The organism is Xanthomonas sp. SS (assembly GCF_014236835.1).
Taxonomy (GTDB): Bacteria; Pseudomonadota; Gammaproteobacteria; order Xanthomonadales; family Xanthomonadaceae; genus Xanthomonas_A.
The window spans coordinates 3,649,407-4,100,251 of sequence record NZ_CP051190.1; the positions used below are offsets into that span (position 1 = coordinate 3,649,407).

At 68.5% G+C, this 450,845-nt stretch carries 410 protein-coding genes, 16 tRNA genes, 2 other RNA genes and 3 pseudogenes (2 of these 431 cut by a window edge); 152 read left to right on the forward strand and 279 right to left on the reverse strand.

From position 1 onward, the window contains the following. Nucleotides 1–317: the 3' end of an SDR family oxidoreductase gene (locus tag HEP74_RS15080; protein WP_255427981.1), read on the forward strand. Its footprint begins 562 nt before the window's first position; the window shows 317 of its 879 coding nt (coding positions 563–879); its start codon lies beyond the left edge, outside the window; its stop codon occupies nucleotides 315–317. A gap of 246 nt (nucleotides 318–563) precedes the next feature. Here HEP74_RS15080 and HEP74_RS15085 read toward each other — a convergent pair whose 3' ends face one another. The 3 genes from HEP74_RS15085 to HEP74_RS15095 form a co-directional block, all read right to left on the reverse strand. Beyond that, the gene (locus HEP74_RS15085) at nucleotides 564–3,074 is read right to left on the reverse strand and encodes an excinuclease ABC subunit UvrA (RefSeq protein ID WP_185813571.1); all 2,511 of its coding nucleotides are present in this window, start codon (nucleotides 3,072–3,074) and stop codon (nucleotides 564–566) included. Nucleotides 3,075–3,461: 387 nt separating this feature from the next. Next, entirely contained in the window at nucleotides 3,462–3,767 is a 306-nt protein-coding gene (locus HEP74_RS15090) for a UBP-type zinc finger domain-containing protein (protein WP_185813572.1), read from the reverse strand. After that, on the reverse strand, nucleotides 3,764–5,470 hold the full coding sequence (locus tag HEP74_RS15095) for an FAD-dependent oxidoreductase (RefSeq protein WP_185813573.1): 1,707 nt from the start codon (nucleotides 5,468–5,470) through the stop codon (nucleotides 3,764–3,766). Before HEP74_RS15095 ends, HEP74_RS15090 begins: the two co-directional genes overlap by 4 nt. 336 nt (nucleotides 5,471–5,806) lie before the next feature. Here HEP74_RS15095 and HEP74_RS15100 point away from each other — a divergent pair, with 336 nt between their 5' ends. After that, nucleotides 5,807–6,337 carry a DUF1993 domain-containing protein gene (locus HEP74_RS15100; RefSeq protein WP_185813574.1) on the forward strand — a complete coding sequence of 177 codons (531 nt, stop codon included), beginning with the start codon at nucleotides 5,807–5,809 and terminating at the stop codon, nucleotides 6,335–6,337. A 461-nt stretch (nucleotides 6,338–6,798) separates the two neighbouring features. Here the strand turns inward: HEP74_RS15100 and HEP74_RS15105 are convergent, their stop codons facing one another. Together HEP74_RS15105 and HEP74_RS15110 are read right to left on the reverse strand one after the other, a co-directional pair. Beyond that, nucleotides 6,799–7,449: an HD domain-containing protein gene (locus HEP74_RS15105; RefSeq protein ID WP_185813575.1), complete on the reverse strand. Its 651-nt coding sequence runs from the start codon at nucleotides 7,447–7,449 to the stop codon at nucleotides 6,799–6,801. A gap of 67 nt (nucleotides 7,450–7,516) precedes the next feature. Then, on the reverse strand, nucleotides 7,517–8,101 hold the full coding sequence (locus tag HEP74_RS15110; protein WP_185813576.1) for an alpha-ketoglutarate-dependent dioxygenase AlkB: 585 nt from the start codon (nucleotides 8,099–8,101) through the stop codon (nucleotides 7,517–7,519). Between the two features lie 212 nt (nucleotides 8,102–8,313). Between HEP74_RS15110 and HEP74_RS15115 the strand changes: the two genes are divergently transcribed. The 4 genes from HEP74_RS15115 (at nucleotide 8,314) to HEP74_RS15130 (ending at nucleotide 12,111) form a co-directional block, all read left to right on the forward strand. Further along, on the forward strand, nucleotides 8,314–8,592 hold the full coding sequence (locus HEP74_RS15115) for a hypothetical protein (RefSeq protein ID WP_185813577.1): 279 nt from the start codon (nucleotides 8,314–8,316) through the stop codon (nucleotides 8,590–8,592). A gap of 309 nt (nucleotides 8,593–8,901) precedes the next feature. Then, nucleotides 8,902–9,135, forward strand: a complete 234-nt coding sequence (locus HEP74_RS15120) for a hypothetical protein (RefSeq protein ID WP_185813578.1) — start codon at nucleotides 8,902–8,904, stop codon at nucleotides 9,133–9,135. Between the two features lie 250 nt (nucleotides 9,136–9,385). Further along, a complete protein-coding gene (locus tag HEP74_RS15125) occupies nucleotides 9,386–10,288 on the forward strand; it encodes an SDR family oxidoreductase (RefSeq protein WP_185813579.1) in 903 nt (300 codons plus the stop codon). An 11-nt stretch (nucleotides 10,289–10,299) separates the two neighbouring features. Further along, the gene (locus tag HEP74_RS15130) at nucleotides 10,300–12,111 is read left to right on the forward strand and encodes a glycoside hydrolase family 15 protein (protein ID WP_185816660.1); all 1,812 of its coding nucleotides are present in this window, start codon (nucleotides 10,300–10,302) and stop codon (nucleotides 12,109–12,111) included. Between the two features lie 146 nt (nucleotides 12,112–12,257). Here the strand turns inward: HEP74_RS15130 and HEP74_RS15135 are convergent, their stop codons facing one another. Further along, on the reverse strand, nucleotides 12,258–12,641 hold the full coding sequence (locus HEP74_RS15135; protein ID WP_185813580.1) for a hypothetical protein: 384 nt from the start codon (nucleotides 12,639–12,641) through the stop codon (nucleotides 12,258–12,260). A gap of 209 nt (nucleotides 12,642–12,850) precedes the next feature. On the opposite strand from HEP74_RS15135, the gene HEP74_RS15140 reads away from it, so the two are divergent. The 7 genes from HEP74_RS15140 (at nucleotide 12,851) to HEP74_RS15170 (ending at nucleotide 19,399) form a co-directional block, all read left to right on the forward strand. Beyond that, nucleotides 12,851–13,951, forward strand: coding sequence for a sensor histidine kinase (locus HEP74_RS15140; protein WP_185813581.1), 1,101 nt, complete (start codon nucleotides 12,851–12,853; stop codon nucleotides 13,949–13,951). Next, a complete protein-coding gene (locus tag HEP74_RS15145) occupies nucleotides 13,948–14,715 on the forward strand; it encodes a LytR/AlgR family response regulator transcription factor (RefSeq protein WP_185813582.1) in 768 nt (255 codons plus the stop codon). Before HEP74_RS15140 ends, HEP74_RS15145 begins: the two co-directional genes overlap by 4 nt. Before the next feature lie 205 nt (nucleotides 14,716–14,920). Then, nucleotides 14,921–15,280 (forward strand): hypothetical protein, encoded by a 360-nt coding sequence (locus HEP74_RS15150; protein ID WP_255427764.1) that lies wholly within the window; start codon nucleotides 14,921–14,923, stop codon nucleotides 15,278–15,280. 27 nt (nucleotides 15,281–15,307) lie between these two features. After that, nucleotides 15,308–15,946, forward strand: a complete 639-nt coding sequence (locus HEP74_RS15155; RefSeq protein WP_185813584.1) for a hypothetical protein — start codon at nucleotides 15,308–15,310, stop codon at nucleotides 15,944–15,946. 66 nt (nucleotides 15,947–16,012) lie between these two features. Further along, nucleotides 16,013–16,594 carry a hypothetical protein gene (locus HEP74_RS15160; RefSeq protein WP_185813585.1) on the forward strand — a complete coding sequence of 194 codons (582 nt, stop codon included), beginning with the start codon at nucleotides 16,013–16,015 and terminating at the stop codon, nucleotides 16,592–16,594. 481 nt (nucleotides 16,595–17,075) lie between these two features. Further along, nucleotides 17,076–17,573: a hypothetical protein gene (locus HEP74_RS15165; protein ID WP_185813586.1), complete on the forward strand. Its 498-nt coding sequence runs from the start codon at nucleotides 17,076–17,078 to the stop codon at nucleotides 17,571–17,573. A gap of 5 nt (nucleotides 17,574–17,578) precedes the next feature. After that, nucleotides 17,579–19,399 carry an XVIPCD domain-containing protein gene (locus HEP74_RS15170; RefSeq protein ID WP_185813587.1) on the forward strand — a complete coding sequence of 607 codons (1,821 nt, stop codon included), beginning with the start codon at nucleotides 17,579–17,581 and terminating at the stop codon, nucleotides 19,397–19,399. 164 nt (nucleotides 19,400–19,563) lie between these two features. Here the strand turns inward: HEP74_RS15170 and HEP74_RS15175 are convergent, their stop codons facing one another. The 12 genes from HEP74_RS15175 to HEP74_RS15230 all read right to left on the reverse strand — a co-directional run bounded on the left by HEP74_RS15175 (nucleotide 19,564) and on the right by HEP74_RS15230 (nucleotide 32,889). Then, a complete protein-coding gene (locus tag HEP74_RS15175) occupies nucleotides 19,564–19,860 on the reverse strand; it encodes an XAC0095 family protein (protein WP_255427765.1) in 297 nt (98 codons plus the stop codon). Nucleotides 19,861–20,304: 444 nt separating this feature from the next. After that, nucleotides 20,305–21,156, reverse strand: coding sequence for a hypothetical protein (locus HEP74_RS15180; RefSeq protein WP_185813588.1), 852 nt, complete (start codon nucleotides 21,154–21,156; stop codon nucleotides 20,305–20,307). Beyond that, nucleotides 21,153–22,898: an AAA family ATPase gene (locus HEP74_RS15185; protein WP_185813589.1), complete on the reverse strand. Its 1,746-nt coding sequence runs from the start codon at nucleotides 22,896–22,898 to the stop codon at nucleotides 21,153–21,155. The genes HEP74_RS15180 and HEP74_RS15185 overlap by 4 nt, the downstream gene beginning before the upstream one ends. A 2-nt stretch (nucleotides 22,899–22,900) precedes the next feature. Continuing rightward, nucleotides 22,901–24,901, reverse strand: a complete 2,001-nt coding sequence (locus HEP74_RS15190) for a restriction endonuclease subunit S (RefSeq protein ID WP_185813590.1) — start codon at nucleotides 24,899–24,901, stop codon at nucleotides 22,901–22,903. Continuing rightward, nucleotides 24,901–26,676 carry a class I SAM-dependent DNA methyltransferase gene (locus HEP74_RS15195; RefSeq protein ID WP_185813591.1) on the reverse strand — a complete coding sequence of 592 codons (1,776 nt, stop codon included), beginning with the start codon at nucleotides 26,674–26,676 and terminating at the stop codon, nucleotides 24,901–24,903. The genes HEP74_RS15190 and HEP74_RS15195 overlap by 1 nt, the downstream gene beginning before the upstream one ends. A gap of 122 nt (nucleotides 26,677–26,798) precedes the next feature. Next, nucleotides 26,799–26,987: a hypothetical protein gene (locus HEP74_RS15200; protein WP_185813592.1), complete on the reverse strand. Its 189-nt coding sequence runs from the start codon at nucleotides 26,985–26,987 to the stop codon at nucleotides 26,799–26,801. 86 nt (nucleotides 26,988–27,073) lie between these two features. Then, nucleotides 27,074–27,487 carry a hypothetical protein gene (locus HEP74_RS15205; RefSeq protein WP_185813593.1) on the reverse strand — a complete coding sequence of 138 codons (414 nt, stop codon included), beginning with the start codon at nucleotides 27,485–27,487 and terminating at the stop codon, nucleotides 27,074–27,076. Continuing rightward, the gene (locus HEP74_RS15210; RefSeq protein ID WP_185813594.1) at nucleotides 27,471–28,121 is read right to left on the reverse strand and encodes a MarR family transcriptional regulator; all 651 of its coding nucleotides are present in this window, start codon (nucleotides 28,119–28,121) and stop codon (nucleotides 27,471–27,473) included. The genes HEP74_RS15205 and HEP74_RS15210 overlap by 17 nt, the downstream gene beginning before the upstream one ends. Nucleotides 28,122–28,228: 107 nt before the next feature. Next, nucleotides 28,229–30,898 (reverse strand): M1 family metallopeptidase, encoded by a 2,670-nt coding sequence (locus HEP74_RS15215; RefSeq protein ID WP_185813595.1) that lies wholly within the window; start codon nucleotides 30,896–30,898, stop codon nucleotides 28,229–28,231. A 135-nt stretch (nucleotides 30,899–31,033) separates the two neighbouring features. Beyond that, entirely contained in the window at nucleotides 31,034–32,260 is a 1,227-nt protein-coding gene (locus HEP74_RS15220) for a DUF1444 family protein (RefSeq protein ID WP_185813596.1), read from the reverse strand. A 43-nt stretch (nucleotides 32,261–32,303) separates the two neighbouring features. Continuing rightward, on the reverse strand, nucleotides 32,304–32,603 hold the full coding sequence (locus HEP74_RS15225) for a type II toxin-antitoxin system RelE/ParE family toxin (RefSeq protein WP_185813597.1): 300 nt from the start codon (nucleotides 32,601–32,603) through the stop codon (nucleotides 32,304–32,306). Nucleotide 32,604: 1 nt separating this feature from the next. Continuing rightward, entirely contained in the window at nucleotides 32,605–32,889 is a 285-nt protein-coding gene (locus HEP74_RS15230; RefSeq protein ID WP_185813598.1) for a type II toxin -antitoxin system TacA 1-like antitoxin, read from the reverse strand. 225 nt (nucleotides 32,890–33,114) lie between these two features. Between HEP74_RS15230 and HEP74_RS15235 the strand changes: the two genes are divergently transcribed. Next, on the forward strand, nucleotides 33,115–34,095 hold the full coding sequence (locus HEP74_RS15235; RefSeq protein WP_185813599.1) for a helix-turn-helix domain-containing protein: 981 nt from the start codon (nucleotides 33,115–33,117) through the stop codon (nucleotides 34,093–34,095). A gap of 210 nt (nucleotides 34,096–34,305) precedes the next feature. On the opposite strand, the gene HEP74_RS15240 is transcribed toward HEP74_RS15235, so the two are convergent. The 4 genes from HEP74_RS15240 to hflK form a co-directional block, all read right to left on the reverse strand. Further along, nucleotides 34,306–35,598, reverse strand: coding sequence for an adenylosuccinate synthase (locus HEP74_RS15240; protein ID WP_185813600.1), 1,293 nt, complete (start codon nucleotides 35,596–35,598; stop codon nucleotides 34,306–34,308). Nucleotides 35,599–35,867: 269 nt separating this feature from the next. Beyond that, on the reverse strand, nucleotides 35,868–36,053 hold the full coding sequence (locus HEP74_RS15245; protein WP_185813601.1) for a DUF2065 domain-containing protein: 186 nt from the start codon (nucleotides 36,051–36,053) through the stop codon (nucleotides 35,868–35,870). A 218-nt stretch (nucleotides 36,054–36,271) separates the two neighbouring features. Then, entirely contained in the window at nucleotides 36,272–37,135 is an 864-nt protein-coding gene (gene hflC, locus HEP74_RS15250; RefSeq protein WP_185813602.1) for a protease modulator HflC, read from the reverse strand. Beyond that, a complete protein-coding gene (gene hflK, locus HEP74_RS15255) occupies nucleotides 37,132–38,283 on the reverse strand; it encodes an FtsH protease activity modulator HflK (protein WP_185813603.1) in 1,152 nt (383 codons plus the stop codon). The genes hflC and hflK overlap by 4 nt, the downstream gene beginning before the upstream one ends. 143 nt (nucleotides 38,284–38,426) lie before the next feature. Between hflK and HEP74_RS15260 the strand changes: the two genes are divergently transcribed. Both HEP74_RS15260 and pilH read left to right on the forward strand, forming a co-directional pair. Further along, complete coding sequence (locus tag HEP74_RS15260) at nucleotides 38,427–39,431, forward strand: acrylyl-CoA reductase family protein (RefSeq protein WP_185813604.1); 1,005 nt, start codon at nucleotides 38,427–38,429, stop codon at nucleotides 39,429–39,431. An 82-nt stretch (nucleotides 39,432–39,513) separates the two neighbouring features. Continuing rightward, the gene (pilH, locus tag HEP74_RS15265; RefSeq protein ID WP_185813605.1) at nucleotides 39,514–39,897 is read left to right on the forward strand and encodes a twitching motility response regulator PilH; all 384 of its coding nucleotides are present in this window, start codon (nucleotides 39,514–39,516) and stop codon (nucleotides 39,895–39,897) included. Between the two features lie 242 nt (nucleotides 39,898–40,139). Here pilH and HEP74_RS15270 read toward each other — a convergent pair whose 3' ends face one another. Together HEP74_RS15270 and HEP74_RS15275 are read right to left on the reverse strand one after the other, a co-directional pair. After that, the gene (locus tag HEP74_RS15270) at nucleotides 40,140–41,030 is read right to left on the reverse strand and encodes a DnaJ C-terminal domain-containing protein (RefSeq protein WP_185813606.1); all 891 of its coding nucleotides are present in this window, start codon (nucleotides 41,028–41,030) and stop codon (nucleotides 40,140–40,142) included. 136 nt (nucleotides 41,031–41,166) lie between these two features. Further along, on the reverse strand, nucleotides 41,167–41,634 hold the full coding sequence (locus HEP74_RS15275) for an Hsp20/alpha crystallin family protein (protein WP_185813607.1): 468 nt from the start codon (nucleotides 41,632–41,634) through the stop codon (nucleotides 41,167–41,169). A gap of 170 nt (nucleotides 41,635–41,804) precedes the next feature. Here HEP74_RS15275 and HEP74_RS15280 point away from each other — a divergent pair, with 170 nt between their 5' ends. From HEP74_RS15280 to HEP74_RS15290, 3 genes are all read left to right on the forward strand, one after another. Then, entirely contained in the window at nucleotides 41,805–42,287 is a 483-nt protein-coding gene (locus tag HEP74_RS15280; RefSeq protein WP_185813608.1) for a peroxiredoxin, read from the forward strand. A gap of 34 nt (nucleotides 42,288–42,321) precedes the next feature. Continuing rightward, nucleotides 42,322–42,897 carry a ferritin-like domain-containing protein gene (locus HEP74_RS15285; RefSeq protein WP_185813609.1) on the forward strand — a complete coding sequence of 192 codons (576 nt, stop codon included), beginning with the start codon at nucleotides 42,322–42,324 and terminating at the stop codon, nucleotides 42,895–42,897. A 406-nt stretch (nucleotides 42,898–43,303) separates the two neighbouring features. Next, nucleotides 43,304–44,233 (forward strand): IS110 family transposase, encoded by a 930-nt coding sequence (locus tag HEP74_RS15290; RefSeq protein WP_185813610.1) that lies wholly within the window; start codon nucleotides 43,304–43,306, stop codon nucleotides 44,231–44,233. Nucleotides 44,234–44,503: 270 nt separating this feature from the next. Here HEP74_RS15290 and HEP74_RS15295 read toward each other — a convergent pair whose 3' ends face one another. The 24 genes from HEP74_RS15295 to prpB form a co-directional block, all read right to left on the reverse strand. Beyond that, the gene (locus tag HEP74_RS15295; protein ID WP_185813611.1) at nucleotides 44,504–45,526 is read right to left on the reverse strand and encodes an IS5 family transposase; all 1,023 of its coding nucleotides are present in this window, start codon (nucleotides 45,524–45,526) and stop codon (nucleotides 44,504–44,506) included. A 193-nt stretch (nucleotides 45,527–45,719) separates the two neighbouring features. Beyond that, entirely contained in the window at nucleotides 45,720–48,143 is a 2,424-nt protein-coding gene (gene pbpC, locus HEP74_RS15300) for a penicillin-binding protein 1C (RefSeq protein WP_185813612.1), read from the reverse strand. 21 nt (nucleotides 48,144–48,164) lie between these two features. Then, entirely contained in the window at nucleotides 48,165–48,968 is an 804-nt protein-coding gene (locus HEP74_RS15305; protein ID WP_185813613.1) for a DeoR/GlpR family DNA-binding transcription regulator, read from the reverse strand. After that, a complete protein-coding gene (locus HEP74_RS15310) occupies nucleotides 48,965–49,612 on the reverse strand; it encodes an HAD family hydrolase (protein ID WP_185813614.1) in 648 nt (215 codons plus the stop codon). The genes HEP74_RS15305 and HEP74_RS15310 overlap by 4 nt, the downstream gene beginning before the upstream one ends. A 22-nt stretch (nucleotides 49,613–49,634) precedes the next feature. Continuing rightward, on the reverse strand, nucleotides 49,635–50,816 hold the full coding sequence (locus HEP74_RS15315) for an MFS transporter (RefSeq protein WP_185813615.1): 1,182 nt from the start codon (nucleotides 50,814–50,816) through the stop codon (nucleotides 49,635–49,637). Nucleotides 50,817–51,150: 334 nt separating this feature from the next. Then, entirely contained in the window at nucleotides 51,151–51,657 is a 507-nt protein-coding gene (locus tag HEP74_RS21775; RefSeq protein ID WP_221893197.1) for a sensor histidine kinase, read from the reverse strand. A gap of 805 nt (nucleotides 51,658–52,462) precedes the next feature. Continuing rightward, a complete protein-coding gene (locus HEP74_RS15325; protein WP_185813617.1) occupies nucleotides 52,463–53,854 on the reverse strand; it encodes a sigma-54-dependent transcriptional regulator in 1,392 nt (463 codons plus the stop codon). Between the two features lie 10 nt (nucleotides 53,855–53,864). Next, nucleotides 53,865–54,278, reverse strand: a complete 414-nt coding sequence (gene vapC / locus HEP74_RS15330) for a type II toxin-antitoxin system tRNA(fMet)-specific endonuclease VapC (protein ID WP_185813618.1) — start codon at nucleotides 54,276–54,278, stop codon at nucleotides 53,865–53,867. Further along, nucleotides 54,275–54,511: an antitoxin gene (locus HEP74_RS15335; RefSeq protein ID WP_185813619.1), complete on the reverse strand. Its 237-nt coding sequence runs from the start codon at nucleotides 54,509–54,511 to the stop codon at nucleotides 54,275–54,277. Before HEP74_RS15335 ends, vapC begins: the two co-directional genes overlap by 4 nt. A 96-nt stretch (nucleotides 54,512–54,607) precedes the next feature. Continuing rightward, the gene (locus HEP74_RS15340; RefSeq protein ID WP_185813620.1) at nucleotides 54,608–57,046 is read right to left on the reverse strand and encodes an ADOP family duplicated permease; all 2,439 of its coding nucleotides are present in this window, start codon (nucleotides 57,044–57,046) and stop codon (nucleotides 54,608–54,610) included. Beyond that, the gene (locus HEP74_RS15345) at nucleotides 57,043–57,813 is read right to left on the reverse strand and encodes an ABC transporter ATP-binding protein (protein ID WP_185813621.1); all 771 of its coding nucleotides are present in this window, start codon (nucleotides 57,811–57,813) and stop codon (nucleotides 57,043–57,045) included. Before HEP74_RS15345 ends, HEP74_RS15340 begins: the two co-directional genes overlap by 4 nt. Before the next feature lie 18 nt (nucleotides 57,814–57,831). Continuing rightward, nucleotides 57,832–59,082 (reverse strand): efflux RND transporter periplasmic adaptor subunit, encoded by a 1,251-nt coding sequence (locus tag HEP74_RS15350; RefSeq protein WP_185813622.1) that lies wholly within the window; start codon nucleotides 59,080–59,082, stop codon nucleotides 57,832–57,834. A gap of 150 nt (nucleotides 59,083–59,232) precedes the next feature. Beyond that, nucleotides 59,233–60,180 (reverse strand): glycerophosphodiester phosphodiesterase family protein, encoded by a 948-nt coding sequence (locus tag HEP74_RS15355; protein WP_185813623.1) that lies wholly within the window; start codon nucleotides 60,178–60,180, stop codon nucleotides 59,233–59,235. Nucleotides 60,181–60,210: 30 nt separating this feature from the next. Continuing rightward, nucleotides 60,211–63,087: a TonB-dependent receptor gene (locus HEP74_RS15360; RefSeq protein ID WP_185813624.1), complete on the reverse strand. Its 2,877-nt coding sequence runs from the start codon at nucleotides 63,085–63,087 to the stop codon at nucleotides 60,211–60,213. 536 nt (nucleotides 63,088–63,623) lie between these two features. Next, complete coding sequence (locus tag HEP74_RS15365) at nucleotides 63,624–68,561, reverse strand: alpha-2-macroglobulin family protein (protein ID WP_255427766.1); 4,938 nt, start codon at nucleotides 68,559–68,561, stop codon at nucleotides 63,624–63,626. Nucleotides 68,562–69,066: 505 nt separating this feature from the next. After that, nucleotides 69,067–70,101, reverse strand: coding sequence for a nucleoside hydrolase (locus HEP74_RS15370; protein ID WP_185813625.1), 1,035 nt, complete (start codon nucleotides 70,099–70,101; stop codon nucleotides 69,067–69,069). 75 nt (nucleotides 70,102–70,176) lie between these two features. Then, nucleotides 70,177–72,396, reverse strand: a complete 2,220-nt coding sequence (locus tag HEP74_RS15375; protein ID WP_185813626.1) for a TonB-dependent receptor — start codon at nucleotides 72,394–72,396, stop codon at nucleotides 70,177–70,179. 411 nt (nucleotides 72,397–72,807) lie between these two features. Beyond that, nucleotides 72,808–74,001 carry a 2-methylaconitate cis-trans isomerase PrpF gene (prpF, locus tag HEP74_RS15380; protein WP_185813627.1) on the reverse strand — a complete coding sequence of 398 codons (1,194 nt, stop codon included), beginning with the start codon at nucleotides 73,999–74,001 and terminating at the stop codon, nucleotides 72,808–72,810. Nucleotides 74,002–74,038: 37 nt separating this feature from the next. After that, a complete protein-coding gene (locus tag HEP74_RS15385; RefSeq protein WP_185813628.1) occupies nucleotides 74,039–74,500 on the reverse strand; it encodes an SRPBCC family protein in 462 nt (153 codons plus the stop codon). A gap of 126 nt (nucleotides 74,501–74,626) precedes the next feature. Then, nucleotides 74,627–74,881: a ribbon-helix-helix domain-containing protein gene (locus tag HEP74_RS15390; RefSeq protein WP_185813629.1), complete on the reverse strand. Its 255-nt coding sequence runs from the start codon at nucleotides 74,879–74,881 to the stop codon at nucleotides 74,627–74,629. Between the two features lie 89 nt (nucleotides 74,882–74,970). After that, entirely contained in the window at nucleotides 74,971–77,583 is a 2,613-nt protein-coding gene (gene acnD, locus HEP74_RS15395) for a Fe/S-dependent 2-methylisocitrate dehydratase AcnD (protein WP_185813630.1), read from the reverse strand. A 279-nt stretch (nucleotides 77,584–77,862) separates the two neighbouring features. Further along, on the reverse strand, nucleotides 77,863–79,029 hold the full coding sequence (gene prpC / locus HEP74_RS15400; RefSeq protein WP_185813631.1) for a bifunctional 2-methylcitrate synthase/citrate synthase: 1,167 nt from the start codon (nucleotides 79,027–79,029) through the stop codon (nucleotides 77,863–77,865). Nucleotides 79,030–79,071: 42 nt separating this feature from the next. Beyond that, nucleotides 79,072–79,674: a DUF1003 domain-containing protein gene (locus tag HEP74_RS15405; protein ID WP_185813632.1), complete on the reverse strand. Its 603-nt coding sequence runs from the start codon at nucleotides 79,672–79,674 to the stop codon at nucleotides 79,072–79,074. A gap of 31 nt (nucleotides 79,675–79,705) precedes the next feature. Continuing rightward, nucleotides 79,706–80,593, reverse strand: a complete 888-nt coding sequence (gene prpB, locus HEP74_RS15410) for a methylisocitrate lyase (RefSeq protein WP_185813633.1) — start codon at nucleotides 80,591–80,593, stop codon at nucleotides 79,706–79,708. 119 nt (nucleotides 80,594–80,712) lie between these two features. Between prpB and HEP74_RS15415 the strand changes: the two genes are divergently transcribed. From HEP74_RS15415 to HEP74_RS15445, 6 genes are all read left to right on the forward strand, one after another. Continuing rightward, the gene (locus HEP74_RS15415) at nucleotides 80,713–81,948 is read left to right on the forward strand and encodes a citrate synthase family protein (protein WP_185813634.1); all 1,236 of its coding nucleotides are present in this window, start codon (nucleotides 80,713–80,715) and stop codon (nucleotides 81,946–81,948) included. A gap of 59 nt (nucleotides 81,949–82,007) precedes the next feature. Then, on the forward strand, nucleotides 82,008–82,700 hold the full coding sequence (locus HEP74_RS22130) for a helix-turn-helix domain-containing protein (protein WP_524540745.1): 693 nt from the start codon (nucleotides 82,008–82,010) through the stop codon (nucleotides 82,698–82,700). A gap of 182 nt (nucleotides 82,701–82,882) precedes the next feature. Further along, entirely contained in the window at nucleotides 82,883–83,491 is a 609-nt protein-coding gene (gene lexA, locus HEP74_RS15430) for a transcriptional repressor LexA (protein ID WP_185813636.1), read from the forward strand. Beyond that, a complete protein-coding gene (gene imuA, locus HEP74_RS15435; protein WP_185813637.1) occupies nucleotides 83,491–84,126 on the forward strand; it encodes a translesion DNA synthesis-associated protein ImuA in 636 nt (211 codons plus the stop codon). The genes lexA and imuA overlap by 1 nt, the downstream gene beginning before the upstream one ends. Nucleotides 84,127–84,136: 10 nt before the next feature. Further along, nucleotides 84,137–85,579 carry a Y-family DNA polymerase gene (locus HEP74_RS15440; protein WP_185813638.1) on the forward strand — a complete coding sequence of 481 codons (1,443 nt, stop codon included), beginning with the start codon at nucleotides 84,137–84,139 and terminating at the stop codon, nucleotides 85,577–85,579. Next, a complete protein-coding gene (locus tag HEP74_RS15445) occupies nucleotides 85,576–88,770 on the forward strand; it encodes an error-prone DNA polymerase (protein ID WP_185813639.1) in 3,195 nt (1,064 codons plus the stop codon). The genes HEP74_RS15440 and HEP74_RS15445 overlap by 4 nt, the downstream gene beginning before the upstream one ends. A 41-nt stretch (nucleotides 88,771–88,811) precedes the next feature. On the opposite strand, the gene HEP74_RS15450 is transcribed toward HEP74_RS15445, so the two are convergent. Then, nucleotides 88,812–89,108 (reverse strand): hypothetical protein, encoded by a 297-nt coding sequence (locus HEP74_RS15450; RefSeq protein WP_185813640.1) that lies wholly within the window; start codon nucleotides 89,106–89,108, stop codon nucleotides 88,812–88,814. Between the two features lie 192 nt (nucleotides 89,109–89,300). Between HEP74_RS15450 and HEP74_RS15455 the strand changes: the two genes are divergently transcribed. After that, nucleotides 89,301–89,756 carry a hypothetical protein gene (locus HEP74_RS15455; protein ID WP_185813641.1) on the forward strand — a complete coding sequence of 152 codons (456 nt, stop codon included), beginning with the start codon at nucleotides 89,301–89,303 and terminating at the stop codon, nucleotides 89,754–89,756. A 137-nt stretch (nucleotides 89,757–89,893) separates the two neighbouring features. On the opposite strand, the gene HEP74_RS15460 is transcribed toward HEP74_RS15455, so the two are convergent. Beyond that, nucleotides 89,894–90,505 (reverse strand): SH3 domain-containing protein, encoded by a 612-nt coding sequence (locus tag HEP74_RS15460; RefSeq protein ID WP_255427768.1) that lies wholly within the window; start codon nucleotides 90,503–90,505, stop codon nucleotides 89,894–89,896. Nucleotides 90,506–90,751: 246 nt separating this feature from the next. Further along, nucleotides 90,752–91,201 carry a nuclear transport factor 2 family protein gene (locus HEP74_RS15465; RefSeq protein ID WP_185813642.1) on the reverse strand — a complete coding sequence of 150 codons (450 nt, stop codon included), beginning with the start codon at nucleotides 91,199–91,201 and terminating at the stop codon, nucleotides 90,752–90,754. A gap of 123 nt (nucleotides 91,202–91,324) precedes the next feature. Here HEP74_RS15465 and HEP74_RS15470 point away from each other — a divergent pair, with 123 nt between their 5' ends. Further along, nucleotides 91,325–92,047 (forward strand): ArsR/SmtB family transcription factor, encoded by a 723-nt coding sequence (locus tag HEP74_RS15470; protein ID WP_185813643.1) that lies wholly within the window; start codon nucleotides 91,325–91,327, stop codon nucleotides 92,045–92,047. Here HEP74_RS15470 and HEP74_RS15475 read toward each other — a convergent pair. Beyond that, a complete protein-coding gene (locus HEP74_RS15475) occupies nucleotides 92,044–92,808 on the reverse strand; it encodes a DNA-formamidopyrimidine glycosylase family protein (protein WP_185813644.1) in 765 nt (254 codons plus the stop codon). The two genes, HEP74_RS15470 and HEP74_RS15475, sit on opposite strands and share 4 nt — an antisense overlap. Before the next feature lie 153 nt (nucleotides 92,809–92,961). On the opposite strand from HEP74_RS15475, the gene HEP74_RS15480 reads away from it, so the two are divergent. Together HEP74_RS15480 and HEP74_RS15485 are read left to right on the forward strand one after the other, a co-directional pair. Further along, nucleotides 92,962–93,213 (forward strand): type II toxin-antitoxin system Phd/YefM family antitoxin, encoded by a 252-nt coding sequence (locus tag HEP74_RS15480; RefSeq protein WP_003468816.1) that lies wholly within the window; start codon nucleotides 92,962–92,964, stop codon nucleotides 93,211–93,213. After that, the gene (locus HEP74_RS15485; protein WP_185813645.1) at nucleotides 93,210–93,467 is read left to right on the forward strand and encodes a Txe/YoeB family addiction module toxin; all 258 of its coding nucleotides are present in this window, start codon (nucleotides 93,210–93,212) and stop codon (nucleotides 93,465–93,467) included. The genes HEP74_RS15480 and HEP74_RS15485 overlap by 4 nt, the downstream gene beginning before the upstream one ends. A 132-nt stretch (nucleotides 93,468–93,599) precedes the next feature. On the opposite strand, the gene HEP74_RS15490 is transcribed toward HEP74_RS15485, so the two are convergent. The 13 genes from HEP74_RS15490 to HEP74_RS15550 all read right to left on the reverse strand — a co-directional run bounded on the left by HEP74_RS15490 (nucleotide 93,600) and on the right by HEP74_RS15550 (nucleotide 104,438). Then, a tRNA-Val gene (locus HEP74_RS15490) sits at nucleotides 93,600–93,674 on the reverse strand. Nucleotides 93,675–93,751: 77 nt separating this feature from the next. After that, nucleotides 93,752–94,105 carry a PilZ domain-containing protein gene (locus tag HEP74_RS15495; protein WP_003468813.1) on the reverse strand — a complete coding sequence of 118 codons (354 nt, stop codon included), beginning with the start codon at nucleotides 94,103–94,105 and terminating at the stop codon, nucleotides 93,752–93,754. Further along, complete coding sequence (locus HEP74_RS15500) at nucleotides 94,102–95,079, reverse strand: DNA polymerase III subunit delta' (protein ID WP_185813646.1); 978 nt, start codon at nucleotides 95,077–95,079, stop codon at nucleotides 94,102–94,104. Before HEP74_RS15500 ends, HEP74_RS15495 begins: the two co-directional genes overlap by 4 nt. Continuing rightward, on the reverse strand, nucleotides 95,076–95,744 hold the full coding sequence (gene tmk, locus HEP74_RS15505; protein WP_185813647.1) for a dTMP kinase: 669 nt from the start codon (nucleotides 95,742–95,744) through the stop codon (nucleotides 95,076–95,078). The genes HEP74_RS15500 and tmk overlap by 4 nt, the downstream gene beginning before the upstream one ends. Beyond that, nucleotides 95,741–96,799, reverse strand: a complete 1,059-nt coding sequence (gene mltG / locus HEP74_RS15510; protein WP_185813648.1) for an endolytic transglycosylase MltG — start codon at nucleotides 96,797–96,799, stop codon at nucleotides 95,741–95,743. The genes tmk and mltG overlap by 4 nt, the downstream gene beginning before the upstream one ends. Nucleotides 96,800–96,874: 75 nt before the next feature. Beyond that, nucleotides 96,875–98,224: an aminodeoxychorismate synthase component I gene (locus HEP74_RS15515; RefSeq protein ID WP_185813649.1), complete on the reverse strand. Its 1,350-nt coding sequence runs from the start codon at nucleotides 98,222–98,224 to the stop codon at nucleotides 96,875–96,877. 395 nt (nucleotides 98,225–98,619) lie between these two features. Continuing rightward, on the reverse strand, nucleotides 98,620–99,855 hold the full coding sequence (fabF, locus tag HEP74_RS15520; protein WP_185813650.1) for a beta-ketoacyl-ACP synthase II: 1,236 nt from the start codon (nucleotides 99,853–99,855) through the stop codon (nucleotides 98,620–98,622). Nucleotides 99,856–99,984: 129 nt separating this feature from the next. After that, on the reverse strand, nucleotides 99,985–100,224 hold the full coding sequence (gene acpP, locus HEP74_RS15525) for an acyl carrier protein (RefSeq protein WP_003468806.1): 240 nt from the start codon (nucleotides 100,222–100,224) through the stop codon (nucleotides 99,985–99,987). A 154-nt stretch (nucleotides 100,225–100,378) separates the two neighbouring features. After that, nucleotides 100,379–101,122 carry a 3-oxoacyl-ACP reductase FabG gene (gene fabG / locus HEP74_RS15530; RefSeq protein WP_185813651.1) on the reverse strand — a complete coding sequence of 248 codons (744 nt, stop codon included), beginning with the start codon at nucleotides 101,120–101,122 and terminating at the stop codon, nucleotides 100,379–100,381. Between the two features lie 88 nt (nucleotides 101,123–101,210). Next, a complete protein-coding gene (fabD, locus tag HEP74_RS15535) occupies nucleotides 101,211–102,155 on the reverse strand; it encodes an ACP S-malonyltransferase (protein WP_185813652.1) in 945 nt (314 codons plus the stop codon). A gap of 394 nt (nucleotides 102,156–102,549) precedes the next feature. Beyond that, nucleotides 102,550–103,533, reverse strand: coding sequence for a beta-ketoacyl-ACP synthase III (locus HEP74_RS15540; RefSeq protein WP_185813653.1), 984 nt, complete (start codon nucleotides 103,531–103,533; stop codon nucleotides 102,550–102,552). A 96-nt stretch (nucleotides 103,534–103,629) separates the two neighbouring features. Beyond that, the gene (gene rpmF / locus HEP74_RS15545; protein ID WP_003468798.1) at nucleotides 103,630–103,824 is read right to left on the reverse strand and encodes a 50S ribosomal protein L32; all 195 of its coding nucleotides are present in this window, start codon (nucleotides 103,822–103,824) and stop codon (nucleotides 103,630–103,632) included. 104 nt (nucleotides 103,825–103,928) lie between these two features. Then, the gene (locus HEP74_RS15550; protein ID WP_185816664.1) at nucleotides 103,929–104,438 is read right to left on the reverse strand and encodes a YceD family protein; all 510 of its coding nucleotides are present in this window, start codon (nucleotides 104,436–104,438) and stop codon (nucleotides 103,929–103,931) included. Nucleotides 104,439–104,598: 160 nt separating this feature from the next. Here HEP74_RS15550 and HEP74_RS15555 point away from each other — a divergent pair, with 160 nt between their 5' ends. Continuing rightward, nucleotides 104,599–105,171 (forward strand): Maf family nucleotide pyrophosphatase, encoded by a 573-nt coding sequence (locus HEP74_RS15555; protein WP_185813654.1) that lies wholly within the window; start codon nucleotides 104,599–104,601, stop codon nucleotides 105,169–105,171. A 10-nt stretch (nucleotides 105,172–105,181) separates the two neighbouring features. On the opposite strand, the gene HEP74_RS15560 is transcribed toward HEP74_RS15555, so the two are convergent. From HEP74_RS15560 to HEP74_RS15570, 3 genes are read right to left on the reverse strand one after another with little or no spacing between them, the layout of a single operon-like run. Further along, nucleotides 105,182–107,032, reverse strand: a complete 1,851-nt coding sequence (locus HEP74_RS15560; protein WP_185813655.1) for a phosphatidylglycerol lysyltransferase domain-containing protein — start codon at nucleotides 107,030–107,032, stop codon at nucleotides 105,182–105,184. Then, entirely contained in the window at nucleotides 107,029–108,024 is a 996-nt protein-coding gene (locus tag HEP74_RS15565; protein WP_185813656.1) for a glycosyltransferase family 2 protein, read from the reverse strand. Before HEP74_RS15565 ends, HEP74_RS15560 begins: the two co-directional genes overlap by 4 nt. 49 nt (nucleotides 108,025–108,073) lie before the next feature. After that, on the reverse strand, nucleotides 108,074–109,921 hold the full coding sequence (locus tag HEP74_RS15570; protein WP_185813657.1) for an ArnT family glycosyltransferase: 1,848 nt from the start codon (nucleotides 109,919–109,921) through the stop codon (nucleotides 108,074–108,076). Nucleotides 109,922–109,957: 36 nt separating this feature from the next. Between HEP74_RS15570 and HEP74_RS15575 the strand changes: the two genes are divergently transcribed. From HEP74_RS15575 to HEP74_RS15590, 4 genes are read left to right on the forward strand one after another with little or no spacing between them, the layout of a single operon-like run. After that, nucleotides 109,958–110,911, forward strand: coding sequence for an AAA family ATPase (locus tag HEP74_RS15575; protein ID WP_185813658.1), 954 nt, complete (start codon nucleotides 109,958–109,960; stop codon nucleotides 110,909–110,911). Between the two features lie 5 nt (nucleotides 110,912–110,916). After that, nucleotides 110,917–111,873, forward strand: a complete 957-nt coding sequence (locus HEP74_RS15580) for a DUF58 domain-containing protein (RefSeq protein WP_185813659.1) — start codon at nucleotides 110,917–110,919, stop codon at nucleotides 111,871–111,873. After that, entirely contained in the window at nucleotides 111,866–113,815 is a 1,950-nt protein-coding gene (locus tag HEP74_RS15585) for a transglutaminase TgpA family protein (RefSeq protein ID WP_185813660.1), read from the forward strand. The genes HEP74_RS15580 and HEP74_RS15585 overlap by 8 nt, the downstream gene beginning before the upstream one ends. Continuing rightward, a complete protein-coding gene (locus tag HEP74_RS15590; protein ID WP_179570652.1) occupies nucleotides 113,812–114,339 on the forward strand; it encodes a Slp family lipoprotein in 528 nt (175 codons plus the stop codon). Before HEP74_RS15585 ends, HEP74_RS15590 begins: the two co-directional genes overlap by 4 nt. A 108-nt stretch (nucleotides 114,340–114,447) precedes the next feature. Here the strand turns inward: HEP74_RS15590 and HEP74_RS15595 are convergent, their stop codons facing one another. The 4 genes from HEP74_RS15595 to dnaX all read right to left on the reverse strand — a co-directional run bounded on the left by HEP74_RS15595 (nucleotide 114,448) and on the right by dnaX (nucleotide 117,773). Continuing rightward, complete coding sequence (locus HEP74_RS15595) at nucleotides 114,448–114,795, reverse strand: histidine triad nucleotide-binding protein (RefSeq protein ID WP_185813661.1); 348 nt, start codon at nucleotides 114,793–114,795, stop codon at nucleotides 114,448–114,450. A gap of 76 nt (nucleotides 114,796–114,871) precedes the next feature. Beyond that, complete coding sequence (gene recR / locus HEP74_RS15600; RefSeq protein ID WP_185813662.1) at nucleotides 114,872–115,483, reverse strand: recombination mediator RecR; 612 nt, start codon at nucleotides 115,481–115,483, stop codon at nucleotides 114,872–114,874. Between the two features lie 97 nt (nucleotides 115,484–115,580). After that, nucleotides 115,581–115,901 carry a YbaB/EbfC family nucleoid-associated protein gene (locus HEP74_RS15605; RefSeq protein ID WP_185813663.1) on the reverse strand — a complete coding sequence of 107 codons (321 nt, stop codon included), beginning with the start codon at nucleotides 115,899–115,901 and terminating at the stop codon, nucleotides 115,581–115,583. Nucleotides 115,902–115,907: 6 nt separating this feature from the next. After that, complete coding sequence (dnaX, locus tag HEP74_RS15610; RefSeq protein WP_185813664.1) at nucleotides 115,908–117,773, reverse strand: DNA polymerase III subunit gamma/tau; 1,866 nt, start codon at nucleotides 117,771–117,773, stop codon at nucleotides 115,908–115,910. 238 nt (nucleotides 117,774–118,011) lie between these two features. Here dnaX and HEP74_RS15615 point away from each other — a divergent pair. Together HEP74_RS15615 and ffs are read left to right on the forward strand one after the other, a co-directional pair. Further along, nucleotides 118,012–118,104: transfer RNA gene (locus tag HEP74_RS15615), tRNA-Ser, on the forward strand. Nucleotides 118,105–118,202: 98 nt separating this feature from the next. Further along, nucleotides 118,203–118,299: signal recognition particle sRNA small type (gene ffs / locus HEP74_RS15620), an RNA gene on the forward strand. A 534-nt stretch (nucleotides 118,300–118,833) separates the two neighbouring features. On the opposite strand, the gene HEP74_RS15625 is transcribed toward ffs, so the two are convergent. From HEP74_RS15625 to HEP74_RS15655, 7 genes are read right to left on the reverse strand one after another with little or no spacing between them, the layout of a single operon-like run. Further along, entirely contained in the window at nucleotides 118,834–119,262 is a 429-nt protein-coding gene (locus HEP74_RS15625; RefSeq protein WP_185813665.1) for a molybdenum cofactor biosynthesis protein MoaE, read from the reverse strand. 3 nt (nucleotides 119,263–119,265) lie between these two features. Continuing rightward, nucleotides 119,266–119,511 (reverse strand): MoaD/ThiS family protein, encoded by a 246-nt coding sequence (locus HEP74_RS15630; protein WP_003468589.1) that lies wholly within the window; start codon nucleotides 119,509–119,511, stop codon nucleotides 119,266–119,268. Further along, nucleotides 119,508–120,023, reverse strand: coding sequence for a cyclic pyranopterin monophosphate synthase MoaC (gene moaC, locus HEP74_RS15635; protein WP_185813666.1), 516 nt, complete (start codon nucleotides 120,021–120,023; stop codon nucleotides 119,508–119,510). Before moaC ends, HEP74_RS15630 begins: the two co-directional genes overlap by 4 nt. Before the next feature lie 31 nt (nucleotides 120,024–120,054). Then, complete coding sequence (locus tag HEP74_RS15640; RefSeq protein WP_185813667.1) at nucleotides 120,055–120,432, reverse strand: nuclear transport factor 2 family protein; 378 nt, start codon at nucleotides 120,430–120,432, stop codon at nucleotides 120,055–120,057. Nucleotides 120,433–120,437: 5 nt separating this feature from the next. Further along, the gene (moaA, locus tag HEP74_RS15645; RefSeq protein WP_185813668.1) at nucleotides 120,438–121,478 is read right to left on the reverse strand and encodes a GTP 3',8-cyclase MoaA; all 1,041 of its coding nucleotides are present in this window, start codon (nucleotides 121,476–121,478) and stop codon (nucleotides 120,438–120,440) included. Continuing rightward, nucleotides 121,475–122,230 carry an MBL fold metallo-hydrolase gene (locus tag HEP74_RS15650; protein WP_185813669.1) on the reverse strand — a complete coding sequence of 252 codons (756 nt, stop codon included), beginning with the start codon at nucleotides 122,228–122,230 and terminating at the stop codon, nucleotides 121,475–121,477. Before HEP74_RS15650 ends, moaA begins: the two co-directional genes overlap by 4 nt. Beyond that, complete coding sequence (locus tag HEP74_RS15655; RefSeq protein ID WP_185813670.1) at nucleotides 122,230–122,979, reverse strand: 3-deoxy-D-manno-octulosonic acid kinase; 750 nt, start codon at nucleotides 122,977–122,979, stop codon at nucleotides 122,230–122,232. Before HEP74_RS15655 ends, HEP74_RS15650 begins: the two co-directional genes overlap by 1 nt. 20 nt (nucleotides 122,980–122,999) lie before the next feature. Here HEP74_RS15655 and HEP74_RS15660 point away from each other — a divergent pair, with 20 nt between their 5' ends. After that, nucleotides 123,000–124,049, forward strand: a complete 1,050-nt coding sequence (locus HEP74_RS15660; RefSeq protein ID WP_185813671.1) for a glycosyltransferase family 9 protein — start codon at nucleotides 123,000–123,002, stop codon at nucleotides 124,047–124,049. Nucleotides 124,050–124,306: 257 nt separating this feature from the next. On the opposite strand, the gene HEP74_RS15670 is transcribed toward HEP74_RS15660, so the two are convergent. Further along, entirely contained in the window at nucleotides 124,307–124,711 is a 405-nt protein-coding gene (locus HEP74_RS15670; RefSeq protein WP_179570641.1) for a DUF6165 family protein, read from the reverse strand. A gap of 140 nt (nucleotides 124,712–124,851) precedes the next feature. Beyond that, a tRNA-Ser gene (locus tag HEP74_RS15675) sits at nucleotides 124,852–124,942 on the reverse strand. A 206-nt stretch (nucleotides 124,943–125,148) separates the two neighbouring features. On the opposite strand from HEP74_RS15675, the gene HEP74_RS15680 reads away from it, so the two are divergent. Next, nucleotides 125,149–125,853 carry a PP2C family protein-serine/threonine phosphatase gene (locus HEP74_RS15680; protein WP_185813672.1) on the forward strand — a complete coding sequence of 235 codons (705 nt, stop codon included), beginning with the start codon at nucleotides 125,149–125,151 and terminating at the stop codon, nucleotides 125,851–125,853. Between the two features lie 282 nt (nucleotides 125,854–126,135). Here the strand turns inward: HEP74_RS15680 and dnaQ are convergent, their stop codons facing one another. Genes dnaQ through HEP74_RS15695 form a run of 3 tightly spaced genes read right to left on the reverse strand, consistent with a single transcriptional unit; the run spans nucleotide 126,136 to nucleotide 128,037 of the window. After that, nucleotides 126,136–126,873 carry a DNA polymerase III subunit epsilon gene (gene dnaQ, locus HEP74_RS15685; protein ID WP_185813673.1) on the reverse strand — a complete coding sequence of 246 codons (738 nt, stop codon included), beginning with the start codon at nucleotides 126,871–126,873 and terminating at the stop codon, nucleotides 126,136–126,138. Nucleotides 126,874–126,905: 32 nt separating this feature from the next. After that, entirely contained in the window at nucleotides 126,906–127,364 is a 459-nt protein-coding gene (rnhA, locus tag HEP74_RS15690; protein WP_185813674.1) for a ribonuclease HI, read from the reverse strand. Nucleotides 127,365–127,377: 13 nt separating this feature from the next. Next, nucleotides 127,378–128,037, reverse strand: coding sequence for a class I SAM-dependent methyltransferase (locus HEP74_RS15695; protein WP_185813675.1), 660 nt, complete (start codon nucleotides 128,035–128,037; stop codon nucleotides 127,378–127,380). Nucleotides 128,038–128,049: 12 nt separating this feature from the next. Here HEP74_RS15695 and gloB point away from each other — a divergent pair, with 12 nt between their 5' ends. Both gloB and HEP74_RS15705 read left to right on the forward strand, forming a co-directional pair. Further along, nucleotides 128,050–128,817: a hydroxyacylglutathione hydrolase gene (gene gloB / locus HEP74_RS15700; RefSeq protein ID WP_185813676.1), complete on the forward strand. Its 768-nt coding sequence runs from the start codon at nucleotides 128,050–128,052 to the stop codon at nucleotides 128,815–128,817. Then, entirely contained in the window at nucleotides 128,814–130,043 is a 1,230-nt protein-coding gene (locus HEP74_RS15705; protein WP_185813677.1) for a lytic transglycosylase domain-containing protein, read from the forward strand. The genes gloB and HEP74_RS15705 overlap by 4 nt, the downstream gene beginning before the upstream one ends. A gap of 787 nt (nucleotides 130,044–130,830) precedes the next feature. On the opposite strand, the gene HEP74_RS15710 is transcribed toward HEP74_RS15705, so the two are convergent. From HEP74_RS15710 to HEP74_RS15760, 11 genes are all read right to left on the reverse strand, one after another. Next, nucleotides 130,831–132,822 (reverse strand): SurA N-terminal domain-containing protein, encoded by a 1,992-nt coding sequence (locus tag HEP74_RS15710; RefSeq protein ID WP_185813678.1) that lies wholly within the window; start codon nucleotides 132,820–132,822, stop codon nucleotides 130,831–130,833. Between the two features lie 179 nt (nucleotides 132,823–133,001). After that, nucleotides 133,002–133,078, reverse strand: a tRNA-Asp gene (locus tag HEP74_RS15715). A gap of 116 nt (nucleotides 133,079–133,194) precedes the next feature. Next, nucleotides 133,195–133,271: transfer RNA gene (locus HEP74_RS15720), tRNA-Asp, on the reverse strand. Nucleotides 133,272–133,298: 27 nt separating this feature from the next. Then, nucleotides 133,299–133,373 (reverse strand) — tRNA-Val (locus tag HEP74_RS15725). Nucleotides 133,374–133,384: 11 nt separating this feature from the next. Next, entirely contained in the window at nucleotides 133,385–133,657 is a 273-nt protein-coding gene (locus tag HEP74_RS15730; RefSeq protein ID WP_009607753.1) for an HU family DNA-binding protein, read from the reverse strand. A gap of 228 nt (nucleotides 133,658–133,885) precedes the next feature. Beyond that, nucleotides 133,886–136,360 carry an endopeptidase La gene (gene lon, locus HEP74_RS15735; RefSeq protein WP_185813679.1) on the reverse strand — a complete coding sequence of 825 codons (2,475 nt, stop codon included), beginning with the start codon at nucleotides 136,358–136,360 and terminating at the stop codon, nucleotides 133,886–133,888. A gap of 176 nt (nucleotides 136,361–136,536) precedes the next feature. Then, nucleotides 136,537–137,823, reverse strand: a complete 1,287-nt coding sequence (gene clpX, locus HEP74_RS15740; RefSeq protein WP_003468538.1) for an ATP-dependent Clp protease ATP-binding subunit ClpX — start codon at nucleotides 137,821–137,823, stop codon at nucleotides 136,537–136,539. Between the two features lie 128 nt (nucleotides 137,824–137,951). Beyond that, complete coding sequence (gene clpP, locus HEP74_RS15745) at nucleotides 137,952–138,578, reverse strand: ATP-dependent Clp endopeptidase proteolytic subunit ClpP (RefSeq protein ID WP_185813680.1); 627 nt, start codon at nucleotides 138,576–138,578, stop codon at nucleotides 137,952–137,954. Between the two features lie 136 nt (nucleotides 138,579–138,714). Further along, nucleotides 138,715–140,010 carry a trigger factor gene (tig, locus tag HEP74_RS15750; RefSeq protein WP_185813681.1) on the reverse strand — a complete coding sequence of 432 codons (1,296 nt, stop codon included), beginning with the start codon at nucleotides 140,008–140,010 and terminating at the stop codon, nucleotides 138,715–138,717. Between the two features lie 201 nt (nucleotides 140,011–140,211). Next, a tRNA-Leu gene (locus HEP74_RS15755) sits at nucleotides 140,212–140,296 on the reverse strand. 264 nt (nucleotides 140,297–140,560) lie between these two features. Continuing rightward, nucleotides 140,561–141,166, reverse strand: coding sequence for a winged helix-turn-helix domain-containing protein (locus HEP74_RS15760; protein WP_185813682.1), 606 nt, complete (start codon nucleotides 141,164–141,166; stop codon nucleotides 140,561–140,563). A 47-nt stretch (nucleotides 141,167–141,213) separates the two neighbouring features. Between HEP74_RS15760 and HEP74_RS15765 the strand changes: the two genes are divergently transcribed. Further along, nucleotides 141,214–142,578, forward strand: a complete 1,365-nt coding sequence (locus HEP74_RS15765; protein WP_185813683.1) for a S41 family peptidase — start codon at nucleotides 141,214–141,216, stop codon at nucleotides 142,576–142,578. A gap of 99 nt (nucleotides 142,579–142,677) precedes the next feature. On the opposite strand, the gene HEP74_RS15770 is transcribed toward HEP74_RS15765, so the two are convergent. The 4 genes from HEP74_RS15770 to HEP74_RS15785 form a co-directional block, all read right to left on the reverse strand. Next, nucleotides 142,678–142,753 (reverse strand) — tRNA-Lys (locus tag HEP74_RS15770). A 76-nt stretch (nucleotides 142,754–142,829) separates the two neighbouring features. Then, a tRNA-His gene (locus HEP74_RS15775) sits at nucleotides 142,830–142,906 on the reverse strand. A 36-nt stretch (nucleotides 142,907–142,942) separates the two neighbouring features. Next, nucleotides 142,943–143,019: transfer RNA gene (locus tag HEP74_RS15780), tRNA-Arg, on the reverse strand. 45 nt (nucleotides 143,020–143,064) lie between these two features. Further along, a tRNA-Pro gene (locus HEP74_RS15785) sits at nucleotides 143,065–143,141 on the reverse strand. 153 nt (nucleotides 143,142–143,294) lie between these two features. Between HEP74_RS15785 and HEP74_RS15790 the strand changes: the two genes are divergently transcribed. Next, nucleotides 143,295–144,071, forward strand: a complete 777-nt coding sequence (locus HEP74_RS15790; protein WP_185813684.1) for a Bax inhibitor-1/YccA family protein — start codon at nucleotides 143,295–143,297, stop codon at nucleotides 144,069–144,071. A gap of 151 nt (nucleotides 144,072–144,222) precedes the next feature. On the opposite strand, the gene HEP74_RS15795 is transcribed toward HEP74_RS15790, so the two are convergent. From HEP74_RS15795 to grxC, 3 genes are all read right to left on the reverse strand, one after another. Continuing rightward, nucleotides 144,223–145,230, reverse strand: a complete 1,008-nt coding sequence (locus HEP74_RS15795) for an isocitrate dehydrogenase (protein ID WP_185813685.1) — start codon at nucleotides 145,228–145,230, stop codon at nucleotides 144,223–144,225. 175 nt (nucleotides 145,231–145,405) lie between these two features. Further along, nucleotides 145,406–145,819 carry a carboxymuconolactone decarboxylase family protein gene (locus HEP74_RS15800; RefSeq protein ID WP_185813686.1) on the reverse strand — a complete coding sequence of 138 codons (414 nt, stop codon included), beginning with the start codon at nucleotides 145,817–145,819 and terminating at the stop codon, nucleotides 145,406–145,408. Next, a complete protein-coding gene (grxC, locus tag HEP74_RS15805; RefSeq protein ID WP_179570627.1) occupies nucleotides 145,816–146,127 on the reverse strand; it encodes a glutaredoxin 3 in 312 nt (103 codons plus the stop codon). Before grxC ends, HEP74_RS15800 begins: the two co-directional genes overlap by 4 nt. Before the next feature lie 155 nt (nucleotides 146,128–146,282). Here grxC and HEP74_RS15810 point away from each other — a divergent pair, with 155 nt between their 5' ends. The 8 genes from HEP74_RS15810 (at nucleotide 146,283) to lpxH (ending at nucleotide 156,432) form a co-directional block, all read left to right on the forward strand. Then, complete coding sequence (locus HEP74_RS15810; RefSeq protein ID WP_185813687.1) at nucleotides 146,283–147,926, forward strand: M48 family metalloprotease; 1,644 nt, start codon at nucleotides 146,283–146,285, stop codon at nucleotides 147,924–147,926. A gap of 82 nt (nucleotides 147,927–148,008) precedes the next feature. After that, nucleotides 148,009–148,698: a phosphate regulon transcriptional regulator PhoB gene (gene phoB, locus HEP74_RS15815; protein WP_003468516.1), complete on the forward strand. Its 690-nt coding sequence runs from the start codon at nucleotides 148,009–148,011 to the stop codon at nucleotides 148,696–148,698. A gap of 68 nt (nucleotides 148,699–148,766) precedes the next feature. Continuing rightward, nucleotides 148,767–150,092, forward strand: coding sequence for a phosphate regulon sensor histidine kinase PhoR (phoR, locus tag HEP74_RS15820; RefSeq protein ID WP_185813688.1), 1,326 nt, complete (start codon nucleotides 148,767–148,769; stop codon nucleotides 150,090–150,092). Between the two features lie 11 nt (nucleotides 150,093–150,103). Further along, nucleotides 150,104–152,200, forward strand: a complete 2,097-nt coding sequence (gene ppk1, locus HEP74_RS15825) for a polyphosphate kinase 1 (protein WP_185813689.1) — start codon at nucleotides 150,104–150,106, stop codon at nucleotides 152,198–152,200. Nucleotides 152,201–152,259: 59 nt separating this feature from the next. Next, nucleotides 152,260–153,783 (forward strand): exopolyphosphatase, encoded by a 1,524-nt coding sequence (ppx, locus tag HEP74_RS15830; RefSeq protein ID WP_185813690.1) that lies wholly within the window; start codon nucleotides 152,260–152,262, stop codon nucleotides 153,781–153,783. Nucleotides 153,784–153,937: 154 nt separating this feature from the next. Then, nucleotides 153,938–155,068, forward strand: a complete 1,131-nt coding sequence (locus HEP74_RS15835; protein ID WP_185813691.1) for a glycosyltransferase family 4 protein — start codon at nucleotides 153,938–153,940, stop codon at nucleotides 155,066–155,068. Then, nucleotides 155,052–155,579: a phosphatase PAP2 family protein gene (locus HEP74_RS15840; RefSeq protein ID WP_185813692.1), complete on the forward strand. Its 528-nt coding sequence runs from the start codon at nucleotides 155,052–155,054 to the stop codon at nucleotides 155,577–155,579. The genes HEP74_RS15835 and HEP74_RS15840 overlap by 17 nt, the downstream gene beginning before the upstream one ends. 115 nt (nucleotides 155,580–155,694) lie before the next feature. Next, nucleotides 155,695–156,432 carry a UDP-2,3-diacylglucosamine diphosphatase gene (gene lpxH, locus HEP74_RS15845; protein WP_185813693.1) on the forward strand — a complete coding sequence of 246 codons (738 nt, stop codon included), beginning with the start codon at nucleotides 155,695–155,697 and terminating at the stop codon, nucleotides 156,430–156,432. A gap of 40 nt (nucleotides 156,433–156,472) precedes the next feature. On the opposite strand, the gene HEP74_RS15850 is transcribed toward lpxH, so the two are convergent. From HEP74_RS15850 to HEP74_RS15890, 9 genes are all read right to left on the reverse strand, one after another. Beyond that, on the reverse strand, nucleotides 156,473–156,988 hold the full coding sequence (locus HEP74_RS15850; protein WP_185813694.1) for a hypothetical protein: 516 nt from the start codon (nucleotides 156,986–156,988) through the stop codon (nucleotides 156,473–156,475). A 174-nt stretch (nucleotides 156,989–157,162) separates the two neighbouring features. Continuing rightward, nucleotides 157,163–158,407 (reverse strand): zinc-dependent metalloprotease, encoded by a 1,245-nt coding sequence (locus tag HEP74_RS15855; RefSeq protein WP_185813695.1) that lies wholly within the window; start codon nucleotides 158,405–158,407, stop codon nucleotides 157,163–157,165. A gap of 307 nt (nucleotides 158,408–158,714) precedes the next feature. Beyond that, nucleotides 158,715–159,536, reverse strand: a complete 822-nt coding sequence (locus HEP74_RS15860; protein ID WP_185813696.1) for a ferritin-like domain-containing protein — start codon at nucleotides 159,534–159,536, stop codon at nucleotides 158,715–158,717. Between the two features lie 22 nt (nucleotides 159,537–159,558). Then, nucleotides 159,559–161,025, reverse strand: a complete 1,467-nt coding sequence (gene purF / locus HEP74_RS15865) for an amidophosphoribosyltransferase (RefSeq protein ID WP_179570616.1) — start codon at nucleotides 161,023–161,025, stop codon at nucleotides 159,559–159,561. A gap of 28 nt (nucleotides 161,026–161,053) precedes the next feature. Further along, nucleotides 161,054–161,821 (reverse strand): CvpA family protein, encoded by a 768-nt coding sequence (locus HEP74_RS15870; RefSeq protein WP_185813697.1) that lies wholly within the window; start codon nucleotides 161,819–161,821, stop codon nucleotides 161,054–161,056. 94 nt (nucleotides 161,822–161,915) lie between these two features. Continuing rightward, entirely contained in the window at nucleotides 161,916–162,959 is a 1,044-nt protein-coding gene (locus HEP74_RS15875) for an SPOR domain-containing protein (protein WP_185813698.1), read from the reverse strand. Between the two features lie 69 nt (nucleotides 162,960–163,028). After that, the gene (gene folC, locus HEP74_RS15880; protein ID WP_185813699.1) at nucleotides 163,029–164,288 is read right to left on the reverse strand and encodes a bifunctional tetrahydrofolate synthase/dihydrofolate synthase; all 1,260 of its coding nucleotides are present in this window, start codon (nucleotides 164,286–164,288) and stop codon (nucleotides 163,029–163,031) included. A 364-nt stretch (nucleotides 164,289–164,652) separates the two neighbouring features. Beyond that, nucleotides 164,653–165,297 carry a histidine phosphatase family protein gene (locus HEP74_RS15885; RefSeq protein WP_003470559.1) on the reverse strand — a complete coding sequence of 215 codons (645 nt, stop codon included), beginning with the start codon at nucleotides 165,295–165,297 and terminating at the stop codon, nucleotides 164,653–164,655. Between the two features lie 181 nt (nucleotides 165,298–165,478). Further along, nucleotides 165,479–167,632: a S46 family peptidase gene (locus HEP74_RS15890; RefSeq protein WP_185813700.1), complete on the reverse strand. Its 2,154-nt coding sequence runs from the start codon at nucleotides 167,630–167,632 to the stop codon at nucleotides 165,479–165,481. Nucleotides 167,633–167,794: 162 nt separating this feature from the next. Between HEP74_RS15890 and tdh the strand changes: the two genes are divergently transcribed. Beyond that, a complete protein-coding gene (tdh, locus tag HEP74_RS15895) occupies nucleotides 167,795–168,826 on the forward strand; it encodes an L-threonine 3-dehydrogenase, zinc-binding type (protein ID WP_179570610.1) in 1,032 nt (343 codons plus the stop codon). 121 nt (nucleotides 168,827–168,947) lie between these two features. Here tdh and HEP74_RS15900 read toward each other — a convergent pair whose 3' ends face one another. The 5 genes from HEP74_RS15900 to HEP74_RS15920 all read right to left on the reverse strand — a co-directional run bounded on the left by HEP74_RS15900 (nucleotide 168,948) and on the right by HEP74_RS15920 (nucleotide 173,933). Beyond that, the gene (locus tag HEP74_RS15900; RefSeq protein ID WP_185813701.1) at nucleotides 168,948–169,655 is read right to left on the reverse strand and encodes a TorF family putative porin; all 708 of its coding nucleotides are present in this window, start codon (nucleotides 169,653–169,655) and stop codon (nucleotides 168,948–168,950) included. 372 nt (nucleotides 169,656–170,027) lie between these two features. After that, nucleotides 170,028–171,074 (reverse strand): sulfate/molybdate ABC transporter ATP-binding protein, encoded by a 1,047-nt coding sequence (locus HEP74_RS15905; RefSeq protein ID WP_185813702.1) that lies wholly within the window; start codon nucleotides 171,072–171,074, stop codon nucleotides 170,028–170,030. Between the two features lie 7 nt (nucleotides 171,075–171,081). After that, a complete protein-coding gene (gene cysW, locus HEP74_RS15910; RefSeq protein WP_255427769.1) occupies nucleotides 171,082–172,044 on the reverse strand; it encodes a sulfate ABC transporter permease subunit CysW in 963 nt (320 codons plus the stop codon). 1 nt (nucleotide 172,045) lies between these two features. After that, complete coding sequence (cysT, locus tag HEP74_RS15915) at nucleotides 172,046–172,906, reverse strand: sulfate ABC transporter permease subunit CysT (protein WP_053840530.1); 861 nt, start codon at nucleotides 172,904–172,906, stop codon at nucleotides 172,046–172,048. Between the two features lie 4 nt (nucleotides 172,907–172,910). After that, nucleotides 172,911–173,933: a sulfate ABC transporter substrate-binding protein gene (locus HEP74_RS15920; protein WP_185813703.1), complete on the reverse strand. Its 1,023-nt coding sequence runs from the start codon at nucleotides 173,931–173,933 to the stop codon at nucleotides 172,911–172,913. 198 nt (nucleotides 173,934–174,131) lie between these two features. On the opposite strand from HEP74_RS15920, the gene kbl reads away from it, so the two are divergent. Both kbl and HEP74_RS15930 read left to right on the forward strand, forming a co-directional pair. After that, a complete protein-coding gene (gene kbl, locus HEP74_RS15925) occupies nucleotides 174,132–175,334 on the forward strand; it encodes a glycine C-acetyltransferase (protein WP_185813704.1) in 1,203 nt (400 codons plus the stop codon). Between the two features lie 2 nt (nucleotides 175,335–175,336). Continuing rightward, nucleotides 175,337–175,729 carry an HNH endonuclease gene (locus HEP74_RS15930; RefSeq protein WP_185813705.1) on the forward strand — a complete coding sequence of 131 codons (393 nt, stop codon included), beginning with the start codon at nucleotides 175,337–175,339 and terminating at the stop codon, nucleotides 175,727–175,729. On the opposite strand, the gene HEP74_RS15935 is transcribed toward HEP74_RS15930, so the two are convergent. The 4 genes from HEP74_RS15935 to HEP74_RS15950 all read right to left on the reverse strand — a co-directional run bounded on the left by HEP74_RS15935 (nucleotide 175,680) and on the right by HEP74_RS15950 (nucleotide 179,650). Further along, complete coding sequence (locus HEP74_RS15935) at nucleotides 175,680–176,516, reverse strand: pseudouridine synthase (protein ID WP_524540746.1); 837 nt, start codon at nucleotides 176,514–176,516, stop codon at nucleotides 175,680–175,682. The genes HEP74_RS15930 and HEP74_RS15935 overlap by 50 nt on opposite strands. A 46-nt stretch (nucleotides 176,517–176,562) precedes the next feature. Next, a complete protein-coding gene (locus HEP74_RS15940; protein ID WP_185813706.1) occupies nucleotides 176,563–177,069 on the reverse strand; it encodes a hypothetical protein in 507 nt (168 codons plus the stop codon). Between the two features lie 300 nt (nucleotides 177,070–177,369). Further along, nucleotides 177,370–178,464, reverse strand: coding sequence for an OmpA family protein (locus tag HEP74_RS15945; protein WP_185813707.1), 1,095 nt, complete (start codon nucleotides 178,462–178,464; stop codon nucleotides 177,370–177,372). A gap of 274 nt (nucleotides 178,465–178,738) precedes the next feature. Continuing rightward, complete coding sequence (locus tag HEP74_RS15950) at nucleotides 178,739–179,650, reverse strand: LysR family transcriptional regulator (protein WP_185813708.1); 912 nt, start codon at nucleotides 179,648–179,650, stop codon at nucleotides 178,739–178,741. A 96-nt stretch (nucleotides 179,651–179,746) separates the two neighbouring features. On the opposite strand from HEP74_RS15950, the gene HEP74_RS15955 reads away from it, so the two are divergent. The 6 genes from HEP74_RS15955 (at nucleotide 179,747) to HEP74_RS15980 (ending at nucleotide 188,395) form a co-directional block, all read left to right on the forward strand. After that, the gene (locus tag HEP74_RS15955; protein ID WP_185813709.1) at nucleotides 179,747–180,985 is read left to right on the forward strand and encodes an MFS transporter; all 1,239 of its coding nucleotides are present in this window, start codon (nucleotides 179,747–179,749) and stop codon (nucleotides 180,983–180,985) included. Further along, entirely contained in the window at nucleotides 180,982–182,256 is a 1,275-nt protein-coding gene (locus HEP74_RS15960) for an SGNH/GDSL hydrolase family protein (RefSeq protein WP_185813710.1), read from the forward strand. The genes HEP74_RS15955 and HEP74_RS15960 overlap by 4 nt, the downstream gene beginning before the upstream one ends. Nucleotides 182,257–182,296: 40 nt before the next feature. Continuing rightward, nucleotides 182,297–183,331: an aldo/keto reductase gene (locus HEP74_RS15965; protein ID WP_185813711.1), complete on the forward strand. Its 1,035-nt coding sequence runs from the start codon at nucleotides 182,297–182,299 to the stop codon at nucleotides 183,329–183,331. Between the two features lie 70 nt (nucleotides 183,332–183,401). After that, nucleotides 183,402–184,427: a zinc-binding alcohol dehydrogenase family protein gene (locus HEP74_RS15970; RefSeq protein ID WP_185813712.1), complete on the forward strand. Its 1,026-nt coding sequence runs from the start codon at nucleotides 183,402–183,404 to the stop codon at nucleotides 184,425–184,427. Between the two features lie 495 nt (nucleotides 184,428–184,922). Beyond that, on the forward strand, nucleotides 184,923–186,971 hold the full coding sequence (locus tag HEP74_RS15975) for an NADPH-dependent 2,4-dienoyl-CoA reductase (RefSeq protein WP_185813713.1): 2,049 nt from the start codon (nucleotides 184,923–184,925) through the stop codon (nucleotides 186,969–186,971). A 95-nt stretch (nucleotides 186,972–187,066) separates the two neighbouring features. Beyond that, nucleotides 187,067–188,395 carry an MFS transporter gene (locus tag HEP74_RS15980; RefSeq protein WP_185813714.1) on the forward strand — a complete coding sequence of 443 codons (1,329 nt, stop codon included), beginning with the start codon at nucleotides 187,067–187,069 and terminating at the stop codon, nucleotides 188,393–188,395. On the opposite strand, the gene HEP74_RS15985 is transcribed toward HEP74_RS15980, so the two are convergent. Beyond that, nucleotides 188,364–189,485 (reverse strand): ROK family transcriptional regulator, encoded by a 1,122-nt coding sequence (locus tag HEP74_RS15985; protein WP_185813715.1) that lies wholly within the window; start codon nucleotides 189,483–189,485, stop codon nucleotides 188,364–188,366. The genes HEP74_RS15980 and HEP74_RS15985 overlap by 32 nt on opposite strands. A 108-nt stretch (nucleotides 189,486–189,593) precedes the next feature. On the opposite strand from HEP74_RS15985, the gene HEP74_RS15990 reads away from it, so the two are divergent. The 6 genes from HEP74_RS15990 to HEP74_RS16015 all read left to right on the forward strand — a co-directional run bounded on the left by HEP74_RS15990 (nucleotide 189,594) and on the right by HEP74_RS16015 (nucleotide 197,393). Continuing rightward, nucleotides 189,594–192,095, forward strand: coding sequence for a TonB-dependent receptor (locus HEP74_RS15990; RefSeq protein ID WP_185813716.1), 2,502 nt, complete (start codon nucleotides 189,594–189,596; stop codon nucleotides 192,093–192,095). A 2-nt stretch (nucleotides 192,096–192,097) separates the two neighbouring features. Then, nucleotides 192,098–193,012 (forward strand): glycerophosphodiester phosphodiesterase family protein, encoded by a 915-nt coding sequence (locus HEP74_RS15995; RefSeq protein WP_185813717.1) that lies wholly within the window; start codon nucleotides 192,098–192,100, stop codon nucleotides 193,010–193,012. 212 nt (nucleotides 193,013–193,224) lie between these two features. Next, complete coding sequence (locus HEP74_RS16000) at nucleotides 193,225–194,373, forward strand: glycerophosphodiester phosphodiesterase family protein (protein ID WP_185813718.1); 1,149 nt, start codon at nucleotides 193,225–193,227, stop codon at nucleotides 194,371–194,373. A 240-nt stretch (nucleotides 194,374–194,613) separates the two neighbouring features. Further along, entirely contained in the window at nucleotides 194,614–195,948 is a 1,335-nt protein-coding gene (locus HEP74_RS16005; RefSeq protein ID WP_255427770.1) for a hypothetical protein, read from the forward strand. Nucleotides 195,949–196,245: 297 nt separating this feature from the next. Further along, nucleotides 196,246–196,707 (forward strand): cell wall hydrolase, encoded by a 462-nt coding sequence (locus HEP74_RS16010; protein ID WP_145701667.1) that lies wholly within the window; start codon nucleotides 196,246–196,248, stop codon nucleotides 196,705–196,707. A 77-nt stretch (nucleotides 196,708–196,784) separates the two neighbouring features. Continuing rightward, nucleotides 196,785–197,393, forward strand: coding sequence for a glutathione binding-like protein (locus tag HEP74_RS16015; RefSeq protein ID WP_185813720.1), 609 nt, complete (start codon nucleotides 196,785–196,787; stop codon nucleotides 197,391–197,393). A gap of 174 nt (nucleotides 197,394–197,567) precedes the next feature. Here the strand turns inward: HEP74_RS16015 and HEP74_RS16020 are convergent, their stop codons facing one another. From HEP74_RS16020 to HEP74_RS16055, 8 genes are all read right to left on the reverse strand, one after another. Beyond that, nucleotides 197,568–198,134: a hypothetical protein gene (locus HEP74_RS16020; protein WP_185813721.1), complete on the reverse strand. Its 567-nt coding sequence runs from the start codon at nucleotides 198,132–198,134 to the stop codon at nucleotides 197,568–197,570. A gap of 68 nt (nucleotides 198,135–198,202) precedes the next feature. After that, complete coding sequence (prpE, locus tag HEP74_RS16025; protein WP_185813722.1) at nucleotides 198,203–200,080, reverse strand: propionate--CoA ligase; 1,878 nt, start codon at nucleotides 200,078–200,080, stop codon at nucleotides 198,203–198,205. Between the two features lie 141 nt (nucleotides 200,081–200,221). Continuing rightward, a complete protein-coding gene (locus HEP74_RS16030) occupies nucleotides 200,222–200,488 on the reverse strand; it encodes a hypothetical protein (RefSeq protein WP_185813723.1) in 267 nt (88 codons plus the stop codon). A gap of 11 nt (nucleotides 200,489–200,499) precedes the next feature. After that, on the reverse strand, nucleotides 200,500–203,010 hold the full coding sequence (locus HEP74_RS16035; protein WP_185813724.1) for a S9 family peptidase: 2,511 nt from the start codon (nucleotides 203,008–203,010) through the stop codon (nucleotides 200,500–200,502). An 85-nt stretch (nucleotides 203,011–203,095) separates the two neighbouring features. Further along, on the reverse strand, nucleotides 203,096–203,830 hold the full coding sequence (locus HEP74_RS16040; RefSeq protein ID WP_185813725.1) for a DUF4189 domain-containing protein: 735 nt from the start codon (nucleotides 203,828–203,830) through the stop codon (nucleotides 203,096–203,098). A 158-nt stretch (nucleotides 203,831–203,988) separates the two neighbouring features. Beyond that, nucleotides 203,989–204,975 (reverse strand): malate dehydrogenase, encoded by a 987-nt coding sequence (locus HEP74_RS16045; protein WP_185813726.1) that lies wholly within the window; start codon nucleotides 204,973–204,975, stop codon nucleotides 203,989–203,991. A gap of 34 nt (nucleotides 204,976–205,009) precedes the next feature. Continuing rightward, on the reverse strand, nucleotides 205,010–205,384 hold the full coding sequence (locus HEP74_RS16050) for a glutaredoxin family protein (RefSeq protein ID WP_255427771.1): 375 nt from the start codon (nucleotides 205,382–205,384) through the stop codon (nucleotides 205,010–205,012). Between the two features lie 90 nt (nucleotides 205,385–205,474). Then, entirely contained in the window at nucleotides 205,475–205,969 is a 495-nt protein-coding gene (locus HEP74_RS16055) for a peptidylprolyl isomerase (RefSeq protein WP_185813728.1), read from the reverse strand. A 189-nt stretch (nucleotides 205,970–206,158) separates the two neighbouring features. Between HEP74_RS16055 and typA the strand changes: the two genes are divergently transcribed. The 3 genes from typA (at nucleotide 206,159) to HEP74_RS16070 (ending at nucleotide 210,179) form a co-directional block, all read left to right on the forward strand. Further along, a complete protein-coding gene (gene typA / locus HEP74_RS16060) occupies nucleotides 206,159–207,988 on the forward strand; it encodes a translational GTPase TypA (RefSeq protein ID WP_003470617.1) in 1,830 nt (609 codons plus the stop codon). Between the two features lie 13 nt (nucleotides 207,989–208,001). Then, nucleotides 208,002–208,484 carry a DUF2127 domain-containing protein gene (locus HEP74_RS16065; protein ID WP_185813729.1) on the forward strand — a complete coding sequence of 161 codons (483 nt, stop codon included), beginning with the start codon at nucleotides 208,002–208,004 and terminating at the stop codon, nucleotides 208,482–208,484. 87 nt (nucleotides 208,485–208,571) lie between these two features. After that, nucleotides 208,572–210,179, forward strand: coding sequence for an amidase (locus HEP74_RS16070; protein WP_185813730.1), 1,608 nt, complete (start codon nucleotides 208,572–208,574; stop codon nucleotides 210,177–210,179). A 215-nt stretch (nucleotides 210,180–210,394) separates the two neighbouring features. On the opposite strand, the gene HEP74_RS16075 is transcribed toward HEP74_RS16070, so the two are convergent. Both HEP74_RS16075 and HEP74_RS16080 read right to left on the reverse strand, forming a co-directional pair. Further along, a complete protein-coding gene (locus HEP74_RS16075) occupies nucleotides 210,395–211,564 on the reverse strand; it encodes a mechanosensitive ion channel family protein (RefSeq protein ID WP_185816667.1) in 1,170 nt (389 codons plus the stop codon). A 510-nt stretch (nucleotides 211,565–212,074) separates the two neighbouring features. Then, entirely contained in the window at nucleotides 212,075–213,472 is a 1,398-nt protein-coding gene (locus tag HEP74_RS16080; protein WP_185813731.1) for a class II 3-deoxy-7-phosphoheptulonate synthase, read from the reverse strand. 225 nt (nucleotides 213,473–213,697) lie between these two features. On the opposite strand from HEP74_RS16080, the gene HEP74_RS16085 reads away from it, so the two are divergent. After that, entirely contained in the window at nucleotides 213,698–215,833 is a 2,136-nt protein-coding gene (locus HEP74_RS16085; RefSeq protein ID WP_185813732.1) for a TonB-dependent receptor, read from the forward strand. 270 nt (nucleotides 215,834–216,103) lie between these two features. Here the strand turns inward: HEP74_RS16085 and HEP74_RS16090 are convergent, their stop codons facing one another. From HEP74_RS16090 to HEP74_RS16350, 53 genes are all read right to left on the reverse strand, one after another. Beyond that, entirely contained in the window at nucleotides 216,104–216,616 is a 513-nt protein-coding gene (locus HEP74_RS16090; protein WP_185813733.1) for a disulfide bond formation protein B, read from the reverse strand. Between the two features lie 177 nt (nucleotides 216,617–216,793). Further along, the gene (gene rplQ, locus HEP74_RS16095; RefSeq protein ID WP_003470628.1) at nucleotides 216,794–217,180 is read right to left on the reverse strand and encodes a 50S ribosomal protein L17; all 387 of its coding nucleotides are present in this window, start codon (nucleotides 217,178–217,180) and stop codon (nucleotides 216,794–216,796) included. A 299-nt stretch (nucleotides 217,181–217,479) separates the two neighbouring features. Further along, entirely contained in the window at nucleotides 217,480–218,478 is a 999-nt protein-coding gene (locus HEP74_RS16100) for a DNA-directed RNA polymerase subunit alpha (protein WP_003470629.1), read from the reverse strand. A gap of 50 nt (nucleotides 218,479–218,528) precedes the next feature. Beyond that, on the reverse strand, nucleotides 218,529–219,158 hold the full coding sequence (rpsD, locus tag HEP74_RS16105) for a 30S ribosomal protein S4 (RefSeq protein WP_010340454.1): 630 nt from the start codon (nucleotides 219,156–219,158) through the stop codon (nucleotides 218,529–218,531). 14 nt (nucleotides 219,159–219,172) lie between these two features. Then, entirely contained in the window at nucleotides 219,173–219,565 is a 393-nt protein-coding gene (rpsK, locus tag HEP74_RS16110) for a 30S ribosomal protein S11 (protein WP_179570576.1), read from the reverse strand. Nucleotides 219,566–219,574: 9 nt separating this feature from the next. Further along, nucleotides 219,575–219,931: a 30S ribosomal protein S13 gene (gene rpsM, locus HEP74_RS16115; protein ID WP_145701687.1), complete on the reverse strand. Its 357-nt coding sequence runs from the start codon at nucleotides 219,929–219,931 to the stop codon at nucleotides 219,575–219,577. A 340-nt stretch (nucleotides 219,932–220,271) separates the two neighbouring features. Further along, a complete protein-coding gene (gene secY / locus HEP74_RS16120) occupies nucleotides 220,272–221,642 on the reverse strand; it encodes a preprotein translocase subunit SecY (protein WP_179570575.1) in 1,371 nt (456 codons plus the stop codon). Between the two features lie 7 nt (nucleotides 221,643–221,649). Continuing rightward, nucleotides 221,650–222,093 carry a 50S ribosomal protein L15 gene (gene rplO, locus HEP74_RS16125; RefSeq protein WP_185813734.1) on the reverse strand — a complete coding sequence of 148 codons (444 nt, stop codon included), beginning with the start codon at nucleotides 222,091–222,093 and terminating at the stop codon, nucleotides 221,650–221,652. A gap of 6 nt (nucleotides 222,094–222,099) precedes the next feature. Continuing rightward, a complete protein-coding gene (rpmD, locus tag HEP74_RS16130; protein ID WP_057649282.1) occupies nucleotides 222,100–222,291 on the reverse strand; it encodes a 50S ribosomal protein L30 in 192 nt (63 codons plus the stop codon). Then, nucleotides 222,284–222,829, reverse strand: coding sequence for a 30S ribosomal protein S5 (gene rpsE, locus HEP74_RS16135; protein ID WP_104557639.1), 546 nt, complete (start codon nucleotides 222,827–222,829; stop codon nucleotides 222,284–222,286). The genes rpmD and rpsE overlap by 8 nt, the downstream gene beginning before the upstream one ends. A gap of 157 nt (nucleotides 222,830–222,986) precedes the next feature. Beyond that, on the reverse strand, nucleotides 222,987–223,346 hold the full coding sequence (gene rplR / locus HEP74_RS16140; RefSeq protein WP_003470642.1) for a 50S ribosomal protein L18: 360 nt from the start codon (nucleotides 223,344–223,346) through the stop codon (nucleotides 222,987–222,989). A gap of 88 nt (nucleotides 223,347–223,434) precedes the next feature. Then, a complete protein-coding gene (gene rplF, locus HEP74_RS16145) occupies nucleotides 223,435–223,962 on the reverse strand; it encodes a 50S ribosomal protein L6 (protein ID WP_185813735.1) in 528 nt (175 codons plus the stop codon). 16 nt (nucleotides 223,963–223,978) lie between these two features. Continuing rightward, complete coding sequence (gene rpsH, locus HEP74_RS16150; protein ID WP_003470646.1) at nucleotides 223,979–224,377, reverse strand: 30S ribosomal protein S8; 399 nt, start codon at nucleotides 224,375–224,377, stop codon at nucleotides 223,979–223,981. A gap of 259 nt (nucleotides 224,378–224,636) precedes the next feature. Continuing rightward, on the reverse strand, nucleotides 224,637–224,942 hold the full coding sequence (gene rpsN / locus HEP74_RS16155) for a 30S ribosomal protein S14 (RefSeq protein WP_179570573.1): 306 nt from the start codon (nucleotides 224,940–224,942) through the stop codon (nucleotides 224,637–224,639). Nucleotides 224,943–225,053: 111 nt separating this feature from the next. Further along, nucleotides 225,054–225,596 (reverse strand): 50S ribosomal protein L5, encoded by a 543-nt coding sequence (gene rplE, locus HEP74_RS16160; protein ID WP_145701692.1) that lies wholly within the window; start codon nucleotides 225,594–225,596, stop codon nucleotides 225,054–225,056. An 11-nt stretch (nucleotides 225,597–225,607) separates the two neighbouring features. Further along, nucleotides 225,608–225,925, reverse strand: a complete 318-nt coding sequence (rplX, locus tag HEP74_RS16165) for a 50S ribosomal protein L24 (protein WP_009607346.1) — start codon at nucleotides 225,923–225,925, stop codon at nucleotides 225,608–225,610. A gap of 15 nt (nucleotides 225,926–225,940) precedes the next feature. Next, entirely contained in the window at nucleotides 225,941–226,309 is a 369-nt protein-coding gene (gene rplN / locus HEP74_RS16170) for a 50S ribosomal protein L14 (protein WP_003486699.1), read from the reverse strand. Nucleotides 226,310–226,323: 14 nt separating this feature from the next. Then, nucleotides 226,324–226,593: a 30S ribosomal protein S17 gene (gene rpsQ / locus HEP74_RS16175; RefSeq protein WP_046979797.1), complete on the reverse strand. Its 270-nt coding sequence runs from the start codon at nucleotides 226,591–226,593 to the stop codon at nucleotides 226,324–226,326. Nucleotides 226,594–226,604: 11 nt separating this feature from the next. Then, a complete protein-coding gene (gene rpmC / locus HEP74_RS16180) occupies nucleotides 226,605–226,790 on the reverse strand; it encodes a 50S ribosomal protein L29 (protein ID WP_185813736.1) in 186 nt (61 codons plus the stop codon). After that, nucleotides 226,790–227,203 carry a 50S ribosomal protein L16 gene (gene rplP / locus HEP74_RS16185; RefSeq protein ID WP_012915063.1) on the reverse strand — a complete coding sequence of 138 codons (414 nt, stop codon included), beginning with the start codon at nucleotides 227,201–227,203 and terminating at the stop codon, nucleotides 226,790–226,792. The genes rpmC and rplP overlap by 1 nt, the downstream gene beginning before the upstream one ends. A 5-nt stretch (nucleotides 227,204–227,208) precedes the next feature. Next, a complete protein-coding gene (gene rpsC, locus HEP74_RS16190) occupies nucleotides 227,209–227,943 on the reverse strand; it encodes a 30S ribosomal protein S3 (protein ID WP_003470660.1) in 735 nt (244 codons plus the stop codon). Between the two features lie 18 nt (nucleotides 227,944–227,961). Then, complete coding sequence (rplV, locus tag HEP74_RS16195) at nucleotides 227,962–228,297, reverse strand: 50S ribosomal protein L22 (RefSeq protein WP_003470663.1); 336 nt, start codon at nucleotides 228,295–228,297, stop codon at nucleotides 227,962–227,964. Between the two features lie 12 nt (nucleotides 228,298–228,309). Further along, nucleotides 228,310–228,579 (reverse strand): 30S ribosomal protein S19, encoded by a 270-nt coding sequence (gene rpsS / locus HEP74_RS16200; RefSeq protein WP_003470666.1) that lies wholly within the window; start codon nucleotides 228,577–228,579, stop codon nucleotides 228,310–228,312. A gap of 6 nt (nucleotides 228,580–228,585) precedes the next feature. Further along, a complete protein-coding gene (rplB, locus tag HEP74_RS16205; RefSeq protein ID WP_046979791.1) occupies nucleotides 228,586–229,413 on the reverse strand; it encodes a 50S ribosomal protein L2 in 828 nt (275 codons plus the stop codon). A 10-nt stretch (nucleotides 229,414–229,423) separates the two neighbouring features. Further along, the gene (rplW, locus tag HEP74_RS16210) at nucleotides 229,424–229,723 is read right to left on the reverse strand and encodes a 50S ribosomal protein L23 (RefSeq protein WP_003470672.1); all 300 of its coding nucleotides are present in this window, start codon (nucleotides 229,721–229,723) and stop codon (nucleotides 229,424–229,426) included. Then, on the reverse strand, nucleotides 229,720–230,325 hold the full coding sequence (gene rplD, locus HEP74_RS16215) for a 50S ribosomal protein L4 (protein ID WP_185813737.1): 606 nt from the start codon (nucleotides 230,323–230,325) through the stop codon (nucleotides 229,720–229,722). Before rplD ends, rplW begins: the two co-directional genes overlap by 4 nt. 12 nt (nucleotides 230,326–230,337) lie before the next feature. Continuing rightward, the gene (gene rplC, locus HEP74_RS16220) at nucleotides 230,338–230,988 is read right to left on the reverse strand and encodes a 50S ribosomal protein L3 (protein ID WP_046979794.1); all 651 of its coding nucleotides are present in this window, start codon (nucleotides 230,986–230,988) and stop codon (nucleotides 230,338–230,340) included. An 11-nt stretch (nucleotides 230,989–230,999) separates the two neighbouring features. Continuing rightward, the gene (gene rpsJ, locus HEP74_RS16225; protein ID WP_003470680.1) at nucleotides 231,000–231,335 is read right to left on the reverse strand and encodes a 30S ribosomal protein S10; all 336 of its coding nucleotides are present in this window, start codon (nucleotides 231,333–231,335) and stop codon (nucleotides 231,000–231,002) included. Between the two features lie 486 nt (nucleotides 231,336–231,821). Further along, the gene (gene tuf, locus HEP74_RS16230) at nucleotides 231,822–233,012 is read right to left on the reverse strand and encodes an elongation factor Tu (RefSeq protein ID WP_060747701.1); all 1,191 of its coding nucleotides are present in this window, start codon (nucleotides 233,010–233,012) and stop codon (nucleotides 231,822–231,824) included. Between the two features lie 90 nt (nucleotides 233,013–233,102). Continuing rightward, nucleotides 233,103–235,193, reverse strand: coding sequence for an elongation factor G (gene fusA, locus HEP74_RS16235; RefSeq protein WP_185813738.1), 2,091 nt, complete (start codon nucleotides 235,191–235,193; stop codon nucleotides 233,103–233,105). 140 nt (nucleotides 235,194–235,333) lie between these two features. After that, nucleotides 235,334–235,801 carry a 30S ribosomal protein S7 gene (gene rpsG, locus HEP74_RS16240; RefSeq protein ID WP_185813739.1) on the reverse strand — a complete coding sequence of 156 codons (468 nt, stop codon included), beginning with the start codon at nucleotides 235,799–235,801 and terminating at the stop codon, nucleotides 235,334–235,336. 14 nt (nucleotides 235,802–235,815) lie between these two features. After that, a complete protein-coding gene (gene rpsL / locus HEP74_RS16245; RefSeq protein ID WP_003469157.1) occupies nucleotides 235,816–236,190 on the reverse strand; it encodes a 30S ribosomal protein S12 in 375 nt (124 codons plus the stop codon). A 222-nt stretch (nucleotides 236,191–236,412) separates the two neighbouring features. Then, the gene (gene rpoC / locus HEP74_RS16250; RefSeq protein ID WP_185813740.1) at nucleotides 236,413–240,630 is read right to left on the reverse strand and encodes a DNA-directed RNA polymerase subunit beta'; all 4,218 of its coding nucleotides are present in this window, start codon (nucleotides 240,628–240,630) and stop codon (nucleotides 236,413–236,415) included. An 89-nt stretch (nucleotides 240,631–240,719) separates the two neighbouring features. Continuing rightward, on the reverse strand, nucleotides 240,720–244,871 hold the full coding sequence (gene rpoB / locus HEP74_RS16255) for a DNA-directed RNA polymerase subunit beta (protein ID WP_185813741.1): 4,152 nt from the start codon (nucleotides 244,869–244,871) through the stop codon (nucleotides 240,720–240,722). A gap of 294 nt (nucleotides 244,872–245,165) precedes the next feature. Further along, a complete protein-coding gene (gene rplL / locus HEP74_RS16260) occupies nucleotides 245,166–245,537 on the reverse strand; it encodes a 50S ribosomal protein L7/L12 (protein WP_185813742.1) in 372 nt (123 codons plus the stop codon). Nucleotides 245,538–245,601: 64 nt separating this feature from the next. Continuing rightward, nucleotides 245,602–246,141 (reverse strand): 50S ribosomal protein L10, encoded by a 540-nt coding sequence (gene rplJ, locus HEP74_RS16265; RefSeq protein WP_185813743.1) that lies wholly within the window; start codon nucleotides 246,139–246,141, stop codon nucleotides 245,602–245,604. Nucleotides 246,142–246,630: 489 nt separating this feature from the next. After that, nucleotides 246,631–247,329, reverse strand: coding sequence for a 50S ribosomal protein L1 (rplA, locus tag HEP74_RS16270; RefSeq protein WP_185813744.1), 699 nt, complete (start codon nucleotides 247,327–247,329; stop codon nucleotides 246,631–246,633). Nucleotides 247,330–247,332: 3 nt separating this feature from the next. After that, nucleotides 247,333–247,761, reverse strand: coding sequence for a 50S ribosomal protein L11 (gene rplK, locus HEP74_RS16275; protein WP_145699993.1), 429 nt, complete (start codon nucleotides 247,759–247,761; stop codon nucleotides 247,333–247,335). Nucleotides 247,762–247,961: 200 nt separating this feature from the next. Further along, nucleotides 247,962–248,519: a transcription termination/antitermination protein NusG gene (gene nusG, locus HEP74_RS16280; RefSeq protein ID WP_185813745.1), complete on the reverse strand. Its 558-nt coding sequence runs from the start codon at nucleotides 248,517–248,519 to the stop codon at nucleotides 247,962–247,964. A 13-nt stretch (nucleotides 248,520–248,532) separates the two neighbouring features. After that, entirely contained in the window at nucleotides 248,533–248,946 is a 414-nt protein-coding gene (gene secE / locus HEP74_RS16285) for a preprotein translocase subunit SecE (protein WP_185813746.1), read from the reverse strand. Nucleotides 248,947–248,996: 50 nt separating this feature from the next. After that, a tRNA-Trp gene (locus HEP74_RS16290) sits at nucleotides 248,997–249,072 on the reverse strand. Nucleotides 249,073–249,206: 134 nt separating this feature from the next. After that, nucleotides 249,207–250,397: an elongation factor Tu gene (gene tuf / locus HEP74_RS16295; protein WP_060747701.1), complete on the reverse strand. Its 1,191-nt coding sequence runs from the start codon at nucleotides 250,395–250,397 to the stop codon at nucleotides 249,207–249,209. A 45-nt stretch (nucleotides 250,398–250,442) separates the two neighbouring features. Beyond that, nucleotides 250,443–250,518, reverse strand: a tRNA-Thr gene (locus tag HEP74_RS16300). A gap of 30 nt (nucleotides 250,519–250,548) precedes the next feature. Next, nucleotides 250,549–250,622 (reverse strand) — tRNA-Gly (locus tag HEP74_RS16305). A 32-nt stretch (nucleotides 250,623–250,654) separates the two neighbouring features. Next, nucleotides 250,655–250,740: transfer RNA gene (locus HEP74_RS16310), tRNA-Tyr, on the reverse strand. 168 nt (nucleotides 250,741–250,908) lie between these two features. Then, nucleotides 250,909–252,000, reverse strand: a complete 1,092-nt coding sequence (gene ychF / locus HEP74_RS16315; protein WP_185813747.1) for a redox-regulated ATPase YchF — start codon at nucleotides 251,998–252,000, stop codon at nucleotides 250,909–250,911. A gap of 74 nt (nucleotides 252,001–252,074) precedes the next feature. Further along, nucleotides 252,075–252,659 carry an aminoacyl-tRNA hydrolase gene (gene pth / locus HEP74_RS16320; RefSeq protein ID WP_185813748.1) on the reverse strand — a complete coding sequence of 195 codons (585 nt, stop codon included), beginning with the start codon at nucleotides 252,657–252,659 and terminating at the stop codon, nucleotides 252,075–252,077. 54 nt (nucleotides 252,660–252,713) lie between these two features. Then, nucleotides 252,714–253,361, reverse strand: a complete 648-nt coding sequence (locus HEP74_RS16325; RefSeq protein ID WP_185813749.1) for a 50S ribosomal protein L25/general stress protein Ctc — start codon at nucleotides 253,359–253,361, stop codon at nucleotides 252,714–252,716. A 167-nt stretch (nucleotides 253,362–253,528) separates the two neighbouring features. Beyond that, the gene (locus HEP74_RS16330) at nucleotides 253,529–254,488 is read right to left on the reverse strand and encodes a ribose-phosphate diphosphokinase (protein WP_185813750.1); all 960 of its coding nucleotides are present in this window, start codon (nucleotides 254,486–254,488) and stop codon (nucleotides 253,529–253,531) included. A gap of 141 nt (nucleotides 254,489–254,629) precedes the next feature. Further along, nucleotides 254,630–254,706, reverse strand: a tRNA-Gln gene (locus HEP74_RS16335). Between the two features lie 14 nt (nucleotides 254,707–254,720). Beyond that, nucleotides 254,721–255,584, reverse strand: a complete 864-nt coding sequence (gene ispE / locus HEP74_RS16340) for a 4-(cytidine 5'-diphospho)-2-C-methyl-D-erythritol kinase (protein WP_185813751.1) — start codon at nucleotides 255,582–255,584, stop codon at nucleotides 254,721–254,723. Continuing rightward, nucleotides 255,581–256,234 carry a lipoprotein insertase outer membrane protein LolB gene (lolB, locus tag HEP74_RS16345; protein WP_185813752.1) on the reverse strand — a complete coding sequence of 218 codons (654 nt, stop codon included), beginning with the start codon at nucleotides 256,232–256,234 and terminating at the stop codon, nucleotides 255,581–255,583. The genes ispE and lolB overlap by 4 nt, the downstream gene beginning before the upstream one ends. Next, nucleotides 256,231–257,928, reverse strand: a complete 1,698-nt coding sequence (locus tag HEP74_RS16350; RefSeq protein ID WP_185813753.1) for a tetratricopeptide repeat protein — start codon at nucleotides 257,926–257,928, stop codon at nucleotides 256,231–256,233. The genes lolB and HEP74_RS16350 overlap by 4 nt, the downstream gene beginning before the upstream one ends. 66 nt (nucleotides 257,929–257,994) lie before the next feature. On the opposite strand from HEP74_RS16350, the gene hemA reads away from it, so the two are divergent. The 7 genes from hemA (at nucleotide 257,995) to ppk2 (ending at nucleotide 264,712) form a co-directional block, all read left to right on the forward strand. After that, nucleotides 257,995–259,278: a glutamyl-tRNA reductase gene (gene hemA, locus HEP74_RS16355; protein WP_185813754.1), complete on the forward strand. Its 1,284-nt coding sequence runs from the start codon at nucleotides 257,995–257,997 to the stop codon at nucleotides 259,276–259,278. After that, nucleotides 259,256–260,341: a peptide chain release factor 1 gene (prfA, locus tag HEP74_RS16360; protein ID WP_185813755.1), complete on the forward strand. Its 1,086-nt coding sequence runs from the start codon at nucleotides 259,256–259,258 to the stop codon at nucleotides 260,339–260,341. The genes hemA and prfA overlap by 23 nt, the downstream gene beginning before the upstream one ends. Before the next feature lie 43 nt (nucleotides 260,342–260,384). Further along, nucleotides 260,385–262,094, forward strand: a complete 1,710-nt coding sequence (locus tag HEP74_RS16365) for an O-linked N-acetylglucosamine transferase, SPINDLY family protein (protein ID WP_185813756.1) — start codon at nucleotides 260,385–260,387, stop codon at nucleotides 262,092–262,094. A 255-nt stretch (nucleotides 262,095–262,349) separates the two neighbouring features. Then, nucleotides 262,350–262,976: an antibiotic biosynthesis monooxygenase gene (locus HEP74_RS16370; protein ID WP_185813757.1), complete on the forward strand. Its 627-nt coding sequence runs from the start codon at nucleotides 262,350–262,352 to the stop codon at nucleotides 262,974–262,976. Between the two features lie 98 nt (nucleotides 262,977–263,074). After that, nucleotides 263,075–263,593, forward strand: coding sequence for a molybdenum cofactor biosynthesis protein B (gene moaB / locus HEP74_RS16375; RefSeq protein WP_053841088.1), 519 nt, complete (start codon nucleotides 263,075–263,077; stop codon nucleotides 263,591–263,593). Nucleotides 263,594–263,606: 13 nt separating this feature from the next. Then, complete coding sequence (locus HEP74_RS16380) at nucleotides 263,607–263,945, forward strand: helix-turn-helix domain-containing protein (RefSeq protein ID WP_009607246.1); 339 nt, start codon at nucleotides 263,607–263,609, stop codon at nucleotides 263,943–263,945. Beyond that, the gene (gene ppk2, locus HEP74_RS16385) at nucleotides 263,942–264,712 is read left to right on the forward strand and encodes a polyphosphate kinase 2 (RefSeq protein WP_185813758.1); all 771 of its coding nucleotides are present in this window, start codon (nucleotides 263,942–263,944) and stop codon (nucleotides 264,710–264,712) included. Before HEP74_RS16380 ends, ppk2 begins: the two co-directional genes overlap by 4 nt. A 241-nt stretch (nucleotides 264,713–264,953) precedes the next feature. Here the strand turns inward: ppk2 and HEP74_RS16390 are convergent, their stop codons facing one another. Genes HEP74_RS16390 through HEP74_RS16400 form a run of 3 tightly spaced genes read right to left on the reverse strand, consistent with a single transcriptional unit; the run spans nucleotide 264,954 to nucleotide 267,126 of the window. Continuing rightward, nucleotides 264,954–265,220: an acylphosphatase gene (locus tag HEP74_RS16390; protein ID WP_185813759.1), complete on the reverse strand. Its 267-nt coding sequence runs from the start codon at nucleotides 265,218–265,220 to the stop codon at nucleotides 264,954–264,956. Continuing rightward, nucleotides 265,220–265,855 carry a TlpA family protein disulfide reductase gene (locus tag HEP74_RS16395; RefSeq protein WP_343203491.1) on the reverse strand — a complete coding sequence of 212 codons (636 nt, stop codon included), beginning with the start codon at nucleotides 265,853–265,855 and terminating at the stop codon, nucleotides 265,220–265,222. Before HEP74_RS16395 ends, HEP74_RS16390 begins: the two co-directional genes overlap by 1 nt. Next, a complete protein-coding gene (locus HEP74_RS16400) occupies nucleotides 265,852–267,126 on the reverse strand; it encodes a YihY family inner membrane protein (protein ID WP_185813760.1) in 1,275 nt (424 codons plus the stop codon). The genes HEP74_RS16395 and HEP74_RS16400 overlap by 4 nt, the downstream gene beginning before the upstream one ends. An 80-nt stretch (nucleotides 267,127–267,206) precedes the next feature. On the opposite strand from HEP74_RS16400, the gene wrbA reads away from it, so the two are divergent. The 4 genes from wrbA (at nucleotide 267,207) to ybaK (ending at nucleotide 269,213) form a co-directional block, all read left to right on the forward strand. Next, nucleotides 267,207–267,803, forward strand: coding sequence for an NAD(P)H:quinone oxidoreductase (wrbA, locus tag HEP74_RS16405; protein ID WP_003472251.1), 597 nt, complete (start codon nucleotides 267,207–267,209; stop codon nucleotides 267,801–267,803). Next, complete coding sequence (locus tag HEP74_RS16410) at nucleotides 267,800–268,168, forward strand: DUF2069 domain-containing protein (protein WP_185813761.1); 369 nt, start codon at nucleotides 267,800–267,802, stop codon at nucleotides 268,166–268,168. Before wrbA ends, HEP74_RS16410 begins: the two co-directional genes overlap by 4 nt. Nucleotides 268,169–268,247: 79 nt before the next feature. Continuing rightward, complete coding sequence (locus HEP74_RS16415; RefSeq protein ID WP_185813762.1) at nucleotides 268,248–268,733, forward strand: asparaginase domain-containing protein; 486 nt, start codon at nucleotides 268,248–268,250, stop codon at nucleotides 268,731–268,733. A 6-nt stretch (nucleotides 268,734–268,739) separates the two neighbouring features. Then, nucleotides 268,740–269,213, forward strand: a complete 474-nt coding sequence (gene ybaK / locus HEP74_RS16420; RefSeq protein WP_185813763.1) for a Cys-tRNA(Pro) deacylase — start codon at nucleotides 268,740–268,742, stop codon at nucleotides 269,211–269,213. A 319-nt stretch (nucleotides 269,214–269,532) separates the two neighbouring features. Here the strand turns inward: ybaK and expR are convergent, their stop codons facing one another. The 3 genes from expR to sufT all read right to left on the reverse strand — a co-directional run bounded on the left by expR (nucleotide 269,533) and on the right by sufT (nucleotide 273,630). Continuing rightward, nucleotides 269,533–271,293 carry a serine protease ExpR gene (gene expR / locus HEP74_RS16425; protein ID WP_185813764.1) on the reverse strand — a complete coding sequence of 587 codons (1,761 nt, stop codon included), beginning with the start codon at nucleotides 271,291–271,293 and terminating at the stop codon, nucleotides 269,533–269,535. Nucleotides 271,294–271,878: 585 nt separating this feature from the next. Beyond that, on the reverse strand, nucleotides 271,879–272,979 hold the full coding sequence (locus HEP74_RS16430) for a branched-chain amino acid aminotransferase (RefSeq protein WP_185813765.1): 1,101 nt from the start codon (nucleotides 272,977–272,979) through the stop codon (nucleotides 271,879–271,881). A 99-nt stretch (nucleotides 272,980–273,078) separates the two neighbouring features. After that, nucleotides 273,079–273,630 carry a putative Fe-S cluster assembly protein SufT gene (gene sufT, locus HEP74_RS16435; RefSeq protein ID WP_185813766.1) on the reverse strand — a complete coding sequence of 184 codons (552 nt, stop codon included), beginning with the start codon at nucleotides 273,628–273,630 and terminating at the stop codon, nucleotides 273,079–273,081. Between the two features lie 106 nt (nucleotides 273,631–273,736). Here sufT and HEP74_RS16440 point away from each other — a divergent pair, with 106 nt between their 5' ends. Further along, nucleotides 273,737–274,156, forward strand: coding sequence for a hypothetical protein (locus HEP74_RS16440; protein WP_185813767.1), 420 nt, complete (start codon nucleotides 273,737–273,739; stop codon nucleotides 274,154–274,156). A gap of 104 nt (nucleotides 274,157–274,260) precedes the next feature. Here HEP74_RS16440 and HEP74_RS16445 read toward each other — a convergent pair whose 3' ends face one another. Together HEP74_RS16445 and HEP74_RS16450 are read right to left on the reverse strand one after the other, a co-directional pair. Continuing rightward, entirely contained in the window at nucleotides 274,261–275,715 is a 1,455-nt protein-coding gene (locus tag HEP74_RS16445) for an NAD(P)(+) transhydrogenase (Re/Si-specific) subunit beta (protein WP_185813768.1), read from the reverse strand. Beyond that, the gene (locus HEP74_RS16450; RefSeq protein ID WP_185813769.1) at nucleotides 275,712–276,011 is read right to left on the reverse strand and encodes an NAD(P) transhydrogenase subunit alpha part 2; all 300 of its coding nucleotides are present in this window, start codon (nucleotides 276,009–276,011) and stop codon (nucleotides 275,712–275,714) included. Before HEP74_RS16450 ends, HEP74_RS16445 begins: the two co-directional genes overlap by 4 nt. Before the next feature lie 169 nt (nucleotides 276,012–276,180). On the opposite strand from HEP74_RS16450, the gene HEP74_RS16455 reads away from it, so the two are divergent. The 3 genes from HEP74_RS16455 to HEP74_RS16465 are packed head-to-tail and all read left to right on the forward strand — an operon-like array spanning nucleotide 276,181 to nucleotide 277,645. Continuing rightward, complete coding sequence (locus tag HEP74_RS16455) at nucleotides 276,181–276,762, forward strand: RNA polymerase sigma factor (protein ID WP_185813770.1); 582 nt, start codon at nucleotides 276,181–276,183, stop codon at nucleotides 276,760–276,762. A 38-nt stretch (nucleotides 276,763–276,800) separates the two neighbouring features. Further along, entirely contained in the window at nucleotides 276,801–277,157 is a 357-nt protein-coding gene (locus HEP74_RS16460; protein WP_185816669.1) for a hypothetical protein, read from the forward strand. Nucleotides 277,158–277,162: 5 nt separating this feature from the next. Then, nucleotides 277,163–277,645, forward strand: coding sequence for a DUF3106 domain-containing protein (locus HEP74_RS16465; protein ID WP_185813771.1), 483 nt, complete (start codon nucleotides 277,163–277,165; stop codon nucleotides 277,643–277,645). Nucleotides 277,646–278,170: 525 nt separating this feature from the next. On the opposite strand, the gene HEP74_RS16470 is transcribed toward HEP74_RS16465, so the two are convergent. The 3 genes from HEP74_RS16470 to HEP74_RS16480 form a co-directional block, all read right to left on the reverse strand. Then, the gene (locus tag HEP74_RS16470) at nucleotides 278,171–279,250 is read right to left on the reverse strand and encodes an NAD(P) transhydrogenase subunit alpha (protein ID WP_185813772.1); all 1,080 of its coding nucleotides are present in this window, start codon (nucleotides 279,248–279,250) and stop codon (nucleotides 278,171–278,173) included. A gap of 235 nt (nucleotides 279,251–279,485) precedes the next feature. Then, nucleotides 279,486–281,813 (reverse strand): PacR family protein, encoded by a 2,328-nt coding sequence (gene pacR / locus HEP74_RS16475; RefSeq protein WP_185813773.1) that lies wholly within the window; start codon nucleotides 281,811–281,813, stop codon nucleotides 279,486–279,488. 223 nt (nucleotides 281,814–282,036) lie between these two features. After that, the gene (locus HEP74_RS16480; RefSeq protein WP_185813774.1) at nucleotides 282,037–284,277 is read right to left on the reverse strand and encodes a DUF1631 domain-containing protein; all 2,241 of its coding nucleotides are present in this window, start codon (nucleotides 284,275–284,277) and stop codon (nucleotides 282,037–282,039) included. Between the two features lie 155 nt (nucleotides 284,278–284,432). Between HEP74_RS16480 and HEP74_RS16485 the strand changes: the two genes are divergently transcribed. From HEP74_RS16485 to HEP74_RS16510, 6 genes are all read left to right on the forward strand, one after another. Continuing rightward, on the forward strand, nucleotides 284,433–285,008 hold the full coding sequence (locus HEP74_RS16485) for a nitroreductase family protein (protein ID WP_185813775.1): 576 nt from the start codon (nucleotides 284,433–284,435) through the stop codon (nucleotides 285,006–285,008). After that, nucleotides 285,005–285,928, forward strand: a complete 924-nt coding sequence (locus HEP74_RS16490) for a 5'-3' exonuclease (protein WP_185813776.1) — start codon at nucleotides 285,005–285,007, stop codon at nucleotides 285,926–285,928. Before HEP74_RS16485 ends, HEP74_RS16490 begins: the two co-directional genes overlap by 4 nt. 335 nt (nucleotides 285,929–286,263) lie before the next feature. Beyond that, complete coding sequence (locus HEP74_RS16495) at nucleotides 286,264–286,815, forward strand: NUDIX hydrolase (RefSeq protein ID WP_179568176.1); 552 nt, start codon at nucleotides 286,264–286,266, stop codon at nucleotides 286,813–286,815. Beyond that, nucleotides 286,808–287,608 carry an N-formylglutamate amidohydrolase gene (locus tag HEP74_RS16500; RefSeq protein ID WP_185813777.1) on the forward strand — a complete coding sequence of 267 codons (801 nt, stop codon included), beginning with the start codon at nucleotides 286,808–286,810 and terminating at the stop codon, nucleotides 287,606–287,608. The genes HEP74_RS16495 and HEP74_RS16500 overlap by 8 nt, the downstream gene beginning before the upstream one ends. A 77-nt stretch (nucleotides 287,609–287,685) precedes the next feature. Continuing rightward, complete coding sequence (locus HEP74_RS16505; protein ID WP_185813778.1) at nucleotides 287,686–288,579, forward strand: transglutaminase-like domain-containing protein; 894 nt, start codon at nucleotides 287,686–287,688, stop codon at nucleotides 288,577–288,579. Between the two features lie 432 nt (nucleotides 288,580–289,011). Continuing rightward, nucleotides 289,012–289,656 carry a hypothetical protein gene (locus HEP74_RS16510; protein WP_185813779.1) on the forward strand — a complete coding sequence of 215 codons (645 nt, stop codon included), beginning with the start codon at nucleotides 289,012–289,014 and terminating at the stop codon, nucleotides 289,654–289,656. A 142-nt stretch (nucleotides 289,657–289,798) separates the two neighbouring features. Here the strand turns inward: HEP74_RS16510 and pip are convergent, their stop codons facing one another. Next, nucleotides 289,799–290,740: a prolyl aminopeptidase gene (gene pip / locus HEP74_RS16515; protein WP_185813780.1), complete on the reverse strand. Its 942-nt coding sequence runs from the start codon at nucleotides 290,738–290,740 to the stop codon at nucleotides 289,799–289,801. Nucleotides 290,741–290,864: 124 nt separating this feature from the next. Next, nucleotides 290,865–291,698, reverse strand: a complete 834-nt coding sequence (prmC, locus tag HEP74_RS16520; RefSeq protein WP_185813781.1) for a peptide chain release factor N(5)-glutamine methyltransferase — start codon at nucleotides 291,696–291,698, stop codon at nucleotides 290,865–290,867. Between the two features lie 215 nt (nucleotides 291,699–291,913). Between prmC and ahpC the strand changes: the two genes are divergently transcribed. From ahpC to HEP74_RS16555, 7 genes are all read left to right on the forward strand, one after another. Further along, nucleotides 291,914–292,477: an alkyl hydroperoxide reductase subunit C gene (ahpC, locus tag HEP74_RS16525; RefSeq protein ID WP_039007575.1), complete on the forward strand. Its 564-nt coding sequence runs from the start codon at nucleotides 291,914–291,916 to the stop codon at nucleotides 292,475–292,477. 199 nt (nucleotides 292,478–292,676) lie between these two features. Then, entirely contained in the window at nucleotides 292,677–294,266 is a 1,590-nt protein-coding gene (gene ahpF / locus HEP74_RS16530; RefSeq protein WP_185813782.1) for an alkyl hydroperoxide reductase subunit F, read from the forward strand. A gap of 89 nt (nucleotides 294,267–294,355) precedes the next feature. Then, entirely contained in the window at nucleotides 294,356–295,324 is a 969-nt protein-coding gene (locus HEP74_RS16535; RefSeq protein WP_185813783.1) for a LysR substrate-binding domain-containing protein, read from the forward strand. Between the two features lie 103 nt (nucleotides 295,325–295,427). Further along, the gene (locus tag HEP74_RS16540; RefSeq protein WP_185813784.1) at nucleotides 295,428–296,222 is read left to right on the forward strand and encodes a tetraspanin family protein; all 795 of its coding nucleotides are present in this window, start codon (nucleotides 295,428–295,430) and stop codon (nucleotides 296,220–296,222) included. A gap of 98 nt (nucleotides 296,223–296,320) precedes the next feature. Further along, the gene (gene rnk, locus HEP74_RS16545; protein ID WP_185813785.1) at nucleotides 296,321–296,749 is read left to right on the forward strand and encodes a nucleoside diphosphate kinase regulator; all 429 of its coding nucleotides are present in this window, start codon (nucleotides 296,321–296,323) and stop codon (nucleotides 296,747–296,749) included. Between the two features lie 45 nt (nucleotides 296,750–296,794). Beyond that, nucleotides 296,795–297,763 (forward strand): transaldolase, encoded by a 969-nt coding sequence (gene tal, locus HEP74_RS16550; RefSeq protein ID WP_185813786.1) that lies wholly within the window; start codon nucleotides 296,795–296,797, stop codon nucleotides 297,761–297,763. Between the two features lie 320 nt (nucleotides 297,764–298,083). Then, on the forward strand, nucleotides 298,084–298,653 hold the full coding sequence (locus HEP74_RS16555) for a type 1 glutamine amidotransferase family protein (protein WP_185813787.1): 570 nt from the start codon (nucleotides 298,084–298,086) through the stop codon (nucleotides 298,651–298,653). Nucleotides 298,654–298,722: 69 nt separating this feature from the next. Here the strand turns inward: HEP74_RS16555 and msrA are convergent, their stop codons facing one another. Continuing rightward, nucleotides 298,723–299,373 carry a peptide-methionine (S)-S-oxide reductase MsrA gene (gene msrA / locus HEP74_RS16560; RefSeq protein ID WP_185813788.1) on the reverse strand — a complete coding sequence of 217 codons (651 nt, stop codon included), beginning with the start codon at nucleotides 299,371–299,373 and terminating at the stop codon, nucleotides 298,723–298,725. Between the two features lie 113 nt (nucleotides 299,374–299,486). Continuing rightward, nucleotides 299,487–300,002: an SgcJ/EcaC family oxidoreductase gene (locus tag HEP74_RS16565; protein ID WP_185813789.1), complete on the reverse strand. Its 516-nt coding sequence runs from the start codon at nucleotides 300,000–300,002 to the stop codon at nucleotides 299,487–299,489. Between the two features lie 127 nt (nucleotides 300,003–300,129). Here HEP74_RS16565 and HEP74_RS16570 point away from each other — a divergent pair, with 127 nt between their 5' ends. From HEP74_RS16570 to HEP74_RS16580, 3 genes are read left to right on the forward strand one after another with little or no spacing between them, the layout of a single operon-like run. Next, a complete protein-coding gene (locus tag HEP74_RS16570; protein ID WP_185813790.1) occupies nucleotides 300,130–300,828 on the forward strand; it encodes a helix-turn-helix transcriptional regulator in 699 nt (232 codons plus the stop codon). Then, on the forward strand, nucleotides 300,825–302,735 hold the full coding sequence (locus tag HEP74_RS16575) for an ATP-binding protein (RefSeq protein ID WP_185813791.1): 1,911 nt from the start codon (nucleotides 300,825–300,827) through the stop codon (nucleotides 302,733–302,735). The genes HEP74_RS16570 and HEP74_RS16575 overlap by 4 nt, the downstream gene beginning before the upstream one ends. Beyond that, nucleotides 302,732–303,193 carry a response regulator gene (locus HEP74_RS16580; RefSeq protein WP_179568215.1) on the forward strand — a complete coding sequence of 154 codons (462 nt, stop codon included), beginning with the start codon at nucleotides 302,732–302,734 and terminating at the stop codon, nucleotides 303,191–303,193. Before HEP74_RS16575 ends, HEP74_RS16580 begins: the two co-directional genes overlap by 4 nt. A 96-nt stretch (nucleotides 303,194–303,289) precedes the next feature. Here HEP74_RS16580 and HEP74_RS16585 read toward each other — a convergent pair whose 3' ends face one another. Together HEP74_RS16585 and HEP74_RS16590 are read right to left on the reverse strand one after the other, a co-directional pair. Next, nucleotides 303,290–303,517 (reverse strand): putative signal transducing protein, encoded by a 228-nt coding sequence (locus tag HEP74_RS16585; RefSeq protein ID WP_010340670.1) that lies wholly within the window; start codon nucleotides 303,515–303,517, stop codon nucleotides 303,290–303,292. 12 nt (nucleotides 303,518–303,529) lie between these two features. Next, nucleotides 303,530–304,186 carry a glutathione S-transferase family protein gene (locus HEP74_RS16590; RefSeq protein ID WP_185813792.1) on the reverse strand — a complete coding sequence of 219 codons (657 nt, stop codon included), beginning with the start codon at nucleotides 304,184–304,186 and terminating at the stop codon, nucleotides 303,530–303,532. Nucleotides 304,187–304,285: 99 nt separating this feature from the next. Here HEP74_RS16590 and HEP74_RS16595 point away from each other — a divergent pair, with 99 nt between their 5' ends. The 8 genes from HEP74_RS16595 (at nucleotide 304,286) to rlmM (ending at nucleotide 311,242) form a co-directional block, all read left to right on the forward strand. Continuing rightward, nucleotides 304,286–306,040: a glutamine--tRNA ligase/YqeY domain fusion protein gene (locus tag HEP74_RS16595; protein WP_185813793.1), complete on the forward strand. Its 1,755-nt coding sequence runs from the start codon at nucleotides 304,286–304,288 to the stop codon at nucleotides 306,038–306,040. Between the two features lie 122 nt (nucleotides 306,041–306,162). Further along, nucleotides 306,163–306,714, forward strand: coding sequence for a CPBP family intramembrane glutamic endopeptidase (locus HEP74_RS16600; RefSeq protein WP_185816670.1), 552 nt, complete (start codon nucleotides 306,163–306,165; stop codon nucleotides 306,712–306,714). 240 nt (nucleotides 306,715–306,954) lie between these two features. Continuing rightward, nucleotides 306,955–307,692: a helix-turn-helix transcriptional regulator gene (locus HEP74_RS16605; RefSeq protein WP_185813794.1), complete on the forward strand. Its 738-nt coding sequence runs from the start codon at nucleotides 306,955–306,957 to the stop codon at nucleotides 307,690–307,692. 70 nt (nucleotides 307,693–307,762) lie between these two features. Continuing rightward, entirely contained in the window at nucleotides 307,763–308,716 is a 954-nt protein-coding gene (locus tag HEP74_RS16610; RefSeq protein WP_185813795.1) for a DMT family transporter, read from the forward strand. A gap of 50 nt (nucleotides 308,717–308,766) precedes the next feature. Continuing rightward, entirely contained in the window at nucleotides 308,767–309,165 is a 399-nt protein-coding gene (locus HEP74_RS16615; protein ID WP_185813796.1) for an STN domain-containing protein, read from the forward strand. 61 nt (nucleotides 309,166–309,226) lie between these two features. Further along, nucleotides 309,227–309,607, forward strand: a complete 381-nt coding sequence (locus tag HEP74_RS16620; RefSeq protein WP_185813797.1) for a hypothetical protein — start codon at nucleotides 309,227–309,229, stop codon at nucleotides 309,605–309,607. Continuing rightward, complete coding sequence (locus HEP74_RS16625; RefSeq protein ID WP_185813798.1) at nucleotides 309,607–310,167, forward strand: nucleoside deaminase; 561 nt, start codon at nucleotides 309,607–309,609, stop codon at nucleotides 310,165–310,167. The genes HEP74_RS16620 and HEP74_RS16625 overlap by 1 nt, the downstream gene beginning before the upstream one ends. Before the next feature lie 34 nt (nucleotides 310,168–310,201). Beyond that, entirely contained in the window at nucleotides 310,202–311,242 is a 1,041-nt protein-coding gene (rlmM, locus tag HEP74_RS16630) for a 23S rRNA (cytidine(2498)-2'-O)-methyltransferase RlmM (protein ID WP_185816671.1), read from the forward strand. 167 nt (nucleotides 311,243–311,409) lie between these two features. Here rlmM and HEP74_RS16635 read toward each other — a convergent pair whose 3' ends face one another. Beyond that, complete coding sequence (locus HEP74_RS16635) at nucleotides 311,410–312,525, reverse strand: Gfo/Idh/MocA family protein (RefSeq protein ID WP_185813799.1); 1,116 nt, start codon at nucleotides 312,523–312,525, stop codon at nucleotides 311,410–311,412. 133 nt (nucleotides 312,526–312,658) lie between these two features. On the opposite strand from HEP74_RS16635, the gene HEP74_RS16640 reads away from it, so the two are divergent. The 3 genes from HEP74_RS16640 to HEP74_RS16650 all read left to right on the forward strand — a co-directional run bounded on the left by HEP74_RS16640 (nucleotide 312,659) and on the right by HEP74_RS16650 (nucleotide 314,842). Then, nucleotides 312,659–313,573 (forward strand): SMP-30/gluconolactonase/LRE family protein, encoded by a 915-nt coding sequence (locus HEP74_RS16640; protein ID WP_185813800.1) that lies wholly within the window; start codon nucleotides 312,659–312,661, stop codon nucleotides 313,571–313,573. Between the two features lie 96 nt (nucleotides 313,574–313,669). Further along, entirely contained in the window at nucleotides 313,670–314,392 is a 723-nt protein-coding gene (locus HEP74_RS16645; RefSeq protein ID WP_185813801.1) for a hypothetical protein, read from the forward strand. Nucleotides 314,393–314,440: 48 nt separating this feature from the next. Then, nucleotides 314,441–314,842 (forward strand): EF-hand domain-containing protein, encoded by a 402-nt coding sequence (locus tag HEP74_RS16650; RefSeq protein WP_185816672.1) that lies wholly within the window; start codon nucleotides 314,441–314,443, stop codon nucleotides 314,840–314,842. Nucleotides 314,843–315,354: 512 nt separating this feature from the next. Here HEP74_RS16650 and HEP74_RS16655 read toward each other — a convergent pair. Continuing rightward, a complete protein-coding gene (locus tag HEP74_RS16655) occupies nucleotides 315,355–316,533 on the reverse strand; it encodes a UbiH/UbiF family hydroxylase (protein WP_185813802.1) in 1,179 nt (392 codons plus the stop codon). After that, complete coding sequence (gene ubiH, locus HEP74_RS16660; protein WP_185813803.1) at nucleotides 316,530–317,744, reverse strand: 2-octaprenyl-6-methoxyphenyl hydroxylase; 1,215 nt, start codon at nucleotides 317,742–317,744, stop codon at nucleotides 316,530–316,532. The genes HEP74_RS16655 and ubiH overlap by 4 nt, the downstream gene beginning before the upstream one ends. 184 nt (nucleotides 317,745–317,928) lie before the next feature. Here ubiH and HEP74_RS16665 point away from each other — a divergent pair, with 184 nt between their 5' ends. The 9 genes from HEP74_RS16665 to HEP74_RS16705 all read left to right on the forward strand — a co-directional run bounded on the left by HEP74_RS16665 (nucleotide 317,929) and on the right by HEP74_RS16705 (nucleotide 327,267). Further along, a complete protein-coding gene (locus tag HEP74_RS16665) occupies nucleotides 317,929–318,513 on the forward strand; it encodes a hypothetical protein (RefSeq protein WP_185813804.1) in 585 nt (194 codons plus the stop codon). A 20-nt stretch (nucleotides 318,514–318,533) separates the two neighbouring features. Then, nucleotides 318,534–319,088 carry a cob(I)yrinic acid a,c-diamide adenosyltransferase gene (locus HEP74_RS16670; RefSeq protein WP_179568257.1) on the forward strand — a complete coding sequence of 185 codons (555 nt, stop codon included), beginning with the start codon at nucleotides 318,534–318,536 and terminating at the stop codon, nucleotides 319,086–319,088. A 34-nt stretch (nucleotides 319,089–319,122) separates the two neighbouring features. After that, nucleotides 319,123–320,028 (forward strand): histone deacetylase family protein, encoded by a 906-nt coding sequence (locus HEP74_RS16675; protein ID WP_185813805.1) that lies wholly within the window; start codon nucleotides 319,123–319,125, stop codon nucleotides 320,026–320,028. Nucleotides 320,029–320,137: 109 nt separating this feature from the next. Then, nucleotides 320,138–322,483 carry an LPS-assembly protein LptD gene (gene lptD, locus HEP74_RS16680; protein WP_524540747.1) on the forward strand — a complete coding sequence of 782 codons (2,346 nt, stop codon included), beginning with the start codon at nucleotides 320,138–320,140 and terminating at the stop codon, nucleotides 322,481–322,483. Then, on the forward strand, nucleotides 322,480–323,859 hold the full coding sequence (locus HEP74_RS16685) for a peptidylprolyl isomerase (protein ID WP_185813807.1): 1,380 nt from the start codon (nucleotides 322,480–322,482) through the stop codon (nucleotides 323,857–323,859). The genes lptD and HEP74_RS16685 overlap by 4 nt, the downstream gene beginning before the upstream one ends. 3 nt (nucleotides 323,860–323,862) lie before the next feature. After that, entirely contained in the window at nucleotides 323,863–324,840 is a 978-nt protein-coding gene (gene pdxA, locus HEP74_RS16690; RefSeq protein WP_185813808.1) for a 4-hydroxythreonine-4-phosphate dehydrogenase PdxA, read from the forward strand. A gap of 99 nt (nucleotides 324,841–324,939) precedes the next feature. Beyond that, nucleotides 324,940–325,734, forward strand: a complete 795-nt coding sequence (gene rsmA, locus HEP74_RS16695) for a 16S rRNA (adenine(1518)-N(6)/adenine(1519)-N(6))-dimethyltransferase RsmA (RefSeq protein ID WP_185813809.1) — start codon at nucleotides 324,940–324,942, stop codon at nucleotides 325,732–325,734. A 215-nt stretch (nucleotides 325,735–325,949) separates the two neighbouring features. Continuing rightward, nucleotides 325,950–326,333, forward strand: a complete 384-nt coding sequence (apaG, locus tag HEP74_RS16700) for a Co2+/Mg2+ efflux facilitator ApaG/CorD (protein WP_145705570.1) — start codon at nucleotides 325,950–325,952, stop codon at nucleotides 326,331–326,333. A gap of 10 nt (nucleotides 326,334–326,343) precedes the next feature. Continuing rightward, entirely contained in the window at nucleotides 326,344–327,267 is a 924-nt protein-coding gene (locus HEP74_RS16705) for a symmetrical bis(5'-nucleosyl)-tetraphosphatase (protein WP_185813810.1), read from the forward strand. Between the two features lie 128 nt (nucleotides 327,268–327,395). On the opposite strand, the gene HEP74_RS16710 is transcribed toward HEP74_RS16705, so the two are convergent. The 8 genes from HEP74_RS16710 to HEP74_RS16745 form a co-directional block, all read right to left on the reverse strand. Beyond that, nucleotides 327,396–327,890, reverse strand: a complete 495-nt coding sequence (locus tag HEP74_RS16710) for a dihydrofolate reductase (RefSeq protein ID WP_255427774.1) — start codon at nucleotides 327,888–327,890, stop codon at nucleotides 327,396–327,398. 107 nt (nucleotides 327,891–327,997) lie between these two features. After that, nucleotides 327,998–328,792, reverse strand: coding sequence for a thymidylate synthase (locus HEP74_RS16715; protein ID WP_185813812.1), 795 nt, complete (start codon nucleotides 328,790–328,792; stop codon nucleotides 327,998–328,000). After that, nucleotides 328,789–329,670 carry a prolipoprotein diacylglyceryl transferase gene (lgt, locus tag HEP74_RS16720; protein ID WP_185813813.1) on the reverse strand — a complete coding sequence of 294 codons (882 nt, stop codon included), beginning with the start codon at nucleotides 329,668–329,670 and terminating at the stop codon, nucleotides 328,789–328,791. The genes HEP74_RS16715 and lgt overlap by 4 nt, the downstream gene beginning before the upstream one ends. A gap of 305 nt (nucleotides 329,671–329,975) precedes the next feature. Further along, complete coding sequence (locus tag HEP74_RS16725) at nucleotides 329,976–330,467, reverse strand: TPM domain-containing protein (protein ID WP_185813814.1); 492 nt, start codon at nucleotides 330,465–330,467, stop codon at nucleotides 329,976–329,978. After that, the gene (locus tag HEP74_RS16730) at nucleotides 330,467–331,420 is read right to left on the reverse strand and encodes a TPM domain-containing protein (protein ID WP_185813815.1); all 954 of its coding nucleotides are present in this window, start codon (nucleotides 331,418–331,420) and stop codon (nucleotides 330,467–330,469) included. The genes HEP74_RS16725 and HEP74_RS16730 overlap by 1 nt, the downstream gene beginning before the upstream one ends. A gap of 184 nt (nucleotides 331,421–331,604) precedes the next feature. After that, entirely contained in the window at nucleotides 331,605–332,252 is a 648-nt protein-coding gene (locus HEP74_RS16735; protein ID WP_185813816.1) for a LemA family protein, read from the reverse strand. 76 nt (nucleotides 332,253–332,328) lie between these two features. After that, nucleotides 332,329–333,078 carry a TerC family protein gene (locus HEP74_RS16740; RefSeq protein ID WP_185813817.1) on the reverse strand — a complete coding sequence of 250 codons (750 nt, stop codon included), beginning with the start codon at nucleotides 333,076–333,078 and terminating at the stop codon, nucleotides 332,329–332,331. 40 nt (nucleotides 333,079–333,118) lie between these two features. Next, nucleotides 333,119–333,499, reverse strand: coding sequence for a diacylglycerol kinase (locus HEP74_RS16745; RefSeq protein ID WP_185813818.1), 381 nt, complete (start codon nucleotides 333,497–333,499; stop codon nucleotides 333,119–333,121). 202 nt (nucleotides 333,500–333,701) lie between these two features. Between HEP74_RS16745 and HEP74_RS16750 the strand changes: the two genes are divergently transcribed. From HEP74_RS16750 to HEP74_RS16775, 6 genes are all read left to right on the forward strand, one after another. Continuing rightward, nucleotides 333,702–334,412 (forward strand): SGNH/GDSL hydrolase family protein, encoded by a 711-nt coding sequence (locus tag HEP74_RS16750; RefSeq protein ID WP_185813819.1) that lies wholly within the window; start codon nucleotides 333,702–333,704, stop codon nucleotides 334,410–334,412. Between the two features lie 79 nt (nucleotides 334,413–334,491). Then, nucleotides 334,492–335,178, forward strand: coding sequence for a response regulator transcription factor (locus tag HEP74_RS16755; RefSeq protein ID WP_185813820.1), 687 nt, complete (start codon nucleotides 334,492–334,494; stop codon nucleotides 335,176–335,178). Continuing rightward, nucleotides 335,156–336,610, forward strand: coding sequence for a sensor histidine kinase (locus HEP74_RS16760; protein ID WP_185813821.1), 1,455 nt, complete (start codon nucleotides 335,156–335,158; stop codon nucleotides 336,608–336,610). Before HEP74_RS16755 ends, HEP74_RS16760 begins: the two co-directional genes overlap by 23 nt. A gap of 133 nt (nucleotides 336,611–336,743) precedes the next feature. Then, nucleotides 336,744–339,956, forward strand: coding sequence for an efflux RND transporter permease subunit (locus HEP74_RS16765; protein WP_185813822.1), 3,213 nt, complete (start codon nucleotides 336,744–336,746; stop codon nucleotides 339,954–339,956). Then, nucleotides 339,946–341,118 carry an efflux RND transporter periplasmic adaptor subunit gene (locus HEP74_RS16770; RefSeq protein WP_185813823.1) on the forward strand — a complete coding sequence of 391 codons (1,173 nt, stop codon included), beginning with the start codon at nucleotides 339,946–339,948 and terminating at the stop codon, nucleotides 341,116–341,118. Before HEP74_RS16765 ends, HEP74_RS16770 begins: the two co-directional genes overlap by 11 nt. A gap of 4 nt (nucleotides 341,119–341,122) precedes the next feature. Further along, nucleotides 341,123–342,544, forward strand: a complete 1,422-nt coding sequence (locus tag HEP74_RS16775; RefSeq protein WP_185813824.1) for an efflux transporter outer membrane subunit — start codon at nucleotides 341,123–341,125, stop codon at nucleotides 342,542–342,544. A 114-nt stretch (nucleotides 342,545–342,658) separates the two neighbouring features. Here the strand turns inward: HEP74_RS16775 and HEP74_RS16780 are convergent, their stop codons facing one another. The 3 genes from HEP74_RS16780 to HEP74_RS16790 all read right to left on the reverse strand — a co-directional run bounded on the left by HEP74_RS16780 (nucleotide 342,659) and on the right by HEP74_RS16790 (nucleotide 345,540). Further along, complete coding sequence (locus HEP74_RS16780) at nucleotides 342,659–343,939, reverse strand: sensor histidine kinase (RefSeq protein ID WP_185813825.1); 1,281 nt, start codon at nucleotides 343,937–343,939, stop codon at nucleotides 342,659–342,661. 129 nt (nucleotides 343,940–344,068) lie between these two features. Next, nucleotides 344,069–344,782: a response regulator transcription factor gene (locus HEP74_RS16785; RefSeq protein WP_003481607.1), complete on the reverse strand. Its 714-nt coding sequence runs from the start codon at nucleotides 344,780–344,782 to the stop codon at nucleotides 344,069–344,071. 92 nt (nucleotides 344,783–344,874) lie between these two features. Then, entirely contained in the window at nucleotides 344,875–345,540 is a 666-nt protein-coding gene (locus HEP74_RS16790; protein ID WP_185813826.1) for an arylesterase, read from the reverse strand. A 125-nt stretch (nucleotides 345,541–345,665) separates the two neighbouring features. Between HEP74_RS16790 and HEP74_RS16795 the strand changes: the two genes are divergently transcribed. The 3 genes from HEP74_RS16795 (at nucleotide 345,666) to HEP74_RS16805 (ending at nucleotide 349,311) form a co-directional block, all read left to right on the forward strand. After that, complete coding sequence (locus HEP74_RS16795; protein ID WP_004426017.1) at nucleotides 345,666–346,268, forward strand: ABC transporter ATP-binding protein; 603 nt, start codon at nucleotides 345,666–345,668, stop codon at nucleotides 346,266–346,268. After that, entirely contained in the window at nucleotides 346,265–348,748 is a 2,484-nt protein-coding gene (locus tag HEP74_RS16800; RefSeq protein WP_185813827.1) for an ABC transporter permease, read from the forward strand. Before HEP74_RS16795 ends, HEP74_RS16800 begins: the two co-directional genes overlap by 4 nt. A gap of 173 nt (nucleotides 348,749–348,921) precedes the next feature. Continuing rightward, nucleotides 348,922–349,311 (forward strand): GIY-YIG nuclease family protein, encoded by a 390-nt coding sequence (locus HEP74_RS16805; protein WP_185813828.1) that lies wholly within the window; start codon nucleotides 348,922–348,924, stop codon nucleotides 349,309–349,311. A gap of 94 nt (nucleotides 349,312–349,405) precedes the next feature. Here the strand turns inward: HEP74_RS16805 and HEP74_RS16810 are convergent, their stop codons facing one another. The 5 genes from HEP74_RS16810 to HEP74_RS16830 form a co-directional block, all read right to left on the reverse strand. Further along, nucleotides 349,406–350,335 (reverse strand): DUF6607 family protein, encoded by a 930-nt coding sequence (locus tag HEP74_RS16810; RefSeq protein WP_185813829.1) that lies wholly within the window; start codon nucleotides 350,333–350,335, stop codon nucleotides 349,406–349,408. A gap of 46 nt (nucleotides 350,336–350,381) precedes the next feature. Beyond that, nucleotides 350,382–350,978: a ChuX/HutX family heme-like substrate-binding protein gene (locus HEP74_RS16815; protein WP_185813830.1), complete on the reverse strand. Its 597-nt coding sequence runs from the start codon at nucleotides 350,976–350,978 to the stop codon at nucleotides 350,382–350,384. Between the two features lie 6 nt (nucleotides 350,979–350,984). Beyond that, a complete protein-coding gene (locus HEP74_RS16820) occupies nucleotides 350,985–353,201 on the reverse strand; it encodes a TonB-dependent hemoglobin/transferrin/lactoferrin family receptor (protein WP_185813831.1) in 2,217 nt (738 codons plus the stop codon). 173 nt (nucleotides 353,202–353,374) lie between these two features. Then, nucleotides 353,375–353,575, reverse strand: a complete 201-nt coding sequence (hemP, locus tag HEP74_RS16825; protein ID WP_009577197.1) for a hemin uptake protein HemP — start codon at nucleotides 353,573–353,575, stop codon at nucleotides 353,375–353,377. Nucleotides 353,576–353,763: 188 nt separating this feature from the next. Then, nucleotides 353,764–354,735 carry an aldo/keto reductase gene (locus HEP74_RS16830; protein ID WP_185813832.1) on the reverse strand — a complete coding sequence of 324 codons (972 nt, stop codon included), beginning with the start codon at nucleotides 354,733–354,735 and terminating at the stop codon, nucleotides 353,764–353,766. Between the two features lie 201 nt (nucleotides 354,736–354,936). Here HEP74_RS16830 and HEP74_RS16835 point away from each other — a divergent pair, with 201 nt between their 5' ends. From HEP74_RS16835 to HEP74_RS16845, 3 genes are all read left to right on the forward strand, one after another. Beyond that, nucleotides 354,937–356,235, forward strand: a complete 1,299-nt coding sequence (locus HEP74_RS16835; protein ID WP_185813833.1) for a NupC/NupG family nucleoside CNT transporter — start codon at nucleotides 354,937–354,939, stop codon at nucleotides 356,233–356,235. A 43-nt stretch (nucleotides 356,236–356,278) separates the two neighbouring features. After that, nucleotides 356,279–357,232, forward strand: coding sequence for a ribokinase (locus HEP74_RS16840; protein WP_179569391.1), 954 nt, complete (start codon nucleotides 356,279–356,281; stop codon nucleotides 357,230–357,232). Between the two features lie 100 nt (nucleotides 357,233–357,332). Beyond that, nucleotides 357,333–357,938: a DUF4893 domain-containing protein gene (locus HEP74_RS16845; protein WP_185813834.1), complete on the forward strand. Its 606-nt coding sequence runs from the start codon at nucleotides 357,333–357,335 to the stop codon at nucleotides 357,936–357,938. Between the two features lie 465 nt (nucleotides 357,939–358,403). Here the strand turns inward: HEP74_RS16845 and HEP74_RS21955 are convergent, their stop codons facing one another. After that, the gene (locus tag HEP74_RS21955) at nucleotides 358,404–358,613 is read right to left on the reverse strand and encodes a hypothetical protein (protein WP_255427775.1); all 210 of its coding nucleotides are present in this window, start codon (nucleotides 358,611–358,613) and stop codon (nucleotides 358,404–358,406) included. A gap of 43 nt (nucleotides 358,614–358,656) precedes the next feature. Between HEP74_RS21955 and HEP74_RS16850 the strand changes: the two genes are divergently transcribed. From HEP74_RS16850 to HEP74_RS16860, 4 genes and pseudogenes are all read left to right on the forward strand, one after another. Beyond that, on the forward strand, nucleotides 358,657–360,759 hold the full coding sequence (locus tag HEP74_RS16850) for a glycoside hydrolase family 98 domain-containing protein (RefSeq protein WP_255427776.1): 2,103 nt from the start codon (nucleotides 358,657–358,659) through the stop codon (nucleotides 360,757–360,759). Nucleotides 360,760–360,859: 100 nt separating this feature from the next. Next, nucleotides 360,860–361,849 (forward strand): tRNA dihydrouridine synthase DusB, encoded by a 990-nt coding sequence (gene dusB, locus HEP74_RS16855; RefSeq protein ID WP_185816673.1) that lies wholly within the window; start codon nucleotides 360,860–360,862, stop codon nucleotides 361,847–361,849. Nucleotides 361,850–361,895: 46 nt separating this feature from the next. Next, nucleotides 361,896–362,047, forward strand: a pseudogene (locus HEP74_RS22020) (ATP-dependent helicase C-terminal domain-containing protein); the annotation flags it as partial. Between the two features lie 359 nt (nucleotides 362,048–362,406). Further along, entirely contained in the window at nucleotides 362,407–362,880 is a 474-nt protein-coding gene (locus HEP74_RS16860; protein WP_185813836.1) for a hypothetical protein, read from the forward strand. 52 nt (nucleotides 362,881–362,932) lie between these two features. Here the strand turns inward: HEP74_RS16860 and HEP74_RS16865 are convergent, their stop codons facing one another. From HEP74_RS16865 to HEP74_RS16875, 3 genes and pseudogenes are all read right to left on the reverse strand, one after another. Next, nucleotides 362,933–364,006: a metal-dependent hydrolase gene (locus HEP74_RS16865; protein ID WP_185813837.1), complete on the reverse strand. Its 1,074-nt coding sequence runs from the start codon at nucleotides 364,004–364,006 to the stop codon at nucleotides 362,933–362,935. Between the two features lie 228 nt (nucleotides 364,007–364,234). After that, nucleotides 364,235–364,444 (reverse strand): annotated as a pseudogene (locus tag HEP74_RS16870) (UDP-2,3-diacylglucosamine diphosphatase); the annotation flags it as partial. Nucleotides 364,445–364,594: 150 nt separating this feature from the next. Continuing rightward, nucleotides 364,595–365,248, reverse strand: a complete 654-nt coding sequence (locus tag HEP74_RS16875; RefSeq protein ID WP_185813838.1) for a hypothetical protein — start codon at nucleotides 365,246–365,248, stop codon at nucleotides 364,595–364,597. A 373-nt stretch (nucleotides 365,249–365,621) separates the two neighbouring features. On the opposite strand from HEP74_RS16875, the gene HEP74_RS16880 reads away from it, so the two are divergent. Continuing rightward, the gene (locus tag HEP74_RS16880; protein ID WP_185813839.1) at nucleotides 365,622–366,008 is read left to right on the forward strand and encodes a hypothetical protein; all 387 of its coding nucleotides are present in this window, start codon (nucleotides 365,622–365,624) and stop codon (nucleotides 366,006–366,008) included. Here the strand turns inward: HEP74_RS16880 and HEP74_RS16885 are convergent. The 4 genes from HEP74_RS16885 to olsF all read right to left on the reverse strand — a co-directional run bounded on the left by HEP74_RS16885 (nucleotide 366,003) and on the right by olsF (nucleotide 371,274). Further along, a non-coding RNA gene (locus HEP74_RS16885) (sX9 sRNA) lies at nucleotides 366,003–366,091 on the reverse strand. The genes HEP74_RS16880 and HEP74_RS16885 overlap by 6 nt on opposite strands. A 60-nt stretch (nucleotides 366,092–366,151) precedes the next feature. Next, a complete protein-coding gene (locus tag HEP74_RS16890; protein WP_185813840.1) occupies nucleotides 366,152–368,308 on the reverse strand; it encodes a tetratricopeptide repeat protein in 2,157 nt (718 codons plus the stop codon). A 426-nt stretch (nucleotides 368,309–368,734) separates the two neighbouring features. Further along, complete coding sequence (locus tag HEP74_RS16895; protein ID WP_185813841.1) at nucleotides 368,735–369,559, reverse strand: UDP-2,3-diacylglucosamine diphosphatase; 825 nt, start codon at nucleotides 369,557–369,559, stop codon at nucleotides 368,735–368,737. Then, entirely contained in the window at nucleotides 369,556–371,274 is a 1,719-nt protein-coding gene (gene olsF / locus HEP74_RS16900) for a bifunctional ornithine lipid synthase OlsF (RefSeq protein WP_185813842.1), read from the reverse strand. The genes HEP74_RS16895 and olsF overlap by 4 nt, the downstream gene beginning before the upstream one ends. Before the next feature lie 205 nt (nucleotides 371,275–371,479). On the opposite strand from olsF, the gene metK reads away from it, so the two are divergent. Next, on the forward strand, nucleotides 371,480–372,691 hold the full coding sequence (metK, locus tag HEP74_RS16905; RefSeq protein WP_185813843.1) for a methionine adenosyltransferase: 1,212 nt from the start codon (nucleotides 371,480–371,482) through the stop codon (nucleotides 372,689–372,691). A 359-nt stretch (nucleotides 372,692–373,050) separates the two neighbouring features. Here the strand turns inward: metK and HEP74_RS16910 are convergent. The 3 genes and pseudogenes from HEP74_RS16910 to HEP74_RS16920 form a co-directional block, all read right to left on the reverse strand. Then, a pseudogene (locus tag HEP74_RS16910) lies at nucleotides 373,051–373,653 on the reverse strand (expansin EXLX1 family cellulose-binding protein); the annotation flags it as partial. Nucleotides 373,654–373,988: 335 nt separating this feature from the next. Beyond that, nucleotides 373,989–374,396, reverse strand: coding sequence for a VanZ family protein (locus HEP74_RS16915; protein WP_369915669.1), 408 nt, complete (start codon nucleotides 374,394–374,396; stop codon nucleotides 373,989–373,991). Beyond that, nucleotides 374,396–375,580 (reverse strand): class I SAM-dependent methyltransferase, encoded by a 1,185-nt coding sequence (locus HEP74_RS16920; protein WP_255427777.1) that lies wholly within the window; start codon nucleotides 375,578–375,580, stop codon nucleotides 374,396–374,398. Before HEP74_RS16920 ends, HEP74_RS16915 begins: the two co-directional genes overlap by 1 nt. A 54-nt stretch (nucleotides 375,581–375,634) precedes the next feature. Here HEP74_RS16920 and HEP74_RS16925 point away from each other — a divergent pair, with 54 nt between their 5' ends. Continuing rightward, complete coding sequence (locus HEP74_RS16925) at nucleotides 375,635–376,369, forward strand: pteridine reductase (RefSeq protein ID WP_185813846.1); 735 nt, start codon at nucleotides 375,635–375,637, stop codon at nucleotides 376,367–376,369. 116 nt (nucleotides 376,370–376,485) lie between these two features. On the opposite strand, the gene folK is transcribed toward HEP74_RS16925, so the two are convergent. Further along, complete coding sequence (gene folK / locus HEP74_RS16930) at nucleotides 376,486–377,007, reverse strand: 2-amino-4-hydroxy-6-hydroxymethyldihydropteridine diphosphokinase (RefSeq protein WP_185813847.1); 522 nt, start codon at nucleotides 377,005–377,007, stop codon at nucleotides 376,486–376,488. 95 nt (nucleotides 377,008–377,102) lie between these two features. Here folK and HEP74_RS16935 point away from each other — a divergent pair, with 95 nt between their 5' ends. Continuing rightward, complete coding sequence (locus HEP74_RS16935) at nucleotides 377,103–377,942, forward strand: proteasome-type protease (protein WP_185813848.1); 840 nt, start codon at nucleotides 377,103–377,105, stop codon at nucleotides 377,940–377,942. Nucleotides 377,943–378,133: 191 nt separating this feature from the next. On the opposite strand, the gene HEP74_RS16940 is transcribed toward HEP74_RS16935, so the two are convergent. The 5 genes from HEP74_RS16940 to HEP74_RS16960 form a co-directional block, all read right to left on the reverse strand. Next, a complete protein-coding gene (locus tag HEP74_RS16940) occupies nucleotides 378,134–379,648 on the reverse strand; it encodes a hybrid sensor histidine kinase/response regulator (protein WP_185813849.1) in 1,515 nt (504 codons plus the stop codon). Between the two features lie 6 nt (nucleotides 379,649–379,654). Further along, nucleotides 379,655–380,095 (reverse strand): response regulator, encoded by a 441-nt coding sequence (locus HEP74_RS16945; protein WP_179567317.1) that lies wholly within the window; start codon nucleotides 380,093–380,095, stop codon nucleotides 379,655–379,657. After that, a complete protein-coding gene (locus HEP74_RS16950; RefSeq protein ID WP_185813850.1) occupies nucleotides 380,092–381,903 on the reverse strand; it encodes a sensor histidine kinase in 1,812 nt (603 codons plus the stop codon). Before HEP74_RS16950 ends, HEP74_RS16945 begins: the two co-directional genes overlap by 4 nt. A gap of 202 nt (nucleotides 381,904–382,105) precedes the next feature. Beyond that, a complete protein-coding gene (locus HEP74_RS16955) occupies nucleotides 382,106–382,471 on the reverse strand; it encodes a hypothetical protein (RefSeq protein WP_185813851.1) in 366 nt (121 codons plus the stop codon). Between the two features lie 199 nt (nucleotides 382,472–382,670). Further along, complete coding sequence (locus HEP74_RS16960) at nucleotides 382,671–383,060, reverse strand: BON domain-containing protein (protein WP_185813852.1); 390 nt, start codon at nucleotides 383,058–383,060, stop codon at nucleotides 382,671–382,673. Nucleotides 383,061–383,212: 152 nt separating this feature from the next. On the opposite strand from HEP74_RS16960, the gene HEP74_RS16965 reads away from it, so the two are divergent. After that, a complete protein-coding gene (locus tag HEP74_RS16965; protein WP_185813853.1) occupies nucleotides 383,213–384,256 on the forward strand; it encodes an oxidoreductase in 1,044 nt (347 codons plus the stop codon). Nucleotides 384,257–384,267: 11 nt separating this feature from the next. Here HEP74_RS16965 and gnd read toward each other — a convergent pair whose 3' ends face one another. Further along, nucleotides 384,268–385,209 (reverse strand): phosphogluconate dehydrogenase (NAD(+)-dependent, decarboxylating), encoded by a 942-nt coding sequence (gnd, locus tag HEP74_RS16970; RefSeq protein WP_185813854.1) that lies wholly within the window; start codon nucleotides 385,207–385,209, stop codon nucleotides 384,268–384,270. 69 nt (nucleotides 385,210–385,278) lie between these two features. Then, complete coding sequence (locus tag HEP74_RS16975; protein WP_185813855.1) at nucleotides 385,279–386,592, reverse strand: hypothetical protein; 1,314 nt, start codon at nucleotides 386,590–386,592, stop codon at nucleotides 385,279–385,281. A gap of 214 nt (nucleotides 386,593–386,806) precedes the next feature. On the opposite strand from HEP74_RS16975, the gene HEP74_RS16980 reads away from it, so the two are divergent. Next, entirely contained in the window at nucleotides 386,807–387,694 is an 888-nt protein-coding gene (locus HEP74_RS16980) for a TIGR01777 family oxidoreductase (protein ID WP_185813856.1), read from the forward strand. A 266-nt stretch (nucleotides 387,695–387,960) separates the two neighbouring features. On the opposite strand, the gene HEP74_RS16985 is transcribed toward HEP74_RS16980, so the two are convergent. The 6 genes from HEP74_RS16985 to HEP74_RS17010 all read right to left on the reverse strand — a co-directional run bounded on the left by HEP74_RS16985 (nucleotide 387,961) and on the right by HEP74_RS17010 (nucleotide 393,998). Then, entirely contained in the window at nucleotides 387,961–388,329 is a 369-nt protein-coding gene (locus tag HEP74_RS16985) for a glycine zipper 2TM domain-containing protein (protein WP_179567333.1), read from the reverse strand. 142 nt (nucleotides 388,330–388,471) lie between these two features. Further along, nucleotides 388,472–389,203 carry a DUF2242 domain-containing protein gene (locus HEP74_RS16990; protein WP_185813857.1) on the reverse strand — a complete coding sequence of 244 codons (732 nt, stop codon included), beginning with the start codon at nucleotides 389,201–389,203 and terminating at the stop codon, nucleotides 388,472–388,474. 78 nt (nucleotides 389,204–389,281) lie between these two features. Then, complete coding sequence (locus HEP74_RS16995; RefSeq protein ID WP_185813858.1) at nucleotides 389,282–390,346, reverse strand: DNA methyltransferase; 1,065 nt, start codon at nucleotides 390,344–390,346, stop codon at nucleotides 389,282–389,284. Beyond that, the gene (locus HEP74_RS17000; RefSeq protein ID WP_185813859.1) at nucleotides 390,339–391,445 is read right to left on the reverse strand and encodes a hypothetical protein; all 1,107 of its coding nucleotides are present in this window, start codon (nucleotides 391,443–391,445) and stop codon (nucleotides 390,339–390,341) included. The genes HEP74_RS16995 and HEP74_RS17000 overlap by 8 nt, the downstream gene beginning before the upstream one ends. A gap of 8 nt (nucleotides 391,446–391,453) precedes the next feature. Next, a complete protein-coding gene (locus HEP74_RS17005; RefSeq protein WP_185813860.1) occupies nucleotides 391,454–392,878 on the reverse strand; it encodes a nicotinate phosphoribosyltransferase in 1,425 nt (474 codons plus the stop codon). Nucleotides 392,879–392,942: 64 nt separating this feature from the next. Then, nucleotides 392,943–393,998, reverse strand: coding sequence for a bifunctional nicotinamide-nucleotide adenylyltransferase/Nudix hydroxylase (locus HEP74_RS17010; protein WP_053834824.1), 1,056 nt, complete (start codon nucleotides 393,996–393,998; stop codon nucleotides 392,943–392,945). A gap of 223 nt (nucleotides 393,999–394,221) precedes the next feature. On the opposite strand from HEP74_RS17010, the gene HEP74_RS17015 reads away from it, so the two are divergent. Further along, the gene (locus tag HEP74_RS17015) at nucleotides 394,222–395,220 is read left to right on the forward strand and encodes a glycoside hydrolase family 53 protein (RefSeq protein WP_185813861.1); all 999 of its coding nucleotides are present in this window, start codon (nucleotides 394,222–394,224) and stop codon (nucleotides 395,218–395,220) included. 163 nt (nucleotides 395,221–395,383) lie between these two features. Continuing rightward, the gene (locus HEP74_RS17020) at nucleotides 395,384–396,262 is read left to right on the forward strand and encodes an endonuclease/exonuclease/phosphatase family protein (RefSeq protein ID WP_185813862.1); all 879 of its coding nucleotides are present in this window, start codon (nucleotides 395,384–395,386) and stop codon (nucleotides 396,260–396,262) included. A gap of 24 nt (nucleotides 396,263–396,286) precedes the next feature. Here HEP74_RS17020 and HEP74_RS17025 read toward each other — a convergent pair whose 3' ends face one another. After that, nucleotides 396,287–397,195 (reverse strand): LysR substrate-binding domain-containing protein, encoded by a 909-nt coding sequence (locus HEP74_RS17025; protein ID WP_185813863.1) that lies wholly within the window; start codon nucleotides 397,193–397,195, stop codon nucleotides 396,287–396,289. 85 nt (nucleotides 397,196–397,280) lie between these two features. On the opposite strand from HEP74_RS17025, the gene HEP74_RS17030 reads away from it, so the two are divergent. After that, nucleotides 397,281–398,024, forward strand: coding sequence for a sulfite exporter TauE/SafE family protein (locus HEP74_RS17030; RefSeq protein ID WP_185813864.1), 744 nt, complete (start codon nucleotides 397,281–397,283; stop codon nucleotides 398,022–398,024). Nucleotides 398,025–398,316: 292 nt separating this feature from the next. Here the strand turns inward: HEP74_RS17030 and HEP74_RS17035 are convergent, their stop codons facing one another. The 4 genes from HEP74_RS17035 to HEP74_RS17050 all read right to left on the reverse strand — a co-directional run bounded on the left by HEP74_RS17035 (nucleotide 398,317) and on the right by HEP74_RS17050 (nucleotide 402,752). Then, on the reverse strand, nucleotides 398,317–400,494 hold the full coding sequence (locus HEP74_RS17035; RefSeq protein WP_185813865.1) for a carboxy terminal-processing peptidase: 2,178 nt from the start codon (nucleotides 400,492–400,494) through the stop codon (nucleotides 398,317–398,319). A 239-nt stretch (nucleotides 400,495–400,733) separates the two neighbouring features. Beyond that, nucleotides 400,734–401,750 carry a lipoyl synthase gene (gene lipA / locus HEP74_RS17040; RefSeq protein ID WP_185813866.1) on the reverse strand — a complete coding sequence of 339 codons (1,017 nt, stop codon included), beginning with the start codon at nucleotides 401,748–401,750 and terminating at the stop codon, nucleotides 400,734–400,736. A 22-nt stretch (nucleotides 401,751–401,772) separates the two neighbouring features. Beyond that, a complete protein-coding gene (gene lipB / locus HEP74_RS17045) occupies nucleotides 401,773–402,375 on the reverse strand; it encodes a lipoyl(octanoyl) transferase LipB (RefSeq protein ID WP_241092994.1) in 603 nt (200 codons plus the stop codon). 98 nt (nucleotides 402,376–402,473) lie between these two features. Next, the gene (locus HEP74_RS17050) at nucleotides 402,474–402,752 is read right to left on the reverse strand and encodes a DUF493 family protein (protein WP_009606261.1); all 279 of its coding nucleotides are present in this window, start codon (nucleotides 402,750–402,752) and stop codon (nucleotides 402,474–402,476) included. 282 nt (nucleotides 402,753–403,034) lie between these two features. On the opposite strand from HEP74_RS17050, the gene HEP74_RS17055 reads away from it, so the two are divergent. Next, nucleotides 403,035–404,096, forward strand: coding sequence for a lipid A deacylase LpxR family protein (locus HEP74_RS17055; RefSeq protein ID WP_185813867.1), 1,062 nt, complete (start codon nucleotides 403,035–403,037; stop codon nucleotides 404,094–404,096). 107 nt (nucleotides 404,097–404,203) lie between these two features. Here the strand turns inward: HEP74_RS17055 and HEP74_RS17060 are convergent, their stop codons facing one another. The 13 genes from HEP74_RS17060 to HEP74_RS17120 all read right to left on the reverse strand — a co-directional run bounded on the left by HEP74_RS17060 (nucleotide 404,204) and on the right by HEP74_RS17120 (nucleotide 420,890). Beyond that, on the reverse strand, nucleotides 404,204–405,415 hold the full coding sequence (locus HEP74_RS17060) for a D-alanyl-D-alanine carboxypeptidase family protein (protein ID WP_185813868.1): 1,212 nt from the start codon (nucleotides 405,413–405,415) through the stop codon (nucleotides 404,204–404,206). Between the two features lie 192 nt (nucleotides 405,416–405,607). Continuing rightward, nucleotides 405,608–407,071 (reverse strand): septal ring lytic transglycosylase RlpA family protein, encoded by a 1,464-nt coding sequence (locus HEP74_RS17065; RefSeq protein WP_185813869.1) that lies wholly within the window; start codon nucleotides 407,069–407,071, stop codon nucleotides 405,608–405,610. Next, the gene (gene mltB / locus HEP74_RS17070; protein WP_185813870.1) at nucleotides 407,068–408,204 is read right to left on the reverse strand and encodes a lytic murein transglycosylase B; all 1,137 of its coding nucleotides are present in this window, start codon (nucleotides 408,202–408,204) and stop codon (nucleotides 407,068–407,070) included. Before mltB ends, HEP74_RS17065 begins: the two co-directional genes overlap by 4 nt. Nucleotides 408,205–408,427: 223 nt before the next feature. Beyond that, complete coding sequence (locus tag HEP74_RS17075) at nucleotides 408,428–409,819, reverse strand: NAD-dependent succinate-semialdehyde dehydrogenase (protein WP_185813871.1); 1,392 nt, start codon at nucleotides 409,817–409,819, stop codon at nucleotides 408,428–408,430. 67 nt (nucleotides 409,820–409,886) lie between these two features. Then, the gene (locus HEP74_RS17080) at nucleotides 409,887–411,293 is read right to left on the reverse strand and encodes an NAD(P)(+) transhydrogenase (Re/Si-specific) subunit beta (protein WP_185813872.1); all 1,407 of its coding nucleotides are present in this window, start codon (nucleotides 411,291–411,293) and stop codon (nucleotides 409,887–409,889) included. Nucleotides 411,294–411,297: 4 nt separating this feature from the next. Continuing rightward, the gene (locus tag HEP74_RS17085) at nucleotides 411,298–411,621 is read right to left on the reverse strand and encodes an NAD(P) transhydrogenase subunit alpha part 2 (protein WP_185813873.1); all 324 of its coding nucleotides are present in this window, start codon (nucleotides 411,619–411,621) and stop codon (nucleotides 411,298–411,300) included. Between the two features lie 3 nt (nucleotides 411,622–411,624). Then, nucleotides 411,625–412,767, reverse strand: a complete 1,143-nt coding sequence (locus tag HEP74_RS17090; RefSeq protein ID WP_185813874.1) for an NAD(P) transhydrogenase subunit alpha — start codon at nucleotides 412,765–412,767, stop codon at nucleotides 411,625–411,627. 436 nt (nucleotides 412,768–413,203) lie between these two features. Continuing rightward, complete coding sequence (locus HEP74_RS17095; protein WP_185813875.1) at nucleotides 413,204–414,538, reverse strand: virulence factor family protein; 1,335 nt, start codon at nucleotides 414,536–414,538, stop codon at nucleotides 413,204–413,206. Between the two features lie 336 nt (nucleotides 414,539–414,874). After that, nucleotides 414,875–415,993 (reverse strand): rod shape-determining protein RodA, encoded by a 1,119-nt coding sequence (gene rodA, locus HEP74_RS17100; protein WP_185813876.1) that lies wholly within the window; start codon nucleotides 415,991–415,993, stop codon nucleotides 414,875–414,877. Beyond that, nucleotides 415,990–418,050, reverse strand: a complete 2,061-nt coding sequence (gene mrdA / locus HEP74_RS17105; protein ID WP_458309646.1) for a penicillin-binding protein 2 — start codon at nucleotides 418,048–418,050, stop codon at nucleotides 415,990–415,992. Before mrdA ends, rodA begins: the two co-directional genes overlap by 4 nt. Nucleotide 418,051: 1 nt before the next feature. After that, complete coding sequence (gene mreD, locus HEP74_RS17110; protein WP_185813877.1) at nucleotides 418,052–418,540, reverse strand: rod shape-determining protein MreD; 489 nt, start codon at nucleotides 418,538–418,540, stop codon at nucleotides 418,052–418,054. Then, nucleotides 418,537–419,673: a rod shape-determining protein MreC gene (mreC, locus tag HEP74_RS17115; protein ID WP_185813878.1), complete on the reverse strand. Its 1,137-nt coding sequence runs from the start codon at nucleotides 419,671–419,673 to the stop codon at nucleotides 418,537–418,539. Before mreC ends, mreD begins: the two co-directional genes overlap by 4 nt. A gap of 170 nt (nucleotides 419,674–419,843) precedes the next feature. Further along, nucleotides 419,844–420,890, reverse strand: coding sequence for a rod shape-determining protein (locus tag HEP74_RS17120; RefSeq protein ID WP_003465837.1), 1,047 nt, complete (start codon nucleotides 420,888–420,890; stop codon nucleotides 419,844–419,846). A gap of 261 nt (nucleotides 420,891–421,151) precedes the next feature. On the opposite strand from HEP74_RS17120, the gene HEP74_RS17125 reads away from it, so the two are divergent. Further along, on the forward strand, nucleotides 421,152–422,084 hold the full coding sequence (locus tag HEP74_RS17125) for a carbohydrate kinase family protein (RefSeq protein WP_003465839.1): 933 nt from the start codon (nucleotides 421,152–421,154) through the stop codon (nucleotides 422,082–422,084). Between the two features lie 256 nt (nucleotides 422,085–422,340). Continuing rightward, the gene (locus HEP74_RS17130) at nucleotides 422,341–424,326 is read left to right on the forward strand and encodes a sigma-54-dependent Fis family transcriptional regulator (RefSeq protein WP_185813879.1); all 1,986 of its coding nucleotides are present in this window, start codon (nucleotides 422,341–422,343) and stop codon (nucleotides 424,324–424,326) included. Nucleotides 424,327–425,083: 757 nt separating this feature from the next. Here HEP74_RS17130 and HEP74_RS17135 read toward each other — a convergent pair. From HEP74_RS17135 to HEP74_RS17190, 12 genes are all read right to left on the reverse strand, one after another. Next, nucleotides 425,084–427,480: a TonB-dependent receptor gene (locus HEP74_RS17135; protein WP_185813880.1), complete on the reverse strand. Its 2,397-nt coding sequence runs from the start codon at nucleotides 427,478–427,480 to the stop codon at nucleotides 425,084–425,086. 15 nt (nucleotides 427,481–427,495) lie between these two features. Next, complete coding sequence (locus HEP74_RS17140) at nucleotides 427,496–428,605, reverse strand: S-(hydroxymethyl)glutathione dehydrogenase/class III alcohol dehydrogenase (protein ID WP_185813881.1); 1,110 nt, start codon at nucleotides 428,603–428,605, stop codon at nucleotides 427,496–427,498. A gap of 46 nt (nucleotides 428,606–428,651) precedes the next feature. Continuing rightward, nucleotides 428,652–429,683 (reverse strand): beta-propeller fold lactonase family protein, encoded by a 1,032-nt coding sequence (locus tag HEP74_RS17145; protein WP_185813882.1) that lies wholly within the window; start codon nucleotides 429,681–429,683, stop codon nucleotides 428,652–428,654. Continuing rightward, a complete protein-coding gene (locus tag HEP74_RS17150; protein WP_185813883.1) occupies nucleotides 429,680–430,255 on the reverse strand; it encodes a c-type cytochrome in 576 nt (191 codons plus the stop codon). Before HEP74_RS17150 ends, HEP74_RS17145 begins: the two co-directional genes overlap by 4 nt. Before the next feature lie 77 nt (nucleotides 430,256–430,332). Then, nucleotides 430,333–432,093, reverse strand: coding sequence for a quinoprotein dehydrogenase-associated putative ABC transporter substrate-binding protein (locus HEP74_RS17155; protein ID WP_185813884.1), 1,761 nt, complete (start codon nucleotides 432,091–432,093; stop codon nucleotides 430,333–430,335). Further along, a complete protein-coding gene (locus HEP74_RS17160; protein ID WP_185813885.1) occupies nucleotides 432,090–434,096 on the reverse strand; it encodes a methanol/ethanol family PQQ-dependent dehydrogenase in 2,007 nt (668 codons plus the stop codon). The genes HEP74_RS17155 and HEP74_RS17160 overlap by 4 nt, the downstream gene beginning before the upstream one ends. Nucleotides 434,097–435,166: 1,070 nt before the next feature. Then, the gene (locus tag HEP74_RS17165; protein WP_185813886.1) at nucleotides 435,167–435,793 is read right to left on the reverse strand and encodes an HAD family hydrolase; all 627 of its coding nucleotides are present in this window, start codon (nucleotides 435,791–435,793) and stop codon (nucleotides 435,167–435,169) included. Beyond that, nucleotides 435,784–436,503, reverse strand: a complete 720-nt coding sequence (locus HEP74_RS17170) for a hypothetical protein (protein WP_185813887.1) — start codon at nucleotides 436,501–436,503, stop codon at nucleotides 435,784–435,786. Before HEP74_RS17170 ends, HEP74_RS17165 begins: the two co-directional genes overlap by 10 nt. Then, on the reverse strand, nucleotides 436,500–437,489 hold the full coding sequence (locus HEP74_RS17175; protein ID WP_185813888.1) for an alpha/beta fold hydrolase: 990 nt from the start codon (nucleotides 437,487–437,489) through the stop codon (nucleotides 436,500–436,502). The genes HEP74_RS17170 and HEP74_RS17175 overlap by 4 nt, the downstream gene beginning before the upstream one ends. Before the next feature lie 206 nt (nucleotides 437,490–437,695). Continuing rightward, entirely contained in the window at nucleotides 437,696–439,633 is a 1,938-nt protein-coding gene (locus tag HEP74_RS17180; protein WP_185813889.1) for a M1 family metallopeptidase, read from the reverse strand. A 135-nt stretch (nucleotides 439,634–439,768) separates the two neighbouring features. Further along, nucleotides 439,769–440,530: a bifunctional demethylmenaquinone methyltransferase/2-methoxy-6-polyprenyl-1,4-benzoquinol methylase UbiE gene (gene ubiE, locus HEP74_RS17185; protein ID WP_185813890.1), complete on the reverse strand. Its 762-nt coding sequence runs from the start codon at nucleotides 440,528–440,530 to the stop codon at nucleotides 439,769–439,771. An 88-nt stretch (nucleotides 440,531–440,618) separates the two neighbouring features. Further along, nucleotides 440,619–441,758 carry a porin gene (locus HEP74_RS17190; RefSeq protein ID WP_185813891.1) on the reverse strand — a complete coding sequence of 380 codons (1,140 nt, stop codon included), beginning with the start codon at nucleotides 441,756–441,758 and terminating at the stop codon, nucleotides 440,619–440,621. Between the two features lie 266 nt (nucleotides 441,759–442,024). Between HEP74_RS17190 and HEP74_RS17195 the strand changes: the two genes are divergently transcribed. Next, nucleotides 442,025–442,480: a nucleoside deaminase gene (locus HEP74_RS17195; RefSeq protein WP_185813892.1), complete on the forward strand. Its 456-nt coding sequence runs from the start codon at nucleotides 442,025–442,027 to the stop codon at nucleotides 442,478–442,480. Between the two features lie 13 nt (nucleotides 442,481–442,493). Here HEP74_RS17195 and HEP74_RS17200 read toward each other — a convergent pair whose 3' ends face one another. Continuing rightward, nucleotides 442,494–444,662, reverse strand: a complete 2,169-nt coding sequence (locus tag HEP74_RS17200) for a TonB-dependent siderophore receptor (RefSeq protein WP_185813893.1) — start codon at nucleotides 444,660–444,662, stop codon at nucleotides 442,494–442,496. Nucleotides 444,663–444,724: 62 nt separating this feature from the next. On the opposite strand from HEP74_RS17200, the gene HEP74_RS17205 reads away from it, so the two are divergent. The 3 genes from HEP74_RS17205 (at nucleotide 444,725) to HEP74_RS17215 (ending at nucleotide 448,210) form a co-directional block, all read left to right on the forward strand. Beyond that, complete coding sequence (locus tag HEP74_RS17205; protein ID WP_185813894.1) at nucleotides 444,725–445,891, forward strand: acetyltransferase domain-containing protein; 1,167 nt, start codon at nucleotides 444,725–444,727, stop codon at nucleotides 445,889–445,891. 99 nt (nucleotides 445,892–445,990) lie between these two features. Next, complete coding sequence (locus HEP74_RS17210; RefSeq protein WP_185813895.1) at nucleotides 445,991–447,355, forward strand: DUF2252 domain-containing protein; 1,365 nt, start codon at nucleotides 445,991–445,993, stop codon at nucleotides 447,353–447,355. 204 nt (nucleotides 447,356–447,559) lie between these two features. Continuing rightward, entirely contained in the window at nucleotides 447,560–448,210 is a 651-nt protein-coding gene (locus HEP74_RS17215) for a DUF4124 domain-containing protein (protein ID WP_185813896.1), read from the forward strand. Between the two features lie 186 nt (nucleotides 448,211–448,396). On the opposite strand, the gene HEP74_RS17220 is transcribed toward HEP74_RS17215, so the two are convergent. The 3 genes from HEP74_RS17220 to secA all read right to left on the reverse strand — a co-directional run. Further along, nucleotides 448,397–449,359, reverse strand: coding sequence for a Nudix family hydrolase (locus HEP74_RS17220; RefSeq protein WP_185813897.1), 963 nt, complete (start codon nucleotides 449,357–449,359; stop codon nucleotides 448,397–448,399). A 224-nt stretch (nucleotides 449,360–449,583) separates the two neighbouring features. Then, nucleotides 449,584–449,967 (reverse strand): VOC family protein, encoded by a 384-nt coding sequence (locus HEP74_RS17225; RefSeq protein ID WP_458309628.1) that lies wholly within the window; start codon nucleotides 449,965–449,967, stop codon nucleotides 449,584–449,586. A 627-nt stretch (nucleotides 449,968–450,594) separates the two neighbouring features. Further along, nucleotides 450,595–450,845, reverse strand: partial view of a preprotein translocase subunit SecA gene (secA, locus tag HEP74_RS17230; protein ID WP_185813899.1) — the end only. 2,488 nt of this gene lie beyond the right edge of the window; 251 of the gene's 2,739 nt are visible here — the last part of the coding sequence; the start codon falls outside the window, past its right edge — the gene reads right to left on this strand; it ends in the stop codon at nucleotides 450,595–450,597.

A 450,845-nucleotide genomic window follows, 5' to 3' on the forward strand; every position in this document is an offset into this window, starting at 1 on the left:
ATCCGCCCGAAGCGCTGCTCGATTACGCCACCACCAAGGGCGGCATCGTCAGCTTCACCAAGTGCCTGGCCAAGCAGCTGGCGCCCAAGGGCATCCGCGTCAACGCGGTCGCGCCCGGCCCGTACTGGACGCCGCTGCAGCCCAGTGGCGGGCAGTTCATGGACAAGCTGAAGACCTTCGGCGCCGACGGTCCCACCGGCAGGCCCGGCCAGCCGGCCGAGATCGCACCGATCTACGTGCTGCTGGCCTCGCAGGAATCCAGCTTCACCACCGGCAGCATCTTCAGCAGCGTCGGCGGCCGCGGCAACGTCGGCTGAGCGTTGCCGTTCCCGCGCCGACCTCTGCTGGCGCGGGACGGCCGCAATGCGTCACCCCGCGGGCGACGGATCGAATGCAAGGCCGCTGCGCGTTGGCGCCTGCGACAACGTCCTTGCATGCAGGCGGTTCCACTTGCGGCAGTTGCGCCGGCACCGGAACTTGGAAACATCCAGCCCTGCACCGCGCCCGGCAGGAACGGTGCGATGTGGGCAGCCTGCCTCGCCACTGCGTTGGAACGCTTCAGCCTACAGCGCCTCCGCCAGGAACGGCGCGGTGCGACTGCCCGCATGCCGCGCCACCGCCAGCGGCTCACCGGCAACGACCACCTTGCCACCTTCATCGCCGGCGCCCGGCCCCATGTCGATGATCCAGTCGCTGGCCGCGGCCACACGCATGTCGTGCTCGACCGCCACCACCGTATTGCCCGCCTCCACCAACCCGTGCAGCTGGCGCAGCAGCGTGTCCACGTCGGCCGGGTGCAGGCCGGTGGTCGGCTCGTCGAGCACGTACACGGTATCGCGACGCTGCGCGCGTTGCAGCTCGGTGGCCAGCTTGATGCGCTGCGCCTCGCCGCCGGACAGCTCGGTGGCCGGCTGGCCCAGCCGTAGATAGCCAAGTCCCACCTCGCCCAACACCTGCAGCGGCCGCGCGATCGCCGCATCGTCGGCGAAGAAGTCCGCTGCCTGCGCCACGGTCATGCGCAAGACTTGCGCGATGTTGTGTCCGCGCAATTCGATCTCCAGCGTCTTGGCGTTGTAGCGCGCGCCGTGGCAGGTGGGGCATGGCGCATAGACGCTGGGCATGAACAGCAATTCCACGAACACCGCGCCTTCGCCTTCGCAGGTCTCGCAACGGCCCTTGGCCACGTTGAACGAGAAGCGGCCGGCATCGTACTTGCGCTTACGCGCCGCGGGCGTCGCGGCGAAGCGCTTGCGCACATGGTCGAACAAGCCAGTGTAGGTCGCCAGATTGGAGCGCGGCGTGCGGCCGATCGGTTTCTGGTCCACCTGCACCAACCGCCGCACGTGCTGCAGGCCATCAGCGATGCGGCCGTCGGTCGCCACCTGCGTGCTGCGCTCGAGCGGATCCACGCCTTCTTCCGGATCGATGCGCTCCTGGCCAAGATGCGCGCCGAGCAGTTCCACCAAGGCCTGGCTGACCAGCGACGATTTCCCCGAGCCGGACACACCGGTGACCGTGGTGAACACGCCCAGCGGGATGTCCACGTCCAGCGCGGCGACGTTGTTGCGGGTGATGCCGCGCAGCTGCAGCCACGCGCCCGGCGCGCGCGGCGCATGTGCGATCGGCGCCTGCTCGGCGAACAGGTAGCGGCGCGTGGACGAGGCGGCGACCTGCGCCAGTCCGGCCGGCGGTCCGCTGTACAGCACCTGCCCGCCCTGCTCGCCCGCACCGGGACCGACATCGACGATCCAGTTGGCATGGCGGATCACGTCGATCTCGTGTTCGACCACGAACAGCGAATTACCCGCGGCCTTGAGCTGGTCCAGCGCGGCCAGCAGCGCCTGCGCATCGGCCGGATGCAGGCCGGCGGACGGCTCGTCCATCACGTAGACCACGCCGAACAGCTGCGAGCGGATCTGCGTGGCCAGGCGCAGCCGCTGCAGTTCGCCGGGCGACAGCGTCGGCGTACTGCGTTCCAGGGTGAGATAGCCCAGGCCCAGCTCCTGCAGGATCTGGATCCGCGCCAGCAGATCCTGGGCGATGCGCTGCGCGGCGATGGCCTGCTCGGGATGGCGCTTGGCGCCGCGGGTGCGGCCTTCTGCAGCAGGGCGCAGCAGTTCGGCCACTTGCGTGAGCGGACGCTGCGACAGCGCGCCGATGTCGAGTCCGGCGAAGGTCACCGACAGCGCCTCACGGCGCAGACGCTTGCCGTCGCAGGTCGGGCATGGCGTGCTCAGCAAGTATTGCGACACGCGCTTCTTGATCAGCGCGCTCTGCGTGCTGGCGAAGGTATGCAGCACGTAGCGGCGCGCGCTGCTGAAGGTGCCCATGTAGGCCGGCTCCTGCTTGCGCCGCAGCGCACGCTGGGTCTCGGCGAGGGTGAAGCCCGGATACACCGGCACCGTCGGCTGCTCGTCGGTGTACAGGATCCAGTCGCGGGTCTTCTTCGGCAGCTTCGCCCACGGCACATCGACGTCGTGGCCGAGCGTGGTGAGGATGTCGCGCAGGTTCTGTCCGTGCCAGGCCGGCGGCCACGCGGCCACGGCGCGCTCGCGGATGCTCAGCGACCGGTCCGGCACCATCGATGCCTCGGTGGCGTCGTAGATGCGGCCCAGGCCGTGGCAGGTCGGACAGGCGCCGGCCGGCGTGTTCGGCGAGAAGCCGTCGGCATAGATGATGGCCTGCCCCGGCGGATAGTCGCCGGCGCGCGAATACAGCATGCGCAGCGAATTGGAGATGGTGGTGACGCTGCCGACCGACGAGCGCGTGCTCGGCGCGCCGCGATGCTGCTGCAGCGCCACCGCCGGCGGCAGGCCTTCGATGGAATCCACATCCGGCACCCCGGCCTGGTCGATCAGACGCCGCGCATAGGGCGAGATCGAATCCAGATAGCGGCGCTGCGCCTCGGCGAACAGCGTGCCGAATGCCAGCGACGACTTGCCGGAGCCGGACACGCCGGTGAACACCACCAGCGCATCGCGCGGCAGTTCCACATCCACATCCTTGAGATTGTGCTCGCGGGCGCCGCGAACGCGGACGAAACCGGAGGCGGGGGAGACGGGCGGCTTGGGCATTGGCTGGAAAATTGGCGAGAGCTTGCGCAAGCTTAGCGGGGTCGGGCGGAGGCGGCTGTGTATGGGCTGGCGCGCCGAGTCCACTACATGCACACCTGTCAATCGACAGGCGCTGTTGCGGGGGTGGCTTCAGTTCCGGCGCTGCCCGAAGCTATTAGGTCCACCGCTTCGCCGGTCGCGGCTGAAGCCGCTCCTACAAGAGCCGACACGCCCAAAGAGCCGCCACGCCCGGCTAATGCTCTCTGTAGGAGCGGCTTCAGCCGCGACAGGCAGCTTGCAGCGTCGACACATCCCGGTCGGGGCTAAAGCCCCTCCTACAGAAAACTTGCGGCGAGCCAACTGGGTGCACTGTGGAAGGGACTTCAGTCCCGACGCTGTCGCCCACCGCTACACGTAACGCGGAATCGGCCCGAGCTGCGGCGTCTGGTCCGGCAGCTCCACTTCGGTGTCGTCCACATAGCACCAGCCCCAGCCTTCGGGCGGATCGTAGCCTTCGATGATCGGGTGCGCGGTCTGGTGGAAATGCTTGGTCGCGTGACGATTGGGCGAATCGTCGCAACAACCGACATGGCCGCAGCTGCGGCACAGGCGCAGGTGCACCCAGGGGCTGCCGATCTTCAGGCATTCCTCGCAGCCGCGCGCGCTCGGCGTGACCTCGGCGATGGTGGAAAGGTGGGAACAACGCGCACTCATGGGCTGGCCCTCTCGATGGTGGCGGGCGCACTGCGCCGCGCCAGGAACTGATGGATCTGCGCGACCACCGCCGCGCCCTCGCCGACCGCCGCGGCCACGCGCTTGACCGAACCGGCGCGCACGTCGCCGATCGCGAACACGCCCGGCCGATCGGTCTCCAACGGCAGCGCAGGCACCTGGCCAGCGACCGGTTCGGCGCCGGTGACGACGAAACCGGCGTGGTCCAGCTGCACGCAGCCGTCCACCCAGGCGCTGTTGGGATCGGCGCCGACGAACAGGAACAGATGGTGCAAGGTGCAGCGATGCGTGGCGCCGCTGGTGCGATCGCGAAACTCCGCGCTCTCCAGCCGCTGCGATGCGTCGGCCTGCAGCGACACCACCTCGGTGCCGGTGTGCAACTCGACATTCGGCAACGCGGCGATGCGCTCGATCAGATAGCGCGACATCGACGCCTCCAACCCGGCACCGCGCACGATCAGGTGCAGGCGCTTCACCTTCGGCGCCAGGAACACCACCGCCTGGCCTGCGGAATTACCGCCGCCGACCAGGGCCACCTCCTCGCCTTCGCACAGCCGCGCTTCCACCGGCGAAGCCCAATACGACACACCATTGCCTTCGAACGCAGCCAGGTTGGCGATGTCCGGACGCCGGTAGCGCGCGCCCGACGCGATCACCACGGTGCGCGCCTGCACGCGCAGGCCATCGCGCATCTGCAACTGCAGCGGCGCGGCGCTGCAGTCCTCGGCGCTGGCCGCATCGCAATGCAACTGCGCCACTTCCAGCGGCAACGCCAGCTCGGCGCCGAACTTCAGCGCCTGGTTGTAGGCGCGCCCGGCCAGCGCCTGGCCGGAGATGCCGGTGGGAAAGCCCAGGTAATTCTCGATCCGCGCCGACGCGCCGGCCTGGCCGCCGATCGCGCGCTGGTCCAGCACCAGCACCGACAGCCCTTCGGAGGCGGCATACACCGCGGTCGCCAGGCCGGCCGGGCCGGCGCCGACGATCGCTACGTCGTAGCGCTTGTCGGGGTCCAGCTCCGGGGTCATGCCCAGGCAATGCGCGGCCTCGGCCTCGCTGGGACGGCGCAGCACGGTGCCACTGGGGCAGACCATCAGCGGCAGTTCGTCGTGATGGATGCCCAGGCGCTCGACTAGCGCGCGGCCCTCGTCGTCGTCGGCCGCATCCAGGAAGGTGTTGGGATAGCCGTTGCGGGTCAGGAAGCCCTGCAACCGGGTCAGCCGCGCCTCGCCCGGCTCGCCGATCAGCACCGAACCGGCGGTATCGCCTTCGATCAGCCCGACCCGGCGCAGGATCAACGCACGCATCACGATCTCGCCGACATCGGCCGAACTGATCATCAGCGAGCGCAGATGCGCCGCATCGAACGGTACCGCCACGCAGCCCTGCGCCCCGGCACGCCCGCCGGCCAGCGACGCGCGCCCGGCCAACTGGCTGACCTCGCCGCTGAACTGCCCGGCGCCGTGCTCGGTGACCGGCTTCTCGTGTCCCAGCCCGTCGCGGCGCACCACCGCGATCGTGCCCTGCAGCACCAGCCACACCGGCGCCGGATGGTCGCCGACGGCAAACACCTCCTCGCCCGGCGCGAACGTCCGCGGCGCGCCGCTGGCGAAGCGGCGCGCGGTCTCCACCTGCGCCGGCTCGAGCACCGGGAACATCTGATGGCGACGGGTATCGGCCAGGCTCATCGGCATCCTTGTGGGTAGCGGGCGACAACATGCACAGCATGCGATGCGTGGGCGCCGCGGGCAATCACCCATTCTGGGAGGCCCCCTCCCCTCTCCCACCGGGAGAGGGGCCGGGGGTGAGGGTACGGGCGCAGCCTCGTGTCCTTAGTGGACGCAGTTGCCTTCGTCGCAGCGCAGCAGCCTGCATCACCCATTACGTACACCCAGGCATGGCTCACGCCAAACGCAGCGCCCGTGGCGCCGGCGCTCTTGTGTTCGACCCGCAACACCCCATCCAGTGGTTGCTGCGCCAATGCTGATGCCTACCCGGCCCACCTCTTTCTCAAGGAACCGCCCATGTCCGTCTCGATGTACCGCCTTACCGTCCCGGTGTTCCTGCGTGGCCTGGACGTGCTGCAGCACTACGTGGACCTGGCCGAACGCCATGCGCAGGACCAGGGCCTGGATCCGCAGACGCTGGTCGACGCACGCCTGGCGCCGGACATGTTCGGCTTCGCCGCGCAGATCCAGCGCAGCTCAGACACCGCGAAGAACACCATCGGCCGTCTCAGCGACATCGTGCCGCCGAAGATGGCGGACGACGAAACCACCCTGCCGCAGCTGCGCGAGCGCATCGCCGCCACCCAGCGCTTCCTGCACAGCGTGGACGCTGCCGCCCTGGAGGGTGCGCAGGACCGCGCGGTGTCGCTGAGCGCCGGCAAATTGAAGGCCGACTTCAACGGCAGCGACTACCTGCTGACCTTCGCCCTGCCGAACTTCTTCTTCCACGTGGCCACCGCGCACGCGATCCTGCGCCAGCAAGGCGTGGCAGTGGGCAAGCTCGATTACCTGGGACGGTTCGACACGGTGGAAACCGAGAGCGCTTAAAGCCCCTCTCCCCTCGGGAGAGGGGTTGGGGTGAGGGTACGGCGCGAAAGCGTCTCGCTGATCCAAGCGCACGAGGCTGCGCCCGTACCCTCATCCGCCCCTGCGGGGCACCTTCTCCCGAAAAGGGGGCCATGATCCCGATGGGAGAAGGGAATAGCCGAGCATGCATAGCCCCTCTCCCACCGGGAGAGGGGTTGGGGTGAGGGTACGGCGCAAAAGCGACTCGCTGATCCAAGCGCACGAGGCTGCGCCCGTACCCTCATCCGGCCCTGCGGGCCACCTTCTCCCAATGGGAGAAGGAACAGCCGCTAGCCCCTCTCCCCTCGGGAGAGGGGTTGGGGTGAGGGTACGGCGCGAAAGCGGCTCGCTGATCCAGGCGCATGAGGCTTCGCCCCTACCCTCACCCGTCCCTTGCGGGGCACCTTCTCCCGAGGGGAGAAGCATGCATCGGCGCCAAACGACTACGCCAACGAAGGCACCGCAAGCGCGCCTGCATCGTCCGCGGCAAACGCCTCGCCCGCCAACGCATGCATCCGCGCCACCGCCACCGCGAACGGCCTTAGCACCGCCACGCCGCGTTCGGCGAATACCGCATGCAGCGCGGCGTAGTACCACAACGTCCCCTCGCGGCCGGCAGTGAAGCGTTCGAACACCTCCACACCCACCTCGGGATCTTCCAGATCCGCGACGATGCTGCGCGCGTTGTAAAGCTTGTCGCAGGCGGACACCAACAACACCGCATCCGGCGCCTCGCGCAGATGCGCCAGATACGCCTGCTTGCGGGTGCGCCAGTCGCGGCGTCTGGCCGGCACGTCCTCGTGTTCGGCCTTGCGCTCGGCGCTGGCGTCGGTGCAGCCCATCACGATCGTCGCCACCACATCGCCGAACTGCGCACGGATCACCGCCTCGTGGCCGGCACCGCAATCCTCGACCACGTCGTGCAGCAACGCGCCGATGGCCTGGTCTTCATTGCCCCCGGCTTCCAACACCAGCGTCGAAACCCCCAGCACATGGCTGAAATACGGCACCGTGCCGCCCTTGCGGAATTGGCCGGCGTGGGCGATGCGCGCGTAGTCCACGGCACGCGCATAGAGTTCGGTGAGAGCGGTCATGCGGTCTTCCTGACGAGGGCAGACCCGCATTATTGCGGAATCCGCACGCCATCGCGGCGCGAACGGTTCAGCCCGATCGCGGCCGCACCCGGAACACCACGCTCATCCGCGGCGCCACCGGCTTGGCGGTCTTGGGGATGCCATGCTCGTGGGTGAGCTGCGAGGCGTGGCTCATCGCCAGCAGACTGCCCGGCGCCAGTTCCACACCGATGGTCCTGCGCGCGCCGGCCGTAGCGCGAAGATTCATGCGCCGCGGCGCGCCCAGCGACACCAGCGCGATCGGGTGCGGCGCCAGCAGCGTATGCAGCTTGTCGTGATGCATCGCCACGCTGTCGCGGCCGTCGCGGTACAGGTTCAGGCCCACGTCGGTGTACGGCGCCGGCAGCCGCGCCTGCACCGCGGCATGCAGCGCACGCAACGGCAGCGTCTCGGACAAATCCTGCAGGCGATATGCCGCCACCAGCCGCGGCACGTCCACCACCCGGTCGTACATCGGCCGGCGCAGCTGCTGCCACTGCGCGCCATCGCGCAAAGCGGCGAACCAGGCCTGCGCCAGCTCCGGATCGAGCAACTGCGGCCAATAGCGGATACCGCCCTCGGCATCGGGCACCAGGCAATGCGGCGCGTCGTCGGGCTGAGCGAACAGGTCCATGGGCACAAGATGGGGGCGCGGCAAAGGGGGCACCATCCCAGCATCTGAACGGATCAGTGGCTGCGACGCGGCGAAATGTCGCAGCCCAGGACGGGAATTCTTACTTTTCGCCCGCGCTGCCTTAACGTTGCGCTTGGGAGCATGCACACTGTCCCACCCAACAGCACAGGCGATACGCACGCATGACCGCAGCGCGCAGGACGACGGAAAGCATGACCACAGCAGCCGCCACGCCCCTCCACAACGCCCATGGCGCCAATGCCTCCGGCAACGACAGCGCCCATGCGCCCGCCGCAGCGCTCCGCGCACGCGGCGCACGCACCAACCGCAGTGAGGTGTTCCAGTCGCCCCTCTCCGCAGGCAGCGCCGACAGCGATCTACGCCGACGCGCGGAGCGTGTGCAATTGGCGACCAGGGTGGCCGCGGTCGGCACGATTGCCGCCGTGGCAGCGGTCGCCGCGCTGATCGCCTGGCGACGCGCGCGGCGCTAGCCGATTGCGGCGACGGCGTGCTGCTGCCTTGCTGCAGCAGCATGCAAGCACCCGAGCGCGTCCATCCGCTTGCAACTTGATGCTGAGTGCCATGCTGTTTGGTCGCGCAAAGGACACCGGCTAGGCCGAATAGCCTTTAGCCATCCAGAGCCGCCACCACGCAATCCTCCCAAAGCGGCCGCCGCAGCACACTCATGCATGGCCGCTAGCGGGCCATCAACACCATGAATTGAGTGGCGGCATCCCCTTGGCGCGTGGTGATCGGCCCAGCGGTCGTCGCGATGCGCGTGGTGCATGCGCTGGCGCCCAATGCGTTCGATCCGCGGCATGCGCCGCTTCTTCGGCCGCTATCTGGCACGCACGCCGCACGCGCCGATGTTGCCGGGCAACGTATTCCAGCCGCCACTGTCGCCTGGCGGCGTGGACGGCGGCCTGCGCCGGCGCGCGCAGCGCACCGAGCTGGCGGCGCAGTTGGCCGCAGCCGGCGCGGTGGCCGCACTGGCCACGGTCGCAGTGATCGCCTGGCGTCGCAGCAGCCGCTAGAGCGCGCAGCAGGCGTCGCACACGCATATCGCTCGGTCGTACCGCACGCCGCATCCGTAATGCGACGCGTGCGGTTGCGTCTGCATGTCTGCAGGCAAGCCGTGCCGTGCCGGTATCGCACTTTCACGTGCCCTGCCCATTTCGTTCACCCCACAACATCCGCGCGATTTCCATACTGCGTGCGTCGGCCCGCCGAGTGTATCCACCTCGGCATGGCGTCGCGCCATCCCTCATCGCAAGGAGATCGTGCATGTCTGGCAGCAAGAACCAGTTCACGATGCAGAACCCGCTCACCCAGTTCCCGCAACCCGAGTTCCCCGAGCAGACCCAGACCCCGCCCGGCAGCGTGCACGCGTTGCAACCGGCCGCCGACCACGGCGAGCAGAGCTACCGCGGCTTCGGCCGCCTGGCCGGACGCAAGGCGCTGATCACCGGCGCCGATTCCGGCATCGGCCGCGCCACCGCCATCGCCTATGCGCGCGAAGGCGCCGACATCGTCCTCAACTACCTGCCCGAGGAAGCGCAGGACGCCGCCGAGGTGGTCGCGCTGATCGAGGCCGAAGGCCGCAAGGCGGTGTGCCTGCCCGGCGACCTGCAGGACGAGGCGTTCTGCCGGCAGCTGGTGGCCAAGAGCGTGGAGGCGCTGGGCGGGCTGGACATCCTGGTCAACGTGGCCGGCAAGCAGACCGCGGTGAAAGACATCGCCGAGCTGAGCACCGAGCAGTTCGAGGCCACCTTCCGCACCAACGTGTTCGCCATGTTCTGGCTGTGCAAGGCGGCGGTGCCGCACCTGCCGCCGGGCGCCACCATCATCAACACCAGTTCCATCCAGGCCTACCAGCCCTCGCCGATGCTGATCGACTACGCGCCGACCAAGGCGGCTATCGCCAACTTCACCCAGGCGCTGGCGCAGCAACTGGCCGACAAGGGCATCCGCGTCAACGCGGTAGCGCCGGGGCCGGTGTGGACACCGCTGCAGCCCAGCGGCGGGCAGCCGCCGGAGAAGATCCCCGCGTTCGGCTCGGAAACCCCGCTCAAGCGCGCCGGCCAGCCGGTGGAGATGGCGCCGCTGTACGTGCTGCTGGCTTCGCAGGAATCGAGTTACATCACCGGCGAGATCATCGGCGCCACCGGCGGCCTGTTGCTGTCTTGAGCGCACCGGCCGTGCCTGCCCGCGCGCCACGCCTGCAGCGCGATGCCGAGGGCACCGCGCCGATCGAGAGCTACGCCGCACTGGGCGACGGCCGCTCGGTGGCGCTGGTCGCCGCCGACGGCAGCATCGACTGGTGGTGCGTGCCGACCATGGACGCACCGCCGCTGTTCGACCGCCTGCTCGACGCGCGCGACGGCGGCCGCTTCGCCATCACCCCGGTCGGCGCCAGCGAGGTGCAGCGCCGCTACCGCGACGACAGCAACGTGCTGGAAACCACTTTCCGCACCGCCAGCGGCAGCGCGCGGCTGACCGAGTCGCTCAACAGCGGCGAAGCCGGGCGCCTGCCGTGGTCGGAGCTGGCGCGGCGGCTGGAAGGCATGGACGGCGAGGTGGAGTTCGAGATCTGCTTCCGGCCCGGCACCCGCGCCGGAACATCCACGCCGTGGACGAGCGACACCCCCAACGGCCGCGTGTTCCACATCGGCCCGGTGATGGCGATGCTGCGCCACTCGCAGGCGCTCACCGTTTCCGCCTACGACGACCGCGGCGTGCAGGCCCGGCTGCGCCTGCACGCCGGCCAACGCGAGGTGATCGCGGTGCTCGCCACGCAGGACGAAGCGCTGCCGGTGCCGCCATTGGAGGACATCGACGCGCGCATCGAGCGCAGCGACCAGGAATGGCGCGAGTGGACCGGCAACCTGCACTACGACGGCGGCTACCCGCAGACCGTGCTGCGCTCGGCGCTGGCGCTGAAGTTCCTGTGGTATTCGCCCACCGGCGCCATCGCCGCCGCGGCCACCACCTCGCTGCCCGAGGGCATCGGCGGCAACGGCAACTGGGACTACCGCTACGCCTGGGTGCGCGATGCCGCCTACACCACCAAGGCGTTCCTGCGCGTGGGCGCCCTGCCCGACGCCAAGGCCGCGTTCGCCTGGCTGCTCGGTACCATCGCCCGGCACCGGCCTTGGATCCGCCCGTGCTACACGCTGCACGGCGAACTGGTCCCGGACGAGCGGCAGATCGATATCGCCGGCTACCGCCACACGCGCCCGGTGCGCGTGGGCAACACCGCCACCGACCAGCTGCAGCTGTGCCTGTACGGCGACGTGTTCGAGATGACCGCGCGCTTCGTCGAGCACGGCCACATCCTCGATCCGCACACTGCGCAGCAGCTGTTCGAACTCGGCAACGCATGCGCCGAGGCATGGATGCGCAAGGACGCCGGATTCTGGGAACTGGAGGACGCGCAGCACTACACCATGTCCAAGATCGAGTGCTGGATGGCACTGCGCCGCGCCAGCGAACTGGCCCAGGCCGGTCACCTGTCCAAGGCCATGCTGCCGCGCTGGCAGCGCGAACAGGCGCGCATCCTCGACTGGATCGACGCGCACTGCTGGTCCGAGCACAAGCAGGCCTACACCCTGTACGCCGGCAGCGATGCGCTGGATGCGGGGCTGATGCTGGCCTCGCGCTTCGGCCTGGGCGAGGTGCGCCGCGAACGCATGATCGCCACCCGCGAGGCGATCCGCCGCGAACTCGGCAGCGGCGACGCGCGCGCACTGCTGCACCGCTACAGCGGCATGCAGCAACGCGAGGGCGCGTTCATCGCCTGCAGCTTCTGGATGGTGGAGGCCTACGGCCTGCTCGACGAACGCGACGAAGCCAGGCGCCTGTTCGAGCACCTGCTCGACACCGTCGGCAACGACGTCGGCCTGCTGCCGGAACTGGTGGATACGCACAGCGGCGCCGCGCTCGGCAACATGCCGCAGGGCCTGAGCCACCTGGCGCTGATCCATGCCGCCCTGGCGGTGGGCGGCGAATAGCAGCGGCATCGCATCGGCGCCCTAGCGCACCGCCCCCTGTAGGAGCGACTTCAGTCGCAACAGACACCACCAACAACACGTGTAGCCCCCGCCAGCACGTCACTCACCAAAGCATCTCCCGCAACGCCCCCGCAGTCTCGAAAAGGCTAATCCCCCATCGACACCGCGAACCGCATCGACGCATCCACCTCCTTGCGCGGCAGCGCCCGGATACGTACCAGCACATTGCGGCACACGTCCAGGTCGCGGTACACCAGCGTGCGCCCGTCGCCGAACTCGAAACGCAGGTCGTAGCGACAGCCTGCGCCGGCGATGCCGATGGTGGCCGAGTCGCCGCCGCCGCGCAGCGGGTCGGCGGCAATGGCGCGGAACGTGGTGCTGCCAGGGTCAGCGACCGCCAGCGCGGTCACGCTGTCGTGCGCGCGGTTGACCAGCATGACGTAGTGCGTGCGACTGGCGTCCTGCGCATGGGCGGTGGCCGCTGCGGCGAGCAGCGCGATGGCAAGGCAGGCGGTGGGCAATGGAGGCATGGCTGGGATCTCTGGCAGGAAGGGATACCGCCCGGCGCGCATTGCGCAGCGGCAGCGGTGCGCATATCTGGCGCGCCCGCCCTGCCCCGCGCCCAGCGATCCGGGACGAATCGTCGTCCTGGCGTGCCCAATCGTCGCCATTGCTCGCCGCGCTTCTCAGCACGCACCACCGCGCTTAGGATCGGCGCATCCCGTTCGAGCATCGCCCGATGAAGATCCGCCTGGGTTCCACGGAAATCGGCCTGACCCGATACCTGAGCCTGTGGACGGCCGTTGTGGTGGCGTTCGCCGTGCAGGGCTGTCTGTACGACTCCGTCAACAACGGCTACACCTGGCAGCTCGGCGACTACCTGCGCTGGTCGATGATCCAGTGGTACACCTGGGCCGCGCTGGCGCCACTGGTGTTCCGCCTGGGCGAACGCTACCCGATCCCCACGCCGCTGCAGCTGCGTTCGCTGGGGCGGCAACTGCTTGCCAGCATCGGCGTCACCACGCTGGCGATGTTCATCGGCGCAGTCGTCTCGCCGGGCGCGTTCTTCGACCAGCTCGGGCAATTCATCGGCAAGCACTTCGCCACCGGCCTGCTGACCTACTGGAGCCTGCTGGCGATCCAGCAGGCGCTGCACTACCGCAGCGAGAGCGACCGCCGCGAACTGGAAGCCGGCCGCCTGGCGACCGAGCTGGCGCAATCGCGGCTGCAGGCGCTGAAGACCCAGCTGCAACCGCATTTCCTGTTCAACACCCTGCACGCCATCGTGACCCTGCTCGACGACGACGTCGCCTCGGCCGAGGACATGCTGCTGCGCCTGAGCGAACTGCTGCGCGCGCTGCTGGAGGAATTCGACGGCCAGGAAATCACCCTGCGCCACGAACTCACTCTGCTCGACCTGTACCTGGGCATCCAGCGCAAGCGCTTCGGCGATCGCCTGACCACGCGTCTGTACATCGACCCGGCCACCCTCGACTGCGCGGTACCGAGCCTGCTGCTGCAACCGATCGTGGAGAACGCCATCCAGCACGGCATCGGCCGCCACGCCGGCGCCGACTGCGTGGAGATCGAAAGCCGGCGCGAGGACGGCCAGCTGCGCATCGAAGTGCGCAACCGCAACAGCACCCTGGGCGACAGCAGCGGCAACGCAGGCCACGGCATCGGCCTGTCGAACACGCGGCTGCGGCTGCGGGAACTGTATGGCGACGCCGCCGAGATCCGCCTGGACATGATCTGGCCGCAAGGCGTGGCGTGCCGCATCCGCATGCCGTTCCGCGAACTGGAAGACGCCGAAGGCGCGCCGGAGCACGTACCCGCATGACCATCGCCGCGCTGGTCATCGATGACGAGCCGATCGCCCGCCACGCCATCGTGCGCCTGCTGCGCGAGCACGCCGACATCGCCCTGCTCGGCGAATGCGGCGACGGCGCCGCCGCGGTGGCGGCGATCCGCGCACACTCGCCGGACCTGGTGTTCCTGGACATCCAGATGCCAGAAATGACCGGCATGGACGTGGTCGCGCAGATCGGCGCCGAACGCATGCCCGCCACCGTGTTCGTCACCGCCTACGAGCAATACGCCGTGCGCGCCTTCGAAGCCAACGCGCTGGACTACCTGGTCAAGCCCTTCAGCCGCGAACGCTTCGCCGCCACCCTGCAACGCGCCAAGGCGCGGCTGGGCGGCGCCGGCAACAACCCGGCGCACCTCCTGCAGGCGCTGGACGCACTGCGCCAGCGCGATGCTTACCTGCAACGCATCGCCGTGCGCGTGGACGAACACGTGGTCTTCGTCGCCGTGGACGACATCGTCTGGATCAAGGCCAACCGCAACACCGTGCAACTGCACGTGGCCGGCGCCGTACACGAACTGCGCGAGACCATGGCCGCCCTAGGCGCGCGCCTGGACCCGCGCCACTTCGCCCGCGTGCACCGCTCGGCGATCATCAACGTGCGCCGGGTCAAGGCCATCCATCCCTGGTTCAACGGTCACCACGTGGTGACCATGGACAACGGCCAGCAGCTGCGCATGAGCCGGTACCAGCATGAGGTGTTCCTGCGGCTGGTGACCAACGGCAGCGGGGAATGAGCGATCGCGGTAGGCGATAGAAGCCTACGCCAGCGCCGCCACCGGGCTGGATCGACACGCGCGGTCCACCCAATTACATTGGGCGTCTCGCTTCGCGCCGCGCCACCGCAGCGCCACGCGCAGGACATCCCAGGAGAAGCACATGCAGCCGTGGCGCGTCGCCGTGCAGATCGCAGGCCTCTTGTTTGCCGCAGGCGCATGCAGCATGGCCGACGCCGCACCCAAGACCCCAATGGCCTCCGACGTCCTGGCCATCCCCGCCGACCTGCCGACCCAGCGCCTGTTCGACTGCGCCGAGACCAGCATCGCCCACTTGTCCGAGACCAGCAGTTCCTGGCCCAAGGTCACGCGCAAGGATGCCGCCAATGGCGTGCTGGAATCGGGCAACTTCGAAGACGCCAACCGCAGCGGCTTCCGCATGCGCATCGAGCGCGCGCAGGGCGCCGGCCAGGCCAGGATCGCCCTCAAGGGCGCTGGCGCCTACTTCGCCGACCTCGGCGTGGCGCAGGCGATGCAGGACCTCAAGACCGCGCTGGGCAGTTGCATCGCCGCCCCACCGCGCTAGTCTCGAGCAGACGGAAAGAAGAGCCCCATGCGCGACCATTCGATCGAAGCACGCTTGCTCTGCATTGCCGGCATCGCCGGCCACGCCTACTGGGTGCTGCGCGACGAGCGCGGCAACGCCCTGGCCGAACTGCACGGCCTGGCCACCGACCGGCAGACCGGCACGCCGATCCCGATCGGCACCGACGCACGCAGGCACGCGCTGCGCGCCTGGCACTACCCACACGACGCCGATTACGCCAACGCCATCGGCGCACCGCCCGACCGCACCAGCTACCTGCGCGACGGCCAGCCGGCGCGCACCGCCGCCAGCGGCGACAAGCACGAGATCCTGGCGCGCTGGCACGCGGCGCTACGCGCCATGCCCGAACTCAACGCCCAGGACCTGGACTACCCCAACTACGGCTTCAAGCTGCTCGGCGCCACCATCAACAGCAACTCCGCCTTTCGCACCTTCGGCGAACTGATGGGCGTGCCGGTGCCAGGTTTCTCCCGCAGGCTGCAACCGGGCATCGGCAACTGCATGTTGCCGCGCGAGCGCATCGAAGCGCTGCGCTATCGCGAGCAATCGGCGCAGGACAGACCACGCCTCACATCGGCCAGCGAAGCCTTCCGCCAAAGCTCACCAAACCACGCCGTGCCGCAACAGATCCGCAGCAACAGCTAAGGCGCGCCTGACAACGGGTGTGAACATGGATCAGTTCCATGACTCGCCAGAAAAGGAGTACGCAGCGTGAAAAGCAGTTCCAATCTTCTACTGGCCTTGGTGCTCGTTCTTTCGACCGCCTCCTGTGCAAGCACCGGCCCTGCGACCGATAAAGTTCAAGCGAAGCACATGGACGAGAACGCCGAGATGACCCCATCCGATCTGGGGCATCGCTTTCTAGCGATGATCAAGAACATGGACAACTTCGACGACCTATCGGCAGAATTCATACAACACTCGACAGGCTCTACGTTCAAAGGTGATGAAAAATCAGGATTTTCCACCTTGAAATCGCCAGATGGAAATTGGCAGTACGCCACAACATATAACTTCGATAAAAAATCTGAAGAATATTCAAACGTGACGCTGGAATTGATCAGAATGAATAGCTCTGTCGATGAATCCAGCCTTCCCTGCGACCTCGCGACTGATGAATACGACAGCGCACTAAAGGCGATGGGATTCAATACCGCGCCGCCTACATACGGCGAAATCGGATGGCTTCTAGCCTTGCATTACACAAGCAAAAATATGCATGTCCAGATCGTCCCCCAGCATGGGAATCCAGCCTGCATAAAAGCGTTCAGCATCCAGAAGCTTGATATTTGAAATTACTTACAATCACTTTCTCTCACAAGAGCGCTCCGAGGGACCACGCTACCAAGTGGCAAACCATCCACTGCCGCCAATACGTCTCCGCATCGGCCAAGCCCTCCATCCAAAGTCACCGCCGACAGCGCTACCCCGCAGCTGATCCGCAGCAAGACCGAAGGACTGACTGGGCAGCCGGCCATTTGATCGGCGCATGGCCTTGGTCTACAACAACAACCTGGCAGCGCAGTACCATGTCGTTACCTGTACCTCAGCCGTGCCCCCTTCGACGCCATGAACATCAAATTTGGTACCCGCCGGAACGCTGAAGCATGAAGATAGAACTTGGCATTGGACACGCCCGCTTTCGCGGTAGCGACATGAAGGAGCACGCGACGTGACAAGAACTTCAAATATCCTACTAGCTTTAGCGCTCACCACCTCTTCAACCTCTTGTGCAACCACGGGTATGGCAGCCGATGAAAGCCAAGGAAGAAACATGAACCAGCACACCGAAATGAGCCCGAACGAATTGGGGCGTCGCTTCCTAGCGATGATAAAGGAAGCAAAGAGCTTTAAGGACCTGTCGGCGAATGCCGTGCAACGCTCAATAGGAAAGCCGTTCAATCCAAACAAGACCGAGGAAAAGGGATTCTATACGCTCAACTTGCCGGGCGGCGACTGGCAATACAGCGTAATCTACAATTTCGACGAGAAATTTCCCGAGTATTCCAATATCTCATTCAAACTAATTGAGTCGAAAAATTCAGAAAATCCCCCGCAACCTCCCTGCGACTTACTGGTCGAAGAATATGCCCGAGAGTTGAAGTCGGCCGGATTTACAACTCAACCAGAGTCCCACAACGAAATCCGCAGACTATTGTCCGTACAGTACACACGCAACGATATGTTTGTTCAAATCATCCCGCAAGATCAGGCTTCCAAAACCGGACAACTTTGCATCGAGACGATCAGCGTTCGCGAATTTGAGGAGTGACAGGGATGGCAACCGAAAATGCACAATTGCAGACTGCATTGGCAAGCTTCTCCAGCCAGCCGGGCGTGACGCCTGATCAAGCGGCGCAATTGCGCGCAGCGCTCTCGGTCGATCAAGACCTTGTAGAACGCCTAAATCAACAAGCTGCCAGTGGCCACCTCAATGGGTTCGCATTGAGTCCAAACGGCGCAGACGCGTTGATTGGTTCTTACGACAAGTCGTCCGGCATCGTGACCCTACCGGCACTCCAGGCCGGACCAGCCGCAGCCACCGATTTGCGCGCTGCGTTGCGGCTGCAGGAAATGAGCATGCGCTTCGCTCACAGCGCCTACATCGATGGCAATCAACAAAGCCAGGCCGTGACGCCGAACATGGTCACCAACCTGCAAGCGACCATCAACAGTTCGCCGGTTTTGGCAAACGAGATGAAACGCGCTGTCACGACGATCGACAGCAGCAATAGCCGAGATAGACAGCAGCATATGCTGCTCGAGAATTTCGCACCACTCAGCGGCACGGTCGCGGGCGGCACGTTCAATCCGGCAGACAAGACGATGAGCATTCCACCCAGCACGCTGGGACCATCGCCAAGCCAATTCAACCGGCATAACGCCGTCGACCTGACATTTGTATTGGGGCACGAAACCCAGCACGCCTTCAACCAAGTGTCGATGGCACCTGCTTACCGGCAGTTCGACGAAGCCGCCAAAGCGATTGCGAGAGACAACGACCCGATCAACGACTACACCGTCCCAATCGAAAACTTGATTGGGAGCAATCGGCAGGATGAAGCCAAAGCGCAGATTTCAGGATGGAACGCGTTGATAGACAGGGTACGACAGCACGATCCTGCGGCGAACTTGACCACAATGATGAACGTCCCGAGCAATCGCATGAAGGATTTCGTCAAACCCGATCCATCCAATGCTGGCCAAGCCCAAGCACTACCTGGATTGAGCTTCAATGCCGATGGCTCACTCCCGATGACACCGGAGAATATTGCCACACAGGGACGAGTTTACTTCGACAAAGCCGCAAGAGGCACCCCGGGTCTGCCGTTGGATCAGACGACCAGCATCGGCTTCTACGGCGACTCGGACTACCCCAATTACTACGGCGCCCTGGCCCTGAACCGCGCGATCAAGATCGACAGAGAAAACGCGCACCCAGTCCGCGGCGTCGAGCCGCAAATGCATCTCAACATGCAACGCCTGCACTTCAACGAGACCTTGCTGGAGCGCAACGGCATCACCTTGCCGCAGGCCACCGCGGCCACCCCGCAGGCGTACTGGGATACCAGTACCACCCCGCCAACACCCGGCCTGCTGCAACACACCCGGGACTCGCACCAGCACATCAGTCCAACACCGGAGCTTGATCCTCCGCAGACAGGACGCGCCCAGCCGGGCGACCCTGGACATCCCAACACCCCATTGTTCGAGAAGATCCGCGATGGCGTGCGCGGACTGGATCAACAAGCCGGCAAACCGTGGGACGAGAACAGCGAGCGGCTGAGCGCGAGCCTGTTGCTGCTGGCGAGCGAAAAGGGCTTCACGGCAAAGGACGACCTGAAGATTGCGGCCAACACGCCCACCGCCACCTTGGGCAGCGGCGAGGTGGTGCACCTGTGGCGCACCGGCCACCCGTCGCCCGACCCCGCAGCACACCGAGCACACATGCCCATGCAGGAAGCGCTCGCGGTGCCGGCGGAACAGCGCTTCGCGCAATTGGATGTGGTGCAGCAGCAAGCCAGGTCCGAGGAACTGCAACGCAGCCAACAGCAGGAGACCGTGCAGGCGCAATCGGCGCCGGTGCGTTCGATGTAGTCGCCGCAAGCCCTCCTCCCCTGCCCAGCGCGGGCGCGGCATCGGCCCGGCCGCGGTGGTGCCGGTAGCCGAGACAGACAGGCTGCACAACAGCGGCGACTCCATCGACCAGAGACTGCACGCAGGAAGCGAATGGCGACTCGTCTACCGCAGACGAGGACCGGTCATGGCGCCCCGCTATCGGCACCATGGCCCTGCGTCTGATACGGGGACTGACGCTGCGCCGGCCACGACACCTCGCGCAGCACCATTTCCAACTGCTCCGCGAGCAATTCCATGCACACCGCCAGCTCGCCCGCACGCACCTTCGGCGCGGCCTCGCGCTCCTCGGCCACGCTACGTGGCTCTGCCAGTCTTGCGAGGAACTTGATGAACTCGCCCAGCCGCACCAACCGGAACTGGCTCTCTTCGGGCAGGAAATAGCCCGCCATTTCAAGATCTTCCGTTCTGTACTCCGACATCGTCGCCTCTCCTTCCATGAAGTGGCCGTCCGCCGCCATGGCGGACGGGAAGTCGGGAGGCTAGAAACCGCGAACAGCCGGCGGGTTTATTCCCCTTGCGGGTGTTGTATTCACCGCCCTCCCGACGCAGAGATCGCGTCGGCTGCACCTGCAAAACACGCAGGCACAAAAAACCCACCGGTTTGTCGGAGGTGGGCACCGCTGTTCGAGGAGTTTCTAGGCTCCGTGTAGCAATATTGCTACCGATTGCGCTTTACGTCAATACCGCCTACACCCCAACTGATGCAAATTACCGGCACGACCATATCCGCTGAAACAACTCACTAAAAAAGTCGCTGCATATGAATTTGAAGCTGATCACGATAGAAGCGAACGGATTGACTCTTATATCCGAATTTTAAAGAAAGGCGCCTTCACCGGCAGTCCTGTCAAAACCATCCTCGCCTACCCAACCAGCCTGACAAGGTGCGGATCATTCCGCAGCCAGACACACCATTTGGCTACAGACGAAAGTTCAGCGTCGGGCTTGGTGAGGCAGGCGATCTCACGAGCGGTCATCTTAACTCTCTCGCGAGCAGCAGCAGAGCCCCGTGCTTCGGACAGTGCCTTTTGATATCTATTGATCAGCTTCGTCGTGCTCTGCCATACCTTCCTGCGCTCTTCAGCCAGAGCCTGGTGTTCCGTTAGTTTCAAGCGCTCAACGGTACGTCTAACCCGCACACGCTCCCACCTGGTAGCTCCCGGCGCGGGCACCGCCTTGCCTTCCTCATCAAAAGAGAGCAGCGTGACATCGTGAGCATTCGTTGGGTCCAAAAAATGATAGACCTCATCCCCCTCACAACGGCAAGCGTAAGTCGAACATCGCGAGCCGTAGCAGAGCGGAAACCATGTACCCTTCTTACGATTTGGCACAGTGCCAGCGATTCGGAAATTCATATAGTCGAAAGCGAGCCACCAATAGCCATCACGCACCAGTCCTCTTGCATTACGCGCTGTTTTTTTAGGACGAAAGTGCTCAACATCAAGGTGTGATGCAATCTCTCTCGCCTCAGTGAACCAGCATTTTCCCCGCGACAGCGCCAGAAGCCACGGCTTTAATTTTCCCCAGTGATCGCCACGCCTGTCTATCAGCGTGTTGCGCTCTTCAATTTGCCCCGCAGCATTTAGCCTAGCCAGCTCACCCAACAGACGGGTTGATTCATCCAACCAAGCGTTCCAGTCCGTCGGCGTCCAACGCACATCTGCGGGCAGATCCATATCGGTAGGCAACTTATTTTCTAGATCGATGAAGATCACTTGCCCGCCTCCTCGCGCAGGATTTCGTTGATGATCTCGTCCGCGATGCGATCTTGTTCGGCCTGCTCGTCTGGCATAAGTGTTGGTTTATGGAACTTCGTGTGCTTAGCCATGCGTCGCACGAACTTGGCGTAGAACGGGTCTTTAAAGTCGGCACTTGAGAAGCCCAAATCCGCCAACTCCACACTCAAACGACGCAGCTCATCCTCTTCCTCAGGTGTGCGCACGTCGAGGGCAAAAAGCTCATTGCGCCGAAACAAACGTCGCTCAGTTTCACTGTCCAGCGTTGACGAAAGACCAAACAGTTCGCTCTTCAGCAACCCCGTTACGCCCATGCCTTGTGGGTGCTCGTCTGGCGTGTCTACCAATGTCATCTGCCCCTGCTTGCGTAGGATATGCACCTGCTCACGCTTCAGGCTGCCCACCATCATCGGATCGTGGGTAGTGATGAGAATCTGCGACTCCCCTGCCGTGTGCCCCTCCTCCTCGCTGAGCACTCCCTCAATGTCATCGAAGTAGCGTAGTTTCCAGATCGGGTTTAGATGCGTGTCTGGCTCGTCGAGGAGGAATAGGCAGTCGTTCTCTCGCGTGATGCGCATCAACCCCAGCACAGTTAGCATCTGCAGCTCGCCCTCCGACAGCTGCGTGAAGCTCACCGCGCCGCCATGCTCGTCGCGCTTCTTGACAGTGATGCGCACCTCTTCGATCAGGTCGCCGATGTACGCACCCTCGGCATAGCGGAAGAAGCTGTCAGTGCCGCCTACTAGCTCGCCCAGTTGTCGGAGCTTGGCATGACTGGACACGTACAGGTAGAGCTGTTTCTGCCTCTCCGTCCGGCCCCGGAAGTCGATTTGCTGCGGAGCCTCTTGCTCGATGGGTGCCCAGGCGACCTGCCACAGCTTGTCGAGAAACTCGCTAACCACATTGCCCCGCGCGTACCAGAAGCGCGGGTCACCCTCATTGAGCTCGTTCTCGTCAAAGCGGCCTCCTCGACGCTTCTCGCGGAGGCGATGCGGCTCCTTCAGCACGAACAGGGCCGACTCCAGCGCTTCGATGTGCAGGTTCTTCAACACCTTCTGGAAGACTGGGTCGTCAGACAACAGGCAGGCCAAAAGAACCAGCTGGCTGTGGCCGCCACGGCAATAGAACAGCCGCCGCAGGCGATCGTCGCCGACCTGCTTCAGCCGGGCATCCCGGCGGCGCCGCACTTCTTCGAGAGCACGGATGTCGGCTTCGCTGGCCGAAAAGCGGGTTAGCAGCTGCTCTGGCAGCACCTCGTCGGTGGTGATCTCCTGGCGTTGATTGAAGCGGCGCTGGTGCTCTTGGAATAGGGCCTCTATGCGCTCATTGCGGCCCGAGTAATAGGCGAAGACGTGCGAGGGCAAAAACTCCCGGTTCTTCAGTAGATGCCCTTGCGTCTCCGCCTTGCCATCCACCCATACGAAGGGACGCTTCTGCTTGGCAGTGTCCGCCTGCAGGCGCACCGTGTGGCCCCTAATATAGTACTCCAGCGTATAGTCTAAGGCCGCATCGCGGTCCAAGTCGACGTCCCGGAAGATGGTGATCAATGCCTCAATCAGGTTGGATTTCCCCACACCGTTCTGGCCGATCAGCGCATGGCTGCGGATGGCCTTGGGCGCCGTGGCTGTGGCCCCAGGCGCGGGATCCAGCTGGGTCGCGAAGTCGATCACCACCCCGCGGAGGTTGCGGAACTGGGGGATAGCCAGGTGCCGTAACTGCATGGTCAGGCCTTAGCTGCTTCGGCGGCAGGCTTTTCAAGCACCTGCGCCACCTCGGGCTCGGCGATCCAGCCATGCGCCACCTCGATCTTTAGCTGGGCATAGAACGCGTCGACTTCGCCACCAAAGCGTTGCCACAGATCGCGCGCAGCCATCTTCCCTTTGTTGCGGGAAAGGATGCTGGCTAGTGGCGCCTGGGCCTTCACGTCGGGTGGCGTGGCCAAGCACAGCGGGGCGATGAGTTCGGTCTGTGGGGCTTTCACAGTGGTGTCCTCGTCATATTTAACGGTGATGCCGGAGAGCGCAGCGACAGCAGAAAGTGCAAGTGTTGCGGCAGTCTTGCGAGCCCGAGAAAGCTGGTGTGTGTACAAAGCACAGCACTCAAACAACTGGTCAAGCATTTCAACAATCCGATCTTGCTCACCCTTTGGCGGCACAGGAATCTGAAGATTCTCAACGTCACTAACATTGATGTGCTTCACAGTCATCCCCACTGCTGCCTCCATGAGACGCTCTTTGAAACTCGGACTTTGCATCACGTAGAGCAGGTATTGGGGATTAAAAAGTTCGCTAAAAACCCGGATCAGCATCAGTCGCTGCCCTAATCCGACGCGCTCGCCTCTAGGCACCATTGCTGCCTCGCCCATGGGGGCTTCGCGAGTAAGGAAAATGTCTTCAGCTCTTGGAGCCAAGCGACGCGACCTTTGCTGGTAAACATCTTCAGATACTTTTTTGGTCGCCCGGAGGAGCATTTTCCCATCTCGAATGTCTGTCGTGCGCACCAAGTGCACCCCATCAGCGGAATAGACGGGAGTCTTGTGGTCGCAATCAATAATGACCTGGGATACCTGCAGCATTGAAGCCCAGCACCAATGGCTGGGGAGTGGTACGGCCGGTGCCGTTGCATGCTGCGTTCGGATTTTCTTCGCCATTGCGACCGCTTCCTTTTTCTCCTGATTTTCAGCGGTCTTTTCCCATTTTGACCTAGCTGCCGCGATCTGGTCGAGCAGTTCCAATGCCACGACCGGTTCACGAGATGGAATGAAGAATCGCCCATTGACAGCGAGGTCAAGAACCAGCCCCTTGAAAGCCCGAACATCTTCCGGCTCACTGAACAAGTTCCCAAAGTTGGATTGCAGGCGTTGCCAGTTCGTCTGCAGTTCGAGCGGGCTTTCGGCGCTGGCGAGAGCTTGCAGCGTGGACTGGCGCAGGGCGTTCTGCCGTTTACGGAGGCTTTGCTGCTGCTTGCCCAGTTGATCGAACAAGGACATTAGCTCATTGATTTTGCCGACGATGCGCTCCTGCTCTTCCAATGGCGGCAGGGGGAACGGAAGCATGGCAAGCGCCTTGCTCGACATGTTGGAGATCCCGATACCCTTGCGATGCTCATTGATCTCCCCGGTCAGACTCAGCTTCTCAAAGAAGCGATAGGCATAGAACGGATTGATATTTCCCAGGAACCTGGCTCGATGCACATGATTCTGAAAGCAGACCTCCTGATCGGAGACCCAGACCGCCGCCCTGCCGGCTTCTCCACCCTCGCAGATCAAGAGATCGCCCTTCCGTGCGGTGCATTTCTCCAGCTCTTCATCTCGGATGAGCATTTGCCTGACATTGCTCAGGTCGAAACGCCCCCAGTAAAGGTTAGAAGTTGTGATGTAGGGGCGCGGTTGTCCACTATTGCGTACCGAATCCAGCGTCTTTCCCGAGTTGTGCAAGGCAATCTCGCCGAAGCGAGTCCAACACCAAGTGGCAGGCACTCTGTATGGGCGATCCTTGTCCGTGACAACCGGCAGCGGCTTCGGCGAGCGCAGCGCTCGCGAGGCAATCAGCGACTGTTTTTCCTTGTCAATCACCTCCAGCAGTGATGCAGCATCCTCGCCGGGCACCTGCTGGAGCAGCCGTCCTTGCATGGCGAGTACGAGGACCAGCTCTCGTAGTTTTGCGAGTCCATTTGGAGCGTGTGAGATGTGCCCAAAATCCGCCAGAAACTGCTGCGCATCCATCAGGCATTCTCGCCGACGAAGTGGTGTGCCAATGCGGCAGCGAGCTCGCTCTTTAGGCGATTTTCGGTCTCTTGGATCTGGCCCAACAGGGTCTTGTACTTGTCCAGCAGCACGTCAGGATCGTGACTCTCTTCTTCGGGCGTGTTGGGGTTCTTCAGGTCCAGGTTGTAGATCGGCCAGTACAGGCGATCACCGGCCGCCTGAGCGTCGCGGGCCTGCAAGCGCAGTGTGTCGACCTGGGTTCGTAGCGTATCGATCTCGCCGTCCACCGACCGGCGCTGCTTAGCATCGCTCACGCCCCTGATGGAGTCGCGCAAGTCACGGATGCGGTTTTCCACCGCACTGGCCTCGTTACCCAATTGCTCGGCCCGGCTCCAATGCGGCCTCGCGGCGGCCTCCGCCTGTTCACGCTTGGTCTTGAAGTCCACCCTCCAGGCGAACTCGTTCTCCACACGGTCGTCAAAGTCATTAGCCTCGCTGCCCCACCAGTCCTGCTCGGGCTTGAACTCCTCAAAGCGGATGGGCTTGGTCTTGCTGTAGCTCTTGTATCCCGGCGGATACGGGTGCTCGTAGTACCAGATGGTGTCGGTGTGGAAGTGCCCCGTCCCGTCGTCTACAACTGCGCACTTGGTGAAGAACAGCAGATTGGTCTTAATGGTGGTGTACGGGGCGAACACGCCCCTGGGCAGGCGCACGATGGTGTGCAGCTTGCAGTCGCGCAGCAACAGCTTCTTAAGCGTGGCCTTTATGCCATCGCCGAAAAGGAAGCCGTCAGGCAGCACGACTGCGGCGCGCCCGTTATCCTTCAGCAGCTTCTTGACGATCAACGCCATGAACATGTCGGCGGTTTCGCGCGTTCGCAGGTCGGCGGGGTAGTCGCCACCCGCACCGTCGTCCTCATAGCCACCGAAGGGCGGATTCGTGATGACGCAATCGACCTTATCGTCGGCGCTCCATTCGTTCCAGCCAACGCCTAGCGTGTTGCGGTGCTCGATCTGGCTAGGCACGTCGATCCCGTGCAGTAGCATATTGGTAGTGCACAGTAGATGGGGCAACGGCTTCTTTTCGATGCCGCGAATCAGCCCCTCAAGTGCAGCTTTATCGACTGCACTCGACTTAGCCGTCAACTGGTTGCGCAAATGGTCGATGGCAGCAGTCAAAAAACCGCCCGTGCCGCAGGCAGGGTCCATGACCGACTCGCGTTTGGACAGACTGGGATTCACCCGGTCTGCCATGAATTGCGTGATAGCACGCGGGGTATAGAACTCGCCCGCATTGCCGGCACCGCGCAGATCATTGAGCAGTTGCTCGTACACATCCCCCAGGTTGGCGCGAGTCCTGAAATCGTGAAAGTTTATGGCCTCTTCCAGCTTTTCGATCACCGCAAGCAGCTGGGTGCCAGACTTCATGTAGTTGTAAGCATCTTCGAAGACGCTGCGAATCACCTTGTGCTGCGGGCTCGCATTGGCGTCCAGTTCTTTTAGCGTGGGGAACAGCTCATTGTTGACAAAACTGATGATCGTACTGCCAGTGATCTGTGGCTTTTTTTTGCCATCCTCTTCAGTCAAATAAGCCGCCCAGTTTCGCCAGCGCATGGCCTCCGGTATCGGAGACTTGTACTTCGGATTTTCGTCTTCCCACTCCTCCTCACGTTGATCGAAGACCTTAAGGAAGAGCATCCAGGTGAGCTGGCCAAGGCGCTGAGCATCGCCGTCGACGCCGTCGTCCTTACGCATAGCGTCCTGGATGGACTTGATGGTGCTACTGAGGTTCATCTAACTATTCCGATTATGGGTCTGCGCAGGATTTTCCATGTCTCCGGTGTCTTGGGTGCGGGACGCGCGCTCAATGATAGCCGCCTTCCCACCAGGGCTTACCACCTGACTCACAATTTGGCCTAGCCCTTGCGCGCCGCATCCAACTGGAACTGCAGCACCGCCAACACGTCCCTTGCCTCGACATAGCCGCCAGATCGACGGGCTTTGTCGCGGGACGCCAACCCGCGCTCGACGAAATGCAACGCGCGCTCTGCCTCATCGCACAGCGCCGGGTCGACTCGAGGTACAGGAAAGGAGGCAGCTTTCACGGCAACTTAGGCCTGATATTTCGATCATTGGATTTCGCCATGGCGATGCTCCTTGCAGGAATGTGTACTTCATGCGGCGCGCTCGCTCACGCGTCAAGCCCAAGCGCCACCCGCACCGCATCGCACGCCGCAATCAAATCCACCACCAACCGCTCACTCACATCCAGCTCGCCTTCGTACTCGGCGACGTTGCGCTGGTGGTGGCACTTGTCCAGCACCCGCCACACCTCCGGCCCAAGGCTCAGGGTGTGAGGCAACACCTGGAACACGATGTAGCGGTTGTTGGCGCGGTAGCCCTTTGCCCGCAGCGCCGCCAGGCACAGCGCATGCGCGGCGTTGTAGGCCAGGTCGAAGCGGCTTTCCAGGGCGAGCGTGGCGTTCTTGGCGTCGCCCAGGCGCGCCAGGCCGGAGCGGATCAGGCCGTCGAATTCGCGTTGGTCGGTCGGTTCGACGCTGAGTTGCTTGCCGGGGCCGGACAGGTTTTCAAGTGGCGAGGTCATCCATCCCTCCGATCACCCAGATCTTGGGTTGCTGCAGCACGCGCTGCAGGAATGCGTTTTCGTCGCGCAGCCGCTTGAGGTAATCGGCACGCGTGTACAGGGTGGGATTGACCGGGCGGCCCAGCCGCGCCTGCATGCCATCCAGCGCGCGCATCAGGTCGGCGTAGCCCAGCGTATCGGAGATCACCATCAGGTCGATGTCGCTGCGCGCGGTGTCGCTGTGCTTGGCGACCGAGCCGTAGACGAAGGCGGCCACGATCTCGGCGGCGATGGGCTGCAAGGCCTCGCCGAGCGGGCCGGCCAGGCCGATGGTCTTCTGCACGATGCCGAGCAGTTCGTCGTGGATTGGCGAGTGCGGATTGGCCTGGTAGCGCTTCTGGTTGCCGGTGCGCTGCACGCTGAGCAGGCCGGCATCGGCCAGCTTGGCCAGTTCGCGCTGCACCGCGCCGGAGCCGGACCCGGCGGCCGCGATCAGTTCGCCGACCCCGAAGTCGCGCTGCGGCTGGCCGTACAGCAAGGCCAGCACGCGTTGCTGCGTGCGGGTGAACAAGGCATCGGCCAGGCCCGAGGGCCGCGTGGTGGCTGCACGCGGCGCTTCGGTCTTTGCAGTGGCGGTGGCGGCCTTGTTACCCATAATGGGTAGGTTATTACCCAATCTGGGTATTTGCAAAGCCTTTTGGCTGGGCCGGGCGAAGGCTCCCTAGTCGGGAGCCAGCCGCATCAACCAGCCACCACCCACCCTCACCCCTTACGCCCCACCAACCACGCCTTGATCTGCGGCACCCGCTGCGCACGCAGCTTCACCCGCGTGCGGATGTCGGCGATGGCCGCGTCCGCATCGCGGCGCGAGGTCGCGGCGAGGTAGCGCTGCGCATACGCCTGGATCTTGTCGACCATCTTCAGGTCGACCGAGCCGGCCCCCAGGCGCGGGTAGTAGCGGGCGCGCGAGGTGGTGTCGATCAGGGTGTCCACGTGGTCGCGGTGGGCCACGGCGAAATCGAAGGCCAGGTCCGGGTGTTCGCCCGCCACCGTCGTGATCATGGAGGCGCTGTTGGTGGCGCCGGGCTCGTCGGTCAGCGCCATGTCCAGGGCGCGTTGCGCGAGGGTGGCGTCCTTGGCGCCGGCCAGCAGCAGGTAGTCCTGGTCGCGGATCATCGAGGACGTCTCCTTCTGCGCCATCCGATGCAGCGCGTCCCAGGTGGCGGCGTCGGCATGGCGCGCGACGATGCCCAGCACGCTGTTGCGCAGTTCCGGCGACAAGGCGGTCGGGTCGGCCTGGAAGGCAGCGAAACGGCGGCGCGCTTCGGCGATCACCTGGGCGTCGCCCATGCCGCCGAGCGTGTCGATCAGGTGCGCGCGCAATTGCTTGGCCTGGGCGGAATCGCTGGCGCGATCGTCCCAGCCCAGGGTGGCGAACTCCGGCGCCAGCCACGACAGCGCGTAGCGGCGCCAGGCGGCCTGGCTCTGCGGATCGTCCTGGAACAGGTCGTCGATGCCGGCGTAGACCGTGGCGACAGTGGCCCACAGGTCCGACGCCGCGCCCACCGGCACGGTGTCGGCCAGGCCGAGCAGGTCCGCTTGCGGCTGCAGGCCGACGCTGGCCAATGCGCTGGTATCCAGCAGCACGCCGAGCTGGTCCACCACCGGCAGCATGGCGAAGCCAGCGGTCAGCGCCTTGAATTGCGCGGGCGCGTACAGCGTGCGGTAGTAGCCCTTCTGCCCGGCGTTGACCAGCACCGGCGCGGCGCAGCCGGGCAACTGCAGCTGCGCGCTGCCGTCCACCAGCACGCGCACTTCTTTGTCGCCGCTGCGCACGGCTACCGGCACGTGCCAATGCAGCGGTTGTTTGTCGGGGCGGTCGAGGGTGTATTCGCCCTGCTCCAGGCGCACGACGGTGGTGCCGGCGTTGCAGCTGGCGGCGACCTTGATCAGCGGCACGCCGGGCTGCAGGGTGAAGTCGTGCGCCACCTGCAGGAAGTGCTTGCCCGGCGCGGCGGCGTCGATTTCCTGCCACAGGTCGCCGGTGACGGCGTTGCCGTAGGCGCGCTTGCCGATGTAGCGGCGCACGCCGTCGCGCCATGCGTCGGCGCCGACGTAATCCTCCAGCATGCCGATCACCGCCGAACCCTTTTCGTAGGTGATGCCGTCGAAGGCCTGGCTGGCCTGTTCGACGGTGTCCACTTTCTGCACCACCGGGTGGGTGGTGGCGTAGGCGTCGCTGCCCATGGCGGCGCGGCTGACGTAGGCCGGGCCGGTCTTGTCGATATCCCATTCCGGATGCAGCTTGGCGGTGGTGCGGCCTTCCAGCCAGGTGGCGAAGCCTTCGTTGAGCCACAGGTCGTCCCACCAGGCCATGGTCACCAGGTCGCCGAACCATTGGTGCGCGATCTCGTGCGCGGCGGTGGTGAACACGCGCTGGCGATCGGTCACGTCCGACACCGCCGGATCCAGCAGCAGGGAATGTTCGAAGGTGAAGATGGCGCCCCAGTTTTCCATGGCGCTGAAGAACTGGCTGCCGCCCGGTGCGGCGATGTTGTCCAGCTTGGGCAGCGGATAGCGCACGCCGAAGTAGTCGTTGTATTCGCGCAGCACGTCGCGGCCGGACTCCAGCGCGAAGCGCGCCTGCTCGGCCTTGCCCTGCTGGGCGATCACGCCGATCTCGGTGCCGTTGTCGCCCTTGAGCGCGGTGCGCTCGAACTCGCCCACGCCCAGGAACAACAGGTAGGTGGACATCTTCGGCGTGGTCTGGAACGCGACGCGCTTGAGGCCATGGCCAAGGTCGGTGGCGGCGGCCACGGGCATGTTGCCGACCACCATCTGCGCGGCCGGTGCGTTCACCGTCAGGTCGAAGGTGGCCTTGAAGTCGGGTTCGTCCCAGGACGGCAGGAAACGGCGCGCGTCGGAGTTCTCGAACTGCGTGTACAGCGCGCGGCGCTGGCCGTGCGGGGTGGCATAGTCCAGCGCGAACAGGCCATTGGCCTGCGTGTTGATGACGCCGCTGTAGTCGATGGACAGCACGTAGCGGCCCGGCGCCAGCGGCTGGGCGAACAAGAAGCTGGCGGTCTGCGCGTCGGCGTCGGTGGCGACCTTGGCGACCAGCGCGGCTTTTGCCTTGCCGCCGGTGAGGGTGCTGCGGCCGAAGCGCAGGTTGGCCGCCTGCAGCACGATGCGGTCGGTGGCCTGCAGCACGTCGAGCTCGATGCGGACCTTGCCGTCGAACGTCATCGTGTCGGCGTGCGGGGTGATTTCCAGCGCGTAATGGCGCGGCCTGGCGGTGCGCGGCAATTGCGTGGTGACCGCAGCGGCCGGCGCGGCGGCAATGCTGGGTACAGGACGTTCCGGCTGGGCGAACGTGCACGGCGAGACGCTGGCCAAGGCCAGGGCGATGGCGGTCGTGAGGATCTGGCGCATGGGGGCTCTTCGAATGGGCCGGCGCAGGATACAGACGGCGTGGCGCGTTCGACGCGGCCGCGTGGAACGCAGACAGCGGGCAATCAGCTCGGGCCGCCAGGACCCCACCCTGCTGACCCGATGGCAGCGGCTAGGTCACGCCAGTTGCCTGAGTTGCGCCTCGCTGGGAAAGCCTCGCACGCGAAAGCGCGGCGGATAGAAGTCCGTTTCCTGCTGCATCAGTTCGGCGACCACCGCGACGGCCTTGTCCCAGTCCACGACCACCATGTCCGCGTCGCTCTCGTCCTTCGGCACGACGAAGGCGATGCGATCGGCCTTCGGCAAGGAGGTGTCGACATCGCGGGTCCAGGTCGCCAGCGAGAACTGATTACCGCTGCCGTCGTTCTCCTCGAACACGCGGTAGGAGGCGACGAAGATGTCGGTGTCGTTCGCTTCGTGGATCTTTTCCAGCAGTTCCTTCTGCAGGGAATAGGCCGGCGCATCCATCATGCGCTGCAGATCGGCCTGGCGGCGCCGGTGCTCGGGCTGCGGCAGCACGAACGGCACGATGCGGCGTGCGTCGTCGTAGGCGAAGGCCAGCGAGGAGATGCAACGGCCGTTCGCGGCCGCTTCCATGCTCAGTTCCAGCATGCCGGCCATCGCGGTTTCGTCGCGGTCGCCCACCACCAGCAGGCAATCGCGGGTAGGCAGCATGAACACCGGTCGCCCCTTCACCGGGACGCGCTGCAGCACGTCGGGCAGCAACACGCGGCTGGTGTCGTAGGCGTCCTGCCATGCGCCGCGGAAGATGCCTGCGGCGACCTCGACGAAGCGGTCCGGCGTGACGTCGCGCAGGTTGTCGTGGGCGATGGCCAGGGCTTGCTCGAAGGTGATGCCCCATGCGTCCTTCGGCCCAGCGAGCAGGGTCGAGGTCGAATCGGGGCGGTCGATCGCCAGCAACTCGACGCAGTCCTCGGCCAACTCGCGCCAGACGGTCGTGAACGGCGTCTCCCAGCCATGCTCGCGGACATGCTCCAGGCGCATTTCCTCGAACATGGCGCGATGGCGCACGACGGGCATCAGCATCGGCCGCGCCTGCTCCAACGTCTCGATCTGGTGTTCTTCGCCGCCCTCCTCCACGAAGGCCGCGGCATAGCTGCGCAGCACCTCGGCGCGACGCTGGCGATCGGCCGTGGTGTAGTCGTGATAGGCGTTGTGCAGGTTGATGATGCGCCCGCGCGGCGCGACAAGGCGGAATTCGTCCGGCCGGTACGCCAGTTCGTCGCGGCAGCCCTGCGCGCGCAACGCATCCTCGAACAGCTTGGCGAACGCATCCGGGCTGGGCTTGCGATTGAACAGCTTGTCGAACAGTGCCGTGAGCATCAGCGGTCTTCCTTGTTAGTTGGGGCGGGTGTCCGCCTTGGTTTCATGCATCGCGTGCATAGCCCGCCTCTCGCTGTGCGCGGATCGCCAGCACGACCACCGTATCGGTCACATCCACATAGCGATACAACGCCACGTATCCGCGCGAACCGCGGCCCATCACCAGTTCGCGGCTGTCTTCATGGACCGGACGGCCGATCAACGGATTGCCTGCCAGCACATCGAACGCGCTGACGATCTCCTCGGCTCTCTCTTCTGCATGCGCGCTCTCTTGGTCGCGCAAATACGCAGCGATCCGCTCCAGATCCTCGATCACGCCGGAGCCGAGGCGAATGCGCGCCACTTCAGTCTTCCAGCTTGCGCGCCACCGGCCGCTTCGCAGGCTTTCCTGCAACCTGGGCCCTGAAGTAGGTGCGCGCCTCGTCCCACGGGATGGTCTCACCCGTCTCTAGGAACTCGGCCCAACGCTGATCGGCCTGGGCGTGGAAGTCGGCACGTCGCTCGGCCAGTTCGGCCTTCTCGGCGATGGCCTGCAGGATGAAATTGTGCGGCGTGGTGCCGTCTCGCTTCGCCGCTGCGGCAATCCGCGCCTTGAGCTCGTCGGGTAGACGGATGGTGGTGGTGCTCATGGAATCCTCCGGGCACGTCGTGCCTGCGACGAATGTAGCACTTTTGTGCCACACGGGAGCGAAGCCAAGACGAGAAGTCCGATCCTCACATGGGATTGCGACTACCGAGAAGGACCATCCGATCCGGGACTATGCATCCGTCTCCCCAGCACGATGCATCGGCGTAGCATCAATCAAAAACATGTGATACGTTTAATAAACGTATATCCATACAATGGATTTCTCATGGCGCTAAAACTTAAGCAATTCCGCGTAAAAGCAATGCTCAGCCAAGCCAAGTTAGCCAAGGCGGTGGGTGTCTCACAACCCAACTATCAGCGCTGGGAGAGCGGAGCCTCCCCTATCCCGAAAGACAAGCTCGTGAAATTAGCAAAAGTGCTGGAGACAAACCCGGACGCTCTGCTTGGAAAGCATCCGCCAATCCTGGCGGGGTTCTACGACAAGTCCGTTGGAGAAGACCTCAACTACTATGGTGAAGTCGCGATTCACTTTTTAGGTGGCGGCTCCCCTCTATTGCTTTCAATCACAGACGGTGTATTTAATCGCCTACACCACGCACTTCAGCAACAACCTAAATTCGTGACAGTCGAAAGCCTGTCGAATCAGACAGTTGTGATTCGGGTGGGATCGATCGCTGACTTGTATTTCTCAAGTGAGGCGTATGACGACTTTGGCCCAGAGCACGACACTTACGTAGATCACGCCAGCTTGCAGATGCCAGATGCGCGTGATTGGGAAATTGTGGAAGAACTTAGTTTTGATGGGGAACTCGCTAAATTTTCCGCCAAAGACGTCAAGCGCGTCTCTGAAGCAATCATGCTCACGGATCTCCAATATGATTCACTAGTCGCGGAGGGAAGGATAAAACCAGAAGAGCTTGAAAGCGAAAAGCATAAAAACTCTATTGCGACGGACAGGATTTTTGAGCTTGCAACTCACACTAAATACCAGCTTTCGAACGGAAAAAAACGAACTTTACACATCCCAGACGATGAAGAACTTTTCGATTCGTTCTATGAGCTGGTAGATTTCAGCGAAGATGACGGCGACGCTGGAGAACTGACAAGAGTTTCCATCGAAGGCTGGCACCGCACCGCTTTCATCAATAACTCGGCACTCGACTACGTCATGCTACCAACCCATCGCTTCGAACGAGGACGAGCAGAGGCTGACGCCAGGATGCTCGAGGAAGATCAAGATGCATGATCTAGCTGCCGAGCACTCTCAAGCAATAGCGCAGCCGAGAAGAGCGAAGACTTGATGCTGTTTATCAGACCGCGATCTGCACGCTCTGGCGCAATAAATTAAAATATAAAAATATAATTTTCAATTAAAAAGCCCCGCTATCGCGGGGCTTTTAACTGAGGCTCGTCCCATTTCTACCATGTTCGGGAGAAAGGGCGGAGGTTAGCTTGCCTACGCGAACGGATCCTGCAACACCATCGTGTGGTCGCGGTCCGGGCCGGTGGAGACGATGGAGATCGGGCAGCCGGCCAGTTCCTCCAGCGCGCGCAGGTAGGCGCGGGCGGCGGGCGGCAGGTCGTCCCACACGGTGATGCCGTGGGTGTTCTCGGTCCAGCCGGGGAACTCCAGGTACACCGGCGTGCACTCCTCCCAGCCCTGCGCGTCCAGCGGGGCGTATTCGGTGCGCTTGCCGCGGTATTCGTAGGCGATGCAGATCTTCAGCTTCTCCATGCCGTCGAGCACGTCGAGCTTGGTGATGCACAGGCCGGAAATGCCGTTGATGGCCACGGCGCGCTTGAGCGCGACGATGTCCATCCAGCCGCAGCGGCGCGGGCGGCCGGTGGAGGCGCCGTACTCGGCGCCGCGGTCGCGGATGCCCTGGCCGACTTCGTCGTCCAGTTCGGTCGGGAACGGGCCGCCGCCGACGCGGGTGGCGTAGGCCTTGGCGATGCCCAGCACGTAGTCGATGGCATCGGCGCCGACGCCAGTGCCGGCCAGCGCGCCGCCGACGGTGGTGTTGGAGCTGGTGACGTACGGGTAGGTGCCGTGGTCGATGTCCAGCAGCGCGCCCTGCGCGCCTTCGAACAGCACGCGCTTGCCCTGCTTGCGCAGCTCGTGGAGGATGCCGGCCACGTCGGACTTCATCGGCTGCACGTATTCGCCGAAGGCCAGGGCCTCGTCGAAGGTCTTCTGGAAATCGACCGCTTCCACGCCCAGGTACTTGGTCAGCACGAAGTTGTGGTAGTCCAGCGCGGTGCGCAGCAGTTCTTCCAGCTGCGGCGGGTAATGCAGGTCGGCGATGCGGATGCCGCGACGCGCCACCTTGTCTTCGTATGCCGGGCCGATGCCGCGGCCGGTGGTGCCGATGGCCTTGCCGCCGGCGGCCTTTTCGCGGGCCTGATCCAGGGCGATGTGGTACGGCATGATCAGCGGCGCGGCCGGGGAAATCTTCAGGCGCGAACGCACTTCCACGCCCGCTTCCTCCAACTCGCTGATTTCCTTGATCAAGGCGGCCGGGGAGATCACCACGCCGTTGCCGATCAGGCACAGCGCGTCTTCGCGCAGGATGCCGGACGGGATCAGGTGCAGCACGGTCTTCTTGCCGTTGATGACGAGGGTGTGGCCGGCATTGTGGCCGCCCTGGAAGCGCACGACGGCGCCGATTTCCTCGGTGAGCAGATCGACGATCTTGCCTTTGCCTTCATCGCCCCACTGGGCGCCGAGCACGACAACTGACTGACCCATGGCTGGGTAACTCCTGGTTTGCTGCGCGGCCATCGGGGCCGCACGGATGTGGTGGCCATGCACGGGTCTTGCCGGCGCCGGTACGGCCGCTCCATCGGGGAGCGTCCAGGCGGCGGCAGGCCCTTACACAGAAAAAGCCGGTCGAGACGCTCGCATGGAGCGGGCCCGGCCGGCTTTTGTGCATTATCCGGGTTTTGGGTGACGCTCACCACCCCCTTGGCCGCTGCGTTCAGCAGCGCGACCGGGCTGGATGGATCGGGGGCCGTCGCTCAGGCGCGGACCCACCACAGGGCCAGCAGCCCCACCGCCACGGCCACGCCACCGGACGCACGCAGCTGCGCGGCCGGCATGGCCAGCATCTGCTGCACCAGCCGCTTCCAGGCCTCCGGCGCGACCAGCAGCACCAGCCCCTCGAAGACGATCATCAGGCACACCGCGGCGATCAGGTCGTGCATGGGGTCTCGGACAAAGGAGATAGATGTGTGAACGCGTCAGCGCTGGATCGCCTTGGACCATCTGTAGGAGCGGCTTCAGCCGCGACGGGCTTTCCTGGGAAATCCTGTCGCGGCTGAAGCCGCTCCTACAGGGGAATGCGGGCTACGGCCCTCTCGCCGAACGGGATCAGGACCCGCTCTTGCGAATCCCAAATCCCCAATCCCCAATCCCGGCTCGATCAGCGCTCGCTCTTCAGGTACTGCAAGAACGGATCGTTCTTGTCCAGCACGATCACCGCGTTGCCGTCGGCCATGGCGCCGCGATAGGCCTCCAGGCTGCGGTAGAACGCGTAGAACGACGGGTCGGCGGAGCCGGCCTTGCCGTAGATGCTGGCGGCTTCGGCATCGCCTTCGCCGCGCAGCTTCTGCGCGTCGCGCTCGGCCTCGGCGACCAGCACGGTGCTCTCGCGATCGGCCTGGGCACGGATGGTCAGCGCCTGCTCTTCGCCCTCGGCGCGCAGCTTGCTGGCTTCCTGCTTGCGCTGCGCGCGCATGCGCTCGTACACGTCGGTGATCACCTGGCTGTCGGTCGGCAGGTCGATCTGCTTGATGCGCAGGTCGGTGATCTGCATGCCCAGGGTCTTGCCGGCGGCGTTAATCGCGCTCAGCTGCTGCGCGATCAGTTCGCTGCGGTCGCCGGACACCAACTGCTGCAAGGTGCGCGAGTTGATCTGGTTGCGCAGCGAATCGATGATGATCGGCGCCAGGCGCGCATTGGCCACCTTCTCGTCGCCGCCGGTGGCGCGGTAGAACGCGCGCACGTCGGAGATGTAGCCGATGGCGAAGAAGTCGACGCTGACGTCCTTCTGCTCGGCGGTGAAGTAACGCGCCGGCGGCGTGTCCAGCACCTGGAAGCGGCGATCGAACACGCGCGTGGATTCCACCAGCGGCAGCTTGAAGTGCAGGCCTGGCTTGAGGTCGGCACGCGCCACGCGGCCCAGGTTCAGCACCATCGCGGTCTGGTCTTCGCGCACCACGAACACCGAGCTCAGCAGCGCGAACAGCGCTACGACGGCAACGCCCGCCCACAGGGAAATTCTCATCGCTGCACCTCCTCACGGCCGTTCGGGCGCGGCGTGCGCTCCGGACTGCGGATACTTTCGGCCGGGCTGCTGGACAGCGACGGCATCAGGACTTCCTGCGGCAGCGTCGGCATGCCGCCGCTGGCGGACGGCGCCGGCGCAGCGCTGGCGCCGCTCTTGCCGCCATCGGCCGGCATCGGCACGTAGATCAGCTGGCGGCCGTCGCCGCCGATGACCTTGCGGTTCTCCGACAGCACCTTCTGCACGGTTTCCAGCCACAGCCGCTTGCGGGTGACCTCCGGCGCGTTCTGGTACTGCTGCTGCAGCAGGGTGAAGCGCTCGGCGTCGCCCTGCGCGCGGGCGATCGACGCTTCCTTGTAACCCTCGGCGACGGTGCGGGTGCGCGCGGCCTGGCCGCGGGCTTCCGGCACCATCTTGGCGGCGTAGGCCTGGGCCTCGTTGATCAGCCGTTCCTTGACCTGCTGCGCGCCGTTGACCTCGTCGAAGGCCGGCTTCACTTCTTCCGGCGGACGCGCGTCGGGCAGGGTCAGGCCGGTCACGGTCAGGCCGGTGCGGTAGGCGCTGAGCGCGGCCTGCAGGCGGTCGCGCGCGGCGGTGGCCATCGGCCCGCGGTTGTTCAGCACCACGTTGAGGTCGGCGCGGCCGACCTGTTCGCGCACCGCGCTCTGCGCGGCCTGCTCCAGCACCTGGTCGGCGTTGCGCGAGCCGAACACGTACATGCGCGGGTCGTCGATGCGGTACTGCACGTTGAGCGAGACGCTGACGATGTTCTCGTCGCGGGTCAGCACCGGCACCTGGTTGCTGAAGGTCTTGATCTCGGTGGCGTTGACCTTGCGCACCGATTCGATCGGCCACGGCAGCTTGAAGCTCGGGCCCGGCTGCAGGATCCGCGAGAACTGGCCGAAGCGCAGCACCACGCCGCGCTGCTGCTCGCCGATCAGCTGGAAGCAACTGAACAACAGCAGCAGCACCGCCGCCGCCAGCACCCAGCGGCCGATGTTGGCGCCGTCGCCGCCGAACAGGTCCTTCAACGGACCGGGCAACCCGCCCCACTTGCCGCCACCATTGCCGCCACGAGGCTTCCAGGGATTGCGCCCGTTATTGTCCGAGCCATCTCCGCCCTTGCCGCCGGGTGTATTCCAGGCCATGCATGCTCCAAGAAGGTAGGTGGCGGCGCGTCGGTGCGCGCCGGTCACCGTAAGTGAGTCGCCGATTCTACAAGATGGGGCAGATCCGACGTTTCGAAAGGGCTATCTTGGTGCATTCCTTCGTGCCGACCAAGGTTTTCGCTATGTCGCTCCCCGCCAGCTTCCCCGCTTTCCGCATCCACCAGGACGAGGCCGGCTACCGCGCCGCGGTCGAGCCGGTGCGTCTGGACCAGCTCAGCCCGGGCGAAGTGGTGATCCGCGGCGCCTGGTCGTCGGTGAATTTCAAGGACGCGCTGGCCGGCACCGGCCAGGGCAAGATCCTGCGCCGTTTCCCGCTGGTCGGCGGCATCGACGTGGCCGGGCACGTGGTCGCCTCCAGCGATCCGGCCTTCAAGGAGGGCGATGCGGTGCTGGTCACCGGCTGCGGCCTGAGCGAAACCCGCGACGGCGGCTACAGCCAGTACGCGCGGCTGGAGGCCAAGTGGGTGGTGCCGCTGCCGGCCGGGCTGAGCCTGCGCGAGAGCATGGTGCTGGGCACCGCCGGCTTCACCGCGGCGCTGGCGCTGCTGCGCCTGCTCGACAACCGGCAGACCCCGGACCACGGCCCGCTGTGCGTGACCGGCGCCACCGGCGGGGTCGGCTCGCTGGCGATCGACATCTTCAGCCGTGCCGGCTTCGAGGTGCACGCGGTCAGCGGCAAGGCCGACCGCGCCGAGCACCTGAAGGCGCTGGGCGCCAGCCAGGTGCTGGGCCGCGACGCGCTGCAGAGCAAACGCCCGCTCGAGTCGGTGCGCTTCGGCGGCGGCCTGGACAACGTTGGCGGCGCGATGCTGACCAGCCTGCTGGCGCAGACGGCCCCGTACGGCAACGTCGCCAGCGCCGGGCTGGCGGCGACGCCCGAACTGGACATGACGGTGATGCCGTTCATCCTGCGCGGCGTGTCGCTGCTGGGAATCGGTTCGGCCGGCACCGCGCGCGACCTGCGCGACCTGATCTGGCAGCACCTGGGCAGCGACTGGAAACCGCGCCACCTGGACGCGATCTGCACCCGCGAAGTGGACCTGTCCGGCCTGCCCGAGGTGTTCGCGACGATGCTCGCCGGGCAGTCGTTCGGACGCACCGTGGTGCGCCTGGATCCGGCGGCGTAGACGCCCCCGGGGGTTTGTGACGCGCACCGCTTTCCGGCTGCGCGCCGCTGCCACTACACTCGTGGCTCCAAGGGGGAAACACATGGCACGCATCCTGATCGTCGACGACTCGCCGTCGCAGTTGCTCGGCATCCAGCGCATCGTCGAAAAGTTGGGCCACGAAACGATCACCGCCACCGACGGTGCGGCCGGCGTGGAAGCGGCCAAGGCGTCGTTGCCGGACCTGGTGCTGATGGACGTGGTGATGCCCAACCTCAATGGCTTCCAGGCCACCCGCACGCTGCGCCGCGAGCCGAGCACGCAGAACATCCCGGTGATCCTGGTCACCACCAAGGACCAGGACACCGACCGCATGTGGGGCATGCGCCAGGGCGCCCGCGCCTACATCACCAAGCCGTTTTCCGAGGACGAACTGTCCGAGGTGATCGAGCGGGTGTTCAGTGGCGAGGATCCGCCTAAGGGCTGAAAAGCCGGGATGGCGGGATTCGGGATTAGGGATTAGGGATTGGGATGCAGCCGAGCCCGCCATGCGCTCTCGCCTGCGCTTTTTGTGGGAGGGGCTTCAGCCCCGACGCCTTATCGGTAACGCGTCGGGGCTGAAGCCCCTCCCACAGGAAAGCACAAGCCGCGGCAGGCCTGGGAAACTCGAATCCCCAATCCCGGCCTTCCACAGCCGAATGGCTGGTCATCCCGCCATCCCGGCCTTCCTCAAACCGCCTCGCCGAACGCCTTGGCCAGAGTGCGATAGGCCTTGCGCTGCGCCTCGGTCTCCGGCGCCGGCGCCAGCACTTCCAGCTCCACGATCTGGTCGCCCGGCGTAGTCCCCGGCAGGCCGCGGCCGCGCAGGCGCAGCTTGCGCCCGGCATCGGACTCCGGCGGGATCTTCAGCTCCACCGCCCCGCCCAGGGTCGGCACGCTGATGCTGGTGCCCAGCGCCGCCTGCCACGGCGACACCGGCAGGGTGTACAGGATGTTGAGCCCGTCCACCTCGAACTGCGGGTGCGCGGCGTATTCGATTTCCAGCAGCAGGTTGCTGCCGCCGTTGCCCTGCCCGCTCAGCCGGATCACCTGGCCGGGACGCACGCCCTTGGGCACGCGTACGTCCAGCTGCTTGCCGTTGATGGTGATGCGCACGCTGTCGCCGGCGTACACCGCCTCCAGCGGCACCGCCAGCTTGGCGCGGGTGTCGCCGCGCGGCGCCGCGCCCGGGCCGGGACCGGGGCCGGCACCGCCCTGGCGCGCGCGCTGCTGGCGCGCGAACAGGCTCTCGAAGAAATCGCTGAAACCGCCGCCGGCGCCGCCGTTGCCGAACACTTCCTCGAAGTCGTAGCCCTGCGCTCCGCCGTAGTTGGGCGGGGCCTGGAACTCTTCGCCGGGCCGGTAGCCCTGCGCGCGCAACTGATCGTAGGCGGCGCGCTTGGGCGGATCGCGCAGCGCCTCGTAGGCCTCGTTGATGGCCTTGAACTTGTCCTCGGCGCCGGCCTCCTTGCTGACGTCGGGATGGTACTTGCGCGCCAGCCGCCGGTACGCGGTCTTGATCTCGGCGTCGCCCGCGCTGGGCTCCACGCCCAGGGTCGCGTAGTAATCCTTGAATTCCATCCATCACCTCAAAAAGAGTCGGCCCGCCGCCTTGCGGCAACGGGCCGGTTGCATGCTGCGCACCATCGCCCGGCCATTCTACCGGCCGGCCGCGAAGGCGCGGCGACGCCGTGGCGCCGCCGGCGCGTGCGGGCGCTTACTGCACGATCGTGGCCCCGGTGTCGACCTGGATCCGGCGCGGCGTGCTCGCCGGGCGCTTGGGAATGCGCACTTCCAGCACGCCATGGTAGCCGCTGGCGGAAATGCCGTCGGGATCGGCGCTGTCGGGCAGCGCGAAGCGGCGGTGGAAGCTGCCGTAGCGGCGCTCGATGCGCGAGAAACGCTCGCTGTCGGCGGTGGACTCGCTCTTGCGCTCGCCCCGGATCGACAGGATGCCCTTGTCCATCGACACCTCGATCTCGGACGGGTCGATACCGGGCAGGTCGGCGTACAGCACGAAGCGCTCGGCTTCTTCCTTGATGTCCACGCGCGGCACCCACTGCGCGGTGACGACGGCCGACTCGTCGGTGCCGCCGTTGGGATCGAAGAAGCGGTCGAACACCTGCTTGATCTCGTTCTGGAAGGCGGCCTGGGCCGGCAACTGGCGATAACGGACGATGCTCATCTCGTAGTCTCCTGCAACGTGAATGGGATAGACCCTGACGGGTGGTTCGCGGCGCCGGGGCATGCCCGCCGCCATGCCTGCCAGATAGGAATGGCCCTGCGCTTTTCAAGAGGCCTTGACGCTGCCTTCCCATACCGATTTCTAGACTCGATTCATCCAAGGAGCCCGACATGCCCATCCAGCCCGGCGAACGCATTCCCGAAGTGGTCCTGCAACGCATCCGCGAGGGCGTGGAGCAGGTCGACACCCGCACTCTGTTCGATGGCCACCGCGTGCTGCTGTTCGCAGTGCCCGGCGCGTTCACCCCGACCTGTTCGGAGAAGCACCTGCCCGGCTACGTCGAGCACTTCGAGGAGTTCCGCAAGCGCGGCATCGAGGTGTACTGCATGGCGGTCAACGACCCGTTCGTGATGCAGGCCTGGGGCAAGAGCCAGTTGGTGCCCGACGGCCTGCAGATGCTGTCCGACGGCAACGGCGACCTGGCCAAGGCGCTGGGCCTGGAAATGGACGCCAGCAGCTACGGCATGGGCGTGCGTGCTAAGCGCTTCGCGCTGTACGCCGAGGACGGCGTGGTGCGCGCGCTGTTCGTCGAGGCGCCGGGCGAATTCAAGGTCTCCGCCGCCGACTACGTGCTGCAGCATCTCCCCGACTGATCCCCTTCACCCACCACACAGGAACCGGCCAGCCATGTCCAACAAGCCAGCCAACGACGCCAAGCCGCTGCAGCACACCGCCGGCCTCACCGACACCGCCACGCTGCGCGCCAACGCGCGCCAGAGCATTGAGGACGGCGCGATCACCAAGAGCTACAGCGCCGACCGCGAGGCGGTGATCAAACTGCTCAACGATGCGCTCGCCACCGAATACGTGTGCGTGCTGCGCTACTACCGCCACTACTTCATGGCCTCGGGCATGCTCGCCGACTCGATCAAGGCCGAGTTCCTGGAGCACGCGCAGCAGGAGCAGGAGCACGCGCACAAGCTGGCCGAACGCATCGTGCAGTTGGGCGGCGAGCCGGACCTCAATCCCGACACGCTGACCGCGCGTTCGCACGCCGAGTACAAGGAAGGCGAGGACCTGCGCGACATGGTCAAGGAAAACCTGATCGCCGAGCGCATCGCCATCGACAGCTATCGCGAGATGATCAACTTCATCGGCGACAAGGACACCACCACCAAGCGCATCCTGGAGCAGATCCTGGCCCAGGAAGAAGAGCATGCCGACGAGTTTTCCGACCTGCTGGAAGGATGGATCGGGAAGTAGTTCGCGCGATCGCCTGCATGGACATCCAGCGCCCGGCACCTGCCGGGCGCTTTTTTTTGCAACCGCGACGGGTTCGTCGGTAACGCCGTCGGGGTTGGAACAAGGGTCGGACGAGCCGAGCGCCCGCTTTTTGTAGGAGCGGCTTCAGCCGCGACAGGATCCATCCGCAAACCTGTCGCGGCTGAAGCCGCTTGTGTCTAACGCGGGTATATCGTTGAGGTGAGAGCGGAGTGCGGCAGGCCGCTAAGTCGCAGTGCCTCACGAGCACGAGTAGGAGTCAGGACCGCCGCACTCCGATTCTCCTGCCCCAAAAGCCCGAACAGTTGCCTGAGCCGCGAGCTCGAACCTACAAGCATGGGCATCGGCAGGAGATCTCTCGTCCCTGAGTCTACTGCGGAGAACGTCTATGTCCATACAGCGCTTTGTCGGGATCGATGTTTCCAAGGCCGAACTGGCCATGCATGTCTTGCCGGACGGGCTGGCCTGGACCCAAGCCAATACGCCCGAGGGGCACGCCTGCCTGGTCCAATGCCTGGCCCAGATGGGATGCGAGCGGATCGTGCTGGAAGCCAGCGGCGGCTACGAACAGGCCGTGCTGCAGGCGCTGTCGCAGGCCGGTCTGCCCGTGGTCCGGCTCCCCGCCCATCGCCCCCGGGCGCTGGCGCAGGCGTTGGGCCTCAAGGCCAAGACCGATGCGCTGGATGCGCGCTTGCTGGCCATGGCGGCCCAGTGCATCCACGCCCAGCCCACCGCGGTGCTCCCTGCACCGCTACAGGCGCTGCGCGAACTGCTTCACCTGCGCAGCACCCTGGTCGCCCAGCGCGATGCGCAGCGCCGGTGCCTGGAGCACGTGACCTGCAAGGCGGTGCGCGACCAGTGGCTACAGGTGATCGCGCTGCTGCAGCAGCGTATCCGTGAGGTGTCCCGACAGATCGCACGGGCGGGAGCGACCTGCTCTGATCTGCCCAAACTGCCCGGGCTTGGCCCGATCCTGCGCGCCACCCTGGCCGCGCGGCTTCCCGAACTGGGCACCGTGCCTGCGCGCAAGATCGTCGCCCTGGTCGGGCTAGCGCCGTTCAATCGCGACAGCGGCCGCTGGCGCGGCCAACGTCGCATCCAGGGCGGACGCGCCGACGTGCGGCGGGTGCTGTACATGGCCACCTGGGCCTCGATCCGCACCGGCTCCCCGCTGGCACACACCTACGCCCGCCTGACCGCCGCAGGCAAACCCGCCAAGGTCGCCATCGTGGCGTGCATGCACAAGTACCTGCGCTGGCTCAACGCCATCGCGCGTGATCGAGCACCGTACGCTCCTCCTGCCATTGCTGCTGCATGACAGTTGACTCCTACAAGGGCCATGCCGCTTCGCGCGTTTTTCTTCGTTCGCAAAAAGTCCGCGACACCATGTCGGCGCCCGCTCGCAGCCCTCGCCTTTCGCAGGCAGTGCAGCACCATTGTGGGAGCGACTTCAGGGCACCTCGAACAACCCGTCATTTCACTGAAGTGAGCTGCAAAGGCGCTGCCGTTACGGCTGTTCGAGGAAGCCAACGTGCTTCGCAGGGGTCCTGGATGTAGGAAGAGCGGCCGGATTGGCCGCCTCACCCGCTCACGCGGGCGCCATGGCCCGCTGCTGCAGCCGCGCCAGCCGCATCAGGTTGTGACTGGCGACCTTCAACCCGATCACCACCGTGGCCCGTGCCAACCCGATGGTGCGCAGGCATTTACCGCCCTGCTGCGCCAGCCGCGCGAACGGGTGTTCGCCGAACACCCGGTCCTTGGCAAGCCGCCGGTTGCGACGTTGTTCGGCCGCGCTTAGTGGCTTGCGCGCCTGGCCCTGGTGCTGAATGGCCGCCCGATAGCCGCGTTGCGTCAGATCGGCCTCCCGCGATGCGTCGGCATAGCCACTGTCGGCCCACACCGTGCGTCCGCGATTGCTGGGGTCCAGCACCTCCTCGAAGTGTCGGCTGTCATGCACGTTGGCTGCGCTCACCGCATGGCGGCGGATGAAGCCCCAACGCCGATCGGTGCTGGCGTGCAGCTTGTAGCCGTAATGCGCCTTGCCGTGCTTGCGGGTCCAGCGGGCTTGCACATCCTTCTGCGCGCGCTTAGCGTCGCTCCAGTCTTGGCCTACCTCGCCACCCTGCTTGATCTGTGCGTTCTCCTCGCGCGTGTTGCGTTGGATCGGGGCGCTGACGATGCTCGCATCGATGATCTGACCGCCACGCGCGATGAATCCCGCCCGCTGCAATTGCACGCCGACCGCTGCGCTGATGTCGCCCATCACATCCTGCGCCTTGAGCCGCTCGCGCCACACCCAGATCGTCTTGGCGTCAGGCACCTTGCCGCTGTGTTCCAGCCCAAGGAACTGCTGGAAACTGCGCCGATCCAGCACCTGGTACTCCAGCGCATCGTCAGAGAGGTTGTATAGCTGCTGCAACAGCAGCAGTTTGACCATCACCACCGTCGGCCAGGCCGGACGGCCCCCGCGCGTGCCGGTGCCCAAGGACAGCTTCGCATCGACGGCTTGGGCAATCGTTGCGAAATCGATATGACGCGAAAGCAGGGTCAGCGGGTCGCCTATCTGCTGGCGCTTGGCTTCGCGTTCGTGTCCGGCAAACAGGCTGATCATCGCGGGGCCTCGGCTCTCTCTTCTGACCATATGATGCCAAAGAAGGAGGTTTTTAGAGGTGCCCTTCAGTCGCGACGGGCCTTACCGGTAAAGCCCGTCGCGGCTGAAGCCGCTCCTGCAACGTTCCATCGACTGTAAGCAGCACAGTCGAATGTTCCACATCGCGCGTCGCGCAATGCACGCGCAACTACACTCAATGCAACACCCGGAACCGCACCTGCGTCCACGCGCCATTGCTGGCCAGCGCAGTCAGGGTATGGTCGCCGGCATCGGCGAAATCGCGCTGGAAGTTGCGTGCGCCCTCGGTGCGCGCGATCCAGCGCCCATCCAGCAGCCAGTCCACCGGCGCCGTGGTGCCTAGCGCCCGCACCTGCAGGCGCACGCTGAGGCTGCCCGGTGCGCGCGCCAGTGTGGCGCGGTCGTTGAGGCCTTCGATGCGCAGCACGTCGTTGCCGCCGCGGCCGTCGTCGCGGCAGTCCGGTGCCAAGGCCGGCAGTTGTCCGGCCTGGCGTTCGCTGGCGTGCAGCCATGGGGTCAGCAGCGCCGGCCAGCGCGCGAGTTCGCGTTGCACGGCCTGGTGTGGCCGCGCGCAATCGGGCGACAGGCGCAGGCCGCTGCGCGCATCCACCTGCACCGTGTCGCGGCCGGCGCTCCACAACCGCGCGTCGCGCTCGGCGAAGGTCGGCGGCACCGCGCCATCCAGCGCGTAGGCGGAGAAGCGCCGCTGGCACAGCGCGGGCGGGGTCTGTTCGGCGGCGATGCCCAGCGGCCAGCACACGTCCAGCTGCTGCACGTTGCCCGGCATCGGCCGCGGCGCATTGTCGCCGCGCGCGCGCGGCAGGCTGTCGATGGTCTCGAACATCAGCGGCAGCGCGGTCACCGCGCCGTACTGGCCGGGCAGCGGCGTGCCGTCCGGGCGCCCGACCCAGACCCCGACCGTGTAGCGGCGGGTGCTGCCGATCGCCCAGGCGTCGCGGTAGCCATAGCTGGTGCCGGTCTTCCACGCCACCCGCGGGCGCGTGCCGACGTCGAAGGTGCCGATGCCGTAGCCGGGGCGCGGGTTGGCCTCAAGGATCTCGCGCACGATCCACGCCGCACCCGGCGACATCAGCCGCCGGTCGATGACCTTGTCGGTGGCGGTGTAGCGCACGTGCCCGGCGATGCCGTCGCGATTGAGCGCCGCGAAGGCGCCGACCAGTTCTTCCAGCTGCGCGCCGGTGCCGCCGAGGATCAAGGCCAGGTTCGGGGTGCTGCCGCGCGGGAACTTCAGGCCGATGCCGGCATTGTTCAGGCGCGCGGCGAAGCGCGCCGGGCCGACCCGCTCGAGCAGGTCCACCGCCGGCACGTTCAACGACAGGCGCAAGGCGCTGGCGGCGCCGACCGGACCGTTGAAGGCCTCGTCGAAATTGCCCGGGCGGTAGTCGCCGAAACTCTGCGGCGCGTCCACCAGCAGGCTTTCGGAATGGATCAGGCCGTCGTCCAGGGCCATGCCGTACAGGAACGGCTTGAGCGTGGAACCGGGCGAGCGCCAGGCCTGGACCATGTCCACGTCGCCGAGCCGCTTGCGGTCGCCGAACGTCACCGAGCCGATGTAGGCGCGCGCCTGCAGGTCGCGGTTGTCCACCACCAGCAACGCCGCGGAGGTGCGCTCGGGCAGCTGCGAGAAATACGCGCTGACCCGGTCCTCCAGGGTGCGCTGCAGGTCCGCATCGATGGTGGAGACGATGTGTGCGGCGCGCGGCGATTGCCGGCGCAGGCGCTCGGCCAGCAACGCGGCGTGCATCGGCGACTGCAGCGAGCGCGCCACCACCGGCTCGATGCGCGCATCGTCGACCTGCTCGCGCGACCACACGTGCAGTTCGACCATGCGTTCGAGCACCTTGTCGCGCGCGGCGCGCGCGGCTTCCGGGTGCCGGTCCGGGCGCAGCCGGCTCGGCGCCTGCGGCAGCACCGCCAGCAGCGCCGCCTCGGCCTGCGACAGGCGCGCCGCCGGCTTGCCCAGGTAGGCCCAGCTCGCCGCGTCCACGCCTTCGATGGTGCCGCCGTAGGGCGCGCGCTCCAGGTACAGCTGCAGGATCTGGCGCTTGCTCAGGTGCACTTCCAGCTGCAGCGCGCGCAGCAACTGCTGCAGCTTGCCCAGCGGGCTGCGCGTGCTGACGTCGTCCGGCATCAGGATCCGCGCCACCTGCATGGTCAGGGTGGAACCGCCGGAGACGATGCGGCGCGAGAAGACCCACTGCTTGCCGGCGCGCAGCAACGCCCACGGGTTGACGCCGGGGTGATGCCAGAACCAGCGGTCTTCGTAGTTCAGCAGCGCCTGCAGGTACAGCGGCGACACGCTCTGCGGCGTGGCCGGGTAGCGCCACACGCCGTTGCCGTCGGCGAAGGCGCGTAACGGGGTGCCATCGGCGGCCACCACCAGGGTGGAGGTGTCGCGCGATTTCGGCAGCGGCAGCGGGAACGCCAGGTCCAGCAGCAACAGCGTGGCCAGCAGCGCCGCGGTGCCCCAGCGCAGCACGCGCCACTGCGTGCGGCTCCAAGGCAGCTTCGGCAGCAGGCGCGTCCAGCGCCGGGTGCGCCACGCGCGGGGCGTAGCGGCGGAGACGTCCTGTGGCATGCGGGCTCCCGGTGGAAGCGGCTATTTTGCCCGTTGTGGCGGCGCCGGCGCATCCGCGCGATGCAATTGCACCGCCTGCACCAGGAACGGCGCGCACAGCGCCTGGGCCGCATCGTGCTCCACCACGAGATGGTCGATCGCCGCCACCGCGGCCACCAGATGCGGCGCATGCGCGCCGAGTTTGTCCACGGTGACCACCACCGCGGTCTCGCCGCTGGCCTCGATCATCGCGCGCTTGAACAGCGCCTCCTCGCCGTCCACGCCCCACAACCCGCGCTCGGCATCGATCGCGCAGGCGCCGGGAAAGCACAGGTCGGCGCGGACCTGGCGCAGTTGCTGCAGCGCCTGCGCGCCGACGGCGGCGCCGATGCGCGGATCGATCCGGCCGCCGATCAGCAGGATCTCGAAACCTTCGCGCGGCATCAGCAGTTGGGCGATGTCCGGCGCATTGGTGACCACGGTCAGGCGCTGCCGCGGCGGCAACGCGGCGGCGATGGCGCTGTTGGTGGAGCCGGCATCGATCAGCAGCACCTGCCCGGGGCGCACCAGCGCGGCGGCCGCCTGCGCCAGCGCGCGCTTGCGCTCGGCATGTTCCTCGTGCCGCTGCGGCAGCGGCGCGAAGCCGGGCGTGGGCGGCAGCGCACCGCCGTAGACGCGGCGGCACAGGCCCTGCGCGGCGAGATCGCGCAGGTCGCGGCGGATCGAATCCTCCGACACCGCGAACGCCGCGGCCAGTTCCGCGGCCACCACCCGGCCGTGCTCGCGCAGGCGCTGCAGGATCGCCTGTTGGCGTTCCTGCGGCAGTGCGTCGGCGGCGGCACTCATGCGTCCGGCCCGGCGCCGCTTAGCGGCAGGCCCAGCGCGCGCAGCTCGGCACGCAGCGTGGCCGCGTCGCGAAAGTGCAGCGCGTGCAGGCCCTGCGCGGCGGCGGCGTGGACATTGCGCGGCGCGTCGTCGATGAACACCGCGCGCGCCGGATCGATGGCGTAGCGCGACAGCAGCAGCGCGAAGATCGCCGGATCCGGCTTCACCAGGCGCTCCTGCCCGGACACCAGGATCCCGGCGAAACGCTGCAGGAACGCATAGCGCTGCAGCGCGACCGGGAACGTCTCGTGCGACCAGTTGGTCAGCGCGTACAGGCGCACGCCCTGTGCGTGCAGTTCTTCCAGGATCTGCACGCTGGCGTCGAGCGGGCCGCCGAGCGTCTCTTCCCAGCGCAGGTGATAGGCGGCGATCCGCTCGGCCTGCGCCGGATGCAACGCGCTCAATTCGGCGACCGCCTCGCGCCACGGCCGGCCGGCGTCCTGGCGCTCGTTCCACTGCGGCGAGCACACCTCGGCGAGGAAGCGCTCCATCTCGGCTTCGTCGTCGAACAGTTGCCGGTACAGATGGCGCGGGTTCCAGTCGATCAGCACGCCGCCGAGGTCGAAGATCACGGTGTCCGGTGCGTGCGCGGGAATGGAGGGCATGGCGTGGTACTCCTTGGTCGGATCAGTGCCGCAGCAGCCGCGACCCCATCGCCACCAGCAGCAACAGCCCGGCCACCGCCAGCAACGCGGCGGGCAGGCTGCTGGCGTGGGCGAGGAAGCCGATCAGCGCCGGGCCGGCGAGCAGGCCGGTATAGCCGAGCGTGGTCAGCGCGGCAATTGCCACCGCCGGCGAGGTGCCGGGCAGGCGCCCGGCCGCGCCGAACAGGATCGGCACCAGATTCGACACGCCCAGGCCGACCAGCGCATAACCGAGCAGGCCGCTGGCGACACCCGGCAGCTGTGTGGCCAGCAGCAGGCCGCAGGCGGCCAGCGAGGCGCCGGCCGCCAGCATCGCCGGCTGGCCGATGCGCGCGACCACCCGATCGCCGCCGAAGCGGCCGGCCGCCATCGCCACCGAGAACAGCGCGTAGCCGACGCCGGCATAGCGCGTGTCCACGCCATGCAACTCGCGCAGCAGCACCGCGCTCCAGTCGAGCATCGCGCCTTCGGCCAGCAGGCAGATGAAACACAGCGCCGCCAGCACCAGCACCACGCCGCGCGGCAGGCGCAGCGGGACGCGCTGTGCCGGGTCGCCGGCGGCGACGCGCAGCAGGCCGGAGCGCTGCCACAGCAGCAACGCCAGCAACAGCGCCGACACCGCGAGCGTGGCCGCCAGCGGCGGTGCGCCGGCCGCGAGCAACGCGCTCATCGCCGCCGCGCCGCTCAGCCCGCCGACGCTGAACACGCCATGGAAACTCGACATCACCGGGCGCCCGGCGCGTTTTTCGGTCTCCACGCCGTGCGCGTTCATCGCCACGTCCAGCGCGCCGAGCGCGGCGCCGAAGTACAGCAGCGCGGCGACCACGCTCGGCAGGTTCGGCGCCAGCGCCACCAGCGGCAGGCCCAGGCACAGCGCCAGCCCGGAAGCGACCATGACCACGCGGCTGCCGACGCGGTGGCTGAGTACGCCGGCCAGCGGCATCGCCAGGATCGAGCCGCCGCCGAAGGCGAGCAGCACCAGACCCAAGGCGGCATCGTCCAGCGCGAAGCGCGCTTTGACGTACGGCACCATCGGCGCCCACGCGGCCATCGCGATGCCGGACAGCAGGAACACCCAGCGGGTGGCGCGGATCGCAGGCCTGGCGGCGTTGGGGAAGGTGGGCGTAACGCCATCCACTGTGGCGAGAGGTGGGTCGGTAGGCATGCGGCGACTGTACTGAAACACGCAAAAACGTGCAATAAGACGCAAAATGCTGCATCGACAGGTGGCGGTGGAACGCCGTGGCGTAGCTACGAATTCGGAGACGATCCGCGATGCGCACTACTGCTGCCCGGCGCCCGACCATCGTGCAAGAAGAGGCTTCAACCCTGCTTCAACGGCAAGGCGTCGAGCCCAAAGCATCCCGCCACGCCTGCGCCGCGCTTACGGAATCACGCATCATGCGCACGCGCCTGCATAGCATCGCCCTGCCGGCCGTGCAGGTGCTGCATGCGGCATCGCCACTTGCGCTCCGGACGACAGGGCCGCACGGCCGGCGTCACTCCCCGCGGCCGTCCGCCGCCAGCGGCAGGCGCAGCGTGGCCACGCTGCCGGCGGCATCCGCACGCGCCTCGAGGCTCAGACTGCCGCCCTGCGCCTCCAGGATCTGCCGCGACAGCACCAGGCCGATGCCCGACCCGCCGGGCTTGGTGGTGAAGAACGGCACGAACAGGTTGTCGCTGGGCGGTAGCCCGGCGCCGCCATCGAGGATTTCGATCAACGCGCTGGCGCCGTCGCTGCGCGCGCGCAGCACCACCGGCGCGCTGCCGCCGGACTCCAGCGCGTTGCGCAGCAGATTGATCAGCACTTGCTCGAGTTGGTCGGCGTCGGCGCGCAGCCGCAGCTGCGGCTCGATTTCGACCAGCACCCGCGCATCGTCGAGCAGCCGCTGCACGCGCACACATAGCGGTGCCAGTTCCACGGTTGCAAGCACCGGCACTGGCAACCTGGCCAGGCGCGCGTAGCCGCCGAGGAAACGCTGCAGCGCCGCGCTGCGCTGTTCGATCACGCTCAGGCCGTTGCGCAGGTCCTCGTGCAGCTCGGCATCGAGCGTGTCCGGCGCGGCCGCGAGCAAGCGTCCGAGCGTATCGGCGATCGAGCCGATCGGCGCCAGCGAGTTGTTGATCTCGTGGCCGAGTACGCGCAACAGGCGGCGGAAGGCTTGCGCCTCCTCCTCGCGCAATGCGCGCTCCATCGGCTGCACCAACAGCAACTGTCCGGCCTGGCTGCGGCTGCGCAACGCGGCATGGCCGATCTGCCAGCGCCCTTGCTGGCCGGCGAAAGCATGCGCGTGGATGCTGCCCGAGGGCAAGGCGAACAATTCGGCCAGGCCCAGCGCCTGCGCGGACTGCCCGATCAGGTGCTCGGCGGCGGCGCCGAGCAGGCGTTCGCCGGCCGGGTTGACCAGGCGCAGGCGCTGGTCCTGTTCGAACGCGAACACCGCCCCGTCCAGCGCCGCCAGGGTCTTGCTAAGCAGTTGCAGGCTCTCGTGCGAATCGCGCTGCTCGTCCTGCAGCCGCTGCGCCAGCGCGTTGAACCGCTGCAGCAGGCCATCGCTGTCGCGATCGCGTGCGTCCTGCGCCACGCGCACGCTGTAATCGCCCTCGCGCAGCGCCTCGAGCAGGCCGCCCAGCGTGCGCAGACGCTGGCCGGCATCGCGCTGCTGCCAGCGCCACAGCGCCGCGGTCAGCGCCAGCACGCACAGCAGCAGCACGGCCGCCTCGGGCGGCCGCGGCGTGCCGACCGCGAGCACCAGGATCAACGCCAGCATGGCCGGCGCCGCCAGCCACAGCGGTCGCCGCCGTTGCCGCTCAGCCGCCGTCATCGCTGCGCAGGCCGTGCTTGCCCAGGCGCCGGTACAGGCTCTGCCGGGTGATGCCGAGCTGGTCGGCGGCGCGCTGCAGATTGCCCTGCTGCTGCGCCAATGCCTGGCGCAGCAGCAGCGCCTCGGCTTCTTCGAGGGTCAGCTGGGTGGACAAGGCCGGCGCGGCGGACGCCGCCGGCTGCAGGCGCAGGTCGTCGCTGCCCAGCGTCGCGCCATCGGCCAGCAGCGCGGCGCGTTCCATCGCGTGCGCCAGTTCGCGCACGTTGCCGGGCCAGGCGTAGCCGAGCAAGGCGCGCTCGGCGTCGCGCGCCAGCGCCGGCAACGGCCGCCGGTAGCGCGTGCAGGCGGCGGCCAGGTAGTGCCGCGCCAGCGGCAGGATGTCGGCCGCGCGCTCGCGCAGCGGCGGCACCCGCAGCTGGAAGGTGTTGAGCCGGTACAGCAGGTCCTGGCGGAAATTCCCCGCCGCCACTTCCGCATCCAGGTCGGCATTGGTCGCGGCGACGATGCGCACGTCCACGCGCTGCGTGCGCGAGGACCCGAGCCGCTCGAATTCGCCATCCTCGATCGCGCGCAGCAGCTTGGGCTGCTGCTGCAGCGGCAGGTTGCCGATCTCGTCCAGGAACAGGGTGCCGCCGTCGGCCAGTTCGAAGCGGCCGGCGCGGTCCTGCCGCGCGTCGGTGTAGGCGCCGCGCACATGGCCGAACAGTTCGGCCTCGAACAGGGTCGGCGCCAATCCGCCGATGTTGACCTTGACGAAGGCCTGCGCGCGGCGTGGCGACCACTGGTGCAGCAGCTGCGCGAGCAGGCTCTTGCCGGTGCCGTTCTCGCCCAGCAGCAACACGTTGGCGCCGCTGCCGGCGATGCGCAGCAGGTCCTCGACCAGGCGCTGCATCGGCGCCGAGTCGGCGACGAAGCCGGCCGCGCCGTCCTGCAGCAGCAAGGCCTGCGCCTCGCCGAGCCGCTGCGCGTTGCGGCGGCTGCGGTCCAGCGCGATGCGGCTGTCCAGCACCGCGAGCACGCGCGCGTTCTGCCACGGCTTTTCGATGAAATCCACGGCGCCGTCGCGCATCGCCGCCACCGCCAGCTCGATGCTGGCCCAGGCGGTCATCGCGATCACCGGCAAGCCCGGCCACTGCGCGGCGATCTGCGCGATCAGCGCCAATCCTTCCGCGCCGGAGGTGGTGTCGCGGGCGTAGTTCATGTCCACCAGCACCGCGGCGAACTCATCGCCGCGCAGGCAGGCCAGCGCCAGCTCCGGCGACTCGGTGCCGACCATGCCGTAGCCGGCGCTCTTGAGCAGCATGCGCAAGGCCTCGCGCACATCCGCCTGGTCGTCGACCACCAGGATGCGCGGCGACGCCGCGGTCAGCGGTTTCATCGCCGAGACCTCATTCCGTTGACACCCAGTTTTCCAGGCGCAGGCCGACAACGCGCTCGAACTCGCGCACGTTGTTGGTGACCAGCACCGCATCCAGGGCCAGGGCATGCGCCGCGATCAACTGGTCCAGCGCACCGATCGGGGTGCCCTTGCGCTCCAGTCCGCTGCGCAGCGCGCCGTAGCGGCGCATGGCCGCTTCGTCGAACGGCAGGATGTCCAGCGGCGCCAGGAACTTGTCCAGCGCCTGCCGATTGCGTGGCGAGCCGCTCTTGTCCACGCCATAGGCCAATTCGGCGCCGGTGATGCTGGAAATGGCGACCTGCCCGATGCGCAACGCGGCAAAGCGGTCGAGCACACCGGGCGGACGCCGATTGATGATGTAGATGCAGATGTTGGTGTCGAGCAGATAGAGCGGCTGACTCATACGGGCCACTCCCCGCGCACCTGCTGTTCGGGCTGCTCGCGCTGCAATTGGAAGCCGGGCTCGAACTCCTCCAGCGCCTCGCGCAGCAACTGCCAGGGGGCATCCAGGGGCAACAGCAGTACGCCGTTGCCGAAACGCCGGGCGATCACCTCCTCCCCTTCGAAGCGCAAAGCCTTGGGCAGGCGGACGGCCTGACTGCGCCCGGACTGGAACAGTTTCGCGGTCGTGGTCATGGCGATACTCCAATGGCAATGGATTGATATATACCGATGATATATACCACCTCGACAGTGTCAATGCCGCCCCTCGCCGTCCCGCCTGCCAAGGTTTCATTCGGCGCGCAACGCCTGCATCGGCGGCACCCGCGCCGCACGCTGCGCCGGCGCCAGCGCCGCGAGCAGGCCGGCCGCGGCGAGCACCAGCAGCACCGCGCCGATCGCCAGCGGATCGGCCACCCGCACCTCGAACAGGAAGCGCTGCAGCAGCCGCGACAACGCCATCGCCACGCCCAGGCCCAGCAGCAGCCCGATCCCGATCTGCAGGCCGGCCTCGCGCAGCACCTGCCGCCGCAGCCGCGCCGGCGGCGCGCCGAGCGCGGCGCGCACGCCGAATTCGTGCTGGCGCGCGGCCACCGCCACCGCCATCACCGCGTACAGGCCGACCGCGGCCAGCAGCAGCGCCAGCGCCGCGAACAGGCCGACCAGCAGCAGGTTGAGCTTCTGCTCGCCGGTGGTGCTGGCGACCAACGCCTGCATCGGCTGCAGGTCGGCGATCGGCTGCTGCGGCGCCACTTCGTCGATCGCCGCACGCAGCGCGCGCTCGTCGGCGCCCAGCGCACCGGCATGCAGGCGCACCGCATAGGTCAACGCGCCGAAGCTGCGCATGATCTGCCACATCGGCTCGCTCATCTGCGCCAGCGGCTGGTACACCATGGGCTCCGGCGGCTGGGCCGGGCCGGCGTGGCGCACGTCGCCGACCACGCCGACCACGCGCATCGGCAAGCGGTTGTTGCCGCCGTCGTCGGGCACGGTGACGATCTTGCCGAGCGCATGGCCGTGCAGATAACGCTCGGCGAACGTGGCACTGACCACGCAGATCTTCTCGGCACCGGCCACGTCGCCCTCGGCGATGCCGCGCCCGGCCAGCAACGGGATGCGAAACACCTGCAGGAATTGCGGCGTGGCCAGGCGGTACTGGCTGTTGACGGACGGCATGCCGTCCACCTCCACGCTCCAGCTCAACTGCGTGGTGGCCGGCGGATTGGTCGACACACCGACGCGTTCGATGCCGGGCACCTGCTGCAGCCGCGCGACGATGCGTCGGGTCTGCTCCACCGCATCGTGCACCGTGGCGTAGCGCTCCTTCACCGGCGCCAGGGTGAACACCACCGCGGAGCGGCTTTCGAACCCCATCGGCACTTCCGCCAGCTTCTGCAGCGTGCGCGTGAACAGCGCCGCGCCGATCAGCAGCATCACGGCGATGGCCACCTGCGCGATCACCAGCGTGCGGCCGAGGCGGCCGGCCTGCAGGCTCCAGCCGCCACGTCCGCCGCCGGCCAGTTCCGTCACCAGGTTGCGGCGGCGGCCGCGGACGATGCCCAGCGCGGCGGCCAATACCGCGGTAGCGCCGCCGGCGAGCAGCGCGAACAGCGCGCTGGCGCCGGTCAGGTGCGCGGCCTCGCCGCGCATCCACAGCAACGGCACCCAACCGCCGAGCAGGCGCAGGCCGAGCCAGGCCAGGGCCAGTCCGGCCAGACTGCCGAGTGCGCCGATCAGCACGCCTTCGGCCAGCGCCGGCAGGCTAAGCCGCAACCATGGCGCACCGAGCGCGGCGCGCACCGCGCTGTCGTGACTACGGCCGAGCGCGCGCAGCAGCATCAGGCTGGTCAGATTGATCGCCGCGATCAGCAGCACGCAGGCCGCCGCAGCGAAGAACAGCCACAGCGTGTTGCCGCTGTAGGAGGTGTACAGGCTGTCCTGCAACAGCAAGGCGTTCGGCGGCTCCCGTTGCAAGCTCCGCCACCACGATTCGTCCATGTGCGGGCTGTTGCGCAGCAAGCCCTTGATCACCACCGCGGTCTGCGCGGACGCGGCGGCCACGCCAACGCCCGGCCGCAACCGCGCCACCACGATCTCGTTGGTGGACAGGTTGGTCGCCGCCAGGTCCGGCTGCATGTTGCGGATCAGGTCGAACGGCTCGGCCCAGGGAAAGTCCGCGGGCAGCACGCCGACGATCTGCACCGGCTTGCCCTCGACCTGCAAGGTACGCCCAACCGCTGCCGGATCGCCGCCGAAATAACGCTGCCAGAAGCGATGCGCAAGGATCACCGCCTGCGGCCCGCCGGGCCGGCTTTCCTCGGCCGTGAAGTTGCGCCCTGCCGCCATCGGCATGCCCAGCGTGCGCAGAAATCCCTCGTCGGCGCTGATCGCAGCGACCACCTCGCTGGCATCGCCGCGGGCGATGTTGGTCGGCACCGGAAACCCACGCACGATACCGACGGCCTGCATGCTCGGCATGCGCCGCAATATCGGGTAATAGCCGGGCGCGGCGACGTTGTGGCCGCCAGAGGGCAGGCCCAGGGTGACCAACTGCTGCGACTGCGGGAACGGCAGCGGCTTCAGCAAGGCCTGGTCGAGCAGCGCGAACACCGCGGTGGTGGTAGCCACGCCCAGCGCCAGGGTCAGCACCGCCAGCAGCAGGTAGCCGGGCTTGCGCGCCAGCGCGCGCCAGGACTGCCGCGCTTCGGCCAGGTAAAGGGCGGCGCTCATCGCGCCTGCTCCGCGGCGCGCGCCGGCAGCGCCACGTCCTGCTCGTGGCGCAGGCGCTCGAAGGTGTCTTCGTCGACGATGCGCCCGTCGAGCATGTGCACGATGCGCTGCGCGCGCCGCGCGAACGCCGCATCGTGGGTGACCATGCACAAGGTGGTGCCGTTGTCGTGCAGCTGTTCCAGCAGCTGCATCACCGCTTCGCCGTTGCGCGTGTCGAGATTGCCGGTGGGTTCGTCGGCGAGCAGGATCGACGGGTTGCCGGCCAGCGCGCGCGCCACCGCCACGCGCTGCTGCTGGCCGCCGGACAGCTGCCCCGGATAGTGCTTGTGGCGATGGTGCATGCCGACCAGTTCCAGCACTTCGCGCACGCGCTGGCGGATCCGGCCGCGCTCGGCGCCGTCGCGATAGGTCAGCGGCAGCGCCACGTTCTCTTCCACGGTGAGGTCGGCGATCAGGTTGAAGGCCTGGAAGATGAAGCCGATCTCGGCGTTGCGGATGCGCGCGCGGCCGACCGCGTCCAGCTCGGCGACGCTGCGGCCGTTGAGCCGGTACGTGCCGCCGCTGGGCGCATCGAGCAGGCCGAGGATCGACAGCAGGGTCGACTTGCCGCAGCCGGACGGGCCGGTGATGGCGACGAAATCGCCGCGCGCCACGTCCAGCGCGATCTCGGCCAGGGCGTGGGTCTCCACTTCGTCGGTATGGAACACCTTGCCCAGCCCGTGCAGGCGGATCAGCGGTTCGGCGGAAGCTGCGGGAAATGCGGTCATTCTGGTTCTCCTGGAGCGCTAGCGTAAGCGCAGGGTGGCGTAGGCGTTCCACTGGCTGGTGTCGGACAGCACGACTTGCTCGCCGGCATGCAGCCCGGCACGCACTTCGATGCGATCGCTGGAGGCGGCGCCGAAGCGCACGCGGATGCGTTGCGCGCGCGCGCCGCCGTCGCGCAGCACGAACAGGCTGCCGGCGGTGTTCGGCGCGGCCAGGGCCGGGCGCGGAATGCTGACCACGTCGCGCAGGGTGCCGAGCACGATGCGTCCGTCCACCGACAGGTCCGGGCGCACGCCCGATGGCAGCGGCGGCGCCAGGCGCACGTCGACCACCACGCTGCCGCTGCGCACTGCCGGATCGATCCGCGCCACCTGTCCGCTGACCACGCCGTTGTGCGTGTCCACCGCGACCGGCTGCTCGTCGATCACGTCCTTGGCCAGCACCTCGGCCACCTGCAGCCGCGCCAGCAGGTCGTCCGGGCGCGCGACCCGCGCCAGCTTGGCGCCGGCCTCGACGCGCTGGCCGGGCTCCACGTCCACCTGCTGCAGGATGCCGTCGCTGCCGGCACGCACCTGCAGCGAGGCGGCCTGTTGCGCGGCGATGGCCAGGGCGCTGGCGGCCTGCGCGCGCCGCGCCTGGGCGGCGCGCAACTGCGCGGCCATGTTCTGCCGGAATGCGGCCACGCGTTTGGTTTCGATGCCGGCGCGGCCGCGCTGCTGCGCCTCGACGATCTGGCTCTGGGTCAGGTCGATCGCCGAAATCGCGCCGCCGTCGTGGCCGCGCCTGTAGGCCTGCGCCTTGATCTGCGCGATCTGCAGATCGGACGCGGCCTGCGCCTGCAGCGCCTGCTGGTCCAGTAGTTGCGAAGCCAGCGCCGCGTGCAGCGCGGCCAGGTCGGCATCGGCGCCGGCCAGTGCGGCGCGGGCGCGGTCCAGGCCGGCATCCAGCTCGGGGTTGGCCAATTGCAGGATCAGCGTATCGGCCTGCACCCGCGCGCCGGCATCGACCAGCTGTTGCTGCACGGTAGCGGTGGCGCCGGCGGTGATCCAGCGGATCTGCCGCGGCACCAGCACGCCGTTGGCGCGGATCTCGCGGCGCATCTCGCCGCGCGTGGCCGCGTCGATCCACAGCTCGCTGCGGCTGACCTGCGGCGCGGCGCGGCCCGCACCCAACAGCACCACGCCGAGCAACAGCACGGCCGCCACGGCCAACGCCAGCCAGCGGCGCCGGTGGCGCCAGATCGAACGGTTCGGAGACTTCGCGATATCCATGGCCATTGCAGAGCAGGCCGCATGCCAATCGGCGAAGCGCTATAACTCTTTGAAACGATTGCCTATCGTCCGCGTCGGGCGCGACCGCTGCGTCCGCAAGCGGACGATCGGCGACCGATTACGGACAGTTGCGCGGCGAACCGCGCGCGCTCAGCGATTTTTTTCGAGCGACGCGCGGTAGCGCAGCAGGGCTTCGGGCTCGTCGGTCTGGAACGCGCCGATCCCGGCACGGTACAGCCGTCCCCATACCGCATCCGGATCGCGCACTGCGTCGGCGTCGCCGCCGTAGCCGGCGACGAACCCTTCCCACAGCGTGTTGACCAGCAGCCGCACGTGCTGCTGCCTGGTCAACGCGGCCAGCGGCGGCAACTGCTCGGCGCGCATCCGCGGCAGTTCGATCGCCACCGGGCGCACCTTGCCGCCGATCTGGGTGCGCACGGTCTGCAGCAGGTCGTCGGTGCCCGGCGGATTGAGCAGCACCGGGGTGAAGTTGACCTGGTCGAACGGCGGCAGCGACGACAGCGGCTGGCTGTACACGCCGACCTCGGTCTTGAGCAGCACCTGCCGCTGCATGCCCGCGCGGCGCACCGCGTCCGCCACCTCCGCATAGATCGGTGCCTTGACGTCGAGATTGAGCATGATCCGGCCCTTGGCCGCGGCCAGCATCTGCTCCAGGGTCACCGGATGCTGGTCGGTGAGCGGCGCCTGCGCGCCGCCTTCGTCGTCGCGCAGGCGCAGCCGCGACAGCTGCGCCCAGGTCATCTCGGCGACCTTGCCGCTGCCGTCGGTGGTGCGTTCGACGGTGGCGTCGTGGAACATCACCAGGGTGCCGTCGGCGGCGCGGCGGATGTCGGTTTCCAGCATGTCCACGCCCATCGCCACGCAGCGCTCCAGGCCGGACAGCGAGTTCTCCGGCGCATGGCCGGGGAAGCCGTGCGCGGGCGCAGGATTGTGGCAACCGCGATGGGCGACGACGAAGATGCCGCCGGCGGGATCGGCCAGGCGCGCCTGGCTGGCGACGCTGCCGGAGGGAGCGGCGGCGACGGGGCCGGTCAGCGCGCTGCCCAGCAGCAGGAGCGGCAACAGAGTGGATTTCATGGCGATGGGCGTCCGAAGGAATGAAAGGTTTTAAAGAGAAGGCGTGAAGCGGATGCCGAACCAGTAGGTGGTCGGCACCGAGTAGGTGTCCTTCAACAGGTTCTCGCCCGGCCCGGTCACGCTGGTGATGCGGCTGTGGGTGACGTTGCTGACCTGGCCGACCACGCTGACCTGCTTGTTGACCGCATAGGTCGCCGACAGATCCAGCTGCGAGCGCGGCGACCAGTACAGATCCTGCCAGTCGATGTTGCTGACGATGGCGCGCAGCGCCTTGCCCTGGCGGTTGTAGGCCGCGCGCAGTTCCAGCCCGCCGATGGTGTAGAACAGCGAGGCGTTGGCGGTGTAGCCGGGCTGGCCGACCAGGCGATCGACGCTACGCTGGCGCTGGCTCACGTTCGGCGCGCTGCCGACGCTGTACGGCACGTCCATGCCGCCGTCGAGCAAGGCCAGATTCGCGCTGCCGCCGAGCCCGGACAACGCTGGCACACCCGGCAGCAAGGTGTTGAGCACCGCGCTCAGTTCCAGGCCGCGGATATGCGCCTTGGACGCATTGGCCGGTGTACTGATCAGCACGTTCGAATAGGTGGTGCCGTTGTAGCTGAACTGGTCAGTGCGCGACAGGGTGAAGATCTCGTCCTGGATGCGCTTGTTGAACACCGCCGCAGCCAGCATGCCGTCGAAGTCGTCGGGCAGGCGCCATTCCAGCGACAGGTCCAGGTTGGTCGACACGCGCGGCTTGATGTCCGGATTGCCCACGGTCACGGTCACGCCCTGGGCGTTGGGATTGCCGGCGTCGGTGCTGTTGACGAAGCCGATCGAGGTGCGCGCGGCATAGGCGTCGTACGGCGGGCGGCCGAGCGTGCGGCTGGCGCCGGCGCGCAGGTCGAGGCGGTCGCTGAGGTGGTAGGTCATGATCGCCGACGGCAACAGGTTGGCGTAGTGCGAATCGGTCGGCGCATCGACGTAGACGTACTTGCCGCTGGCCGTATCCAGCTGGCGCTGGCGGCCGACGGTAGACTGGTCTGTGTCGTCGTAGTGCAGGCCGGCCTCCACGTTGAACGCCTCGGCGCGGTAGCTGACCAGGCCGTAGGCACCGAAGATCTTTTCGCTGTGGCTGAAGTTGTCCTGGTTGCTGAAGGCCGACTGGTCGGTGCTGTTGAACGCGCTCAGCGGCGTGGACTGCAGCACGCGCCGGGCCTTGTTCGGATCGATGGTGATCAGGTTCAGACCCAGGTAGCGCAGCGGCGCGTTGGACGGCGCCAGCACGTCGGCGATGTTCAGTGCCGGCGCGCTGCGGTTGGGCTCGTAGTCGTCGCGGTAGATGTCGAACGACGGTTTGTCGGTGGTGTACGACAGGCCTGCGCCGAAGCCCAGGCCGCGGTCCTGCTCGCCTTGGTTGAAGGCGTAGTCCAGGCGCCCGGTGAGGATGCGGTCGCGCGCGCTGCGCTTGTAGTCCGGGCGCCAGTACAACAGGCTGTAGTTGTCGTAGTTGGAGTACGCCTGCGGCGCCACCGGGAAGCGCTGGTTCAGCGCCGAGGTGTCGTAGGTGAAGGCGTAGTCGGCGCTGGGCACGACGGTGACGCCGGGGCCGGTCTGGCCGACCGCAACCGCCGCCGGTCGCGACGCGCCGGTGACGTACTTGAACATCTGGATCGGCTCGTCGTAGGTCGCATCCGACCACGAGCCGCGCGCGGAAAACATCTGCCGGTCGTCCGGCCGCCATTCCATGCCGGCCTGGCCGAGCTTGGTGCGGGTGGTGGTGACCTGGTTGGAATAGCCGACCTCGATGTCGCCGGCCGGATAGCTGCCGGAAGTCGCGGTCTGGTTGGCGACGCGGTTGCGGTTGCGCGGATCGATGATCAGCTCGTTGCGCTGCATGTCGTCCTTGAAATAGTAGTAGCCCGCGGTGACGTAGGCCTGCAGGTCGGCGCTGGGGTGCGCTTCGAACTTGCCGGTCAGGCCGTAGCGGTCGCGCTTGTCCATCACGTACCAGTATTTGTCCTGCTGCGGCACCGCCCAGCCGTTGCCGAGGTTGCTGCCGCTCTGCAGCACGCCGTTGCCGTCGTAGAACCCGTAGTGCACCGTGTCGGTGGTCATGTGGGTTTCGGTGTAGCTGCTCAGCGTCTGGTAGTTGCCGGACAGGGTCAGGCCGTACTGCCGGTCGCTGCCGAAGGTGGTGCTGCCGGTGGCGCCGAGGCGGTAGCCGGGGTCGTCTTGGTCGCGCGGCTTGCCGACGTCGTTGGCGTGGCCCAGCGAGGCTTCGCTGGTGAAGAACGGCTTGCCGCCGTTCTCGAACGCGCTGCGCGTGCGCAGGTTGATCGCACCGCCCGTGGCGTTGGGATCGAGATCGGGAGTGAAGGTCTTGACCACCTGCAGTTCGCTGACCATCGATGCCGGCAGGATGTCCAGGCGCACGCCGCGGGTGATCGAGCCGAGCGTGCCGTTCGGCGTACCCGGCGAGGCCACGGTCAGGCCGTCGATGGTGACGTTGTTGTAGGACGGGCCGAGGCCGCGCAGCACCGGCGTGGCGGCCTCGTCGCGCGGATGTTCGTTGTCGGTCGCCGGCAGCACCGACAGGCCGGGGATGCGGCGCAGCGCCTCGACGATGGTGGTGTCCGGCAGCGCGCGCACGTCGGTGGAACTGACCACGTCGGTGATGTTGGTCGCCGCGCGCTTGCTCTCCATCGCCGCGGCATTGGCCTTGCGCACGCCGGTGACGACCACGCTGTCCAGGGTCTTGGCGGTGCCGGCAGCCGGCGGCGATGCGGCGGCGGTATCGGTGCTGTCGGTGTCCGCGGCGGCAGGCGGCAACGGCGGCGCCGCCTGCTGCGCGAGGGCGGCCTGGCAACTGGCGGCAAGCAGGCACACCAGCAACGTGCGCTGGTGGCGGTGGTGCGATCGCGTCATCTCGTATCCCCTGGAAAATGTCGAAATTAATTACTAACTTCAAAGTAGTTAATTTTATCCAGAGGGTGATGACAGGCCCATGTCATGGCGTTGGCAGTTGCAGGAGCGGTCGGGTTCGCGCTGAACAGCCGCACTGCGAGCGGTGGTCGGCGAGCGCATGCCGGAATGGCGGGTGGGAAGCCATCTCGATTGCAGGACGCTGCGCCACTGGGTGTGCTGCGGCATCGCGCCGGCGGCCCCAAAACGACGATAGGGCCACAAGGGCCCTATCGCGTTGTTATTCATTGTGTGTGGCCTGGTCCGCCAGAGCCTCAAGCCACTCAACCAAAGCCGACACCCTCTCCCATCAGGACCATGACCCTTTTCGGGGGAAGGGGGCCCGCGAGCCGGATGAGGCTGCGTGCGCAGCCTCGAGCGCCCAAATCCACGAGACGCTTCGCGCCGCACCCTCACCCCAACCCCTCTCCCGGCGGGAGAGGGGCTTTAGGCGCCTCTGCGTGCAGCGCTTGCAGCGAGTTGCGCTGGATGGCGCATGACTAAGGCTGCACGACGTTGATCGTGCCCGGGTTGCTGCGCCCCACCCCGCGCAGGTCGGGACGGTACATGTCCTCGACCAGCGGCGGCGGCACCGTGTAGGTGCCCGGAGTCACCGCGCGCACCAGGTAGAACACCTGTGCCTTGCCGCCTTGCGCCAGGCTCAGCGCGGCCACGTAGCGGTCGTCGCGGAACTCCTCGTGCTTGACGTCGGCGGCCTCGGAACGGTCGCTGATCTCGATGCCGTCCACCACCACGTCGGCCCACTGCTTGGCGTCGCCCAGGTTGAAGTTCTCGATCTCCAGGCCAGCCGGCAGCAGATCGGTCAACAGCGCGTCGGGCATGCCCACGTTGGAGGTGATGGTGACGCGCACGATCAGCGCCTCGCCTTCCTTCAGCGGCCGCGGCGTCCACGGCGTGCCGTCGGTGCTGTACCACTCGCGTTCCACCTTCAGCGTGCTCTCGTCCACCTCAGGCGCCTTGCGCGGGATGCCGGCGATTTCCAGGCTGGCGTAAAGCGGCGCCTCGCCCTGCGGCACGAAGCTGACCCCGCGCGCCAGCTCGGCCTCACCGAACTGACGGCCGAACGCCTTGGCCGCGCCGATCGCCTCGCTGCTGTCGCCGATCGCCAGCTGCCCGGACACCAGCTTGCTCTGGTTGACCAGCAAGGCCTTGCCCATCCGCGCCAGGGCCACCTGCTCCTGGGTGCTCAGCCACAGCCAGCCGCTGCGGCGGCGTGCGTCGATCTCGCGGCCCAACGCCACCGCGCGCGCATCGTACTCGGGCTTGGCCAGGCCGCGCTCGTGCAGCAGCGCGATCATCAGCGCATCGTCGCGGATCACGCTGCCGTAATCGCCGAAGTAAGGCGGACGGTCGCCGCTGTCCTTGGCGAAGCCAGCCGCGATCGCCGCGTCGCCGCGCTTCTTGTCGCCCTGCAGCGACAACGCCACGCCCAGGTGCACCAGCGACAGGCCGGTCAGCGCCTTGCCGCGATCGTTGTCGTACAGCGCGCGCAACGTGCCCAGCGGGGCGCGGTTGACCCGCGCCAGCACGTAGCCGGACCAGGCCTGGTTGGCGAACTTCAGGTTCTCGCGGCGGTCCTGGCCGTAGAAGTTGTTGCCGCCGGACAGCAGGTCCTCGCTGAGCCGGTTGAGCGCCTTCTGCAGCACGTTGTCGGGCACCGCGAAACCGGCGTCCTTGGCGTCGAGCAGGAACTCGGCGATGTACGGGGTCAGGCCCGGATTGACGTAGCCGTCGTCGCCCCACATCGAGAAGTGGCCGCTGGAGATCTGCATCGAGGCCAAGCGGCCGAACGCGCCTTCCATGCGCGCGCGGCGGGTGGCCGCGTCCAGGCCCTGGGCGCCGAGCAGCTTGGCGGTGGTGTCGTCGAGCAGCAGCGCGGCGTAGCCCTTGCTGGTGGTCTGCTCGGCGCAACCGTACGGGTAGTTCAGCGCGCCCTGCAGCGCGCTGGCGAACGGGATCGGCGGCAACGCGCTGACCAGCATGCGCGCGTTGACCGAACCGGCCATCAGCCCTTCGGCATCGCCCATGCCCAGCGTCACCGGCGCCAACGGATCCAGCACGCGGGTCTGCGCGCGCAACACCGACGGCCACGCCGCGCGCACCGGCAGGTCGTAGCGGCGGTCGACGCTGAAGCCGTTGCCGTTCACCCGCACCCGTACCTTGGCCACGGTGTAGCCCTCCTGCGCCACCAGCGGGAAGCTGAGCGTGGCCTTGCCGTCCTTGCCGAGCTTGGCGCTGCGCGCATTCTCGGCGATCGCCAACGGGCCTTCGCCATCCACCTGCACCTTGAACTCGCCCGCTTGCCCGGTGAAGTTCTGCACGTCCAGGGTGACCGTGCTGCGGTCGCCCGGCGCCATCACCCGCGGCATGCTGGCCTCGGCCACGATCGGCGCGCGCACCAGCGTTTCCACGTCGCGATTGCCGTAGCGCTCGTCCGAATACACCAGCGCCGAGACCCGCAGCGTGCCGTTGAAGTCGGGCACCGGCAGCTGCACCCGCGCATTGCCCTTGGCGTCGAGCTTCACCGAGCCGGAGAACAGGTCCACGGTCTGCACCCGCGCGGTGGGACGCTTGGCCTGCGGCAACGCCGCCAAGGCCATGTCGCCGCCGAAGCGCAGCTTGCCGGTGCCGCCCTCGAAACTCTCGATCACCCGGCCGTAGATGTCGTACGAGTCCACGCCCAGGCGCCGCTGTGCGAAGAACTGCGCGTTGGCATCAGGCACCGGGAAGCGGGTGATGTTGAGGATGCCCACGTCCACTGCGGAGATGGTCACGTGCGCCTGCTTGCCGGCCAGTTCCGGCACGCTGACCGTCACCGGCAGCGGCTGCTCCGGACGCATCTGCTTGGGCGCGACCAGGCCCACCGCCACACGCCGGGTCTTGCGCTCCATCGGCACGAAGGCCACGCCGACCGCGCGCGCCGGGGTGATCTTGCTCGGCGCCGAACCGCCGCGGAACACCAGCGCGGTGACGTAGACGTCGTGGCGCTCCCAGTCCTTGGTCACCGGGATCTCGAAGCTGCTGCCCGGCTTCACGTCGATGTCCTGCACGTACAGCATCTTGTCGCTCTCGACCATCAGCACGCCGGGACCGGCATGCGGCGGGGTCAGGGTGACCTTGAGCGTGTCGCCGGCCTTGTAGCCGGTCTTGTCCAGCGCCAGCTTGACCTTGTCAGGACGCGCGTCCAGGCCGCGGTTCTCGTCGTTCCAGCTCCAGCCGGCGCGGAACGGATAGCGCGTGGTCAGGCCGGTGGACGGATCGAACACGTCCACGCGGTACTCGCCCCACTCCACCGGGAAATCGAACTTGGCCGCGGCGCTGCCGGCATCGACGGTGATCGACTGCTTGTTCTCGAAGCGGCGGGTGAAGTCGTAGTCCCAGCGGTTGTCGGCGAACGCCCAGTGGTAATCGCGCAGCTCGCGCACCAGGGTCACCTTCAATCCCTTGGCCGGCTGCGGCTTGCCCTGCGCGTCCACCCGCATCAGCTCGAAGCGGGCGTTGGCGTTGGCGTCGGCGCCGTCCTTGTCGTCGAACAGCGGGCGCACGCCGACCAGCGCCGGCGCCGGCCACAGCACGCGCTTGAGCGTGCGGGTGACGGTGCGGCCGCCGGTTTCGTACACGCTCGCCGAGACCAGTGCGGCGATGGTGCTGGTCGGCTTGGCTTCGTCCGGCAGCGCCAGGTCTTCGGCGATCTTGCCGTCGGCGCCGAACTCGGTATCGATCACGTCCTTGGCTTCGCGCGGCAGCTGCAGCGTCGAGTCGCCGAAGAAATAGCCGGGCAGCGACTCGACCGGATGCTGCTCGACCGCCACCGCCAGCTTGGCGGTGAAGCGGTTGCCGTCGGCCGGCGCGCCGTACAGATAGGCGGCGGTGGCCTGCAGCTTGAACGGCTCGCCCGGCTTGAGCGTCTTCTGCGCGCTGTCCAGGTCCAGCTTCATGCGCTCGGGCAGGAACTCCTCGATGCGCAGGGTCATGCCCTGCACCGCTTCCTTGCTGGACGGATCGGTGCGGAACTCCACCTGCCAGCGCCCGGTCGGCGCATCGGCGGGAATCAGCTGCTCGAAGCTGAAATAGCCCTGCTCGCCCGGCTGCAGGCGGGTCTCGCGGAAGATCTTGCCGTCGGGCTGCTTCAAGCGCAGGAACACCGGTTGCGCGCCCTTGCCGGTGGTGGCCACCGGTTTGCCGTCGTTGTCGCGCAGCAGCGCCGACACGCGCACCGTCTCGCCGGGGCGGTACAGATCGCGGCCGGACCAGGCGAACACGTCGAACCAGGCGTTCTCGCGCCCGGCCACGGCGAATTCGCTCAGGTCCAGCGCCGGCTGGTTGAACGGCAGCATCGACAGGTCGGTGCCGCTGCGCGCCACCAGCACCTGGCCGGCGTCGAGGGTGTAGTTCAGCAGCGCGTTGCCGTTGGCATCGGTCTCGCCTTTCAGGAACAGCTCGCCCTTGGCGTCGAGGATGCGCAGCTCCACCTTCTTCAACGGCTCGCCGCTCTGCAGCGAGGCGGTGTGCACGAACAGCTTGTCCTTGTAGGCGCGCGCGTGCAGGCCGATGTCGCTGACGGTGAAGAATGCGGTGTCGTATTCGTTCTCGAACCGGCCCGGGCGCTTCATCACCGCGAAGTACAGGCCCGGCGCCTGCAGCTCCTTGATGTCCTGGATCGGCAGATAGGTCAGCGCGCGCTCGTTCTTGTCGCCGCCGAGCACGAAGCGGTTGACGTAGACCGACTCGGCCAGCTGCGAAATCGGGGTGTGGTCGCTGTAGTCGCTGTCCATCTCCCAGCTGCCGCGGCGGCCGCCGCGCTGGTACTGGGCGAAGAACGCCGGCAGCGAGCCTTCCTTGACCCGCATGAACTCCACGTCCACTTCCGGCACGTTGAGCGACACCACCGGCAGGCCGCGGCTCTCGCGCGCCGGCAGCACGCTGCCCTGCGAGGCGAAGCCGACCGCCGGCTCCAGTTCGCCGGTGTAGACCTTCTGCTTGAGCGGCTTGCCCAGGCGGTTGCCGTCGGCGGCGAGCAGGTCGGCGGAGATCAGCACGGTGTAGTCCTTGGCCGCCTCCACGTACGGATAGCGCAGGGTCTTGCCGTCGTCGGACAGCGACCAGGCGCTCTCGTCGGTGCCGACCTTCTCCTCGAAGCGCAGCAGCTTGTCGAAGTCCTGGGTGCCGACCAGCGGCCGCGAGAACTCCAGCGCCAGCGACAGCCCGTCGCCCTTCTGGTCGGGATAGGCGCGAACCAGGCCGAAGCCCTTCATCGCTTCCTTCTGGCCCTTGACCGGCTCGCCGCTGGCGTCGGGCAACTGCCCGGATTCGTTGCGCTTGCAGCCGCCCAGCGCCAAGGCCAGGCCCAGCAGCAGGAAGGTGCTCAACAGCCCCGCGCGCAGGAGGCGCCACTGCCGCTTCGAATCCGTGTGCATACGTTCGCTCCGTGAAAGTGGCGCGAGTATAGAACGCGGACGCGGCGGCCGGAGGGTCGAAATCAAGATTGCGGACGCGGCGATCGCCGGCGCCTGGCAAGGCGGTCGGGGATGGTGGCGGGCGGGCGCCGCCGGACTGTGCAGGCGGCGATTTCTGCGTGCCGGGTTGCCGCGCATGGCGGCGGCGCCCAGCGCTCATCCGTACTCCGGCCGACACGCCATCGTCGTTGCCTGATATCGCTGTGGAAGCAACCGATGAGGCCACAGGTTACCCAGACCGGATGCAGTCGGGACTGAAGTCCCTCCCACAGTGCACCCGGCCAGCGTGCCGCAAGCCCCTGTAGGAGCGGCTTCAGCCGCGACAAACGAAGCCGGGAACTGCACCAGCTTCGGACACTGCCTGTCGGGGCTGAAGCCCCTCCTACAGTGCATCCGGTTGGATGGCCGCAAGTCCCTTGTAGGAGCGGCTTCAGCCGCGACAAGCGGAGCCGCGGACGCGCCGCCGTCAGCGCAACAAGCGCTGCATGTACAGCGCGATCAGCCGTGGCCGGTCCAGCGCCAGGCAGACCTGGGCGTTGGCGGCGCCAGGCGCCGCATGGCCGCGATCCGCCGATCCGTCGACGGCCGCAGTACCGCCAGCTGCGCTCGCGCCAGGCGGCACTTCCCGCGTATACCCCTGATCGTCGACCGTGATGCGCAGCGGCACGGTCGGGCACAGGCTCGGGTCGAGCAGCTGCGCCACCGGCACCACGTCGAACAGGGTCGGCGTGGCGCTGGCCCAGGGCTGGTCGGTGTCGCGCCACTGGTAGTAGAGCTGGGTCAACGCGTCGGTCAGCGGATCGCCATGCGCGAACAGCGCCACCCGCTCCGGTTCCTCCAGGGTCACCTGGGTCGCGTCCAGCGGCAGCAGCACGATCGGCACGCCGGCGGCGAACACGCGCTGCGCGGCGCCGATATCGGAAACGATGTTGTATTCCGGCGCCGGCGCGCTCGGCGGCCGGTAGCGCGACTTGCCGTAGCCCGCACGCACCGAGCCGCCCATCAGCACCACCTGCCTGAGCTGGGCGAAGCCCTGCGGGTCGCGCTGCAGCGCGCGCGCCGCGTCGGTCAGCGGGCCGAGCACCAGCAAGGTCACCTGCCCGGGATGGCGCCGCGCCTGCGCCAGGATGAAGTCCGTCGCGTCCGGCGCCTTGCGCGGCAGCGTGCCCTGCGCCGCCCAGCGCGCCTGGCTGAAGGGAATCGTGCTGGTCGTGACATGGCCGATCGCCAGCGGGATCTCGCTGCGTCCTGCCTGCTGCAACAAGCGCTGCAGCAACTGCGCACGCAGTGCGGTGTCGCCCCAGGACGACGCGATGCCGAGCACGTCCAGTTCCGGGCTGCGCAGCAGCAGCGCCAGCGCGAACGCGTCGTCGATGTCGTCGCCGATGTCGGTGGATACCACCACCTTCTGCGCCGGCGGCGCGGCTGGGGGCGCCGCCGCAGCGTCAACCGCTGCCAGGGCCAGCAGCGCCAGCGCCGCCCACCGTTTCAGACTGCGCATGCGCGCCTCCCATAAAAAGAAACCGCCGGCATGATAGCCGGCGGTCCCTGGTTCATCGCAACGCGGACGCGCCGATCAGAAATTGGCGCGGAACTGCGCGCCGACGATGCGCGGATCGTTGATGAAGCCGGTGAGGTTGTTGAAGTCGATCGCACCGGTGGCGCGGATCTGGTTGGTGCAGTTGCGGCAGAACACCGACACCTCGTACGCGCCGGCGCCCCAGTTGTAGCCGATCTTGGCGCCGCCTTCGAGCAGCGGCTGGCCGACGAATTCGCGCGAGTCGTACAGGAAGAAGTTGATCTCGCTGCGGTAGGACCAGTCGGTGTAGAAGAAGAACTCTGCGTCGTCGCCGACCGGGATGCCGTAGCGCAGCGTGGCGTTGCCCATCCACTTGGCCGCCTGCGGCAGCACGTTGCCGTCGATGATGGCGTTGCCGGCGGCGTTGAGCGGATCGGTCACGGTGCAGGTGCGGCATACGCCGACCGACAGGGTCGGATCCTCGATGCGGGTCCAGTTGTAGGCACCGCCCAGGGTGAAGCGCAGGTTCTGGGTGAGCAGCGCCTCGAAGTCGAACTCGGCGCCGCGCGCCTTGGATTTGTCGGCGTTGAGCAGGCGCACGTCGTTGGAGGTGCCGCCGACCGCGGTCAGCTGCTGGTTCTTCACCCGGAAATCGTAGATGTCGAAGCTGATCCGCGCGCGCTTGTCGAATAGGTCGGACTTGATGCCGATCTCGTACGAATCCACGGTCTCCGGCGCGGCCACGGTCAACGGCGCGGTCGCCGACGGCACGCCGAAGCTGGCGCCGCGGAAACCGCGCGCGGCGCGGGCATAGACGTTGACCGCGTCGTTGATGGTGTAGGTCGCGCTGAGGTCGCCGGTGACCTTGGAGTTGTCGGTGCTGCCGGTGGACGGATCGAGCAGGGTGACGCGGTCCAGCGCCAGCACGTCGAAGGTCTTCTTATCGTAGGTGTAGCGGATGCCGGCGCGCAGGTCCAGGCGATCGGTGGCCGCGTAGTTCAGCGAGCCGAACGCCGCCCACGAGGTGTTGCGCTGGCGGGTCAGCTGGTAGCTGCTGAGGGTGCCGCCGCCGAAGGTGTTGTAGGTGTAGTTCTCGCCTTCCACCGAATCGTGGAAGTAGTACAGGCCGGCCTGCCAGTTCACCGGGCCGGCGTACTGCGATTCGGCACGCAGCTCCTGCGAGTACTGGTCCAGGTTCTTGATGCCGCCGGCGGTTTCCACCGGGAACGCGATCACGCCCGGGCCGGACGGCGGCGCGAACACCGCGCCGTAGCCGCCGTCGATGTCGCCGCGGCTGTAGTACTTTCCGATGCCCTCGTAGCCGGTGATCGAGTGCAGCACGATGTCGCCCAGGTCCCAGGTCAGGTTGGCGCTGCCGCCATAGGTCTGCAGTTCCTGGGTGTTGCCGCCGTCGATGGAGGCCTTGTCCGGATCGAAGCCATCGACCAGCTTGTTGCTGCCCGGCTGGAAGATGTTGGCGCGGAACAGCCGCGCGGTGCCGTCGAGATGCCGCGCATGCGCGTTGAACAGCGCGCTGAAGTCCTCGCCCGGCTGGAACAGCAGCTGCACCCGCACCGCCGAGTCGGTGTAGCCCTCGAACGAGCGGTCGTCGACGGTGTTGTCGACCCAGTCGTCGCGGCGCTGGCCCAGCGCCGACACGCGCGCGGCCCACTTGTCGCCCATGGCGATGCTCAGGCCGGTTTCCATGGTCATGGTGCCGTAGGTGCCATAGGACAGGCTGGCGTAGCCGTCGTTGGCGCCGATGCTGGGCTTGACCGAGTTGAACTTGACCACGCCGGCCGGCGTGTTGCGGCCGAACAGCGTGCCCTGCGGGCCGCGCAGCACTTCCAGGCCTTCCAGGTCGAAGATCGGGAAGCCCTTCAGGAACGCGTTCTCGGCCACCACGTCGTCGTACACCAGCGACACCGGCTGCGAGGCGTAGGTGTTGAAGTCGGTGTTGCCGTAGCCGCGGATGTAGAAGCGCGGGAACACGCGGCCGTTGGAGGATTCGACATTGAGGCTGGGCGCCTTGCCGGCCAGCACGCGCACGTCCGAGCCGCTGGTGGCGATCGCGTCCAGGTATTCCGGGCGCAGCACGCTGGCGGAGATCGGCACGTCCTTGGAGTCTTCCGAACGCCGTTCGGCGGTGACCTTGACCGCATCCAGGCGGGCGACCCCGTCCGTGCTGTCCGCCTGCTGGGCGGCGGCGGAGAACGAGAGGGCGGAAACGACGGCTACGGCAAGTGCGCTGGTGCGCAGCGACCAACTGGCGGACATGGGGACTCCGGAGTGGAATGGGCAAGAGCGAATGCGCGCCGCCGGCAAGCGATGCCGCGCCGCACCATAATTAACACAAAATACACATGTTGTGCATGTCCCGGTCACTTGAACGTGTTAAGGCTGCAAGTGCGCAATGTGCTGCCACATGTGCTCTGCAAGCGCGCTGTCCAGACGGCCCAGGTCTATCAACATCGCACTGCGGATTTCCGGTTGGCGACGCCACCGCGGCCTTGGCCGCGCAACAACACGCGCCGCTGCGCCCCACCCGCACCCTGTAGGAGCGGCTTCAGCCGCGACAGGAACTACGGTTAGAGCATGTCGCGGCTAGAACATGTCGCGGCTGAAGCCGCTCCTACAAAAACAAGACCCGGATTTGCGGCGCCACAGCGATGCAGCCCTGCCGCCGGCTCAGCAAATATCGCCCGGCACCCGCACCCAGCCCTCCATCAACACCCGCGCGCTGCGGCTCATGATCGCCTTGGTGACACTCCACTGGCCGTCCCCCTGCTGCTGCGCTTCGGCGCCCACGCGCAAGGTGCCCGAGGGATGGCCGAAGCGCACCGCCTGGCGGGCGCCGCCGCCGGCCGCGCGATTTACCAGCGTGCCCGGAATCGCCGCGGCGGTGCCGATCGCCACCGCGGCGGTGCCCATCATCGCGTGGTGCAGCTTGCCCATCGACATCGCCCGCACCAGCAGGTCGATGTCGGTGGCGGCGACCGGCTTGCCGCTGGAGGCCACGTAGTCGGCCGGCGGCGCGACAAAGGCCACCTTCGGCGTGTGCTGCCGCGTCGCCGCGTCTTCCAGCCTGGCGATCAGGCCCATGCGCAGCGCGCCGTACGCGCGGATCGTCTCGAACCTGGTCAGGGCGTGCGCGTCGCCGTTGATCGCGTCCTGCAGTTCGGTGCCGCGGTAGCCCAGCGCCTGCGCGTCGAGGAAGATGGTCGGGATGCCGGCGTTGATCAGGGTCGCCTCGAAGCTGCCCACGCCCGGCACGTCCAGCGTATCGATCAGGTTGCCGGTGGGAAACATCGCCCCGTCCGCGCCGTCCTCGTCCGCGGCCGGATCCAGGAAGTCGAGCTGGATCTCGGCCGCCGGGAAGGTCACCCCGTCCAGTTCGAAATCGCCGCTCTCCTGCACTGCGCCGGCCACGATCGGCACCCGCGCGAGGATGGTCTTGCCGATGTTGGCCTGCCAGATCCGCACCGTGGCCATGCCGTCGTGCGGAATGCGCGCCGCATCGACCAGCCCGGCGGCGATCGCGAACGGCCCCACCGCCGCCGACAGGTTGCCGCAGTTGCCGCTCCAATCGACGAACGGGCGGTCGATCGCCACTTGCCCGAACAGATAGTCCACGTCGTGGTCGGCGCGCGCGCTCGGCGCCACGATCACCGTCTTGCTGGTGCTGGACGTGGCCCCGCCCATGCCGTCGATCTGCTTGGCGTAGGGATCGGGACTGCCGATCACCCGCAGCAGCAGCGCATCGCGCCCCGCGCCAGGCAGCTGCGCGGCGGGCGGCAGATCCTGCAGGCGGAAGAACACGCCCTTGGAGGTGCCGCCGCGCATGTAGGTGGCGGGAATGCGGAGTTGGGGAACGTGGGACATGGCTATTTTTCCGACCACCGCGCAAGCGGCGAGTAGTTCAAGGGTTGGCGGGAATCTCGGCCTCGACCAGCTGCGCCAGCAGGGTCAACGACTCCTGCCAGCCGAGATGGCAGAACTCCACCGGGATCTGCTCGGGGATGCCGTCCTGGACGATGTCCAGCTCGGTGCCGCAGGCCACCGTGCGCAGCCTGACCGTCACCATCATCTCGCCGGGCAGGCCAGGATTGTCGAACGTATCGGTATGGCGGATCAGCTCGCCCGGCACCAGTTCCAGATAGGTGCCACCGAAGGATTCGCTGGTGCCGGCGCCCAGATTGGTGAAAGAAATCTTGAAACTGCCGCCCACGTGCGCATTCAGTGCATGCACGGTGGCGACGAAGCCATGCGGCGGTAGCCACTTGGCCAGCGCCGCCGGCTCCAGGAACGCGCGGTAGATGCGCTCGGCCGGCGCGCGCAGGACGCGGTGCAGGCGGACGGTACCGGTGTTGCCGTTGCTCATGGTGGTTTCCTCATTGGTGGACGGCGCGCGCAGGATGGCACGCGCTCATGACACCGACGAATGGGACAGGGCGGTTTCGACACTGCCCAAAAATCCTGCCCGAAACGCCGCAGTACGCTGCCGGGTTCATGCAGGCTGGCGGCCGCGAAAGGCCCGATCCCGAGCCCGCTTGCGCATCGTGTCGAAGAAATCCGGTTCCATCGCCGTGGCTGGACCGGAATCGGCTCCCTCCAGCAGCACGCCACGGAGGTTTTCCGCGTCGCACTGCCCGCAGATCAACCCGCGCACGGACTCGCTGCTGGAACCGCAGTCGTGTCCGGCCACCTGTTGGTCGACGAACAGCTTGTGCTCCTCCGGCGAGGAGATGTTCTTGGTCGCCATACGCACTCCCGACAGCAAGATTGCCGAATTCTGCATCGCCAGTCCGCGGGCGCAAGCCGCGAGCGTTTCCTTTCGAGCATGCCGCCGAATCAGGCGGCGGACGCCTCCAGGAAATCCTGCGCGAAACGCTGCAGCACGCCGCCGGCCTCGTAGATCGCCAGTTCCTCGGCGGTGTCCAGGCGGCAGGTCACCGGCACTTCCACGCGGGTACCGTCGGCGCGGGCGATGGACAGGGTCAGCGTCGCGCTGGGGGTGCGCGCGCCGAGCACGTCGAACACCTCGCTGCCGTCGATGCCCAGGGTCTTGCGCGTGGTGCCGGGACGGAATTCCAGCGGCAGCACGCCCATGCCGACCAGGTTGGTGCGGTGGATGCGCTCGAAGCCCTCGGCCACGATCGCCTCGACTCCGGCCAGACGTACGCCCTTGGCCGCCCAGTCGCGCGAGGAGCCCTGCCCGTAGTCGGCGCCGGCCACGATCAGCAACGGCTGCTTGCGCGCCATGTAGGTCTCGATCGCCTCCCACATGCGCAGCACCTGCCCTTCCGGCTCCAGCCGGGTCAACGAACCGCGTTGCGGCTGGCCATCGACCACCGCCATTTCGTTGAGCAGTTGCGGATTGGCGAAGGTGGCGCGCTGCGCGGTGAGGTGGTCGCCGCGGTGGGTGGCGTAGGAATTGAAATCCTCTTCCGGCACGCCCATCCGCGTCAGGTATTCGCCGGCGGCGCTGTCGGCCAGGATCGCGTTGGACGGCGACAGGTGATCGGTGGTGATGTTGTCGCCGAGCACCGCCAGCGCGCGCATGCCGCGCAGCGTGCGTTCGCCGGCCAGCGCGCCTTCCCAGTACGGCGGGCGGCGGATATAGGTGCTCTGCGGACGCCATGCGTACAGCGGCGCCACCTGCGCGGCGGCCAGCCCGCTGCGCGCGAACATCGGCTCGTAGACCTGGCGGAACTGCTCCGGCTTGACGCTGGCGGCGACGATCGCGTCGATCTCCGCGTCGCTGGGCCACAGGTCCTTCAGCGTCACCGCCTGGCCGTCCTTGTCCACGCCGAGCACGTCCTTCTCGATGTCGAAACGGATGGTGCCGGCGATCGCGTACGCCACCACCAGCGGCGGCGAGGCCAGGAACGCCTGCTTGGCGTAGGGATGGATGCGCCCGTCGAAATTGCGGTTGCCCGACAGCACCGCGGTGGCGTACAGATCGCGGGCGATCACTTCCTGCTGGATCGCCGGATCCAATGCGCCGCTCATGCCGTTGCAGGTGGTGCAGGCGAAACCGACGATGCCGAAACCCAGCTGCTCCAGCTCCGGCAGCAGCCCGGAGGCTTCCAGGTACAGCTGCACCGCCTTGGAGCCCGGCGCCAGCGACGTCTTGACCCATGGCTTGCGCAGCAGTCCGCGTGCGTTGGCGTTGCGCGCCAGCAAACCGGCGGCGATGACGTTGCGCGGATTGCTGGTGTTGGTGCAACTGGTGATCGCAGCGATGATCACCGCGCCGTCGGGCATCAGCCCCTGCGCCTGTTCGGCCTTGCCGGATGCCAGCTTGGTCTCGTCGGCGATGCCGCGCGCGGCCAGCTCGCTGGTCGCCACGCGCTTGTGCGGGTTGGACGGGCCGGCCATGTTGCGGGTCACGCTGGACAGGTCGAACGGCAGCACGCGTTCGTACTGCGCCGCGGCCAGGTCGTCGGCCCACAGTCCTGCGGCCTTGGCATAGGTTTCCACCAGCGCGACCTGCGCGTCGTCGCGGCCGGTCAGGCGCAGGTAGTCGATGGTCTGCCGGTCGATCGCGAACATCGCCGCGGTGGCGCCGAACTCCGGGGTCATGTTGGAGATCGTCGCGCGGTCGCCCAGGGTCAACGCCGCGGCGCCTTCGCCGTGGAACTCCAGGTAGGCGCCGACCACCTTCTGCGCGCGCAGGAATTCGGTCAGCGCCAGCACCAGATCGGTGGCGGTGATGCCCGGCTGCGGCCGTCCGCTCAGCGCCACGCCGACGATATCCGGCAGGCGCATCCACGACGCGCGCCCGAGCATCACGCTCTCCGCTTCCAGCCCACCGACGCCGATCGCCAGCACGCCCAGCGCATCCACGTGCGGGGTGTGGCTGTCGGTGCCCACGCAGGTGTCCGGGAACGCCACGCCATCGCGCACCTGCACCACCGGCGACATCTTCTCCAGATTGATCTGGTGCATGATCCCGTTGCCCGGCGGGATCACGTCGACGTTCTCGAACGCGCGCTTGGTCCAGTCGATGAAGTGGAAGCGGTCGGCGTTGCGGCGGTCTTCCACCGCGCGGTTCTTGGCGAACGCGGCCTTGTCGAAGCCGCCGAATTCCACCGCCAGCGAGTGGTCCACGATCAGCTGCGTCGGCACCACCGGATTGACCTGCGCCGGATCCCCGCCGCGCTCGGCGATCGCATCGCGCAGCCCGGCCAGGTCCACCAGCGCGGTCTGGCCGAGGATGTCGTGACACACCACGCGCGCCGGGAACCACGGAAAATCCAAGTCGCGGCGGCGTTCGATCAGCTGCATCAGCGAGGCGTCCAGCGTCGCCGGATCGCAGCGCCGCACCAGGTTCTCGGCGAACACCCGCGAGGTGTACGGCAGCGCGGCATAGGCACCGGGCCGGAGCGCATCGACCGCGCCGCGCGCGTCGAAGTAATCCAGCGAAGTGCCGGGCAGAGGTTTGCGGTAGTGGCTGTTCATAGCTGGCTACAAAGTTGGGAAAAGCAAAACAAAAACGAAGCCGGGACTTCCTTCTCCCATCGGGAGAAGGTGCCCCGAAGGGGCGGATGAGGGTACGGGCAAAGCCTCGTGCAAATGCGATCCCACATGAGGCGGATGAGGGTACGGGCGCAGCCTCGTGCAAATTCGATCCTACATGAGGCGGATGAGGGGCCGGACGTAGCCTTGTGCAACCAAACAACACCAGGCTGCGCCCGTACCCTCACCCCCGACCCCTCTCCCGATGGGAGAGGGGAGACTTCAGCTGCGTCGGTCGATCGGCACGAACTCCTGATCCTCCGGCCCGGTGTAGTTCGCACTGGGGCGGATGATCTTGCCGTCGATGCGCTGCTCGATGATGTGCGCGCTCCAGCCGGCGGTGCGCGCGATCACGAACAGCGGGGTGAACATCGCGGTCGGCACGCCCATCATGTGGTAGCTGACCGCGCTGAACCAATCCAGGTTCGGGAACATCTTCTTGATCTCCCACATCACCGCCTCCAGGCGCTCGGCGATGTCGTACATCTTGCGGCTGCCCTGCGCGTCGGACAGCTCGCGCGCCACGTCCTTGATCACCTGGTTGCGCGGATCGGACACCGTATACACCGGATGGCCGAAGCCGATGATCACTTCCTTGCGCTCGACCCGCGCGCGGATGTCGGCTTCCGCCTCGTCGGGCGTGTCGTAGCGCTTCTGCACCTCGAACGCGACCTCGTTGGCGCCGCCGTGCTTGGGCCCGCGCAGCGCGCCGATGCCGCCGGCGATGGCGCTGTGCATGTCGCTGCCGGTGCCGGCGATGACCCGGCAGGCGAAGGTGGAGGCGTTGAACTCGTGCTCGGCGTACAGGATCAGGCTGGTGTGCATCGCCTGCACCCACTCTTCGTGCGGCTTGAAGCCATGCAGCAGGTGCAGGAAATGGCCGCCGATCGAATCGTCGTCGGTCTCCACCTCGATGCGCTTGCCGTTGTGGCTGTAGTGGTACCAGTACAGCAGCATCGAGCCCAGCGAGGCCATCAGCTTGTCGGCGATGTCGCGCGCGCCGGGATGGTTGTGGTCGTCCTTTTCCGGCTGCACGCAGCCCAGCACCGACACGCCGGTGCGCATCACGTCCATCGGGTGCGCCGACGGCGGCAGCTGTTCCAGCGCCGCCTTGACCGCGGCCGGCACGCCGCGCAACGAACGCAGCTTGGCCTTGTAGCCGCGCAGTTCGCTGTTGCTGGGCAGCTTGCCGTGCACCAGCAGATAGGCGATCTCCTCGAACTGGCTGCTGCGCGCCAGGTCCAGGATGTCGTAGCCGCGGTAGTGCAGATCGTTGCCGCTGCGGCCCACCGTGCACAGGGCAGTGTTGCCGGCGGCGGTACCGGACAAGGCCACCGATTTCTTCGGCTTGAAGGCCGGTGCGGCCTGGCTGGCGTTGGTGTCGTTCATGCGTCGTCTCCCGGGTATCGCGGTCGTGTCATCGAATGCGGATCAGTGCGCGGGCGCGTCAGGCGGCAGGCCGCCGGCGCGCTCGAGCAATTGCTGCAACATGGCGATCTGGCGGTTCTGCAGCTCGACCAGCGTTGCCCAGTCCTGCTCGCGCAGCTGGTTGAGCTTCTCGTGCACCTGCAGGATCTCCAGTTCGGATTTGATATTCACTTCGTAGTCGTTCTGCGCGCGCAGGCGGTCCACCGCGGCCTGGCGGTTCTGGCTCATCATGATCACCGGCGCCTGGATCGCGGCCAGGCACGATAGGCATAGGTTGAGCAGGATGTAGGGATACGGATCGAAGCCTCCGCTCAGCACCACGCTGTTGAGCACGATCCACGCCAGCAGCACCAGGCCGAAGCCGATGATGAAGCTCCAGCTGCCGCCGACTTCGGCCACGCGATCGGCGATGCGTTCGCCCAGCGAGCGGTCGCGGTCGGCCTGCTTGACGATGTCGCGCGCCACATGGCGCTTGGCGATGAAACGCTCCACCACCTCGCGCTCGGCGTCGGGCAGTTTCTCCAGCTCGGTCTGCAGCAGTTGCCGCGCGGTCTGGCGGCGGTCGATGCGGCCGTGTGGCGGCGTGGTGCCGACGTGGGTGTTCATGGACATGCTCGGGCAGGGGAACCGGCGTGGATCATGCGCCCTTGCCGGCGAACAATGCGTCCAGGCGCTGCTCAAAGGCGTGGTAGCCGATGCGTTCGTACAGCTCCTCGCGGGTCTGCATCGTGTCCACCACGTTCTGCTGGTGGCCGTCGCGGCGGATCGCCGTGTACACCGCCTCGGCGGCCTTGTTGGCGGCGCGGAACGCCGACAGCGGGAACAGCTGGATCGCCACCCCGGCCGATGCCAGTTCGTCGCGGGTGAACAGCGGGGTCTTGCCGAATTCGGTGATGTTGGCCAGCACCGGCACCTTCACCGCGTCGACGAAACGGCGGTAGGTGTCCAGGTCGTAGGCCGCCTCGGCGAAGATGCCGTCGGCGCCGGCCTCCACGCAGGCGATGGCGCGTTCGATCGCCGCGTCCACGCCGTCCACCTGGATCGCGTCGGTGCGCGCGATCAGGAAGAACTCGGCATCGGTCTTGGCATCGGCGGCGGCCTTGACCCGGTCGGCCATCTCGGCCTGGCTCACGATCTCCTTGCCGGGGCGGTGGCCGCAGCGCTTGGCGCCGACCTGGTCTTCGATATGGCAGGCGGCCGCGCCGGCCTTGATCAGCGACTTGATGCTTCGCTCGATGTTGAACGCGCTCGGGCCGAAGCCGGTGTCGATGTCGACCAGCAGCGGCAGGTCGCAGACATCGGTGATGCGGCGCACGTCGATCAGCACGTCGTCGAGGGTGTTGATGCCCAGGTCCGGCAGGCCCAACGAGCCGGCGGCGACACCGCCGCCGGACAGGTAGAGCGCCCGGTAACCGGCCCGTTGCGCCAGCAGCGCGTGGTTGGCGTTGATCGCGCCGATCACCTGCAGCGGCGATTCGGCGGCAAGCGCGGCGCGGAAACGGGCACCGGCGGAAACGTGCGACATGGCGAACTCCTGAGCGAGGGCGGCGGCCCGCACGGCCGTTCCGCGATGGCCGCCAATCTGGCACCATCGCCCGGACCGATCAATCTTGATTCAATGAATCAACCTATCAGCGGATTCCCATGTCCCCCGAAGCCGACCGCAACCTGATCTCCGCTGCCGAGGCCTGCGCCCTGCTCGGCATCAGCAGCGCCACGCTCTATGCCTATGTGAGCCGGGGCCTGCTCGGTTCCCGCGCCGGCGCCGACCACCGCAGCCGCGCCTACCTGCGCGCGGAAGTGGAGCGGCTGGCGCAGCGCAAGCGGGTCGGCCGCGGTGCCGCGCGCGGCGCCGCGCAGAGCCTGGACCGCGGCCTGCCGGTGCTGGAGACGCGCATCTCGCTGATCCGGCCCGACAGCCCCTACTACCGCGGGCGCTCGGCGGTGGCCGCGGTGCGCGAAGGCGCCGGCCTGGAGGACATCGCGCGGCTGCTGTGGGATTGCCTGGACGAAGACCCGTTCGCCGCGGCCCCGGTCGCGCCGTGGCCGCAACGGGTGGCGCCGCTGGCCGGCGACGCCACACTGCCGCCGCTGGAGCGCGCCATGGCCTGCATTCCGCTGCTGGCCCTGGAGCTGCGCCAGCCGCTCAACGCCGCGCCGACGGTGCGCCGCGAGATCGCCGCCACCTTGCTGCGGCAGAACGCCGCGCTGCTGGTCGGCACCCAGCCGGACACCCGGCCGGTGCATCGCCTGATCGCCGACCGCTGGCGCCAGGGCGATGCCGATTTCGCCGAACTGGTGCGCGCGACCCTGGTGCTATGCGCCGATCACGAACTCAACGTCTCGGCCTTCGCCGCGCGCGTGGTCGCTTCCACCGGCGCACCGCTGCACGCCACCGTCAGCGCGGGCCTGGCCGCGCTGTCCGGCCCGCGCCATGGCGGCGCCACCGCCCGCGCCCACGCCCTGCTGCGCGACGCGCAGGACGCCGCCGACCCGGCCGCCTTCGTCGCCGAACGCTGGCAGCGCGGCGACGACCTGCCCGGCTTCCACCACGCCCTCTACCCGGACGGCGACCCGCGCGCGGCCGAAGTGCTGCGCCTGCTGCGCGAGCGCTGCAGCCACCACGCGCAGATGCGGCATGTGGAAACGGTGCTGGCCGCGGCGCAGGACTGCAGCGGTCAGGCGCCCAACATCGACGGCATGCTCGCGGCGATCTGCCTCATCCACGACCTGCCCGCCGCCCACGCCCTGGTCCTGTTCGCCGCCGCCCGGCTGTCCGGCTGGCTGGCGCATGCGCTGGAGCAGCAGGCGCTGGGCAAGCTGATCCGCCCACGGGCGCGCTATGCCGGGGTGATGCCCGATGGTTCGGCGCCGGGCTGAACGCGGCGCGGACGCAATCCGCAACTTGCATACGTACATAAATAAGTACACCACGGCATATGGAAACCACACTGGAAGTGCGCTTCTATCGATCTGCATCGGGCGCTGAGCCGGTGCGGAGCTGGCTCAGGGAAGGCATCTCGGCCGAGGCCAGAAGAACCATCGGCGGCGACATGAAGACGGTGCAACTGGGCTGGCCCCCGGCATGCCATTGGTGCGCAAGATGGATCATCGCCTCTGGGAAATACGCAGCACGATCCCCGAGGGCATTGCGCGGATTTTTTCACGATCGTGAAATCGGACATGGTGCTGTTGCATGGCATCGTCAAAAAATCGGACAAGACCCCGAAGTCCGATCTGGAAACCGCCAAACGGCGCAGAGACGAGGTGATGCAATGAGTCGAAATGCCCACATCGGATCCAGCTTCGACGACTTCCTCGCCGAGGAAGGCATCCTCGAAGAAGCCGCTTCCATCGCGGCCAAGCGCGTGATCACATGGCAAGTCGCCGAAGCCATGAAGGCGGCCAAACTCACCAAGACCGCATTGGCCCGACGCATGAACACCAGCCGCTCGCAGCTGGATCGCGTGCTGGACGAAACAGATACCGGCCTGACCCTGGATACGCTGAGCCGTGCCGCCACGGCCCTGGGTTATCAGATACAGATCGGACTGGTCCTCGCCCAGACGGAAAAACCCGGCAAAAAATCGACGGCGACAAAGCGCAAAGCGCTGGCCGATGCACGGGACTGACAGCGCCGGGAATCCGTAGCGTCCATAGACGGGGGGCGGCAAGCCTGCCCAGCGCTCGATCGCGATAGCGCCGGATGGCACGGATGCGTCCATGGCAAAGCCAATGCCCGCTATCACCGGTAGGTGGCTAATGCAGTGAGCCGCATCGCCAAATTGTCCACAACGGTGTACAAATGTACACCATGGATACCCTCTCCCCGCAGCGCGCCGCCATCCTCGCCTACGTCCACGACTGCGCCGAGCAGGCCGGACGGCCGCCGAGCCTGGCCGAGATCGCCGAACGCTTCGGCTTCGCCTCGCGCAATGCCGCGCGCAAGCACGTGCAGGCACTGGTCGAGGCCGGGCTGCTGGAGCATGTGCCGCAGCAGGCGCGCAGCCTGCGACCGGCGCAGGCGCAGCCGCGCAGCGGGCTGCTGCGGCTGCCGGTGCTGGGCCGGGTCGCCGCCGGCGCGCCGATCGGCGCCGATATCGGCCTGGACCAGCAGTTGCGGCTGGACCGCGCGCTGTTCGCGCTGCGTCCGGACTACCTGCTGCGCGTGCAGGGCGATTCGATGATCGACGACGGCATCCTCGACGGCGATCTGGTCGGGGTGCGCCGGGCCGCCGATGCGCGCAACGGGCAGCTCGTGGTGGCGCGGCTGGACGGCGAACTCACCATCAAGCGCTACCGGCACGACGGCGAACGCATCCAGCTGCTGCCGCGCAATCCGGCCTATGCGCCGATCGTGGTGCAGCCGGGGCAGGACTTCGCCATCGAAGGCCATTACTGCGGGCTGATCCGGCAAGGCTGATGGCGGCCGTCGTCGCCCTCGACCGCCTGCTGGCCGAACGCCGGGTCTGGCGCGGCCAGCCGACCGCGCTGCCACCCAGCGCGCAGCCCACCGGCCATGCCGCGCTCGACGCCGCGCTGCCGGCGCGCGGCTGGCCGGAGATGGCGCTGACCGAACTGCTGCACGCCGCCGACGGCATCGGCGAACTGCAGCTGCTGTGGCCGACGCTGGCGCGGCTGTCGCAGGGCGGCGGCCGCATCGTCCTGGTCGATCCGCCCTATCTGCCCTACCCCGCTGCCTGGGAACAGGCCGGGGTGGCGCTGCCGCAGCTGCAGATCGTGCGCGCCGGCGCGGACGCGGCCTGGGCCGCCGAACAATGCCTGCGTTCGGGCAGTTGCGCGGCGGTGCTGTGCTGGCCGGCGCAGGCCAACGACAAGACCCTGCGCCGGCTGCAGGTGGCGGCCGAAACCGGGCGCGCGCTGGGCTTCGCCTACCGGCCGCTGAAAGCCGCGGCCAATCCGTCGCCGGCCGCGCTGCGCATCGCCATCGATGCCGCACCGGCGCAGTTGCGCGTGCTCAAGTGCCGCGGCGGCACGCCGCCGGCGCGCGCCATTGCGCTGTCCGCGCTGGCTACGCCGTCATCGGCCTCGGCTTGAGCGCGCGCGCATGCGCTGGGCCTGCATCCTGCTGCCGCAACTGGCGCTCGACACGGTGCTGCGGCGCTGGCCGACGCCGGACGAACCGCTGGCGCTGCTCGCCGGCCCGCCGCAGCGGCGCACGCTGAAGGCGGTCAACGCCGCCGCGCGCGCGCGCGGCCTGCAGCCCGGGCAATCGCTGGCCACCGCGCAGGCGCTGTGCGACCGCTTCGCCACCGCCCTGCACGATGCCGAGGAAAGCCGCCGCTGCCAGCAGTTCCTGGCGGCGTGGGCGTACCGCTTCAGCTCGCTGGTCAGCACCGACTATCCCGGCGCGTTGCTGCTGGAGATCGAGGCCAGTCTCGGCCTGTTCGGTCCCTGGCCGCGCTTCGAGGCGCGCCTGCGCGAGGAGCTGACCGCATTGGGTTTCCGCCACCGCATCGTGGTCGCGCCGCATCCGCTGGCCGCGCGCGTGCTGGCCAATGCGCACGACGGCATCGCCCTGCTCGACAATGCCGCGCTGCATGGCGCGCTGGGCCAATTGCCGATCGCCCGCGCCGGGCTGGAACCGGGCCTGGCCGACGCCTTCGCGCGGATGGGCCTGCGCAAACTGCAGCAACTGTTCGCGTTGCCGCGCAGCGGCCTGGCGCGGCGCTACCCGCCCGCGCTGCTGCAGCACCTGGATGCCTTGCGCGGGCAGGCGCCGCTGCCGCTGCAGTACTACCTGCCGCCGGACCGCTTCGATGCGCGGCTGGAACTGGGCTATGCGGTGGAATCCAGCCAGGCCCTGCTGTTCCCGCTGCGCCGCCTGACCGCCGACCTGGCCGCGTTCCTGGCCGGGCGCGACGGCGGCGTGCAGCGCTTCCAGTTGCACCTGGAACACGAAGGCCTGGACGACAGTGTGGTGCCAGTCGGGCTGCTCGCCGCCGAGCGCGATGCAGCGATGCTGTTCGAACTGGCGCGCGGCCGCCTGCAGCACGCCAGCGTACCGGCGCCGGTACAGGCCATGCGCCTGCGCGCCGACGAACTGCCGCCGTTCGTGCCCGCCGCGCGCGAACTGTTCGACGACCGCGCGCAGCAGGCGCTGCCCTGGGAACAGTTGCGCGAACGCCTGCGCGCACGCCTCGGCGACGACGCCGTGCACGGCCTGCGCGCGCATGCCGACCATCGCCCCGAACAGGCCTGGCGTGCCGAATCGGGCAAGCCGGCAGCGTCGGGCAAACCGGGCAAAGCGCCTGCGGCTGCAACCGCCACACTGCCGCGCCCCGGCTGGCTGCTGACTCGGCCGATCCCGCTGCGCGAGCGCGACCCCGAACGCCTGGCCGGCCCGGAACGCATCGAAAGCGGCTGGTGGGACGACGGCGACGTGCGCCGCGACTACTACATCGTGCGCACCCGCCAGGGCCAGCGCGCCTGGGTGTTCGCGCCGGCCGATGCGCCGGACGCGCTGATGCTGCACGGCTGGTTCGCATGAGCCACGGCCCGCAACGTCCGCGGCTGCGCGCCGTGCCGGCGCCGGCACAGGCGCCGGCCACGCCATCTGTCCCGGCGCGCGACGCCACGTGCACGCGCACCGCATTTCCCGACTACGCCGAACTGCACTGCCTGTCGAACTTCAGCTTCCAGCGCGGCGCCTCGCATGCGCGGGAACTGTTCGAACGCGCCGCACGGCACGGCTACCGTGCGCTGGCGATCACCGACGAATGCACCCTGGCCGGCATCGTGCGCGCCTGGCAGGCGGCCCGCGACACCGGCCTGGCGCTAATCGTCGGCAGCGAACTGCAGATCGAACACGGCCCCAAGCTGGTGCTGCTGGCCGAGACACTGCACGGCTACCAGCAGCTGTGCCGGCTGATCACCGTGGCCCGCCGCCGCGCCGACAAGGGCAGCTACCGCGCGCTGCGCAAGGATTTCGACGGCGACCTCGACGGCCTGCTGTGCCTGTGGCTGCCGCGCGACCATCGCGAAGACGACGCCGACGGCACCTGGCTGCAGGCGCGCTTTCCCAAGCGCCTGTGGCTGGCGGTGGAACTGCTGCGCGGTCCCGACGACGACGCCCTGCTGCACGCGCGCCTGGAACTGGCCCGGCGCCTGCACCTGCCCGCCGTCGCCAGCGGCGACGTGCACATGCATGCGCGTGGCCGCCGTGCCTTGCAGGACACGCTGACCGCGATCCGCCAGCGCCTGCCGCTGAGCGAGGCCGGCGCGCACCTGTACGCCAACGGCGAGCGCCACCTGCGCCCGCGCGCCACCCTGTCCACGCTGTATCCGCCTGCGCTACTGGCCGAATCGGTGCGCATCGCGCAGCGCTGCAGCTTCGACCTCGGCCAGTTGCGCTACCAGTATCCGCACGAACTGGTGCCGCCCGGGCAGACCCCGACGCAATGGCTGCGCACGCTCACCGAACAAGGCGCCGCCGTGCGCTGGCCGCACGGCGTGCCGGAAAAAGCGCGGCGCCTGATCGAACACGAACTGGGCGTGATCCAGCGCCTGGGCTACGAGTCCTACTTCCTCACCGTCTACGACCTGGTGCGCTTCGCCAGGTCGCGCCACATCCTGTGCCAGGGCCGCGGTTCTGCGGCGAATTCGGCCGTGTGCTATGCGCTGGGCGTCACCGCGATCGATCCCGACCGCATCGGCATGCTGTTCGAGCGCTTCATTTCCGAAGAGCGCAAGGAACGGCCGGACATCGACGTCGATTTCGAGCACGACCGCCGCGAGGAAGTGATCCAGTACATCTTCAGCCACTACGGGCGCGGGCGCGCTGCGTTGGCGGCGGTGGCGATCACCTATCACGCGCGCAGCGCGGTGCGCGACGTGGCGCGCGCGCTGGGCCTGCCCAGCGACACCGTCGATGCGCTGTCCGCCGCCCTCGGCCAGCGCGATCCTGCCGAATCGCCGCAGGAACTGCTGCGCGAGCGTGGCTTCGATCCGGACACGCCGCTGATGCGCCGGCTGCTGGTGCTGACCGGCGAATTGATCGGATTTCCGCGCCACCTGTCGCAGCACCCGGGCGGCTTCGTGATCTCCGAGCATCCGCTGCACACGCTGGTACCGGTGGAGAACGCAACGATGGCCGAACGCACCGTGATCCAGTGGGACAAGGACGATCTGGAACTGGTCGGGCTGATGAAGGTCGACGTGCTCGCGCTGGGCATGCTCAGCGCGCTGCGGCGCACGCTGGACCTGCTGCGCACGCATCGCGGCCGCGATCTGTCGCTGGCCACCATTCCCGCCGAAGACCCGGACACTTACGAAATGATCCAGCGCGCCGACACCATCGGCGTGTTCCAGATCGAATCGCGCGCGCAGATGGCGATGCTGCCGCGGCTGCGACCAGAAGTTTTCTACGACCTCGTCATCCAGGTGGCGATCGTGCGCCCGGGGCCGATCCAGGGCGGCATGGTCCATCCCTACCTGCGCCGTCGCAACAAGGAGGAAAAAGCCGATGATCTGCCACCGCAGCTCTTCAAAGTCTTCGAACGGACGCTTGGTGTCCCACTGTTTCAGGAGCAGGTGATGCAGTTGGCGATGGTCGCCGCCGACTACAGCGCTGACAAAGCTGACCAACTGCGGCGCTCGATGGCCGCCTGGAAACGTCATGGCGGACTGGAGCCACATCGCCAGGATCTGCTGAAGGGCATGCTCAAGAACGGCTACAGCGCCGAATTCGCCGCGCGCATCTTCGAACAGATCAAGGGCTTCGGCAGCTACGGCTTCCCAGAGAGCCATGCCGCCAGCTTCGCCCTGCTCACCTACGCCAGCTGCTGGCTCAAGCGCCACGAACCGGCGGCCTTCACCTGCGCGTTGATCAACAGCTGGCCGATGGGCTTCTACAACCCCGACCAGTTGCTGCAGGACGCGCGCCGCCACGGCCTGCAGGTGCGCCCGGTGGACGTGCGCTACAGCGACTGGGATTGCGGATTGGAATCCTACAGTGCCGATCCGACGGTGCAGCCGGCGATCCGCCTGGGCCTGCGCATGGTTCGTGGCCTGGCCGAAGACGCCGCGTTGCGCCTGCAGCAGGCACGCGCGCAGGCGCCGTTCCGCGACCTCGCCGACCTGTGCCATCGCGCCGCGCTCGACGACAAGGCGCGCGACAGCCTGGCCGACGCCGGCGCGCTGAAGCCGCTGGCCGGCCACCGCCACCGCGCACGCTGGGCGGTGGCCGGCGTCGAAGCGCAGCGTCCACTGTTCGAGCCGCTCGAGGCCACGCAGGAACAACAGGTAGCCTTACCGCTGCCCAGCCTCGGCGAGGACATCCGCGCCGACTACGCGACCATCGGCACTACCCTCGGCAAACATCCGCTGACCTTGCTGCGTGCGCAACTGCGCGCGCGCCGCTACCGCCACTCCGGCGAACTGCGAGCGCTACCGCATGCCAGCGCGGTCGCCATCGCCGGCCTGGTGACCATGCGCCAGCGCCCGCAGACCGCCAGCGGCGTCACCTTCCTCACCCTCGAAGACGAACACGGCCTGGTCAACGTGGTGGTGTGGCGGCGCCTGGCCGATCGCCAGCGCCAAGCGCTGATCGAATCCAGGCTGCTGGCAGTGCGCGGCCGCCTGGAAACCGCCGACGGCGTGCGCCACCTGATCGCCGGCCACCTCGAAGACCTGACCCCGCTGCTGCTCGGCCTGGACATCCGCAGCCGCGATTTCCATTGAGCCGGCAGTCGCGACCACGCATGCCTTGCGCGACGAACGGGTCACGGCAATTGCGACGGCGCCTCCGCCGCCTTGCCGCATGCCTGCGTCGCCCGTTGCACCGCCTCGGCTTCGCCCAGACCTTCGCGGTAGATGGTGGTAGCCAGTTCGCGCCTGGCCTTGCTCGACCCGATCGAACCGTTGCTGGCGATATCCGACAGCGGCCCGCCCAACTGGCGATATCTGGCCACGAGCTTGGCCGTCGCAGCCATGCTGTCGCACTCCACCGGTGCCGCCTGCACCGGCGCGCACACCATCAGCAAACACGAAAAACCCAGCGCGGCGAGTGTCTTGTTCATAGCTGCTCCCAAGCGGAGACGAAGACCGCCATCCCCATGCGGCCGCGCAGGGCTGAAGCGCTGCAGCACATCGCTGCACAGCACTGCAGCGCGCGGCGCGGCATCGCCACACCACCACCGAGAGCACCGGCAAACAGGCCGCAGCGGCATCGGGCCGCGCGTATCGCCATCCGCTCAGTGCGGACAGCGCCGATGGAAGATAGCCAAGGCAACTGCCGTCGCCAGCGGTGTTGCGACGAAACCCGGCGGCGGCGGATCGAACAATCGGATCAGCGGCGCGAAGTGCGACAGCAACGTCGCTGCGTGCCGTCCATCGCGCAAGCACGGACGGCGCCCATGTCGGAGCGTGCGCGCAGCCATCCGCTGTTCGGGGCGCGTTCGGGCTGGCTGGCGCAATTCGACGGCAGAAAAGCCGCTGGCGATGCGCGGCAGACTGCAGGCACCGAACGCATGCGCGCTCGACCGTCCACCTGCCAGAAGACCTGGCTACGTCACTGCAGAACGCGACTGTGCGCAACCGGCATTTCAAGCGGGCGAACGCCCGCCTGGACTTCGTCTTCGATCAAGGCGTGCGATGCGTCGAACACACGACCGTGGTCGAGTTTTGCCGAGCATGACGCGCACATCGACAGCCATGCTCTTCGGTAGAACGCCATGGAAAGTCCGAATGCATCCGGTTTCTTTATCCGTCAAAACTGCGCGGATCGACTGGCAGAAACCGGCGGTGCGGCAGAGCGTGGAATTGCATCCGGCACGCTCCCCATTGCGAGGTGCCGCGCCCGCGATCAGTGGGCAGGAGCGGCCAGGCGCGCGTACTGGTCGCGGCCGATCCAACCGGTGAACGAACCATTATTGGCATTGATGAATTCGACCTGGGCCCAGCCATCCTTGAACGCCAGCACGCCCACCACATCGCCCTTGACGACATAAGCCCCCTTGGGCGTCTTGGGGCCCGGCGTTTTCTGCAGATACGCCTTGTCGGCGGACACCGTCACCAGGCCGATCCATGTGTTGCTGACGGTCCGGGTCAGGTCCAGGCCAGTGGCGATTTCCGGCATCAACACATTGAGGCAACCGGGATGCTGACGGCCCTGCTTCACGGTCAGCGTCACGCCGTCGGACGAAGCCGCCACGGTTCCGGGGTAGGCCTCGTGCGACCACGTGGTGACCGAGACCGGCGCGTTCCCCTCGGCCTTGCCCTGCAGATAGAACGTACAACCACGGCTTACGCCCTCGCCCATCTCTTCCGAGTAGAAGCCTTCGATCCGATGCTCGGGCGTCACCGCGAGCATCAGCCCTTCGTACTTGCCCGAATGCAGCGCAGCCGTGCCCGCGAGTGCAGGCGCTACGGGGCAAAGCGAGAACAAACCAATAGCCAGAAACCGGGTGATCGCCATTTTTTTCCTTCAAGTGCTTCGCAAGTTCTTTGAAGCGTTTGTCATGGCAACCATCATAACCGTCGCAGGTATGCAGCACGGCCACCAAATCGCGCTCTTGATGGCCTCGCTCCACAGCGGACGCTTGCTGCAAAGCCGGGAACGCCTTCGATCGACTATCGCCAATGGCCGCGTCGCCCACTCGGAACCGAGCAGACGATGGCCGTTGCCAGACCCGATTGCACCGCGCAGCTCGCGCAGCACCGTCTATGGCTTCCGACCCAACCCCGTCAGCAGCATCTGTACGCCTTTCCAGCCCCAGTACACCCGATGGCACGCGATCAGGCCGCGCGCATCCAGGTCCATGACTTCTACCAGGTCGACCTGATCGCCGTCCGGCGTTTCTCGCGGATATTCCCAGACCACCTGGCGCTGCGAAGCATGCCAACGACCGCTGCGATACCAGCGGCCGAGGCCGTTTTCGGGCTGGGCGAAGGACGCCGCGAAGAACGTCCTGAGCGCTTCGCGTCCCTGCAGCCTTCCATCCTGCCGCTCTGCGGAGACCACATAGGCCAAGGGCGTTTCCAGCATCGCGTCTTCCGCGTACAACGCCATCAGCGCATCCAGATTCCGCTCGACAACGCTGTGGTGCCATTGCTCGAAGATGCGGCGGGCATCGCCCTCCGATCCGTTCGATCGCGCTTCGATTTCGCTCATGCAAGACACTCCGATACAGTGCACTGCAGTCTAGGAACATGCGCAGGCCGTCGATTCGATGCGTGTCGAAGCGCTCCGGCGAGGCGCGGTCTATGATGGCCGCGCCCGCCAGGAGTGCACACGATGCCGGTCGAACAGCCCAAGCTTGCCGCGACCGCGTTCCTCATCGCCGATCCCGCCCGCGCCGCCATGTTGATGGCGCTCATCGACGGGCGTGCACTGCCTGCCGGCGAGCTCGCCTTCGCCGGCGGCGTCACCCCGCAGACGGCCAGTTCGCACCTGGCGAAACTGCTGGACGGCGGCTTGCTGGCGGTCGAGGTCCAAGGCCGCCACCGCTACTACCGGCTGGCCGGTTCGCACGTCGCGTTCGCACTGGAGAATCTGGCGACGCTCGCCGCGCCCGCCGTACCGCGATGCCGGAAAGCGGGGCGCAAGCAACAATCGCTGACCTTGGCCAGATGCTGTTACGACCACCTGGCGGGGCGACTGGGCATCGCAGTGACCGAAGCGCTGGAGCGGCGCGCGCTGATCGTCAGACAAGACGACAAGCAATACGCGGTGTCCGCCGAAGGCAGCGCATGGTTCGCGCGGATGGGGCTGGACGTTGCGCGCCTCGTCCCGACCAGGCTCGGCATCGCACGACAGTGCCTGGACTGGACCGAACGCAAGCACCACCTCGCCGGCCCGCTCGGCGTCGAATTGCTTGCGCTGCTTTGCGCCAAACGCTGGCTGCGCCGCAGCGATGGCTCGCGCGCGATCCACATCACCGACAGCGGCTGGGCCGGCCTGCACACGGAACTGGGGATCCACCGGCTTGCCGGCGACGAACTCGCGCTGGATTCCTAAGGCGCTTGCGCAAATGGAGCGTCCAGCGCATAGCGGCGCTGGCAATGCTCGCAGAAGAACGCGCGCCTCTGCGCCTTGCCGAGCTGCTTGCGATAGGTCAGCAGATGGCCGTCGCGCGGACAGATGGTCTTGGTATGCACCTGATAGTGCTTCTTCAGCACGAAGGCCTTCTTCCAGTTATAGAAATCGAAGCTGTACTCGCGCGCCTGCGTCACCAGCTCGGCCAGCTTGCGCGGCGGCAACGCCCCCACTTCGCTTTCCGGATGCACGCGGATGCGATGCAACACCTCGTTCTTGATGATGTTGCCGACCCCGGCGAACACGTCCTGGTCCAGCAACGCATCGGCGGCCAGCATGCGCGGCCGCAGCCGCAACTTGCGCCGCGCCTGCGCTGCGTCCCAGTCCGGATTCATCACGTCCGCGGTCCAGTCGTAGGCATCGTCCAGCGCGCCCTCGATGAACTTGACCGAGCACGCGTAGAAATTCAGCTCCTCGCCCTTGGCGAAACCCAGGCTCAGCCGCGGCGGCGCCTCCTTGCGCGCATTGATCCGGTAGCTGCCGAACAGCAGGAAATGGATGCGCAGGCTGAACCCGTCGAACTCGATCAGGAAGTGCTTGCCCCAACTGCGCAGCGACAGGATCTTGCGGTTGCGCATCCGTTCCAGGTCCTGCTTGCTGTTGCCGGACACCCGCAACACCTTGCGGCCCGCGAACGCGGCCGCCTCTTCTTTCAGGATGACGATCGAAGGACCTTCTGGCATGCCTGCAGTATCTGGAATGGCCGTGAGCCGATCGTGAGCCGAGCGCCCCACCTATGGACATGACGCTTACTTGGACCATTTGGTGCCGCCTCAGAACTCAAATTGACACGCTCCAATCCGCATGTACAATTATTTGTACAACTGGAGCCCAGCATGGACACCATCACCTATAGCGCTGCACGCGCCGCCCTCGCGGACACCATGGAGCGCGTCGTCAACAACCACGAGCCGGTGATCATCACCCGCAGCCGCGAGCAATCCGTGGTCATGCTGTCGCTGGAGGACTACAAGGCGATGGAGGAAACCGCCTACCTGCTGCGCAGCCCGAAGAGCGCGCAACGCCTGCTGGAATCTATCGCCCAGCTCGAGGCCGGTCGCGGCAAGGCACGGGATCTGGCCGAGTGACGCTTCAGTTCTCGGACAATGCCTGGGAGGACTACCTCTACTGGCAGCAGACCGACAAGAAGATGCTCAAGCGCGTCAACGACCTGATCAAAGCCATCCAACGCGATCCCTTCCAGGGCGTCGGCAAGCCCGAACCGCTGCGCCATGCCTTGGCCGGCTATTGGTCGCGGCGCATCAACGACGAACACCGCATCGTCTACAAGGTCGAGGCGGGCATCCTGCTGATCGCGCAGCTGCGCTACCACTACGTATAGTCTCGCCGCTTCCAGCGTGCGGGTTCTCGGCCGCCAATAGCGGTTCGCAAAGCAAATACAGGGCAACAAAAAAGCCGGCACATGGCCGGCTTTTTCCGTTTCGCGAATCCCCCTGAAAACAAGGGATTTTTATGGTGGGCGGTGCAGGGTTCGAACCTGCGACCCTTGCCGTGTGAAGGCAATGCTCTACCGCTGAGCTAACCGCCCGTGTCGCGAGCCGCACATTATAGGGCTGTCGTGGCTGGCGTCAACGGTCCTACGCAGACGCCGTGTCGGCACGGCCGCTACATGGTCTGGGTCGGCTTGTCGGCGTTGAGGGTGCCGGCCAGTTGGGTCTCGATCTTGTTGCGGATGGTCTCGCCTTCGCTGTTGTCCGGCAGTTGCACGCCGATGCCGGCAGTGCGGTTGCCCTGGGCGCCCATCGGGGTCACCCAGATCACCTTGCCGGCCACCGGCAAGCGCTCGCTGGAATCGGGCAGGGTCAGCAGCAGGAACACTTCGTCGCCCAGGAAATAGCGCTTGGGCGTGGGCACGAAGATGCCGCCGTTCTTCACGAACGGCATGTACGCGTTGTACAGCGCCGCCTTGTCCTTCACCGCCAGCGACAGGATGCCCTGACGTCCGCTCATCGCACTCATCGTTGTCCCCCTCTCCGGACCGGGCGATCGCCATCGCGCCAGGCCAGCAACAGTTCCGCGATGGCCAGGTCGCCACGGACGGTGGTGCGCAGCAGGTCGCGGGTGCGATTGGCTGCGTCGAACCAAGTGGCCAGCTTGTGCAATCGCGCCGGGTCGGTCAAGCCGGCCTGCGAAGCCTGCGCCAGCGCCAGGTCGGCGGCATGGCCCAGGCGCTGCTCGGCGAAGCCGTCGGCGCTCCAGCGCTGCGCCGCCTCGACCGTGCCCAGCTTGCCGGCGGCGACCTGTTCCAGATCCGCGGCCACCTGCCGGCGCAGCTTCAGGCCGTCCTCGCGCAACCACTGCGCGGCCAGGCCGGGATGGCCGCGCGCGGCGGCCAGCGCTTCGCGTGCGGTCTTTTCCGGGAACTCCTGGGCCAGCAGCCAGGCGATCGCCTCGTCGGCCGGCGGCAGCTTGAATTCCAGGCGCTGGCAGCGGCTGCGGATGGTCGCCGGCAGCCGCGCCGGCTGCGCGCTGATAAGCCACAGGTAGCGGCCGGGCTGCGGCTCTTCCAGGGTCTTGAGCAGGGCGTTGCAGGCGGCGCGGTTGATCGCGTCGGCCGGGTCCACAACCACCACCTGGGCGATGCCGTACTGCGGGGTCAGCGACAGCTTCTGCGAGATCTCGCGCACCTGTTCGATGACGATCTCGGTGCGCAGTTTGTCGCCGGTGCGGTTGGGAATGAACGAGATCAGCTGCAGGTCGGGATGGGTGCCGGCGGCGATCAGCTGCGCGCTGCGCAGATTCGCGGCCGGCTCGCCCTGGCCGAGCACGTGCGCGGCCAGCTTCAGCGCCACCGCGCGCTTGCCCAGGCCGTCCGGGCCGCAGATCAGCAGGCCGTGGCCGAGCCGGCCGGCGTCGAGCGCGGCCACGGTCTGCTCGTAGGCGCGCTGCTGCCAGGGCGCGAAGGGCAGCGTGTCGGTGGAAGCGGAGCTCATGGCGTGCGCTCCTGCTGCACCCAGGCGGCCAGCGCGGCGGCCACGTCCTGCGCGACCGCCTGCGGCGGCTGGCTGGCGTCGATGGTGCGGAAGCGCTGCGGGTCCTGCGCGGCGCGCTGGCGGAAACCGGCACGCACGCGCTGGAAGAAATCGTCCTGCTCGCTCTCGATCCGGTCCGGCCATAGGTCGCGGCCGCTGGTGCGGGCGCGGCCGATCTGCACGTCCAGGTCCAGCAGCAGGGTCAGGCCCGGCTGCAGGCCGACCGCGCGCCGCTCCAGGTCGGCGATCCAGGCGCGGTCCAGGCCGCGGCCCTCGCCCTGGTAGGCGTAGCTGGAATCGGTGAAGCGATCGCTGACCACGTAGGCGCCGCGTTGCAGCGCCGGGCGGATCACCTCGCGCACGTGCTGGGCGCGCGCGGCGAACACCAGCAGCAGTTCGGTCTCGGCGGCCAGCGGCTCGGCCGGCTGCAGCGCCGGCGCGTTGTTGAGCAGCAGCTCGCGGATGCGTTCGGCCAGCGGGGTGCCGCCGGGTTCGCGGGTCAGCACCACCTCGTGGCCCTGTGCCTGCAACCAGTCGCGGATCGCGTTGATCGCGGTGGTCTTGCCGGCGCCCTCGCCGCCTTCCAGGCTGACGAAGCGGTGGTGGCGCAACACGGCCTCGCTCATGGCGTCACCGCCGCGCCGCTGCGCGCGCGCAGGCGCTGCAGGTAGCGCGCCACTGCCGCGGTGTGCTCGGCATAGCTGGCGGAAAACGCGTGCGCGCCGCTGCCGTCGCCGACCGCGACGAAGTACAGGCTGTCGCCGGGCGCCGGATTGGTCGCTGCGCGCAGCGCGTCGCGGCCGGGCATGGCGATCGGGGTCGGCGGCAGGCCGCTGCGGGTGTAGGTGTTGTACGGGGTATCGGTTTCCAGGTCGCGCTTGCGGATGTTGCCGTCGTAGGCGCTGCCGATGCCGTAGATCACGGTCGGATCGGTCTGCAGCTTCATGCCCTGCTGCAGGCGGCGCACGAACACACCGGCGATCTGCGGGCGCTCAGCGGCCAGGCCGGTTTCCTTCTCCACGATCGAGGCCAGGGTCAGCGCCTGCTCCGGCGATTGCAGCGGCAGTTCGGCGGCGCGCGCGTCCCAGGCCTCGGCCAGCGCCTTGTCCATGGCCGCGTGGGCGCGCTGCAGCACGTCCAGATCGCTGTCCTCGCGCTGGTACAGGTAGGTTTCCGGCAGGAAGCGGCCTTCCGGGTGCTGACCGGGCTGGCCGAGCTTGGCCATCAGCTCGCTGTCGCTGAGCTCGGTGGCGACGTGGCGCAGCGGCGTGGCCGCGTTCAGCGCCGAACGCAGCTGGCGAATATTCCACCCCTCGACGATGGTGAAGCGGTAATGGATCACCTGGCCCTTGCGCATGCGCAGCAGCAGTTCGCGCGGACTCAGCGCCGGCTGCAGCGCGTATTCGCCGACCTTGAGCTTGCCGGCGGCATCGAGCTGGCGCGCCAGCAGCTGCCATTGCAGGTTGCTGCCCTGTTCGACCCCGGCCGCGCGCAGCTTGCGCAGCACGCCGTTGAACGAATCGCCACGCGCCACCTCCACGCTGGGCTGCGTCGCGTGCAGCGGCTGGTCGGAGAAGGCGCGATAGCCCTGCCACCACCACGCGCCGGCCGCGGCGGCCAGCAGCGCAAGCACCAGCAATGTCGCCAGCAGGGTCAGACACCCGCGTTTAGCCCAAGCCACGACCACCTCGAAGCGAATTTAACGGGGTGCAGGATACCGCGCGGCCGGCATCGGCCGGTATCGCGACCGCGCCGCTCACGGTTCCAGCGCGCGCAGCAGGCCGCGCGCCTTGGCCCGGGTTTCGTCGAGTTCGCGCTCAGGCTGCGAATCGACCACGATGCCGGCGCCGGTGCGGAAATGCGCCTGCACGCCGTCCACTTCGGCGGTGCGGATCAGGATGTTCAGGTCCATGTCGCCGTCGCGGTTGAGCCAGCCGAACGCGCCGGTGTAGGCGCCGCGCGGGGTCCGTTCCAGCTCGGCGATGATCTGCATGCAGCGCACCTTGGGGCAGCCGGTGATGGTGCCGCCGGGAAAGGTGGCGCGGATCACTTCGCCGGGACTGACCCCGGCGCGCAGCCGCCCGCGCACGTTGCTGACGATGTGGTGCACGTGGGCGTAGCTCTCCACCGTCATCAGCTCGTCGACCTCGACGCTGCCCGGCGCGCAGACCCGGCCGAGGTCGTTGCGCTCCAGGTCGATCAGCATCACGTGCTCGGCGCGTTCCTTGGGGTGCCCGACCAGCTCGCGGATGCGCGCGGCCTCGTCGTCGCCCGGCGCGCGCGGGCGGGTACCGGCGATCGGCCGAGTCTCGACCACGTCGCCGCGCACCGACACCAGCCGTTCCGGCGAGGAACTGACCACGGCGCGGCCATGGCTGGCGAACAGGCCGGCGAACGGCGCCGGATTGGCGCGGCGCAACTGCGCGTACAGCGCGGCCGGATCCAGCGCGGCGGCGAAGCGTGCCGACCAGCGTCGCGACAGGTTGACCTGGAACACGTCGCCGGCGCGCAGGTAGTCTAGGATGCAGCACACGCCATCGACGAAGCGCTGCGGCGGGTCTTCGTCGATCGCCAGCGGCGCGGTCCAGGCCGGCAACGGCGCGGCGGCGGGCAGCGCCTGCAGATCGGCGAGTGCCGCATCCAGCAGCGCCGCATGCGCGGTTTCCGCCAGCGCCACGCATTCGCCGCTGGCGTGGTCGCGCAGCAGCGCGGCCGGGCAGCGCAACGCCAGCGCGACCGGCGTCGCCGCCTGCCCCTGCGGCAATTGCAACACCGGTTCGACCTGCGTCGCTAGTTCGTAGTCCAGCAGCAACGCCCAGCCGCCACGGAACGGCCAGCGCGGCTCGTCGCGCGCGCAGCGTTCGGTCTGCCAGTGCGCATCCAGCGCAGCCAGGAAATCGCCCTCGACCACGGCGCCTTGCAGGTCGCGGGTGACGCCATCGCGGTCCAGGCGCAGGCCCTCGCCGCTGGCGATCAGCAGCAGGTCCCAGCGGCCCTGCGCGGTCCCCGACGCCGCCGATTCCAGCAGCAACGGATAGCGCTGCGGCGCCAGGCGGTGCAGCGCCAGCAGATCGGTAGCGGCCGGCAGGGGAACGGTACGCAGCATCGAAGACCCGGTGGAAGATGGAGGTGATGCGGACGCAGGCGGCGGTGCGCCGCTCACGTGCGAACGATCGGCGTCTCTGCACCTGCGCGCCGGCGGATGCGTCCGGCGCAACGGCGCAGTCGCGGGGATCGCATCAACCGACGCCATCAGCGCGGCATCGTGCGGCTCACAGATCATTGGTTCCGCCCCGATCGCGGCTGCGACAACTCCGACGTGGATCGCCGCCGCGCCAGCGCAAACGCTCAGGCATCAGCAAGGCAAATCCGCTCGCCAAAAACGAGGCGGCCGCGCCACCCGCTACAAGAGCGGTTTACACAAACGAACAAGCTCGAACACGGGGAGAAAACGGAACGCTCTTGCCAATCCCAAATCCCGAATCCCCAATCCCGGCTCAATCACATCCGCTTGAACACCAAGGTCCCATTGGTCCCGCCGAAGCCGAACCCATTGGACATCGCCACCTCGATCTTCTTCTCGCGCGCCACGTTCGGCACGTAGTCCAGGTCGCAACCTTCGCTGGGCTCTTCCAGGTTGATCGTCGGCGGGATGATGCCGGTGTGCAGCGCCATCACCGAAAAGATCGCCTCGGCGCCGCCGGCCGCGCCGAGCAGATGGCCAGTCATCGACTTGGTCGAGCTGACCATGGTCTTGTAGGCGTGGTCGCCCAGCGCGCGCTTCATCGCCAGGGTCTCGGCCAGATCGCCCAGCGGCGTGGAGGTGCCGTGCGCGTTGAGGTAGTCGATCTGCTCGGGATTGAGCTTGGCGTCCTTGATCGCGGCCAGCATGCTGCGCGCGGCGCCTTCGCCGTCCTCGCTCGGGGCGGTCATGTGGAACGCGTCGGAGCTGGCGCCGAAGCCGACCAGCTCGGCATAGATGCGCGCGCCGCGCGCCTTGGCGTGTTCGTACTCTTCCAGCACCAGCACGCCGGCGCCGTCGCCGAGCACGAAGCCGTCGCGGCCCTTGTCCCACGGCCGCGAGGCGGCGGCGGGATCGTCGTTGCGGGTGGACATGGCCTTCATCGAGCAGAAGCCGCCGACCGAGGTCGGCGAGGAACCGCGCTCGGCGCCGCCGGCCAGCATCACGTCGGCATCGCCGTGCTGGATCATGCGCAGCGCGGTACCGATCGAATGGTTGGAGGTGGCGCAGGCCGAGACCGCCGAGAAGGTCGGGCCCTTCAGGCCCTTGATCAGGCTCACCTGCCCCGGCAGCATGTTGATGATGGTGCTGGGAACGTAGAACGGCGAGATCTTGCGCGCGCCGCCCTCGTGGAATTTGATGGTCTGCTCTTCGATGCCGAGCAGGCCGCCGATGCCCGAGCCGAGGATCGCGCCGATGCGTTCGGCGTTGCTGTCGTCGATCACCAGGCCCGAATCGTCCAGCGCCATGAACGAGGCGCCGACGCCATAGTGGATGAACGAATCCATCTTCTTGACGTCCTTGGCGGACATGAACTTGGTCGGATCGAAATCCTTGATCTCGCCGGCGATCTTGGTGGTGAACTGCGACGCATCGATCTGCGTGATCGGGCCGATGCCGGAACGCCCGTTGACGATTCCATCCCAACTGCTGGCCAGGTCATTGCCCAACGGCGATACCAGGCCCATGCCGGTTACGACGACGCGACGGCTCATTGCGAAATCTCCTCGCCGCGGTACGCGCGGCGTTGACGCTGTAAAAACACAGGGCCGCAAGCGCGGCCCCATGGGATTGTCACGCGGACCGGACCCACGCAGGCGCCGATCGCGATCGAGAACGGAGCATCAGCTCTTGACGTGCGACTTGACGTAGTCGATGGCCTGCTGCACCGAGGTGATCTTCTCGGCTTCTTCGTCCGGAATTTCGCACTCGAACTCTTCTTCCAGCGCCATCACCAGCTCGACGGTGTCCAGCGAGTCGGCACCCAGGTCATCGACGAACGATGCGCTGTTGGTGACTTCTTCTTCCTTGACGCCGAGTTGCTCGACGACGATTTTCTTGACGCGTTCTTCGATGGTGCTCATTGGGATATCGCTCCAGATGGAGTAGTGGTGGTTCAAAAACGCCATCGGGCTGCGATGGCCGCGTTGGATAGTGTAGTGGAAACCGCCCGGCGCTTGCATCGCTGCACAAACGCCCATCGATCAGCCACTTAGGCGCAGTCCTTGCGCCGCAGGCTTACGGCATGTACATCCCGCCGTTCACATGCAGGGTCTCTCCGGTGATGTAGCCGGCCCCGGGGCCGACCAGGAACGCCACCGCGTTGGCGATGTCGGCCGGCTGCCCGAGCTGGCCGAGCGCGATCTGCTCGAGCAGCGCGGTGCGTTGCGCCTCGGGCAGGGCCTTGGTCATGTCGGTGTCGATGAAGCCCGGCGCGACCACGTTGACGGTGATGCCGCGCGAGCCGATTTCCTTGGCCATCGACTTGGAGAAGGCGATGATTCCGGCCTTGGCCGCGGCGTAGTTGGCCTGGCCCGCATTGCCGGTCACCCCGACCACCGAGGCGATGTTGACGATGCGGCCCTTGCGCGCCTTCATCATGCCGCGCAGCACCGCCTTGGAGGTGCGGAACACGCTGGTCAGGTTGGTGTCGATGATCGCCTGCCAGTCCTCTTCCTTCATCCGCATCAGCAGGTTGTCGCGGGTGATGCCGGCGTTGTTGACCAGGATCGAGACCGCGCCGAATTCCTTGCCGATCGCCTCGATCAGCGTCTCGACCGCGGCCGGGTCGGTGACGTCCAGCGCGCGGCCGTGGCCGCCGTTGGCGGCCATCCGCTCGCCGATCGCCTGCGCGCCGGAGGCGGAGGTGGCGGTGCCGATGACGGTGGCGCCCTGCGCGGCCAGGGTGTCGGCGATGGCCGCGCCGATGCCGCGGCTGGCGCCGGTGACCAGGGCGATCTCGCCCTGCAATGGCTTGCTCATCTGCTGTTCCTTGGGGGACGGACGGCGCGCGAGGCGCCGCGGGAAAGGAGACCGCCGCGGACGTACCCGCCCGCGCGCGGCAGCGGGATCAGGCGGCCCAGGTCTCGAGCGCGGTGGCGAAGTCGGCCGGGGTGGCCAGCGCGCGCCCGTCCAGCGACTTGTCGATGCGCTTGATCAGCCCGGTCAGCACCTTGCCCGGGCCGCATTCGGCCACGCGGGTGGCGCCGCGCGCGGCCAGCGCCTGCACGCAGCCGGTCCAGCGCACCGGCAGGTACAACTGCTCGACCAGCGCCTGGCGGATCGCATCGACGCCGTCGTGCACCTGCGCATCCACGTTCTGCACCACCGGCAGGTGTGGCGCGTGCCAGGCCATGCCGCGCATCGCCTCGGCCAGGCGGTTGGCCGCCTCGCGCATCAGCGGCGTATGCGAGGGCACGCTGACCGCCAGCTTCACCGTCTTGCGCACGCCGCGCTCGGCCAGCAGCGCCAGCGCGCGGTCGACCGCCGCCGCGTCGCCGCCAATCACCACCTGGCCGGGCGAGTTGTAGTTGGCCGGGACCACCACCTGGCTGCCGGCGGCCTGCGCGCAGACCTCCTCGACCAGCGCGTCCTCGGCGCCGATCACCGCGGCCATCGCGCCGACCCCGGCCGGGGCCGCGTCCTGCATCAGCTGGCCGCGCAGGCGCACCAGGTGCGCGCCGTCGTGCAGCGACAGCGCGCCGGCCGCGACCAGCGCGCTGTATTCGCCCAGGCTGTGCCCGGCCAGCAGCGCCGGACGCGCGCCGCCCTGGGCCAGCCACAGCCGCCACAGCGCCACGCTCGCCGCCAGCAGCGCCGGCTGGGTGTATTCGGTGCGGTTGAGCATTTCCTCGGGGCCGCCCTGGGTCAGCGCCCACAGGTCGACGCCGGCGCCGTCGGAGGCCTCGACGAAGCTGTCGCGCAGCTGCGGGTGCAGTTCGGACAGTTCGGCCAGCATGCCCAGCGATTGCGAACCCTGGCCGGGGAAAACGAAGGCGAGTGTGGAATCGGTCACGCGGATGCGCCTGCAAAAATCGAGCGGCGATGATACGGGCGAAACCGGCCGTGCGTCTGTACCCGGGCGTATGTGCGCCGGCACGGCGGCGGTCGCAGCGCGGCCGGATACGGACGGCGCGCGACCCGGCGCAGCGCGACGGGGACCGCGTCCGGGACCGGCGACCGCGCCGCGGCGGCGGGACGCGCCAGCGTTGGATCGGCCGAGGTTCGAGCGGGCATGCGCTTTCGTGCGGATCCCGACGTTCGATCGGGCCGCCCCTTGGGTCAAAGGATTGGATCAACGCAATGGAGGCGGCCATCGCCGCCGCTTGCACCGGGGTTAGGCGCATGGCGCGCTCGCACCCGCCGCGGGCCATGGCGCGCCTGGCGCCATGCCGCGGGGATTCCCGGACTCAGTAGCGCAGCAGCGCCGAGCCCCAGGTGAAGCCGCCGCCGAAGGCTTCCAGCAGCAGCAGCTGGCCGCGCTGCACGCGGCCGGAACGCACCGCCACGTCCAGCGCCATCGGCACCGAGGCGGACGAGGTGTTGCCGTGGATGTCCACCGTCACCACCACCTGCTCCATCGACAGCTCCAGGCGCTTGGCGGTGGCTTCGATGATGCGCAGGTTGGCCTGGTGCGGGATCAGCCAGTCCAGGTCGCCCTTGTTCAGGCCGTTGGCGTCGAGGGTCTCGTCGACCACCGCGTCCAGCGCCTTGACCGCGTACTTGAACACCTCGCTGCCCTTCATCTGGATGCCGCCGGCGGAGGCGTCGCCGGTGCCATCGCCGAGCCCGGTGGAGATGCCGACCGGATTCCACAGCAGTTCCTTCTTGCTGCCGTCGGCATGCAGATGGGTACTGAGGATGCCGGTGTCTTCGTCGGCGCGCAGGACCACCGCGCCGGCGCCGTCGCCGAACAGCACGCAGGTGGTGCGCTCGGTCCAGTCGACGATGCGGCTGAGGGTCTCGGTGCCGATCACCAGCACGGTCTTGGCGTCGCCGCAGCGGATGAACTTGTCGGCCACGCTAAGCGCGTAGACGAAGCCCGAGCAGGCGGCGTTGACGTCCAACGCGGCGCAACCGACCGCGCCCAGCCGCGCCTGGATCAGGCAGGCGGTGGACGGGAAGATCAGATCCGGGGTGGTGGTGCCGACGACGATCATGTCCAGCGCGGCGACGTCTATGCCGGCCGCCTCGATCGCCTTCAACGCGGCTTCGTAGCCGAGGTCGCCGGCGGTCTGCCCCGGCGCGGCGATGTGCCGCTCGCGGATGCCGGTACGGCTGCGGATCCATTCGTCGCTGGTATCGACCATGTGCGACAGATCGTCGTTGGTCAACACTTTTTCAGGCAAATAGCTACCGGTGCCCGCGATCCTGGAATAGATCCGCTTGCTCATGCTGATTCCTGTTGCCTGTTACGCAGGCCGCCCGTGCGGGCGCGGCCTGTGAAGATGGGTGACTCCGTCCGCCGCGGCGCGAGGGACGGGCACAAATCAATCTTCTTCGACCTGCGAGGTCTTGGTGACGATCACCTTCTTGCCGCGGTAGTAGCCGTCGGCGGTGATGTGGTGGCGCAGGTGGATCTCGCCGCTGGTCGGGTCGGTCGACAGCTGCTTGGCGCTGAGGGCGTCATGCGAACGGCGCTGGCCGCGGCGGGACGGGGTGACACGGGATTTCTGCACAGCCATGGGATTGCTCCAAACTCGGTTCGTTTACATCTGTCGTCATTACGTCGCGCAGGACGCGCGCGTCCGGCAACAACCTTCAAGGCAGCGGGCCGGCGGGCCGACCGCTACTGTTTCTTCAGCGCCGCCAACGCCGCGAACGGGTTGGCCTTGCTCACCTCTTCCTCGGTCGCCGGCCAGTCCTGTTCGACCGCCTCGCTTCCGGGCGCCACCGGCACCAGCGGAACCGCCAGCACCAACTCGTCCTCGACCAGATCGGCGGGCCGCAGCATGCCGTCGTCCGGCACCAGCAAGGCCTCGTACTCCGGCGGCAGCGCGGCCTCTTCGGCCTCGCTGCGAATCAGCCCCAGCCGCTGTACGCTGGACACCGGCAGCAGGAAGCGCTGCAGGCTGCGCTGACAGATCAGCGGCAGCTCGGTTTCGAGCGTCAGTTCGACGTAGGACACTTGCAGTACAGCGTCGCGGCCGAATTCCAGCGTGTAGCGGCATTCGCCTTCGGTATCGGCCAGACTGCCTTGCAGACGGGTCATCGCCGAGAGCGGCAGACGGTCTTCGAAGACCCTGCGCGCTGCGACCATCCGCCAGGCATCCAACAGTTCGGGCACGTTCGCGGACATAAGCCGCAGAATGTTAAGGACTAGGACAGGCTCTGTCAAACCCGTCCCTGTCATCCTGCCACGCTCGTCATTCTGCCCGTCCAACGACCTGCTTGCCCGGCCCGGGCCTGCCGCCGCAGACTGCCGGCCCCGGCGCCCGCGCCGCCCTGCCCGACCGCTGATGCCGCGCCTGATCCTGGCCTCCACCTCCGTCTATCGTCGCGAGCTGCTGCAGCGCCTGCGCCTGCCGTTCGACAGCGCCCGCCCGCAGGTCGAGGAGACGCCGCTGCCCGGGGAAGCGCCGCTGGCGCTGGCGCAGCGCCTGGCGCGGGCCAAGGCCGCGGCGGTAGCCGCTGGCGCCGCCGATGCCTGGGTGATCGGCTCCGACCAAGTCGCCGAACTCGATGGCCAGCCGCTGGGCAAGCCGGGCCATGCCGAGGCCGCGCAGGCGCAGCTGGCGGCGATGTCCGGACGCAGCGTGCGCTTCCATACCGCGGTGTGCCTGCTGCGCGGCGAACGGGCGCTGCAGCTGTGCGACCTGACCGAAGTGCGCTTCCGCGTGCTGCAGGCCGAGGAGATCGCCCGCTACGTCGCCACCGAGCAGCCGCTGGACTGCGCCGGCAGCTTCAAGTGCGAAGGCCTGGGCATCAGCCTGTTCAGCGCGATCCACAGCCAGGACCCGACCGCGCTGGTCGGGCTGCCGCTGATCGGCCTGGCCGGGCTGCTGCGCGAGGCCGGCTACGTGCTGCCCTGACTCAGCGCGATCAGCGCCGGCCGACCCGGCACCACTGGTACGGGAAGCGCGCCTGCCCGACCCAGGACTCGTGGACCGCGCAGGTGTCCAGCTGCAAGACCAGGCCGTAGCGGGCCAGTTGCTGGTCGGCCAGGGCCAACGCCTGGCGGTCGCCGGCGGCGATGTCGATGGCCCGTTCCGGCAGGATCGTCCACTGGCAGCGGCCATCGCGCTTGGTCACTGCCGCGCGTACCGGCCGGTGCGCCAGGCGCCGCATCAGCCGGCAGTCCGGCCCGTGGTCCAGGCCCAGGCGCGCAGCCAGCGCATTGAGCCGCTGCAACCGCGTGACGTTGCGATCCACCGTCGCCGGCAACAGCGCATAGCCCTGGCCGCGTTCGGCCAGCAGCGCCTGCACGCGCTCGGCATAGGCCGGCGATTCGGGGAAATTGGACGCCACCGACGCGTACGCCGCCTGCGCCGGCAGGAACGGGATGCGCCACGACTGCGGCACGTCGCCGACCAGCAGCACCAGGCTGCGCGCTGGCTGCGGCATGCTCGGCGCCTGCACCCGGAACGCCGCGCGCGCCCAGCGTTCGTGGCCCCAGTCGCCCCAGCCCTGTATGGCGACCAGTGCGCAGGTGATCAGCGCCCAGCGCGCCGCCGGCGCGGCGATGCGTGCCGGCAGCAAGCGCCGCAGCCCGACCCACAGCACAAGCGGCGCCAGCAACTCCGGCACCACCAGATAGCGCTGGATGCTGAACACCGACTGCCAGGCCAGGTACGCGACCACGAAGAACACCAGCAGCGCGCGCCACGCCGGCGCGACCACGTCGCTGGCCGCCGCGGGCCGGGGTGGCCGGCGCAGCACGAACCGCAGCAGCGCGGCCACGCCGACCAGGTATAGCAACGGCCAGACGATCTGCCGCAAGGCGACCTCGCTGACCCGGTTCGGCGCGAGCGAGAAGTGCAGCGGCCAGCTCAGCCACTGCAGCCAGCCCTGCGGCAGCCAACGCGTATCGCTGAGCGCGACCGGCTGCGCCAGCGGCGCCAGGAAGTGGCTGTTGAACTGCGGGAACAGCGGGTTGCCGAAGGCCTTCCACACGCCCAGCAACCACGGCCCGGCCAGGACCGCGAAGCCGAGCACGGTGACCGCGGTCAGCACCGCGGCGCCGCCGACGCGTTGCCGCATGCGCCCGCCCGCGACCAGCGCGGCCACGCCCAGCGCAAGCGCGAACGATGCATTGGTCAGCTTGCAGGCCAGCGCCAGGCCCAGCAACGCACCGGCCAGCGCCCACCACGCCACCGCCACGCCCTGCCCGGCCGCCTGCTGCCGGCGCTGCGCGTGCAGCGCGGCCAGCAACGCGCCCAGCACCGGCAGTGCGCTGCTGTTGTCGGCCATGGTCCCGGCGAATTCGGACAGGAACGCGGCGCTGCACATGCCGGCCAGGGCCAGCCACGGCGCCAACCGCGCCCGATCCAGGCGCGGATCCAGCACCTGCCAGACGATGCCGGCCAGCAGCAGGAACGCCAGCGCGTGCAGCGCGCCCATCGCGAAGCCCGCCAGCGGCGCCGGCAGGCCAGTCATCAGCGCGTAGTGCAGCACGTCCAGCAACGGATTGAAGTAGCTCTGCAGTTGCGCCGGCGCCAGGTCCGTGCCGAGGCGGCCGTGCAGCGCGGCATAGCCGTTGTACAGGTGGTAATTGCGCAGATCCCAGTTGGCGTCCTGGCCCAGCAGCAGCGACAGCAGGCCGCCGAGCAGCGCGACCGCTACGCCGGCGGCGATCACGTTGCCGCGGCTGTGGAAGGCGAAGCGGCGATCCAGCGCGCGCAGCAGACGCTGGCGGCGGCTCGGACGCGGCACTGCGTCGCTTGCTGCACTCATGCGTGGTCGTCTTCGACCGCGGCAGACGCCGACGGCGAACGCAACGGCAGCGCCGGGATCGCCAGATAGGCCAGGCGCTTGGCCTCGACCCGGCCGCGCGTGACCGTGTCCAGGATCAGCCCGCAGGCCAGCAACAGGAAGCCGAGCAGCACCAGCGCCGAACACAGGATCGCGGTCGGGAAGCGCGGCACCAGCCCGGTGTGCGCATAGGTGAGCACCAACGGCACCGCCAGCCCAAATGCCAACAGCACGCAGGCGCCGAAGCCCAGCGAGAAGAACAGCAACGGCCGCTCGGCCTTGAACAGGCGCAGGATGGTCAGCAGGATCCGCGTGCCGTCGTGCCAGGTGCGCAGCTTGCTTTGCGAACCCTGCGGCCGCGCGCCGTAGGCCGTGGCCACTTCCGCCACCGGCATGCGCAACTGCAGCGCGTGCACCGCCAGTTCGGTCTCGGTCTCGAAGCCGGCGGCATGTGCGGGAAACGACTTCACGTAGCGCCGCGAGAACACCCGGTAGCCGGACAGCATGTCGTCGAAACTGCGCCCGAACAGGAAGCTCACGCAGCGGGTCAGCAGCACGTTGCCGACGCGGTGCCCGGCGCGATAGGCGGCGGCCTCCTCGCTGCGCCGCGCGCCGACCACCATGTCCAGGCCATCGCGCAGCAGGCGCTCGATCAGCGCCGGCGCCATCGCCGCGTCGTAGGTCGCATCGCCATCGACCAGCACGTACACGTCGGCATCGACATCGGCGAACAAGCGCCGCACCACGTTGCCCTTGCCCTGTAATGCAACCTCACGCACCTGCGCGCCGGCCGCGCGCGCGCGCTCGATGGTGGCGTCGCTGGAATTGTTGTCGAACACGTGGATGCTCGCCGTCGGCAACTGCGCGGCGAACGCGGCGATCACCTGGCCGATCGTGGCCGCTTCGTTGTGGCAGGGAACCAGCACCGCGATCCGCGGCAGGGCCGCGGCGTGGGCAGCAGAAAGACTCGGCATGGGCGGTGGGCGGTCCTGCGCGGCGGGCGTGGAAAGGCGCGCCATGCTATCAGCGGCGGCGCAGTTCGATCGGCTGCTCCCACCACTCCTCGACGCTGCCGTCGCGGCCATGCAGGCGCAGGCCGAGCCAATGCGTGCCCGGCGCCAATCCGCTGGCATCGAGTTCGGCGCGAAAGCCGACGTTGGGATGGCCAGGATCGGTGGAGATCTTCCAGAACGCGGTGATGTCGTAGGTCTCGCCGTAGCGCGCCTGCGCGGCGACCTTGCCGTCGAGCAGCACCTCGACCCGGGCGATGCCCACGCCGTCCTTGAACGCCCAGCCGGACACCTCGAAATGCGGCGCCACCTTGTCGCCCACGCCCGGCGCGTTGAACCAGGCCATCGCCGGCGTCGTGCACGGTCCGGGCAGGCGTTGCGCCGGCAGCGCGAACAGCAGGAAACGCTGGTTGCCGTGATCGCTGGACACCACCTTCGGCGGCGGCAACGGGCCGACCAGTTCGCAGACCGCGTGATAGCGCTGCAGCAGCAGCCGGTATTTCATGTCGCTGGGCGACAGCACCAGCAGCCGCGGCCCATCACGCCGGCCGTCGCTGAGCAGGCCCCACTGGCGCAGCTGCGCGCTGCGTCCGTGCTTGTCGTTCAACGCGTGCGGCAGCACCTGGATATCGGCATCGCCCAGTTCGAAACCGAGCTCGGCGCCGACCTTGAAGTTGTCGGCCAGCACCTGCGTGCCCGCCGGCATCGCCGCCAGTTCGCGGCGCACCGCCGAGGCCAGCGGCTTCCAGCCGGCGAAGTTGCGCGGGTAGTACTTGTCGCCGGCGGCATGCTCGCGCACCGACGGCACCGACACCGCCAGGTAATAGCCGAACGCGCCGACCAGGCCGATCCCGGTCAGCAGCCAGGTCGCGCGACGCAGCCGCTTCGGCCAGCCGTTGAGGATCACCGGCGCGGCGATCAGCAAGGCCAGATAGCCCGGCAACGGCCAATGGAAACTGATGCGCTCGGCATCGGTGAAGAAGCCGAGCAGGAAGATGCCCAGCGTGGACACGCCGCCGAGCAGGCCGAAATAGCGCCACTGCACGCGCGCGCCGCCGCTGCCGCCGCCGCGCGTGGCCACCAGCGCCACCTTCCACATCGCCACCGCCAGCAGCGGCGTGACCAGCAGGCCCTGGATCAGCACGAAGGCGATGCCGCTGGGCTGGAAGCTCCAGGGATGCCGATCGATCAACTGGAACTTGACCCCGGCCTCGCCGTTGTCCGCATTCCAGGCCAGCAGCGGCAGCCAGGCGACGATGCCCATCGCCAGCGCCACCCACACCTGCGGATCGCGCAGCATGCGCCGGCCCTGCGGGATCAGCAGCAGCGCAATCGCGCCGACCCCGATCACCCCGGCGAAGCGGTAATGGCTCAGCGCGCCCAGGGTCAGGCCCAGCGCCAGTTCCACCGCGCTCATCGCATCGATCTGGCGCAGCAGCCGCGCGCTGGCGTCCATGCACAGGATCGTCGCCAGCGCCATCGGCACGTCCGGCAGGGCGAGGATGCCGAGCGTGCCCGACAGCGGCATCAGCAAGGTCAGGCTGCCGGCGCGCCAGCCGGCCACCGCACCGAACCAGCGCGTGGCGATGCGCGCGATCAGCCACGGCATCAACGCCGACAACAGCAGGAACGGCGCGCGCAGCGCCAACAAATGTTCGCCGCCGAGCGCCACGCCCAGCCGCGCCAGCCAGGCGGTCAGCCCGGGCAGATCCGAATAGGCGGCGGCCAGGTGCTGGCCTTCCTGCCAATAGAACGCCTCGTCGACGAACAACGGCAGGCGCGCGGCCACCAGCAGCTTGGCTGCGGTGACCAGCATCCACAGCACCATGAAGGTGGTGCGTGCACGTTGTTCGCCTTGCATTGCCTTTAGACTCCCCTAAACCGTTGCGAGAATGCGATGCCTACTCCGCCCCGCTTGCCGGAAATGCTAACCGATACGCTGCGCGAGGCGCTCGCGCAGGCCCAGCAGCAGGTCAATTCGCTGGTTCTGGGCAAGCCGCAGCAAGTGCGCATGGCGTTTGTCGCGCTGCTGTCCGGAGGACATCTGCTGATCGAGGACCTGCCCGGGCTTGGCAAGACCACGCTGGCGCATGCGCTGGCCGCGAGCCTGGGATTGAGCTTCCAACGCGTGCAGTTCACCTCCGACCTGCTGCCGGCCGACGTGCTCGGCGTGTCGGTGTACGACGCGCAATCGCGCCAGTTCCAGTTCCATCCCGGGCCGGTGTTCGCGCACGTGCTGCTCGCCGACGAGATCAACCGCGCGCCGCCGCGCACGCAGAGCGCGCTGCTGGAAGCGATGGCCGAACAGCAGGTCACCCTGGACGGCACCACGCATCCGCTGCCGGCGCCGTTCTTCGTCATCGCCACGCAGAATCCGGTGGACCTGTCGGGCACCTTCCCGCTGCCCGATTCACAGCTGGACCGCTTCCTGCTGCGGCTGGCGCTGGGCTATCCCAGCGCCGAATCCGAACGCGCGCTGCTCAGCGGCAGCGACCGCCGCGACCTGATCGCACAGGCCCGGCCGCTGCTCAGCGACACCGACATGGCCACGCTGCGGCACAGCGTGGAACAGATCCACGCCAGCGACGCGCTGGTCGGCTACGTGCAGGCGCTGCTCGCACGCAGCCGCCAGCATCCCGGCGTGCGCGTGGGCCTGTCGCCGCGCGCCGGCATCGCGCTGCTGCGCGCGGCCAAGGCGCACGCGCTGCTGCTCGGCCGCGCGCATGCGCTGCCCGAGGACGTGCAGGCGCTGTTCGTGGCGGTCGCCGAACATCGCCTGGTGGCCGAACAGGAGTCGGCCTCCGGGCAAGCGCTGGCCAAGGCGATCCTGCACAGCGTGGCGGTGGACTGAGGCCGATGCGGGCACGGCTGCGCGAGTGGCGGCAGGCGCTGGCACGGCTGGCGCGGCCGCGCGATCCCGAGTCGTTGCCGGTGCGGCTGGACCGGCGCCGGATCTACATCCTGCCCACGCCGTTCGGCGGCTTCCTGGCGCTGTTGCTCGGCGCGATGCTGCTCGGCGCGCTGAACTACAACAACAACCCTGCCTTGCTGCTGGCGATGCTGCTCGGCGCGGCCGCCATCGCCAGCGCGATCGCGGCCCACCTGCAGCTGTCGGGACTGCGCCTGGACGCGCTGTCGGCCGAACCGGTCGCGGCCGGCACGCCGCTGCGGCTGCGCCTGGCGCTGGCCGCCGGCGACGCCCGGCAGCGCCGTGGCCTGCGCGTGGCGCATGCCGACCGGCACACCTACATCGACCTGCACGGCGACGGCGCCACCGAAGCCGACCTGGAACTGCCCACCGAACGCCGTGGCTGGCTCGACCTGCAGCGCATCCGCATTTCCACCACCCAGCCGCTGGGCCTGCTGCGCGCCTGGGCCTGGTTCTGGCCGGACGCGCCGCTGTTGGTCTATCCGCAACCGGAGCAGGAAGGGCCGCCGCTGCCGCATGGCGACGGCACCCCGACCCAGACCCGCCTGCACGCGCTCGGTGAAGAGCTGCAGCAGTTGCGCCCGTACCGCGCCGGCGATGCGCCGCGTGCGATCTCCTGGAAGCACTCGGCGCGCCGCGACACGCTGCTGGTGCGCGAATACGAACGCCCGATCGGCGTGGACGTGGTGCTCGACTGGCGCAGCCTGCCGGCGCTGCCCTACGAGCGCCGCATCGCGCGGCTGGCACGCTGGGTCAACGAGGCCGAGCGCGACGGCCGCCGCTACCGCCTGCTGTTGCCGGGGCAGCCGCCGCTGGGCCCGGGCCGCGGCCCGCAACACCGACACCTGTGCCTGCGCGCACTGGCGCTGCTGCCGCATGGCTGAGCCGCGCTCGCCCGCGCTGCGCGACAGCAGCCGCCACTGGGCGCTGGGTGCCGGCCTGCTGGCGCTGCTGCCGCTGCTGCTGCAGTTGCCCGGCGCGTTGGCGCTGCTGTTCGCGGCGACCGCGCTGCTGATCGGCGCCAGTTCGGCATGGCGACCGCTGCCGGCCGCGCTGCGCCTGCTGCTGGTGGCGGCGATGCTGGCGGCGATCTACTGGCAGGTCGGCATGCGCTTCGGCCGCGATACCGGCTGCGCCATGCTCGCGGCGATGCTGGCGATCAAGCCGTCGGAACTGAAGACGCTGCGCGACGCGCGCAGCCTGCTCGGCTTCGCCCTGTTCGCGCCGTTCGCCGCGTTCCTGCTGGACCAGGGGCCGATCACGATGCTGCTGGGGCTGGCCGCGGTGATCGCCGCGCTGCTGTGCATGCAGCGCCTGGCCGACCAGGAAGGCCACAGCGCCGCGCCGCCGCTGCGCGGCCAGTTGCGCGGCGTCGGCCGGCTGCTGGCGCTGGGCCTGCCGCTGGCACTGGCCGCGTTCTGGCTGTTCCCGCGCCTGGGCTCGCCGCTGTGGGGCGTGCCCGAGCGCGCGCTGGGCCGGCCTGGCCTGTCGGACACGATGAGCCCGGGCCAGTGGCTGGACCTGATGGCCGACGACACCCCGGCGCTGCGCGTGCAGTTCTTCGGCCGCGTGCCGGCACCGGCGCAACGCTACTGGCGTGGGCCGGTGCTGTGGGATTTCGACGGCAGTACCTGGCGTGCGGATCGGGGCAATGCGTATCTGCCGGCGCCGGCGGTGCAGACCGGCGCGGCCGCGTGGGATTACGAGATCGAGGTCGAGCCGACCGATCGCCGCCAGCTGGTGGCGCTGGACCTGCCGCTGCAGGCGCCGGAAGGCACCCGCATCTCCGCCGACTACGTGCTGCACAGCGAGCGCCCGCTCGGCGCGCTGACCCGCTGGCGCCTGCGCTCGGCGCCGCCGCTGCGCTTCGAGGCCGCGCTGGCGCCGGCGCAGCGCCAGCGCGCGCTGGCGCTGCCGCCCGGCTACAACCCGCGCACCCTGGCGCTGGCCAAACAATGGCGGCAGCAGGCCGGCGCCGACGATGCCGCGATCGTGGCGCGCGCGCTGCAGTGGATCCGCCGCGACTTCGCCTACACGCTGGAGACGCCGCTGCCCGGCCGCGACGGCGTGGACGAATTCCTGTTCCAGCAGAAGGCCGGGTTCTGCCAGCACTTCAGTTCCGCCTTCGTGGTGCTGATGCGCGGCGCCGGCATCCCCGCGCGCGTGGTCACCGGCTATGCCGGCGGCACCCGCAATCCGTTCGGCGGCTATTGGGTGGTAAGGCGCATGGACGCCCACGCCTGGGCCGAAGTGTGGCTGCCGCAGCGCGGCTGGGTGCGCGTGGACCCGACCGCCGCGGTCGCCCCGGAACGCATCTACGACACCTTGGAAGACCGCCTCGGCGGCGATGCCGGCGCCCAGGGCGGCAGCGCCGACTGGCAGTTGCGCGACGTCGGCGACTGGCTGCGCCGCGGCTGGAACGACCTGGTGCTGTCGTTCGACGCCAACCGCCAGCAGCGGCTGCTGAGCGAGCTGGGCATCGCCAAGCTGGAGCCGGCGCAACTGGTCGCCTTGTTCGCCGGCTTCGCCGCCCTGCTGCTGGGCTGGATGGCCTGGCTGCTGGCGCGCGGCGAACGCGAGCACGACCCGCTCCTGCGCGCCTGGCGCCGGCTGGGCCGGCGCTACGCCCGGCTCGGCCTGGGCCGCGAAGCGCACGAACCGGCGCTGCTGTGGGCATCGCGTGTACACCAGGTGATGGAGGCAAACGCGTTGCTTTCGCTCAGCCAACGTTTCGCCGATTCGCGCTACGCTGGCGCGGATTCGGACAGGGCTTCATTGTTGCGCGACCTGCGCAGGCACCGTCCGCATACCGGAGCATTTCGATGAAGATCCGATTGCTGTTCCCCGTCCTGGCCGTTCTCGCCCTGGGTGCCTGCGCGACCGCGCCCAAGCCGCTGCAAGGCCAATTCGCCACCGTCACCCCGCGCGACTCGGTCGCCGGCCAGCAGGTCGGTACCTCGGTGCGTTGGGGCGGCAAGATCATCCAGACCAAGCCCGGCCAGGGCCAGACCTGCTTCCAGATGCTGTCGCGGCCGTTGAGCGCCAGCGGCCGTCCGGACAGCGACTCGGCCGACGCCAGCGACGGCCGCTTCATCGCCTGCCGCTCCGGCTTCTACGACCCGGCGGTGTTCGAACCCGGCCGCGAGGTGACCTTCATCGGCCACGTCGCCGGCTACGAAAGCACCCGCATCGGCGAGTACGACTACCGCCTGCCGAAGATCGATGCCGACGTGGTCTACCTGTGGCCGGTGGTGCGCCAGGTCGACGTGGTCCCCGCCTACCCGTACGGCCCCTGGGGCCCGTGGGATCCGTGGGGCCCGCGCTGGGGCTGGGGCCGCGGCTGGTGGTAAGCCGCCCGGCGCCACGCGCTGTGTCATGATGGAGAAGAAAACGCCGCTGAAAAGCGGCGTTTTCTGTTTGCCCGGCAGGGCTGCGGCAAATCGCGCCGCGGCGGCCGCTCAGGGCGTGCCGAAGCGGCCCAGCGGCGCACCTGCCAGCAGGTGCAGGTGCAGATGGAACACGGTCTGCCCGGCATGCTCGCGGCAATTCATCACCACCCGGTAGCCGTCCTCGGCCAAGCCCTGCTCGCGCGCGTAGGCGGCCGCGGCCAGCACCAGCTTGCCGACCAGCGTAGCCTGCTCCGGCGCCAGGTCGTCGAGGGTGGGAATCTCCACCTGCTTGGGAATGAACAGCACGTGCACCGGCGCCTGCGGCGCGATGTCCTTGAAGCCGAGCACGTCGTCGTTCTCGTACACGATGCTCGCGGGAATTTCGCGGCGGATGATCTTGCCGAAGATGGTGTCCATGGGCCAGCTCGCACAGCGGAAAGGGGCAGTCGTTATAGCCGAATTCGGCGACACGCAGCCATCGCCAGAGGTGCCGCTACTCGCCTGCTCCGCCGCGCGGGACCTCGTTGCGGCTGCCGAACGCATGCGACAGCGTGCCGCGATCCACGTACTCCAGCTCCCCGCCCAGCGGCAGGCCCTGCGCCAGCCGGCTAGGACGCACGCCATGCCGACGCGCCAGCTGCGCCAGATAATGCGCGGTGGCCTCGCCCTCGACGGTGGAATTGGTGGCGATGATCAGCTCGGTGATCTCGCCCTGCGCCAGCCGCGTGCCGAGCCGGTCCAGGCCGAGTTCGCGCGGGCCGACGCCGTCCAGCGGCGACAGCCGCCCCTGCAGGATGAAATACAGCCCGCGGTAGCCGGTGGCGTGCTCGATCGCCAGGCGGTCGGCAGGCGACTCCACCGCGCACAGCTGCTGGCGATCGCGGCCGGCGCTGGCGCAGATCGCGCACAGCTCGGTCTCGCTGAAATCGCGGCACTGCGTGCAGTGGCCGACCTTCTCCACCGCCTCGGCCAGCACGTTGGCTAGGCGCAGCCCGCCGTCGCGCTCGCGCTCGAGCACGTGATAGGCCATGCGCTGCGCCGACTTCTGGCCCACACCCGGCAGGATCCGGAAGGCCTCGATCAGTTGTTCGAGCAGGGAAGACATGAATTCGGGATTCGAACGTCGGACTCCGGGATCGGGAAGCAGCGGCTTCGCGCTTGCCTTCGCGAATCCCCACTCCCCACTCCCGAATCCCGGCCTCTCAGAACGGCAACTTCATGCCCGGCGGAATCGGCATGCCGGCCGTGGCCGCGCCCATCCGCGACTTGGACTCGGCGTCGATCTTGTTGCACGCATCGTTGAAAGCGGCGGCGATCAGATCCTCGGCCATCTCCTGGTCGGAGAGGATGCTCGGATCGATCCGCACCTTGCGGCACTCCTTGGCGCCGGTCAGGGTCACGCTGACCATGCCGCCGCCGGCGCTGCCGGTGACTTCCAGCTGGGCCAGTTCTTCCTGGGCGCGCTGCAGGTTTTCCTGCATCTTCTGCGCCTGCTGCATCAATTGGGCGATGTTCCCACGCATGCTTGATTACTCTTGGTAGGGGCGGATGGAATCGGGCACGACCCGCGCGCCTTGCTGCTGGATCAGCGCTTGCACCGCCGGGTCTTGCAGGAACGCGGTCTCGGCCGCGCTCTGACGCTCGCCGCGTTGCCGGTGCGAGCGCTCGTGCAGGGTCTCGGCATCGACCGCGATGCCGCTTTCGATCACGATCTTCGGCCGGCTGCCCAGCGCGTCGGCCAGCGCCGCGGCCAGTTCGCCGAGCGAGCGCTCGGACTGCAGGTATTCGAAGCCCGGCGACAGCGACAGCCGCAGCACGCCGTCGGCGTGGCTGACGAAGGCCGAGTTGGCGGCGAGCTGCCGCGACGGCCCGGTCAGACCGCAATCGGCGACCAGTTCCAGCCAGTCCTCGGCCGCGTGCAGCACGCGCGGCGCGGCGTATTCGGGGGGCGTGCGCTCAGCGATGGCCAGCGGCGGCACCATCGCCATTTCCGGCTCGGGCGCGGCTGTGGGGGCCGGCGCGACCGGCGCCATGGTCGCCGCCGGCGGTGCTGGGGCCGGTGCAGCGGTTTCCCACGGCGGGTCGAGCACGGCGGGCGCCGCGACCGGTGCGGGCGCCGGTGTCGGCTTGTCTGCGACCGCAGCCGCTGCCGGCGCTGGCGCCATCATCGGTGCGGCGGGCGCGGGCATCGCGGCGACGGACGGCGCGGCGACGCTGGCCGCAGCGGCAGCAGGTGCCGCAGCCACGGGCGTCGCAGGCGCACGGCCTTCCGTCGTCGTATCCGACCCGGATGCGGGCGGCAGCGGTGCCGCACCCGCCGGGCGGAACGCCAGCATGCGCAGCACCGCCATCTCGAACCCGGCGCGCGGACTCGGCGCCAGGTACAGGTCGCGGCGGCCGTTCAAGGCCATCTGGTACCACAGCTGCACGATTTCCGGGCGCAGACGCTCGGCGAACGGCGCCGGGTCCAGCCCGTCCAGGCCGGCCACCGCCGCGCCGGGCACCAGCTGCCGCACCTGGATCCGGTGCAGCGCCTCGGCCAGCGCCTCCAGCACCCCGCCCCAGTCCGGCGAGAACTCGGCCAGCGTGGCGACCACCTGCAGCAGCCGCTGCCCGTCGCCATCGGCCAGCGCCTCGAGCATCGCCCCGACCTGGGTGCGGTCGACCGTGCCCAGCATCGCCCGCACCACGTCGTCGCGCAGCGCGCCGCCGGCATAGGCGATGGCCTGGTCGAGCAGCGACAGGCCGTCGCGCAGGCTGCCGTCGGCAGCCTTGGCCAACTGCACGATCGCCGAGGCATCGACCTCGATCTGCTCGGCGGCCAGGATCCTGGTCATCTGCCCCTGGATCTGCTCCTCGTCCAGGCGCTTGAGGTTGAACTGCAGGCAGCGCGACAGCACCGTCACCGGCAGCTTCTGCGGGTCGGTGGTCGCCAGCAGGAACTTGACGTGCTCCGGCGGCTCTTCCAGCGTCTTCAACAGCGCGTTGAACGCCGCCTTGGACAGCATGTGCACTTCGTCGATCAGGTACACCTTGTACTTGCCGCGCGAGGGCATGTACTGCGCGTTCTCGATCACCTCGCGCACGTCGTCCACGCCGGTATTGGACGCGGCGTCGATCTCCAGCAGGTCGATGTAGCGGCCGGCGTCGATGTCCAGGCACGCCGGGCACTGCCCGCACGGATCGGCGCTGGTGCCCTGTTCGCAGTTCAGCGACTTGGCGAAGATCCGCGCGATGGTGGTCTTGCCGACGCCGCGGGTACCGGTGAACAGGAACGCGTGGTGCACGCGCCCGCTGTCCAGCGCATTGGTGAGCGCGCGGACCACGTGTTCCTGCCCCACCAGCTCGGCAAAACGCTTGGGGCGCCACTTGCGGGCGAGAACGAGATAGGACATCAGGCAACCGTCTTCATCTGAACCGCCATTGTGCCACGCCGCGCCGCGTCGATCGTTCAGCGGCAGCGGCGGCCGGACCGGCGCCACGGGCCTGGACGGCGGCGGGCCGGCGCTTTTTTTGCTATCGGAGCCGGACCCGGCGGCAAGTCCCGGCCCGCGCAGAGCGTTCTCCTTGTTAACGGCGCCCGCGACGGCTAGAATCCCGCCCCTGCCGTCGGCTAGTCGCGCCGGCAGGCACGGAGAGGTGTCCGAGTGGTTGAAGGAGCACGCCTGGAAAGTGTGTAAGCGTCTAAACCGCGCTTCGGGGGTTCGAATCCCCCTCTCTCCGCCAGATTCGAATTGCGCTTCCCTCGCAGGGTTTCTTCGCCACCGGCGAAAGAACTCAAAGGGAAGACCGCGCCACGGCGCGGTTTCGTCTCTATGGTGGCCCCGTCGGCCCCTCGCGACGCTAGGTCGAAAACTCCGCCAGGGCCGGAAGGCAGCAACGGTATCGATCGACGCGGGCGCCGAGGTCAGCCGGCGGGGTCGCCACCCTTTTCCTGAAAACACATCCGCCAGGTAAATGCGGTCACTTCGACCGGATGCTGCTGGCAAGCTGCGGCTGTGTCCCGCGCCATGCCGCAAGCGTCGATCCTGGCCAGTCGTTAGCACCGGCCGTGGCGACGGCGCAACCATCCCCGCAACGGCAACATTCCCACGGCGCGTATCGATCGACGCGGGCGCCGAGGTCAGCCGGCGGGGTCGCCACCCTTTTCCTGAAAACACATCCGCCAGGCAAATGCGGTCACTTCGACCGATGGGTGGTGGCAAGCTGCGGCTGTTCCCGCGCAGTGCCGCAAGCGTCGATCCTGGCCAGTCGTTGGCAACGGCCGTGGCGACGGCGCAACCATCCCCGCAACGGCAGCATTCCCACGGCGCGTATCGATCGACGCGGGCGCCGAGGTCAGCCGGCGGGGTCGCCACCCTTACTTCTGAAGATAAAGCCGTATGGGCCGATTCGGCGCCTATGCGCGGTTCGCCCCTGTTCGCGTCAGTCGCGTTGTGGCCGACGCGACCGGCCCTACGCCTCCGGATGCAACCAGCCGGCGTCGCCCTCGCGATAGTGCTCGTGCTTCCAGATCGGCACCCGCGCCTTGACCTCGTCGATGACGTAGCGGCACGCGTCGAACGCCGCGCCGCGGTGCGCCGCGACCACGCCCACCCACACGGCCAGGTCGCCGATCGCCAGGTCGCCGATGCGGTGCACGCAGCGCAGGTCGAGGATGTCGAAGCGGACTAGGGCTTCGTCGGCGATGCGCCGGCCTTCGGCCTCGGCCAGCGCCGCATAGGCCTCGTAGCGCAGGCCATCGACCGCGCGGCCGTCGTTGTGGTCGCGTACCCAGCCTTCGAAACTGGCGTAGGCGCCGGCCTGCGCGTGCGCCAGCGGCGCGCGCAGCGCGACGATGTCCAGGGCGCTGTCGGCAAGATGGAAGCGGTGCGTGTCGGACATCGCTCAGCCTCCCGAGACCGGCGGAATGAACACCACTTCGCTGCCCTCGCGCAGCGCGTCGTCCCAGCCCACGAAGGCGCCGTCCACGGCCACGCGCAGGCGCTGCGACGGCCAGCGCAGGCCGTGCCGCGCGTCGAGTTCGGCGTACAACGCACGCAGGTCGGCGGCCGCGGTCTGCACCTGTTCGCGCTCGATGCCCGCCGCCTCGCGCAGGCTGGCGAAATACAGCACGGTCACGCGCACGCTCATGTCGCGCTCCCGACGTCGCGCTTGCCGCCGCGCTTGCCGAGCAGCCGCACCGGGCCGATCGTCATCGCGTGGGTCAGCGCCTTGCACATGTCGTAGACGGTCAGCGCGGCGATGCTGGCGCCGGTCAGCGCCTCCATCTCCACGCCAGTGCGGTGCACGGTGCGCACCGTGCACTCGATGCGCAGCACCTGCGGCGAGGCCCAATCGATCGCGAAGCGGCAGCCGTCGATCGGCAGCGGATGGCAGAACGGAATCAGTTCGTGGGTGCGCTTGACCGCCATGGTGCCGGCGATCACCGCCGTGTCGACGATGCCGCCCTTGGCGCTGCGCAGCGCGTCGGCGCGCAATTGCGCGGCCACCGCGGCGGGAAAGCGCACTCGCGACTCGGCCACGGCGACGCGCGCGGTGACGGCCTTGGCCGAGACGTCCACCATCGTCGGCAGCCCCTGCGGGTCCAGATGGGTCAGCGTTTTGCTCGCCGCGACGGCGTATTTGGCCTTTTCTTCGCTCATAGGCTGCGCTGCCGCTCCCACGGCACCCTGCTCAGGCGGCGCCGGGAATCGGCGTGCCCTGGTGGAACAGCATGCGCCATTCGCCATCGCGGCAGCGCCACAGCGAACTGCGCAGCGCATGCCGCACCGGCGCGCCGTCGCCATCGTGGCGCTCGCTGCGATAGCGCAGCTGCGCCAGATCCGGCGCCGGCAACCATGCCTGCAAATCGAACGCGCGATAGCGGACCGCGCCGGCCTCTGCCGGCAGTTCCTGCAGCAGCGCCTGCCTGTCGATGCAGCGCCCGGACGCACCGAATTCGACGAACGCCTCGTCGAGCAGCGCCGACAACCGCGCCATCGAGGCGCGCGTCGCCGGCTCCAGCAATTCCAGCTCAAGCGCGAACAACCGGTGCTTCAGCGACTCGTCCATTGCGCTCATCCGCCGATCAGGAACATCTCGACGTGCTTGCCGCGCGCCGCGCGCGCATCGCCGCGCAGTTCGCTGTAGCGATCGCCGCGTTGGCCCCACAGCGCCTGCACGCGCGCGGCCAGCGCGTCCTCGCCGCCGGCCAGGGCCGGCTTGAGGTCGGTGCCGGCGGCGGCGAACAGGCAGGTGTAGAGCTGGCCGTCGGCCGACACCCGCGCGCGATGGCAATCGCCGCAGAACGGCGCACTGACCGAACTGACGAAGCCGATCTCGCCACCGCCATCGACGAAGGCATGGCGTGCGGCGACTTCGCCGGCGTAGTGCGGATCCAGCGCGCGCAGCGGCCAGCGCTCGGCGATGCGCGCGTGCAATTCGGCCGAAGGCACCACCCGCTCGCGGCGCCAGGCGTTGCAGGTGCCCACATCCATGTATTCGATGAAGCGCAGCACGTGGCCGCTGCCGCGGAAATGCGCCAGCAACGGCAGCACCTGATCGTCGTTGATGCCGCGCTGGACCACGCAATTGATCTTCACCGGCCCCAACCCTGCGGCCACTGCCGCGTCGATGCCGGCCAGCACCTGCACCACCTCGCCGCGGTCGCCGGACATGCGCCGGAAGGTCGCCGCGTCGATCGCGTCCAGGCTCACCGTGACCCGGCGCAACCCCGCATCGCGCAGGGCCTGCGCGTGCCGCGCCAGCAGCGAGCCGTTGGTGGTCATGGCCAGGTCGTCGAGGCCGGGAATACGCGCCAGGCGCCGCACCAGTTCCGGCAGGTCGCGGCGCAGCAACGGCTCGCCGCCGGTCAGGCGCAGCTTGCTGACGCCGTTGCGCACGAAACCGCGCACCAGCGTCTCGATCTGCTCGAACGACAACCGCGAGGCCGCATCGAAGCCGTAGTCGTCGGGCACCTTGTCGGCCGGCATGCAATAGCCGCAGCGGAAATTGCAGGCCTCGATCACCGACAGGCGCAGGTCGCGCAACGGCCGCCCCAGCCGATCCAACGGCGCGATGGACGCGAGCGGCAGCGGCGGGCGCAACACGGCGCTCATGGCGCCGGCACCTGCGGCGCGCGCGGCGTTTCCAGCGCCACGCACTCGCCCGGCCGCGCGACGCGGTGGCCGCGCGCGCGCAGGGCTTCGGCATCCTCGGCGCTGGCGTAGTGGTACAGCATCATGCGTTGCAGCAACTCGGCGGGATATTCCCGTTCCAGGTCATCGACCCCAGTATGCGACGGATTGCCGTGAAGGCCGCAGTCATGCGCGACCAGTTCGCCGTCGCCGGCATAACGGCTCAGCATTTCCGGAATCGGCCGGGTATCGCCGCTCCATACCAGCGCGCCCTGCAGGCGCAGCCCGAAGGCGGTGTCCGGCCAATGGTGACGCACCGGGAATACCTCCAGCCGCACCCCGTCGTGCCAGAACGCGTCGCCGACCGCGATCAGCTGGAACGCGTCCCAGAAATTGGCGCCGCCCTCGGCCAGCACGTTCGGGTAGTCGCCGATCCGGCGATGCAGCAGCGGCACCAGCGGCGCCGGCACGTACACCCGCACCTTGCCGCGCCGCGCCGAGAAATAGGCGTCCACGAACAGCCGCTCGAAGCCGGCCACATGGTCCAGGTGCACATGGGTCACGAACAGCGCCTGCGGCATCGCCCGGTAATGCGCCTCATAAGCGCTCAGGCCCTCGCCGCCGCAATCGATGCTCAGCCATGGCGCAGCGTCGCGCTCGATCGTGGCCATCGGCGAGCCCAGCTCCACCGCCGACGCATTGCCGACGCCCTGGAAGCGCAGCGCCCAGGCCATCAGTAGCCCCGGTTCCAGGCCAGGTCATAGGCGCGGCGCAGGCGCGCGTAGTCCTTGTTGACCTCGTCCACGCTGCGCTCGCCGCGCAGCTTCAGCAGCGAGCGGTGCAGGCGCTTGAGGTTGCGCTCGCGCCAGCGTGTGGCCGGGATGCGCAGCACGCCGCGGTCGAAATCGATCATCCAGCCGCGGCCGTTGCCGTCGAACAGGATGTTGTGCGCGTTGAGATCGGCGTGGTCCAGCCCGGCGCGGTGGAAGCGCGCGACCAGCCGCCCGGTCTCCTCCCACGGCGCGCCGCGGCCGGCGACATGCGCGCGATCGGCCAGCGAGCGCACCCCTTCCAGCCGCTCCATCAGGATCGCGGCACGGTAGCGCAGCCCCTGGCGCAGATAGCAGGCGGCCAGCGGCTGCGGCACCGGCAGCTTGCGTGCGATCAACGCGCGCATCAGCCGGAACTCGGCGAAGCTGCGGGTGCGGTCGGCGCCGGACCACAGGTAGCGATCGCGGCTGAGCTTGGCGACCAGGCCGCCGCGCCGGTACTGGCGCAGCACGCTGGCGCCGAACGGGGCATCGACGAACCAGGCGCCGCCGCGGCCGCCCTCGTCCACCGGGCGCGCGCGCTCGGCCCAGTGCGCGGCCGAGAACAGCGCCGGCTCGGCTTGCCGCAGCCGTTGGCGGTCGAACAGAATGGCGCCATAGCCGCGGCCCTCGCGGTACGGCGTCAGCGCTTCGGTGGCGTCGAATGCAACCATTCAGCGAGTCTAACAACACCATGGCAGCAACGCTCCCTTCGCTGTGCCTGTTGCGCCTGTCGGCGCTGGGGGACGTGACCCATGTGGTGCCGCTGGTGCGCACCCTGCAGCGCGCCTGGCCCGCCGCGCCGCCGCTGCACTGGATCATCGACAAAGGCGGGCACAGGCTGCTCGACGGCCTGCCCGGGGTGATCTTCCACGACTACGACAAGCGCAGCGGCCTGGCCGGCATGCGCGCGCTGCGCCGCGAACTGCCGGCGCAGGGTTTCGACGCGCTGCTGCAGATGCAGGTGGCGCTGCGCGCCAACGTACTGTCCGCGTTCGTACGCGCGCGCCGCCGCATCGGCTACGACCGCAGCCGCTCCAAGGACCTGCACGGCCTGTTCGTCAACGAACGCATCCCCGACCGCCCCGGCATCCACGTGCTCGACGCGATCGGCAGCTTCTGCGAACCGCTGGGCCTGCGCCAGACGCAGGTGCGCTGGGACCTGCCGATTCCCGACGACGCGCACGCCTGGGCACAGGCGCAATGGCCCGAGGACGGCCGCCCAGCGCTGCTGATCTCGCCCTGTTCCAGCCACGTGCGCCGCAACTGGTACGCCGACCGCTACGCCGCGGTCGCCGACCACGCCGCCGCGCAGGGCTGGCGGGTGGTGCTGTGCGGCGGGCGCAGCGAACTGGAGCGCAGCACGGCCGACGCCATCGTCGCGGCGATGCGCGCGCCGGCGCTGGACCTGGTCGGCCGCGACACGCTCAAGCAACTGCCGGCGCTGCTGCAGCGCGCCGCGCTGGTGATGACCCCCGACTCGGGCCCGATGCACATCGCCAACGCCGTGGGCAGCAAGGTGCTGGGCCTGCACGCGGCCAGCAACCCGCGCCGCAGCGGCCCGTATTCGGACATCCGCTACTGCGTGGACAAGTACGATGCGGCGGCGCGCAAGTTCCTCGGCAAGCCGGCCGAGCAGCTGAAATGGGGCAGCAAGATCGAATTCGACGCGGTGATGGCGCTGATCGGCGTGGACGACGCGATCGCCGCGTTCGAGCGCTACCGCGCCGACCAGGGCATGTAAGCCGGCTTGTGCGCGGGCCGAGCGTGGCCGTACGTCGTCTCGATGATCAGTGCACGGCGTACGGTCGGTCAGGCGCCGGGCGTGTACTCGCTATGGCTGGGCGCCGGGCGGCGGCGTGGCTGCGCCTTCCCACCCTGCTGCTGGCGTTGCCGCTGGTGCGCCGGCTCACCGGAATCCTGGTCGCCCGCGCCTGATCCGCCCATCCCTGGCCTACAGGGGCCACACCGGGAGGCGGCGACGCCTCCCGGATGCTTCGCTCAGGACGCCGCGCCGCGGTAGTCCTGGTAGGACTTCTCTTCGACGTAGCTGGAACCCAGTGCCAGGTTGATCTCCTTCTTGATCCGCGCGCGCTCGTCGTTCTCGTAGTACACGCTGCGTGCGAGCTTGATGAATTCCTCGTCGAAGGCCTGCGCCTTCTCCTTGATCCGGATCTCGTCCTCGATCACCCACAGGCGCTCGTTGACCGCCTTCAGCTCCAGGCGCAGGCGGGCGACGTCGCCGCTGGCGGCCGGATGCGCCATCCAGGTCTTTTCCAGCGCCGACAACTCCGCGCGCACGTTGGCCAGCTTGGCCGCATCGCCGATGCGCTCGGACTTGATCTGCAGGATGGCGATCTTGTCGAGCAGTTCGCCGAAGGACACGGGGACGAGGATTTCGGACATGGGCACACCCAGGCGAGAGTTGAGAGGAAGTGTAACCAGCAGGCCTTAAAGCCATGTCGGCGCGGCGTGGCCGCGGCCGTCAAAAACAAAAGGCCCCTGACGGGGCCTTCTGCACACGGGCGATACTGCTGCCGCGAAACTGGCGGGAAGGGGGGGATTCGAACCCCCGAGGCGCTATAAACGCCTGCCTGATTTCGAGTCAGGTACATTCAACCGCTCTGCCACCTTCCCGGGTGGTCCCCGGCGGACCGGGGGCGTGCATCATACGGTCCCCGCCGCGCGCGGACAAGCGCCGCGTCGCACGGCAGCCCGGTCCCCACCCCCGCACTGCCATGAACCCCGCCTGCCCCGCGGCGCGGCCAGCGATTGCCTGATGTCCGCTTGGCCGCGATGATGCCGTTTGAATGACAGGAAGCCGGGCCGGCCGTGGGCGCGCAATGATCGAATTCGGACACCTCACCCACGTCGGCCTGCGCCGCGAACTCAACGAGGACACCTATTACGGCGACAACGAGCTCGGCCTGTGGCTGGTCGCCGACGGCATGGGCGGCCATGCCTGCGGCGAGGTGGCCAGCGCCCTGGCGCGCGAGGCCATCGTCCGCGAGGTGCGCAGCGGCACCCCGCTGGCGCAGGCGATCCGCATCGCCGACGAAGAGATCATCCGCGCCTCGCGCCGGCGCAACGACACCTTGCCGATGGGCACCACCGTGGTCGCCGCGCGCGTGCAGGGCAACCGCTTCGAGGTGGCCTGGGTCGGCGACAGCCGCGCCTACCTGTGGCGTGACGGCAAGCTGGCCCAGCTCAGCCAGGACCACAGCTATGTGCAGGAACTGATCGCGCAGGGCGCGCTGACCGCCGAGCAGGCGCGCGCGCATCCACACCGCAACGTGGTCACCCAGGCGCTGGGCGTCACCGATCCGCTGCACCTCAACGTGGCCACGATGACCGGCGAACTGCGCCCGGGCATGCAGCTGCTGCTGTGCAGCGACGGGCTGACCGAAGAAGTGGACGACCCCGGCATCGCCGCCACGCTCGGCCACGACGACTGCAGCGCGCAGGAATGCGTGGATACGCTGGTAGCGGCCGCGCTGGACGGCGGCGGCTCGGACAACATCACCGCGATCCTGGTGCGCTGCCACTGAGTTCAGGCAGGCGCGCGACCGGTGCCGGCCATGGCGCCGACCGCGAGCGCGGCGTTAGCTGGTTGGCAACATCGATGCCGCAGCGTGTGCCGTCAAAAGAGACCGCGCTAACGCTGCGCTAGCACGCACGCCCATACCCGGCCATGCCACCGCTGCTCCGGCGCGTGCCTGGATGGCCGCGCCGCCGTCCGTGCCATTGCCGCGCAGACCGGCTCCGGCACCAGCATGGCGAATCCCCGCCGACGCACGCCGACAAATGCCAGCGCTCAGCGCCGCAGCGGCTCAGCCAGCCACGGCGTCGGCCAGCACCGGCTCGTCGGCGTCCCACAGCGCGCGCCCAGCCTTCTTGCGCAGCTTTTCCAGCCGCGCCTGGTGCGCCTCCAGCTCCGACGCGGTCGGCAGCACCCGCGGCCGCGGCAGCAGCGTCGCCATATCGAACGCCGCGCGTTGACCGTCGGCGTGGTTGCCGCGCTGGTCGGCCAGGGCGAAACCGATCTCCTCCTGCCCCGAGGTCAGCGCGATGTAGACGTCACTGAGTATCTGCGCATCGAGCAGCGCGCCGTGCAGCTGCCGGTGCGAGTTGTCCACGCCCAGGCGCTTGCACAGCGCGTCCAGCGAATTGCGCTGGCCCGGGAAGCGCTCGCGCGCCAGCAACAGCGTGTCGATGACCGTGGCACGGTCGAGGATGCGCCCGTAGGACGTGCCCAGCCGCGACAGTTCGTTGTCGAGGAAGCCCAGATCGAACGAGGCGTTGTGGATGATCAGTTCGGCGCCGTCGATGAACGCCAGGAACTCGTCCACCACCTCGTGGAATTCCGGCTTGTCGGCGAGGAATTCCAGGGTCAGGCCGGTGACTTCCTGCGCGCCGGGTTCGAAGTCGCAGTCCGGGCGCAGATAGCGATGGAAGTTGCGCCCGCTGGGGCGGCGTTCGAGCAGTTCCACCGCGCCGATTTCGACGACGCGGTTGCCCTTCTTCCATTCCAGGCCGGTGGTTTCGGTATCGAGGATGATCTGACGCATGTGGCTCGCTGCAGGATGAGGCGTGGAAAGGATCAGGACGCGACCGCGGCGCCGCCGGCGCGCACCCGCAGCGCCTGGTTGCGCGCCAGCACGTCGACCCGCTCGTTGTCCGGATCGCCGCTGTGGCCCTTGACCCAGCGCCAATCGATGCTGTGCCGCTGCGCGGCGGCATGCAGCCGCTCCCATAGGTCGCGGTTCTTGACCGGGTCGCCGCCGGCGGTCTTCCACTGCCGCCGCACCCAGCCCGGCATCCATTCGGTGATGCCCTGGCGCACATACTGCGAATCGGTATGCAGCACGATCTGGCACGGCTCGCTGAGCGTTTCCAGCGCCATGATCGCGGCCATCAGCTCCATGCGGTTGTTGGTGGTGTGCGCCTCGGCGCCGGCGACTTCGCGCTCCAGGCCCTTGTAGCGCAACAGCGCGGCCCAGCCGCCGGGGCCGGGATTGCCGAGGCAGGCGCCGTCGGTGTGGATATCAACAGTCTTCATGGTCGTCCAGGAATCAGATGGAGGCGGCCGAACCGCGCCAGCGTACCGGCGCGCGCAGCGGAATGGGGCCGATGCCGGCGGCGGTGCGCTTTTCCGCCTGCAGCAGGCACACCGCGCGCAGCGGCGCGCCGGAGGTTGCCGAGCCGACGCCGCCGCGGGTCGGCCAGACCGGCCCGAGGTAGCGCAGCGGCTCGGTGCACGGCAGCCCGGCCTGCCCCAGCAGCCCGCGCCAGCTGCCCGGCGGCCGTGCCACCAGGCCCTGCCGGCGCCAGCGCAGCCGGTACGGGCTGACCGCGTTGAGCGCGAACAACCAGACCCGGCCGCCCGGCAGCAGCACCCGCTCGCACTCTTCCAGCAACGCCGCGGCATCGGCGCCGAGCACGTGCTGCAGCACGATCGCGTTGACGCTTTCCGAGGGCAGTGGCAGCGGCAGCGTGCACACCAGGTCGCCGGCGTAGCCGCGCGCGGTGCGGTGCAGGCGCACGCCACGCCCCGGCAGCTCGCGCGCCAACGGCGCGAACGGCACCGGCGCCAGCCACAACCAAGGCTGCGCGGGGCGTCCAAGCAAGGCGTCGAGGATCAGCGGCTGCTCGGCCTGGAGCAGCTGTTGCGCCACCGCCGTATCAAACCAGGATGAGACGGCGGCTTGACGAGGGAACGGGGTGGCAGGCATGGTGCCAATTCTATGCGACTGATCGCCCTGCCCGCATTCCAGGATAATTACATCTGGGCGATCGCCGCCGCGGATGGCCGCGCCGTGCTGGTCGACCCCGGTCAGGCCGAGCCGGTGTTCGAAGCCGCCGCGCAAGGACTGCAACCGGCCGCGGTGCTGCTGACCCACCATCACGACGACCACATCGGCGGCGTGGCGGCCCTGCGCGAGCGCTGGCCGGACCTGCCTGTGTATGCCCCGGCGGACGAGCCGCGGGTCCCGTTCGCCAGCCAGCGCGTCGGCGACGGCGATGCGGTCCAGGTGCTGGGATGGGAATTCCAGGCCCTTTTCGTGCCGGGGCATACCCGTTCGCACGTGGCCTATGTCGGCGAAGGCCACCTGTTCAGCGGGGATACGCTGTTCAGCCTAGGCTGTGGGCGCATGTTCGAAGGTACGCCCTCCCAGATGTTGGGTTCGCTGCAACGGCTGGCTGCCCTCCCGGGCGCCACGCTGCTGTGTTGCGGACACGAATACACCCTGGCCAATGCGGCATTCGCCGTCACGGTCGATCCCACCAACGCTGCCTTGCGGCAGCGCCATCAGGAAGTCCAGGCCATGCGTCATGCTGCCCGTCCCACTGTTCCCGTCACCCTCGCCAGCGAAGTGGCGACCAATCCGTTCCTGCGTACCGCCTCGGCGGCGATCCAGCAGGCGGTCGGCGCCCGGCTCGGCCGCGGCGCACGCGACGAAGTGGAAGTATTCGCCGAATTAAGGCGCTGGAAAGACGATTTTCGCGCATGAGGTCGCTGTTCTTGACGGCGGCGCTGACCCTGGCGCTCGCCTCGGCAACCTCCTCCGCGAGCGCGGCGGCACCCATCGGTGCGGCGCTGGAGCAAACCGTCGCCGGACTGAACGTGTTACCGATGGACGCCGCGGCGCTGCCGCCGGCGACCACGCGTAACGGCCACACCATCCTCGCCAGCTTCCGCGACGGCCTGGCCGACGCGCAATGCGACGGCGGCGCCACCGACGCGCGCTGGAAGCAGCAGTTCGCGCGCGCGCCGGCGCGGCTGGCCAACGAGGACGAGGACGTGCTGCCGCTGTTCGGCTACGTGGTGGACGAACTGCGCGCCGCCGACCTGCCCACCGAATTCGCGCTGATCCCGTTCGTGGAGAGCGGCTACCGCCCCGCCGCGCGCAATAGCAGTGGTCCCGCCGGACTCTGGCAGTTCATCGCCGACACCGCCCGCAACCACGACGTGCCGGTCGAAGGCGGCTACGACGGCCGCCTGTCCGCGGTGGATTCCACCCGCGCCGCGGTGCGTTACCTGAAGACTTTGCACGGCATGTTCGGCGGCGACTGGCGCCTGGCGATCATGGCCTACAACGCCGGCGAGTACCGCGTGCTGCAGTCGATGCGCCGCGCCGGCATGAACGCGCAGAACGCGCAGCCGGCCAAGTTGCCGGGGCTGTCGCCGATCACCTATGCCTACGTCGAGAAGCTGCACGCGCTGGCGTGCGTGCTGGAACAGGCGCAGACCCGCGACGAATGGATGGCCTCGCTGGACCGCGAAGTGCCGATCCTGCAGGCGCGCACCCTGCCCGCCGGCATGGCGCTGGACGAATGGGCACGGCAGCAGGCGTTGCAGGGCAACCAGGTCGCACGGCTGAATCCGGCGCTGGGCAGCGTGCGCAACAAAAAGCGCGCGCTGCCGGTACTGGCGCCGGTCGGCAACGGCGGCAGCGCCGCCACCGCTGCTGCCGATGCCATGGCGTTGGCGGCACAACCGCAGCAGGCCGAAGAAGCGCCGGCGACGCGTGTCGTCGCCAGCATCGCCGAGCCCACGCCGCCACGCATGCGCCAGCGCACGCCCGCGGCGCGCCGCACCCACACCGTCCGCGACGGCGACACCGCCTGGACCATCGCCAAGCGCTACGGCATCACCGTGCAGACGCTGCTGGCGAAGAACGGCCTGTCCGCGCGCAGCGTGCTGCGTCCTGGGATGGTGCTGAGCTACGAGGAATAGGCGAGTTCCGCTGCGGCGGGACCGCGAGAGCGGCAACCGTCAACGCTGCCGACGTCGGCCAAGGCAACATGCCCCTTGGCAAACGGCCGAGAGAAGCGAGAGCATCAAGCGTTCCCCCATTGGCCAGCGCCCCAGCCCAAGGCAGGCGTCCGCGACTTCGACATCCTCCGGCAGCGCGACGCCGAACGCGGCCGCCAGCGCTGCGCCGTCGTGTGCGGTGTAGGCCACGTCCACGGTCGGCGACTGCTTGTCGGCGTACTCGTAGGCCGCCCCATTGCATCTCCGCTGACGTCGCCTCCACCGCGTGGCGAACAGTCGAAAAACGACTGGGCCGCAAACGCTGCACATTGACCCGAAGCGAACACCCGGCCCCCTTGTCGACATATCGTTGCGGCAATGCACACCGCGTCGCCAACGGTCATCGCCACTGACGCTGACGCTGCCGAGCGCAGGCGCAACCGCCCTGCGCGTGCGTCCACACGTGCGCACTGACGCTCCCTTCTCCCCTCGGGAGAAGGTGCCCCGAAGGGGCGGATGAGGGTACGGCGCACCGGCGCATACGCGAAGCACATGCACACTTCCTTGCCGCCCTTACGGCACCGCCGCAGCGACCGCGTCACGATGCATGATCGCGCGGCACATCACCGCACATCCGAATATCCCACGTGATCTCTGTGCTCCGTGCTCCGGAGTGCCGAATGTCTCAAGCGCCGGAATGCAGGACCCACAAACGAACAAGCCCGGCAGGACCGGGCTTGTTCGCATCACGCATCGGCGCAAACAGCGATTACAGATTCGCTTCCTGCACGCTGACCTTGTAGCGCTTGCGCATCGCGTCGATGTAGGCCTTCGACGCGGCAGCGCCTTCGATCTGGCCCAACTGCTGCTTCAGCGTCGCCTGCTGTTCCGCCGGCACCTTGCTCAGGTCGCCTGGGTTCACCTTGTTGAGCACGAACAGCGCGTAGCGCTTGGCACCACCCGGCACGCCATTCGCCGACAGCTCGACCTTGCCCACCGACGGCTTGCCCGCGGCCGGCAGCGGCGCACTGAAGATCGCGCGGTTGGCTTCCGGACTCGGCATCGGCACGGTGCGCGGCAGCCCCGGCATCGGGTTGATCTGCAGCTTCTCCGGGCCGGCCAGCGCCTGCAGCGTCTCGCCCTTGCGCAGCTTCTCCAGCAGCGCGTCGGCCTTCGCCGCGGCCGCCTTGGCCGTGCGATCGGCATGCACCGCGGCCACCACCTGCTCGCGTACCTTGGCCAGCGGCTGGGTCTGCTCGGGCAGGTGCTGGGTGACGCGGATCAGCACGCTGTGGTTCGGGCCCAGGGTGATCGGATCGCTGACCGTGCCGTCCTGCACCAGCGTGTCGGAGAACGCCGCACGCAGCACCGCAGGCTGCGCGGCGATGCCGCTGCCGTCGGCGCGCGAGAACGGCCCCAGGGTCTGCACCGGCAAGCCCACTTCCTTGGCCGCCGGCGCCAACGCGGTCGGGTTCTTCAGCACCAGGTCGACCAGCTTGCCGCTCAGATCGCTGTAGACCTTCTCGTTGTCGGCCTGCAGCTGCTCGCCGGCCAGCTGGTCGCGCACCTGCTCGAAGCTCTTGCCCTGGCCGCCCTTGATCTCGCGCAGCTGGATCACGTGGTAGCCGAACTCGCTCTTCACCGGGCCGACGATGTCGCCGGCCTTCATCGCGAACAAGGCGTCCTCGAAAGGCTTGATCATCACCCCCCGCTCGACCCAACCCAGGTCGCCACCGGCGTTCTTGGAACCCGGGTCCTCGGAATTGGCGCGGGCCAGCGCGGCGAAATCGGCGCCGGGCTGCTTGGCCTCGGCCGCGAGCTTGGCGGCCTTGGCCTCGGCGGCCTTCTGCGCCGCCGGATCCTTGCCGGCACTGATCAGGATGTGCGAGGTCAGGCGCTGGTCGGGCTCGACGAAGCGGGCCTTCTCGTCCTCGTAGCGCTTGCGCAGCGCCGCCTCGTCGGCCGGCTTGGCCGGCGGCAGCTTGCTCGCGTCCAGCTCGACGTATTCGATCGACACCCGCTCCGGCTGCTTGAAGTCGGCCTGGTGCGCGTCGTACCACTGCTGCACCTGCGCGTCGCTGACCGGGGTGGTGTCGGCCGGCTGTTCCGGCAACAGCGCCAGGTCGACGTCGCGGGTTTCGCCGAGCATCTTCAGCAGACGCTCGGATTCCTGCTTGGTCGCGAACGCCGATTCCATCAGCGCGGACGGAATCAACGACTGCTGCAAACCATCGCGCACCAACTGGTCGAACATCGCCGGCGTCCGCGGCGGGGTGCCCGAGGCCAGCGCCAGGCGGTAGCGTTCCGGATCGAACTTGCCGTCTTTCTGGAACGCCGGAATGGTGGCGATGTAGTCGCGGACCGCGGCATCGCCGACCACCACGTGCGCCTGCTCGGCGGCCAGCTTCACCACCTGCTCGTCGATCAACTGGTCGAGCACCTTGCGCTTGTTGTCGGCGCTCTCGAACTCGCGCGGATCGAAGTTCTCGCCCTGCTGCTCGCGCGCCTGCATCCGCGCTTCCTCGAAGCGCGCACGGAACTGCTCGGTGCTCACCTCGTGGTGCTGCCACAGGAACGACACCGGCCACCACGACGGCGCCGACGACCACCACGACGGCGGCGCCTGCACCTTGGCGACGTTGTTGGCACCGACGCCACCGAGGTAGCTGCTGTCGATGACGAACAGGAACGGAATCATCAACAGGCCGATGATCGCGGTGGCGATCCAGCCCGAGGTCTTTTCGCGGAGTTTCTGCAGCATTGGTTGGGAACCGAGCCTGTTGGCGAGCCGCGCAGTTTAACCCGCTTCACGCCCTGCGGCGGAATGGCGTGCCGCGGCGCGTGCGCCCGCATGAAATCCGCGGCCCGCATGGCGGTCGCCGGCAAGGCATTCCGGAAAAAAAGAAACCCCCGATCGCTCGGGGGTTTCGCGTACAAAACTGGCGGAGTGGACGGGACTCGAACCCGCGACCTCCGGCGTGACAGGCCAGCATTCTAACCGACTGAACTACCACTCCGCTTTTTGAACGGAGGCAGGCACGAGGCCCGCAATCTCTAGGTATCTGCGCAGCGCAAGGCGCGGCGGATGCTTCGAGAAACGAAACCCCCGATTTCTCAGGGGCTTCGGTGCAACTGGCGGAGTGGACGGGACTCGAACCCGCGACCTCCGGCGTGACAGGCCAGCATTCTAACCGACTGAACTACCACTCCGCTTTTGAAACTTGCCGCTCGGTGCTCTGGTGGGTGCTGAGGGTTTCGAACCCCCGACCCTCTCCGTGTAAAGGAGACGCTCTACCGCTGAGCTAAGCACCCTAGCGAGTCGATTAGTTTACGGCATCCTTCAGCGCTTTGCCAGCCTTGAAGGTCGGATTCTTCGACGCGGCGATCTTGATCGAGTCGCCGGTCTTCGGGTTGCGGCCGGTGCGCTCGGCACGGTCGCGCACCTGGAAGGTGCCGAAGCCAACGAGGGTCACGCTGTCGCCCTTCTTGAGCGCCTTGGTGACTTCGGACACGAAGGCGTCGACGGCGCGACCGGCTTCGGCCTTGGAGATATCCGCAGCGGCGGCGATAGCGTCGTTCAGTTCGGCTTTATTCATTTCTTGATGACTCCATGTGCGGCAGAAAACCGCGGAATTGAGGATCGGGTGTCGGCGTGGCCTGCCTCGTCAGCGACGAGGCCCCGATTGATGTTTTCACTACCAAGCACGCGCGTTGGCAGTGCTCGCAAGTCGTGCATTTATACCAGCGGCCTCCCACCCGCGCAAGCCGAAAAGCCAGCAACGGCGCGGGTTTGAGCCACTTGGGCGGGCGCGGTTCAGCGCTCTTCAGTGCTTGACGCGGGCGTTCGAGGATGCTTTCGGCTTGGGCTTGCGCCGCACCGGTTCGCCCTCGGCGGCGGCCGCAACCTTCGGCTTCAACGGCGTCTCCAGCGCCAGGTCGAGCACTTCGTCGATCCACTTGACCGGCACGATCTTCAGGTCGCGGGTGACGTTCTCCGGAATGTCGGCCAGATCCTTGCGGTTTTCCTCCGGGATGATCACCGTGTGGATGCCGCCGCGCAGCGCCGCCAGCAGCTTCTCCTTTAGCCCGCCGATCGCCGAGACGCGGCCGCGCAAGGTGATCTCGCCGGTCATCGCCACATCGGCCTTGACCGGCACCTTGGTCAGCATCGACACCAGCGAGGTCACCATCGCGATGCCGGCGCTGGGGCCGTCCTTCGGCGTGGCGCCATCGGGCACGTGCAAATGCACGTCGTGCTTCTGCAGGAAGTCGACCTCGATGCCCAGCCGCTCGGCGCGCGAACGCACCACCGACAGCGCCGCCGAGGCCGATTCCTTCATCACGTCGCCGAGCTGGCCGGTCAGGATCACCGCGCCCTTGCCCGGGACCAGGGTCGATTCGATCTGCAGCAGATCGCCGCCGACTTCGGTCCAGGCCAGGCCGGTGACCAGGCCGACTTCGTTCTGCTCCTCGGCGCGGCCGAAATCGAAGCGGCGCACGCCCAGGTACTTGTCCAGGTTCTTGGAGCCGACGCTGACCCGCGCCTTGTCCTTGCGCACCGCCGCGCCCTTCTTCGCCGGCGCCTTCTTGGCCACTGCCGGCTGCGGACCGGCCAGCGCGATTTCCTTGACCACCTTGCGGCAGATCTTGGCGACTTCGCGCTCCAGGTTACGCACGCCGGATTCGCGCGTGTAGTAGCGCACGATGTCGCGGATCGCGTCGGCGGCGATCTCCAACTCGTCGCCCTTCAGGCCGTTGGCCTTCAGCTGCTTGGGCACCAGGTAGCGCATGGCGATGGCCAGCTTCTCGTCCTCGGTGTAGCCGGGGATGCGGATCACCTCCATGCGGTCGAGCAGCGGGCCGGGGATGTTCAGCGAGTTGGAGGTCGCCACGAACATCACTTCGGACAGGTCCAGGTCCACTTCCAGGTAGTGGTCGTTGAAGGCGTTGTTCTGCTCGGGGTCGAGCACTTCCAGCAGCGCCGAGGACGGATCGCCGCGGAAGTCCATCGACATCTTGTCGATCTCGTCGAGCACGAACAGCGGGTTCTTGCTGCTGACCTTGTTGAGGTTCTGCACGATGCGGCCCGGCATCGAGCCGACGTAGGTACGCCGATGCCCGCGGATCTCCGCCTCGTCGCGCACGCCGCCGAGCGACATGCGCACGAACTTGCGGTTGGTGGCCTTGGCGATGGACTGGCCGAGCGAGGTCTTGCCGACGCCGGGCGGGCCGACCAGGCACAGGATCGGGCCCTTCATCTGCTTCACCCGCGACTGCACCGCCAGATATTCGAGGATGCGGTCCTTGACCTTCTCCAGGCCGTAGTGATCGGCGTCCAGCGTTTCCTGCGCAACCTTCAGGTCCTTGCGTACCTTGCTGCGCTTCTTCCACGGCACGCCCAGCAGCCAGTCGAGATAGTTGCGCACGACCGCGGCTTCGGCCGACATCGGCGACATCTGCTTGAGCTTGTTGAGTTCGGCCTTGGCCTTGGTTTCCACCGGCTTGGGCATGCCCGCCTCGGCGATCTTGCGCGCCAGTTCTTCCAGTTCGCCGGGCGCGTCATCCAGGTCGCCCAGTTCCTTCTGGATCGCCTTCATCTGCTCGTTGAGGTAGTACTCGCGCTGGCTCTTCTCCATCTGCGACTTGACCCGGCCGCGGATGCGCTTCTCCAGCTGCTGCACGTCGATCTCGCCGTCGACCAGGCCGACCAGCATCTCCAGCCGCTCGCCCACTTCCAGGGTTTCCAGCAGGCGCTGCTTGTCGGCCAGACGCACGCCGATGTGCGCGGCGATGGTGTCGGCCAGGCGGCCCGGCTCGTCGATGCCCGACAGCGTCTGCAGCAGCTCCGGCGGCAGCTTGCGGTTGGTCTTGACGTACTGCTCGAACAGCGACATCAGCGAACGCGCGATCGCCTCGACCTCGCGCTCCTCGCGCGATTCGGCAGCGTCGATCTCGACGCCTTCGCCCTGCAACGCGCCGTCGCGTTCGGCCACCTTGTCGACGCTGACCCGCGACAGCCCCTCGACCAGCACCTTGATGGTGCCGTCGGGCAGCTTCAGCAATTGCAGCACCTGCGCCAGGGTGCCGACGTTGTACAGGTCGGCCGCCACCGGATCGTCGGTCTCGGCGGATTTCTGCGCGACCAGCAGAATGCGCTTGTCGGCCTCCATCGCGTGCTCGAGCGCGCGCATCGATTTGTCGCGGCCGACGAACAGCGGGATGACCATGTGCGGGAAGACCACGACGTCGCGCAACGGCAGGACCGGCAGGTCGAGGACTTCGGATTTGGACTGGGCCATGAGGGTTCCGATGTGGGGTGCGGGAATGCGGAAAAGGCGGGCATAAAAATGCCGATGGCCCCGTTATGGGGCCATCGGCTGGGCGATGCAAGGGCAGCGAAAAAGCCCCTTTTTTTTCAAGCGCTTAGCCAATGGCGAAGGCCGCGGCATGGCAGCGCCGCGGCTTCACCCGGCACTCACTCGGCCGAGGCCACCTTCGGCGCCGGCGGCGGGGTCTGGTAGATCAGGTACGGCTCGGACTTGTGCTCGATCACCGACTCGTCCACCACCACCTTGCTGACGTTTTCCTGCGACGGCAGTTCGTACATCGTGTCCAGCAGCACCGACTCGACGATGGTGCGCAGGCCGCGTGCGCCGGTCTTGCGCTTGAGCGCCTTCTTGGCGATGGCCAGCAACGCGTCGGGCCGGAATTCCAGCTCCACGCCTTCCATCTCGAACAGCTTCTTGAACTGCTTGGTGATCGCGTTCTTCGGCTCGGTCAGGATCCGGATCAGCGCCGGCTCGTCCAGTTCCTCGAGCGTGGCGACCACCGGCAGGCGGCCGACGAACTCGGGAATCAGGCCGAACTTGATCAGATCTTCCGGCTCCACTTCCGCCAGGATCTTGCCGACTTCGCGCTTGCGCTCGGAACTCTTCACCTTGGCGCCGAAGCCGATGCCGCCGACGTCGTTGGAGCGCTGCTGGATCACCTTGTCCAGGCCGGCGAACGCGCCGCCGCAGATGAACAGGATGTTCTTGGTGTCCACCTGCAGGAATTCCTGCTGCGGATGCTTGCGCCCGCCCTGCGGCGGCACCGACGCCACGGTGCCTTCGATCAGCTTCAGCAGCGCCTGCTGCACGCCTTCGCCGGACACGTCGCGGGTGATCGACGGGTTCTCGCTCTTGCGCGAGATCTTGTCGATTTCGTCGATGTAGACGATGCCCTGCTGCGCCTTGTCGACGTCGTAGTCGCACTTCTGCAGCAGCTTCTGGATGATGTTTTCCACGTCCTCGCCGACATAGCCGGCCTCGGTCAACGTGGTCGCATCGGCGATCGTGAACGGCACGTTGAGCAGGCGCGCCAGCGTTTCGGCCAGCAGCGTCTTGCCCGAACCGGTCGGACCGACCAGCAAGATGTTGGACTTGGCCAGCTCGACTTCGTCGTTCTTCTGCCGGCTCTCGATGCGCTTGTAGTGGTTGTACACGGCCACGGCGAGCGTGCGCTTGGCGCGCAGCTGCCCGATCACGTACTGGTCCAGCACCTCGAGGATTTCCTTGGGCTTGGGCAGGCTGCTGCGTGCGGACTGCGCCTTCTCCTCGAGCTCCTCGCGGATGATGTCGTTGCACAGCTCGACGCATTCGTCGCAGATGAACACGCTCGGCCCGGCGATCAGCTTACGGACCTCGTGTTGACTCTTGCCGCAGAACGAGCAGTACAGAATCTTGTTGCTGTCGCCGGAACGGCCTTGCCGGTCTTCGCTCATTGCTTCGCTTACCCAGTTACCCCACCCGATGAACGGGGGTTCGATTTCGAGAATAACACAGGGCCGGGAGGACGCTAGCCCGGCCCCGGCCCTGCGGAATACGCTGCGTTTTGCAGTACATGCAAGCCTTATGCCGGCTGGATCGACTCTTCCGGACGGCGCTCCAGCACCTGGTCGACCAACCCGTAAGCCTGCGCGTCGGCGGCGCTCTTGAAGTTGTCGCGCTCGGTATCGCGGGCGATGGTTTCCAGCGACTGGCCGGTGTGCTTGGCCAGGATTTCGTTCAGCCGCGAACGCAGCGTCAGGATCTCGCGCGCGTGGATGTCGATGTCGGTGGCCTGGCCCTGGAAGCCGCCCAGCGGCTGGTGGATCATCACCCGCGAATTCGGCAGCGCGTAACGCTTGCCGGCCGCGCCCGAGGCCAGCAGCAGCGCGCCCATCGAGGCGGCCTGGCCGATGCAGATGGTGCTCACGTCCGGCTTGATGTACTGCATGGTGTCGTAGATCGCCATGCCGGCGGTGACCACGCCACCCGGCGAGTTGATGTAGATGTTGATGTCCTTTTCCGGGTTGTCCGCTTCCAGGAACAGCATCTGCGCCACGATCACGTTGGCCATGTGGTCGTCGATCGGGCCGACCAGGAAGATCAGCCGCTCCTTCAGCAGGCGCGAATAGATGTCGTAGGCACGCTCGCCGCGGCTGGTCTGCTCGACCACCATCGGAACCAGATTCAAGGCCTTGGTCACATTGTCCACGCGGGAACTCCTGCTCTGTGTCGTCCCTGCACGGGGATGTGCAGGGCTTCGCATCTTGTCGCGCCCCCACGGCTGCGAGGGCTTGGATTGCGTCTCCAACCCGCATGCAACATGCGGGCCGCCGCGAAGCGTCGCCTTACTGGCGGATCGCTTCCTGGAACGTCATCGCCTGCTCGGTGTGCTTGGCGCGCTCGGCGATCCAGTCGATCACCTGCTCTTCCATCACACGGCTCTGCAGTCCACCCATCAATTGGGGATCGTTGCGGTACATCTCAATGACCTGTTCCGGCTCTTCGTAGGTCGAGGCGATCAGGCGCAGGGTTTCCGAGACCCGCTTGGGGTCCAGGCGCAGCTCGTTGCGGCGGGCGACCTCGCCGACCAGCAGGCCGACCAGCACGCGCTTGCGCGCCGCGTCGACGAAACCCTGGTGCGCGTCGTCCGGCACCTGGCCCGGATCGCGGCCGGAGCGGCGCATCTGCTCCACCTGCTGCGCCAGCATCGAACGCGCTTCGTTCTCGACCAGCCGCGGCGGCATTTCCACCGACGCGTAAGCGGCGATCAGCTGCTCGCCGACCTCGCGGCGCAGCCGGTTCATCAGCGCGCCCTTGAGCTCGCGCTCCAGGTTGATGCGGATGTCCTTGCGGAACTGCTCGGCATCGCCGCTCTTCACGCCGAAGCTCTTGATGAACTCCTTGTCCACCTCCGGCAGCACCGGCGCGGCGACTTCGACCGCCTTGACGTGCACCTGGACCTGCTTGCCGGCGAACTGCGGCACGCGCCAGTCGGCCGGGAAATCGACCGTCAGGGTCTTTTCCTCGTCCTTGGACAGGCCGACCAGGCCCTGCTCGATCGCCGGGAACATGACGCCCGAGCCGATCACGCTGCTGCCCTTCTCCACGCCCTCGGCGGGCAGGCGCTCGTCGCCGGCCTGCGACCAGGTTTCCAGGGTCACCAGGTCGCCGTCCTGCGCCGGACGCCCGGCGGGCTCCCAGGTGCGGCGCTGCAGGCGCAGGTTCTCGATCATCTGCTCGATGTCGGCGTCGGTGACTTCGGCGGTGTGGCGGATCACTTCCAGCTTGGCCACATCGATGTCGCCGAAGTCGGGCACCACTTCGAAGGTGGCCACGAACTGCAGTTCGTTGTCGCCGGCGCGGTCGATGCGCGGATTGCCGGCCAGGCGCAGCTCGTGCTCGCGCACCGCCGAGTCGAAGGTCTCGCGCAGCAGGCCGTCCAGCGCCTCGGCGCGGATCTGCGGCCCGAAGCGCTGCTCGATCACCTTCGGCGGGATCTTGCCGGGACGGAAGCCCTTGATCCGCGCGGTGCGCGCGACTTCGCGCAGGCGGCCGCCGATATGGGTCTCCAGGCGCTCCTCCGGCAGGGTGAAGGTCAGACGCCGTTCCAAGGTACCGGTGGTTTCGATCGAAGCTTGCATGTGGACTCCTGCCACCGGGAGCCCACGGCTCTCGGCACGATGTAGAAAGACGGGTTGACGCGGGCACGGGACGGCCGCCGCAGCCGGATAGTTTCGCCTATTCCCGCGGTGCCTGCCAGCGCACCCGGTCGGCCGGCGCTGGCGCGGCGGGGGTGCGGACGGGGGCACGGGGTGCGGCGGGCCGCGCAAGCGGCACCGGGATGGTGCGAAAGAGGGGACTCGAACCCCTACGCCTTGCGGCACTGGTACCTAAAACCAGGGCGTCTACCAATTCCGCCACTTTCGCGCTGCGGCGCCTGAGCGCGCGCCTGTGCATTGTTGCAGGCCTGCCGGCAAAGAAAAAGGCGCCCGACGCAATGGATGGCGCCCGGCCCGGCCGGCAGCCGGGGATGCGAGGCGCACCCCGTCGATTGGGATGCAGTGCCGCAGGGCTTTGCAATCAATGCATTAGGCCGCCTCGCTGCGAAGATCGAGCGTCGGAATGGCGGCGCGGAGCACACATGCCGTTTCCGCGATCCCGCCGATGGCAAGGTGCCAGGCAGCCTTGCCCTCAGCCCTTGGGCACCCGGCGCCGCCCGCGCACCGCAGCCGGCGCCAGCACGAAGGCCAGCGACATCGGCCGATCACGCGACGGATCGCGCGGGCGGCTCAGCAGCTCGCACAGCCGCTCCAGCAGCGCATTGGCCTCGGCCAGTTCCGCCTGGTTGAGCCAGCCCTTGTTGCGCGCCGCCCACAGTTGCCGGCCAGGGCCGTCGACCTCGACACCGGACTGCTTCAGGGCCGCCTGGAAGTCACGCTCGGCGACCTGCGCCAGGCCCTTGGCATAGGCGGCCAGGGCCGCGACCGCCTCCGCGTTGGCCAAGTCGTAGGACAGGCGCAGCGGGACGCCGGCGCTGCCCGCGAGCCGGAACACCCGTTCTCCCGCCACGCCCGCCCCTTCGCGCACCAGTTCGCTCTCGGCGAGCAGTTGCAGATGGTAGTAGAGCCCGTCCGCCGGCCGGCCCAACTGTTCCGACAGCTCCGCGACGCTGGCCTCTCCACCCAGCGACGCCAGCGTATCGACCAGTTCCTGCCGTACCGGCGAGGCCAGGAGACGGATATGCGCCGGATCGCGGATCGCGGCGGTGTCGAACGGGTGCTGGGCTTTTTTCGTCATTTTGAAATTATATGGTATTTTTTCAACACTCTTCCAGAGACACCCTGATGCGAAGCCCGCAACTGCTCCGAGCATTCCTGTTCCTCCTCGCCGCCACGCCAATCCTGGGCGTAGCGCCCGGCCAGGCGGCCGAACGCTACAGTCCCCAGCAACTGCGTGCCGACATCGACGCTCTGCAAGCGGGAATCGCCGCGACCCATCCGCATCCGTCGCATTCGGTCGATCCGGCACAGCTCCAGCTTGCCATTGACGCCTTGCGGCAGCGGGCCTCGACCGGGCTGGACCGCGATGCGGCCTGGCGGGACTTCTCCACGCTCAATCCGCTGCTTGCGGACGGCCACTTCTTCGTCGGCTACGCCGACTGGCGCGCAGAGACGGAACAGCATCTGCGCGACGGAGGCGCCCTGTTTCCCTTCGAAATTACGGTCGATGCGCAAGCGCGGGTACGAATCCTCTCCGAGCTGGGCGGCGCTGCGACGGCGCTTTCCGGCAGCTCGGTCGAGACCATCAATGGCGTTCCCGCAGGCGACGTCGCGCGCGCACTGCTCGCGCATGTGCACGGCGACAGCGCGCGTTTCCGCGCCGACCTGCTGTCGCGGCGCTGGTGGTTCTTCTACTGGAAAGTGTACGGCGCGCCCGCGTCGTTCGAACTGACGCTCGCCGGGCCTGCGCAGGCGCGGCTGCGCAGGCCCGCAAGTCGCGCACACCCTTCGATCCTGGTCGGCGAGGACGATTTCGACAGGCAATTCGCCTTCGAACTGCGCCCGGGCGCCGCCGCGGTCATGACCATTCGGACCTTTTCGTGGCCTGAGCAGGCGCCATTCGAGGAGTTCACCCGCCGCGCGTTCCAGCAGATGCAGGCAAGCGGCACGCGCACGCTGATCATCGACGTGCGGCAGAACGGCGGCGGCAACGATGCGATGTGGCTGCAAGGGCTGCTGCCCTACATCGCCGACCGACCCTATCGATGGGCGTCGCGCTACACCAAGAAAGTGCTCCGCGACGACCCTGCGAAACACGAACGGCAGGGCCAGGTGCTGAGCGGAACCGTGGACACCTGGAGCGCTCCGCGCACCGACGATCCGCTGCACTTCGACGGCAAGGTCTACGTGCTGATCGGCCGCGGCACCTATTCCTCGGCGGTGCTGTTCGCCGACACGATGCAGGACTTCGGCTTCGGAACGCTGCTGGGCGAAGGCGCCAGCGTCAGGAGCACGCAGACCGGCGGCGTGCAGAAGATCGCGCTGCCGCAGACGGGACTGGTGCTGTGGGCGCCGCGGCTGCTGCTGGTGCGGCCGTCGGACGCAGCGACGCCACTGTGGCTGACGCCGGACATCGGCATCGACGACGATCCGTTGCATCCCGACGCGATGGTGGACGCTGCGCTGGCGATCGCGGCGGCGAAACGCTGACCGCGTCGCGCGGAAGCGACACCATGGCCGGCATGCACTTGCGCACGCCCGGCGCATAAAAAAACAGCCACTTGGCTTGCGCTAAGTGGCTGCTTGATTTGGTGGGCCGTCAAGGATTCGAACCTTGGACCTATTGATTAAGAGTCAACTGCTCTACCAACTGAGCTAACGGCCCTGAAACTGAGTCGCGCATCTTATGCGCTTTTTTGCTTCGTTGCAACACCCCGCGAAGCAGCGGGTCACGCGATCAATGGGGTGGCTGAGGGGACTCGAACCCCCGACATCTGGAATCACAATCCAGTACTCTAACCAGCTGAGCTACAGCCACCATTGAACTCTTGCAACACCCTGTCCGGCGCCGGTGTGGCGCGCCCGACAGGAATCGAACCTGTAACCGCCGGCTTAGAAGGCCGGTGCTCTATCCGGTTGAGCTACGGGCGCCCAGGCCGGATTGTCGCATTCCTCTCCGCCGTTTGGACATCGGATTGGTCGGGGTAGAGGGATTCGAACCCCCGACATCCTGCTCCCAAAGCAGGCGCGCTACCAGACTGCGCTATACCCCGGCGGAACACCCTCGCGGCCGAGGCCGGAAAGGTCGGCTATTGTGGGAACCTCGCGGCCCGGTGTCAACGGCACATCGCATTCGCGCCGCCTGCGCTATCCTCGCCACTTGCGGCCGATACGGGCCAATCGTCTTTTTTACAGGGAGAAACAGCATGATCCGCAGCGGCAACCCCGCCTTGAAGGAATCCACCTTCCTCGACCTCGGCAGCGGCGCGGTGGTTTCGCGCGACGGCGAGGCGATGACGCTGAACGGCACCATCCACAAGACCGGCGCCTTGCTGCTGCTGACCGTGCTGACCGCCGTGTTCGCCTGGAGCCAGTCGATCTCGGTCGATGGCGCCGGCAACGAAGTGATCGCGCCGGGCATCATCGGTTACGTGCTGGGCGGCGCCATCGGCGGCTTCATCCTGGCCATGATCACCACCTTCAAGAAGACCTGGGCACCGATCACCGCGCCGCTGTATGCGCTGGTGGAAGGCTTCTTCCTCGGCTCGATCTCGGCGCTGTACGAACACCGCTTCAACGGCATCGTGCTGCAGGCGGTGCTGCTGACCTTCGGCACCCTGTTCGCGCTGCTGTTCGCCTACCGCAGCGGGCTGATCAAGGCCACCGAGAACTTCAAGCTGGGCGTGGTGGCGGCCACCGGCGGCATTGCGCTGGTGTACCTGGCGACCATCGTGCTCGGCCTGTTCAACATCCAGATTCCCTACATCCACGCTTCCGGCACGGTCGGCATCCTGTTCAGCCTGTTCGTGGTGGTGGTGGCGGCGCTGAACCTGGTACTGGATTTCGACTTCATCGAAACCGGCGTGGAACAGGGCGCACCGAAGTACATGGAGTGGTATGGCGCGTTCGGGCTGATGGTCACCCTGGTGTGGCTGTACATCGAGTTCCTGCGGTTGCTGTCGAAGTTGCAGTCGCGCAATTAAGCCGGGAGTCGGGAGTCGGGAATCGGGATTGGGGATTCGCAAGAGCGGCTCCCCTGTGATCGATGAGCGGAAGTGGCTTCAGACAAACTTCCGAGCAAAAGAAAAGGGCGCCGCGCGGCGCCCTTTTCTTTTTTGCGATCTTCCGGCGCGCTCAGAGGCGGCTGGCGATGGCCTTGGCGAAGCCCATGGTGTTGCCGCTGCCGCCCAGGTCCGGGGTCAGCCCGTCCTTGGCTTCCAGCGTGGCGACGATGGCGCTGCGCAGGCGCTCGGCGTTCTGCGGCTGGCCGACGTGGTCCAGCAGCTGCGCCGCGCCCAGCAGCAGCGCGCACGGGTTGGCCTTGCCCTGCCCGGCGATGTCCGGGGCCGAGCCGTGCACGGCCTCGAAGATCGCCGCGTCGACGCCGATATTGGCGCCCGGCGCCAGACCCAGGCCGCCGACCAGGCCGGCGCACAGGTCCGACAGGATGTCGCCGAACAGGTTGGTGGTGACGATGATGTCGAACTGCTCCGGACGCATCACCAGCTGCATGCAGGCGTTGTCCACGATCATTTCCTGGAACTCGATCTCCGGGTAGTTCGCGGCCACTTCGCGCGCCACCTTCAGGAACAGGCCGGAGGTGGACTTGATGATGTTGGCCTTGTGCACCGCGGTGACCTTCTTGCGGCCGGTCGCCCGCGCCAGGTCGAAGGCGTAGCGGACGATGCGCTCGGAGCCCTTGCGGGTCACCTTGGCCATCGACACCGCGGTCTCGCCGTCGGCCGACACTTCCTGGCCTTCGCTCAGGTAGGCGCCTTCGGTGTTCTCGCGCACGGTAATCAGGTCCACGCCGGCGCCGAAGCGCGACTTGGTGTTCGGGAACGACTTGGCCGGACGCACGTTGGCGTACAGGTCGAACTGGCGGCGCATGGCCACGTTGATCGAGCTGAAGCCTTCGCCGACCGGCGTGGTCAGCGGGCTCTTCAGCGCGATCCTGTTCTTGCGGATCGAGTCCAGGGTGGCGGCCGGCAGCAGATCGCCGTGCTTCTCCAGGGCGACCAGGCCGGCGTCGGCGTATTCGTAGGTGAGGCCGGCGTTCAGCGCGTCGAGCACGAACAGCGTGGCGTCCATGATCTCGGGGCCGATGCCATCGCCACGAATGACCGTGATTGTCTGCGTCATAGGATTGGGGTTTCCGTACAGAGGGGGAACGCGCCGACCGGAAGCCCGGGCTGCAGGCGCAAGGAGGTTTCACCAGTAATTATGCCCGAAGCCGGTGAAGGTCCCCAAAACCAGGCAGGCGCAAAACGCAGCGCGCCGCCCGCAGGCGGCGCATGCCAGGCCGATCCGGCGCTACTCAGCCGTGCGCGTGTTCCGCCGGCGCAGCGGCGGCGCCTTCCTCGAGCTTGTCGAGGAAATCCACCGCCCGGCGCAGGTGCGGAATCACGATCGAGCCGCCGACCACCAGCCCCACCGAGAAGGTCTCGAAGAACTCGTCGCGCTGCACGCCGGCCTCCTTGCACTGGGCCACGTGGTAGCTGATGCAGTCGTCGCAGCGCAGCACCAGCGAGGCGACCAGGCCGAGCAGTTCCTTGGTCTTCACGTCCAGCGTGCCGGCCTGGTAGGTCTGGGTGTCGAGCGCGAAGAAGCGGCGCACCACCTGGTTCGGCTCGGCCAGGATGCGCTGGTTCATGCGCTGGCGGAATTCGGTGAACTCGCGCAGCCGATCCTGGCCGTCGCCACCCTCGCCGCCCGCCTGCGCTGCGCTCATGCCTGCGCCTCGGGCGCCTGGCCATCGAGCAGCGGCTGCAGCTTGCCGGCGCGGTGCAGCGCCATCATGTCGTCGTAGCCGCCGACATGGGTGTCGCCGACGAAGATCTGCGGCACGCTGGTACGGCGCGCCAGGGCCACCATCTTCTCGCGCTCGGCCGGGTCCAGGTCGATGCGCACCTCGGTCCAGCTGCGGCCCTTGCTCTTCAGGAAGTTCTTGGCCGCCACGCAGTACGGGCAGATCGCGGTGGAATACAGGGTGATCGGCGGGCCGCCGGCCTGGCCGTCATCGGTAGCTTGGGTGTCCACGGGAAACTCCGGGCGAGAAATGGGGTCCAAGCCACTATGGTAGCGGCCTGGTGGATTTTCGAGTCCGCTGCCGCAACACTGCAGATCACACAGGTTCAACCACCCTGGATTCACCCGCCGCCGCCGCGGCACCCCGCCCTGCCCTGGAGCCTCACTTGCGCCCGCTGCCGCTTGCCTTCGCGATCACCCTGGCTACCGCCGCCGCCATCGCGCCGGCGCAGGAGAACAAGCTGCCGGACATCGGCTCCTCGGCCGGCGAGCTGCTGACCCCGGCGCGCCAGGCCGAGTACGGCAAGATGATGCTGGCCGAGCTGCGCAACTACGACTACGTGCTCGAAGATCCGCTGATCGACGACTGGCTGCAGACCATGGGCACCCGGCTCGGCGCCAACAGCGACCAGCCGCAGCAGAAGTACACGTTCTTCATGCTGCGCGACCGCCAGATCAACGCCTTCGCCACGCTGGGCGGCTATGTGGCGGTCAACGCCGGGCTGGTGCTGACCGCCGAGCGCGAGGACGAGGTCGCCGCGGTGCTGTCGCACGAGATCGCGCACATCACCCAGCAGCACGTGCTGCGCGGGGTGGAGCGGGCGCAGCGCGACCAGGTGCCGATCCTGCTCGGCATGCTCGCCGCGGTAGTCGCCGCGCAGCAGGCCGGCGGCCGCTCCAGCGGCGACGCCACCCAGGCGGCGATCGCCAGCGGCCTGGGACTGATGCAGCAGCGCCAGATCGACTACACCCGCTCCAACGAATCGGAGGCCGACCGCCTGGGCATCCGCACCTTGGCGCGCAGCGGCTACGACGTGGACGCGATGGCCGGCTTCTTCGAGCGCATGTCGCTGGCGATGCGCGGCAATCAGGGCGGCTACAGCACCCCCGACTACCTGATGACCCACCCGGTCACCACCACCCGCATCAGCGAGGCGCGGCAGCGCGCCGAACAGATGAAGAAGAACACGGTGACCGTGACCACCAGCGTGCCCGGCGGCACCTTGCGGGAGCGGGTCGATCCCAACGACGTGTCGCTGAGCCAGCCGCTGGGCGCGCCCAGCAATCCGTTGCTGCCCGGGCGCCTGCAACTGCCGTTCGAGACCTATTCGCGCGGCGCCAGCGGCCAGTTCGAGTGGGCCCGCGAGCGCCTGCGCGTGCTCAGCGCCAACACCCCCGCCGATGCGGTCCGCGAGTACGAAGGCCTGCGCCAGGGCAGCAAGCAGGGCCTCAGCGACGCCCAGCGCTACGGCCTGGCGCTGGCCCGGCTGCGCGGCGGCGGCAGCCCGCAGGACGGCATGCAGACCCTGGAAGACCTGCTGAAGGCACATCCGGACAGCTGGTGGCTGAGCCTGGCGGTGGCCGAGGCCGAGTCGCGCAACGGCCACAGCCAGCAGGCCAACCCGCGCTTCGACGCCCTGCTCAAGCGCCTGCCGAGCAACCGCGCGGTGGCGCTGACCTATGCCACGGCGCTGAACGAGCAAGGCGGCCGTGCCGCCGGACAGCGCGCGCAGGCGGTGTTGCGCCCGCTGCTGAGCGCGGCCGCCGACGATCCGGTGTTCCAGCGCACCTTCGCCCGCGCCTGCGAGCTCGCCGGCGACGGCAACCGCGCCGGCGAAGCCTATGCCGAGGCCGCCTACCTGAACGGACGCCCCGAGCAGGCGCTGATCCAGTTGAACAATCTGAAGAAGCGCGACGACCTCGATTACGTGGCGCGCGCGCGCATCGATGCGCGGATTGCCGCGATCACGCCCACGGTGCTGGAGTTGCGCCGCCAGGGCGTACAGGATCCGGATGTGAAACAGCGCTGAAACGCACTGTGGCGGCGGTCATCGAATAGTAATAAAACCGTAGTCTACTGGCGACCTCTCCTCCCAGCCCCACGGTGCCGTCGTGCAGAAACGCATCCTGATCGTCGACGACGAACCCGCCATCCGCGACATGGTGGCGTTCGCCCTGCGCAAGGGCGACTTCGAACCGGTCCATGCCGGCGACGCGCGGGAAGCGCAGACCTCCATCGCCGACCGCGTCCCCGACCTGATCCTGCTGGACTGGATGCTGCCCGGCACCAGCGGCCTGGAACTGGCCCGGCGCTGGCGCAAGGATGCGATGACCCGCGAGGTGCCGATCATCATGCTCACCGCGCGCGGCGAGGAAAACGACCGCGTCGGCGGCCTGGAAGCCGGCGTCGACGACTACGTGGTCAAGCCGTTCTCCGCCCGCGAGCTGCTGGCGCGGATCCGCGCGGTGATGCGGCGTACCCGCGACGACGACGAAGACGGCAGCGTCTCGGTCGGCAGCCTGCGCATCGATGGCGCCGCGCACCGCGTGTTCGCCGGCGACGCGCCGGTGCCGATCGGCCCCACCGAATACCGCCTGCTGCACTTCTTCATGACCCATCCCGAGCGCGTCTACAGCCGCGCGCAACTGCTCGACCACGTGTGGGGCGGCAGCGTCTACGTCGAGGAGCGCACCATCGATGTGCACATCCGCCGGCTGCGCAAGACCCTGGAGCCGTTCGCGGTGGAGAACATGGTGCAGACGGTGCGCGGCTCCGGCTACCGCTTCTCCTCGTCCATCTGACTGTCGCCGTCGCCTGCTATAACCGGCGGACGACAAATTACGATCCATCGCGACAGAGCGCGCTCCCGATGCCCCGCCACATGCGTTACGCCTGGCTCAAGACCCTCGGCACCCTCGCCGCACTGCTGTTGCTGGCGGTGCTGGCCGGCTGGGTCGGCGGTCACGTGTGGATGGCGCTGACCCTGACTTCGCTGGCGGTGATGGGCTGGCACTACTGGCGCCTGCGCCGCGTGCTGGGCCGGCTGACCGCGCGCCAGCGCTGGGAACCGCCGGCCGGCACCGGCGTGTGGAACGAGCTGGACCGGCTGCTGTACCGCAGCCAGGCGGAAATGCGCACGCGCAAGCGGCGCCTGCTGGACATGCTGCGCGCCTACCGCGCCGCCGCCGCGGCGCTGCCCGACGCGGTGGTGGTGGTGGACCGCAACAGCCAGCGCATCCAGTGGTTCAACGAAGCCGCCGGCACCCTGCTCGGCCTGCGCCATCCCGGCGACCTCAACGTGCCGGTGGTGGAACGCCTGCAGCCGATGCCGCTGGCGCACTGGCTGGCCGGCGGCCGCAACGCCGAACCGATGCTGGACACGCCCTCGCCGCTGGACGATCGGCTGCGCCTGAACCTGCGCCTGATCCCCTACTCCGACGACTACTGGCTGCTGGTCGCGCGCGACGTCAGCAAGCTATTGCAGCTGGAGCAGGTGCGCCGCGATTTCGTCGCCAACGTCTCGCACGAACTGCGCACGCCGCTGACCGTGGTGCACGGTTACCTGGACATGCTCGATCCGGAGGATTTCCCCGATTCCGGGCCGATGATCGCCGAGATGCGCAAGCAGTCGCAGCGCATGACCCAGCTGGTCGAAGACCTGCTGACCCTGTCTCGGCTGGAATCGCAGGAACACGCCAACGAAGAGAGCATCGCGATGGCGCCGATGCTGGCCACGCTGCGCCGCGAGGCCGAAGCGCATAGCCAGGGCCGGCACCGCATCGAGGTGCACGACGAGGCCGATCTGGACCTGGTCGGCTCCAACAAGGAATTGCACAGCGCGTTCTCCAACCTGGTCACCAACGCGGTGCGCTACACCCCTGCCGGCGGCGCGGTCAGCATCACCTTCGCCCGCGAAGGCGACGGCGCGGTGCTGTCGGTGCGCGACAGCGGCTACGGCATCCCGTCGCACCACCTGCCGCGCATCACCGAGCGCTTCTACCGCGTATCCAGCAGCCGTTCGCGCGAAAGCGGCGGCACCGGGCTGGGGCTGTCGATCGTCAAGCATGTGCTGGGCCTGCACCAGGCGCGGCTGGACATCGAAAGCGAAGTCGGCAAGGGCAGTACGTTTTCCTGTCACTTCGGCGCCGGACGCGTGCATCCGCGGCACGACCGTGCCACCCTGACCTCCGCCTAACGAGTAACGCCATGCCACGCGCCGCCGCTTTGCCGCCCACGCCAGCACCGGAGGTTCCCAGCGACCCGCTGCGCGACCCGTCGCTGTATCTCAACCGCGAACTGTCGCAACTGGATTTCAATTTCCGCGTGCTGGCGCAGGCGCAGGATCCGAGCGTGCCGCTGCTGGAGCGACTGCGCTTCCTGTGCATCTCCTGCACCAACCTCGACGAGTTTTTCGAGATCCGTGCCGCCACCGTGCGCCACGCACTGGAATTCGGCTTGCCGCCGGCGCCGGACGGGCTCAGCTCGAGCGCGGTGCTCAACACCATCCACGACCGCGCCGCGCAGCTGGTCGACCACCAGTACCGCTGCTGGAACGAAGTGCTGCGGCCGGCCCTGAAGGACGCCGGCATCGGCGTGCTCGGCCGCAACAGCTGGAACGCGCGGCAGAAGCGCTGGCTGCGCGCCTATTTCCGCAACGAGATCATGCCGGTGCTGTCGCCGCTGGGCCTGGACCCGGCGCATCCGTTCCCGAAGATCCTCAACAAGTCGCTGAACATCGTGGTGGTGCTGAAGGGCACCGACGCGTTCGGCCGCGTCGGCCACCTGGCGATCGTGCGCGCGCCGCGCTCGCTGCCGCGCATCATCCAGCTGCCGGAAAGCCTGTCCGAGGGCGGGCAGAGTTTCGTGTTCCTGTCCTCGGTGCTGTCCACCTTCGTCGACGAACTGTTCCCGGGCATGGAGGTGATGGGCTCCTACCAGTTCCGCGTGACCCGCAATTCCGAGCTGGTGGTGGACGAGGAGGAAGTGGAGAACCTGGCACTGGCGCTGCGCGACGAACTGGTCAACCGCGGCTACCGGCCGGCGGTGCGCCTGGAGATCGCCGAGGACTGCCCGAAGCCGATCGTGCGCACCCTGCTGCAGAACTTCGAGTTGCCGGAAAACGCGGTGTACCGCATCAACGGCCCGGTCAATCTGAGCCGGGTCAATCAGGTCTACGACCTGGTACAACGCCCGGAGCTGAAGTATTCGCCGATGAATCCGCGCACGCTGCGCGACAGCGACGGCATCTTCGCCATCGTCGCCGCCGACGACGTGCTGCTGCACCACCCGTTCGACGCGTTCACCGCGGTGCTGGACCTGATCAAGCAGGCCGCGGTCGACCCGCAGGTGCTGGCGATCAAGCAGACCCTGTACCGCACCGGCAAGGACTCGGGCATCGTCGATGCGCTGGTGCTGGCCGCGCGCAACGGCAAGGACGTGACCGTGGTGGTCGAGCTGCGCGCGCGCTTCGACGAGGAAGCCAACCTGGGCCTGGCCGATCGCCTGCAGGAAGCCGGCGTGCAGGTGGTGTACGGCGTGGTCGGCTACAAGACCCACGCCAAGATGCTGCTGATCGTGCGCCGCGAAGGACGCAAGCTGCGCCGCTACGTGCACCTGGGCACCGGCAACTACCACAGCGGCACCGCGCGCGCCTACACCGACCTGAGCCTGATCACCGCCGATGCGGACATCTGCAACGACGTGCATCTGCTGTTCCAGCAGTTGTCCGGGCTGGCGCCGAAGATCCGCCTCAAGCGCCTGCTGCAATCGCCGTTCACCCTGCACCCGGGCGTGCTGCACCGGATCGAGCGCGAGACCAAGCTGGCCCTGGCCGGGCGCCCGGGCCGCATCATCGCCAAGATGAACGCGCTCAACGAGCCGCAGGTGATCCGCGCGCTGTACGCGGCCTCGCAGGCCGGTGTGAAGATCGACCTGATCGTGCGCGGCGCCTGCACGCTGCGCCCGGGCGTGCCGGGCGTGTCGGACAACATCCGGGTGCGTTCGATCGTCGGCCGCTTCCTCGAGCACAGCCGCATCTACTGGTTCGGCAACGACGGCGCGCCGGAACTGTTCTGCGCCAGCGCCGACTGGCTGGAGCGCAACCTGCTGCGGCGCGTGGAGACCTGCTTCCCGATCCTGGATCCGGATCTGGTCAAGCGCATCCATCGCGAGGTGTTGCAGAACTATCTGGCCGACAATCTCAATGCGTGGGAACTGGACGCCAGCGGCGCCTACCGCAAGCTGGCGCCGGGCCAGGACCAGCCGCCGCATTCGGCGCAGCTGACCCTGCTCGACGGACTCTGAGCCACGCCACCTGCGCGCCGATGGACGGCACCCGCCGTGCATCGGCTACCATTCCGCCCATGCCTTCCATCTCCCCGTACACGCCGTTGCGCGATGGCGACCTGCTGGCCGCCATCGACCTGGGTTCCAACAGTTTCCACATGGTCGTGGCGCGGTATCAGCTCGGGCAGCTGCGGGTGGTGGACCGCCTGCGCGAGACCGTGCGCATGGCCGACGGCCTGGACAACAAGGGCGGGCTGTCGGCCGAAGCGCGGCAGCGCGCGCTGGAGTGCCTGGCGCGCTTCGGCCAGCGCATCCGCGACGTGCCGTCGCTGCACGTGCGCGCGCTGGCCACCAACACCGTGCGCCAGCTGCGCTCGCCGCAGGCGTTCCTGATCCCCGGCGAGACCGCGCTCGGCCATCCGATCGAAGTGGTCAGCGGCCGCGAGGAAGCGCGCCTGATCTACCTGGGCGTGGCGCATGCGCAACCGCCCAAGCCGGACCAGCGCCGGCTGGTGATCGACATCGGCGGCGGCTCCACCGAATTCATCATCGGCCGCGGTTTCCAGACCCTGGAACGCGAAAGCCTGCAGGCCGGCTGCATCGCCAGCACGCGGCGCTTCTTCCCCGGCGGCAAGCTGTCGAAGAAGAAATGGAAGGACGCGCTGACCGAGATCGGCGCCGAGTTCCAGCAGTTCGCCGGGCTGTACCGCACGCTGGGCTGGGACGAGGCGCTGGGTTCGTCGGGCACGCACAAGGCGATCGGCGAGATCTGCGCGGCGATGAAGCTGACCAAGGGCGCGATCACCGCCGAGGCGCTGCCGCAGCTGCGCGAACGCCTGTTGCTGGCCAAGCGCATCGAGGACATCGACCTGCCCGGCCTGTCCGCCGACCGCCGGCCGATCATCGCCGGCGGCGTGCTGGTGCTGGAGGCCGCGTTCCAGGCCCTGGGCCTGCAGCGCCTGATGGTGAGCAAGGCGGCCATGCGCGAAGGCATCCTGTACGACATGCTCGGCCGCGGCGGCGAGAACGATCCGCGCGAAACCGCGATCGCCGCGCTCACCCAGCGCTACGGCATCGACGAGGCGCAGGCCGCGCGCGTGGAAGCCACCGCGATGGCGCTGTTCGCGCAGGTCGCCGGCGATTGGGCGCTGGATGCCGACGACGAACGCATGCTCGGCTGGGCCGCGCGCCTGCACGAGCTCGGCCAGGCCATCGCGCACAGCCAGTACCACGTGCACGGCGCCTACGTGCTCGAGCACTCCGACATCGCCGGCTTCTCGCGGCAGGAGCAGCAGGTCCTGGCGACGCTGGTGCGCACCCATCGCCGCAACGTGCCCAAGACCGCGTTCGACGCCCTGCCCGACCGCCTGCTGCTCAGCGCCAAGCGCAAGGCCGCACTGCTGCGGCTGGCGGTGCTGCTGCACCGCGCGCACGAATCCGAGCCGATCCCGTCGCTGGACCTGAAGGCCAATGGCGACGACCTGCACCTGATCCTGTCGCAGCCGTGGATCGAATCGCGGCCGCTGCAGCGCGCCGACCTGATCGGCGAGGTCGAGGGCATGGCGGGGTTGGGGATCAATTTCCGGCCGTTTGTGGCCTGACAGCCGGGATTGGAGATTGGGGATTCGGGATTGGTAGCGGCGCAGTAACTGGCGCGCGGCTAAACGTCCTGGGCCGGCGTCATGATTCCTACATGCGGCGGACATGTTCGCTTCACCGCCTCGCGCGATGCTTTGGCAAACCGGAGCCTGAAGCATGCGCTACGCGATCGTCACCGAGACGTACCCCCCTGAGGTCAACGGCGTCGCGCTGACCGTGCAGGGGTTGGAACTGGGATTGCGTGCGCTCGGCCATCAGGTCGACGTGGTGCGGCCGCGCCAGGTGGGCGACCACGACGGCGATGCGCTGCTGGTGCGCGGTGCGGCGCTGCCGCGCTACCCCGGCCTGAAGTTCGGCCTGCCCGCGCCGCGGCGCCTGGCCCGGCTGTGGCAGGCTGCGCCGCCGGACGCGGTCTACATCGCCACCGAAGGCCCGCTGGGCTGGTCGGCGCTGCGTACCGCGCGGCGCCTGGGCATCCCGATCGCTACCGGCCTGCACACCCGCTTCGACGAATACCTGCCGCAGTACGGCGCCGCCTGGCTGCAGTCGACCGCGCTGCGCTGGATGCGGCGCTTCCACAATCAGGCCGACGCGACCCTGGTGCCGACCCGCGAGCTGCTCGGCTTCCTCGCCGGGCAAGGCTTCGAGCGCGCACGCCTGCTGGCGCGCGCGGTGGACAACCGCCAGTTCGAACCGCAGCGCCGCGATGCGCAGCTGCGTCGCGAGTGGGGCCTGGAGGCGGATGGTTGCGCGGCCCTGTACGTCGGCCGCATCGCCTCGGAAAAGAACCTGCCGCTGGCGGTGCGCGCGTTCCGCCAACTGCAGCGGGTGCGTCCGGAAGCGCGCTTCGTCTGGGTCGGCGACGGCCCGATGCGCGAGCGCCTGGCGCAGGAAAACCCCGACTTCATCTTCTGCGGCGTGCAGCGCGGCGACGCGCTGGCGCGGCACTTCGCCAGCGGCGACCTGTTCCTGTTTCCCAGCCGCAGCGAGACCTTCGGCAACGTGACCCTGGAAGCGATGGCCAGCGGCGTGGCCACGGTCGCCTTCGACTACGGCGCGGCACGCGAATACCTGCGCGACGGCGTCAACGGTGCGGCGGTGGCCGACGACGACGGCTTCGTTGCCGCGGCGGTACGCCTGGCCGGCGACGACGCCCTGCGCAGGCAGCTTGGCGAGGCCGCCTGCGCGGCGATGCAGCAGCTGCGCCCGGAACAGGTCGTGGCCGATTTCGAGGCCCTTCTCGGCGAACTGGCGTACAGCAGGAGGTCCCATGTCGACGCGGCTTGAGATTCTGCGCGGGCACGAAACCCGCTGGTGCCGGCAAGCCAACCATTGGTGCCGGCGGCGTTCGGTGCGGCGCTTCTTCGCGCTGATCAGCCGCCTCGGCGACGGCGTGTTCTGGTATGCGCTGATGACCTTGCTGGTGGTCTGCGACGGCATGGGCGGCGTGTTCGCTTCCGCGCACATGGCCGCCACCGGTGTGGTCGCGCTGAGCCTGTACAAGGGCCTCAAGCGCTGGACCCGGCGTCCGCGCCCGTACGCGGCCGACCTGCGCATCCGCGCCTGGGTGGCGCCGCTGGACGAGTTCAGCTTCCCGTCCGGGCACACCTTGCATGCGGTGTCGTTCGGCATCGTCGCCCTGGCCTACTACCCGTGGCTGGCGCCGCTGCTGATCCCCTTCATCGCCTGCGTGGCGCTGTCGCGGGTGGTGCTGGGCCTGCACTATCCCAGCGACGTGCTCGCCGCCACCGGCATCGGCGCAGCGCTGGCCGGGGTGTCGCTGTGGGTGGTCTTGTAGCGGGGATTGGGCATTCGGGATTGGGGATTCGTAGCAACGGGAGCGGACGCAGCACGCTGGACCTTGCCAATCCCGAATCCCCAATCTCCAATCCCGGCTCCATTACAATGCAGAAATGACCACGCTGTTCATTTCCGACCTGCACCTGGATCCGGCCCGGCCGGCGATCACCGAGCTGTTTCTGGAGTTCCTGCGCGGCGAAGCGCGCGTTGCCGAGGCGCTGTACATCCTCGGCGACCTGTTCGAGGCCTGGATCGGCGACGACACGCCGTCGGAAACGGCCGACGCGGTGGCGCTCGAGCTGCGCGCGCTGAGCGATGCCGACGTGCCGGTGTTCTTCATGCACGGCAACCGCGATTTCCTGCTCGGTGCCGACTACGCGCGCCGCGCCGGCATGCGCCTGCTGCCGGATCCGTGCGTGATCGATCTGTACGCCGAGCCGACGCTGCTGCTGCACGGCGACCTGCTGTGCACCGACGACACCGCTTACCAGGCGTTCCGCGCGCAGACCCGCGATCCGGCGTTCCAGCAGCAGTTCCTGGCGCAGCCGCTGGCCGCGCGCATCGCCTACGCGCAGCAGGCGCGCGCCGCCAGCCAGGCGCGGCAAGCGGAAATGAAGCAAGGCGATCGCGCGCAGTTCGAAACCGTCACCGACGTGGCGCCGGACGAGGTCGTGGCCAGCTTCGCGCGCTACGGCGTGGCGCGGATGATCCATGGCCATACCCACCGCCCCGCGGTGCACACGCTGGACGCCAACGGCCGCAGCTGCACCCGCATCGTGCTCGGCGACTGGTACGAACAGGGTTCGGTGCTGCGCGTGGATGCGCAGGGTTGCCAGTTGCAGCAGCTGTAATCGGCAGCGGTCAGAAACGCACGCACAGAACCCGCGAGCGTTACAGCATGCCGCCGGCGTTGTCGCGCGCACGCTGCGCATAGCCGACGAAATCGCCCTCGGCCACGTCGTACCACAGGATCGCGCCGGAGCGTTCGACCCGGTAGCGATCCCTGACCGGTGCGGTCTGCGGATCGCCCGGACAGCCTTCGCCGTGCTTCTCGCGCACCGCGACATCGATCGCGACGGATGATGCGCTGGCGGCGGGTTCGGCGGTCGCCGACGGCGATGCAGCGGCGTCAGCGGCCGCGGGCTCGGCGTCGGTCTCGGCAAAGTATTGCAGGCACTGCGCATCGGCATAGACATGGTCGGCCGCCAGACGCGTCTCCAGCATGTCCACCGCGCGGGTTTCGTCGAACGCTGCCGCGTGCGCTTGGCCCGTGGCCGGTGCGGTCGCGGGGGCCGACGCGGTCGCCGGCGCCTGCGGCGGTGCGGCCGGCGGATCCGCCGGGCCGCAGCCCATGCTCAACATCGCCAGCGCCAAGGCCGCCGGCAGGCCAATGCTCTTCAACACCATTGCCGATTCCAGGAGTAATGAGCGGTGCGCGCCCGGCGCTGCCGGACACGTCGTCGCTCAGCATAGCCGAAGCCGGACGCCACGGCGTCCGCCCGGCCTGCAGGATCGGCAAGCGGAGCGCCCCGACACAGGCCTGGCGCGGCCTGCATCGGAGCGCCCCTTGAACGCGCTATCTCAGCGGAACGCGGCGACCGCCGCCTTGGTATTGACCAGCACGCGCTGGTTGTCCGCGGTGCTGGCATTGCCCATCGGCACGCCGCCGTAGGAAATGTTCGGGTTGGACCAGTAGTTCAGGCGCGGGCAGCTGACGGTGCAGTTGTAGGCCATGATCGTGCGCCAGTTGTTGCCGTAGCGGTAGCCGTGGCCGTAGGCGTACGGCGAGGTGCTCGAATCGGTGGCGATATCGTGGCGCGCGCTCTGCAGATGGCCGATCTCGTGGGCGAAACTGTAGTAGCCGGTGGCGCAATCCCAGTACACCGCGGCGAACGCGGTGGCCGCGGTCGAGCCGATGCCCGAGGCCAGGCCGCAGTAGCTGCTGTTGTCGATAATCAGCACGCCGACGTCGGCAGCCACGCTGTTACGCGTGGTGTGGATGCTGTCCATGTAGCCGTCGCTGGTGCCGCGGAAGCGGCTCAGGTCGGTGGTGAAGTCGCCGGACTCGGTGTAGCTGGTGGTCTGGTAGCCGGCCAGCTGCATGGTGATGCCGACGTTGCTGTTGGTGTAGCCCTGGTTGGACTCGGCCACCGCCAGTTGCACCAGCGACTGCATGTTGCCGCCATAGCTGGTCACCGCCTGGTTGGTGGCCACCACCAGCACGCGGATGGTCGCCGGCGAGCCGGACGAGGCGGCGGCGGTGGTGGCGCGGTCGTCGACCACGGACTGCGGCATCTGGATGGTCGGCAGCAGCGCGTACTCGGCCGGATGTTCGGCCGGCATGCGGCTTTCGTCGACCTCGACCAGCACGTGGCCGCCGCCGCTGATCGGGCGCAGGTGGAACAGCGTGCCGTTGCTGCGGATGCTGCCGGTGACGGTGTCGCCGCTGCGCACCAGGATCGCCGAGTTCAGCGGATCCAGGCCGGAGCGCGCGCGCGCCTTGGCCGCGGCGGCGTTGCCCAGGTTGCCGTACCAGATGCTGTTGCCGCCTTCCAACCGTTCGGTCCTGGTCTGCGTGGCGGTGACGCGCTGGCCCAGCAGGTCCAGTTCCAGCTGCGCCTGGGTGGCGTCCACCGCGGCGGCGTCCACGCGCACGCTCTGCACCGCGCCGGTGGCGGGATTGGCCAGCACCCGGCTCAACGCGGGCTCGCCGGGGATGGCCTTGGAAATGTACTGACTGCTCTGGAACAGGGGTTTTCCGGCCGCGGAGGCGGAACCGGCGACACACAGGGCAAGCATCGCGGTAAGGCAGCACATCGACTTCATGTCGTACTCCCAGGGGTGGTGAGAAGAGACGGAGCGTCGTCCCTCGCGCAGCAGGCATCGGACATAGCGCACGGGGGATTCCGATTAGCCGCTCAGCCAATGTTCAGCGCAAGCAACAAAGTCGATCGCGTTCCCACTCAGAGATCGCCATTCCAGTAGCACCGTGATCGGCATCCACGCACTGCCCTTTACAGCGCGCGACCGCTCTCATGGGGTGCTGACGCAAGCCAGCGGCGATCGTTGGGAAACCGTCCGCGCCGGTCCGCCGGGTAACGCAGGCCGCCTCGCCACGCGGCAGCGCGCCGCCTCAGCCGGCCTGGCGCTGCAAGGCGAGCAGTTCGTCCTCGTCGAAACCGGCCAGCAGCCGCGCCGGCAGGTTGAACGGGCCGTGCAGGTAACCGCCGGCGTATTCGCGCAGCAGCTCGGCGAAGCGGGCGCGCGGCTCGATGCCGGCACGCGCGCAATACCAGCGGTACCAGCGCGAGCCGGCGGCGACGTGCGCCACTTCTTCGCGCAGGATCAGTTCCAGGATCTCGACCGTGGCCGCGTCGCCGAGCGCGCGCAGCTTCACGATCATGCCCGGGGTCACGTCCAGTCCGCGCGCCTCCAGCACCCGCGGCACCAAGGCCATGCGCGCCAGGCCGTCGTGCGCGGTCTTCTCGCACATCTCCCACAGCCCGTTGTGCGCGGCGAAATCGCCGTAGTCGTGGCCCAGCGCACGCAGCCGCTCGCGCAGCAGCGCGAAATGGCGCGATTCGTCGGCGGCCACCGCCACCCAGTCGGCATAGAACGCGTCGGGCAACCCGCGAAAGCGGTACACCGCGTCCCAAGCCAGGTCGATCGCGTTGAGCTCGATGTGCGCGATCGCATGGATGAAGGCGGCGCGGCCTTCGGCGCTGCCCAGGCCGCGCCGCGGCAGTTCGCGCGGATGCACCAGCAGCGGCCGCGGCGGCCGCCCCGGCATGCGGATCGGTTCGGGCTCGGCGGCGTCCGCCGGCACGCGCAACGCGCCGGCGGCGAACGCGGCAGCGTAGCGCTGGGTCAGGGCGACCTTGTCCTCGGGCGCGCTGGCGGCCAGGCACAGCCGTGCCGCGTGCAGCAGATCCCCGCCGGCTTGCGCGTCGTGCATCCGTGGGCCACGCCAGGCCGCGTCAGGCGCGGCGCTTCTTCTTCGCTTCGTCCGAACGCAACTGCATGATGCGCTCGAAGTAGCCCGGCTCGATGCCGGTGGTGTATTCGCCGTTGAAGCACGAGGAATCGAAGGTCTTCAGTTCCGGGTTGCCCTCGCGCACCGCGGTCTCCAGGTCTTCCAGATCCTGGTAGATCAGCCAGTCGCAGCCGAGGAATTCCTGGATTTCCTGCTCGCTGCGGCCATGCGCGATCAGCTCGTCGGCGGCCGGCATGTCGATGCCGTAGATGTTCGGGTAGCGCACCGGCGGCGCGGCGCTGGCCAGGTACACCTTGCGCGCGCCGGCCTCGCGGGCCATCTGCACGATCTGCCGGCTGGTGGTGCCGCGCACGATCGAATCGTCGACCAGCAGCACCACGCGGTTGCGGAATTCCAGGTGGATCGGATTGAGCTTGCGGCGCACCGACTTCACCCGCTCGACCTGTCCCGGCATGATGAAGGTGCGGCCGACGTAGCGATTCTTGACGAAGCCCTCGCGGTACTTCACCCCGAGCACGTTGGACATCTCCAGCGCGGCGTCGCGCGAGGTGTCCGGGATCGGGATGATGGTGTCGATGTCGTGGTCCGGGCGCAGGCGCAGGATCTTCTCGCCCAGCTTCATGCCCATGCGCATGCGCGCCTTGTGCACCGAGACGTTGTCGATCATCGAGTCCGGGCGCGCGAAGTACACGTACTCGAAGATGCACGGGGTGTGGTCGGTGGGCGAGGCGCAGACTTCGGAGAACAGCTCGCCGCGGCCGGTGATCACCAGCGCTTCGCCGGGGCGCACGTCGCGCAGGCGGGTGAAGCCGAGGATGTCCAGCGCCGAGGACTCGGAAGCGACGATGTATTCGTCGCCTTCCACGCCCTCGCGCTTGCCCAGCACCAGCGGACGGATACCGTGCGGGTCGCGGAACGCCACCAGGCCCAGGCCCAGCACCACGCTGACCACCGCGTAGCCGCCCTTGCAGCGGCGGTGCACGCCGGCCACCGCGCGGATCGCCGCTTCCGGGGTCAGCATGCGCTGCGCGTCCAGCTCGTAGGCGAACACGTTCAGCAGCACTTCGCTGTCCGAATCGGTGTTGATGTTGCGCCGGTCGGCCTCGAACACCTGCTGACGCAGCGCCTCGGTGTTGATCAGGTTGCCGTTGTGCGCCAGCGCGATGCCGTAGGGCGAATTGACGTAGAACGGCTGCGCCTCGTCCATGCCTTCCGAGCCGGCGGTGGGATAGCGGCAATGGGCGATACCGACCCGGCCTTCCAGCACCGCCATGCGCTTCTCGTCGAAGACGTCGCGGACCAGGCCGTTGGCCTTCTGCACGCGCAGACGGGTGCCGTCGGCGGTGGCGATGCCTGCGGCATCCTGCCCGCGGTGCTGCAGCACGGCCAGGCCGTCATACAGTTGCGCTGCGACATTCTGATTGCCGACGATTCCGACGATGCCACACATTTGAACGCTCTCCGCGGCGACTGCGCCGCTATTGGGAAGGTGGCCGTGCCTGGCCGTTGGATTCGACCCGTGCCGGGTCGTTTGCTGCCGGACGCGCCTGCGCCGGATCGATGTTCGCAGGCAGGACCTGGTTCGGATCGCCGCCGGGCTGCGCGGATTGGGCCCCCGGACGCCCCAGGGCCTTGGACATCACCTCCTGCAGGCCACTGGCCGACAGGGCGTTGCCCAGGGCGGCATTATCGCCTGCCAGGGGCAACTTGCCCAAATCCATCTGAGGCATGTTCATCTGCTGCAGGTTCATCTGCGACATGTTCAGTTGCGGCATCTGCGGCATGCGCCAGTCCGGCAGCTGCGCGCGCATCCAGTGCACGCCGGGGCTGAGCACCGGCAGCACCACCGACTGGCGCCAGGCCGGCTCGCGGGTCAGCGGGGTGAAGCTCATCAGCAGCACCAGCACCGCGGCGAAGAACCCGCCGCGCAGCGTACCCAGGCCGAAGCCCAGCGCGCGGTCGGTGCCGGACAGCGCGGTGGCGCGCACCGCGCTGCGGATCACCATGCCGGTGATGCCCACCACCGCCATCGTCACCACGAAGGTCAGCGCGTAGCCACCCAGATAGTAGGTCATGCTCGGATGCGCGCCGTCGGCCAGCCAGCGCCCGGCATCGCCGCCGAACTGGAAGGTGGCCCAGCCGGCCAGCAGCCACGACAGCGTGCCGACCACGATGCCGACGAAGCCGCGCAGCGCGCCGAGCAGCGCCGAGACCAGGATCACCGCAAGCAGCACCATATCGATCATGCGCGCCTCCCGCGGCCGCACCGCGCCATGGCGGCACAACGCCGCGATTCCCTTCCCTGGTACATGCTTGCGACTCCGTGGGCCGACGCCCGGTTCAAGGGTGTGGACGTACCATACCGCTGATGCCGACCTTGGATGCGACCTGCGCGCGCAGCTGTTCGGCATCGGCGCGGTTGGCGACCGGGCCGACCCGCACCCGGTTCAAGGCGCCCTTGTCGGTACGCACCTGTTCGACGAAGGCGCTGAACCCGGCGGCGCGGACCTTGTCGCGCAACGCGTTGGCATCCTCGGCCTTGCCGAACGCGCCCAGTTGCACGGCGAAGCCGGTGCCGGACGCGGCCGGTACGCTCGGCACGCTCGGGGCAGGCTTGGCCGCCGCGACCGGAGCCGGCGTCGCCGCCGGCTTGGCCGGCTCGGGCTTGGGCTGTTCAGGCTTGGGCGCCGCGGCGACCGGCGGCTTGGCCGCGGCCACCGGCTTGGCCGGCTCCGGCGGCAGGGTTTCGGTCTTGGCCGGCGCCGCGCTCGCGGCCGGGGTCGCGGCGGTGGCCACCGAGGACGCGCTCGGCGCGTCCAGGGTCACCACCTGGGCATTGACGTCGTTGCGCACCTTCACCGCCTGCAGCCGCACCGACTCGGCCTGGGCGCGGTCGGCATACGGGCCGATGCGCACACGCCAGGCCTGGCGCCCGCCGATCGTGGCCGCCTCGCGGAAGCCCGGCAACTGCGCCTGCTTGAGCCGCGCGATCACCGCATCGGCGTCGGCCTGGGTGGAATAGGCGCCGAAATTGACCGCGTAGTTGCCGGCGGCCACGGTCGGCGGCAACGCCTGCGCGGCGCCGCCGGCCGCTGCCGGGGTGGCCAGATCGGCGGCGTCGGGGTTGTCCTGCACCGGCGCCGGCGTCGCGGCCGGCGCGTTGGCCATGCCCACGGCACCGCCGCTGGGCGCGTCGCCCGGCGTCACCAGCGGCAATTCGCGGGTCTGGAACTGGCCGTCGGCCGGAGCGTCCGGGGCCTTCAGCGGAACATTGGCGACGCCGCTGTCGGGCGCGGGGCCCTTGACCAGCATCGGCAGGAAGATCACGGCGAGCGCCACCAGGACAAGGGCGCCAATCAGTCGCTGTTTCAGGACGGTATCCACGGAAAGCTTGAGGGGGCGGCATGGCGGAGTGCCGCAGCGATTATAAGGTCGGGCCGGCTGCCGGCGGGGTCAGCCGGCTGAATGCAGCCAGTGCAAGGCGTCGGCCGCGGTATGGAACGAGCCGAATACCAGCACCCGGTCGCCTGGCCGCGCCTGCGCCAGGGCCTGCTGCAGCGCCTGCGCCACGCTGTCGGCGAGGCTGGCAGCGGCGGCGTCGGTACCGGCCAGGCGCGCCTGCAACTGCGCGCCGCTCTGGCCGCGCGCGCCGGACAGCCCGGCCAGATGCCAGGCAGCGACCTGCCCGGCCAGCGCCTGCACCACGCCGGCCGCGTCCTTGTCGGCCAAGGCGGCGAACACCGCGTGGGTGGCGCCGGCGCAAGGCTGCGCCTGCAGCGCCGCGGCCAGCTCGCGCGCGGCCTGCGGGTTGTGGCCGACATCGACCAGCACCTCCACCCCGTCGTGCACGAACGGCTGCAGGCGTCCGCGCAACTGCGCCGCGGCGATGCCCTCGGCATAGGCGGTGCGCGGCAAGGCCTTGCGCAGCGCGCGCAAGGCGGCGATGGCGGTGGCGGCATTGGCGCGCTGCACCGGGGCGCGCAGCTGCGGCGACGGCAACTCCAGCTCGGTGCCGACGTCGCGCCAGCGCCATTGCGCGGCGTCGATCGGCTCATGGAAGAAATCGCTGCCGGCGCGGATCGCGTTGGCGCCGATCGCATAGGCGCGGCGCAGCACGCTCGACGGCGGATCGATCTCGCCCAGCACCAGCGGTTTCCACGGCCGCGCAATGCCGGCCTTTTCCGCGCCGATCGCCTCGCGGTCCGCGCCCAGCCAGTCGGTGTGGTCGATATCGACGGTGGTGATCACCGCCACGTCGGCATCGATCAGGTTCACCGCGTCCAGGCGCCCGCCCAAGCCCACTTCCAGCACCGCCAGGTCCAGCTCGGCCTGCTGGAACAGCCACAGCGCGGCCAGCGTGCCGTACTCGAAATAGGTCAGCGGGGTGTCGCCGCGCGCGGCCTCCACCGCCTCCAAGCCGGCCACCAGTTGCGCGTCGCTGGCCTCTTCGCCGCCGATGCGGACGCGCTCGTTGTAGCGCAGCAGGTGCGGCGAGGTGTAGCTGCCGACGGTCCAGCCGCCGGCGCGCGCGATCGCCTCGACGAAGGCCACGGTCGAGCCCTTGCCGTTGGTGCCGCCGACGGTGATGACTTTCTTCGCCGGCCGCGCCAGGCGCATGCGCGCGGCCACCGCGCGCACGCGCTCCAGGCCCATCGCGATGTCCTGCGGGTGCTGCTGCTCGATGTAGGCGAGCCATTCGGGGAGGGTTTTCATATGTGTATTTTCAGCCTTTCGACGAGGCGCGTTCGATCACCCGCCCACCTCTTGGAAGCAACAGCTTTCGCGCTGACGCGCGAGTCACTTTTCTTTGCTTGTGCAAAGAAAAGTAACCAAAAGAAAGCACACCCGGGCGCCGCGCCCTCCGCGCTTCGCGCTCCGGGTGCGCACGTGGCCTGGGCATTTTTCGAAGGCACATCCATGTGCCTACGAAAAACGGCGCGCATCGTGCGCGCCGCCCCTTCGGGGTTTTCGCCCAGACCACGTGCCGCGGCTCACGGGACCCGAAAAGCGAAGCAAAAGCAAAAACGTGCACTGGGTTGGTACTCGGAGCCGCAATCAAATTCGCGGATTTCGCCGCCTACAGCGCCCGGTGCTTGGCCTCGCCGAAGAACGGGGTGTGGTGCGCGCAGTCGTTCAGGCGCACCACTTCCAGATGTTCCACGTCCGGGCCTTCGAGCAGGTTCAGCGTGGTCGGCGCCTGGCGGAAGCTCCACAGCTTGGCGATCGGCAGGCCCAGCACCCGGCACAGGATCACCCGGTTGACCGCATCGTGCGCCACCACCAGCAAGGTGTCGTACTCGCCCAGGCCCTCGGCGGCACGGGTCAGGCCGCGCCAGGAACGGTCCAGCACCTGGCGCAGCGACTCGCCACCCGGCATCAGCACCGTGTCCGGCTCCTCGCGCCAGGCGCGCAGCCGCGCCGGATCCTTGTCGTTGATCTCGCTGGCGAGCAGCCCTTCCCATTCGCCGTGGGCGATCTCCTGCAAGTCGGGATCGGTCAGCAGCATCGCCTCGCGCTCCGCGCCAAGCGCGTAGCGGGCCGTGCTCTGCGCGCGCGACAGCGGCGAGGCCACCGCGCGGGTCAGCGGCACCTCGCGCAGGCGCGCGCCGAGCGCCTGTGCCTGCGCCTCGCCGACCGGCGACAACGCGATGTCGATCTGGCCCTGGTAGCGGCCTTCGGCGTTCCACGGGGTTTCGCCATGACGAGCGAGCAGGATGCGCATGCGGTGGAATTCCGTTGGGAGAGAGGTTGCCGTCTCGCGAACGAAAACGGAGCGGCATGATACCTGCTCCGTCGCCGGAAACCCCCGAACCGCATCCCGCTCCGCCGCCGCAACCGTCGCCGTTTAGCGGAGGGCAGGCCGCGCGGTGGCGGCGGTCGCGCGCTGCCGCCGCGCCATCCGGTTACTGCTTCAGATTCAACTCCTTCAGCAGCCGCGGCGCCGGCGCCACTTCCTGCATGATCCAGTGCAGGTAACGCGAGTCGACCGCGATCATCCGGGTCATGGCCGGGTCGAACACCCAGTTGGAACTCACCGATTCCCAGTTGCCGTCGAACGCCAGCCCGACCAGCTTGCCCTGCGCATCGAGCACCGGCGAGCCGGAGTTGCCGCCGGTGATGTCCAGGTCGGACAGGAAATCGACCGGCACCGAACCCAGCCGCTTGTCCTCAAGCCCGCCGTAGCGCTTGGCCTTGGCCGCGTCGAGCAGGGCCTTGGGCGAATCGAACGGATCGGCGCCGGTGTCCTTGGCCAGCACGCCTTCCAGCGTGGTGAACGGGGTGTAGGCCACGCCGTCCTTGGGCGCATAGCCCTTGACGTTGCCGAAGGTGATGCGCAACGAGGAGTTGGCGTCCGGATAGACCGACTCGCCCTGGCTCTTCTTGTAGTCGGCCAAGGCCTGCAGGTAACGCGGGCGCGCCAGCAGTTCCTCGCCTTCGCGGCGCTTTTCCTCGTGCTCGATCTGCAGCAGCGCCGGCATCAGCGCCACCGCATAGCGCAGCGCCGGGTCGTCGCTGGATTCGAACGCGGCACGGTCGGCGCGCAGCCACTTCAGGCGTTCCTCGGTGCTGCCCAGCTTGGTGCCGGCCAGCCGCGCGGCGGCGGCCTGCGCATCGGCGCCGGCCAGCCACTGGTCCAGCGCCGGCAGCCGCTGCGCCTTCGGCAGCTTCAGGTACTGGTCGAACCAGTAGCGCTGCAGTTGTCCGTCCATCGACGCGACGTAGCGGCGTTCCATCTGCTTCTGCGCGCCCTCGATCTCCGGCAGGTCGCGTTCCTGGTAGCCGGGCTCGCGCTCGGCGTCGGGCTTGGCCCGCTCGATCGACACGCGATACAGCGACAGCGCGCTGCCGAGCACGCCGGTGCGGCGCAGCTGGCGCAGGATCAGGTCGCGGTCGCGGGTGGCCTTGGCCTGCTCGTCCAGCGCCAGCAGCTGCGCATGCGCCTGCAGCGCCGCTTTGCCGTCGCGGCCCTGGCGCTTGAGCCAGGCCAGCACCGCGCGTTCCTCGGCCTGCTTCTGCGCGGCCGCGTCGATGCGCTTGAAGCCTTCCAGCTGCCCTTCGTAGTTCTTGGCGACGTTGTTCCAGCTGGCCATCGTCGCCGCGTACTTCACCTGGATGTCCGGGTCCTGCTTGCCGGCCTGCTCCACCAGCGCGATCAGGTCACGGTACTGGCGCGCGGCGGTGGGATAGGCCCAGCTGGCGGTGGCGTCGAATTCCGAGGCCAGCGCATAGCGGTTGGTGCGGCCCGGATAGCCGGCCACCATCACGAAGTCGCCGGCGCCAAGCGGCTGGTCGGCGAACTTGAGGAAATGCTTGGGCTGGTACGGCACGTTGTCCTTGGCGTAGGCCGCCGGCTTGCCGTCCTTGCCGACATAGGCGCGGTAGAACGAGAAATCGCCGGTATGGCGCGGCCACATCCAGTTGTCGACGTCGCCGCCGAACTTGCCGATGCCCGACGGCGGCGCGTAGGCCAGGCGCACGTCGCGGATTTCCAGGGTGCGGAACAGCCGGTAGGTATTGCCGCCGGCGAAGCTGTACAGCTCGCAGCGGTAGCCGGCCTCGGCTTCGCAGGCCGCGACCTGGGCCTTGTCGAACGCCTCCAGCGCCTGGGTGCGCTTGAGCGCGTCGCTGCCGGCAGCGGCCATCGCGGTCTTGGCCTGCTCGGTGACATCGCTGATGCGGTCGAGCACGTAGATGCGCGCGTTCGGCCCGGCGCTGAGCTCGGCGCCGTTGCTGGCCGCGCTGAAGCCGTCGCGGATCAGGTTCTTCTGCGGCGTGGAATTGAGCTGGATCGCGCCGTAGGCGCAGTGATGGTTGGTCACCACCAGGCCCTGCGGCGACACGAAGCTGGCGGTGCAGCCGCCCAGCGACACCACCGCGCCCATCGGATCGCCGGTCAGGTCGGCCAGTTGCTGCGGCGACAGCTTCAACCCGGCCTGCTGCAGCTGGCCGGCGATATCCGGCAATTGCTGCGGGACCCACATGCCTTCGCCGGCATGGGCGGCCGGGGCACAGGCCAGGGTGGCGACGACGGCGACAGCCAGCAGATTCGAGCGCATCGAATGGATTCCTTCGCGACAGGCATGAAATAGACGTTAGATTGTAACGAATGCAACCGACGCCACGACCATGACCAACGGCACCCCGCACGCGCCGCAACATGGCCGCGCCTGCGGGCGGCTTATACTTCGCGCCCTCTCAACCCCGAGTCTTGCACCGCCATGGCGCAAACAATGAAGGCGCTGGTCAAGCGCGACGCAGCCAAGGGCATCTGGCTGGAACAGGTGCCGGTGCCGGTGCCCGGCCCCAACGAAGTGCTGATCAAGCTGGAGAAGACCGCGATCTGCGGCACCGATCTGCACATCTATCTGTGGGACGAATGGAGCCAGCGCACGATCAAGCCCGGCCTGACCATCGGCCACGAGTTCGTCGGCCGCATCGCCGAGCTCGGCTCGGCGGTCAGCGGCTATCAGGTCGGCCAGCGCGTCTCGGCCGAAGGCCACATCGTCTGCGGGCACTGCCGCAACTGCCGCGGCGGGCGCCCGCACCTGTGCCCGAACACGGTCGGCATCGGCGTCAACGTCAACGGTGCCTTCGCCGAATACATGGTGATGCCGGCCTCCAACCTGTGGCCGATCCCGGACCAGATCCCGTCCGAGCTGGCCGCGTTCTTCGATCCGTACGGCAACGCCGCGCACTGCGCGCTGGAGTTCGACGTGATCGGCGAGGACGTGCTGATCACCGGCGCCGGCCCGATCGGCATCATCGCCGCCGGCATCTGCAAGCACATCGGCGCGCGCAACGTGGTGGTCACCGACGTCAACGATTTCCGCCTGAAGCTCGCCGCCGACATGGGCGCCACCCGCGTGGTCAACGTCGCCAACACCTCGCTGAAGGAGGTGATGGCCGACCTGCACATGGAAGGCTTCGATGTGGGCCTGGAGATGAGCGGCAACCCGCGCGCGTTCAACGACATGCTCGACTGCATGTACCACGGCGGCAAGATCGCCATGCTCGGCATCATGCCGCGCGGCGCCGGCTGCGACTGGGACAAGATCATCTTCAAGGGCCTGACCGTGCAGGGCATCTACGGCCGCAAGATGTACGAGACCTGGTACAAGATGACCCAGCTGGTGCTGTCCGGCTTCCCGCTCGGCAAGGTGCTGACCCACCAGCTGACCATCGACGAATTCCAGAAGGGCTTCGACCTGATGGAAGAAGGCAAGGCCGGCAAGGTGGTGTTGAGCTGGTGAGGTCCGGCGCGGCGGCGATGCCGCGCTGCGCTGCCAGGACCGGTGTCATCGGCCTGGCGATCGCACAAAAAAGAAGGGCGCCGCAAGGCGCCCTTCTTCGTTGGCGACGGTGTTGCGCGGATCAGAACGCGATCGTGCCGGAGACCGCGAAGCGGTGGTCGGCCAGCTTCTCGGTGAAGTTCTGGTTGCCCTTGTCGTCGGTGTCGTAGTAGCCCACGCTCAACGCCAGCGGACCGACCATCTTGCCGACACTGACGCTGTAGTCGGTGTAGTCCTGGTACTGCGTCAGCGCGCTGGCATAGGTGGTGCGGCCGACGTGCGCGCCGATGCTGAAGTCGTTCGGCAGGCTCCAGTTCCCGTCCAGCGCGTAGTAGAAGCTGTCCTCGTCCAGGTTGTAGACGTCGTCGGTATACGCCACGGTCAAGGAGTAAGTCTTGAGGAACTTGGTCTTGGTGATCAGTTCGTTGTAGTTCGACTTGCCGGAGCCCGGATAGCCGTAGCGGTTGACCATCACGTCGAAGTTCCAGTCCGGGGAGAAATCGACGTTGTAACCGATGAAGCCGTCCACTTCCCAGTCCGGGTCGCCGGCGCCGAAGTCGACGTTGGAGCCCCAGGTGCCGACGTACAGGCCGAACGGCGAGGTGTAGGTGACCCCGGCCTGGAACGCAGGGCCTTCGTTGGTCTGCGAGACGCCGCGGAACACGTAGTCGCTGACCACGCCATAGGAGCCGGTAATCGGCGAGGCAGCGGCCTCGTCCTGGGCCAACGCACTCAGCGGGGAGGCGGCCAGCGCCACGGCCAGGGCGACACCAAGCTTGATCTTGTTCACCGGTAATTCTCCTACGAGTTGACGAGGGGGGTGGTTCCAGCGTGCGCTGCAATGCTGGCTTCACACTTTTTTAACCGGTTTTTTCTTGCAGTGCAACACTTTCAAGACAAACCAAGTCATCGCAGGCCTTGCAGCTGTGCGCTTCGGGTCAGGCTTTGTCTACGTGATGCGCCCGCGGCCAGCCCAACGTCCAGGGCATGGCTGCTTTTCATTTGCCACCGGCAGAAACCTTGTGGGAGCGACTTCAGTCGCGACGGGCCTTCCCGGTAACGCCCGTCGCGACTGAAGTCGCTCCCACAGCAATGCCGCCGACGGCGAAGATTGCGGTCGGAAACGCCGCATCGCCGCTGCGCGTCGTATCCCCGAATGCCGCTAGCCGCGCTGCTGCGCGAACAAGCCGAAGCGTCTCGCACTCAGCTGCAGCACCTGGCCGGGCGCATAGCGCGTCGCGCCCTCCCCCGCCGGCAGTTCCACTTCCACTTCGTCCTGGCCATGCGCCAGCTGCGCGCGCAGGCGCAGGCGCGAGCCGCTGCGCTGCGAGGACAGCACCGTCGCCGCCCAGCCGCTGTCGCTGGGCGCCAGATCTTCCGGGCGCACGTACAGATCGACCGGGCCGCTGGACAGCGGCGTGTCCGGCGCCGGCAGCGCCAGGCCGGCGATCTGCAACTGGCCGTCGTGCAGTTGCGCCGGCAGCCGGTTGACCGCGCCGACGAAGCCGTACACGAACGGCGACACCGGGCGGTCGTAGACATCGGCCGGGCTGCCGAGCTGTTCGATGCGCCCGCGGTTGAGGATCGCCACGCGGTCGGCCAGTTCCAGCGCCTCTTCCTGGTCGTGGGTGACGAACACGGTGGTCAGCCCGGTGCGGTCGTGCAGTTCGCGCAGCCAGCGCCGCAGGTCGCGCCGCACCTGCGCGTCGAGCGCGCCGAACGGTTCGTCCAGCAGCAGCACGCGCGGCTCGATCGCCAGCGCGCGCGCCAAGGCCACGCGCTGGCGCTGGCCGCCGGACAGTTGGGTCGGGTAGCGCGACTCCAGTCCGTCCAGTTGCACCAGCGCGAGCAGTTCGCTGACCCGCGCACGGATCGCCGGCTCGGCCAGGCGCTCGGCGCCGCGGCGCACGCGCAGGCCGAAGGCGATGTTGTCGCGCACGGTCATGTGCCGGAACAGCGCGTAGTGCTGGAACACGAAGCCGACCCGGCGCGACTGCACCGGCAGCCCGGTCGCGTCCTCGCCGTCGATCAGCACGCGCCCGGCGTCGGCATGCTCCAGTCCGGCGATCACCCTCAACAAGGTGGTCTTGCCCGAGCCGGACGGCCCCAGCAGCGCCAGCAACTCGCCCTGGCGGATGTCCAGGCTGACGTCGTCGAGCGCGACGAATTCGTCGAAACGCTTGCCCAGGTGCTGTACGCGGATGGTCATCGCAACCTCAGTGTCGGTGATTGGCGGCCAGCGATTCGCCGTGGCGCCATTCCAGATAGGACTTCAGCGCCAGGGTCAGCAGCGCGGTCAGCGCCAGCAGGCTGGCGCAGGCGAATGCGGCGCTGTAGGCGTACTCGTTGTAGAGGATCTCCACGTGCAGCGGCAGCGTGTTGGTGCGCCCGCGGATGTGCCCGGACACCACCGACACCGCGCCGAACTCGCCCATCGCCCGCGCACTGCACAGCAGCACGCCGTACAACAGGCCCCAGCGGATGTTGGGCATGGTCACCCGCCAGAACATCTGCCAACCGTTGGCGCCCAGGCTCAACGCCGCCAGTTCCTCGTCGCTGCCCTGCTGCTCCATCAGCGGCATCAGCTCGCGGGCGATGAACGGGAAGGTGACGAAGGTCGTCGCCAGCACGATGCCGGGCAGCGCGAACACGATCCGCGGCAGTTGCAGCAGCACCTCGCCGAACACCGGCAAGTGCAGCCGCCAGCCTTCGTCGATCAGCGGCCAGGCCCAGCCGCTGCGGCCGAAGATCAGGATGAAGACCAGGCCGGCGACCACCGGCGACACCGAGAACGGCAGGTCGATCAGGCTTACCAGCAGGCGCTTGCCGGGAAAACGATGCTTGCTCACCGCCCACGCCGCGGCCACGCCGAACACCAGGTTCAACGGCACCACGATCGCGGTCACCAGCAGGGTCAGGCGGATCGCCGCGAGCGCATCGGGATCGGAGATCGCCCGCCAGAACACGCCGATCCCGCCGCGCAGCGCCTCGACGAACACCAGCAGCAGCGGCAGCAACAGGAACGACAGCAGGAAGCCTAGCGCACCGAGGATCAGCAATACCTGCACCCACCACGGCTCGGTGGTGACCGCGGCGGCGCGGCGGGGGACGGCAGGCGGCGATGCGCTCAACGCAGTCTCCGAAAACGGGAGGGTCAAGCCGGACACGGTATCGTTCATCTCAATGCGCCGCCAGGCCGCGCCGCGCGAAGCGCGCCTGCACGCCGTTGACCACCAGCAGCATCAGCAACGACAGCAGCAGCATCGCCGCGGCGATCGCGGTCGCGCCGGCGTAGTCGAATTCCTCCAGGCGGATGGTGATCAGCAGCGGCGCGATCTCGGTCGCGTTGGGCAGGTTTCCGGCGATGAAGATCACCGAGCCGTACTCGCCGATGCCGCGCGCGAAGGCCAGCGCGAATCCGGTCAGCACCGCCGGCCACAGCGCCGGCAGCACCACGCGGCGGATAGTCTGCCAGCGGCCTGCGCCGAGCGTGGCGGCGGCCTCTTCCACGTCGCGCTCGGCTTCGGCCAGCACCGGCTGCACGATCCGCACCACGAACGGCAGCCCGACGAACACCAGCGCCACCACGATGCCGAGCTGGGTGTAGGCGATCTTCAGCCCCAGCGGTTCCAACCAGCGGCCGACCCAGCCGTTGCCGCCGTACAGCGCGGTCAGCGCGATGCCGGCCACCGCGGTCGGCAGCGCGAACGGCAGGTCGATCATCGCGTCGAACAGGCGCTTGCCGGGGAAGCGGTAGCGCACGAACACCCAGGCCACCCAGGTGCCCATCACCGCATTGAACGCGGCGGCGACGAAGGCGGTGCCGAAGCTGACCCGCAGCGCCGACAGCACCCGCGGTTCGCTCCACACCTGCCACACGCCATGCCAGCCCAGGCCGCTGGTCTTGAGCACCACGCCCAGCAGCGGGATCAGCACCACCAATCCCAGCCAGGTCAGGGTGATGCCCAGGCTCAGGCCGAGCCCGGGGATGACCCTGCGCCGCGACGGAGCGCGCGTGGCGGCGACGGCATTCACTCCCATCGCGTCACTTGCTCGCCTGGATCTGGTCAAACAGGCCGCCATCGTTGAAGTGCTCGGCCTGCGCCTTGGCCCAGGACCCGAACTGCTGGTCGATGGTCACCAACTGCACCTTCGGCAGGCGCGCGATGTCGGCGCGGTCGGCGTATTCGGGATGGCGCGGGCGGTAGTAGTGCTTGGCTGCGATCTTCTGCCCTTCCGGCGAATACAAATACTTCAGGTACTCCTCGGCGACGTCGCGAGTGCCGTGCTTGTCGACGTTCTTGTCGACCACCGCCACCGACGGCTCGGCCAGGATCGACAGCTTCGGCACCACGATCTCGAACTTGTCCTTGCCCAGTTCCTCCTGCGCCAGGAACGCCTCGTTCTCCCAGGCCAGCAGCACGTCGCCGATGCCGCGCTGGACGAAGGTGGTGGTGGCGCCGCGCGCGCCGGTGTCCAGCACCGGCACGTTGCGGAACAGCGCGCGCATGTAGCCGAGGATGCGCTCGCGGTCGCCCTTGAAGATGTGGTCGGCGTAGGCCCAGGCGGCCAGGTAGTTCCAGCGCGCGCCGCCGGAGGTCTTCGGGTTCGGGGTGATCACCGACACGCCGGTGCGCAGCAGGTCCGGCCAGTCCTTGATCTTCTTCGGGTTGCCCTTGCGCACCAGGAACACGATGGTGGAGGTGTACGGCGCGCTGTTGTCGGGCAGGCGCTTGACCCAGCCCGGATCGATCAGCTTGCCCTTGTCGGCGATCGCGTCCACGTCGTAGGCCAGCGCCAGCGTCACCACGTCGGCCTCGACCCCGTCGATGACCGAGCGCGCCTGCTTGCCGGAACCGCCGTGCGAGGTCTCCACGGTGACCTTGTCGCCGCTGTGGGTCTGCTCCCAGTGCTTGGCGAAGGCGGTGTTGTAGTCGCGGTACAGCTCGCGCGTGGGATCGTAGGACACATTGAGCAGCTGCACGTCGCGCGCGACGGCGGTGCCGGCGAACGCGCACAGCGCGAGCGCGAGCAGCGGGCTGAATCGGCGCGGCAGGAAGCTGGGCATGGGCGGAACTCCGGAAGAGGGTCAGGGGGCACGGGCAGTCCGGCCATGCGACCACGGCCAGTGCGCCATGCTGCGCAGCCGCATTGGTCCGGTGAAATGACTTCGCCGCCGATGCTTATGCCATTTTTGCATGACGCCCGCCGACCTTCGCACACGCCGCGTTAAAATCTCCGCTTCTCCCGCCTGCGCGTGCCCGTCATGACCGATTCCCGCCTCACCCAGCACTACGCCGACGAACTGGACGCGATCCGCGCGCAAGGCCTGTTCAAGTCCGAACGCATTATCGTCGGCCCGCAGGCGGCCGAGATCGTGCTGGCCGACGGCCGCCGCGTGCTGAACTTCTGCGCCAACAACTACCTGGGCCTGGCCGACCACCCGGCGCTGATCGCCGCGGCCAAGGATGCGCTGGACACCCACGGCTTCGGCATGGCCTCGGTGCGCTTCATCTGCGGCACCCAGGATCTGCACAAGCAACTGGAAGCGCGCATCGCCGACTTCTTCGGCACCGAAGACACCATCCTCTACGCCGCCTGCTTCGACGCCAACGGCGGCCTGTTCGAGCCGCTGCTCGGCGAAGCCGATGCAATCATTTCCGATGCGCTCAACCACGCCTCGATCATCGATGGCGTGCGCCTGTGCAAGGCCAAGCGCTTCCGCTACGCCAACTGCGACATGGCCGACCTGGAAGCGCAGCTGCAGGCCGCCGACGCCGCCGGCTGCAAGACCAAGCTGATCACCAGCGACGGCGTGTTCTCGATGGACGGCTTCATCGCCCCGCTCGACGAGATCACCGCGCTGGCGAAGAAGTACGGTGCGCTGGTGCATATCGACGAATGCCATGCCACCGGCTTCCTCGGCGCCACCGGCCGCGGCTCGGCCGAGGTCAAGGGCGTGATGGACCGGATCGACATCTTCACCGGCACCCTGGGCAAGGCCATGGGCGGCGCGCTTGGCGGCTTCACCACCGGCAGGCGCGAGGTGATCGAACTGCTGCGCCAGCGCTCGCGTCCCTACCTGTTTTCCAACTCGCTGCCGCCGCACGTGGTCGCCGCCGGGATCAAGGCCTTCGCGATGCTGGACGCGGCAGCCGACCTGCGCGCGCAGCTGGTCGAGAACACCCGGCACTTCCGCGAGCGCATGGCCGCGGCCGGCTTCGACATCAAGCCCGGCACCCACCCGATCTGCCCGGTGATGCTGTACGACGCGCCGCTGGCGCAGCGCTTCGCCGAACGGCTGCTGGAGGAAGGCATCTACGCGATCGGCTTCTTCTTCCCGGTGGTGCCCAAGGGGCAAGCGCGGATCCGCACCCAGATCAGCGCCGCGCATACCCGCGAACAGCTGGACCGGGCGATCGACGCCTTCGTCCGCATCGGCCGCGAGTTGAACGTCATCCCCGCCTGAGCATGCGCACGGTGCTGCGCCAACGGCTGTTGTTGGCGGCCCAGACCGACGCCCACGCGCAAGCCCTGGAAGACGGCTGGGAGACGCGCTGCCTGCATTGCCGCCGGCGTCTGCGCCTGCGCGGCGACGGCGAACCGCTCGGCCACAGCACGCTGGAACACGTGGTGCCGCAGGCCTGGTTCGGCCGCCGCGCGGCGGCGCCGCTGTGTGGCCTGGTCGGCGACGACGCGAACGATGCGCGCAATCTTGCCCTGGCCTGTGCCGGCTGCAATCACACTAAAGGTCGCCATCACGATGCGCGCGGCCCGCAGGATGCGCGTGCCTACGCGGTGGTCGCCGCCCTGCTCAGCGCGCGGCTGGCGCGCTGGCGTCCGCTGCCGGCGCCAGCGCCCTGACCTCGGCGGCACTGAGTTCGCGCCAGGCGCCCTTGCCCAGTTCGCCCAGCGCCAGCCCGCCGATCGCCACCCGCACCAGACGCAGCACGCCCAGATCGAGTTCGGCGAGCAGGCGCCGGATCTGCCGATTGCGGCCCTCGTCCAGCACCACTTCCAGCCAGGCGTGCTTGTCGCCTTGCCGTAACAGCCGCGCCTGCTTGGCGCGCAGCGGCTCGCCGTCGGCGACGACGCCGGCGCACATGCGCGCCAGCAGGGCCGCGTCGGGTAGCGCATCGACCTGCACGTGATAGGTCTTGTCCGGGCCGCTGGCCGGATCGGCGACCCGTGCCGCCCACTGCGGATCGTTGCAGAACAGCAGCAAGCCCTCGCTGGCCTTGTCCAGGCGCCCGACCGGCGCCAGCCAGGGCAAGCCGGCGCCGTCGAAACAGCGGTAGACGGTGTCGCGGCCGCGCTCGTCCTGCACGGTAGTGACCAGGCCGCGCGGCTTGTTGAGCATCAGGTACAGGCGCTGCGTAGCGGCCAGCGGCACGCCATCGAGCGCCAGCCGGTGGCGGCCGCGCAGGATCGGGAATTCGGGATCGGTGACGGTGCGGCCGTCGACCGCGACGCGGCCGGCGGCGATCCAGCGCGCGGCTTCGGTGCGCGAGCACAGGCCGAGCTTGGACAGCGTGCGCGCCAGGCCGTGGCGGGCCTCGCCGGCCACCGCCGCGCGCGGCGAACGCGAGGCGCCGGCCGCCGGCACCGAGGTGCGCGGCGCGGGACGGCGGGAACGCGAAGGAGGCTTCACCGCTCGCGCTTCGTACGCAGGCGCGGTCGGCGACCGCGCGCAGCGCTTACTGCTTGTCGACCGGCGCGGCCGCGGCGGGCGCCGGTGCGGCGGCGGGCACGGCGGCCGGTGCCGGACGCGCCTTGACCACACGCACGCCGCGCGCCTTCATCCAGGCGTCGAACTCTTCGGCGGTCATGCGCTTGCCGTTCTGGCTCATGTCGAAGCGCCACGGGGTGTTGTCGAACGCGGTGGTCGGCTTATAGGCGGCCGGATCGTTCGGCTTCACTGCACCGCCGGCCGGCATCGCGTTGGCCAGGCTCTGGCAGCCTTCGGCGCGCAGCCGCAGCAGCACCCGGTCCAGCGACTGGTCGCTGCTGTAGGACTGCGCCAGCACGCCGCTGGGCATACCCAGCTGCAGGTTGCGCGTGTACAGCTCCGAGGCGATCGGCGCACCGACCGTGGCCGGCAGCGGCAACGGCTTGGGCAGCACGTCGCCGGAGCAATCCGGTGCGGCATGGGCGGCAGGAATCAAGGCAAGACCAAGCAGGCCGGCCGTAACGATACGCAGCATCGGTTTTTTTCCATTCAGGCGAGACGACGCCGCGAGTGTAGGCAGGGCCAGGCGCAGTTTCAACCGATACCGGCACTGCATGCGCTAAATAATTGGGAAGGCTGAAAAAGTTCAGCTTGGCGAAGGGCTTTGTGTCGCGCCTTGTAGGAGCGGCTTCAGCCGCGACATGTCCTCTCCGGCAAGGCAAATGTCGCGGCTGAAGCCGCTCCTACAGATGCGCGCGATGTTTTCCGGGCGCACAAAAACAAAGCCCGGCGCGAGGCCGGGCTTTGCTTGAAGCATGAAGCATGAAGCGTCCGATTAGTTCTGGACGTTCAGCTCGGTACGACGGTTCTTCGCACGGCCTTCCGGGTTGTCCGAACCATCCGGGTTGGTGTTCGGCGCAATCGGGCGGCTCTCGCCGTAACCGATCGGACCGACCAGACGCGAAGCGTCCACGCCGTTCTTGGTCAGGTAGTCATACACGGTGGTCGCACGACGCTCGGACAGCTTCTGGTTGTAAGCGTCGGTACCCTTCGAGTCGGTGTGACCGGCGACCTCGACCTTCAGGTCGGGGTAACGCTTCAGGATCTCGGTGGCTTCGCTCAGAATCGCGATCGCGTCCGGACGCAGGGTCGACTTGTTGAAGTCGAAGTTGACGCCCTTCAGGTCGATCGACACAGGCACCGGGCAACCGTCCGGACCGATGGTCTGGCCGGGCTGCGAAGCCGGGCACTTGTCGTCGCAGTTGTTGACGCCGTCACCGTCGTCGTCCATGTCCGCGCAGCTCGGGGCAGCGGTCGGAGCAGGAGCGGCAACCGGAGCAGACGGCGGCGGGCCGAGCGGGATCACGACGCCGACCGAAGCCAGCACGTCGCCGAACCAGTTCTCGGACGGAGCGGCAACGCTCTGGTCGTCGAAGTCAGCGCGGTAGGCCACTTCGGCACGCACGGCAACGCGCTTGTCGAAGGTGGTCTGCAGACCGACGCCGGCCTTGGCGGCAAAGTTGCCGTCCTTGCGCTGGCCCGGGGACACGGCGCCGCCGGTGTCGAACTCTTCTTCCGAACGCTGGTAGCCCAGACCGAACAGCAGGTACGGGTTCCAGCCACGGCCTTCCTGGATGAAGTGGCGACGCAGGTCGAACGAGATGCCGTACTGGCTCCAGTTCAGGTCCTGGTTGGCGTCGAAGTTCGGGTTCTGATAGTTCAGTTCACCGTCGATCGACCAGTTCGGGCTGACGAACTTGCCCAGACCCAGGGTGACGAACGGGGCGTCGTTGGTCAGACGGTCGTTGTCCTGGAAGTTGAAACCGGCCGAACCGGTCAGGTACCAGCGGTCGTCGAATTCCTGTGCGGACGCTGCCTGGGCGACGGCCAGACCGCCCAGCAACGCGGCGGTGAGAATTTTCTTGTTCATTAATACAGCTCCTTGTTTCGGGGATATAGAAACCGATAGGGCATGGTTCAGTACAGATGTCTCGTCACATCCAGACGGCCGTTCCGCACGCCATCGCCGCGCACATTATGCTCGGCATGGTGAAGACCGCGTTAACAGGCACGTAACATGTGAAACCCACGACCAGACCCTCGGCGGTCGTGGATACACCGTATACAGCTTCATGAAATGATGCAATGCGGCGCTTCGGGCCTGTCGGCGCGTGTAGACAGCATGCCGGTTTTGTACGGCCGTCTCACTCCAGGCGCTCCCAAGGCGGCGGATCCGCCAGCTGAACCTGCATGAACTCGACGAAGGCGCGCACACGCGGCGGCACCAGCCGGCGCTGCGGCATCACCGCGTAGATGCCGGTCTCGGCGATCGTGTACTGCGGCAGCACCTGGCGCAGGCGCCCGTGGCGCAGGTCCTCGGCCACATGCCAAACCGAATGCAGGGAAATGCCCTGGCCATTGAGCACCGCATCGCGCAGTACTTCGCCGAAGTTGGATTCCAGCGGCCCGCCGACCTTGACCGCGACCTCGCCCTCGGCGCCGTGCAGGTGCCAGGTGTCCTGGCGGCCTTCGGCGCCGGTCAGCAGCAGGCAGGCATGCGCGGCCAGGTCCGCCGGGGTGGCCGGTTCGCCGTGGCGGCGCAGGTAGTCGGGAGCGGCGCACAGCACCCGGCGGTTGCCGGCCAGGCGCCGCGCCACCAGGCTGGAATCGCGCAGCGCGCCGATCCGGATCGCCAGGTCGAAGCCCTCGCTGACCAGGTCCACCACGTTGTCGCTCAGGTGCACGCTCAACCTCATCTGCGGATACAGGGCCATGAACTGCGGCAGCAGCGGCGATACGTACTGGCGCCCGAACGAGGCCGACATGGTCACCCGCAAGGTGCCGGCGGCGCTGCGGCCGGCTTCGCGCAGGCCGCCGGCCAGCGACTCCAGGTCCTCGACCAGCGCGCGGCCCTGCTCGGCCAACTGCAGGCCTTCGGGCGTGGGATGCAGGCGCCGCGTGGTCCGGTGCAGCAGGCGCACGCCGAGATCGCGCTCGAGCCGCTTCAGCCGCTGGCTGGCGACCGCCACCGACAGATCCAGGCTGCGCGCGGCAGCGCTGATCGAGCCCAGGTCAAGCACGCGCAGGAACAACGCGATGTCGCCGATCCGGTCCATTTTATGGATTCCGTTGAAAGTCACTCAATATCTTGCCAGTTTGTGCTGATAAAGCGCGGATCTAGGCTGTGCTCCGTCCCGTCTTCCGGAGCCGTCATGGCCGCGCTTCCCGCACCTCCGCCAGGCGCCGCGCCGCCGCGGCTACCGCTCGCCCTGTTCGCGCTGACCGCCGGCGCATTCGGCATCGGCACCACCGAGTTCGTGATCATGGGCCTGCTGCTGCAGGTCGCGGCCGACCTGCAGGTCAGCGTCCCGGCCGCCGGGCTGCTGATTTCCGGCTATGCGCTGGGCGTGTTCGTCGGCGCGCCGCTGCTGACCGTGGCCAGCCGGCGCTGGCCGCGCAAGCGGGTGCTGGTGGCGCTGATGCTGGTGTTCACCGCCGGCAACCTGGCCTGCGCGCTGGCGCCGGACTACGCCACGCTGATGGCGGCGCGGGTGGTCACCTCGCTGGCGCACGGCACCTTCTTCGGCGTCGGCGCGGTAGTCGCCACCGGCCTGGTGGCGCCGCAGCGCAAGGCCTCGGCGATCGCCACCATGTTCACCGGACTCACCGTCGCCACCCTGCTGGGGGTGCCGGCCGGCGCCTGGCTGGGCCTGCAGTACGGCTGGCGCGCGACGTTCTGGGCGGTGGCCGCGATCGGCCTGCTGGCCACCGTGGTGATCGCCGCGCTGGTCCCGGCCAGCGACGACGCCGCTCCCACCCTGCCGCTGCGCGACGAACTGCGCGCGGTCGGCCGCGCGCCGGTGCTGCTGGGGCTGGCGACGACCGTGCTCGGCTATGCCGGCGTGTTCACCGTCTACACCTACATCCAGCCGCTCCTGACCCGGGTCACCGGCCTGGCCGACAGCGCGGTGTCGCCGCTGCTGCTGGTGTTCGGGGTGGGCATGATCGTCGGCAACGTGTTCGGCGGACGCCTGGCCGATCGCCATCCGCGACAGGCCTTGCCGCTCACCCTGGGCCTGTTGGCGCTGGTGCTGGCGGCGCTGGCCTTCGCGCTGCGCTCGGCACCGGCGATGACGCTGGGGGTCGGCCTGCTCGGGGTGGCCGCGTTCGCCACGGTGGCGCCGCTGCAACTGTGGGTGCTGGGCAAGGCCGGCGACGCCGGGCAGCATCTGGCGTCGAGCCTGAACATCGGCGCGTTCAACCTGGGCAACGCGCTGGGCGCCTGGCTCGGCGGACTGGTGATCGGCCACGGCGGCAGCCTGGCGCACTTGCCCTGGGCGGCGGCGCTGGTCACCGCGGCCGGCCTGGCGGTGGCGCTGCTGGCGCTGCGGCTGTCGCCCGCATCCGAACCTGCGCCGGCGGCGGCCTGCGCCGCGGGCGGTGCGGCATGAGTCGGCACCTGCGCCAGGCCGCGCTGGCCACGGCCTTGTTGGGCGCGTTCGCGTTGCCGGCCGGCGCGGCCGAGCGCGACTGGATCGCGACCTGGCAGGCGAGCCCGCAGCCGCTGTGGGCCGCAGACTTCCCGTTCCCGACCCAGACCCCGTTCAACCTGTGGCGGCAGACCGTGCGCCAGGTGGCGCGGATCAGCCTGGGCGGCGAGACGGTGCGGGTGGAACTGTCCAACGCCTACGGCCGCGAGCCGCTGCAGATCGGCGCCGCGCACCTGGCATTGGCCAGCGACGGCGCGGCAACCGTACCCGGCTCGGACCGCGAACTGCGCTTCGGCGGACAGCGCGCGGTGACCATCCCGCCTGGCGCGCCGGTGCTCAGCGATCCGGTCGCGCTGAGCGTGCCGGACCTGGCCCGGCTCAGCGTCAGCCTGTACCTGCCGCAGCCGACCGCGCCGTCCACCTTCCATTGGGAAGGCCTGCAGAGCGCCTGGCTGGCCGCAGGCGAGCGCACCGCGGATGCGGCGCTGGACGATGCCACGGCACTGCCGGTGCGGCTGTTCGTCAGCGGCATCCAGGTGCGCCGCGCCGATGCCGCCGGCGCGGTGGTGGCGCTCGGCGATTCGATCACCGACGGCGCCGCGTCCACCCCGGGCGGCGACCGGCGCTGGCCGGACCAGTTGGCCACACGGCTGGCGGCGCAGCGGGTGGCGGTGCTCAACGCCGGCATCTCCGGCGGCCGCGTGCTGCGCGACCGCATGGGCAGCAATGCGCTGGCGCGGCTGGATCGCGACGTGCTGGCGCAGCCCGGCGTACGCACGCTGGTGCTGCTGATCGGCATCAACGACATCAGTTGGTACGCCACGCCGTTCGCGCCGGACGATGCGCCGGTCTCCGCGCAGGAGCTGATCGCCGGCTACCGGCAACTGCTGCAACGTGCGCAGGCGCGCGGTCTGCGCGTGATCGGCGCCACGCTGACCCCGTTCGAGGGCGCGTTGCCGGACACGCCGATCCGCGGCTACTACAGCGCGGACAAGGAGCGCGTGCGCCAGCAGGTCAACGCGTGGATACGCGATGGCAACGGTTTCGATGCGATCATCGATTTCGACGCCCTGCTCCGCGACCCCGCGCACCCTACCCGCATGCTGCCCGCGTTCGATTCCGGCGATCACCTGCACCCCGGCGATGCCGGCTATGCCGCCATGGCCGAAGCCGCCGCGCGCGTGCTCGGCAACACGGCCGACACGCATCGCGCCGCCGCCTCGCCACGCTGACCGCCCCTCCCTTCCGTTCCCCCGCAAAGGAATCTCCACCATGGAATACCGTCATCTCGGCGCCTCCGGCTTCAAGGTCCCCGTGCTCAGCTTCGGCACCGGCACCTTCGCCGGCTCGAACGAGTTCTTCGCCGCCTGGGGCAATTCGGACGTGGACCAGGCGCGGCGCCTGATCGACATCTGCCTGGAGGCCGGGGTCAACCTGTTCGACAGCGCCGACATCTATTCCGGCGGCGCCGCCGAATCGGTGCTGGGCGCGGCGATCAAGGGCCGCCGCGACCAGGTGCTGATCTCGACCAAGGCCACCTTCCGCTTCGACCCCGACGCTCCGAACAGCGCCGGCTCCTCGCGCTTCCACCTGCTGCGCGCGGTCGACGCCGCGCTCAAGCGCCTGGACACCGACTACATCGACCTGTTCCAGTTGCACGGCTTCGACGCGAAGACGCCGGTGGAAGAAACCCTGTCCACGCTCGACGACCTGGTCCGGGCCGGCAAGATCCGCTATCTGGGCGTGTCCAATTTCTCCGGCTGGCACCTGATGAAGTCGCTGGCGGTGGCGGATCGCTACGGCTGGTCGCGCTACGTCGCCAATCAGACCTACTACTCGCTGATCGGCCGCGACTACGAGGAAGAGCTGATGCCGCTGGGGCTGGACCAGGGCGTCGGCGCGGTGGTGTGGAGTCCGTTGGGCTGGGGCCGGCTGACCGGCAAGATCCGCCGCGGCCAGCCGCTGCCGGACAGCAGCCGCCTGCACAACAGCAAGGTCACCGAGGCCGGCCCGCCGGTGGAGGACGAGCGCCTGTACCGGGTGATCGACGCACTCGACGCGATCGCCGCCGAGACCGGCAAGAGCGTGCCGCAGATCGCGCTGAACTGGCTGCTGCAGCGGCCCACGGTGAGCAGCGTCATCATCGGCGCGCGCAACGAGGAACAGTTGCGGCAGAACCTGGGCGCGGTCGGCTGGAATCTCGACGCCGCGCAGGTGCAACGGCTGGACGCGGCCAGCGCGGTGGTGCCGCCGTATCCGTACTGGCATCAGCGCGGCTTCGCCGAGCGCAATCCGCGGCCGGTGTGAGCCGAACACGCCGCACGCCGCAGCAACCGCCACGCACTCCGACCATCGATTCCGCACTCCTGGAGACACCATGAAAGCCGTCGCCCTGACCCGCTACCTGCCGATCGACGATCCGCAGTCGCTGTTCGATACAGACCTGCCCACCCCGCCCACCCCCACCGGCTTCGACCTGCTGGTGCGGGTGGAAGCCGTTTCGGTCAATCCGGTCGACACCAAGGTGCGCGCGCCCAAGCCGCAGGTGGAAGCGCAGCCCAAGGTGCTGGGCTACGACGCGGCCGGCGTGGTCGAGGCGGTCGGCGCCGATGTCGAGGGGTTCGAACCCGGCGACGAGGTCTATTACGCCGGCGACATCACCCGTTCCGGCAGCAATGCGCAGTACCAGTTGGTCGACGCGCGCATCGTCGCGCGCAAGCCGGCGACGCTGGATTTCGCGCAGGCCGCGGCGCTGCCGCTGACCACGCTGACCGCCTGGGAACTACTGTTCCAGCGCATGCCGTTCGACTTCGACGACGAGCGCAACCGCGGCCGCCGGCTGTTGGTGATCGGCGGCGCCGGCGGCGTCGGCTCGATCGCGATCCAGCTGGCGCGGCACGCCGGCTTCGAGGTCATCGCCACCGCCTCGCGCCAGCAGACCCGCGATTGGTGCCTGCAACTGGGCGCGCAGCACGTGATCGACCATCGCCAGCCATTGGCGCCGCAGCTTCAGGCGCTGGGCATCGAACAGGTGGATGCGGCGCTGAACCTGGCCGACACCGATCGCTACTGGGACGCGCTCGGCGAACTGATCGCGCCGCAGGGTCACGTCGGCCTGATCGTGGAACCGGCCGGCGCGCTGCGCATCGGCGATCCGTACAAGGCCAAGTGCATCGGCATCCACTGGGAAATGATGTTCGCGCGGGCGCGCTTCAAGACCGCCGACATGATCGAGCAGCACCGCATCCTGGCGCGCACCGCCAGCCTGATCGACGCCGGCGCGTTGCGCACCACCCTGACCGAGACCCTGGCGCCAATCGACTCAGCCAACCTGCGCGAAGCGCACCGACGCCTGGAATCGGGCAGCACCATCGGCAAACTGGCGCTGGTTGGCTGGAGCTGAGCTGCAGGCGCAGTTCGATCAGGGCACGGGCGCGACCGCCCTGCTTTGCGCGCGGCGGTATTGGCCGCTCCATAGAACGCACGCCAGCTCCGCTGTTGCTGTTGCTGTCGCCTTTGCTTTTGATCTACCGGGCCCCCTCAGCGCGGCAGACCCGACGGGCGAATACCCGAAGGGCGGCGCGCAGGATGCGCGACGTTTTTCGTTGGCACAGGGATGTGCCATCGAAAAATGCCCGTCGGGGCTGCGGACCCGGAGCGCGTAGCGCGGAGGGCGCGCTGCGGGGTGTGCTTTCTTTTGGTTACTTTTCTTTGCACAAGCAAAGAAAAGTAACCCGCGCCAGCGGAAGCTCTTGCTCTTGCTCTTGCTTCAAAGCTTCAAAAGCCAAAAGCCCAGCGCCTGAACCAAAGCAACGGCAACGGTAAGGCAACGCCCCTCTTGCCGTAGCCCAGGTTTCACGTCACCCTGCGCGCTTCCGTACGCCAGCGTATCCAAGCCATGTCGCCCGCCCCCGGCCAGCCCGACCCCTCCTCCCCCGCCTACCCGCACCTGTTCGCCCCGCTCGACCTGGGCTTCACCCAGCTGCGCAACCGGGTACTGATGGGCTCGATGCACACCGGCCTGGAGGATCGCGCCCGCGACTTCCCCAAGCTGGCCGCATATTTCGCCGAGCGCGCCGCCGGCGGCGCCGGACTGATCGTCACCGGCGGCTTCGCCCCGAACGTGGTCGGCTGGCTGAAACCGTTCGGCGGCAAGCTGTCGTGGCCGTGGGAAGTGCGTCCGCACCGGCAGGTGACCGCCGCGGTGCATGCGCACGGCGCCAAGATCTGCCTGCAGCTGCTGCATGCCGGGCGCTACGCCTACCACCCGCTGTCGGTGGCGCCATCCAAGCTGAAGGCGCCGATCAACCCGTTCACGCCGCGCGCCCTGTCCGCACGCGGGGTCGAGCGCCAGATCGGCGCCTATGCGCGCGCCGCGCGGCTGGCACGCGAGGCCGGCTACGACGGCGTGGAAGTGATGGGCTCGGAAGGCTATCTGATCAACGAATTCGTGGCCCCGCGCAGCAACCGCCGCGACGATGCCTGGGGCGGCGACGCGACCCGGCGCATGCGCTTCGCGGTGGAGATCGTGCGCCGGATCCGCGAAGCCTGCGGGCCGGACTTCATCATCATCTACCGGCTGTCGCTGGTGGACCTGGTCGAGGACGGCAGCGACTGGCAGGAGATCGTGGCGCAGGCGCAGGCGATCGAAGCCGCCGGCGCGACGCTGATCAACTCCGGCATCGGCTGGCACGAGGCGCGCGTGCCGACCATCGCCACCTCGGTGCCGCGCGCCGCGTTCGCCGGCGTCACCGCCAAGCTCAAGCCGTACGTGCGGGTGCCGCTGATCGCCACCAACCGCATCAACATGCCCGACGTGGCCGAGCGCATCCTCGCCGGCGGCGGCGCCGACATGGTGTCGCTGGCGCGGCCGCTGCTGGCCGATCCGCAATGGCCGAACAAGGCGCGGCGTGGCCAGGCGCAGGCGATCAACACCTGCATCGCCTGCAACCAGGCATGCCTGGACCATGTGTTCGAGAACAAGACCGCCAGCTGCCTGGTCAATCCGCGCGCCGCGGCCGAGACCGAACTGAACTATCTGCCCACGGCAGCGCCCAAGCGCGTCGCCGTGGTCGGCGCCGGCCCGGCCGGACTGGCCTGCGCCACGGTCGCGGCCGAACGCGGCCACCGCGTCACCCTGTTCGACAGCGCCGCGGAGATCGGCGGCCAGTTCAACGTGGCCAAGCGCATTCCCGGCAAGGAAGAATTCCACGAGACGCTGCGCTATTTCCGCCACCAGCTCGAGGCCACCGGCGTGGACGTGCGCCTGCACACTACCGCCGATGCGGCGCTGCTGGCCGATTTCGACGAAGTGGTGCTGGCCACCGGCATCGTGCCGCGCGCGGTGGATTTCCCCGGTGCCGATCACCCCAACGTGGTCAGTTATCTCGATGTGCTGCAGGGCCGGGTGCAGGCGGCGGACACGGTCGCGATCATCGGCGCCGGCGGCATCGGTTTCGACGTCGGCGAGTTCCTGGTGCATGCCGGCGTCTCGACCGCGCTGGACCCGGCGCGGTGGATGGCCGAATGGGGCGTGGATCCGCAGTTCGAGGCGCGCGGCGCGTTGCGCAAGCCGCAGCCGGAAGCGCCGGCGCGCAAGGTGTGGCTGCTGCAGCGCAGTGCCGGCCGTCCCGGCGCGCGCCTGGGCAAGACCACCGGCTGGATCCACCGCGCCACGCTCAAGGCGAAGGGCGTGACCATGCTCGGCGGGGTCGAGTACCTGGGCATGGACGATGCCGGCCTGCGCATCCGCGTGGACGGCACCGAGCAGTTGCTGCCGGTCGGCACCGTGGTGGTCTGCGCCGGGCAGGAGCCGCGCCGCGACCTGCACGCTGCGCTGCAGGCGGCCGGTCGCAAGCCGCACCTGATCGGCGGCGCCGACATCGCCGCGGAACTGGATGCCAAGCGCGCCATCGCCCAGGGCAGCCGCCTGGCGGCGCAGTTGTAGGCAAGCGTGCCGCGCTGCGGCGGCAGCGATCCCGGCAGGCAGCGCTCGGCACGGCCGACTTGGTGCTGTCGCATCGCGACGCTATAACGCCGGGGATGCAACGGACCTCGCCCGCTCCGCTACAGACCCAGCCATCGCTGCCATCGCTGCCGCGCACCGCGCTGGCGGCGTATGCCTGCGCGCATTTCGGCAAGAGCCTGCTGTGGTACGCCAGCGAACTGCTGCTGATCTATTCGTTGACCGAACACACCGGACTGGGCGCGGTCGCCGCCGGGTTGGTGCTGGCGCTGGGCCTGCTGGTCAGCGCAGCGATCGGTCTCGGCGCCGGCTGGAGCCTGCGCCGGCGCTTGCGCGAGGTGACCAGCAGCGGGCACCTGCAATGGCTCGGCCTGAGCGCAGCGGCGCTGGCGCTGCTGCTGGTGTTCGCCGCGCCGCTGCTGCCGGCGCCGCTGCGGCTGGGCTACGTGCTGGTGCTCAGCCTGCTGTTCCGCACCGCTTACGCCGTCTGCGACGTGGCGCAGAACACCTTGCTGAGCCTGGTGCGTTGGCCATGGCGCGGTCACGACGGTGCCAGCGCGTTGCGTCTGGCCGGCAGCGGCATCGCGGCGCTGCTGATCAGCGCGATGGTTGGCGCGATGCTGGCGCGGGGCGCCGGCGGCGCGGCCTTCGCACTGCAGGCCAGCGCCCTGTTGGCCGCAGTGGCTGTGGTGTGCGCATGGCAGCTGCGACGCGTACTAACGCGCGGTGGTGCGCCGCTTCCGCACGCTACACCCGGCGCGCCGACGTGCACCGAGCCGGCGCCGTGCTGGCGCGCGATTCCCTGGCAGCCGCTGCTGCTGATCGCCGCGATCTCGCTGACCCTGCCCGCCTTCACCAAACTGGCGCCGTACGTGGCCGCCTACGGCCTGCTGTCGCCAGGCTGGGGCAGCGCGGTGCTGATCGCCTATGCGCTGGGGTCGGTGCTGGTGCAACCGCTGGCGGCGCGGTTGGGCCGGCGGCATTCGCCGCAACAACGGCTGGCCTGGCTCGGCGCGGCACTGCTGCTGAGCGCGCCGCTGTTCGCGCTGGCGCTGCCCGCACGGCCGCAGCTGAGCCTGCTGGCGGCAGCATGGATCGGCGCGATCGGCGGCAGCAGCGGCCAGCTCGTCTGGGCCTGGCACGCGCAGCTGACCGCCGAACGCGGGGTCGCCCAGCACGCGCTGTGCTTCGCCGCGCTGGTCGCCAGCGCACAGGTGGCGCTGGCCGCCGGCATCGCCGTGATCGGGCTGTTGCTGGGCGCGGTGGATTACCGCGAGAGCCATTGCCAGCTGCTGCGCTGGGCGATGGCCGCCGGTCCACTGGCCTGCGGCGCGCTGTGCCTGCTGTTGGCGCTGCTGGCCGGGCGCCGCCCGCTCAGGCGAAGAAAGCTCGCTGCAATGGCATGAGCGCCGCGCCCAGGGTCACTGCGTCGCCGGCGGTACCGGCGATGCGCAGTTCCGGCAGCGGCGGCGCCAGGCCATGCCGGTTTGGTGCGCGCGGGATGCGGATGCGTTCGATCAGGCGTTCGCCGATCGGCGCAGGCAGGCGTCCGCCGATGACGATCGCCTGCGGATCCAGGGTGTAGGCCAGGTACGCGCACAGCTGCGAGAACGGCGCTGCGGCCAGCTCCAGCCAGGCGTCCACGCCCGGGCTGTGCGGGCCGATGTCGGCCAGCATCTGCTCGACGCCGGCGTAGTCCTGCCCGGCCGCGCGCGCCAGGGACAGCAAGGCGTCCAGGTTCGGATAGGCCATGCCGGCGACGGTCCAGATGCCGCCGAACTCGCCGGCGTTGCCGCGATGGCCGCGGAACAGCCGGCCGTCGGCGATGATGCCGCCGCCGAAGCCGTTGGTCAGGTGCAGATAGGCGAAGTCGCGGCAGTCGCGGCCGACCCCGTACAGGCTCTCGGCCACCGCCGCCGCCGCGCCGTCGTTCTCCACCGTGACCGGGCAGCCCAGCGCCTCTTCCAGGATCGGCCGCAGCTCGACCTGGGTCCAGTCCTCCAGCGCCGGCGGCCCGGCCATCTGCTGGCCCTGACCGGTGAAGAAGGCCGAGATCGCCATGCCAGCGCCGACCACCCGCGCCGGATCCACGCCGGTTTCGGCCAGCAGTTCCTCGCGGAACCGCAGCAACTGCGCCAGCACCGGGGCGCGCCGCATGTCGGCCAGGCCGACGCGGCGCTGGCCGCGCACCGCGCCGGCGAAATCGACCAGGGCCATCGCCACCACGTCGCCCATCAGGCCGATGCCGAACGCGTAGGCGTAGTCCGGCGCCAGGCGCACATCGACGCTGGGGTTGCCGCGCCCCCCGGCGGCGCGCGCGCTGAGCTGCACCATTCTGTCCTGCACGAAGCCCTGCAGCAGGCGCGCAACCGTGGGCTGCGACAGGCCCAACTCGCGACTCAGCACTGCCTGGGTCTGCACCCCGGCCTTGAACACACGGTCGAGCAACTGGCGGCCGCCGGCGCTGACGCGCGGCGGGAAATCGGCATGGAGCATGGGACGGCGTGGACCAGAAATGGATGTGCCGCAACGCTAGCATGTGGACACATAAGTTTCATACATGGTAAATAGTATTACCCCCACATACTTTAATTGGGGGATTCCATGCGTACCAACCATCCACACCAGAGCCTGCTCGCGCTGGCGCTGTCTTCCGTTCTTGCCGCCAGCGCAGCCAATGCCCAGGAGCCGCCACAGGCCCCCGCCGCTGCCGACGCCACCACCACGCTGGATCAGATCGTCGTCACCGGCACCCCGCAGGGCCAGTCGCAGAAGGACGCGCCGTTCGCGATCAGCGTGGTGTCGAAGCAACGCCTGGATCGCGCGGCGCCGAGCAGCAGCGTCGACATGCTGCGCGCCGTGCCCGGCTTCTCGGCCGAGCCCTCCGGCGGCCAGGGCGGCGGCCAGAACCTGTACGTGCGCGGCCTACCCGCCGGCGGCTGGTACTACGTGCAGTACCAGGAAGACGGCATGACCCTGTTCGACGAGCCGCAGGAAAGCTTCTTCAACGTCGACACGCTGTTCTCCCTGGACATGATGACCGAGCGCCTGGAAGTGGTGCGCGGCGGCACCTCGCCGCTGTTCGCGACCAATGCGCCGGGCGGCACGGTCAACGCCATCACCCGCCACGGCACCGCCACGCCCGAGGGCGCGGTACGCATGAGCGTCGGCAGCGACGGCCTGCGCCGCGAGGACGCCTACAGCTCCGGTCCGCTGAGCGAGAACGTGCTGTACAGCATCGGCGGCTACCACCGCAGCGACGACGGCCTGCGCGAGACCGGCTACAACGCCGACAAGGGCGGCCAGTTGCGCGGCAACCTGACCTTCCTCATGGGCGATGCGATCCTCGACGTGGACGCCAAGTACCTCGACGACCGCACCGCGTTCTACAACCCGATCCCGCTGGACGATCCGCGCAACCCGTCGCAGTCGCTGTCGGCGCTGCTCGACCCGCTGGACGGCACCCTGCTGTCCAACGACCTGCGCCGGACCACGGTGCCGACCTTCGACGGCAACCGCCGCATTTCCCGCAACCTGGATCTGGCCGACGGCATCCACAACAAGGTCAAGCAACTCGGCACCCACCTGGAGTGGAACCTGGACGACGGCCTGACCCTGAACAATCGCATGCGCTTCGTCGATGCCGAGGTGGACTACACCGCGCTGTTCTCCGGTGCCGCGCCCGCCGATGCCGCCGCCTACCTGTCCACCCAGCTCGGCCGCGCGCGCACCGGCTTCGGCAACCGCGTGGCCCGCGTCGGCTACGTCAGCAGCGGCGACGGCGCCGTCTACGATCCGGCCGGCGCCGATGGGCTGGTGCTGGAAAGCGGCCTGTGGAACGCACGCACCCACCTGCGCACGCTGTCCGACGATCTGCGCCTGAGCAAGGCGTTCGGCGAATCGGCGCTCGGCCAGCACACGCTCACCGCCGGCGTGAACGTGCAGCACTTCGAATACGCCCAGGACCGCCTGCAGAACACCGTGCTGACCACGCTGCAGAACAATGCGCAGCGCCTGGACGTGCTGGCCTACGACGCGGCCGGCAACGTGGTCGGCTCGGTCACCCAGAACGGCTTCGTGCGCTACGGCAACGGCGTCACCCGCGGCTTCGCCAACGGCACCTACCTGTCGCCGTACCTGTGGGATTCGGCGCGCTTCGGCCGCTTCGGCGTGGACGCCGGCGTGCGCTACACCCGCTACAGCGCCGACGGCGGCGTGTACGCCAACACCACACGCAACCTCGGCGATCCCACCACCCTGGCCGACGACAGCGCCGGCGGCCTCAGCGGCGCGTTCAGCGCGCGCGAGGACCGCCGCCATGCCACGCAATGGACGCTCGGCGCCGAGTTCGCGCTGACCCCGCAGTTGCAGACCTTCGCCCGCTACACCAAGTCGCAGCGCCTGCCGCGGCTACAGAACGTGTACCAGACGCAGAACGCGGCGGTCACCGACATCGACCAGGCCGAAGCCGGCCTGCGCGGCGCCTTCGGCGACACCTTCTCGTTCTCCACCGTCGGGTTCTGGAGCCGCTTTAACGATCTGTCGATCAGCGCGATCGTGCTCGACGACGCCGGTGCGGTGCAGACCCTGGCGCTGGTCGGCCAGACCCAGACCTTCGGCCTGGAGTCGGAGTTCACCTGGCGTCCATCGGCGCACTTCGGCATGACCGGCTCGGTCACGCTGCAGGATCCGCAAACCCGCAGCCTGAGCAACGCCAGCACCGGCGCCAGCTACGGCGACCTGGACGGCAAGCAGATCTCGCGCATCCCCAAGTTCATGGCCTCGCTGAGCCCGACCCTGTACTTCGACATCGCCGGGCGTCCGCTGGAACTGTCGGCCACCGCCTACCGCATGGGCCAGCGCTACGTCGACTACACCAACGCCACCGCGCTGCCGGCCTACACCACCTACGACCTGGGCCTGTTCGCCCGCCTCAGCGACAACCTGGAACTGCAGCTGCATGCGGCCAACGTCGACAACAGCGCCGGCCTGACCGAAGGCAACGCACGAGTGGACACACTGTCCGGGCAAGGCACCGCCGAGGCGATCTATGCGCGTCCGATCTTCGGCCGCAACTACAACGCGTCGCTGACCTGGCGGTGGTGAGCATGTGCTACCGCAAACTGCTGATGGGCGCGGCCATCTGGCTGCCGCTGATGACGGCGACGGCGACGGATTTGCCGCAGCGCCTACGCGATCCGCATGGCGATGCGCTGGTGGTGTCGCACCGCGCATGCTGGAAGTTCGCCTCGGAGAACACCCTCGATGGTATCGCCGCGTGCATCGCACACGGCGTGGATATGGTCGAGGTCGACGTGCGCACCACCCGCGACGGCAAGCTGGTGCTGATGCACGACGAGCGCGTGGATCGCACCACCGACGGCCATGGTGCGGTGGCCGAGCTGGACGCGGCGCAGATCGGCGCGTTGCGCGTGCGCAGCCGCGGCGGCGGCCGCAGAAGCACCCTGACCGAACGCCACCCGCCGACGCTGGCACAGGCGCTGGCCGCGGCGCGCGGCCGGGTACTGGTGAACCTGGACGTCAAGGCCGCTGCGCTGGACCAGGTCATGGACGTGGTCGAGGCGGCCGGTGCGCAGCGCGACGTGCTGTTGAACGTGCCGCTGGACGTGCCGCAGGCCGCGCTGCAACGCGCGCACGCGGCCGGCATCGCGCTGCAGGTGCTGTACCTGCAACGCGACACCGCGCTGTCGCCGCAACAGGCGCTGCGCCAAGCCGCCGCGCTGCGTCCGGCGGTAGTGCAGTTGATGTTCGACGATCCGGCGGTGCTGGATATCGCCCAACGCGAACTGGCGCCAAGCACGCGCCTGTTCGTCAACACGATGACCAACGACATCGCCAGCGGCCGGCCGATGCGGCTGTCGGCGAACTACACCGACCAGCGCGCGCTGCGCGATCCGGCCAGCGTCTGGGGCGCGCTGCGCGCGCATGGGGTGAGCATGATCCAGACCGACGAGCCATTGGCGTTGCAACGCTACTTGCGCGAATCGGACATTCACCGGTAGCCGTCGTCGATCTCAATCCTCGCGGCGCAGCGACAGTCGCAACGCGTCGCGAGGGACCAAGCCCCAGACGGTCGGCATGCAGCCAGATCGCGCCCATGGATGGCGCAGCCGTCGTTCCGAGCGATTCGCCGCGACGGTCGAGCCAACACGGTCGGCCGCCATCGGCGTCATTGCGCCTTTGTCACGTCCATCCACTCCCAACAGGAGAGCACATGAAATCCTCCAAGAAACGCTTCAAGCGCCTATCGCTAGTACTGGCCTGCGCCTCGCTGACCGTGTTGTCCGGCCTCGCCTCGGCCGCCAACAACTGGAATCCGCAACACATCCTCAACGCCATGAAAAGCCCCTACCAGGGCAACCGCGCCAGCGTCGCGGTGATCGCGCATCGTGGCCTGGTCGCCAACGGCTGCCCGGAAAATTCCACCTGCTCCATCCTCAACACCTACAACAACAACATCGAAGCGATCGAACTGGACGTCAAGCAGTCCTCCGACGGGCAGCCGTGGTTGTTCCACGACCAGAACGCCGGCCGCGTGATCGCGCATTCGCCGAGCTTCAACATCTTCGAGCCGGGCAACGGCTGGAATCCGGACATCCGCACCATGACCAGCCACGAGCTGGTCAATTCGTTCCTGCGCGACAAGAACTTCGCCAAGACCAACTACCGCCCGGTGCCGCTGGCCAACGCGTTGGATGCCGTGCACCACAGCGCCAATCACATGGTCGTGGTGCTGGACCTGAAGACCCTGGACGCGGTGTCGCGCGCCGCCGACCTGGCGCTCTACTTGGGCATGCAGAACCAGGTGGTACTGAAGTTCAGCGCCTCGCTGCTGCCGCGCACGCCAAGCGACATCACCCGTTACACCAAGGGCGTGGCGTTCGCACCGACCGTCTACGCCGGCGACATGGACAGGCTCGCCGACGGCGGCTACACCGGCCTGTGCGGAACGATCAGCCCCAACACGCCGTTCTGCCGCGTCAATGCGTGGATCGAACAGGCCCGCGGCGAGAAAGGCTTCGCCTGGCTAGAAATCGGCAACAAGCAACCGCGCCGCAGCGACCCGACCGGCGAACTGCTGGCCGGCGAGCAGGCCAATCACCGCGCGCTCGGTGCGTTCTCGCCGGTGCCCGAGTACCGCCTCGGCAGCCACGACGGCCAGCACTTCGTGCGCAGTAACGGGACCTGCTGCGCGGCGCTGAGCGACTACCTGACGCGCACCAAGTACTTCGGCAACGAAGTCGCCGACGACCGCTCCGACTTCGGTGTGCAGGCGTTGGCCGGCTTCACCAACATCATCAGCGACGACCCGCTCAGCATCACCCGTTCGCACATTTTCCGTAACACCTCGCGCTACGAGTGATCGCGGCATGATCCAGCCGGGGAGTTCGCTCCCCGGCTTCCCGCCGCACTCTCCACCCAGGAAGCATCCGCTATGCGTCCCGTTCACCGTCTACGTCTCCGTCACCTGTTTGTCCTGCTGCTCGTCGCCGGCGTGAGCTGGCTCCTGTTGCAACGCGCAGCGACCGCGGAAGGCGCCCGCGCCGCAACGGCGCCAGCCGCCGCGCCGGCATCCGCGCAGCGCGCCGCCTCTGCGACCGACATGCCGTCCGCATCACCGTCTTCCACCGACACCGTGCCCGGCCCATCGGCGCGCGAGGTCATTGCCGCGGCGCAGGCGCTACCGGCCGATTTCCAGGCCGATACGTTGCTGCGCATCGCCGACGCCAAGGACCTGCCGTCGACGGCCAGCGGCGATCGCCGCGACGCCGCGATGCGCCTGGCGCAACAGGCCTCGGTTCTGGCAGAACGCGCGATGCGGCGCATGCCCGGCCTGGCCAGCGCCGGCTATGCCAGCGAAGAGCACAACAACGAGTTGCGCGACACCCACACCGCCGGCCTGGACCGGCTGTCGCTGCAAACGCGCGCTGCGCGCATCCTCGCGACGTCTCCCGCACAGGCGACCGCGTTGTTCGCGGCGCAGCCGACGCCACAGGCCGCCGGCTGCGATGCCGAGCTGATCGACGATCCCAGCCCCACCTACGCGCTGGCGACCGCACTGCAGCCCGCCCAGGCCGCGCCGCAGGCGGCGTCGCTTGCCGAGCGCGTGGACAAGGCGCAACGGGAAACCGACGTGGCGCCGGCGCTGAAGATGGTGCTCGCCAGCACGACGCTGGAGCGCAACGGCCAGGCCCAGGTCGCCGACAGCCTGGTGCGCATGTTCGCGCGCATCCGCGGCAACGATCCGGGCTTCACCGCCACCGAACTGAGCGTCGCCGCGGACATGCCGCTGCTGCTGCAATGGCTGCAGGACGCGGCGCTGCGCGAGCGGCTGCATGCGGCGTATCGCACTTATGTCGCGGCGCATCTGGAGCAGGCGCGTTGCCCGGCGAGCCTGCTCGGCAACCACTGGCTGCTCGAACAGCGTTTCGTCGCCGAACTGCCGGACGAACGCATCCCGCCGGCACCGCCGGTGGCGCAGGAATCGATCGACGACGAGGCGATCTCGTTGATCCGCGAGGCTGGCTACAACATGCGCACGCAACTGCTGCTGCCCGACGCCGCTGCGGACGACCCTGCGCTGGAAAAAGCCTCCGCCGAATTCCTCGACCAGCTCGACCATGGCGTACTGCAGCAAACCGCGGCAGGCGACGGCAGCGGCCGCGTGCAGCGTGCACGGTTGCGCGAACTGCTGCGCTATCTGGAATATGCGCCGAGCGGTACGTCGCGCGATCGCGGCGTCGCGCTGATGGCGTCGTTGCTGTCCGGTCCCTACTACGCGCAGGACCACGACACCTGGTTCGGCGATCTGCACGTGGTCGCCGCGCAGATGCAGCGCTGGCCCGACCGCGCGCAACGGCTCGCGCAATTGGCCGGACATCGCGATCCGGTGGTGAAGGTCTACGCGATGCTGATGCAGCGCGGTCAGTTTCCCTGAGTCTCGTTGCAGCGGATCCACCACGCTTCGTTACCTCCGCGCGCGGCGCCACGCGCCGCGCGCGCCACACGGATCGTGAACCCTGTCAACAATCGGGGTTCAGTTGCGATTGGGGAAGCGGCGCCTATTGTGCGCGCCACTTCCGATCCACCCATCTTGGTGGATCTGCCGGCCTCCAAATTGCGCCGGCACCCGGGCGACCCGTGACAGGCCGCCTCCCCATGACGCCAAGCCGCATCGCCTTGCCGCGCCACCCGGCGCAGCCCCGATGACGGCCCATACGGAGCAAGGAGTTATATGAAACTGGCCTGGATCCTCTGGCTGTCGCAACTGCTGCCGCAACCCGCCGCCGATTCGTTGTGTTTGAGCACTACCGTCTATCTGGAAGCGCGCGACCAAACGCTGCGCGGCCAGCAGGCGGTCGCCGAAGTGGCGCTGCGGCGTCTGGACAGCGGCCTGTGGGGCAACTCGATGTGCCAGGTGGTCACCGCGCGCAAACAGTTCGCGCCGGGCCTGGTGAAACCCGGCACCGAACTGAAGAACGACGACGCCTGGGCCGATGCGGTCAACGTCGCCTTCGCCGCCGAGCGCAACTGGGCGCTGCCGCAAGGCCAGCGCAAGGAGATCGTGCCCGGCGCCAGCCACTTCGCCGCGCATGCGATCGCCAGCCCGAGCTGGCGCAACGCCTACCAGGTGGCGACGATCGGCGACCACACGTTCTACCGCGTGCAGAAACTGCGGCCGCGCAACGCGTCCTGACCGGCTGTACGGCGCTATCGCCAAGCGCACACAGGGCCGGGTACGCTTCCCGGCCCTTTGTTCGTGCGGAGTCTGCAATGAAACTGTATGCCAAGCCCGGTGCCTGCTCGCTGGCCGACCACATCGCGCTGCGCTGGGCGCAACTGCCGTTCGAACTGGAAGTGCTCGACGCCGCGTCGATGAAGGCACCGGCCTATCTCGCGATCAATCCCGCCGGCGCGGTGCCCGCGCTGCAGGTGGACGCTTGGGTGCTGACCCAGAACTCGGCGATCCTCAACTACATCGCCGATATCGCGCCCGCGGCGCAGCTGGCCGGCGATGGCAGCGCGCACAGCCGCGCCGAAGTGCAGCGCTGGCTCGCCTTCCTCAACGCCGACCTGCATCCCGCCTTCCATCCGTTGTTCGGCAGCACGCGCTACCTTGAGGACGCAGCGGTGATCGCGCGCACCCAGGAACATGCGCGCGAACGCTTGCGTACGCTGTACGCGCGCGTGGACGCGCAGTTGGCGACGCAGCCATGGCTCGCCGGCGCGCAGCGTTCGATCGCCGATGCGTATTTGTTCGTCACCCTGCGCTGGGCGCAGGCGCTGAGGATCGAACTAGGCGCCAACTTGCAGGACTTCTTCGCGCGCATGGCGGCCGATCCGCAAGTGCAGGCGGCGCTGCAGGCCGAAGGCCTGAATTGAAGCGGGGCAGTTAGTACGGTTTTATCGCTCGGTTTGCGCGCAAACGAACGTGTAGGAGCGGCTTCAGCCGCGACAGGATTTATCCGATGGAACCTGTCGCGGCTGAAGCCGCTCCTACAACGGCGAGTATCGCTTCCGCGCCATCGCACATGGACATCGGCGCTCGATCTTCGACTACTGCGGATCGCCGCCGAGCGTATCCTGCAGCCAACGCGCAGCCAGCGCTGGCGACTTGGCCTTGCCCAGTGCGGCGGTGAACTCCGGCAGCAGCGCTTCGAGCGCGGCGGCATCGCTGCAGCGCTCGATCCGCAACTGCATGAAATAACCCTTCAGCCCCAGATGCTTGCGCACCGCTTCGCTCATCGCATCGTAGAGATGCGAATAGCGTTGCGCCGCTTCGTGCGATACCGGCGTATCGCCAGGATTGGCCGACGGATGGATGATATCGGCCAGCGTCGTCGCCGATGCGGCCGGCGGCGCGCTCGATGGCGATATCGATGGCGATGCTGCAGGCGCAGGCGAGATCGACGCATCGCCGCCGCGGGCGATCAGGCCCATCTGCTGCAGCTGCGCCAACGCGTCTTCCGGCGCATGCAGGCCGGCGACGATCTGCTGCAGCGCGCTGTCGTCCTTGTGCCCATCCACCACCAGCAGGATCGAGCGCAGTTGCGCCGGCAACCGGCGCGCGCGGTCCGCGATCTCCTGCCGTCCGGCGTCGGTCTTGGCATAGCGCTCGCTCATTCACCGCCCTCCCCTGTGATCGCGCGTCGGCGGCAGCCGGCGCGCTTGTCGCGCGATGCAGTGGCGCCTCAGCGCGCCAGCACCCGACGGATCTCGTCGAGCGCGCCCGGATCGTCCAGCGTCGACAGGTCACCGGGATCGCGCTGCTCGGCCAGCGCCTGCAGCGAACGCCGCAGCAGCTTGCCCGAGCGCGTCTTCGGCAATGCCTGCACCAGATACACCTGCGCCGGCCGCGCCACCGCACCGAGCCGCTCCACCACGCATTGCCGCAACTGTTCGGCGATGGAGGCGACGGCATCGGCCGATGCCTGCTGTTTCAGCGTGGCAAAGACCACCGGCACCTGTCCCTTCAGTTCGTCGTGCATGCCGATCACCGCCACCTCGGCGACATCCGCATGGCCGGCGATGGCTTCTTCGATCTCGCGCGTGCCCAGGCGATGGCCGGCGACATTGATCACGTCGTCGGTGCGGCCAAGGATGAAGGTATAGCCGTCGTCGTCGCGGATCGCCCAGTCCAGCGAGCTGTACAGCAGTTCATCGAAATGGCTGAAATAGCTGCGCAGGAAACGCGCGTCGTCGTTCCACACCGTGGTCATGCAGCCCGGCGGCAGCGGCGGCTCGATCACCAGCACGCCCTTGCGCCCGGCCGGCACCTCGATGCCTTGCGGATCGACGATCTTCATCTTGTAACCGAGATTGGGAAAGCCCGGCGAACCCGGTTTGACCGGCCGCATTTCCAATCCCGGCAGCAAGGTCAGTGCCGGCCAGCCGGTCTCGGTCTGCCAGTAGTTGTCGATGATCGGTTTGCCCAGCGCCTCGCCGATCCACAGCGCGGTCGGCTCGTCCAGCGGCTCGCCGGCCAGGAACAGGTACTGCAACGCGCTCAGGTCGTGGTCGCGGATGTGACTGACCGGATGCTTCTTCAATACGCGGATCGCGGTCGGCGAGGAGAACATGGTGCGCACCCGGTATTTCTCGCACAGCGCCCACCACACGCCCGGATCCGGATTGACCGGCAACCCTTCGTACAGCAGCGAGGTGCAACCGGCGATCAGCGGACCGTACACGTTGTACGAATGGCCGACCGCCCAGCCGACATCGGAGGTGGAGAACATCGCCTGCCCGGGCGCGCAATCGAACACCGTGCGCATCGACAGCGCCAGCGCCACCGCGTAGCCGCCGACGTCGCGCTGCACGCCCTTGGGCTTGCCGGTGGTGCCGGAGGTATACAGCAGGTAGCTGGGTTCGTTGGATTCCAGCCAGGTCACCGGCACCTGCGTATCGCCGACCTGCGCGCGCAGATCGGCGTAGTCCACATCGCGCCCGTCGCGGCGCGGCTGCGCCGGATCCAGCCCGCGCGAGACGATCAACACCTTCGGCGGCGGCGCACTGGCTTCCGCGCAGGCGGCATCGACCAGCGGCTTGTAGGGAATGATCTTGCCACCGCGGCTGCCGGCATCGGCGGCGATCAGCAGCTTCGGCGCCGCATCGTCGATGCGCAGCGCCAGGTTGTGCGCGGCGAAACCGCCGAACACCACCGAGTGCACCGCGCCGATGCGCGCGCAGGCCAGCATCGCGAACACCGCCTCGGCCATGTTCGGCATGTAGATGACCACGCGGTCGCCTCGCTGCACGTCCAGGCGCAGCAGCACCGCGGCGAAGGCGTTGACCTCCGCATGCAGCTGCGCGTAAGTGAACTCGCGGGTCTGCCCGGTCTCGCTGGACACCGCTACCAGCGCCAGCTGCGCGGCGCGCTCGGGCAGGTGCCGGTCGACCGCGTTGTAGCACAGGTTGGTCAGGCCGCCGCCGAACCAGCGCCGGAACGGCGGGTGGTCGTATTCCAGGATCGTCTGCGGCGGGCGCTGCCAGTGGATCGCCTTGGCCTGCTCCGCCCAGAACTCCTGCGGCTGCTCGATCGAGCGCCGGTACAGCGTCGCGTAGTCCATGCGGCCCCTCCCAAGGCGATGCACCCACGCCGAGCATAGTCCCTGCGCGGCGTGGCGTCGTCCGACCTTGGTCGAACGGCGCCGGTGGCCGAATGCCTGAATCGAGCCGAGCTGCGAAGCGGCGTCGGCCCGGACCAATCGTCAGGCGTGCCCATCGACCGAGCGCACCAATGTCAGGTTCGCGCAGTCTTCCGACTCAAGCACCCGACCAGCGCTTGGAGTGTCGATCATGACGCCTTGGCCGAACTCCGACCGAAACCATTCCCTCGAGGCCGCGTCTTCCTGCGGGGGAAAGTCGCCGGTGCTGACCACAAAGAGCACTGTGGATGGGCTTTCGTCGTCGAACCACTTGACCAGGTCGCCGCGGCGGACGGGAATGTCTGTGCCGGGGTAGCGAGGGACAGTCATGGCACGGCCGACTACCGCTTCTGCGCTGCCGCTTTCGCCTCCGCCGCCGCACGCGGCGGCGCATGCTTCACGTAGCGGTCGAACCACTCCAGCATCTCGGCCACCACGTCCTCGTTGGACTCGCGCGCGCTATACCAGTGCGGCTCGAACGGCAGCAGCACCAGCCGCGCGGTACCGCCGTTGCCGCGGATCGCCTGGAACAGCCGCGGCGCCTGGGTGGTTTCGGTGCCGGGGTTGGCGTCGTCCATGCCGTGCACGATCAGCAGCGGCTCGTCGATCTTGTCGGCGTGGAAGAACGCCGAGGCCTGCGCGTACACCTCCGGCGCCGCCCAGAACGAACGCCGTTCGTTCTGGAAGCCGAACGGGGTCAGGGTCTTGTTGTAGCTGCCGCTGGTGGCCACGCCGGCGCGGAACAGGTCGGTATGCGCCAGCAGGTTGGCCGCCATCAGCGCGCCGTGGCTGTGGCCGGTGACGCCGATCCGCTGCCGATCGACCACGCCCAGTTCCACCGCCTTGTCCACCGCCGCGGTGGCGTTGTCCACCAGCTGCTGCAGATAGGTGTCGTAGGCGGTCTTGGGATCGCCGACGATCGGGAACGCGGTGTCGTCGATGATCGCGTAGCCGGCCAGCAACAGCAGCTGGTAGGAGCTCAGGCGGGTGAAATCGCGCTCGTTGGCGCCGCTGACCTGGCCGGCCTTGGACGGGTCGGCATAGTCCAGCGGATAGGCGTACAGGATCGCCGGCACCCGCGTGCCTTCCTTGTAGCCCGGCGGCGTGTACAGGGTGAACGACAGTTCCACCCCGTCCTTGCGCTTATAGGTCACCAGGCGCTTCTTGATCTGCCGTACCAGCGGCGTCGGATCGGGGAAGCGGGTGACCGGCGCGACGCTCGATGCGTAGACCGCTTCGCCCGCCGCCGCAGCGGGCTGCGCCTGGCCCAGCGCGCGCAGGTACACGTTCGGCGGATCGGTCGGCGACTGGCGCCAGGTCAGCAGCCGGGTGGTGTCGTCGCCGGCGAACCCGGCGAACACCTCGTCGACGCTGGCATCGCTGCGGAACAGGCGCTCGGTCTTGCCGCTGGCCAGCTCGTAGCGGTCCAGGAACGCGCGGTCGCCGGCCGGCGTGGCGCCCTGCCCGCTCAGGAACAGCGCGCCGCGGTCCTCGTGCAGCACGGCCTCGCCGTTGGCCAGCACGCGCAGTTCCGGAGTGCCGGGATCGGCGTACAGGTCGTCGGTGGACAGATCGAACAGCACGCGGCCGGGCGTGCCGGGGCGGTCGGCGTCGAGCAGCGTGGTGCGCCGCCAGTGGCGGTTCTCGTCGTATTCGTCCAGCAGCGCCTGCCCGCCCTGGGCGAACCAGGACAGGCCGGCGTAGCGCTGGGTCACCCGCGCCAGTTCGCGCGGCTTGGCGGTGAACGGCGCCGCCAGGATCAGCAGCTTGTCGCGCGCGGGCACGGTGGCCTTCCAGTCGCCGCCGTCCAGCGCCTCGGCCCAGACCAGCGTGGCCGGCTGGTTGGCCCGCCACGAGTACGCACGCGGGCCGGTCGGCACGCCCTGCACCGGCACCCGGTCGGCGACCGGCAGATCGGCCAGCACGCGCTCGCCGCCATTGGACAGATCCAGCACCGCCACATCGTGGGCGAAACGCGCATAGGTGGTGACGTAGGAATACGGCCGCTTGAGCCGCTCCACGCGCACATGGCGGCCATCGGGCGCGCCATCGACCGCGGTATAGACCGCCGGCGCGCCGACCTTGCTCTGCTTGCCGCTGGCCGCATCGACGGTGAGCAACTGCGAGGTGGCGTAGTAGGCGAACAGCGCCTCGTCCTCGGGACTGGACAGCGTGTCGCGCGCCTCGTAGGTGCTGCTCTCACCTTTGCCCTGGATGGTTTCCTTGACCTCCGGTCCCGGCGGCACCGCGGCCTTGCGCGGCGCCGCGCCCAGATCCTGCGGCACGGTCTTCAGCAACAGCGTGTCGCTGCCGCCCAGCCACTGGATCTCGCCGCCCAGCACCGGGTTGAGCTGCACACCGTCGATGCGGCGCACGTTGCCGGTGGCGACGTCGCCCAGCCACAGCTCGACGCGGTCGGCGGCGGTGTTGTTGAAGGCGAAACGGCGCCCGTCCGGCGACCACACCGGCAGCGCCGGACAGGCACCGGCCGGCAAGGTCACCGCGGTCTGCTTGCCGCTGGCCACGTCGACCAGACTGAAGCCTTCCAGGCAGGCGCGGATGCCGTAGCCGTTGGACATGTCGTGGCGGCTGTGGCTGCGCGGCTCCACACGCACGCCGGCCAGCTTCAGGTACGGCTCGGCGACGCGCGCGATCGGCGGATACTGGGTGCGCTGCACCAGCAGCAGGGTCTTGCCGGTGGGATCCAGGCGCGGCGACGGATTCAGCGGCGCGCGCATCACCCCCAGCAACGGCTCGGGCGGCTGCCGGTAACCGCTGTCGGCGGCCTCAGCGGCGAGCGGCAACAGGCTGGCGACGGCCAGCACCCCGATCCAGCGATACGGCACGAGCATGAGGTTGTTCCCCTGGCGAATGGCCGAGGAAACGTAGCACAACGGTGCGCCGCAGGGCCGCCGCGAGCAGCGCCGACGCGGCGCCCTAGTGCGCGGCCTTGCCAGTCTCTGCCACGATCTCGCACTTGGCCTTGCCGCCCTGCTCGGCGGCGCAATATTTTTTCGCGGCCCGACGCGCCTGTCCGGCGCTGTTGCCTTCGGAGGCATACAGCTGGCCGTCTGCGCCGAGGGCCATCGCCGCATGGGCAAGCTGGTGCACGTAGGCAAAGCAATCCGGCTCGCCACCGCACAGCTGCAGCACGGTCTGCCGGGCGTCGCGGCGGCGCGCGCCGCCGGCCGTGGCGTAGGCCTTCTGCTGCTTGCCGTTGTAGCCGAGCGCGCTGAAGGGCCAGTACACCGCGCGGCCGCCGCTGCCGGCCGAGACCACGACGTCGCAGCGCGCACCGGGCCTGGCCAGCACGCATTGCCGCACCGCCTCGTCCGCCGTCGCGGCGTAGCCGATGGCGTCGTCGTCGGAAGCGGCCAGGTAGAAGTAATCGTCGTAGAAACTCACCACCAGGCAGGACGGTCCGCAGTCGCGTTGCGCCGCCGCCTTGGCTTGGTCGGCGTCGCTGTAGTTCCACACCGATCCCATCGCCCGGCTCGCCGGATCCAGCGCGACCGCGCCGGCCAACCACTCGCACTGGCTCTGCAGCACGGGCTGATTGTTGGCGTACATGCCGACCACCACGTCCTGGCAGGACTGCCAGGCCTTGGCCGATCCCGACCATCCCAATGCCGCCGCCATCAGCAGCAGCAAGCACCACATCCGTTGGTTCATTCGTGCGTTCCATGCCCGTTTCGAGTCGCGCATTCTAAACGCTGCCGATTGCGCGTTGGGAACAATCGCGCATGCGCCCACGCCGCGAGGCGACGCACCGGCCGACCAAAAAAAACGCCGGGCAAGCCCGGCGTCTTCGGTACCGCGCTCGCGCGCGATCAGCCCAGCAGGTGGGCCACGCCGCTGCGCTCTTCTTCCAGCTCGGCCAGGGTCTTGTCGATGTACTTCTGGCTGAAGTCGTCGATCGGCAGATCCTTGACCAGGGTGTACTCGCCGTTCTCGGTGGTCACCGCGAAGCCGAACATCACGCCTTCCGGGATGCCGTAGGAGCCGTCGGACGGCACGCCCATGGTCACCCACTTGCCGTTGCTGCCCAGCACCCAGTCGCGCACGTGGTCGATGGCGGCGTTGGCGGCCGAGGCGGCCGAGGACGAGCCGCGCGCCTCGATGATCGCCGCACCACGCTTGCCCACGGTCGGGATGAAGGTGCCGGCGTTCCACTCCTGGTCGTTGATCGCATCGGCAATGGACGCGCCCTCGACGGTGGCGAAGCGGTAGTCCGGGTACATGGTCGGGCTGTGGTTGCCCCACACCACCAGCTTCTCGATGCCGCCGACCGGCTTGCCGAGCTTGCCGGCCAGCTGGCTCAGCGCGCGGTTATGGTCCAGGCGCAACATGGCGGTGAAGTTCTTCGGGTTCAGGTCCGGTGCCGACTTCATCGCGATGTAGGCGTTGGTGTTGGCCGGGTTGCCGACCACCAGCACCTTGACGTTGCGGCTGGCGACCTTGTTCAGCGCCGCGCCCTGCGCGGTGAAGATCTTGGCGTTCTCCAGCAGCAGGTCCTTGCGCTCCATGCCCGGGCCGCGCGGACGCGCGCCGACCAGCAGGGCGACGTCGGCGTCCTTGAACGCCACTTCGGCATCGTCGGTGCCGACCATGCCGGCCAGCAGCGGGAACGCGCAGTCTTCCAGCTCCATCATCACGCCCTTCAGCGCGGCCTGGGCCTTCTCCATCGGCAGCTCGAGCAGCTGCAGGATCACCGGCTGGTCCTTGCCCAGCATTTCGCCGGAAGCGATACGGAACAGCAGGGCATAGCCGATCTGGCCGGCAGCGCCGGTCACAGCAACACGTACGGGTGTCTTCATGGGGGGTTCCTCTGCTAAAAAAGGGATAAGGGAATCAGTAGACGCGGTAGCCGAGCGGCTGCAGGTGCGCGTCCAGGGCGGCAGTGTCGTAGCCGTCGATGACGTGCTGGCCGATCACCGTGATCGGCACGCCTTCGCGGCCCAGCGCGGCGGCGGCCAGGCGGCCCTCCTCCTGCTCCACATCGAGCACGCGGTAGCGGACCTGGGCACGTTCGAAATCGGCCTGTTGCCGGCGGCAGTAGCCGCACCAGTCGGCGGCCAGCATGACGATGCCGTCCGCGCCGGTGAGCAGCCGCGGATCGCCGGCCGCCAGCGCTGCCGGCGCCGGGGTCGCCCCGGAACTGCGCCACCACGCGTGAATGCCGCCACCGATTACCAGCAGCAGCAAACACAGCAAAAGGGGACGCATCGTCATCGAGGGTCGGGCGCGGCAAGCAACCGGGAAATGTTAGCACGCAGGCCATCTGCGACCGGCCGCCAGGGCCGGTCGCGACGGCACTCAGGCGTCGAGCAGGCGGTTCCACTCGGCGACGCGGTCGGCCTTGGCCGCCAGCACCGCATCGGTGTCGCCTTCGATGGTGATCTTGTTGATCGCATCGCCCTGGGCGACGCTGTCGACCACGTCCAGACCCTGGGTCACCTTGCCGAACACGGTGTGCTTGCCGTCCAGCCATGGGGTGGCGGTGTGGGTGATGAAGAACTGGCTGCCGTTGGTGCTGGGACCGGCATTGGCCATCGACAGCACGCCGCGCTCGTGGCGCACGCCGTTGTCGGTCTCGTCCTCGAACCGGTAGCCCGGGCCGCCGCGGCCGGAGCCTTCCGGGCAGCCGCCCTGGATCATGAAATCGGCGATCACGCGGTGGAAGCTCAGCCCGTCGTAGAAGCCGCGCTTGGCCAGGTTCACGAAGTTGGCCACGGTCAGCGGCGCCTTGTCGGGGTACAGCTCGATCGTGATCGGGCCGCGGGCGGTGTCGAAATGGGCGATCAGGGACATGGGATTCCTTGGAAACGGGGGCGTCATTTGGGGCGCATAGGATACACGGCGGCCTGTTTGGCCCGCTTCCGGCACCGCCGACAGCGCCATCGCCGCCGCCTGAATCCTGAACCGGCAGGCGCGTCCGGATACAGGTATAATAGCGGGCTTACTCTCCTTCCTTTCTGGCGCCGGTTGGCCCCCTTTCGCATGTCCATCGAAAATCTTCGCAATATCGCCATCGTCGCCCACGTCGATCATGGCAAGACCACTCTCGTCGACTGCCTGCTGAAGCAGTCCGGCACCCTCTCCGAGCGCACGGTGCTGGCCGAGCGCGTGATGGACAGCAACGATCAGGAAAAGGAACGTGGCATCACGATCCTGGCCAAGAACACGGCCATCACCTGGCAGGGCAACCGCATCAACATCGTCGACACCCCCGGACACGCCGACTTCGGCGGCGAAGTGGAGCGTGTGCTGTCGATGGTGGACTCGGTGCTGATCCTGGTCGACGCGATGGACGGGCCGATGCCGCAGACCCGCTTCGTGACCCAGAAGGCCTTCGCGATGGGCTTCAAGCCGATCGTGGTGGTCAACAAGATCGACCGCCCCGGCGCGCGTCCGGATTGGGTGATCGACCAGGTGTTCGACCTGTTCGACAAGCTCGGCGCGACCAACGAGCAGCTCGACTTCCCGATCGTCTACGCCTCGGCGCTGCACGGCTACGCGAGCCTGGACGACAGCGCCCGCGAAGGCGACATGACCCCGCTGTACGAAGCGATCATGAAGCACGTGGCGCCGCCGCAGGTGGACCCGGACGGTCCGTTCCAGATGCGCATCAGCCAGCTGGACTACAACAACTTCGTCGGCCTGATCGGCATCGGCCGCATCCAGCGCGGCAAGGTCAAGAAGAACATGCCGGTCAGCATCGTCGACCGCGAAGGCAAGAAGCGCCAGGGCAAGATCCTGCAGGTGCTGGGCTTCATGGGCCTGGAGCGGGTGGAAGTGGAAGAGGCCGAGGCCGGCGACATCGTCGCCATCTCCGGCGTCGCCGACATGAGCATCTCCGACACCATCTGCGCGCTCGATACCCCGGAAGCGCTGCCGGCGCTGACCGTGGACGAGCCGACCATCTCGATGACCTTCCAGGTCAACAACTCGCCGTTCGCCGGCAGCAAGGAACACAGCGGCGGCAAGTTCATCACCAGCCGCCAGATCCGCGAGCGCCTGGAGCGCGAGACGCTGCACAACGTCGCGCTGAAGGTCGAGGAAGGTTCGGACCCGGACAAGTTCCTGGTCTCCGGCCGCGGCGAGCTGCACCTGTCGGTGCTGATCGAGAACATGCGCCGCGAAGGCTTCGAGCTGGCCGTGTCGCGCCCGGAAGTCATCGTCAAGGAAATCGACGGCAAGCTGATGGAGCCGGTCGAGCAGTTGGTGGTGGACATCGAAGAGCAGCACCAGGGCGGCGTGATGGAGAAGCTGGGCGTGCGCAAGGGCCAGCTGAAGAACATGGAGCCGGACGGCAAGGGCCGCGTGCGCCTGGACTACATGATCCCGGCGCGTGGCCTGATCGGCTTCCAGAACGAGTTCCGCACCCTGACCCAGGGCTCGGGCCTGCTGTTCCACGTGTTCGACCATTACGGCCCGAAGGAACAGGGCGCCATCGCCAAGCGCCAGAACGGCGTGATGATCGCCAACGCCGCCGGCGCCACCCCCGCCTACTCGCTGGGGCCGCTGGAAGAGCGTGGCCGCCTGTTCGCCGCCGAAGGCGACAACGTGTACGAAGGCCAGCTGATCGGTATCCACTCCAAGGACAACGATCTGACCGTCAACGCGATCAAGACCAAGCCGCTGACCAACATGCGCGCCTCGGGCAAGGACGATGCGATCAAGCTGACCCCGGCGATCAAGTACACGCTGGAGCAGGCGCTGGACTTCATCGAGGACGACGAGCTGGTCGAAGTCACCCCGAAGGAAATCCGCCTGCGCAAGAAGTTCCTGACCGAAAGCGATCGCAAGCGCGCCGGTCGCGGCGGCTGATCGCCGAGTTCCCGTGGCCAGCAAGAAGGCGTACAACCCGGATCCGCATGCGCATCCGGGCCTGCACCTGATCGCACTGCTGGAGGCCGGCAAAGGCCTGCTGGCGGTGCTCGCGGCCACGGGTCTGGAACTGATGGGTCCGCTGCCGCTGCGTGCGGCGGTGGGCCGGCTGATCGTCCGCTTCAGCCTGGACCCCGAGCACGGCGCGCTGCCGTCGCTGCTCACCATGATCAATCCCGGCGCGGTGCATCTTGCCGCCGCCGGCATGCTCGCCTACGGCGTGCTGCACATCGTCGAAGCCTGGGGCCTGTGGCGCGCCAAGGCCTGGGCGTCGATGCTGGGCTGCATCTCCGCCGCCATCTATCTGCCGTTCGACATCTACGCGATCGTGCGCCATCCCGGCTGGGCCGCATGGGCGGTGCTGGCGATCAACCTCGCCGTGGTCGGGATCCTGGCCCGCGACCTGGTCCGGCGCCGGCGGCGTCCCGCGCACTGAGCGCATGCGGGCAAACGCCCGCACCGGTTTGCCAATCCCCATAGCGCTGCGTAGCCTCCTGGAGAACGACTCCCGGGGAATGCGCCGATGCGTCTGCTGCCCGTCCTGTTGCTGTGCGGCGCCCTCGCCGGCTGCCGGCACGCCGCGCTGCCCGACACCACCGTCGCCACGCCGCCGCCCACGTCGGCCGCGTTCGCCCATGCCGAAGCCGACATCGCCACGCTGCAGGCGCAGATGGCGCGCGGCACGCTCGACAGCGCCAGCCTGACCGCGGCCTACCTGCAGCGGATCGATGCGTTGGACCGGCAAGGACCGGCGCTGCACGCGCTCATCGAGCGCAATCCGCACGCCCTGGACGAAGCCCGGCAGCTGGACGCCGAACGCCGCGCCGGGCATCTGCGCGGCCCGCTGCACGGCATCCCGCTGGTGCTGAAGGACAACATCGATGCGCGACCGATGGCCAACTCGGCAGGCTCGCTGGCACTGGCCGAGTTCCATCCGCCGCACGACGCCTTCCTGGTGCAGCGCCTGCGCCAGGCCGGCGCGGTGATCCTGGGCAAGAGCAACCTCAGCGAGTGGGCCAACTTCCGTTCCAGCAAATCCAGCTCGGGCTGGAGCGCGCGCGGCGGGCAGACCCGCAACCCGTACGTGCTCGATCGCAACCCCTGCGGCTCCAGCGCCGGCACCGGCGTGGCGGTGTCGGCCAATCTGGCCACGGCCGGCATCGGCACCGAGACCGACGGCAGCATCGTCTGCCCGGCCGCGGTGAACGGCCTAGTCGGACTGAAACCGACCGTGGGCCTGGTCAGCCGCGACGGCATCATCCCGATCTCCGCCAGCCAGGACACCGCCGGGCCGATGACCCGCAGCGTGGCCGATGCGGCGACGCTGCTGAGCGTGCTGGCCGCACCCGACACTGCCGACCCGGCCACCGCCGCGGCACCGCGCCCCTCCGGCTACGACTACGCCGCGCATCTGCGCCGCGACGCGCTGCGCGGCGCGCGCATCGGCCTGCTGCCCTCGCCGCTGACCCAGACCCCGGACATCGCCGCGACGCAGGCGCGCGCGGTCGCCACGTTGCGCGCCGCCGGCGCCACCGTGGTCGATGCGCAGATCCCCACCGCAGGGCAATGGGACGACGCCGAACTGAGCGTATTGCTGACCGAGTTCAAGGCCGGGCTGGAGCATTACCTCGACACGCGCCAGGCGCCGCTGCGTACCCTGGCGCAACTGATCGCGTTCAATCGCGCGCATGCCGAGCGCGAGCTGGCGCATTTCGACCAGGCCCTGTTCGAACAGGCGCAGGCCACCCGCGGCCTCGACGACCCGGCCTACCTGCAAGCGCGGGAGAAGGCGAAACGCCTGGCCGGCCCGGACGGCATCGATGCGGCGCTGCGCGCGCAGCGGCTGGATGCGCTGATCGCGCCGACCACCGGCCGCGCCTGGAAGACCGACCCTGTCGGCGGCGACGACTTCCCCGGCGCCAGCTACGGTGCGGCCGCAGTGGCCGGCTATCCGAGCCTGACGGTGCCGATGGGCGCCAGCGACGGCCTGCCGCTGGGCTTGGTGTTCATCGGCGGCGCCTGGAGCGAACCGCGCCTGATCGAACTGGGCTACGCCTACGAACAGCGCAGCCGCGCACGCACGCCGCCGACATTCTTGCCGATGCTGCCGCAGACCACGGAGCATCCGTAAAGCGGATAGCGCCGCAACGGCGCCAAGGCGCACCCCATCGACAGGGGTTGGCGAAGAACGCCCCTGTAGGAGCGGCTTCAGCCGCGACCGAGACTTACCAGGAAAGCGCCGGTCGCGGCTGAAGCCGCTCCTACAGGTTTGAGAATCCACGCGTCACCAACAACGCGTGGACACTGCAGGCGCCTGCCGCAACGACGACACGACGCAACGCGACGCTATGCCGTATCCGGCCGCGGCGCGTCCGGATCCTGCGCCACTGTCGCCGCCGGCGCGCCATCCTCGGCGCCGGGCGAGCGCATCGCCGCCGAGTCGCTGGTCGTCGATGGCGGCCGCGGGGCCGCGCGCGCGGTGTCCGAGGAAATCTCCGCGCGCATCCTCGGCAAGGCATATGGATGTTCGCGGGTCAGGAAATCGATCATCCGTTCGCGCACGATGCAGCGCAGGTCGAACGCATCGCCGGAGTTGCGCGCGCTGACCAGCAGGCGCACCTGGATCGTGCTCTCGCTGGTCTCGGTCACCTGGGTCACGCAGACGCGGCCATCCCACAGCGGTTCGCTCTTGCAGATCCGCTCCAGTTCGGCGCGCAGCTGCGGCATCGGCGTGCGGTAATCCAGCCACAGGAACGCGGTGCCGAGCAGATCGGCGCTGCTGCGCGTCCAGTTCTGGAACGGGTTCTCGATGAACCAGGTCAACGGCACCACCATGCGCCGCTCGTCCCAGATCCGCACCACCACGTAGGAACTACCGATCTCCTCGATGCGGCCCCACTCGCCTTCGACGATGACCACGTCATCGAGCCGGATCGGCTGGGTCAAGGCGATCTGCAGGCCGGCGATCAGGTTGCCGAACACCGGCTTGGCGGCGATACCGGCGACCAGGCCGATGATGCCGGCCGAGGCCAGCAGCGTGGTGCCGATCTGCCGCACCGCCGGGAAGGTCAGCAGCACCACCGAGGTGCCGAGCAGGATGATCGTGCCCATCGCCACCCGTGCCAGCACCCGGGTCTGGGTCTGGATGCGCCGCGCGGTCAGATTGTCGGCCACTTCGATCGGGTAGCTGCGCAGGATCGCCTTTTCCAGCGCGGCGGCGCCGCGCACCAGCAGCCAGGTCACGCAGCCGATCATGCCGATATGCAGCAGATGCTGCAGGTCGGTCAGCGCGCGCTCGTCCAGCGGCGTGGATTCCAGCGCGAAGCTGAGCATCAGCATCGGCAGCAGGAATGCCATCGGCACGCTGAGTACGCGCACGATGCGCGCGCGCCGGTAGTCGCGCCCGCGCATGCGCTGCGCGATGCGCAGCAACAGCCACCAGGCGAGGAAGCCGAGCACTACCGCGGCGCCGATCGGCAACGTGTAATCGCGCCACGGGATCCAGTCGAGATCCAGGTTCAAGATGCGCTCCTTGAAGAGGGGAGGAGTCGCGACAGTGTGACAAAGCAAGCATAAGCATCGTGTCGAGCGCTGCGGCCGGTACGAACCGCGTCGTCATCGCGAGGCGCGCGCACGGCGCACATCCGAGACAGGCTCATCGCCGGCGAGTAGTGCCCCGTTCCTGGCGCAGTCCATGACCGATGTGCGCGATCGCATCGTGCGGGGTTCCTGCCCGGCGACAAGCACTCGCCAACGGCCTGCAGCAGTCGCCGCAGTTGGTGCGTCTTCAGTTACGAAGCTGGATGCAGCAGACACTGCGCCTGCCAGGGCCCGATGCGCCGACATCACCAACCAGCACCACCAGTCCCGCATCGCAGGCCGCGACACGTGCACACGGCAGCTGCATTCGCGGTGCCGGATATCGACGACTTCAAGCGCATCAACGAAACCCATCGCCGCAACACCGGCACCTGGCGCACGCAGCGCACCAGCAAGCGCGCTGCGGCGACCGTGGGTGCACCGCCGTCAGTCCGTCGTCAGCGGCACGCTGCGCCCGTTCTGCTTGCGCACGATCGCCAGCGCGATCTCCAGCGACTGCTCGTAGTTCAGGCGCGGATCCACGCTGGAGCGATAGGCCCGCTCCAGGTCGCGCTCGGTCAGCTCGCGCGCGCCGCCGGTGCATTCGGTGACGTCTTCGCCGGTCAGCTCCAAGTGCACGCCACCCAGCCGCGTGCCGGCCGCGGCGTGGATGTCGAACGACTGCTCCACCTCGCCCAATACGTTGTCGTAGCGCCGCGTCTTGTAGCCGTTGCTGGTGCTCTCGGTATTGCCGTGCATCGCATCGCACACCCACAGCACGCGACGGCCGTCGCGCTTCACCGCATCCAGCAACGGCGGCAGCTTCTGCGCGATCTGTGCCGCACCCATGCGGTGGATGAAGGTCAGCCGGCCCGGTTCGTCCTCGGGATTGAGCACGTCGATCAGGCGCAGCAACTGGTCCGGCTGCGCCGACGGCCCGACCTTGATCGCGATCGGATTGCGGATGCCGCGGAAATATTCCACGTGCGCACCGTCCAGCGCGGCGGTACGCATGCCGATCCACGGATAGTGCGTGCTGAGGTTGAACCAGCCCCACTGCCGCGGCACCTCGCGGGTTAGCGCTTCCTCGTACGGCAGCAGCAGCGCTTCGTGCGAGGTGTAGAAATCGACCCGGTTGAGGTTGTACAGCTGCGCGCCGGACAGCGTCTCCATGAAGCGCACCGCATCGCCGATCGAGGACACCATCTTCTGGTAGTCCTCGGCCAGCGGCGAATAACCGACCCAGCTCAGGTTCCAGTACTCGGGATGGTGCAGGTCGGCGAAGCCGCCATCGATCAGCGCGCGCACGAAGTTCATCGTCATCGCCGAACGCGAGTGCGCGGTGATCATCCGCCGCGGATCGGGCACGCGCGCCTGCGCGGTGAACTCCGGGCCGTTGACCACGTCGCCGCGATAGCTGGGCAGGGTCACGCCATCGCGGGTTTCGGTATCGGCCGAGCGCGGCTTGGCGTACTGGCCGGCGTAGCGGCCTACGCGCACCACCGGCAGGCGCAAGCCGTGCACCAGCACCAGGCTCATCTGCAGCAGCACCTTGAGCCGGTTGGAGATCGTGCCGGACTCGCAATCGCTGAAGTTCTCCGCGCAATCGCCGCCCTGCAGCAGGAACCGCTTGCCTTCCTGCGCCTCGGCCAGCTGCTTCTTCAGCGCGAAGATCTCCCACGAGGTGACCAGCGGCGGCAGGTGGCGCAATTCGCCCAGCGTCGCTTCCAGCGCCTGCGCGTCCGGATACACCGGCATCTGCAGCGCGGGTTTGCCGCGCCAGCTTGCGGGCGCCCAGGACGGTGAAGCGGATTCGGGCGCGGCGGCGGGGACGGACAGGTTCATGAAAGGACTCCTTGGCAACCTGCGATGTTCGCAGAGCCTGGCCGCGACGCAAAGCACTGCGTGACGCGCTTGCGCAGCCGTGGCCGCAACCGGCGCCGGGACATGAACGCCAGGCAAAGCGCGCAAGCCGGCCATGACTTCCGACCTACGCCAGCGCTGTCACGAAAGTAGAATGTTATTACATAACAAGCTTACTCCCCTTCCATTCCAGGTCTCGCCCTCGCCATGACGCCCCGCCCCCTCTCCACCGCCATCGCCCTTGTCCTGCTGGCCGCACCCGGCTTCGCGCTCGCCGCCGATGCGGTTACCGCCGACACCGGCCCCGAGCGCACCACCGATCTGGATGCGGTCACCGTCACCGCCAAGCTGGAGGCGGCGCGCAACGCGCTGTCGCCGGACATCGGCAGCAGCCAGTACTCGATCACGGCCGAGGACATCGATCGCTTGCCGCTGGGCGCCTCCACCCCGCTCAACCAGGTACTGCTGCAGGCGCCGGGCGTGGTCCAGGATTCCTACGGCGGCATCCACGTGCGTGGCGACCACGCCAACCTGCAGTACCGCATCAATGGCGTGCTGATTCCCGAGTCCATCTCCGGCTTCGGCCAGAGCCTGGACCCGCGCACGATCAAGAGCATCAAGCTGCTCGACGGCGCGCTGCCGGCGCAGTTCGGCGATCGCACCGCGGCAGTGGTGGACATCACCACCAAGAGCGGCGTGGAACTGGGCAACGGCGGCAGCGTCGGCATCACCGGCGGCTCCTACGGCACGCTCAATCCGAACGCCTCCTGGTGGGGCAGCAGCGGCCGCTGGAGCTGGTTCGTCACCGGCGACTACGAGCAAAACAAGCTCGGCCTGGAGAATCCGGTCAACAGCCGCGACCCCGAACACGACAAGACGCATCAGGGCAAAGGCTTCGCCGACCTCAGCTACCTGATCGACGAGAACACCCGACTCAGCCTGCTGGTCGGCTACGCCAACAACCGCTTCCAGATCCCGAACAATCCCGGGCAGACCCCCGCCTACGATTACCTCGGCAGCACCGACTTCGATTCGTCCAAGCTCGACGAGAACCAGCGCGAGAACACCCGCTTCGGCACCCTGGTGCTGCAGGGTTCGCTCGGCGCCACCAGCTACCAGCTGTCGGCCGGTCAGCGCTACAGCAGTGTCGCGTTTTCGCCCGATGTCGCCGGCGACCTGATCTTCAACGGCGTCGCCTCGCAGGTGGACCGCAGCAACCGCGCCAACACCGTGCAGGCCGACTTCTCCACTCCGCTCGGCGACGCGCACACGCTGCGCTACGGCGTGTACGGCAACTTCGAACATGCCGTCGCCAGCAACAATTCCTATGTGTTCCCGGCCGATGCCGACGGCAACCAGACCAGCAACGCGCCGGTCTTCATTCCCGACGCCAGCCGCTTCCACGCCAGCACCTACGCGGTTTATCTGCAGGACGAATGGAAGATCGGCAACGACTGGACCGTGAACTACGGCGTGCGCGGCGACCGCTACAAGGCGTTCGGTACCACCGAAGGCCAGCTCAGCCCGCGCCTGGGCGTGGTCTGGCAGGCCAGCGCCGACACCACCGTGCATGCCGGCTATGCGCGCTACTTCACCCCGCCGGCCAGCGAACTGATCTCCACCAGCGACATCGCCCTGTACGACGGCACCACCAACCAGCAGTCCACCGCCGGCGGCGCGACCACGCCGCTGAGCGAGCGCAGCGACTACTACGACATGGGCATCTCGCAGGTGGTCAACGAGCACCTGACCCTGGGCCTGGACACCTACTATCGCAAGGCCGACCGCCTGCAGGACGAAGGCCAGTTCGGCGCCGCCTACGTGTATTCCACGTTCAACTACCGCTACGGCCGCATCCGCGGCGCGGAGTTCAGCGCCGACTACAGCAACGGCCCGGTCACCGCCTACTTCAACGTCGCCTACAGCAAAGCGATGGGCAAGCGGGTCATGACCAGCCTGTACAACTTCGATCCGGACGCGCTGGCCTACGCCTATGACAACTGGATCCACCTGGACCACGACCAGAAGTTCACCTCCTCCGGCGGCATCAGCTACGCGATCGACGACGCCAGCCGGATCGGCGCCAACTACCTGTTCGGCAGCGGCCTGCGCACCGATACCGCCACCGTGCCCAACGGCGCCGAGCTGCCCTCGTACTTCCAGCTGAACCTCAGCGCCGGCCACGACTTCGCGCTCAGTGCGCATCCGCTGCACGCGCAAGTGGCGGTGCTCAACGTGCTCGATCGCGCCTACCAGCTGCGCGACGGTGGCGGCATCGGCGTGTTCGCCCCGCAATGGGCGCCGCGCCGCGGCGTCTACCTGAGCCTGCAGCAGGACTTCTGAGGCGGATGCGCAACCAGGCCGCGCCCGCGACGGGTCGGCCTGGATGCGTGGATGTATTCATGCATGGATGGGCGTAGCGCAGCGATCGTTCGCAGCGGGCTGCGCCGCCGCTGCCCGCGGATTCACGCCATCCATTTACCGCCTACAGCACCGTGTAGGAGCGGCTTCAGCCGCGACAGGGCCTTACCGATAGCGACTGTCGCGACTGAAGTCGCTCCTACAAGGGCGCTCACTCCCAGCCGACGGCAAGGCGCGCAGCACGCGAAAATCTCAGTGCAGCGAACGCCGCCGGGCCTTGAACCCGGCATACAGCGCGAACAGCGCCAGCGCCACGAAGCAGATCAGGCACCACATCGGCATCGACAGGCCGAGGAAGCGCCAGTCGATATTGCCGCAGTTGCCGGTCCCGGTCAGCACCCGGCGCAGCACTTCGAACGGCCCCATCGTCTCGCGCAGGAAGCTCAGCGGCGGCCCGCAGGAGGCCATCGGATCGGGAAACAACTGCACCGACACGTGCTTGGTGGAAATGCCGGCGCCGATGGCCGCGGCCAGGAACGCCAGCACGCCGTACACCTTGCGCCCGCCGCTGCGGGACGGCCCGTGCAAGGCGCCGAGCAGGAACAGCAGGCCCAGCGCGGCGAACGCGATGCGCTGGAAGATGCACAGCGGACAGGGCTCGATGCCGAGCTGCACCTGCACGTAGATCGCATAGCCCAGCAGCCCGGCACAGATCAGAAAGCCGAACAGGAACTGCGCGCGGAAACTCCAGCGTAACGGGTTCATCGGGTCGGGCTCACATGAACGGTGCGCGCATTATCCGCCATCGCCCGCCTCGCCACCATGTGCCGTGCGTCCTTGGGTGCAGCGAACGCGTCGGCACGTGCGCGGCGCAAACCGATGCCTTCAGACGCAAAAAAGCCCGGACATGCCGGGCTTCTTGCTGACGCGGTGCGGGCGGATTTACTCGGCCACTTCCTCGGCGATCGCGGTCGGGCGATCGACCAGCTCGACGTACGCCATCGGCGCGTTGTCGCCGGCGCGGAAGCCGCACTTCAGGATGCGCAGGTAGCCGCCCGGACGCGACTGGTAACGCGGGCCCAGCTCGACGAACAGCTTGCCCACCGCTTCCTTGTCGCGCAGGCGCGAGAAGGCCAGACGGCGATTGGCGACGCCATCGACCTTGGCGATGGTGATCAGCGGCTCGGCGACGCGACGCAGTTCCTTGGCCTTCGGCAGGGTGGTCTTGATCAGCTCGTGCTTGAACAGCGAGGCCGCCATGTTGGAGAACATCGCCTGGCGATGGGCGCTGGTGCGGTTGAACTTGCGGCCGGATTTCTGGTGACGCATGGTCTTGGTTCCTATGGATATGGAAAGTTGAAACTGCTGGAGATCGCTGTCGCCGTCCTGGCGTTGAACAATGGACTGCGGATGGTCCGAGCCGGCCGTCCCTGACCGGACAACGCCGCGGGCTTGAAGACCCGTCGGCGTAGTGGTGCAACTGATGCGGCGCGAGGCGCCGCGAAGGCGCCCCTGCTTCCCTCCCTGGCGGTCTTACCTGGACTCCGTGGAGTCCTGCCCGGCCATCCATGACCGGACCTGCAGCGTCCGTGGCCGGTGCCGGTGCGGCATCGGCCAGGTGCGGCTGCTTAGCCGAGCATGCCGTGCTGGGCGACGCCGGCCGGCGGCCAGTTCTCCAGCTTCATGCCGAGCGACAGGCCACGCTGGGCCAGCACTTCCTTGATCTCGGTCAGCGACTTCTTGCCGAGGTTCGGGGTCTTGAGCAGTTCCACTTCGGTCTTCTGGATCAGATCGCCGATGTAGTAAATGCTCTCGGCCTTCAGGCAGTTGGCCGAACGCACGGTCAGTTCCAGATCGTCGATCGGACGCAGCAGCACCGGATCCACGCCGTTGCTGGCCGGCTTGGCCGCGCCACGGTCGCGATGGGTGAAGTCGCCGAACACCGACAGCTGGTCGCTGAGGATGTCGGCGGCGGTGCGCACGGCTTCCTCGGCATCGATCGTGCCGTTGGTCTCGATGTCCAGGACCAGCTTGTCCAGGTCGGTACGCTGCTCCACGCGCGCGGACTCGACCGCGTAGGCGACGCGACGCACGGGCGAGAACGACGCATCCAGGATCAGGCGACCGATGGTGCGGGTCTCCTCGTCCGGACGGCGACGCGCGGCGGCCGGCTGGTAGCCGAAGCCACGCTCGATCTTCAGACGCATGTTGATCGCCATGTCCTTGGTCAGGTGGCAGATCACGTGGTCGTTATTGAGGATCTCGACGTTGTGGTCGGTCTTGATGTCGGCGGCAGTGACCGTGCCCGGACCCTGCTTGGACAGCGACAGCGTGGCGCTGTCGCCGGTGTGTATGCGGATGGCCACGTCCTTGAGGTTGAGCAGGACATCCAACACGTCCTCCTGCAGCCCTTCGACCGTGGTGTACTCGTGCAGCACGCCGTCGATCTCGACTTCGGTGATCGCGAAGCCGGGGATCGAGGACAGCAGCACGCGACGCAGGGCATTGCCCAGCGTGTGCCCATACCCGCGCTCCAAGGGCTCGATTACGACCTTGGCGCGGTTGTCGGTAAGGCGTTCGATCTGCGGCCCACGGGGGCGCAGAACCTGGTTGGCGGTAACCGTCATGTTGCGGGTTCTCCTGACGAGCCTCCGTTGCCGGAGGCTCTCCAATGTGATTACTTCGAATACAACTCGACGATCAGCGCTTCGTTGATGTCAGCAGGCAGGTCCGCACGATCCGGCACGGCCTTGAAGATGCCGCTGAACTTCTTCGAATCGACCTCGACCCAGGACGGGTTCAGGTCGTGCGTTTCGGCAACGGTCAGCGCTTCCTGCACGCGAAGCTGCTTCTGCGCCTTTTCCGACAGGGCGATCGCATCGCCGGCCTTGACCTGGTACGAGGCCAGGTTCACCGACTTGCCGTTGACCAGCACGCCACGGTGCGACACCAGCTGGCGCGCGGCCGGGCGGGTGACGGCGAAGCCCATGCGGTAGACGACGTTGTCCAGGCGGGTTTCCAGCAACTGCAGCAGGTTCTCGCCGGTGTTGCCCTTCTTGGTCGAGGCCTTCTTGTAGTAGTTGCGGAACTGACGCTCCAGCAGACCGTAGATACGCTTGACCTTCTGCTTTTCGCGCAGCTGGGTGGCGTAGTCGGACAGCTTGCCCTTGCGGGCGGTCGCGCCGTGCTGGCCGGGCTTTTGCTCCAGCTTGCACTTGGAGTCCAGCGCACGCGCCGGGCTCTTGAGGGAAAGATCGGCGCCTTCACGGCGCGCGAGCTTACAGGTAGGACCGATATAACGAGCCATTTCTTATCGCTCCTTTAGACGCGACGCTTTTTCGGCGGACGGCACCCGTTGTGCGGGATGGGCGTCACGTCGATGATGTTGGTGATCTTGTATCCGACGTTGTTCAACGAACGGACGGCGGACTCGCGACCCGGACCCGGGCCCTTGATGCGCACTTCCAGCGACTTCACGCCGTAGTCGAGCGCAGCGCGCCCGGCCTTTTCGGCGGCAACCTGCGCCGCGAACGGCGTGGACTTGCGCGAACCGCGGAAACCAGCGCCACCGGAGGTCGCCCAGGACAATGCATTGCCCTGACGGTCGGTGATGGTCACGATGGTGTTGTTGAACGAAGCGTGGACGTGGGCGACGCCGTCGGTGACGACGCGCTTGATCTTCTTCTTGGTTTTTGATGCTGCGGGCTTAGCCATGTCTGTCCCTTACTTCCTGATCGCCTTGCGCGGGCCCTTGCGGGTGCGGGCGTTGGTGCGGGTGCGCTGACCACGCAGCGGCAGGCCACGACGATGACGCAGGCCGCGGTAGCAGCCCAGGTCCATCAGACGCTTGATGGCGATGCCCACTTCGCGACGCAGGTCGCCTTCGACGATGTACTTGCCGACTTCGAGGCGCAGGCGCTCGATTTCCGGTTCGGACAGGTCACGGATCTTGGTGGTCGAGGTCACGCCTGCGGCTTCGCAGACCTTCTTCGAACGGGTACGGCCGATGCCGAAAATGCTTTGCAACCCGACCCAGACGTGCTTCTGGGCTGGCAGGTTGACGCCTGCAATACGCGCCATGACGCGGTTCTCCAACTGAGTGATGGCCCGACGGCGCACTATGGCGCCATCCGGCAGGATGGATCAAAAAGTGAACTTGTAAGTCTAGCAAGGTCTCGGGTTACATGGAAGCCCGTGGAACCTTTCGGTTCCGCAAGCCCGGCATGGGGAGTGTGCCCATGCTCCGGCGCCGGACGTCGTTGGCCAGGGTGAGGATCCACCTCGGCCGCCCGCGCTACTCCAGCGCAGGACCACCACGTCGCACCCACGCACGAGACCGCTGCATGGGCCGCCCTTCAAGTGGGAAGACTGCGCCCGGGAACCGGGGGCGCCTTCACCGAAGGAAGTCAAATTATAGCAATCAACCGCGGGCGAAACCGCCGCCGCGCGAGCCACCCTTGAGGTTGGCCTTTTTCAACAGGCTTTCGTACTGGTGCGACATCAGGTGCGCCTGGATCTGCGCAATGAAGTCCATCACCACCACGACCGCGATTAGCAGCGAGGTGCCGCCGAAATGGAACGAGGTGCCAAGCTGCGCGCGCATGATTTCCGGCAACAGACACACGATCACCAGGTACAGCGAGCCGGCAGCGGTCAACCGGGTCAGCACGCCGTCGACGTAGTCGGCGGTGGCCTTGCCCGGACGGATACCCGGGATCAGCGCGCCGGACTTCTTCAGGTTGTCCGCGGTTTCCTGCGAGTTGAACACCAGCGCGGTATAGAAGAACGCGAAGCCGATGATCAGCGCGGCGAACACGATCATGTGCACCGGCTCGCCCGGGCCAAGCGCATTGGCGATGCGCTGCAGCCAGCTGCCGAAGGTGCTGTTGGAGGCGGCCTGGCCCGACCACATCGACAGCGTCGCCGGGAAGGCGAGGATGCTCGAGGCGAAGATCGGCGGAATCACGCCAGCCATGTTCAGCTTCAGCGGCAGGAACGAGGTCTGGTTCATGTATGCGTTACGGCCGCCTTGGCGCCGCGCGTAGTTCACCGTGATCCGCCGTTGCCCGCGCTCGACGAACACCACGAACAGGGTGAAGGCGAGGATGGTCAGCACGATCAGCAACAGCGAGATGAAGCTCATGTTGCCGTCGCGGTAGGCTTCCACGGTCTGGATCGACGCGGCCGGCAGCCCGGCGACGATGCCGGCGAAGATGATCAGCGACACGCCGTTGCCGATGCCGCGCTCGGTGACCTGCTCGCCGACCCACATCAGGAAGATGGTGCCGGCGGTCAGCGCGATCACCGCGGTGAGCACGAAGCCCATGCCCGGCGCGTACACCACCGGTGCGCCGCCCGGTGCGGTCTGGTTCTGCAGCGCCAGCGCGATACTGCCGCCCTGCACCACCGCCAGAAGCACCGCGCCGATGCGCGAATACTGGGTGATCTTGCGTCGGCCGGATTCGCCTTCCTTCTGCATCGCCTTCAGCGACGGGAAGATGTGCGTGGCCAACTGGATCACGATCGATGCCGAGATGTACGGCATCACGTTCAGCGCGAAAATGCTGAAACGGTGCAGGGCGCCGCCCGAGAACATGTTGAACATGTCCACGATGCCGCCGCCCTGCGCCTGCATCAGCGCAAGCATGGCTTCGGGATTGACGCCCGGCACCGGCACGTAGCAGCCGATGCGGTAGACGATCAATGCGCCGAGAACGAACAACAGGCGCTGGCGAAGTTCCGTGAACTTGCCAAGCCCGCCGCCGAGGTTACCCATGCCAGCCTGCGCCATCTGCGTGTTACTCCTGCACGCTGCCGCCGGCAGCTTCGATTGCCACCTTGGCACCGGCGGTCGCGGCGATGCCCTTGAGCACGAACTTCTTGCTCAGCTCGCCCTTGAGGACGACCTTGGCCTTCTTCGCGGTGCTCGGGACCAGCTTCGCAGCGCGCAGCGCGGCGAAATCTATCTCGCCTTCCGGCAGGTTGTCGAGCTGGTAGGACAGCACTTCGGCGGTGTCCTTGGCCATCTTGGAACGGAAGCCGATCTTCGGCAGACGGCGCTGCATGGGGGTCTGGCCGCCTTCGAAACCGGCCTTGATCTTGCCGCCGCCCTTACGCGCGAACGAACCCTTGTGGCCGCGGCCGCAGGTCTTGCCCAGGCCCGAACCGATGCCGCGACCGACGCGGGTGCGCTCGGTACGCGCGCCGGGGGCCGGCTTCAGATCATTGAGTTGCATAGTCATGGTCGCTTATTCCTCAACCTGGACGAGGTAGTGAACCTTGTTGATCAGGCCGCGTACCTGCGGGCTGTCCTTCAGTTCACGCACATCGTTGAGCTTGTTCAGGCCCAGCGCACGCACCGACAGGCGGTGACGCGACTGGGTACCACGAAGGCCGCGCACCAGGCGCACCTTCACCGTCTTGTTGGACTCATTAGCCATGGTTGAGTTCCTCCACCTTCTTGCCGCGCTTGGCCGCAATGCGCGACGGCGACTGCATGTCTTCCAGGCCGCGCAGCGTGGCGCGCACCAGGTTGATCGGGTTGCGCGAGCCGACGGCCTTGGCCAGCACGTTCTTGACGCCGACCGCTTCCAGCACGGCGCGCATCGCGCCGCCGGCGATGACGCCGGTACCTTCCGAGGCGGGCATCATGAACACGCGCGCCGCACCGTGGCCGGACTTCACCGGGTGCCACAGGGTGCCGTTGTTCAGATCGATGTTGAGCATGCCCTTGCGCGCATATTCCATCGACTTCTGGATCGCGACCGGCACTTCGCGCGCCTTGCCGTAACCGAAACCGATCTTGCCGTTGCCGTCGCCGACCACGGTCAGCGCGGTGAAGGTGAACTGGCGACCGCCCTTGACCGTCTTGCTGACGCGGTTGACCGCGACCAGCTTTTCGATCATGCCATCGTCGACTTTCTCTTCGCGGTTGCGGTCGCGATCACGACCCCGCGGTGCACGCTGTTCTTCAGCCATTGTGTATTCCTTGGTAGTTGAAAGATTTACGGCTTGCATGCCGCTTGTAGTTGTTGACTGGAACCGTGTTCCCCGGACGCGCGCACAAGGCGCGCCAAGGTCCGATGCAGCCCGCATCGGCAGGTCGGGCGCGGCGTGGACGCCGCACCCGCAAGGATCAGAACTGCAGGCCGCCTTCGCGCGCGGCGTCGGCCAGCGCCTTGATGCGGCCGTGGTAGCGGTAGCCCGAGCGGTCGAAAGCGACCTTCTCGATGCCCGCGGCCTTGGCGCGCTCGGCGATCAGCTTGCCGACCTTGACGGCCGCCTCGCTGTTCTTGCCGCTCTTCAGGCCGTCCTTGACGTCGGCCTGCAGGGTGTTCGCCGCAGCGATCACCTTGGAGCCGTCGGCAGTGAAGACCTGCGCGTACAGGTGCTGGCCGGTGCGCAGCACCGACAGGCGCGCGACGCCGAGTTCGCGGATGTGCGCACGGGTCGACTTGGCGCGACGCAGGCGGGCGATGTTCTTGTTGATGGTCATGTCTGTGTCCTACGGAAGCTGAAGGAAGCGGGGCTTTTCGTTTGGGAGCCCGGCGATGGACGGCCGGACTCCCAGCGGATGGGCCTACTTAGGCCTTCTTGGCTTCCTTGCGAATGATGGCTTCACCGGCGTACTTCACACCCTTGCCCTTGTAGGGCTCCGGCGGACGGAAACCGCGGATCTTGGCGGCGACTTCGCCGACGCGCTGCTTGTCGGCGCCCTGCACCACGATCTCGGTCTGAGTCGGGGCGGTCAGGGTGATGCCTTCCGGCGCCTTGAACACGACCGGGTGCGAGAAACCGAGCGCCAGGCTCAGATCCTTGCCCTGCATCGTGGCGCGGTAACCGACGCCGACCAGCTCGAGCTTGCGCTCGAAGCCTTCGGACACGCCGTGCACCATGTTCGCCAGGATCGCGCGGACGGTACCGGTGATGGCGATCTGCGACGGGTCGTTCGCCGACAGCGTGGCGACACCGTTTTCCTGGTTGATTTCGACGCCAGCCGGCTTGATCAGCGACAGGGTGCCCTTCGGGCCCTTGACGCTCACCAGCTCGGGCTGGACATTCAGTTCGACGCCCTTCGGGAGGGAAATCGGCTTCTTGGCTACGCGGGACATTTACTTACTCCTTCCCTTAGGCCACGAAGCACAGGACTTCGCCACCGACGCCGGCCTGACGGGCCTGCGCATCGGTCATGATGCCCTTGGACGTGGAAATGATGGCAACGCCCAGGCCGCCGAGAACCTTCGGCAGTTCGGCCTTACCGCGGTACTGACGCAGACCCGAACGGGACACGCGCTTGAGCGTATCGATGACCGGACGGCCCTCGAAATACTTCAGCACGATTTCCAGCTCGGACTTGTTGTTCTCGATCGGGTTGACGCGCAGGTCGCCGATATAGCCTTCGGCCTTCAGCACTTCTGCGATCGCTACCTTGATCTTGGAGGACGGCATTTTCACCGTCGGCTTGCCAACCGCGGCCGCATTCTTGATGCGGACCAGCAGGTCGGCGATGGGATCAGTCATGCTCATGGTGTCTACCTTTGAGTGCACCGATATCCGCTTTCGCGAAAATCTTGTGATGTGAAGCTGTGGAATGAAGCGGTGATATGCAGCGTGAAGCGTCCTGGAGAAGGCCAGGGCCTACCGCGACTCGCCCTGCTAGGCGCAGGCAAGGAGCGGGATTATACGACAAAAAGTCCGACTTGCGTCGGACTCGTTGACGGAACAGCAAGCGGGCGGGCGACCGCCCTGCCCCGGGCTCCGCGAACGGAGCCGGGACCGCCGGTTGTTACCAGCTGGCCTTGCGCAGGCCCGGCACGTCGCCGTTCATCGTCGCCTTGCGCAGCATGTTGCGGCCGAGGCCGAACTTGCGGTACACGGCGCGCGGACGACCGGACAGCTCGCAACGGGTGCGCTGGCGGCTCGGCGACGAATCGCGCGGCAGCTTCTGCAGCTTGACCACCGCGTCGGCCTTCTCGTCGTAGGACGAGCTGTCGGCGGCGATGATCTTCTTCAGCGCGTCGCGCTTGTCGGCGAACTTCTTCGCCAGCTTCTTCCGCTTGATGTCGCGGTTGACCATGGAGGTCTTTGCCATCTGTAAATCCTCGGGATTCGAGATTGGGGATTGGAGAGTCACAGGAGCCGGGACATGGTGGGGCAGCGCCCTTCCAATCCCGGATCCCGAACCCCGAATCCCGGCTGTCAATCAGTTACGGAACGGGAACTTGAACGCTTCGAGCAACGCCTTCGCTTCGGCGTCGGTCTTGGCGGTGGTGGTGATGGCGATATCCATGCCGCGGATCGCATCGACGGCGTCGAAGTCGATTTCCGGGAAGATGATCTGCTCCTTCACACCCATGTTGAAGTTGCCGCGACCGTCGAAGGAGCGACCCGACACACCACGGAAGTCGCGCACGCGCGGCAGCGAGATGTTGATCAGGCGATCCAGGAACTCGTACATCTTGGCGCGACGCAGCGTGGTCTTGCAGCCGATCGGCCAGCCATCGCGGATCTTGAACGACGCCACCGAGATACGCGACTTGGTGACCACCGGCTTCTGGCCGGAGACCTTGGCCATGTCGGCCACGGCGTTTTCCAGGATCTTCTTGTTCGTCGCCGCCTCGCCCACGCCCATGTTCAGGGTGACCTTGACCAGCTTCGGCACTTGCATCGGATTGGTGTAACCGAACTTCTTCATCAGAGCCGGTACCACTTCTTCCTTGTAGATCTTTTCGAGACGGGAATTCATTGTGTCATTCCTCAGGCGTCGAGCGCCTCACCGCTGGAGCGGAACACACGCAGTTTGCGTCCATCCTCCAGCACCTTGAAGCCAACGCGCTCGCCCTTGCCCGTTGCCGGGTTGACGATCGCCACGTTGGAAATATGGATCGACGCTTCACGCTCGACCACGCCGCCGGCAACGCCTGCCTGCGGGTTCGGCTTGGTGTGGCGCTTGACGATGTTCGCGTTGGAGACGATCACCCGATCGCCGTCGACGCGGACGATTTCGCCCTGCTTGCCCTTGTCCTTGCCGGTAGTGACGACAACCTGGTCGCCCTTCTTGATACGGTTAGCCATGTGTATGTCCTCCGCTCACAGCACTTCAGGAGCGAGCGAGACGATCTTCATGAACTTCTCGGAACGCAGCTCGCGGGTAACAGGCCCGAAGATGCGCGTGCCGATCGGCTCCTGCTTGTTGTTGAGCAACACCGCAGCGTTGCCGTCGAAGCGGATCAGCGAACCGTCGGGACGACGCACACCCTTGCGGGTACGCACCACGACGGCGTCGTAGACTTCGCCCTTCTTGACCTTGCCGCGCGGGATCGCGTCCTTGACGGTGACCTTGATGATGTCGCCAATGTGCGCGTAGCGGCGCTTGGAGCCGCCGAGCACCTTGATGCACATCACTTCCTTGGCACCGGAGTTATCGGCGACATCGAGGTAGCTCTGCATCTGGATCATGATTCAGATCTCCCTTATTCGGCCGAACGGGTGACGATTTCAACCACCCGCCAGTTCTTGGTCTTGGACAGCGGCGCAATCTCGGTCACGCGCACGACATCGCCTTCGTTGCAGGCGTTGTCGGCGTCGTGGGCGTGGAGCTTGGTCGAGCGCTTGATGTACTTGCCGTACAGCGCATGCTTGACCTGACGCTCCACCAGCACGGTGACGGTCTTGTCCATCTTGTTGCTGACGACGCGGCCTTCGACCGTGCGCAGCGTCTTGCTTTCGTTAGTGTCGCTCATGGCGGCCATCCTTACTTCGTGCTGCCGATCAGGTACTTCACGCGAGCAATCTCGCGGCGCACCCGGCGGGTTTCGTGGGTCTTCGGCAGCTGCCCGGTGACCTGCTGCATGCGCAGGGCGAACTGCTCCTTGCGCAGATCGGTCAGGTGCACCTTCAGATCGTCAGCCGACTTCTCGCGGAGTTGTTTGATGTCCATCAGCGTACCGTCCGAGTCACGAAGGTGGTGGTCACCGAAAGCTTGGCGGCGGCCAGGCGGAACGCCTCGCGCGCGATATCTTCGCCGACACCTTCGATTTCATAGATCATGCGACCGGGCTGGATCTGGGCGACCCAGTACTCGACGTTGCCCTTACCGGAGCCCATTCGCACTTCGATCGGCTTCTTGGTGATCGGCTTGTCCGGGAACACGCGGATCCACATCTTGCCGCCGCGCTTGACGTAGCGGCTGATCGAGCGGCGCGCCGCTTCGATCTGGCGCGCGGTCAGCTGACCGTGCGCGGTGGCCTTCAGCCCGTACTCGCCGAAGCTGACGGCGTTGCCGCTCCACGCCAGGCCGTCGTTACGGCCCTTGTGCATCTTGCGGTATTTGGTTCGCTTGGGTTGCAACATTGCCGTTACCTCGCTTCACGAGCCGGACGCGACGGACGGTCACCACGGTCGCCGCGATCGTTACGATCGTTGCGCGGGGAATCGTCCTGCTTTTCCTGGCCAACCTGGGAGAAATCGAAGATCTCGCCCTTGTAGATCCACACCTTGATGCCGATGATGCCGTAGGTCGTCTTGGCTTCAGCGAAGCCATAGTCGATGTCGGCACGCAGCGTATGCAGCGGCACGCGGCCCTCGCGGTACCACTCGGAACGGGCGATTTCCGCACCGTTCAAGCGGCCGGCGACGTTGACCTTGATGCCCAGGGCACCCAGGCGCATCGCGTTGCCGACCGAGCGCTTCATCGCGCGGCGGAACATGATGCGACGCTCCAACTGCTGCGCGATCGACTCGGCGACCAGCTGCGCATCCAGCTCCGGCTTGCGCACTTCGGTGACGTTGATGTGGGCGGGGACGCCCATCATCTCGCTCACTTCCTTGCGCAGCTTCTCGATGTCCTCACCGCGCTTGCCGATCACCACGCCCGGACGGGCGGTGTGGATCGTCACGCGCGCGGTCTTGGCCGGACGCTCGATCAGGATCTTGCTGATGCCCGCCTGCGCCAACTTCTTGCGCAGCATTTCGCGAACCTTGAGGTCGGCTGCCAGGTAACCGGCGAACTCGCCCTTGTTGGCGTACCACTTGGAATTCCAGTCCTTGGAGACACCCAAGCGGATTCCAATCGGATGAACTTTATGACCCATCGTCTTTTCCTTTCCGCTTTACTTGGCGGCGCCCACAACCACAGTGATGTGGCTGGTGCGCTTGAGGATGCGGGTACCGCGGCCTTTCGCCCGCGCCATGAAACGCTTCAGGGTCGGACCTTCATCAACCATGATGGTCTTGACCTTCAGCTCGTCGACATCCGCGCCCTGGTTGTTCTCGGCATTGGCGATCGCCGACTCCACCACCTTCTTGATCAGGTGGGCAGCCTTCTTATCCGAGAACTTCAGCAGGTTGACCGCCCGCTCGGCGGAAAGACCGCGCACCTGGTCGGCGACCAGGCGGGCCTTCTGCGGGGAGATGCGCGCAGTGCGCAGGATTGCTTTCGCTTCCATCGTCATCTCTCCTTACCGGCTCGACTTCTTGTCGCCACCGTGACCCTTGAAGGTCCGGGTGACGGCAAATTCGCCGAGCTTGTGGCCGACCATGTTCTCGTTGACGAGCACCGGAACGTGGTTCTTGCCGTTGTGCACGGCGATGGTGAAACCCACCATCTCCGGCAGGATCATCGAGCGACGCGACCAGGTCTTGATCGGACGCTTGCTGCCGGCCGCGGCCTCCACCTTCTTGACGAGGTGGTGATCGACGAACGGGCCTTTCTTGAGTGAACGTGCCATGGTCGATTAGCCCCTACGATCGCGGACGATGAATTGTTCGGTGCGCTTGTTATGGCGCGTCTTGTAACCCTTGGTCGGCACACCCCACGGGGTGACCGGATGCGGATTACCCTGACCGGCCTTCGCCTCACCACCACCGTGCGGGTGATCGACGGGGTTCATGGCCGCACCGCGAACGGTCGGACGCACGCCGCGCCAGCGCTTGGCGCCCGCCTTGCCCAGCTTCTCGAGGTTGTGCTCGTCGTTGCCGACTTCGCCGATGGTGGCGCGGCACTCGACCGGCACCTTGCGCATTTCGCCGGAGCGAAGACGCAGGGTGGCGTAGATGCCTTCACGCGCGACCAGCTGCACCGCGGCGCCGGCAGCGCGCGCGATCTGCGCGCCCTTGCCCGGCTTCAGCTCGATGCCGTGCACCGTCGTACCGACCGGGATGTTGCGCAGCGGCAGGGTGTTGCCGGTCTTGATCGGCGCATCCGAACCCGCGATCACCTGGTCGCCGGCCTTCAGGCCCTTCGGCGCGATGATGTAACGGCGCTCGCCGTCGGCGTAGCACAGCAGGGCGATATGGGCGGTGCGGTTCGGATCGTATTCGATCCGCTCCACGCGCGCCGGAATGCCTTCCTTGTTGCGCTTGAAGTCGATCAGGCGGTAATGCTGCTTGTGGCCACCGCCGACGTGACGGGTGGTGATGCGGCCATGGTGGTTACGACCACCGGACTTGCTCTGCGGCTCCAGCAGCGCGGCATGCGGCGCGCCCTTGTGCAGATCGGGCGTGACCACGCGCACGGCCGAACGACGGCCGGGAGAAGTGGGTTTGAATTTCATCAATGGCATGGGATGGACCTCAGGCCTTGGCCGTTACGTCGATGGACTGGCCTTCGGCCAGACGCACGTACGCCTTGCGCCAATCGCCGCGACGACCGCTGCGCGAACGGAAGGACTTGTTCTTGCCCTTGACGTTCAACACGTTGACCGACTCGACCTTGACGTCGAACAGCTGCTCGACCGCGGCCTTGACATCGGCCTTGGTGGCTTCGCTCGAGATCTCGAAGACGTACTGATTGGAGAGTTCCTGCAGGCGCGCGGTCTTTTCGGAGACACGCGGGGCACGCAGCACGCTGAAGATTTTTTCGTTGCTGCTCATGCCAGCCACTCCTCGACCTTCTTGACCGCATCGGCGGTGATCACGACCGTATCGGCCCCGACCAGCGACACCGGATCCAGGCCCTGCACGTCACGCACTTCCACGTAGGGAAGGTTGCGCGCCGACAGGTACAGATGCTCGGACGCCTCTTCGGTCACGATCAGCGGGCGCTTGCCCACTTCCAGACCCTTCAGCTTCTCGATCAGATCCTTGGTCTTGCTGGCCTCGACGTCGAACGCCTCGACGACCATCAGGCGACCCTGGCGGTTGAGCTCCGAAAGGATCGCGCAGATCGCAGCGCGATACATCTTGCGGTTCACCTTCTGCTCGAAGCTGCGCGGCTTGGCCGCGAAGGTCACGCCGCCGCCGACGAAGATCGGAGCGGTCAGCGCGCCGTGGCGTGCGCCACCGCCCTTCTGCTTCTTCGACTTCTTGGTGGTGCCGTTGACTTCCGAACGCGTCTTCTGCGCCTTGGTGCCGGCGCGGCCGGCGTTGCGATAAGCGACGACGACCTGGTGGACCAGATCCTCGCTGAAATCGCGACCGAACACGGCGTCGGAGACCGAGACCTTGTTGTTGCTACCCGTGATAACGAGTTCCATCGTCATCTCTCCTTATGCCTTGCTAGCCGGACGCACGATCACGTCGCCACCGGCAGCGCCAGGCACAGCGCCGCGAATGGCGATGAGGCCACGCTCGACGTCGACCTTGACCACTTCCAGATTCTGCGTGCTCTGCTGCACCGCGCCCATGTGGCCGGACATCTTCTTGCCCGGGAAAACGCGACCCGGGGTCTGGCGCTGACCCAGCGAACCCGGCGCGCGATGCGACAGCGAGTTACCGTGGGTGGCATCGCCCATGCGGAAGTTGTACCGCTTGATGGTGCCCTGGAAACCCTTACCCTTGGTGACGCCCTGGACGTCGACCTTCTGGCCGACCTCGAAGATGTCCGCCTTGATCTCGCCGCCGATGGCGTAATCGCCCAGCTGCGCGTCTTCAACGCGGAACTCCCACAGGCCGCGACCGGCTTCGACCTTCGCCTTGGCGTAGTGGCCGGAGGCAGGCTTGTTGACCAGCGCGGCGCGACGGGCGCCCACGGTGATCTGCACGGCGCTGTAGCCGTCGCTTTCGACGGTCTTGAGCTGGGTGATGCGGTTCGGGGTCGCTTCGATCAGGGTCACCGGGATGGAGCGGCCGTCTTCGGTGAAGACGCGGCTCATGCCGGCCTTGCGGCCCACGAAGCCCAACGAATATTTCTTCGTCATGGTCGTAGTCCTCAGGTCAACTTGATCTGGACATCGACGCCCGCCGCGAGCTCGAGCTTCATCAGCGCGTCCACGGTCTTGTCGTTAGGGCCGATGATGTCGAGCACGCGCTTGTGCGTGCGGGTCTCGTACTGGTCGCGCGCGTCCTTGTCGACGTGCGGAGAAACGAGAATGGTGTAGCGTTCGATCTTGGTCGGCAGCGGGATCGGGCCGCGCACTTGCGCGCCGGTCCGCTTAGCCGTCTCAACGATCTCGCTGGCCGAACGGTCGATCAGACGATGATCGAACGCCTTCAGCCGAATCCGGATCTTCTGATCCGCTTTCTGACCGGTCTTTTGCTCCGCCATGGCGGTGGGTTCCTTCGTTAAAAGAGCGACGGGCAAGGCCTCTGGGATACCTGCCCCGATTATTTCCTGACGTCGTATACCGCCGAGCATCCAGCTGGCGAGGGCCATTCCTCCGCCCAAAAACTGAGGCAGACCAGTTACCCGGCCTGCCCAGACGGAAAAGTATAATGCGCAGATAAAACAACGTCAACAGCGCAAGGCCGTTGATTGCTTGATGCAGCGCGACCTTCCCGGTCTGGCGAACACGAGGGGCGTCCTGCCTCTCTTTTCGCGGTGTATCCGGCACCCTACCCAGGAATGCCGAGCCGCGCATTATAGCGGCTGTTTCACCCGCCCGCAACATGCCGCGGCAAGAATTTTGTACCGCCCTGCCCTTGCGCAAAACGACGAAGGGCCGGCTTGCGCCGACCCTTCGTTGAACCGCCAGCCGAAGCCGCGGTCGCCACCGGCCGGACGGCCCGGAAGGGCCGCCGACGCATGCGGGCATTACTTGATGATCTTGGCCACCACGCCGGCGCCGACGGTACGGCCGCCTTCGCGGATCGCGAAACGCAGGCCTTCGTCCATCGCCACCGGGTTGATCAGCGTGACCACCATCTTCACGTTGTCGCCCGGCATCACCATCTCGACGCCTTCCGGCAGCTCGCAAGCGCCGGTGATGTCGGTGGTGCGGAAGTAGAACTGCGGACGGTAGCCCTTGAAGAACGGGGTGTGACGGCCGCCCTCGTCCTTCGACAGCACGTACACTTCGGCTTCGAACTCGGTGTGCGGCTTGATCGAACCCGGCTTGCACAGCACCTGGCCGCGCTCCACGTCGTCACGCTTGGTGCCGCGCAGCAGCAGACCGGCGTTGTCGCCCGCCTGGCCCTGGTCCAGCAGCTTGCGGAACATTTCCACGCCGGTGACCGTGGTCTTCTGCGTGGCGCGGATGCCGACGATTTCGATTTCGTCACCCACCTTGATGATGCCGCGCTCGATACGGCCGGTCACCACGGTGCCGCGGCCCGAGATCGAGAACACGTCTTCCACCGGCATCAGGAACGGCTTGTCCACGTCGCGCTGCGGCTCCGGGATGAACGTATCCAGCGCTTCCACCAGCTTCAGGATCGACGGCACGCCGATCTCGCTCTGGTCGCCTTCCAGCGCCAGACGCGCCGAACCGTGGATGATCGGGGTGTCGTCGCCCGGGAAGTCGTACTTGCTCAGCAGCTCGCGCACTTCCATCTCGACCAGCTCGAGCAGCTCGGCGTCGTCGACCATGTCGGCCTTGTTCAGGAACACCACGATGTGCGGCACGCCGACCTGGCGCGACAGCAGGATGTGCTCGCGGGTCTGCGGCATCGGGCCGTCAGCGGCCGAGCACACCAGGATCGCGCCGTCCATCTGCGCCGCACCGGTGATCATGTTCTTGACGTAGTCCGCGTGACCCGGGCAATCCACGTGCGCGTAGTGACGGTTCGGGGATTCGTACTCCACGTGCGCGGTCGAGATCGTGATGCCGCGCGCCTTCTCTTCCGGCGCCGCGTCGATCGCGTCGTATGCCTTGAACTCGCCGCCGAAGCGCTCTGCGCCGATCTTGGTCAGCGCCGCGGTCAGCGTGGTCTTGCCGTGGTCGACGTGACCGATGGTGCCGACGTTGACGTGCGGCTTGGTGCGCTCGAACTTACCCTTTGCCATGATGTATTTACCTTGTAATTCGTAATTGGGGACAAGGGAGCGGGATGCGGGAGTGGCTATGCCCGCATCCCGAATCCCGTCTCGCTAAAGTCAGCTTTTCTTGATGACCGATTCGGCGATGTTGGCCGGCGCTTCGGCGTAATGGTCGAATTCCATCGAGAACGTGGCGCGACCCTGCGACATGGAGCGCAGCGTGGTGGCGTAGCCGAACATTTCGCCCAGCGGCACCATCGCGTTGATCACCTTGCCGGACGGACTGTCGTCCTGGCCCTGCAGGATGCCGCGACGACGGCTGACGTCGCCCATCACGTCGCCCAGATAGTCTTCCGGGGTCACCACTTCGACCTTCATGATCGGCTCCAGCAGGACCGGGCTGGCCTTGTTGAAGCCTTCCTTGAAGCCCATCGAGCCGGCGATCTTGAACGCCATTTCCGAGGAGTCGACGTCATGGTACGAGCCGTCGATCAGGCGCACCTTGATGTCCACGATCGGGTAGCCGGCCATCACGCCGTTGGCCACCGCTTCCTGGATGCCCTTGTCGACCGCCGGGATGTATTCCTTCGGCACTACGCCGCCGACGATCGCGTTCTCGAAGGTGTAGCCCAGGCCACGCTCCTGCGGCTCGATCTCGAGCACGACATGACCGTACTGGCCCTTACCGCCGGACTGGCGCACGAACTTGCCTTCCTGCTTGACCGCCTTGCGGATGGTCTCGCGGTAAGCCACCTGCGGCTTGCCGACGTTGGCTTCGACGTTGAACTCGCGCTTCATGCGGTCGACCATGATTTCCAGGTGCAACTCGCCCATGCCGCGGATGATGGTCTGGCCGGACTCCTCGTCGGTGTTGACGCGGAACGAGGGATCTTCCTGGGCCAGACGGCTCAGCGCGATACCCATCTTTTCCTGGTCCGACTTGGTCTTCGGCTCCACCGCCATCGAGATCACCGGCTCCGGGAACACCATGCGCTCCAGGATGATGATGTGGTCCTGCGCGCACAGCGTGTCGCCGGTGGTGACGTCCTTCAGGCCCACCGCCGCGGCGATGTCGCCCGCGCGCACTTCCTTGATCTCTTCGCGATTGTTGGAGTGCATCTGCAGGATGCGGCCCACGCGCTCCTTCTTCGACTTGACCGGGTTGTACACCTGGTCGCCGGAGTTCAGCGTGCCGGAGTAGACGCGGAAGAAGGTCAGCGAACCCACGAACGGGTCGGTCATGATCTTGAACGCCAGCGCCGAGAACGGCGCGGTGTCGGTGGCCGGACGGCTGTCTTCCTTGTCGTCCTCGTCGATGCCCTTGACCGGCGGACGGTCGCTGGGCGACGGCAGCAGCTGGATCACGCCGTCGAGCATCGCCTGCACGCCCTTGTTCTTGAACGCGGTGCCACAGTACACCGGCACCACTTCCACCTTCAGGGTGCGCTCGCGCAGGCCGCTGACGATTTCCTCTTCGGACAGCTCGCCCTCGTTGAGGTACTTGTCCATCAGCTCTTCGTTGGCTTCGGCCGCGGCCTCGACCATGAACGCGCGCGCCTCGACGGCCTTGTCGGCCAGGTTGGCGGGGATCTCGCGGTACTCGAACACGGTGCCCTGCGAGGCGGTATCCCAGTGGACCGCCTTCATCTTGAGCAGGTCGACCACGCCCTCGAAGCCGTCTTCGGCGCCGATCGGCACCTGCATCGGCACCGGGTAGGCACCCAGGCGCGACTTCAGCTGCTCGACCACCTTGTCGAAGTTGGCGCCGGTACGGTCCATCTTGTTGACGAAGGCAAGACGCGGCACCGAGTACTTGTTGGCCTGGCGCCACACGGTCTCGGACTGCGGCTGCACGCCGCCGACCGCGCACAGCACGAACACCGCGCCGTCGAGCACGCGCAGCGAACGCTCGACTTCGATGGTGAAGTCGACGTGCCCGGGGGTGTCGATGATGTTGAAGCGGTGCTGCGGCAGCGACTTGTCCATGCCGCTCCAGAACGCGGTGGTCGCGGCGGAGGTGATGGTGATGCCACGCTCCTGCTCCTGCTCCATCCAGTCCATCGTCGCGGCACCGTCATGCACCTCGCCGATCTTGTGGCTGACGCCGGTGTAGAACAGGATGCGTTCGGAGGTGGTGGTCTTGCCGGCATCGATGTGAGCCATGATGCCGAAGTTACGGTAACGCTCGATGGGAGTGTTGCGGGCCACAGGGAGCCTCTCAGAATTCTTGGATTGCGGATGGCCGAACGCCGCCTTGCGGCGGCCTTCGGATTTGTGCAGCGCTCAGCGGCGCCACTAGCAGCACATATAGATTGTGCTGACGGGCCCTGTTTCCAAGGCCCGGAAGGTCACCAGCGGTAATGCGCGAACGCCTTGTTCGCTTCCGCCATGCGGTGGGTTTCTTCACGCTTCTTGATGGCGCCACCACGGTTTTCCGAGGCGTCGACCAGCTCGGCCGCGAGCTTGCGCGGCATCGAGTTCTCGCCGCGCTTGCGCGCCGAGTCGATCAGCCAGCGCATGGCCAGCGCCATGCGACGGGAGGTACGCACCTCGACCGGCACCTGGTACGTGGCACCGCCGACGCGACGCGACTTGACTTCGACCGCCGGAGCGACGTTGTCCAGTGCCTTCTGCACCAGCTCGACCGCGTTCGGGTTTTTCTCGCCGATGACGTCCATTGCGCCATAGACGATCTTTTCGGCGACCGACTTCTTGCCGCTCAGCATCACCATGTTGATGAAACGGGCGATGGTTTCGCTGCCGTGCTTGGGATCCGGCAGGACGGTGCGCTGCGGAGTAGAACCTTTACGAGACATTTGTGTGCTTTCCCTTAGCTCTTCGGACGCTTGGCGCCGTACTTGGAACGACCCTGGCGACGCTTGGCGACGCCGGCGGCATCGAGCGAACCGCGCACGGTGTGGTAGCGCACGCCCGGCAGATCCTTGACGCGACCGCCGCGGATCAGGACCACGGAGTGCTCCTGCAGGTTGTGGCCTTCGCCACCGATGTAGCTGATGACCTCTTCCTGGTTCGTCAGGCGCACCTTGGCGACCTTACGCAGGGCCGAGTTCGGCTTCTTCGGGGTGGTGGTGTACACGCGCGTGCAGACGCCACGGCGCTGCGGGCACTTGTCAAGCGCCGGGGAGGCGCTCTTGTAGGTGGTCGCCTGCCGCGGCTTGCGGACCAGCTGGTTGATCGTCGCCATCAGTGGATTCTTCTGATTGAGGCCGTGGGGCCTGGATGCGTGAAAACGAAGGCAGGCCGAAGGACGGCCTGCCGAGACAGGAAAGTATAGCGGGCAAGTAAAAGCTCCGTCAACTCAACGGAAACTTAACTTGCTGGTCCCTCCCGGACCGGAACACGGGGCGCGTCCGCTGCGCCCCTTTTCGCTTGGTACGACCAGCCCCGCGCACGGGGCCGATCAGGCTCACTCTTCGCTGCTGGCAGCCGCCGGTGCGGGCGTTTCGACCGCCGCCTCGGCGTTGCCGCCGGACAGGGTCTGCATCTCCGACTCGGTCAGGCCGGACGCGCCACGGCGACGCTGGGCGTGGTAGGCCAGGCCGGTGCCGGCCGGGATCAGACGGCCGACGATCACGTTTTCCTTCAGACCGCGCAGCGTGTCGCTGGTGCCGCGGACCGCCGCCTCGGTGAGGACGCGGGTGGTTTCCTGGAACGACGCCGCCGAGATGAACGACTCGGTGGCCAGCGAGGCCTTGGTGATGCCCAGCAGCACCGGGTCGTACTTGGCCGGCAGCTCGTTGCGGGGCACCAGGCGGGCATTTTCCTCGATGACGCGCTGGCGCTCGGCCTGCTCGCCGTTGAGGAACTTGCTGTTGCCCTGGTCGGTGATCTCGACCTTGCGCAGCATCTGCCGGGTGATGACCTCGATGTGCTTGTCGTTGATCTTCACGCCCTGCAGGCGATACACGTCCTGGATTTCCTTGACCAGGTAGGCGGCCAGCGGCTCCACGCCGAGCAGGCGCAGGATGTCCTGCGGGCTCGGCTCGCCGTCGACCACGGTCTCGCCCTTGGCCACGTGCTCGCCTTCGAACACGATGATCTGGCGATACTTCGGGATCAGCTCTTCGTGTTCCGAACCATCAGTGTCCTTGATGATCAGGCGCTGCTTGCCCTTGGTGTCCTTGCCGAAGCTGATGATGCCCGAGCGCTCGGCCAGGATCGCCGGATCCTTCGGCTTGCGCGCTTCGAACAGATCGGCCACGCGCGGCAGACCACCGGTGATGTCGCGGGTCTTGGATGCTTCCTGCGGGATCTTGGCGACCACGTCGCCCACGCCCACCGCCGCACCGTCCTGCAGGTTGACGATCGAGCGCGGCGGCAGCAGGTACTGCGCCGGCAGATCGGTGCCCGGGATGGTCAGGTCGTTGCCCTTGCCGTCGACGATGCGCACGATCGGGCGCAGGTCCTTGGCCTGGGCGCCGCGACGCTTCGGATCGGTGATCTCGCGCGAGGCCAGGCCGGTCAGATCGTCGGTCTTCTCGATGACGGTGACGCCGTCGATGAAGTCGATGAAGCGGATGAAACCGGCCACTTCCGACACGATCGGGTGGTTATGCGGATCCCAGTTGGCGACCGACTGGCCGGCCTTGACCGCGTCGCCGTCCTTCGCGGTGATCGTGGCGCCGTAGGCCAGCTTGTAGCGCTCGCGCTCGCGGCCGTGGCCGTCGAGCACGGACAGTTCGCCCGAACGCGACACCGCCACCAGAGAACCGTTGGCGTGCTCGACCGACTTGAGGTTGTTGAACTTGATCGAACCGGTGGTCTTGACCGTGATGTTGTCCACCGCCGCCGCACGCGAAGCTGCGCCGCCGATGTGGAAGGTACGCATGGTCAGCTGGGTACCCGGCTCGCCGATCGACTGCGCGGCGATGACGCCGACCGCTTCGCCGATGTTGACCAGGTGACCGCGCGCCAGGTCGCGGCCGTAGCAGCGGGCGCACACGCCGAACGAGGATTCGCAGGTGATCGTGGAGCGCACCTTCAGCGTCTGCACGCCGGCCTCTTCCAGCTTGGCCACCCACTGCTCGTCGAGCAGCGTGTTGCGGGTGACGATCGGATCCTCGTCGTTGCCCGGCAGGAACACGTCCTCGGCCACCACGCGACCGAGCACGCGATCCTTCAACGGCTCGACCACGTCGCCGCCTTCCACGATCGGGGTCATGGTCAGGCCGTCGCTGGTGCCGCAATCCGGTTCGGTGATGACCACGTCCTGCGCCACGTCGACCAGACGCCGGGTCAGGTAACCCGAGTTGGCGGTCTTCAGCGCGGTATCGGCCAGACCCTTACGCGCGCCGTGGGTGGAGTTGAAGTACTCCTGCACGTTCAGGCCTTCGCGGAAGTTGGCCTTGATCGGGGTCTCGATGATCGAGCCGTCCGGACGCGCCATCAGGCCGCGCATACCGGCCAGCTGACGGATCTGCGCCTGGCTACCACGCGCACCGGAGTCGGCCATGATGTAAAGGGAGTTCATCGACTTCTGGTCGATGATCTCGCCCTTGGCATTGGTGACCTTCTCGGTACCGATGGTGTCCATCATCGCCTTGGCGATGCGCTCGTTGGTGCGCGACCAGATGTCCACGACCTTGTTGTAGCGCTCGCCGGCGGTGACCAGACCGGACTGGTACTGCTCCTGGATTTCAAGCACTTCCTGCTCGGCTTCGCCGAGGATGCCCTTCTTCTCCGACGGGATCAGCATGTCGTCGATGCCGATCGACACGCCGGCGCGGGTCGCGTAGGCGAAGCCGGTGTACATCAGCTTGTCGGCGAACACAACGCTGTCCTTCAGACCCAGCTGGCGGTAGCTGGAGTTGATCAGGCGGCTGATGTTCTTCTTGGTCAGCTCGGTGTTGGCCAGCGCGAACGGCAGGCCGTCCGGCAGGATTTCGGCCAGCAGCGCGCGCCCGATCGTGGTGTCCACGATCGAGGTCTTCTTGCTGCGGCTGCCGTCCTCGTCGATCACCGTCTCGGTGATGCGGACCTTGACCTTGGCGTGCAGTTCGACCACGCGGTTGTCGTAGGCGCGCTTCACTTCGGCGATGTTGGCGAACACCATGCCCTCGCCCTTCTTGTTCTCCAGGGCGCGGCTCATGTAGTACAGGCCCAGCACCACGTCCTGCGACGGCACGATGATCGGCTCGCCGTTAGCCGGCGACAGGATGTTGTTGGTGGACATCATCAGCGCGCGCGCTTCCAGCTGCGCTTCCAGCGACAGCGGCACGTGCACGGCCATCTGGTCACCGTCGAAGTCGGCGTTGAACGCGGTACACACCAGCGGATGCAGCTGGATCGCCTTGCCTTCGATCAGCACCGGCTCGAACGCCTGGATGCCCAGACGGTGCAGGGTCGGCGCACGGTTCAGCAGCACCGGGTGCTCGCGGATGACCTCTTCCAGGATGTCCCAGACTTCGGCTTCTTCGCGCTCGACCAGCTTCTTGGCGGCCTTGATGGTGGTGGCCAGGCCGCGACGCTGCAGCTTGGCGAACACGAACGGCTTGAACAGCTCCAGCGCCATCTTCTTCGGCAGGCCGCACTCGTGCAGGCGCAGGGTCGGGCCGACCACGATGACCGAACGGCCGGAGTAATCCACGCGCTTGCCGAGCAGGTTCTGGCGGAACCGGCCCTGCTTGCCCTTGATCATGTCGGCGAGCGACTTCAACGGGCGCTTGTTGGTGCCGGTGATGGCACGGCCGCGGCGGCCGTTGTCCAGCAGCGCATCCACCGATTCCTGCAGCATGCGCTTTTCGTTGCGCACGATGATGTCCGGCGCATTGAGCTCGAGCAGGCGGCGCAGGCGGTTGTTGCGGTTGATGACGCGGCGGTACAGGTCGTTCAGATCGGAGGTCGCGAAGCGGCCGCCGTCCAGCGGCACCAGCGGACGCAGATCCGGCGGCAGCACCGGCAGCACGGTCATCACCATCCACTCCGGACGGTTGCCCGACTCGAGGAAGGCTTCGACCAGCTTGATGCGCTTGGTCAGACGCTTGAGCTTGGTTTCCGACCCGGTGCCGGCGATCTCTTCGCGCAGGCGGGTCATTTCCGACTGCAGGTCGATCGTGCGCAGCAGCTCGTACACCGCCTCGGCGCCCATCGCGGCGTCGAAGTCGTCGCCGTGCTCCTGGCGCGCGGTCAGGAACTGCTCTTCGGTCAGCAGCTGGCGGCGCTCCAGGGCGGTCAGGCCCGGCTCGGTCACCACATAGGCTTCGAAGTACAGCACGCGCTCGATGTCGCGCAGGGTCATGTCCAGCATCAGGCCGATGCGCGACGGCAGCGACTTCAGGAACCAGATGTGCGCGACCGGCGAGGCCAGGTCGATGTGGCCCATGCGCTCGCGGCGCACCTTGGCCAGGGTCACTTCGGTGCCGCACTTCTCGCAGACCACGCCACGGTGCTTCATGCGCTTGTACTTGCCGCACAGGCACTCGTAGTCCTTGATCGGACCGAAGATCGCGGCGCAGAACAGGCCGTCGCGCTCGGGCTTGAAGGTACGGTAGTTGATCGTTTCCGGCTTCTTCACTTCGCCGAAGGACCACGAACGGATCAGGTCCGGCGAGGCCAACGCGATCTTGATCGCGTCGAAGTCCAGCGTCTGGCGCTGCTGGTTGAAGAGGTTGAGCAGGTCTTTCATGGTGTTTCTCCGAAAGGAGGAATACGTGTCGATGGGCTGTCAGAGCGCTGCGGCGGCGCGGGTGCCCTGCGGCACCCGCGCCTGCGCGATCAGTCTTCCAGTTCCATGTTGATGGCCAGCGAGCGGATTTCCTTCACCAGGACGTTGAAGGATTCCGGCATGCCCGCGACCATCTCGTGCTCGCCGTCGACGATGTTCTTGTACATCTGGTTGCGGCCCTGCACGTCGTCGGACTTCACCGTCAGCATTTCCTGCAGGGTGTAGGCCGCGCCGTAGGCTTCCAGCGCCCAGACTTCCATTTCGCCGAAGCGCTGGCCGCCGAACTGCGCCTTGCCGCCCAGCGGCTGCTGGGTGACGAGCGAGTACGGACCGGTGGAGCGCGCGTGCATCTTGTCGTCGACCAGGTGGTTCAGCTTCAGCATGTGCATGTAGCCGACCGTGGTGTGGCGATCGAACGCCTCGCCGGTGCGGCCGTCGTACAGCTGGGTCTGGCCGCTGATCGGCAGGTCGGCGAGCTCGAGCATGTGCTTGATCTCCGCTTCCGTCGCACCGTCGAACACCGGGGTGGCCATCGGCACGCCGTCGGTCAGGTTGCCGGCCAGGCGCAGCAGCTCCGCGTCGCTGAACTGATCCAGGTCCACACGGTCCTCGCCCAGCTTCTGGTCGTGGTTGTAGATCTGGGTCAGGAACTTGCGCAGGTCGGCGACCTTGGTCTGCGCCTCGAGCATGTTCTGGATCTTGCGACCCAGGCCCTTTGCGGCCCAGCCCAGATGCACTTCCAGCACCTGGCCGATGTTCATGCGCGACGGCACGCCGAGCGGGTTCAGCACGATGTCAACGGTCTCGCCGTTGGCCATGTACGGCATGTCCTCGATCGGCTGGATCATCGACACGACACCCTTGTTGCCGTGGCGACCGGCCATCTTGTCGCCGGGCTGGATGCGGCGCTTCACTGCCAGGAACACCTTGACCATCTTCAGCACGCCCGGGGCGAGGTCGTCGCCGGCGGTGATCTTGCCGCGCTTGTCGGCGAAGCGACGCTCGAATTCCTTCTCGTGCGCCTGGATCTGCTTCTGCGCGCGCTCGATCGCGTCCGACGGCTCCTCGTCCTTCATCCGCAGCGCGAACCAGTCGGACTTCTTCAGCCCGTCCAGGTACGCGTCGGTGACGGTGTCGCCCTTCTTCAGGTTCGGACCGCCGTTGGCGACCTTGCCGATCAGCTGAGTGCGCAGACGCGCATAGATCGCGCTTTCCAGGATGCGGAACTGGTCGTCGAAGTCCTTCTTGACCCGCTTGATCTCGTTTTCCTCGATCTGGCGGGCGCGCTTGTCCTTCTCGATGCCGTCGCGGGTGAACACCTGCACGTCGATGACGGTGCCGTCCATGCCCGGCGGCACGCGCAGCGAGCTGTCCTTCACGTCCGAGGCCTTCTCGCCAAAGATCGCGCGCAGCAGCTTCTCTTCCGGGGTCAGCTGGCTCTCGCCCTTCGGCGTGACCTTGCCGACCATGATGTCGCCGGCGCGCACTTCGGCGCCGATGTACACCACGCCCGACTCGTCCAGGCGGTTCAACGCCTGCTCGGACACGTTCGGGATGTCGGCGGAGATTTCCTCCGGCCCCAGCTTGGTGTCGCGCGCCACGCAGGTCAGCTCTTCGATGTGGATCGTGGTGTAGCGATCCTCTTCCACCACGCGCTCGGAGAGCAGGATGGAGTCTTCGAAGTTGTAGCCGTTCCACGGCATGAACGCGATCAGCATGTTCTGGCCCAGGGCCAGCTCGCCGATGTCGGTCGAGGGACCGTCGGCCAGCACGTCGCCGCGCGCGATCACGTCGCCCACATTGACCAGCGGACGCTGGTTGATGCAGGTGTTCTGGTTGGAACGCGTGTACTTGATCAGGTTGTAGATGTCGACGCCGGCATCGGTGCCGCCGCCGATCTCTTCCTCGTTGACCTTGACCACGATGCGGCCGGCGTCGATCTGCTCGATCACGCCGCCACGGCGCGCGTTCACGGTCACGCCCGAGTCGCGCGCCACGGCGCGCTCGATGCCGGTACCGACCAGCGGCTTCTGCGCACGCAGCGTCGGCACGGCCTGGCGCTGCATGTTCGCGCCCATCAGCGCGCGGTTGGCGTCATCGTGCTCCAGGAACGGCACCAGCGCCGCCGCGATGGACACGGTCTGCATCGGCGACACGTCCATGAAGTGCACTTCGGCCGGCGGCTTCAGCAGCGACTCGCCCTGGTAGCGGCACGGCACGAACTGCTCGGTCAGGCGGCTCTTGGAATCGTGCAGCGCGTTGGCCTGCGCGATCACGTACTCGTTCTCTTCGATCGCCGACAGGTATTCGACGTCGTCGGTGATCTGGCCGTCCACGACCTTCCGGTACGGCGTCTCCAGGAAGCCGTACTGGTTGGTGCGGGCATACACCGCCAGCGAGTTGATCAGGCCGATGTTCGGGCCTTCCGGCGTCTCGATGGTGCAGACGCGGCCGTAGTGGGTCGGATGCACGTCGCGCACTTCGAAGCCGGCGCGTTCGCGGGTCAGGCCGCCCGGACCCAGCGCGGAGACGCGGCGCTTGTGCGTCACTTCCGACAGCGGGTTGTTCTGATCCATGAACTGCGACAGCTGCGAGGAGCCGAAGAACTCCTTGATCGCGGCGGCCACCGGCTTGGCGTTGATCAGTTCCTGCGGGGTCAGGCCTTCGGACTCGGCCATCGACAGGCGCTCCTTGACCGCGCGCTCGACGCGGACCAGGCCCACGCGGAACACGTTCTCGGCCATTTCGCCGACCGAACGCACGCGACGGTTGCCGAGGTGGTCGATGTCGTCGACCACGCCGCGGCCGTTGCGGATCTCGGTCAGGACCTTGATCACTTCCAGGATGTCGGAGCTGTCGGCATGCTCGGCGACCAGGCGCTTGGACTCTTCGTCGTTGCGCTCGCCGAAGTACTTCTTGTCGTACAGCACCGACTCGCCGGTGACTTCCTTGCGGCCGACACGGCGGTTGAACTTCATGCGGCCGACCGTGGACAGGTCGTAGCGCTCGAAGGTGAAGAACAGGTTGTGGAACAGGTTCTGCGCGGCATCCTTGGTCGGCGGCTCGCCGGGACGCATCATGCGGTAGATCTCGACCAGCGCTTCCAGCTGGGTCTTGGTCGGATCGATGCGCAGGGTGTTGGACAGGTACGGACCACGATCCAGATCGTTGACCCACAGCGTGCCCACGGCGTCGACGCCGGCCTTGCGGAACGCGGTCAGCTGATCTTCGCTGATCTCGTCGTTGGCGCTGGCCAGCAGTTCGCCGGTCGAGGCATCGACTACGTCGTGCGACAGGATGCGGCCGACCAGGTACTCGTCGGGCACGGCCAGCGCGGCGACGCCGGCGGCTTCCAGCTGCTTGACGTGGCGCGCGGTGATGCGCTTGCCGGCCTCGACGATGACCTTGTCGCCATCGGCCAGGTCGAAGTTCAGCGTCTCGCCGCGCAGGCGCTCGGGCACCAGCTCCAGCTGCACGCCTTCCTTCGGGTCGATGTGGAAGGTGTTGATCTCGAAGAACTCGGCCAGCATCTCTTCGTTCGAGTAGCCGAGCGCGCGCAGCAGGATCGACACCGGCAGCTTGCGGCGGCGGTCGATACGGGTGAACAGCGCGTCCTTCGGGTCGAACTCGAAGTCCAGCCAGGAACCGCGGTACGGGATGATGCGGGCGCTGTACAGCAGCTTGCCCGAGCTGTGGGTCTTGCCGCGGTCGTGATCGAAGAACACGCCCGGCGAACGGTGCAGCTGCGAGACGATGACGCGCTCGGTGCCGTTGACGATGAAGGTGCCGTTGTCGGTCATCAGCGGGATTTCGCCGAGATAGACCTCCTGCTCCTTCACGTACTTGATGGCCTTGGTCGAGGACTCGCGGTCGTAGATCACCAGGCGCACGGTCACGCGCAGCGGGGCGCCGTAGCTCATGCCGCGCTGGCGGCATTCACGCTCGTCGAACACCGGGTCGCCCAGCTTGTAGCCGACGTACTCCAGGGCCGCGTTGCCGCTGTAGCTGGAGATCGGGAACACCGATTTCAGGGCCGCGTGCAGGCCGTGGTCCGAACGCTTGTTCGGGTCGGTGTTTTCCTGCAGGAATTCGCGGTAGGAATCCACCTGGATCGCCAGCAGGAACGGCACTTCGAGGATCGAGCGCTGCTTGCCGAAATCCTTGCGGATACGCTTCTTTTCGGTGAACGAATAAGACGTCATGAGGTATCACCTTGGCTGTGCGGGCCGCGCGTCCGCGGCCCTGAGTGAACATAAATTGTCAGTTGGAAGTCGCTGGTATTGCCGGCACCAGCACGCCTTCTCTTGCTACTTCCAACTACCAACTCGGTAAGGCCGAAATTGGGGATGACGGGATTCGGGATGGGCCAAACGGGCGCCATCAAATCCCTAATGCCGAATCTCCAATCCCGGCTTTGCAACAACGGCCAAAGGCCGGGGACTTGCGTCCCCAGCCTTCGATGCATCACCTGACACGCTGGCGATGCAAGATGCCGATTACTTGATTTCGACGGTCGCGCCGGCGGCCTCGAGATCCTTCTTGAACTTCTCGGAATCTTCCTTCGACACGGCTTCCTTGACGGTCTGCGGAGCACCTTCGACGAGGTCCTTCGCTTCCTTCAGGCCCAGGCCGGTGATGGCGCGGACGGCCTTAATGACTTCGACCTTCTTCTCGCCGATAGCCTTCAGGATGACGTTGAACTCGGTCTGCTCTTCGACCGGGGCAGCAGCAGCGGCCGGGCCGGCAGCGGCGACCGGGGCGGCGGCGGAGACGCCAAACTTCTCTTCGATGGCCTTGACCAGCTCCATCACTTCCATGAGGGTCTTTTCGGCGATTGCGTCGACGATCTGTTCGTTAGACAGGGACATTGTGATTACCTTTGGAATTTTTTTCTGGATGAGGTTCTAGTGAACCGTTTCAGGTGTCGCGAACTTAAGCCGTTTCGGCCGGGGCTTCTTCCGCTGCGGCGGGGGCTTCTTCGCCACCACCGAGCTTGTCGCCCACTGCCTTGACCGCGCGTGCAAACATGCTCGCCGGCTCGGCGAGGACGCGTGCCAGCATGGCCAGCGCCTGCTCGCGGGTCGGCAGCGATGCCAACACCTCGAGGTGAGCGGCCGGATACAGCTGGCCACCCATCGACACGACCTTGGCTTGCAGCTTGTCGTTACCCTTGGCGAATTCCTTGATCAGACGACCGGCAGCGCCGGGTTCTTCCGTCGAGAACGCATACAGCAGCGGACCGACCAGCGCGTCCTGGACGCACTCGTATTCGGTACCGGCAACGGCACGCGCGGCAAGGGTGTTCTTGACAACACGCAAGTACACACCGGTTTCGCGCGCCTTCTTGCGCATCGCGGTCAGCTGGGCGACCGTGATGCCGGCGTACTCGGCAGCAACCAAGGAGTGAGCCTTCGCGGCAACGTCTGCCAGTTCGGCGACGACTTCTTGCTTCTGGGACAGATTGAGAGCCATTGCACTCCTCCGTTAAAGCAGAGAGTCGGGATTGGTGATTCGGGATTCGTCAGGAGCGATACCGCCGCCCTTGCCAATCCCCGATCGCGAATCGCGAATTCTCGCTTCAAACAAACTCCGCTTGCGGCTCCTGCCGCTTGCGGTCCTGGGCGGCCTCCATCCTGGATGCCGGGGACGCCGAGTGGCATCCCAGTTGGTGGCCGTTCCAGACCTGGAGTGAGCGCGCTCGGGAAACCCCGAACTGGCCTGAACCAGAAAAACTCCAGAAAGGCGGCACCATCTACGCCGGCGCGTCCCCGAGGGGACTGGATTAAGCGATCCCGCTGTACCGACGGCGACTCCTTGCCATATCGAGCTTCCGTGCCCGTCGTCGGTATGCGCCGACCGCGCCTGCGGTCTTTGACGGCTTCGCTCCGGGTTGCCCCTCGGCGACGCCTTCAAAAGGGTGAAACCGGCGGCGCCCCTCGCGGAGCGCCGCCGTCTCGCGAATTACTTCAGGGACAGCGAAGCCTGATCGACGGTGACGCCCGGACCCATGGTCGAGCTCACCGAGATCTTCTGCAGATAGGTACCCTTGGACGTGGCCGGCTTGGCCTTGACCAGGTCCATCAGCAGCGCCTGCAGGTTGTTCTTCAGCGCTTCGTCTTCGAAGCTGGCCTTGCCGATGGTGCAGTGGATGATGCCGGCCTTGTCGGTGCGGTAGCGCACCTGACCCGACTTGGCGTTCTTCACCGCTTCGGCCGGATTGGCCGACACGGTGCCGACCTTCGGGTTCGGCATCAGGCCGCGCGGGCCCAGCAGCGTGCCCAACTTGCCGACGACGCGCATCGCGTCCGGGGTGGCGATGACCACGTCGTAGTTCAGGTCGCCGGCCTGCATCTTCTCGGCCAGGTCGTCCATGCCGACGGCTTCGGCGCCAGCGGCCAGGGCTTCGTCAGCCTTGGCGCCGGCCGGGGCGAACACGGCCACGCGCACGCTCTTGCCGGTACCGGCCGGCAGCACGGTGGAACCGCGCACCTGCTGGTCGGACTTCTTGGCATCCACGCCCAGGCGCACGGCCACGTCGACGGCTTCGACGAACTTGGCCTTGCTGGTGGACTTGAGGATCTTCAGCGCTTCGTCGATCGAATACGCCTTGCCCGGCTGCACGGCAGCACGGATTGCTTTCTGTCGCTTGGTCTGTGCCATCGCTTAACCCTCCACCGTCAGGCCCATGCTGCGGGCGGAACCCGCAATCGTACGTACCGCCGCTTCCAGCTCGGCTGCAGTCAGGTCGGCTTCCTTCGCCTTGGCGATCTCTTCGAGCTGCTTGCGGGTGACCTTGCCCACCTTTTCGGTGTTCGGGCGCTTGGAACCGGAGGTGACACCTGCGGCCTTCTTCAACAGCACGCTCGCAGGGGTGCTCTTGGTGATGAAGGTGAAGGTACGGTCCGAATAGGCCGTGATGATGACCGGAGTGGGCAAGCCCGGCTCCAGCTTCTGCGTGGCGGCATTGAACGCCTTGCAGAATTCCATGATGTTCAGGCCGCGCTGACCCAGCGCAGGACCGACCGGCGGCGAGGGGTTGGCCTGACCGGCCTTCACCTGCAGCTTGATGTAACCGACTACTTTCTTTGCCATTTCAGTGGTCTCCGGGTGCTAGCGCCCAACTTGCAGGCTCCCCATCGCGACGGGAAAATCACGTGTCCCGCCATCACGTTTGAAGTGCGCAGAAAGCCGCCTTGCGGCGGCTTCCGGTCCTGCCAGGCGGCGAGCCTGGACAGCGAGCCGCGCAGTATAGCAGAGATTTTGGCGTCCGGCGCAGCTGCGCCGGCGCGGGCTCAGGCCTTCTCGACCTGGCCGAATTCCAGCTCCACCGGGGTGGAGCGGCCGAAGATCAGCACCGCAACGCGCAGGCGGCTCTTCTCGTAGTTGACTTCCTCGACCACGCCATTGAAGTCGTTGAACGGGCCATCGGTGACGCGGACCATCTGGCCCGGCTCGAACAGCACCTTCGGACGCGGCTTCTCCACGCCATCCTGAACGCGCTGCAGGATCGCATCGGCCTCTTCGTCGCGGATCGGAAGCGGGCGATCGGCGGTGCCGCCGATGAACCCCATGACCTTCGAGGTTTCCTTGACCAAGTGCCAGCTTTCGTTGTCGATGCGCGGGATGCCGGCTTCTTCGTGGGTCTCGATCTGCACCAGCACGTAGCCCGGGAAGAACTTGCGCTCGGAACGGCGTTTCTGGCCGGAGCGCATTTCGATCACTTCCTCGGTCGGCACCAGCACGTCGCCGAAGCGCTCCTGCATCTCGTCACGCACAATGCGGTCGCGCAGCGCTTGGGCCACGGACTTCTCGAAGCCTGAATAGGCGTGAACGACATACCAACGCTTCACTGCTGCACTCTCCTCAACGACTCACGAACCACTGCATCAGCTTCTGGATCAGGAAATCGAACCCGCCCAGCAGCAGACTCAGAATGATCACCACCACGATCACGACCCAGGTGGTGCGGATCGCTTCCTGACGGGTCGGCCAGACCACCTTGCGCAGCTCGAACCGGGACTCGGACACGAACTCGCGGGACTCGCGCCCCTTGGCGGTCAGCAGAAACACCGCGGCGGCCGCGACCAGGCCGACGATGACCGCCAGGCCACGCAGCGGTCCAGACCAGCTACCCAGCTGCGTCGCACGACTCGGCTCGCCGAACCAGAACCAGACAAACAGGCCCGCAACCACCAGCAAGGCAGCGATGACGTACTTGACGATATCGCCACCGGTGGAAGCGGCGTTGCCTTTGGAATGCTCGATCTTGCTGTTCATCCGACTCTTGCGGCTATGCGACCAAGGTCACTGGATAGGGTGCGGCAAATTGGCACGCCAGGAGGGACTCGAACCCCCAACCTGCGGTTTTGGAGACCGCTGCTCTGCCAATTGAGCTACTGGCGTGTAGTAAGAACGATTGCACTTCCCTTAGACGGCGAAGGCGGACCGAAGGTTCCGGCCCGCCCTTCGCTGAACCCGACGGCCGAAGCCGCCTGCACATCGTCAAACTGCGGCGACCGAAGTCGCCGCAGCGGGCATTACTTGATGATCTTGGCCACCACGCCGGCGCCGACGGTACGGCCGCCTTCGCGGATCGCGAAACGCAGGCCTTCGTCCATCGCCACCGGGTTGATCAGCGTGACCACCATCTTCACGTTGTCGCCCGGCATCACCATCTCCACACCTTCCGGCAGCTCGCAAGCGCCGGTGATGTCGGTGGTGCGGAAGTAGAACTGCGGACGGTAGCCCTTGAAGAACGGGGTGTGACGGCCGCCTTCGTCCTTCGACAGTACGTAGACTTCGGCTTCGAACTCGGTGTGCGGCTTGATCGAACCCGGCTTGCACAGCACCTGGCCGCGCTCCACGTCGTCACGCTTGGTGCCGCGCAGCAGCAGACCGGCGTTGTCGCCCGCCTGGCCCTGGTCCAGCAGCTTGCGGAACATTTCCACGCCGGTGACCGTGGTCTTCTGCGTGGCGCGGATGCCGACGATTTCGATTTCGTCGCCCACCTTGATGATGCCGCGCTCGATACGACCGGTCACCACGGTGCCGCGGCCGGAGATCGAGAACACGTCTTCCACCGGCATCAGGAACGGCTTGTCCACGTCGCGCTGCGGCTCCGGGATGAACGTATCCAGCGCTTCCACCAGCTTCAGGATCGACGGCACGCCGATCTCGCTCTGGTCGCCTTCCAGCGCCAGACGCGCCGAACCGTGGATGATCGGAGTGTCGTCGCCCGGGAAGTCGTACTTGCTCAGCAGCTCGCGCACTTCCATTTCGACCAGCTCGAGCAGCTCGGCGTCGTCGACCATGTCGGCCTTGTTCAGGAACACCACGATGTGCGGCACGCCGACCTGGCGCGACAGCAGGATGTGCTCGCGGGTCTGCGGCATCGGGCCGTCAGCGGCCGAGCACACCAGGATCGCGCCGTCCATCTGCGCCGCACCGGTGATCATGTTCTTGACGTAGTCCGCGTGACCCGGGCAATCGACGTGCGCGTAGTGACGGTTCGGGGATTCGTATTCCACGTGCGCGGTCGAGATCGTGATGCCGCGCGCCTTCTCTTCCGGCGCCGCGTCGATCGCGTCGTATGCCTTGAACTCGCCGCCGAAGCGCTCTGCGCCGATCTTGGTCAGCGCCGCGGTCAGCGTGGTCTTGCCGTGGTCGACGTGACCGATGGTGCCGACGTTGACGTGCGGCTTGGTGCGCTCGAACTTACCCTTGGCCATGGCTGCTTCTTCTCGGTGATCGTAGAAAGATTTGAAGACTGAAGATGGTGCTCACGAAAGGAATCGAACCTTCGACCTCCTCCTTACCAAGGAGGTGCTCTACCGACTGAGCTACGTGAGCGTAGTTCTATTGTGACACAAGCGCGTTCAATGGAGCGGGAGACGGGAATCGAACCCGCACCATCAGCTTGGAAGGCTGAGGTTCTACCGTTGAACTACTCCCGCTACGGGATGCCGCACTGCCACAACAAAAAAACTGGTGGAGGGAGGTGGATTCGAACCACCGAAGGCGTAAGCCAGCAGATTTACAGTCTGCCCCCGTTGGCCGCTTGGGTATCCCTCCAGCTACCCGTCCCGATCAGGCCGCAAGGCCGAAATCAGCACGGGGTGAAACAGCCCGCTATTCTTCCCTGACATCCCTGCCTTGTCAACAGTATTTTGACGCGATGTCGCAGGAAACGCGCACCGCGCGCGCCACGCCCGTGGCACGGCGCGAACGCGCGCATGCGGGTCAGACGTTGAAGCGGAAATGCAGCACATCGCCTTCCTGCACGCGGTATTCCTTGCCCTCCAGGCGCAGCCGCCCGGCCTCGCGCGCGCCGGCTTCGCCCTTGTACTTGATGAAGTCGTCGTAGGCGATGGTTTCGGCGCGGATGAAGCCCTTCTCGAAATCGGTGTGGATCACCGCGGCGGCCTGCGGCGCGGTCGATCCGGCCTTCACCGTCCACGCGCGCACTTCCTTGACCCCGGCGGTGAAATAGGTCTGCAGCCCAAGCAGCGAATACGCCGCGCGGATCACCCGGTTCAAGCCCGGCTCGGCCAGGCCCAGGTCGGCCAGGAAGGTGTCGCGATCGGCGTCGTCCAGCTGCGACAGCTCTTCTTCGATCGCCGCCGACACCGGCACCACTTCGGCGCCCTCGGTGGCGGCGCGCGCGCGCACCGCATCCAGGTGCGGATTGTTCTCGAAGCCGTCCTCGAGCACGTTGGCGATGTACATCACCGGCTTGAGCGTGAGCAGGAACAGATCGCGCACCAGCGCCTTCTCTTCCTCGTCCAGGCCCGCAGTGCGCCCGGCCTTGCCGTCGGCCAGCGCGGCCTGCAGCTTGGCCAGCACCGGCTTGCGCGCGGCCGCGTCCTTGTCGCCACCCTTGGCGCTGCGCTCGGCGCGGTTCAGCGCCTTCTCGACGCTGTCCAGGTCGGCCAGGGCCAGCTCGGTATCGATGGTCTCGATGTCCGAGATCGGATCGACCTTGTTGTTGACGTGGATGACGTCGGCGTTCTCGAAGCAGCGCACCACGTGGGTGATCGCATCGACCTCGCGGATGTGCGCCAGGAACTTGTTGCCCAGGCCCTCGCCGCTGGCCGCGCCGGCGACCAGGCCGGCGATGTCGACGAACTCGACCGCGGTCGGCACGACCTTCTGCGGATTGATGATCTTGGACAGCTCGCCCAGCCGCGGATCCGGCACCGGCACCACACCGACGTTGGGCTCGATGGTGCAGAACGGGAAATTGGCCGCCGCGATGCCCGCCTTGGTCAGCGCATTGAACAGGGTCGACTTGCCGACGTTGGGCAGGCCGACGATGCCGCACTTGATGCCCATGGTTCACTTCCGGGATTTGGGATTCGGGATTGGAGATTCGCCATGCCGCACGGCCGCGAATCCCCAATCCCCAATCACGAATCCCTGCTCGTATGCAGCCGCTTCATCGCCTCGTTGAAATCGCCCTGCACCGCCAGCGGTAGCACCGCGATGGCCTCGTCGATGGCGCGGTCGATCAGGATCTGGTCGTCCTTGCTTGCACGCCCCAGCACCCAGGGTACGACCTTGTCCTTGTGCCCGGGATGGCCGATGCCGATGCGCAGCCGATGGAAACCGGCATGCCCAAGCAGGCGAATGGTGTCGCGCAGCCCGTTTTGCCCGCCATGGCCGCCGTCGAACTTGAGTCGCGCCGTACCCGGCGCCAGATCCAGCTCGTCGTGCGCCAGCAGCGCCTGCGCCGGTTCGATCTTCCAGTAGCGCAATGCGGCGGTCACCGACTTGCCGCTGAGATTCATGAAGGTGGCCGGTTTCAACAGCCATACCGCCTGCCCGGCCACATCGACCTTGGCGGTTTCGCCGAACAGCTTGGCGTCCACGCTCCAGCGCGCGCCGGCCCGCTCGGCCAGATGTTCGACAAAACGAAACCCGGCGTTGTGCCGGGTGTTCGCGTGTTCGGCTCCGGGATTGCCCAGACCGACGATCAGACGCAGACCAGTCATGCCGCAGCATCGCCGCAGCACCCGGACCAGACGGCCCGGGCGCTGCGCAGGCGATTACTTGCCGTCCTTCTTCGCCGGCTCGGCCGCGGCCGGGGCATCGGTCGCTTCCGGCTCGGCTTCGACACGGCCGTGCTTGGCGATGACCACCGCCACGTCGTGCTCCTTGCCCAGCTTCAGCTCCGGCAGCTCGACGCCGGCCGGCAGCTTCAGATCGGACAGGTGGATCACGTCGCCGACGGACAGCGCGGACAGGTCGACTTCGACGAACTCCGGCAGGTCCTTCGGCAGGCACACGACCTGGATCTCATTCAGCTCGTGGGTGACCACCACTTCGGCCGACTTGCCGGCCGGCGAGGTGTCCTCGTTGAGGAAGTGCAGCGGCACCGAGGCATGCAGCACCTCGTTGTCGTTCACGCGCTGGAAGTCGATGTGCAGGATCAGCTGCTTGAACGGATGACGCTGCATATCGCGCAGCAGCACCTTCTGGATGTCGCCGTTCAGGCTCAGGCTCAGGATCGACGAATAGAACCAGTCGTTCTGGCTGGCGAGCCAGACTTCGTTGTGGTTGAGCTCGATGTTGACCGGCTTCAGTTCGCCACCGTAGACGATGGCGGGGATCAGGCCGTCGCGACGGAGGCGGCGGCTCGCACCCTTACCCTCGACCTCGCGGCGCTGAACCTTGATTTCATGTGTGGTTGCCATTTGCGTTTACTACCTTGGTTGAATGAACCGCCTCGCGGCGGTTTTGAGGACTCTTCCGCGACCAGAAGAGTCTGTGTGGAGCCGGGATTGGGGATTCGGGATTGGGGATTCGCAGAGCCAGCGCCGTTGCGAATCCCCAACCCGAATCTCCAATCCCCGCCCTTAGATCAATCGACGTACAACGAACTCACCGACTCGCCGAAGGCGATGCGGCGGATGGTTTCGGCCAGCAGCTCGGCGACGCTGAGCTGGCGGATCTTGTTGCAGCCGCGCGCGGCGTCCGACAACGGAATCGTGTCGGTGACGACCAGTTCGTCGAGCTGCGAATTGCTGATGTTGCTGACCGCCGGGCCGGACAGCACCGGATGGGTGCAGTACGCGGCCACTTTCAGCGCGCCCTGCGCCTTCAGCGCGGCTGCGGCGGCGCACAGGGTGCCGGCGGTATCGACGATGTCGTCGACCAGCACGCAGGTCTTGCCTTCGACGTCGCCGATGATGTTCATCACCGTGGACACGTTGGCGCGCGGGCGGCGCTTGTCGATGATCGCCAGGTCGGCGTCATCCAGGCGCTTGGCCACGGCGCGGGCGCGGACCACGCCGCCCACGTCCGGCGACACCACAATCAGGTTATCGGTGCCGTAGGCGCGCCAGATGTCGGCCAGCAGCAGCGGTGAGGCGTAGACGTTGTCGACCGGTATGTCGAAGAAGCCCTGGATCTGGTCGGCGTGCAGGTCCACGGTCAGCACGCGGTCGGCATTGACCGCGGTGAACATCTTCGCCGCGACCTTGGCGGTGATCGGCACGCGCGAGGAACGCATGCGCCGGTCCTGCCGCGAGTAGCCGAAGTACGGCACCACCGCGGTGACGCTGGCGGCGCTGGCGCGCTTGAGCGCGTCGATCAGCACCAGCAACTCCATCAGGTTCTCCGCGCTGGGCGCGCAGGTCGGCTGGATCACGAACACTTCCTGCCGGCGCACGTTCTCCTCGATCTCCACCTGCACTTCGCCATCGGAGAAGCGCGACACCATCGCCTTGCCCGGACGCACGCCCAGCTCCTTGCAGATGCTCTTGGCAAGCGGCTTGTTGGCATTGCCGGAGAACACCAGCAGGTTACGTTGATCTTGCATGAGGAGTGTCTCGGGCGGCGGCGAATGTGCAACGAAGAAACAGCATGGAAAGCGGGAAAAACCAGGCGAAGCGACGCTTCTACCTGTTGAACCCCCGCACATGGATGTGCGGGCTTTTGCAGAGGGATCTGCATACATAATTGGCAGGGGCGGTAGGATTCGAACCTACGAATGCCAGGATCAAAACCTGGTGCCTTGGGCCTCTTGGCGACGCCCCTGCATGAAACTGTTGCTATGCCTCCAGCGCATCGAGCAGCGGCGAACGGGTCACGCCACCAGCCACCCAGGCGCGCAATCCGTCCGGCAAGGCCGCCAGCGCGCGCACGGCGGCAGCGCGATCGGCGAACTCGACGAAACACCCGCTCCCCGACCCGGTAAGGCGCGGCGTGCCGATCTGCGCTAGCGCCTGGAACACGGCCTGGATGGCCGGTTCGCAGCGGAGCAGCACCGGCTCGAACGCATTGCCGAGCAGGAAACCTGAAACGAAGTCGGCCATTTTCGCGGGCGCAGCATCCCGCGTCAAATCCGGGGCCTGGAACAGCGCCGCGGTGGGCACGTGAACCCCCGGATCGGCCAGCACATACCAGGCCGGCGGCAGTGGCAATGGAGTCAGCAGTTCGCCCACGCCCTCGGCCCAGGCATCGCGGCCGCGCACGAACACCGGCACGTCCGCACCCAGCGCCAGGCCCAGGCCGGCCAGCGCGTCCTCGTCCAGTCCGGCGCCCCACAGCGCGTTCAGCGCGACCAGCGCAGTCGCCGCGTCGGACGAACCGCCACCGAAACCGCCCCCGGCAGGAATGCGCTTTTCGACGCGGATGTCGACACCTTGGGCGATCTTGGCGTGTTTTTGCAGCAGCCGCGCGGCCCGCACCAGCAGGTCGTCGGCCTCGGCGACGCCCGGCACGGAGTCGCCGAGCCGCGCCACCACGCCGTCGGCGCGCACGCGCAGATGTACGGTGTCGCCCCAATCGAGCAGGCGGAAGACGGTCTGCAGCGCGTGATAGCCGTCGGCGCGGCGGCCGGTGATCTGCAGAAACAGGTTCAGCTTCGCCGGGGCCGGCCAGGCCGACCAGCCGTTCTCTCCCACTGCGCTCATGGCGCGGCGAAGTCCCACTGGTCCAGCAGCAGGCGCACCTTGGCGTCGCCGTTGCGCGCCTCGATGCGCCGCGGCAAGGCCGGACGGCCGTCGCTGGGCGGGTACCACTCCTGGAACTGGATCTCCCAGCCCATCTGCCGCAGCGCCTGCGGACGCCCTTCGGCGTCGTAGCTCACCTGCTCCGGCGCGCCTGCGTCCACCGCGACTTGCCCACGCACCCAATCCGGCAGCAGATTGACCGGAATCTCCCAACCTGTGGCCTCGAGCAGCAGCTGCTGCGCATCCTCGCCGGCGCGCGGACCGCCCTCCAACCCTTCCAGACGGCCGCCGCCGCGCTGGCTGTCGCCGGTCAGGCGCCAGCTCTGCCGGGTCACCGGCGCGCTGAGCTCGATCCGGTACTGGCGCTGCTGCTGCGCCCAGTCGATGCGGCCGCTACCGCCATTGCGGCCCTTGGTGATCGCCACCCGACCCTGGAACGACCAGTTCGGATGCGCGGCCAGCCAGGCGCTGCGGGCCGCTTCGGCCTGGCGCGCGGCCTCGTCGAGCGGTGCGCTCGCGGCCGGCGGCGCCTGCCGCGGCGCCAGCGAAGTACAGCCGGCCAGCGCCAGCAGCGCCGTCAGCGCCCATGCCGCGCGCAACGCCGCCCTCACGGCGCGACCTTTTCCATCGCCCGCTGCAGCGCGCGATTCTTCGGATCGAGCTTGCGCGCCTCGTCGAAATACTTGGTGGCCTCGTCGTGCTTGCCCTGCTCCCACAGCACCTGGCCGATATGCGCGGCGATCTCCGGATCCTTGAACAGAGTCCAGGCGCGGCGCAGCTGCACCAGCGCTTCCTGGGTCTTGCCCAGCCGGTACAGCACCCAGCCATAGCTGTCGATGATCGCGGCGTTGTCCGGATCGGCGGTACGCGCGCGATCGATCAACTGCAGCGCCTCGCGGTAGCGATGGGTGCGGTCGGCCAGGGTGTAGCCGAGCGCATTGAGCGCGGCCACGTTCTCCGGCTCGGTGACCAGGATCTTGCGCAGGTCGGCTTCGGCACGGTCGATGCGGTCGCGCCGCTCCCAGGCCAGGCCGCGCGCGTACAGCAACGCATTGTCGTCCGGATAGGCGGCCAGGCCGCGCTCGAACACCTGCAGTTCGCCGTCGTCGTCGCCACTGCGCTGGCGCAGTTCCGCCTCCAGCACGTAGGCGTCGCGGCGCGCGGCGTCGTCGGCCTCGGCATCGTCCTGCAGCGCGCGCGCCTCGGTGAAGGCGGCATCCTTCTGCCCGAGTTCGTACAGCGCGCCGGCGGTGCGCAACCGCGCTTCGTTGCGCAGCGGGCCGCCCGGCACGCCGCGGTACCAGGTCACCGCTTCCTGATAGCGCTTCAGGAACTCGGCGATCTTGCCGAGCAGCAGGCGCCGCTCCGGGTCCGGCTGCCCCGCGCCTTTGCGCAACTCCTCGTACAGCGCGCTCAGCGCCGCGTTGTCCTGCAGCTTGGCCAGCATCGAGGCGCGCAGGCCGTAGTTCTGGGTGTTCTGCGGACCGAGCGCCAGCACCCGCGCCGCCGCGGCGGTGTCGCCGATCGCGTCGTAGGCGTAGGCCAGCGCGCCGCGCAATTCCGGGTCGGCCGGCGCCTTGGGCTCCACGCCCTGCAGCAACGCCCGCGCCTGCTCGGTCTTGCCGGCCTGTTGCAGTTGGGTGGCGTGCAGCAGGGCCACCCGCGGCTCTTCCGGGAAACGCTTGACCAGTTGATCGACGATACGCTCGGCCAGCTTCGGCTGCTCCAGGCGCAGCGCCAGGCGCCCGAACTCCTGCCAGGCCTCGAGCTGATCGGGGATGGCATTGGCGTCGAGCAGCTGGTCCAGCACTTTCGCCGCCACTTCCGGATCGCGGTTGCCGCTGACCAGCGCCACCAGCGCATAGCGCCAGCCGCGCGCGTCCTTGTCGCGCAGCAGCGCCACCAGCAGGCCGCGCGCCTGGCGCAGATTGCCGTTGCGCAGCGCCAGCGAGGCCTCGGCACTGCGCATCGGCAGCGACTCCGGCGCGCGCTGGCGCCACAGCGCCAGGGCCTGCGCCGCGGCCGCGTTGTCGTTGGCCAGCATAGCGATACGGGTCGCGCGCTCGGCCAGGCCGGCATCGCCGGGCGCCTCGTTCGCCGCCTCCAGGTACCAGTGCGAGGCATCGGCCAACTGCCCGGCCTGCAGCGCGAACTCGCCGGCCAGCACCGGCGTCAGCGAGGACGCAGCGGCGCTCGGCGGCAGCTTGGCGGTGGCCGTCGGCGCGGCGGCGGCGGCACCGGTGGCCGGCAGCGCGGCGAGCGCCGACAGCAATAGAACGATACGGATGCGAATCAATGCGGGCATCGGGGGCAACCGGGCCGTAAAATGGGGCCCTGAATGGCCAGCAGCTTATCGCAAGCAACTGAACAGATGACGTTGTGGGTGCTCGGATTGAACCACCAGACCGCGCCGGTCGACCTGCGCGAACGGGTGGCGTTCGCCGGCGATGCGCTGCCGCGCGCGCTGCAATCGCTGCGCGCATTGCCCAACGTCGCCGAGGCCGCCCTGCTGTCCACCTGCAACCGCACCGAGCTGTACGCGATCGCCGACGACGCGCAGAGCCTGGCCGACTGGCTGGATTCGCATGCGGCCGGCCTGCACGGCTACCTGTACCAGCACCAGGACGCCGATGCGGTCCGGCATCTGTTCCGCGTCGCCACCGGGTTGGACTCGATGGTGCTGGGCGAGCCGCAGATCCTCGGCCAGGTGAAGGACGCCTGGGCGCTGGCGCGCGAGCACGGGGCGATGGGCAACCGCCTGGACCGGCTGTTCCAGCAGACCTTCTCGGTGGCCAAGCGCGCGCGCACCGACACCCGGGTCGGCGCCAATCCGGTCTCGGTGGCCTCCACCGCGGTGCGCCTGGCGCAGAACTCCTTCGCCCGGCTCAGCGAATCGACGGTGCTGCTGGTCGGCGCCGGCGAGACCATCGAACTGGCCGCCAAGCACCTCAGCGAAGGCCGCGTGCGGCGCCTGCTGATCGCCAACCGCACCCTCGCCCACGCCCAGGAATTGGCCAGCCGGCATGGCGGCGTGGCGCTGCCGCTGAGCGAGCTGGAGCGGCATCTGCAGGAAGCCGACGTGGTGTTCTCGGCCACCGCCGCACGCGAGCCGGTGGTGACCCGCGCGCAGGTCGAGCAGGCGCTGCGCGCGCGCAAGCACAAACCGATGCTGCTGTTCGACCTGGCGGTGCCGCGCGACATCGAGGCCGGCGTGGCCGAGCTGGCCGATGCCTATCTGTACACCGTGGACGACCTGGAACGCGCGGTCGAGGACAATCGCCGCGGCCGCCGCGAAGCGGCCGAGGCTGCCGAGGCGATCATCGACCTGCAGGTGCTGCGCTACATCGAGACGCTGCAGGCCAGCACCCGCCAGGCGCCGCTCAAGCGCCTGCGCGCGCACGGCGACAGCACCCGCGACGACGTGCTGGCCAAGGCACGGCAGCAGCTGGCCAACGGCAAGCCGGCCGACGAGGTGCTGGAATTCCTCGCCAACACCCTGACCAACCGCCTGCTGCATCCGCCCACCGCGGCGCTGCGCGAGGCGGCGCTGAGCGGCGATGCCGAGCTGGCCCGCGCCGCCGAGCGCCTGTTCCCGGAAAAGCCGGGCTATTTCCATCCCATTCTGAAGACCGATGACACCGACCCTGCGCCGTAAGCTGGAGGCGCTGGCCGAGCGTCGCGAAGAACTCGAACGCCTGCTGTCCGATCCCGAGGTGGTGAACGACAACGCGCGCTTCCGCGACTACTCGCGCGAATTCGCGCAGCTGGAGCCGGTCGCCGCCGCGCTGGCCGACGAGGCCGCGGCCAAGGCCGACCTGGCCGCGGCCGAGGCGATGCGCGGCGATCCGGAACTGCGCGAACTGGCCGAGGAGGAAATCGCCGCCGCCCACGCGCGTCTGCTCGCGCTGGACGAACAGCTGGCACTGCTGCTGGTGCCGCGCGATCCGCGCGACGACGGCAACCTGTTCCTGGAAGTGCGCGCCGGCACCGGCGGCGACGAGGCGGCGATCTTCGCCGGCGATCTGTTCCGCATGTACGCGCGCTACGCCGAACGCCAAGGCTGGAAGGTGGAAGTGGAATCGGACAGCCCCGGCGAACACGGCGGCTACAAGGAGATCGTGGCGCGCATCGTCGGCCGCGGCGCCTACTCCAAGCTCAAATTCGAATCCGGCACGCATCGCGTGCAGCGGGTGCCGGCGACCGAGTCGCAAGGCCGCATCCACACCTCGGCGGCGACGGTGGCGATCATCCCCGAAGCCGACGACGTGGAAGAGATCGCGATCAACCCGGCCGACCTGAAGGTGGACACGTTCCGCTCCTCCGGCGCCGGCGGCCAGCACGTCAACAAGACCGAATCGGCGATCCGCATCACCCACGTGCCCAGCGGGGTGGTGGTCGAGTGCCAGACCGAGCGCAGCCAGCACGCCAACCGCGACAAGGCGATGAAGCGGCTGAAGGCGCAGTTGCTCGACGCCGAGCGCAGCAAGCAGGCCGCGGCCGAGGCGCAGGACCGCAAGCTGCAGGTCGGCAGCGGCGACCGCAGCCAGCGCATCCGCACCTACAGCTTCCCGCAGGGCCGCATCACCGACCACCGGGTCGAAGGCCTGACCCTGTACGACCTGCCGAACGTGATCGAAGGCGACCTCGACGCGCTGATCGAGCGGCTGAGCCATGAGCACCAGGTCGACGAACTGGCGCGGCTGAGCGACAGCCCGTGAGCGTGCGCCGCGCCACTGCGCACGCGCCGGCCACCGTGCACGCGTGAGCGGCAGCGCGCTGGACGAACTGCGCCAACTGCAGGACGCGGTGCGCCGCGATCCGCAGGATTTCATCGCCTGGGTGATGCTGGCCGACGCCGAACTCGGTGCCGGGGCGATCGCCGCCGGCGAGCAGGCCGCCCTGCGCGCGTTGCAGTTGCGCCCGGCGCATCCGGAAGCGCTGGCGCGGCTGGGCCGCGTGCGCTGGACCCAGGGCCGCCACGCCGAGGCCGCCGCCGCGTTGCGCCAGGCGTTGCAGCACGCGCCGCAGCATCCGGGCATCGCCCTGTGGCTGGGCCATGCGCTGGAAGACAACGGCGAGGCCGAAGCCGCTGCGCAGGCCTATGCGCACGCGCATGCGCTGCTGCCGCAGGAGCCGTCGATCGCCGCGCACCTGCTGAACTGGCGGCGCAAGCTGTGCGATTGGCGCGCGCTGGACGCGCTGTCGCAGCAGGTGCGCGACGCGGTGCGCCAGGGCCATCCGGCGATCGAACCGTTCGCCTTCCTCAACGAGGACGCCACTGCCGCCGAACAGCTGCACTGCGCGCGCAACCGTGCGCTTGCCTTGGCGCAGACCCTGGCGCCCTTGCCGGCGGCAACGCTGCGCCGCGCCGGCCCCTTGCAGGTCGGCTTCCTGTCCAACGGCTTCGGCGCGCATCCCACCGGGCTGCTGACCGTGGCGTTGTTCGAACGGTTGCGCGCGCACGCCGACCTGCAGGTGCAATTGTTCGCATTGAACCGCGACGACGGCAGCGCAATCGGCACGCGCCTGCGCGCCGCGGCGCATGCCTGGCACGACGTCGCCGGGCAGCCGCACCGGGCGATCGCGCAAGACATTCGCGAGGCCGGCATCGACATCCTGTTCGACCTGCGCGGCTGGGGCGGCGGCGGTGCGCCGGAAGTGCTGGCGCTGCGTCCGGCACCGCTGCAGATCAACTGGCTGGCCTACCCCGGCACCTCCGGCGCGCCGTGGATCGACTACGTCATCGGCGATGCGTTCGCGCTGCCCGATGCGCTGGCCACGCACTACAGCGAGCGCGTGCTGCGCCTGCCGCGCGCGTTTCAGCCGTCGGACGACAGCCGCCACATCGGCACGCCACCATCGCGCCTCGACTGCGGGCTGCCCGAGCACGGTACGGTGTTCTGCTGCTTCAACAACAGCTACAAGCTGACCCCGCGCAGCATGGCGCGGATGCTGGCGGTGCTGCGCCAGGTCCCGGACAGCGTGCTGTGGCTGTTGTCCGGACCAGGCCAGGCCGATGCGCGGCTGCGCGACGCCGCGCGGCGCGCCGAAGTGGATCCGGCGCGGCTGCGCTTCATGCCCAAGCTCGCGCACGCGGACTACCTGGCCCGCTACCGGCATGCTGACCTGTTCCTGGACACGCATCCGTACAACGCGCACACCACCGCCTCCGACGCGCTGTGGGCCGGCTGCCCGCTGCTGACCTGCCCCGGCATGACCTTCGCCGCACGCGTGGCCGGCAGTCTCAACCATCACCTGGGCATGGACGCGATGAACGTCGCCGACGACGATGCCTTCATTGCCAAGGCGGTACAGCTGGGCCGCGATCCGGCGGCGCTGCGTGCACTGCGCGACACGCTGCAGCAGCGCCGCGCCAGCGCCGGTCTGTTCGACATGCAAGGCTTCGCTGCGGACTTCGCCGACCTGTTGCGCGATACCGCGCGCCGGCATGGCTGGGGCGGTCCGCAGTAGCTCGTAAATCGCCCGGCCGCGGCGGCACCTGCACCTGGCGCAGCGAACGGATGCGTTCGCATCCAGACCAAACCTCCCGACAGATTGCATGCGTCGGCGGCCGCAATTCTTCAGCGCAGCGCGAGCAACAGCCAACCGCGGCTTGAAGACACGCACATCGTTGCACCTGTTGAAGCGCCCGTCATGCAGAAACACGCTTGACCTGAAGCACGGTTGAGGTTCGACACTGCGCGCCTTCCGTTCGCGCACGCCCCGATGCCATCCCGACTGTCGCCCGACCTCACCTCCCCGCATGCACGCAGCGTCCTGGTCGCCCATGCTTCGGCACCGGTCTGCGCGACGCTGCTCGCACGCTTGCACGCCAACCCCGGCACCGGTCTGCATGCCCTGGCCTGGCTGGAAGCGTTGAGCGCCGCGCCAGACCTGCTGTACGCGCAATGTTGCTACGACGACACTACGCCGCTCGGCCACAGCTTGCGCCCGCGCGCGCCGGCGCCGCGGCTGACGCTGCGCCGTTATCGGCGCATCCGCAGCGGAGTATCCGATCCGCAGCGCGCGCCCGGCTGCGTCGTGGTCACCAGGCTGGCGACCCGCGATGCCGCGCAGGCGCAGCGCCACGCCAACGCCGCGTTCGCCGCGCTGCAAGACGGCGCGCACGCGCTGCGCGGGCTGATCGCCTCGCACCTGCACCTGTCCGACGATGGCCGCAGCCTGCTCGACTATGCCGAATGGAGCAGCGCCGACGCACAGCGTCGCGCCTTGCAGCGCGAACCCGAGCGCCTGCCCCTGGCGTCCCATCCCGCGGCCAGCGTGACCCGTTACCGGCCGCGCGCGCTGAGCCTATCCGGCGCCCCGACGCAGCCCGCGCACGCACCCGCCTGAACCGGCATCGCGGTTGTTCTGCGATGGCGCCTGTACGGATGCTGCCGAAGCGTGCCGGCAGGCTATACGCCGACCGGGCGAGCCGCTAGGCTTCGGGCATGAGCGCCAAAGCCGATTTCATCGCGTTGAACCTGTGCGTATTGACCGTCTCGGACACGCGCAGCCTGGCCGAAGACAGTTCCGGCGATTACCTGGTATCGGTGCTCGGCGAGGCCGGCCATCGCCTGTACGCGCGCGAGCTGCTGCCCGACGACCGTTACCGGATGCGCGCGGTGGTCTCGGCGTGGATCGCCGACCCGCAGGTCGACGGCATCCTGGTCACCGGTGGCACCGGCTTCACCGGCCGCGACTCCACCCCCGAGGCGCTGCTGCCGCTACTGGACAAGCAGATGCCCGGCTTCGGCGAACTGTTCCGCGCGATCAGCTTCGAGGAGATCGGCACTTCCTCGCTGCAGTCGCGCGCCTTCGCCGGCCTGGCCAACGCCACCTTCGTGTTCTGCCTGCCCGGCTCGACCTCGGCCTGCCGCACCGCCTGGGAAAGGATCGTCGCCGCGCAGCTCGACGCGCGCACCCGGCCGTGCAACCTGGCCACGCTGCGCCCACGCCTGAAGGAATGACCTGGAACCGCGCATGTCACTGGACACCACCCTGCGCCTGCTGGCCAAAGCCAGCGGCATGACCGCGGCGGACATCGCCGCCGCCATCCCGCGCGCCGGCGCCGCCACGGTCAAGGCCTGGCTGGCCGGCGAAAAGATGCCCGGCCGCGACCAGCTCAATGCGCTGGCGCGCGCGTTCGGCGTTCCCGCCGGCGCGCTGCTCGGCGAACTGGCCAGCCAACTCGACCCGGCCCGCACCCGCGGCGAACACGATCTATTGCAGGCCTATCGCACGCTCGACAGCCGCCAGCAGGGCGCGCTGCTGGAAGTGGCGCGCAGCATGGCCGGCACCCGCACGAGACGCAGCAAATGAGCAAACTCAAACGCAAGCAGTACCAGGCATTGATGCAACCGCTGCAACTGGAACTGGCGGCGCTGGCGCAGGCGCTGCAGCACAGCGGCGAACGCGTGCTGGTGCTGTTCGAAGGCCGCGACACCGCCGGCAAGGGCGGCGCGATCCAGGCCATCGCCGAACATCTGAACCCGCGCCAGTGCCGGGTGGTGGCGCTGCCCAAGCCGACCGACCGCGAAAGCACGCAGTGGTATTTCCAGCGTCACGTCGCGCACCTGCCGGCCGCCGGCGAGATCGTGCTGATGGACCGCAGTTGGTACAACCGCGCCGGCGTGGAGCGGGTCATGGGCTATTGCAGCGACGCGCAATACCAGGCCTTCCTGCGCCAGGCGCCGCTGTTCGAGCAGTTGCTGGTCGACGACGGCATCCGCCTGTTCAAATACTGGTTGTGCGTGGACCAGGACCAGCAGGAGAAGCGCTTCGCCGAACGCCTGCACGATCCGCTGAAGGGCTGGAAGCTGTCGCCGGTGGACCTGCAGTCGCGCGCCCAGTACGCCGAATACACCCGCGCCCGCGAGGCGATGCTGGACGCCACCCACCGCGAACAGGCGCCGTGGACCCTGGTCGATTTCAACGACCAGAAGCGCGGCCGCCTGACCTTGATCCGACATCTGCTCGACCAGTTGCCCGACACCCCGCTGCAGGAACCGGAACTGGAGCTGCCGCCGCTGAAGCACAAACCGCGCAAGGAAAAGTTCGGCGTGTTGCAGCCTATCGCGTCGGTTTGAGGCCGGGATTGGGGATTAGGGATTGGGAATTCGATGGTGCACCCGCGACCGTCGGTGCATCGGTCTCCTGTAGGAGCGGCTTCAGCCGCGACCGTATCTCTCCGCAAAGACGCGATCGGATTGACTCCTTCCGCAGCGGCACGCGGTTATGTAGAAGGGACTTCAGTCCCGACGCGCTACCGGTAAGACCTCATCGGGACTGAAATCCCTCCCACAGCGGGCCGCCAGGATTTCCGCGATGTCACCCGATCGCGAAGCCCGCCGCCACTGGCTCCGGCCATGGCTCGCGCAGCACCTGTTCGACCCGCGCCGCCGGCGGTCCGTGCCGCAGCCATTCGGCCAGCGCCTCCAGCGCCGCGGCCTCGCCAGCGGCGACGACGTCGACGCGGCCATCAGCCAGATTCCGCGCGTATCCATCCAGCCCCAAGGCCAGCGCGCGTTCGCGGGTGGAGGCGCGGAAATACACGCCCTGCACCCGGCCGGCGACCAGGAAGCGGGCCGCCGCCATCAGCCGGCGGCCTTCGCCTGGCCAGCGACCTTGCCGCCGGCCGCGGCGATCGCCGCCTCGATGTCGTGCGCATTGACCGGCCCCAGGAACTGCTTGGCGACCTTGCCGTCCGGGGCGATCAGATAGGTCATCGGCAACCCGCGCGGGGTCGCGAAATCGGCCGGCGGCGCGTAGGTGTCGAGGATCGCCACCGGGTAGGCCACCGGATGGTCCTTCAGGAACGCCTGCATCTCCGCCGGCTCGATGTCCTCGTAGGCCAGGCCCACCACTTCGATGTTGTCGCGCATCACGTGCAACGCCGACAGCTCCGGCATTTCCTTCAGGCACGGCGCGCACCAGGTGGCCCAGAAGTTCACCACCACCCACTGCCCGCGATGCGCGGCCAGGTCGTAGTCGCTGCCGTCCACCGCCTTCACCTTCAACGTCGGCTGCGGCCGGGTTTCCTGCACCACGTTCGCTCCTTCGCCAGCGGCGGGCGCGTTCGGTGCAGCGGGTCCGGCAGGCGCCGCCGGGGCGGCGGGAGCCGTGGGCGCAGGCGCGCCGGGTGCAGCGCCATCGGCGGGCGAAGGATGCCGATCGCAGCCCGCCAGCAGCGCGGCAGCGGCGAACAACGGGAACAGGATGCGCGGGGTCATGCGAGGTCTCCGATATCGGTGTAAAGATCGCCGACGCGACGTTTCAGCACGTCGCGCAGCGGCATGCGCAATTCGTCCAGCGCGCGCCACGCCGCCTGCCCCAGCGCGTCGTCGCGGCACGGCAGGTAGGCTTCGGCGATCGGGATGCGCAGCTGGCAGTTTTCGTAGAGTTCGGTCAGCGGCACGTCGGCCAGGTCGCGCGCCAGCAGCCATTCGCCATGCTCGACGCGGCTGAGCAGGCGGCTGCGCTCCAGTTCGCACAGCAGTTCCTGCACCAGCGAATCGGTCAGCATCGGCTCCAGCTGCAGGATCTGATCTTCCTGCAGGCCATGGCCGTCCTTGCGCGCCTGCGCGAAGCGCCCGAGCAGGCGCAGCAGGCCGTAGATCTCGTAGCCGGCCGGCAGCCGCATCGACGCCGGCTGGTAGCGGAAGGCGGCGATCGAGGACGCCAGCGAGGCCCCGAGCAGGATCCCGATCCAGCTCAGGTAGGTCCACAGCAGGAAGATCGGCACGAACGCGACCGTGCCGTAGATGCGCTGGTAGGACTGGAAGCTGCCCAGATACAGGCTCAGCCCCCACTTCACCAGCTCCAGCAGGGCCACCGCCAGCAGCGCGCCGGGCACCGCGTGACGCAGCTTGACCGTGTGATGCGGCACCACGCGGTACACCAGGGTGATGCAGACGAACTCGATCAGCACCGGCGCCAGGCCCAGCGCCATCTGCGCCAGCAGCCGGCCTTCGCTGGTGCGGAACAGCGGCAGCGCGAAGAACCGCGCCGACGCCGCCAGCGACGCCGCGGCCAGCAGCGCGCCCAGGGTCAGCACCGTCCAGTACACCAGGAAGCGGGTCAGCCGCGGCCGCGCCGAGACCACCCGCCAGATCCGGTTGAAGGTCTGCTCGACGCTGTTCAAGGTGATCAGCAGCGACACCATCAGCGCGATCGTGCCGGCGCTGGTCAGCTGCCCGGCGCTGGCCGAGAACTGGCGCAGATAGGCCTCCACCGAACGCGCTGCGGCCGGCACGAAGTTGGAGAAGATGTAGTCGCTGAGCTGGTCGCTCCACTTGTCGAACACCGGGAACGCCGAGAGCACGCCGAACACCACCATCGCCAGCGGCACCAGCGCGAAGATCGTGGTGTAGGCCAGCGAGGCGGCGGCCTGGAACAGGCGGTCGTCGAGGAAGCGCCGCCACAGGAACCCGGCGAAGCTGCGCATCCGCGCGCGGTCGCGCACCCGCTCCGTCCAGAGATTGACCGTGTCCAAAGGCTGCATCGGGCAAGGGTACCCGATGCGCACGGATGCCGGCATCGCCGATACTGGCGGCCGTTCTGGTGCAAGCAAGCGAGGGCCGCATGGCCGAGATCCTGGTCCTGTACTACAGCCGTGGCGGTTCGGTGGCGCGCCTGGCGCGGCAGATCGCGCGCGGCGTCGGCGAAGTGCCCGGCATGGCCGCGCGCCTGCGCACGGTGCCGCCGGTGGCCGCGGTCACCCAGGCCAGCGCGCCGCCGGTGCCCGACAGCGGCGCGCCGTACGTGGACGCCAGCGATCTGCGCGACTGCGTCGGCCTGGCCCTGGGCAGCCCGACCCGCTTCGGCAACATGGCCGCGCCGGTCAAGCACTTCATCGACGGGCTCGGCGCCGAATGGGCCAGCGCCACCCTGGCCGGCAAGCCGGCGGCGGTGTTCACCTCCACCGCCTCGCTGCACGGCGGCCAGGAAGCCACGCTGCTGTCGATGCACCTGCCGCTGCTGCACCACGGCTGCGTGATCGTCGGCATTCCCTATACCGAACCGCTGCTCAGCAGCACCCGCAGCGGCGGCACCCCGTACGGCGCCAGCCACGTCGCCGGTGCCGACGACGACCCGCAACCCAGCGAGGAAGAAGCGCAGCTGGCGCGCGCGCTGGGCCGGCGCCTGGCCGGCATCGCGCAACGCTTGGCGGCGCCATGAGCACCGCCCGCCTGCGTTACGCGCTGGCCGCCACGCTGCTGGTACTGGCGCTGTTGTACGCGGCCTGGTTCCACGACGACCGCCACCGCCTCGCCGCGCTGCTGGTGTTCGCACTGCCGCCGTTGCTGCTGGCGATCGGCGTGCTGCGCGGCTCGGCGGTGGCGCGCTTCTGGGCCGGCGTGTTCGGGCTGTTCTGGTTCAGCCACGGGGTGATGGCCGCCTGGAGCCATCCGCCGCAGCGCGCCTACGCCTGGGCCGAACTGCTGCTGGCGTTGCTGGCGATCGGCCTGTCCAGCGCGCCGGGCATTCGCGCGCGTTTCGCGCGCAAGCGCGGCGCCAAAGCGTCCGGCGACGGCACGCCCTGAGCGGCCGCCGCCGGCCTGCCGGTATCATGGCGGCCCTGCGCGACCGCGGCCGCGCCCCGTCATGCTCTAGGAACCGGCAATGGAAGAACTCCTGATCGTCACCACCGGCGGCACGATCGACAAGATCTATTTCGACGACAAGTCCGACTACCAGATCGGCGATCCGCAGATCGGCCAGATCCTCAAGGAACTGGGCGTGACCTTCCGCTTCAGCGTGATCCCGATCATCCGCAAGGACTCGCTGCACATCACCGACGAGGACCGCGAGCTGATCCGCGCCACCGTCGCCGCGCAGTCCGCGCGCCACGTGCTGCTCACCCACGGCACCGACTCGATGGTGCAGACCGGCAAGGTGCTGCAGACGATCCCGGACAAGACCATCGTGATGACCGGCGCGCTGAACCCGGCGCGGTTCCGCGGCTCCGATGCCGAATTCAACATCGGCTGCGCGGTCGGCGCGGTGCAGTCGCTGCCGGCCGGGGTCTACATCGCCATGAACGGGCAGATCTGGGACCCGCAGAAGGTGCGCAAGAACGTGGCCGCGAACCGCTTCGAGCCGGTCTGAACCGCGATGTCCAAGGCCACCCGCGCAACCCGGGCATTGGATGCGGCCGGCGTCGCCTATCGCCTGCATCCCTACGACTACGAAGCCGAAGCCGGCGCCAAGGGCCTGCAGGCGGCGCAGGCGCTCGGCCTGCCGCCGGCGCGGGTGCTGAAGAGCCTGATGGCCTGGATCGACAGCAACGCCGTGTGCGTGGTGGTGCCGTCCGATCGCCGTGTGCAGCTGAAGAAGCTCGCTGCGGCCGGCGCCGGCAAAGCCGCGCGGATGATGGAAGTGGCCGAGGCCGAGCGCCGCAGCGGCTACAAGGTCGGCGGCATCAGTCCGCTGGGCCAGCAGCGGCCGGCGCCGGTGCTGATCGAGCAATCGGCGCTGGCCCCGGGCAGCGTGTGGTTCAACGCCGGGCAGCGTGGACTGCTGGTCGAAATCGCCGCTGAGCAGATGCTGGACGTGCTGCAGGCGCGCGCCTGCGATCTGTGCGAGTGACACGTCAGCCGCGGCAACGGCGTGGGCGGCATAGCACGCGCTAAGAATGCAGCAGCGGCTGCGTCGACCGCATCCGCAGCGGCATGGCGGCAGGTAGCCAACGCAAGCGAAAAGGGCCGCCATGCCTGCGCCCCACTTCGACCACCGGCAACTGCGCAACCAGCGCGCGGATCGGAACCCACGACAACAAAAAAGCCCCGCGCCGAGGCGCGGGGCTGTCGTGTCCGCAACGTCCAGGGCGTCCTGCCCTGCCGCTGCGTGCGGTTGCCGATGCCTGCGCGGCGCGGCCATACAGGCGCACGCCGCACAGCGGGCGGGATCAGTAGTTCGCGGTCAGGGTGACGCCCGAGAACGTGCTGTACGCCTTGAGCCGCACGTAATAGGTGCCGGCGCTGGGCGCGTTGAAGGTGCAGGTCTCGTTGTTGCCGTTGAGATACGGACGGCATCCATAGGTGCTGTCGGTCGGCGCGCTGCCCAGCCGCACGTACAGATCCGCGTCGCCGCTGCCGCCGGAGATGGTGACGGTCAGCGAACTGACCCCGGACGGCACGGTCACGGTGTAGTTCAGCTCCGAGCCGCTGCTGGCGCCGAGCCCGGTGACCGGCACGCCGTCCTGCAGCGTGTTGCCGGTGGGAGGCGTGGTGGTGCCGCCGCCCAGCGCAGCTGTCACCGCGGCGTTGGCGTCGAGCAGACCGGCGCCGCAGCCCTGCGAGCAGGAGAAGCTGGCCGCGGTGCTCTTGATGGTGCTCTCCACCTGCGCCGGGGTCAGCGGGGTCGAGGCGACCGACTGCATCAGCGCGACCACGCCGGCCACGTGCGGCGCCGCCATCGAGGTGCCGTTGTAGGACGCGTAACTGGCGCTGCCCGGCGTGGTGGTCCCGGAGTTGAGCGTGGACTGGATGCTCGAGCCCGGCGCGGAGATGTCGATGCCGGTGCCATAGTTCGAGTAGCTGGCCTTGGCCCGCGAGGAGGTGGTCGCGGCTACCGCGATCACGTTGGCGCAGTTGGCCGGCACCGAGGTGGAGACGTTGGCCGAGCTGTTGCCGGCCGCCACCACCACCGTGGTGCCGCGACCGACCGCGCCGTTGATCGCGTTCTGGTAGGTGGTCGAGCAGGTACCGCTGCCGCCCAGCGACATGTTGATCACTTCGGCCGGGGTGGTGTTGGCCGGCACGCCGCTGACGGTGCCGCCGGAGGCCCAGGTGATCGCGTCGGCGATGTCGGAGGTGTAGCCGCCGCACTTGCCGAGCACGCGCACCGGCAGGATCTTGGCATTGAAGGCGGTACCGGCCACACCGGTGCTGTTGTTGGTCAACGCGGCGATGGTGCCGGCCACGTGGGTGCCATGCCAGCTGGAATTGGACGCCGGCGAACCGGAGTAGCACTCGTTGGCCGCGGCCCAATCGCCTTCGTCGGCCGGATTGCTGTCGCGGCCGTTGCCGTCGCGCGCGTCGGCCGCGACGCTGATGAAATCGTAGCCGGGCAGGACGTTGGCGTTGAGGTCCGGGTGGCTGGTGATGCCGGTGTCGATCACTGCCACGACCACGCCGGTGCCGGTGGCCTGGTCCCAGGCCGGACGGACGTTGATGCCGGCGGTGGTGGTGCCGAAGGCCCACTGGTTGGACAGGCTGGGATCGTTCGGGGTCAGCGCGATCTGTACGCGCATGTCAGGTTCGACGTATACCACGTTCGGATCGGCGGCCAGCTGGCGCATCAGCGCCTCGGCCTCGGCGTGGTCAAGCGCCCGACTGGCCTGGATCACTTCCGGGCCAATCGCCAGGCGGCGCAGGCTGGTCAGCCCCAGCGCACGGCCGTTCTTGGCCGGCATCGCCGCGGCCACGGATTGCAGCGTCGCGCGCAGCGATGGCGAGGCGGCGGCGGCGGCACTTGCGGTGCCGACAGGGGCCGCATCGCGGGTCTGGACGATGAAACGTTGCACGGTCGGCTCGGCGGTCAGACCGGAGAGGTTGACGTCGCCGGCGAATGCCGGTGTCGCCAGCAACAGCGAAGTCAATGCGGACGCTCCCAGCACGATCAGCCAAGGACGCTGGCGCGAACCACGTTGCGAAATTTCGGACATTCGGAACTTCCTTTTCGTTGATTGCCACCTGACGGCGATTTTTCGCGCTGCGGATGCCTAAACAGGCACTGAATCCGAATGCGGCGCGACTCCCAGGCCGGCCCCCTGTTGCCAGCCGTTCATCCGACGCTATCCCAATACAGACGCGTATGGACCGAATTCTTATCGTCCAAAACCCATAAGCGTGACGATGGTCAACATAAAGGCAGACTTCGCTTCGGCTTTTTGCGACGCGACGGCAACGCCGATGGCTCAAGAAGACAGTCCTGGGACATTTTTGCGCGGCGCGGCGTGATCACGCGCCAATGCGGACAGCCTCCCGTACGCAGAAGCAGGCTTGCAGGACAGCGGCAGGGCCAGCGAATGCCTGCGAAGCGGTAGCACCGGGTCGCGGCGCGCATTGGGGAAGCCGCGGCGATGAGCGAACGCGCGAGCCGAGCGATCTGCCGGGCCGGGCCTGACGGGCCGCCCATGGCGTCTCCGGGAACGGACGATGCCCCCGCGGATCGGAAGCTGGGCGCAGCCTGCGCCACGCCCAGCTCGGCGCCCGTCAGTAGTACCGACAGGCGAGAAGAAAGCCTGGGCTCAGCCCAGGCGCAGCAGCCAGCCGTGGCGGTCGGCCACGCGGCCGTACTGGATGTCGGTCAGTTCCTGGCGCAGCGACAGGGTCACCGGGCCGGCCGGTGCGGTCAGGTCGCCGACCGCGAAATCCTTGCCCTTCAGCTGCCCGATCGGGGTCACCACCGCGGCGGTACCGCAGGCGAAGATCTCGGCGATCGCTCCGGAGGCCACGCCGTCGCGCCACTCGTCGATGGTCACCTGGCGCTCGACCACGGCCATGCCGCGATCGCGCGCCAACTGCAGGATGCTGTCGCGGGTGATGCCTTCGAGAATGCTGCCGGACAGCGCCGGGGTGACCAGGCTGCCGTCGCGCATCACCAGGAACACGTTCATGCCGCCCAGCTCTTCCAGGTACTTGCCCTCGACCGGGTCCAGGAACAGCACCTGCGAGCAGCCCTGCGCCTGCGCCTGCTGCTGCGGCAGCAGCGAGGCGGCGTAGTTGCCGCCGCACTTGGCCGCGCCGGTGCCGCCCTTGGCCGCGCGCGCGTAGTCGGTGGACAGCCAGATCGCCACCGGCGCCACGCCCTTGGCGAAGTAGGCGCCGGCCGGGCTGGCGATGACGTAGTAACCGGCCTTCTGCGCCGCGCGCACGCCCAGGAACGCCTCGTTGGCGATCATGAAGGGGCGGAAATACAGGCTGGTCTCCGGCGCCAACGGCACCCACGCGGCATCGACCGCGATCAGCTGGCGCAGCGATTCGACGAACAGTTCCACCGGCAGCTCCGGCAGCGCCAGGCGCTGCGCCGAGCGCTGCAGGCGCCTGCCGTTGGCGTCCGGGCGGAAGGTCCAGATCGAGCCGTCGGCATGACGGTAGGCCTTGATGCCCTCGAAGATCTCCTGGCCGTAGTGCAGCACCGAGGCGGCCGGATCCAGCGCCAGCGGGCCGTAGGCGCGGACCTGGGCGTCATGCCAGCCCTGCTCGCGTTCCCATTCGATGGCGACCATATGGTCGGTGAAGTAGTTGCCGAAGCCCGGCGCGGCGAGGATCTGCGCGCGCGCATCGGCGCTGCGCGCGGTGGTGGACGGGATCAGGCGGAACTGCGAAGACGGCTCGGTAGCGGACACCGGGGTTTCCTGTGGTAGTCGAGGGACGGCCGTGCCGCTGCATCATCCGAGCGCAGCGGCGGCGCCTTGTCCCGGCCCCAGGTCGCGCAGTCGCGCGGGTCAGAGCATGCCGGTTTCGAGGCGCGCGGCCTCGGACATCATATGCCGGCCCCACGGCGGATCGAACACCAGTTCGACATCGGCCTCGGCGATGGTCGGGATCAGCTCCAGCTTGCTGCGCACGTCGTCGACCAGGATGTCGCCCATGCCGCAGCCCGGCGCGGTCAGCGTCATCTTCACCTCGACCATGCGCTGGCCGTCCTCGCGCGGCTGCACGTCGACTTCGTAGACCAGGCCCAGGTCGACGATGTTGAACGGGATCTCCGGATCGAAGCAGGTGCGCAGCTGTTGCCAGATCAGCGCCTCGACCTGCTCGTCGCCGGCACCTTCCGGCAGGTCCAGGCCCGGCGGCGGCTCCTTGCCGATCGCGTCGCCGTCCTTGCCGGCGATGCGGAACAGGTTGCCTTCGACGAACACGGTGTAGCTGCCGCCCAGCGCCTGGGTGATGTAGCCGTAACTGCCGGCCGGCAGGGTCACCGCGTCGCCTTGCGGCACCATCACCGCCGCGCAATCGCGTTCGAATTGGACAGGTTCGCTGCTGCGTGAGTACATGGGGGCGATATGGGGGCTGGCCCCGCCGGTGCAAGTCGTCCAGTTTATCCGAGTGCGCGGGGAACGCGGCGAAGGGTATCCTGTGCGGATTCTCCGGGAACATCGCATGCCGCCCTCTTCCACGCCGGCCAGGACTTCGCACTGGCTATGGCCCTTGCTGCTCTGCCTGGGCTGTTTCACCGCCCTGATCGCCTGGATGCTGGTCGCGCTGAGCCTGGGCCATCAATCCGGCTGGATGGCGGTGCTGGTGGCGCTGGAGGTTTCCTGGATGCTGCGCCTGGGCACGCTGCCGCGCGGCAAGCTGCGCATCGCCGTGGCGGTGCTGGCCACCGCGCTGGTGATCGTCGCCGCCAACTGGGGCATCGCCGCCGCGCACGTGGGCGCCGGGCTGGGCCTGGATACCTGGGATTCGTCGCTGAAACTGGGCGCGCGCTACGCGTGGACGCTGACCGTGCTGGCCAACCGCCCCGGCGACGTGCTGTGGCTGGGCATTGGCCTGATCGTGGCCTACTTCAGCGCGCGTTGAGGGGAGTGGTCGCGGCTGAAGCCGCTCCTACAGGGAGCCGGCAAGCCCTGTAGGAGCGGCTTCAGCCGCGACAGCATCCATGCGCGCCGATCGCCGGCGCCGGTTCAATGCCCGCTGTCGAGCGCCTTCAATTCGCTGACCAGCGCGCCGGCCGCCTCGGCGCCGTCGCCGTACAGCATGCGCGTGTTGTCGGCGTAGAACAGCGCGTTCTCGATCCCGGCAAAGCCGGTGCCCTTGCCGCGCTTGATCACCACCACGTTCTTGGAATTGACCACGTCCAGGATCGGCATGCCGTAGATCGGGCTGGCCGGATCGGTCTTGGCCACCGGGTTGACCACGTCGTTGGCGCCGATCACCAGCGACACGTCGGTGCTGGGGAACTCGGGATTGATGTCGTCCATGTCGGCGATCAGGTCGTAGGGCACGCCGGCTTCGGCCAGCAGCACGTTCATGTGCCCGGGCATGCGCCCGGCCACCGGGTGGATCGCGAACTTGACCTTGACCCCGCGCTCGATCAGCCGCTGCGCCAGCTCCCAGATCTTGTGCTGCGCCTGCGCCACCGCCATGCCGTAGCCGGGCACGATCACCACGCGTTCGGCATAGGCCATCATCGCCGCCACGTCGCCGGCCTCGATGGGTTTTTGCGCGCCACTGATCTCCTGCGCCTGGCCGCCGCCGCCGAAGTTGGAGAACAGCACGCCGCTGATCGGCCGGTTCATGGCCTTGGCCATCAGTCGGGTCAACAGGATGCCGGCCGCGCCGACCATCATGCCGGCGATGATCAGCGCCTCGTTGCCCAGCACGTAACCCTCGAATGCGACCGCCAGGCCGGTGAAGGCGTTGTACAGCGAGATCACCACCGGCATGTCGGCGCCGCCGATCGGCAGCGTCATCAGCACGCCAAGCGCCAGCGCCACCGCGAAGAAGGCGACGATCGCCACCGGGCTGAGTCCGATCGCGGCCCACGCGCCCAGGCCCAGCATCGCCACGAACACCAGCAGGTTGAATGCCTGTTGGCCGGGGAAGGTGACGCGCTTGTCCAGCCGCCCGTCGAGCTTGGCCCAGGCGATGACCGAACCGGACAGCGAGATCGCGCCGATCGCCGAGCCGACGATGGCCAGCGCCAGCGTGGTCGCGTCGGGCTGGCGCGCGGCCAGCGCGGCGATCGCGCTCTCGCTCCAGTGCGAGGTGTCGCGGTGCGCCAGGAACGAGAAGCGCAGCAGTTCCACCGCGCCGATCGCCGCGGCCGAACCGCCGCCCATGCCGTTGTACAGCGCGACCATCTGCGGCATGTCGGTGATGGCGACCTTCTTGGCCGAGATCCAGGCCGCACCTGTGCCGATCGCGATCGCCAGCAGGATCAGCGGCAGGTTGTGCAGGCCGGGCAGCAGGAACGTCGCCGCGGTCGCCAGCAGCATGCCGAACCCGGCCCAATGGATGCCGCTGCGCGCGGTCTTGGGCGAGGCCATGCGCTGCAGGCCGAGCAGGAACAGGGTGGCGGCCACCAGGTAGCTGGCCTTCACCAGCCAGGACAGTGCTTCGGCGGTGGTCAGGGTCACGGCTTGGACTCCGGCTTCTTGCTGGACTTGAACATCTCCAGCATGCGCTCGGTGACCACGTAGCCGCCGGCGGCATTGCCGGCGCCGAGCAGTACCGCGAGGAAGCCCACCGCCTTCTCCAGCGTGGTGTCGGCATGGCCGAGCACCACCATCGCGCCGATCAGCACGATGCCGTGGATGAAGTTGGAACCGGACATCAGCGGGGTGTGCAGGATCACCGGCACCCGCGAGATGATCACATGCCCGGCGATGGCCGCCAGCATGAAGATGTACAAGGCCACGAAACCGTCGCTCATTCCGCTTCTCCCGGGCGCCGCGCCCGACCGCCGCAATCATAACCGGGTGCTGAATCGGTGGGCGATGGCTGTATGCGGCGGCAAGCGGCGGCGAACCGGGCCGGCGCCAGGTCAACCGCGGCGGCGGCAATGCGTTCTCCACGGTATCCCCGCGCCAGGAAGCTAAGCTGTGCTGGTGAGCACGCCCGCCCTCGACCCCCCGACGACCGACCTCGACCGCGACGACGCCACGCGTCCGCTGCCGGCGTCGCTGAACGCGTTCCTGGCCGAGATCGGCCCGCGCGCGTTCCGCTTCGCCGAGGCCGGCCTGCGCCAGCGCGAGGATGCGCTGGATGCGGTGCAGGACGCGATGATCAAGCTGCTCGCCTACCGCGAGCGGCCGGCGCAGGAATGGACCCCGCTGTTCTGGAGCATCCTGCGCCGGCGCATCATCGACCTGCAGCGCCGCCGCGGCTTCCGCCTGCGTTTCTGGGCGCCGGCCAGCGAGCACGGCGAGGACAGCCAGCCGGACTGGGCCGACGACGGCCCGACGCCGGCGCAGCGCCACGAGCAGCGGCAGACGCATGCGCGGCTGGTCACGGCGTTGCGCGCGCTGCCGGCGCGGCAGCGCGAGGCCTTCACCCTGCGCGTGCTCGAGGAGCTGGATGTGGCCACCACCGCACGTGCGATGGGCTGCTCCGAAGGCTCGGTCAAGACCCATCTGTCGCGCGCCCGCGAGGCGTTGCAGAAACTTCTGGAGGACGTCCGGTGAAACCCGACACCACACATTCGGCCGCGTTCGACGCGCAGATGCGCCGCGCGCACCAGGCCTCGCTGCAGGCGTTGCCGGCACCGACCCTGGCGCGACTGCGCGCCGCGCGCCACGCCGCCAGCCGCCCCCACGCCGCGCCGGCGCGGCGCTGGGGCTGGCTGCTGGCGGCGGCGCCGGCCCTGCTCGGCGCGACCTTCGGCCTGCATCTGCTGCTGCGCCCGGCGCTGCCGGTCGCGGTCCAGGCGGCGAGCGTCGCCAGCGTTCCCGCCACGGCCGCGGTGTCGGCGAGCGGCGCCGCGCAAGGCGACAGCGACGACGCCGTGGCCGGCCTGCTCGACGAAAACCCCGACCTGTACCTGTGGCTGGGTTCCGATACTTCGCTGGCGATGGAATGAACACGATGAAGCGCCTGATCCGCCTGTCCCTGGCGCTGGCCCTGCTGGCCGGCGCCACCCCGTTGGCGACGTTCGCCGCGCCGCCACCGCCACCACCGCCGTCGGATGCCGACGCCGATGCGGGTCCGCCGCTGCCGGACTGGGAGCACCTGAGCGCGCAGCAGCGCGAACTGCTGATCGCGCCGATGCGCCAGCGCTGGAACGACTCTCCGCAACAGCGGCGCAGGATGTTCGAGCACGCGCAGCGCTGGCAGAGCATGACCCCGGAGCAGCGCGAACGCGCGCGCAAGGGCGCACGCCGCTACGAAGACATGAGTCCGCAGCAGCGCGAAGAGGCGCGGGTGCTGTTCGAACGCATGCGCGCGCTGCCGCCGGAGCAACGCAAGGCGCTGCGCGATCGCTGGGAAACGATGACCCCGCAGCAGCGCGACGCCTGGATCAAGGCCAATGCTAGCCCGGAGACCAAACTTGCGCCGGGTTCCAGGTGACCGTCCTCCTGTAAGCGTGTCGAGGCGGCGGCGGTTTTTTTATCGCTGTCTAAGGCTGCCGCCGCGACTGAGCGTTGGTCTGGAGAATCGATCGCGACACAGGCCGCCGATCGAATCCGTCGCGATAGAACAGCAGGCTGCATCGCGCCATCGTCGGAGTCGGGATGCGCGAGCATGTAGGCTCAGGGGCTTTGCCCCGGGGAGATTTTGCAGTGGCGGGAGCGATTGCCGGTGGCTCCTGAGCCATCGTTCGCGACAGGCGCTATCGGCAATGCCCGTCGCGACTGAAGTCGCTCCTACAGTTGGCTCCCGCAGGTCGCCTGACGCCTGCGACTTGCGGCTCACCGTTGCCTCATTAGGTCATTAGGGCCTGCACGATGCGGCGAATGTCGGGAGAAAACGCTCGGAGCCACCGGCAACGTTCGCATCCGCGCGCCGCGGTGCCGACCGCCGTGCCAGGCCCGGCACGCGGCCGACAGCACCGATCGACCGATCAACCGATCAACCGATCAACCGATCAACCGATCAACCAGTCCAGCGCGTCTTGGTCAGCAACTCGTCGTCCCAGTCGTAGGCGATCGCGCCGTCCTTCAGGAACAGCGCGACGAAGTTGTAGACGTTGCGCGCATACATCTCGCTGGCGTGCACCGCGCCCATGCTGGCCAGGTCGAGCGGGCCGGCGACGACCACGCCAGCGTGCTCGATGGTTTCGCCGGGGCGGGTCAGTTCGCAGTTGCCGCCGGTCTCGGCGGCCAGGTCCACCACCACGCTGCCCGGCTTCATGCCCTCGACCATCGCCGCGCTGAGGATCTTCGGCGCCGGCCGCCCGGGCACCGCGGCGGTGCAGACCACCACGTCGATGCCTTTCAGGTGCTCGGCCAGGCGCCGCTGCTGCTCGGCGCGCTCCTCCTCGGTCAGCTGCCGCGCATAGCCGCCCTCGCCCGCCGCGCTGACGCCCAGGTCGAGGAACTTGCCGCCCAGCGATTCGATCTGCTCGCGTGTCTCCGGGCGCACGTCGAAGCCTTCGACCTGCGCGCCCAGGCGCTTGGCGGTGGCGATGGCCTGCAGGCCGGCGACGCCGGCGCCGACGATCAGCACCTTGGATGGGCGGATGGTGCCTGCCGCGGTGGTCAGCATCGGGAAGAAGCGCGGCGCCAGCTGCGCGGCGATCAGGGTGGCCTTGTAGCCGGCCATGCCGGCCTGCGAGCTGAGCACGTCCATCGCCTGGGCGCGGGTGGTGCGCGGCAGCCGTTCCAGCGGGAAGGCAACCAATTGCCGCGCCTGCATCGCCTCGGCGCGCGCCGGATCGGCTTGCAGCTGCAGGATGCCGACCACGCCGGCGGCGGGCTTGAGCTGGTTCAGCGCGACGACCGGCAGCGGCTGCACGCACAGCACCAGATCGGCCTGCGCCGGGGTCGCGGCATCGGCGAGCTGCGCGCCAGCCGCGAGATAGGCCGCATCGACGAAGCCGGCGGACACGCCGGCACCGGGTTCGACATGCACCTGCGCGCCGAGCGCGACCAGCTTCTTCACCGTCTCCGGCGTCGCCGCCACGCGGCGTTCGCCGTGCGCCGACTCCTTCACCACCAGCACCTGCACTGCCATGCGATTCCCCGTGCGTTGCCCGCCCTAGTCGGCGCCGATGCTACAGGGTCCGCGCGGCGATGGCAGCGCCGGGCGAACGGTTCGTCGACGGCATTTGCAGGAGCGGCTTCAGCCGCGACAGCATTCCCCAGAACGCCCGGTTGCGGCTGAAGCCGCTCCTACAAGGGCATGCGCAGCGCGCGCGGAGCCTGGGAAGGCGGCGAGGCAGGATCCATCCGCCTCGCGCCAACGGCCCTCAGTGCAGCGTCGCGTTCTGCGGGTCGAGCCGGTCGATGACGCCCTGCATCGCGCTGTCGAAGGCGCCGTCGTTGATATGGCTGCGCAGCCGGCCCAGCCGCACCATCACCGCCAGTTCTTCCGGCGAGGCCACGCAGAAGCGCACACCGCGGCGATTGACGAACAGCAGCCGCGCCGAGATCGGGCTGACCCACGACAGCTTGCCGGTCTGCACCTTGCCGTCGCGGTCGATGAAATCCAGCCAGGTGCCGATCGGCATCGCGCGGAAGCGGTCGGCGTCGGCGTTGTCGTAATCCTCGACCGTCTCCGCGGCGGTGACCTCCACCGGCTGCGCCTCCTGCACCGGCGGTTGCGGCAGCGTCACCTGCGGCAGTTCCGGCAGCGGGCGCTCCAGTTCCGGGCGCAGCTCGGCGACCGCCTGCAGCGTGTCGTGCAGCACGTTGATCGCCGACGCGGCGGCCTCGGCATGCAGGCCCACGCTGGCGAAGACCTTGGTCAACGGTCCCTGCCAGGCCTGCAGCCAGGGCTTGCCGACGATGTGCCGCTGCGCCTCGGCCGCTTCCTCGAGCAGGCCGTCGGCCAGCGCCAGCGCATCGCGCACGCCGGCGCCGTCCTCGCCCTCGCGCAGCACCGCCATGGTCAGGTGGTGCTGCCACGGCTGGCGCAGGAAGTCGTCCAGCGCGCGCGGCAGCTGCCGGCCCTGCAAGCGCACCTGCAGTTCGGCCTCGGCGCGCTGCCGGGCCAGTTCCAGCTTTTCCTGGCCACGCTGGGTTTCGGCGGCGCGGCGCTCGGCAATCTCGATGCGGCGCCGGTGCTGGGCCAGGAAATCGCGGAATTCCTCTTCCAGGGTCAGGAAGATCGCCAGGTTCTCGTTGAACTCGGCGACCAGCCGCTCGATGATTTCCTCGACCTTGCCCATCAGCACGCGCTCGGCCGGACTCTCGCCGGTATTGCCTTCGCAGGCCTCGGCCAGCGAGTTGAGCAGGCGCCGCGCCGGGTGGGTCTTCTGCACGAACATGCGCCGGTCCAGCAGCGCGACCTTGACGAACGGCACCACCAGGCGCCCGATCAGTTCGCGCGAGCGCCCTTCCAGGTCGCGCTCGTCGAGCATCACGTCGAACAGCATGCCGACCAGATCGATCGCATCCTCGTCGACCGGATCCAGCCGCGCATGCGCCGGGTCCACGCCGAACTGGGTGGCGTTGGACAGCACTTCGCTTTTCAGCCGCTGCGCCAGCGATTCGCCGTCGTCGCCGATCGCCGCGCGCAGTGTGGCGCTGGGCGTGGCCTGCAGCAGCGACAGCACCGAGATCATCTCGCGCTGGCTCAACGAGCGCTGCTGGCCGACCGCGGCGCTGGCCGCGGATGTGGCGTTCTCGCGCACGCTGCGGGTCTGCTGCAACAGTTCGTGCAGCGCCTCCAGCAACACGCCCTGGCTGCCGCCGGGCAGGTTGGCGCCGGCCTCGGCGTAGCCGTCGGTGGCCTGCAGGCGGCCGCGGCTCTCGGCCCAGCGGTCGACGAAACGGCTGGCCCAGGCCGGCGCGTACTGCTCGTCGTACTCGCCCGCCTCGCCGGCAGCGCCGCCGTCCTCGCCGAATCCGGGGTTGTCGCCGCGGGCCTGGCGCTCTTCCGGCGGCGGCGCGCGCCGCGGCGCTGGCGGCGGGCGTGGCCGCGAGATTTCCGGCATCACCCCGGCGCGCGCCAGGCTGTCGTCCAGTTCCTGGTAGAGCTTGCCGATGCCGCCGGTGAGGTCGCGCTCGCACAGCTTGATCAGCACCAGCCGCACTTCCGGCGCGAAATCACTGGTGGAGAACGCGGCATGCACCGCGACGCCGATGTGTTCGGGACCAACCGGATTGGTGTCGGCGTCCAGTTCCAGGCCGCCGGCGATCCAGCCCAGGCGGCGGTCGATGCGGCTGAGCACCGGTTTCCATTCGCGCAGCAGCACGCTGGCCAGGTTGCGCACCGCCAGCCGCGATTCCAGTTCGTGTTCGGACACCAGGCTCAGGCCCTGGCCGTAGCCGGCCAGCGCCACTTCGGCCGACAGCGGCGTGCCGGCTTCCAGCGCCTGCCAGGCCTGGTCCAGCTGCGCACGGAAGCGCACGCCGATTTCGTCGCGGCGGCGGCGCAGCTCGCGCATGCCGTCCAGGAACAGCAGCTGCGAGGAGCCGGCGCTCTCGGCACGGTCGAACAGGACATCGTCGAAATGCGCCAGCGCGGCGGCGAACGCTTGCCCCAGCACCGGCAGCATGCCGTCGCGCGCCTGCATCAGCAGATGCGGGTCGCGCGCGGGATGTGCGTGCGGCGAGCTGGGGCTGAAACTCATGCGCGAAGGCTCCGCGCCGGGAACGGCGCTAGGAAAAGAGTAAAAGGAAGTCGAACGGACACGGCCCCTGTTTCCGCCTCTGCATGGTAGGCAAGGTACCTGAACAGCAACCGTGACGCGCTACACATTTTACGCTCCGGAACGTGACCTCGTCCGTCATCCTAGGCGGTCTTTGCGTAACGCCACCTGCAAGACCGTGCCAAACGTCCGGGGCGCGGCGCGTTCAGGCCGCGACCGCGACCCGCTCCAACCGGTCCACCGCCCCCTGCATCGCGCTATAGAACGCATCGTCGTCGCGATGCAGGCGCAGGCGATCCAACTGCACCATCATCGCCAGCGCCTCCGGCGAGGCGACGCACAGGCGGCCGCCGCGGCGGTTGACGAACATCAGCCGCGACGAGATCGGGCTGACCCAGGACAACTTGCCCGGCTGCACGCGTCCTTCGCGATCGACGAAATCCAGCCAGGTCCCCATCGCCAGGGTGCGGAAATACTCGGCGGTGGTGTGGTCGAAATCGGTCGCCTGCGCCGGCTCGGGCAACGCCGGCACGGTCTCGGCCGTCGGCGTCTCGGCAGCGACGACCTCAGGCGCGGGTGCCGGCGCCTGCAGCGGACGCGCATGCGCCACATCGTCAAGGGCCGCCTGCAAGCCCAGCCAGGCGGCCTCGGCGGCGGCCGCATCCAGGCCGACGCTGGTCCACAGCCGCAGCAGTTCGGCGCGCTGCGGCTGCAGCCAGCCGCCCGCCGGCACGCCGCCGCCGGTCTGCGCCTGGCGGCATTGCGTCAGCACCGCGTCGCCCAGCGCCAGCGCCGCGCTCACCGCCGCACCATGGCCGTCGTCGCGCAGCGCCGACTGCTGCAGGTACTGGCACCACGGCTGACGCAGGAAGGTCTCGATCGGCGCCGGCAAGGCCGTCCCGTCCGCGTCGCCCTGCACGCGTTCGTCCACGGCCTGTGCGGCCAGGCGCCGCGCCTTGTCGCGGCGTTCCTCGGCGCGCTGCAGTTCGGCCGCACGGCGCTCGGCGATCTCCACCCGGCGCCGGTACTGCTCGTAGGCGCTGCCGAATTCCGCCTCCAGGGTCAGAAACACCGCCAGGTGCTCGTCGAAATCGCTCACCACCCGTTCCACCACCGCCTGCGCCTGCGCCAGCAGCACCTGCTCGATCGCGCTGTCGCCGGCATTGCCGTCGCAGGCGTCGGCCAGCAGGTTGAGCAGGCGCCGCGCCGGATGTCCGTCGCGCACGAACAGGCGGCCGTCGATCAGCGCCACCTTGGCCAGCGGCACCAGCATCTGCCCGAGCAGTTCGCGTTGCGCCGGCTGCAGCACGCATTCGTCGAGCATGACCTCGAACAGCAGGCCGACCAGGTCCAGCGTGTCCGCATCGGCCGGCTCCAGGCGCGTGCTGGCCGGATCCAGCCCCAGCGACGCGCCGATCGCCACCACCTGCCGGCGCAGCCCCTGCGCCAGCGGTTCGCGGTGTTCGACGATCGCGGCGAAGCCGGCCAGCGGCGTGGTCTGCAGCAGCGACAGCACAGACAGCAGTTCGCGCGGCGACAGGCTGCGGCGCGCATCGTCGGCGGGTTCCGGCACGACCGGCTGCGCCTCGTGCAGCAAGGCGCGCAGCGCCGGCGGCAGCACCTCATGGTCGTCGCGGGCGTGCGCGTCCAGCACGCGCGCCGCGCGGCGCTGCGCGGCCGACAGCGGCACGGCGGCATGCCAACTCTCGAAGAACCGGCTGATCCAGTCCGGCGCCGCGTCGTCGCCGCTGGCGCCGTTGCGCGGGATAGCGCGGCGGCGGGTGCGCCCCATCGGCAGCGAACGCGCCCGCGCGACCTGATCCAGGCGCTGCTCCAGCCGCGCGTACAGCTCGCCGACCCGCTCCTGCAGTTCCTGCTCGCAGACCTTGACGATCGCCAGTTGCACCTGCGGCGCCAGCACCAGCCCGTGCAGCGCCGCATACACCGCCGCGCCGATATGCTCGGGACCGAACGGGTTGTTGTCGGCATCGATGCGCTGGCCACCGGCGATGAAGCCGAGGAAGCGGTTGAGCCGCATCAGTTCCGGGCGCCAGCGGTGCTGGATCGCGCCGGCCAGGTTGCGCACCGCCAGGCGCACGTCCAGTTCCTGTTCGGAGACCAGGCTCAGGTCGCCGCGCTCGCGCGCCAGGGTGCGTTCAACCGACAGCGGGCGGCCGGCTTCCAGCGCCTGCCAGGCCTGCGCCAGATGGCCGCGGAAGCGCGCCGCGATCGGCTCGCGCTGCTGCCGCAGCAGCTGGATCGCCTCGAAATAGTCGTTCTGGGTCGGCCCCGCACGCTCGGCCATGCGGAACAGCGCGTCGGCGAGCACGTCCAGCACCTCGCCGAATGCCTCGGCGAGCGGCACCGACACCACGTCCCGGACCTGGTCGAGCAGGTCCGAGTTGCGGCTGGGCAGCAGCTCCTCGGCATATTCGGCGATTGTCATGGCAGTGTGATACGCAAGCGCAAGTGAGACCGACGTCAATTCGGAAGTTAGCGGCAGATCGAGGATGAAGCTTGACTCTCCGTGTAACCGCGGCATCCGCTGCCGCTTTTGGGCACGCGACTATAATTCGGCGCCCGCCCCACGGAATCGAGACTATGCGCACACTTCACTCGCTGCAAGCGCTGGATGAGCGCCGCTCGGTGCCGTCCAAGCAATTGGGCGAGCCGGGACCCGACGAGGCGACCCTGCTGGCGATGCTGCGCTCGGCGGTGCGCGTGCCCGATCACGGCAAGCTGGTGCCGTTCCGGTTCCTGCGCATCGCCGGCCCGGCGCGCCTGGCGCTGGGCGACTTCCTGGCCGAGCGCACGCTGCAGCGCGACCCGGGCGCCCCGCCCGCCGCGGTAGAGAAGGATCGCGACCGCTTCGCGCATGCGCCGCTGGCGATCGCGGTGATCGCGCGGCTGCAGCGCGAGGCGAAAGTGCCGGAGATCGAGCAATGGCTGACCGCCGGCTCGGTCTGCTTCGCGCTGCTGCAGGCGGCGCAGGCCTACGGCTTCGGCGCGCAGTGGCTGACCGCCTGGATGGCCTACGACGATGCCGTGGCGGCGCGGCTGGGCCTGGCCGAGAACGAGCGCATCGCCGGTTTCATCCATATCGGCACGCCGCGCATGCAGGCGCCGGAGCGCGAGCGCCCGGATCCTCAGCAGCTGCTGAGCGATTGGACGCCGTGAACGCAGCGGCGCCGACGCGGCCGCTGTACCTGGTCGATGCCAGCCTGTACGTGTTCCGCGCCTGGCACTCGATCCCGGACGAGTTCCAGGACGCGCAGGGCTGGCCGACCAACGCGGTGCACGGCTTCGCCCGCTTCCTGCTCGACCTGCTCGAGCGCGAGCGCCCGCAGCACATCGCGATCGCCTTCGACGAAGCGCTGGACAGCTGCTTCCGCAATCGCCTGTACCCGGCCTACAAGGCCAACCGCGCGCCGGCGCCGGATGCGCTGCGGCGCCAGTTCGCGCACTGCAAGGCGCTGTGCGCGGCGCTCGGCCTGGGCGTGCTCGCCCATCACGACTACGAGGCCGACGACCTGATCGGCAGCGCCCTGCACAGCATGCGCGGCGAAGGCTTCCATGGCGTGATCGTGTCCGCCGACAAGGACCTGTCGCAACTGCTGCTGCTCGACTTCGACGAACAGTGGGACTACGCGCGCGGCCAGCGCTGGGGCACGGCCGGGGTCAAGGCGCGGCACGGCGTGCACGCGCACCAGATCGCCGACTACCTGGCGCTGACCGGCGATGCGATCGACAACATTCCCGGCGTCACCGGCATCGGCGCCAAGTCGGCGGCGATCCTGCTGGCGCATTTCGGCGACCTGGACACGCTGCTGGCGCGGATCGACGAAGTGGCGTTCCTGCGCCTGCGCGGCGCGGCGCAGATGGCGGTGCGCCTGCGCGAGCAGCGCGAACACGCGCTGCTGTGGCGGCAACTGGCCACCATCGCGCTGGACGCGCCGCTGCATTCGGCCGCGCCCGGCTTCGCCCGCGGCCAGGCCGACGCCGACATGCTGCACGGCCTGTGCGAAGCGCTGCGCTTCGGCCCGCTGACCCGGCGCCGGTTGCTGCAGGCCGCCGGGCTGGACGGCGCCGTCGGCTAGGCGTCGGCGTGACGCGGGATGACACACTCGCAGAACGATTCCAATCGGTCTCGCGCCAGCAGAAGCGGCAAGCGTGCCGACCGGCGCGCAGCGCTTAGCCAATCGCCCGTGCCCCTGTAGGAGCGGCTTCAGCCGCGACAAACGAAGCGATGCACGTTGCGGCGTCGAAAAAGCGCCCGAACCAAAAGCACCGCCCGCAGGCAACCGTTCCCAAATCCTGTCACAGCACAAGCGCACGCGCATCATCGCGATGCCGATGGCTCTACACTTCGGTACAGTCAGCCGCGCGTCGACGCGGCCACGCCTCCTTCTTCCGAACCGAGCGAACGCTACCCATGACCCGCCACGATTCCCCGCCCCGCATCGTCTACGAAGGCAAATACCAGCGCATGGTGGTGCGCGGCACCTGGGAATATTCCGAACGCGTGCACGCCGGCGGCCTGGCCGCGATCATCGTCGCGGTGACCCCGGACGACGAGGTGCTGTTCGTCGAACAGTTCCGCGTGCCGCTACAGGCGCGCACCATCGAGATGCCGGCCGGGCTGGTCGGCGACATCGACGCGGGCGAGTCGATCGAAGTGTCGGCGGTGCGCGAACTGGAGGAAGAGACCGGCTGGACCGCCGACCACGCCGAGGTGCTGATGATCGGCCCGACCTCCTCCGGCGCCAGCAATGAGAAGGTCGCCTTCGTCCGTGCCAGCGGCCTGCGCAAGGTCGGCGACGGCGGCGGCGACGCCAGCGAGGACATCACCGTGCACACGGTGCCGCGCGCCCGCGCCGCGGCCTGGCTGGTGCAGAAGATGGGCGAAGGCTACGAGCTGGACGCCAAGCTGTGGGCCGGGCTGTGGATGATCGAGCACCAGTTGGACGGCACCCCGCGTGGCTGACCGGACTGCGCGCGCCGACACCGCGCCGTCCCTGCTCGGCGCAGGCGATCCGCCGCCCTACCGCGTGCTCCAGGCGCAGGGCCGTTCGCCCTACCTGCTGATCGCCGACCACGCCGGGCAGCAGGTGCCGCAGGCGCTGGCCGGCCTGGGCCTGCCGCAGCACGAACTGGACCGGCACATCGGCTGGGACATCGGCATCGCCGGGGTCACCGCCGAACTGGCGCAGGCGCTGGATGCGTTCGCGATCGTGCAGACCTATTCGCGGCTGGTGATCGACTGCAACCGGCCGCTGTCGGCGCCGGGGTCGATCGCCGAGGTCAGCGACGGCACCGTGGTACCGGGCAACCAGGGCCTGGACGCCGCCGCGCGCGCGGCGCGCGCCAGCGCGATCTTCGCGCCCTACCACGCGCGTATCGCCGCGGAACTGGACCGGCGCCGCGACGCAGGCATCGCCACCATCCTGATCGCGATGCACAGCTTCACTCCGTCGATGGCGGGCGCGTCCCGGCCCTGGCACGCCGGCGTGCTGTACCAGCGCGATGCGCGCTTTGCGCAGGCGCTGCTGGCCGAATTGCGCGCCGAGCCGGGCCTGGTGGTCGGCGACAATGAGCCGTATTCGGTCAGCGATGCCACCGACTACGCGATCCCGGTGCACGCTGAGGCGCGCGGCCTGGCGCACGTGGAACTGGAGATCCGCCAGGACCTGATCGCCGACCCCGCAGGACAGCGGCAATGGGCGCAGCGCTTGCTCAGCATGCTGAATCGGTTGCAAGCTGCCTTCACACCGGGCTGAGCGCAGGCTGCGCACTCTCGGTGCATCGCCGTCCATTCGGACGCCCCCTCGCTGCATGCACCGGACCCCCTGCCCCCATGCTCATCCGCCTCGGCTACGAGATCCGCTACCGTTTCCTGCAGCCCACCCCGGTGCTGGCGATGCTCGACATCCACGACAGCCGCCGCACCGACATCGTCGTGGCCACCGCGCTGCAGACCGAACCGGCGATCCCGCTGCGCGGCTATCGCGACCAGTTCGGCAACAGCTGCACGCGCATGCTGGCACCGGCCGGCGTGCTGACCCTGCGTGCCGACGCGGTGGTACGCGACAGCGGCCTGCCCGACCAGTACCGCTACGACGCGCCGCAGACCCCGGTGCAGGACCTGCCGGACGACACCCTGATGTACCTGCTCGGTAGCCGCTACTGCGAGACCGACCTGCTCAGCGGCATGGCCTGGGACCTGTTCGGCAGCGCGCCGACCGGCTGGGCGCGGGTGCAGGCGATCTGCGACTACGTGCATGCGCAGATCGAATTCGGCTACGAACATGCGCGGCCGACCAAGAGCGCGGCGCAGGCGCTGCAGGAAGGCCGCGGCGTGTGCCGCGACTTCGCCCACTCGGCGATCGCGCTGTGCCGCTGCATGAACATCCCGGCGCGCTACTGCACCGGCTACCTGGGCGACATCGGCGTGCCCGCCTCGGCGGCGCCGATGGATTTCTCCGGCTGGTTCGAGGCGTTCCTGGACGGGCAGTGGTACACCTTCGACGCGCGCCACAACCTGCCGCGCATCGGCCGGGTGCTGATCGCGCGCGGCCGCGATGCCGCCGACGTGGCGATCAGCAACACCTTCGGCTACAACACGCTGGAGTCGTTCGTGGTGTGGACCGACGAGACCGACCAGGCGCGGCTGGATCCGCGTCCTGCCAGCGCCGCGGGGGTCGCCGGCAACGGCGCCGCGGCGCTGCGGACCGAGGGGCTGTACCTGTAGGGCGATTTCGCCCCAGGCACAGCCGCATCCCGCAGTGACTTGCGCGGGATCGGAGCATCGGTCGCGATGGGCAGGACTTGCAACGTCCGTCGCGACCCACGCTCCGAAACCATCCCGGCCGCCCTTTCAGGGACATTGGGCCAGCCGATGAACCGGCCGGCGTGTTGTGGGAGGGACTTCAGTCCCGACTGCAGCGAACTGCCAGGACTTCGCCCGCGCCTTCATCCCCCGCCGGGCACCTTCCCCCGAAAAGGCAGCATGGTCCCGCAGGGAAAAAGAAGCGGCGCGCGCTGCGTGGCCGGCGGCGACACACCACGGCAAGAGCGCGCGAACGCCGCGCCGTAGCATCGTCGGCATCGTCGGCCTCGTCGCCTGTCGGAGTCTTGCCGTGCCCGTTCGCCGTCGCTGTCCCCTCTTCTGCTGCTGGTGCTGATGCTGCAGGTCCCGGCGTTCGCGCAACAGGTGGCCACCGACCCGCCGACGCAATGGCAGGCCGACGCCAAGGCCAACAAGAAAGCCGCCAAGCAGGCCGAAAAGGCCGCCGAGCGCGCGCTGCCACGGCAAAAGGCCGCTGGCGGACCCGCGCCTGACGGCGCAGGTCCGGGCGGCGGTCACGAAGACTCGGGCGGTCCAGGCGGCGAAGGCGGTCCGCCGGGCGGTGCTCCCGGCGGTGGATCCGGCGCACGCCGCGCCAGCGGTCCGCTGCAGATGCTGCGTCCGGAGATGGAGTTCGCCGCGCCGTTGACCGACACGCTCCTGCTGTACCGCACCCGCGAATCGGTGGTGTTCGGCCGCCCCGACAGCAGCGACGTGTTGATCCTGCCGCTGTCCGGAGCACGCGTGCAGATCGCACCCGGCGTGCAGGCGCTGCTGCACGACAATCCCGACGGCATGCTGGTGGAAATCAGCACCAGCAACGGCATCCGCGTGTCCTACCGCTACACCACCGATGCGCAGGATGCGGACAGCCTGCGGGTGCACATCCGCGCCGAAGGCCATGCCGAATCGCAGCGCGGCGGCGTGTTCGAGGTCGAACGCGTGTATCGCCGCGGAAACGCGGCAAAACGAAAGGGTTGAACCGGACGCCGGCGCGGGCAACAACGGCAACGCGCATGCGCAAGCCGCTGGCGGATGCCTCGCAACCTGGCCCGATCCAGGCCGACAGTGCGGACATTGCCGCATGCCGTGTGCCGCGAATGCGGCACACGGCATGCCAGCCTCAGGCGAAGGCGTCGGTGGCGCGCACCAGGGCGTCGACGTTCTCCACCTCGAACGCGGAATGGCCCGCGCTTGGGGTGATCTGCAGCGTCGCCTTCGGCCAGGCCTTGTGCAGCTCCCAGGCGCTCTGCAGCGGGCACACCACGTCGTAGCGGCCCTGCACGATTACTCCGGGGATGTCGGCGATCCTGCCTACGTCGCGCAGCAACTGGTCTTCCACCTCGAAGAAGCCGCCGTTGACGAAGTAGTGGTTCTCGATGCGCGCGAACGCCAGCGCGAACTGCGCGTCCTCGTGGCCGCTGACGAAATCCGCATCCACGTGCAGGAAGCTGGTGGCGCCTTCCCACACGCTCCACGCGCGCGCCGCGGCCAGGCGCGTGGCCTGGTCGTCGCTGGTGAGGCGGCGATGGAACGCGGAGATCAGGTCGGCGCGCTCCACCGGCGGAATCGCGGCGACGTAGTGCTCCCAGGCATCGGGAAACAGGCGGCTGGCGCCTTCCTGGTAGAACCACTCCAGTTCCCAACGGCGCAGCATGAAGATGCCGCGCAGCACCAGTTCGGTGACGCGCGACGGATGGCTCTGCGCGTAGGCCAGCGCCAGGGTCGAGCCCCAGCTGCCGCCGAACACCTGCCAGCGTTCGATGCCGAGCGTTTCGCGCAGCCTCTCGATGTCGGCCACCAGATCCCAGGTGGTGTTGTCGACCAGGTCCGCATGCGGTGTGGAGCGGCCGGAGCCGCGCTGGTCGAACAGCACGATGCGGTACTTGGCCGGATCGTGGAAGCGACGCATCTTGGCGTTGCAGCCGCCGCCCGGTCCGCCGTGCAGCAGCACCACCGGCTTGCCCTGCGGGTTGCCGCACTGTTCGTAGTACAGCGTGTGGCGCGCGTCCACCGGCAGCATGCCGCTGTCGAACGGTTCGATCTCGGGATATAGGGTGCGCATGGCGGTTCCTGCGGAAAAACCCGATTTTAGCGGGGAAGACGCGGCCCTGCCCGCGTTCACGGACGCTGTTTGCGCGGCCGGCACGCGTGCGACATCCGTCCAGACGCAACCGTCTGCGACCACGTCAGCCGGCCGGCCAGCGCCCCAGCGTGACCCGGTCGCGCGCCTCCAGGTCCTGGTAGGTCGCCACGTTGTCGAAGCCGGCATCGGTCAGCAGCGCGCGCACCGCCTCGCCCTGCTCCCAGCCATGCTCCAGCAGCAGCCAGCCGCCCGGCTGCAGGTGCGCCGCTGCGCCGGCGACGATGACGCGGATGTCGTCCAGCCCGTCGGTGCCGGACGCCAGTGCGCTGGCCGGTTCGTAGCGCAGGTCGCCCTGCGCCAGGTGCGGGTCGCCGGCGGCGATGTAGGGCGGGTTGCTGGCGATCAGGTCGAAGCGCTGTCCGGCCAGCGGCGCCAGCCAGGGGCCGTGGGCGAAGCGGACGTTGTGCAGGCCGTGCGTGCGCGCATTGGCTTGCGCCACCGCCAACGCGGCTTCGCTCAGGTCGGTGGCCAGCACCTGCGCCTGCGGCCGCTCGCTGGCCAGCGCCAGCGCGATCGCGCCGCTGCCGGTGCCCAGGTCGGCGGCGCGGCGGCCCGGCGCCGTGTCCAGCCGCTCCAGCGCCAGTTCCACCAGGCGCTCGGTATCCGCGCGCGGGATCAGCGTGGCCGGGCCGACCGCCAGGTCCAGGGTCCAGAAGCCGCGGCGGCCGGTCAGGTAGGCCACCGGCTCGCCCTGCGCGCGCCGCGCCAGCAGCGCGCCGAAGCGCTCGGCGGCATCCGCGGGCAACGGGTCGCGGGCATGCGCGAACAGCCAAGCGCGGTCGCGCTGCAGAGCGTGGATCAGCAAGGCTTCGGCATCGGCGCGGTCGATCTGTGCGCAGGCCGCGCGCAGCAGGGACTCGGGGGTGGGGGCGTTCATCGACGTCACGATGCCGCAGCGGTCCGGAAAAGCCAACGTGGTAGAACGTTGCGACTGCGTGCTTCCCCCGCAGCGCAGCAAAGAGCCAGGCTTGAATAGCGATAGACAAAATCTATCTATTCAATTCCATCAATCGATTTGAGATATCTATCGACCCCTCCTATGATGAGCCTCGTTCTATCCCCCGTCCCCCTTCGCAACCACGAGGAAACTCCATGTCTCTGATCAACACCCAGGTCCAGCCGTTCAAGGCCAACGCTTACAAGAACGGCGAATTCATCGAAGTCACCGACGCGGACCTGAAGGGCAAGTGGTCGGTGCTGATCTTCATGCCGGCCGCCTTCACCTTCAACTGCCCCACCGAAGTGGAAGACGCCGCGGACAACTACGCCGAGTTCCAGAAGATCGGCGCCGAGGTCTACATCGTCACCACCGACACCCATTTCTCGCACAAGGTGTGGCACGAGACCTCGCCGGCCGTCGGCAAGGCGCAGTTCCCGCTGGTCGGCGACCCGACCCACCAGCTGACCCGCGCGTTCGGCGTGCACATCGACGAGGAAGGCCTCGCCCTGCGCGGCACCTTCGTGATCAACCCGGAAGGCGTGATCAAGACGCTGGAAATCCACGACAACGCGATCGCCCGCGACGTCACCGAGACCCTGCGCAAGCTCAAGGCCGCGCAGTTCGTCGCCTCGCATCCGGGCGAAGTGTGCCCGGCCAAGTGGAAGGAAGGCGAAAAGACCCTGAAGCCGTCGCTGGACCTGGTCGGCAAGATCTAAGCCGCCCCACTCCCATCTCCGCCGCTTCGGCGGGGGTGGGGGTGAACCGCAGCCCGCGTCGCGGCCGCTACGCCCGCCTCACGCCAGCCACCGGCAGCGCGCGCCGGCTGCGGTTCACCCCTCCTCCCAATTCTTTCGGCGGTCTGCCCCTGCGGCAGCAACGCCTTCCCCTCGCTTTGCCCATCGTCAGGAGTCCGCCATGTTGGATGCCGATCTGAAAACCCAGTTGAAGGCTTACCTGGAGCGGGTCGTTCGGCCCATCCACATCACCGCGTCGGTGGACGACGGCGCCAAGTCGCGCGAGATGCTCGACCTGCTCGAAGACCTGGTGCTGCTGTCGGACCAGATCAGCCTGGACGTGCACCGCGACAGCGGCGAGCGCACTCCGTCGTTCGCGCTGACCAGCCCCGGCCACGACATCCACCTGCGCTTCGCCGGGCTGCCACTGGGCCACGAGTTCACCTCGCTGGTGCTGGCGCTGCTGCAGGTCGGCGGGCATCCGTCCAAGGCCACCGCCGAGGTCATCGAGCAGGTGCGCAACCTGCCCGGCGAGTACGTGTTCGAAACCTATTTCTCGCTGTCCTGCCAGAACTGCCCGGACGTGGTGCAGGCGCTGAACCTGGCCGCGGTGCTGAACCCGAACATCAAGCACGTGGCGATCGACGGCGCGCTGTTCCAGGACGAGGTCGAGGCGCGGCAGATCATGTCGGTGCCCACCGTGTACCTCAACGGCGAAGTGTTCGACCAGGGCCGCATGAGCCTGGAGCAGATCGTGGCCAAGCTCGACACCGGCGCGGCCAAGCGCGATGCGGCCAACATCGCCGCCAAGGCGCCGTTCGATGTGCTGGTGATCGGCGGCGGCCCGGCCGGCGCGGCGGCGGCGATCTATGCCGCGCGCAAGGGCATCCGCACCGGCGTGGCGGCCGAGCGTTTCGGCGGCCAGGTGCTGGACACCATGGCGATCGAGAACTTCGTTTCGGTGCAGGAGACCGAGGGCCCCAAGATGGCCGCGGCGCTGGAGCAGCACGTGCGCCAGTACGACGTGGACATCATGAACCTGCAGCGCGCCGAACAGCTGATTGCGGCCGGCGCCGACGGCTTGGTCGAGATCAGGCTGGCCAATGGCGCGTCGCTGAAGAGCCGCAGCGTGATCCTGTCCACCGGCGCGCGCTGGCGGCAGATGAACGTGCCCGGCGAGGACCAGTACCGCAACAAGGGCGTGGCCTATTGCCCGCATTGCGACGGCCCGCTGTTCAAGGGCAAGCGCGTGGCGGTGATCGGCGGCGGCAATTCCGGCGTGGAAGCGGCGATCGACTTGGCCGGCATCGTCAGCCACGTCACCCTGGTCGAGTTCGACGCCAAGCTGCGCGCCGACGAAGTCCTGCAGCGCAAGCTGCGCAGCCTGGGCAACGTGGACATCATCGTCAACGCGCAGAGCACCGAGGTGATCGGCGACGGCAGCAGGGTCACCGGGCTGGTCTACAAGGACCGCGTCGGCGGCGATATCCACCGCCTGGCGCTGGAAGGCATCTTCGTGCAGATCGGTCTGCTGCCCAACACCGAATGGCTGCAGGGCACGGTGGCGCTGTCGCCGCGCGGCGAGATCGTGGTCGACGACCGCGGCCAGACCTCGCTGTCCGGCGTGTTCGCCGCCGGCGATGCCACCACGGTGCCGTACAAGCAGATCATCATCGCCATGGGCGAAGGCTCCAAGGCGGCGCTGAGCGCGTTCGACCACCTGATCCGCAGCAGCGCGCCGGTGAGCAGTTCGGTCGCCGAAGCGGCCTGACCCGGTCACGCCGCAGCGACCTCGCGCCGCGACCCGGCGCGGGGTCTATGCTGTTCTCAGCACAGCCCGCACCGCCAAGGAACCTGCCGATGAACCTGCGTGATCTGAAATACCTGGTGGCGCTGGCCGATCACAAGCATTTCGGGCGTGCCGCGGCGGCCTGTTTCGTCAGCCAGCCGACGCTGTCCACGCAGATCAAGAAGCTGGAGGACGAACTGGGCGTGCCGCTGGTCGAGCGTGCGCCGCGCAAGGTCATGCTGACCCCGGCCGGGCGCGAGGCGGCCAGCCGCGCGCGCGGCATCGTCGCCGAGATCGAGCAGATGAAGGAAGCGGCGCGGCGCAGCCAGGACCCGGAAGCGGGTACGGTGCGCCTGGGCATCTTCCCGACGCTGGGCCCGTACCTGCTGCCGCATGTGATTCCCGGCATCCGCGAGCGCTTCCCGCAACTGGAACTGCTGCTGATCGAGGAAAAGAGCGACGTGCTGCTGACCCGGTTGCGCGAAGGCCGGCTGGATGCGGCGCTGCTCGCGCTGCCGCTGCACGACGACCAGTTGCATACCGAATTCCTGTTCGAGGAACCGTTCGTGCTGGCGGTGCCGGATGGCCATCCGCTGGCCAAGCGCGATTCGTTGAGCCTGAGCGAGCTGCACCAGCAACGGTTGCTGTTGCTGGAGGACGGCCATTGCCTGCGCGAGCAGGCCTTGGACGTGTGCCACCTGTCCGGCGCGCTGGAAAAAGCCGAATTCCAGGCCACCAGCCTGGAAACGCTGCGGCAGATGGTGGCCGCCAATGTCGGCGTGACCTTGCTGCCCTTGCTGGCGGTGCAGCCGCCGGTGACCAACTCGTCCAACATCCACCTGCTGCGCTTCGACGACGCCTCCGGCCCGAGCCGGCGCATCGCGATGCTGTGGCGCCGCAGTTCGGCGATGAGCGATTTCCTGGAGCAGTTGGCGAAACTGTTCAAGGCGCTGCCCGAGGCGCTGCTGTCGGCCAAGGCCGCGCCGTCGAGTCTCGCCCCGGTGGCCGCCGCGCTGCCGCCTCGCGGGGCGACACTCTGAGCGTGGCACCGCGCCATTGGCGCAAGGCGCGCGGGCGACGCTAACGCCCGGTTTACGGCCGTCGGTGCGACAATCCCGCGATTACCTGTGTAGAGGAATGCGGATGACGTCTATCGGAACCGTGCTCGGCCGCCATCGCAACAATGCGACGCTGTCGATCCTGGTCATGCTGTTCGGCCTGGCGCTGCTGGCCTGCGGCGTGCTTCTGTTCGCGGTGCGCGACAAGGTCGCGCCGGAAGCGGCGCAGACGCTGCAATGGATCATGCTCGGCCTGGCGCTGGTCGGCGTGCTGACCATTCTGCTGGGCTGGGCGATCCGCCGCGGCGGCTGGGAACAGGGCGAGCTGGGCGTGCGCCAGTTTCCCGAGCGCAGCGATGGCACCTACCTCTATCGCGACATCGTCGAAACCTGCCAGTTCTACCGCGCCGGGCTGTCGGTCAACCTGGGCTGGCGGCGCGAAGGCCAGGAACAGTGGCAGGCCGCCAACGGCAACATCGGCGGCTACTACAAGTTCCTCGACCGCTTCATGCACGGATACCTGCAGGCGCGCGTGCCGGTGCTGATGGCCAAGCTCGATGCCGGGCAGACACTGAGTTTCCGCATGGTCACCACCGCCGGCGCGATCCGCCGCGAATTCGCGGTCAACATGAAGGGTTTCACCCGCGGCCCGCTCGAGACGGTGCAGCTGAGCCGCGAGCGCCTCGCCTTTGCCGGCAACCAGATCCGCATCGACGACATCGTCGCCATGGACGTGTCGGCGTGGACCTCGCGCCTGCAGTTCCAGTTGCGCGGCGGCAGCAAGGTCAGCGTCAGCTACACCGCCTTGTTCGACGGCCCGTTGCTGTTGGCGTTGCTGGAACAACTGCTGCCCACGCAGCCGCACGTCACTGCTGTCTGAGCGCGGCCATCGGCCCTGCGGCCGATGCCACGCGACAGCCAGCGCCATCCGGGCGGCGCCTCGCAGCGCCGCCTTTTTCATGACCCAAGGAGTTTGCCATGTCCTCTCAACCGCAAAGCGGCCTGCCCCCTTCACTGATCGTATCCAGCCACGACCTGGCCCGTCTGGAGGCCTTGCTCGAGTCCCCCGCCTTGAAGCAGCACCCGGCCGCGCTCGCGCTGGGCGAAGAACTCGGCCGTGCCACGGTGGTGCCGCCCGAGCAACTTCCCGCCGGCATCGTCGCCATGCACTCGCGCGTGGAATGCGAAGACGAACTGCACGGCGAACGCCACCAACTGACCCTGGTCTATCCGCACGAAGCCGATGCCGCGCAAGGCCGCATCTCGGTGCTGGCGCCGGTCGGCAGCGCCCTGCTCGGCCTGGCCGTGGGCCAGTCGATCGACTGGCAGGCCCCCGGCGGCCGCGCGCTGCGGCTGCGCGTGCTCGCGGTGCAGCCGGCAAGCGACTTCGTGCACGCGGCGGGTTAACGTGCGCGGGCTTATCCTCCATTCCATCCGTTCCGAGAACTATCGATGACGTCTTCCGCTCCTTCCAAACTGGCTCAGCTGCGCGAGTTGTCCGTGGTCGTGGCCGATACCGGCGACTACGATGCGATCAAGCGGCTCAAGCCGGTCGATTGCACCACCAATCCGACCCTGGTGAAGAAAGCCCTGGACCTGCCGGTCTACGCCGACCTGATCGACGAGGCGCTGGCCTGGGCGCGCGGCCAGGACGGCGATCACGCCACCCTGGTCGACGAGATCGCCGACCGCCTGACCATCGGCGTGGGCAGCAAGCTCAGCGCGCTGGTGCCCGGGCGCGTGTCCACCGAGGTGGACGCCGACCTGGCCCACGACACCGCCGCGACCATCGCCAAGGCGCACAAGTTCATCGCCATGTACGCCGAACGCGGCGTATCCAAGGACAAGATCCTGATCAAGGTCGCCGCGACCTGGGAAGGCATCGAGGCCGCGCGCCAACTGCAGAAGGACGGCATCGACTGCAACCTGACGCTGATCTTCAACCGCACCCAGGCGCTGGCTTGCGCCGAGGCCGGCGTGTTCCTGATCTCGCCGTTCGTCGGCCGCATCCTGGACTGGTACGTGGCCAACGGGCAGACCCCGGCCAACATCGACGAAGACCCGGGCGTGCAGTTCGTGCGCGGCGTGTACGCCGAGTTCAAGCGCCGCGGTTCGCAGACGGTGGTGATGGGCGCCTCGTTCCGCTCCACCGCGCAGATCGAGGCGCTGGCCGGCTGCGACCGCCTGACCATCTCGCCGGACCTGCTGGAAAAGCTCGACGCCGACCATGGCGAGCTGCCGCGCAAGCTGTCGCCCGGCCAAGCCGACGGCGCGCAGATCGCACCGATCGATGCCAAGCAGTTCGCCACCGACCTGGCCGCCGATCCGATGGCGACCGAGAAGCTGGCCAGCGGCATCGACACCTTCGCCAAGGACCTGCAGGCGCTGCGCGACACGATCCGGCAGAAGCTGGCCATCTGACCGCGGCTGCCAATGGCACGACCCCCGAGCGGCGGCAACGCCGCTCTTTTTTTGGTGCTGGGAATGGGGAAAAACGGGAATGGGGAATGGGGAATGGGCGAAGCGGGTTTCTGCTTTGCGTTCGATTCCCGATTCGCTCCGGACTCCGTCGCTGTTAAGAAGCGATAGCACGCTGCACACAGCGTGCATGCGGCAACACGGCCTAACGCCGAAGACACGCACAGGCTCGACGCACGCGCGATAGCGCTTTCGACACCGCGTTGGCGCCGCCGCAACTTTTCGCCGGCTAAGCTGCGCGCTCCACAGCACAGGTGCGGCAAATGGCAACGATCGCGGTAGTGATGGTCGATGGCGTGGCGGACTGGGAGATCGGCACCATCCTGCCGGCGGCGCGGGCCTGGTTCGGCGATGAGATCCAGGTCGCCAGCATCGACGGCAAACCGGTCAGCTCGATCGGCGGGCTGAACCTGCACCCGGACTACGCGTTGTCGGACCTGGCGCCGCTGGATGCGGACCTATGGCTGCTGCCGGGCAGCGAGCGCTGGCAGGCCGGCGAGATTCCCGGGCTCAGTGCGCTGCTGCAGCAGCGCATCGACGCCGGCCGCGCGGTCGCGGCGATCTGCGGCGCCACCATCGCGCCGGCCTACGCCGGATTGCTCGATACGCGGCCGCACACCAGCAATTCCCAGGCGTTCCTGCGCGAGCACGTGGGCGTCTATGCCGGCACCGCGCATTACCTCGAACAGAAAGCGGTCAATGCGGACGGGCTGATCACCGCACCTGGCACCAGCCCGGTCAGTTTCGCGCTGGAATGCCTGCGCCAGCTGCATCCCGAGCGCGAGGAACAGATCGCGCAGATGCGGCAGATGTTCGCTGCCGAATTCGTGTGACGCAGCGCGCGCCGGCCTGAAACCGGCGCGCGTGAGGACCGCGCAGCGCGTGGACGCTGCGCGGCCGGCTCAGGCCTCCAGGCCGAGCGGGCAGCTGACCCCGGTGCCGCCCAATCCGCAGTAGCCGCCCGGGTTCTTGGCCAGGTATTGCTGGTGCTCGTCCTCGGCGTAGTAGAACGGCGGTGCCGGGAACAGGATCTCGGTGGTGATCTCGCCGTAGCCGGCCGCGCGCAGGCGCTGCTGGTAGGCGTCGCGGCTGGCGATGGCCGCGTCGTACTGCGCCTGGCTGCTGCAGTAGATCGCCGAGCGGTACTGGGTGCCGGTATCGTTGCCCTGGCGCATGCCCTGGGTCGGATCGTGGCTTTCCCAGAAGGTCTGCAGCAACTGCTCGAAGCTCAGCGCCTGCGGATCGAACACCACCAGCACCGCCTCGGTGTGGCCGGTCTGACCGGAGCACACTTCCCGGTAGGTGGCGTTGGGCGTCTGCCCGCCGGCGTAGCCGACCGCGGTGCTGAACACCCCCGGCAGCGACCAGAACTTGCGCTCGGCGCCCCAGAAGCAACCCAGGCCGAACTGCACCTGCTGCAGGCCGGCGAACGCATCGCGCAGCGGGTGGTCGTTGACGAAATGGCGGTTGTGCAGCGGCAGCGGCTCCGTGCGGCCGGGCAGGCTTTCGCCCGGGCGCGGCAGGCGCTGCTTGAAGGCACCGATTCCCAACATGGCGCGGACTCCTGGCATCGAAAGGGATGCCTTCTGGATGGCGCTGCTGGCACCGGCTTTCAAGGTGCGCGTGGCGCTGGGCCGCCATCGGCCCAGGCCACACGCCCGCCAGCTCAATGCGCCGCGGTCTTGCTGCCGCCGCCCGCCAGTTCCGGCATCGCCGAGCTGTGGTGGTTGATGATCAGCCAGCGGCCGTCGCGCTTCTCGTAGACGAAGGTGTAGCGCGCCTGCACCTTGCGGGTGCTGCCGTCCGGATTGGTCAGGGTGAAGGTGTAGACGCCGGCATCGACCGCGCTGTCGTCGTCGAGCAGCCGCACCTGGCGGTAGTTGATGACGCCCTGCGGCTTGGCCGCCAGGAAGTGGTCGAAGTAGTCCTTGATCTCGGCGCGGCTGGCCCGGACCTGGTTGGACACGGTCGGCAGCAGCACGCCGTCGCGGGCATACAGGTCGGCGACGCGGTCGGCGTTGCCGGTGGCCAGCGCCGCGTTCCAGCGGTCGAACAGGCCGGCGATCTCGCGCTCCTCGCCCGCGGCCGGCAACGACGGCCGGGCATCGTAGTGCATCGCCGGAGCCGCCAGCGCGGTGGTGGTGGACAGGCTCAGGACCAGGGTGAACAGGATGCGACGCATGGTGGATCTCCGCTGTGGATGAGGGAATGCCATCTCGGGGCGAAGCCAGTATTGGCAGCGGCGGCTTGCGTAAAATCCGCTGGGCGGCATATCCTCGAATATGCCGATCGGCATAGTGGAGAACAGCATGCAAGCCCCGCTCAATGCAGGCCAATGGCGGCAGGAACTGCGTCGCGAAGCGGCCGACAGCGCGCGTTGGCAGGCGGTGGCCGACGCCGCCGACGCGGTGACCCGCGCCGCGGGCGCCGAGCAGGCCGGAGCCGCCGCGCTGCGCCTGGCGCGCGAGCTGCTGGATGCGCCGCACGCCGCGGTGCTGGCGCTGCGCGGCAGCCGCAGCCTGGTGCTGGCCAGCCATGGCGACGCGCTGCCGCCCGGCGCCAGCGTCGCCACCGACGGCCCGGCGCTGTCGTGGCGCCTGGCCGCGCGCGCGGGCGACGCGGCCGAGCTGTGCGTGCCGATCGCCTCGCTGGGCGCCACGCTGGGCACGCTGTGCCTGGGCTGGAACGCGCGCATGGCGCCGGCGCCGGGCGACGTGCAGGCGATCGCCACCATCGCCGCGCTGCTGGCGCCGGCGGTGGCCGAACCGGCGCGTGCGCCGCGGCGCCGCAAGCCGGCGCAACCGGACCGGCTCGGCGCGCTCAGCGCGCGCGAACGGCAGGTGCTGGCGTTGCTGCCGCGCGGCCTGACCAATGCCGGGCTGGGCGCGGAACTGGGCATTTCCGCCGGCACCGCCAAGGTCCACGTGGAGCGCATCCTGCAGAAGCTGCAGGTATCCGATCGCACCCAGGCGGCGGTGTATGCGGTGCAGGCGGGGATGGCGCTGTGAGCGCGGCCACGCTGCGCTGGAACGACTGGCCGCTGACCCGCAAGAGCCTGGCGGTGGTCGCGCTGCCGCTGTTGCTGCTGCTGGCGGCATTGGTGGCGATCTACAGCGTGGAACGGCAGAACATCGCCGCCGAGAACGACGTGCGCCAGACCCTGGAAGTGCTCAGCGACCTGTACGAGGCGCACGCGCTGCTGGCCGAGACCGCGGCCGGCGTGCGCGGCTACCGGCTGGTGCGGCAGGACGCGTTCCTGACCCCGTACCGCGACGCCGAACCGCGCCTGCAGACCGTGGTGCAGCGCCTGGCGCAGCGCATCACCGATCCGCTGCAGGCGCAGCGCTTCGCCCGCATCCAGCCGCTGTTCGCGGAGAAGATGCAGGGCTGGCGGCGGCTGCTGGCGCCGGACCTGAGCCGCGAAGAGGAGATCCGCCAGCTCAGCGAAGGCAAGGTCAAGCTCGACATCCTGCGCGCCGAACTGCGCGAGCTGCGCAACTACGAGACCGCGCAGTTGCAGATCCGCACCGCCAAGGCACAGGCGCTGCGCCAGCGCAACCTGCTGATCACCCTGTGTGCGGCGATGCTGGGCGGACTCGGCGCGGTGTTCGCGGTGGCCTGGTTCGCCTCGTCGCTGTCGCGGCGGCTGCGCGTGCTGTCGGCCAACGCCGACCGCCTGGGCGAAGGCCTGCCGCTGGCGCCGCAGCTGCGCACCGGCGACGAACTGGGCCAGGTCGCGCAACGCCTGGACCAGGCCAGCACCCTGCTCGCCGCGCGTGCCGCCGAAGCGCAGTCGGCGCGGCGCGAGGCCGAGGCCGCCAACCGCGCCAAGACCGAATTCCTGTCGCGCAGCAGCCACGAACTGCGCACCCCGCTCAACGCCATCCTCGGCTACGCGCAGGTGCTGGAGATGGACCTGCCAGGCGCGGCGCAGCGCGGCCAGCTGCAGCACATCCTCGGCGCCGGGCGGCACCTGCTCGGGCTGATCACCGAGCTGCTGGACATCGCCCGCATCGAGTCCGACCAGCTCGACCTGAGCCCGCAGCCGGTCCCGGTGCGCGCGGCGATCGAGGAAGCGCTGGGCCTAGTCGCGCCCGAGGCGAAGACCCGCGGCATCGCCCTGCAACCGCTGCAATTCCCGCCCGCCTGGACCGTGCGCGCCGATCCGCAGCGCCTGCGCCAGGTGCTGATCAACCTGCTGTCGAACGCGATCAAGTTCAATCGCCCCGGCGGCGAGGTGCGGGTGAGCGCAGAGCGGCAGGGCGAGTTCCTGGGCATCGCCGTGCACGACCAGGGCCACGGCCTGTCGGCCGAGCAGGTGCAGCGCCTGTTCACCCCGTTCGAGCGGCTGGGCGCGGAGCGCTCGGCGATCGAGGGCACCGGCCTGGGCCTGGCGTTGAGCAAGCGCCTGACCGAAGCGATGGGCGGGCGCATCGTGGTGGAGAGCAGCCCGGAGGGTTCACGGTTCTGGATCGCGCTGCCGCTGGACCGGCCCGCCGACGCGCCGGCGCCGCATCCGGCGATCGCCGCGACGGCGGCCGGCGATGGCCAGCGCAGCGTGCTCAGCGTCGAGGACAATCCCTCCAACCAGGCGCTGATCCGCACCCTGGCCGAGCGCCGCCCGCACTGGCGCCTGCACGAGGCGGCGACGCTGGCGCAGGCGCGCGCGCAGTTGCAACAGGCCCGCCCCGACCTGATCCTGCTCGACCTGCACCTGAGCGACGGCAACGGCGAGGACCTGCTGCGGCAACTGCGCGAGCAACCGCACACCGCGGCGATCCCGGTGGTGGTGGTCAGCGCCGACGCGACGCCCGCCACGCTGGCGCGGGTGCAGGGCGACAACGTGCGCGCCTACCTGACCAAACCGCTGGACGTAGCCGAATTCTTCACCGTTCTGGACCGACACCTCGCATGACCCGCAACGATGTCCTCGCCTCGCGCATCCTGATCGTCGACGACGAACCGGCCAACGTCCGCCTGCTCGAAGACCTGCTGCAGCGCGAAGGCTTCCAGCAGGTGGTGGCGACCACCGACCCGCAACGCGTGCTGGGCCTGGTCTCGGCGTTCGCGCCGGACCTGATCCTGCTCGACCTGATGATGCCGGAGCTGGACGGCTATGCGATCCTGGAGCAGCTGTCGCGGCTGGCCGGTGCGTCCAGCTTCCTGCCGGTGATCGTGCTCACCGCCGACCCCAGCCGCAGCGCGCGCCACCGCGCGCTCGGCCTGGGCGCCAAGGACTTCCTGACCAAGCCGCTGGACACCTTCGAAGTCGCGCTGCGGGTCTGGAACGTGGCCGAGACCACGGTGCTGTTCAAGCGCCTGCGTGCCCTGGCCGACCCGGAAGCCGCCCCACCAGGCTGGCGGGCCGATTAGGGGCCGGGATTGGGGATTCGGGATTAGGGATTCGAAAAAGCGGGCCTGCGGCTCTTGCGAATCTCCAATCCCGAATCCCCAATCCCGGCCCCTCAACTACATCGCCCGCGTGACCTGGCCGCCCAGGCCCAGTGCTGTCAGCACTTCCTGTGCTTTCTCCAGCAGTTCGTCGGCCACGCAGACCTGCACCACGCCGAACGGCAGTTCGCCGGCGCCGCCGAGCAGCGCCTCGCCGAACACGAACGCGGTGATGCCGGCGTCCTCCAGCGCGTGCTTGGCCAGGTGCGCGTCGATCAGGTGCTGGGCGCGGTAGGCGATCTGCATGATGGCCCGCCCTCAGCCGCGCGCCGTGACGTCGGCAAACGCGACTTCGGCGGCCGCGCCGGCGCACCATTCGCGCATCGCCGGCAAGGCCTCCAGGGCCGCCATGTATTGCGCGGCCGCCGCCGGCACCGCCACGCCGTAGCCGGCGAAGCGCACCGCCACCGGCGCGAACATCGCATCGACGATGCCGAAGTCGCCGCACAGGAACGTCCCGCCGGCGCCATGGGTCTCGCGCAGCGTCGCCCACAGCTGCACGATGCGCGCGATATCGGCCTGCGCCTCGGCGTCCCAGTGCTGGCCGTCGGGCTGGCGGCAGGCCTGCATCGGCAGCTGCCGGCGCAGCGCCAGGAAGCCGGAGTGCATCTCGCACGCCGCCGCCCGCGCCTGCGCCCGCACTACCAGGTCGGCCGGCCAGCCGCGGCCGCCCAGCCAGCACTCGTTGGCGTACTCGCAGATCGCCAGCGAATCCCAGATCTGCAGTTCGCCGTCCCACAGCGCCGGCACCCGCCCGGTCGGCGAATAGGCGCCGATGCGCGCGGCGAACTCGGGCGTGTCCAGCGGCAGCGGCACTTCCTCGAACGGCACCGCGAAGTGCCGCAGCAGCAGCCAGGGCCGCAAGGACCACGAGGACAGGTTCTTGTCGCCGATGACCAGACGGGGAAGCGGCATTGGCGCGATCTCGGGGTAGACGGACCCGCAGCGTACGCGGCGGCGCGGCCAGCAGCCAGCTCGGCTAAACTTGCGCTTTACTTATCTGCTGAAGCGCGCATGTCCGAGACCCCCGCCACCGACGCCACCGCCCCGGCCGAGAAGAAAGACTTCATCCGCCAGATCGTCCGCGAGGACCTGGCCAGCGGCAAGCACGCGGCCATCCGCACCCGCTTCCCGCCAGAGCCCAACGGCTACCTGCACATCGGCCACGCCAAGGCGATCTGCCTGGATTTCGGCATCGCCGCCGAGTTCGCCGGGCGCTGCAACCTGCGCTTCGACGACACCAATCCGGCCAAGGAAGACCCCGAGTTCGTCGCCGCGATCCAGGACGACGTGCGCTGGCTGGGCTTCGACTGGGCCGAACTGCGGCATGCTTCGGACTACTTCGAGGTGTACTACCTGGCTGCCGAGAAGCTGATCCGCGACGGCCACGCCTTCGTCTGCGATCTCTCCGCCGAGCAGGTGCGCGAATACCGCGGCACGCTCACCGAGCCGGGGCGCAATTCGCCGTACCGCGAGCGCGGCGTCGAAGAGAACCTGGACCTGTTCCGGCGCATGCGCGCCGGCGAGTTCCCCGATGGCGCACGCACCCTGCGCGCCAAGATCGACATGACCAGCGGCAACATCAACCTGCGCGACCCGGCGCTGTACCGGATCAAGCACGTCGAGCACCAGAACACCGGCAACGCCTGGCCGATCTACCCGATGTACGACTTCGCGCACTCGCTGGGCGATGCGGTGGAAGGCATCACCCACTCGCTGTGCACGCTGGAATTCGAAGACCACCGCCCGCTGTACGACTGGTGCGTGGACAAGGTCGACCTGGCCGGCCATCCCGAGTTGCTGCAGTCGCTGCTGGACAAGGGCCTGCCGCGCGAGGCGGCCAAGCCGCGGCAGATCGAGTTCTCGCGTCTGAACATCAACTACACGGTGATGAGCAAGCGCAAGCTGACCCAGCTGGTGGCCGAGCAGTTGGTCGACGGCTGGGACGACCCGCGCATGTACACCCTGCAGGGCCTGCGCCGGCGCGGCTACACGCCGGCGGCGCTGCGCCTGCTGGTGGACCGGGTCGGCATCAGCAAGCAGAACTCGGTGATCGACTTCTCGGTGCTGGAAGGCTGCCTGCGCGAGGACCTGGATGCGGCCGCGCCGCGGCGCATGGCGGTGATCGATCCGCTCAAGCTGGTGCTGGGCAATCTGCCGGAGGGCCACAGCGAGACGCTGGTTTTCTCCAACCATCCCAAGGACGAGTGCTTCGGCCAGCGCGAGGTGCCGTTCTCGCGCGAGCTGTGGATCGAGCGCGAGGATTTCGCCGAAGTCCCGCCCAAGGGCTGGAAGCGGCTGGTGCCGGGCGGCGAAGTGCGCCTGCGCGGCGCCGGCATCGCCCGCGTCGACGAGGTGATCAAGAACGACGCCGGCGAGATCGTCGAACTGCGCGGCTGGCTGGATCCGGAATCGCGTCCCGGCATGGAAGGCGCCAACCGCAAGGTCAAGGGCACCATCCACTGGGTCAGCGCGGCGCATGCGCTGGAGGCGGAAATCCGCCTGTACGACCGCCTGTTCTCGGTGGAGAAGCCGGACGACGAATCCGACGGCAAGACCTACCGCGACCACCTGAATCCGGCCTCCAAGCGCAGCGTGCGCGGCTACGTGGAGCCGGCGGCCGCGCAGGCCACGCCGGAGCAGGCATTCCAGTTCGAGCGCAGCGGCTACTTCGTCGCCGACCGCTACGACCACAGCGCGGCCACACCGGTGTTCAACCGCAGCGTGACCCTGCGCGACACCTGGACCAGCGGCCAAGGCGGAGCGTGACCGCAACCGCGTCGCCTGCTGCCGCGCTGCCGTCCGCTCTACGACATCCGCTCGCGCGGCTGGCGCTGATCGCCGCGGTCCTGGCCCTTGCGCATTACCGTTGGCTGCCGTTCCCGTGGCGGATGCCGGCGGTCGGCCTGCTCGGCCTGGGCCTGGTCTGGCTGGAGACGCGCTCGCTGCAGGCATGCGGCCTGCGCCAGCGCTCGCCGCTAGCGTGGCTGGGCTGGACGCTGCTGCTGTTCGTGCTGGTGGTGGCGGTGATCGATCCCTGGCTCGAACCGTTGGTCAACCGGCTCACCGGTACCCCGACCGACTACAGCGACTATGGCGCGCTGCATGGCAACCTGCCGGCGGCGGCGAAGCTGATCGCACTGGCCTGGCTCAGCGCCGCGATCGGCGAGGAACTGGTATTCCGCAGCTTCCTGATGCACCAGTTGAGCGCACTGATCCGCAGCTTCCGCGGCGCGCACGTGGTGGCCGCGCTGCTCGGCGGCATCGCATTCGGCATGATGCACGCCGGCCAGGGGGTGTCCGGCATCGTGCTGACCGGCATGGTGGGCAGCCTGTTCGGCTACGTCTACCTGCGCTCGGGCCTGCACCTGGGGGCGATGATGCTGGCGCACGGGCTGATCGACAGCTGGGGCGTCACCACCCTGTACCTGGGCTGGCACTGAGCGGCGGGCCGGCATTGTCGGCGCGACGCTGCACGGCGTGCGCAACATGGCGCTCGGTGAACGAGCCGCCGACGGTATCCCACCAAATGCGAGAGCGAGTGAGACACGGCACGCAAGCCGTACGTGTCTGCAACCGGGAACCTGACAAATGCTGGCGCGTGCGGCCGGTATGCCGCATACCCAACGGCGGCATGGCCCCGCGCTTTCCAATCGGGGTGTCGGCACGTTAGCGTAGCGCCCATGTCGCCCGCCCCCATCCTGAGCCTGCGCAGCTATGGCCGCGACGGCCATGTCCACCAGCACGCCCACGTGCAGATCGTGCTGCCGCTGCAGGGCGAGCTGGAGATCGAGGTGGGTGGACGCGTCAGCCGCCTGGATGCGTTCCGCGCGGCCGTCGTCGCACCGCACACATCGCACGTGCAGTCGGCGGAAGGCGACAACCGCTTCCTGGTGCTGGACTGCGATACGGCCGGGTTCGACGACGACGCACTGGAACGCCTGCAGCGCGCGCCCTTCCTCGACCTGCCGCCGCAACTGCAACGCCTGCTGGCCTCGCTCGACCGCGCGCAGCCGGGCACCGGCGCCGCAACCTGCGCAGCGCTGGCGCTAAGCCAGCTGCGCACGCAGCGCCGCGCATGGGCGCGGCTGCAGGAACTGTGCCTGCGCATCGAGGACGCCCCGGGCCAGCCGTGGCCGGTGGAGCGCATGGCGCAAGCGGCGCACCTGAGCGTGAGCCGCCTGCATGCGCTGTTCCGCGAAGCGCTGGGGCGTACGCCGCAGGCATGGCTGTCGGCGCGGCGACTGGACTGGGTACGCCGGCAGTTGGCGTACGGCGAGCGGCCGATCGCGCAACTGGCGCTGGACAGCGGCTATGCCGACCAGAGCGCGCTGACCCGCGCGCTGCGGCGCAAGACCGGGCACACGCCCGCCGCCTATCGGCGCCGCCATCGGGCGGCCGCCATGGCGTCGGATCAGTAGCCTGGGACAAGCCGCGGCGGCACGCGCAAGCCATGCTGGCGCACTACGCAACGAAGCAACAGGACACGGCATGCGCAAGCGTTTATGGGCGGGAGTGGGCAGCGGCATGGCCGCCGGTGCGTTGTGGGGACTGGTGTTCCTGGCGCCGCAGTTGCTCGCCGGGTTCTCACCGCTGCAGCTGTCGGTGTCGCGCTACCTGGCCTACGGCGCGGTCGCCGCGCTACTGCTCGCCCCGCGCTGGCGCGCCGCCACCGCTGCGCTCGGGGCGCCCGAATGGTGGGCGCTGCTGCGGCTGAGCCTGCTCGGCAACATCGTCTACTACGTGTTGCTGGGCAGCGCCGTGCAATGGGCCGGCGGCGCGGCCACGGCCTTGATCATCGGCTTGCTGCCGGCGGTGGTCACGGTACTCGGTTCGCGCGCGGCCGGCGCGATGCGGTTGCGCCGGCTGGCCGCGCCATGCGCGCTCTGCGTGCTCGGCGTGGCGCTGGTTGCGGCGCAGACGCTCGACGCCACGCACCCGGCGCAGACCAGCGTGGGCACGCGCGCGGCCGGGCTGGCGTGCGCGGTCGGCGCGCTGGCGTGCTGGGCGGCGTATTCGATCAAGAACGCCGGCTGGCTCGCGCGCCGGCCCGACATCTCCGGGCGCGACTGGTCGATGCTGACCGGCGTGGTCACCGGCGCATTGGCGCTGACCCTGGCGATCCCCGCGTTCGCGTTCGACCACGGACATGCGGCCGACGAATGGGCGCGGTTCTGGGGCGTGGCGATCGTGCTGGGCGTGTTCGCTTCGGTGATCGGCAATGCCTGCTGGAACCACGCCAGCCGGCTGCTGCCGCTGACCCTGGTCGGGCAGACGATCGTGTTCGAAACCGTGTTCGCGCTGCTCTACGGTTTCCTGTGGGAGGCGCGCTGGCCCACCCTGCTGGAAACTTTGGCGATCGCCTGCCTGCTGGTGGGCGTGCTGTGGTGCACCTGGCTGCACGCGCCTGCGCCGGTGCGCAAGCCGGATGCAACATTGGGTTAAGGCACGCCGCCTAGACTGCAGGCGTCATCCCTTATCCCAGGAAATTCCCCATGTCCGCTGCTTTGCGCACCTCCTGCCTCGGCCTTGCGCTGCTCGCCCTGCTCGCCGGCTGCGACATGGCGCCGTCTTCCGCCCCCTCGCAAGCCGCTGCGACGCCCGCACCCGCTCCTGCATCTGCACCTGCATCCACAGCGGCGCAAGGCAAGTGCGACGCCGTGCCCGACCACGACTACGACATGCCCGCCGCACGCTTCGACGAAACCGCACAGCAGCTGGCGCATGCCACCGGCTGCGGTATCGTCTACGACGACCAATCGCTGTCGCCATTGCAGGTCAACGCGGTGAAGGGCCGGATCAGCATCCGCCAGGCGATCCACCAGGCCATCGACGGCACCGCGCTCCAGGTCAAGCAGGAAACCGCCGATACGATCGCCGTCGGCCGCCGCTGAGTTGCCGGCGCCGCGGCCATGCGCGCTACCATGGCTGCGGTCCCTCGCACGGAAGGTCGCCATGTCCAGTCGTCTCGCGCTGTTGCTGTGCTGCCTGTGCCTGTTCGCCGGCACCCTCGTCTTCAGCGGCTGCGCGCGCAGCGAAGGCGCCAAGCCCGCCGCGCCCGGTTTGCCGGTGAAGGTGGACACCACCTGCCGCAGCGACGCCGACTGCATGGTCAAGGACGTCGGCAACTGCTGCGGCGCGATGCCGGCCTGCGTCAACCGCGACAGCCCCACCGATCCGCAAGGCGTGATGGCGCAATGCCAGGCCAGCGGCCGCATGAGCGTATGCGGCTCGCGCGCGATCGGCGGCTGCCAGTGCGTGGCCGGGCAATGCAGCGCCAAGGGCATGCAAGCCGATACACTGCGCGACCCCCAGCCTGCCGAACCCGTCCGCTGATGCTCTACGCGCAAGTCCATCTCACCCTGCCCGCCTGGATCCACGACGCGGTCGATCCGCAGGCGGTCTATCCCGGCGATGCCGACAAGGTGGCACTGGCGGTGGAACTGTCGCGGTTGAACGTGGACGCCGGCAGCGGCGGCCCGTTCGGCGCAGCGGTGTTCGGCCCGGACCATCGCATCATCTCGGTCGGGGTGAACCTGGTGGTGCCGCAGACCACCTCGCTGGCGCACGCCGAGAACATGGCCTACATGCTGGCGCAACAGCGCCTGCAGACGCCGCGACTGAACTCGGTGCTGTCGCCGGTGACCCTGGCGACCTCGGCGCAACCGTGCTGCCAGTGCTATGGCGCCACCATCTGGGCCGGCATCGACCGCCTGCTGATCGGCGCCAGCGCCGAGGACGTGATGGCGCTGACCCCGTTCGACGAAGGCCCGCTGCCGGCAGACTGGATCGGCGAACTCGAGCGCCGCGGCATCGAAGTGGTGCGCGGCCTGCATCGCGACGCCGCCTGCGCGGTGTTGCGCCGCTACGGCGAACTCGACAGCCCCCGCTACTGACCGCCGCCCGGCGAAGGCTTCCTCAATGTCCTCCCTGAACGGCCTGCTGTGCTACTGCCGGCAAGGCTTCGAACCCGAACTGGCGGCCGAACTGAACGATCGCGCCGCGCGCGCCGAACTGCCGGCCTATGCGCGTACCGAGCGCAACAGCGGCTACGCGCTGCTGCTCTGCGAAGACCCTTTGCCGCCGCGCGCGATGCCGTGGCGCGGGCTGATCTTCGCACGGCAGAAACTGCGCCTGCTGGCCGAACTGCGCGAGCTGGATCCCAGCGACCGGATCGCGCCGATGCTGCAGGCGCTGGCCGGACACAGCCGCTTCGGCGACTTGTGGGTCGAGCATCCGGATTCGGACGAAGGCAAGCAGCTGTCCGGTCTGGCTCGCAGTTTCGGCAACGCGCTGCGCCCGGCGCTGCGCAAGGCCGGCCTGCTCAGCGATAAGCCGCAGCCGAAGCTGCCGCGCCTGCACGTGTGCTTCCTGGCCGGCACCCACGCCTTGCTGGCCGTCGCCGACAGCGACGACAGCGCGCCGTGGCCGCTGGGCATCCCGCGCCTGAAGCTGCTGTCGGAGGCGCCCTCGCGCTCGGCGCTGAAACTGGAAGAAGCATTGCTGGCGCTGCTGGCGCCGGAGGAACGCGAGACGCTGCTCAAGCCCGGCATGCGCGCCGCCGACCTTGGCGCGGCGCCCGGCGGCTGGACCTGGGTGCTGACCCGCCAGCACCTGCACGTGACCAGCGTCGACAACGGCCCGCTGCGCCAGCACGTGCTCGACAGCGGCCTGGTCGATCACTTGCGCGCCGACGGCTTCCACTGGAAGCCGCCGCAGGCGCTGGACTGGATGGTCTGCGACATGGTCGAACAGCCGCGCCGCGTCGCCGAACGCATGGGCACCTGGTTCCGCGAAGGCTGGTGCCGGCACGCAGTCTTCAACCTCAAGCTGCCGATGAAGAAGCGCTGGGACGAGACCCAGCTGTGCCTGGATCTGTTCGCCGAGCGCGCCGAGCGCCCGCTGCAGATCCGCGCCAAGCAGCTGTACCACGACCGCGAAGAGATCACCGTGCTGGCGATGTCGCTCTGAAGTTGCGGGCGCGGCGACAGCGTCTTCTGTAGGAGCGGCTTCAGCTGCGACAGGGCGTTACCGGCGAGATCCTGTCGCGGCTGAAGCCGCTCCTACAGGGAATCGAAACAGCCGCGAGGAAAAGCGCCAGGCATCGCTCGCCCGCGGGCACAGAACCACCGTACTCGCTACAGCACGATCCGCTTGCCACCCTCGCGCGCCGAACGCTGGATCGCATCGATCACCCGCATGTCGCGCAGGCCTTCCTCGCCCGGTGCGCGCAGCGGCGTGCCGTCGAGGATCGCCAGCGCATCCTCGTCCATCTGCAGCGCCTGCTGGTGGCGCACCTTCGCATCGAACACGCGGCCGTCGCTTGCCCTGCCGCGGATGCCGTCGTAGCTCTGGAACGGCGCCAGTTCGTACCAGCCGCGCTCGCACTCGGCGCGCAGCCGGTTCATGGTGCGGCCGAAGCTGGTGGCGCAGTCGGCGAGCACTTCGTGCGGGAATTCCAGCTTGAACTGCATGTGCTCGTCGACCTCGTCGAACAGCGCCGGCCGGTCGGTGGACCGATGCGCGCTGACCGCCAGCGGTTCGGCGCCGACCGTGTAGCGCGCCGCATTGAGCGAATACACGCCCATGTCGTACATCGCGCCGCCGCCGAACTGCGCGCGCAGCCGCCACGGCCGCTGCGCCGGATCGGTGTCGCCGTAGCCGTTGTAGCCGGCCTCGGCGCGCACCGTGCGCATCGCGCCGAACGGGCGCTCGCCGGCCAGGGCGATGATCCGCCGCGTGTTCGGCTCGTGCTGCATGCGGTAGCCGATGCTCAGCCGCACCTTGTTGCGCGCGCACGCGGCAATCATCGATTGCGCCTCGTCGGCATGCATCGCCATCGGCTTCTCGCACCACACGTGCTTGCCGGCGGCGGCCGCGCGCAGGCTCAGCGGCGCATGCAGATGGGTCGGCGTGACCACATAGACCACGTCGATGTCCGGGTTGTCGGCGATGCGCTCCAGCTCGTCGTAGCTGTAGACGTTGCGATCGGGAATGCGGTAGCGCGACTGCCACTGCGGAATCTTGTGCGGCGAGCCGGTGACGATGCCGGCCAGCCGGCAATGCTTGGTCAGCGCCAGGCCCGGTGCCAGGCGGTTGCTGGCGTAGTCGCCCAGCCCGACCAGCGCCACCCCCAGCGGTTTCTTCGGCTTGCCGCGCGGCGCCGCCCACAACGGCGATCCCAACAGGCCTGCGCCCGCCGCGGACAACCCGGCGAGCAGCACACGGCGACGATTCGGCGAGGACAGCGACATGCGGATCTCCCTGAAGGCCGGACACGGATCGCCCAAACCTTAACGCATCCAGCGCCCGCCGTTGTGAGCGCCATCCCGGCCGCGCCGGCACGTCTGGCACACTGCCCGGCCCTGCATCGCTCCGGGTCTGTCCATGTCCATTCGCCTGCCGTTTCTCACCGCTGCCGGCGCGGCGCTGCTGCTCGCCTGCGCCACGGCGTCCGCAGCGAACGCCGGCCTGTTCCGCGCCCGCGACCTGATCGGCGACGGCGTATTCACCCACGGCATCGAAGGCCCGGCGAGCGGCCCGGACGGCGCGCTGTACGTGGTCAACTTCGGCCACGAAGGCAGCATCGGCCGGGTCAGCTTCGCCACCGATGGCAGTGCACAGGCGGCGCTGTTCGTGGACCTGCCCGCGGGCAGCATCGGCAATGGCATCCGCTTCGACCGTGCCGGGCGCATGTACGTGGCCGACTACGCCCAGCACCGCATCCTGCGCATCGCACTGGACAGCAAGCGCATCGAGGTCTACGCCACGCTGCCCGGCGCGTTCCAGCCGAACGACATCGCGATGGCGGCGGACGGCACCCTGTACGCCAGCGACCCGGACTGGAAAGGCGACGGCGGCCAGCTGTGGCGCATCGACCGCGACCGCAGCGCGCACCTGATCGAAACCGGCATGGGCACCACCAACGGCATCGAGGTCAGTCCCGACGGCAAGCGCCTGTACGTCAACGAGAGCGTGCAACGCAAGATCTGGGTCTACGACCGCGCCGGCGACGGCACCCTGTCCAACAAGCGCCTGCTGCTGGCGTTCCCCGATTTCGGCCTGGACGGCATGCGCTGCGACGCCGACGGCAATCTGTACCTGGCCCGCTACGACGCCGGCAAGGTGCTGGTGCTCGATCCGGCCGGCAAGGTCCTGCACACGATCGCCACCAAGGGCGGCAAGCCCACCAACGTGGCCTTCGGCGGCAAGGACGGGCGCGACGTGTATGTGACCCTGCAGGATCGCGGCGCGATCGAGACCTTCCGCAGCGATCGGCCGGGGCGCGAGTACGGACGTTAATTCATACAATGTCGCTGGGATGCGCATCGCATCGTCGTCTCAGTCCGCGCAATCGCGATCGGGCATCCTGCCTGCACTGACTGGAGGGCCGCGCACATGCAGCCGATCGAACTGAAAGACCCGGCCGGCTTCGCCGACGAATTCCTGCGCCTGACCCTGTTGCAAGGGTTCCAGTCGCTGACCAAGCGCGACCTGGAGTTGCTGATCTTCGTGTTGCTGGAACGCGACGGCGCGATCTCGCGCAGCGATTCCAACAACGCGGTGGCGCTGCGCCTGCGGGTGACCCCGGCCAAGGTGAAGGGCCTGCGCCGCGACGGCTATGCGCGCTGGCGCGCGCTGGTGCCCGAAGACGGCGACGCAGCCCTGGAGCGCATCGTGGCGACGGTGCTCACCGAGGACAACCTGCGCGCCGGGGCAAAGCACGTCAGCGAACGCAGCAAGAAGGAGGGCTTCCTGGCGATCCGCATCGAGCATCCGGACGACCAGCAGCGCTTCGAGCAGGCCATCGTCGACGTGGGCGCGATGCCCGTGTACGAGCGCAACCGCGACGTGGTCGCGGTGCGCTTCGACACCTTGCTGAAGATCGCCGAGCGCTGGGGCTACCTGCAGCCGGAGCCGGAGAAGGTGGCGCGCGAGCTGGAAAAGCTCACCCCGACCGCCGAGGAAGTGGCGGACCTGTTGAAGAAGGACGTGGGCAAGCTACGCTGGGAGGATGTGCGCCGCGCGCTCAACAGCCTCGGCGCCAAGGCCATCGCCAGCACCGCCGAGGGCGGGTTGAAGGGATTGCTGAAACTGGCGTTCCCGTTCATTCCCAGCTGAGCCTGCCACGCCGTCCCATCATTCGCACCATCGGAGTCCGTTGTGTCCATGCATTGCCGTTCGTCCCTCGCCGCCTTTCTGCTGGCTGCCGCCCTCGTCCCCGCCGCCGCGCAGAACCTCAACCCGACCTCGAGCGTCGTCACCGAGCCGTTGCGCGACGTGCCGGCGAGCATCGTGCAGGCGCAGCCGCTGAGCAGCGGCGAGGTGACCCACCAGGTGCGGCTCGACATCCCGCATGGCCAGGCGCCGGTCACCGTGCGCACGGTCCAGCCCGACAACGTCGCCGGCAACTACCGCATCGACTTCGACGCGCTGGACAGCGACCACGACGGCTACATCAGCCGCAGCGAAGCGCAGGCCAGCCCAGCGCTGGCCGACGAATTCGATTCGCTGGACCCGCAACGCCGCGGGCGCCTGAGCCGCGAGCAGCTGGCCGGTTGGCTCAAGTGATTCGTCGCGCCGGGTCGGGTATCGCTTGCAGAAATAGCAGCGGGTAGCTGCGGCGAACACGACCGGCGCCACGGTCGGGGCTGAAGCCCCTCCTACAGTGCACCCAGCCGGCTCGCCATTGCTTCCTGTAGGAGCGGTTTCAACCGCGACAGAAGCTGCGGCAAGCTAACGGGCTTCGGCAGCCATTGGGGCTGAAGCTCCTGCCACAGTGCACCCAGCCAGCCCGCCGCAAGCCCCTGTGGGAGCGACTTCAGTCGCGACGAACAGAGCCTGCCACCGAACCGAATTTGGCGATCTGTCGGGGCTGAAGCCCCTCCTACAGTGCACCCATGCACCCAATCGCAAGTCCCTGTAGGAGCGGTTTCAACCGCGACCGGCAAAGCGATGGCTATTCGGACGTCTCGCGCTATCGGAGCCGATGTCCCAAGGCCACCCAGCGCTCCACCTACAACAGCCGCAGCGCCTTCCGCTCCCGCAGGAGCGACCAACGCCTCTCGCACCACCCCGAATCGCTACACCCCCGAAGCGCGCTTCCAGAATCCATGCATCAGCAGCGGCAGCTTGCCGGCCAGGCCCAGCAGCGGGCCGCGCAGCAGGGTCAGGTGCATCTCGTCGTTGGAGAACAGCCGGTTGATCGCATCGAAGCCGTAGGCGGCCACGGTGTTGTCGCTGCGGCGGCCGCGCGCCCAGCGCGCCAGCCGGTGCGGCGCCGACCAGTCGACCCGCCGCGCCTGCGCCTGGCGCACCTGCGCGGCCAGCGCGGCGACGTCGCGCAGGCCGAGATTGACGCCCTGCCCGGCCAGCGGATGCACCACGTGCGCGGCATCGCCCAGCACCAGCAGGCGGTCGCGGTGGTAGTCCTCCACCAGTTGCCGGCGCAGCGGGAAACCGACCCGCGGCGACAGCGCGCGCACCGCACCCAGCCGCGCGCCGAAGGCCTGGGTCAGCTCGGCGCCGAATGCGGCGTCGTCCAGCGCCAGCACCCGCGCCGCCTCGGCCTCGGGCAGCGTCCACACGATCGAACTGCGGCCGTCGGCGAACGGCAGGAACGCCAGCGGGCCGCCGGGCAGGAAGCGCTGCCAGGCGGTGTCCTGGTGCGGCACGTCGGTCTGCACGAAGGCGACCACGCCGCGCTGGCCGTAGTCGTGCGCCGGGGCGTCCAGCCCGGCCAGGCCGCGCAGCGTGGAATCGGCGCCGTCGGCGGCGATCGCCAGGCGCGCGTCGAGCCGGCTGCCGTCGTCCAGGCGCAGGCGCACGCGCTCCTCCGCCATCTCCACCGCCTCGACCCGCGCCGGGCAGTGCAGTTGTACCCCGGCCGCCGGCAGCGCCGCCCATAATTGTTCGACCAGCAACGCATGCTCGACGATCCAGCCCAACTGGTCGCGGCCCAGCGCATCGGCATCGAAGTCCAGCTCGCCGCCGCCACCGGCATCCCACACGCGCATGCGCCGGTAGGCCTGCGCACGCCGCGCCAGCACCTGCGGCCACACGCCCAGCGCCTGCAGCAGCGCGGCGTTGTCAGGGGCGAACGCGTACACGCGCAGGTCCGGCTCGGTCGGCGACCAGCGCGGCGGCTCGCGGCCCTCGACCAAGGCCACCGCCAGGCCTTCGGCCGCCAGCGCCAACGCACAGGCGGCGCCGACCACGCCGCCGCCGACCACCACCACGTCCAGCACGCCGCGCCGGCTCATGGCGTCGCCTCCCGGCACAGCTGCGGCACTTCGCCGCGGAAGCCCATCGCACCGCCGACCAGGAACGACTGCAGCGGCGCGGCCTGCGCCGCCGCCAACAGGCCCAGGCTGCGCAACGGACGCAACAGCAGCGCCGGGTTAGCGGTCAACCGTGCCAAGCCGCCGGAGAAGATGACAGTGCGCTGCCGGTCCTGCTCGCGGCGCTGCGCGTACTGCTGCAGCAGCGCCGGCGCGCCCGGATCGGCGCGGTCGCGCTCGATCAGTTCGGCCAGGGTCAGCGCATCGCGCAGGCCCAGGTTGAAGCCCTGCGCACCCAGCGGGTGCAGGGTCTGCGCGGCGTTGCCGAGCAGCACCGCGCGCGCGTCGGTCAGGCGCCCGGCCAGCACCTGCACGATCGGATAGGCGCTGCGCTCGCCGCTGCCCAGCAGGCGGCCGACGCGCCAGCCCAGGGCCTCCTGCAGGCGCTGCAGCCAGGCGGCCTCGTCGAGCGCGGCCACTGCGTCGGCCTGCTCGGCGGCGACCGCGTGGATCGCGCCGTAGTGGCGGTCGCCGCGCGGCAGCAGCGCAGTCGGGCCGTCGTCGCGGAACCGCTCGTAGGCGGTGCCGTCGGGCTGGCGGCTGCCACGCACCCGCGCCACGAACAGGGTCTGGTGGAAATCGTGGCGGGCGGCATCGATGCCCAGCGCGCCGCGCACCGCGCTGGCGCTGCCGTCGGCACCGACCAGCAGCCGCGCCTGCAGCACCTCGGTCGCTCCGTCCTGGGCGATGCGCACCGAGCGCAGCGCTGCATTCTCGCCGGCCTCCAGCGCCAGGAACTGCGCCGGCCGGTAGCGGCTGACGTGGGACGCTTCGGCCAACCGCGCCTCCAGCGCCTCGCCGAAATCGCGCGCCACCACGACCTGCCCGAACGCCTCGCGCCCGTAGTCGGCCGCCTCCAGCCGCACCCGGCCGAAATCGCCTTCGCGGCTGACGTGGATGCGCCGGATCGGGCCGGTCGGCGTGCGCAGCCGCTGCATCACCCCCAGCGCGCCCAGCGCGTTGACCGTGGCTGCGGCGAAGCTGAGATTGCGCTGGTCGAACACCGGCGGCAGCGCGCCCGGCGGCGCAGCCTCGACCAGGCCCACGTCCACGCCCAGGCGGTCCAGCGCGATGGCCAGGCTGGCGCCGACCAGGCCGCCGCCGACGATCACTACGTCATGTCGTTTGCTCATCCGGCCATGATACGACCGGCGCCCGAATCGTCGGTGATCGCAGCGACATGCCAGCTGCGCCCGCTTGTCCTGCGCGCCGCCGCGGCCAGGCCGCCGCCGCCCTGGCGCTGCCCGCCGCCGGCTCGCGCCCCAGGCTCGCCGCTTCCAGTAGAATCGGCGATCTCCGTACCGGTGCCCGCCTGCCATGACTTCTTCCAGCCACCGCCTTCCCGCCCTGCTCCTGCTGGCCGCGCTGCTGGCCGCGACCCGCATCAACCATTTCGGCGCGATTCCGGACGCCTCCTGGGCGGTGTTCTTCGTCGGCGGCTTCTACCTGCGCGGCTGGACCCGCTGGGCGTTCCCGGCGCTGATGGCGCTGGCGGTGCTGGTCGACTACCTGGTGATCCGTGGCCAGGGCCTGAATTTCTGGCAGCACTACTGCGTGTCGCCGGCGTACTGGTGCCTGATCCCGGCCTACTTCGCGCTGTGGGCCGGCGGCAGCTGGCTGGCAGGGCGCTACCGCGGCGCCGACTGGCGTGCGCTGGGCCTGACCGCAGCCAGCCTGGTGGTGGCGGTGGCGGTGTGCCACCTGATCGCGCAGGGCAGCTTCTATTGGGTCAGCCGCAGCGTGCCCAACCCGACCATCGCCGGCTGGTGGCAGAACTACAGCGACTGGCTGCTGCCGTACCTGGGCAGCGCGGCGCTGTACACAGCGCTGGCCGCGGCGGTCCAGGTCGGGGTCGAGCAGCTGGCGCGGCTGGGCCAGCGCGGCCAGCCCGCCGGCCACTGAGCCGGGGCCCGGTTCCGACGATGGGCAATCGTCTCTCCAAGATCTACACCCGCACCGGCGACGACGGCAGCACCGGCCTGGGCGACGGCAACCGGGTCGGCAAGGATTCGGCGCGGGTGGCCGCCTATGGCACCGTCGACGAGGCCAATTCGGCGATCGGCGTGGTCCTGGCCTGTGCGCTGGCCGACGACGTCCGCACCCTGCTGACCGCGATCCAGCACCAATTGTTCGACCTGGGCGGTGAGCTGTGCATCCCCGGCCATGCGGCGATCCACGACGCCGACATCGACGCGCTCGAGCAGCACCTGGACCGCTACAACGACACCTTACCCGCGCTGAAGGACTTCATCCTGCCGGCCGGCGGCGAGGCCGCGGCGCGCTGCCACCTGGCGCGCACCATCGTGCGCCGCGCCGAGCGCGAGACGGTGGCGCTGTCGCGCCAGGACGCGGTGCGGCCGGAGGCGGTGCGCTACCTCAACCGCCTGTCCGACCTGCTGTTCGTACTGGCGCGGGTGCTGGCCCGAGCCGATGGCCAGGGCGAAGTGCTGTGGCGCCACGACCGCCGCCAGGCCTGAGCGGCAGCGGCGGCGCGCGGACCGGGCGGCAGGCATGCTGATCTATACCCATCCCGCCTGCCTGGGCCATGAACCCGGCCCGGAACACCCGGAGCGGCCGGAACGCCTGCAGGCCGTCACCACGGCGCTGCGCGAGGCCTTTCCCGACCTGGCATGGCGCGAGGCGCCGCTGGCCAAGCTCGGCGATCTGGCCCGGGTCCACGAGCGCGAGCTGATCGACAGCGTCCTGGCCGATATCGACGGCAAGCGCATGCTCGACGTGGATACGGTGATCTCGCCCGGCTCGCGCGCCGCCGCGCTGCGCGCCGCTGGCGCCGGCCTGGCCGCGGTGGACGCGGTGATGCGCGGCGAGACCGACACCGCCTTCTGCGCGGTGCGCCCGCCCGGCCATCACGCCACCGCCGCCACCGCGATGGGCTTCTGCCTGTTCAACAACGTCGCCGTGGCCGCCGCCCACGCGCGCGACACGCACGGCCTGGAACGGATCGCCATCGTCGACTTCGATGTGCATCACGGCAACGGCACCCAGGCGATCTTCGAGCGCGACCCACGCGTGCAGTACCTGAGCACCCACCAGTCCGGGCTGTTCCCCAACTCGGGCGGGGTCCACGACCGCGGCGTCGGCAACCTGCACAACGCGCTGCTGCCGCCGGGCAGCGGTGGCTTCCGCTTCCGCAACACCTGGGCCGACCAGATGCTGCCGCTGCTGGACGCGTTCAAGCCGCAGCTGCTGCTGATCTCGGCCGGTTTCGATGCGCACATGCGCGACCCGCTGGCCGACCTGATGCTGGAAACCGAGGACTTCGGCTGGCTCACCGCGGAGCTGCGCGCGCTGGCCGAACGGCATGCGCGCGGCCGCGTGGTGTCGCTGCTGGAAGGCGGTTACGACCTGCAGGCGCTGCGCGAATGCAGCGTCGCCCACGTCGACGCGCTGCGCTGAGGCCGGCGCGGGCGGATGAACCCCGTCCCCCGAGCGGGGGACGTCTTCATTGCCCCCATGCATGGGATGGGGCAAGCTAGCGGTCGTTTTAGCCCGATACCTGACGCGCGTGCGCCGAGCCCTCCGCCTGCTACCCCTTCCGTTCAGTATCGCTCTCTGCCTGCCGGCGATGGCGGCCGAGAAGCCGCCCAATTGGGGCCTGTGCCCGACCCCGGACGTGCTGCCCAAGTTCGACGACGCGCCCAAGGTCGACCCGAAGATGGCCGCGATCCGCGATCAGCAGCCGACCGACATCGTCGGCGACAAGCTGTCCGGCACCACCACCATTCCCAACTACACCGGCAACGTCGCGCTCAAGCGCGGCGACCAGTTCATGGGCACCGACAGCCTGCGTGTGGATACCGAGACCGGCAATTACATTGCCGAGGGCCACGTGCGCTACCAGGATTCGTCGATCCGCATGATCGCCGACCGCGCCGAAGGCAACCAGGACACCGACACCCACAAGATCAGCAACATCCGCTACCAGCTGATCGAGCGCCGCGGCAACGGCAAGGCCGACTCGGTCGACCTGCAGGGCGCGCTGGGACAGATGCACCGCTCCACCTACACCACCTGCGATCCCTCGCAGCAGGTGTGGGAGCTGCACGCGCCGGAGATCGACGTCGACAACGACGAGGGCTTCGGCACCGCGCGCAACGCGATCCTGAAGATCTACAACGTGCCGATCCTGTACGCGCCGTGGTTCAAGTTCCCGATCGACGACCGTCGCACCAGCGGCTTTCTGTTCCCGGCGATCGGCATGTCCGGGCGCAACGGCTTCGATTACATGCAGCCGTATTACCTCAATCTGGCGCCGAACTACGATGCCACGCTGTATCCGCGCTACATGAGTTCGCGCGGCTTCATGCTCGGCAGCGAGTTCCGCTACCTGTATGAAGGCGGCAAGGGCGAGATCGAGGCAACCTACATGCCCGACGACCAGTTGCGCGACAAGGACCGCGGCAAGTTCGAATACCAGGGCTATCACAATCTCGATAGCACTTGGCAGGCGCGTGCCTCCATCGCCTGGGTCAGCGACGAGCGCTACACGGAAGACTTCTCCAACCGCCTGCTCGGCAACTCGGTGTCCAATATTCAGAGTACGGTCGGCATCTACGGCACCGGCGAGACCTGGACCGCCGGACTGATGGCCGATCGCTGGCAGCTGACCGACTACACCCTGACCGAGGGCGCGCTGCCTTACAACCGCCAGCCGCGCGCCTTCTTCAACTGGGACCAGGCGTTCGGCAAGTGGTTCGAAGCCGGCATCTATAGCGAAGCGGTGCGCTTCGTACACGACGACGTGCATGCCAAGGACGCGGAGTACGAACGGACCGGCGTGACCACCGAAATGCCCGGCGGCACCCGCCTGGACCTCAAGCCCTACATCTCGATGCCGCTGGCCGGCGCGGCGTGGTTCCTGAAGCCGACCGTGGCCTGGCGTTACACCGCCTATCAGTTGGACAAGGATCTGGCCGCCACGCTGGGCGGCGACACCTCGCCCACGCGCAGCCTGCCGATCACCACCGTCGATGCCGGTCTGTATTTCGACCGCGACGCCAAGTTCGGCGACACCAGCTACCTGCAGACCCTGGAACCGCGGCTGTTCTATCTGTACACGCCATACCGCAACCAGGACGACCTGCCGATCTTCGACACGCGCGAATTCACCTTCAGCTGGGGCCAGCTGTTCCGCGATTCGCGCTACACCGGTGCCGATCGCCAGAACGACGCCAACCAGATGACCCTGGCGCTGAGCTCGCGCCTGCTGCGCCAGGACGACGGCAAGGAAAAGCTGTCGGTCAGCCTCGGCCAGATCCTGTACTTCAACGATTCCAGGGTCAGCCTTCCCGGCAGCAACACCACCATCGAGCAGGGCAAGTCGGCATGGATCGCCGACGCCAACTACATGATCAACGACCGCTGGACGATGGGCGCCACCTACCAGTGGGATCCCAAGTACCGGCGCAAGGACCTGGCCAGCTTCCGCACCCGCTATCTGCTGCCGGGCGACGGCATCGTCAACGTCAGCTACCGCTTCCGCCGCGACCTGCTGGAACAGACCGACGTGTCAGTGCTGTACCCGATCAACCCGACCTGGAGCCTGGTCGGGCGCCACTACTATTCGCTGGAAGACAGCAAGCCGCTGGAAATCATCGCCGGCGTGCAGTGGGACAGCTGCTGCCTGGCCGTGCGCGCATTGGCGCGGCGCTACGTGCGCAACCGCGAAGGCGATCTGGACACCGCGTTCCAGGTCGAGTTCGTGCTGAAGGGACTCTCCTCGCTTGGCCAGGACACGGACCGCGTTCTGCGCCGTGCTATTCTCGGCTACAACCGCGACGACCTGTACTTGGTCCCGCCCAGCAACACCACGACCGATCCGGACGCTTACGATCCGAACCTGATTCCATGACCAATACCCTCTCTGCTTTCCTCGTCACCTTGCTGGCGATCGCCGGCGTGTCCGCTCCGGCTGCCGCGCAACAAACCCAACCACTGGACCGCATCGCTGCGGTCGTCGACGAGGATGTCGTACTGCAGAGCGAACTGGATCGTGCCGTTCGCAACGTGAAGGCGCAGTATTCCGGCCGCGAGGCGCAGCTGCCGCCGGACAACGTGCTGCAACGCCAGGTACTCGAGCGCCTGGTGCTGGTCAAGCTGCAGGTGGCGCGTGCCAACAGCACCGGGATCCGCGTCGGCGACGACGAACTGAACCGTGCCATCGGCAGCATCGCCCAGCAGAACGGCACCGACGTCGACGGCCTGCGCAAGAAGCTCGCCGCCGACGGCATGGCGTTCGACGATTTCCGCAACTCGGTGCGCGACGAGATCACCGTGCAGCGCATGCGCCAGAGCTTCGCGCAGAGCCGCATCAACGTCAGCGAGAGCGAAGTGGATGCGGCGCTGGCGCAGCAGGCCACCACCGGGGCCCAGTACCACCTGGCGCACATCCTGGTCGGCCTGCCGGAAGGCGCCACCGCCGACCAGATCAAGACCGGGCAGGGCAAGATCGACGGGGTCAAGACCCTGATCGACAAGGGCGAGATCGATTTCAGCGCGGCCGCGGTGCGCTATTCCGACAGCCCCAACGCGCTGGAAGGCGGCGACCTCGGCTGGCGCAGCCTGGACGAAATCCCGAACGCCTTCGCGCAGCTGATCCGCGACATGAAGCCGGGCCAGGTCGCCGGCCCGCTGCGCGGCCCCAGCGGCTTCCAGCTGCTGAAGCTGGTCGAGATCCGCGATGCCTCGGCCAATCCGGAAAAGAAGACGGTCACCGAGTACCACGCCCGCCACATCCTGATCCGCGTCAACGAGGCGCAGCCGGATGCGGCCGCCAAGGCCAAGATCGAGACCCTGCGTGCGCGCATCGCCGGCGGCGCCGACTTCCAGGCCGTGGCCAAGGAGTCCTCCGACGACGCCAACAGCCGCGGTCAGGGCGGCGACCTGGGCTGGTTCCCGGCCGACGCGTTCGGCCCGGACTTCGGCCACCAGATCGAAGGCCTCACCGACAACCAGATCTCGCAGCCGTTCCGCACCGAGGCCGGCTGGCACATCGTGCAGCGCGTCGCCACGCGCCAGACCGACGTGACCAGCGACACCCAGCGCGCCCAGGTCCGCGAGACCATCGGCCGCCGCAAGCTGGAGGAAGAGTACAACCGCTTCCTGCAGGAAATGCGCGGCGAAGCCTATGTGAACCTGCGCGTCGGCGGTGCCGAGAGCTCCGCCGCGCCGGCTGCCGACGCCACCGCGCCGGCGGCGGCCCCGGCACCGGCCGCCACCAAGCCGTAAGCCGTGCTGCCCTCGCTCGCGCTGGTGCCGGGCGAGCCGGCCGGGATCGGCCCGGAACTGTGCGTGCGGCTGGCGCAACAGCCGCGACGCGACTGCCAACTGCTGGCCTTCGCCGACCCCGACACCTTGCGCGCCGCCGCAGCGGCGCTGTCGCTGCCGCTGCAGCTGCTTCCCGAATCCGCCCCCGCGCTGGTACCTGGCGATCTGCGCCTGCGCGCGGTGGGCAATGCCGTGCCCAGCCGTTTCGGCCATACCGACCCGGCCAATGCCGCCGCGGTGATCGGCGCGCTGACCCAGGCCGCCGACGCCTGCCTGCGCGGCGAACTGGCCGGCCTGGTCACCGGCCCGGTGCACAAGGCGGCGATCAACGACGGCGGCATCGCCTACACCGGCACCACCGAACTGCTCGCCCGCCACGCCGGGCGCGAGGTGGTGATGATGCTGGCCAACGACATCGTGCGCGTGGCCCTGGCCACCACCCACCTGCCGCTGCGCGCGGTCGCCGACGCGCTGACGCCCGCGTTGCTGGAGCGCTGCCTGCGCATCGTCCACGCCGCGCTGCGCAGCGACTTCGGCATCGCCGCGCCGGTCATCGCGGTGCTCGGGCTGAACCCGCATGCCGGCGAGGACGGACATCTGGGCCGCGAGGAAATCGAGGTGATGGCGCCGGTCCTCGCCGCCTTGCGCGCCGAGGGCATGCATCTGGTCGGCCCGCTGCCGGCCGACACCGCGTTCCTGCCGCAGAAACTGGCCGGCTTCGACACGGTACTGGCGATGTACCACGACCAGGGTCTGCCGGTGCTCAAGTACAGCGGCTTCGAGCAGGCGGTGAACCTGACCCTGGGCCTGCCCTACCCGCGCGTGGCGGTCGATCACGGCACCGCGCTGGAGCTGGCCGGCCGCGGCATCGCCGACCCGTCCAGCCTGTTCGCCGCGGTCGCGCAATGCGCGCAACTGGCCGCGCGCAGCACGCTTGTGTAGGAGCGGCTTCAGCCGCGACATGACTTACCGGTAACACCCGGTCGCGGCTGAAGCCGCTCCTACAGGGCGCCGCGCGCCCCATCCCGATAAGATGCCCGCATGACTTCCTATTCCGGCTTCAGCGCCCCGGCCAAGAAATCGCTTGGCCAGCACTTCCTCAGCGACCGCGACTACATCGACAGCATCGTGCGCGCGGTCAATCCCAAGCCCGACGAGCTGCTGGTCGAGATCGGCCCCGGCCAGGGCGCGATCACCTTCCCGCTGCTGCGCCGCCACGGCCGCCTGACCGTGATCGAATTCGACCGCGACCTGATCGCGCCGCTGACCGCCGCGGCGGAAGGGGTCGGCGAATTGACCATCCTCAACCGCGACGTGCTGTCGGTGGATTTCGCCGAACTGGCCGGCGACGGCCGCATCCGCCTGGTCGGCAACCTGCCCTACAACATCTCCTCGCCGATCCTGTTCCATGCGCTGGACCATGCCGCGGCGATCGCCGACATGCACTTCATGCTGCAGAAGGAAGTGGTCGACCGCATGGCCGCCGGGCCGGGCAGCAAGGTCTACGGCCGGCTCAGCGTGATGCTGCAGGCGTACTGCGAGGTGACCTCGTTGTTCGTGGTGCCGCCGGGCGCGTTCCGGCCACCGCCGAAAGTGGATTCGGCGGTAGTGCGGCTGGTGCCGCATGCGCCGCAGGACATCGGCATCGCCGACCGGCGGCGCTTCGCCGACGTGGTGCGCGCGGCGTTCGGGCAGCGCCGCAAGACCTTGCGCAATGCGCTGGGCGGAGTCTGCGATGCGGCCCAGTTCGAGGCCGCCGGGGTGCGCCCGGATGCCCGCGCCGAGCAGTTGGAGGTCGCCGACTTCGTGCGCCTGGCCAACGTGGCGCAGGCCTGAGCCACGGGGCCGCGCGTCGCAGCGCGATCCGCATCTCTCCGCTCCACGCGCACGCCAACGCACCCACACGAAGGCCGCAGCAGCGCGGATCGCACTGCGCGGCCGGCCCACGACACGCGGCACGGCGCGCAGCGGCCGCAGCACGCGCTGCTTGCAGCGCGCTCATAGACGGCTCGCAGTCCATTCCTGCGCCGGCTTTGCTTACACTGTGAGGCATGAACGATGACGCCCCCTATCGGATCGAGGTCGAAGTGTCGCCCCGGTTCCTCGACGACCAATCGGCGCCGGAGGACGGACGCTACGCGTTCGCCTACACCATCCGCATCCACAACCGCGGCCGCGTCGCCGCGCGGCTGATCGCCCGGCACTGGGAAATCACCGACGGCAACGGCCGCGTGGAGCGCGTGGACGGCGACGGCGTGGTCGGCGAACAGCCGCGGCTGCGTCCCGGCGAGGACTTCCGCTACACCTCCGGGCTGATGCTGGAAACCGAGCACGGCACGATGCGCGGCCACTACGACATGGAAGCCGACGACGGCACCCACTTCGTCGCGCCGGTCGCGCCATTCGTGCTGACCGTGCCGCGGACGCTGCACTGATGGCGCCCGCATGAGCGTGTGGGCCATCGGCGACCTGCAGGGTTGCTACGACATCACCCAGCGGCTGCTGGAAAAGATCCGCTTCGACCCGGCGGTGGACCGGCTATGGTTCTGCGGCGACCTGGTCAACCGCGGTGGGCAGTCGCTGGAAACCCTGCGCCTGGTGCACTCGCTGCGCGCGCACAGCGAGGTGGTGCTGGGCAACCACGACCTGTCGCTGCTGGCGATCGGCGAGCGCAGCCCGGACGAGCAGCGCAAGGTCAATCCGGACCTGCAGCGCATCGTGCTGGCCGAGGACCGCGACGAACTGCTGACCTGGCTGCGCATGCAGAAACTGCTGCACGCCGACCGTGAACTGGGCTGGATGATGATCCACGCCGGCCTGGCGCCGAAGTGGACCACCACCCTGGCCGAAAAGCATGCGCGCGAAGTCGAGCAGCAACTGCACGGCAGCGGCTACCGCAAACTGTTCCGCAACATGTACGGCGACCGCCCGGCCTGGTCGCCGGGGCTGACCGGCTACGACCGCTCGCGCGCGATCATCAATCTGTTCACCCGCGCCCGCTATTGCACCCCGCGCGGGCGCATCGCGATCGAGGAAAAAGGCACCCCGGGCACCCAGGCACAGGGCCTGTATCCGTGGTTCGAAGTGCCGGGCCGCGCCGAGCGCGACCTGAAGATCGTCTGCGGTCACTGGTCCACGCTGGGCCTGACCATCACCCAGGGCGTGCACGCGATCGACACCGGCGCGGTCTGGGGCGGCAAGCTCACCGCGCTTCGGCTGGACGGCGAAGACCTGCAGGTGGTGCAGGTGCCGGGGCGCCCGATCGAAGGGCCGCCGCCGGTGCCGCGCGCGCGGCCGCCGCGGCGCAGGTCCGGCGGTGGGCGTGGTGCGGGTGGCGGTGCCACTACACCGCCGCCGCCTCAGGAATGATGATGGCTGCCGGCAGGCAGGCTGCCACGTGTAGGAGCGGCTTCAGCCGCGACAGGATCTCGCCGGTAACGCCCGGTCGCGGCTGAAGCCGCTCCTACAACAGACGCCGCGCCGCCCGCACGAATCCGCTACGGCGCGCTTTGCCTGCGCCGGTAATCGACGAATTCGAACGCCAGCGCATGCTTCGCATCGGCCGCGTGCGCCTGCCGCGCCACGACCTCCCACTGCGCCGGATCGAACGCCGGGAAATGCGCATCGGCGCGCTCGACCACGGTATCCACGTGGGTCAGATACAGCATCTCGGCGTGCGGCAGCGCCAACGCGAAGATGTCGCCGCCGCCGATCACCGACAGCTCTTCCGCACCGCTGGCCTGCGTCGCTTCGATCGCCGCCTGCAGCGAGGCGACCGCCTGCATGCCCTCGAACGGCACCTGCCCCGAGCGCGTCATCACCAGGTTCAAGCGACCCGGCAACGCGCGCCCGAGCGACTGCGCGGTCTTGCGCCCCATCAGCACCGGCTTGCCCAGGGTCAGCGCCTTGAAGCGCTTCAGGTCGTCCGGCAAGCGCCACGGCAGATCGTTGTCGCGGCCGATGGCGTTGGCGCGATCGAGCGCAGCGATCAAGGTGAGCCGGGGCTTGGAACCTGGGACGTGGGACGCGCCCACATCCGTCCCCGCCGCTACAGCCGCCTTTTCCGATTCCCCATTCCCCATTCCCGACTCCCCGCCTCTCACACCGCCACCGGCGCCTTGATCGCCGGATGCGGCTCGTAGCCCTCGATCGCGATGTCGTCGTAGGTGAAGCCGAACAGGTCGCTGACCGCGGGATTGAGGCGTAGCGTCGGCAACGGCCGCGGCGTGCGCGACAGTTGTTCGCGCGCCTGGTCGTAATGGTTCGAATACAGGTGCGCGTCGCCCAGCGTATGCACGAAATCGCCGACGCCCAGGCCGGTGGCCTGCGCCACCATGTGGGTCAGCAGCGCGTAGCTGGCGATGTTGAACGGCACGCCGAGGAAGATATCGCCGCTGCGCTGGTACAGCTGGCAGCTGAGCTTGCCGTCGACCACATAGAACTGGAACAGGCTGTGGCACGGCATCAACGCCATCTGCGGCAATTCCGCCACGTTCCAGGCGCTGATCACCAAACGTCGCGAATCGGGATTGCGCTTGATCTCGTCCACCAGCCATTGCATCTGGTCGATCTCGCTGCCGTCGGCACCGGTCCAGCGCCGCCACTGCTTGCCGTACACCGGGCCGAGTTCGCCCTGCGCATCGGCCCACTCGTCCCAGATGCTGACCTTGTTGTCCTTGAGGTAGGCGATGTTGGTTTCGCCCTTCAGGAACCACAGCAGCTCGTGCACGATCGAGCGCAGGTGCAGCTTCTTGGTGGTCACCAGCGGGAAGCCGGCGTTGAGATCGAAGCGCATCTGCCAGCCGAACACGCTGCGCGTGCCGGTGCCGGTGCGATCGGATTTCTCGGCGCCGTGCTCGAGTACGTGGCGCAGCAGGTCCAGGTAGGCCTTCATGGCTTGGCGCCCCCTGCGACCGGCGTCGGCTGCAACACCGGCGCGCGACGCGAGCGCCACAGCAGGAACAGGCCGAGCAGGATCAGCGGCGTGCTCAGGATCTGGCCCATGGTCAGCCAATGGAACGCCAGGTAGCCGATCGGCGCATCGGGCACGCGCACGAACTCCACCGCGAAGCGGAACACGCCGTACAGCAGCGCGAACAGGCCGGACACCGCATAGCGCCGGCGCGGCCGCAGCGAGAACGCCCACAGCATCGCGAACATCACCAGGCCTTCCAGCACCGCCTCGTACAGCTGCGAGGGATGCCGCGCGAACTTGTCCAGCGCACCGCTGGCGTACTGCGCCTGGATCTGCGCCAGCGGCCAGTCCTGCAACTCCGGCGTCCGCGGGAAGATCACGCCCCAACCGGCATTGGTGAACTTGCCCCACAGCTCGCCGCCGACGAAATTGCCGACACGGCCGAAGCCCAGGCCCAGCGGCACCAGCGGCGCGACGAAATCCATGGTGTCGAAGAAATGCAGGCGCGACTTGCGCGACCACCAGGCCGCGGCCACCAGCACGCCGATCAGGCCGCCGTGGAAGCTCATGCCACCGTCCCAGACCTTGAAGATCAGCAGCGGGTTGGCGAGGAAATCGCCCAGCGCGTAGAACAGCATGTAGCCGATGCGTCCGCCGAGCACCACGCCGAGCATCGCGTAGAACAGCAGGTCGGAAAATCCTTCCATGTCCACGCCCGGCAGGCGGCCGGCGCGGATGCGCAGCCGGCCCAGCCACCACGCCGAGGCGAAGGCGGCCAGGTACATCAGCCCATACCAGTGCACCTTCACCGGACCGAGCGAGAAGGCGATGGGGTCGATCTGGTGGAGATAGGTCATGCGGGGAGCGTCGGCCGGAGGGCGAGGGTCGCCTATTCTGCCATCGGCGCTGGTCACTACCGAGGTCTTGGTCGACTTGGACTGCGCTAGGCTTCATCTGCCGGCAGGCGCAAGCGTCTGCCATCGGCGCCGGTCACTACCGAGGCCTGGCCAACTTGGACGGCGCTCCGCGTCATCTCCCGACAGGCGCGAGCGTCCGCCATCGGCGCCGGCTGCCGCCACAGTCACGACGGGCACAGCGGCGCTACCGCTTCATCTGTGGGCCAGCGCGACCCGCATCGCAGCGAGTCATGCCGCGGCGGCGCTCAATCCAGCAGTTGCGGCATGTTCGGCAATTCATCCGGCTCGGCCTGGCCCGGCTGTGCGGGGAAATGCGTGGCCAGCAAGGCCGATACCGCCGCCACCCCGGCGATCACCGCCTGCTCGGGCTGGCCGGCGCGCATGTCGCGCTCGATCAGCGCGCAGACCTGGCGCCATTGCGCGGCGTCGACGCGCCCACGCAGACCGCGATCGGCCACGATCTCGATCCGGTGGTCGGCCAGCAGCAGGTAGATCAGCACGCCGTTGTTGGCCTCGGTGTCCCACGTGCGCAATTGCGCGAAGGCCTGCTCGGCGCGCGCCCGCGGCGCCATGCCGCGCAGCAGCGCCGCCGGTGCCAGCGCCGATTCGACCGCAAACATCACCTGGCCGCGGTGCAGCCGTTCGCCGTCGGCGATCGCCGCGCCGATGCGCTCCAGGCTGGCGTTGGGGAACAGCGTGCGTGCTGCCGGCGCGAACAGATGGCGGAGCAGACGCATCACCAACTCCCCGAGGCGCCACCGCCTCCCGAACTGCCGCCGCCACCGCCCCAGCCACCCCCGCCGCCGCCGCCTCCGCCTCCGCCGAAGCCACCGCCCCCTCCGAAACCACCGCCACCGAAGCCGCCGAAGCCGCCCCCGAATCCGCCGCCACCGCCGCCGACCGAGCGGCCCGGCGAGATGCCCGACAGCAGGCCCAGCACCAGCCCGATCGCGCCGGTCAGCGCGGCGACGAACAGCGACAGGCTCAACAGCAGCCCCACGCCACCGCCGGCGAGCGCCGCCAGCACGCCGCGCAGCAGACGCGGCGCGCGTGCGAACAGCAGTTGCGCGACGAAGGCGGCGAACAGGCCACCGAAGAAACCGAGCGGCAGCTTGCCGCCGGAACGCGATTCGGCCGCGTGCGTGCTTACCGGCGGCGGCAGCTGTTCGCCGTCGATCAGCTTGACCAGCATCGCGGTGGCCTCGGCGATGCCGCCGCTGTAGTCGCCGGCGCGGAAGCGCGGCGCCAGGTATTCCTGGATGATGCGGTTGGCGGTGGCATCGGGAATCGCGCCTTCCAGGCCATAGCCGGGCTGGATGCGCACATGCCGATCGTCCTTGGCCACCACCAGCAGCACGCCGTCGTCCACGCCCTTGCGGCCGAGCTTCCACGTGTCGAACACGCGCTGGGTGTACTGCTCGATCGTCTCAGGCGCAGTGGTCGCGACCACCAGCACCTGCAGCTGGCTGCCCTTGCGCTGCTGCAGTTGCACCGCCTGCTGCTCCAGCGCAAGGCGCTGGGTCGGCTGCAAGGTGCCGGTGGTATCGACCACGGGCGTGTCCAGCGGCGGGATCGGCGCCTCGCTGGCCGCCTGCGCCCAGGCCAGCAGCGGCAACAGCGCCAGCAGCAGCCCGAGCCAGACAAGCCGGCCGCGGCGCGCGCGGCAGTGGCGGGTGATCGTATCGCGCATTGCAGACTCCTGCCGAAGCAATCGCGCGGCGGCATCGAAGGGAAGAAACCGCAGCGGCGGCGTGGCCCGGGAAGCGGTTCGCTGGCTTACGCCGTCAGCCCGGCTGCACAACCTGGCCGGACGCCGCAACGCGGGCCGGCGCGCAGCGGCGCCATCGTCGGCACCGCCAGGCGCTGCAACGCGCTTACTGCGCCGGTGCCGGCTGTGGCGACTGCTGCGGTTGCGCTTGCGGCGCGGGCTGCGCCGGCTGGCCACCGAAGTTCACCGCCGGCGCCTCGGAGATCTGCGCCTCGTTGGCCACGGAGAAGTTCGGCTTTTCCTTGTAGCCGAAGATCTTCGAGGTGATCACCTGCGGGAACGAGCGGATGTAGGTGTTGTAGTCCTGCACCGCCTGGATGTAGCGGCCGCGCGCCACGGTGATGCGGTTCTCGGTGCCTTCCAGCTGCGCCTGCAGGTCACGGAACGACTGGTCGGACTTGAGGTTCGGATAGTTCTCGGTGACCACCAGCAGCCGCGACAAAGCGCTGGACAGCTGACCCTGCGCCTGCTGGAACTGCTGCAGCGAAGCCGCATCGTCGGCGTTGACCTGGACCTGGCCGACCCGCGCGCGCGCATTGGTCACGTCGGTCAGCACCTGGCGCTCCTGGTCGGCATAGCCCTTGACCGTGTTGACCAGGTTTGGGATCAGGTCGGCGCGGCGCTTGTACTGGTTCAGCACCTCAGACCAGCCGGCCTTGACCGCCTCGTCCTTCTGCTGGATCGCGTTGTAGCCGCAACCGGACAACAGCGCCACCACGGCGGCGAGGAACAACGAGCGGGACAACAGGCGCATGGCGCTCTCCGGCATGAAGACAGGGCGCAGCTTGCCACGCCCCCCGTGAAAACGCAGCCGCGCCTGGGTCAGCCGTTCACCACTTGCCGGCGCCGGGCACGTTGTGCGCGGCGGCGCGGCGGCGCATCAGCAGGTTCAGCCATTCCACCAGCACCGAAAAGCCCATCGCCGCGTAGATGTAGGGCTTGGGCACGTGCACGTCCAGGCCGTCCAGGATCAGCACCACGCCGATCATCAGGATGAACGCCAGCGCCAGCATCTTCACCGTCGGGTTGGCGTCGATGAAGCGGCCCAGCGGGTTGGCCGCCAGCAGCATCACAGCCACCGCCAGCAGCACCGCCGCCACCATCACCGGGATGTGCTGGGCCATGCCGACCGCGGTGATCACCGAGTCCAGCGAGAACACGATGTCGATCACCGCGATCTGCGCGATCACCATCCAGAACACGCCCGAGGCCTTGCTGGTGGTCGGATCGGCGTCTTCGCCGCCGGTGATCATCTCGCGGATCTCCATCGTGCCCTTCACCAGCAGGAACACGCCGCCGACGATCAGCACCAGGTCGCGCACCGAGATGCCCATGCCGGCGACGCTGAACAGCTCGCCCTGCATCCGCGCCAGGAACGCCAGCGACACCAGCAGCGCGATGCGGGTCAGGCACGCCACCGCGATGCCGAACTTGCGCGCGGCCGGGCGTTGCGCCTCGGGCAGTTTGCCCACCGCGATGGAGATGAACACCAGGTTGTCGATGCCCAGCACGATTTCCAACGCGCTCAGCGTCAGCAGCGTCAGCCAGGTGTTGGGATCGGCGAGAAACTCGAGAGCCATGGGGTCGAATCCTTTAACGGTAAATAAAGACAGGCGGACGTCACAGCACGCGCGGCAGCAGGATCAGGCCCCAGCACAGCGCGACATTGGCCAGCATCAGCAGCACCGCCGCCGAGCCCATGTCCTTGGCGCGGCCGGCCAGTTCGTGGTGTTCCGGGCCATAGCGCTCGATCACCGCCTCGATCGCCGAGTTGAGCAGTTCCACCGCCAGCACCAGCAGCAGCGAGCCGATCATCAGCGCCTGCTGCACCGGCCCCTGCCCCAGCCACAGCGCCAGCGGCGCCAGCAGCACGAACAGGCACGCTTCCAGCCGGAACGAGGACTCGTGCAGCCAGGCCGCGCGCAGCCCCTGGTACGACCAGCGCAGTGCCATCAGCATCCGGCGCGGTCCGCGCGGCAGGTGCCCGAATTGGTCGGCCATGGATCAGGCCCGGCCTGCGGAACGGGGACGCAACGGCAACGGCCGGAAGAGAACGGTCATGGGCAATGGCGAAGCGGGCTAGGCGCCAATTTTGCCACAAGCCCCCGTTCGCCGCTGAAATGAACCGCCGCAGGCTTCCGATTTGCCTGCCTCGCCGCGCCTGCGGCACCATCGCCGCTCCGCCGCATCCAGGAGACGCACCATGTCCCGTTCGCCGCTGCGCACCGCGCTGCTCGCCACCTGCCTGTTCCTGCTGGGCCTGCATTCGGCCCTGGCGCTCACTCCGGCCGCCGCACCGAAAATTCCCGAACAGGTCTCCAGTCCAGACTGGGAACAGGACATGCAGCGCTTCGCCCAGGCCGACGCCGCGCATCCGCCCAAGCCCGGCGGCGTGCTGTTCGTCGGCAGTTCCTCGATCCGCTTCTGGACCTCGCTGGCCAGCGATTTCCCCGGCGTGGACACGCTCAACCGCGGCTTCGGCGGCTCCGAGATCCGCGACAGCACCTGGTATGCCGACAGCATCGTGGTGCCGTACCGGCCGCGCCTGGTGGTGTTCTACGCCGGCGACAACGACCTCAACAGCGGCCGCAGCCCGCAGCAGCTGCGCGACGACTTCCTGGCCTTCGTGGCGCGGGTGCGCCGCGACCTGCCCACGACCCGCATCGCCTACATCTCGATCAAGCCCAGCCCGGCACGCGCGGCGCTGCTGCCAAAGGTGGCCGAAGCCAATGCGCTGATCCGCAAGGCCGCCACCGGGCTGCAGCGGGTGGACTTCATCGACGTGGCCACGCCGATGCTCGGCGCCGACGGGCAACCGCGCGGCGAACTGTTCGGTCCGGACCATCTGCACATGAACGCCGCCGGCTATGCGCTGTGGCGCGACATCGTGCGACCCTATCTGCAGCGCAAGTAGGCAGTGGCGCCCTTCCTGGCTCCCGACCGGCTACCCTTGGCGGGCCCGTTCCGTTGTCCCCCGCGTGGAGTAGCACAGGATGCCCAGGGCCCTGGTCATCGAAGACGATGAAGTGACCGCCCGCGACATCGTCGCCGAGCTCGGCGCCCATGGCTTCACCGCCGTGTGGATCGCCAACGGCCGCGACGGTCTCGACCATGCGCTGGCCGACGGCTACGACATCATCACCCTGGACCGCATGCTGCCGGGCATGGACGGCATCGATGTCGTTTCCGAACTGCGCAAGCGCGCGGTGGAAACGCCGGTGCTGATGATCAGCGCGCTGTCGGAGGTGGACGAGCGCGTGCGCGGCCTGCGTGCCGGCGGCGACGACTACCTGACCAAGCCGTTCTCGCCCGACGAGCTTGTCGCGCGCGCCGAAGTGCTGCTGCGCCGCCGTCGCAGCGCCAGCGCCACGCCGCAGACGCGCCTGCGCGTGGCCGACCTGGAACTGGACCTGGTCCGCCACAACGCGCTGCGCAACGGCCAGCCGCTGGCCCTGCTGCCCACCGAGTTCCGCCTGCTCGAGTTCCTGATGCGCAACGCCGGCCAGGTGGTGACGCGGCAGATGATCTTCGAGCACGTCTGGGGCTTCCATTTCGATCCCGGGACCAACGTGATCGACGTCCATCTCGGCCGCCTGCGCCGCAAGATCGACGGCAACGGCCAGCCGCCGCTCATCCGCACCATGCGCGGCTCGGGGTATGTGCTTGCGCCCGCTGACTGACGCCTGGCGTTCGGCCACCGCGCGGCTGATCCTGATCTACGGGGCGCTGTTCGCGGTCTGGTGCGTCGTGCTGCTCGGCGTGGTGCAGTGGGAGTCCTCGCGCTACCTGTCGAACGTGGTCGACCAGATGCTGGCCGCGCGCATCCACTACCTGGAAAACACCGATCCCAGGCGCCTGGCCGACACGGTGGCCGCGGCCAGCGCCATCGACATCCAGGGCTTCATGTGGGTGGGCCTGTTCGACGCCAATGGACGCCGCATCGCCGGCAACATCGATGCGGTGCCCAAGGGCATGGCCGAGGACGGGACGGTCCGCCCCATCGAGGCCAGCCTGATCGACACCGGCCGCGGCAGCCAGACGCGCGCGCGCGGCATCGCCCGGCAACTGCCGGACGGCCGGCGCCTGGTGGTGGCGAAGGAAAGCAACGTCATCGACGGACTCAGCGGGATCATCTGCCGCGGACTGCTGTGGGGGCTGTCGTTGACCCTGCTGCCCGGCGTGCTTGGCGGCATCCTCATCGCGCGCGGCCCCGCGCGCCGCATCCGCGCCATCCAGCAGGCGATGGAACCCATCCGCCAGGGCGACCTCAGCGTGCGCCTGCCGGTGTCGCGCGGCGGCGACGAGGTGGATTTGCTCGCGGCCACGGTCAACCAGGCGCTCGGCGAGATCGAGCGCCTGCTCGGCGAAGTGAAGGGTGTCACCGACAATATCGCCCACGACCTGCGCACGCCGCTCACGCGCATGCGCACGCGCCTGCACCGCCTGCAGCAACAGTTCGCCGACCGCCCCGAAGGCCAGCAATTGGACGATTGCGTCGGCGAGATCGATACCGTGCTGACCCGCTTCCGCGCCCTGCTGCGGGTGTCGGAGCTGGAGGACCGCCAGCGCAGCGCCTGCTTCGCGGCGCTGGACCTGGGCGCGCTGCTGAACGATGTCCACGGGTTCTACGCACCGCTGGCCGAGGACCGGGGGCAGGTGTTCGAACTGGCGCTGGAGCGGTTGCCGTCCGTGCGCGGCGACCCGCATCTGCTGTTCGAGGCGCTGGCCAACCTGGTCGGCAACGCGATCAAGTTCACCCCCGACGGCGGCACGATCCGCCTGGCGGCGCACACCGACGCGGCCGGCAACGCGCGCATCGACGTCGCCGATAGTGGGCCGGGCATTCCGCCCGGCGAGCGCGAAGCGATCTTCCGCCGCTTCTACCGGGGCGACCAGACCCGCGCCAAACCCGGCTGCGGGCTGGGGCTGGCGATCGTCAGCGCCATCGTGCGCCTGCACGGCTATGCGCTGCGCGTGGGCGGCGACGCGCGCGGGGCGGTGTTCTCGGTGATCTGCCCGGCCGCCGCCCCGCCGCCCGAACCGCGCGCGGCCGCGGCCGAACCCGGCGCGCCGGGCGGACAGCTGCCGGACGCCCGCCCGCTGGCGCAGTGACGGGCAACCAGTCGGCCCGGCAACGACGTGTCCGGCCGCCGCCACGTCTAAATAAATCTTAACTACGCCCAGGACAGGCCAGGGCGCAGAATTCGCCGCGACGCAACATTCGCGCACGGAACCCCTCCCCCCCATGATTGGCATCGTCCGGATCGCCCTGACGCGACCGTATACCTTCGTCGTCCTCGCCTTGTTGATCCTGATCGTGGGGCCGCTGGCCGCGTTGCGCACGCCCACCGACATCTTTCCCGACATCAGGATCCCGGTGATCGCGGTGGTGTGGCAGTACAACGGCCTGCCGCCCGAGCAGATGGCCGGGCGCGTGTCCTCGCCGTTCGAACGCGTGCTCACCACCACGGTGAACGACGTCGAGCACATCGAGGCCAGTTCGATCCAGGGCTTCGGCATCGTCAAGATCTTCTTCCAGCCCGGCGCCGACATCCGCACCGCCAACGCCCAGGTCACCGCCGTCGCGCAGACCATGCTGCGGCAGTTGCCGCAGGGCACCACGCCGCCGCTGATCCTCAACTACAACGCGTCCACGGTGCCGATCATCCAGCTGGCGCTGTCCGGCGAAGGCCTGACCGAACAGAACCTGGCCGACCTCGGCCTCAACATCATCCGTCCGCAGCTCACCTCGGTGGCTGGGGCGGCGATCCCGTATCCGTTCGGCGGCAAGACCCGCCAAGTGCAGATCGACATCGATCCGCCGGCGCTGCAGGCGCGCGGACTGTCGGCGCAGGACGTGGCCAACGCCCTCGCCGCGCAGAACCTGATCACCCCGGTGGGAACGCAGAAGATCGGCCGGTACGAATACACGCTGCAACTGAACAACTCGCCGTCCGACATCGAGGAACTGGGCAACCTGCCGGTGAAGGCGGTCGACGGCGCCACGGTGTTCATCCGCGACGTGGCCCACGTGCGCGACGGCGCGCCGCCGCAGACCAACATCGTGCACGTCGACGGCGACCGCTCGGTGCTGATGACGGTGCTGAAGAACGGCTCGGCCTCGACCCTGGCGATCATCGCCGGGGTCAAGGACCGCGTCGCCGCGATGAAGGACGCCTTGCCGCCCAACCTCAAGGTGGTCCCCATCGGCGACCAGTCGCTGTTCGTGAGCGGCGCGATCAAGGGGGTCGCGCGCGAAGGCGTGATCGCCGCGGCGCTGACCAGCCTGATGATCCTGCTGTTCCTCGGCAGCTGGCGTTCGACGCTGATCATCGCAACCTCGATCCCGTTGGCGATCCTGAGTTCGATCGCCGCGCTGTCGGCGATCGGCGAAACGCTGAACATTATGACCCTGGGCGGCCTCGCCCTGGCGGTCGGCATCCTGGTGGACGACGCCACGGTGACCATCGAGAACATCAACTGGCACCTGGAACAAGGCAAGAACGTCGAGACGGCGATCCTGGACGGAGCGGCGCAGATCGTGACGCCCGCCTTCGTCTCCCTGCTGTGCATCTGCATCGTGTTCGTGCCGATGTTCTTCCTGCAAGGCGTGGCGCGCTTCCTGTTCGTGCCGATGGCCGAGGCGGTGATGTTTGCGATGATCGCCTCGTTCATCCTCTCGCGCACGCTGGTGCCGACGATGGCCAAGTACCTGCTGCACCCGCACGCGCCGCACACCGACCTGCATGGCGACGGCGGCGGCCTGCCGCCTTCGCGCAATCCGCTGGTGCGCTTCCAGCGCGGCTTCGAACGACGCTTCGAGGCCTTCCGCGCGCGCTACCACGCATTGCTCGAAACCGCGCTGGCGCATCGCCGGGGATTCGTGCCCGGCTTCGTGGCCTGCGTGGCGCTGTCGTTCCTGCTGGTGCCGATGCTCGGCCGCAACTTCTTCCCGGCGGTGGATTCGGGCCAGATCCTGATGCACGTGCGCGCGCCGGTCGGCACGCGGGTGGAAGAGACCGCACGCCTGTTCGCCGCGGTGACCGGCGCGGTGCGCACGCTGATCCCGAAGCAGCAGCTCGCCAGCGTCGTCGACAACATCGGCCTGTCGTCCTCGGGCATCAACAACGCCTACAACAACACCGGCACCATCGGCTCGCAGGATGGCGACATCCAGATCGCGCTGAACGAAGGCCACGCGCCCACCGCCGACTACGTGCGGCGCCTGCGCCAGACCCTGCCGCGGCAGTTCCCCGGCGTCGTGTTCTCGTTCCCGCCGGCCGACATCATCAGCCAGATCCTGAACTTCGGTTCGCCCGCGCCGGTGGACCTGCAGATCCGCGGCCCGAACCTGGCGGCCAACTACGCCTACGCCAACCGCCTGTTGCGCGAGATCCGCCGCGTGCCGGGCGTGGCCGACGCGCGCATCCAGCAATCGCAGGCCAACCCCGGCTTCAACGTGAACGTGGACCGCAGCCGCGCGCAGCAGGTCGGCATCACCGAGCGCGACGTCACCAGCAGCCTGGGGGTCAACCTGGCCGGCTCCAGCCAGATCGCGCCGACCTTCTGGCTCAATCCGCAGAACGGGGTGTCGTATCCGATCGTGATGCAGACCCCGCAGTACAGCCTCGACAGCCTGTCCGGCCTGGAGAACCTGCCGATCAGTCCCAGCGCCGGGACCGGCGGCGCGCAGGTCCTCGGCGGCCTGGCGACGGTGTCGCGGACCGCGACCAGCGCGGTGGTCAGCCAGTACAACATCAATTCGATGGTGGAGATCTACGCCGCCACCCAGGACCGCGACCTCGGCGCGGTCGCCGCCGACATCCAGAAGATCGTCGATGCCAACCAGAAATTCCTGCCCAAGGCGTCCAGCACCGCGCTGCTCGGCCAGGTGCAGACGATGAACAATGCGTTCTCGGGACTCATCTTCGGCCTGCTCGGCGCGATCGTGCTGATCTACCTGTTGATCGTGGTGAACTTCCAGTCGTGGAGCGATCCGTTCGTGATCGTGACCGCGCTGCCCGCGGCGATCGCCGGCATCGTGTGGATGCTGTTCGCCACGCATACCAGCCTGTCGGTGCCTGCGCTGACCGGCGCCATCATGTGCATGGGCGTGGCCACCGCGAACGCGATCCTGGTGGTCAGCTTCTGCCGCGAGCGCCTGGCCGAACACGGCGACGCGGCGAAGGCCGCGCTGGAAGGCGGCTTCGTCCGTTTCCGTCCGGTGCTCATGACCGCGCTGGCGATGATCATCGGCATGGCGCCGATGGCGCTGGGCATGGGCGAAGGCGGCGAACAGAACGCACCGCTGGGCCGCGCCGTCATCGGCGGACTGGTCTTCGCCACCATCGCCACGCTGTTCTTCGTGCCGGTCGTCTTCAGCATGATCCACAGCCGCCGCGCCCATCCGTCTTCCCCACCGGCGAACGCCTCCGGAGAGTCCTTGCATGTCGCCTGATACCCCGCACACCCGGCCCCCGCACCGCCTCCGCCTGGCCGGCATCATCGCGCTGATCGTGGTCCTGGCCATCGTCGTCGCCGGGGTCGCCACGCGCGCCAACGACGCGCGCACGCTGCGCGTATGGACAGACGACCAGGCCATGCCGACCGTGCAACTGGTGACGCCGGAAGCGGGCCAGGGCGACGGCGACCTCAACCTGCCGGGACGCCTGCAGGCGTATGCCCGCGCCCCGATCTACGCCCGTACCAGCGGTTACCTGAAATGGTGGAAGGCCGACATCGGCAGCAAGGTCAAGGCCGGCGACGTACTCGCCGAGATCGAAACCCCCGACCTGGACCAGCAACTGCTCCAGGCCAAGGCCGACCTGGCCAGCGCCCGCGCCAACGCGGCGCTGGCGCAGACCACCGCCAAGCGCTGGCAGGCGATGGGCCACGCCGACTCCGTTTCCAGGCAGGAAGTGGACGAGAAGACCGGCGACTACGACGCCAAGCGCGCGCTCGCGCAGGCCGCGCAAGCCAACCTCGAGCGCATCCAGGCGCTGAAGGGGTTCGCCAGGCTGGTGGCGCCGTTCGATGGGACCGTCACCGCGCGCGAGACCGACGTCGGCGCGCTGGTCAACGCCGGCGGCGGCGGCCAGGAGCTGTTCGTGGTATCGGACACGCGCAAGCTGCGCATGTACGTGAACGTGCCGCAGAACTACGCGCCGTCGGTGCGTCCGGGTGCCCGCGCGACCCTGACGGTGCCGGAGCATCCGGGCCAGACCTTTAGCGGGGTCGTCACCGGTTCGTCGGAAGCGATCAACGCCGCCTCCGGCACCACCCTGGTCCAGGTGGCCGTGGACAACCAGGACGGCAAGCTGCTCGCGGGCAGCTACGCCAGCGTCACCTTCGATCTTCCGGCCAACGCCACGCTGCTGCGCGTGCCGGCCAGCGCGCTGGTGTTCGACGACAAGGGCCTGCGCGTGGCCGTGGTCGATGCGCACGACACGGTCTCGTTCAAGGCCGTGACCATCGCACGCGATTTCGGCAAGACGGTGCAGCTCGGGTCGGGTGTCGCCGCTGGCGACCGCCTGATCGAAAGCCCGCCCGATGGCCTGGCCGAAGGCGACCGCGTGCGCATCAGCGCGCCCAAGGCGGCAGGCGACCATGCCAAGGCCTGATCGCATGCGCGCACGCACTGCGGTAACGGCGGCCCTGCTGTCGCTGGGCCTGTCGGCCTGCTCGCTGGCGCCCACTTACCACCCGCCCGAGGTGCCGGTGGCGGCGCAGTACGGCGATCCGCATTCGCCATGGGTGGAGGCCGCGCCCGCCGACCGTATCGACCGCGACGGCTGGTGGAAGGTCTACGGCGACCGCCGGCTCGACCAGCTGCAGGAGAAGCTGCTGGCCAACAACGCCACGCTGGCCGCCGCGCTGGCCCATTACCAGCAGGCCGAAGCGTTCGCCCAGCAGGCGCGTGCCGGCTACTTCCCGACCCTGGGCCTCAACGGCAACGCGGTGCGGAACCGCCAATCGGACACGCGTCCGCTGCGCGGCGCCACCTCGCCGGCCTATTACGACGGGTACACCGTCGGCGCCCAGCTCGATTACGAAGTGGACCTGTGGGGCCGGGTACGCGACACCGTCGCCGCCGGCGAGGCGCAGCAGGCGGCAGCCGCCGCCGATCTCGCACAGGCGCGCTTGAGCCTTCAAGCGCAGCTTGCCGACAGCTACCTGCAACTCAACGGCGACGATCGCCAGATCCGCGTGCTGAGCGAGAGCATCGACGCGTTCACCAAGGCCCTGCAGCTCACCCAGTCGCGCCACGACGGCGGCATCGCCTCGGGCCTGGACGTGGCGCGCGCGCAGACGCAACTGTCCACCGCGCTGTCGCAACGCACCCAGGCGCAGGCGCAGCGCGCGCTGGTGCTGCACGGCATCGCGGCGCTGGTCGGCGATTCCGCGTCCAGCTTCCAGCTCGCGGCCGAGACTGCGCAGGTGCCGGTGCCGGCGATCCCGCTGGCGCTGCCGTCCACGCTGTTGCAGCGCCGTCCGGACATCGCCGCCGCGGAGCGGCGCACCGCCGCCGCGAACGCCCAGGTGGGCATCGCGCGCGCCGCATTCTTCCCGCAGCTGACCCTCGACGCGCAAGGCGGCTGGCAGAGCGACCGCTGGGGAGGCCTGGTCGCCGCGCCCAACCGGTTCTGGGCCATCGGCCCCACGCTGCTGCTGAACGTGTTCGACGGCGGCCGCCGCAAGGCCGGGGTGAAAGCGGCGCAGGCCGCGACCGACGAGGCCGGCGCGACGTACCGCGAGGTGGTGCTCACCGCCTTCGCCCAGGTCGAGGACAACCTGAGCCTGTTGCACGAACTGGGCACGGCATTGACCGATCAGCGCGCGGCGGCCGCGGCGGCGCAACGGTCGGTCGATCTTGCGCTCAACCACTACCGCGAGGGCGCGGCGGGTTACCTGGACGTGGTGCAGGCGCAGACCGCCGAACTCGATGCGCGGCGCAGCGTCATCGACCTGGAAACCCGCCAGTTGCGCGCCAGCGTCGCCTTGATCCGCGCGCTGGGCGGCGGATGGACGACGCAGCAAAAGGCCTGACATCGCGCCAGGCGCGCTCGGCAAACCCGCTGCCGCGCGGTTCGTGCACCCGCGCCGATGGCGATCGTGCAGTGCGACCTGCTCGCGGCCGCAAGCAGCTCGCACCGCCGCAGCTCACTTGGCCGGATCGAAGCGCACGGTGGCGGTGGTGCCGCCGCCTTCCGCGCTTTCCAGCCCGATCCGCCAGCCGAAGCGCTCGCACAGCCGGCGCACGATCGACAGGCCCAGCCCGGTGCCCTGCGGGCGGTCAGGCTCGGCGCGGAAAAACGGCTCGAACGCGCGCTGCAGCGCTTCGCTGGACATGCCGATGCCGGTATCGCGGATGCTGATCCGGTCGCTGCCGATCTCGACCACGATGCTGCCGGCATCGGTATAGCTGCAGGCGTTGCGCAGCAGGTTGCTGACCACCACGTGCAGCACCCGCGGCGGCGCGTGCAGGCGCGTGGCGGCGAGCACGCTGACGGTCAGCGTCACCGGCTTGCTGGTCAACAGTTCGCGCGCATTCTCGACTTCGTACTCGACCACGTCGGCGACCTCGAAGGTCTCGCTCTGCGGCACCACGTCCGCCTCGCGCGCCAGGATCAGGAATGCGTCGATCACCGCCTCCATGTCGCGGCCGGCGCGCTGGATGCGCTGCAGGCTGCGGCCCAGCCGCGGCGGCAGGTCGGGATCGGTCATCGCGATGTCGCTGGCGACGCGGATCACGGTCAGCGGCGTGCGCAATTCGTGGCTGGCATCGCGGGTGAAGTTGCGCTCGCGCGACACGTGGTCGGTGACGCGCAAGGCCAGCGCATGCAGCGCGGCGGCCAGTTGCCGCGATTCGCCCTGCACGTCGGCCGGCAGGTTTTCCGGTGCCAGGTCGGCGGTGGACGGATGCCGCGGATCCCACTGCGACACGCGCCGCGCCAGCCAGTTCACCGGCGACAACAGGCGCCGCGAGGCGCGATGGGTCAGCCACCCCACCACCACCACCGCGATCAGGGTCAGCAGCGCCGGCACGATGCCGAACCAGAACGCCAGGCGCTGCGCCTGCGCGCGCAGGAACACCAGGTACAGGCGCCCGGCTTTGGTTTCGTCGACCAGTACCATCTCGCCGCCGGGACGGTTCTCGTGCAGGCCGGGATCGAGGCCGCGCAGATTCGCCGGCACCGCCGCATCCGATTGCCCGGCCGGCACCAGATAGCCGCGCAAGGTGTGGCTGTTGGGCGGCGGCTGCGACGGGGATTGCGCGTACAGGCGCCAGTAGTGCGCGGCTTCCTGGCGCATCACCGAGCCCACCAGCGAGTGCTGCACGACCGCGACCACCAGATAACTGCCCAACGCGACGATGCAGCCAGCGAACAGGATTCGGGCGATCAAGGCAAGGCGGATTTTGCGCGGCAAACCGTGCGGCATTACAGCTTCCGTGTGAAGTCGCCGCGATTATAGGAGGGCGAATCGTGAATCCGCCGTGCAAGCAGACCCCGTTGCCGGGGCTTGCTGCGTAACGAACGCCGGCCTCTTAACGAAGCCAGCCGGTACCGCTCAGCTCATCGGCTGGGCGATGTCGGCGATGCGGTAGCCGGCGCTCTGCACGGTGTGCAGCAGCGGCCGGTCGAACGGCTTGTCGATGATCTTGCGCAGGTTGTACAGATGGCTGCGCAGCGTATCCGAGTCGGGCAGGCCGTTGCCCCAGATCTCGCGCTCGATCTCCTGGCGGGTGACCACGCGCGGCGATTCGCGCATCAGGATGGTCAACAGGCGCAGGCCGATCGGCGACAGCTGCAGTTCGGTGCCGGCACGGGTCGCACGCATGCTCACCGGATCCAGCACCAGGTCCGCCACCTTCAGCACTTCCGAGCCGACCTGGCGGCGCTCGCGGCGGATCAACGCGCGCAGCCGCGCTTCCAGTTCCTGGATCGCGAACGGCTTGGTCAGATAATCGTCGGCGCCGAAGCCCAGGCCGGTGAGCTTGTCGTCGAGCGTGTCGCGCGCGGTCAGCATCAGCACCGGCGTGGACTTGCGCGCGTCGTTGCGCAAACGGCGACACACTTCGATGCCGTCCAGGCGTGGCAGCATCAGGTCCAGCACCACCACGTCGTAGCTGTTCTCCGCCGCCAGGCGGTAGCCGTCCAGGCCATCGCAGGCGTAGTCCACTTCGAATCCCCGGCCTTCCAGGTATTCGCCGATCATTTCGGAGATGTTGCGGTTGTCCTCGACGACCAGAACGAGTCCGGAGGTTTCCTTGGTCTGACGCATAGAGCTTCCTCAGTCTTCAGCTTTGTGAAACATGCCGGAAGCCCGGTGGTGACCGCGTGAAGACCGCTTCATATGCCTGAGCGGCGCGAAAATCACCCGCCGATCAAGGGTTTGAGCTTGGGCCACACGTTGTCCAGGACCTTCGGCTGGCCGGCGGCGGTGGGATGCAGGCCGTCGTCCTGCATCAGCGCCGGGTTCAGCGCCACGCCCTCCAGCAGGAACGGCAGCAGCCCGGTCTGGTATTGCTTGGCCAGGTCGGCGTAGACCGCGCGCAGCCGCTGCCGGTAGGCCGGCCCGTAGTTCGGCGGCACGTCGATCCCCAGCAACAGCACCTTCGCGCCGGCATTACGGCTGAGCACGATCATCTTCTCCAGATTGCCGCGCAGTTCCGCCGGGGTCAGCCCGCGCAGCGCGTCGTTGCCGCCGAGTTCGATCACCACCACCGCCGGCCGGTGCTTTTGCAGCAGCGCCGGCAGCCGGGTCAGCGCGCCGGAAGAGGTCTCCCCGCTGATGCTGGCATTGACTACGGCCGGTGGCGCCTGCATCTGTTGTTGCAGGCGGCGCTCCAGCAGCGCCACCCAGCCGGACTGGACCGGGATGTTGTGCGCAGCGCTGAGGCTGTCGCCGACCACCAGCACCGGCCCCGTCGCACCTTTGGCACAGGCGATGGCGGGCAGCAGCAGACACCATGCCAGACAGGCCAGGAGCCAGGCGCTGCGCGTCCAGGCAGGCGTTCCTTTCGTATCGTTGCCACGCATCCGGAGATTTCCTCATCGACAGTCTGGCCCCCACTCCCCGCACCGGCATCGCGATCGACGTACGCGATGTCGGCAAATCCGTCAGCGGACCGGAGGGCACGGTCCACATTCTCGACAACGTCGGATTGACCATCGGTGAAGGCGACAGCGTCGCCATCGTCGGCGCCTCCGGTTCCGGCAAGACTACCCTGCTCGGCCTGCTCGCCGGCCTGGACCTGCCCACGCGCGGCGAGATCGTGCTCGCCGGACAATCGCTCAATGCGCTGGACGAGGAAGCGCGCGCCGCCTTGCGCGCGCGCGAGGTCGGTTTCGTGTTCCAGAGCTTCCACCTGCTGCCGTCGCTGACCGCCGCCGAAAACATCGCACTGCCGCTGGAACTGGCCGGGCGCGAGGATCCGGCGCGGGTGCGCGAGGTGCTGGAGGCGGTCGGCCTGACCGCGCGGGCGCGGCACTACCCGCGGCAGTTGTCCGGCGGCGAGCAGCAGCGCGTGGCGCTGGCGCGCGCGTTCGTGGCGCGGCCGCGGATCCTGTTCGCCGACGAACCCACCGGCAGCCTCGACCAGGCCACCGGCCAGCAGATCAGCGACCTGCTGTTCGCGCTCAATGCCGGCAGCGACACCACCCTGGTGCTGGTCACCCACGACCTGCGCCTGGCGCAGCGTTGCGAACACCGCTACCGGCTCGACCGCGGGCGCCTGCGCCAGGCCGAAGCGGTGGCCGACGCATGAACGTGCTGCGCCACGCCGCGCGCGCGCTGCGCCGCGAACTATTCGCCGGCGACCTGCTGACCGTGTTCGCCGCGCTGGTGCTGGGCGTGGCGGTGATGACCGCGGTCGGCACCTTGGTCGATCGCGTGACCCTGGCGCTGACCGGCAGCGCCGCCGAGGTGATCGGCGGCGACCTCGGCGTCACCGGGCGCCAGGACATCCCCGCCGCGTTCGCCGAGGAAGCGCAGCGCCGCGGCGTGCGCCACACGCGCCTGGTCAGCTTTCCCAGCGTGCTGTTCCATGGCGACGCCAGCCAGATGGCCAACATCAAGGCGGTCGACGTCGGCTATCCGTTGCGCGGCGAATTGCGGGTCGCGCGCGACACCGCCGGCGCCGGCAGCGAGCGCGCCGGCCCGCCGCCGCGCGGCCAGGCCTACGCCGATCCGCGCCTGCTCGAGGCGCTGGGACTGAAGCTGGGCGACGCTCTGGAATTCGGCGCCGGCACGCTGCGCGTGACCCGGGTGCTGCGCGCCGAGCCGGACGCCTCCGGCGAATTGATGCAGCTGTCGCCGCCGCTGTTGGTCAACCGTGCCGACGTCGATGCCGCCGGCCTGCTCGGCCCCGGCAGCCGCGCCTCGTACCGGCTGATGTTCGCCGGCGCGCCGGGTGAGATCGCCGCGCTGCGCGAATGGCTGCAGCCGCGCGCCAAGGCGTTCCGCCTGGTCGGCATCGAGGACACCCAGCGCGGCGTGCGCGGTGCGTTCGACCGCGCCGGCCGGTTCCTTGCGCTGACCGCGTTGCTGGCGGTGCTGCTGGCCGGCGTCGCCACCGCGCTGGCGGCCAATCGCTTCGCGCTGCGCCGCATCGACAGCGTGGCGGTGCTGCGCTGCCTGGGCGCGCGCCAGCGCGACATCCTCGGCGCGCTGGCGCTGCAGTTGCTGCTGCTGGCGATCCCGGCCTGCGCGCTCGGTGTGGGCCTGGGCATGCTGGCGCAGATCGGCCTGGTCGAAGCGCTGGGCAGCCTGATCCCGAACCGGCTGCCGCTGCCGCAGGCGACCCCGGCCCTGGCCGGTGCCGGCATCGGCCTGTTGCTGCTGCTCGGCTTCGGCCTGCCGCCGCTGCTGCGGCTGCGCGACGTGCCGCCGATGCGCGTGCTCAACCGCAGCTTCGCCGCGCTGCCGCCGACCTCGCTGCTGGTCTACGCCGCCGCGCTCATCGCCACCGTGGTGCTGGCGGTGTACGCCACCGGCGATGGCGTGCTCGCGGCCTGGGTGCTGGGCGGGCTGACCCTGCTGGCCGCGCTCGCCGCGGCGGTCGGCGGCCTGCTGCTGGCCCTGCTGCGGCGGCTGCAATCGCGCCTGCGCGGGCCGTGGAAGCTGGGCCTGGCCGCGCTGACCCGGCGCCGCGCGCTGAGCGTGGTGCAACTGGTCGGGCTGTCGCTGTCGCTGTGTGCGCTGTTGCTGCTGGCGGTGATCGGCCCGGGCCTGCTCGGCCAGTGGCGCGACCGGCTGCCGGCGGACACGCCGAACTACTTCCTGATGAACATCCAGCCCGACCAGGCCGAGCACGTGCTCGGCACGCTGCGCGGGCTCGGCGTCACCGACGCGGCGGTGGAGCCGTTCAGCACCGGCAAGCTGGTGGCGATCAACGGCAAGCCGCCGCAGCGCCAGGAGCAGGGCCCGGAAGACGACGGCGATGGCGCCGATCGGCCGATCAACTTCTCCTGGCGGCATGAATTCCCCGCCGCCAACCGCCTGCTGTCGGGCCGTTTCTGGGCCGCCGACAGCACCGCGGCGGAAGCCTCGGTGGAGGAAGCCTGGGCGCAACGCTACGGCCTCAAGCTCGGCGACCGCATCACCCTGCTGCTCGGCGAGCAGCAGCGCAGCTTCACCGTGACCAGCGTTCGCAAGGCCGACTGGGATTCGTTCCGGGTCAATTTCTTCCTGTTGCTCAATGCCGGTGCGGTGCAGGACGCGCCGTACAACCTGATCTCCGCGTTCCACCTGCCGCGCGGTTCCGCGGCGCAGCTGAGCGGGCTCAGCCGCACCTATCCGAACGTGTCGCTGCTGGACATCGACGCGATCCTGGGACGGGTGCGCGAGGTGATCGACCAGGTAGCGCAGGCGGTGCAACTGGTGATGGGCTTCAGCCTGCTGGCCGGCGTGCTGGTGTTGCTGGCGGCGCTGCAGGCCACCGCCGGCGAACGCCGCTACGACAGCGCGGTGCTGCGCACGCTGGGCGCGCGCCGCGGCCAGTTGCGCGGCGCGGTGCTGGTGGAATTCGGTGCGCTCGGCCTGCTCGCGGCGATCCTGGCGGTCGGCGCGGCAGCGGGGATCGGCGTGGTGGTGGCGCAGCAGGCGTTCCAACTGACGCTGTCGCCGCCGTGGCCGGCGCTGCTGCTGGGCGGGGTCGGCGGCGTGCTTTTGAGCCTGCTCGCCGGCTGGTCGGGCACGCGCCGCATCCTGCGCACACCGCCGGCGCTGGCGCTGCGCGAGAACTGAGCGCGCGAGTCCAAGGTGCGCGCGGCAACTGCTGCGCGCATTACCCAAAGGCGGCCGCAAGCGTGCGCAGCCGCCACACCATCGGGAGCACGGCGACCGCGCGCAAGACGGATGCTGCAACCGCCTCCGCTTGCCGGCACAATCGCAATTCCCATGCAGAACGTGCCTGGCCGATGAGCGACACCCTCTCCCGCAACAGCGTGCCGTACCTGGCCTGCATCATGGCCGAGACCCGCAGCGGCCCGTACTACATCGCCACCGCACCGACGCCGCAGGCGCTCGATGGCTTGGGCAAGACCCTGCGCGAGCGCAACAGCGTGCGCGGACAGACGGAAGATCCGGTCGCGATCCTTGCGGTGTGGTACGAGGAATGCGAGAACGAAGTGGCCGCCTTGCTCCGCGCCGCAGAGATCTCCCGGCTCAGCCATTGCTGGCAGCGCGGCCTGATCGAGTCGTTCAATCCGCAGTGGCTCGACCTCAGCGGGCTATCGGTCGGTTTTCCCTGGATCTTCACCCTGCCCGAGCGCAAGGGACTGAGCTACCACTTGGTGACCGACCTGTAGCCCGGCGCCGCGGCGCACTGCCTGCGCCGGGCAAAAAAAGGGAAGGCGCCAGTCCCGGCCGCCTTCCCACCCTGGCTCTGCGCCACAGCGGCGTTCAACGCTCGGCGGGCGCCGGCTCCACCCACTGCGCGAACACCGCGGCGATCTTGGCATCGGCCACCGGCTTGCCCTGCTGCACCGCCTCGGCCTGCTCGAACAGCGGCATGATCATCGCCATGCCGTCGAGCTTGGTCTTCAGGTGCACGCCCGGCGGCTTGCCGAGGAAGGCGTCCCAGTGCGCGCGCACCTTGGCCCAATAGCCCTGCGTCGCCTTCCAGTAGTCGTAGGCCGGCTTGAAGTCGACCTCGCCGGTCTTGACGTAGTCGTTGAAGCCGAATTCGCGCGCGATCGGCTGCTGGCTGCCGTCGGGCTTGCGCAGCACCTTGGTGTTGAACTGCTCGTGGGTCCAGCCGGCCGGGGTCAGCGTGTGCCGGTTGATCACCGCCAGCGCGTTGTAGTCGCTGCGCTTGGTGTATTCGCGGCGCGGCAGCGGCCGCCAGCTCAGGTCGCTGGTCCAGGTCGGGTGGCCGTCGGCGTAATCCCAGCGGCCGGTGCCGCAATAGCGCGGCGCGTCGCTGACTTCGTACACGCACTGGGTCCAGGCGCCGCGGGTCGCGGCCGCGTCCAGCGGGCGCACCTGCCAGGTCTGGTCGGCGCTGAATTCGAAGCGCTGCGGCGCCTCGTAGCTCCAGTCCTGGCGCCAGTGCTTGGTCACGTGGCCGCTCTTGGTGTCGACCAGCAGATGCTGCAGCACCACCTTGCGCGGGCTGTCCTCGACCACGATCACCACTTCGTTGGCGCCGCTGCGCATCGCCGGCGCGCGCTCGTAACCGGGCTTGAGCAGGACGGTCTCGTCGAAGGCGAAATCCACCATGTACTCGCCTTGCATCGCCAGGATGCTGGTGCGGTCGCGTTGCGGATCGGCGTCCTGGGCGTGGGCCAGGCCGGTAGCGGCGAGCAGGAGCAGCAGAAGCGGTGATTTCATCGTCGTGGTCGGTCGTAGTAGCTGAGGAAGAAGAGAGGAACGCGCCCTACAGGCGCAACAACGGCCACGGCCGTTGCGGATCGTGGCGCGCGGCCGGCAGGCCGGCGCGGGCGCAGCAGCAGTCGTCGACCAGCACTTCGCCCTCGGCCGCTTCCAGCCGCGCGATGCGCCGGGCGATGCTGGCGCCCAGCGGCGACACGCTGGCGACGCTGGCCGCCAGTTCGCCGTCGCTGGCGTGCAGGCGCAGCGCCCGCGCGCGCCAGCTGTCGCCGCTCAGGCGGCCGGCCACGCGTCGCCACAGGCGTTCGGCGACGCCGCCATCGGCGCTGCCGCTGTGCACTGCCGGCAGCGCGGACAGCAAGGCGTCCCAGGCGACGAAATCGCTGTCCGGCAGCAGGTACAGGCGCCAGCAGCAGCGTTCCTGGCGATCGTAGAAGCACAGGCTTTCCAGCAATCCGTCGCTGTCCACGCCGAGCTGCGCGCCGACGCGCAGCGCATGGTTCCAGCCCATCAGTTCCGTGCCCAGCTGAGCGCGGTACAGGCACAGCACGGTGCCCAGCGCCGCCAGCTGCGCCGGGCGCGGCAGCGGCGCGGATGCGGCGATCCGGGTCGCGTCGATGCTCGCTGGCGCCGCCTTGCCCATGCGCCGCTACCAGTCCAGCGCCAGGCTGACCGAGACGTTGCGTCCGGCGCCGGTGTAGCGGTCCAGCACCGCGCTGCTGGCCAGGGTCGCGCTGGGCAGGTTGTTCCAGTCGATATAGCGGCGATCGGCCAGGTTGAACACGCCGACGTTGAGCCGCGCGCCCGGGGTGAAGTTCCAGTGCGCCAGCAGGTCCAGCGTCGCATAGCCGGACGGTGTGTAGTACGTCGCCGACGCCGGGCGCTTCTTCTTCGCCACGAAGCTGCCGACCAGTTGCGCGCCCCAGGTCTCGCGGTCGTAGGCCAGGCCGAGCACGCCGCGCAGCGGATCGATCGAATTCAATGGCGTGGCGTCGGTCTTGTTGTCGCCGCGCGCATAGGCGGCGCTGGAATGCAGCGACCAACCGGCCCAGCGCGCGTCCAGCGCGCCGAAATCGACGCCGGCCTTGGCCTCCACGCCCTTGATCACCACGTGGTCGACGTTGCGCGACTGGTACAGCATCAGGCCGTCGGCGTTGTAGCCGACGAAGCTGTAGGACTCGATGAAGTCGCGGTAGTCGTTGTAGTAGCCGCTCAGCCCGAAATAGCCGGCCGCCGCGGTATAGCGCAGGCCCAGTTCGGCGCCCTTGCTGGTCTCCGGTTTCAAATCCGGATTGGCGATGGCGGTGTAGCCGAACTGCAGGTTGGTGAAGCCGATGTTGACGTCGTTGTACGGCGGCGCGCGGAAGCCGTGCGCGTAGTTGGCGTACAGCGACCACGCATCGTCGATGCGCCAGATCGCGCCGAGCTTGGGCGAGACGTTGCTGTCGGTGACCTTCTCCGCGGCTACGCCGGGGTTGTCGACGGCGAAGATCGCATCGACCTGCGGCGACAGCCGGTAGTAGTCCACGCGCAGGCCCGGGATCAGGCTGAAGCGACCGTCGGCCAGGCGCATCTCGTCCTGCAGGTAGGCGCCGGCCTTGGTGGTCTCGGTGACCGGGAAATCGCGCACTGGGAACGTCTCCACGCCCACCGTCTTGCTGATCGCGCCGGTGCTCAGGTTCTGCGCGTAGCCGTCGCGCTTTTCGTGGGTGTCGCTCCACGACAGGTCGATGCCGTAGCTGACATCGTGGACCACGCGGCCCTGGTCCACCTGCTTGTGCAGGTTGGCCTGCAGCCCGTACAGGCGTTGGTCGAAGTCGTGCTCCATGTGCCGCAGGGTGTTGTTGCTGCGGCGCTCGTCGGTGCGTTGCAGGCTCTCGCTGTCCTGCCGGTACAGCTGCCACTGCAGGTCGTCGGCGAGCAGCGTGTCGAGCTGGTCCACTTCGTGGGTCAGCGACACGCGCGCGCGGGTCTGATGGTCGCGGCCGCGCTGCGACAGGATGCTGGAGGTGACGTTGCTCAGCGCATCGATGCTGGAATAGTCCTCGTTGCCTTCCACGGTCAGCTTGAAGCGCTGGTTCGCGCTTGGCGCGTACACCAGCTTGCTGAGCAGGCTGCGGCCGTCGCTGCTGAGCGGATTGGGCGCGGTGCGCGCCGCGCCGGTGCTGCGGTTGTCGCCCTGGGTCTCGCTCTCCTGGCCCTGGCGGTGGCTGACCGCGGCCATGCCGCTCCAGCGCTCGCCGCCGAACGCGACCAGCGCACCGGCGAACAGGCCGTCCCATTCGCTCTCGTAGCCGAACTTCAGCCCCACGTAGCTGTTCTTGCCCGGCGCCAGGTAGTCGGCCGGATCCTTGGTCACGTAGGCGACCACGCCGCCAAGCGCATCGGAGCCGTACAGCGAGCTGGCCGGTCCGCGCACGATCTCGACGCGCTTGAGCGTTTCCATATCGACGAAATTGCGGTTGGCGTTGAGATAGCTGCCGAAGCTGAAGGTATCCGCGACCGGGATGCCGTCGGTCAGCATCAGCACGCGGTTGCCGTCCAGGCCGCGGATGCGGATGCCGCCGATGCCGCTGAAGCGGCCGCTGTTGCCGGTGACCGAAACGCCGGGGCTGTAGCGCAGCAGGTCCTTCAGGTCGTAGACCAGTTCCTGGTCCATCTGCTCGCGGTCGATCACATCGACGCTACTGGGGACATCGACGATGGCGCGCTGGGTGCGGGTGGCGGTGACCTGCAGGCGGTCGAAATCGCGCGGCGTGGCGGAACTGGCGGCATCGACGCCATCGGTGGCGTCGACGGGTGCGGCATGCGCGCAGGCGGCCAGGGCCAGCCACAGCGCGCCGGTGAGCGGAGCGGTACGGATCATGGAAGTCATCGGTGGGTCGCGAAAAAATCCCGGCCACGCCGGCGCAAGCCGGCGCGAGGGCCGAGGAGAGAAACGGTCGCGACTGCGGGCGGCCGCGGCGGACCCATCGGGTCCGGCCAGGTGGCGGCAGTGTCGAGCGGGTGGCCTGGCCGCGCGCTGCGCGGCCGGCCGGTTTACTTGGTCAGGATCAGCTTGTCGTTGCTGGTATGGCGCAGGCGATACACGCGATCGCCATGCTGGATCAGTACTTCGCGGCGCCCCTTCAGCAGCGCTTCGCTGCTGATCGTCTCTTCGACCGGGACCGCGCGCGGCAGCGCACGCTCGCGCAGGCTCAGGGTCTCGGGGTGACGCAACAGGACGGGTTGAGCGGTCATGGTCGGGCTCCGTACACAGGGGTCGATACGGATGATAATGATTCTCAATAATTAAGCAAGAGCCGTTCTCGTTTGCGGCGATTCAAGCTGCGAATAGGAAACCGAACTTCGACAGTCCTGCCGAATCGGCTATTGCGCACGGCTCTCGCGAACCGTGCGCCCGCCTTCGCGCCGAAGGCGGCGCCGGCTCAGGCCACCGCCGCCTCGACCTGCGCCCACCACGCCGCATCTTCGCGCGCGGCCAGCTGCAGCGCGTCGAAGTTCTGCAGCAACTGGGCGACGCGGCTGGCGCCGAGAATCACCGTGGACACGTGCGGGTTGCGCAGGCACCAGGCGATCGCCAGCGCCGCCGGTGCCACGCCTTCGGCGGCCGCCAGCGCGGTGAAGCGGCGCGCGCGCTCCACGCGGCGCTGCGCCGGCGGCCCGATCACCTCCTCGTGCAGCCAGGCGTTGCTCGCCTGGCCCAGGCGCGAGGCCGGGTCGATGCCGTCGTTGTACTTGCCAGTCAGCAGGCCCGAGGCCAGCGGCGACCAGATCGTGGTGCCGAGGCCGAGTTCGGCGTACAGCGGCGCGTATTCCTGCTCCACGCGCTCGCGATGCAGCAGGTTGTACTGCGGCTGCTCCATCGACGGCCCCTGCAGGCCGAGCGCCTGCGCCACCTGCGCCGCTTCGCGGATGCGCTCGGCCGGCCATTCGGAGGTGCCCCAATACAACACCTTGCCCTGCCGCACCAGGGCGTCCATCGCGCGCACGGTTTCCTCCACCGGCGTGTCGGCGTCGGGACGATGGCAGTAGTACAGGTCCAGATAGTCCACCCGCAGCCGCTTCAGCGCGGCATGGCAGGCGTCGGTGACGTGCTTGCGCGACAGCCCGCGCTGGGTCGGACGCGGCGCGTCGACCGCGCCGAAGTACACCTTGCTGGACACGCAATAGCCGTCGCGCGGCAGCCGCAGGTCGGCGATCACATCGCCCATCACCTGCTCGGCGCGGCCGCGCGCGTAGACCTCAGCGTTGTCGAAGAAGTTGACCCCGTGGTCCCAGGCGGCGGCGATCAGGTTGCGCGCTTCGTCGCGGCCGATCTGTCCGCCGAAGTTGATCCAGGCACCGAACGACAGCGCCGACAGCTGCAAGCCGGTGGCGCCAAGGCGACGGTAGTGCATGCGAATTCCTCCTGCGGTGCGAGCCGGCGCACGTGGCCGGCGGGCGGCCGCACAGTGTAGCGAGGCGGCCGGCACGCGCCCGCACTCCGCGCGGCGCCTTGATCGGCAACCCATTTCCGGCGCTGAACGGGGTTTGCCTTGCCGCCCGTCACCCCCTGCACTACGCTCCCTCTCTTTGGTCCGGCGATCCAGGGGAAGCAGATGGTCGAGGGTTTGGGGAGGATCGGCTTCGGCCTGTTCGGGTTGGCGGTGCTGATCGGGATCACCTGGTTGTTCTCGAACAACAAGCGCGCCGTGGATTGGAAGCTGGTCGCGACCGGCCTGGTGCTGCAGATCGGCTTCGCCTCGCTGGTGCTGCTGGTGCCGGGCGGGCGCGAGGTCTTCAACTGGCTGGGACAGCTGTTCGTGAAGGTGCTGAGCTTCGTCAACGAAGGCTCCAACTTCATCTTCGGCAGCCTGATGGACACCACCAGCAACGGTTTCATCTTCGCCTTCCAGGTGTTGCCGACGATCATCTTCTTCTCCGCGCTGATGGGCGTGCTCTACCACCTGGGGGTGATGCAGGCGGTGGTGCGGGTGATGGCCTGGGCGATCACCAAGGTGATGCGCGTGTCCGGCGCGGAGACCACCAGCGTCTGCGCCAGCGTGTTCATCGGCCAGACCGAGGCGCCGCTGACGGTGCGCCCGTACATCCCGAAGATGACCGAATCCGAATTGCTGACGATGATGATCGGCGGCATGGCGCACATCGCCGGCGGCGTGCTCGCCGCCTACGTGGGCATGCTCGGCGGCAGCGATCCGGCGCAGCAGGCGTTCTACGCCAAGCACCTGCTGGCGGCGAGCATCATGGCCGCGCCGGCGACGCTGGTGGTGGCCAAGCTGCTGATCCCGGAAACCGGCACGCCGCTGACCCGCGGTACGGTCAAGATGGAAGTGGAGAAGACCACCAGCAACATCATCGACGCGGCCGCCGCCGGCGCCGGCGACGGCCTGCGCCTGGCGCTGAACATCGGTGCGATGCTGCTTGCGTTCATCGCGCTGATCGCGCTGGTCAACGCACCGCTGACCTGGCTCGGCGACGCCACCGGCCTGGCTGCGGCGATCGGCCGCCCGACCAACCTGTCCACCATCTTCGGCTATGTACTGGCGCCGATCGCCTGGGTGATCGGCACGCCGTGGGCGGATGCGACCACGGTCGGCTCGCTGATCGGGCAGAAGGTCGTGATCAACGAGTTCGTCGCCTACAGCGAGCTGTCGAAAATCGTCAAGGGCGAGATCCCCGGCATGCAGCTGAGCGAGGAAGGCCGGCTGATCGCCACCTACGCGCTGTGCGGCTTCGCCAACTTCAGCTCGATCGCGATCCAGATCGGCGGCATCGGCGGGCTGGCCCCGGAGCGGCGCCAGGACCTGGCGCGGTTCGGCCTGCGCGCGGTGCTCGGCGGTTCGATCGCCACCTTCATGACCGCCACCATCGCCGGCGTGCTGTCGCACTTCGGCTGATGCGATGTCCCTTTCCCCAGTAGTTGAGAAGCAGCACATGCCTATGAGTTCGGTCATCGTCGTCGGTTCGTTCAATGTCGACCACGTCTGGCGCTGCGAAACCCTGCCCGCCCCTGGCGCCACCATCGCCGGCCGCTACAGCACAGGCCCCGGCGGCAAGGGCTTCAACCAGGCGGTGGCGGCGGCGCGCGCCGGCGCCCGCACCACCTTCGTGTGCGCGCTCGGCGACGATGCCGGCGGCGCGATGGCGCGCGCGCTGGCGGCACAGGACGGCATCGACCTGGCCGCCGAGGCCAGCACCGAGCCGACCGGCACCGGCGGCATCTACGTCGACGGCCACGGCCGCAACACCATCGTCATCGGCGCCGGCGCCAACGCCGCGTTGAGTCTGGGCTTCGTGCAGGCGCAGCGCGCGCTGCTGGGCTCGGCGCGGGTGCTGCTGGCGCAGCTGGAATCGCCGATCGAGACCATCGAGGCGACCCTGGCGCTGGCGCGCGAGACCGGCCTGACCACCGTGCTCAACGCCGCGCCGGCGAATGCGCAGACCAGCATCGGCCTGCTCAAGCTGGCCGACGTGCTGACCCCGAACGAAACCGAGTTCGCCGCACTGCTGACGCGTCATGTCGGCGAGCGCGTGGATGCCGACGACGTCGCCGCCACCGATGGCGGCAGCCTGCACGCGCTGTGCCGCAAGCTGCTGCCGGGCGGCACCGTGGTGGTGACCCTGGGCGCGGTGGGTGCGTTCATCTCGCACCCCGAAGAGCGCCAGCGCGGCGACACGCAGCCGTATTACCGTATCGGCGCCGAAGCCGCGCAGACCGTGGACACCACCGGCGCCGGCGATGCGTTCAACGGCGCGCTGGCGGCCTCGCTGGCGCAATCGCCGAACGCCAGCTTCGCCACCCATGTGCGCTTCGCCAACCACTACGCGGCGCGTTCGACCGAAGCCGAAGGCGCTGCCGCGTCGATGCCGCGACTGGTGCCCGACGCCGGCTGAGCCGTTAGTGTCGATGGCGGCATCCGTTCCCGTTCACCCGGACCACTGAATCCACCGCCCGTCGCCGCGACGGGCCCGCATCCTCGACAAGGAGTTTTCGATGCCCCGTTTTTCCGTCATGTCGTTCGGCGCGCTGTGCGTGCTGCTTGCCCCGCTGTCCGCTCTCGCCGCGCAGCGCTGCGACTGGAACAGCACGGCCGCCGACGCCGACCGCGCCGCGGTGACCGTCTCCGCGGACAGCCTGCAACAGGCGATCGCGCCGCATTACGGCGATGCCGACCAGGAAGACGGCGCGGCACTGGCGCGCACGCTGCTGCAGCGCGCGCAGTCGCCGCAGCTGCCGGGCAAGCTGGAAGGCCGCTGGAAGGTGCGCTCGATCCAGGTCGACCAGCGCTTCGCCTATGCCTACCCCTACTTCAAGGCCGAGATCGCGCGCGATCCGTGCGGCTATCACCTGAGCAAGACCAGCGGCTCGCAGCGCCGCAGCGGCACGCTGTATCCGCTGGCCAAGGACAGCCGCGAGTTCGCGTTTCTCGGCGCCAGCACGGTCAACGACGATCCGCAGGGCCACTACGCGCCCGGCAACGTTTCGGACGGCACCAATGGCAACAGCGTCGGGCGCCTGGTGGCGCTGGGACCCGACGAACTGCTGCTGATCCTGGACGGCAACGCCAAGGGCTTCGAGCTGTACCAGCTGATCCGCTGAAGCATGCGGCCATTGCCGCGCATAGCACCTGCCCGGCGCCGATAGTCCGATGGCCCGGGCATTGTTTTTTTCGCGCAACCATCGCTGCCGCGACTGCGGTGACATCGCGCTGACATCGAATCGCGGCATCGTGCTGCAGCGGCATTGGTCGCGTGCGGCCGCCACCGCAATTCAGGCGTCCCACGCATCGCCGCAACGCAATGCTGACGCGTCGTCTCGCCGCAATCGCATCGCTGCCTGCGCTTGCGCACAACGCTCGTGCGCGTCCGCCAGCCTCGCCACGCACTACCCAGCAAGCATCCATGGTCGATTTTGCAAACACCGATGCGGAACGTGCGGGTATTCGCATTCGCGGCAACGCGTCCTTGCTAGATTCACCGGCGCTCGGCAGTCGCGCGTCCTCTGGCGCACGGCGAGTGTCTTCTGCGTGTCTGATCGCGTCGACCACCCCTCTTCCTAAATGGATCATCCGATGAAGATGCACAGAGGATTGAAGCAGTATGGGTTGCCCTGCGCATTGCTCAGCGTCCTGTTGAGTTCTTGCGGCGGCGACATCGATGGCGGCGACGACGCGACTGCGCCTGACGTGACGACGACCGTGCCCAGCGCCTGGCCGGTGATCTCGCACCCGAAAACGGACACGCCAAGCAGCACTTCCCCCGATACCAGCGACACGCCTGACACATCGTTGCGCCGGCCGCTGTCGCCACACCAGCCGATGTTTCTGATCCATGCCGACACCTGGAACGAGGCCGATCCGCAGAAGATCATCGACCTGATTCCGGCCGACCTGCGTCCTTACACCGTGCTGCTGATCTCCCTGTCCATCAACCACCAGGGCGCCACCGGCAATCAATGCAATTGGATACAGGTGGAGAACGGCCTGGAAACCGCTCGCTCCTGGATCAAGACTGCGGCGGCCAATGGCGTGTGGGCGATGATCCAGCCTTCCAGCGGCGGCTTCAGCCACCTCCCCGACTACGCGCCGAATGCGGACCTGGAAGCGACGGCCTACGGCGAGTTCTTCCGCGACTACCCCAACTTCATCGGTTTCAACTACGCCGAGCAATTCTGGGGATTCGACCAGCCTTGCTCGGGTTCGCCCGCGCAACGCTGGGAACATTGGGCCAACCTGCTCAAGCTCACCAACAAGTACGGCGGCTATCTGGACGTGAGCTTCACCGGCGGCTTCTACGGCGCCGGCATCAATCCGTTGGCCATGGTCAAGCGCAACCAGATCTTCAGGAACGCCCTCGGCGCCTATGCCAAGAATTTCATCATCGAAGAGAAATTCACCTCCAATTACGGCTACCACGACAACGAGAGCGTGAGCCTGGGCATGTTCCTGTCCGGCTACGCGGGCCACTACGGCACGCGCCCGGACCGCACCGGCTGGTACAGCAGCGACGGCAGCAGCTATCCGGTGCAGGCCGGTTCGCCGCACCTGATCGAGCACCTGACCCTCACCGGCGAAACCGTCTTCGACGGCCCCGAGCAGATCACCCTGGATGCGGTGCACACCCTGCCGAACGCGACCACCGCCGATGGCTACAAGAGCCGCCGCTGGGAGTTCTACCCGCATTTCCGCAACATCCAGCTGGACATCTACCGCAAGATTCTGGACGGCACGCTGCGCATCCTCAGCCGCCAGGAAGTGATCGACCGCTCCAAGGTCGTGATCGTCAACGACACCACCACCGGCGACGACAGGAACCTGTATTCCTCGCCGGAAACGCTGTTCTCCGGGTTGTACCTGCTGGACGGCGACGGCACCTACCTGAACCAGCACAGCTGGTACAAGAAGACCGGACGCTATCCGGCCATTCCCACCGTCTGGCAGCTGACCGACGCCACCGCCAAGTCGTTCAAGGTGCAGATCGCCAAGACCGCCTATGCGACGCGCTGGCCGACCATGTCCGCCAAGCTCGACGAACTCAATGCGCTGTTCCCGCAGGAATACACCGGCACCATCTACGCCGGGCGCCAGGACAACACCTGGGTCACCTACAACCCGTCCAAGGCCAACCAGGCCGCCAGCGGCACCATCCCGCTCAAGTACAACAGCTGCGCCGCGGTCAGCGTGAACTACGCGCCCTACAGCAGCGGCGTGATCAAGGAATTCCCCGACAGGCTGTCGATCTACCTGAGCAACTTCGACTCCCCCGATGGTGCGTTGAAGACGGACACGATCGATATCGACGGCGCCACCACCACCCCGACCTACACCTTTGCCGATCGCGGCGATCACCAACCCAGCAAGGTGACCAGCGTGGCGACGGCGGACGGACTGACGCTGAGCGTGGCGCACAATGGGCCGCTGGACATCACCGTGCACTGCACCGGCAACGCCAGCGGCCGCGCGACCTCCGCACCGGTCGCGAGCCTGCAGGCGCCGAACGCGCCGCCCGCCTACACCGGCGTGCAGCAGTACGAAGCGGAGAACTTCGATTTCCGCAACATCCGCAGCCTGGTCGCCAACGGCGTCTCCGGCCCGCTGCGCAACTACCAGGGCATGGGCTACGTCGACTTCGGCACCGGTGCCGGCGCCAGCATCCGCAACGATGTCCGCGTCGCCAGCGCCGGCACCTACCAGCTGCAGACCCGGTATTCGACCGCCGGTGCGAGCATCGGCAACGTGGACCTGTACGTCAACGGCATCAAGGCCGGCACGCCGGCGTTCGCGCAGACGACCTCGGCCAGCGACTGGGCGACGCTGCAGCAGCCGGTGACGCTGAATGCCGGCAGCAATCGGATCGAGTTCCGCGCCAGCGCGGCCCGGCCGGCGGCGCTGTACCTGGACAACATCCGCCTGTCGCACTAGCGGGCGTTTCGCGGCGAGCCGGGCAACCGGCGCGCCGCGAAACGCCTCGACATGGGCGCCACGGGAGGCGGCGCGGTTGCCGCCCCGCTACACTGGCGGCATGCGCATCGGCCCCTACACGATCGAACCGAAGGTGATCCTGGCGCCGATGGCCGGGGTCACCGACAAGCCGTTTCGGTTGTTGTGCAAGCGCCTGGGCGCCGGCCTGGCGGTCTCGGAGATGACCATTTCCGACCCGCGCCTCTGGCAGACCCGCAAGTCGCTGCAGCGCATGGACCACGCCGGCGAGCCGGACCCGGTCAGCGTGCAGATCGCCGGCACCGAACCGCAGCGACTGGCCGAGGCGGCGCGCTACAACGCCGATCACGGTGCGCAGCTGATCGACATCAACATGGGCTGCCCGGCGAAGAAGGTGTGCAACGCCTGGGCCGGCTCGGCGCTGATGCGCGACGAGGCGCTGGTGGCGCGCATCCTCAGCGCGGTGGTGAACGCCTCGCCGGTGCCGGTGACGCTGAAGATCCGCACCGGCTGGGATTGCGACCACCGTAACGGCCCGGCCATCGCGCGCATTGCCGAGGACTGCGGCATCGCCGCGCTGGCGGTGCACGGCCGTACCCGCGACCAGCACTACAGCGGCCAGGCCGAATACTCCACGATCGCGCAGATCAAGGCCGCGTTGCGCATCCCGGTGATCGCCAACGGCGACATCGACTCGCCGCACAAGGCCGCGCAGGTACTGGCCGCGACCGGCGCCGACGCGGTGATGGTCGGCCGCGCCGCACAGGGCCGGCCGTGGATCTTCGGCGAGATCGCGCACTATCTGGCGACCGGCGAACTGCTGCCGGCGCCACCGCTGCAGTTCGTGCGCGACACCCTGCTCGGCCACCTGCAGGCCCTGCACGATTTCTACGGCGAAGCGCAGGGCGTGCGCATCGCGCGCAAGCACCTGGGCTGGTATGCCAAGGACCGCCCGGAGAACGCGGCGTTCCGCGCGGTGGTCAACCGCGCCGAGAGCGCGCAGGCGCAGTTGGCGCTGACCGCCGACTATTTCGACGGGCTGCTGCATACAGCGGCGGCGCAGGCGGCCTAGACCGCGTCGTCGTCCATTCGCGGGCAGGTCGCTGCCGGCGCGGGGCCAGCGGCAGGCCGTCGATCGCCACGCACCGACGCGGATCGCGGTGCCCTCGGGCGTGAGTAGCGCATCGACTACGCACTCGACCACGCCGGCCAACCGCAACCGCTGGCGGTGAAACTACTGTTTGGCCTGGCCTACACCCCGCGCGTCGCCAGGTCGTGTTGGGTCCGTCAGGCCCAAACCCGCATGGTCACTGCTGCGCGCGCACGCTGCCGTGTCAGCGCGCGGACTCGCGCCCTTCCTCTTCCATGTCCGTGTGCGCGTACCCAAGGCCCGATCCGCTCGCGACTGGATGGCACGCCTGGCCGCGCATATTCACAAGTCGCAGCCGGCGACGTCCTAGTCATCGGGAATGGTCAGGAGCCGCCGGTTTGAACGCCAACACGATGCGCCTGCTGCGCTTGCTCGGCGCCCTGCACCGTCCCGGTCCCGCTCGCGCTCGATCCGCCCGGCCCCCCGTCGCGGCGGCAGCGCGCAGCGCGATCTCCCAACGCCGCAGCGAGGAGCCGCACATGCCAAACGAACAGGATTTTCTCAGGAAGCACTACAGCCCCGGCGATGCCGACGCCGCGGTACAGGCGGCGCTGACGCGCCTGGCCGGCTCGCCGGCGTACATCACCACCAGCAGCGTGATCCACGGCATCGCATGGACGGATCTGTTGAACCGCATGTTCATTGCGGTCATCAACGCCGACGGCAGGAGCGCCGCCAGGGCAGACGTGGCCGCGGATCCAGACGGCATGGCGTATGCGATCAGGGTGGTGTCCAAGCAGCACGGCGAGCAGTGGAACATCGTGTTGACCGATATCGACTACGTGGACGTGACCCGCAAGGGCGCCGGCTCCAGCGTGACCTACGAGACCGGCAAATATCGCAATGGCAACGTGTTCATTTCCGCCAGGGCGGTGAAGGACGAACCGGGCCTGCTCGGCGAGGTCGTACACCTGACCACCGGCTTCGGTTCGCCGGACGGATCCTCGCCCTGATCCGCCTGCGCGGCCACGCGCCTGGCCTGCCGACGGCGGCCGGACGCAACCGTCAATCGTCCGATGCGGCAGCCGGCGTCGCCGCCGCCGCGGGATCCGCCGGTTGCCGCCAGATCCGCTGCCACATCCGCGCCAGCGCCGCGCGGATCTGCCCGCGCGCCACCGGGGCGCGATAGGCCGCCTGCAGCTGGCGCGGCTCGATCGCCTGCCAGCCATCGCCGTTCTGCCGCGCCACCGCGAAGTTGAAGTTGTAGTCCGGCTCCAGGCCCATGCGCAGGTCGCTGAGCATCAGCTCGCCGTCCTTGACCTGCGCGCGCATGAAGCCGCGGTTGAACCAGGCCAGCCGCTGCACCGCCGGCAGCGCGCGCACTTCGCCCAGCGCCTGGGTGTTGGAGGGATAGCCCTGGAAGCGCATCGGCCCGTGGTCGGCGACCAGCGAGCGCTCGCCGATCACGTAGCCGCTCGGGGTCATCGCCACCACCCGCCACAGCAGCGTGTTGAACGGCATCGGCACCGAGAAGCGCGGCGCGTGCTGCAGGCCCATCGCCGCCAGCGCACGGTCGGCTTCGCGATCGACCAGGTGCTTGGCCAGCAGCGACCAGCCCAGGTAGGCGCTGCTCAGGATCAGCCCGGCCAGCAGCGCCTGCTGCGCCACGCGCCGCGCACGCGCCCACCAGGCGATGGCGCAGGCCAGGATCAGCCACAGCGTGTATGCCGGGTCGATGATGAAGACGCTGGACCACATCGCCGGCGGCGGCCGCAGCGGCCACCACAGCTGGGTGCCGTAGACGGTGAACGCATCGAGCAGCGGATGCGTGATCAGCGCCAGCTGCATCGCCCAGAACCAGCGCCGCGGCGCTGCAGCCACGCGGCCATGGCCGAAGCGCCGGTACAGCCACCAGATCAGCCAGCCGAGCAGCGGCAGCACGAACAGCGAATGGCTGAAGCTGCGGTGCACCGTCATCAACGTGACCGGATCGCGGGTCAGCGGCAGCAGGAGCAGCGAATCGAGATCGGGCACGGTGCCGAGCGCGGCGCCGGCGAGCAATGCAGCGCGGCGATGCGCCGCAGGGGCGATGGCCGCGGCGATGGCGCCGCCAAGTACGATCTGGGTGAGGGAATCCATCGGCCGATGCTAGCAGGCGATGGCTCATGGGCGGCTTGAAGAAAACCGCGAGGCGCTCGTTTGCTATCCAGGGACTTGCGGCCAGCCAGGGTGGATGCACTCCGGTTGGCGTAGGGCCATCAGCCCCCGAACTCTTCCACGACCAGTCGGCTTGCTGGCTCGGTTCGTCGCGGTTGAAACCGCTCCTACGAAATGGGATGGTGCGATGTGTGCGCCGATGCAGGCGCGCTACGCCGCCTGCGGCAGGCGCAACACGCGCGGGGCCAAGGTCTCGAGCACCTGACCGGTATGCGACAGCAACTGCAGCCGGCTCTGGTGGTCCTCGCTCAGCGCGGTGAGGCTCTCGACCCAGTCGCCGTAGTTGGCGTAGACCAGGCCGTCGCGCTCGAACAGGCCGGCGCGGTGCACGTGGCCGAAGACCACGCCGTCCAGGCCGCGGCATCCAGTCTGGGCACGGCGACGCGTGGACCGACCTGTGCGTCTTCCCTGGAGAGGAAACGTCCGGCGACACGCCCGCATTCGCGGGCGGGCGAACAAGGAAAGGCGTCCCGCCGGGACGCCTTTCCATTCCGACGTACGCTGCCCGGATCAGAACCCTTCGAAGAGCAGGGTATGGACGTCGTTGGAAACGGTAGCGGCCGTGCCGACGTTCTCATTGGAGAGAAAATAGCCGGCCACGTCCGACGCGATGACGCCCAGCCATTTCCAGAACCGTCCCTTCGACGCAGTTCCGTTCTCGGCCGCATGCTCGGACCAGTAGCGCGTGGAGTGCCTGGCCACGCTCAGCCCGCCCAGGATCAGCGAGCCGTTCTTCGACTTGGGATCGAGCCGTTCGATGGCCTCCCTCTCCAGGTCCGCGAACTGCACCGCCGCCGCGTCCAGGTCCTCGGCGTTCTCGACGATCTGGTCCATCCGCTCAATGAACGAAAATTCGTAGGCACTGAACTGTTGGCGCAGCCCGGCCAGGTTTTCCGCGAACGGCCGCGTCGGGTCGACCGAATCGACGATGGGCTGTTGCGTGGCGATGAATCGCTCCAGCGGGATACCGGGGTCGTAGCCGCACTTTTTGACCAGGACGGTCAGGGAATCGTCGGGAGAGGCCTTCAGGTCCATCAGGCAACCGAGGTACATGTTGTGCTGGATGCCGGCCTGATCCACGGGGTTCTCGGCCGCCAGCGCGGGGACACCGAAGGCACTGCCAGCCAGGAGGGCGGCCGTTGCGACAAGGAGCTTCTTCTTCATGAGCATTCTCCTGCAATGGATGGGTTGAGGGTGGCTCTGGTCTCCCGACCTCCTTGCGGAGACTTTCGGGCGATGTGGCCAGCACCGCATCGGCACGCGGCTTGATGCGGCGGTGTCAGGCTAGGCAGGGTTGCGTCGAGACACGAGGGCGAAACCGGGTCGCCGCAGGAGCGAACCGGGTCGAATTGACGAACCCTGGGCCGGCACCATGCTGTCGCGACCGCGCGTCCTAAGGCCTGCGGAGCGGGTTCCACCATCGAAAAATCAATGCGTTATGTGGATTTATTCCCAGTCTATACCCGGGGGTACGCTGGCATTCGTATCGCCGCCGCTTCTACGCTGCACGTCCCGTTCCTTCTGTTCCGAGGCTCCGATGCTTGCCTGCCGTTCCGTCATCCACGCCGTCATCGTCGCGGCCCTCCTGGCATTGCCCCTGGCCGCTCACGGCCACGACACCCTGCCGCCGGACTGGTGCCTGGAGGAAGACGAGGAGCCGGAAGTCGTGGTGAAGTTCGATTTCAACGGCGGGCAATTGCGTCAAGTGATGGACAAGTGCGGCGTGGTCGACAGCCATGAGCCGTATGCGAACGCGCTGAACACCATCACCGCCTATTGCGACGTCGTGGCACCGTCGCGATCGGCCAAGCCCATCGTGCTTGGCCCCGCGACCTTCCTGGCCCGGGACCACCACAGCACATACCGCATGGAACAAGGCTTGAAGGGGGCCTGCGTGGTCTGCCCGGCCAAGCGCGGGCGCTGACCAGCCGTGAAGGAGCGCGCGCCGCGATCAGTCGCCAGCCGGCGCGGGCGGCGCGCAGGAACCGTCGTGTACGAGTGGTTCATGAGGCTTCCGAGCACCGTCCGCGCCCGGCTGGTGGCCGCGTAGCAGTTTGCCAGCCACTCTCAGACGAGCGCGTCCCTGCGGGTATAGGCCAGCACCGCGTCGACCCGGCACTGCAGCGCGGCGCGCGTGTCCGCCGACAGGCCATCGCAGTGTGCGAGCACGAAATAGGCCGATCGCAACACATCCCGCCAGCGCGGGTTGTGCGGCAACTTGGAGACTGCCAGGTAGCGCTCCATCGCGCGTGCGCGCAGGCGGCCGTCGTCGATGTTCACGCGCCAGATCCGGCTGCGCTCGGCCAGTTCCAGCCGGCCGGTCCCGGTAGCCCGTTCCCAGGTGTCGATGACCGCCAGCATGAGTTCGACCAGCGTGCGCCGGAACGCATCGCGCGCCGCAGGCGCGGCGCCCTCGTCCTGCTCCGCAGCCCGCCCGGCGTCCGCGGCCGCATCGCTACCGCGTTCCTGCAGGGCGAGGACGACTAGGCCGTCGCCTCCCGGCCAGGGTTCGAGCGTCGCAATCAGCGAGCCGCCGTGCTGGGCGACGAACTCGATGCGCTGCCCCGTGCTGTCCTCCATCCGCTCCAGCGCCGCCTGCAGCGCGGGGCGATCGGCGGCGGCCACGAAGGCGGACACCGCCTGTCCCACAGGCTCGGCATCGTCCGCACCGCCGAGCCGAAGGCGCCCGGTACGATTGGCGACCAGCACCTGTCCTTCGGCATCGAGCAGGCACACTGCATCCTCGCGGCTGTCGAGCAGTGTCTGCAGCAGGCTGCGATCCTCGGCCAACGCGTCCGCCTCGCGCCGATAGCGGGCAAGCTCCTCCTCGTGGCGGACCCGCCGTGCAGCGTCCAGCAGGCGTTCGCGTTGCCGGCGCCGCTGCAGCAACAGCCACACGCCGAGTGCTGCCGCGACGCCGGACACCAGCGCGAGCCAGAGCAGCAGCGTGCGTTGACGTAGCTGGGCCTCGTGCAAGCGGTTCCGGCTTTCCAGCAGGGCGATGGTGCGCTGCTGTTCCGCGGTTTCGAAGCGGATCCGCAACCAGTCCAGCTGGCGGTCGTGCTGCGCACGCACCAGCGCGGTGGCTTCCGCGTTCGCGCGCCGCAGTGTGGCGTTGGCGGTCACGGCATCGCCCGTACTTTCCTGCAGCCCCGCCAGTTCCTCCAGCAGCGGCACCCGCACCGGATCGCTGCTGGCGGCCGATGCCAGCGCCTCGTGCAGGCGCGCCGCAGTGGCGGCGGCGTTGCCTTCGAGCCGTGCCGTCCGCGCCATCTGCAGCTGCAACGCCGATGGCAGCGGCAGCTTCCACGCGCCGGCCAGCGCCAGCGCACTGGAACTCCAGCGCCGCGCCTGCGGCACGTCACCCAATGCCAGTGCCGCGCGGATAAGACCGTCATGAACCCGCAGCTCATAGACCCGGCGGCCTTTCTCGCGGTACACGGCCAGGGCCTCCTGCAGCCAGGCCAGCGCCTGGCGCGTGTCGCCGCTGTCGAGCGCCAGCTCGGCCATGGTTTCCTGCACATGCGCTGCCTCGATGGAGTCGCCTTTCGCACGGTTGGCGGCGAGCGCATCGCGGTAGTAGCGCATCGCGGTGTCGGGCTCGCGCAATTCGCGATACACGTCGGCGATGTTGTTGAGCACGGACGCCGCGGCACCACCCTGGGCGCGCTGGATGCCGAGGCTGACCGTCAGGTTGCGCAGGGCGCCGTGAAAATCGCCGAGACGGCGCAGCGCCGCGCCCATATTGTTCAGATCGCGCGCCTCCGCCCCATGATCGCCGAGCGCCCTGGACAGGGTGGCCGCGCACTCGAACCGCTCGAGCGCCTGCGGAATGCGTTCGCGGCGAAAATCGAGAATGCCGCGGCGCCGGGTGAGTTCGTAGCGCAAGCGCTCGTCGCCGCCATCGCCGATGTTGGCGTCGGCGCAGTCCAGCGCCTGTTCGGCGGCCTCAAAACGGCCGATGTCCAGGCGTTCCTGGGCCTGTGCGAACAACGCTGCCACCTGCCCATCGCCCGCCGCTCCCAAAGGCGAAAGTCCCGCACGCTGGACGCACAGCACCGAGTCCGGAAGTGTGCGAGCCGCCTTGGCGTCCGTGCAGCCGTACACCGTGTTTCGCGCGATCGAGGTGCCGCTGGCCGTGAGCAGGATGAACGTGCACAACAGTCCGAGGTTTGCCGGATGCCGGCCAGCGATGCCGGAAGGGGCTGGCACGAGCAGGCTCATCCAGTTCAAAGCGGAACGCAACGACCGACCGGACAACTCCTTCCCTGGCTTCACTTTCTCCATGACCCCCGACGTGATCGAGATGCGGCAAGCTTGCGCGGCGCCGTGCGTCGGCGCGACAACCAGGCTCGATCGTGGCGTCCTGCCCGCGCTTGCCGCTCCGACGGAATGCAGTAGACCTGATGACATGGATGCCGATCAAGCGCAAGCCGCGCTTCACGGACGCGGCGCGTCGATCATGGGATGCACGGCACGCGGTGATGCGCCGCTTCCCTCAACGCAGATGCGGGGTGTCGAATCTGGCGGTCGGTTGCGGGCGGCACTGGTCACGGACGCAAATGCTCAGCACAAGCACGCGCAGGCACGGAAACACGACCTGCCGAAGCGCTTGCCCTGGCAGTGCGTCGTATCGCGCAAACCGCGGATTCAGGCCGCCCGCGGCCAGGCGCTGTCCTGCACCGACCGCAGGCGCGGCGGCAGTTCGGCCAGCACTTCGTCGCGATGCGAGAGCAGGCGCAGGGTACCGTCGGCCTCTTCCGCAAGTGCGGTCAGGCTTTCGACCCAGTCGCCGTCGTTGGCGTAGACCAGGCCGTCGCGTTCGAACAGGCCGGCGCGGTGCACGTGGCCGCAGACCACGCCGTCCAGGCCGCGGCGGCGCGCGTCGTCCAGGCCGGCGTCGACGAAGCGCTCGATGTAGCGCTCGGCGGCGCTGCTCTGCCGCTTCAGGTAGTCGGCCAACGACCAGTAGCGCATGCCGAAGCGGCGGCGCACGCGGTTGGTCAGCTGGTTGCCGGTGAGGATGCGGTAGTACAGCCAGTCGCCGAACTTCTCCTGCAGGCCGCCGAACTGGGTGACCGCGTCGTAGTCGTCGCCATGCACCACCAGCAACCGGCGGCCGTCGGCGGTCACGTGCACCGCGCGCCGGCGCACCTGCATCGCCGGCAGCGCCAGGCCGCAGAAGCGGCGGATCGGGCGGTCGTGGTTGCCGGGCACGTAGATCAGTTCGGTGCCGCCGCGCGCCAGCGCGTGCAGCGCATCGATCACGCGCTGGTGCGCCGCACCCCACACCGCGCGGCGCTGCGCCATCCACCAGAAGTCGACGATGTCGCCGACCAGATACAGCTGCTTGCACTGCAAGCCGCCGAGGAAATCGGCCAGTTCGCGCGCATGACAGTGCGGCGCGCCCAGGTGCACGTCGGACACGAACACCGCCCGGCGCGGGGGCGGAGACAAACTGCTCACATTGTTCATGCCGTCACCTCTGCTTCGCTACGTGGCCGTTCCAGGTAGCGCACGCGCTTCTTGCTGCGGATGCGCTGCAGATCCAGTTCGATCAGGCCATCGACCGCGTCGTTGAACGCCGGATCGACGCCGAAAGCGAGGAAGCGCGCGCCGCCCGGCTCGCACAGCTCGGTGTACTGCTTGTAGAGCATCGGCACCGCCGCGCCGAGCGCGTCCAGGTTGCCCTTGAGCACCTTGAACGCGGTCTCCGCGTCCAGCGCGTCGAACGCCGGTGGCGCCCGCGAATAATCGAACGGCCGCGCCGAGGCCGCTTCGCCCAGCGCATCGCCGTAGTAGCGCGCGTAGTAGGCCACGATCTGTTCGCGCGCCTGCCGCGGCAGCGCCGCGCTGATCGAGACCGCGCCGTACAGGTAGCGCACCTGCGGATAGTCGCGCAGGTAGGCGCCGATGCCCTGCCACAGGTAGTCGATGCTGCGGCTGCCCCAGTAGTCGGGCACCACGAAGCTGCGGCCCAGCTCCATGCCGGCGGCGATGCGCGGCAGCAGCGCTTCGCCGTAGCGGAACAGCCCGGCGGTATAGAAGCCTGCCAGGCCGCGCTCGGCCAGCACCGGCGCGCCGCGGGCCACGCGGTAGGCGCCGACCACGCGCGCGGCGGCGCCGTCCCACAGCACGATGTGGTCGTACCAGGTGTCGTAGTCGTCCAGGTCCAGGCGCCGGCCGGTGCCTTCGCCGACCGCGCGGAAGGTCAGCTCGCGCAGGCGGCCGATCTCGCGCAGCAGCGCCGAACCGGCGCGCAGCCGGCCCACGCGGATCTGCTTGCCGTCCACGGTCTGGCCCAGGCTGCGCAGCGCGGCGAATTCCGCCGCCACTGCGGCCGGATCCTCGGCCGCGACCAGCGGTTCCTCGCTCGGCGCGGGCGCGTCGGCGCCGGCGCGGCCCAGCGCATACAGCTCGCGGCGCAGGCCGCGCATCAGTTCGGCGTCGGACTGGCCCTGCGGCAGCGCACGGGCGCGGCCCAGGCTCAGCGCGATACGCCGCTCGCGGCGGGCGAACATCTCCCGCGCCAGCAACGCGGTGCCGGCCGGCTTGAACAGCGCCGAGGCGCCGTAGAACAACGCCGAGTTGCGCGCATGAATGCGCACCGGCAGCACCGGGGTGGCGGTGCGCAGCGCGAAGCGGGTGAAGCCGCGGCGCCAGCGCCCGTCGGCCACCCCGCCCCAGCCCAGCCGCGACACTTCGCCGGCCGGGAACACGATCACGCACTGTTCCTGCTCCAGCGCCTGCTCGATCGCGCGCACGCTGGCCGGCGACGGCGCGCCGCCGAGGATGCGCACCGGCAGCAGCAGCTCGCGCAGGCCTTCCAGCGCCCACAGGAAGTCGTTGGCGACGATCTTCACGTCGCGCCGCACCTGGCCCACGCAATCCAGCAGGGCCAGCGCGTCCAGCGCGCCGGAGGGGTGGTTGGCGACGATCAGCAGGCGCCCGCGTGCCGGAATGCACTCGGCGGGGGTCGGCGCGACCACGTAGCGCGCCTGCAGGAAATCCATCCCGGCCTGGACCAGGGCGAAGCCGCGCAGCTCCTGGCTGGCGTCCAGGAACGCGTCCAGCGCGTCCAGGCCCGACCATTTCTGCAGGCCGCGCAATAAGGGCCGCACCAGCCGCGAGCGGCGCCCGGCGAACCAGTGCGGGTAGCGATCCTGCAGACGACGTTCGAGTGCGAGCACGGCAAGCCCCCTTGCTGACTGCGCACAGCTTCGGCCCCCGCGGCGACACCGAGCTTGCAATATGACTACGGCAAAGTGACGCCCGCGGCCCCGCCGGCTGACCGGTTAACCTTGCCCAACGCCGGCGGGGCCACAATGCACAGCACCGCGCGCCCGTGTATCATGCGCGTCCATCTTTTCATCCGAATACAAGGATATAGCCGCGATGTCCAGCTATCTCTTCACCTCCGAGTCGGTCTCCGAAGGCCACCCGGACAAGATCGCCGATCAGATCTCCGATGCCGTGCTCGACGCGATCCTGACCCAGGACAAGCGCGCGCGCGTGGCCTGCGAAACGCTGGTCAAGACCGGCGTGGCGATCGTCGCCGGCGAAATCACCACCAGCGCCTGGATCGACCTGGAAGCGCTGACCCGCAAGGTGATCCTGGATATCGGCTACAACAGCTCCGACGTCGGCTTCGACGGCGAGACCTGCGGCGTGCTCAACCTGATCGGCAAGCAGTCGCCGGACATCAACCAGGGCGTGGACCGCAAGAAGCCGGAAGAACAGGGCGCCGGCGACCAAGGCCTGATGTTCGGCTACGCCACCCGCGAGACCGACAGCTTCATGCCGGCGGCGATCCACCTGGCGCACCGCCTGGTCGAGCAGCAGGCCAAGGTCCGCAAGAAGAAGAACTCGCCGCTGGCGTGGCTGCGCCCGGACGCCAAGAGCCAGGTCACCCTGCGCTACGAAGACGGCGTGGCGACTGCGATCGACGCGGTAGTGCTGTCCACCCAGCACGACCCGGACGTCAAGCAGAAGCACCTGGTCGAAGCCGTGCGCGAGGAAATCCTCAAGCCGGTGCTGCCGGCCAAGTGGCTGCACAAGGGCACCAAGTTCCACATCAACCCGACCGGCAAGTTCGTGATCGGCGGGCCGGTGGGCGACTGCGGCCTGACCGGGCGCAAGATCATCGTCGACACCTACGGCGGCTGGGCGCGCCACGGCGGCGGCGCGTTCTCCGGCAAGGATCCGTCCAAGGTCGACCGTTCCGCGGCCTACGCGGCGCGCTACGTGGCCAAGAACGTGGTCGCCGCCGGCCTGGCCGACCGCTGCGAAGTGCAGGTCTCCTACGCCATCGGCGTGGCCGAGCCGACCTCGATCTCGGTCACCACCTTCGGCACCGGCAAGATCGCCGACGACAAGATCGAGAAGCTGATCCGCAAGCACTTCGACCTGCGTCCGTTCGGCATCCTGCAGATGCTCGACCTGATCCACCCGATGTACCAGCAGACCGCCTCGTACGGCCACTTCGGCCGCACCCCGAAGGCGTTCACCTACACCGACGGCACCGGCGCGCAGCACAACGCCACGGCGTTCTCGTGGGAAAAGACCGACCGCGCCGACGCGCTGCGCGCGGACGCGAAGCTGAAGTAAGCCGGCGCTTCGGCGCCTGCACGAAAACGGGCCGCATCGCGGCCCGTTTTTTTTGGTTGATCGTGGCGGCGATGACGCACGCACCGCAGCCGGAAAGTATTCCCGGCGACGGCTGAAGGAGGGTCTTTATCCAGCGCGCAATCCGCCCCCTGTAGAGGCGCCATGTCCAAATACAAGGAGCGGCTTCAGCCGCGACCGACAGCACGGAGCACCCGCGAATGCCCCGCGCTGTCGGGGCAGACGCCCCTCTTGCAAAACAGCGTGCTACCCGAAGTCGCTGGCGCCAGAGCCATTGTCATCGCCAGACCCCGAGGAATCGCCCGGCGACGGCGCAACACGCCGCTATCGCCGTGACCCACTCACTTCGCGAACTGCACGTGCCCCTCGACGAAATACACGCCCTTGTCGCCCTGGCTCGGCAACGCCGACAGCGTATCGGTCACGACCTGGCCGCGGATATCGGTGAGGCGGATCTCCAGCAGTTGCGCGCCCATCTGCTCGCCAACGAAATGGTTGTACGGCATCTTCGGCAGGCTGACCCAGGCGCCGTTCTTCTTGTATTCGAACTTGACCACCGGATACAGGTGATTGCGCACCTGGATCGCGGCCCAGTACTGCGAACTGCCTTCCTTGATCCGGTACACGACGTTGCCGTCGATCGGCGCGGCGACCACCTTCCAGCTGATCGGGATATGCCCGGCACCGATGTCACCGATCGCGGCGAAGGCATTGGGCGACAGGTCCAGGCCGCAATCGCCGCCCTCCGGATACAGGTCGGTGACGTAGACCGTGGCGGTGCCGCGCGGCCCCTGCACCTGCAGATAGGCACCGGCCAGCGCGGCGGGAATGCCGCCGTAGTTCATCTGCGTCGGATTCAGCGCGGTGATCATCGCATCGGCTGGAATCGGATCCAGCAGCACGGCGCCGCCGGAGTAGCCGGAACCGGTATAGGTCGCCGTGCCGTTGCAGATCCCGTCCCAGGCGGCAGCGGCGGGGGCGGCGATGGCGGCCAGGCACAGCCCGGCGAACAAGGTGGTGCTGCGCAAGGCGCGGGCGCGACGTGTCGGCATGGGATTCTCCTCGGCGAAGGCGGCGCCGGCCGCTGGCGTGCCGCCACCGGCCATGCGCCAGGTGCGCGGTGCGCCGCGCATCGGCCCGGGCACTGCGCGGGCCGACGCACTCTATGCCAGGCGCCGCCCACACACCGGCACCGCCACCAGGGAAACCGCATCTTGGCCGATGGCGTAGACCGCGGCGCCGGGCCGACGTCACCGCGCGCGCGAAACGCGCCCGGGCTTCAGCCGCGGCGGCGCCGCCCCGCGCCGGTTTCCAACCGCCACAGCAGGTCGCGCAGCGGGGTGAGCGCGGTGGCCATCCCCGCCGCCACGCCCAGCGCATCGGCCAGCGCGTCGAACGGATCGGCCGAGCGCGTGGTGGTCCACGCGCCCTGCGCGAACTCGATACCGATGCCGAGCAGCAACAGGCCCAGCGCCGCCCAGCGCCAGGCGCGCGGCCCGGCGTAGACCTGCACTGCGCCGGCCGCGAGCAGCAGATAGGCGGTGAAATGCTCGGCCTTGTCGGTGTCCGGCAGGTCGGACAGCTGCGGCGGGTGCGGCATCATGCACACATAGATCAGCACCAGCACGCCCAGCCACCACAGCCCCAGCCACAGCCAGGGCCGGCGGAACGCGCGGACCGCCGCCATCACAGCCGCCAGGTCAGGTCGCCGACCAGGAACGCCGGCGCCAGCGACACATCGCGTTCGAAGCCCATCACCTGGAAGCGCTCGCCCATCTCGCTGGGCAGGGTCAGCCGTTTCACCTGCTCGCGCAGGCGCAGGCGGCCGCGTTCGTCGCTGCGCGCCTCGGCCTCGGCCAGCAGCCCATCCAGGCCGTTGCCGAGCAGGAAGCTGGCCTGGGTGCAGTAGCCGCCCAGTTCGAAACCGGCGCCGGTGCCGGCCTCGGCCAGCGCGGTGAAGTCCACCGACGCGGTCAGGTCCTGCAGGCCCGGCCACAGATAGGGATCTGAGTGGGTACGGTGCCGGTAGAACGCGCGCAGGGTGCCGTCGTTGCGCTGCGGCAGGTAGAACTCGCCGCGCGGATAGCCGTAGTCGACGAACAGCATCGCGCCGCTGCGCAGGCCGCCGGCCACCGCCTGGACCCAGTACGGCAGCTGCGGCAGCAGTTCGGAGCGGTAACCGTCGGCGAACGGCCTCTCCAGATAGCGTTCGACATGGCGCACCGCCGCCGCCAGCAGCGGATCGGCCGGCTGCTCGCCGCGGCGGAAGCGGCCTTCGCCGTCCAGGCTCACGGTTTCCTCGAACACCTCGCCGTCGCGCAGGGTGAAGCGCGGCGTCGGCAGCGCATCGATCACCTCGTTGGCGAACAGCACGCCGTTCCAGTCGTCCTCGAACGGCCGGTCCAGCCACTCCACCAGGTCGAACACCGGCGGGATCAGCGCGCGCTGCAGGCGCTCGCGCTGGCGTTCGCGCAGGTCGGCGCTGGGCTCGAGGATGGCGTAGCGCTCGGGCAATGCGTCCAGCGCCAGCAGGCGCTTGAGCATCACCTCGGCGAACGCGCCGCTACCGCCACCCACTTCCAGCATCCGCGCCTGCGGCCCGAGCTGCTGCAGCACCGGCGCCAGCGCGTTGGAGACGGTGGCGGCGAACAGCGGCCCCAGCTCGGGTGCGGTGACGAAGTCGCCGTCCTCGCCGAACTTGCTGCTGCCGGCGCTGTAATAACCAAGGCCCGGCGCGTACAGCGCCAGCTCCATGAAGCGCGAGAACGGAATCGCGCCGCCGCCGGCGGCGATCTCGGCGCGCAGATGCGCGGCCAGGCGGTCGCTGTGGGCGAGCGCGTCGGCGTCGGGGGTAGGGAAGTCGATAGGCATGCGGCGCTGGATTGCGTGGACAATGCACAGCATAGCCGAGCGTGGAATGCACACATGACCGAGACCAAAGTCGCCCTGATCACCGGTAGCGCGCGCCGCATCGGCGCCGGCATCGCGCGGCGCCTGCACGCGGCCGGCTATCGCGTGGCGCTGCACGCGCATACCTCGCAGGCCGAGCTGCAGGCGCTGGCCGAGGAACTGGAAGCCGTGCGCGCCGGCAGCACCCTCACCCTGCACGCCGACCTGCGCGACGCCGCGCAATTGCCGGCACTGGTGGACCAATGCGTGCAGCGTTTCGGCCGGCTCGATGCGCTGGTCAACAATGCCTCCAACTTCTACCCCACCCCGCTGGCCGAGGCCACGCCGGCGCAATGGGACGACCTGTTCGCGGTCAACGCGCGCGCGCCGCTGTTCCTGGCCCAGGCCGCGGCCGCGCAACTGCGCGAGCGCCGCGGCGCGATCGTCAACATCACCGACCTGCATGCCGAACAGCCGCTGCGTGCGCATCCGCTGTACAGCGCGGCGAAGGCGGCGCTGGCGATGCTGACCCGTTCGCTGGCGCTGGAGCTGGCGCCGCAGGTACGGGTCAACGCCATCGCCCCGGGCGCGATCCTGTGGCCGGAAACCGGCAAGGACAGCGCCGCGCAGCAGGCCTTGCTGGCGCGCACGCCGCTGGCGCGGATCGGCCAGGTCGAGGAGATCGCCGAGGCGGTGCGCTGGCTGCTCGACGACGCCGGCTTCGTCACCGGGCAGACGCTGCGGGTGGATGGGGGGCGGGGGCTTTCTTGAAGGCTGGGAATGGGGAATCGGGAATGGGGAATAGGCAAGCGCGCCTGGGCCAGTCGTTGCTGGGAACCACTGCTTACCGCGCCATGACAGCCTGAAGACCGACCCGGCGTCCGCCTTTACCGATTCCCCATTCCCGATTCCCCATTCCCGGCTTCATCAAGCTGCACCACCTCAAACGCCTCCCCGAACTGCGCATGCGCCTGCCACAGCGCGCCCAGGCTGCGGCCGCTGAGCGGGTCGACGAAGTCGGCGGCGATGTCGGCCAGCGGCTTGAGCACGAAGGCGTGGCGCAGTTCCGGGCGCGGGATGCGCAGGTGGCCGGGGCCTTCGACGATGCGGTCGCCGTAGAACACCACGTCGATATCCAGGGTGCGGTCGCTGAAACGCGGGCCGCTGCGGTCGCGCCCATGCGCGTCTTCCAGCGCATGCAGCCAGGCATCCAGCACTTCCAGCTCCCACTCGGTCTGCAACGACACGGCATTGTTCAGGAACGGCGGGCCGTCGAATCCGACCGCCGGGGTGCGGTAGGTCGGGGATACCGCGATCGGGCCGAAACGCTGCCGCAGCGCACCTATCGCGGCAGGCAGATGCTGTTGCGGGCGCAGATTGCTGCCCAGGCTGAGGAGCACGGTGGTCATGGGATATTCGCGCATGCCGCGGCCGCGACCGTCAACGGGTAGCCAAGCCCGTCCCCCCCGCATAGAATCGAAACGCACTGAACTCCGGCAGCGACATGACTTATTGCGTAGGTATCGAAGTGGACGAAGGCCTGGTCTTCGCCGCAGACACGCGCACCAACGCCTCGCTGGACGACGTCCGCGTGCATCGCAAGCTGCATGTGTTCGAGTATCCGGGGCAGGCGGTGTTCGTGCTGATGTCGGCCGGCAACCTGGCCACCACCCAGCTGGCGATCTCCAAGCTGCAACGCGATGCGGACGATCCGGACGCGCCGCGCAGCCTGCGCTCGTTCAAGCACCTGTTCGAGGTCGCCGAATACGTCGGCGAGGTGCTGGTCTCCAGCCAGATCAAACTCTCCGAGCAGTCCCAGCATAGCGGCGTCAGCGTGCAATCCACCCTGATCCTGGGCGGGCAGATCGCCGGCGAGCGGCCCGGGCTGTACATGATCTACCCGCTGGGCAACGCCATCGCCACCTCGCCGGAGACGCCGTACCTGCAGATCGGCGAGTCCAAGTACGGCAAGCCGATCCTGGACCGCATCATCCGTTCGGAGATGCAGCTGGAGGACGCCGCGCGCACCGCGCTGGTGTCGCTGGACTCCACCATCCGCTCCAACCTGTCGGTCGGCATGCCGATCGACCTGGCGGTGATCCGCCGCAACGACCTGCGCGTCACCGAGCGCCTGCGCCTGGAAGCGGACACCCCGCTGTATTCGGAAATCCACGACACCTGGTCGCGCAAGCTGGAGAACGCGGTGCGCACCCTGCCACGCTTCCCCTGGGAGCCGGCGCTGACCACCGAAAGCGACGCCGACACCCGCGGCACCCTGCCGCCGCTGCCGCCACGCCGCGTGCCGGCCAGGCGCGACCCGGAAGACCAGTCGTCGCAGCAGTGAAGCCGGGATTGGGGATTCGGGATTGGGGATTCGCTGTGAAGCAGGGATTCGGGATTTATGGATTGGGGATTCGCAAAAGCGCATCCAGGCTCTGATCGCCCGCGCTGAAGCGCTCTACTGTCCGTGCAACGGCGTTGCCTTTGCTGTTGCCTGAAACGAATCCCGAATCCCCAATCCCGAATCCCGGCCCCTCAGCCACTCTCCAACGCATGCGCCACCGCGCGGAACACGCGCTGCATCTCCAGCGGTTTGCGCAGGACGTGCACGGCGATGTCGCGCGGGAAGTGATCGCGCTGCAATGACGTGCCGGCATCCTCGAGCACGATCGCCGGGCCGTGGTAGTCCAGATCCTGCAGCGCCAGCAGCAGGCTCACCGCCGACAGCAGGATGATGTCGCTGTCCACGATCACCAGATCCGGCATGCCGTGTTCGCGCACCTCGCGCAGCGCCGCGGCGCCGTCGGAGGCCAGCTGCGGCTGGTAACCCTGGCTGGACAAGGCGTTGCCGAGCAGCGACAGGCGCGTGGCCTCGCCGTCCACCAGCAACACACGCTGGCCCCTGCCCATCGGCATCGCCGGCTCCGGCTCGGCCGAGGGTGCGTGACCGCGCAGCGGGATCAGCAGTTCGAAGCAGGTGCCCACGCCCGGCGTGCTGTCCACGCCGATGCTGCCGCCGTAGCTTTCGACGATGCGCTTGCACGAGATCAGGCCCAGGCCGGTGCCGTCGGCCTTGGTGGTGAAGAACGGACTGAACAGCTGCGCCTGGGTGTCCGCGTCCATGCCCACGCCGGTGTCGCGGACCAGGATCCGCACCCGCTCGCTGCCGTCGGCGCCGATCGCCGGCGCCGCCGAAATGGCCAGCGTGCCGCCATCGGGCATCGCCTGAATCGCGTTCAGGCCGAGGTTGAGCAGGCACTGCTGCAGCTCGGTGTAGTTGGCCTCGATCGACAGCTCGGCGTCGGCCACCTCCACCTGCAGGCCGACCCGCTCGGGCAGGCTGCTCTTGAGCAGCATCTGCACCGCCTGGAACAGGCCGGCGATGGACACCCGCTCGCTGGGCGTGCGCGAACCGCGCACGAACGACAGCATCGATTCGGCCATTTCGTGGCCGCGCCGGCCGCACTCGGCGATGACTTCGGCCAGGTGCCGCAGCTGCGGGTCGTCGCTGCGCCCGATCATCAGCTCCGGCACGATCAGCAGCGGCTGCAGGATGTTGCGCAGGTCGTGGCTCAGGCCGGCGGCGAGCATCGCCAGGCTCTCCAGCCGCTGCGCGCGCATCAGTTCGCCCTCGACCCGCTGCCGCTCGCGCTCGGTGCGCGCCTCGCGAATCGCGCGCGCCACCGCCGACGGCAACCGGGTCGGGTTGTGCTTGATGATGTAGTCGTTGGCGCCGTCGCGCAGCGCCTCCACCGCGGTCTCCTCGCCGATCGTGCCGGAGACGAAGATGAAGGGCACCGAGGTGCTGTGCTCGCGCAGCACGCGCAGCGCCTGGTGTCCGGAGAAGCCCGGCATGCTCAGGTCCGACAGCACGATGTCCGGCGCGAACTCGCGCAGCGCGACGCGCAGCGCGGACTCGCCTTCCACCCGCCGGAAGGTCGCCTCCAGGCCGGCCTCCAGCAACTGGTCGGACAGCAGCTCGGCGTCTTCCGGAGAATCCTCGACCATGAGGATCCGGATCGGTCCGAGCTTGGTGCCGGTCGTAGGCATAGGCGCTTACTCTTTGTCCGGCGCCTGGTTGATCACCGCCCAGAACGTGCCCAGCGTCTTCACCGCAGTGAAGAACTGGTCCACGTCCACCGGCTTGACCACGTAGGCGTTGACGCCCAGATCCCAGCTGCGCGCCAGGTCGCTTTCCTCGCGCGAGGACGACAGGATCACCACCGGCAGGCGCTTGAGCGACTCGTCGGTGCGCACCAGCTTCAGGACTTCCAGCCCGTCCATGCGCGGCATCTTGATGTCCAGCAGCAGCACCGCCGGCAGGCCTTCCTCGCGGTCGGCGTAGGCGCCGCGGCGCAGCAGGTAGTCCATCGCTTCCACGCCGTCTTCGACATGCACGATGGGATTGGCCAGGCGCGCGTCGCGCAGCGCATCGACCGCCATCTCGGCATCGGCGGGGCTGTCTTCGGCAAGCAGGATGGTGCGGATGGCGGTCATGCGGTCAACTCGTTGGTAGGCGCTTCGAGCGCGGGAGGTAAGACGAAATGGAAGGTCGCGCCCTGGTCCGGCGTCGCATCGGCCCAGATATGGCCGCCGTGGCGGGTCAGCACGCGGCGCACGCTGGCCAGGCCGATGCCTGTACCGGTGTACTCGCTGGCCTTGTGCAGGCGCTGGAACACGCCGAACAGCTTGGCCGCATAGGCCATGTCGAAACCGGCGCCGTTGTCGCGCACAGTGAAGTGGTGGTTGCCGTCGGCTTGCAGCTGATAGCCGACCTCGATCATCGCGACCTCGCGCTTGGCGCTGTACTTGACCGCATTGCCGAGCAGGTTCAACCACAGCTGGCGCATCATGTTCTCGTCGGCGACCAGGATCGGCAGCGGCGCGACGCTCCACTCGATGCGGTGGCCGCTGCCGGCATGATCGGACTGGAAGTTGGCGTCCAGCACCGAACGCGTCTCCGCCACCAGCGACTGCATGTCCACCGCCTGCAGGCGTAGCGCGCTGCGGCCCAGCCGCGAGTAGACCAGCAGGTCGTCGATCAGCGAGGCCATGCGCCGCGCCGAGGTGCCGATCACTTCCAGATAATGGCGGCTCTTCTCGTCGGCGTCGTCGCCGAGGTGGCGTGCCAGCTTGTCGGCGAAGCCGGCGACATGGCGCAGCGGCGCGCGCAGGTCGTGCGAGACCGAATAGCTGAAGGCCTCCAGTTCGCGATTGACCTCCGAGACCTGCTCCACCTTGCCCTCGAGTTGCCGGTTGAGCATCTGGATACGCTGCTGCGAGGCCTTCTGCAGGCTGATATCGCTGACCGTCATCAGCACCACTTCGTCCTCGCTGTCGGGCAGCGGCATGCGCCGCGCGTTGAGCAGCATGGTCCGCCCGACGCCGTCGGCACCGGCCTGTTCGTGTTCGAAATCCCACAGCTCGCGCCCGCGCAGCAGCACGTCGGCCAGGCGCTGGCGTACGAGGGGATCCTCCCAGACACCGTCGCCGACATCGGCCAGCATCTTCGTCGGACGCTCCGGGTCCAGCCCGTACAGCTCGCCGAAAGCGGCATTGTGCATCAGCATGCGCTGCTCGCTGTCGAGCAGCACGATCGGCTCGCGCACCGTCTGCAGCACCGCGGCGGCGCGGGCATTGGCGCGCAGCATGTGCCGCTCCGCGTCCAGGCGCCGGCCGATCTGCCGCTGCAGCAGCCAGATCACCAGGCCCAGCAGCAGCAACTGCACCGCCAGCGACACCCAGCTGATCGCCGAGGCCAGCATCCGCCGCTGGTCGGCGTCGGCGGTGCGCTCGGCCAGCAACGCATCCTCGCGCTTCTGCAGTTCGGCGACCAGGCCGCGGATCGGGTTGTCCGCGGTCATCTCCTGGATCAAGGCGCGGATCCGTTCCGGGTCGCGGTTCTCGGCGATGCGCGCCGCCAGCAGGCTGCGCCGTTCCAGGGTGCTCTGCAGGCGGCCGATGCGCACCTGCTGGTCGGGGTTGTCGCGGGTCAGTTCGACCAGGCGCGCGATGGTCGGGGTGATCGCCGCGCGCGCCCCGCTGAAACGCGCACGCAGGATCGGCGAGTCGACCTCGTGCGACATCGCCATCGCCGCCGACTCCATGTCGCGCATGTCCGCTTCCAACCTGCTGAGCGCCGCCGTGACCTCCTGGCTATGGCTGACCCAATCGGCCGCACGCAAGGTGCTTTCGCTCATCTGCCGCAACAGCAACGAGGGCAGGATCACGATCAGGACCACCGCCAGCACCAGCAGCGGCAAACGCCAGCGGTCCCAGGCGTCATGTTTGGCGGTGATCTGCATACCTGTTCTTTGAAGATGGAAGACGGCAGCGACAGCGGGGCGGCATTGTCGCCGATCCCCGCGAGCGCACGATGAATTATTCAGGCTTCGCGCAAGCTCCCCATCGCGGCGCCTGAATGCGACTTTATCTTAACGATTGGGGACAAAGAAATGGGCGGCTGTGCGCCGCCCATCGGTTCAGGCCATTCGACCGTACCCCGGATCAGCGCGCCGACGCCCGGACCATGCGGGCAGCGGCGTCGTGCGCCGCGCCGATCAGCGTCCACGACGACATCCCGGCGCGTACCAGCAGGAAATCGGCATGGCTGTGCAGGCGCGCGCGCTCGCCGCTGGTCAGGTCCTTGTCCAGGTCGTGCATCAGTCTGGCGAAGGCGCGCCAGAACCCGGCATCGTCGTGGAAGGTGACCAGCAGCATGCCCAGCTTCGATTCGAGCTGGCGCATCGCCAGGAGCAGGGAGGACGGTCGCGGCGGCGCGTCTGTCGAGGAGAGCGGCGTATCCACCGCGTCGAGCGGCGCGGGTTGCGTGGCCGCGTGGCTTGGCGCGGCTGGAGAGTAAGCATCCAACATGGCAATTCGCCTGGTAGCTAACGTGGCTTGATGATGACTGAACGTGCGTCAATGCAATGCGAAGCGCGGCGATACGCCGCGTGATGCTCCCGGCACGCGAGTGCGTCGCCCAAAAAAAACGCACTCCGAAGAGTGCGTCGTAGTGCAGAGGTGGGGCGCGCCTCGTCGCGCGCCCCACCACCGTCACCGATGGCGTGAATCAATGCTTGGCTGCGCCAGTCACTTTCAGGCCGGTCGAGTCGACCTTCTTGACCCCGTCGATCATCTTGGCGACCGACACCGCCTTGTCGTGCTGCGCCTTGCTTCCGACCGCACCGGACAGCTTGACCGTGCCATTGAGCGTCTCGACCTTGATGTCGGTGCCGGAGACGTCCTTGGTAGCGAGCAGATCGGCCTTCACCTTGGTGGTGATCCAGGTGTCGGTGACCGGCTCCTTGGATTCGTGCTTCATGCCGTCGTTGTGGGCCATGGCAGCATGGTCCTTGTCGGCGGTGGTCGGCGGATCGACGGCGAGCGCCTGGCCGGCGGCCAGGGTCAGACCGAAAGCGAGTGCGGCACTGAGCAGCGTGGGCGACGTGAACTTTTTCATGATGTCTTCCTCCGTTGAAGGTGTGGGGCGGAGTGTCTGCGCGGTGGCGTACAAGCGACGTGACCGGCAAATCGCGGCAGCGTGAAAGGCGTGCACGCCAGGTGAAGCAGGTTGCAGGGATACTGTCTTCCCTTGCACTTGCACCGCACGCCATGGATCAGACCTTCAATCTCGCCCTGCTCGGCTACGGTTTCGTCGGCCGCGTGTTCCATGCGCCATTGATCGCGCACACGCCGGGCCTGCGTCTGCACACCATCGTCTCCAGTCGCCACGACGAGGCGGCCGCGGCCTATCCGCAGGCGCACATCGTCGCCGACGCGCAGCAGGCCTTCGCCGATCCGCAGATCGATGCGGTAGTAGTGGCCACGCCGAACCAGACCCATGCGCCGCTGGCGCTGGCGGCGCTGGCGCAGGGCAAGCACGTGCTGGTGGACAAGCCGTTCACCCTGGACGTGGACGAGGCGCAGCAACTCATCGCGCGGGCGCAACGCGCCGGACGCATCGTCAGCGTGTTCCAGAACCGGCGCTGGGACGGCGATTTCCTCACCCTGCGCGCGCTGCTGGAAGCGGGCACGCTGGGCGAGGTCGCCGAGTTCCACTCGCACTTCGATCGCCATCGCCCGCAGGTCGGCAACCGCTGGCGCGAGCATGCGCTGCCCGGCTCCGGACTGTGGTTCGACCTGGGGCCGCACCTGCTCGACCAGACCCTGCAACTGTTCGGCATGCCGGAAGCGATCCAGGTCGATCTGGCGCAGCAGCGCCATGGCGCACAGGCAACCGATTATTTCCACGCCGTGTTGCGCTACCCGCGGCTGCGTGCGCTGCTGCATGCCGGCTCGCTGGTCGCGGCGAACGGGCTGCGTTTCGCCGTGCATGGCGAGCGCGGCAGCTATCTCAAGCATGGCCTGGACACGCAGGAGGCGCAGTTGCGCGCCGGACTCACCCCAGCCGCGCCGCAGTGGGGCGAGGATCCGCTCGCCGGCCAGCTGACGCTAGTTGCCGACGACGGCAGCACCACCGCGCACGCGCTGCAGACGCAGCGCGGCGATTATCGTCACTGTTATGCCGGCTTTCGCGAGGCGATGGCCGGACGCGCGCCCGCGCCGGTGGATGCGGCGCAGGCGCTGGCGGTGATGCGCTTGCTCGAACTCGGCCAGCGCAGCGCCGCCGAAGGCCGCACGCTGGCGCTGGACTGAAACGCCGTTACTTACACGGCCGCGGCCCCGGACGGCGGCACCGCCGGCGTTTCGTGCTTGATCGCGTGCCCGCCGAACTGGTTGCGCATCGCCGACAACAGCTTGTCGGTGAACGAATCGTCGTCGCGCGAGCGCAGCCGTTCCAGCAGCGACAAGGTGATCACCGGCGCGGGAACGTTGAGGTCGATCGCCTCGGCCACCGTCCAGCGGCCTTCGCCGGAATCTTCGACATAGGGCGCGATCCCGGCCAAGGTGGGGTTGTCGCCCAGCGCATCCGAGCACAGGTCCAGCAGCCACGAGCGCACCACGCTGCCCTGGCGCCAGACCTCGGCGATCTGGTGCAGGTCCAGTTCGAATTCCTGCTTGCGCGCCATCAACGCGAAGCCTTCGGCATAGGCCTGCATCATTCCGTACTCGATGCCGTTGTGGACCATCTTGGTGAAGTGGCCGGCACCGCTGGGACCGACCCGGCCCCAGCCGGCATCGGCGGCCGGCGCTAGCGTGGCGAACAGCGGGTTAAGCCGGCTCACGGCCGCTTCGTCGCCGCCGATCATCAGACTGTAGCCTTCCTTCAGGCCCCACACGCCGCCGCTGGTGCCGCAATCGACGTAGGCGATGCCGTGCGCGGCCAACTCGGCGGCACGGCGCATCGAATCCTTGTAGTACGAATTGCCGCCGTCCACGACCACGTCGCCTGCGGCCAGCAGCGGCAGCAAGGCGGCCAGGGTGTCGTCGACGATCTTGCCGGACGGCACCATCAGCCACACCGCACGCGGCGCCGGCAATGCCGCGACCAGCGCCGCCATCGAATCCGCCGTCTCCACGCCGCGCTGCTGCGCCGCGCTGCGCGCCGCCTCGCCCAGGTCGAAACCGACCACGCGATGGCCGCCACGCACCAGCCGCTCGGCCATGTTCGCGCCCATCCGGCCCAAGCCTACAAGTCCCAGTTCCATGCGTCTGTCCTAGCTCGAAGTGAGGAGCATTAGGGTCGCACGAAGCGGCGCCGGCGGCGTGACGCGCAGCTAAGGAACGCGTCCGGATGAAGCGCCCTGCGCCGCTCGCGCACAGTCCTGCAATTGCTGGTCGCGCCAGCGCCGGTACAAGGTGGTATGCAGGTTGTGCAGGGTCAGGTCGATCGCGAACGGCGTGCGCGGATTGCGGTCCAAAAGGCGCGCCACGTGGTAACCGATCGGCTTGGTGCCCTTGGGATGCACGTATACGTCGAAGCCCCGGTAGAAGGGATCATCGAGCAGCGCATCGATCTGCGCCAGGACACTGCGTTGCGCTGGCGACAGCGTCGCGCGCAGCGTGGGGTCGCGTTCGAACAGCAGTTTCTCGAAGCGCTCGCGGCCGGGTCCGCGTAAGCCCTGCGCCAGTTCCCAGATGCGCCGGTTGCTGGCGTCGTAATGGGCGAAGCCGCCATGCCGGCGCAACGCCGCCGCCGCGTCGGCGCTGACCGCCACGACCACGAAGTTCTCCGCCTGGTTGTTGATGTCGTCCAGGTAGCGGCGCTCGAACACGTGGGCGATGAAACCGGGCGCGCCGAGGAAGGCGGCGCCGCCCAGTTGCGCGGTCTTGGCCGCCTTGCCGTCGGCGAAGAACTCGCCGGCATGCGCGCCGAGCAGGATGCTGTCGGTGTCGTGCAGGGTCAGGAAGGTGCCGATCGACAGTTCCCCGGCACTGAACGCGCGATCGAAGCCGGCATCGCCGTACAGCTCGCGCTGCGTGGCGAGCTGCGCGATCTGCCGGCCGACGCCGCACTCCGAGCGCACGTGGCCGCTGTAGAACGCCTCGATCGCGCGCGCATTTCCCTGCGCCGGACGGTAGCCGCGGCCGAAGCTGCGGAAGCGCTGCCAGCCCTGCCGGCGCGCGCCGCCCGGGCCGAATCCGATCCAGCCCAGTTGCAGCGCGCTGAAGCGGTAGCCGGGGTTGTCCTGCAACCGCGTCACCGCGCGCTGGGTGGCCGCGCCGAGCAACAGGAAATAGCCGCACTGCGTGGCCGGCGTCTCCAGCAGCGCGCGCAGCGCATCGCGCCGTTGCGCCGGGTTCCACTGCGCCGGCAAGGCCGCCTGCAGGTCGCCGTGCGCCTGCGCGTCGGCCAGCGAGCTGCGTTCGCAGGGCGTGCCCGGCAGCAGCCGCGGCTGCGCGGCCGGCATGCTGTCGATGCGCCAGCCGAGCTGGCGCAGCAGCGCGGCAAGGCAGTCGGCGCTGGCCTGGTCGGCCGGCTCGGGCGGCGCGGCGAGTGCACCGCCCGCGGCCAAGGCCAGCGCCAGCAGCAGGCGCGCGGCGAAACGGCATCGGCGCGGCGCTGGCGGGTTCGGAACAAGGACGGTCATGGCACGAGCATGGCAGATGCGAAAGAGGACAACGGCAGGAGGCATGGCGCGCAGCGGCACGCACACGCGGGTGCGCAGCGTGACGCGCGCGCGGTGCACGCGCCGCGAAGCCGTGCGCCACGGCGATACGCATGGCGGCCATCGGCAGCGTATTCACTCGGCTGCCATGCCGGCCGGCCCTACACTGCCGCTCCCCGCTCGCGGAACTCTCGTCATGCATGTGCTCGTCACCGGCGGCACCGGATTCATCGGCCGCGCACTGTGCCCTGCCCTGCTCCAGGCCGGACACCAGGTCAGCGTGCTCAGCCGCGACGCGGCGCGCGCGACGCGGGCGCTGCCCGGCGTGCAGGCGCTGCAAGACCTGCAGGGCGCGGCGCCGGCGCACGCGGTGATCAATCTCGCCGGCGAACCGCTCAGCAACGGCCGCTGGAACGAGACCCGCAAGCGCCGCTTCCGCACCTCGCGCATCGGCACCACCCGCGCGCTGCTCGACTGGATCGCGCAACTGGACCCGGCGCAGCGTCCCGCCTGCCTGCTGTCCGGCTCGGCGATCGGCTACTACGGCGACCGCGGCAACGACCTGCTCGACGAACGCAGTCCGGCCGGCGCGGATTTTTCCGCGCAGCTGTGCCAGGACTGGGAAGCCGAGGCGTTGCGCGCGCATGCGCTGGGCGTGCGCACCAGCCTGGTCCGCACCGGTGTGGTGCTCGGCCGCGACGGCGGCGCGTTGTCGCGGATGCTGCCGCCGTTCCGGTTCGGCCTGGGCGGGCGCATGGGCGATGGCCGGCAATGGATGAGCTGGATCCATCGCGACGATCACGTCGGCCTGTTGCTGTGGCTGCTGCAGCACGGCGGCGACGGCGCCTACAACGCCACCGCGCCGGCACCGGTGACCAATGCCGATTTCGCCCAGCAGCTCGGCCAGGCGCTGCACCGGCCGGCGCTGCTGCCGGCACCGGCCGCGGCGCTGCGCCTGGCCTTCGGCGAGATGTCCGATCTGTTGCTGGGCAGCCAGCGGGTGTTGCCGACCCGCGCACAGCAGGAAGGCTATGTGTTTCGCTATCCGGAGCTGGGGGCGGCACTGAGTGCCATTGTCGGCTAGGGCCAGCAACGCCGCAGCCTGCCTCTGTAGGAGCGGCTTCAGCTGCGACAGGGTCTTGCCGGATGATGTCTGTCGCGGCTGAAGCCGCTCCTACAGAAAAGCGTGGCATGGCCTGGCAAGCGCCTGCGAGCCCCGCGGCGGCATTCACCGACCTGTCCACACAAGTCCCTGGTTGCGCCAACGCAAAACGCCCCGGCGGATGCTGTCCGCCAGGGCGTTTTTACTTACTTGCAAAGCGCGCCGCGATGGCCGATCGCGGCGTGGGCTCAGTAGCGCTTGCAGACCGTCTCGACGCGGCGGTTGCCGTTGGCCTGCTGGCGCTGGCCCTGGATGTAGCGCCCGGTGGCGCCGCCGGCGACCGCGCCGCCGACCGTCGCCAGCTTCTTGCCGTCGCCCTTGCCGATCTGGTTGCCGAGCAGGCCGCCGATCGCCGCGCCGGCCACAGTGCCGCCGATGCGGTTGGGGTCGGTGTTGTTCTTCTGCACTGCGACCTTCTTGCAATGCACGCGGGTGCCGTCGTTGAAGCGGCGTCCGGCGTCTTCCGGCCCGTAATGGCGCTGCGCCTGCGCCAGCGGCGCGGCAGCAGTGGCGATCGCGAGGATGCTGAGACACACGGCGGATTTGAAAGTGTTCATGCTGGTTGCTCCTGGGTGGCGGAGCCGATACCTGTTACAGGCATCGCACTCCCGACGGCGCCACCTTTGCACCGCGATTGCGAATGAATCGTGAAGCGAAATGCCGCTATTCAGCTTCCGTAGCCGCGGATGAACGCACGCCTCAGCGCGGCGTGGTGCCGTCGTTGACCGCGGGCGCGGCAGCAGGCGCGGGCGTAGCTTCCGCCACCGGCGTCGGCGGCACTGCTGCGGGTGCAGGTGCCGGCGGCGCTGCTGCCGGCGGCGGCGTCGGTGCAGCCGCCGGTACCGCAGCGGCCGGCTCGGGCTTGGGCGCTGCCGCCGGCGGCGGCTCGGGCGGCGCGGCCGGCTTGGCCTTGGGCAGGTACTGCGCCATGAGTTCGAAGAAGCGCTTGTAGAAATCGCCGTCCTGCACCGTGCTGCTGGCCACGCGCACCAGCGAGTCGTCGCTGCTGCCGACCGGCAGCGACACCGAGCCGAGCACGCCGACGCCGACGCTGGCCGAGGTCGCGCTCTTCTTCAGCGCATAACGGTCCTGCAGCGCGCTGACGAACACCCAGGACTCGTCCTGGCCGTGCGCCACGCACGACACGCGAAGCTCCAGCTGCTCGTGCGAATCCTGGTTGGGCTGGAAGTTCTTGGTGCCTTCGACCGCATCGGCGGTGGCCTTGGCGACCACATAGCCCTGGCTCAGCAGCGCGCGCCGCGCCGACTCGCAGGCCTGGCCCGGCTGTACCGGATAGCTGCGCGAATAGGTGTTGTCGGAGTTGAAGGTCTCCTTCACCAGGTTGTCCTGCTTGCGGGCGAAGCAGCCGCTCAGGCCGATCGCGACCAGCACGAGCGCAGGAAAGGCGAGGACGTTGGACGAAGCGGACATGGCCGTGGACCGAAAGGAAGGAACCGGCCAAGGATAGCCGCAAGCGCGTCGAGGCGGCCTTGATGCCGCCGCCAGCGCTCATCCCGCGGTTAGCGAGCCCGGCGCCGGCTGCAGCGACAGGTCCACCCGCAGCAGGCCGCCGCCGCAGTCGCGGCGTTCGGCGCGCAGGTAGTGGTAGGCGTCGAGCAGCGCCAGCGTCGGCGGCGCCGCCAGCGGCTCGCCCCACAGGCTGAGCGCGAAGCCGCGCGCGCGCAGCCAATCCATCAGCCGCTGCAGTTGGCCGAGGTCGCGCGGCAGCAGCAGGTCCACGTCGCCGGGCGGGCGCGCGGCCGCGTCGGGGTCGGCGAGCCAGGCCGGATAGCTGCCGTACACGGCGTAGGCGAACCCATCCGCGCGCAGTGCGGCCAGCAGCTGTGCGCTACCCTGCAGGTCGATCGGTTCGCGCCGCTTCTGGAAGATCAGCGCGTACTCATGGCTGCGGTCGCTGCGCGTGTCGCCGGGCGCCAGCGACTGCGCGGTCTGGCGGGGATAGCACAGCACGCGTTCGGCGCAGGGCACGAACAGGCTGCCCAGCACCCGCGCCAGGTCCCAGGCCTGCGGCACGCATACGCCGCCGACCTCCACGTTCTCGACCATCGCGATGCAGAAGCCGTCGTCGCGCAGGCCGCGGCGCACCGCATGGAACACCGCGCGCAACCCGCCCAGATACGCCGCGTAGTCGGGGCTGGCATACAGCTGGCCCGGTGCCGTCGCGCCAGGCCAGTCGCAACCGAAGTACGGCACGTTGGTCAGGCACAGGTCGACCGGCGTCTGCAGCGCGAGCTGCGGCAGCGCACCGACCCGCACCTGCGCGCGCAGCCCGAGCCGCTGCAGGCGCTCGCGCGCCAGCGCCGCGCGCCCGGCATCGATCTCCAGGCCCAGCCCGCGCCGGCCTTCCAGTTCGGCGGCGAGCAAGGTGCTGCCGAAGCCGCAGAACGGATCCAGCACGCAGGCGTCCGGTGCGCTGAACTGGCGCACGAACGGGCGCATCTGGCTGACCCAGCCGCAATCGCGCGCGCGCAGCGGATCGCGCCGGCGCAGGTCGTCGGGCAGCCTGTGTTCGGGCGGATCCGGCGGCGGCGTCCACCAGCTGCGGCTATCCATGCCGGGCCTGCCACAGCAGGTCGCGATCCGGCTGCCAGCCCGCGCACAGCCGGCCGTCGGCGAAGAACACCAGCTTGTAGATATCGCCGCTGTCGTGGCGCGCCTGCATCGCGGCATAGTCGGAAGTCTCGAACACCACCTCCATGCCGTCGGCGGTGGCCATGCGCAGGTTCCAGAAGTAATAGCCCTCGGTGATCTGCAGCGGCCGCAGCGTGCGCCACCACGGCGTGGCCATGCACGCGGCCACGACCTGCTCCACGCCGACCCGCGCCTGCGCCAGATAGCGCTGGGTGCCGCCGCTGCGGTAGCCCTCGCCGAGCCGCGAGAACTCGCGGAAAATCACCGTGCCCGCGCCGCATTCGCGCGCCCAGCGCAGATAGCCGGCGACGCCGTCGGCATCGGCGATGCCGCCGTGCTGCAGGATGCACACCAGGCGCAGCGGCAGCGCGGCGGCGATGCGCTGCGCGGTGGCGACGAACACCTGCGCATCGGCGATCGCCTCGCCGTCGCGGAAGCGCATGATCGCGTCGTTGCCGGCCTGCTGCGGGTGGTGCCGCGACAACTCCACCCACGACAGCCCGAAGCGTTGCAGCGCGTCCAGCAACACATCGCCGCGGCCGCGGGCGAAGCCGGCGCCGTTGCTGTACAGCACGCGCTGCTCGACCAGCAATCCATCACGTTCGGCCTCGGCCAATGTGTGCAGCAACTGCAGGAACCAGGCTTCGTCATCGGTCATTTCCAGCCCCGACAGCGACTGCGACAGCGGCAGCCCGGACAACTGCGCCAATCCCTGCCGCAGCATCGCGAAATAGTCCGGCGGCGGTCGCAGGCTGGCCGCGGCGGTGCCGCCAGCCTGCGGGCGCAATGTCTCCGAACAGAAGCGGCAGCGCGCCGAACACGGCCGCACCGACGCGTACGGGGTGAAGGTCACCGGCTGCGCGACGCGATAGTCGCGCCCGCCGATGCGCTGCACGCGCCAGCGCGCGGCATCGGCGGCGGCCGGCACCCGCCATTCCAGGTGCGGCATGCCGGCGCGCAGTGCGGCGAACAGCGGCGAGGCGCCGCTCAGCGGCGGCGCGAACTCCATGCTGGCGTCCATGCCGGCACCTACAGGCGCGCGGCGTTCGCGCGCTCGCGCACCTGCGCCAGGCTCCAGTCGTGCAGCAGGCGGCCGTTTTCCCACACCGTGACCATCGCATCGTCGTAGCCGGCAGGCCGCGCCAGTTCGTCCAGCGACGCGGCCGAGGCCGGCACCGGCTCGGTGCGGTAGCCGCCGTATTCGCGATGGCGCAGCAGGCTCATGCGGCCGCGCTTGCTGAGCTTGCCCTTGTCGGTGACCGGGTCCTTGTAGACGTCGATCCACTTGCCGTCCACGCGCGCGGCCGAGCACTTCAGCGCGAACTTCTGGGTGTCGCGGTCCAGCCGCTGCAGCAGCGCGCCGCCCATGCCGAAGGCGACGTTGTCGGTGGCGTAACCGGCGCTGGTGACGCGTTCCAGGATCGCGCGGATGCTGGTCGGGTTGACCCCGTCGCCCTGGATCACGCGCACGTGGTTGAGCACCTTGTAGCCCTTGCCGTTGACGCTGTGGCCGAAGGCCTCGTCGAGCAGCTCCAGGCACTGGTGCACCACCGCGACCGGGTCGCCGGAATCGGGGCGGATCACCACGGTGGCGCCGGAGGCGATCACTTCCTCGCGCAGCGTGGTCCCCCAGTGTTCGCGGATCGCGTGGAAGATGTCGTAACTGTCGGACACCACCGCGACGATGCCGCCGGGCTTGCCGAACTGGGTGAGCATGTTGCGGTACGCATCCACTTCGCGCTCGCGGCCCCAGCTGGTGATGGTGCTGTGCTCGGCGGCCGGGATCGAATAGCCGGCCATCGGCTCGTGATAGTGCGCGCGCGCCAGCAGCAGCCCGGACACGGTATCGGTGCCGAGGAAGTTGACCAGGTGCGCGGCGCCGCCGATCGCCGCCGACTCCAGGCTGGACACGCCGCGCGCGCCGAAGTCGTGCAGCTTGAACGGCAACTGCCCTTCCGGGTCGTCGCTGGTGCGCTCCAGGAACTGGCGCAGGGTCTGCTTGGCGTGCCAGCTGACCGTGGCCACGGTGACCGGATACCAGATGCGCAGCAGCAGCGTTTCCAGGTACGAGGGCACCCAGTAGGCCTGCGCGTCGGTGGACTCGATGGTCATCAGCGCGTTGTGGGTCGGCACCACGCTGCCCTCGGGCACGGCGCGGATGCGGATCGGCAACTGACCGCCGAGGCGGTCGACGATGTCGCGCCAGCCGGCCTCGTTGAACGGCACGCCGTGCGCGGCGAACAGGTCGCGTGCCTCGTCGACGTCGGCATGGGTGATGGCGCGGCCCAGCGCCTCCTTCAGGATCGACTGCAGGCCGAAGAACACGGTGCGGTCGTAGACGCCGCCGCGCGATTCCACGTAGAAGAACGTGGCATCGGTGCCGGCCGGATATTGCAGCCAGTGGCTGGCCTTGTAGCTATCGGTGTTGAGCAGCAGGTTGTTCAGGCATTGCATGACGGGAAGCTCCTTCGCGTCGGGGAAAGGCCAGCGGTCTGTCCGCCGGCCGGGAAAGCCGCGGTCAACCGCGGCCCAGAAAGAATTCGAGCAGGTGCAGGTGGTCTTCGAACAGTTTCGGGCCCATGCCCAGCACTTCGCTGACCGGAATCCAGCGCGCCTTGTCGGCATCGTCGCCACCGCGCACCTCGGGCAGTTCGCCGAAGGTGAATTCGAAGTGGAAGGCGTGGGTGATGGTGCGCCCGCGCAGGCTGCGCTCGGGATGGTCGAACACGTGGCGGTTCTTCAGCGAGCCCTTCAGCACCGGCACCGGGATCTTCAGCCGGGTTTCCTCGCGCAGCTCGCGCAGGCAGGCATCGAAAATGCTCTCGTGCTGGCCGACGAAGCCGCCCGGCAACGCCCACAGGCCCTTGCCCGGCGCGGCGCGGCGCCGCACCAGCAATACGTGGCCCGAATGCACCACCACCGCGTCGGCGGTGACGAAGGTCGGCGGATACGGCGCCTCCTTCCAGGCCGCGCGGTATTGCTCGATGAACTGGTACTCGGCCAGCAGTTCCGCATACGACGGCGAGTTCTTGCGGAACGCCTCGAGCATGTCGAACACCGGCGCCGGCACGTTGCCGCGCAGCATCAGCAGCGCGCCGTGGAAATCGATGCTGCCGGCCTCGAACAGGTAGCGGCGCAGTTCGGTCGCCGACAGGGTTTCGGTGTGCTGCACGTCGACCAGCGGCCACTGCGGAAACTCGCGCAGGTAATAGCTGCTGGCGTCCTTGTCCATGCCGACCAGGCCGATGCGCGCCTCGGCGGCGCCGCCATCGGCACGCACCGCCTCGGCCACCGCCGACTGCACGGCGGCGATCCATTGGCTCTCGTTGTACAGGTGGTCGCGCAGCGGGCGCAGGATCAGGCGCTCGCCGGCGCCCTCGAGCGCGGCCTGGATCATGACGCTGCGTTCGGCCACCGTCCACGGATTGCGGATGGTGCGCGGGGTCTCGGCCGAGCCGATCAGGAAGATGAGTTTCTGCGCTCGCGCCAGGGCGTGGCGGGCAACGGCGGCGTGGCCGTTGTGGAAGGGCTCGAAGCGCCCGATGAACACCAGGTAGTCGTATTCCATGAGCATCCCTCACGGTGATTGGGGTCGCCGCGGGTCTGTCCCTTGGCGTGCGACAAATGCTACGCCGATGGGCGAAGGCGTCAAGTGCCGCGCGCGAGGCGCCGCTGTCGCCAGGCGTAGACACCCTGCGCCGCAGCGCGCGTGGCGCGCGCGATCGCGCTAGCCTCGCGCACGCCACGGCCAGCGCCGCAGGCGTCGCTTACCGGCACTCCATCATCGCGAGGAACCCATGAACGGATCGAGCAAGGGCATGTGCACGTGGCTGGCGCTGTTGCTGCTGGCCTGCATGTGTGCGCCGGCAGCGGCGCAGAGTTTCGCCAAGGGCGCGGACGTGAGCTGGATCGACCAGCAGGAAAGCAGCGGCCGCGTGTTCCGCAACGCCGCAGGCGCGAACGCCGATTTCTTCGCGTTGCTGAAGGGCAGCGGCGTCAACGCGGTGCGCTTGCGCGTCTGGGTCAATCCCAAGGACGGCTGGTGCGATGGCGCCGACGTGCTGAACATGGCCCAGCGGGCAAAGGCGCAGGGCATGCAGATCATGATCGACTTCCACTACAGCGACAGCTGGGCCGATCCCGGACAGCAGACCAAACCCGCGGCGTGGAACGGCGATGCGTTCTCCAAACTGGTCAGCGACGTCTACGCGCACACCAGCGGCATCCTGTCGTATCTCAAATCCAACGGCATCAACGTCAGCTGGGTGCAGGTCGGCAACGAGATCAACAGCGGCATGCTGTGGCCGGATGGCAAGACCCCCAACTTCGGCAATCTCGCGCAGCTGATCAACAGCGGCTACAACGCCAGCAAGTCGGTGTATCCCAACGCCAAGGTGGTCGTGCATCTGGCCAACGGCTACGACAACGCGACCTTCCGCTGGTTCTTCGACGGCCTCAAGTCCGCCGGCGGCAAGTGGGACGTGGTCGGCATGTCGCACTATCCCTCGAGCAGCGGCTGGCAAAGCGCGAACACGCAGATCGCCAGCAACATGCGCGACGTGGTGGCGCGCTACGGCACGGACGTGATCGTCAGCGAAGTGGGCATGGACTGGCAGCAGGACGCGGCGACACGCGCGATGCTGGCCGACCTGGTCGCCAAGATCCGCGCGGTCGGTGCGCATGGACTGGGCGTGTTCTATTGGGAGCCGGATGCGTATCCGGGCTGGCAGGGCTATACGAAAGGCGCGGTGAACAACAACGGGCAGCTCACCCAGGCGCTGTCGGCGTTCCAATAACGTACGCGGCGCCTGTCGCGCCGCTGCACGCCGGGCGGGTTTCGCCGCGTGGTGTGCGCCAATGTGAGCGTCGTGGCGTTGCGTGCGCGACGCAGTCCGCGACTGGATGGCGGTCACATCGGCATGCCACCATTGGCGCGATCCCACCGCCAGACCTGTCGCCATGTCCAAATTCTCGTTGTCACCGCGTTCGCTTGGGTTGCTGCTGTTGCTCGCGCTGGGCGCAGTGCTCGCCCCGGCGCAGGCGCGCGCGCCATCGCACGCCGTACCAACCGCGCTCAAGGTGATGAGCTTCAACGTGCGCGTGCCGGTCGATACCGACGGCGACAAGCGTTGGGAGATCCGCCGCAGCGCGATGGCGGCGCTGATCCGCGCGCAGCATCCCGATGTGTTCGGCACCCAGGAGCTGGTCAAGCTGCAGGCCGATTACCTGGCCGCGCAACTGCCCGACTACCGCTGGTTCGGGCGCAGCCGCGACGGCAGCGAGGACGGCGAGCGCATGGGCGTGTTCTACGACAGCCGCCGCCTGAAGCTGGTGGAATCGGGCGATTTCTGGCTCTCAGACACCCCGACGGTGGTCGGCAGCATCAGTTGGGGCCACCCGCTGCCGCGGATGGTGAACTGGGGGCTGTTCGAACGCATCGCCGACGGACGCCGTTTCTACCTGTTCGACACCCACCTGCCGTACCGCGACGAAGACGAGGCCGCACGCGCCAAGGGCGCCGCGCTGCTGCTCGCGCGCGTGCAGGCCTTGCCGGCCGGCGTGCCGGTGGTGATCACCGGCGACTTCAACACCGCGCCGGATTCGCCCACCTACCGCACGCTGGTGCCTGCGCTGGCCGACGCGCGCAAGCAGGCGCCGCACGCACAGGGACCGGAAGCGACCTTCCACGATTTCACCGGCCATCCCGACCGGCGCATCGACTGGATCCTGTCGCGCGGATTGCGCGCCACCCACTTCGCCACGCTCGATGCGCGGCCGCAGGGACATTGGCCGTCGGACCACTTCCCGGTGGAAGCCGAGTTCGCCTGGCCGCAGTGAAGTCGATCGCTTGCGCACGGGATGTCATCCCGCGCCGGTAGTCGCGGCAGCGTCGGCGTGCGCGCACAGCCAGTCCAGCACCTGACGCACCGCCGGCGCCGGTGCGGACCGCCACACGATCGACAACTGCCGCGCCGCCCACGGCTCCTGCAACGGCACCGCGACCAGTTGTTCGCGCACGCTGACCCGGGCCAGCGCGGCCTGCGGCAGGATCGCCACGCCGGCGCCGCGCGCCAGCATCCGGCACAGCGGTTCGATGCCGTGCACATGGGCGCGGATGCGCAACTGGCCGCCGGCACGCGTGGCCTGCGTGCGCAGGTGCCGCTGCAGCGCGCTGTCGTCGGCCAGGCCGAGGAATTCCGCCTGCCATAGCTGCGCCAGGCGCAGCTGCGGCGCGCGCGCCAGCGGATGCGTGGCCGCCGCCACCAGCACCAGCCGGTCCTGGCGAAACGCCTGCGCTTGCAGGCCGGACAGGTCGGCATGATCGGCGATCACCGCCAGGTCGGCACGCTCCTCGCGCACCGCATCGGCCGCGGTGCTGCTGCCCTGTTCGCGCAAGGCCAGGTCGATGCGCGGATGCGCGACCAGGAACTCGGCCAGCAGTTCGGGCAGCCATTCGTACAGCGCCGCGGTATTGGCCAGCAGCCGCACCGTGGCCTGGTTGGCGCCGGTGTGCTCGCCCAGTTCGGCGCGCATCGCCTCGGCCTGGCGCAGCAGCTGCCGTGCGTGCCGCAACAGCGCGGCGCCGGCCGCGGTCAGGCTCACGCCGCGGCGGCCGCGCGCGAACAGCGCCGCACCGGCCTGCAGTTCCAGCGCGCGGATGCGCGCGCTGGCCGCGGCCAGCGACAGCGCGGCGCGGTCGGCGCCGGCGGTGATGCTGCCGGCCTCGGCCACCGCCACGAACAGCCGCAAGTCGATGAAATCTAGGTGCATCGCCGCTCCAGCCTTCGTCGTTGCCGAAGTCTGCCTGAAGCGATCGCGCATTGTCCGACGCCGCGGCACGGCCGATGCTGCAGACATGCAATCGCTTATTCCGCATCTGCTGCCGCTCGCCGCGGTGTTCTGCCTGGCCGGCTTCGTCAAGGGCGTGGCCGGGACCGGCCTGCCGACGGTCGCCATGGGCTTGCTGGGGCTGTGGCTGGCGCCGCCCGAAGCGGCCGCGCTGCTGGTATTGCCGTCGCTGCTGACCAATCTGCAGCAGGCCTGGGGCAAGGGCGCGGCGCCGCTGTTGCGGCGGCTGTGGCCGCTGCTGCTCACGATCGCGATCGGCACCTGGCTCAGCGCCGGCATCCTGATCGGCGCCGATCCGGCGCTGGCGCGCGGCGGACTCGGCGCCTTGCTGGCGCTGTACGCGCTGCTCGGCCTGAGCCGCTGGCAGGGCCGGCTGCCACCGCGGCACGAGCCCTGGGCAGGCCCGGCGGCCGGGTTGGCGACCGGCCTGCTGACCGGCGCCACCGGCGTGTTCGTGCTGCCGTCGTTGCCCTATCTGGTCGCGCTGGGCCTGCCGCGGGAGACGCTGATGCGTGCGTTGGGCTACTGCTTCTTCACCGCCACGCTGGCGCTCGCTACTGCCTTGGCCTGGCACGGCGCATTTACGCGTGGCGCGCTGGGTCCTTCGTTGCTGGCGCTGCTGCCGACCGCAATCGGCATGTGGCTGGGCGCGCGCTTGCGCCAGCGGATTTCCGCCGAGGCGTTCCGGCGGGTGTTCTTCCTGACCTTGCTGGCGTTGGGTGTGCATCAGCTGTGGCAGGCGCTGGGTTAGCGCAGTTTTCGATCCAGTTGATGCGCACCTGTAGGAGCGGCTTCAACCGCGACCGGGCGTTACCGGTAAGACACGGTCGCGGCTGAAGCCGCTCCTACAGAAAGTCTGTCAGGCTGGTGCCCGAGGCGAAGCCTGCAGTGCGATCGTCGGTACCGTGACTGGCTGCTCTGCCACAGCGTTCGGCACCAGCCGCGCAGAACGCAAGCGCGCGCGGCCACGCAAACGCTCAACGAAAAACGCGCCACCGCTGGGCGATGGCGCGTTGATGTTCGCGCGGCGATGGCGCAAGGGCTCAGTCGGCCCAGCGCCCTGGGCCGGTGGACTGCGGCAGCACCTGCACCGACAGCGGGTGGTCCTTTTCCAGCAGGTTCAGCGCGTCGGCCAGGATCGAGGCCGACTCGCGCAGCAGCGGATCCGGGCGCTTGTCGACCAGCTTCTCGCGCGCGGCATCCTTGATGATGTCGCGCTCGTTGCCGGTCAGGCCGTCGTCGCTGCTGTCGTCGGCGAGCGGATCCAGCGGCAGGCCGAGCTGCTTGCGCATCTCCTGGCGCTGCTTGCGCTGCACGTCCTGCTTCTCGCGCTCGGCGCGGCGCTCGGCCTCGTTGAGCACCACGTACTTCTTCGCCGCTTCGGTGCGGAACTGCTGCACGTCCTCTTCCCACCACTGGAATTCCTTGTCGCTGGCGATGCGGCTGGCATGCAGCGTCTCCAGCTTCGGCAGCAGCGGTGCGAAGTTGCCGTACTGGGTGTGCGGCACCGCGGCGATGCGGGTCCACGGCAAGGCGTTGGGGTAGGTGCTCTCGCCGAACTCGGTGGCATCGACGCTGGCCGGGAACGCGATGTCCGGCACCACGCCCTTGTGCTGGGTGCTGCTGCCGCTGACCCGGAAGAACTGGGCGATGGTCAGCTTGACCTGGCCGAAGCGGTCGGTCTCGTTGGCCGGCCAGCGGTCCAGGTCGACGATGTTCTGCACCGTGCCCTTGCCGAAGCTGGTCTCGCCGATGATCAGGCCGCGGCCGTAATCCTGGATGGCGCCGGCGAAGATCTCCGAGGCCGAGGCCGAACCGCGGTTGATCAGCACCGCCAGCGGGCCGTCCCAGGCCACGGCGGGGTTGTCGTCGCTGTTGACGGTGACGCGGCCGCCGGATTCGCGCACCTGCACCACCGGGCCCTGCTCGATGAACAGGCCGGTCAGTTCGATCGCCTCGTCCAGCGAGCCGCCGCCGTTGTTGCGCAGGTCAAGCACCACGCCATTGACCTTGTCGGTCTTGAAGCCGGCCAGCAGCTTGGCCACATCGCGGGTCGCCGAGGCGTAGTCGCTGGCGTTGCGGCGGCGGCCTTCGAAGTCCTGGTAGAACGCCGGCAGCTTGATCACGCCGACGCGCCGCGCCGGTTCGCCGTCCTTCGCCGGCAGGGTGATGGTCTCGCCCTTGGCGGCCTGTTCGGCCAGGCGCACCTTCTGCCGGGTCAGCAGCAGCTGGCGGTGCTTGCCGTCCACGCCGGCCTCGGCCGGGATGTACTCCAGGCGCACCTGGGTGTCCTTGTCGCCGCGGATCTTGGCCACCACGTCGTCGATGCGCCAGCCGATCACGTCCTCGACCTGGCCGGACTTGCCCTGGCCGACGCCGACGATGCGGTCGCCCGGCTTCAGCGTGCCGTCCACCGCGGCCGGGCCGCCGGGGATGACCTCGCGGATCACCACCATGTCGTCCTGCTTCTGCAGCTGCGCGCCGATGCCTTCCAGCGACAGCGACATCTGCTGGTTGAAGTTCTCGGCGGTGCGCGGTGTGAAGTAGTCGGTGTGCGGATCGACGGTGTTGGTGTAGGCGTTCATGAAGAACTGGAACACGTCCTCGCTCTTCAGTTCCTTCACCGAGTCGGCGAGGTTGGCGTAGCGCTTGTCCAGGGTCTTGCGGATGTCCTCGGACTTCTTGCCGGCGAGCTTGAGCCGCAGCCAGTCGTTCATCACCGACTTGCGCCACAGGTCGTCCAGTTCCTGGTTGTCCTTGGGCCACGGCACGTCCTTGCGGTCGTACTCGAACTTCTCGCTGCCGTTGAAATCGAAGTCCTGCTTGAGCAGCTTGCGCGCGTAGCCGATGCGCTCGTCCACGCGCTGCCGGTACACGGCGAACACCTGGAACGCCGGCTCCAGCTGGCCGGCGGCGATATTGCTGCCGAGATTGGCCTGGAACGCGGCGAACTTGTCCACGTCGGCCTGGGTGAAGAACTGCTTGCTGCCGTCCAACGTCTCCAGGTACTTCTTGAAGACTTCCTTCGAGGTCGCCTCGTCGAGCGCGCGCGGCCGATAGGCGTAGCGGCTGTCGGAGAGCAGCCCGTACACCAGCTTGGCGGTGGTGGACTGGTCGGCGGTCGAGGCCGCCGGCAGCGCGGGCGCATCGGTGCGGGCGAACAGCGCCAGCGGCGTGGTCAGCGCGAACGCCAGCAGGAAGACGGAAGCTTTGAATTTCATCTACGTACTCTCGGCACGAGGCCGTCAGGGGGGCTGCAGATCGCGTGAGACAACACGACAGTGCCGCAAGTTGCAGGCCGTGTCACCTGTTCCTGAACCAGACTAGCCGGGGGCCGGTAGCGAAGTGTGAATGGCGCCGGTGCAGGCGCTGCGGGCGGGCGTCGCGGCCGGCACGGCGGGCGTCCTGGACGCTCGCCAGGACGCGGCGGCGCCGGCGCAACCGCTGCCGCAGGGCGAACTCAGGCGGCGACGCCGGCGCCGGCGGCCTGCCGATCGGCATGGTAGGACGAGCGCACCATCGGCCCGGAGGCGACGTGGCTGAAGCCCAGCGCATTGCCGTACTCCTCCAGCGCCTTGTATTCCTCCGGCGTCCAGTAGCGCATCACCGGGTGGTGGTGCGCGGTCGGCTGCAGGTACTGGCCGATGGTGACCATGTCCACGTCGTGCGCGCGCAGGTCGCGCAGCGTGGCCTGCACCTGCTCCATGGTCTCGCCCAGACCGAGCATGATCCCGGACTTGGTGGCGATGGACGGATGCTGCGCCTTGAACTTCTGCAGCAGGGTCAGCGACCACTGGTAATCGGCGCCGGGACGCACGTTCGGGTACAGGTCCGGCACGGTCTCGATGTTGTGGTTGAACACGTCCGGCGGGTTGGTCGCCAGGATCTCCAGCGCGCGGTCCATGCGGCCCTTGCCGCGGAAGTCCGGGGTCAGGATCTCAATGCGGGTGGCCGGCGCGGCGGCGCGGATCGCGCCGATGCAGTCGGCGAAGTGCTGGGCGCCGCCGTCGCGCAGGTCGTCGCGGTCGACGCTGGTCACCACCACGTAGCGCAGGCCCATGTCGGCCACGGTCTGCGCCAGGCTGGCCGGCTCGCTCGCGTCCGGCGGCTTGGGCCGGCCATGGGCGACGTCGCAGAACGAACAGCGGCGGGTGCACACCTCGCCCAGGATCATGAAGGTGGCGGTGCCGTGGCTGAAGCACTCGTGGATGTTCGGGCAGCTGGCTTCCTCGCAGACCGTGACCAGGCGGTTCTCGCGCAGCTTGGCCTTGAGCGTCTGCACCGCGTTGCCGGACGGGATCCGTACCCGGATCCACGACGGCTTGCGCAGCACCGGCGCGTCGGCGAACTGCACCGGCGAGCGGTTGATCTTGTCCCCGCCCAGTTGCTTGACGCCGGCCTGCAGCGGCGCGGACGCGGGCGCGCTGTCGCCGGAAAGGACTTGCAAGGGGATGCTGCGTGCGCTGGGCTGGGTCATGGCGTCGTCGGCGGGCAGGCGGTCAGGCCGCGTGCGTGAGCGTGAGGTCGGGCAAGGCGTCGAGCGGCTGCAGGGTCAGCCCGAACTGGCGCGCCAGTTGGGCCAGCAGCACCGGTTTGACGGCCTGCATGCCGGAGGGACCGCCCAAGTCTAGCACCGAGGTCACCTGCAGGCCCTGATAGCCGCAGGGGTTGATTCGGTGGAACGGCTCCAGATCCATCGCCACGTTGAACGACAGGCCGTGGAAAGTGCAGCCGCGGCGCACGCGGATACCGAGCGCGGCGACCTTGGCTGCGCCGACGTAAACCCCGGGCGCGCCATCGCGGCGCTGGCCGAGAATGTTCCATTCGTCCAGCGTGTCGATGATGGCCTGCTCGATCCGGCACACGTAGTCGCGCACGCCGATCTTCAGCCGGCGCAGGTCCAGCAGCGGGTACACCACCAGCTGGCCGGGGCCGTGGTAGGTGACCTGGCCGCCGCGGTCCACGTGCAGCACCGGGATCTCGCCGGGCGCCAGCACGTGCTCGGGCTTGCCGGCCTGGCCGAGAGTGAACACCGGTTCGTGCTCGACCACCCACAGCTCGTCGGCGCTGGTTTCCTCACGCGCATCGGTGAAGCGCTGCATCGCCCGCCACACCGGCTCGTAGGGCTGGCGGCCGAGATCGCGGACCCGGCACGGCGGCAGTGCCTGCGTCGGCTCCGGCGGCAGTACCGCGGCGCCGGCTACAGCGTCCACTTCACTTCCGGATGCTCGCGCAGCGCCAGGTGCGCGGCGTCGTACTGGGCGCGGTCGGCGGCGCGGAAGGCGATCCGCACCGACACGTATTTGCCGTTGGACGAATGCTTCCAGCTGATGCGCTCTTCCAGCACGTCCACGCCGGCCTGGGCGAGCAGGCGCGGCAGTTCGGTCTCCAGCCCGGTGTTGGCGGTGCCCATCGCGCTGAGCTCGAAGACGCCGGGGAACTGGAAGCCGTGATCGGGGTTGTCGGAGGTGATATCCATGGCTGCATTATCGGGCCGGCGCCGGGCAAACCCAAGGCCGCGCCGCGCCGGCAGGCCGCTTGTACGGGCGCTGGCGGCAGCCGCACCGCGTCAGCATGTGGGCGCGGTTGGCAAGCGATGCCAATAGGACGAAGCGATACGGCTACACGGCTTTCGCGCGAACGCCGGCGCGGCCTATGCTCGGCCCGGCATCTTCATGAATGCAGGCTTCACGGGACGCGCGCATCCGGCCCGCTAGCGTCGGTGCACCCATTCCCCTCCTTCCCTCCAGGGACGTCGCCCATGCCGTCATCGCGCCTGCCTCTCGCCTTCGCCGTCGTGCTCGCCATCGCTTCGCTGCCCGCTGCCGCCGCCACCGACCGATGCGCCGGCAGCGCACTGGAAGACACCCCACCGACAGTGAACGTCCGCGTCGACAACGACCTGTTCGGCGGTGCCGGCCAGGACCAGGGCTATACCAACGGCTTCGGCATGACCCTGGTGTCGCCGAACCTGGTCGACTTCACCGACGACCCCTGCCTGCCACGGCTGGCGCGGGCGGTCAACCGCTACCTGGAGCGCCTGCACCCGGGCGAGTTCGAGCAGCAGAACATGGTCTTCAGTTTCGGCCAGGCCATCTACACCCCGACCGACAAGACCCGCCGCGACCTGATCAGGGACGACCGCCCCTACGCCGCCGTGCTGGCGGTGAACTTCGGCTACAACGCGCGCAATGGCGACCGCCTGCGCACCACCCAGTTGTTGCTGGGCATGGTCGGCCCGTCGGCGCAGGGCAAGCAGGTGCAGGACGCGGTGCACGATGCGCTCGGCGACGAGAAATTCCTCGGCTGGGACAACCAGTTGCACGACGAACCGGTGTTCCGCCTGGTGCACGAACGCATGCGCCGCTGGCCCGGCGACGCGACGGTCAACGCCGACGGCTGGGGCTGGGACGCGATCAGCCACTGGGGCGGCGCGCTCGGCACCCTGCAGACCCACGCCAACGCCGGCGGCGAAGTGCGCTTCGGCTGGAAACTGCCCGACGATTTCGGCAGCTCGCCGTTGCGCCCGGCCGGCGAGAACACCGCCCCGCCCCGCTACGGCATGGGCCGCGGCTGGTCGGCCCATCTGTTCCTGACCAGCGACGCGAGCTGGGTGCTGCGCGACATCACCCTGGACGGCAACACCTTCCGCGACAGCCACAGCGTGAAGAAGCGCCCCTTCGTCGGCGAGGCCGGTTTCGGCCTGGCGGTGATGCGCGGCAAGTGGAAGTTCGCGCTGGCGCGCTACTGGAGCACCCGCGAATTCGACCTGCAGAAACAGACGCCGGTGTTCGGCAGCTTTACGATCAGTCGGCGGCTGTGAAGAGCCAGGATTCGGGATTGGAAACCGCTCCCGGCTTCGGCGAATCCCCAATCCCCCAATCCCGAATCCCGAAAAAAAAAGCCGGCGCAAGCCGGCTTTTTTTCAACTCACTCGGCTTCCCACCACATCCAGAAGCTGTCCCACAGGCGCTTGAAGAAGCCGGCCTCGTCGACCGCCTTCAGTGCCACCAGCGGCGCCTGCGCGATCACCTTGCCGTCCAGCGAGACCTTCACCGTGCCGATCGCCTGGCCCTGCTTGATCGGCGCTTCCAGGGTCTTGGGCACGTCGATCGACGGCTTCAGTTCGTTGTAGCGGCCGCGCGGCACGCCGACCAGCAGCGGCTGCGCCACGCCCAGCAGCACTTCCTTCTCGGTGCCCTTCCACACGCGCTGCTGCGCGACCTGCTTGCCCGGCTCGTACAGGCGGTGGGTCTCGAAGAAACGGAAACCCCAGTTCAGCAGCGCCAGGCTGTCCTCGGCGCGCTGCTTCTCGGAGCTGTCGCCCATCACCACCGCGACCAGGCGCTGGTCGCCGCGCTGCGCCGAGCTGAGCAGGCAGTAGCCGGCCTCGGAGGTGTGCCCGGTCTTTATGCCGTCCACGCTGGGGTCGCGCCACAGCAGCAGGTTGCGGTTCTGCTGGGTGATGTCGCCGACCTTGAACTCCTTGATCTTGTTGTAGGCGTAGGTCTCCGGATAGTCGCGCACCATCGCCCGGCCCAGCAGCGCCAGATCGTAGGCGGTGGTGTAGTGGCCTTCGGCGGACAGGCCGTGGGCGTTGACGAAGTGCGAGCCGGTCATGCCGAGCTTGGCCGCGTAGTTGTTCATCAGCGACGCGAAGGCTTCCTCGCTGCCGGCGGCGTGTTCGGCCAGCGCGATCGCCGCGTCGTTGCCGGACTGGATCGCCATGCCCTTTTCCATGTCCTCCAGGCGCGCGGTCTGGTTGACCGGGAAGCCGCTGTAGCTGCCGTCGGTGCCGGCGCCGCCCTCGCGCCAGGCGCGTTCGCTGAGCATGACCTGGTCGTCGCGCTTGATCTTGCCCAGCTTCAGTTCGGCGGCGATCACGTAGGAGGTCATCACCTTGGTGATGCTGGCCGGGGCCACCCGCGCGTGCTCGTTCTCGCCGGCCAGCACCTGGCCGGTGGCGTAGTCCATCAACACCCAGGACTTGGACACGGCCGGCTTGGGCGCCGGCGGAATCGCCACGGCGGCGGGCGCGGTGGCAGCGGCGGCAGGCGATGCCGGCACCGGGCCGGGGGTCTGCGCGGAAACCAGGCCGACGGCGAAGGTGGCCACGGCGGCGACGGCGAAGCGGAATTTCATCTAAAACGACTCCTGGCGGGCCCGAGGGCCGATGGTAAACGAGGCATTGTAGGGCTAGCCGGCGCCCGCCCAGGCGCCACGGCGGCGCAGGCGGGAGGCGGCGTTAAGCCATCGGCGCGGGAGCGGCACGCGAACCTGGCGACGGCTGGCGCGCGGCGGCGCCGGCGACAGGCCTGCGGTTCGTCACGCGCTTCAGTCCTTGACGATCTGCGGACGCCCGAAGCCGAGGCCGGCGATGCGGCTGGCCAGCTCGGTGGCGCGGCCATGGTCCTCGGCGGCGACCCGCAGCCGCCACAAGGTGCGCCCGCCGGACACGATGTCGCTGACGCTGGCGCCGACGATGCCGGCCGAGGCCAGCTGCGACAGCGCGCGGTTGGCGTTCTCGCGGCTGGCGAAACTGGCCACCTGCAGCAGGATGCCGAGCGGACCGCGCGCCGCAGCGTTGTCGGCCGCCGCGCGGGTCGCCGACACGGCCGGCGCGGCCGGTGCCGGTGCCGCAGCCGCGACGGTGGTCGCGGTGGGCGTCGGCGCGGCGGCAGCGGTGGCGCGTCGCGGCGGTGCCTGCTTGGCGGCTACGGCCGCATCGATCTTGGCCGGCTTGCCGGTCGCCACGCGCACGCCGCGCGATTTCATCCAGTCGTCGAAATGGTCGGCATTGGCCGCGGTATCGGCATCGGCCAGCACCCGGTAGCGCCAGCGCTCGCCTTCCGGCAAGGCGGCCGCCGCCGCGCTCGCACTGGCGGCACTGGGCGCGGCAGTGGTGCTGGACGCGGCAGTGTTGCGCGCCGGCACGCTGGCCGCGGCGACGACGGTGGCCGGCTTGGCCGGCAAGGCCTTGACCAGGTTGTCCATGTCGGTGGCGCGGCGCGCCGCTGCGGTCTGTGCGGCACTGCCCGCTGCGGCCGCGCTGGCCAGCGCGGTGCCGGTCGCGACCTGCTTGCCGGTCCGCCGCGACGCGAGCAGGTTGCCGTTGTCGGCCGGGGTCAGCCCGCGCACTTCGACCCGGCCGGTGCCCTTGCCGGTGATGCCGAGCTTGACCGCCGCCGCGTAGCTCAGGTCGATGACCCGGTCGTCGTGGAACGGGCCGCGGTCGTTGACCCGCACCACCACCGATTCGCCGTTGTCCAGGTTGGTGACCAGGGCGAAGCTGGGCAGCGGCAGGGTCTTGTGCGCGGCGGTGAACGCGTACATGTCGTAGACCTCGCGATTGGAGGTCAGCCGGCCATGGAACTTGCTGCCGTAGTACGAGGCGGTGCCGCGTTCGACGTAGCTGTGCGGGTCGTCGATGATCTTGTATTCGCGGCCCAGCACCATGTACGGCGAGCGGTTGCCGACCGCCGAGCGCGGCTCGTTGGTGACCAGCGGCTCGGGGATGCAGGCCACGTTGGGCACGTAGTCCGGGGTGCTGTCGCTGACCCCCGGCGCATACAGGCCGCCGGCGGTGTAGTTGCCGCGCGTGGACGGGTCTTCCTTGGCCGGTGCGTACGGCGAGGTGGACGGGCAGCCGGTGGCGACATGCGCCGGACCGCGGCCTTCCACCCGCACTCCGGGCGCGGCGGCGGCGCCGCCAGCGGTCTTCTTCGGGGCGCTGCTGCAGGCGGCCAGCGCCAGCAGGGCGACGACGGGGACGATCCGGAGCAGCGCGGTCGGGTTCATGCCGGGGGTAACTCCTTGCCGGCGATGGCCTGGGACAGTTGGTACACGGCCATCGCGTACATCTTGGAAATGTTGTAACGGGTGATCGCGTAGTAGTTCTGGAAGCCGAGCCAGTACTGCTTGCCGGCGCTGCCGTCGAGCGTGATCGGGGTGGCGGTGGCGCCGGCCGGGACCGGCGCGGTCGGCTGGTAGCCGCGCGCGGCCAGGTCGGCCAGCGTGTAGCTCGGGGTCCAGTCGGTCGGATTGAGTTCCTCGGCGCCGGGACGCAGCGTGGCCGGCACCGCGACCACGCCGTCGCGCACCCAGCCGCCCTTCTTGACGAAGTAGTTGGCGATCGAGGAGAACATGTCGTCGTAGTCGGTGAACAGGTTGCGCTTGCCATCGCCATCGCCGTCCACCGCGAACTGGCGATAGCTGGACGGCATGAACTGGCCCAGGCCCATCGCGCCGGCGTAGCTGCCGATCAGGGTGGCGATGTCCAGGTTCTCTTCGCGGCCGAGCGCGAACAACTGGCCGAGTTCGTCGCGGAAGAACAGCTCGCGGCGCACTTCGCGCTCGAGCTTGGCCGGGTCGCCGCTGCGCGGATAGCGGAACGCCAGCGTGTACAGCGCATCGAGCACGCGGTAGCTGCCGGCGTTCTTGCCGTAGCTGGTCTCCACGCCGATGATCGCGACGATGATCTCCGGCGGCACGCCGGTGCGCGCCTGCACCCGCATCAGTTCTTCGCGGTGTGTGGCCAGGAACGCGCGGCCGCCGTCGATGCGCGCCTGGCTGATGAACATCGGCCGGTATTCGTTCCACGGCTTGACCCGCTCGGCCGGGCGCGACATCGCCGCCACGATCGCATCCTTGAACTGCGCCTGCGCCAGCGTCGCCTCGATCTGCGCCGGGTCCAGGCCGTACTTGGCGGCGGTGTCGCGGACGAAGTTGGCGCGCGCGATCTCGAACGGCACCGGGGTCAGGTCGACCGGCGGCGCGGGCACCGCCTCGGGCGCCGCCTCCGCCGGCAACGCCGGGCGCGGCGTGGACTGCGGCAGCGCATTGGCCTGCGGCGGCGGCGGCGGAGCCTTGGGCTGGGTCGCGCATGCGACCAGGCCAAGCGTGATCAGGCAAATCAGCGAGCGTCGAATCATGCCGGCAGGTTAACAGAGTCCAGATGAATTTCCACCAATAACGCCATGAAACAAAAGAACTTTGCCGCGAGTCAAGCGCGCCTGGCGTATTCATGCTGGGAGCGCGGCGATGCCCCGCGGGGTCACGGCACCGGCATCTGCGCATCGCCGGCCGTGCAGCGCAAACGCAAGGGCCGCCGGCGGTTGCCCACCGACGGCCCGTGGTACTGCGCAGCGGCGACGCTCAGAACGGCGCGTCGATCTCCACCGCGTCGATCAGCTTGTGGTTGACGAACTCCTTGATGCCCAGCCCGATCAGTTCGCGGCCGTAGCCGGAGCGGCGCACGCCGCCGAACGGCAGGTCGGTCTTGACCATGGTCGGATGGTTGACGAACACCATGCCGGTGGAGATGCGCTTGGCCACCGCAAAGCCGCGTGCGGTGTCGGCGGTGAACACCGAGCCGCCCAGGCCGAACGGCGAGTCGTTGGCGATGCGTACCGCATCGTCTTCGTCCTGCGCCTCGAACAGCATCGACACCGGGCCGAAGAACTCCTGGTAATAGGCCGGGTTGTCGGGCGTGAGGTCGGTCAGGATGGTCGGCTGCACGAACGCGCCCTGCGCCGGCACCTTCGGACCGACCTCGGTAGCGGTGGCACCGTGCTCGACCGCCGCGGCGATCTGCAGCTTGAGTTCGTCGGCCGCGCCCTGCGAGGACAGCGGCGCCAGCGTGGTCGCCGCGTCCATCGGATCGCCGGCCTTCAGTGCTGCGACCCCATCGCTGTAGCGGCGCAGGAATTCCGCGTACAGCTCCTGCACCACGATCATGCGCTTGGACGACACGCACACCTGGCCGCCGTTCCAATGGCGGCCGAACACCGCCCACTTCACCGTCTTGTCCAGTTCGGCATCGGCCAGTACCACGAACGCGTCGGCGCCGCCCAGTTCCATCGTCGATTTCTTCAGCGCCTTGGCCGCCTGCGAGGCGACGATGGCGCCGGCGCCTTCCGAACCGGTCAGCGCCACGCCGTGCACGCGCGGATCGTTGAGGATGGTTTCCACCTGCGAACGCGTGGCGTAGAGATTGGCGAACGCGCCGGCCGGCAGGCCCGCCGCGGCCATCAGCGCTTCGAACTTGGCCGCGCTCTGCGGCACGTTGGACGCGTGCTTGAGCAACACCGTGTTGCCGGCCGACAGCTGCGGGGCGATGATCCGCGCGATCTGGTAGTACGGGAAATTCCACGGCTCGATCGCCAGCAACACGCCCAGCGGCTCGTGCACCACCACCGCCTCGCCTTCGGCCGGATCGGCCACCGGCAGCGTTTCCGGCGCCAGCAGGCGCTCGGCGTTGACCGCGTAGTACTCGAAGATGTCGGCCGACAAGGTCACCTCGGCTTCGGCCTCGCCGATCAGCTTGCCCATTTCCAGAGTCAGCAGTTGCGCGTAACCGCGCACGTCGGCACGCAGCAGCTGCGCCGCCGCATGCATGACCTTGGCGCGCTCGGCGAAGGAGGCGTTCTTCCACTGCTGGAACGCGGCATCGGCGGCACCGATCGCGGCGAGCACCGCCTCGTCGGTCGCCTCGGGGAAGCTGGCGAGCAGTTCGCCGGTGTAGGGATTGCGGGTCGCATAAGCCATGGTCGTGTCCTCGTGGAAGGTCGGGAAGCGCCGGCGTGTCGTCGCGCCGGCACGGGAAGCGGTTCGGTCAGACGGCCAGTTCCTTGACCGCCTGCACCATGCGGTTGAGCACCGCGGCGGCGTCGCCGTAGACCATGTCGCAGTTGTCGCCGTAGAACAGCAGGTTCTCCACGCCGGCATAGCCCTTGCCCTGGCCGCGCTTGATCACGTAGACCTGGTGCGCCTGGTCGGCGTTGAGGATCGGCATGCCATAGATCGGCGAGGCCTTGTCGCTGCGCGCGGCCGGGTTGACCACGTCGTTGGCGCCGATCACCAGCGCCACGTCGGTGCTGGCGAAGCTGTCGTTGATGTCTTCCATGTCGAAGATCAGGTCGTAGGGCACGCCGGCCTCGGCGAGCAGCACGTTCATGTGCCCGGGCATGCGTCCGGCGACCGGATGGATCGCGAACTTCACGTCCACGTCGGCGGCCTGCAGCAGCTTGACCAGTTCGTACAGCCGCGACTGCGCTTGCGCCACCGCCAGGCCGTAGCCGGGCACGATGATCACGCTGGAGGCATAGCGCATCGCCACCGCCGCATCGCTGGCTTCCACCGCGGTCATGCGGCCCTGCACGTCGCCCTGCGCCACCGCGGCGCCGTCGCCGAAATTGCTGAACAGCACATTGGCCAGCGAGCGGTTCATCGCCTTGGCCATCAGCACGGTCAGCAGGGTGCCGGCCGAGCCGACCACCATGCCGGCGATCATCAGCGCCGGGTTCTGCAGCGCGAAGCCTTCCAGGCCCACCGCCAGGCCGGTGAAGGCGTTGTACAGCGAGATCACCACCGGCATGTCGGCGCCGCCGATCGGCAGCGTCATCAGGATGCCGAAGCCCAGCGCGGCGACGAAGAACGCCAGTGCCGCCCAGCCGCCGCCGATCTGCGCGACCACCAGGCCGCCGAGTACCAGCGCGCAGAGGAACACGCTGGCGTTGAACACGCTCTGCCCTTTGAACCTCCACGCCGTGTTGATGCGCCCATCGAGTTTGGCCCAGGCGATCACCGAGCCGGACAGCGAGATCGCGCCGATCAGCGCACCGAGCACGGTCACCGTCAGGTGCAAGGTGCCGTGCGACGGCTGCCGCGAGGTCAGCGCGACCGCGGCGACCGCGGCCGCGGCACCGCCGCCCATGCCGTTGTACAGCGCCACCATCTGCGGCATCGCGGTCACCGCCACCTTGCGCCCGCTGCGCCAGGCCCAGGCGCCGCCGAGCGCCAGCGCCAGCAGCGCCAGGGCGAGATTGGTCAGCGCATGCGGCTGCGCGCTCGGCTGCAGGTCGGCCAGGTAGCCGAACGCGGCGGCGACCGCGACCAGCATGCCGATGCCGGCCAGCACGATGCCGCGCAGCGCGGTCACCGGCGAGGACATGTGCTTGAGGCCGAGAATGAACAACAGGGCGGCGGCGAACCCGCTGAGCTCCACCAGTAACTGCAGCATGACGCTATTCCTTCGGGGAGGCGGAGGCGGATTTGGCGCTGGGCTTGAACATCGCCAGCATGCGGTCGGTGACCACGTAGCCGCCGGCGGCGTTGCCGGCGCCGAGCAGCACGCCGACGAAGCCGATCGCCTGGCCGGCGACGGTGTCGGCGTTGAACAGCGCGTGCATCGCGCCGACCACGACGATGCCGTGGATGAAGTTGGAACCGGACATCAGCGGCGTGTGCAGGATCGACGGCACCTTGCCGATCACTTCGTAGCCGGTGAACGCAGCGAGCATGAACACGTACAACGCGATCATCCAGCTCATCGACAGATCGAGATTCATCGCTCAGGACTCCTTGGTGGCGGCTGCAGGCGCGATGGCCTGCGGCTTGGGATGGCTGATCTGGCCATCACGGGTCAGCAAAGTGCCGGCCACGACCTCGTCGTCGAAGTCCGGCGCCAGCGCGCCGTCCCGGACCAGCAGCTCGAGCAGGTTCAGCAGGTTCTTCGCGTACAGCTCGCTGGCGTGCTGGGCCAGCGCCGAGGGCACGTTGAACGGCGCGACGATAGTCACCGGCCCCACTTCCACGGTCTGCCCGGGCACGCTGCCCTCGCAATTGCCGCCGCTGTCGGCGGCCAGGTCCACGATCACCGCGCCGGGCTTCATGCCGGCGATCTGCGCGCGGTCGATCAGGATCGGCGCGGTGCGTCCGGGCACGTTGGCGGTGGTGACGATCATGTCGGCCTGCTGGATGTGCTGGGTCAGCACCGCGGCAGCCTTGGCCCGCTCCTCTGCAGTGAGTTCGCGCGCGTAACCGCCCTCGCCGCGCGCATCGATGCCGGTATCGACGAACTTGGCGCCGACCGATTGCGCCTGCTCGCGCGTCTCCGGACGCACGTCGTAGCCCTCGGTGATCGCGCCGAGCCGGTGCGCGGTGGCCAGCGCCTGCAAACCGGCCACGCCCAGGCCCATCACCAGCACGCGCGCGGCGCGCAGCGAGCCGACCGCGGTGGTCATCATCGGCAGGATCCGCGGCAGGTGCACCGCGCCCAGCAGCGGCGCGTAGTAGCCGGCCAGCGCGGCCTGGCTGGACAGCACGTCCAGCGCCTGCGCGCGGCTGATGCGCGGCACGGTCTCCATCGCGAACGCGGTGATGCGGCGTTCGCACAGCAGCTCCAGCAAGCCCGGCGCCTTGGCCGGATACAGCATCGCCACGAGCACGCTGCCTGGACGCATCGCCGCCAGCGTCTGCAGCGACGGCGCCTGCACCGCCAGCACCAGGTCGGCGCCGGCGACGACTTCCTGCGCATCGTCGAGCACGGTGGCGCCGGCATAGGCGGCATCGGCAAAGTGCGAAGCCGTGCCGGCTCCCGCCTGCAGGCGCAACTGCGCGCCCAGCTTCGCCAGTTTCGGCAGCACCGCGGGTACGATCGCCACGCGGCGCTCGCCGGCCTGCTCTTCCTTCACTACCGCTACGGTGAACGCCATGGATCGGTGCCTGTGGGGAACTGCAGGCACGATGCGCGCGCGGCCCGCCGCGAACATTGATTGCGATCAATTGCGGCCGACACAGTGGCCTGCGGTACAGGCGCGAGACGATTCCGGTAGCGATAGCGCCTGTCAGCGCTGTTGGGCCAGCGCCTCGCCGCGCCGACGGCGGCTACAACGCGGGAAAGACCGGTTGCCGCTGCACGCAGGCAATGCACCGGACACGTGGTCGCCCAGGCGCTGGCATCGCTGCCGGTGGATCGTTGCGGGTCGGAGCGGCGCACGCGGATACGCGCGTTGCTTGCCTTCAGCGCGGCGACGTAGATGACACGTTGGATGCGGACGCGACGGACCGCATGGCCGGGCACGGCGGATGTCTAGCGCGTCATCCGCCCCGGGCGCCGGCAGCGCCAAGCCGCCGGGGCAGCGGACATCGCTATTGCAGCGCCCCAGGCGGGGTGCGCAGCGGAGCTGGTTGCACCGTGCCTGCGCGAGGATGCCCGGCATCGAGCGCAGCGACAGGTTGGCGTGCGTCCTCCGCGAGCTGCTGCCAGCGCGCGTCCACGATCGTCGCCAATCCGGCCGGGTGCTGGTCGAAATGGTGACCGCCGTGCAGCGCGACGATCTTCGCACCGCTGTCGCGCAGCTGCGGGCACACCGTGTCCTTCTCCTGGTCGCCGTACACGCACAGCAGCTGCGACGGCGCGATGCGCGCGATTTCCGGCAACACCGGCTTGGCGTCGTTGGCATCGCCCAGGTCGAACCAGTTGCGCACACGGATCTGGAAATCGGCCTTGTGGTCCACACCGAACAAGGCCAGCAGGCCGACCTGCGCGCGCTGCGCCGGCGGCAGCCGGTTGTACATGAACGGCATCGCGGTGGCGCCGAAGGAATAGCCCACCAGCAGGATGCGCTGCGGGTGCCAGCGCTGCTGGTAGTGGGCGATGACCCGCGCCAGGTCGGCGCTGGCCTGCGCCGGCGGCTTGTCGCGCCAGAAGTAGCGCAGGCTGTCCCAGCCGACCACTGCGATGCCGCGCTGCTGCAGGGCCTCGGCCATGCCCTTGTCGATATCGCGCCAGCCGCCGTCGCCGGACAGCACGATCGCCAGCGGCGCGCCGGGCACGCGCACCGGCAGTTCGGTCAACGGCAGGTCGTCGAGCGCGCCGCCGCTGCCCGACGCATGCAGGTGCGCAGCCACGCGCGCGGCCAGCGCCGTCTCCGGCGCCGCGCCCACCGGTGCCGCCGCGAGATCGACGAAACCTTGCGCGCTGTTGGCGTGCGCGGTGCCGGCGCAGACCTCGGTCGGCGCCGGCGCGATGCCGATCGCGCCGCCCAGGGTCGCCGCCGGCGCGGCGCCGACGATGCGCTCGGCCAGGGTCGCGCTGGTGCCGGTGCCGGCCAGCATCGGCAGGAAATAGCGATCGCCGTGCAGGTCGCGCTGCAGGTGCCGGCTCAGCTGCTCGGCATCGTGCCAGGCACGCCCGCAGCCGCTGCCGCCGCGCTGCAGGCGCATCAGGTAACGATCGCCGTCGACCGTCGCGACCACCGCGCCGGTCGCGGCGATGCGCGCTGCCGCCGCCTGGCGCTGCGCGCGGTTGCCGCTGGCGAACAGGATCACCACGCCCCGCGGCGGGCCGGCCGGCTGGGTCAGCGTGACCCGGCCGTAGCCGTGGCTGTGCATGGCGCCCTTGGGAAAGTAGTAGCGGATCAGCGCATAGCCGCTCAGGCCCAGCACGACGCTCAGCAGCAACAGGAATCGCAGGAATTTCATCGACACACATCCATGTCGGCACAGCCGAGCGGACAGGAACCACGGGGAAGACGCGAGGAGGACAGGCGCGGACGGACGCAGAAGAACGACACGGGCCAGGCCCGGATCGACGATGCGCTGCGTTGGCTCCCCTCGATGGACGCGGGCCGGCTGGGCGGCGTCGACGCCGCGCATGGCTCACCCGGAACAGATCCTGCGCTCGTGGCGGGCCGGCTCCAGCGGCGCCGCGACGTGGCATCGACGCGAATTGTGCGCAGCGCCGACATACGCCGCAATCGTTTGCCACATCACCGCATACTCGCGGTTAAGCCTGCGCGCGCCGCGTGCCGCGGCGGCTCAGTAGCCGTGCACCGGGCGGTGCGCCTTGACCGCCATCACCAGGCCCAATCCGGCCAGCAGCGACACCGCGGAGGTGCCGCCGTAACTCATCAGCGGCATCGGCACGCCGACCACCGGCAGCAGCCCGGAGATCATGCCGCCGTTGACCAGCACGTAGACGAAGAACGCCAGGCCGGTGGCGCCGGCGAGCAGGCGCGAGAACGTGTCGCGCGCCTGCGCGGCGATCCACAGGCAGCGCGCGATCACCACCAGGTACAGGGTCAGCACCGTGGCCACGCCGATCCAGCCGAATTCCTCGCTGAGCACCGAGAACGCGAAGTCGGTGGTCTGCTCGGGAATGAAGTTCAGGTGCGACTGCGACCCCAGGCCCCAGCCCTTGCCGTGCAGGCCGCCGGAGCCGATCGCGATCTTGGACTGGATGATGTTCCAGCCGGCGCCGAGCGCATCGTTCTCCGGATTGAGGAACATCATGATCCGGTCCTTCTGGTACGGCCGCAGCAGCCATAGCCAGGCCACCGGCGCGGCCGCGGCGACGCCGCCCACCGCGATGCCCACCCACCACCATGGCAGCCCGGCCAGCAGCAGCACGAAGCCGCCGCTGGCGGCGATCAGCACGCCGGTGCCGAAGTCCGGCTGCAGCATGATCAGCGCGGTCGGCAGGCCGATGATCACCGCGCTGACCAGCACCGTGGGCACGCGCGGCGGCAGCGGCACGCGGTGCAGGTACCAGGCCACCATCATCGGCATGCTGATCTTCAGCAGCTCGGCCGGCTGCAGGTAGAACACCTTCAGGTCCAGCCACTGCCGGCCGTACTTGCCGGTGCCCAGCGCGAACACCGCCAGCAGCGGCAGCATCGACAGCGCGTAGATCAGCGGCGTCCACGCGCGCAGGCGCAGCGCCGAAACCCGCGACAGGCCCCACATCGCCGCCGCGCCGATCGCGAAGCGCATGGCCTGGGCCAGCATCAGATGGTTGCCGCCGGCCTGGCCGCCGGCGCTCTTGAGCACCGCCAGGCCGATCACCATCAGCGCGCCCAGGGCCAGGCACATCGGCCAGTCCAGGGTGCGGGCGAAACGGCCGCCGAGATCGGCCAGCCAGCGCAGGAAATCCTTCATCGTTCGTCCGGGATCTCGTCGGGGATCGGCGGCGGCGCGGCCGGCAGCGGCACGGCGGCGGCTTCCACTTCGACCGGGCCGACCAGCACCGGACGCTCGCCGGCGGCCAGCGCCACCGCGTCGGCGGCGCCGCGCGAACCCGGATCTTCGGCGTAATACAACTGGCTGCCGAACGCGGTGGCGCCGCGCAGGCTGTCCAGCGGCTCGATGCCGGCGGGCAGGCGGCCGAGCAGCCAGGCGTCGAAGATCTTGCGCGCGATCGGCGCGGCGGTGCTGGCGCCGTAACCGCCGCCTTCCACCGCCACCGCCAGCGCGATGGTCGGCTGCTCGGCCGGGGCGAACCCCTCGAACAGCGAGCGATGGCGAAGGTGCATCGGCAGGCTGCGCGGATCCACCGCGGCCAGGCCCTTGCGGCTGACCACCTGCGCGGTGCCGGTCTTGCCGGCCATCTGGTACGGCGCGCTGACCGCGATCGCATGCCCGCTGCCGCCCGGACGCATGGTGTCCATCATGCCCTCGCGCACCGCCTGCAGGTTGCCGGGATTGTCGCTGATCGGCTTGCCCGCGCCGAGCGCCACCGGCGCCCACGGCTGGTCGAACGCACCGCGCTGGGCCATCACCAGGTGCGGGGTGCGCAGCTGGCCATCGGCGATGCCGGCCACCGCGCGCACCAGTTGCAGCGGGGTCACCTTCCAGTCGCCCTGGCCGATGGCGATGTTGACCGTGTCGCCGGGATACCACGCTTCCTTGCGACTTTTGGCCTTGTAGGCCGGCGACGGCACGATGCCGCCGATCTCGCCCATCAGGTCGATGCCGGTGGGCGCGCCGAAACCGTAGCGGTTCATGTACTGGTCGACCTTGGTGATGCCCATGTCGATGGCCAGCTTGTAGTAGTACGTATTGACCGACTGCGAGATCGACTTGCGCAGGTCGGTCCAGCCGTGCCCGCCGCGGTGCGAGTCGCCCCAGCCGCGGCTGACCCCGGGCAGGTAGAACATGCCGGTGGACAGGATCTTGTCCTCCGGCCGGCGCGTGCCGCTGTCCAGCCCGGCCAGGCCCATGAACGGCTTGATGGTCGAGCCTGGCGCCACCCCGCCGAGCACCAGGCGGTTGAACTGCGGCCGCGACGGATCGCTGTTGAGCGCCTGGAAGTCGGCATGCGAGATGCCGTTGACGAACAGGTTGGGGTCGTAGGACGGCAGGCTGACCATCGCCAGGATCTCGCCGGTGCGCGGATCGATCGCGATCGCCGCGCCCTGGTAGTCGCCGAACGCGGCGACCATCGCGCGCTGCAGGTCGGCATCGATGGACAGGCGCAGGTCGGCGCCGGACTGCGCCGGGACCCGGCCGACGGTGCGGATCGCGCGGCCCTGCACGTTGGTCTCGACCTGCTCGTAGCCGACCTTGCCGCGCAGTTCCTCTTCGTAATAGCGCTCCAGCCCGGACTTGCCGATGTGGGTCAGCGCGGCATTGCCCTCGCCCAGCATCTCCAGGTCTTTCTCGTCGATGCGGCCGACGTAGCCGATGATGTGCGCGAACAGATCGCCGTAGGGATAGTGGCGGGTCAGGTACGGCTCCAGCTCCACGCCGGGGAAGCGCCAGCGGTCCACCGCGAAACGCGCGCGCTCCTCCTCGCTGACCCGCAGCTTCAGCGTCACCGGGCGGAAGCTGCGGCTGGCCTTGCGCGCGGCCTGAAAGCGCTCGATGTCCTCCGCCGACAGCGCGATGACCTTGCCCAGCTCCGCCAGCAGCGCGTCCATGTCCTCGACCTTGTCCGGAGTCACGTCGAGCCGGAACGCGGGCACGTTCTCGGCCAGCAGGCGGCCGTTGCGGTCGTAGATCATGCCGCGCCCCGGCACCACCGGCCGCGGCTTGATCCGGTTGGCGTCCGAGCGCGTGGCGTAGATGTCGTGGTCCAGCACCTGCAGCTTGAAATACCAGGCGCCCAGGCCGACCAGCGCCACCAGCACGCCGAAGAAGCCCAGCGCCGCGCGGCGCCGGAACTGCTCGGCCTCGGCGTGCGGGTTCTTCTGCGTGCGGCGGGTATTCAGGGCCACGCTACTTCTTGCTCCGCCGACCCAGCCGCAGCGCGTCCAGCAGCACGAACAGCGGCGGCCACAGCGCCATGCCCAGCAGCGGCGCCCACCAGTAGTTCCACGGCAGCGTCGGCTCGCCCACCGCCAGATGCACGGCCGCGGCGACGATGCGGTCGTTGACCAGCAAGCCGCCGATCGCCAGCGCCTGCTGCGACATCGGGAAGAAGCGGATGCGCGCGCGGAAGCGCTGCAGGATGAAGCTCAGGATCACCAGCCGCAGCGCCTGCTCGCCCAGCACCCCGCCGTACAGCAGGTCGGCGATCACGCCGATGGCGAAAGCGAAACCCAGCCCGACCGTGTCCGGCGTCTCGATCACCCAGTACGCCACCACCAGCGCCAGCCAGTACGGGCGCAGCGGCTGCAGCACCAGCGGCAACGGCAACAAGCCCAGCACCAGCGCCAGGATCACGCTGACCGGCAGCACCCAGCCTTTGCTGCGGGGGCGGCTCATTGCTGCGTCTCCTGTGGAGACGCCGGGATTCGGGATTCGGGATTGGGGATTGGGGAGGGCTCTGGCTGTTTGGGGGCGACGGGCGCGGCGGAGGCAGCGGGAGCGGACGCAGGGCGCGCGGGCGGCTGCGTGGCGGCTGATCGCGGAGAGGCGAGGATTGGAGATTGGGGATTGGGGATTGGGGGGGACGCAGGCTGTCCGGGCGTGGTGGAAGCCCCGGATGGCACATGACCATTGCCGCTGCCACTGGCGCCGCTTCTATCCAATCCCGAATTCCCAATCCCCAATCCCGTTGCAGCGGCCGAAGGCCGCAGCAACAACACATCCCGCCCCCGGTCCAGCTTCGCCGCCGGCTTCAGGTTGCCGACCAGGAAGGCGTGGGTGTCGTCCGGGCGCAGCGTCGCCACCGTGCCGACCGGGAAGCCGGCCGGGAAGCGCCCGCCCAGGCCGGAGGTGACGATCTCGTCGCCGACCTCGACCCCGGCGCTGAGCGGCACGTCGCGCAGTTCCAGGGTGTCGCCGCGGCCGTAGACGATCAGGCGCACGCCGTTGCGCGCCACCGTCACCGGCACCGCGTGGTCGGGGTCGGTCAGCAGCAGCACGGTGGAGTGCAGCGGGGTCACTTCGATCACCTGGCCCATCAGCCCGCCGGCGTCGATCACCGCCTGGCCGACGTGCACGCCGTCGCGGCCGCCGGCGTCGAGCACCAGCCGTTGCCGGGTCGGGTCCAGGTCGATGTCCAGGATCGGCGCCAGCTGCACGTCCAGGCCGCGGCGCTCGGCCACGCCCAGCAGCTCGCGCAGCTGCGCGTTGTCCAGCGCCGCGGTCTGCAACCGGGTCAGCCGCGCCTTGGCGATCAGCAGCTCGTTGCGCAGCGTGCGGTTCTCCCTGACCAGTTGCGCATGGCTGGCGGCGTTTTCCTGCACCTGCGAGCCGAGCCGGCCCGGCAACCCGGCCAGCGCCCACAGCGGCTGCACCAGCAGGTTGGTCTGGCTGCGCAGCTGGGCCAGCCAGCCGGCCTGCGCGTCGAGCACGATCAGCACCACCGCCAGGGCCAGGTAGGCCAGCAGGCGCGGCGTGCTGGCGGCTTCGCCCGGGCGGGCAGTGACGGGAGGACCGGCGTAGGGAGGCACGGGCTAGAGCCGGGAAAGGGGAATCGGGAAAGGGGAATCGGAAAACGACAGCGCGCTCCCGGCTCGATCGGGCCGGGGCGCAGGCACGGGGGCGGTCGCGGAGCCGGCAATGTCGGTGCGGATGGGGGATTCGATTCCCCATTCCCCATTCCCGATTGCCGGCCTCACCATCACTCCGGCGCGAAGAACTCGTTGCCGTGCATGTCCACCAGCTCCAGCGCACGGCCGCCGCCGCGGGCCACGCAGGTCAGCGGGTCGTCGGCGACCTGCACGTGCAGGCCAGTCTCCTCGGAGATCAGCCGGTCCAGGTCGCGCAGCAGCGCGCCGCCACCGGTGAGCACGATGCCGCGCTCGGCGACGTCGGCGCACAGTTCCGGCGGGGTCTGTTCCAGCGCCAGCTTGACCGCCGAGACGATGCCCGACAGCGGCTCGTGCAGCGCCTCGAGCACCTCGTTGGAGTTGATCTTGATCATCTTCGGCACGCCCTCGGCGAGGTTGCGGCCGGAGATTTCCATCTCCTGCACCTCTTCCTGCGGATAGGCGCAGCCGATCTGCAGCTTGATGCGCTCGGCGGTGGCCTCGCCGATCAGCATGCCGTGGTTGCGGCGCACGTAGTTGGTGATCGACTCGTCGAAGCGGTCGCCGCCGATGCGCACCGACTGCGAGTAGACGATGCCGTTCAGCGAGATCACCGCCACCTCGGTGGTGCCGCCGCCGATGTCGATGACCATCGAACCGCGTGCCTCGGTGACCGGCATGCCGGCGCCGATCGCCGCGGCCATCGGCTCCTCGATCAGGTACACGTCGCGCGCGCCGGCCTCTTCGGCCGATTCCTTGATCGCGCGGCGCTCGACCTGGGTCGAGCCGGCCGGCACGCAGACCAGCACGCGCGGACTCGGGCGCAGGAAGCGCGACTTGTGCACCTTCTTGATGAAGTGCTTCAGCATCGCCTCGGTGTAGGTGAAGTCGGCGATGACGCCGTCCTTCATCGGGCGGATGGTGGTGATGTGGCCCGGGGTACGGCCGAGCATCTGCTTGGCCTCGGCGCCGACCGCGGCCACCGAGCGGGTGCCGCCGATCGCCCGGTCCTGGCGCACCGCGACCACCGACGGTTCGTTCAGCACGATGCCCTGGCCACGCACGTAGATGAGGGTGTTGGCCGTGCCCAGATCGATGGACAGGTCGTTGGAGAACATGCCGCGGAGTTTCTTGAACATCGGGGAATTGAGTCCTGGGGAGTCGCGTGCCGTCGCCGAATGGCGAAAAAATGGGCAGAAAACGAAGTCTGCTAGCGTAACAACCCACCTGGGTGCGGGCAAGGAAAATTCTCGCTAAAACCGCGCCTTGCACGCGCTCGCAGCGGCGCCGTGCATCGCGCTTCTGGCCCTGCCCGGCCGCAGCCGTTACCCTTTGCGCCGCGGCGACCCCGCACGCTGCCCGCCTGAATGCGGGCTCATCCCTCCGCCAAGGCCTGCCCGATGTCCGCACTGATCTGTGGTTCCCTCGCTTTCGACACCATCATGGTGTTCCCGGACCAGTTCAAGAACCACATCCTGCCGGACAAGGTGCACATCCTGAACGTGTCGTTCCTGGTGCCGCGGATGCGCCGCGAGTTCGGCGGCTGCGCCGGCAACATCGCCTACAACCTGCACCTGCTGGGCGGCGATCCGATCCCGATGGGCACGGTGGGCCAGGATTTCGGTCCGTACCGCGAACATTTCGAGACCTTGGGCATCGATCTGTCGCGGGTCAAGGTGATCGAGGACCTGTTCACCCCGCAGGCGTTCATCACCACCGACCATGACAACAACCAGATCACCGCGTTCCATCCCGGCGCGATGATGCGCAGCTACGAGAACCACGTGCGCGACGTGCCGGGCGTGACCCTGGGCCTGGTCGGCCCGGACGGGCGCGAAGGCATGATCCAGAACGCCGAGGAATTCGCCGCAGGCGGCATTCCGTTCATCTTCGATCCCGGTCAGGCGATGCCGCTGTTCAACGGCCCGGAGCTGCGCACCTTCATCGAACAGGCCGATTACGTGGTGGTCAACGACTACGAGTCCAACCTGCTGCAGGAGCGCACCGGCTGGAACGAGCAGGACATCGTCTCGCGGGTGCAGGCCTACATCACCACCCAGGGCCCGAAGGGCGCGCTGGTGTACACCCCCGACAAGACCTACGACGTCCCGCCGGCGCACGAGCGCCGCGTGGTCGACCCGACCGGCTGCGGCGACGCGTTCCGCGCCGGTCTGATCTTCGGCATCGAACGCGGCTGCGACTGGCTGACGATCGGGCGCATGGGCAATCTGATGGGCGCCTTGAAGGTCGAGCATCCCGGCACGCAGAACCAGCGCTTCGACTTCGACGAGTTCAACGACCAGTTCAAGCAGCAGTTCGGGTACGCGTTGTAAGCCGGGATTGGGGAGTCGAGATTGGGGGATTCGTAAAAGCAGGAATCTGGCGCTTTAAGGCCACGACGAACCGCGCAATCGCGCGGTTTTTCGTTTTGGCCGACGCCGGAAAAGGATCCGCAGCGGAAAACCGCTCTTGCCAATCCCGAATCCCAACTCCCCAACCCCGGCTTTTGCTGCACTGCGGTTTGAGCCCCGGCCCGGTTTGTGCGTCACTGCCGCTCTGGTCCCGGGTGGGGGCCCGAGGATGCGCCACGTGTCGGAGCTGACTGTCGCCAACCTCCTGCAGGCCACGGCTGGGCCGTCGTCCGCTGCCGAGGCGGAATCCGCGTTGCTGGCGCGGATGCGCCGTTTCCGCCAGATCGAACCGCTGCCGCCGGCGCTGGCGCGCTCGTGGCAGCGCTGCATGGACGAGCACGGACTGAGTCCGGACGCCCCGCCTTCGCCGATGGTCCACGACGGCAACGGGCTGCGCGAGCGCCAGCAGCGGCTCGAGGAAGTGCTGCGCATCGCCAAGGTGGAGATGGAGAACCTCTACGAGCAGATCGCCGGCGGCGGCTACGCGGTGGTGTTCGCCGACGCCGAGGCGACCTTGCTGCACAGCGTGCAGGACCCGGCGCTGCTGCGCGAATTCCGCGAGACCGGGCTGTTCTGCGGCGCCAGCTGGGCCGAGCGCTACCAGGGCACCAACGGCATCGGCACCTGCGCGGTGGAGCGCAGCGCGCTCGGCGTGCACCGCGGCGAGCACTACCTGGTCCGGCATCTGCCGCTGTCGTGCAGCGGCGCGCCGATCCTCGACCCGCACGGACAATTGCTGGCGGTGCTGGATGCGTCCACGCCGGACGCGCGCGACACCAAGCTGGTGCAGCGCCATACCAGTGCGCTGGTGCGCATGTCGGCGGCGCAGATCGCACGTTCGTATTTCCTAGAGCAGTACCGGCATGCGTGGATCCTGCGCTTCCACAGCCGCCCGGAGTTCGCCGGCCTGCTGCACGAGGCGCTGATGGCGATCGGCGCCGACGGCTGCGTGCTGGCGGTCAACGAGGCGGCGCTGGAACAGCTCGGCAAGGGCGACCGCAGCCTGCTGGTCGGGCGCGACATCTCGCAGGTGATGCAGCTGGACTTCGACACCGTGGAGCAGCGCGCGCGCAACGACGCCAGCACGCTGTGGTCGATCCGCTGCGCCTGCCACGGACGGCGCTTCTTCGCCCTGGCGCAGCCGCCGCGCCGCGACGCGGCCGCCGGCCGCGCGCGCGCCGCCAGCGCCGACAGCGGCGAGGCGGCCTATTCCCGCGAACACGTCGGCTCCGATCCGCGTATGCGCCACAACCTGGACAACGCGCTGAAGCTGGCCGCGCATCGCGTGTCGATCCTGCTGTGCGGCGCCACCGGCACCGGCAAGGAAGAGTTCGCCAAGGCGGTGCACCGCGGCTCGCCGTGGGCGGCGCGATCGTTCGTGGCGGTGAACTGCGCGGCGATTCCCGAGGCGCTGATCGAGAGCGAACTGTTCGGCTACGCGCGCGGCGCGTTCACCGATGCGGCGCGCGAAGGCCGCCACGGCAAGCTGCTGCAGGCCAGCGGCGGCACCCTGTTCCTGGACGAGATCGGCGACATGCCGCTGCCGCTGCAGACGCGGCTGCTGCGCGTGCTGGAAGAACAGAGTGTGACCCCGCTGGGCAGCGACCGGGCGATGCCGCTGGAACTGCACGTGATCAGCGCCAGCCACCGCGACCTGATGCAGATGGTGGCCGCCGGCGAGTTCCGTGAGGATCTTTACTATCGCCTCAACGGCGTGGTGCTGCACCTGCCGCCGCTGCGCGAGCGCAGCGACAAGGCCGAACTGATCCGCACCCTGCTGCGCGAGGAGAGCGGCGAGCACCACGTGCGCATCAGCGAGGACGCGCTGCACAAGCTGCTCAGCTACGCCTGGCCGGGCAACCTGCGGCAACTGCGCAACGTGCTGCGCACCGCCGCAGTGCTGTGCGCCGACGGCATGATCCGCATCTCCAACCTGCCGCAGGAAATCGTCGATGCCGACAGCGGCCCGTGCCTGGTCAACGGCGATGCGGTCGCCGCCGATGACATGCCCGGCCGCGTGGCCCTGGACAGCGCCGAACGCAGCGTGCTGCAGCAGCAATTGGAACGGCATCGCTGGAACGTCAGCCGCACCGCCGACGCGCTCGGCATCAGCCGCAACACCCTGTACCGCAAGCTGCGCAAGCATGGGTTGGCGACGGCCTGAGTGCGCGCGCGAAGCCGCTCGATTACGCCATCTTCTGCATCCCATCTTCCTGTAGGAGCGGCTTCAGCCGCGACCCCAAAGCCGGATACAGGTCGGCTTCGGGGTCGCGGCTAAAGCCGCTCCTACAAACAACATCGCGTGATGCAGCGATGCCGCTGTTTTAGTAGGAGATTCAGTCACGACTGCTACCGAGGCCTGCAAATTCCCGGCTCCGGTGTCGCGACTGAAGTCGCTCCCACAAAGAAGCAGTCGTCTGCTACGGCGATGCTCATCGGCGCTGCTTTTTTAGGAGCAACTTAAGTTCCGAGTGCTGTCGAAGCCGGATGCCTTCCGGCCTCGGTGTCGCGGCTGAAACCGCTCCTACAAACAACCATCGCGTGATGCAGCGATGTATCCGCGCCGCTGTTGTAGGAGAGACTTCATCCCGACTGCTGTCGAAGCCTGAAAATTTCCGGCTCCGGTGTCGCAACTGAAGTCGCTCCCATAAGAAGTCGCTTCCTCGACAAGCCTTGGCCCGACGGGGCATTGCATGAGCGCAGGTCTGCTCTCGTGTTCAACGCAACAATCATATCGACGGCGATCTGCACGGCTTTTGTGGGAGGGACTTCAGTCCCGACTCTTCCCGAAGTCGGCCATCTTCCGGCTTCGGGGTCGCGGCTGAAGCCGCTCCTACAAAAAGCAGGCTCCTGATGTCACCGGCTCTGCGCGGCTCTGCGCCGCGCTGCACTGCACTGCATTGCACAGATAACCGGCCAGCCTAGAACCGCCAGCGCAAACCGACCTGGTATTGCCGTGGCGCGCCGGGGGCGACGAAGCGCGAGGGGCCGTCCTCGATCGCGGCGTCCTGCGGGCGCGCCAACGCGCCGTCCGGGAACAGGTCTTCGGCGACTGCCGCATAGGTCTCGTAGCGGCGATCGAACAGGTTGTTGACGCGCAGGTACAGCGACAGGCCGTCGGCGATCTGCCAGGTGCCGTGCACGTCGATCAAGGCGTAGCCGCCGGTGGACAGGTCGTGGCGCACCGCGTCTTCGCCGTCCTCGGGATCCTCGACCAGGCCGTCCTCGTTGCCGCTGGCCACGCGCCGCGAGATCGCGCGCAGGTCCGCGCCCAGCGCCAGCTGCGCCAGCGCCTGCCACTCCACGCCAAGCTTCAGCGTGTTGCGCGGCAGGCCAGCGATGCGCATGCCCGGATGCAGGTCGATGGTGCGCTCGCCGGACAGCAGTTCGCCGTCGCTGCGGTAGGTCGCGTCCAGGTAGCTGTAGGCGGCGAACCAGCGCAGCGCGCCGCTGCTGGCGCGCCAGCTCAGGTCCGCGCCCTGGTAGCGGGTGCGATCGACGTTGTCGAAGTAGCCCAGTTGGGTGTTCGGCGCGCGCAGGAACAGGATGTCGTTGCGATTGTCGGCGCGGTACAGCGAGGCGTTGAAGGCCTGCTCCGGCGACGGGTTCCAGCGCACGCCGACTTCGTAGGTGCGCGAGACGATCTGCTCCAGGCGCGGGTCGGCCTGCAGCCCGGTCGGCAGCCGGCAAGGCTGTTCCGGGTCGGCGCAGCCCAGTTCGATCGCGGTCGGCGCGCGGCTGTTCTGCGAGGCCGAGGCGAAGGCGGTGAAGCCGCCGCCCAGGCGCTGGGTGATGCCCAGCGACGGATTGGCCTTGGCGAACACGAAGCGCTCGCGCGGCAGCGCGCCGTCCTCGGCGGTGGACAGCACGTTGCTGACCTCGACCCGGTTCCAGCGCAGCGCGCCGGTCACGTGGGTGGCCTCGCTCACTTCCCAGGTGTCGGCGGCGAACACGCCCAGCGTGCTGCTGCGGCCGCTGACCCCGGAAAAGAACTCGCGCTCCTCGTCGGGATCGGCGACGACGGCGCGGTCGTCCTCCACGAAGCCCTCCTGTGCGTACTGCCGGTAGCGCACCCGGTTGCGGTCGTAGGTGGCGCCGAGGCTGAGCGCATGCGCGCCGGCCTGGCGGCTGAAGTTCAGCGCCACGCCCTCGGCGTGCTGGCGCATCTGCGTGGTGTTGAGCACGCCGCTGTGCAAGGCGTCGGCATCGGCGCGCGACAAGGCGCAATCGTCGTCCAGCGGCGTGCCGTCGGCGGCGTAGCCGTCGGCGCAGTCCTCGACGAATTCCTCGTAGTCCTCGTTGATGTCGCCGTTGACGGTGTCGCGGCGGCCGTCGCGGTAGTAGGCCAGCAGGTGCAGCGACGTATCCGCATCGAAGCGGTGGTCCACTTGCGCGGTCAGCAAGGTGTTGCGGTTGCGGGTCAGGTCCGGCGAGGTATAGACCGCGTCGCGGTCGGCCTCGTACAGGCCGGGCTCGATGCCGTCGTCGGTGTAGCGGCTGCCGGGCAGCAGGCCGTTGCCGATCAGGCGGCTGCGCCCGTGCAGCAGCGATACGTCCCAGTCGGTATTGTCGCCTTGCTTGCCCACTTTGCCGAACACGGTACCGAGGCGGCCTTCGGAGGCATCGCGCCAGCCGTCCTCGTCGAAACCGGTGACCGCGACGAAGGCGTGCAGGCCATCGCGGCCGGCGTAGCCGTAGGACGCGTCCAGGCGCTTGCGCGCGCCGCTGCCGAACGACAGATCCGCGCGCAGGCCCGGCGCGGTCAGGCCGGACTGGGTGGTGAACGCCAGTGCGCCGCCGAGCGTGTTCGGCCCGAACAGCGGGTTGGAGCCGGGCATCAGCGCGACGCTGCGGATCGCCGCCTCCGGCATCATGTCCCAGCTGACGATGTCGGCGAACGGCTCGTTCATGCGCACCCCGTCCAGGTACACCGACACGCCCTGCGAGGCGCCCGGCAACGCCGAAGCGCGGAAGCCGCGGAAGGTGAGATCGGTCTGGAACGGGCTGCCCTGAACCTCGTTGGTGTCCACGCCGTTCATCTGCCGCAGCATGAAATCGGTGAGGTTGCCGGCCTGGCTGCGCGCGATGTCGTCAGCGTTGGCGGTCTGCACCGTGTACGGCAGGTGGTCGGCATCGATCAGGGTGCCGGGAATCGGCGTGGCAGTGACCTCGACCCGGTCCAGCGCGGTGATCTGCGCGTCGCCAGCATTGACCGTGGTCTGCGCGGCGGCCGGCGCGGCGGCCAATGCCATGACGATGGCGGCGGCCAGTCCGTGCGCGTGCACCTGCCGGATACCGCGTCCTTTGCTGCTAACCATGCATGCTCCTTGATGTCAGTACAGTACGACCGATTTGATGCCCCTGCCCTCGCGGATCGCATCGAAGGCGCGGTTGATGTCCTGCAGCGGCAGCGTCTCGCTGATGAGTTCGTCGATGCGGATCTCGCCGGCCAGGTAGCGCTCGGCATAGGCCGGCAGTTCGCTGCGGCCCTTGACCCCGCCGAACGCGCTGCCGCGCCAGGCGCGGCCGGTGACCAGTTGCAGCGGCCGCGTGCTGATCTCCTGCGCGCTCGGCGCCACACCCAGGATGATGCTTTCGCCCCAGCCCTTGTGGCAACACTCCAGCGCCGCACGCATCGCGCGCACGTCGCCCACGCACTCGAAACTGTGGTCGGCGCCGCCGTCGGTGAGATCGACGATCACCTGCTGCACCGGCGCGCCGAAGTCCTTCGGATCCAGGCAGTCGGTGGCGCCCAGCGCGCGCGCCAGCTCGAACTTGTCGCGATTGATGTCGACCACGATGATGCGCCCGGCGCGCGCCATCACCGCGCCCTGCACCACCGACAGGCCGATGCCGCCGAGTCCGAACACCGCCACGCTGTCGCCGGGCCGCACCCGCGCGGTGTTGAGCACCGCGCCGATGCCGGTGGTGATGGTGCAGCCGAGCAGGCACACCTTGTCCAGCGGCGCGGAGGGATGGATCTTGGCCACCGCGATCTCCGGCAGCACGGTGTATTCGGCGAAGGTGCTGGTACCCATGTAGTGCAGGATCGGCCGCCCGCGCAGCGAGAAGCGGCTGCTGCCGTCGGGCATCAGCCCGCGGTCCTGGCTGGCGCGGATCGCCTGGCACAGGTTGGTGCGCCCGGAGCGGCAGAACTTGCACACGCCGCATTCGGGCATGTACAGCGGGATCACATGATCGCCGGGGCGCACGCTGGTGACGCCGATGCCGACCTCCTCGACCACGCCGGCGCCCTCCTGGCCCAGGATCACCGGGAACGCGGCGTCCGGATCGGCGCCGGACAGGGTGCTGGCGTCGCTGTGGCACACGCCGCTGGCGACCAGGCGCACCAGCACCTCGCCGGCCTTGGGCGGTTGCAGGTCCACTTCCTCGATGGCCAGCGGTTGGTTCGCCGCCCAGGCGACCGCGGCTCGCGTCTTCATTCCCCTCTCCCCGCATCCTCTCGCTGTGCCGCATGCGCTCCTCGCCTCACTGCGCGATGACCACACCCCAGGGCATGTCGCCCACTGCGATCTGCTTGATCTCTTTCATGGTGGCGGTGTCGATGACGCTCACGCTGTTGGAGCGGCCGTTGGCCACGTACAGCTTCTTGCCGTCGGCGCTGAGCGCCGGATTCCACGGGCGCTGCCCGACCGGAATCTCGGCCAGGCTGGCGCGCGCGGCCGGGTCGATGACGCTGACCGTGCCGGCGCCGCCGTTGGAGGCGTAGACGCGGCTGCCGTCGCGCGAAATGGCGATGCCGGCGGTGCGCTGCCCGGCCGGAATACTGGCCACGCGCCGGCGCGCGACCAGGTCGATCACATCGACCACGCTGGCCGCTTCCTGCGCCACGTAGACGGTGTTGCCGTCGGGGGCGAACGCCATGCCGCGCGGATGGCCGCTGGTGGCGATGACGCCGGTGGATTTGCCCGCCTTCAGGTCGATCACGTCCAGATCGTTGGAGCCTTCGTTGCTGGTCAGCAGCAGCGCGCCGTCGGGGCTGTACACGCAGTGCTCGGGTGCCTGGCCCTGGGTGGCGATGCGCGCGCCGATCGCGAAGCTGGTCGGATCGATCAGCATCACCTGGTTCTGCCCTTCCACGCACACCGCGAACTGGCGGCCGTCCGGCGACGCGGCGATGCCCTCGGCGTTCTCGCCGATATCCACGCTGCGCAGCACCCGGTCCTGCACCGTATCCAGTTCCAGCAGCCGGTGGCCTTGCGCGTCGATCACATACAGATGCCCGGACGGTCCGGGCAGGATCTGCTGCAGGCGCTTGCCGAGCTGGCCCTGCGCGGACAGCGTGCGCAGCACCGCATCGGTGCCGGTATCGATCACCGAGATGGTGCCGGCACGCTGGTTGGGCACGTACGCCAGCGCCGCTGCCGGCGTGGCGGACGGCTTGGCGGTGGCGTTCGCATCCGCGGCACCGGCAGGCGCCGCCGCGCGCTGGCAGGCCGCACCGGCCAGCAGCAGCGCCAGCGCAGCGGTGCCCAGCGTGCGGCGTGCGCCTGGGATCATGGAGCCGCGCCCGCGGTCTTGTTGATCGAGTGGATGAAGGCCAGCAGCTTCTCGGTGTCGCCGTCCTTGAGCACCGGCGCGAACGGCGGCATCTGCCCGACCACCTTCTCGTGGCCGACGCGGACCTTGCCATGCGCGGTCATGCCGGCGGTCCCTTCGCTGATCAGCGTGCGCAGCGTGTCGTCGTCGTGGCCGTAGACCCAGATGTCGTTGGTCAGCGGCGGGCACATGCCGCCGCCGCCGGTGCCGCCGTGGCAGGCGCTGCAGCCGGCGGACAGGAAGATCTTCTTGCCTTCGGCGGCAAGCTCCGGCGTCACCTTCACCGGCGGGCCTTTCGGAATCGGGGTGACCGCGGCCGGCGGCGGGGTCGCGGCGGCGGCAGCCGGCGCAGCGGCCGGGGCGGCGCTGGGCGCAGGTGCGGCCGCGGGGGCCGTCGATGGAGCGGCAGGCGCGGCAGCAGGGGCGGAAGGCGGTGCATCCTTGCCGCAGGCGGCCAGGGCCAGGGTCAACGCGAGCAGGGACAGGTGCAGCAGCTTCGGGACGACGGAACGGCGGACGACGGCATTGCGCATGGGAAAAGAACCTTTGCGGGACGGACTGTGGGGACGTGAATGCCGCGGCTGCGGCGCGAGCAGGTAAGGCGTGGCGGTCATTGCGTGCGTCGGTGTTCGGCCTCCGTGAGCAGTTGCGCCAGCGACGCATCGCCGCGCTGTTGCGCCAGCGCCGCCGGCGTCTTGCCGTCGGCGTCGCGGGTGGCCGCGTTGGCGCCGGCGGCGAGCAGGCGGCGGCTGGCGTCCGCGCGGCCGGCGGCGGCGGCCAGCATCAGCGGGGTGACGCCGGCGCGGTTGGGCCGGTCGGCCTCGGCACCGCGCGCCAGCAAGGCATCCAGCATCTGCGGATCGTTGCGCGCCACTGCGAACATCACCGGGGTGAAGCCGGCCGGATTGCTGCGGCGCACGTTGGCGCCGGCACCGAGCAGCGCCTGCACCAGCTCGATATCGGCATAGGAGATCGCCAGATCCAACGCGGTCCAGCCGTCCTTGGACACCGCATCGACCTTGGCCCGGCGCGCCAGCAGCAGCTTGGCGCTCTGCGCGTCGTTGTCCCAGGCCGCCTTCATCAATGGCGTCCAACCGCTGCTGCCGTCGCGGCTTTCCACGTTGGCGCCGGCCGCCAGCAACTCGCCGACCAGGGTCGGCGCCTGGTTGCGGATCGCCTGGTGCAGCGGCGGCTCGCCCAGCAGGTTGGGCCGGTCGGCGCTGGCGCCATGGCGCAGCAGCCAGGCCACGCGCACGCCATCGCCGGCGTCCAGCGCATGCGCCAGTTCCTGGTTGGGGTCGGCACCGCCGGCGATGCGCAGCTGCAGTTGCGCCAGCATCTCCGAAGAGGCCTGCGCACTCGGCGTGGTGGTGTCGTCGGCCGGCGTGTCGTAGCTGCCGTGCGAGCGCAGATCGCCGTTGACGATGCAGTCGGTGCAGGCCACCAGCGGCACGTGGTATTCGCGCAGGATCGCGCCGATCTTGCCGGCGCTGCGCTGCATCGCCGCGTTCAGCGCATCGCGCAGATCGGCGTTCTTGCGCGACACCGCCCATGCCATCGAATACTCCAGCACCTCGTCGTCGATGACGTTCAGCGGCACCACGCCCATACCGCCGCGCGCGGCGTAGTAGCCGGCGACCGGACCCCAGGATTCGGCAGCGTCGAGCTGCCCGCCGGCGACGCGTTCGGCCAGCTTGCCCGGGTGGTCCTGCGGCGAGGTCGCCGAGTCGTAGAACAGGTATTGCACATCGCCGGACACACCGTGGTCGAACAGCGCCTGCCGCGCCGGCGAACTCTGGAACACGCCGATCTTGAGTTTCTTCAGCGCCGGATCGTCCAACGAGGCCGGCTGCAACGCCAGGCCCTTGCGGGTCACCAGCACATAGGTGGAGCGGTACAGCGGCTGGGTGGGCAAGCCCATCTCGAAATCGCTGTTCATGTCCATCAGCACGTCGCAACGCCCGGCGTTGATCGTGCTGCGCGCCAACCCACGTTGGTAGTAGGTGCGCCATTCGTATTCCAGGCGCCGGCCCATCGCCTCCGCGAGGACCTGCGCGATCTTGTTCTGGAAGCCTTCGCCGGCGCGATTGGACAACGGCATGTTGCCCGGATCGGCGCAGACCCGCAGCACCGCCGCATCGGCGGCGAGCGCGGGGGCGGGCACGGTGCCCGCCGCTGGTTTGGCGGCCGCGCTGGAGGCGGCCTCAGGAACGCGAGCCGTCGCGGACGACGGCTCGCGCGTGCAACCTGCGGCGACGAGTCCGAGGCTGCAAAGCAACACCACGGCGCGCGCGCCCCGATACAAGCGCCGCTGGGCGACCGCCTCCCCCGGGCGGTCGCTCGCGACATGGACGCGTCGCCGCCGGCTCATCGCGCGGTCTTGGCCGCGGCGGCCGGTGCGCCACCCGCCGCAGCGGTGGCGCTGGCGGTGACGGTCTTGCCGGCGCCATCGATGCGGAAGGTATGCACCATGCCGCCCAACGGGATCTTGTCGAAGCCGTTGCTGAAGGCCAGACCCGCCGCACCCAGCGCGCCGTACGGATCGCCCGGATCCAGGCCGCCGGCGACCGGCAGGCCGATCCAGCCGCCGATGCCGGAGAACACCGCCACGTACTGGTGGCCGTTGGCCTTGTAGGCGATCGGGTTGCCGATGATGCCCGACGGCATCTTCATCTCCCAAAGCTTCTTGCCAGTGTCCTTGTCCACCGCGCGGAACCAGCCGTCGAGCGTGCCGTAGAACACCAGCCCGCCGTCGGTGACCAGGGTGCCGCTCCACACCGGGAACTTCTCCTTGATCTCCCACTTGGACTTGCCTTCGACCACGTCGAACGCCTTGACGATGCCCAATGCGCCGGGTTCGTTCGGCTTCATCATCACGTTGGCGAACACGTACGGCAGGCCCATCATGGTGTTGCCGCGTTCCTGCGGTTCCAGTTCCATGTGCCAGTTGTTGGTGCCGCAGAAGAACACCGCCGAATTGGCCGGATCCACCGAGCACGGCTGCTGGTCCTTGCCGCCCATCGCCGACGGGAACGCCTCGACCTTCTTGCCGCGCTCCAGCGGCGAATGCGCGGCGACCTTGATCGGGCGGCCGGTCTTCATGTCGATGCTCTCGGCCCAGTTGGCCGGCACGAACTTGTGCGCACGCAGCAGGGTACCGTCGCGGCGGTCGAGCACGTAGGCGAAGCCGTTGCGGTCGAACTGCACCACGGAGGGTACCTGCTTGCCGTCGATGGTCAGGTCGACCAGGATCGGCTCGTTGATGCCGTCGTAGTCCCACTGGTCGAACGGCGTCTTCTGGTAGCCCCACACCGCTTCGCCGGTCTCGATCTTGCGCGCGAACAGGGTCATCGACCACTTGTTGTCGTATTCGCCGGTATCGCATTCCTTCTGCGTGGTCTTGCCGCAGCGGTACGACGGGCTCCACAGGCCGGGGTTGCCGGTGCCGTAGTAGAGGAGTTTCAGTTTCGGGTCGTAGCTGTACCAGCCCCACGCCGCGCCGCCGCCGCGCTTCCAGCCTTCCTCCGGGAAGGTCTTCACGCCCAGGTCGCCAAGCTGGCCGTGCTGCGGATTGGCCTTGTTGAAATCCGGACCCAGGCAGATGTCCTTGTCGGTGCCGGTCGCCTCACACGACCAGGCCTGCTTGCCGTCGCCGAGCGCATACGCGGCGACGCGGCCGCGCACGCCGAATTCGTTGCCGCTGATGCCGGCGATGACCTTGCCGTCGGCGATGATCGGCGCCATGGTGATGGTCTCGCCCTTTTCAGGATAGGCGAGCTTCTGCTTCCACACTTCCTTGCCGGTCTTGGCATCGAGCGCGATCACGTCGCCGCTGAGGCTGCCGAACACCAGCTTGCCGTCGGCATAGGACGCACCGCGGTTGACCGTGTCGCAGCACGCTACCGCCACCGAGCGCTCGTCCTGCTGCGGGGTGTATTTCCACAGCACCTTGCCGCCGTCGTCCTGCGCCGCCAGGTCGATCGCGAACACATTGTTCGGATACGCGCTGACCATGTACATGATGCTGCCGATCACCAGCGGCTGGCCTTCGTGGCCGCGGGTGGCGTCGGTCTTCATCTCCCACGACATCTTCAGGTTCTTGACGTTGTCGCGGTTGATCTCGGCCAGCGGGCTGTGCCGGTTCAGGCCGAAGTCGCGCCCGATGCCGCCCCAGTTGTCGGGATTGGCGGCATTGGTGGCGAACTCGCTATCGGTATCGGCCACCGCGGCCGGCGCGGCAGCGGCCGGTTGCTGCGCAGCGGCCGGTGCGGCCGGCGCCGCGGTTTCTTCCTGCTTCTTGCAACCTGCCAGCACCAGCGCGGTTGCCAGCGCGAGCAGCGTCCAGGCACGGGTACGACATGGATGACTGTGCATCGTTCTACTCCCCTCGTTGAAGAGCCGTGGCGCTTACCGTCGAACGGCCTGCGCGGCGGGATGTGGAAACATCGCGAGTGAGAGAGCAATCAACGTGCCAGCGCGCTGCTGCAGTGCGCCATCGTTGAGCCACAAGCATCGGCCGCGGCATGGGCAGAGCCGCGCCCCTGCCGAGCGGCCGCGCTGTATCGGAAACGGCACACTTTGCGCCACCGGCCTGTATCGCGATTGGCGCAGCGGGGCCGGAGCGCCATGCGCGTCAGCGGCCGGCGGAACTGCCAGACGCCAGGATGGGAGCCGAACCGATCCGTCGGCGCTAACGGTGCGCGCGTGGGGAATGCGGTCCCAGACTCCTGCCCAGACGCTATTGCATCGCAAAGCAGCTATTGGAGACGCGACGCCGCAGATCACCGCGCGAGCGGCAAACCGCACCATCCGAGGCAGCAAATTCTCCAGCTCGCGCTCTTGTGTTCCTGCCTCTGCTGTTGCTCTGCTGTTGCTCTGCTGCTGTTGTGCTGTTGCTTTGGGCTTTCCGGGTCCCTTACGCAGCGGCGAATAGGTCGGGAAAAACCCCGAAGGGGCGGCGCACAGGGATGTGCGCCGTTCGCGGCAGGGGCAGGATGCCCCTTCCGCGAATCCCGTCCTATTCGCGGACCCGGAGCGCGCAGCGCGGAGGGCGCGCAGTAGGGGGTGCTTTCTTTTGGTTACTTTTCTTTGCACAAGCAAAGAAAAGTGACTCGCCGCAAGGCGAAAGCTCTACTTTTGCGATGGCGGGGGATAAATCACTGTAGGAGCGGCTTCAGCCGCGACACCTTCCTGACAGAACCAGTCGCGGCTGAAGCCGCTCCTACAAAAGCAATTGCTCGCATGTTGCAGTGGCGATGGCAGGAGAACCAGAAGGATGCAGAGATTGGCAATCCGCTATGCGACGCATGGGCACAGAGCGCCGGATCTGCATAGCGGTGGCAACAACTGCACGCCTTTCGCTCTTTGTGGGAAGGACTTCAGTCCCGACGATGCTTCACCGACAAAGCCTCGGGACTGAAGTCCCTCCCACAGAAAAGAACGCCCTACCCGGTCGCGTCCTGCCACCATTCCAGCAGCGCCGCGCAATCGGCGAAGTGCAAATCGGCCAGCGCCGGCCACAGATTGTCCGCATGCAACAACACCGTCGTCGCACCGGCATGGCGCCCGCACTGCAGGTCGTATTCGTGATCGCCGATCATTGCCAGCGAATGCGGCGCCACGCCCCAATGCGCAGCCAACTGCTGCAGACCGCCAGGATGCGGCTTGGGCGGCGCCTCGTCGCGGCCGAGGATGGCGACCTCCTCGAACAACTCATCGACCCCGATCTCGCGCAGCGTCACCCGCGCCAGCTCCTGCGCATTGCGAGTCAACAGCGCCAGCCGGCAACCGGCCGCATGCAGCGCGCGCAACAGCGCCGGCGCGCCGGGCGCAGCGACAGCGCCCAAGGCCAACGCGCGTTCGTGCTCGAGCAACCACGCGTGCTTGGCCGCGCCCTCCTCGGCCGGCAGCGCGGCCAGATGCTGCAGGATGTCGGCCTGCGGCGGAATCTGCAGCTTACGGCGGATCAGCGCGAAATCGTGCACCGCGCGAGTCAGCGTGCCGTCCATGTCGAACACCCAGTGCCGCACCTGGCGCAGGCGCGCGCCGGGTGCCTCCGCGATCAATCCCATCCCGGCATCTGCGACCCGTCCAGGCCGCCGGTCTCGAACACCGCGATACGGGTGCCGCCGGCCTTCACCGGGAACTCGATCTGCAGCACCGTGGTCTTGCGCGCCAGCTTCCACAACGCCTTGTCGTCGCTGATGAACATCGCGATCGCCTCGTCGGTGTTCGGGCGCCACGCCGCGGCCGCGCGCGGCGCGGCGTCGTCGGCCTTCAACTGCACCTTGCAGCCGCCGGCGCAGCGGAAATCGCCAGCCTGCAGCACCAGGTAGGCGCTGCGCTTCCACTCGGGGTGATCGCGGAACACCAGCTGCATCGGCTTGGGGCCGCTTCCGTCCACATCGACCTTGTCGCGGCTGTACAGCATCGCCGAGCGCTGCGTGCCCTTGCCGGCCGGCACCTGCGAATATTCCCAGGCGGCCTGCATGCGCCGCAGCTCACGCGCCGCCTCGCCCTTGGCCTTGACCTCGGCGTAGCCCGGCTCGATGCGCTCGGCCGCGTCCGAACCGGGATACTGCTCCAGCAGCGCCGCGCCATGGATGCGCGCCAGGTCCCAGTTGCCGGACTTCACCGCGGCGTCGTATTGCTTGGCCAGATCGTCGGCGGCCTGCGCCTTGGCCTGCGCTTCGGCCGCGGCCTGCGCCTTGCGCTCGGCCTCGTGGTCGCCGCAACCGGCCAGGGCGACGGCGCATAGCGCGCCGAGCAGAATGCGTTTCATCGGGGGACTCCTCGTTGGATCAAAGTAGCGATCGCCTGTGCGACCTCGTCAGGCTTCTCGACGATGGACATGTGGCCGCTGCCGTCGAGCAGCACCTGCAGCGCCTGCGGCACGCGCTCGGCGTACAGCGCCAGCGCGCTGGCATCGATCACCGCGTCCTGCACGCAGTTCAGCAGCAGCGCCGGCTGGCGGATGCGAGCGGCTTCCTCGAACGGCAGAAAGGCCTCCTCGCTGCGTCCGATCCGCGCCAGCACCTGCTGTTCGAAGCCGGCCTCGCTGCGCCGCCAAGCGACGATCGACGACACCGCCCAGGACGGGATGCGCGGCTTGCTCGGCTCCAGCAGGAACACCGTATCGATGTAGCGGCGCAGCGAGTCGGCGTCGTACACCGCGAACGGATTGTCGCCATCCAGCACCGCCTGGCCGAAGGCGTTGTCGGCGAAGCGCACGCCAGCAGCGTTGAGCAGGCCAACGCGATCGAACAAGTGCGGATGGCGCGCCGCGGCGAGCGCGGCGATGCCGCCGCCCATGGAATGCCCGATCAGCACGCATTCGCTGCCCGTACCGCGCACGCACCGCGCGGCGAACGCGGCCACGCGCTCGGCCTGTGCGACGAAGCCGTAGTCCTGCCCGTCGATGCGCTGGCTCTCGGCCCAGCCGGGCAGATCGGGAATGAACAGGTGATAGCGATCGCCGAGCGCGCGCGCCAGCGGCAACCAGTTCTCCTTGCTGCCGGTGAAGCCATGCACCAGCAGCAGCGCAGGGGCGGCGGGATCGGCCGCGGCGCGGTGCAGGTAGGTCCAGCGATGCCCGGCGACCTGCGTCTGGCAACGCTGCAGGCCGCTGCCCCAGCGCAGGCGCAGGCTCTCCAGGCGCACCAGCAGGACCGGCTTGCTGCGCAACAACAGCACCGCGCCCACCAGCAGCGCCAAGCCCACGGCCAGCGCGGTGAACGCCAGTAGCAGCAACAACGTCAGCAGCAACATGGAAGAGCCGGGAACCGGAAACGGGCCATGCGCCTACCTTCGCATGCGGCCTGGTTTGCGCCAAGTCCTGCATGCTGGGGCGTTACGCCCGGGGTCGGTATGCCGCAGGCAGTGGGCAGCGGCAATCGCCGTTGCGCAAAAGAAGACGGCGCCGGGACTGCTCCCGGCGCCGCGATCCGTGCCGTGCGTTCGCACGCAGCGCCGCCTCAGTGCGCGGCGGCGCCCTTGTCGGCCTTGGCCAGCATGTCTTCCACCGACACCGTGGTGATCGGGTGGTAGCCGGGCTTGGCCTGGGCGAAGACCTGCTTGGCGAAGGCCAGGCCGTCCGGGATCTTCACCAGCTCGGCGTAGATCGGCAGGATCAGCTTGCGGCGGCCGACGCGGGCGATGAACTCGCCGGCGGCCGGGCGCGCGTCGGCATAGCCGCTGCGGATCGCCAGCGGATACCAGCGCATGGCGATCTCGCCGTTCGCGGTGCCGGTGAAGTGATAGGCGGCATCGAGCTGCTTGAGCTGCTCGGGCTTCAGCGTGGCGCCCAGGCCGCTGAGGAAGCGCGTCCACTCCTGCGTGCTCCACGCATCGGTGACCTGCTTGCCCGGCAAGGTGCCGCTGCCGGCCCAGGCGATGCGCGCGGTATCGACCATCGCGAAGTTGCGCGAACGCGCCTTCTGCGCGAATGCCGGAATGCCCGGCTCGTCCAGCCACGCGTGCAGCTCGGCCTCGCTGACCGCATCGGGCTTCTTGGCCAGCAGGTTCTTCTTCAGATAGTCGACGAACTGATCGGTGTTGGCGCTCTGGAACGCATGGTCGTCGAACCAGCCGCGCAGGAACGCATCGAAGGTGGCGCGGCCGAAGCGCTGTTCCAGGAACTGCAGGAACCAGGCGCCCTTGACGTAGGCGACCTGGCTCAGCGCATCGTCCGGATCGCGTTCGGTCAGCGCCGGCAGCGCCAGCGCCTGGTCGGCCGGGCTCATGTCCTTGACCTCGGCGAGCAGGTCGGTCTGGTCGATCTCGCGCTCCATCTCCGCCGCTTCGGCGCCGTATAGCGCTTCGGTGATGCGCGCCTGCACGTAGGTGGTGAAACCTTCGTTGAGCCAGATGTCCTTCCAGCTGGCGTTGGTCACCAGGTTACCGGACCAGCTATGCGCCAGTTCGTGCGCGATCAGCGACACCAGCGACTTGTCGCCGACGATCACGGTCGGGGTGGCGAAGGTCAGGCGCGGGTTCTCCATGCCGCCGAACGGGAACGACGGCGGCAGCACCAGCATGTCGTAGCGGCCCCAGCGGTACGGACCGTACAGCGTCTCGGCGGCGACGATCATCTTCTCGGTGTCCTCGAACTCCTTGGCCGCCTTGTCGGCCATGGACGGTTCGGCCCAGATGCCCGAACGCTCGGAGATCGGCTTGAACACCAGGTCGCCGGCGGCGATGGCCAGCAGGTAGGACGGGATCGGCTGCGGCATCTTGAACGTGTAGTCGCCGTCGCGCGCCGCCTTCGGATCGTTGTCGGCGCTCATCAGCACCATCACGTCCGGGCGCGACACGACGTGCGCGCTGTAGGTGAAGCGCACGCTCGGCGTGTCCTGCAGCGGCACCCAACTGCGCGCATGGATCGCCTGCGACTGGCTGAACATGAAGGGCAGCTTCTTGCCTTCGGTCATCGACGGCTCCAGCCACTGCAGGCCCGAGGCGGTCGCGGCGGTGTGGTAGGCGATGGTGACCTTCTGCGGCTGGTTCGGCGCTTCGATGGTCAGCTTGCTGCCGTAGATCTTGTCCACCGGCGCCAGCGCGTATTGCAGCGGCGCCAGGTTGCCCTTGCCGTCGTCGCCCTGCACGTTCTCGATGGTCAGCTCGCGCGTGTCCAGCAGCAACTGCTTGGCGCTCTTGTCCTTCCAGTCCAGCGTGTAGGTGGCGGTGCCGCCGATCTGCTTGCTGTCGAAGTCCAGCTTCAGGTCCAGCGCCAGGTCCTTGATCACGACCTTGCCCGGCTCGGCGTAGGAGCTTTCGTCGTGGCTGCGGTCGGCGGGTTTCACGGCGGCGGGCGCGGGCTTGGCGGCGGGAGCGGCGGCTTCGCTAGGAGCCTCGCGGGAACAACCGGTCGCGATGACCGCGGCCAGGGACAGCAACAGGAACGGGGAACGCATGGCGGACAGCACCGGTTCGGGGAAACCGGAAGTTTACCTTGACGGCCGGGATTGGGGATTCGGGATTGGGGATTCGTAAAGAGCGCATTGCCCCGCTTTTACGAATCCCGAATCTCCAATCCCTAATCCCCGCCGTCAAATCTTGTAGCCCGAGTGGATCGCGACGATGCCGCCGGTCAGGTTCTTGTAGTGGCTGCGCTCGAAGCCGGCCTCGGCCATCATGCCCTTCAGCGCGTCCTGCGGCGGGTGCTTGCGGATGCTCTCGGCCAGGTATTGGTAGCTGTCGGCATCCTTGGCGAACAGCTTGCCCAGGCGCGGCAGGATCTTGAACGAATGGAAGTCGTAGATCGGCTTGAACCAGTCGGCGGTGACCGCGGAAAATTCCAGCACCCGCGCCTGCCCGCCGACCTTCAGCACCCGGTACATCTCGCGCAGCGCCGCGTCCTTGTCGGTGACGTTGCGCAGGCCGAAGGCGATGGTGACCAGGTCGAAGCTCTGGTCCGGGAACGGCAGCGCCTCGGCGTTGCACTGCACGTAGTCCAGGCCCGCGACCAGGCCGCGGTTGGTCAGCCGGTCGCGGCCTACCGACAGCATGCCGGCATTGATGTCGCCCAGCACCACCGCGCCGTCGTCGCCGACCCGCTCCTTCAGCAGCGCGGCGATGTCGCCGGTGCCGCCGGCCAGGTCGAGCACGCGGTCGCCCGGCTTGACCTGCGCGGTGGCCACGAAATAGCGCTTCCAGGCCCGGTGGATGCCCAGGCTCATCAGGTCGTTCATCAGGTCGTAGTTGCCGGCGACCGAGGTGAACACCTCGCCGACCAGCTTCTGCTTGTCCTTGGCATCGACATCGCGGAAGCCGAAATGGGTTGTGCCGGTCTTGTAGGGGGATTCGCTCATGGCGGGATTATCGCACTGCCGGCGCCGTCGTGGTCTGCGGCCGAGGGTCGCAGCCGCCACGCGGCGCCGGCCAGGTACCGGCCCACGTTCAGAATTTCAGCACCAGGCCCACGTCCACGCCCTCGATGCCGTAGCCGCCGGCGTCGCCCTGGCCGAGGTCGGCGGAGGTCTGTTCGTTGCTGTAGGCGATCGTGCAGGTGCCGCCGGCGCCATTGTCGATCCGCGCGTAGTCGGCGTAGAGATAGGCCTTGGGCGACAAAGTGTGCTGGTAGCCCACGCCCCATTTGTTGCAGGTATTGTCCACGTAGGACGAATCGCGCCGGCTCCAGGCCGCCTTCCACAGGCCGTTGGCGCCCATCGGCGCGGTGAAGCCCAGCAGATAGCCCTTGTGCTCGTGGTAGAAGCCGAGCGCGGCGACGTCGAACGGCTGCTGGATGTCGATGCGTTCGTAGAACCCGTACAGCTTGAACGGGCCGACGTCATAGCTGGCCCCGAACAGATTGATCTTGAGCCGGGTCAGGCCGGGCACGTCGTTCCACCATTCCTCTTCGTGGTCGTAGCCCAGGCTCAGCGGTCCGTTGCTGTAGCCCAGGATCACCGCATACAGCGGACTGCGGCTGTCGCGGTCGCTGACGCCGAGCAGGTTCGGCGTATAGGCGAAGGTGGCGTTGAGTCCCCGCCAGGTGGGCGTGACGTAGACCACCGCGTCCTTGGCCCGCGACACCACCACCTGCAGGGACCCGGCGCTGGCGACCGACCGGCCCTTGAACGGATCGTATTGCTTGAGCACCGCGGCGCGCCCGCCGTCGACGGTGCCGCCGAGCAGCGTGCCCCAGCCGCCGGTCGCGCCCAGCCAGGCATGCCGGGTGTAGAACGTGTCGCCGCCGCTGCCGGCGTCCTTGTCGCCGGTCAGGTCGACCCCGACCTCGACCTCGCCGATCAGGCGGGTGCCGTTGCCGAGGTCGTAGCCGAGCTTGAGGCCGAGATTGCTGCCGTCGGAGCCGGCGGCGCTCTGCAGATCGTGTTCGCTGCCGCTATCGACGACCGCACCATTGCCGCCGCGGCGGCCGACGTAGCCGATGTCCAGCGTGCCGTACAGCGAGGCGCTGGCCGCGCCGTCGCTCCATTGCAGTCCCTGCACCTTTTCCTGGTCTTGCGCCTGCGCGCCGGTCGCCATCCCTGCGGCCACGGCCAGCCCGCCAATCCCTTTCCACATCGTGGTGCGCATCGCGTGTCTCCTGTCGTCGGACAACAGCGTTTCTGCAGCAAGGCCTGCGCCGAGCCGGTGATGCGGGGGGTGGGGTAGAGCGTTCATAGCCCCATTTGCGCGGTAAGTAAAGCCGCAGCGCACGCCGTCGGCAACGCTGATGCGGCGCGCGCGCGCTGCTTTCGCAAAGACGCCGCCGCGTGCGCCCGCGCCGCGCCGGCTTGCGGTGGTGACAGCCCGCGCCGCCATGCGCACTATGGCGTCATCCCGCCACGGAGCCGCACTCGATGATCGCCACGCCCGACTACCGCACCCTGCTCGACACCGCCATCGCCGAGGCCCGCCAGGGCCTGGCCGAAGGCGGGATCCCGATCGGCGCGGCGCTGTACCACAACGACGGCCGCCTGCTCGGCTGCGGCCACAACCGCCGCGTGCAGGAAGGCGACCCGTCGGTGCACGGCGAGACCGATGCGTTCCGCAAGGCCGGCCGCCAGCGCCGCTACAAGGACACCATCATGGTCACCACGCTGGCGCCGTGCTGGTACTGCAGCGGCCTGGTGCGGCAGTTCAACATTGGCACCGTGGTGGTCGGCGAATCGGTGACTTTCCAGGGCGGCATCGACTGGCTGCGCGAGAATGGAGTCAATGTGATCGACCTGCACAGCCAGGAGTGCATCGACCTGCTCGGCGGCTACATCGCGGCCAATCCGGACGTGTGGAACGAGGATATCGGCGAGGACTGAGCGCGCGCCGCGCTCAGAACCGGTACTGCACACCGGCGCTGACGGTGCGCGCCGTGCCCACCGCCACCCACGGCGTCGCCGCGACCGAACTGGTGTAGTAGCTGCGGTCGAACACGTTGTCCACGTCCAGCGACACGCGCAACCGTTCGTCGATGCGCCAGTAGGCCATCAGCTTGGCCACGGTGTAGGCCGGCAAGCGTGCCGGTGCGATGCCGGCGTCGGCCTGCGCCTGGGTATAGGCCTCGGCCAGCCGCGCGCCGGTATGGGTGATGCCGCCGCCGACGCCGAACAGTCCGCCGCCGGGCAGCGGCGTCTCGCGCACCGCCAGCACGCTGCCGTTGAGCCTGGGCACGTTGATCAGGCTGCCGCCGACCTGCAGCGTGTTGTCGCGCAGCACCTGCACCCGGTTCCACGAGGCGCTGGCGTTGAGCCGCCAGTGCGCGCTCAGCTGGCCGGAAACGTCGGCCTCGGCGCCGCGGCTGCGCACGCGGCCGGCGGCGATCTGGTTACCCGGATTGCGCGGATCGCCGGTGAGCACGTTGTCCTTGACGATCTCGTACAACGCCAGGGTGCCCCCGAGGCGGCCGTCTCGCGCCTGCCACTTGCCGCCCAGCTCCAGCGCGCGGCCGGTTTCCGGCGCCGGCGTGGTGCTGGTGCCGGTGCCGTACCAGACGTCGGAGCCGCTGTTGGGGCGGAACGAACGCCCCGCATTGACGTACCACGACCATTGCTCGCCCGGCGCATAGCTCAGGCCGATGCGCGGCGTGGTCCTGGCCGGGGTCTGCGCGTAGCGGCCGCCGCTGCGGCGGTCCTCCAGCGTCTGCCGGTAGCGGTCGTGGCGCAGGCCGAGCAGCAGCGTCCACTGCGCGTTCAACGCCACCGCGTCCTGCAGGTACAGCGCCAGGTTGCGCTGGCGCTCGTGGGTATCGACGAACGGCAGCGGCGTCGGCAGCGCTTGCCCGTAGATCGGCGCGAACAGGTCAAGCGCGTACGGCGCGGCGGCGCTGGGGCGGACCCGCAGCATGCGTTGCTCGAGCACGAAGTCGTAGGCCTCCATGCCGACCAGCAGATCGTGGCGCCAGGTGCCGCTGCGCACCTGGCCGCGCAGTTCGGCCTGCAGCGCACTGTCGTGCGAGGCGAAGTCGCGCCAGCGCCGCTGCCGCCACAGCGTGCGCGCATCGGCCTGTACCGCGCTGGGTTCGGTGGAGTAGCCGCGCAGGCTGGCGTCGCGCTGCGACGCGGCGAGCAGCCCGCTCCATGTCTCGGAGAACGCGTGCCGCAGCAGCAGTTGGTGATTGCGGTTCTCGACCTGCACGTCGCCATCGCCCGGCTCGCCGAGGAAGCGCGAACGCGGCAGCGCGCGCAGGTCGCCGCGCACCGCGACCACGCCGCGGTCCAGCGGCGTGCGGTGGCGCAGCCATTCGCCGTTGTAGTCCAGCGTGGTGGCCTCGCCCAGGCGCCAGCTCAGCGCCGGCGCGAGGAAGCGGCGCTGCGTCTGCACGAAGTCGCGGAAGCTGTGCCTGTCCTCGGCGGCGAGGTTGAGCCGGTAGGCGACGCTATCGCCCAGCGGCCCGGTGCTGTCGGCCGCGACGCGGTAGGCGTCGTGGCTACCGGCGGACAGTTCCAGCGCGGTCGCCGGCCGCCACTGCGGCAGCTTGGTGACGATGTTGAGCGTGCCGCCCGGTTCGCTGCTGCCGTACAGCGCCGCCGCCGGTCCTTTCAGGAACTCGATCGCCTCGATGTTGGCGGTGTCGCGCGGCGCGTTGTAGCCGCGGTTGCCGGCCAGGCCATTGAGCAGGGTCGCGCTGCCGGTGTTTTCGTTGCCGGGCAGCCCGCGCACCGCGAAGTTGTCCCACAGCCCGCCGAAGCCGTTCTGCCGCGAGATGCCGCCGACGTAGTCCAGCGTGCCGTCCAGGTGCGTCGCGCCGAGGTCGTCGATCGCCTGCCGCGGCAGCACCCGCACCGATTGCGGCAACTGGCGCAGGCTCAGCTCGGTCTTGCTGCCCTGAGTGGCATCGGCGTAGTAGGTGCCCGAGTCGCGGCGCCCGACCACGCGCACCGTGTCCAGTTCGGCTGGCTCGGACGCGGCGTCGAGGACCGCATCGGCATCGGCCGGACCGGCGCTCAGGCCGGCCAGCAAGGCGGCAACGAAGGACAGCGAATGCGGCGAACGTGGCGGCATGGAGCGAAGCACCCGAAAAAAGAAATGTTATATTATTTCAATATTGGCACGAACCGCAGCGCATGTCTTCCGCCTCCCCCGCCCTTTCCCCAGCCTCCTCGCGCCTGGCCTCGATCGATCTGCTGCGCGGCACCGTGATGCTGCTGATGCTGCTCGACCACGTGCGCGAGACGTTCTATCTGCATCACCCGATCGGCGATCCGGTGGACGTGGAAACCACCGCCCCGGCGCTGTTCGTGGCGCGCCTGCTGGCGCACCTGTGCGCGCCGGTGTTCGTGTTCCTGACCGGGCTGTCGGCGTGGCTGTACGCAGCGCGGCAGCCACGTGGCCGCAAAGCGGCGGCGGCGTTCCTGCTCAAGCGCGGACTGTTCCTGATCGTGCTGGAACTGACCCTGGTCAACTTCGCCTGGACCTTCTCGTTCCCGCCGCAGGTGCTGTACCTGCAGGTGATCTGGGCGATCGGGCTGAGCATGCTGGCGCTGGCGGCCTTGCTGTGGCTGCCGCGCCCGCTGCTGGCGCTGCTCGGCGTGGCGCTGGTCGCCGGGCACAACCTGCTCGATGGCGTACACATGCCCGGCGACGGTCCATTGGCCACGGCCTGGGCCGTGCTGCACGATCGCAGCTGGCTGCACCTGGGCGAGCTGCGCGTGCGCACCTCGTATCCGTTGCTGCCATGGATCGGGGTGATCGCGCTGGGCTATGCGGCCGGCCCCTGGTACGGCGCCGGCACCGCGGCGCCGCAACGCCGGCAGCTCCTGCTGGCCTGTGGCCTCGGCGCGCTGGCGCTGTTCCACCTGCTGCGCTGGCACAACGGCTACGGCGATGCGCCCTGGCGCGACCAGGCCGACGTGGCGCACACCGCGATGAGCTTCTTCAACCTGACCAAGTACCCGCCGTCGCTGCTGTTCCTGCTGCTGACCCTGGGCGTGGGCCTGCTGTTGCTGCGTCTGTACGAGCACCCGCCGCTGGCCAGGCTGCTGGCACCGCTGGCGGCGATCGGCGCGGCGCCGATGTTCTTCTACCTGCTGCACCTGTACGCGCTGAAGCTGCTGTACCTGGCGGCGCTGGCGTACTGGGGCGCGAACCACGGCGCATTGTTCGGCGTGGACAGTGTGGCGGCGCTGTGGGCGATCGCCGCGGTGTTGGGCGTGGCGCTGTACTGGCCGGTGGCGGCGTTCGCGCGGCTGAAGGCGCGGCGCCGCGACCTGGCCTGGCTGCGCTATCTGTAGCGACGCCTGCGCCGGGTCGGATCGCACCGGCCCCGGATTCATCGCCGTGCAATGCCGGCATGCTCGACTGGTCGCCCTGTTCGCGCCTGGAGACCTGCGATGCCCACCCGCCTGCCGCGCCTGCTGCTGATCGGCCTGATCTTCGCCGCCACCGCCGGCTGCGCCACCGCCGCGAGCCAGCGCGATGCCTGGGTGGTGCAGCAGATCCACGACTACAACCATCCCTATGCGGCGCAGCAGGCCGAGCTGGACACCAAGCTGGCGACGATGGCCGGCAGCGCCTACGCGTTCTATCGCGGCACCGACCATCTGTTCTACCAGGACATGAAGACCCTGCCGGCCTCGCTGTGGACCAGCCCGCAGACCGGCTACACCTGGCTCGGCGGCGACACCCACATCGGCAACTTCGACGCCGCGCGCGACAGCAGCGGCAAGGCGGTGTTCAAGGTCGCCGACTTCGACGAGGGCCATCTCGGCCAGTACGTGTGGGACCTGCGCCGGCTGGCGGCAAGCATGGTCCTGGCCGGGCGCGACAACGGCCTGTCCGACAGCGACATCGGCAGCGCGATCGACACGATGGTCGGCGCGTACCTGGACAAGATCGGCGACTTCAAGGGCAGCGACGCCGAGAGGAATTTCCAGCTGGCCAAGAGCAACACCAGCGGCGTGGTGGCCAAGGCCATCGACAGCGCCGACGGCAAGAGCCGCAGCAGCCTGCTGGCCAAATACACCGCGGTCGGCGGCGGCAAGCGCATGTTCCAGAGCCTGGACAACCTGGTCGCGGTGAACAGCGCCACCGCGTCGGCAGTCGCCGCGGCGATGAACGGCTACGTGGCCTCGATCGCCGCGTCCAAGCGCTACGCGTCCAGCTACTACACGATCAAGGACGTGCGCCAGAAACTCGGCTCGGGCACCGGCAGCCTGGGCCGGCAGCGCCTGTACGTGCTGATCGAAGGCGCCAGCAGCGCGACCGGCGACGACGTGATCCTGGAATGGAAGCAGGAAGCGGCCAGCGTGGTCGCCGTCGCCGCGCCGTCGCAGATGCCCGCCTCCAGCTACGACAACCACGAAGGCGAGCGCGTGGCGCGCACCGCCAAGGCGCAGACCCTGGATGCCGACGTGCTGACCGGCTACGCCAGCGTCGCCGGCGTGCCGTTCTACGTGCACGAGAAATCGCCGTTCCAGGAAGACCTGGATCCGGCCGCGCTGAGCAGCGCCGGCAAGCTGGCCACCGCCGCCACCTACCTGGGCCAGGCGCTGGCCTCGGCGCACGCGCTGTCCGACCAGGACTACGATCCGGCGGTGGTCGGTTACAGCATCGACAAGCAGATCGACGCGGCGGCCAGCAGCAAGAGCGGATTGAAGTCGGAACTACGCCAGTTCGCGTTCGACTACGCCGCGCAGGTGCAGCTGGACTGGCAGGGATTCGTGGCGGCGTACCAGGCGGGGACACCGTTGTACTGAGCGCTAGGTTCACCGCCAGCGAAACCTGTAGGAGCGGCTTCAGCCGCGACCGGGCGAAGCCGCCAAGCACACAATGCTCGCGAAGGATCAGGACCGATGCCCCTATCCCGCAGCAACCGTGCTCCTACGCCTCGCCAACGCTGCCGCCTGTACCCTCACCTAGCGCAGCTTCCCACACACCAGGCCTGCAGCTAGGCTGGCGCGATGCGCGCGCCCTCGTCGATCCTCCTGTTGCTCTGCCTGTGCGCCGCGCCCGCCGCCGCGCAGAAGGTGAATCGCTGCACCGGCGCCGACGGCGCCACGGTGTTCAGCGATCGCCGTTGCGAAGACCTGGGTGCGATCGACCGTTTGCCGCCGCGCACCGCGCCCAGTGCGGCCAGCGAAGGCGCCAGCGGCCTGTACCGGCCGCAATGCGTGCGCCGGCTGAGCGAACTGGCGCAGCAGATCCGCACCGCGGTGGATGCACGCGACGTCAATCGCCTGTCCACGCTGTATTGGTGGAACGGCGTCTCGGACGAGGCGGCGCGGCGCATCCTCGACCGCCTCGACGCGATCACCCAGCGGCCGTTGGTGGCGATCGTGCCGGTGGTGCCGGACCTGTCGGCGCAGGCGGCCTACCCAGCGGCCACGCTCCCGGCGTCCGGCACCTTGGCCGCTGCCGAGCAACGCACACCGGATGCCGCATCCGCGACGCCCCAGACATCGACCAGCACCGCAGGCAGCGAAAACGCCACACCGCCGCGCGCACGCGCGACCGGCTTGCGCCTGGAACAGACCCTCGGCAGCAGTGCGACCCCGACCTCGACCGTGCTGAGCCTGCGCCGCCAGTACAACTGCTTCTGGATCAGTTTCTAGCGCGCTCGACCTGGGTTTCCGCAGCCTGCATGATCCTCTGGGAATTGCCCGAGCTCGACCGAAACGTCATCCGCAGCCGCGCACGAGCTAATGACTGCGATCTGCGCGCACTGCGCCATCAACCTGTTCGCATCGCGCAACAGACCATGATCGACGCACGACACCGTTCGCTGCCTCCCCCCACTGTCAGGCAGCGTCCACATCCACCGGCCACAGCCCACGGATCGCGGCGATCCCCTGACCACCATGGCGGCGCGCTTCGGCCACCTGCGCCGGCAGCAGGCCGCCGATCGGGTACAGCGGCAGCGCCACTTCCTCGCGCAGGCGCTCGAACGCTTCCCAGCCCATCGGTGCGGCGCCGGGATGGCTGGCGGTAGCGGCCAGCGGGCCGACCACGGCGAAATCGCAGCCGAGCCGCTGCGCCGCCTGCAGCTCTTCCACGCTATGGCAGGACGCGGCAACGCATTGCCCCGCCGGCAGCGGACGAGCCTCGAACTGCGACAACTGCTCCGCGCCGAGGTGCACGCCGACGCCCAATTCCTGCGCCAGGGCCAGATCGCGATTGACCAGCACCTGCGCGCCGCGCGCCACGCACAGCGCCGCCGCGGCCCGTGCCAGCGGCTGCCAGCTGGCAGCTGGCAGGCTGCGCGCGCGCAGCTGTACGCGCTGCACGCCGCCTTGCAGCGCGCGTTCCAGCGACGCCAGCCAGCGCTCGGGATCGACCGGCTCCGGCGTCACCAGATAGCGATCGGGCTGGCGCAGCATCGCCACCACCGGCTGGTCGGCCGGCGGCATCGCGTAGCGGCCCAGCTTGTCCGGCGTCACCCAGGTCAGCGCCTGGCCCTCGCGGCCGCGCGCAGTGCCCTTCCACGACAGCACCTGGCGCATCTCCAGGCGCAGCCTTTTGTCCGGATAGCGCTGCGGCACTTCCATCAGCTGCGCGCCGACCGTCGCCTCGATACCCAGTTCCTCCTGCAGCTCGCGCACCAGGGCCTGCTCGGAGGTCTCGCCCGGCTCGCGCTTGCCGCCGGGGAACTCCCACAGGCCGGCGAGATCGCGCCCCTCGGTACGCCGGGCCAGCAAGATACGGCCGCGGGCATCGGTGATGACCCCGGCGACGACATGGATGGATCTGAGCGGTTCGGACATGGCGCAAGCTTGCCGTCTTCGGCGGTGCCAACGCAATGAATCCGGTTCACATCGTCGGCGATCCGCGTAGCGCGGCAGCGATCCGCAAGCATTCGGCCGACGTACGGCGCGGCGACGACCTGGACGACGCGGCAACAACGACGAAACCGACCGCACACGGCCATGCAAATGGACTACCCGCGGACGGTGGCGCCGGCGGTACCGAAACAGCCCGGCTCCCTCCCTTACCCAGGAAGGTCGTGTCCGATCCGCCACAGCACCCCACCCGGATCGTGCAGGGTGAAGTCGCGCATGCCCCACGGCCGATCCTCCGGCACGCCGATGCGCGCACCGTAGCGGCCGGCCAGATCGGCGGCATCGAGCCGCCGCCACCAGGCATCGGCATCCTCCACCCACAGGTGCAGCATCAGGTTGTGCGCCAGCGCCTGCTCGTAGAAATCCTGCAGCAGGAACGCACAGCGCTCGCCATGGCGAAAACAGACGAGTCCGTCGCCAAGCGGCTCCGCCACGAAGCCCACCTCGCGATAGAACTCCACGGACTGCGCGAAGTCGCGCGCCGGCACGAACACCTTCAACTCAAGACTGGCGGAACGCTCCACGGCATGCATCCAATGGCAATAGCGACAGCGAGCACCCTACCCGCAGAACACGCGACACGCCACACCGGCAAGCACGCCCCCAAGCCTCCCCAAAAACAAAACGCCCCGCACAAGGCGGGGCTGTAGATACAAGGGTTTGACCAATCACCGCACCGTCTGGAGCAAAGCCTAGCCCCTCTCCCGCCTGGAGAGGGGCTGGGGTGAGTGTCCGGCGCGAAGCGTCTCGTGAAGTTTGGGTGCACGAGGCTGCGCCCGTACCCTCATCCGCCCCTGCGGGGCACCTTCTCCCGATGGGAGAAGGAACAGCCGCTTTAGCCCCTCTCCCCTGGGAGAGGGGTTGGGGTGAGGGTCCGGCGCGAAGCGTCTCGCGGAGTTTGGTACACGAGGCTGCGCACGTACCCTCATCCGCCCCTCCGGGGCACCTTCTCCCGGTGGGAGAAGGGAACAGCCGCTTAGCCCCTCTCCCGCCGGGAGAGCGGTTGGGTGAGGGTCCGGCGCGAAGCGTCTCGCGGAGTTTGGGGCGCGCGCCGACAGGTGCGGGGTTTTGGAGAGTGATGAGCCGGAGCCCACGTTTTTGCGAAGCCAAACGTAGCGCTGTTGCGCGAATGTGCAACAGCGCTCGCGATAGCGCTTCTCTTAACTCAACTGCCCATGGCAATGCTTGTACTTCTTGCCGCTGCCGCACGGGCACGGATCGTTGCGGCCGACCTTGGGCGCCTCGCGGGTGACCTGCGCCACCTGCTGCGGGTTGTCGCCCAGCGCCATCTGCTCGACTTCCTCGTCGGCGCTGTAGCCGCCGGCGTCCTGATGCTGGAACTGCGCCTGGCGCAGCTGCGCCTCCATCTGCTGGCGTTCCTGCGCTTCCAGCGCCGCCACCTCTTCCTCGC

Bases quoted from the DNA above. Each gene is read 5' to 3' on its own strand.
- HEP74_RS15085 (WP_185813571.1), bottom strand. From the start codon at position 3,074: ATGCCCAAGCCGCCCGTCTCCCCCGCCTCCGGTTTCGTCCGCGTTCGC.
- HEP74_RS15090 (WP_185813572.1), bottom strand. From the start codon at position 3,767: ATGAGTGCGCGTTGTTCCCACCTTTCCACCATCGCCGAGGTCACGCCG.
- HEP74_RS15095 (WP_185813573.1), bottom strand. From the start codon at position 5,470: ATGAGCCTGGCCGATACCCGTCGCCATCAGATGTTCCCGGTGCTCGAG.
- HEP74_RS15100 (WP_185813574.1), top strand. From the start codon at position 5,807: ATGTCCGTCTCGATGTACCGCCTTACCGTCCCGGTGTTCCTGCGTGGC.
- HEP74_RS15105 (WP_185813575.1), bottom strand. From the start codon at position 7,449: ATGACCGCTCTCACCGAACTCTATGCGCGTGCCGTGGACTACGCGCGC.
- HEP74_RS15110 (WP_185813576.1), bottom strand. From the start codon at position 8,101: ATGGACCTGTTCGCTCAGCCCGACGACGCGCCGCATTGCCTGGTGCCC.
- HEP74_RS15115 (WP_185813577.1), top strand. From the start codon at position 8,314: ATGACCACAGCAGCCGCCACGCCCCTCCACAACGCCCATGGCGCCAAT.
- HEP74_RS15120 (WP_185813578.1), top strand. From the start codon at position 8,902: ATGCGTTCGATCCGCGGCATGCGCCGCTTCTTCGGCCGCTATCTGGCA.
- HEP74_RS15125 (WP_185813579.1), top strand. From the start codon at position 9,386: ATGTCTGGCAGCAAGAACCAGTTCACGATGCAGAACCCGCTCACCCAG.
- HEP74_RS15135 (WP_185813580.1), bottom strand. From the start codon at position 12,641: ATGCCTCCATTGCCCACCGCCTGCCTTGCCATCGCGCTGCTCGCCGCA.
- HEP74_RS15140 (WP_185813581.1), top strand. From the start codon at position 12,851: ATGAAGATCCGCCTGGGTTCCACGGAAATCGGCCTGACCCGATACCTG.
- HEP74_RS15145 (WP_185813582.1), top strand. From the start codon at position 13,948: ATGACCATCGCCGCGCTGGTCATCGATGACGAGCCGATCGCCCGCCAC.
- HEP74_RS15150 (WP_255427764.1), top strand. From the start codon at position 14,921: ATGGCCGACGCCGCACCCAAGACCCCAATGGCCTCCGACGTCCTGGCC.
- HEP74_RS15155 (WP_185813584.1), top strand. From the start codon at position 15,308: ATGCGCGACCATTCGATCGAAGCACGCTTGCTCTGCATTGCCGGCATC.
- HEP74_RS15165 (WP_185813586.1), top strand. From the start codon at position 17,076: ATGAACCAGCACACCGAAATGAGCCCGAACGAATTGGGGCGTCGCTTC.
- HEP74_RS15170 (WP_185813587.1), top strand. From the start codon at position 17,579: ATGGCAACCGAAAATGCACAATTGCAGACTGCATTGGCAAGCTTCTCC.
- HEP74_RS15175 (WP_255427765.1), bottom strand. From the start codon at position 19,860: ATGTCGGAGTACAGAACGGAAGATCTTGAAATGGCGGGCTATTTCCTG.
- HEP74_RS15185 (WP_185813589.1), bottom strand. From the start codon at position 22,898: ATGCAGTTACGGCACCTGGCTATCCCCCAGTTCCGCAACCTCCGCGGG.
- HEP74_RS15190 (WP_185813590.1), bottom strand. From the start codon at position 24,901: ATGGATGCGCAGCAGTTTCTGGCGGATTTTGGGCACATCTCACACGCT.
- HEP74_RS15195 (WP_185813591.1), bottom strand. From the start codon at position 26,676: ATGAACCTCAGTAGCACCATCAAGTCCATCCAGGACGCTATGCGTAAG.
- HEP74_RS15205 (WP_185813593.1), bottom strand. From the start codon at position 27,487: ATGACCTCGCCACTTGAAAACCTGTCCGGCCCCGGCAAGCAACTCAGC.
- HEP74_RS15210 (WP_185813594.1), bottom strand. From the start codon at position 28,121: ATGGGTAACAAGGCCGCCACCGCCACTGCAAAGACCGAAGCGCCGCGT.
- HEP74_RS15215 (WP_185813595.1), bottom strand. From the start codon at position 30,898: ATGCGCCAGATCCTCACGACCGCCATCGCCCTGGCCTTGGCCAGCGTC.
- HEP74_RS15220 (WP_185813596.1), bottom strand. From the start codon at position 32,260: ATGCTCACGGCACTGTTCGACAAGCTGTTCAATCGCAAGCCCAGCCCG.
- HEP74_RS15230 (WP_185813598.1), bottom strand. From the start codon at position 32,889: ATGAGCACCACCACCATCCGTCTACCCGACGAGCTCAAGGCGCGGATT.
- HEP74_RS15235 (WP_185813599.1), top strand. From the start codon at position 33,115: ATGGCGCTAAAACTTAAGCAATTCCGCGTAAAAGCAATGCTCAGCCAA.
- HEP74_RS15240 (WP_185813600.1), bottom strand. From the start codon at position 35,598: ATGGGTCAGTCAGTTGTCGTGCTCGGCGCCCAGTGGGGCGATGAAGGC.
- HEP74_RS15245 (WP_185813601.1), bottom strand. From the start codon at position 36,053: ATGCACGACCTGATCGCCGCGGTGTGCCTGATGATCGTCTTCGAGGGG.
- hflC (WP_185813602.1), bottom strand. From the start codon at position 37,135: ATGAGAATTTCCCTGTGGGCGGGCGTTGCCGTCGTAGCGCTGTTCGCG.
- hflK (WP_185813603.1), bottom strand. From the start codon at position 38,283: ATGGCCTGGAATACACCCGGCGGCAAGGGCGGAGATGGCTCGGACAAT.
- HEP74_RS15260 (WP_185813604.1), top strand. From the start codon at position 38,427: ATGTCGCTCCCCGCCAGCTTCCCCGCTTTCCGCATCCACCAGGACGAG.
- pilH (WP_185813605.1), top strand. From the start codon at position 39,514: ATGGCACGCATCCTGATCGTCGACGACTCGCCGTCGCAGTTGCTCGGC.
- HEP74_RS15270 (WP_185813606.1), bottom strand. From the start codon at position 41,030: ATGGAATTCAAGGATTACTACGCGACCCTGGGCGTGGAGCCCAGCGCG.
- HEP74_RS15275 (WP_185813607.1), bottom strand. From the start codon at position 41,634: ATGAGCATCGTCCGTTATCGCCAGTTGCCGGCCCAGGCCGCCTTCCAG.
- HEP74_RS15280 (WP_185813608.1), top strand. From the start codon at position 41,805: ATGCCCATCCAGCCCGGCGAACGCATTCCCGAAGTGGTCCTGCAACGC.
- HEP74_RS15285 (WP_185813609.1), top strand. From the start codon at position 42,322: ATGTCCAACAAGCCAGCCAACGACGCCAAGCCGCTGCAGCACACCGCC.
- HEP74_RS15290 (WP_185813610.1), top strand. From the start codon at position 43,304: ATGTCCATACAGCGCTTTGTCGGGATCGATGTTTCCAAGGCCGAACTG.
- HEP74_RS15295 (WP_185813611.1), bottom strand. From the start codon at position 45,526: ATGATCAGCCTGTTTGCCGGACACGAACGCGAAGCCAAGCGCCAGCAG.
- pbpC (WP_185813612.1), bottom strand. From the start codon at position 48,143: ATGCCACAGGACGTCTCCGCCGCTACGCCCCGCGCGTGGCGCACCCGG.
- HEP74_RS15305 (WP_185813613.1), bottom strand. From the start codon at position 48,968: ATGAGTGCCGCCGCCGACGCACTGCCGCAGGAACGCCAACAGGCGATC.
- HEP74_RS15310 (WP_185813614.1), bottom strand. From the start codon at position 49,612: ATGCCCTCCATTCCCGCGCACGCACCGGACACCGTGATCTTCGACCTC.
- HEP74_RS15315 (WP_185813615.1), bottom strand. From the start codon at position 50,816: ATGCCTACCGACCCACCTCTCGCCACAGTGGATGGCGTTACGCCCACC.
- HEP74_RS15325 (WP_185813617.1), bottom strand. From the start codon at position 53,854: ATGAAACCGCTGACCGCGGCGTCGCCGCGCATCCTGGTGGTCGACGAC.
- vapC (WP_185813618.1), bottom strand. From the start codon at position 54,278: ATGAGTCAGCCGCTCTATCTGCTCGACACCAACATCTGCATCTACATC.
- HEP74_RS15335 (WP_185813619.1), bottom strand. From the start codon at position 54,511: ATGACCACGACCGCGAAACTGTTCCAGTCCGGGCGCAGTCAGGCCGTC.
- HEP74_RS15340 (WP_185813620.1), bottom strand. From the start codon at position 57,046: ATGAGCGCCGCCCTTTACCTGGCCGAAGCGCGGCAGTCCTGGCGCGCG.
- HEP74_RS15345 (WP_185813621.1), bottom strand. From the start codon at position 57,813: ATGACCGCATTTCCCGCAGCTTCCGCCGAACCGCTGATCCGCCTGCAC.
- HEP74_RS15350 (WP_185813622.1), bottom strand. From the start codon at position 59,082: ATGGATATCGCGAAGTCTCCGAACCGTTCGATCTGGCGCCACCGGCGC.
- HEP74_RS15355 (WP_185813623.1), bottom strand. From the start codon at position 60,180: ATGAAATCCACTCTGTTGCCGCTCCTGCTGCTGGGCAGCGCGCTGACC.
- HEP74_RS15360 (WP_185813624.1), bottom strand. From the start codon at position 63,087: ATGACGCGATCGCACCACCGCCACCAGCGCACGTTGCTGGTGTGCCTG.
- HEP74_RS15365 (WP_255427766.1), bottom strand. From the start codon at position 68,561: ATGCACACGGATTCGAAGCGGCAGTGGCGCCTCCTGCGCGCGGGGCTG.
- HEP74_RS15370 (WP_185813625.1), bottom strand. From the start codon at position 70,101: ATGCGCAGTCTGAAACGGTGGGCGGCGCTGGCGCTGCTGGCCCTGGCA.
- HEP74_RS15375 (WP_185813626.1), bottom strand. From the start codon at position 72,396: ATGTCCGCCAGTTGGTCGCTGCGCACCAGCGCACTTGCCGTAGCCGTC.
- prpF (WP_185813627.1), bottom strand. From the start codon at position 74,001: ATGTCCCACGTTCCCCAACTCCGCATTCCCGCCACCTACATGCGCGGC.
- HEP74_RS15385 (WP_185813628.1), bottom strand. From the start codon at position 74,500: ATGAGCAACGGCAACACCGGTACCGTCCGCCTGCACCGCGTCCTGCGC.
- HEP74_RS15390 (WP_185813629.1), bottom strand. From the start codon at position 74,881: ATGGCGACCAAGAACATCTCCTCGCCGGAGGAGCACAAGCTGTTCGTC.
- acnD (WP_185813630.1), bottom strand. From the start codon at position 77,583: ATGAACAGCCACTACCGCAAACCTCTGCCCGGCACTTCGCTGGATTAC.
- prpC (WP_185813631.1), bottom strand. From the start codon at position 79,029: ATGAACGACACCAACGCCAGCCAGGCCGCACCGGCCTTCAAGCCGAAG.
- HEP74_RS15405 (WP_185813632.1), bottom strand. From the start codon at position 79,674: ATGAACACCCACGTCGGCACCACGCCGCCACACGGCCGCATCGACCGC.
- prpB (WP_185813633.1), bottom strand. From the start codon at position 80,593: ATGTCGCACGTTTCCGCCGGTGCCCGTTTCCGCGCCGCGCTTGCCGCC.
- HEP74_RS15415 (WP_185813634.1), top strand. From the start codon at position 80,713: ATGTCCCCCGAAGCCGACCGCAACCTGATCTCCGCTGCCGAGGCCTGC.
- HEP74_RS22130 (WP_524540745.1), top strand. From the start codon at position 82,008: ATGGAAACCACACTGGAAGTGCGCTTCTATCGATCTGCATCGGGCGCT.
- lexA (WP_185813636.1), top strand. From the start codon at position 82,883: ATGGATACCCTCTCCCCGCAGCGCGCCGCCATCCTCGCCTACGTCCAC.
- imuA (WP_185813637.1), top strand. From the start codon at position 83,491: ATGGCGGCCGTCGTCGCCCTCGACCGCCTGCTGGCCGAACGCCGGGTC.
- HEP74_RS15440 (WP_185813638.1), top strand. From the start codon at position 84,137: ATGCGCTGGGCCTGCATCCTGCTGCCGCAACTGGCGCTCGACACGGTG.
- HEP74_RS15445 (WP_185813639.1), top strand. From the start codon at position 85,576: ATGAGCCACGGCCCGCAACGTCCGCGGCTGCGCGCCGTGCCGGCGCCG.
- HEP74_RS15450 (WP_185813640.1), bottom strand. From the start codon at position 89,108: ATGAACAAGACACTCGCCGCGCTGGGTTTTTCGTGTTTGCTGATGGTG.
- HEP74_RS15455 (WP_185813641.1), top strand. From the start codon at position 89,301: ATGGAAGATAGCCAAGGCAACTGCCGTCGCCAGCGGTGTTGCGACGAA.
- HEP74_RS15460 (WP_255427768.1), bottom strand. From the start codon at position 90,505: ATGGCGATCACCCGGTTTCTGGCTATTGGTTTGTTCTCGCTTTGCCCC.
- HEP74_RS15465 (WP_185813642.1), bottom strand. From the start codon at position 91,201: ATGAGCGAAATCGAAGCGCGATCGAACGGATCGGAGGGCGATGCCCGC.
- HEP74_RS15470 (WP_185813643.1), top strand. From the start codon at position 91,325: ATGCCGGTCGAACAGCCCAAGCTTGCCGCGACCGCGTTCCTCATCGCC.
- HEP74_RS15475 (WP_185813644.1), bottom strand. From the start codon at position 92,808: ATGCCAGAAGGTCCTTCGATCGTCATCCTGAAAGAAGAGGCGGCCGCG.
- HEP74_RS15480 (WP_003468816.1), top strand. From the start codon at position 92,962: ATGGACACCATCACCTATAGCGCTGCACGCGCCGCCCTCGCGGACACC.
- HEP74_RS15495 (WP_003468813.1), bottom strand. From the start codon at position 94,105: ATGAGTGCGATGAGCGGACGTCAGGGCATCCTGTCGCTGGCGGTGAAG.
- HEP74_RS15500 (WP_185813646.1), bottom strand. From the start codon at position 95,079: ATGAGCTCCGCTTCCACCGACACGCTGCCCTTCGCGCCCTGGCAGCAG.
- tmk (WP_185813647.1), bottom strand. From the start codon at position 95,744: ATGAGCGAGGCCGTGTTGCGCCACCACCGCTTCGTCAGCCTGGAAGGC.
- HEP74_RS15515 (WP_185813649.1), bottom strand. From the start codon at position 98,224: ATGCTGCGTACCGTTCCCCTGCCGGCCGCTACCGATCTGCTGGCGCTG.
- fabF (WP_185813650.1), bottom strand. From the start codon at position 99,855: ATGAGCCGTCGCGTCGTCGTAACCGGCATGGGCCTGGTATCGCCGTTG.
- acpP (WP_003468806.1), bottom strand. From the start codon at position 100,224: ATGAGCACCATCGAAGAACGCGTCAAGAAAATCGTCGTCGAGCAACTC.
- fabG (WP_185813651.1), bottom strand. From the start codon at position 101,122: ATGAGCAAGCCATTGCAGGGCGAGATCGCCCTGGTCACCGGCGCCAGC.
- HEP74_RS15540 (WP_185813653.1), bottom strand. From the start codon at position 103,533: ATGAGCAAGCGGATCTATTCCAGGATCGCGGGCACCGGTAGCTATTTG.
- rpmF (WP_003468798.1), bottom strand. From the start codon at position 103,824: ATGGCTGTGCAGAAATCCCGTGTCACCCCGTCCCGCCGCGGCCAGCGC.
- HEP74_RS15550 (WP_185816664.1), bottom strand. From the start codon at position 104,438: ATGTCCGCGAACGTGCCCGAACTGTTGGATGCCTGGCGGATGGTCGCA.
- HEP74_RS15555 (WP_185813654.1), top strand. From the start codon at position 104,599: ATGCCGCGCCTGATCCTGGCCTCCACCTCCGTCTATCGTCGCGAGCTG.
- HEP74_RS15560 (WP_185813655.1), bottom strand. From the start codon at position 107,032: ATGAGTGCAGCAAGCGACGCAGTGCCGCGTCCGAGCCGCCGCCAGCGT.
- HEP74_RS15565 (WP_185813656.1), bottom strand. From the start codon at position 108,024: ATGCCGAGTCTTTCTGCTGCCCACGCCGCGGCCCTGCCGCGGATCGCG.
- HEP74_RS15570 (WP_185813657.1), bottom strand. From the start codon at position 109,921: ATGCAAGGCGAACAACGTGCACGCACCACCTTCATGGTGCTGTGGATG.
- HEP74_RS15575 (WP_185813658.1), top strand. From the start codon at position 109,958: ATGCCTACTCCGCCCCGCTTGCCGGAAATGCTAACCGATACGCTGCGC.
- HEP74_RS15580 (WP_185813659.1), top strand. From the start codon at position 110,917: ATGCGGGCACGGCTGCGCGAGTGGCGGCAGGCGCTGGCACGGCTGGCG.
- HEP74_RS15585 (WP_185813660.1), top strand. From the start codon at position 111,866: ATGGCTGAGCCGCGCTCGCCCGCGCTGCGCGACAGCAGCCGCCACTGG.
- HEP74_RS15590 (WP_179570652.1), top strand. From the start codon at position 113,812: ATGAAGATCCGATTGCTGTTCCCCGTCCTGGCCGTTCTCGCCCTGGGT.
- HEP74_RS15595 (WP_185813661.1), bottom strand. From the start codon at position 114,795: ATGGACACCATCTTCGGCAAGATCATCCGCCGCGAAATTCCCGCGAGC.
- recR (WP_185813662.1), bottom strand. From the start codon at position 115,483: ATGTCTTCCCTGCTCGAACAACTGATCGAGGCCTTCCGGATCCTGCCG.
- HEP74_RS15605 (WP_185813663.1), bottom strand. From the start codon at position 115,901: ATGCGTGGGAACATCGCCCAATTGATGCAGCAGGCGCAGAAGATGCAG.
- dnaX (WP_185813664.1), bottom strand. From the start codon at position 117,773: ATGTCCTATCTCGTTCTCGCCCGCAAGTGGCGCCCCAAGCGTTTTGCC.
- HEP74_RS15625 (WP_185813665.1), bottom strand. From the start codon at position 119,262: ATGTCCGACACGCACCGCTTCCATCTTGCCGACAGCGCCCTGGACATC.
- HEP74_RS15630 (WP_003468589.1), bottom strand. From the start codon at position 119,511: ATGAGCGTGCGCGTGACCGTGCTGTATTTCGCCAGCCTGCGCGAGGCG.
- moaC (WP_185813666.1), bottom strand. From the start codon at position 120,023: ATGAGCGAAGAAAAGGCCAAATACGCCGTCGCGGCGAGCAAAACGCTG.
- HEP74_RS15640 (WP_185813667.1), bottom strand. From the start codon at position 120,432: ATGGACGAGTCGCTGAAGCACCGGTTGTTCGCGCTTGAGCTGGAATTG.
- moaA (WP_185813668.1), bottom strand. From the start codon at position 121,478: ATGAGCGCCGTGTTGCGCCCGCCGCTGCCGCTCGCGTCCATCGCGCCG.
- HEP74_RS15650 (WP_185813669.1), bottom strand. From the start codon at position 122,230: ATGGCCTGGGCGCTGCGCTTCCAGGGCGTCGGCAATGCGTCGGCGGTG.
- HEP74_RS15655 (WP_185813670.1), bottom strand. From the start codon at position 122,979: ATGGTTGCATTCGACGCCACCGAAGCGCTGACGCCGTACCGCGAGGGC.
- HEP74_RS15660 (WP_185813671.1), top strand. From the start codon at position 123,000: ATGGCAGCAACGCTCCCTTCGCTGTGCCTGTTGCGCCTGTCGGCGCTG.
- HEP74_RS15670 (WP_179570641.1), bottom strand. From the start codon at position 124,711: ATGTCCGAAATCCTCGTCCCCGTGTCCTTCGGCGAACTGCTCGACAAG.
- HEP74_RS15680 (WP_185813672.1), top strand. From the start codon at position 125,149: ATGATCGAATTCGGACACCTCACCCACGTCGGCCTGCGCCGCGAACTC.
- dnaQ (WP_185813673.1), bottom strand. From the start codon at position 126,873: ATGCGTCAGATCATCCTCGATACCGAAACCACCGGCCTGGAATGGAAG.
- rnhA (WP_185813674.1), bottom strand. From the start codon at position 127,364: ATGAAGACTGTTGATATCCACACCGACGGCGCCTGCCTCGGCAATCCC.
- HEP74_RS15695 (WP_185813675.1), bottom strand. From the start codon at position 128,037: ATGCCTGCCACCCCGTTCCCTCGTCAAGCCGCCGTCTCATCCTGGTTT.
- gloB (WP_185813676.1), top strand. From the start codon at position 128,050: ATGCGACTGATCGCCCTGCCCGCATTCCAGGATAATTACATCTGGGCG.
- HEP74_RS15705 (WP_185813677.1), top strand. From the start codon at position 128,814: ATGAGGTCGCTGTTCTTGACGGCGGCGCTGACCCTGGCGCTCGCCTCG.
- HEP74_RS15710 (WP_185813678.1), bottom strand. From the start codon at position 132,822: ATGCTGCAGAAACTCCGCGAAAAGACCTCGGGCTGGATCGCCACCGCG.
- HEP74_RS15730 (WP_009607753.1), bottom strand. From the start codon at position 133,657: ATGAATAAAGCCGAACTGAACGACGCTATCGCCGCCGCTGCGGATATC.
- lon (WP_185813679.1), bottom strand. From the start codon at position 136,360: ATGGCCCAGTCCAAATCCGAAGTCCTCGACCTGCCGGTCCTGCCGTTG.
- clpX (WP_003468538.1), bottom strand. From the start codon at position 137,823: ATGAGCGAAGACCGGCAAGGCCGTTCCGGCGACAGCAACAAGATTCTG.
- tig (WP_185813681.1), bottom strand. From the start codon at position 140,010: ATGCAAGCTTCGATCGAAACCACCGGTACCTTGGAACGGCGTCTGACC.
- HEP74_RS15760 (WP_185813682.1), bottom strand. From the start codon at position 141,166: ATGACGAAAAAAGCCCAGCACCCGTTCGACACCGCCGCGATCCGCGAT.
- HEP74_RS15765 (WP_185813683.1), top strand. From the start codon at position 141,214: ATGCGAAGCCCGCAACTGCTCCGAGCATTCCTGTTCCTCCTCGCCGCC.
- HEP74_RS15790 (WP_185813684.1), top strand. From the start codon at position 143,295: ATGATCCGCAGCGGCAACCCCGCCTTGAAGGAATCCACCTTCCTCGAC.
- HEP74_RS15795 (WP_185813685.1), bottom strand. From the start codon at position 145,230: ATGACGCAGACAATCACGGTCATTCGTGGCGATGGCATCGGCCCCGAG.
- HEP74_RS15800 (WP_185813686.1), bottom strand. From the start codon at position 145,819: ATGAGCGCAGCGCAGGCGGGCGGCGAGGGTGGCGACGGCCAGGATCGG.
- phoR (WP_185813688.1), top strand. From the start codon at position 148,767: ATGCCCCGCCACATGCGTTACGCCTGGCTCAAGACCCTCGGCACCCTC.
- ppk1 (WP_185813689.1), top strand. From the start codon at position 150,104: ATGCCACGCGCCGCCGCTTTGCCGCCCACGCCAGCACCGGAGGTTCCC.
- ppx (WP_185813690.1), top strand. From the start codon at position 152,260: ATGCCTTCCATCTCCCCGTACACGCCGTTGCGCGATGGCGACCTGCTG.
- HEP74_RS15835 (WP_185813691.1), top strand. From the start codon at position 153,938: ATGCGCTACGCGATCGTCACCGAGACGTACCCCCCTGAGGTCAACGGC.
- HEP74_RS15840 (WP_185813692.1), top strand. From the start codon at position 155,052: ATGTCGACGCGGCTTGAGATTCTGCGCGGGCACGAAACCCGCTGGTGC.
- lpxH (WP_185813693.1), top strand. From the start codon at position 155,695: ATGACCACGCTGTTCATTTCCGACCTGCACCTGGATCCGGCCCGGCCG.
- HEP74_RS15850 (WP_185813694.1), bottom strand. From the start codon at position 156,988: ATGGTGTTGAAGAGCATTGGCCTGCCGGCGGCCTTGGCGCTGGCGATG.
- HEP74_RS15855 (WP_185813695.1), bottom strand. From the start codon at position 158,407: ATGAAGTCGATGTGCTGCCTTACCGCGATGCTTGCCCTGTGTGTCGCC.
- HEP74_RS15860 (WP_185813696.1), bottom strand. From the start codon at position 159,536: ATGCACGACGCGCAAGCCGGCGGGGATCTGCTGCACGCGGCACGGCTG.
- purF (WP_179570616.1), bottom strand. From the start codon at position 161,025: ATGTGTGGCATCGTCGGAATCGTCGGCAATCAGAATGTCGCAGCGCAA.
- HEP74_RS15870 (WP_185813697.1), bottom strand. From the start codon at position 161,821: ATGATCGATATGGTGCTGCTTGCGGTGATCCTGGTCTCGGCGCTGCTC.
- folC (WP_185813699.1), bottom strand. From the start codon at position 164,288: ATGAAAACCCTCCCCGAATGGCTCGCCTACATCGAGCAGCAGCACCCG.
- HEP74_RS15885 (WP_003470559.1), bottom strand. From the start codon at position 165,297: ATGCGCATCCTGCTCGCTCGTCATGGCGAAACCCCGTGGAACGCCGAA.
- HEP74_RS15890 (WP_185813700.1), bottom strand. From the start codon at position 167,632: ATGCGCTCGAATCTGCTGGCTGTCGCCGTCGTCGCCACCCTGGCCTGT.
- tdh (WP_179570610.1), top strand. From the start codon at position 167,795: ATGGCGCAAACAATGAAGGCGCTGGTCAAGCGCGACGCAGCCAAGGGC.
- HEP74_RS15905 (WP_185813702.1), bottom strand. From the start codon at position 171,074: ATGACCATCCGCGTACAGCACCTGGGCAAGCGTTTCGACGAATTCGTC.
- cysW (WP_255427769.1), bottom strand. From the start codon at position 172,044: ATGAACGATACCGTGTCCGGCTTGACCCTCCCGTTTTCGGAGACTGCG.
- cysT (WP_053840530.1), bottom strand. From the start codon at position 172,906: ATGGGAGTGAATGCCGTCGCCGCCACGCGCGCTCCGTCGCGGCGCAGG.
- HEP74_RS15920 (WP_185813703.1), bottom strand. From the start codon at position 173,933: ATGCCCAGCTTCCTGCCGCGCCGATTCAGCCCGCTGCTCGCGCTCGCG.
- kbl (WP_185813704.1), top strand. From the start codon at position 174,132: ATGACCGATTCCCGCCTCACCCAGCACTACGCCGACGAACTGGACGCG.
- HEP74_RS15930 (WP_185813705.1), top strand. From the start codon at position 175,337: ATGCGCACGGTGCTGCGCCAACGGCTGTTGTTGGCGGCCCAGACCGAC.
- HEP74_RS15940 (WP_185813706.1), bottom strand. From the start codon at position 177,069: ATGCTGCGTATCGTTACGGCCGGCCTGCTTGGTCTTGCCTTGATTCCT.
- HEP74_RS15945 (WP_185813707.1), bottom strand. From the start codon at position 178,464: ATGAACAAGAAAATTCTCACCGCCGCGTTGCTGGGCGGTCTGGCCGTC.
- HEP74_RS15950 (WP_185813708.1), bottom strand. From the start codon at position 179,650: ATGGACCGGATCGGCGACATCGCGTTGTTCCTGCGCGTGCTTGACCTG.
- HEP74_RS15955 (WP_185813709.1), top strand. From the start codon at position 179,747: ATGGCCGCGCTTCCCGCACCTCCGCCAGGCGCCGCGCCGCCGCGGCTA.
- HEP74_RS15960 (WP_185813710.1), top strand. From the start codon at position 180,982: ATGAGTCGGCACCTGCGCCAGGCCGCGCTGGCCACGGCCTTGTTGGGC.
- HEP74_RS15965 (WP_185813711.1), top strand. From the start codon at position 182,297: ATGGAATACCGTCATCTCGGCGCCTCCGGCTTCAAGGTCCCCGTGCTC.
- HEP74_RS15970 (WP_185813712.1), top strand. From the start codon at position 183,402: ATGAAAGCCGTCGCCCTGACCCGCTACCTGCCGATCGACGATCCGCAG.
- HEP74_RS15975 (WP_185813713.1), top strand. From the start codon at position 184,923: ATGTCGCCCGCCCCCGGCCAGCCCGACCCCTCCTCCCCCGCCTACCCG.
- HEP74_RS15980 (WP_185813714.1), top strand. From the start codon at position 187,067: ATGCAACGGACCTCGCCCGCTCCGCTACAGACCCAGCCATCGCTGCCA.
- HEP74_RS15985 (WP_185813715.1), bottom strand. From the start codon at position 189,485: ATGCTCCATGCCGATTTCCCGCCGCGCGTCAGCGCCGGCGGCCGCCAG.
- HEP74_RS15990 (WP_185813716.1), top strand. From the start codon at position 189,594: ATGCGTACCAACCATCCACACCAGAGCCTGCTCGCGCTGGCGCTGTCT.
- HEP74_RS15995 (WP_185813717.1), top strand. From the start codon at position 192,098: ATGTGCTACCGCAAACTGCTGATGGGCGCGGCCATCTGGCTGCCGCTG.
- HEP74_RS16000 (WP_185813718.1), top strand. From the start codon at position 193,225: ATGAAATCCTCCAAGAAACGCTTCAAGCGCCTATCGCTAGTACTGGCC.
- HEP74_RS16005 (WP_255427770.1), top strand. From the start codon at position 194,614: ATGCCGTCCGCATCACCGTCTTCCACCGACACCGTGCCCGGCCCATCG.
- HEP74_RS16010 (WP_145701667.1), top strand. From the start codon at position 196,246: ATGAAACTGGCCTGGATCCTCTGGCTGTCGCAACTGCTGCCGCAACCC.
- HEP74_RS16015 (WP_185813720.1), top strand. From the start codon at position 196,785: ATGAAACTGTATGCCAAGCCCGGTGCCTGCTCGCTGGCCGACCACATC.
- HEP74_RS16020 (WP_185813721.1), bottom strand. From the start codon at position 198,134: ATGAGCGAGCGCTATGCCAAGACCGACGCCGGACGGCAGGAGATCGCG.
- prpE (WP_185813722.1), bottom strand. From the start codon at position 200,080: ATGGACTACGCGACGCTGTACCGGCGCTCGATCGAGCAGCCGCAGGAG.
- HEP74_RS16030 (WP_185813723.1), bottom strand. From the start codon at position 200,488: ATGACTGTCCCTCGCTACCCCGGCACAGACATTCCCGTCCGCCGCGGC.
- HEP74_RS16035 (WP_185813724.1), bottom strand. From the start codon at position 203,010: ATGCTCGTGCCGTATCGCTGGATCGGGGTGCTGGCCGTCGCCAGCCTG.
- HEP74_RS16040 (WP_185813725.1), bottom strand. From the start codon at position 203,830: ATGAACCAACGGATGTGGTGCTTGCTGCTGCTGATGGCGGCGGCATTG.
- HEP74_RS16045 (WP_185813726.1), bottom strand. From the start codon at position 204,975: ATGAAGACACCCGTACGTGTTGCTGTGACCGGCGCTGCCGGCCAGATC.
- HEP74_RS16050 (WP_255427771.1), bottom strand. From the start codon at position 205,384: ATGCGTCCCCTTTTGCTGTGTTTGCTGCTGCTGGTAATCGGTGGCGGC.
- HEP74_RS16055 (WP_185813728.1), bottom strand. From the start codon at position 205,969: ATGTCCCTGATCGCCCATTTCGACACCGCCCGCGGCCCGATCACGATC.
- typA (WP_003470617.1), top strand. From the start codon at position 206,159: ATGTCCATCGAAAATCTTCGCAATATCGCCATCGTCGCCCACGTCGAT.
- HEP74_RS16070 (WP_185813730.1), top strand. From the start codon at position 208,572: ATGCGTCTGCTGCCCGTCCTGTTGCTGTGCGGCGCCCTCGCCGGCTGC.
- HEP74_RS16080 (WP_185813731.1), bottom strand. From the start codon at position 213,472: ATGAACCTGTCCGTCCCCGCCGCCGCGCCCGAATCCGCTTCACCGTCC.
- HEP74_RS16085 (WP_185813732.1), top strand. From the start codon at position 213,698: ATGACGCCCCGCCCCCTCTCCACCGCCATCGCCCTTGTCCTGCTGGCC.
- HEP74_RS16090 (WP_185813733.1), bottom strand. From the start codon at position 216,616: ATGAACCCGTTACGCTGGAGTTTCCGCGCGCAGTTCCTGTTCGGCTTT.
- rplQ (WP_003470628.1), bottom strand. From the start codon at position 217,180: ATGCGTCACCAGAAATCCGGCCGCAAGTTCAACCGCACCAGCGCCCAT.
- HEP74_RS16100 (WP_003470629.1), bottom strand. From the start codon at position 218,478: ATGACGGTTACCGCCAACCAGGTTCTGCGCCCCCGTGGGCCGCAGATC.
- rpsD (WP_010340454.1), bottom strand. From the start codon at position 219,158: ATGGCTCGTTATATCGGTCCTACCTGTAAGCTCGCGCGCCGTGAAGGC.
- rpsK (WP_179570576.1), bottom strand. From the start codon at position 219,565: ATGGCTAAGCCCGCAGCATCAAAAACCAAGAAGAAGATCAAGCGCGTC.
- rpsM (WP_145701687.1), bottom strand. From the start codon at position 219,931: ATGGCGCGTATTGCAGGCGTCAACCTGCCAGCCCAGAAGCACGTCTGG.
- secY (WP_179570575.1), bottom strand. From the start codon at position 221,642: ATGGCGCAGGCTGGCATGGGTAACCTCGGCGGCGGGCTTGGCAAGTTC.
- rplO (WP_185813734.1), bottom strand. From the start codon at position 222,093: ATGACTATGCAACTCAATGATCTGAAGCCGGCCCCCGGCGCGCGTACC.
- rpmD (WP_057649282.1), bottom strand. From the start codon at position 222,291: ATGGCTAATGAGTCCAACAAGACGGTGAAGGTGCGCCTGGTGCGCGGC.
- rpsE (WP_104557639.1), bottom strand. From the start codon at position 222,829: ATGGCTGAAGAACAGCGTGCACCGCGGGGTCGTGATCGCGACCGCAAC.
- rplR (WP_003470642.1), bottom strand. From the start codon at position 223,346: ATGACCATCAACAAGAACATCGCCCGCCTGCGTCGCGCCAAGTCGACC.
- rplF (WP_185813735.1), bottom strand. From the start codon at position 223,962: ATGTCCCGCGTAGCCAAGAAGCCGATTTCCCTCCCGAAGGGCGTCGAA.
- rpsH (WP_003470646.1), bottom strand. From the start codon at position 224,377: ATGAGCATGACTGATCCCATCGCCGACCTGCTGGTCCGCATCAAGAAT.
- rpsN (WP_179570573.1), bottom strand. From the start codon at position 224,942: ATGGCAAAGACCTCCATGGTCAACCGCGACATCAAGCGGAAGAAGCTG.
- rplE (WP_145701692.1), bottom strand. From the start codon at position 225,596: ATGAATTCCCGTCTCGAAAAGATCTACAAGGAAGAAGTGGTACCGGCT.
- rplX (WP_009607346.1), bottom strand. From the start codon at position 225,925: ATGGCTAACCGTATCAAGAAGGGCGACCAGGTTGTCGTCACTACCGGC.
- rplN (WP_003486699.1), bottom strand. From the start codon at position 226,309: ATGATCCAGATGCAGAGCTACCTCGATGTCGCCGATAACTCCGGTGCC.
- rpsQ (WP_046979797.1), bottom strand. From the start codon at position 226,593: ATGAGCGACACTAACGAAAGCAAGACGCTGCGCACGGTCGAAGGCCGC.
- rpmC (WP_185813736.1), bottom strand. From the start codon at position 226,790: ATGGACATCAAACAACTCCGCGAGAAGTCGGCTGACGATCTGAAGGTG.
- rplP (WP_012915063.1), bottom strand. From the start codon at position 227,203: ATGTTGCAACCCAAGCGAACCAAATACCGCAAGATGCACAAGGGCCGT.
- rpsC (WP_003470660.1), bottom strand. From the start codon at position 227,943: ATGGGTCATAAAGTTCATCCGATTGGAATCCGCTTGGGTGTCTCCAAG.
- rplV (WP_003470663.1), bottom strand. From the start codon at position 228,297: ATGGAAGCGAAAGCAATCCTGCGCACTGCGCGCATCTCCCCGCAGAAG.
- rpsS (WP_003470666.1), bottom strand. From the start codon at position 228,579: ATGGCACGTTCACTCAAGAAAGGCCCGTTCGTCGATCACCACCTCGTC.
- rplB (WP_046979791.1), bottom strand. From the start codon at position 229,413: ATGCCATTGATGAAATTCAAACCCACTTCTCCCGGCCGTCGTTCGGCC.
- rplW (WP_003470672.1), bottom strand. From the start codon at position 229,723: ATGAGCAGCAACGAAAAAATCTTCAGCGTGCTGCGTGCCCCGCGTGTC.
- rplD (WP_185813737.1), bottom strand. From the start codon at position 230,325: ATGGAACTCGTTATCACGGGTAGCAACAACAAGGTCTCGGTCTCCGAC.
- rplC (WP_046979794.1), bottom strand. From the start codon at position 230,988: ATGACGAAGAAATATTCGTTGGGCTTCGTGGGCCGCAAGGCCGGCATG.
- rpsJ (WP_003470680.1), bottom strand. From the start codon at position 231,335: ATGGCGGAGCAAAAGACCGGTCAGAAAGCGGATCAGAAGATCCGGATT.
- tuf (WP_060747701.1), bottom strand. From the start codon at position 233,012: ATGGCAAAGGGTAAGTTCGAGCGCACCAAGCCGCACGTCAACGTCGGC.
- rpsG (WP_185813739.1), bottom strand. From the start codon at position 235,801: ATGTCTCGTAAAGGTTCTACTCCGCAGCGCACCGTCCTGCCGGATCCC.
- rpsL (WP_003469157.1), bottom strand. From the start codon at position 236,190: ATGGCGACGATCAACCAGCTGGTCCGCAAGCCGCGGCAGGCGACCACC.
- rpoC (WP_185813740.1), bottom strand. From the start codon at position 240,630: ATGAAAGACCTGCTCAACCTCTTCAACCAGCAGCGCCAGACGCTGGAC.
- rpoB (WP_185813741.1), bottom strand. From the start codon at position 244,871: ATGACGTCTTATTCGTTCACCGAAAAGAAGCGTATCCGCAAGGATTTC.
- rplL (WP_185813742.1), bottom strand. From the start codon at position 245,537: ATGTCCCTGTCTAACGAACAGATCGTCGACGCAATCGCCGAAAAGACC.
- rplJ (WP_185813743.1), bottom strand. From the start codon at position 246,141: ATGGCTCTCAATCTGTCCCAGAAGCAAGAAGTCGTCGCCGAACTGGCA.
- rplA (WP_185813744.1), bottom strand. From the start codon at position 247,329: ATGGCACAGACCAAGCGACAGAAAGCAATCCGTGCTGCCGTGCAGCCG.
- rplK (WP_145699993.1), bottom strand. From the start codon at position 247,761: ATGGCAAAGAAAGTAGTCGGTTACATCAAGCTGCAGGTGAAGGCCGGT.
- secE (WP_185813746.1), bottom strand. From the start codon at position 248,946: ATGAACAGCAAGATCGAGCATTCCAAAGGCAACGCCGCTTCCACCGGT.
- tuf (WP_060747701.1), bottom strand. From the start codon at position 250,397: ATGGCCAAGGGTAAGTTCGAGCGCACCAAGCCGCACGTCAACGTCGGC.
- ychF (WP_185813747.1), bottom strand. From the start codon at position 252,000: ATGGGCATCAAGTGCGGCATCGTCGGCCTGCCCAACGTCGGCAAGTCG.
- pth (WP_185813748.1), bottom strand. From the start codon at position 252,659: ATGACTGGTCTGCGTCTGATCGTCGGTCTGGGCAATCCCGGAGCCGAA.
- HEP74_RS16325 (WP_185813749.1), bottom strand. From the start codon at position 253,361: ATGGCAACCACACATGAAATCAAGGTTCAGCGCCGCGAGGTCGAGGGT.
- HEP74_RS16330 (WP_185813750.1), bottom strand. From the start codon at position 254,488: ATGCAAGATCAACGTAACCTGCTGGTGTTCTCCGGCAATGCCAACAAG.
- ispE (WP_185813751.1), bottom strand. From the start codon at position 255,584: ATGAGCGCAGTGGGAGAGAACGGCTGGTCGGCCTGGCCGGCCCCGGCG.
- HEP74_RS16350 (WP_185813753.1), bottom strand. From the start codon at position 257,928: ATGCCCGCATTGATTCGCATCCGTATCGTTCTATTGCTGTCGGCGCTC.
- hemA (WP_185813754.1), top strand. From the start codon at position 257,995: ATGACGTTGTGGGTGCTCGGATTGAACCACCAGACCGCGCCGGTCGAC.
- prfA (WP_185813755.1), top strand. From the start codon at position 259,256: ATGACACCGACCCTGCGCCGTAAGCTGGAGGCGCTGGCCGAGCGTCGC.
- HEP74_RS16370 (WP_185813757.1), top strand. From the start codon at position 262,350: ATGCCATCCCGACTGTCGCCCGACCTCACCTCCCCGCATGCACGCAGC.
- moaB (WP_053841088.1), top strand. From the start codon at position 263,075: ATGAGCGCCAAAGCCGATTTCATCGCGTTGAACCTGTGCGTATTGACC.
- HEP74_RS16380 (WP_009607246.1), top strand. From the start codon at position 263,607: ATGTCACTGGACACCACCCTGCGCCTGCTGGCCAAAGCCAGCGGCATG.
- ppk2 (WP_185813758.1), top strand. From the start codon at position 263,942: ATGAGCAAACTCAAACGCAAGCAGTACCAGGCATTGATGCAACCGCTG.
- HEP74_RS16390 (WP_185813759.1), bottom strand. From the start codon at position 265,220: ATGGCGGCGGCCCGCTTCCTGGTCGCCGGCCGGGTGCAGGGCGTGTAT.
- HEP74_RS16395 (WP_343203491.1), bottom strand. From the start codon at position 265,855: ATGACCCCGCGCATCCTGTTCCCGTTGTTCGCCGCTGCCGCGCTGCTG.
- HEP74_RS16400 (WP_185813760.1), bottom strand. From the start codon at position 267,126: ATGCAGCCTTTGGACACGGTCAATCTCTGGACGGAGCGGGTGCGCGAC.
- wrbA (WP_003472251.1), top strand. From the start codon at position 267,207: ATGGCCGAGATCCTGGTCCTGTACTACAGCCGTGGCGGTTCGGTGGCG.
- HEP74_RS16410 (WP_185813761.1), top strand. From the start codon at position 267,800: ATGAGCACCGCCCGCCTGCGTTACGCGCTGGCCGCCACGCTGCTGGTA.
- HEP74_RS16415 (WP_185813762.1), top strand. From the start codon at position 268,248: ATGGAAGAACTCCTGATCGTCACCACCGGCGGCACGATCGACAAGATC.
- ybaK (WP_185813763.1), top strand. From the start codon at position 268,740: ATGTCCAAGGCCACCCGCGCAACCCGGGCATTGGATGCGGCCGGCGTC.
- expR (WP_185813764.1), bottom strand. From the start codon at position 271,293: ATGTCCGAAATTTCGCAACGTGGTTCGCGCCAGCGTCCTTGGCTGATC.
- sufT (WP_185813766.1), bottom strand. From the start codon at position 273,630: ATGTACTCACGCAGCAGCGAACCTGTCCAATTCGAACGCGATTGCGCG.
- HEP74_RS16440 (WP_185813767.1), top strand. From the start codon at position 273,737: ATGCCGCCCTCTTCCACGCCGGCCAGGACTTCGCACTGGCTATGGCCC.
- HEP74_RS16450 (WP_185813769.1), bottom strand. From the start codon at position 276,011: ATGAGCGACGGTTTCGTGGCCTTGTACATCTTCATGCTGGCGGCCATC.
- HEP74_RS16460 (WP_185816669.1), top strand. From the start codon at position 276,801: ATGCGCCGCGCGCACCAGGCCTCGCTGCAGGCGTTGCCGGCACCGACC.
- HEP74_RS16465 (WP_185813771.1), top strand. From the start codon at position 277,163: ATGAAGCGCCTGATCCGCCTGTCCCTGGCGCTGGCCCTGCTGGCCGGC.
- HEP74_RS16470 (WP_185813772.1), bottom strand. From the start codon at position 279,250: ATGGCAGTGCAGGTGCTGGTGGTGAAGGAGTCGGCGCACGGCGAACGC.
- pacR (WP_185813773.1), bottom strand. From the start codon at position 281,813: ATGAGTTTCAGCCCCAGCTCGCCGCACGCACATCCCGCGCGCGACCCG.
- HEP74_RS16480 (WP_185813774.1), bottom strand. From the start codon at position 284,277: ATGACAATCGCCGAATATGCCGAGGAGCTGCTGCCCAGCCGCAACTCG.
- HEP74_RS16485 (WP_185813775.1), top strand. From the start codon at position 284,433: ATGCGCACACTTCACTCGCTGCAAGCGCTGGATGAGCGCCGCTCGGTG.
- HEP74_RS16495 (WP_179568176.1), top strand. From the start codon at position 286,264: ATGACCCGCCACGATTCCCCGCCCCGCATCGTCTACGAAGGCAAATAC.
- HEP74_RS16505 (WP_185813778.1), top strand. From the start codon at position 287,686: ATGCTCATCCGCCTCGGCTACGAGATCCGCTACCGTTTCCTGCAGCCC.
- HEP74_RS16510 (WP_185813779.1), top strand. From the start codon at position 289,012: ATGCTGCAGGTCCCGGCGTTCGCGCAACAGGTGGCCACCGACCCGCCG.
- pip (WP_185813780.1), bottom strand. From the start codon at position 290,740: ATGCGCACCCTATATCCCGAGATCGAACCGTTCGACAGCGGCATGCTG.
- prmC (WP_185813781.1), bottom strand. From the start codon at position 291,698: ATGAACGCCCCCACCCCCGAGTCCCTGCTGCGCGCGGCCTGCGCACAG.
- ahpC (WP_039007575.1), top strand. From the start codon at position 291,914: ATGTCTCTGATCAACACCCAGGTCCAGCCGTTCAAGGCCAACGCTTAC.
- ahpF (WP_185813782.1), top strand. From the start codon at position 292,677: ATGTTGGATGCCGATCTGAAAACCCAGTTGAAGGCTTACCTGGAGCGG.
- HEP74_RS16535 (WP_185813783.1), top strand. From the start codon at position 294,356: ATGAACCTGCGTGATCTGAAATACCTGGTGGCGCTGGCCGATCACAAG.
- HEP74_RS16540 (WP_185813784.1), top strand. From the start codon at position 295,428: ATGACGTCTATCGGAACCGTGCTCGGCCGCCATCGCAACAATGCGACG.
- rnk (WP_185813785.1), top strand. From the start codon at position 296,321: ATGTCCTCTCAACCGCAAAGCGGCCTGCCCCCTTCACTGATCGTATCC.
- tal (WP_185813786.1), top strand. From the start codon at position 296,795: ATGACGTCTTCCGCTCCTTCCAAACTGGCTCAGCTGCGCGAGTTGTCC.
- HEP74_RS16555 (WP_185813787.1), top strand. From the start codon at position 298,084: ATGGCAACGATCGCGGTAGTGATGGTCGATGGCGTGGCGGACTGGGAG.
- msrA (WP_185813788.1), bottom strand. From the start codon at position 299,373: ATGTTGGGAATCGGTGCCTTCAAGCAGCGCCTGCCGCGCCCGGGCGAA.
- HEP74_RS16565 (WP_185813789.1), bottom strand. From the start codon at position 300,002: ATGCGTCGCATCCTGTTCACCCTGGTCCTGAGCCTGTCCACCACCACC.
- HEP74_RS16570 (WP_185813790.1), top strand. From the start codon at position 300,130: ATGCAAGCCCCGCTCAATGCAGGCCAATGGCGGCAGGAACTGCGTCGC.
- HEP74_RS16580 (WP_179568215.1), top strand. From the start codon at position 302,732: ATGACCCGCAACGATGTCCTCGCCTCGCGCATCCTGATCGTCGACGAC.
- HEP74_RS16585 (WP_010340670.1), bottom strand. From the start codon at position 303,517: ATGCAGATCGCCTACCGCGCCCAGCACCTGATCGACGCGCACCTGGCC.
- HEP74_RS16590 (WP_185813792.1), bottom strand. From the start codon at position 304,186: ATGCCGCTTCCCCGTCTGGTCATCGGCGACAAGAACCTGTCCTCGTGG.
- HEP74_RS16595 (WP_185813793.1), top strand. From the start codon at position 304,286: ATGTCCGAGACCCCCGCCACCGACGCCACCGCCCCGGCCGAGAAGAAA.
- HEP74_RS16600 (WP_185816670.1), top strand. From the start codon at position 306,163: ATGCCGGCGGTCGGCCTGCTCGGCCTGGGCCTGGTCTGGCTGGAGACG.
- HEP74_RS16605 (WP_185813794.1), top strand. From the start codon at position 306,955: ATGTCGCCCGCCCCCATCCTGAGCCTGCGCAGCTATGGCCGCGACGGC.
- HEP74_RS16610 (WP_185813795.1), top strand. From the start codon at position 307,763: ATGCGCAAGCGTTTATGGGCGGGAGTGGGCAGCGGCATGGCCGCCGGT.
- HEP74_RS16615 (WP_185813796.1), top strand. From the start codon at position 308,767: ATGTCCGCTGCTTTGCGCACCTCCTGCCTCGGCCTTGCGCTGCTCGCC.
- HEP74_RS16620 (WP_185813797.1), top strand. From the start codon at position 309,227: ATGTCCAGTCGTCTCGCGCTGTTGCTGTGCTGCCTGTGCCTGTTCGCC.
- HEP74_RS16625 (WP_185813798.1), top strand. From the start codon at position 309,607: ATGCTCTACGCGCAAGTCCATCTCACCCTGCCCGCCTGGATCCACGAC.
- HEP74_RS16635 (WP_185813799.1), bottom strand. From the start codon at position 312,525: ATGTCGCTGTCCTCGCCGAATCGTCGCCGTGTGCTGCTCGCCGGGTTG.
- HEP74_RS16640 (WP_185813800.1), top strand. From the start codon at position 312,659: ATGTCCATTCGCCTGCCGTTTCTCACCGCTGCCGGCGCGGCGCTGCTG.
- HEP74_RS16645 (WP_185813801.1), top strand. From the start codon at position 313,670: ATGCAGCCGATCGAACTGAAAGACCCGGCCGGCTTCGCCGACGAATTC.
- HEP74_RS16650 (WP_185816672.1), top strand. From the start codon at position 314,441: ATGCATTGCCGTTCGTCCCTCGCCGCCTTTCTGCTGGCTGCCGCCCTC.
- HEP74_RS16655 (WP_185813802.1), bottom strand. From the start codon at position 316,533: ATGAGCCGGCGCGGCGTGCTGGACGTGGTGGTGGTCGGCGGCGGCGTG.
- ubiH (WP_185813803.1), bottom strand. From the start codon at position 317,744: ATGAGCAAACGACATGACGTAGTGATCGTCGGCGGCGGCCTGGTCGGC.
- HEP74_RS16665 (WP_185813804.1), top strand. From the start codon at position 317,929: ATGACTTCTTCCAGCCACCGCCTTCCCGCCCTGCTCCTGCTGGCCGCG.
- HEP74_RS16670 (WP_179568257.1), top strand. From the start codon at position 318,534: ATGGGCAATCGTCTCTCCAAGATCTACACCCGCACCGGCGACGACGGC.
- HEP74_RS16675 (WP_185813805.1), top strand. From the start codon at position 319,123: ATGCTGATCTATACCCATCCCGCCTGCCTGGGCCATGAACCCGGCCCG.
- HEP74_RS16685 (WP_185813807.1), top strand. From the start codon at position 322,480: ATGACCAATACCCTCTCTGCTTTCCTCGTCACCTTGCTGGCGATCGCC.
- rsmA (WP_185813809.1), top strand. From the start codon at position 324,940: ATGACTTCCTATTCCGGCTTCAGCGCCCCGGCCAAGAAATCGCTTGGC.
- apaG (WP_145705570.1), top strand. From the start codon at position 325,950: ATGAACGATGACGCCCCCTATCGGATCGAGGTCGAAGTGTCGCCCCGG.
- HEP74_RS16705 (WP_185813810.1), top strand. From the start codon at position 326,344: ATGAGCGTGTGGGCCATCGGCGACCTGCAGGGTTGCTACGACATCACC.
- HEP74_RS16715 (WP_185813812.1), bottom strand. From the start codon at position 328,792: ATGAAGGCCTACCTGGACCTGCTGCGCCACGTACTCGAGCACGGCGCC.
- lgt (WP_185813813.1), bottom strand. From the start codon at position 329,670: ATGACCTATCTCCACCAGATCGACCCCATCGCCTTCTCGCTCGGTCCG.
- HEP74_RS16725 (WP_185813814.1), bottom strand. From the start codon at position 330,467: ATGCGTCTGCTCCGCCATCTGTTCGCGCCGGCAGCACGCACGCTGTTC.
- HEP74_RS16730 (WP_185813815.1), bottom strand. From the start codon at position 331,420: ATGCGCGATACGATCACCCGCCACTGCCGCGCGCGCCGCGGCCGGCTT.
- HEP74_RS16735 (WP_185813816.1), bottom strand. From the start codon at position 332,252: ATGCGCCTGTTGTCCCGCTCGTTGTTCCTCGCCGCCGTGGTGGCGCTG.
- HEP74_RS16740 (WP_185813817.1), bottom strand. From the start codon at position 333,078: ATGGCTCTCGAGTTTCTCGCCGATCCCAACACCTGGCTGACGCTGCTG.
- HEP74_RS16745 (WP_185813818.1), bottom strand. From the start codon at position 333,499: ATGGCCGACCAATTCGGGCACCTGCCGCGCGGACCGCGCCGGATGCTG.
- HEP74_RS16750 (WP_185813819.1), top strand. From the start codon at position 333,702: ATGTCCCGTTCGCCGCTGCGCACCGCGCTGCTCGCCACCTGCCTGTTC.
- HEP74_RS16755 (WP_185813820.1), top strand. From the start codon at position 334,492: ATGCCCAGGGCCCTGGTCATCGAAGACGATGAAGTGACCGCCCGCGAC.
- HEP74_RS16760 (WP_185813821.1), top strand. From the start codon at position 335,156: ATGTGCTTGCGCCCGCTGACTGACGCCTGGCGTTCGGCCACCGCGCGG.
- HEP74_RS16765 (WP_185813822.1), top strand. From the start codon at position 336,744: ATGATTGGCATCGTCCGGATCGCCCTGACGCGACCGTATACCTTCGTC.
- HEP74_RS16770 (WP_185813823.1), top strand. From the start codon at position 339,946: ATGTCGCCTGATACCCCGCACACCCGGCCCCCGCACCGCCTCCGCCTG.
- HEP74_RS16775 (WP_185813824.1), top strand. From the start codon at position 341,123: ATGCGCGCACGCACTGCGGTAACGGCGGCCCTGCTGTCGCTGGGCCTG.
- HEP74_RS16780 (WP_185813825.1), bottom strand. From the start codon at position 343,939: ATGCCGCACGGTTTGCCGCGCAAAATCCGCCTTGCCTTGATCGCCCGA.
- HEP74_RS16785 (WP_003481607.1), bottom strand. From the start codon at position 344,782: ATGCGTCAGACCAAGGAAACCTCCGGACTCGTTCTGGTCGTCGAGGAC.
- HEP74_RS16790 (WP_185813826.1), bottom strand. From the start codon at position 345,540: ATGCGTGGCAACGATACGAAAGGAACGCCTGCCTGGACGCGCAGCGCC.
- HEP74_RS16800 (WP_185813827.1), top strand. From the start codon at position 346,265: ATGAACGTGCTGCGCCACGCCGCGCGCGCGCTGCGCCGCGAACTATTC.
- HEP74_RS16805 (WP_185813828.1), top strand. From the start codon at position 348,922: ATGAGCGACACCCTCTCCCGCAACAGCGTGCCGTACCTGGCCTGCATC.
- HEP74_RS16810 (WP_185813829.1), bottom strand. From the start codon at position 350,335: ATGAAATCACCGCTTCTGCTGCTCCTGCTCGCCGCTACCGGCCTGGCC.
- HEP74_RS16815 (WP_185813830.1), bottom strand. From the start codon at position 350,978: ATGGGCAAGGCGGCGCCAGCGAGCATCGACGCGACCCGGATCGCCGCA.
- HEP74_RS16820 (WP_185813831.1), bottom strand. From the start codon at position 353,201: ATGATCCGTACCGCTCCGCTCACCGGCGCGCTGTGGCTGGCCCTGGCC.
- hemP (WP_009577197.1), bottom strand. From the start codon at position 353,575: ATGACCGCTCAACCCGTCCTGTTGCGTCACCCCGAGACCCTGAGCCTG.
- HEP74_RS16830 (WP_185813832.1), bottom strand. From the start codon at position 354,735: ATGCACTACCGTCGCCTTGGCGCCACCGGCTTGCAGCTGTCGGCGCTG.
- HEP74_RS16835 (WP_185813833.1), top strand. From the start codon at position 354,937: ATGGTCGAGGGTTTGGGGAGGATCGGCTTCGGCCTGTTCGGGTTGGCG.
- HEP74_RS16840 (WP_179569391.1), top strand. From the start codon at position 356,279: ATGAGTTCGGTCATCGTCGTCGGTTCGTTCAATGTCGACCACGTCTGG.
- HEP74_RS16845 (WP_185813834.1), top strand. From the start codon at position 357,333: ATGCCCCGTTTTTCCGTCATGTCGTTCGGCGCGCTGTGCGTGCTGCTT.
- HEP74_RS16850 (WP_255427776.1), top strand. From the start codon at position 358,657: ATGTTTCTGATCCATGCCGACACCTGGAACGAGGCCGATCCGCAGAAG.
- dusB (WP_185816673.1), top strand. From the start codon at position 360,860: ATGCGCATCGGCCCCTACACGATCGAACCGAAGGTGATCCTGGCGCCG.
- HEP74_RS16860 (WP_185813836.1), top strand. From the start codon at position 362,407: ATGCCAAACGAACAGGATTTTCTCAGGAAGCACTACAGCCCCGGCGAT.
- HEP74_RS16865 (WP_185813837.1), bottom strand. From the start codon at position 364,006: ATGGATTCCCTCACCCAGATCGTACTTGGCGGCGCCATCGCCGCGGCC.
- HEP74_RS16875 (WP_185813838.1), bottom strand. From the start codon at position 365,248: ATGAAGAAGAAGCTCCTTGTCGCAACGGCCGCCCTCCTGGCTGGCAGT.
- HEP74_RS16880 (WP_185813839.1), top strand. From the start codon at position 365,622: ATGCTTGCCTGCCGTTCCGTCATCCACGCCGTCATCGTCGCGGCCCTC.
- HEP74_RS16890 (WP_185813840.1), bottom strand. From the start codon at position 368,308: ATGAGCCTGCTCGTGCCAGCCCCTTCCGGCATCGCTGGCCGGCATCCG.
- HEP74_RS16895 (WP_185813841.1), bottom strand. From the start codon at position 369,559: ATGAACAATGTGAGCAGTTTGTCTCCGCCCCCGCGCCGGGCGGTGTTC.
- metK (WP_185813843.1), top strand. From the start codon at position 371,480: ATGTCCAGCTATCTCTTCACCTCCGAGTCGGTCTCCGAAGGCCACCCG.
- HEP74_RS16915 (WP_369915669.1), bottom strand. From the start codon at position 374,396: ATGGCGGCGGTCCGCGCGTTCCGCCGGCCCTGGCTGTGGCTGGGGCTG.
- HEP74_RS16920 (WP_255427777.1), bottom strand. From the start codon at position 375,580: ATGCCTATCGACTTCCCTACCCCCGACGCCGACGCGCTCGCCCACAGC.
- HEP74_RS16925 (WP_185813846.1), top strand. From the start codon at position 375,635: ATGACCGAGACCAAAGTCGCCCTGATCACCGGTAGCGCGCGCCGCATC.
- folK (WP_185813847.1), bottom strand. From the start codon at position 377,007: ATGACCACCGTGCTCCTCAGCCTGGGCAGCAATCTGCGCCCGCAACAG.
- HEP74_RS16935 (WP_185813848.1), top strand. From the start codon at position 377,103: ATGACTTATTGCGTAGGTATCGAAGTGGACGAAGGCCTGGTCTTCGCC.
- HEP74_RS16940 (WP_185813849.1), bottom strand. From the start codon at position 379,648: ATGCCTACGACCGGCACCAAGCTCGGACCGATCCGGATCCTCATGGTC.
- HEP74_RS16945 (WP_179567317.1), bottom strand. From the start codon at position 380,095: ATGACCGCCATCCGCACCATCCTGCTTGCCGAAGACAGCCCCGCCGAT.
- HEP74_RS16950 (WP_185813850.1), bottom strand. From the start codon at position 381,903: ATGCAGATCACCGCCAAACATGACGCCTGGGACCGCTGGCGTTTGCCG.
- HEP74_RS16955 (WP_185813851.1), bottom strand. From the start codon at position 382,471: ATGTTGGATGCTTACTCTCCAGCCGCGCCAAGCCACGCGGCCACGCAA.
- HEP74_RS16960 (WP_185813852.1), bottom strand. From the start codon at position 383,060: ATGAAAAAGTTCACGTCGCCCACGCTGCTCAGTGCCGCACTCGCTTTC.
- HEP74_RS16965 (WP_185813853.1), top strand. From the start codon at position 383,213: ATGGATCAGACCTTCAATCTCGCCCTGCTCGGCTACGGTTTCGTCGGC.
- gnd (WP_185813854.1), bottom strand. From the start codon at position 385,209: ATGGAACTGGGACTTGTAGGCTTGGGCCGGATGGGCGCGAACATGGCC.
- HEP74_RS16975 (WP_185813855.1), bottom strand. From the start codon at position 386,592: ATGACCGTCCTTGTTCCGAACCCGCCAGCGCCGCGCCGATGCCGTTTC.
- HEP74_RS16980 (WP_185813856.1), top strand. From the start codon at position 386,807: ATGCATGTGCTCGTCACCGGCGGCACCGGATTCATCGGCCGCGCACTG.
- HEP74_RS16985 (WP_179567333.1), bottom strand. From the start codon at position 388,329: ATGAACACTTTCAAATCCGCCGTGTGTCTCAGCATCCTCGCGATCGCC.
- HEP74_RS16990 (WP_185813857.1), bottom strand. From the start codon at position 389,203: ATGTCCGCTTCGTCCAACGTCCTCGCCTTTCCTGCGCTCGTGCTGGTC.
- HEP74_RS16995 (WP_185813858.1), bottom strand. From the start codon at position 390,346: ATGGATAGCCGCAGCTGGTGGACGCCGCCGCCGGATCCGCCCGAACAC.
- HEP74_RS17000 (WP_185813859.1), bottom strand. From the start codon at position 391,445: ATGGACGCCAGCATGGAGTTCGCGCCGCCGCTGAGCGGCGCCTCGCCG.
- HEP74_RS17005 (WP_185813860.1), bottom strand. From the start codon at position 392,878: ATGCAATGCCTGAACAACCTGCTGCTCAACACCGATAGCTACAAGGCC.
- HEP74_RS17010 (WP_053834824.1), bottom strand. From the start codon at position 393,998: ATGCTCATGGAATACGACTACCTGGTGTTCATCGGGCGCTTCGAGCCC.
- HEP74_RS17015 (WP_185813861.1), top strand. From the start codon at position 394,222: ATGAACGGATCGAGCAAGGGCATGTGCACGTGGCTGGCGCTGTTGCTG.
- HEP74_RS17020 (WP_185813862.1), top strand. From the start codon at position 395,384: ATGTCCAAATTCTCGTTGTCACCGCGTTCGCTTGGGTTGCTGCTGTTG.
- HEP74_RS17025 (WP_185813863.1), bottom strand. From the start codon at position 397,195: ATGCACCTAGATTTCATCGACTTGCGGCTGTTCGTGGCGGTGGCCGAG.
- HEP74_RS17030 (WP_185813864.1), top strand. From the start codon at position 397,281: ATGCAATCGCTTATTCCGCATCTGCTGCCGCTCGCCGCGGTGTTCTGC.
- HEP74_RS17035 (WP_185813865.1), bottom strand. From the start codon at position 400,494: ATGAAATTCAAAGCTTCCGTCTTCCTGCTGGCGTTCGCGCTGACCACG.
- lipA (WP_185813866.1), bottom strand. From the start codon at position 401,750: ATGACCCAGCCCAGCGCACGCAGCATCCCCTTGCAAGTCCTTTCCGGC.
- lipB (WP_241092994.1), bottom strand. From the start codon at position 402,375: ATGCAGCGCTTCACCGATGCGCGTGAGGAAACCAGCGCCGACGAGCTG.
- HEP74_RS17050 (WP_009606261.1), bottom strand. From the start codon at position 402,752: ATGGATATCACCTCCGACAACCCCGATCACGGCTTCCAGTTCCCCGGC.
- HEP74_RS17055 (WP_185813867.1), top strand. From the start codon at position 403,035: ATGCCGTCATCGCGCCTGCCTCTCGCCTTCGCCGTCGTGCTCGCCATC.
- HEP74_RS17060 (WP_185813868.1), bottom strand. From the start codon at position 405,415: ATGAAATTCCGCTTCGCCGTCGCCGCCGTGGCCACCTTCGCCGTCGGC.
- HEP74_RS17065 (WP_185813869.1), bottom strand. From the start codon at position 407,071: ATGAACCCGACCGCGCTGCTCCGGATCGTCCCCGTCGTCGCCCTGCTG.
- mltB (WP_185813870.1), bottom strand. From the start codon at position 408,204: ATGATTCGACGCTCGCTGATTTGCCTGATCACGCTTGGCCTGGTCGCA.
- HEP74_RS17075 (WP_185813871.1), bottom strand. From the start codon at position 409,819: ATGGCTTATGCGACCCGCAATCCCTACACCGGCGAACTGCTCGCCAGC.
- HEP74_RS17080 (WP_185813872.1), bottom strand. From the start codon at position 411,293: ATGCTGCAGTTACTGGTGGAGCTCAGCGGGTTCGCCGCCGCCCTGTTG.
- HEP74_RS17085 (WP_185813873.1), bottom strand. From the start codon at position 411,621: ATGAATCTCGATCTGTCGATGAGCTGGATGATCGCGTTGTACGTGTTC.
- HEP74_RS17090 (WP_185813874.1), bottom strand. From the start codon at position 412,767: ATGGCGTTCACCGTAGCGGTAGTGAAGGAAGAGCAGGCCGGCGAGCGC.
- HEP74_RS17095 (WP_185813875.1), bottom strand. From the start codon at position 414,538: ATGAAATTCCTGCGATTCCTGTTGCTGCTGAGCGTCGTGCTGGGCCTG.
- rodA (WP_185813876.1), bottom strand. From the start codon at position 415,993: ATGAAGGATTTCCTGCGCTGGCTGGCCGATCTCGGCGGCCGTTTCGCC.
- mreD (WP_185813877.1), bottom strand. From the start codon at position 418,540: ATGAGCCGCCCCCGCAGCAAAGGCTGGGTGCTGCCGGTCAGCGTGATC.
- HEP74_RS17120 (WP_003465837.1), bottom strand. From the start codon at position 420,890: ATGTTCAAGAAACTCCGCGGCATGTTCTCCAACGACCTGTCCATCGAT.
- HEP74_RS17125 (WP_003465839.1), top strand. From the start codon at position 421,152: ATGTCCGCACTGATCTGTGGTTCCCTCGCTTTCGACACCATCATGGTG.
- HEP74_RS17135 (WP_185813880.1), bottom strand. From the start codon at position 427,480: ATGGTTAGCAGCAAAGGACGCGGTATCCGGCAGGTGCACGCGCACGGA.
- HEP74_RS17140 (WP_185813881.1), bottom strand. From the start codon at position 428,605: ATGAAGACGCGAGCCGCGGTCGCCTGGGCGGCGAACCAACCGCTGGCC.
- HEP74_RS17145 (WP_185813882.1), bottom strand. From the start codon at position 429,683: ATGATCCCAGGCGCACGCCGCACGCTGGGCACCGCTGCGCTGGCGCTG.
- HEP74_RS17150 (WP_185813883.1), bottom strand. From the start codon at position 430,255: ATGCGCAATGCCGTCGTCCGCCGTTCCGTCGTCCCGAAGCTGCTGCAC.
- HEP74_RS17155 (WP_185813884.1), bottom strand. From the start codon at position 432,093: ATGAGCCGGCGGCGACGCGTCCATGTCGCGAGCGACCGCCCGGGGGAG.
- HEP74_RS17160 (WP_185813885.1), bottom strand. From the start codon at position 434,096: ATGCACAGTCATCCATGTCGTACCCGTGCCTGGACGCTGCTCGCGCTG.
- HEP74_RS17165 (WP_185813886.1), bottom strand. From the start codon at position 435,793: ATGGGATTGATCGCGGAGGCACCCGGCGCGCGCCTGCGCCAGGTGCGG.
- HEP74_RS17170 (WP_185813887.1), bottom strand. From the start codon at position 436,503: ATGAAACGCATTCTGCTCGGCGCGCTATGCGCCGTCGCCCTGGCCGGT.
- HEP74_RS17175 (WP_185813888.1), bottom strand. From the start codon at position 437,489: ATGTTGCTGCTGACGTTGTTGCTGCTACTGGCGTTCACCGCGCTGGCC.
- HEP74_RS17180 (WP_185813889.1), bottom strand. From the start codon at position 439,633: ATGCGTTCCCCGTTCCTGTTGCTGTCCCTGGCCGCGGTCATCGCGACC.
- ubiE (WP_185813890.1), bottom strand. From the start codon at position 440,530: ATGAGCGAATCCCCCTACAAGACCGGCACAACCCATTTCGGCTTCCGC.
- HEP74_RS17190 (WP_185813891.1), bottom strand. From the start codon at position 441,758: ATGCGCACCACGATGTGGAAAGGGATTGGCGGGCTGGCCGTGGCCGCA.
- HEP74_RS17195 (WP_185813892.1), top strand. From the start codon at position 442,025: ATGATCGCCACGCCCGACTACCGCACCCTGCTCGACACCGCCATCGCC.
- HEP74_RS17200 (WP_185813893.1), bottom strand. From the start codon at position 444,662: ATGCCGCCACGTTCGCCGCATTCGCTGTCCTTCGTTGCCGCCTTGCTG.
- HEP74_RS17205 (WP_185813894.1), top strand. From the start codon at position 444,725: ATGTCTTCCGCCTCCCCCGCCCTTTCCCCAGCCTCCTCGCGCCTGGCC.
- HEP74_RS17210 (WP_185813895.1), top strand. From the start codon at position 445,991: ATGCCCACCCGCCTGCCGCGCCTGCTGCTGATCGGCCTGATCTTCGCC.
- HEP74_RS17215 (WP_185813896.1), top strand. From the start codon at position 447,560: ATGCGCGCGCCCTCGTCGATCCTCCTGTTGCTCTGCCTGTGCGCCGCG.
- HEP74_RS17220 (WP_185813897.1), bottom strand. From the start codon at position 449,359: ATGTCCGAACCGCTCAGATCCATCCATGTCGTCGCCGGGGTCATCACC.
- HEP74_RS17225 (WP_458309628.1), bottom strand. From the start codon at position 449,967: ATGCATGCCGTGGAGCGTTCCGCCAGTCTTGAGTTGAAGGTGTTCGTG.